The sequence below is a fragment of the Roseovarius bejariae genome, from assembly GCF_009669325.1.
GTDB classification, from domain to species: Bacteria; Pseudomonadota; Alphaproteobacteria; order Rhodobacterales; family Rhodobacteraceae; genus Roseovarius; species Roseovarius bejariae.
Genome location: NZ_SZWE01000001.1, coordinates 2,073,507 through 2,521,477 on the forward strand (window position 1 = coordinate 2,073,507; position 447,971 = coordinate 2,521,477).

General features: G+C 61.2%; 438 protein-coding genes, 3 tRNA genes and 1 riboswitch (2 of these 442 cut by a window edge). Of the genes, 251 read left to right on the top strand and 190 right to left on the bottom strand.

From position 1 onward, the window contains the following. From mutT to FDP25_RS09900, 3 genes are all read left to right on the top strand, one after another. Positions 1 to 237, top strand: partial view of an 8-oxo-dGTP diphosphatase MutT gene (gene mutT, locus FDP25_RS09890; protein ID WP_154151254.1) — the 3' portion only. 162 nt of this gene lie to the left of the window's left edge; the window shows 237 of its 399 coding nt (coding positions 163-399); its start codon lies off the left edge, out of view; its stop codon occupies positions 235 to 237. 90 nt (positions 238 to 327) lie between these two features. Continuing rightward, the gene (locus FDP25_RS09895) at positions 328 to 966 is read left to right on the top strand and encodes a DUF5671 domain-containing protein (protein WP_154151255.1); all 639 of its coding nucleotides are present in this window, start codon (positions 328 to 330) and stop codon (positions 964 to 966) included. After that, a complete protein-coding gene (locus FDP25_RS09900) occupies positions 956 to 1,345 on the top strand; it encodes a hypothetical protein (protein WP_154151256.1) in 390 nt (129 codons plus the stop codon). Before FDP25_RS09895 ends, FDP25_RS09900 begins: the two co-directional genes overlap by 11 nt. Position 1,346: 1 nt before the next feature. On the opposite strand, the gene FDP25_RS09905 is transcribed toward FDP25_RS09900, so the two are convergent. Further along, complete coding sequence (locus FDP25_RS09905) at positions 1,347 to 2,087, bottom strand: N-formylglutamate amidohydrolase (RefSeq protein WP_154151257.1); 741 nt, start codon at positions 2,085 to 2,087, stop codon at positions 1,347 to 1,349. A gap of 202 nt (positions 2,088 to 2,289) precedes the next feature. Here FDP25_RS09905 and pyk point away from each other — a divergent pair, with 202 nt between their 5' ends. The 9 genes from pyk to FDP25_RS09950 all read left to right on the top strand — a co-directional run bounded on the left by pyk (position 2,290) and on the right by FDP25_RS09950 (position 8,790). Then, positions 2,290 to 3,735: a pyruvate kinase gene (gene pyk / locus FDP25_RS09910; protein WP_154151258.1), complete on the top strand. Its 1,446-nt coding sequence runs from the start codon at positions 2,290 to 2,292 to the stop codon at positions 3,733 to 3,735. A gap of 41 nt (positions 3,736 to 3,776) precedes the next feature. Continuing rightward, complete coding sequence (locus FDP25_RS09915) at positions 3,777 to 4,001, top strand: hypothetical protein (protein ID WP_154151259.1); 225 nt, start codon at positions 3,777 to 3,779, stop codon at positions 3,999 to 4,001. 208 nt (positions 4,002 to 4,209) lie between these two features. Beyond that, positions 4,210 to 5,463 (top strand): DnaJ-like cysteine-rich domain-containing protein, encoded by a 1,254-nt coding sequence (locus FDP25_RS09920; RefSeq protein ID WP_154151260.1) that lies wholly within the window; start codon positions 4,210 to 4,212, stop codon positions 5,461 to 5,463. A 123-nt stretch (positions 5,464 to 5,586) separates the two neighbouring features. Further along, positions 5,587 to 5,787 (top strand): 50S ribosomal protein L35, encoded by a 201-nt coding sequence (gene rpmI / locus FDP25_RS09925; RefSeq protein ID WP_073036992.1) that lies wholly within the window; start codon positions 5,587 to 5,589, stop codon positions 5,785 to 5,787. Positions 5,788 to 5,806: 19 nt separating this feature from the next. Continuing rightward, positions 5,807 to 6,172 (top strand): 50S ribosomal protein L20, encoded by a 366-nt coding sequence (gene rplT, locus FDP25_RS09930; RefSeq protein WP_154151261.1) that lies wholly within the window; start codon positions 5,807 to 5,809, stop codon positions 6,170 to 6,172. Positions 6,173 to 6,371: 199 nt separating this feature from the next. Beyond that, positions 6,372 to 6,533, top strand: coding sequence for a hypothetical protein (locus FDP25_RS09935; protein ID WP_154151262.1), 162 nt, complete (start codon positions 6,372 to 6,374; stop codon positions 6,531 to 6,533). Positions 6,534 to 6,568: 35 nt separating this feature from the next. Then, a complete protein-coding gene (locus tag FDP25_RS09940) occupies positions 6,569 to 7,453 on the top strand; it encodes a fatty acid desaturase family protein (protein ID WP_154151263.1) in 885 nt (294 codons plus the stop codon). A 67-nt stretch (positions 7,454 to 7,520) separates the two neighbouring features. Beyond that, on the top strand, positions 7,521 to 8,594 hold the full coding sequence (gene pheS, locus FDP25_RS09945) for a phenylalanine--tRNA ligase subunit alpha (protein WP_154151264.1): 1,074 nt from the start codon (positions 7,521 to 7,523) through the stop codon (positions 8,592 to 8,594). Between the two features lie 40 nt (positions 8,595 to 8,634). Further along, positions 8,635 to 8,790: a hypothetical protein gene (locus FDP25_RS09950; RefSeq protein ID WP_154151266.1), complete on the top strand. Its 156-nt coding sequence runs from the start codon at positions 8,635 to 8,637 to the stop codon at positions 8,788 to 8,790. A 215-nt stretch (positions 8,791 to 9,005) separates the two neighbouring features. Here FDP25_RS09950 and doeA read toward each other — a convergent pair whose 3' ends face one another. Continuing rightward, positions 9,006 to 10,190: an ectoine hydrolase DoeA gene (doeA, locus tag FDP25_RS09955; protein ID WP_154151268.1), complete on the bottom strand. Its 1,185-nt coding sequence runs from the start codon at positions 10,188 to 10,190 to the stop codon at positions 9,006 to 9,008. A 162-nt stretch (positions 10,191 to 10,352) separates the two neighbouring features. Here doeA and eutB point away from each other — a divergent pair, with 162 nt between their 5' ends. The 10 genes from eutB (at position 10,353) to FDP25_RS10005 (ending at position 22,108) form a co-directional block, all read left to right on the top strand. Beyond that, complete coding sequence (gene eutB, locus FDP25_RS09960; RefSeq protein WP_154151270.1) at positions 10,353 to 11,354, top strand: hydroxyectoine utilization dehydratase EutB; 1,002 nt, start codon at positions 10,353 to 10,355, stop codon at positions 11,352 to 11,354. After that, complete coding sequence (locus tag FDP25_RS09965) at positions 11,344 to 12,336, top strand: cyclodeaminase (RefSeq protein ID WP_154151272.1); 993 nt, start codon at positions 11,344 to 11,346, stop codon at positions 12,334 to 12,336. Before eutB ends, FDP25_RS09965 begins: the two co-directional genes overlap by 11 nt. Beyond that, complete coding sequence (locus tag FDP25_RS09970; protein WP_154151274.1) at positions 12,333 to 13,097, top strand: nitrilase-related carbon-nitrogen hydrolase; 765 nt, start codon at positions 12,333 to 12,335, stop codon at positions 13,095 to 13,097. The genes FDP25_RS09965 and FDP25_RS09970 overlap by 4 nt, the downstream gene beginning before the upstream one ends. A gap of 13 nt (positions 13,098 to 13,110) precedes the next feature. Continuing rightward, complete coding sequence (locus FDP25_RS09975; protein WP_154153375.1) at positions 13,111 to 13,584, top strand: Lrp/AsnC family transcriptional regulator; 474 nt, start codon at positions 13,111 to 13,113, stop codon at positions 13,582 to 13,584. Between the two features lie 110 nt (positions 13,585 to 13,694). Beyond that, positions 13,695 to 15,170: an NAD-dependent succinate-semialdehyde dehydrogenase gene (locus FDP25_RS09980; protein ID WP_154151276.1), complete on the top strand. Its 1,476-nt coding sequence runs from the start codon at positions 13,695 to 13,697 to the stop codon at positions 15,168 to 15,170. A gap of 77 nt (positions 15,171 to 15,247) precedes the next feature. Beyond that, on the top strand, positions 15,248 to 16,618 hold the full coding sequence (locus tag FDP25_RS09985; protein WP_154151278.1) for an aspartate aminotransferase family protein: 1,371 nt from the start codon (positions 15,248 to 15,250) through the stop codon (positions 16,616 to 16,618). A gap of 227 nt (positions 16,619 to 16,845) precedes the next feature. Beyond that, a complete protein-coding gene (locus FDP25_RS09990; RefSeq protein WP_343032016.1) occupies positions 16,846 to 17,949 on the top strand; it encodes an ABC transporter ATP-binding protein in 1,104 nt (367 codons plus the stop codon). A gap of 111 nt (positions 17,950 to 18,060) precedes the next feature. Further along, on the top strand, positions 18,061 to 19,176 hold the full coding sequence (locus tag FDP25_RS09995; RefSeq protein ID WP_154151280.1) for an extracellular solute-binding protein: 1,116 nt from the start codon (positions 18,061 to 18,063) through the stop codon (positions 19,174 to 19,176). A gap of 83 nt (positions 19,177 to 19,259) precedes the next feature. Beyond that, a complete protein-coding gene (locus tag FDP25_RS10000; protein WP_154151282.1) occupies positions 19,260 to 20,927 on the top strand; it encodes an ABC transporter permease in 1,668 nt (555 codons plus the stop codon). Between the two features lie 5 nt (positions 20,928 to 20,932). Further along, the gene (locus tag FDP25_RS10005; RefSeq protein ID WP_154151284.1) at positions 20,933 to 22,108 is read left to right on the top strand and encodes an ABC transporter permease; all 1,176 of its coding nucleotides are present in this window, start codon (positions 20,933 to 20,935) and stop codon (positions 22,106 to 22,108) included. 46 nt (positions 22,109 to 22,154) lie between these two features. Here the strand turns inward: FDP25_RS10005 and FDP25_RS10010 are convergent, their stop codons facing one another. Beyond that, positions 22,155 to 23,657 (bottom strand): citrate lyase subunit alpha, encoded by a 1,503-nt coding sequence (locus tag FDP25_RS10010; RefSeq protein WP_154151286.1) that lies wholly within the window; start codon positions 23,655 to 23,657, stop codon positions 22,155 to 22,157. After that, the gene (locus FDP25_RS10015) at positions 23,658 to 24,524 is read right to left on the bottom strand and encodes a branched-chain amino acid aminotransferase (RefSeq protein ID WP_154151288.1); all 867 of its coding nucleotides are present in this window, start codon (positions 24,522 to 24,524) and stop codon (positions 23,658 to 23,660) included. It lies immediately after the preceding gene. Between the two features lie 169 nt (positions 24,525 to 24,693). Between FDP25_RS10015 and FDP25_RS10020 the strand changes: the two genes are divergently transcribed. The 18 genes from FDP25_RS10020 to FDP25_RS10110 all read left to right on the top strand — a co-directional run bounded on the left by FDP25_RS10020 (position 24,694) and on the right by FDP25_RS10110 (position 42,776). Further along, the gene (locus FDP25_RS10020; protein WP_154151291.1) at positions 24,694 to 25,191 is read left to right on the top strand and encodes a MarR family winged helix-turn-helix transcriptional regulator; all 498 of its coding nucleotides are present in this window, start codon (positions 24,694 to 24,696) and stop codon (positions 25,189 to 25,191) included. Next, the gene (locus FDP25_RS10025) at positions 25,188 to 25,889 is read left to right on the top strand and encodes a response regulator (protein ID WP_154151293.1); all 702 of its coding nucleotides are present in this window, start codon (positions 25,188 to 25,190) and stop codon (positions 25,887 to 25,889) included. The genes FDP25_RS10020 and FDP25_RS10025 overlap by 4 nt, the downstream gene beginning before the upstream one ends. A gap of 319 nt (positions 25,890 to 26,208) precedes the next feature. Continuing rightward, complete coding sequence (gene leuC / locus FDP25_RS10035) at positions 26,209 to 27,612, top strand: 3-isopropylmalate dehydratase large subunit (protein ID WP_154151295.1); 1,404 nt, start codon at positions 26,209 to 26,211, stop codon at positions 27,610 to 27,612. After that, the gene (leuD, locus tag FDP25_RS10040; protein ID WP_154151297.1) at positions 27,612 to 28,217 is read left to right on the top strand and encodes a 3-isopropylmalate dehydratase small subunit; all 606 of its coding nucleotides are present in this window, start codon (positions 27,612 to 27,614) and stop codon (positions 28,215 to 28,217) included. Before leuC ends, leuD begins: the two co-directional genes overlap by 1 nt. A gap of 370 nt (positions 28,218 to 28,587) precedes the next feature. Continuing rightward, positions 28,588 to 29,427, top strand: coding sequence for a hypothetical protein (locus FDP25_RS10045; protein WP_425500522.1), 840 nt, complete (start codon positions 28,588 to 28,590; stop codon positions 29,425 to 29,427). A 68-nt stretch (positions 29,428 to 29,495) separates the two neighbouring features. Further along, a complete protein-coding gene (locus tag FDP25_RS10050; protein WP_246175907.1) occupies positions 29,496 to 30,503 on the top strand; it encodes an endonuclease/exonuclease/phosphatase family protein in 1,008 nt (335 codons plus the stop codon). Between the two features lie 73 nt (positions 30,504 to 30,576). Then, the gene (leuB, locus tag FDP25_RS10055) at positions 30,577 to 31,680 is read left to right on the top strand and encodes a 3-isopropylmalate dehydrogenase (protein ID WP_154151300.1); all 1,104 of its coding nucleotides are present in this window, start codon (positions 30,577 to 30,579) and stop codon (positions 31,678 to 31,680) included. 100 nt (positions 31,681 to 31,780) lie between these two features. After that, positions 31,781 to 31,857: transfer RNA gene (locus FDP25_RS10060), tRNA-Pro, on the top strand. A 378-nt stretch (positions 31,858 to 32,235) separates the two neighbouring features. After that, positions 32,236 to 32,616: a hypothetical protein gene (locus FDP25_RS10065; protein ID WP_154151302.1), complete on the top strand. Its 381-nt coding sequence runs from the start codon at positions 32,236 to 32,238 to the stop codon at positions 32,614 to 32,616. Positions 32,617 to 32,679: 63 nt separating this feature from the next. Further along, the gene (locus tag FDP25_RS10070; protein ID WP_154153381.1) at positions 32,680 to 34,917 is read left to right on the top strand and encodes a NosR/NirI family protein; all 2,238 of its coding nucleotides are present in this window, start codon (positions 32,680 to 32,682) and stop codon (positions 34,915 to 34,917) included. Then, the gene (nosZ, locus tag FDP25_RS10075; protein WP_154151304.1) at positions 34,910 to 36,853 is read left to right on the top strand and encodes a TAT-dependent nitrous-oxide reductase; all 1,944 of its coding nucleotides are present in this window, start codon (positions 34,910 to 34,912) and stop codon (positions 36,851 to 36,853) included. The genes FDP25_RS10070 and nosZ overlap by 8 nt, the downstream gene beginning before the upstream one ends. A 3-nt stretch (positions 36,854 to 36,856) precedes the next feature. Then, positions 36,857 to 38,182, top strand: coding sequence for a nitrous oxide reductase family maturation protein NosD (locus FDP25_RS10080; protein WP_172982784.1), 1,326 nt, complete (start codon positions 36,857 to 36,859; stop codon positions 38,180 to 38,182). Beyond that, entirely contained in the window at positions 38,148 to 39,044 is an 897-nt protein-coding gene (locus FDP25_RS10085) for an ABC transporter ATP-binding protein (protein WP_154151306.1), read from the top strand. The genes FDP25_RS10080 and FDP25_RS10085 overlap by 35 nt, the downstream gene beginning before the upstream one ends. Then, positions 39,041 to 39,862: an ABC transporter permease gene (locus tag FDP25_RS10090; RefSeq protein ID WP_154151308.1), complete on the top strand. Its 822-nt coding sequence runs from the start codon at positions 39,041 to 39,043 to the stop codon at positions 39,860 to 39,862. Before FDP25_RS10085 ends, FDP25_RS10090 begins: the two co-directional genes overlap by 4 nt. Further along, positions 39,859 to 40,428 carry a nitrous oxide reductase accessory protein NosL gene (locus tag FDP25_RS10095; protein ID WP_154151310.1) on the top strand — a complete coding sequence of 190 codons (570 nt, stop codon included), beginning with the start codon at positions 39,859 to 39,861 and terminating at the stop codon, positions 40,426 to 40,428. Before FDP25_RS10090 ends, FDP25_RS10095 begins: the two co-directional genes overlap by 4 nt. Position 40,429: 1 nt before the next feature. Next, positions 40,430 to 41,356 (top strand): FAD:protein FMN transferase, encoded by a 927-nt coding sequence (locus tag FDP25_RS10100; protein WP_154151312.1) that lies wholly within the window; start codon positions 40,430 to 40,432, stop codon positions 41,354 to 41,356. A gap of 121 nt (positions 41,357 to 41,477) precedes the next feature. Then, a complete protein-coding gene (locus tag FDP25_RS10105; RefSeq protein WP_154151314.1) occupies positions 41,478 to 42,356 on the top strand; it encodes an FAD:protein FMN transferase in 879 nt (292 codons plus the stop codon). 39 nt (positions 42,357 to 42,395) lie between these two features. Next, the gene (locus FDP25_RS10110; protein ID WP_154151316.1) at positions 42,396 to 42,776 is read left to right on the top strand and encodes a c-type cytochrome; all 381 of its coding nucleotides are present in this window, start codon (positions 42,396 to 42,398) and stop codon (positions 42,774 to 42,776) included. A 43-nt stretch (positions 42,777 to 42,819) separates the two neighbouring features. Here the strand turns inward: FDP25_RS10110 and FDP25_RS10115 are convergent, their stop codons facing one another. The 11 genes from FDP25_RS10115 to FDP25_RS10165 form a co-directional block, all read right to left on the bottom strand. Beyond that, positions 42,820 to 43,053 (bottom strand): hypothetical protein, encoded by a 234-nt coding sequence (locus tag FDP25_RS10115; protein ID WP_154151318.1) that lies wholly within the window; start codon positions 43,051 to 43,053, stop codon positions 42,820 to 42,822. Further along, on the bottom strand, positions 43,050 to 43,730 hold the full coding sequence (locus tag FDP25_RS10120; RefSeq protein ID WP_343032017.1) for a CbiX/SirB N-terminal domain-containing protein: 681 nt from the start codon (positions 43,728 to 43,730) through the stop codon (positions 43,050 to 43,052). The genes FDP25_RS10115 and FDP25_RS10120 overlap by 4 nt, the downstream gene beginning before the upstream one ends. 16 nt (positions 43,731 to 43,746) lie before the next feature. Beyond that, positions 43,747 to 45,294 carry a nitrite reductase gene (locus tag FDP25_RS10125; protein WP_154151322.1) on the bottom strand — a complete coding sequence of 516 codons (1,548 nt, stop codon included), beginning with the start codon at positions 45,292 to 45,294 and terminating at the stop codon, positions 43,747 to 43,749. Further along, complete coding sequence (gene nirJ / locus FDP25_RS10130; RefSeq protein ID WP_154151324.1) at positions 45,269 to 46,486, bottom strand: heme d1 biosynthesis radical SAM protein NirJ; 1,218 nt, start codon at positions 46,484 to 46,486, stop codon at positions 45,269 to 45,271. Before nirJ ends, FDP25_RS10125 begins: the two co-directional genes overlap by 26 nt. A gap of 1 nt (position 46,487) precedes the next feature. After that, the gene (gene ahbB, locus FDP25_RS10135; protein WP_154151326.1) at positions 46,488 to 46,976 is read right to left on the bottom strand and encodes a siroheme decarboxylase subunit beta; all 489 of its coding nucleotides are present in this window, start codon (positions 46,974 to 46,976) and stop codon (positions 46,488 to 46,490) included. Further along, positions 46,973 to 47,422 (bottom strand): Lrp/AsnC family transcriptional regulator, encoded by a 450-nt coding sequence (locus FDP25_RS10140; protein ID WP_154151328.1) that lies wholly within the window; start codon positions 47,420 to 47,422, stop codon positions 46,973 to 46,975. The genes ahbB (FDP25_RS10135) and FDP25_RS10140 overlap by 4 nt, the downstream gene beginning before the upstream one ends. Further along, the gene (ahbB, locus tag FDP25_RS10145; protein WP_154151330.1) at positions 47,419 to 48,408 is read right to left on the bottom strand and encodes a siroheme decarboxylase subunit beta; all 990 of its coding nucleotides are present in this window, start codon (positions 48,406 to 48,408) and stop codon (positions 47,419 to 47,421) included. The genes FDP25_RS10140 and ahbB (FDP25_RS10145) overlap by 4 nt, the downstream gene beginning before the upstream one ends. Positions 48,409 to 48,411: 3 nt before the next feature. Then, positions 48,412 to 49,533 (bottom strand): cytochrome D1 domain-containing protein, encoded by a 1,122-nt coding sequence (locus FDP25_RS10150; RefSeq protein WP_154151332.1) that lies wholly within the window; start codon positions 49,531 to 49,533, stop codon positions 48,412 to 48,414. A gap of 128 nt (positions 49,534 to 49,661) precedes the next feature. Continuing rightward, positions 49,662 to 49,964, bottom strand: a complete 303-nt coding sequence (locus FDP25_RS10155; RefSeq protein WP_425500510.1) for a c-type cytochrome — start codon at positions 49,962 to 49,964, stop codon at positions 49,662 to 49,664. Next, positions 49,957 to 50,742, bottom strand: a complete 786-nt coding sequence (gene cobA / locus FDP25_RS10160) for a uroporphyrinogen-III C-methyltransferase (RefSeq protein WP_154151334.1) — start codon at positions 50,740 to 50,742, stop codon at positions 49,957 to 49,959. Before cobA ends, FDP25_RS10155 begins: the two co-directional genes overlap by 8 nt. A gap of 82 nt (positions 50,743 to 50,824) precedes the next feature. Next, positions 50,825 to 52,582, bottom strand: coding sequence for a nitrite reductase (locus FDP25_RS10165; RefSeq protein WP_154151336.1), 1,758 nt, complete (start codon positions 52,580 to 52,582; stop codon positions 50,825 to 50,827). 111 nt (positions 52,583 to 52,693) lie between these two features. On the opposite strand from FDP25_RS10165, the gene FDP25_RS10170 reads away from it, so the two are divergent. The 8 genes from FDP25_RS10170 to FDP25_RS10205 all read left to right on the top strand — a co-directional run bounded on the left by FDP25_RS10170 (position 52,694) and on the right by FDP25_RS10205 (position 61,496). Beyond that, complete coding sequence (locus tag FDP25_RS10170; RefSeq protein ID WP_172982785.1) at positions 52,694 to 54,763, top strand: NosR/NirI family protein; 2,070 nt, start codon at positions 52,694 to 52,696, stop codon at positions 54,761 to 54,763. Positions 54,764 to 54,767: 4 nt separating this feature from the next. Further along, positions 54,768 to 55,967, top strand: coding sequence for an NnrS family protein (locus FDP25_RS10175; protein ID WP_154151338.1), 1,200 nt, complete (start codon positions 54,768 to 54,770; stop codon positions 55,965 to 55,967). A 100-nt stretch (positions 55,968 to 56,067) separates the two neighbouring features. Beyond that, positions 56,068 to 56,520 (top strand): c-type cytochrome, encoded by a 453-nt coding sequence (locus tag FDP25_RS10180; RefSeq protein ID WP_154151340.1) that lies wholly within the window; start codon positions 56,068 to 56,070, stop codon positions 56,518 to 56,520. 15 nt (positions 56,521 to 56,535) lie between these two features. Then, positions 56,536 to 57,900 carry a cbb3-type cytochrome c oxidase subunit I gene (locus FDP25_RS10185; protein WP_154151341.1) on the top strand — a complete coding sequence of 455 codons (1,365 nt, stop codon included), beginning with the start codon at positions 56,536 to 56,538 and terminating at the stop codon, positions 57,898 to 57,900. 5 nt (positions 57,901 to 57,905) lie between these two features. Further along, entirely contained in the window at positions 57,906 to 58,718 is an 813-nt protein-coding gene (locus tag FDP25_RS10190) for a CbbQ/NirQ/NorQ/GpvN family protein (protein ID WP_154151343.1), read from the top strand. Positions 58,719 to 58,727: 9 nt separating this feature from the next. Then, a complete protein-coding gene (locus tag FDP25_RS10195) occupies positions 58,728 to 60,665 on the top strand; it encodes a nitric oxide reductase activation protein NorD (protein WP_154151345.1) in 1,938 nt (645 codons plus the stop codon). 7 nt (positions 60,666 to 60,672) lie between these two features. Continuing rightward, complete coding sequence (locus FDP25_RS10200; protein ID WP_154151347.1) at positions 60,673 to 61,221, top strand: cytochrome c oxidase subunit 3; 549 nt, start codon at positions 60,673 to 60,675, stop codon at positions 61,219 to 61,221. A gap of 5 nt (positions 61,222 to 61,226) precedes the next feature. Then, complete coding sequence (locus FDP25_RS10205; protein ID WP_154151349.1) at positions 61,227 to 61,496, top strand: cytochrome C oxidase subunit IV family protein; 270 nt, start codon at positions 61,227 to 61,229, stop codon at positions 61,494 to 61,496. 112 nt (positions 61,497 to 61,608) lie between these two features. Here FDP25_RS10205 and FDP25_RS10210 read toward each other — a convergent pair whose 3' ends face one another. The 3 genes from FDP25_RS10210 to FDP25_RS10220 all read right to left on the bottom strand — a co-directional run bounded on the left by FDP25_RS10210 (position 61,609) and on the right by FDP25_RS10220 (position 64,568). Further along, positions 61,609 to 62,316: a Crp/Fnr family transcriptional regulator gene (locus tag FDP25_RS10210; protein WP_154151351.1), complete on the bottom strand. Its 708-nt coding sequence runs from the start codon at positions 62,314 to 62,316 to the stop codon at positions 61,609 to 61,611. Positions 62,317 to 62,484: 168 nt separating this feature from the next. Then, positions 62,485 to 63,249 (bottom strand): beta-keto acid cleavage family enzyme, encoded by a 765-nt coding sequence (locus tag FDP25_RS10215; RefSeq protein ID WP_154151353.1) that lies wholly within the window; start codon positions 63,247 to 63,249, stop codon positions 62,485 to 62,487. After that, positions 63,246 to 64,568 carry an aspartate aminotransferase family protein gene (locus FDP25_RS10220; protein ID WP_154151355.1) on the bottom strand — a complete coding sequence of 441 codons (1,323 nt, stop codon included), beginning with the start codon at positions 64,566 to 64,568 and terminating at the stop codon, positions 63,246 to 63,248. The genes FDP25_RS10215 and FDP25_RS10220 overlap by 4 nt, the downstream gene beginning before the upstream one ends. Before the next feature lie 112 nt (positions 64,569 to 64,680). On the opposite strand from FDP25_RS10220, the gene FDP25_RS10225 reads away from it, so the two are divergent. From FDP25_RS10225 to FDP25_RS10240, 4 genes are all read left to right on the top strand, one after another. Beyond that, positions 64,681 to 65,544: a MurR/RpiR family transcriptional regulator gene (locus FDP25_RS10225; RefSeq protein WP_246175812.1), complete on the top strand. Its 864-nt coding sequence runs from the start codon at positions 64,681 to 64,683 to the stop codon at positions 65,542 to 65,544. Between the two features lie 33 nt (positions 65,545 to 65,577). Beyond that, entirely contained in the window at positions 65,578 to 66,546 is a 969-nt protein-coding gene (locus FDP25_RS10230; RefSeq protein ID WP_246175813.1) for a TAXI family TRAP transporter solute-binding subunit, read from the top strand. Positions 66,547 to 66,653: 107 nt separating this feature from the next. Next, the gene (locus tag FDP25_RS10235; protein ID WP_154151359.1) at positions 66,654 to 69,272 is read left to right on the top strand and encodes a TRAP transporter permease; all 2,619 of its coding nucleotides are present in this window, start codon (positions 66,654 to 66,656) and stop codon (positions 69,270 to 69,272) included. Next, on the top strand, positions 69,269 to 69,700 hold the full coding sequence (locus FDP25_RS10240) for a universal stress protein (protein ID WP_154151361.1): 432 nt from the start codon (positions 69,269 to 69,271) through the stop codon (positions 69,698 to 69,700). Before FDP25_RS10235 ends, FDP25_RS10240 begins: the two co-directional genes overlap by 4 nt. 74 nt (positions 69,701 to 69,774) lie before the next feature. Here FDP25_RS10240 and FDP25_RS10245 read toward each other — a convergent pair whose 3' ends face one another. Further along, positions 69,775 to 70,239, bottom strand: coding sequence for a c-type cytochrome (locus FDP25_RS10245; protein WP_154151363.1), 465 nt, complete (start codon positions 70,237 to 70,239; stop codon positions 69,775 to 69,777). Positions 70,240 to 70,389: 150 nt separating this feature from the next. On the opposite strand from FDP25_RS10245, the gene FDP25_RS10250 reads away from it, so the two are divergent. The 4 genes from FDP25_RS10250 to modC all read left to right on the top strand — a co-directional run bounded on the left by FDP25_RS10250 (position 70,390) and on the right by modC (position 74,190). Beyond that, a complete protein-coding gene (locus tag FDP25_RS10250; protein WP_154151365.1) occupies positions 70,390 to 71,532 on the top strand; it encodes an amidohydrolase in 1,143 nt (380 codons plus the stop codon). Positions 71,533 to 71,619: 87 nt separating this feature from the next. Beyond that, complete coding sequence (gene modA / locus FDP25_RS10255; protein WP_154151367.1) at positions 71,620 to 72,405, top strand: molybdate ABC transporter substrate-binding protein; 786 nt, start codon at positions 71,620 to 71,622, stop codon at positions 72,403 to 72,405. A gap of 10 nt (positions 72,406 to 72,415) precedes the next feature. Continuing rightward, a complete protein-coding gene (gene modB / locus FDP25_RS10260) occupies positions 72,416 to 73,111 on the top strand; it encodes a molybdate ABC transporter permease subunit (RefSeq protein WP_154151369.1) in 696 nt (231 codons plus the stop codon). Further along, the gene (gene modC, locus FDP25_RS10265; protein WP_154151371.1) at positions 73,108 to 74,190 is read left to right on the top strand and encodes a molybdenum ABC transporter ATP-binding protein; all 1,083 of its coding nucleotides are present in this window, start codon (positions 73,108 to 73,110) and stop codon (positions 74,188 to 74,190) included. Before modB ends, modC begins: the two co-directional genes overlap by 4 nt. 88 nt (positions 74,191 to 74,278) lie before the next feature. Here modC and FDP25_RS10270 read toward each other — a convergent pair whose 3' ends face one another. The 3 genes from FDP25_RS10270 to FDP25_RS10280 all read right to left on the bottom strand — a co-directional run bounded on the left by FDP25_RS10270 (position 74,279) and on the right by FDP25_RS10280 (position 76,746). Further along, the gene (locus tag FDP25_RS10270; RefSeq protein ID WP_154151373.1) at positions 74,279 to 75,394 is read right to left on the bottom strand and encodes a site-specific DNA-methyltransferase; all 1,116 of its coding nucleotides are present in this window, start codon (positions 75,392 to 75,394) and stop codon (positions 74,279 to 74,281) included. A gap of 89 nt (positions 75,395 to 75,483) precedes the next feature. Further along, positions 75,484 to 76,116 carry a ribonuclease HII gene (locus tag FDP25_RS10275; RefSeq protein ID WP_154151375.1) on the bottom strand — a complete coding sequence of 211 codons (633 nt, stop codon included), beginning with the start codon at positions 76,114 to 76,116 and terminating at the stop codon, positions 75,484 to 75,486. Positions 76,117 to 76,206: 90 nt separating this feature from the next. After that, positions 76,207 to 76,746 carry a hypothetical protein gene (locus FDP25_RS10280; RefSeq protein ID WP_154151377.1) on the bottom strand — a complete coding sequence of 180 codons (540 nt, stop codon included), beginning with the start codon at positions 76,744 to 76,746 and terminating at the stop codon, positions 76,207 to 76,209. 186 nt (positions 76,747 to 76,932) lie between these two features. Between FDP25_RS10280 and FDP25_RS10285 the strand changes: the two genes are divergently transcribed. The 5 genes from FDP25_RS10285 to FDP25_RS10305 all read left to right on the top strand — a co-directional run bounded on the left by FDP25_RS10285 (position 76,933) and on the right by FDP25_RS10305 (position 81,409). Further along, the gene (locus FDP25_RS10285; RefSeq protein ID WP_154151379.1) at positions 76,933 to 77,175 is read left to right on the top strand and encodes a hypothetical protein; all 243 of its coding nucleotides are present in this window, start codon (positions 76,933 to 76,935) and stop codon (positions 77,173 to 77,175) included. A gap of 15 nt (positions 77,176 to 77,190) precedes the next feature. After that, positions 77,191 to 77,895 carry a winged helix-turn-helix domain-containing protein gene (locus tag FDP25_RS10290; protein ID WP_154151381.1) on the top strand — a complete coding sequence of 235 codons (705 nt, stop codon included), beginning with the start codon at positions 77,191 to 77,193 and terminating at the stop codon, positions 77,893 to 77,895. A 50-nt stretch (positions 77,896 to 77,945) separates the two neighbouring features. Then, positions 77,946 to 78,581 carry a hypothetical protein gene (locus FDP25_RS10295; protein WP_154151383.1) on the top strand — a complete coding sequence of 212 codons (636 nt, stop codon included), beginning with the start codon at positions 77,946 to 77,948 and terminating at the stop codon, positions 78,579 to 78,581. A gap of 157 nt (positions 78,582 to 78,738) precedes the next feature. Continuing rightward, on the top strand, positions 78,739 to 80,028 hold the full coding sequence (locus FDP25_RS17405; RefSeq protein ID WP_154151388.1) for a DUF6538 domain-containing protein: 1,290 nt from the start codon (positions 78,739 to 78,741) through the stop codon (positions 80,026 to 80,028). Between the two features lie 532 nt (positions 80,029 to 80,560). Then, a complete protein-coding gene (locus FDP25_RS10305; protein WP_154151389.1) occupies positions 80,561 to 81,409 on the top strand; it encodes a ParB N-terminal domain-containing protein in 849 nt (282 codons plus the stop codon). Positions 81,410 to 81,541: 132 nt separating this feature from the next. Here FDP25_RS10305 and FDP25_RS10310 read toward each other — a convergent pair whose 3' ends face one another. Beyond that, positions 81,542 to 81,916 (bottom strand): hypothetical protein, encoded by a 375-nt coding sequence (locus FDP25_RS10310; protein ID WP_154151391.1) that lies wholly within the window; start codon positions 81,914 to 81,916, stop codon positions 81,542 to 81,544. Positions 81,917 to 82,126: 210 nt separating this feature from the next. Between FDP25_RS10310 and FDP25_RS10315 the strand changes: the two genes are divergently transcribed. Continuing rightward, positions 82,127 to 82,762, top strand: a complete 636-nt coding sequence (locus FDP25_RS10315) for a recombinase family protein (protein WP_154151393.1) — start codon at positions 82,127 to 82,129, stop codon at positions 82,760 to 82,762. Positions 82,763 to 82,962: 200 nt separating this feature from the next. Next, the gene (locus tag FDP25_RS10320) at positions 82,963 to 83,187 is read left to right on the top strand and encodes a hypothetical protein (RefSeq protein ID WP_154151395.1); all 225 of its coding nucleotides are present in this window, start codon (positions 82,963 to 82,965) and stop codon (positions 83,185 to 83,187) included. A 109-nt stretch (positions 83,188 to 83,296) separates the two neighbouring features. On the opposite strand, the gene FDP25_RS10325 is transcribed toward FDP25_RS10320, so the two are convergent. The 5 genes from FDP25_RS10325 to FDP25_RS10345 all read right to left on the bottom strand — a co-directional run bounded on the left by FDP25_RS10325 (position 83,297) and on the right by FDP25_RS10345 (position 87,056). Further along, complete coding sequence (locus tag FDP25_RS10325) at positions 83,297 to 83,791, bottom strand: DUF4411 family protein (protein WP_154151397.1); 495 nt, start codon at positions 83,789 to 83,791, stop codon at positions 83,297 to 83,299. After that, positions 83,791 to 85,041, bottom strand: coding sequence for an ImmA/IrrE family metallo-endopeptidase (locus FDP25_RS10330; protein ID WP_154151400.1), 1,251 nt, complete (start codon positions 85,039 to 85,041; stop codon positions 83,791 to 83,793). The genes FDP25_RS10325 and FDP25_RS10330 overlap by 1 nt, the downstream gene beginning before the upstream one ends. Before the next feature lie 457 nt (positions 85,042 to 85,498). After that, complete coding sequence (locus FDP25_RS10335) at positions 85,499 to 86,056, bottom strand: hypothetical protein (protein WP_154151402.1); 558 nt, start codon at positions 86,054 to 86,056, stop codon at positions 85,499 to 85,501. A gap of 2 nt (positions 86,057 to 86,058) precedes the next feature. Further along, entirely contained in the window at positions 86,059 to 86,646 is a 588-nt protein-coding gene (locus FDP25_RS10340; protein WP_154151403.1) for a ComF family protein, read from the bottom strand. 333 nt (positions 86,647 to 86,979) lie between these two features. Further along, positions 86,980 to 87,056: transfer RNA gene (locus FDP25_RS10345), tRNA-Arg, on the bottom strand. 145 nt (positions 87,057 to 87,201) lie between these two features. On the opposite strand from FDP25_RS10345, the gene FDP25_RS10350 reads away from it, so the two are divergent. The 6 genes from FDP25_RS10350 to pnp all read left to right on the top strand — a co-directional run bounded on the left by FDP25_RS10350 (position 87,202) and on the right by pnp (position 93,710). After that, entirely contained in the window at positions 87,202 to 88,230 is a 1,029-nt protein-coding gene (locus FDP25_RS10350) for a LacI family DNA-binding transcriptional regulator (protein ID WP_343032018.1), read from the top strand. A gap of 154 nt (positions 88,231 to 88,384) precedes the next feature. Next, on the top strand, positions 88,385 to 89,311 hold the full coding sequence (locus FDP25_RS10355) for a calcium-binding protein (RefSeq protein WP_246175815.1): 927 nt from the start codon (positions 88,385 to 88,387) through the stop codon (positions 89,309 to 89,311). A 419-nt stretch (positions 89,312 to 89,730) separates the two neighbouring features. Continuing rightward, positions 89,731 to 90,207: a hypothetical protein gene (locus FDP25_RS10360; RefSeq protein WP_154151411.1), complete on the top strand. Its 477-nt coding sequence runs from the start codon at positions 89,731 to 89,733 to the stop codon at positions 90,205 to 90,207. Positions 90,208 to 90,260: 53 nt separating this feature from the next. Next, positions 90,261 to 90,626, top strand: coding sequence for a curli-like amyloid fiber formation chaperone CsgH (csgH, locus tag FDP25_RS10365; protein WP_154151413.1), 366 nt, complete (start codon positions 90,261 to 90,263; stop codon positions 90,624 to 90,626). A gap of 270 nt (positions 90,627 to 90,896) precedes the next feature. Next, positions 90,897 to 91,166: a 30S ribosomal protein S15 gene (gene rpsO / locus FDP25_RS10370; protein ID WP_154151414.1), complete on the top strand. Its 270-nt coding sequence runs from the start codon at positions 90,897 to 90,899 to the stop codon at positions 91,164 to 91,166. Between the two features lie 408 nt (positions 91,167 to 91,574). Next, the gene (gene pnp / locus FDP25_RS10375) at positions 91,575 to 93,710 is read left to right on the top strand and encodes a polyribonucleotide nucleotidyltransferase (RefSeq protein WP_154151415.1); all 2,136 of its coding nucleotides are present in this window, start codon (positions 91,575 to 91,577) and stop codon (positions 93,708 to 93,710) included. A gap of 284 nt (positions 93,711 to 93,994) precedes the next feature. Here the strand turns inward: pnp and FDP25_RS10380 are convergent, their stop codons facing one another. After that, entirely contained in the window at positions 93,995 to 94,453 is a 459-nt protein-coding gene (locus FDP25_RS10380; RefSeq protein WP_154151416.1) for an Lrp/AsnC family transcriptional regulator, read from the bottom strand. Between the two features lie 138 nt (positions 94,454 to 94,591). On the opposite strand from FDP25_RS10380, the gene ald reads away from it, so the two are divergent. Continuing rightward, the gene (gene ald, locus FDP25_RS10385; RefSeq protein ID WP_154151418.1) at positions 94,592 to 95,710 is read left to right on the top strand and encodes an alanine dehydrogenase; all 1,119 of its coding nucleotides are present in this window, start codon (positions 94,592 to 94,594) and stop codon (positions 95,708 to 95,710) included. Positions 95,711 to 95,742: 32 nt separating this feature from the next. Here ald and FDP25_RS10390 read toward each other — a convergent pair whose 3' ends face one another. The 9 genes from FDP25_RS10390 to mbfA form a co-directional block, all read right to left on the bottom strand. After that, positions 95,743 to 96,672 carry an alpha/beta fold hydrolase gene (locus FDP25_RS10390; RefSeq protein WP_154151421.1) on the bottom strand — a complete coding sequence of 310 codons (930 nt, stop codon included), beginning with the start codon at positions 96,670 to 96,672 and terminating at the stop codon, positions 95,743 to 95,745. After that, positions 96,669 to 97,586: an ornithine cyclodeaminase family protein gene (locus tag FDP25_RS10395; RefSeq protein ID WP_154151422.1), complete on the bottom strand. Its 918-nt coding sequence runs from the start codon at positions 97,584 to 97,586 to the stop codon at positions 96,669 to 96,671. The genes FDP25_RS10390 and FDP25_RS10395 overlap by 4 nt, the downstream gene beginning before the upstream one ends. Then, complete coding sequence (locus FDP25_RS10400; RefSeq protein WP_154151423.1) at positions 97,583 to 98,203, bottom strand: HAD family hydrolase; 621 nt, start codon at positions 98,201 to 98,203, stop codon at positions 97,583 to 97,585. The genes FDP25_RS10395 and FDP25_RS10400 overlap by 4 nt, the downstream gene beginning before the upstream one ends. A 2-nt stretch (positions 98,204 to 98,205) precedes the next feature. Continuing rightward, entirely contained in the window at positions 98,206 to 99,171 is a 966-nt protein-coding gene (locus FDP25_RS10405; protein WP_154151426.1) for a DMT family transporter, read from the bottom strand. A gap of 15 nt (positions 99,172 to 99,186) precedes the next feature. Continuing rightward, positions 99,187 to 99,633, bottom strand: a complete 447-nt coding sequence (locus FDP25_RS10410; protein WP_343032019.1) for a YaiI/YqxD family protein — start codon at positions 99,631 to 99,633, stop codon at positions 99,187 to 99,189. Next, the gene (gene sthA / locus FDP25_RS10415) at positions 99,630 to 101,072 is read right to left on the bottom strand and encodes a Si-specific NAD(P)(+) transhydrogenase (protein WP_154151429.1); all 1,443 of its coding nucleotides are present in this window, start codon (positions 101,070 to 101,072) and stop codon (positions 99,630 to 99,632) included. Before sthA ends, FDP25_RS10410 begins: the two co-directional genes overlap by 4 nt. A gap of 3 nt (positions 101,073 to 101,075) precedes the next feature. Further along, entirely contained in the window at positions 101,076 to 101,909 is an 834-nt protein-coding gene (fghA, locus tag FDP25_RS10420; RefSeq protein ID WP_154151431.1) for an S-formylglutathione hydrolase, read from the bottom strand. An 82-nt stretch (positions 101,910 to 101,991) separates the two neighbouring features. Continuing rightward, positions 101,992 to 102,924 carry an AEC family transporter gene (locus tag FDP25_RS10425; RefSeq protein ID WP_154151433.1) on the bottom strand — a complete coding sequence of 311 codons (933 nt, stop codon included), beginning with the start codon at positions 102,922 to 102,924 and terminating at the stop codon, positions 101,992 to 101,994. 45 nt (positions 102,925 to 102,969) lie between these two features. Beyond that, entirely contained in the window at positions 102,970 to 103,947 is a 978-nt protein-coding gene (gene mbfA / locus FDP25_RS10430; protein ID WP_154151437.1) for an iron exporter MbfA, read from the bottom strand. Between the two features lie 391 nt (positions 103,948 to 104,338). Between mbfA and FDP25_RS10435 the strand changes: the two genes are divergently transcribed. Beyond that, on the top strand, positions 104,339 to 104,968 hold the full coding sequence (locus FDP25_RS10435) for a TetR/AcrR family transcriptional regulator (protein ID WP_154151439.1): 630 nt from the start codon (positions 104,339 to 104,341) through the stop codon (positions 104,966 to 104,968). Positions 104,969 to 105,012: 44 nt separating this feature from the next. Here FDP25_RS10435 and FDP25_RS10440 read toward each other — a convergent pair whose 3' ends face one another. The 6 genes from FDP25_RS10440 to FDP25_RS10465 form a co-directional block, all read right to left on the bottom strand. After that, entirely contained in the window at positions 105,013 to 106,197 is a 1,185-nt protein-coding gene (locus FDP25_RS10440; protein ID WP_154151441.1) for an amino acid aminotransferase, read from the bottom strand. Further along, positions 106,197 to 107,054, bottom strand: coding sequence for a 3-mercaptopyruvate sulfurtransferase (gene sseA, locus FDP25_RS10445; RefSeq protein WP_154151445.1), 858 nt, complete (start codon positions 107,052 to 107,054; stop codon positions 106,197 to 106,199). The genes FDP25_RS10440 and sseA overlap by 1 nt, the downstream gene beginning before the upstream one ends. Positions 107,055 to 107,143: 89 nt before the next feature. After that, entirely contained in the window at positions 107,144 to 107,425 is a 282-nt protein-coding gene (locus FDP25_RS10450) for a hypothetical protein (RefSeq protein ID WP_154151447.1), read from the bottom strand. A gap of 85 nt (positions 107,426 to 107,510) precedes the next feature. Further along, positions 107,511 to 107,987: an SsrA-binding protein SmpB gene (smpB, locus tag FDP25_RS10455; RefSeq protein ID WP_154151449.1), complete on the bottom strand. Its 477-nt coding sequence runs from the start codon at positions 107,985 to 107,987 to the stop codon at positions 107,511 to 107,513. A 173-nt stretch (positions 107,988 to 108,160) separates the two neighbouring features. Then, the gene (locus tag FDP25_RS10460) at positions 108,161 to 109,255 is read right to left on the bottom strand and encodes a CaiB/BaiF CoA transferase family protein (RefSeq protein ID WP_154151451.1); all 1,095 of its coding nucleotides are present in this window, start codon (positions 109,253 to 109,255) and stop codon (positions 108,161 to 108,163) included. A gap of 64 nt (positions 109,256 to 109,319) precedes the next feature. Further along, positions 109,320 to 110,015: an SGNH/GDSL hydrolase family protein gene (locus tag FDP25_RS10465; protein ID WP_154151454.1), complete on the bottom strand. Its 696-nt coding sequence runs from the start codon at positions 110,013 to 110,015 to the stop codon at positions 109,320 to 109,322. Between the two features lie 167 nt (positions 110,016 to 110,182). Between FDP25_RS10465 and FDP25_RS10470 the strand changes: the two genes are divergently transcribed. The 9 genes from FDP25_RS10470 to FDP25_RS10515 all read left to right on the top strand — a co-directional run bounded on the left by FDP25_RS10470 (position 110,183) and on the right by FDP25_RS10515 (position 118,327). Further along, positions 110,183 to 111,112, top strand: coding sequence for an ABC transporter ATP-binding protein (locus FDP25_RS10470; protein ID WP_154151455.1), 930 nt, complete (start codon positions 110,183 to 110,185; stop codon positions 111,110 to 111,112). After that, the gene (locus tag FDP25_RS10475; RefSeq protein WP_154151457.1) at positions 111,109 to 111,870 is read left to right on the top strand and encodes an ABC transporter permease; all 762 of its coding nucleotides are present in this window, start codon (positions 111,109 to 111,111) and stop codon (positions 111,868 to 111,870) included. Before FDP25_RS10470 ends, FDP25_RS10475 begins: the two co-directional genes overlap by 4 nt. 108 nt (positions 111,871 to 111,978) lie before the next feature. Beyond that, entirely contained in the window at positions 111,979 to 112,776 is a 798-nt protein-coding gene (locus tag FDP25_RS10480; RefSeq protein WP_154151459.1) for a S49 family peptidase, read from the top strand. A 168-nt stretch (positions 112,777 to 112,944) separates the two neighbouring features. Continuing rightward, complete coding sequence (locus tag FDP25_RS10490) at positions 112,945 to 113,910, top strand: calcium/sodium antiporter (RefSeq protein ID WP_154151464.1); 966 nt, start codon at positions 112,945 to 112,947, stop codon at positions 113,908 to 113,910. Positions 113,911 to 113,923: 13 nt separating this feature from the next. Further along, complete coding sequence (locus FDP25_RS10495; RefSeq protein ID WP_154151466.1) at positions 113,924 to 114,703, top strand: SDR family oxidoreductase; 780 nt, start codon at positions 113,924 to 113,926, stop codon at positions 114,701 to 114,703. A 291-nt stretch (positions 114,704 to 114,994) separates the two neighbouring features. Beyond that, a complete protein-coding gene (uvrC, locus tag FDP25_RS10500) occupies positions 114,995 to 116,863 on the top strand; it encodes an excinuclease ABC subunit UvrC (RefSeq protein ID WP_154151468.1) in 1,869 nt (622 codons plus the stop codon). 110 nt (positions 116,864 to 116,973) lie between these two features. Then, positions 116,974 to 117,633, top strand: a complete 660-nt coding sequence (gene pgsA, locus FDP25_RS10505) for a CDP-diacylglycerol--glycerol-3-phosphate 3-phosphatidyltransferase (RefSeq protein WP_154151470.1) — start codon at positions 116,974 to 116,976, stop codon at positions 117,631 to 117,633. A 4-nt stretch (positions 117,634 to 117,637) separates the two neighbouring features. Further along, complete coding sequence (gene moaD / locus FDP25_RS10510; RefSeq protein WP_154151472.1) at positions 117,638 to 117,883, top strand: molybdopterin converting factor subunit 1; 246 nt, start codon at positions 117,638 to 117,640, stop codon at positions 117,881 to 117,883. Further along, complete coding sequence (locus FDP25_RS10515) at positions 117,884 to 118,327, top strand: molybdenum cofactor biosynthesis protein MoaE (protein ID WP_154151474.1); 444 nt, start codon at positions 117,884 to 117,886, stop codon at positions 118,325 to 118,327. A gap of 198 nt (positions 118,328 to 118,525) precedes the next feature. On the opposite strand, the gene FDP25_RS10520 is transcribed toward FDP25_RS10515, so the two are convergent. After that, positions 118,526 to 119,476: a GlxA family transcriptional regulator gene (locus FDP25_RS10520; RefSeq protein WP_246175816.1), complete on the bottom strand. Its 951-nt coding sequence runs from the start codon at positions 119,474 to 119,476 to the stop codon at positions 118,526 to 118,528. Between the two features lie 85 nt (positions 119,477 to 119,561). Here FDP25_RS10520 and FDP25_RS10525 point away from each other — a divergent pair, with 85 nt between their 5' ends. Genes FDP25_RS10525 through FDP25_RS10545 form a run of 5 tightly spaced genes read left to right on the top strand, consistent with a single transcriptional unit; the run spans position 119,562 to position 125,654 of the window. Beyond that, positions 119,562 to 120,812 (top strand): sarcosine oxidase subunit beta family protein, encoded by a 1,251-nt coding sequence (locus FDP25_RS10525; RefSeq protein ID WP_154151478.1) that lies wholly within the window; start codon positions 119,562 to 119,564, stop codon positions 120,810 to 120,812. 13 nt (positions 120,813 to 120,825) lie between these two features. Beyond that, positions 120,826 to 121,113 (top strand): sarcosine oxidase subunit delta, encoded by a 288-nt coding sequence (locus FDP25_RS10530; protein WP_154151480.1) that lies wholly within the window; start codon positions 120,826 to 120,828, stop codon positions 121,111 to 121,113. After that, positions 121,110 to 124,058 (top strand): sarcosine oxidase subunit alpha family protein, encoded by a 2,949-nt coding sequence (locus tag FDP25_RS10535; RefSeq protein WP_154151482.1) that lies wholly within the window; start codon positions 121,110 to 121,112, stop codon positions 124,056 to 124,058. Before FDP25_RS10530 ends, FDP25_RS10535 begins: the two co-directional genes overlap by 4 nt. Next, on the top strand, positions 124,051 to 124,614 hold the full coding sequence (locus FDP25_RS10540) for a sarcosine oxidase subunit gamma (RefSeq protein WP_343032020.1): 564 nt from the start codon (positions 124,051 to 124,053) through the stop codon (positions 124,612 to 124,614). Before FDP25_RS10535 ends, FDP25_RS10540 begins: the two co-directional genes overlap by 8 nt. A gap of 41 nt (positions 124,615 to 124,655) precedes the next feature. After that, on the top strand, positions 124,656 to 125,654 hold the full coding sequence (locus FDP25_RS10545; protein WP_154151486.1) for a helix-turn-helix domain-containing protein: 999 nt from the start codon (positions 124,656 to 124,658) through the stop codon (positions 125,652 to 125,654). Here FDP25_RS10545 and FDP25_RS10550 read toward each other — a convergent pair. Next, positions 125,651 to 126,583 (bottom strand): DMT family transporter, encoded by a 933-nt coding sequence (locus FDP25_RS10550; protein ID WP_246175817.1) that lies wholly within the window; start codon positions 126,581 to 126,583, stop codon positions 125,651 to 125,653. The two genes, FDP25_RS10545 and FDP25_RS10550, sit on opposite strands and share 4 nt — an antisense overlap. Before the next feature lie 210 nt (positions 126,584 to 126,793). Between FDP25_RS10550 and FDP25_RS10555 the strand changes: the two genes are divergently transcribed. Beyond that, on the top strand, positions 126,794 to 127,120 hold the full coding sequence (locus FDP25_RS10555) for a type II toxin-antitoxin system PemK/MazF family toxin (protein WP_246175912.1): 327 nt from the start codon (positions 126,794 to 126,796) through the stop codon (positions 127,118 to 127,120). Positions 127,121 to 127,303: 183 nt separating this feature from the next. Here the strand turns inward: FDP25_RS10555 and FDP25_RS10560 are convergent, their stop codons facing one another. Beyond that, the gene (locus FDP25_RS10560; RefSeq protein ID WP_154151490.1) at positions 127,304 to 128,677 is read right to left on the bottom strand and encodes an L-serine ammonia-lyase; all 1,374 of its coding nucleotides are present in this window, start codon (positions 128,675 to 128,677) and stop codon (positions 127,304 to 127,306) included. Continuing rightward, positions 128,677 to 129,387 carry a glutathione S-transferase family protein gene (locus tag FDP25_RS10565; protein WP_154151492.1) on the bottom strand — a complete coding sequence of 237 codons (711 nt, stop codon included), beginning with the start codon at positions 129,385 to 129,387 and terminating at the stop codon, positions 128,677 to 128,679. Before FDP25_RS10565 ends, FDP25_RS10560 begins: the two co-directional genes overlap by 1 nt. Before the next feature lie 147 nt (positions 129,388 to 129,534). Between FDP25_RS10565 and rpiA the strand changes: the two genes are divergently transcribed. From rpiA to FDP25_RS10615, 10 genes are all read left to right on the top strand, one after another. Then, positions 129,535 to 130,323, top strand: coding sequence for a ribose-5-phosphate isomerase RpiA (gene rpiA / locus FDP25_RS10570; protein WP_154151494.1), 789 nt, complete (start codon positions 129,535 to 129,537; stop codon positions 130,321 to 130,323). Positions 130,324 to 130,345: 22 nt separating this feature from the next. Next, entirely contained in the window at positions 130,346 to 131,701 is a 1,356-nt protein-coding gene (gene gor / locus FDP25_RS10575) for a glutathione-disulfide reductase (protein WP_154151496.1), read from the top strand. A 69-nt stretch (positions 131,702 to 131,770) separates the two neighbouring features. Further along, on the top strand, positions 131,771 to 132,940 hold the full coding sequence (gene hflK / locus FDP25_RS10580) for an FtsH protease activity modulator HflK (protein WP_154151498.1): 1,170 nt from the start codon (positions 131,771 to 131,773) through the stop codon (positions 132,938 to 132,940). Further along, complete coding sequence (gene hflC, locus FDP25_RS10585) at positions 132,940 to 133,989, top strand: protease modulator HflC (protein ID WP_154151500.1); 1,050 nt, start codon at positions 132,940 to 132,942, stop codon at positions 133,987 to 133,989. Before hflK ends, hflC begins: the two co-directional genes overlap by 1 nt. Beyond that, positions 133,986 to 134,183 carry a DUF2065 domain-containing protein gene (locus FDP25_RS10590; RefSeq protein ID WP_154151502.1) on the top strand — a complete coding sequence of 66 codons (198 nt, stop codon included), beginning with the start codon at positions 133,986 to 133,988 and terminating at the stop codon, positions 134,181 to 134,183. Before hflC ends, FDP25_RS10590 begins: the two co-directional genes overlap by 4 nt. Positions 134,184 to 134,373: 190 nt before the next feature. Further along, entirely contained in the window at positions 134,374 to 135,792 is a 1,419-nt protein-coding gene (locus tag FDP25_RS10595) for a DegQ family serine endoprotease (protein WP_172982815.1), read from the top strand. A gap of 133 nt (positions 135,793 to 135,925) precedes the next feature. Next, a complete protein-coding gene (locus tag FDP25_RS10600) occupies positions 135,926 to 136,300 on the top strand; it encodes a DUF1636 family protein (RefSeq protein ID WP_154151506.1) in 375 nt (124 codons plus the stop codon). Beyond that, positions 136,287 to 137,240 (top strand): threonine-phosphate decarboxylase CobD, encoded by a 954-nt coding sequence (gene cobD, locus FDP25_RS10605; RefSeq protein WP_154151508.1) that lies wholly within the window; start codon positions 136,287 to 136,289, stop codon positions 137,238 to 137,240. Before FDP25_RS10600 ends, cobD begins: the two co-directional genes overlap by 14 nt. Next, the gene (cbiB, locus tag FDP25_RS10610) at positions 137,237 to 138,148 is read left to right on the top strand and encodes an adenosylcobinamide-phosphate synthase CbiB (protein ID WP_154151510.1); all 912 of its coding nucleotides are present in this window, start codon (positions 137,237 to 137,239) and stop codon (positions 138,146 to 138,148) included. The genes cobD and cbiB overlap by 4 nt, the downstream gene beginning before the upstream one ends. Before the next feature lie 79 nt (positions 138,149 to 138,227). Continuing rightward, the gene (locus FDP25_RS10615) at positions 138,228 to 139,397 is read left to right on the top strand and encodes a lytic murein transglycosylase (protein ID WP_154151512.1); all 1,170 of its coding nucleotides are present in this window, start codon (positions 138,228 to 138,230) and stop codon (positions 139,395 to 139,397) included. Here FDP25_RS10615 and FDP25_RS10620 read toward each other — a convergent pair. Together FDP25_RS10620 and smc are read right to left on the bottom strand one after the other, a co-directional pair. Next, positions 139,380 to 139,991 (bottom strand): hypothetical protein, encoded by a 612-nt coding sequence (locus tag FDP25_RS10620; protein ID WP_246175818.1) that lies wholly within the window; start codon positions 139,989 to 139,991, stop codon positions 139,380 to 139,382. The two genes, FDP25_RS10615 and FDP25_RS10620, sit on opposite strands and share 18 nt — an antisense overlap. 440 nt (positions 139,992 to 140,431) lie before the next feature. Continuing rightward, positions 140,432 to 143,887, bottom strand: a complete 3,456-nt coding sequence (gene smc, locus FDP25_RS10625) for a chromosome segregation protein SMC (RefSeq protein WP_154151514.1) — start codon at positions 143,885 to 143,887, stop codon at positions 140,432 to 140,434. Between the two features lie 296 nt (positions 143,888 to 144,183). Then, positions 144,184 to 144,405, top strand: a riboswitch (cobalamin riboswitch). A gap of 35 nt (positions 144,406 to 144,440) precedes the next feature. Between smc and FDP25_RS10630 the strand changes: the two genes are divergently transcribed. From FDP25_RS10630 to FDP25_RS10640, 3 genes are read left to right on the top strand one after another with little or no spacing between them, the layout of a single operon-like run. Then, positions 144,441 to 144,605: a CbtB domain-containing protein gene (locus FDP25_RS10630; RefSeq protein WP_154151517.1), complete on the top strand. Its 165-nt coding sequence runs from the start codon at positions 144,441 to 144,443 to the stop codon at positions 144,603 to 144,605. Between the two features lie 3 nt (positions 144,606 to 144,608). Further along, entirely contained in the window at positions 144,609 to 145,292 is a 684-nt protein-coding gene (locus FDP25_RS10635; RefSeq protein WP_154151518.1) for a CbtA family protein, read from the top strand. Between the two features lie 46 nt (positions 145,293 to 145,338). After that, positions 145,339 to 145,842, top strand: a complete 504-nt coding sequence (locus FDP25_RS10640; protein ID WP_154151520.1) for a hypothetical protein — start codon at positions 145,339 to 145,341, stop codon at positions 145,840 to 145,842. A 4-nt stretch (positions 145,843 to 145,846) separates the two neighbouring features. On the opposite strand, the gene FDP25_RS10645 is transcribed toward FDP25_RS10640, so the two are convergent. Beyond that, entirely contained in the window at positions 145,847 to 146,173 is a 327-nt protein-coding gene (locus FDP25_RS10645) for a DUF1636 family protein (RefSeq protein WP_154151522.1), read from the bottom strand. A gap of 70 nt (positions 146,174 to 146,243) precedes the next feature. On the opposite strand from FDP25_RS10645, the gene cobW reads away from it, so the two are divergent. The 3 genes from cobW to cobN all read left to right on the top strand — a co-directional run bounded on the left by cobW (position 146,244) and on the right by cobN (position 151,556). After that, on the top strand, positions 146,244 to 147,311 hold the full coding sequence (cobW, locus tag FDP25_RS10650; protein ID WP_154151524.1) for a cobalamin biosynthesis protein CobW: 1,068 nt from the start codon (positions 146,244 to 146,246) through the stop codon (positions 147,309 to 147,311). After that, complete coding sequence (locus FDP25_RS10655) at positions 147,311 to 147,763, top strand: GNAT family N-acetyltransferase (RefSeq protein ID WP_154151526.1); 453 nt, start codon at positions 147,311 to 147,313, stop codon at positions 147,761 to 147,763. The genes cobW and FDP25_RS10655 overlap by 1 nt, the downstream gene beginning before the upstream one ends. Before the next feature lie 76 nt (positions 147,764 to 147,839). Next, a complete protein-coding gene (cobN, locus tag FDP25_RS10660; RefSeq protein WP_154151528.1) occupies positions 147,840 to 151,556 on the top strand; it encodes a cobaltochelatase subunit CobN in 3,717 nt (1,238 codons plus the stop codon). On the opposite strand, the gene FDP25_RS10665 is transcribed toward cobN, so the two are convergent. From FDP25_RS10665 to dapB, 3 genes are all read right to left on the bottom strand, one after another. Continuing rightward, a complete protein-coding gene (locus tag FDP25_RS10665; RefSeq protein WP_246175819.1) occupies positions 151,557 to 151,943 on the bottom strand; it encodes a hypothetical protein in 387 nt (128 codons plus the stop codon). It lies immediately after the preceding gene. Between the two features lie 228 nt (positions 151,944 to 152,171). Further along, on the bottom strand, positions 152,172 to 152,525 hold the full coding sequence (locus FDP25_RS10670; RefSeq protein ID WP_154151532.1) for a dihydrodipicolinate reductase: 354 nt from the start codon (positions 152,523 to 152,525) through the stop codon (positions 152,172 to 152,174). A gap of 54 nt (positions 152,526 to 152,579) precedes the next feature. Continuing rightward, positions 152,580 to 153,398, bottom strand: coding sequence for a 4-hydroxy-tetrahydrodipicolinate reductase (gene dapB / locus FDP25_RS10675; RefSeq protein ID WP_154151536.1), 819 nt, complete (start codon positions 153,396 to 153,398; stop codon positions 152,580 to 152,582). Between the two features lie 129 nt (positions 153,399 to 153,527). Here dapB and rbfA point away from each other — a divergent pair, with 129 nt between their 5' ends. The 4 genes from rbfA to FDP25_RS10695 all read left to right on the top strand — a co-directional run bounded on the left by rbfA (position 153,528) and on the right by FDP25_RS10695 (position 156,196). Next, a complete protein-coding gene (gene rbfA / locus FDP25_RS10680) occupies positions 153,528 to 153,923 on the top strand; it encodes a 30S ribosome-binding factor RbfA (protein ID WP_154151539.1) in 396 nt (131 codons plus the stop codon). A gap of 22 nt (positions 153,924 to 153,945) precedes the next feature. Then, positions 153,946 to 154,662 carry a phosphodiester glycosidase family protein gene (locus FDP25_RS10685; RefSeq protein WP_154151540.1) on the top strand — a complete coding sequence of 239 codons (717 nt, stop codon included), beginning with the start codon at positions 153,946 to 153,948 and terminating at the stop codon, positions 154,660 to 154,662. Positions 154,663 to 154,739: 77 nt separating this feature from the next. After that, entirely contained in the window at positions 154,740 to 155,645 is a 906-nt protein-coding gene (gene truB, locus FDP25_RS10690) for a tRNA pseudouridine(55) synthase TruB (protein ID WP_154151542.1), read from the top strand. Next, entirely contained in the window at positions 155,642 to 156,196 is a 555-nt protein-coding gene (locus tag FDP25_RS10695) for a DUF1643 domain-containing protein (protein ID WP_154151544.1), read from the top strand. The genes truB and FDP25_RS10695 overlap by 4 nt, the downstream gene beginning before the upstream one ends. A gap of 125 nt (positions 156,197 to 156,321) precedes the next feature. Here the strand turns inward: FDP25_RS10695 and FDP25_RS10700 are convergent. Beyond that, positions 156,322 to 156,397 (bottom strand) — tRNA-Lys (locus tag FDP25_RS10700). A 107-nt stretch (positions 156,398 to 156,504) separates the two neighbouring features. Between FDP25_RS10700 and dapF the strand changes: the two genes are divergently transcribed. From dapF to FDP25_RS10715, 3 genes are all read left to right on the top strand, one after another. Further along, a complete protein-coding gene (gene dapF, locus FDP25_RS10705) occupies positions 156,505 to 157,338 on the top strand; it encodes a diaminopimelate epimerase (RefSeq protein WP_154151546.1) in 834 nt (277 codons plus the stop codon). After that, on the top strand, positions 157,335 to 158,597 hold the full coding sequence (mtaB, locus tag FDP25_RS10710; protein WP_154151548.1) for a tRNA (N(6)-L-threonylcarbamoyladenosine(37)-C(2))-methylthiotransferase MtaB: 1,263 nt from the start codon (positions 157,335 to 157,337) through the stop codon (positions 158,595 to 158,597). The genes dapF and mtaB overlap by 4 nt, the downstream gene beginning before the upstream one ends. 167 nt (positions 158,598 to 158,764) lie before the next feature. Continuing rightward, entirely contained in the window at positions 158,765 to 160,540 is a 1,776-nt protein-coding gene (locus FDP25_RS10715) for an ABC transporter ATP-binding protein (RefSeq protein ID WP_154151550.1), read from the top strand. Between the two features lie 21 nt (positions 160,541 to 160,561). Here FDP25_RS10715 and FDP25_RS10720 read toward each other — a convergent pair whose 3' ends face one another. Together FDP25_RS10720 and FDP25_RS10725 are read right to left on the bottom strand one after the other, a co-directional pair. Beyond that, positions 160,562 to 161,989, bottom strand: a complete 1,428-nt coding sequence (locus tag FDP25_RS10720; protein ID WP_343032021.1) for an aminotransferase-like domain-containing protein — start codon at positions 161,987 to 161,989, stop codon at positions 160,562 to 160,564. Between the two features lie 173 nt (positions 161,990 to 162,162). After that, positions 162,163 to 163,665: a CoA-acylating methylmalonate-semialdehyde dehydrogenase gene (locus FDP25_RS10725; protein ID WP_154151554.1), complete on the bottom strand. Its 1,503-nt coding sequence runs from the start codon at positions 163,663 to 163,665 to the stop codon at positions 162,163 to 162,165. A 725-nt stretch (positions 163,666 to 164,390) separates the two neighbouring features. On the opposite strand from FDP25_RS10725, the gene FDP25_RS10730 reads away from it, so the two are divergent. The 3 genes from FDP25_RS10730 (at position 164,391) to FDP25_RS10740 (ending at position 167,477) form a co-directional block, all read left to right on the top strand. After that, a complete protein-coding gene (locus tag FDP25_RS10730; protein WP_154151556.1) occupies positions 164,391 to 164,891 on the top strand; it encodes a TRAP transporter small permease subunit in 501 nt (166 codons plus the stop codon). Between the two features lie 82 nt (positions 164,892 to 164,973). Continuing rightward, the gene (locus FDP25_RS10735) at positions 164,974 to 166,017 is read left to right on the top strand and encodes a TRAP transporter substrate-binding protein (RefSeq protein WP_154151558.1); all 1,044 of its coding nucleotides are present in this window, start codon (positions 164,974 to 164,976) and stop codon (positions 166,015 to 166,017) included. 152 nt (positions 166,018 to 166,169) lie between these two features. Beyond that, positions 166,170 to 167,477, top strand: a complete 1,308-nt coding sequence (locus tag FDP25_RS10740) for a TRAP transporter large permease (protein ID WP_154151560.1) — start codon at positions 166,170 to 166,172, stop codon at positions 167,475 to 167,477. Positions 167,478 to 167,662: 185 nt separating this feature from the next. Here FDP25_RS10740 and FDP25_RS10745 read toward each other — a convergent pair whose 3' ends face one another. From FDP25_RS10745 to fdhD, 4 genes are read right to left on the bottom strand one after another with little or no spacing between them, the layout of a single operon-like run. Beyond that, on the bottom strand, positions 167,663 to 169,018 hold the full coding sequence (locus tag FDP25_RS10745; RefSeq protein ID WP_343032023.1) for a molybdopterin-binding protein: 1,356 nt from the start codon (positions 169,016 to 169,018) through the stop codon (positions 167,663 to 167,665). A 28-nt stretch (positions 169,019 to 169,046) separates the two neighbouring features. Continuing rightward, positions 169,047 to 169,538, bottom strand: a complete 492-nt coding sequence (gene mobB, locus FDP25_RS10750; RefSeq protein WP_154151563.1) for a molybdopterin-guanine dinucleotide biosynthesis protein B — start codon at positions 169,536 to 169,538, stop codon at positions 169,047 to 169,049. Beyond that, positions 169,535 to 170,179: a molybdenum cofactor guanylyltransferase MobA gene (gene mobA / locus FDP25_RS10755; RefSeq protein ID WP_154151565.1), complete on the bottom strand. Its 645-nt coding sequence runs from the start codon at positions 170,177 to 170,179 to the stop codon at positions 169,535 to 169,537. Before mobA ends, mobB begins: the two co-directional genes overlap by 4 nt. Next, complete coding sequence (gene fdhD / locus FDP25_RS10760; protein ID WP_154151567.1) at positions 170,176 to 171,066, bottom strand: formate dehydrogenase accessory sulfurtransferase FdhD; 891 nt, start codon at positions 171,064 to 171,066, stop codon at positions 170,176 to 170,178. Before fdhD ends, mobA begins: the two co-directional genes overlap by 4 nt. Before the next feature lie 56 nt (positions 171,067 to 171,122). Here fdhD and FDP25_RS10765 point away from each other — a divergent pair, with 56 nt between their 5' ends. Together FDP25_RS10765 and FDP25_RS10770 are read left to right on the top strand one after the other, a co-directional pair. Then, positions 171,123 to 171,848: an AzlC family ABC transporter permease gene (locus tag FDP25_RS10765; protein ID WP_343032024.1), complete on the top strand. Its 726-nt coding sequence runs from the start codon at positions 171,123 to 171,125 to the stop codon at positions 171,846 to 171,848. Then, positions 171,845 to 172,171: an AzlD domain-containing protein gene (locus FDP25_RS10770; RefSeq protein WP_154151569.1), complete on the top strand. Its 327-nt coding sequence runs from the start codon at positions 171,845 to 171,847 to the stop codon at positions 172,169 to 172,171. Before FDP25_RS10765 ends, FDP25_RS10770 begins: the two co-directional genes overlap by 4 nt. A 4-nt stretch (positions 172,172 to 172,175) precedes the next feature. Here FDP25_RS10770 and FDP25_RS10775 read toward each other — a convergent pair whose 3' ends face one another. The 5 genes from FDP25_RS10775 to FDP25_RS10795 form a co-directional block, all read right to left on the bottom strand. Beyond that, positions 172,176 to 172,802 (bottom strand): hypothetical protein, encoded by a 627-nt coding sequence (locus tag FDP25_RS10775; RefSeq protein WP_154151570.1) that lies wholly within the window; start codon positions 172,800 to 172,802, stop codon positions 172,176 to 172,178. A 29-nt stretch (positions 172,803 to 172,831) separates the two neighbouring features. After that, positions 172,832 to 172,966, bottom strand: coding sequence for an aa3-type cytochrome c oxidase subunit IV (locus tag FDP25_RS10780; RefSeq protein ID WP_154151572.1), 135 nt, complete (start codon positions 172,964 to 172,966; stop codon positions 172,832 to 172,834). A gap of 94 nt (positions 172,967 to 173,060) precedes the next feature. After that, positions 173,061 to 173,513: a DUF6173 family protein gene (locus tag FDP25_RS10785; RefSeq protein ID WP_154151574.1), complete on the bottom strand. Its 453-nt coding sequence runs from the start codon at positions 173,511 to 173,513 to the stop codon at positions 173,061 to 173,063. Between the two features lie 6 nt (positions 173,514 to 173,519). Then, positions 173,520 to 174,566: an MBL fold metallo-hydrolase gene (locus tag FDP25_RS10790; RefSeq protein WP_154151576.1), complete on the bottom strand. Its 1,047-nt coding sequence runs from the start codon at positions 174,564 to 174,566 to the stop codon at positions 173,520 to 173,522. Then, on the bottom strand, positions 174,563 to 176,281 hold the full coding sequence (locus FDP25_RS10795) for an acyl-CoA dehydrogenase (RefSeq protein ID WP_154151578.1): 1,719 nt from the start codon (positions 176,279 to 176,281) through the stop codon (positions 174,563 to 174,565). The genes FDP25_RS10790 and FDP25_RS10795 overlap by 4 nt, the downstream gene beginning before the upstream one ends. A gap of 133 nt (positions 176,282 to 176,414) precedes the next feature. Here FDP25_RS10795 and FDP25_RS10800 point away from each other — a divergent pair, with 133 nt between their 5' ends. Next, the gene (locus tag FDP25_RS10800) at positions 176,415 to 177,365 is read left to right on the top strand and encodes an L-threonylcarbamoyladenylate synthase (RefSeq protein ID WP_154151580.1); all 951 of its coding nucleotides are present in this window, start codon (positions 176,415 to 176,417) and stop codon (positions 177,363 to 177,365) included. A 59-nt stretch (positions 177,366 to 177,424) separates the two neighbouring features. On the opposite strand, the gene FDP25_RS10805 is transcribed toward FDP25_RS10800, so the two are convergent. Beyond that, positions 177,425 to 177,952, bottom strand: coding sequence for an invasion associated locus B family protein (locus FDP25_RS10805; protein WP_154151582.1), 528 nt, complete (start codon positions 177,950 to 177,952; stop codon positions 177,425 to 177,427). Positions 177,953 to 178,131: 179 nt separating this feature from the next. On the opposite strand from FDP25_RS10805, the gene FDP25_RS10810 reads away from it, so the two are divergent. Beyond that, on the top strand, positions 178,132 to 179,130 hold the full coding sequence (locus FDP25_RS10810; RefSeq protein ID WP_154151584.1) for an asparaginase: 999 nt from the start codon (positions 178,132 to 178,134) through the stop codon (positions 179,128 to 179,130). A 302-nt stretch (positions 179,131 to 179,432) separates the two neighbouring features. Here FDP25_RS10810 and FDP25_RS10815 read toward each other — a convergent pair whose 3' ends face one another. The 6 genes from FDP25_RS10815 to FDP25_RS10840 all read right to left on the bottom strand — a co-directional run bounded on the left by FDP25_RS10815 (position 179,433) and on the right by FDP25_RS10840 (position 185,317). After that, on the bottom strand, positions 179,433 to 181,067 hold the full coding sequence (locus tag FDP25_RS10815; RefSeq protein WP_154151586.1) for an acyl-CoA synthetase: 1,635 nt from the start codon (positions 181,065 to 181,067) through the stop codon (positions 179,433 to 179,435). A gap of 5 nt (positions 181,068 to 181,072) precedes the next feature. Further along, positions 181,073 to 181,876: an enoyl-CoA hydratase gene (locus FDP25_RS10820; RefSeq protein ID WP_154151588.1), complete on the bottom strand. Its 804-nt coding sequence runs from the start codon at positions 181,874 to 181,876 to the stop codon at positions 181,073 to 181,075. A 21-nt stretch (positions 181,877 to 181,897) separates the two neighbouring features. Beyond that, on the bottom strand, positions 181,898 to 182,362 hold the full coding sequence (locus FDP25_RS10825) for an OsmC family protein (RefSeq protein ID WP_246175820.1): 465 nt from the start codon (positions 182,360 to 182,362) through the stop codon (positions 181,898 to 181,900). Further along, positions 182,359 to 183,531 carry a glycine cleavage T C-terminal barrel domain-containing protein gene (locus tag FDP25_RS10830; protein WP_484592886.1) on the bottom strand — a complete coding sequence of 391 codons (1,173 nt, stop codon included), beginning with the start codon at positions 183,529 to 183,531 and terminating at the stop codon, positions 182,359 to 182,361. The genes FDP25_RS10825 and FDP25_RS10830 overlap by 4 nt, the downstream gene beginning before the upstream one ends. A gap of 190 nt (positions 183,532 to 183,721) precedes the next feature. Continuing rightward, a complete protein-coding gene (locus FDP25_RS10835; protein WP_154151592.1) occupies positions 183,722 to 184,216 on the bottom strand; it encodes an Lrp/AsnC family transcriptional regulator in 495 nt (164 codons plus the stop codon). Positions 184,217 to 184,426: 210 nt separating this feature from the next. After that, positions 184,427 to 185,317 (bottom strand): LysR family transcriptional regulator, encoded by an 891-nt coding sequence (locus FDP25_RS10840; protein WP_154151594.1) that lies wholly within the window; start codon positions 185,315 to 185,317, stop codon positions 184,427 to 184,429. Positions 185,318 to 185,429: 112 nt separating this feature from the next. Between FDP25_RS10840 and FDP25_RS10845 the strand changes: the two genes are divergently transcribed. Both FDP25_RS10845 and FDP25_RS10850 read left to right on the top strand, forming a co-directional pair. Next, positions 185,430 to 186,980: a proton-conducting transporter transmembrane domain-containing protein gene (locus FDP25_RS10845; RefSeq protein WP_154151596.1), complete on the top strand. Its 1,551-nt coding sequence runs from the start codon at positions 185,430 to 185,432 to the stop codon at positions 186,978 to 186,980. Positions 186,981 to 186,991: 11 nt separating this feature from the next. Then, positions 186,992 to 189,400: a YbcC family protein gene (locus FDP25_RS10850; RefSeq protein ID WP_154151597.1), complete on the top strand. Its 2,409-nt coding sequence runs from the start codon at positions 186,992 to 186,994 to the stop codon at positions 189,398 to 189,400. A 26-nt stretch (positions 189,401 to 189,426) separates the two neighbouring features. Here FDP25_RS10850 and aroC read toward each other — a convergent pair whose 3' ends face one another. Both aroC and FDP25_RS10860 read right to left on the bottom strand, forming a co-directional pair. After that, entirely contained in the window at positions 189,427 to 190,530 is a 1,104-nt protein-coding gene (aroC, locus tag FDP25_RS10855) for a chorismate synthase (protein WP_154151599.1), read from the bottom strand. 55 nt (positions 190,531 to 190,585) lie between these two features. Further along, complete coding sequence (locus FDP25_RS10860; RefSeq protein WP_154151601.1) at positions 190,586 to 191,818, bottom strand: MFS transporter; 1,233 nt, start codon at positions 191,816 to 191,818, stop codon at positions 190,586 to 190,588. Positions 191,819 to 191,954: 136 nt separating this feature from the next. On the opposite strand from FDP25_RS10860, the gene zapE reads away from it, so the two are divergent. Together zapE and FDP25_RS10870 are read left to right on the top strand one after the other, a co-directional pair. After that, positions 191,955 to 193,025: a cell division protein ZapE gene (zapE, locus tag FDP25_RS10865; protein ID WP_154151603.1), complete on the top strand. Its 1,071-nt coding sequence runs from the start codon at positions 191,955 to 191,957 to the stop codon at positions 193,023 to 193,025. 72 nt (positions 193,026 to 193,097) lie between these two features. Then, positions 193,098 to 194,447, top strand: a complete 1,350-nt coding sequence (locus FDP25_RS10870) for an aminotransferase class III-fold pyridoxal phosphate-dependent enzyme (RefSeq protein WP_154151605.1) — start codon at positions 193,098 to 193,100, stop codon at positions 194,445 to 194,447. A 45-nt stretch (positions 194,448 to 194,492) separates the two neighbouring features. Here the strand turns inward: FDP25_RS10870 and FDP25_RS10875 are convergent, their stop codons facing one another. From FDP25_RS10875 to FDP25_RS10885, 3 genes are all read right to left on the bottom strand, one after another. After that, complete coding sequence (locus FDP25_RS10875) at positions 194,493 to 194,780, bottom strand: sll1863 family stress response protein (RefSeq protein ID WP_154151607.1); 288 nt, start codon at positions 194,778 to 194,780, stop codon at positions 194,493 to 194,495. Positions 194,781 to 194,945: 165 nt separating this feature from the next. Beyond that, positions 194,946 to 196,487: an alanine/glycine:cation symporter family protein gene (locus tag FDP25_RS10880; protein WP_154151609.1), complete on the bottom strand. Its 1,542-nt coding sequence runs from the start codon at positions 196,485 to 196,487 to the stop codon at positions 194,946 to 194,948. Between the two features lie 24 nt (positions 196,488 to 196,511). Continuing rightward, entirely contained in the window at positions 196,512 to 196,946 is a 435-nt protein-coding gene (locus FDP25_RS10885; RefSeq protein WP_154151611.1) for a universal stress protein, read from the bottom strand. A 392-nt stretch (positions 196,947 to 197,338) separates the two neighbouring features. On the opposite strand from FDP25_RS10885, the gene FDP25_RS10890 reads away from it, so the two are divergent. Further along, the gene (locus FDP25_RS10890; protein WP_154151613.1) at positions 197,339 to 197,755 is read left to right on the top strand and encodes a protein tyrosine phosphatase family protein; all 417 of its coding nucleotides are present in this window, start codon (positions 197,339 to 197,341) and stop codon (positions 197,753 to 197,755) included. A 6-nt stretch (positions 197,756 to 197,761) separates the two neighbouring features. Beyond that, the gene (locus FDP25_RS10895; protein WP_154151615.1) at positions 197,762 to 198,484 is read left to right on the top strand and encodes a 2-dehydro-3-deoxygalactonokinase; all 723 of its coding nucleotides are present in this window, start codon (positions 197,762 to 197,764) and stop codon (positions 198,482 to 198,484) included. Positions 198,485 to 198,487: 3 nt separating this feature from the next. Here the strand turns inward: FDP25_RS10895 and FDP25_RS10900 are convergent, their stop codons facing one another. Beyond that, positions 198,488 to 199,483 carry a P1 family peptidase gene (locus tag FDP25_RS10900; RefSeq protein ID WP_154151617.1) on the bottom strand — a complete coding sequence of 332 codons (996 nt, stop codon included), beginning with the start codon at positions 199,481 to 199,483 and terminating at the stop codon, positions 198,488 to 198,490. Positions 199,484 to 199,637: 154 nt separating this feature from the next. On the opposite strand from FDP25_RS10900, the gene FDP25_RS10905 reads away from it, so the two are divergent. From FDP25_RS10905 to FDP25_RS10915, 3 genes are all read left to right on the top strand, one after another. Continuing rightward, on the top strand, positions 199,638 to 200,846 hold the full coding sequence (locus FDP25_RS10905; RefSeq protein WP_154151619.1) for an aminopeptidase P family protein: 1,209 nt from the start codon (positions 199,638 to 199,640) through the stop codon (positions 200,844 to 200,846). Between the two features lie 124 nt (positions 200,847 to 200,970). Continuing rightward, positions 200,971 to 201,237 (top strand): hypothetical protein, encoded by a 267-nt coding sequence (locus tag FDP25_RS10910; protein WP_154151621.1) that lies wholly within the window; start codon positions 200,971 to 200,973, stop codon positions 201,235 to 201,237. Between the two features lie 11 nt (positions 201,238 to 201,248). Further along, positions 201,249 to 201,824: a DUF1523 family protein gene (locus FDP25_RS10915; RefSeq protein WP_154151624.1), complete on the top strand. Its 576-nt coding sequence runs from the start codon at positions 201,249 to 201,251 to the stop codon at positions 201,822 to 201,824. A gap of 122 nt (positions 201,825 to 201,946) precedes the next feature. On the opposite strand, the gene FDP25_RS10920 is transcribed toward FDP25_RS10915, so the two are convergent. The 6 genes from FDP25_RS10920 to pdxR form a co-directional block, all read right to left on the bottom strand. After that, entirely contained in the window at positions 201,947 to 202,819 is an 873-nt protein-coding gene (locus FDP25_RS10920; protein WP_154151626.1) for a dimethyl sulfoxide reductase anchor subunit family protein, read from the bottom strand. Next, complete coding sequence (locus FDP25_RS10925) at positions 202,819 to 203,589, bottom strand: 4Fe-4S dicluster domain-containing protein (protein ID WP_154151628.1); 771 nt, start codon at positions 203,587 to 203,589, stop codon at positions 202,819 to 202,821. The genes FDP25_RS10920 and FDP25_RS10925 overlap by 1 nt, the downstream gene beginning before the upstream one ends. A 61-nt stretch (positions 203,590 to 203,650) precedes the next feature. Next, the gene (locus FDP25_RS10930; RefSeq protein ID WP_154151630.1) at positions 203,651 to 206,479 is read right to left on the bottom strand and encodes a molybdopterin oxidoreductase family protein; all 2,829 of its coding nucleotides are present in this window, start codon (positions 206,477 to 206,479) and stop codon (positions 203,651 to 203,653) included. A gap of 165 nt (positions 206,480 to 206,644) precedes the next feature. Next, on the bottom strand, positions 206,645 to 207,649 hold the full coding sequence (pta, locus tag FDP25_RS10935) for a phosphate acetyltransferase (RefSeq protein ID WP_154151632.1): 1,005 nt from the start codon (positions 207,647 to 207,649) through the stop codon (positions 206,645 to 206,647). Between the two features lie 22 nt (positions 207,650 to 207,671). Beyond that, positions 207,672 to 209,444 carry a sulfoacetaldehyde acetyltransferase gene (gene xsc, locus FDP25_RS10940; protein WP_154151634.1) on the bottom strand — a complete coding sequence of 591 codons (1,773 nt, stop codon included), beginning with the start codon at positions 209,442 to 209,444 and terminating at the stop codon, positions 207,672 to 207,674. Between the two features lie 240 nt (positions 209,445 to 209,684). After that, positions 209,685 to 211,154 (bottom strand): MocR-like pyridoxine biosynthesis transcription factor PdxR, encoded by a 1,470-nt coding sequence (gene pdxR, locus FDP25_RS10945; RefSeq protein ID WP_154151636.1) that lies wholly within the window; start codon positions 211,152 to 211,154, stop codon positions 209,685 to 209,687. A 154-nt stretch (positions 211,155 to 211,308) separates the two neighbouring features. Between pdxR and FDP25_RS10950 the strand changes: the two genes are divergently transcribed. Further along, entirely contained in the window at positions 211,309 to 211,656 is a 348-nt protein-coding gene (locus tag FDP25_RS10950) for an antibiotic biosynthesis monooxygenase family protein (RefSeq protein ID WP_154151638.1), read from the top strand. Positions 211,657 to 211,758: 102 nt separating this feature from the next. On the opposite strand, the gene FDP25_RS10955 is transcribed toward FDP25_RS10950, so the two are convergent. Beyond that, complete coding sequence (locus FDP25_RS10955; RefSeq protein ID WP_154151640.1) at positions 211,759 to 212,340, bottom strand: HupE/UreJ family protein; 582 nt, start codon at positions 212,338 to 212,340, stop codon at positions 211,759 to 211,761. A gap of 150 nt (positions 212,341 to 212,490) precedes the next feature. Next, positions 212,491 to 213,873, bottom strand: a complete 1,383-nt coding sequence (locus FDP25_RS10960) for an aminotransferase family protein (RefSeq protein ID WP_154151642.1) — start codon at positions 213,871 to 213,873, stop codon at positions 212,491 to 212,493. Between the two features lie 393 nt (positions 213,874 to 214,266). On the opposite strand from FDP25_RS10960, the gene FDP25_RS10965 reads away from it, so the two are divergent. From FDP25_RS10965 to glmM, 4 genes are all read left to right on the top strand, one after another. Then, positions 214,267 to 215,265, top strand: coding sequence for a taurine ABC transporter substrate-binding protein (locus FDP25_RS10965; protein ID WP_154151644.1), 999 nt, complete (start codon positions 214,267 to 214,269; stop codon positions 215,263 to 215,265). A gap of 84 nt (positions 215,266 to 215,349) precedes the next feature. Next, positions 215,350 to 216,159: a taurine ABC transporter ATP-binding protein gene (locus FDP25_RS10970; RefSeq protein WP_154151646.1), complete on the top strand. Its 810-nt coding sequence runs from the start codon at positions 215,350 to 215,352 to the stop codon at positions 216,157 to 216,159. Then, positions 216,156 to 217,421 carry an ABC transporter permease gene (locus FDP25_RS10975; RefSeq protein WP_154151648.1) on the top strand — a complete coding sequence of 422 codons (1,266 nt, stop codon included), beginning with the start codon at positions 216,156 to 216,158 and terminating at the stop codon, positions 217,419 to 217,421. The genes FDP25_RS10970 and FDP25_RS10975 overlap by 4 nt, the downstream gene beginning before the upstream one ends. Positions 217,422 to 217,555: 134 nt before the next feature. After that, entirely contained in the window at positions 217,556 to 218,899 is a 1,344-nt protein-coding gene (gene glmM, locus FDP25_RS10980; protein WP_154151650.1) for a phosphoglucosamine mutase, read from the top strand. A gap of 8 nt (positions 218,900 to 218,907) precedes the next feature. Here glmM and FDP25_RS10985 read toward each other — a convergent pair whose 3' ends face one another. Continuing rightward, a complete protein-coding gene (locus FDP25_RS10985) occupies positions 218,908 to 219,756 on the bottom strand; it encodes an NAD-dependent epimerase/dehydratase family protein (protein ID WP_172982787.1) in 849 nt (282 codons plus the stop codon). A gap of 236 nt (positions 219,757 to 219,992) precedes the next feature. Here FDP25_RS10985 and FDP25_RS10990 point away from each other — a divergent pair, with 236 nt between their 5' ends. Then, a complete protein-coding gene (locus FDP25_RS10990) occupies positions 219,993 to 220,652 on the top strand; it encodes a sugar transferase (RefSeq protein WP_154151654.1) in 660 nt (219 codons plus the stop codon). Here FDP25_RS10990 and FDP25_RS10995 read toward each other — a convergent pair whose 3' ends face one another. Then, a complete protein-coding gene (locus FDP25_RS10995) occupies positions 220,653 to 221,342 on the bottom strand; it encodes an outer membrane protein (protein WP_154151657.1) in 690 nt (229 codons plus the stop codon). It lies immediately after the preceding gene. Between the two features lie 256 nt (positions 221,343 to 221,598). On the opposite strand from FDP25_RS10995, the gene petA reads away from it, so the two are divergent. From petA to FDP25_RS11015, 4 genes are all read left to right on the top strand, one after another. Then, on the top strand, positions 221,599 to 222,177 hold the full coding sequence (gene petA / locus FDP25_RS11000) for a ubiquinol-cytochrome c reductase iron-sulfur subunit (protein ID WP_343032026.1): 579 nt from the start codon (positions 221,599 to 221,601) through the stop codon (positions 222,175 to 222,177). 12 nt (positions 222,178 to 222,189) lie between these two features. Continuing rightward, on the top strand, positions 222,190 to 223,512 hold the full coding sequence (gene petB, locus FDP25_RS11005; protein ID WP_154151659.1) for a cytochrome b: 1,323 nt from the start codon (positions 222,190 to 222,192) through the stop codon (positions 223,510 to 223,512). 16 nt (positions 223,513 to 223,528) lie between these two features. Then, entirely contained in the window at positions 223,529 to 224,317 is a 789-nt protein-coding gene (locus FDP25_RS11010; protein ID WP_154151661.1) for a cytochrome c1, read from the top strand. Between the two features lie 119 nt (positions 224,318 to 224,436). After that, positions 224,437 to 225,054 (top strand): LbetaH domain-containing protein, encoded by a 618-nt coding sequence (locus FDP25_RS11015; protein ID WP_154151663.1) that lies wholly within the window; start codon positions 224,437 to 224,439, stop codon positions 225,052 to 225,054. A gap of 411 nt (positions 225,055 to 225,465) precedes the next feature. On the opposite strand, the gene phnF is transcribed toward FDP25_RS11015, so the two are convergent. After that, the gene (phnF, locus tag FDP25_RS11020; protein WP_154151665.1) at positions 225,466 to 226,188 is read right to left on the bottom strand and encodes a phosphonate metabolism transcriptional regulator PhnF; all 723 of its coding nucleotides are present in this window, start codon (positions 226,186 to 226,188) and stop codon (positions 225,466 to 225,468) included. 102 nt (positions 226,189 to 226,290) lie between these two features. Between phnF and phnG the strand changes: the two genes are divergently transcribed. The 7 genes from phnG to phnN are packed head-to-tail and all read left to right on the top strand — an operon-like array spanning position 226,291 to position 231,290. Beyond that, on the top strand, positions 226,291 to 226,734 hold the full coding sequence (gene phnG, locus FDP25_RS11025) for a phosphonate C-P lyase system protein PhnG (RefSeq protein WP_154151667.1): 444 nt from the start codon (positions 226,291 to 226,293) through the stop codon (positions 226,732 to 226,734). Beyond that, positions 226,734 to 227,303: a phosphonate C-P lyase system protein PhnH gene (gene phnH, locus FDP25_RS11030; protein ID WP_154151669.1), complete on the top strand. Its 570-nt coding sequence runs from the start codon at positions 226,734 to 226,736 to the stop codon at positions 227,301 to 227,303. The genes phnG and phnH overlap by 1 nt, the downstream gene beginning before the upstream one ends. Then, positions 227,303 to 228,391 carry a carbon-phosphorus lyase complex subunit gene (locus FDP25_RS11035; RefSeq protein WP_154151671.1) on the top strand — a complete coding sequence of 363 codons (1,089 nt, stop codon included), beginning with the start codon at positions 227,303 to 227,305 and terminating at the stop codon, positions 228,389 to 228,391. The genes phnH and FDP25_RS11035 overlap by 1 nt, the downstream gene beginning before the upstream one ends. Continuing rightward, a complete protein-coding gene (locus tag FDP25_RS11040; RefSeq protein ID WP_154151673.1) occupies positions 228,388 to 229,269 on the top strand; it encodes an alpha-D-ribose 1-methylphosphonate 5-phosphate C-P-lyase PhnJ in 882 nt (293 codons plus the stop codon). Before FDP25_RS11035 ends, FDP25_RS11040 begins: the two co-directional genes overlap by 4 nt. After that, complete coding sequence (phnK, locus tag FDP25_RS11045; RefSeq protein ID WP_154151675.1) at positions 229,266 to 230,036, top strand: phosphonate C-P lyase system protein PhnK; 771 nt, start codon at positions 229,266 to 229,268, stop codon at positions 230,034 to 230,036. Before FDP25_RS11040 ends, phnK begins: the two co-directional genes overlap by 4 nt. A gap of 13 nt (positions 230,037 to 230,049) precedes the next feature. Beyond that, entirely contained in the window at positions 230,050 to 230,730 is a 681-nt protein-coding gene (gene phnL / locus FDP25_RS11050) for a phosphonate C-P lyase system protein PhnL (RefSeq protein ID WP_154151677.1), read from the top strand. Then, a complete protein-coding gene (gene phnN / locus FDP25_RS11055) occupies positions 230,727 to 231,290 on the top strand; it encodes a phosphonate metabolism protein/1,5-bisphosphokinase (PRPP-forming) PhnN (RefSeq protein ID WP_154151679.1) in 564 nt (187 codons plus the stop codon). Before phnL ends, phnN begins: the two co-directional genes overlap by 4 nt. On the opposite strand, the gene FDP25_RS11060 is transcribed toward phnN, so the two are convergent. Then, positions 231,260 to 231,946, bottom strand: coding sequence for a DUF1045 domain-containing protein (locus FDP25_RS11060; RefSeq protein ID WP_154151681.1), 687 nt, complete (start codon positions 231,944 to 231,946; stop codon positions 231,260 to 231,262). The two genes, phnN and FDP25_RS11060, sit on opposite strands and share 31 nt — an antisense overlap. 50 nt (positions 231,947 to 231,996) lie before the next feature. Here FDP25_RS11060 and FDP25_RS11065 point away from each other — a divergent pair, with 50 nt between their 5' ends. The 4 genes from FDP25_RS11065 (at position 231,997) to FDP25_RS11080 (ending at position 235,436) form a co-directional block, all read left to right on the top strand. Then, positions 231,997 to 233,139 carry an alpha-D-ribose 1-methylphosphonate 5-triphosphate diphosphatase gene (locus FDP25_RS11065; RefSeq protein ID WP_154151683.1) on the top strand — a complete coding sequence of 381 codons (1,143 nt, stop codon included), beginning with the start codon at positions 231,997 to 231,999 and terminating at the stop codon, positions 233,137 to 233,139. Positions 233,140 to 233,179: 40 nt separating this feature from the next. Then, positions 233,180 to 233,881: a fumarylacetoacetate hydrolase family protein gene (locus FDP25_RS11070; protein WP_154151685.1), complete on the top strand. Its 702-nt coding sequence runs from the start codon at positions 233,180 to 233,182 to the stop codon at positions 233,879 to 233,881. 109 nt (positions 233,882 to 233,990) lie between these two features. Next, the gene (locus FDP25_RS11075) at positions 233,991 to 234,953 is read left to right on the top strand and encodes an SLAC1 anion channel family protein (RefSeq protein ID WP_154151687.1); all 963 of its coding nucleotides are present in this window, start codon (positions 233,991 to 233,993) and stop codon (positions 234,951 to 234,953) included. A gap of 42 nt (positions 234,954 to 234,995) precedes the next feature. Beyond that, positions 234,996 to 235,436 carry a hypothetical protein gene (locus FDP25_RS11080; RefSeq protein ID WP_154151689.1) on the top strand — a complete coding sequence of 147 codons (441 nt, stop codon included), beginning with the start codon at positions 234,996 to 234,998 and terminating at the stop codon, positions 235,434 to 235,436. A 70-nt stretch (positions 235,437 to 235,506) separates the two neighbouring features. Here the strand turns inward: FDP25_RS11080 and FDP25_RS11085 are convergent, their stop codons facing one another. Beyond that, positions 235,507 to 237,195: an acyl-CoA dehydrogenase family protein gene (locus tag FDP25_RS11085; RefSeq protein ID WP_154151690.1), complete on the bottom strand. Its 1,689-nt coding sequence runs from the start codon at positions 237,193 to 237,195 to the stop codon at positions 235,507 to 235,509. A 145-nt stretch (positions 237,196 to 237,340) separates the two neighbouring features. Between FDP25_RS11085 and FDP25_RS11090 the strand changes: the two genes are divergently transcribed. Next, positions 237,341 to 238,111 carry a sulfite exporter TauE/SafE family protein gene (locus FDP25_RS11090; RefSeq protein ID WP_154151692.1) on the top strand — a complete coding sequence of 257 codons (771 nt, stop codon included), beginning with the start codon at positions 237,341 to 237,343 and terminating at the stop codon, positions 238,109 to 238,111. A 7-nt stretch (positions 238,112 to 238,118) separates the two neighbouring features. Here the strand turns inward: FDP25_RS11090 and FDP25_RS11095 are convergent, their stop codons facing one another. The 3 genes from FDP25_RS11095 to FDP25_RS11105 are packed head-to-tail and all read right to left on the bottom strand — an operon-like array spanning position 238,119 to position 240,135. Further along, positions 238,119 to 238,910, bottom strand: coding sequence for a metal ABC transporter permease (locus tag FDP25_RS11095; protein ID WP_154151694.1), 792 nt, complete (start codon positions 238,908 to 238,910; stop codon positions 238,119 to 238,121). Further along, positions 238,910 to 239,656: a metal ABC transporter ATP-binding protein gene (locus tag FDP25_RS11100; RefSeq protein ID WP_154151696.1), complete on the bottom strand. Its 747-nt coding sequence runs from the start codon at positions 239,654 to 239,656 to the stop codon at positions 238,910 to 238,912. Before FDP25_RS11100 ends, FDP25_RS11095 begins: the two co-directional genes overlap by 1 nt. Then, positions 239,653 to 240,135, bottom strand: a complete 483-nt coding sequence (locus tag FDP25_RS11105; RefSeq protein WP_154151698.1) for a transcriptional repressor — start codon at positions 240,133 to 240,135, stop codon at positions 239,653 to 239,655. Before FDP25_RS11105 ends, FDP25_RS11100 begins: the two co-directional genes overlap by 4 nt. An 88-nt stretch (positions 240,136 to 240,223) precedes the next feature. Here FDP25_RS11105 and FDP25_RS11110 point away from each other — a divergent pair, with 88 nt between their 5' ends. Both FDP25_RS11110 and FDP25_RS11115 read left to right on the top strand, forming a co-directional pair. After that, positions 240,224 to 241,201, top strand: coding sequence for a zinc ABC transporter substrate-binding protein (locus FDP25_RS11110; protein WP_154151700.1), 978 nt, complete (start codon positions 240,224 to 240,226; stop codon positions 241,199 to 241,201). 111 nt (positions 241,202 to 241,312) lie between these two features. Then, complete coding sequence (locus FDP25_RS11115; protein WP_154151701.1) at positions 241,313 to 243,217, top strand: acyl-CoA synthetase; 1,905 nt, start codon at positions 241,313 to 241,315, stop codon at positions 243,215 to 243,217. 68 nt (positions 243,218 to 243,285) lie between these two features. On the opposite strand, the gene FDP25_RS11120 is transcribed toward FDP25_RS11115, so the two are convergent. Beyond that, on the bottom strand, positions 243,286 to 244,722 hold the full coding sequence (locus FDP25_RS11120; protein ID WP_154151703.1) for an MORN repeat-containing protein: 1,437 nt from the start codon (positions 244,720 to 244,722) through the stop codon (positions 243,286 to 243,288). Positions 244,723 to 244,877: 155 nt separating this feature from the next. Here FDP25_RS11120 and FDP25_RS11125 point away from each other — a divergent pair, with 155 nt between their 5' ends. Together FDP25_RS11125 and FDP25_RS11130 are read left to right on the top strand one after the other, a co-directional pair. Further along, entirely contained in the window at positions 244,878 to 246,536 is a 1,659-nt protein-coding gene (locus FDP25_RS11125; protein ID WP_154151705.1) for an NAD+ synthase, read from the top strand. A gap of 297 nt (positions 246,537 to 246,833) precedes the next feature. Then, complete coding sequence (locus FDP25_RS11130; RefSeq protein ID WP_154151707.1) at positions 246,834 to 249,143, top strand: hypothetical protein; 2,310 nt, start codon at positions 246,834 to 246,836, stop codon at positions 249,141 to 249,143. A 57-nt stretch (positions 249,144 to 249,200) separates the two neighbouring features. Here FDP25_RS11130 and FDP25_RS11135 read toward each other — a convergent pair whose 3' ends face one another. From FDP25_RS11135 to FDP25_RS11150, 4 genes are read right to left on the bottom strand one after another with little or no spacing between them, the layout of a single operon-like run. Beyond that, the gene (locus tag FDP25_RS11135; RefSeq protein WP_154151709.1) at positions 249,201 to 250,343 is read right to left on the bottom strand and encodes a saccharopine dehydrogenase family protein; all 1,143 of its coding nucleotides are present in this window, start codon (positions 250,341 to 250,343) and stop codon (positions 249,201 to 249,203) included. 3 nt (positions 250,344 to 250,346) lie between these two features. Continuing rightward, positions 250,347 to 251,402, bottom strand: a complete 1,056-nt coding sequence (locus FDP25_RS11140; RefSeq protein WP_154151711.1) for a saccharopine dehydrogenase — start codon at positions 251,400 to 251,402, stop codon at positions 250,347 to 250,349. 11 nt (positions 251,403 to 251,413) lie between these two features. Next, a complete protein-coding gene (locus FDP25_RS11145; RefSeq protein WP_154151713.1) occupies positions 251,414 to 252,031 on the bottom strand; it encodes a glutathione S-transferase family protein in 618 nt (205 codons plus the stop codon). 13 nt (positions 252,032 to 252,044) lie between these two features. Continuing rightward, positions 252,045 to 252,698 (bottom strand): histidine phosphatase family protein, encoded by a 654-nt coding sequence (locus tag FDP25_RS11150; protein WP_172982788.1) that lies wholly within the window; start codon positions 252,696 to 252,698, stop codon positions 252,045 to 252,047. A 200-nt stretch (positions 252,699 to 252,898) separates the two neighbouring features. Between FDP25_RS11150 and fdhF the strand changes: the two genes are divergently transcribed. Then, a complete protein-coding gene (gene fdhF, locus FDP25_RS11155; protein ID WP_154151717.1) occupies positions 252,899 to 255,679 on the top strand; it encodes a formate dehydrogenase subunit alpha in 2,781 nt (926 codons plus the stop codon). 173 nt (positions 255,680 to 255,852) lie between these two features. Here the strand turns inward: fdhF and FDP25_RS11160 are convergent, their stop codons facing one another. Further along, positions 255,853 to 256,554, bottom strand: coding sequence for a response regulator transcription factor (locus tag FDP25_RS11160; RefSeq protein WP_154151718.1), 702 nt, complete (start codon positions 256,552 to 256,554; stop codon positions 255,853 to 255,855). Continuing rightward, entirely contained in the window at positions 256,551 to 258,458 is a 1,908-nt protein-coding gene (locus FDP25_RS11165) for a hybrid sensor histidine kinase/response regulator (RefSeq protein ID WP_154151720.1), read from the bottom strand. Before FDP25_RS11165 ends, FDP25_RS11160 begins: the two co-directional genes overlap by 4 nt. Positions 258,459 to 258,641: 183 nt before the next feature. On the opposite strand from FDP25_RS11165, the gene FDP25_RS11170 reads away from it, so the two are divergent. The 8 genes from FDP25_RS11170 (at position 258,642) to FDP25_RS11205 (ending at position 267,582) form a co-directional block, all read left to right on the top strand. Continuing rightward, complete coding sequence (locus FDP25_RS11170) at positions 258,642 to 260,633, top strand: AMP-binding protein (RefSeq protein WP_154151722.1); 1,992 nt, start codon at positions 258,642 to 258,644, stop codon at positions 260,631 to 260,633. 54 nt (positions 260,634 to 260,687) lie between these two features. Continuing rightward, on the top strand, positions 260,688 to 261,506 hold the full coding sequence (locus tag FDP25_RS11175; RefSeq protein ID WP_154151724.1) for an ABC transporter ATP-binding protein: 819 nt from the start codon (positions 260,688 to 260,690) through the stop codon (positions 261,504 to 261,506). An 83-nt stretch (positions 261,507 to 261,589) separates the two neighbouring features. Beyond that, the gene (locus FDP25_RS11180) at positions 261,590 to 262,576 is read left to right on the top strand and encodes a branched-chain amino acid ABC transporter permease (RefSeq protein WP_154151726.1); all 987 of its coding nucleotides are present in this window, start codon (positions 261,590 to 261,592) and stop codon (positions 262,574 to 262,576) included. Positions 262,577 to 262,578: 2 nt separating this feature from the next. After that, positions 262,579 to 262,833: a hypothetical protein gene (locus FDP25_RS11185; protein WP_154151728.1), complete on the top strand. Its 255-nt coding sequence runs from the start codon at positions 262,579 to 262,581 to the stop codon at positions 262,831 to 262,833. Beyond that, positions 262,833 to 263,909 (top strand): branched-chain amino acid ABC transporter permease, encoded by a 1,077-nt coding sequence (locus FDP25_RS11190; RefSeq protein ID WP_154151730.1) that lies wholly within the window; start codon positions 262,833 to 262,835, stop codon positions 263,907 to 263,909. The genes FDP25_RS11185 and FDP25_RS11190 overlap by 1 nt, the downstream gene beginning before the upstream one ends. 90 nt (positions 263,910 to 263,999) lie before the next feature. Next, positions 264,000 to 265,283 carry an ABC transporter substrate-binding protein gene (locus tag FDP25_RS11195; RefSeq protein ID WP_154151732.1) on the top strand — a complete coding sequence of 428 codons (1,284 nt, stop codon included), beginning with the start codon at positions 264,000 to 264,002 and terminating at the stop codon, positions 265,281 to 265,283. Positions 265,284 to 265,380: 97 nt separating this feature from the next. Further along, positions 265,381 to 266,205 carry an ABC transporter ATP-binding protein gene (locus tag FDP25_RS11200; RefSeq protein WP_154151734.1) on the top strand — a complete coding sequence of 275 codons (825 nt, stop codon included), beginning with the start codon at positions 265,381 to 265,383 and terminating at the stop codon, positions 266,203 to 266,205. Positions 266,206 to 266,361: 156 nt separating this feature from the next. Next, a complete protein-coding gene (locus tag FDP25_RS11205) occupies positions 266,362 to 267,582 on the top strand; it encodes a phenylacetate--CoA ligase family protein (RefSeq protein ID WP_154151736.1) in 1,221 nt (406 codons plus the stop codon). 17 nt (positions 267,583 to 267,599) lie between these two features. On the opposite strand, the gene FDP25_RS11210 is transcribed toward FDP25_RS11205, so the two are convergent. The 4 genes from FDP25_RS11210 to FDP25_RS11225 form a co-directional block, all read right to left on the bottom strand. Then, on the bottom strand, positions 267,600 to 268,835 hold the full coding sequence (locus FDP25_RS11210; RefSeq protein ID WP_154151738.1) for an NAD(P)/FAD-dependent oxidoreductase: 1,236 nt from the start codon (positions 268,833 to 268,835) through the stop codon (positions 267,600 to 267,602). A 273-nt stretch (positions 268,836 to 269,108) separates the two neighbouring features. Then, the gene (locus FDP25_RS11215; protein WP_154151740.1) at positions 269,109 to 269,522 is read right to left on the bottom strand and encodes a PaaI family thioesterase; all 414 of its coding nucleotides are present in this window, start codon (positions 269,520 to 269,522) and stop codon (positions 269,109 to 269,111) included. Continuing rightward, positions 269,519 to 270,535 (bottom strand): phosphotransferase family protein, encoded by a 1,017-nt coding sequence (locus FDP25_RS11220; protein WP_154151742.1) that lies wholly within the window; start codon positions 270,533 to 270,535, stop codon positions 269,519 to 269,521. The genes FDP25_RS11215 and FDP25_RS11220 overlap by 4 nt, the downstream gene beginning before the upstream one ends. A gap of 3 nt (positions 270,536 to 270,538) precedes the next feature. Then, the gene (locus FDP25_RS11225) at positions 270,539 to 272,176 is read right to left on the bottom strand and encodes a long-chain fatty acid--CoA ligase (RefSeq protein ID WP_154151744.1); all 1,638 of its coding nucleotides are present in this window, start codon (positions 272,174 to 272,176) and stop codon (positions 270,539 to 270,541) included. A gap of 162 nt (positions 272,177 to 272,338) precedes the next feature. On the opposite strand from FDP25_RS11225, the gene FDP25_RS11230 reads away from it, so the two are divergent. Genes FDP25_RS11230 through rpe form a run of 3 tightly spaced genes read left to right on the top strand, consistent with a single transcriptional unit; the run spans position 272,339 to position 274,541 of the window. Then, positions 272,339 to 273,067 (top strand): SDR family NAD(P)-dependent oxidoreductase, encoded by a 729-nt coding sequence (locus FDP25_RS11230; RefSeq protein ID WP_154151746.1) that lies wholly within the window; start codon positions 272,339 to 272,341, stop codon positions 273,065 to 273,067. Continuing rightward, a complete protein-coding gene (locus FDP25_RS11235) occupies positions 273,064 to 273,798 on the top strand; it encodes an SDR family NAD(P)-dependent oxidoreductase (protein WP_154151748.1) in 735 nt (244 codons plus the stop codon). The genes FDP25_RS11230 and FDP25_RS11235 overlap by 4 nt, the downstream gene beginning before the upstream one ends. Positions 273,799 to 273,857: 59 nt before the next feature. After that, the gene (rpe, locus tag FDP25_RS11240; protein WP_154151750.1) at positions 273,858 to 274,541 is read left to right on the top strand and encodes a ribulose-phosphate 3-epimerase; all 684 of its coding nucleotides are present in this window, start codon (positions 273,858 to 273,860) and stop codon (positions 274,539 to 274,541) included. Between the two features lie 86 nt (positions 274,542 to 274,627). On the opposite strand, the gene lpxK is transcribed toward rpe, so the two are convergent. Next, positions 274,628 to 275,620, bottom strand: coding sequence for a tetraacyldisaccharide 4'-kinase (gene lpxK / locus FDP25_RS11245; RefSeq protein WP_154151752.1), 993 nt, complete (start codon positions 275,618 to 275,620; stop codon positions 274,628 to 274,630). After that, entirely contained in the window at positions 275,620 to 276,837 is a 1,218-nt protein-coding gene (locus FDP25_RS11250; protein ID WP_154151754.1) for a 3-deoxy-D-manno-octulosonic acid transferase, read from the bottom strand. The genes lpxK and FDP25_RS11250 overlap by 1 nt, the downstream gene beginning before the upstream one ends. A 213-nt stretch (positions 276,838 to 277,050) precedes the next feature. Here FDP25_RS11250 and FDP25_RS11255 point away from each other — a divergent pair, with 213 nt between their 5' ends. After that, a complete protein-coding gene (locus tag FDP25_RS11255; RefSeq protein ID WP_154151756.1) occupies positions 277,051 to 277,791 on the top strand; it encodes a glutamine amidotransferase in 741 nt (246 codons plus the stop codon). Here the strand turns inward: FDP25_RS11255 and FDP25_RS11260 are convergent. After that, positions 277,788 to 278,804 carry a LacI family DNA-binding transcriptional regulator gene (locus FDP25_RS11260; RefSeq protein ID WP_343032027.1) on the bottom strand — a complete coding sequence of 339 codons (1,017 nt, stop codon included), beginning with the start codon at positions 278,802 to 278,804 and terminating at the stop codon, positions 277,788 to 277,790. The two genes, FDP25_RS11255 and FDP25_RS11260, sit on opposite strands and share 4 nt — an antisense overlap. A gap of 220 nt (positions 278,805 to 279,024) precedes the next feature. Here FDP25_RS11260 and FDP25_RS11265 point away from each other — a divergent pair, with 220 nt between their 5' ends. The 5 genes from FDP25_RS11265 (at position 279,025) to FDP25_RS11285 (ending at position 284,987) form a co-directional block, all read left to right on the top strand. After that, positions 279,025 to 280,554: a tripartite tricarboxylate transporter permease gene (locus FDP25_RS11265; RefSeq protein WP_343032028.1), complete on the top strand. Its 1,530-nt coding sequence runs from the start codon at positions 279,025 to 279,027 to the stop codon at positions 280,552 to 280,554. Next, positions 280,551 to 281,015: a tripartite tricarboxylate transporter TctB family protein gene (locus tag FDP25_RS11270; RefSeq protein WP_154151758.1), complete on the top strand. Its 465-nt coding sequence runs from the start codon at positions 280,551 to 280,553 to the stop codon at positions 281,013 to 281,015. The genes FDP25_RS11265 and FDP25_RS11270 overlap by 4 nt, the downstream gene beginning before the upstream one ends. 41 nt (positions 281,016 to 281,056) lie before the next feature. Next, positions 281,057 to 282,025, top strand: coding sequence for a tripartite tricarboxylate transporter substrate binding protein (locus FDP25_RS11275; RefSeq protein ID WP_154151760.1), 969 nt, complete (start codon positions 281,057 to 281,059; stop codon positions 282,023 to 282,025). A 68-nt stretch (positions 282,026 to 282,093) separates the two neighbouring features. Next, positions 282,094 to 283,497 carry an acylating sulfoacetaldehyde dehydrogenase gene (sauS, locus tag FDP25_RS11280; protein ID WP_154151762.1) on the top strand — a complete coding sequence of 468 codons (1,404 nt, stop codon included), beginning with the start codon at positions 282,094 to 282,096 and terminating at the stop codon, positions 283,495 to 283,497. Then, positions 283,494 to 284,987: an AMP-binding protein gene (locus FDP25_RS11285; protein ID WP_154151764.1), complete on the top strand. Its 1,494-nt coding sequence runs from the start codon at positions 283,494 to 283,496 to the stop codon at positions 284,985 to 284,987. The genes sauS and FDP25_RS11285 overlap by 4 nt, the downstream gene beginning before the upstream one ends. 2 nt (positions 284,988 to 284,989) lie before the next feature. Here the strand turns inward: FDP25_RS11285 and FDP25_RS11290 are convergent, their stop codons facing one another. The 3 genes from FDP25_RS11290 to greA form a co-directional block, all read right to left on the bottom strand. Continuing rightward, on the bottom strand, positions 284,990 to 285,445 hold the full coding sequence (locus FDP25_RS11290; protein WP_154151766.1) for a universal stress protein: 456 nt from the start codon (positions 285,443 to 285,445) through the stop codon (positions 284,990 to 284,992). A gap of 81 nt (positions 285,446 to 285,526) precedes the next feature. Continuing rightward, complete coding sequence (locus tag FDP25_RS11295; RefSeq protein ID WP_154151768.1) at positions 285,527 to 286,540, bottom strand: hypothetical protein; 1,014 nt, start codon at positions 286,538 to 286,540, stop codon at positions 285,527 to 285,529. 13 nt (positions 286,541 to 286,553) lie between these two features. After that, on the bottom strand, positions 286,554 to 287,024 hold the full coding sequence (gene greA, locus FDP25_RS11300; protein WP_154151770.1) for a transcription elongation factor GreA: 471 nt from the start codon (positions 287,022 to 287,024) through the stop codon (positions 286,554 to 286,556). A gap of 267 nt (positions 287,025 to 287,291) precedes the next feature. Between greA and FDP25_RS11305 the strand changes: the two genes are divergently transcribed. The 3 genes from FDP25_RS11305 to FDP25_RS11315 all read left to right on the top strand — a co-directional run bounded on the left by FDP25_RS11305 (position 287,292) and on the right by FDP25_RS11315 (position 291,589). Further along, complete coding sequence (locus tag FDP25_RS11305) at positions 287,292 to 288,941, top strand: electron transfer flavoprotein-ubiquinone oxidoreductase (protein WP_154151772.1); 1,650 nt, start codon at positions 287,292 to 287,294, stop codon at positions 288,939 to 288,941. 115 nt (positions 288,942 to 289,056) lie between these two features. Further along, positions 289,057 to 290,772 (top strand): tetratricopeptide repeat protein, encoded by a 1,716-nt coding sequence (locus tag FDP25_RS11310; RefSeq protein ID WP_343032030.1) that lies wholly within the window; start codon positions 289,057 to 289,059, stop codon positions 290,770 to 290,772. Further along, complete coding sequence (locus FDP25_RS11315) at positions 290,759 to 291,589, top strand: 4-(cytidine 5'-diphospho)-2-C-methyl-D-erythritol kinase (RefSeq protein ID WP_154151774.1); 831 nt, start codon at positions 290,759 to 290,761, stop codon at positions 291,587 to 291,589. The genes FDP25_RS11310 and FDP25_RS11315 overlap by 14 nt, the downstream gene beginning before the upstream one ends. Before the next feature lie 8 nt (positions 291,590 to 291,597). Here the strand turns inward: FDP25_RS11315 and FDP25_RS11320 are convergent, their stop codons facing one another. Then, positions 291,598 to 292,599 (bottom strand): polyprenyl synthetase family protein, encoded by a 1,002-nt coding sequence (locus tag FDP25_RS11320; RefSeq protein WP_154151776.1) that lies wholly within the window; start codon positions 292,597 to 292,599, stop codon positions 291,598 to 291,600. A gap of 55 nt (positions 292,600 to 292,654) precedes the next feature. Between FDP25_RS11320 and FDP25_RS11325 the strand changes: the two genes are divergently transcribed. The 3 genes from FDP25_RS11325 to FDP25_RS11335 all read left to right on the top strand — a co-directional run bounded on the left by FDP25_RS11325 (position 292,655) and on the right by FDP25_RS11335 (position 293,918). Further along, positions 292,655 to 292,870 carry a putative signal transducing protein gene (locus tag FDP25_RS11325; RefSeq protein ID WP_154151778.1) on the top strand — a complete coding sequence of 72 codons (216 nt, stop codon included), beginning with the start codon at positions 292,655 to 292,657 and terminating at the stop codon, positions 292,868 to 292,870. Beyond that, positions 292,863 to 293,633, top strand: coding sequence for a tRNA1(Val) (adenine(37)-N6)-methyltransferase (locus FDP25_RS11330; RefSeq protein WP_154153411.1), 771 nt, complete (start codon positions 292,863 to 292,865; stop codon positions 293,631 to 293,633). The genes FDP25_RS11325 and FDP25_RS11330 overlap by 8 nt, the downstream gene beginning before the upstream one ends. A 114-nt stretch (positions 293,634 to 293,747) precedes the next feature. After that, the gene (locus tag FDP25_RS11335) at positions 293,748 to 293,918 is read left to right on the top strand and encodes a YdcH family protein (protein ID WP_154151780.1); all 171 of its coding nucleotides are present in this window, start codon (positions 293,748 to 293,750) and stop codon (positions 293,916 to 293,918) included. Here FDP25_RS11335 and gcvA read toward each other — a convergent pair. From gcvA to FDP25_RS11355, 4 genes are all read right to left on the bottom strand, one after another. Beyond that, positions 293,915 to 294,850, bottom strand: coding sequence for a transcriptional regulator GcvA (gene gcvA, locus FDP25_RS11340; protein WP_154151781.1), 936 nt, complete (start codon positions 294,848 to 294,850; stop codon positions 293,915 to 293,917). The genes FDP25_RS11335 and gcvA overlap by 4 nt on opposite strands. A 310-nt stretch (positions 294,851 to 295,160) precedes the next feature. Then, complete coding sequence (phbB, locus tag FDP25_RS11345; protein WP_154151783.1) at positions 295,161 to 295,883, bottom strand: acetoacetyl-CoA reductase; 723 nt, start codon at positions 295,881 to 295,883, stop codon at positions 295,161 to 295,163. Between the two features lie 168 nt (positions 295,884 to 296,051). After that, a complete protein-coding gene (locus tag FDP25_RS11350) occupies positions 296,052 to 297,227 on the bottom strand; it encodes an acetyl-CoA C-acetyltransferase (RefSeq protein WP_154151785.1) in 1,176 nt (391 codons plus the stop codon). A 132-nt stretch (positions 297,228 to 297,359) separates the two neighbouring features. Further along, positions 297,360 to 298,196, bottom strand: coding sequence for an EAL domain-containing protein (locus FDP25_RS11355; protein WP_154151788.1), 837 nt, complete (start codon positions 298,194 to 298,196; stop codon positions 297,360 to 297,362). A gap of 111 nt (positions 298,197 to 298,307) precedes the next feature. On the opposite strand from FDP25_RS11355, the gene FDP25_RS11360 reads away from it, so the two are divergent. The 6 genes from FDP25_RS11360 (at position 298,308) to FDP25_RS11385 (ending at position 303,178) form a co-directional block, all read left to right on the top strand. Continuing rightward, complete coding sequence (locus tag FDP25_RS11360) at positions 298,308 to 298,892, top strand: DNA-3-methyladenine glycosylase I (RefSeq protein ID WP_154151790.1); 585 nt, start codon at positions 298,308 to 298,310, stop codon at positions 298,890 to 298,892. A gap of 111 nt (positions 298,893 to 299,003) precedes the next feature. After that, on the top strand, positions 299,004 to 300,191 hold the full coding sequence (rlmN, locus tag FDP25_RS11365; protein ID WP_154151792.1) for a dual-specificity RNA methyltransferase RlmN: 1,188 nt from the start codon (positions 299,004 to 299,006) through the stop codon (positions 300,189 to 300,191). A gap of 68 nt (positions 300,192 to 300,259) precedes the next feature. Continuing rightward, complete coding sequence (locus FDP25_RS11370; RefSeq protein ID WP_154151794.1) at positions 300,260 to 301,219, top strand: amidoligase family protein; 960 nt, start codon at positions 300,260 to 300,262, stop codon at positions 301,217 to 301,219. Position 301,220: 1 nt separating this feature from the next. Then, the gene (locus FDP25_RS11375) at positions 301,221 to 301,913 is read left to right on the top strand and encodes a gamma-glutamyl-gamma-aminobutyrate hydrolase family protein (protein WP_154151796.1); all 693 of its coding nucleotides are present in this window, start codon (positions 301,221 to 301,223) and stop codon (positions 301,911 to 301,913) included. 114 nt (positions 301,914 to 302,027) lie between these two features. After that, entirely contained in the window at positions 302,028 to 302,228 is a 201-nt protein-coding gene (locus FDP25_RS11380; RefSeq protein WP_154151798.1) for a hypothetical protein, read from the top strand. An 80-nt stretch (positions 302,229 to 302,308) separates the two neighbouring features. Further along, the gene (locus tag FDP25_RS11385; protein WP_154151800.1) at positions 302,309 to 303,178 is read left to right on the top strand and encodes an S-methyl-5'-thioadenosine phosphorylase; all 870 of its coding nucleotides are present in this window, start codon (positions 302,309 to 302,311) and stop codon (positions 303,176 to 303,178) included. A 17-nt stretch (positions 303,179 to 303,195) separates the two neighbouring features. Here the strand turns inward: FDP25_RS11385 and FDP25_RS11390 are convergent, their stop codons facing one another. Further along, positions 303,196 to 303,954, bottom strand: coding sequence for a hypothetical protein (locus tag FDP25_RS11390; RefSeq protein WP_154151802.1), 759 nt, complete (start codon positions 303,952 to 303,954; stop codon positions 303,196 to 303,198). A 486-nt stretch (positions 303,955 to 304,440) separates the two neighbouring features. Here FDP25_RS11390 and FDP25_RS11395 point away from each other — a divergent pair, with 486 nt between their 5' ends. Then, complete coding sequence (locus FDP25_RS11395; protein WP_154151804.1) at positions 304,441 to 304,980, top strand: adenine phosphoribosyltransferase; 540 nt, start codon at positions 304,441 to 304,443, stop codon at positions 304,978 to 304,980. A 9-nt stretch (positions 304,981 to 304,989) separates the two neighbouring features. Here the strand turns inward: FDP25_RS11395 and FDP25_RS11400 are convergent, their stop codons facing one another. Further along, positions 304,990 to 305,811 carry an LOG family protein gene (locus FDP25_RS11400; RefSeq protein WP_154153414.1) on the bottom strand — a complete coding sequence of 274 codons (822 nt, stop codon included), beginning with the start codon at positions 305,809 to 305,811 and terminating at the stop codon, positions 304,990 to 304,992. Positions 305,812 to 305,892: 81 nt separating this feature from the next. Between FDP25_RS11400 and FDP25_RS11405 the strand changes: the two genes are divergently transcribed. Then, a complete protein-coding gene (locus FDP25_RS11405) occupies positions 305,893 to 306,816 on the top strand; it encodes a threonine/serine dehydratase (RefSeq protein ID WP_154151806.1) in 924 nt (307 codons plus the stop codon). Between the two features lie 112 nt (positions 306,817 to 306,928). Beyond that, positions 306,929 to 307,756 carry a 2,3,4,5-tetrahydropyridine-2,6-dicarboxylate N-succinyltransferase gene (dapD, locus tag FDP25_RS11410; RefSeq protein WP_154151808.1) on the top strand — a complete coding sequence of 276 codons (828 nt, stop codon included), beginning with the start codon at positions 306,929 to 306,931 and terminating at the stop codon, positions 307,754 to 307,756. A 128-nt stretch (positions 307,757 to 307,884) separates the two neighbouring features. Here dapD and FDP25_RS11415 read toward each other — a convergent pair whose 3' ends face one another. Then, the gene (locus FDP25_RS11415; RefSeq protein ID WP_154151810.1) at positions 307,885 to 308,277 is read right to left on the bottom strand and encodes a rhodanese-like domain-containing protein; all 393 of its coding nucleotides are present in this window, start codon (positions 308,275 to 308,277) and stop codon (positions 307,885 to 307,887) included. Between the two features lie 37 nt (positions 308,278 to 308,314). Further along, positions 308,315 to 309,919, bottom strand: coding sequence for a choice-of-anchor L domain-containing protein (locus tag FDP25_RS11420; protein WP_154151812.1), 1,605 nt, complete (start codon positions 309,917 to 309,919; stop codon positions 308,315 to 308,317). 200 nt (positions 309,920 to 310,119) lie between these two features. On the opposite strand from FDP25_RS11420, the gene FDP25_RS11425 reads away from it, so the two are divergent. Further along, a complete protein-coding gene (locus FDP25_RS11425; RefSeq protein WP_154151814.1) occupies positions 310,120 to 310,452 on the top strand; it encodes a hypothetical protein in 333 nt (110 codons plus the stop codon). Positions 310,453 to 310,455: 3 nt separating this feature from the next. Here the strand turns inward: FDP25_RS11425 and FDP25_RS11430 are convergent, their stop codons facing one another. Together FDP25_RS11430 and FDP25_RS11435 are read right to left on the bottom strand one after the other, a co-directional pair. After that, entirely contained in the window at positions 310,456 to 311,442 is a 987-nt protein-coding gene (locus FDP25_RS11430; protein ID WP_246175822.1) for a Hint domain-containing protein, read from the bottom strand. Positions 311,443 to 311,545: 103 nt separating this feature from the next. Beyond that, complete coding sequence (locus FDP25_RS11435; RefSeq protein ID WP_154151818.1) at positions 311,546 to 313,141, bottom strand: Hint domain-containing protein; 1,596 nt, start codon at positions 313,139 to 313,141, stop codon at positions 311,546 to 311,548. Positions 313,142 to 313,439: 298 nt separating this feature from the next. On the opposite strand from FDP25_RS11435, the gene dapE reads away from it, so the two are divergent. From dapE to FDP25_RS11450, 3 genes are read left to right on the top strand one after another with little or no spacing between them, the layout of a single operon-like run. Continuing rightward, positions 313,440 to 314,585, top strand: a complete 1,146-nt coding sequence (gene dapE, locus FDP25_RS11440) for a succinyl-diaminopimelate desuccinylase (protein ID WP_343032071.1) — start codon at positions 313,440 to 313,442, stop codon at positions 314,583 to 314,585. Beyond that, positions 314,582 to 315,004: a GNAT family N-acetyltransferase gene (locus tag FDP25_RS11445; protein WP_154151822.1), complete on the top strand. Its 423-nt coding sequence runs from the start codon at positions 314,582 to 314,584 to the stop codon at positions 315,002 to 315,004. Before dapE ends, FDP25_RS11445 begins: the two co-directional genes overlap by 4 nt. A 20-nt stretch (positions 315,005 to 315,024) precedes the next feature. Further along, complete coding sequence (locus FDP25_RS11450) at positions 315,025 to 315,582, top strand: TIGR04282 family arsenosugar biosynthesis glycosyltransferase (protein WP_154153417.1); 558 nt, start codon at positions 315,025 to 315,027, stop codon at positions 315,580 to 315,582. A gap of 49 nt (positions 315,583 to 315,631) precedes the next feature. On the opposite strand, the gene FDP25_RS11455 is transcribed toward FDP25_RS11450, so the two are convergent. Continuing rightward, on the bottom strand, positions 315,632 to 316,042 hold the full coding sequence (locus FDP25_RS11455) for a group III truncated hemoglobin (protein ID WP_154151824.1): 411 nt from the start codon (positions 316,040 to 316,042) through the stop codon (positions 315,632 to 315,634). An 82-nt stretch (positions 316,043 to 316,124) separates the two neighbouring features. Further along, the gene (trhO, locus tag FDP25_RS11460) at positions 316,125 to 317,039 is read right to left on the bottom strand and encodes an oxygen-dependent tRNA uridine(34) hydroxylase TrhO (RefSeq protein ID WP_154151826.1); all 915 of its coding nucleotides are present in this window, start codon (positions 317,037 to 317,039) and stop codon (positions 316,125 to 316,127) included. A 110-nt stretch (positions 317,040 to 317,149) separates the two neighbouring features. Here trhO and pncA point away from each other — a divergent pair, with 110 nt between their 5' ends. The 3 genes from pncA to FDP25_RS11475 are packed head-to-tail and all read left to right on the top strand — an operon-like array spanning position 317,150 to position 319,121. Then, entirely contained in the window at positions 317,150 to 317,746 is a 597-nt protein-coding gene (gene pncA / locus FDP25_RS11465) for a bifunctional nicotinamidase/pyrazinamidase (protein WP_154151828.1), read from the top strand. A 3-nt stretch (positions 317,747 to 317,749) separates the two neighbouring features. Continuing rightward, complete coding sequence (locus tag FDP25_RS11470) at positions 317,750 to 318,337, top strand: uracil-DNA glycosylase family protein (RefSeq protein ID WP_154151830.1); 588 nt, start codon at positions 317,750 to 317,752, stop codon at positions 318,335 to 318,337. After that, positions 318,330 to 319,121: an SseB family protein gene (locus tag FDP25_RS11475; protein WP_154151831.1), complete on the top strand. Its 792-nt coding sequence runs from the start codon at positions 318,330 to 318,332 to the stop codon at positions 319,119 to 319,121. The genes FDP25_RS11470 and FDP25_RS11475 overlap by 8 nt, the downstream gene beginning before the upstream one ends. A 4-nt stretch (positions 319,122 to 319,125) precedes the next feature. On the opposite strand, the gene map is transcribed toward FDP25_RS11475, so the two are convergent. From map to FDP25_RS11500, 5 genes are all read right to left on the bottom strand, one after another. Beyond that, positions 319,126 to 319,935: a type I methionyl aminopeptidase gene (map, locus tag FDP25_RS11480; protein WP_154151833.1), complete on the bottom strand. Its 810-nt coding sequence runs from the start codon at positions 319,933 to 319,935 to the stop codon at positions 319,126 to 319,128. A gap of 177 nt (positions 319,936 to 320,112) precedes the next feature. Further along, on the bottom strand, positions 320,113 to 321,051 hold the full coding sequence (locus FDP25_RS11485) for an OmpA family protein (RefSeq protein WP_246175823.1): 939 nt from the start codon (positions 321,049 to 321,051) through the stop codon (positions 320,113 to 320,115). 3 nt (positions 321,052 to 321,054) lie between these two features. Then, a complete protein-coding gene (locus FDP25_RS11490) occupies positions 321,055 to 321,627 on the bottom strand; it encodes a peroxidase-related enzyme (RefSeq protein ID WP_154151835.1) in 573 nt (190 codons plus the stop codon). Beyond that, positions 321,624 to 322,358 carry a GNAT family N-acetyltransferase gene (locus FDP25_RS11495; protein WP_154151837.1) on the bottom strand — a complete coding sequence of 245 codons (735 nt, stop codon included), beginning with the start codon at positions 322,356 to 322,358 and terminating at the stop codon, positions 321,624 to 321,626. Before FDP25_RS11495 ends, FDP25_RS11490 begins: the two co-directional genes overlap by 4 nt. Then, complete coding sequence (locus FDP25_RS11500; RefSeq protein ID WP_154151839.1) at positions 322,355 to 323,077, bottom strand: competence/damage-inducible protein A; 723 nt, start codon at positions 323,075 to 323,077, stop codon at positions 322,355 to 322,357. Before FDP25_RS11500 ends, FDP25_RS11495 begins: the two co-directional genes overlap by 4 nt. Positions 323,078 to 323,123: 46 nt before the next feature. On the opposite strand from FDP25_RS11500, the gene sfsA reads away from it, so the two are divergent. Both sfsA and FDP25_RS11510 read left to right on the top strand, forming a co-directional pair. Beyond that, positions 323,124 to 323,849 carry a DNA/RNA nuclease SfsA gene (gene sfsA / locus FDP25_RS11505; protein ID WP_154151841.1) on the top strand — a complete coding sequence of 242 codons (726 nt, stop codon included), beginning with the start codon at positions 323,124 to 323,126 and terminating at the stop codon, positions 323,847 to 323,849. Between the two features lie 274 nt (positions 323,850 to 324,123). Then, a complete protein-coding gene (locus FDP25_RS11510; RefSeq protein WP_154151843.1) occupies positions 324,124 to 324,501 on the top strand; it encodes a nuclear transport factor 2 family protein in 378 nt (125 codons plus the stop codon). 46 nt (positions 324,502 to 324,547) lie between these two features. On the opposite strand, the gene FDP25_RS11515 is transcribed toward FDP25_RS11510, so the two are convergent. The 4 genes from FDP25_RS11515 to fsa are packed head-to-tail and all read right to left on the bottom strand — an operon-like array spanning position 324,548 to position 327,589. Beyond that, positions 324,548 to 325,243 (bottom strand): CDP-alcohol phosphatidyltransferase family protein, encoded by a 696-nt coding sequence (locus FDP25_RS11515; protein ID WP_154151845.1) that lies wholly within the window; start codon positions 325,241 to 325,243, stop codon positions 324,548 to 324,550. Positions 325,244 to 325,277: 34 nt separating this feature from the next. Beyond that, positions 325,278 to 326,192, bottom strand: coding sequence for a tyrosine recombinase XerC (locus tag FDP25_RS11520; protein WP_154151847.1), 915 nt, complete (start codon positions 326,190 to 326,192; stop codon positions 325,278 to 325,280). Beyond that, positions 326,189 to 326,896 (bottom strand): DUF484 family protein, encoded by a 708-nt coding sequence (locus tag FDP25_RS11525; RefSeq protein ID WP_154151849.1) that lies wholly within the window; start codon positions 326,894 to 326,896, stop codon positions 326,189 to 326,191. The genes FDP25_RS11520 and FDP25_RS11525 overlap by 4 nt, the downstream gene beginning before the upstream one ends. Before the next feature lie 39 nt (positions 326,897 to 326,935). Further along, entirely contained in the window at positions 326,936 to 327,589 is a 654-nt protein-coding gene (gene fsa / locus FDP25_RS11530) for a fructose-6-phosphate aldolase (protein WP_154151851.1), read from the bottom strand. Positions 327,590 to 327,681: 92 nt separating this feature from the next. On the opposite strand from fsa, the gene FDP25_RS11535 reads away from it, so the two are divergent. Next, a complete protein-coding gene (locus tag FDP25_RS11535) occupies positions 327,682 to 329,883 on the top strand; it encodes a primosomal protein N' (RefSeq protein ID WP_343032031.1) in 2,202 nt (733 codons plus the stop codon). A gap of 101 nt (positions 329,884 to 329,984) precedes the next feature. Here FDP25_RS11535 and FDP25_RS11540 read toward each other — a convergent pair whose 3' ends face one another. Continuing rightward, complete coding sequence (locus tag FDP25_RS11540; protein ID WP_154151855.1) at positions 329,985 to 331,046, bottom strand: YeeE/YedE family protein; 1,062 nt, start codon at positions 331,044 to 331,046, stop codon at positions 329,985 to 329,987. 122 nt (positions 331,047 to 331,168) lie between these two features. On the opposite strand from FDP25_RS11540, the gene FDP25_RS11545 reads away from it, so the two are divergent. From FDP25_RS11545 to FDP25_RS11555, 3 genes are all read left to right on the top strand, one after another. Further along, the gene (locus tag FDP25_RS11545) at positions 331,169 to 332,401 is read left to right on the top strand and encodes an MFS transporter (protein WP_154151857.1); all 1,233 of its coding nucleotides are present in this window, start codon (positions 331,169 to 331,171) and stop codon (positions 332,399 to 332,401) included. 21 nt (positions 332,402 to 332,422) lie between these two features. Further along, positions 332,423 to 333,295 carry a 50S ribosomal protein L11 methyltransferase gene (locus tag FDP25_RS11550; protein ID WP_154151859.1) on the top strand — a complete coding sequence of 291 codons (873 nt, stop codon included), beginning with the start codon at positions 332,423 to 332,425 and terminating at the stop codon, positions 333,293 to 333,295. Positions 333,296 to 333,407: 112 nt separating this feature from the next. Further along, a complete protein-coding gene (locus FDP25_RS11555) occupies positions 333,408 to 333,764 on the top strand; it encodes a hypothetical protein (protein WP_154151861.1) in 357 nt (118 codons plus the stop codon). Positions 333,765 to 333,923: 159 nt separating this feature from the next. Here the strand turns inward: FDP25_RS11555 and FDP25_RS11560 are convergent, their stop codons facing one another. Then, positions 333,924 to 334,109 carry a DUF1127 domain-containing protein gene (locus FDP25_RS11560; protein ID WP_154151863.1) on the bottom strand — a complete coding sequence of 62 codons (186 nt, stop codon included), beginning with the start codon at positions 334,107 to 334,109 and terminating at the stop codon, positions 333,924 to 333,926. 230 nt (positions 334,110 to 334,339) lie between these two features. On the opposite strand from FDP25_RS11560, the gene ruvC reads away from it, so the two are divergent. The 3 genes from ruvC to ruvB are packed head-to-tail and all read left to right on the top strand — an operon-like array spanning position 334,340 to position 336,537. Further along, a complete protein-coding gene (ruvC, locus tag FDP25_RS11565) occupies positions 334,340 to 334,831 on the top strand; it encodes a crossover junction endodeoxyribonuclease RuvC (protein ID WP_154151865.1) in 492 nt (163 codons plus the stop codon). After that, the gene (gene ruvA / locus FDP25_RS11570; protein WP_154151867.1) at positions 334,828 to 335,505 is read left to right on the top strand and encodes a Holliday junction branch migration protein RuvA; all 678 of its coding nucleotides are present in this window, start codon (positions 334,828 to 334,830) and stop codon (positions 335,503 to 335,505) included. The genes ruvC and ruvA overlap by 4 nt, the downstream gene beginning before the upstream one ends. Positions 335,506 to 335,508: 3 nt before the next feature. Then, entirely contained in the window at positions 335,509 to 336,537 is a 1,029-nt protein-coding gene (gene ruvB, locus FDP25_RS11575; RefSeq protein WP_154151869.1) for a Holliday junction branch migration DNA helicase RuvB, read from the top strand. A 3-nt stretch (positions 336,538 to 336,540) separates the two neighbouring features. Here the strand turns inward: ruvB and FDP25_RS11580 are convergent, their stop codons facing one another. Together FDP25_RS11580 and FDP25_RS11585 are read right to left on the bottom strand one after the other, a co-directional pair. After that, positions 336,541 to 336,984, bottom strand: a complete 444-nt coding sequence (locus FDP25_RS11580; protein ID WP_154151871.1) for a MaoC family dehydratase — start codon at positions 336,982 to 336,984, stop codon at positions 336,541 to 336,543. Positions 336,985 to 337,086: 102 nt separating this feature from the next. Then, the gene (locus tag FDP25_RS11585; RefSeq protein WP_154151873.1) at positions 337,087 to 337,959 is read right to left on the bottom strand and encodes a TIGR01459 family HAD-type hydrolase; all 873 of its coding nucleotides are present in this window, start codon (positions 337,957 to 337,959) and stop codon (positions 337,087 to 337,089) included. Between the two features lie 202 nt (positions 337,960 to 338,161). Here FDP25_RS11585 and FDP25_RS11590 point away from each other — a divergent pair, with 202 nt between their 5' ends. Continuing rightward, positions 338,162 to 338,653: a flavin reductase family protein gene (locus FDP25_RS11590; protein WP_154151876.1), complete on the top strand. Its 492-nt coding sequence runs from the start codon at positions 338,162 to 338,164 to the stop codon at positions 338,651 to 338,653. Between the two features lie 145 nt (positions 338,654 to 338,798). Here FDP25_RS11590 and groL read toward each other — a convergent pair whose 3' ends face one another. Together groL and groES are read right to left on the bottom strand one after the other, a co-directional pair. Then, on the bottom strand, positions 338,799 to 340,445 hold the full coding sequence (gene groL, locus FDP25_RS11595; RefSeq protein ID WP_154151878.1) for a chaperonin GroEL: 1,647 nt from the start codon (positions 340,443 to 340,445) through the stop codon (positions 338,799 to 338,801). Between the two features lie 54 nt (positions 340,446 to 340,499). Next, positions 340,500 to 340,787, bottom strand: coding sequence for a co-chaperone GroES (gene groES, locus FDP25_RS11600; RefSeq protein WP_154151880.1), 288 nt, complete (start codon positions 340,785 to 340,787; stop codon positions 340,500 to 340,502). Between the two features lie 208 nt (positions 340,788 to 340,995). On the opposite strand from groES, the gene FDP25_RS11605 reads away from it, so the two are divergent. Further along, the gene (locus tag FDP25_RS11605) at positions 340,996 to 341,982 is read left to right on the top strand and encodes a TraB/GumN family protein (RefSeq protein ID WP_154151882.1); all 987 of its coding nucleotides are present in this window, start codon (positions 340,996 to 340,998) and stop codon (positions 341,980 to 341,982) included. On the opposite strand, the gene FDP25_RS11610 is transcribed toward FDP25_RS11605, so the two are convergent. Next, positions 341,957 to 342,625, bottom strand: coding sequence for a DUF2161 domain-containing phosphodiesterase (locus FDP25_RS11610; protein ID WP_154151884.1), 669 nt, complete (start codon positions 342,623 to 342,625; stop codon positions 341,957 to 341,959). The genes FDP25_RS11605 and FDP25_RS11610 overlap by 26 nt on opposite strands. Positions 342,626 to 342,723: 98 nt before the next feature. On the opposite strand from FDP25_RS11610, the gene FDP25_RS11615 reads away from it, so the two are divergent. After that, positions 342,724 to 343,644 (top strand): manganese-dependent inorganic pyrophosphatase, encoded by a 921-nt coding sequence (locus FDP25_RS11615; RefSeq protein ID WP_154151886.1) that lies wholly within the window; start codon positions 342,724 to 342,726, stop codon positions 343,642 to 343,644. A 112-nt stretch (positions 343,645 to 343,756) separates the two neighbouring features. Continuing rightward, positions 343,757 to 344,614 (top strand): DMT family transporter, encoded by an 858-nt coding sequence (locus tag FDP25_RS11620; protein ID WP_154151888.1) that lies wholly within the window; start codon positions 343,757 to 343,759, stop codon positions 344,612 to 344,614. On the opposite strand, the gene FDP25_RS11625 is transcribed toward FDP25_RS11620, so the two are convergent. Further along, a complete protein-coding gene (locus FDP25_RS11625; RefSeq protein ID WP_154151890.1) occupies positions 344,595 to 345,098 on the bottom strand; it encodes a GreA/GreB family elongation factor in 504 nt (167 codons plus the stop codon). The genes FDP25_RS11620 and FDP25_RS11625 overlap by 20 nt on opposite strands. A 1-nt stretch (position 345,099) precedes the next feature. Beyond that, positions 345,100 to 345,543 (bottom strand): NUDIX domain-containing protein, encoded by a 444-nt coding sequence (locus tag FDP25_RS11630; RefSeq protein ID WP_154151892.1) that lies wholly within the window; start codon positions 345,541 to 345,543, stop codon positions 345,100 to 345,102. 63 nt (positions 345,544 to 345,606) lie between these two features. On the opposite strand from FDP25_RS11630, the gene FDP25_RS11635 reads away from it, so the two are divergent. The 3 genes from FDP25_RS11635 to FDP25_RS11645 are packed head-to-tail and all read left to right on the top strand — an operon-like array spanning position 345,607 to position 348,154. Further along, positions 345,607 to 346,338 (top strand): alpha/beta hydrolase, encoded by a 732-nt coding sequence (locus FDP25_RS11635; protein ID WP_246175824.1) that lies wholly within the window; start codon positions 345,607 to 345,609, stop codon positions 346,336 to 346,338. Then, on the top strand, positions 346,325 to 347,473 hold the full coding sequence (locus tag FDP25_RS11640; protein ID WP_343032032.1) for an alpha-D-ribose 1-methylphosphonate 5-triphosphate diphosphatase: 1,149 nt from the start codon (positions 346,325 to 346,327) through the stop codon (positions 347,471 to 347,473). The genes FDP25_RS11635 and FDP25_RS11640 overlap by 14 nt, the downstream gene beginning before the upstream one ends. Positions 347,474 to 347,509: 36 nt before the next feature. Beyond that, on the top strand, positions 347,510 to 348,154 hold the full coding sequence (locus tag FDP25_RS11645; RefSeq protein WP_154151896.1) for an RluA family pseudouridine synthase: 645 nt from the start codon (positions 347,510 to 347,512) through the stop codon (positions 348,152 to 348,154). A gap of 126 nt (positions 348,155 to 348,280) precedes the next feature. Here FDP25_RS11645 and FDP25_RS11650 read toward each other — a convergent pair whose 3' ends face one another. Genes FDP25_RS11650 through FDP25_RS11665 form a run of 4 tightly spaced genes read right to left on the bottom strand, consistent with a single transcriptional unit; the run spans position 348,281 to position 352,431 of the window. After that, positions 348,281 to 349,327 (bottom strand): serine/threonine protein kinase, encoded by a 1,047-nt coding sequence (locus FDP25_RS11650; RefSeq protein WP_154151898.1) that lies wholly within the window; start codon positions 349,325 to 349,327, stop codon positions 348,281 to 348,283. 41 nt (positions 349,328 to 349,368) lie between these two features. After that, positions 349,369 to 350,217: an alpha-1,2-fucosyltransferase gene (locus FDP25_RS11655; protein ID WP_154151900.1), complete on the bottom strand. Its 849-nt coding sequence runs from the start codon at positions 350,215 to 350,217 to the stop codon at positions 349,369 to 349,371. Then, a complete protein-coding gene (locus FDP25_RS11660) occupies positions 350,214 to 350,981 on the bottom strand; it encodes a glycosyltransferase family 25 protein (RefSeq protein ID WP_154151902.1) in 768 nt (255 codons plus the stop codon). Before FDP25_RS11660 ends, FDP25_RS11655 begins: the two co-directional genes overlap by 4 nt. A gap of 7 nt (positions 350,982 to 350,988) precedes the next feature. Further along, entirely contained in the window at positions 350,989 to 352,431 is a 1,443-nt protein-coding gene (locus FDP25_RS11665; RefSeq protein ID WP_154151904.1) for an aldehyde dehydrogenase family protein, read from the bottom strand. Positions 352,432 to 352,569: 138 nt separating this feature from the next. Between FDP25_RS11665 and FDP25_RS11670 the strand changes: the two genes are divergently transcribed. Both FDP25_RS11670 and FDP25_RS11675 read left to right on the top strand, forming a co-directional pair. Continuing rightward, positions 352,570 to 353,223 carry a peroxiredoxin gene (locus FDP25_RS11670; protein ID WP_154151906.1) on the top strand — a complete coding sequence of 218 codons (654 nt, stop codon included), beginning with the start codon at positions 352,570 to 352,572 and terminating at the stop codon, positions 353,221 to 353,223. 127 nt (positions 353,224 to 353,350) lie between these two features. Further along, positions 353,351 to 354,385 carry a succinylglutamate desuccinylase/aspartoacylase family protein gene (locus FDP25_RS11675; protein WP_154151908.1) on the top strand — a complete coding sequence of 345 codons (1,035 nt, stop codon included), beginning with the start codon at positions 353,351 to 353,353 and terminating at the stop codon, positions 354,383 to 354,385. 18 nt (positions 354,386 to 354,403) lie between these two features. Here the strand turns inward: FDP25_RS11675 and FDP25_RS11680 are convergent, their stop codons facing one another. Then, positions 354,404 to 355,084 carry a hypothetical protein gene (locus tag FDP25_RS11680; RefSeq protein ID WP_154151910.1) on the bottom strand — a complete coding sequence of 227 codons (681 nt, stop codon included), beginning with the start codon at positions 355,082 to 355,084 and terminating at the stop codon, positions 354,404 to 354,406. A 460-nt stretch (positions 355,085 to 355,544) separates the two neighbouring features. Next, the gene (gene rpsU / locus FDP25_RS11685; RefSeq protein ID WP_005614280.1) at positions 355,545 to 355,751 is read right to left on the bottom strand and encodes a 30S ribosomal protein S21; all 207 of its coding nucleotides are present in this window, start codon (positions 355,749 to 355,751) and stop codon (positions 355,545 to 355,547) included. A 113-nt stretch (positions 355,752 to 355,864) separates the two neighbouring features. Here rpsU and FDP25_RS11690 point away from each other — a divergent pair, with 113 nt between their 5' ends. Genes FDP25_RS11690 through FDP25_RS11715 form a run of 6 tightly spaced genes read left to right on the top strand, consistent with a single transcriptional unit; the run spans position 355,865 to position 361,189 of the window. Further along, a complete protein-coding gene (locus tag FDP25_RS11690) occupies positions 355,865 to 356,551 on the top strand; it encodes a COQ9 family protein (RefSeq protein ID WP_154151913.1) in 687 nt (228 codons plus the stop codon). A gap of 11 nt (positions 356,552 to 356,562) precedes the next feature. Then, positions 356,563 to 357,546, top strand: a complete 984-nt coding sequence (locus tag FDP25_RS11695) for an NAD(P)H-quinone oxidoreductase (protein ID WP_154151915.1) — start codon at positions 356,563 to 356,565, stop codon at positions 357,544 to 357,546. A 13-nt stretch (positions 357,547 to 357,559) separates the two neighbouring features. After that, positions 357,560 to 358,663, top strand: a complete 1,104-nt coding sequence (locus FDP25_RS11700) for an exo-alpha-sialidase (protein WP_154151917.1) — start codon at positions 357,560 to 357,562, stop codon at positions 358,661 to 358,663. Then, positions 358,660 to 359,217 (top strand): hypothetical protein, encoded by a 558-nt coding sequence (locus tag FDP25_RS11705; protein WP_154151919.1) that lies wholly within the window; start codon positions 358,660 to 358,662, stop codon positions 359,215 to 359,217. The genes FDP25_RS11700 and FDP25_RS11705 overlap by 4 nt, the downstream gene beginning before the upstream one ends. After that, positions 359,214 to 360,239, top strand: a complete 1,026-nt coding sequence (locus FDP25_RS11710; RefSeq protein WP_154151921.1) for a glycosyltransferase family 2 protein — start codon at positions 359,214 to 359,216, stop codon at positions 360,237 to 360,239. The genes FDP25_RS11705 and FDP25_RS11710 overlap by 4 nt, the downstream gene beginning before the upstream one ends. Beyond that, on the top strand, positions 360,236 to 361,189 hold the full coding sequence (locus FDP25_RS11715) for a glycosyltransferase family 2 protein (RefSeq protein ID WP_154151923.1): 954 nt from the start codon (positions 360,236 to 360,238) through the stop codon (positions 361,187 to 361,189). Before FDP25_RS11710 ends, FDP25_RS11715 begins: the two co-directional genes overlap by 4 nt. Here the strand turns inward: FDP25_RS11715 and FDP25_RS11720 are convergent, their stop codons facing one another. After that, entirely contained in the window at positions 361,190 to 361,939 is a 750-nt protein-coding gene (locus FDP25_RS11720) for a WecB/TagA/CpsF family glycosyltransferase (RefSeq protein ID WP_425500511.1), read from the bottom strand. It lies immediately after the preceding gene. Positions 361,940 to 362,131: 192 nt separating this feature from the next. Here FDP25_RS11720 and FDP25_RS11725 point away from each other — a divergent pair, with 192 nt between their 5' ends. The 8 genes from FDP25_RS11725 (at position 362,132) to FDP25_RS11760 (ending at position 380,911) form a co-directional block, all read left to right on the top strand. Further along, positions 362,132 to 363,589 (top strand): hypothetical protein, encoded by a 1,458-nt coding sequence (locus FDP25_RS11725; RefSeq protein ID WP_154151925.1) that lies wholly within the window; start codon positions 362,132 to 362,134, stop codon positions 363,587 to 363,589. Positions 363,590 to 363,880: 291 nt separating this feature from the next. Further along, on the top strand, positions 363,881 to 370,315 hold the full coding sequence (locus tag FDP25_RS11730; protein ID WP_425500523.1) for a type I polyketide synthase: 6,435 nt from the start codon (positions 363,881 to 363,883) through the stop codon (positions 370,313 to 370,315). 3 nt (positions 370,316 to 370,318) lie between these two features. Next, positions 370,319 to 371,332: a glycosyltransferase family 2 protein gene (locus FDP25_RS11735; RefSeq protein ID WP_343032033.1), complete on the top strand. Its 1,014-nt coding sequence runs from the start codon at positions 370,319 to 370,321 to the stop codon at positions 371,330 to 371,332. Next, entirely contained in the window at positions 371,329 to 375,951 is a 4,623-nt protein-coding gene (locus FDP25_RS11740; protein WP_154151929.1) for a MupA/Atu3671 family FMN-dependent luciferase-like monooxygenase, read from the top strand. The genes FDP25_RS11735 and FDP25_RS11740 overlap by 4 nt, the downstream gene beginning before the upstream one ends. Positions 375,952 to 375,956: 5 nt before the next feature. After that, complete coding sequence (locus FDP25_RS11745; protein ID WP_172982789.1) at positions 375,957 to 376,655, top strand: 4'-phosphopantetheinyl transferase family protein; 699 nt, start codon at positions 375,957 to 375,959, stop codon at positions 376,653 to 376,655. A gap of 32 nt (positions 376,656 to 376,687) precedes the next feature. Further along, positions 376,688 to 377,644 (top strand): hypothetical protein, encoded by a 957-nt coding sequence (locus FDP25_RS11750; protein ID WP_154151932.1) that lies wholly within the window; start codon positions 376,688 to 376,690, stop codon positions 377,642 to 377,644. After that, on the top strand, positions 377,641 to 380,079 hold the full coding sequence (locus FDP25_RS11755; protein ID WP_154151934.1) for a hypothetical protein: 2,439 nt from the start codon (positions 377,641 to 377,643) through the stop codon (positions 380,077 to 380,079). The genes FDP25_RS11750 and FDP25_RS11755 overlap by 4 nt, the downstream gene beginning before the upstream one ends. Further along, entirely contained in the window at positions 380,072 to 380,911 is an 840-nt protein-coding gene (locus FDP25_RS11760) for a glycosyltransferase family 2 protein (RefSeq protein ID WP_343032034.1), read from the top strand. The genes FDP25_RS11755 and FDP25_RS11760 overlap by 8 nt, the downstream gene beginning before the upstream one ends. On the opposite strand, the gene FDP25_RS11765 is transcribed toward FDP25_RS11760, so the two are convergent. Then, positions 380,908 to 382,113: a glycosyltransferase family 4 protein gene (locus tag FDP25_RS11765; protein ID WP_343032035.1), complete on the bottom strand. Its 1,206-nt coding sequence runs from the start codon at positions 382,111 to 382,113 to the stop codon at positions 380,908 to 380,910. The two genes, FDP25_RS11760 and FDP25_RS11765, sit on opposite strands and share 4 nt — an antisense overlap. 221 nt (positions 382,114 to 382,334) lie before the next feature. Here FDP25_RS11765 and FDP25_RS11770 point away from each other — a divergent pair, with 221 nt between their 5' ends. Further along, the gene (locus tag FDP25_RS11770) at positions 382,335 to 383,693 is read left to right on the top strand and encodes an oligosaccharide flippase family protein (protein WP_154151936.1); all 1,359 of its coding nucleotides are present in this window, start codon (positions 382,335 to 382,337) and stop codon (positions 383,691 to 383,693) included. 4 nt (positions 383,694 to 383,697) lie between these two features. Here FDP25_RS11770 and FDP25_RS11775 read toward each other — a convergent pair whose 3' ends face one another. From FDP25_RS11775 to FDP25_RS11790, 4 genes are all read right to left on the bottom strand, one after another. Further along, a complete protein-coding gene (locus tag FDP25_RS11775) occupies positions 383,698 to 385,074 on the bottom strand; it encodes a GumC family protein (RefSeq protein ID WP_246175825.1) in 1,377 nt (458 codons plus the stop codon). Between the two features lie 59 nt (positions 385,075 to 385,133). Then, positions 385,134 to 385,949, bottom strand: a complete 816-nt coding sequence (locus FDP25_RS11780; RefSeq protein ID WP_154151938.1) for a CpsD/CapB family tyrosine-protein kinase — start codon at positions 385,947 to 385,949, stop codon at positions 385,134 to 385,136. Between the two features lie 38 nt (positions 385,950 to 385,987). Further along, positions 385,988 to 386,758 carry a sugar transferase gene (locus tag FDP25_RS11785; RefSeq protein WP_154151940.1) on the bottom strand — a complete coding sequence of 257 codons (771 nt, stop codon included), beginning with the start codon at positions 386,756 to 386,758 and terminating at the stop codon, positions 385,988 to 385,990. A gap of 502 nt (positions 386,759 to 387,260) precedes the next feature. Continuing rightward, entirely contained in the window at positions 387,261 to 387,890 is a 630-nt protein-coding gene (locus FDP25_RS11790; protein WP_172982790.1) for a ribonuclease T2 family protein, read from the bottom strand. 131 nt (positions 387,891 to 388,021) lie between these two features. On the opposite strand from FDP25_RS11790, the gene FDP25_RS11795 reads away from it, so the two are divergent. Continuing rightward, positions 388,022 to 388,771: a DUF1013 domain-containing protein gene (locus FDP25_RS11795; RefSeq protein WP_154151944.1), complete on the top strand. Its 750-nt coding sequence runs from the start codon at positions 388,022 to 388,024 to the stop codon at positions 388,769 to 388,771. 64 nt (positions 388,772 to 388,835) lie between these two features. Here FDP25_RS11795 and FDP25_RS11800 read toward each other — a convergent pair whose 3' ends face one another. From FDP25_RS11800 to FDP25_RS11815, 4 genes are all read right to left on the bottom strand, one after another. Further along, complete coding sequence (locus tag FDP25_RS11800; RefSeq protein WP_154151946.1) at positions 388,836 to 389,447, bottom strand: DUF4386 domain-containing protein; 612 nt, start codon at positions 389,445 to 389,447, stop codon at positions 388,836 to 388,838. An 84-nt stretch (positions 389,448 to 389,531) separates the two neighbouring features. Further along, positions 389,532 to 390,125 carry a recombination mediator RecR gene (gene recR / locus FDP25_RS11805; RefSeq protein WP_154151948.1) on the bottom strand — a complete coding sequence of 198 codons (594 nt, stop codon included), beginning with the start codon at positions 390,123 to 390,125 and terminating at the stop codon, positions 389,532 to 389,534. A 105-nt stretch (positions 390,126 to 390,230) separates the two neighbouring features. Further along, positions 390,231 to 390,575, bottom strand: a complete 345-nt coding sequence (locus FDP25_RS11810; RefSeq protein ID WP_154151950.1) for a YbaB/EbfC family nucleoid-associated protein — start codon at positions 390,573 to 390,575, stop codon at positions 390,231 to 390,233. 99 nt (positions 390,576 to 390,674) lie between these two features. Then, the gene (locus FDP25_RS11815; protein ID WP_154151952.1) at positions 390,675 to 392,438 is read right to left on the bottom strand and encodes a DNA polymerase III subunit gamma/tau; all 1,764 of its coding nucleotides are present in this window, start codon (positions 392,436 to 392,438) and stop codon (positions 390,675 to 390,677) included. Positions 392,439 to 392,579: 141 nt separating this feature from the next. Here FDP25_RS11815 and ypfJ point away from each other — a divergent pair, with 141 nt between their 5' ends. Further along, on the top strand, positions 392,580 to 393,416 hold the full coding sequence (gene ypfJ, locus FDP25_RS11820; protein ID WP_154151954.1) for a KPN_02809 family neutral zinc metallopeptidase: 837 nt from the start codon (positions 392,580 to 392,582) through the stop codon (positions 393,414 to 393,416). Between the two features lie 9 nt (positions 393,417 to 393,425). After that, positions 393,426 to 393,908 (top strand): protein-tyrosine phosphatase family protein, encoded by a 483-nt coding sequence (locus FDP25_RS11825; RefSeq protein ID WP_154151956.1) that lies wholly within the window; start codon positions 393,426 to 393,428, stop codon positions 393,906 to 393,908. Positions 393,909 to 393,958: 50 nt separating this feature from the next. On the opposite strand, the gene FDP25_RS11830 is transcribed toward FDP25_RS11825, so the two are convergent. Beyond that, positions 393,959 to 394,753 (bottom strand): cyclic nucleotide-binding domain-containing protein, encoded by a 795-nt coding sequence (locus FDP25_RS11830; protein ID WP_154151958.1) that lies wholly within the window; start codon positions 394,751 to 394,753, stop codon positions 393,959 to 393,961. A gap of 263 nt (positions 394,754 to 395,016) precedes the next feature. Between FDP25_RS11830 and FDP25_RS11835 the strand changes: the two genes are divergently transcribed. Beyond that, a complete protein-coding gene (locus FDP25_RS11835) occupies positions 395,017 to 397,380 on the top strand; it encodes a PAS domain S-box protein (protein WP_154151960.1) in 2,364 nt (787 codons plus the stop codon). Here the strand turns inward: FDP25_RS11835 and FDP25_RS11840 are convergent. The 3 genes from FDP25_RS11840 to FDP25_RS11850 all read right to left on the bottom strand — a co-directional run bounded on the left by FDP25_RS11840 (position 397,352) and on the right by FDP25_RS11850 (position 399,819). Next, positions 397,352 to 398,065 (bottom strand): response regulator transcription factor, encoded by a 714-nt coding sequence (locus FDP25_RS11840; RefSeq protein WP_218939972.1) that lies wholly within the window; start codon positions 398,063 to 398,065, stop codon positions 397,352 to 397,354. The genes FDP25_RS11835 and FDP25_RS11840 overlap by 29 nt on opposite strands. A gap of 546 nt (positions 398,066 to 398,611) precedes the next feature. Next, on the bottom strand, positions 398,612 to 399,340 hold the full coding sequence (locus FDP25_RS11845) for a BON domain-containing protein (protein WP_246175826.1): 729 nt from the start codon (positions 399,338 to 399,340) through the stop codon (positions 398,612 to 398,614). Then, the gene (locus tag FDP25_RS11850; RefSeq protein WP_154151964.1) at positions 399,337 to 399,819 is read right to left on the bottom strand and encodes a CBS domain-containing protein; all 483 of its coding nucleotides are present in this window, start codon (positions 399,817 to 399,819) and stop codon (positions 399,337 to 399,339) included. The genes FDP25_RS11845 and FDP25_RS11850 overlap by 4 nt, the downstream gene beginning before the upstream one ends. Before the next feature lie 160 nt (positions 399,820 to 399,979). Here FDP25_RS11850 and FDP25_RS11855 point away from each other — a divergent pair, with 160 nt between their 5' ends. Next, a complete protein-coding gene (locus tag FDP25_RS11855; protein ID WP_172982792.1) occupies positions 399,980 to 400,378 on the top strand; it encodes a DUF2267 domain-containing protein in 399 nt (132 codons plus the stop codon). Positions 400,379 to 400,396: 18 nt separating this feature from the next. On the opposite strand, the gene FDP25_RS11860 is transcribed toward FDP25_RS11855, so the two are convergent. The 6 genes from FDP25_RS11860 to FDP25_RS11880 all read right to left on the bottom strand — a co-directional run bounded on the left by FDP25_RS11860 (position 400,397) and on the right by FDP25_RS11880 (position 404,735). Then, positions 400,397 to 400,822: a DUF2267 domain-containing protein gene (locus FDP25_RS11860; protein ID WP_154151968.1), complete on the bottom strand. Its 426-nt coding sequence runs from the start codon at positions 400,820 to 400,822 to the stop codon at positions 400,397 to 400,399. A gap of 91 nt (positions 400,823 to 400,913) precedes the next feature. After that, positions 400,914 to 401,141 carry a hypothetical protein gene (locus FDP25_RS17065; RefSeq protein WP_172982793.1) on the bottom strand — a complete coding sequence of 76 codons (228 nt, stop codon included), beginning with the start codon at positions 401,139 to 401,141 and terminating at the stop codon, positions 400,914 to 400,916. Between the two features lie 494 nt (positions 401,142 to 401,635). Continuing rightward, positions 401,636 to 402,202, bottom strand: a complete 567-nt coding sequence (locus FDP25_RS11865; RefSeq protein WP_154151970.1) for a hypothetical protein — start codon at positions 402,200 to 402,202, stop codon at positions 401,636 to 401,638. Between the two features lie 75 nt (positions 402,203 to 402,277). Further along, entirely contained in the window at positions 402,278 to 403,327 is a 1,050-nt protein-coding gene (locus FDP25_RS11870; RefSeq protein ID WP_154151972.1) for a threonine aldolase family protein, read from the bottom strand. Next, positions 403,324 to 403,800, bottom strand: coding sequence for a YcgN family cysteine cluster protein (locus tag FDP25_RS11875; protein WP_154151974.1), 477 nt, complete (start codon positions 403,798 to 403,800; stop codon positions 403,324 to 403,326). Before FDP25_RS11875 ends, FDP25_RS11870 begins: the two co-directional genes overlap by 4 nt. Beyond that, a complete protein-coding gene (locus tag FDP25_RS11880) occupies positions 403,797 to 404,735 on the bottom strand; it encodes a bifunctional riboflavin kinase/FAD synthetase (RefSeq protein ID WP_154151976.1) in 939 nt (312 codons plus the stop codon). The genes FDP25_RS11875 and FDP25_RS11880 overlap by 4 nt, the downstream gene beginning before the upstream one ends. An 84-nt stretch (positions 404,736 to 404,819) precedes the next feature. Here FDP25_RS11880 and FDP25_RS11885 point away from each other — a divergent pair, with 84 nt between their 5' ends. The 17 genes from FDP25_RS11885 (at position 404,820) to folD (ending at position 421,367) form a co-directional block, all read left to right on the top strand. Then, complete coding sequence (locus tag FDP25_RS11885) at positions 404,820 to 405,458, top strand: hypothetical protein (RefSeq protein ID WP_154151978.1); 639 nt, start codon at positions 404,820 to 404,822, stop codon at positions 405,456 to 405,458. Between the two features lie 81 nt (positions 405,459 to 405,539). After that, the gene (locus tag FDP25_RS11890) at positions 405,540 to 406,601 is read left to right on the top strand and encodes a transporter substrate-binding domain-containing protein (RefSeq protein ID WP_154151980.1); all 1,062 of its coding nucleotides are present in this window, start codon (positions 405,540 to 405,542) and stop codon (positions 406,599 to 406,601) included. A 3-nt stretch (positions 406,602 to 406,604) separates the two neighbouring features. Beyond that, positions 406,605 to 407,630 carry a transporter substrate-binding domain-containing protein gene (locus tag FDP25_RS11895; protein ID WP_154151981.1) on the top strand — a complete coding sequence of 342 codons (1,026 nt, stop codon included), beginning with the start codon at positions 406,605 to 406,607 and terminating at the stop codon, positions 407,628 to 407,630. Continuing rightward, positions 407,630 to 408,172: an RNA 2',3'-cyclic phosphodiesterase gene (thpR, locus tag FDP25_RS11900; RefSeq protein WP_154151983.1), complete on the top strand. Its 543-nt coding sequence runs from the start codon at positions 407,630 to 407,632 to the stop codon at positions 408,170 to 408,172. The genes FDP25_RS11895 and thpR overlap by 1 nt, the downstream gene beginning before the upstream one ends. Positions 408,173 to 408,208: 36 nt before the next feature. Next, the gene (gene ybgC, locus FDP25_RS11905; protein WP_154151985.1) at positions 408,209 to 408,598 is read left to right on the top strand and encodes a tol-pal system-associated acyl-CoA thioesterase; all 390 of its coding nucleotides are present in this window, start codon (positions 408,209 to 408,211) and stop codon (positions 408,596 to 408,598) included. 116 nt (positions 408,599 to 408,714) lie between these two features. After that, on the top strand, positions 408,715 to 409,410 hold the full coding sequence (gene tolQ / locus FDP25_RS11910) for a protein TolQ (RefSeq protein ID WP_154151987.1): 696 nt from the start codon (positions 408,715 to 408,717) through the stop codon (positions 409,408 to 409,410). Positions 409,411 to 409,413: 3 nt separating this feature from the next. After that, on the top strand, positions 409,414 to 409,887 hold the full coding sequence (gene tolR / locus FDP25_RS11915) for a protein TolR (protein WP_154151989.1): 474 nt from the start codon (positions 409,414 to 409,416) through the stop codon (positions 409,885 to 409,887). Between the two features lie 9 nt (positions 409,888 to 409,896). Next, on the top strand, positions 409,897 to 411,000 hold the full coding sequence (locus FDP25_RS11920; RefSeq protein WP_343032036.1) for an energy transducer TonB: 1,104 nt from the start codon (positions 409,897 to 409,899) through the stop codon (positions 410,998 to 411,000). Beyond that, on the top strand, positions 410,997 to 412,319 hold the full coding sequence (tolB, locus tag FDP25_RS11925; RefSeq protein WP_154151991.1) for a Tol-Pal system beta propeller repeat protein TolB: 1,323 nt from the start codon (positions 410,997 to 410,999) through the stop codon (positions 412,317 to 412,319). The genes FDP25_RS11920 and tolB overlap by 4 nt, the downstream gene beginning before the upstream one ends. Before the next feature lie 88 nt (positions 412,320 to 412,407). Further along, a complete protein-coding gene (gene pal, locus FDP25_RS11930; RefSeq protein ID WP_154151993.1) occupies positions 412,408 to 412,917 on the top strand; it encodes a peptidoglycan-associated lipoprotein Pal in 510 nt (169 codons plus the stop codon). A gap of 22 nt (positions 412,918 to 412,939) precedes the next feature. Next, positions 412,940 to 413,785, top strand: a complete 846-nt coding sequence (gene ybgF, locus FDP25_RS11935; protein ID WP_154151995.1) for a tol-pal system protein YbgF — start codon at positions 412,940 to 412,942, stop codon at positions 413,783 to 413,785. Beyond that, on the top strand, positions 413,776 to 415,035 hold the full coding sequence (gene tilS / locus FDP25_RS11940; protein WP_154151997.1) for a tRNA lysidine(34) synthetase TilS: 1,260 nt from the start codon (positions 413,776 to 413,778) through the stop codon (positions 415,033 to 415,035). Before ybgF ends, tilS begins: the two co-directional genes overlap by 10 nt. 79 nt (positions 415,036 to 415,114) lie before the next feature. Then, complete coding sequence (gene ftsH / locus FDP25_RS11945) at positions 415,115 to 417,037, top strand: ATP-dependent zinc metalloprotease FtsH (RefSeq protein WP_154151999.1); 1,923 nt, start codon at positions 415,115 to 415,117, stop codon at positions 417,035 to 417,037. Positions 417,038 to 417,147: 110 nt separating this feature from the next. Then, positions 417,148 to 417,828, top strand: coding sequence for a methyltransferase domain-containing protein (locus tag FDP25_RS11950; RefSeq protein ID WP_246175919.1), 681 nt, complete (start codon positions 417,148 to 417,150; stop codon positions 417,826 to 417,828). Positions 417,829 to 417,917: 89 nt separating this feature from the next. Beyond that, positions 417,918 to 418,517: an MOSC domain-containing protein gene (locus tag FDP25_RS11955; protein WP_154152003.1), complete on the top strand. Its 600-nt coding sequence runs from the start codon at positions 417,918 to 417,920 to the stop codon at positions 418,515 to 418,517. Positions 418,518 to 418,705: 188 nt separating this feature from the next. Beyond that, the gene (locus FDP25_RS11960) at positions 418,706 to 420,382 is read left to right on the top strand and encodes a formate--tetrahydrofolate ligase (protein ID WP_154152005.1); all 1,677 of its coding nucleotides are present in this window, start codon (positions 418,706 to 418,708) and stop codon (positions 420,380 to 420,382) included. Positions 420,383 to 420,464: 82 nt separating this feature from the next. Continuing rightward, entirely contained in the window at positions 420,465 to 421,367 is a 903-nt protein-coding gene (gene folD / locus FDP25_RS11965; RefSeq protein WP_154152007.1) for a bifunctional methylenetetrahydrofolate dehydrogenase/methenyltetrahydrofolate cyclohydrolase FolD, read from the top strand. A gap of 52 nt (positions 421,368 to 421,419) precedes the next feature. Here folD and FDP25_RS11970 read toward each other — a convergent pair whose 3' ends face one another. Beyond that, on the bottom strand, positions 421,420 to 421,824 hold the full coding sequence (locus FDP25_RS11970) for a PaaI family thioesterase (RefSeq protein WP_246175827.1): 405 nt from the start codon (positions 421,822 to 421,824) through the stop codon (positions 421,420 to 421,422). Between the two features lie 132 nt (positions 421,825 to 421,956). Here FDP25_RS11970 and FDP25_RS17410 point away from each other — a divergent pair, with 132 nt between their 5' ends. Further along, positions 421,957 to 422,769: a LytTR family transcriptional regulator DNA-binding domain-containing protein gene (locus FDP25_RS17410; RefSeq protein WP_172982794.1), complete on the top strand. Its 813-nt coding sequence runs from the start codon at positions 421,957 to 421,959 to the stop codon at positions 422,767 to 422,769. Here FDP25_RS17410 and pdeM read toward each other — a convergent pair. Both pdeM and FDP25_RS11985 read right to left on the bottom strand, forming a co-directional pair. Next, positions 422,766 to 423,428: a ligase-associated DNA damage response endonuclease PdeM gene (gene pdeM, locus FDP25_RS11980; RefSeq protein WP_154152013.1), complete on the bottom strand. Its 663-nt coding sequence runs from the start codon at positions 423,426 to 423,428 to the stop codon at positions 422,766 to 422,768. The two genes, FDP25_RS17410 and pdeM, sit on opposite strands and share 4 nt — an antisense overlap. Positions 423,429 to 423,466: 38 nt before the next feature. Continuing rightward, positions 423,467 to 425,884 carry a ligase-associated DNA damage response DEXH box helicase gene (locus FDP25_RS11985; protein WP_154153444.1) on the bottom strand — a complete coding sequence of 806 codons (2,418 nt, stop codon included), beginning with the start codon at positions 425,882 to 425,884 and terminating at the stop codon, positions 423,467 to 423,469. Between the two features lie 148 nt (positions 425,885 to 426,032). Between FDP25_RS11985 and FDP25_RS11990 the strand changes: the two genes are divergently transcribed. Beyond that, positions 426,033 to 426,515: a DUF4405 domain-containing protein gene (locus FDP25_RS11990; RefSeq protein WP_154152015.1), complete on the top strand. Its 483-nt coding sequence runs from the start codon at positions 426,033 to 426,035 to the stop codon at positions 426,513 to 426,515. A 47-nt stretch (positions 426,516 to 426,562) separates the two neighbouring features. Here the strand turns inward: FDP25_RS11990 and FDP25_RS11995 are convergent, their stop codons facing one another. From FDP25_RS11995 to FDP25_RS12055, 13 genes are all read right to left on the bottom strand, one after another. Then, positions 426,563 to 427,876: an ATPase gene (locus FDP25_RS11995; protein ID WP_154152016.1), complete on the bottom strand. Its 1,314-nt coding sequence runs from the start codon at positions 427,874 to 427,876 to the stop codon at positions 426,563 to 426,565. Positions 427,877 to 428,000: 124 nt separating this feature from the next. After that, a complete protein-coding gene (locus FDP25_RS12000) occupies positions 428,001 to 428,534 on the bottom strand; it encodes an A24 family peptidase (protein ID WP_154152018.1) in 534 nt (177 codons plus the stop codon). A 29-nt stretch (positions 428,535 to 428,563) separates the two neighbouring features. Further along, positions 428,564 to 429,409 (bottom strand): tetratricopeptide repeat protein, encoded by an 846-nt coding sequence (locus FDP25_RS12005; RefSeq protein ID WP_154152020.1) that lies wholly within the window; start codon positions 429,407 to 429,409, stop codon positions 428,564 to 428,566. Between the two features lie 30 nt (positions 429,410 to 429,439). Continuing rightward, positions 429,440 to 429,997 (bottom strand): tetratricopeptide repeat protein, encoded by a 558-nt coding sequence (locus FDP25_RS12010; protein ID WP_154152021.1) that lies wholly within the window; start codon positions 429,995 to 429,997, stop codon positions 429,440 to 429,442. 20 nt (positions 429,998 to 430,017) lie between these two features. Continuing rightward, complete coding sequence (locus tag FDP25_RS12015) at positions 430,018 to 430,998, bottom strand: type II secretion system F family protein (protein WP_154152022.1); 981 nt, start codon at positions 430,996 to 430,998, stop codon at positions 430,018 to 430,020. Positions 430,999 to 431,010: 12 nt separating this feature from the next. After that, positions 431,011 to 431,979 (bottom strand): type II secretion system F family protein, encoded by a 969-nt coding sequence (locus tag FDP25_RS12020; RefSeq protein ID WP_154152023.1) that lies wholly within the window; start codon positions 431,977 to 431,979, stop codon positions 431,011 to 431,013. A 5-nt stretch (positions 431,980 to 431,984) separates the two neighbouring features. Continuing rightward, positions 431,985 to 433,424, bottom strand: coding sequence for a TadA family conjugal transfer-associated ATPase (locus FDP25_RS12025; RefSeq protein ID WP_154152024.1), 1,440 nt, complete (start codon positions 433,422 to 433,424; stop codon positions 431,985 to 431,987). A gap of 18 nt (positions 433,425 to 433,442) precedes the next feature. Then, complete coding sequence (locus FDP25_RS12030; RefSeq protein ID WP_425500512.1) at positions 433,443 to 434,666, bottom strand: CpaE/TadZ family protein; 1,224 nt, start codon at positions 434,664 to 434,666, stop codon at positions 433,443 to 433,445. A 264-nt stretch (positions 434,667 to 434,930) separates the two neighbouring features. After that, positions 434,931 to 435,599, bottom strand: a complete 669-nt coding sequence (locus FDP25_RS12035) for an OmpA family protein (protein ID WP_154152028.1) — start codon at positions 435,597 to 435,599, stop codon at positions 434,931 to 434,933. 17 nt (positions 435,600 to 435,616) lie between these two features. Then, entirely contained in the window at positions 435,617 to 437,035 is a 1,419-nt protein-coding gene (locus tag FDP25_RS12040; RefSeq protein ID WP_154153447.1) for a type II and III secretion system protein family protein, read from the bottom strand. A 199-nt stretch (positions 437,036 to 437,234) separates the two neighbouring features. Further along, complete coding sequence (cpaB, locus tag FDP25_RS12045) at positions 437,235 to 438,107, bottom strand: Flp pilus assembly protein CpaB (RefSeq protein ID WP_154152030.1); 873 nt, start codon at positions 438,105 to 438,107, stop codon at positions 437,235 to 437,237. A 263-nt stretch (positions 438,108 to 438,370) separates the two neighbouring features. Then, complete coding sequence (locus FDP25_RS12050) at positions 438,371 to 438,547, bottom strand: hypothetical protein (RefSeq protein WP_425500513.1); 177 nt, start codon at positions 438,545 to 438,547, stop codon at positions 438,371 to 438,373. 123 nt (positions 438,548 to 438,670) lie between these two features. Continuing rightward, complete coding sequence (locus FDP25_RS12055; protein WP_154152032.1) at positions 438,671 to 438,883, bottom strand: Flp family type IVb pilin; 213 nt, start codon at positions 438,881 to 438,883, stop codon at positions 438,671 to 438,673. Between the two features lie 391 nt (positions 438,884 to 439,274). Between FDP25_RS12055 and FDP25_RS12060 the strand changes: the two genes are divergently transcribed. Continuing rightward, positions 439,275 to 440,054 carry a lytic transglycosylase domain-containing protein gene (locus FDP25_RS12060; protein WP_246175828.1) on the top strand — a complete coding sequence of 260 codons (780 nt, stop codon included), beginning with the start codon at positions 439,275 to 439,277 and terminating at the stop codon, positions 440,052 to 440,054. 52 nt (positions 440,055 to 440,106) lie between these two features. Here FDP25_RS12060 and FDP25_RS12065 read toward each other — a convergent pair whose 3' ends face one another. From FDP25_RS12065 to topA, 3 genes are all read right to left on the bottom strand, one after another. Then, on the bottom strand, positions 440,107 to 440,733 hold the full coding sequence (locus FDP25_RS12065) for a 3-oxoacid CoA-transferase subunit B (RefSeq protein ID WP_154152036.1): 627 nt from the start codon (positions 440,731 to 440,733) through the stop codon (positions 440,107 to 440,109). 3 nt (positions 440,734 to 440,736) lie between these two features. Next, entirely contained in the window at positions 440,737 to 441,432 is a 696-nt protein-coding gene (locus FDP25_RS12070; protein WP_154152038.1) for a CoA transferase subunit A, read from the bottom strand. A 118-nt stretch (positions 441,433 to 441,550) separates the two neighbouring features. Continuing rightward, the gene (gene topA, locus FDP25_RS12075) at positions 441,551 to 444,112 is read right to left on the bottom strand and encodes a type I DNA topoisomerase (RefSeq protein ID WP_154152040.1); all 2,562 of its coding nucleotides are present in this window, start codon (positions 444,110 to 444,112) and stop codon (positions 441,551 to 441,553) included. 141 nt (positions 444,113 to 444,253) lie between these two features. On the opposite strand from topA, the gene FDP25_RS12080 reads away from it, so the two are divergent. Next, positions 444,254 to 444,685, top strand: a complete 432-nt coding sequence (locus tag FDP25_RS12080) for a hypothetical protein (protein ID WP_154152042.1) — start codon at positions 444,254 to 444,256, stop codon at positions 444,683 to 444,685. On the opposite strand, the gene dprA is transcribed toward FDP25_RS12080, so the two are convergent. Continuing rightward, the gene (dprA, locus tag FDP25_RS12085) at positions 444,682 to 445,854 is read right to left on the bottom strand and encodes a DNA-processing protein DprA (RefSeq protein ID WP_154152044.1); all 1,173 of its coding nucleotides are present in this window, start codon (positions 445,852 to 445,854) and stop codon (positions 444,682 to 444,684) included. The genes FDP25_RS12080 and dprA overlap by 4 nt on opposite strands. Before the next feature lie 331 nt (positions 445,855 to 446,185). Here dprA and FDP25_RS12090 point away from each other — a divergent pair, with 331 nt between their 5' ends. Further along, the gene (locus tag FDP25_RS12090; RefSeq protein WP_246175830.1) at positions 446,186 to 447,118 is read left to right on the top strand and encodes a DMT family transporter; all 933 of its coding nucleotides are present in this window, start codon (positions 446,186 to 446,188) and stop codon (positions 447,116 to 447,118) included. 19 nt (positions 447,119 to 447,137) lie between these two features. Here the strand turns inward: FDP25_RS12090 and tldD are convergent, their stop codons facing one another. Further along, positions 447,138 to 447,971 carry the 3' portion of a metalloprotease TldD gene (gene tldD, locus FDP25_RS12095; RefSeq protein WP_154152046.1) on the bottom strand. The gene runs 591 nt beyond the window's last position, so 834 of the gene's 1,425 nt are visible here — the last part of the coding sequence; its start codon lies off the right edge, out of view; its stop codon occupies positions 447,138 to 447,140.

A 447,971-nucleotide genomic window follows, 5' to 3' on the forward strand; every position in this document is an offset into this window, starting at 1 on the left:
CAGGAGGAGTTGGGCATCGACACTTGGGAAAGCTGCCTCGCGCCGCTGACCTTCGCCAGCCATTCTTACGAAGACTTCCACCTGCTTATGCCGCTCTATGCCTGCCGCAAGTGGGAGGGCTTCCCGCAAGGCCGCGAGGGGCAAACCCTGAAATGGGCGCGGGTGAACGAGCTGCGCGACTATCCCATGCCGCCCGCCGACATCCCCCTTATCCCGATCCTGCGCGACTGGCTCTGACACAGCGGAAACCCTGACTTGACCGCTGTCATGGCGCACGGTTCACTTTTCATGTGAACTGTCACGGCCAGATGGCCGGAAAGGGGACCCATGAAGAACTCCGATCAGATCGCCGCCTTCGTGCACGAGGCGCTGAACGCGGGCCGCTCGCGCACCGAGATTCAACAAGCCCTGCATCAGGCCGGTTGGACCAACAGCGAAATCGACACCGGCCTCAAGGCATGGGACGATACCGCTTTCTTGCCGCCCGTCCCGCTTCCGCGCCCCTTTGTTTCGGCGCGCGAGTCCTTTCTGTATGGCCTGATCTTCATCGCGCTGGGCATGACCGCATGGCATCTGGTGATGCTGGGGATCAACCTGATCGACTATGCCTGGCCCGACCCGGATGGAACGGGCGGCAGATTCTATCGACTGTCCTCGATACGCTGGTCCATGGCGACGCTGATCGTCTTTTTCCCGCTTTTCGCATGGCTCAACCGCCGGGCGGAACGTGCGACCATGGCCGACATGGGGCTGCGTCGTTCGGTTGTACGCAAATGGGTGGGCTATATCGTCCTGTTCCTTGCCGCGCTGTCGCTTCTGGGCACCCTCGTTTTCGTGCTTTTCACCTTTCTGGATGGCGAGGCAACGCTTCAATTCCTTGCCAAGTCCGCCGTGGTGGCGGCGGTGTCGGGGGTGATCTTTCTCTATTACCGGGCGCAACTGGCGGAGGACGGCGATGGCGAATAAGGCGCTTCCCCAATTCCTGCTCTGTGCCGGTGTCGCGGCGGCTTTGGCTGCCGGGTTCTGGCTCATTGGTGGGCCTGAAATCGCGCGCATGGAAAACCGCGACCAAAGGCGCATGGCAGATTTACACGCCCTTCAGGGCCATGTGACCTGCCTTGCCAGAACCACGGGCAAGGCCCTGCCGCAGGGGCTGGACGAGACCCGGGATTGCCCGGCGCCGCAACTGACGGACCGGCTTACCGATGAACCCTATCGCTATGCGCGCCTGTCTGAGAGCGCCTACGAGGTCTGCGCCGCGTTCGAGTTGCCGGAGCGGCTGCATCCCTCGCCGCGGTTCGATGCCGAAACGGGCTGCTTGCACGGCACCTACACCCCGGATTGACCTACACCCCGGCGACTGCCGCCGCCTCTTCCAGAAGCGGGGCCAGACGTTCGGCCCAAGCCGCCTGATCCGCCTCGGCCTCGATCAGGTCATTGCGCAACTCGATCAATACATTGGGCCGCTGATAGGCAATCGCGTGGCGGGCGATGGCATCGCCCGGCAGGTGCCCGCCATAGGGCTGGTTTTCCCCGATGCACAGGTCATGTTCCTGATGCAGACGGTTGATCAACGGGCGGCTCAGCCGCTCGTCGGCGGCATAAAGCACCCCCACGTGCCACGGGCGGGGCGGGCGCCCCTGAAGTTGCGGCGTGAAACTGTGGATCGAGACAATCACGGTATCGTCACGCCGCGCGGCCAGTTCGGCCAGGGCCGTGTGATAGGGCCGGTAACAACGATTGAGGCGCAATTCCTGCTCCTCGTTCCCCGCGTGCCGATTGGCCGGGATAATCGTCCCGTCATAGAGCTTCATCAAAAGCGTCGGGTCATCTTCGCCCCGGTTCGGATCTATCACGAGGCGCGAGAAATTCGACTCGATCACCGGTGCATCCAGCGCCGCACCCAATCCCCGCGCCAGCCCCGCCGCGCCGACGTCATAGGCGATATGCCGGGTCATATCCGCCTCGGCCAGCCCAAGGCTTCCGCCGCCCACGAAGGGCGGCACGGTATTGGCCGCATGGTCGCAAGTGATAAGCCAACGCGCGGGGCGATCCGCCCCTTCGATGAAAAACGGGATGTACGTCATGCGCCTGTCATGTCCTTTGCGCACGGTCTATGACAGTTGCACACGGAAGTGAAATGGGTAATAACCGAACCATGAACCTGTTAGCGCTAACTGAAGCTTTGACCAAAGCCAATTTAAACCGGCGACCCATTGACAGAAGCGCCCCGGCGCGGGACACCCAAGCCAACAACAAGATGACCCAAGATCACAAGGACACCCCCGCATGAGACGCCACCGCAACGTCAAGATCGTGGCCACGCTTGGCCCTTCCTCCTCGGATTACGATACGATCCGCGCGCTGCACGAGGCCGGGGCAGATGTCTTTCGCCTGAACATGAGCCACGGCATCCACGACGAGATCGCCGAGAAACACCGCATCATCCGGCAGGTCGAAGAAGAACTGCAAAGCCCGATCGCCATCCTCGCCGACCTGCAAGGCCCCAAGCTGCGCGTCGGCACCTTCGCCAATGGCGAAGAGGAACTGGAGGACGGCGCGCCCTTCCTCCTTGATCTGGACGAGACCGAGGGCGACGCCACCCGCGTCTGCCTGCCCCACCCGGAAATTTTCGCGGCCCTCGAAGTGGGTGCGACCCTGCTGGTCAATGATGGCAAGATCCGCCTGCGCGTCACCGACTGCGGCAAGGATTTCGCCCAGACCGAGGTTGTCATCGGCGGCACCATTTCCAACCGCAAGGGCGTCAATGTCCCCGACGTGGTGCTGCCGCTGGCCGCCCTGTCGGAAAAGGACCGCAAGGATCTTGAGTTCGTTTGCGAGCTTGGCGTCGATTGGCTCGCGCTCAGTTTTGTACAACGCGCCGAGGACGTGACCGAGGCCCGCGACCTGGCCAAGGGCCGCGCCGCGATCCTGTCGAAGATTGAAAAACCCGCCGCGGTGGACCGCTTCGATGCCATTCTCGAAGCCTCCGACGGCATCATGGTGGCGCGCGGTGATCTGGGCGTGGAATTGCCGGTTCAGAACGTGCCGCCCATTCAAAAGCGCCTCGTGCGCAAATGCCGCTCGATGGCCAAGCCGGTGATCGTCGCCACCCAGATGCTGGAATCGATGATTGAATCGCCCATGCCCACCCGCGCCGAGGTCTCGGATGTGGCCACCGCCATCTACGAAGGCTCCGACGCGATCATGCTGTCGGCGGAATCGGCGGCGGGCGATTACCCGGTCGAGGCCGTGACCACCATGGATAACGTCGCCCGCGAGGTCGAGGATGACCCGACCTACCGCGAAGTCATCGAAGCCTCGCGCCGGGCCGAGCGTACAACCGTGGCCGACGGCATCGTCGCCGCCGCCCGCGAGATCGCGGAAACCACCGACATCAAGGCGATCTGCTGTTTCACCCAGTCGGGCACGACCGCCCTGCTGACCGCCCGCGAACGGCCCCGCGTGCCGATCATTGCCATGACCAACATGCGCGGGACCGCGCGGCGGCTGGCCCTGACCTGGGGGGTGAACTGCGTGATGACGGGCGAGCTTGAGCGCTTCAAACAGGCGGTACTCAGCGCCGCGCGCGCCGCCCGCGAACAAGGCTATGCCGAACCGCTGGATCAGATCGTGGTGACCGCCGGTGTCCCCTTCAACGTGCCGGGCACCACCAACATCCTGCGCGTGGCGCCCTGTCAGGAAAGTTTGATTTACTCGACGGAACCGGGCTAAGATTCGTTCCCATAAATGCAACTCTTTGCAGGAGCGTCACCATGGACCCCGACCTTGCCTTTGTCATTGGCCTTGTTCTGGGGGTCTTTGCCATTCTGTCGCTCGTGTCCGCCATCACCGACGCCCGCGCGCCGCGGGTTGCTGCCTTTACGATCGTGGCAAGTGGCGCGCTCCTTGTCTGGGCCATTGCGAACAAGCCGGGCGGCTACAGTATCAACGACATTCCCGATACCTTCCTGCGCGTGGTGGCAAAATACCTAGCCTGAAGGCGGCAGGCTTGTGCCGTGGCTGCTTTGCCAATCGGGGTGCAAGGCTTATCACCCCATTTAGAGGTCTGAGAGCAGGATAGAATTACGGGTCAAAGGGTGGTGGGCTTGATCCGAATTCGGCTGCCTGTTTCTGGACGACTGTATTTTTTGTGCCTTTTTTGGCATACTTGACGCCTTGATGAGGATTGAAAAAGAAGGCGCCCCCATGTCCCGTGCACGCCCGGACCCCAAGGCCGATATGCCAAACCTCAATCAACCTGATGTCGTCGGTGTTCTGCACCGTATGGCGAAGAGCTTTGAAGATTGCACGCTTGATGCGCCACGACCCTATGATCAGGACGTCAGGATTTCCGGCACCATCACCCTTGATGCTGACCTGAAAATCGACCGGCTGGAGGCACAACCCGCCACCGGCGAACGCTTTTCCCTTTTCAAGCCGAAGGCCCTGAAATCCGCGTTGAAAGCCGCTCGGTCCCGGGTGCAGTCTCAGCCCAAGCAGGTCGTCGAAGACATGGCGCCCGAGTGGCTGGATCACCCGGTTCTGTCGGCAAAGGCGTCGCAGGCGTCCCCGGTGCTGGCCTACAAGAAGAAGATCGAAAAGGTCGTGGACCGGGTCGAGACCTCGACCTGTGGCAGTTGCAAGGGCAAGGGCTCTCGCGTGGTGACGCGAAACGAACCGACCAGCACGCCCTGTCACGCCTGCGGTGGATCGGGCGGGCGCATGGTCACGACCTATGTCAACAGCCCCGGCACCACGGCGCATGGTACACCGACGTCGGAATACCGAATGTGCGGTCATTGCGGAGGAAGTGGCAAATGGAGCGGGCCATCCCGGACCGTGACGGAAACCGTCACCTGCAACACGTGCTCGGGAAAAGGGGAGATCAGCAAAACCTACTATAAAAAGCAGACCGTCTTTCTGGCCTACCAGGTCGAGACCAAGGCCAAGCTGGTCTGCACCCCGCGCATGTCCAGGCAACTGTCAGCCTTGGCCAAACGCACGGGGCAAGACCTTCCCTTTGACGTGATGCTCAAGGCGTCACCTGATGCCAAACTTGATCTACGCACAGGCAACCGCAAGCTCAGCCTGAAATGGACGGCCACCGTTCCCTTCTGTACACATTCGGTTGCCTATAGGGGCAAGGAGGCCGGGAAAATCGTGACCCTGCCGGAAAACGGTCAGCAGATCGCGATTGCGGATGACTACGTGTTCGATCGTGGCCTCAAGTCGCTGATGCCCACGATCAAAAGCTTGAACCGCGAGACGATTGTCGCCGCAAGACAGGAAAATTTCCTGTTGGACAAGCTGGCCGATTTCGGCGGACAGGGGCATAAAGCACTGGACTGGAGTTCGCTTGCTTGGTCCGTCAGCCCCAAGGTGACGGCCAAGGCCTTGAAAGCGGCCGGTCGTGCGACGAAACGCGGCACGGGGCTTCTGGGCCGGCTGGGCTTGGGCTAGGCTCCGATTTTCACTTGCCATCAGAACGGCGCGGGCGTATATGGCCCCCCTGTCCGCGGGACCGGCCTAAGTGGCATGCCGAGTCGCGCATAACGACCGACCCGAACTAAGAAGGAGCCGGAAATGCCCAAGATGAAGACGAAGTCGAGCTGCAAAAAGCGGTTCAAGGTCACGGCCAATGGCAAGATCAAAACCGGCCAAGCCGGTAAGCGCCACGGCATGATCAAGCGTACCAACAAGTTCATCCGCGATGCCCGTGGTACCACGGTAATGTCCGAGGCAGACGCCAAGATCGTCCGCCCGATGATGCCCTATTCCCGCTAAGGCCAAGGAGAACTGACATATGGCACGCGTTAAAGGTGGGACAGTAACCCACGCCCGTCACAAGAAAGTCACCAAGGCCGCAAAAGGCTACTATGGCCGTCGCAAGAACACCTTCAAGGTGGCGCGTCAGGCCGTCGACAAGGCCAACCAATACGCCACGCGCGACCGCAAGAACCGCAAGCGTAATTTCCGCGCGCTGTGGATCCAGCGGATCAACGCCGCCGTGCGCGCCCACGACGAAGCGCTGACATACTCGCGCTTCATCAACGGCCTGAACCTGGCCGGCATCGAAGTGGACCGTAAGGTTCTGGCCGATCTCGCCGTGCGAGAACCGGCCGCTTTCGGAGCCATCGTCGATCAGGCAAAAAGCGCCCTGGCCCAATAAGCCAGTCGCACGAGGGACTTGGAAAGCGCCGTCGGGATCATCCCGGCGGCGTTTTTCGTTTCTCGGGATCGTGGCGGAAATGTGGCTGCCCTCGCGCCACAAATCATGGTTTCGCCCAATTAGTTTCCGAATCGTTTGGCACAAACAGCACATGGCCCAAAGGCCAAGTGACCCAGATGCCGAGCGTAAGGAACGCACCATGCCTTTTGATACGAACCACGCGCAGCCCTCTTTTCTGAGTGAGAAAGCCCGCCGCCTTCTCGAAGCGCACGACCGTGAAGTCGGGCGCAACCAAGCAGAAAAGGCCACGAAAACCGAATTCGCGCGCCCCGAACAAAGCCCCTATTCAGAAGTGGCGTGACAGGGCCGTGCGTGGCGGCCTAAACTTCCGCCACCATGGATCACAAAGCCCTCATCGCCACCCTCCCTAAAGATGAATTGGCAAGGCTGAACGCACTGTCGGATGCCCCCGGCCTGCGTCACCTCGCGGGCCATTCTGCGTTGATCGCCGGGTTCGGCCTTTGGATCGCGCAAGGATGGCCGCTCTGGCAACTGGCGCTCGTGGGGCAGGGCATCGCGATATGCTTTCTGTTTACCCTCGAACACGAGGCGACCCATAAAACCCCATTTGCTACGGCGTGGCTCAATGAATGGGTGGGTCGTCTCGCGGGTTTCTTGATCCTCAACCCCTTCGAGTGGTTCCGCTACTTCCACCTCGCCCACCACCGCCACACCAACATCCCGGACAAAGACCCCGAGCTTCTCACGGGGGCCAAACCCGCGACATGGCCCGCTTACCTAACCCATGTCAGCGGCCTGCCCTATTGGTGGGGCATGGCCCGCCAAACCGTGACCAACGCGCTGGGCCGTGACCCCGGCGATTATGTGCCCGAGCGTGCGCACACCCGTATCCGCAAAGAGGCTCGTATCATGCTGATAGGCTACGCCCTTTGCATTCTGAGTTTGTTCATGTCCCCGCTGCTCTTCTGGGTCTGGTGGCTCCCCTGCCTTCTGGGCCAACCTGTCCTGCGCCTCTACCTTCTGGCCGAACATGGCCGCTGCGCCTTTGTCGCCAATATGCTGGAAAACACCCGCACCACCTTCACCAACCGTCTGGTGCGCTTTCTGGCGTGGAACATGCCCTACCACGTCGAACACCACAGCCTGCCACAGGTGCCCTTTCACCAGCTTCCCGCGCTGCATGACCACATGAAGGGCCACCACCGCGTCACCGCCGATGGCTATGCCCGCTTCACCGCGGACTATGCCCGCAACCTCTAAGCCCAAGCACCTTGTCTCACGCGCTGCAAAGGTATAGCAGGACGCCCAAGACCAAAGGGACAGGCTCATGGACGACCTCAGAGACAAATACATTGCCGCCATCGCGGGTGCGGGCGATGAATCCACCCTCGAAGACCTGCGCGTGCAGGCCGTCGGCAAAAAGGGCGAGATCAGCCTGAAAATGCGCGAACTGGGCAAGATGACCCCCGAGGAACGGCAGGTCATGGGGCCCAAGCTCAACGCCCTCAAGGATGAGATCAACAGCGCGCTGGCTGCCAAGAAACAGGCGCTCTCCGACGCCGCCCTCGATGAACGCCTGCGCGCCGAATGGCTGGACGTCACGCTGCCCGCCCGCTCCCGCCGCATGGGCACGATCCACCCCGTCTCCCAAGTCACCGAGGAGGTCACCGCGATCTTCGCCGACATGGGCTTTGCCGTGGCCGAAGGCCCGCAGGTGGAAAGCGACTGGCACAATTTCGACGCGCTCAACATCCCCGGCCACCACCCCGCGCGGGCCGAGATGGACACCTTCTACATGCACCGCGCCGACGGGGACGATCGCCCGCCGCATGTCCTGCGGACCCATACCTCGCCGGTGCAAATCCGTTCGATGGAATTGCAGGGCGCGCCGCTGCGGGTGATCTGCCCGGGCCGCGTTTATCGCGCCGATTACGACCAGACCCACACGCCGATGTTCCATCAGGTCGAGGGGCTGGCGATTGATAAAGACATCTCCATGGCCAACCTCAAATGGGTGCTGGAGGAGTTCTGTCGCGCGTTCTTCGAGGTCGACGGGGTCGAACTGCGCTTCCGCGCCTCGCACTTCCCCTTCACCGAACCCTCGGCCGAGGTCGACATTCGCTGCTCATGGGCCGATGGCACCCTGAAAATCGGCGAAGGCGACGACTGGCTCGAAATCCTCGGCTCCGGCATGGTGCACCCCAAGGTGCTGATGGCGGGCAACATCGACCCGGCGGCATGGCAGGGCTTTGCCTTCGGAATGGGCATCGACCGGATCGCCATGTTGAAATACGGCATCCCCGACCTGCGCGCCTTCTTCGATTCCGACCTCCGCTGGCTGCGCCACTACGGCTTTGCCTCGCTGGACCAGCCGACGTTGCATGGCGGGTTGAGCCGCTAAAGAAACCATCTTCCCAAGACGGTTTTCCACAAATCGTAGGGTGCGCATTCATTGCGCACCACTGTACAACGAACATCTGGCGCGGAACCAAGGGCCGCAGGCCCGTTGCCCGCCGGTCTTCGCGCTCTACATCGCGCTGTCGCTCTCGGGGGCCTTTGCGGCGGGGCTGTTGTTCCAGTTCTGGCAAATGGTCTGAACGGTCCTCCTTCGCGTCCTGTTTGCGCCAGTTCGCCACAAAGAGGTTTCTAGGGCCTTAAGCCAACGTCCGCAGGGTGGGCAGGTTGTGCGCGCCGCTCCCAAAGGCACCGACTTTCGTACGACTCGTACGACAGCCCAAAAGAAACCCCCGATTTTCGTACGAAATCGGGGGTCTTTGCGTACGACTCGTACGAAATGCGAGGGTTAACGAAATCAGTCCTTCACGAACATTTTTCGCGGCCTGTCACAGAAAGTTTCCGCCGGGCCGTCCTCTTTGATCAGGATGGATTCTGTGATCTCAAGGCCCCAATCCGACATCCAAAGCCCTGGCATGAAATGGAAAGTCATGCCCGGCTCCAGCACGGTTTCATCCTCGGCCCGCAGGCTGATGGTGCGCTCGCCCCAGTCCGGCGGATAGCTCAACCCGATGGGATAGCCACAGCGCGCGCCGCGCTCGATGCCAGCCTTTTCAAGGGGTTGCGCCAAGGCGTTGGCGATGTCGCAGGCCCGGTTACCGGCCCGTGCGGCCTCTAAACCCAGCTCTAACCCTTCGACAAGTGCGCTTTCCGCATCCAGAATGAATTGCGGGGGTTTGCCAAGGAAGAGGGTCCGGCAGAAGGGGGCATGGTAGCGGCGGTAACAGCCTGAAATTTCAAAGAAAGTTGCCTCGCCCTCGGCGAAATCCCGGCCATCCCACGTCAGGTGCGGGGCGGCGGCATCCGAGCCCGAGGGCAGCAGCGGCACGATCGCGGGGTAATCACCCCATGCGCCATCGACGCCCCGAACGCCATCACGGAAAATCTCGGCCACCACCTCGTTCTTCGGCACCCCCACTTCAACCCGCTCCAACAAGCCGTCGATCATCTTTTCGCTGATCGCCGCAGCCTTGCGGATGAAGGTAAGTTCCTCGTCCGATTTTACCGCGCGTTGCCAGTTCACAAGCGCGGTTGCATCGACGAAAGTGGCGTTCGGCAGTTCGGCCTTCAGAACCTCATAAGCCTTTGCCGAGAAATAATAATTATCCATTTCAATGCCGATGCGTTTGGCCTCGGCCCCCATGCCGCGCAGACGTTCGGCAAGGTCCTGCATCGGGTGGCGTTCGGTGGATTGGACGTAGTTATCGGCATATCCCATGACCCGGTCATCGGTCATCCAGACGGTGCGCACACCGCCGTTGGCGTCTTGGTTCCGGCCCCACCAGATCGGGTCGGCATCCGGCAACACGATAACGCCCTGATGGACGTAAAAGGACCAGCCGTCATAGCCGGTCAGCCAGTTCTGATTCGACGGGTCGGTGACGAAAAGCACGTCCACGCCCTTGGCTTCCATGGCCTTGCGCGTCTTGTCCAGCCGCCGCTCAAACTCACCTTGCGAAAAAGGAAGGTCCTTTTGAATCATATCACGTCCTCACTGTCGGGTTTCGTCCATACTGTGCGCCATGTCTTTGATTGCCCCAAGGAAAACGGCACTTCGTGTCGTTTTTGGCAATTTTCCTGGCGTGCGCTTGACGCTACCCTGCACCGGCGCAAAGCTGCGGGATAAATCAACAGGGAGAAAACAATGCAGCCAACTCTGGCCGATATATACGCCGCGGCCCGGGTCATCCGTGGCGTGGCCGATGCCACGCCCCTTGTGCCCTCCCCGTATATGACCCGGCAGTCAGGCTCCGAGTTTCTTTTGAAACTGGAGAACATGCAACCCATCGGGGCGTTCAAGCTGCGCGGGGCCTATAACGCGGTCGCAGGGGTTCAGGACGCCAAGGGCGTGACCTGTTGCTCCACCGGAAATCACGGGCGCGGCGTTGCCTTTGCCGCCCGCGAACGGGGTATGCGTGCTGTGATCTGCATGTCGGAACTGGTGCCGCAAGCCAAGGTGGACGGGATCAAGGCGCTTGGCGCCGAGGTGGCCATCAAGGGGCGCAGTCAGGATGACGCTTTGGCCGAGTCTCACCGTCTGGTGGCCGAAGAAGGGTTGGTTGAGATTTCACCTTTCGATGATCCGCTGGTGATTGCCGGACAGGGGACCATCGGATTGGAAATACTCCAGTCGCGACCGGATGTTACCACGCTGTTGGTGCCGCTTTCGGGCGGTGGGCTGGCCGCCGGTGTCGCGCGGGCCGCCAAGTCGATCAATCCGGGAATCCGGGTTGTGGGGATCACGATGGATCGGGGCGCTGCGATGTATGAAAGCATCAAGGCGGGGTATCCCGTCGAGGTGCCCGAGGTGGCCAGCCTTGCGGATTCCCTGGGGGGTGGTATCGGCATGGAGAATAAGCTCAGCTTCCCGATGTGTCGCGACTTGTTGGACGAGATTGTCCTTGTGACCGAGGCCGAGATTTATCACGCGATGCAGGTGCTGTATTACGAGGATCGTATCGTTGCCGAGGGTGCCTGTGTCGTCGGTCTTGCCGCGGTTCTGAACGGCAAGGTCACGCTGGATGGACCCACGGCGACGATCGTCACGGGCCGCAATCTGGATATGCCGACGTTTACGCGCATCATGACCGGGCAGGATGTGCAGCTGGGCGATGTGACAGTGAAAGGACAGACCTATGCCGCATGACATCCGTATCGTGACCGAGGCCGATTTGCGCTCCGCCGTCGGGTTGGACATCGAAACCGTGGACGTGGTTGAACAGGCCTTTACCGCGCTTGCCGGGGGCGAGGTCGTGATGCCGCCGATCCTGTCCATGGACCTGCCAGCCGCCAATGGCGAGGTTGATGTGAAAACCGCCTATATCCCGGGGTTCAAAGGGTTCGCCATCAAGGTCAGCCCCGGGTTCTTTGATAATCCCAAGCTGGGCCTTCCGTCGTTGAACGGGTTGATGATCCTGTTCTCGGCGAAGACGGGGCTGGTGCAGGCGTTGTTCCTCGACAATGGCTATCTCACCGACATTCGCACCGCCGCCGCCGGGGCCGTGGCGGCCCGCCACCTTGCCCCGCACACCGTGGAAACGGCGGGCGTCATCGGCACCGGGGTGCAGGCCCGTTTGCAGATGCAGGCGGCGCATCTGGTGCGGCCCTTCAAGCGGTTGCTGGTCTGGGGGCGCGATGCGGCCAAGGCGCAAACCTGCGCCGAGGATATGGCCGCGCTATTGGGGATAGAGGCGCAGGCCGTCTCGGACCCTTCCGAATTGGTTGCGCAAAGCCAGTTGGTCGTCACGACGACCCCGGCACGAGATCCTGTCCTGAAGGCCGAATGGCTGCATCCGGGACTGCACATTACAGCGATGGGTTCGGACCAGGAAGGCAAGAACGAGATTGATCCCAAGGCCCTGATGCAAGCCGATCTGTACGTGGCCGATCGCGTGAGCCAGACTGAGAAACTGGGTGAGTTGCGCAGCGCGCAGGAGGCCGGTTTGTGGGATCGCGGCATTCCCGCCGAGTTGGGACAGGTCATCACAGGTCAGGCCCCGGGGCGGCGCAGCGATGACGACATCACCATTGCCGACCTCACCGGCACGGGCGCGCAGGACACGGCGATTGCCAGCCATGTCTACCAGATGCTCAAGGACAGCCCCGCCGGGACGGTGATCACAGCATGAAGCTTGGGGTGTATCAATGCAAGGCAGCGGGCCTTACAGCGGAAGAGCGCCTGGCCAGATTGGAAAGGCACATTGCGGGGCAGGGGCTTGATCTGGTTCTGTGCCCCGAATTGTTTCCGACAGGGTACAATCCGGCATTGGATTATCACGCCTTAGCAGAGTCGCCCGACGGCCCCTTCGCGGAATCCATGGCCGGTCTTGCCCGCAAGCACGATACGACCATTGCCTATGGGTATCCCGAGCGGGCGGGGGACAGCCTCTATAATTCCGCGGCCCTTCTGGATGCATCCGGCACCCTGCTGGCCAATCATCGCAAGCGCCTGCCTTCACCACAGAGTTTCGAGGTGACGACCTTTGCCAAGGGCCCTTCGGTGACATTCGCCGATTTGGGCGATCTGCGCGTGGCGATTATTATCTGCTATGAGGTAGAGTTCCCCGAAAGCCTGCGGCAGGCCGCACAAGGTGGCGCGCATCTGGTGTTGGTGCCTACGGCCTTGGGCGCGGATTGGGGTGTTGTGGCCGAGAAAATGGTGCCGACCCGTGCCTTGGAGAACGGGGTTTGGCTGGCCTATGCCGATCATGCGGGTGAGGATGGCGGATTGGCCTTCTATGGCGGTTCGCGTATCGTGGCACCGGATGGGCAGGATGTGGCCGTTGTTGGCCCGGGCCGTGAGGGGCTGGTGAGCGTCGAGATGGACCTGACGCGTGTAGTCGCTGCGCAGGCACGTCTGCCCTATCTGAAGAATTGCGTGGAACTGTGACGGACAAGGTATGCTGAAACTCGATGATCGTGACCTTGCCATCTTGCGGGTCCTGTCCACCGAAGGCCGTATCACCAAGGCGCAACTGGCCGAACGTGTCGGTCTGTCGGCCAGCCCCTGCTGGGAGCGCCTGCGCAAGTTGGAGCAGGCCGGGATCATCGAAGGTTATAACGCGCGGCTGAACCTGAAAAAGCTGGGGCCGCATGTGACCGTTTTCGTCGCGGCGGAACTGGCTGACCACACGCCGGCCAGCTTTCGCAGCTTCGAGGAGAGCGTCCAGCACTTTGACGAGGTCACCGCCTGTTGGGCGCTGGGGGGCGGGTTCGACTACCTGATGCAGATCGTGACCACGGATATCGACAGTTATCAACGCCTGATCGACGAGATGCTGGAGGCCCGGATCGGGTTGGCGCGGTACTTTACCTATATCGTGACCAAGCCGGTCAAGGCGCCCTCGATGCCGCCGATTGCAACACTGTTCGAATGAATCATCTCTGAGTCACGTCATGTGCAGAAGATTATTCTTTTAGCTGGGTAAAGTTCAGCCCCAATTGTTGCCCCGTCACAGATATTTCTTCCGTAAAAGGAGGAACCCGAATGTCTGATTCCGCAATTTGGACGCGTAATGGTGTTACTGATACGCGCCTTGTGCGCAATTTTTCCTATGTGAACGGCAAATGGACGGCCGGTGATGACAATGCCACCATCACCGTGACGAACCCCGCAGATGGCACAACCCTTGGTGACGTGGCCAGCCTGTCCGCCACTCAGGCAAAGGCGGCGGTGGATGCCGCCCAGAAGGCGTTTCCGGATTGGTCCATGACCCTGCCACAGGATCGTTCCGCCATCCTGCGCCGTTGGTTCGACCTGATGCTGGAGCACAAGGAAGATCTGGCGCGGATCATGGTTCTGGAACAGGGCAAGCCCCTGTCGGAAGCGCGTGGCGAGATCGACTATGCCGCCAGTTTCGTTGAATATTACGCAGAAGAGGCCAAGCGCCCTAATATCGAAGGTGTCACCAGCCATCTGCCCGATGCCGAGGTCGAGCTTTGGCTGGAACCCGTAGGCGTCGCGGCCCTGATCACGCCCTGGAACTTCCCGGCGGCGATGCTGACCCGCAAGGCGGCGGCGGCGATGGCGGCGGGCTGTACCATCGTGGCGCATCCCTCGGGGGAAACGCCTTATTCAGCGCTGGCCCTTGCCGAACTGGCCGAGCGTGCCGGGATTCCCGAAGGTGTGTTCAATATCTTGACCGGCAAGGCGTCCACCATCGTCGAGCCATGGACACAGGATAAGCGCGTGCGCGCCCTGTCGTTCACCGGCTCCACGGAAATCGGCCGCCTGTTGTACCGGCAATCTGCCGACACGGTGAAGCGACTGGTCATGGAACTGGGGGGCCACGCGCCGGTAATCGTCTTCAAGGGCAGCGATATGGATACCGCGATCGAGGAGACCATGGGCGCGAAATGGGCGACGACCGGGCAGGACTGCCTTGGGGCCAACCGCATCTATGTGGAGCGTGCCATTTACGATGAGTTCTGCAAGCGGTTCACTGAATCCACCAAGGCGCTGACTCTTGGCAAGGGCATGGATGACCCCGATCTTGGCCCGTTGATGAACGAAAAAGCCGTGCAGAAGCAGGAAGAACATGTCGCCGATGCTCTGGCAAAAGGTGCGAAACTGGCTTGTGGCGGTCAGCGTGACGATCTCGGCCCCTTGTTCTATCAGCCGACGGTTATGACCGATGTGCCCGAGGATGCAGCGATCATGCACGAAGAGACCTTTGGCCCGGTGGCGGCGATTACGCCCTTTGACACCGAAGAGGAGGTTGTGCGCCGCGCCAATGACACCGAATACGGCCTTGTTGCCTATCTGCACAGCCACGACCCGCGCCGCATCTATCGCGTGACCCGCGCGTTGCAGTTCGGCATGGTCGCGGTGAACCGTACCAAGGTCACCGGTGCGCCAATTCCCTTTGGCGGGGTCAAGCAATCCGGTCTGGGCCGCGAAGGGGCCCGCAAGGGCATGGAAGAGTTCATGGAGATCAAATACGTCTGCCGCGATTGGGCGTGAGCGGGCGAAATCTTGCAAAGATTTCGGTCCGGAATTTTAAAAAATTCCGGCGCCGGGACGACACGAAAGGAAAGAAAATGCTGAAGAACGACCAACTGGACCAATGGGACCGCGATAACTTTTTCCATCCCTCGACGCATCTTGCGCAATTCGCACGTGGCGAGGCCCCGAACCGGGTGATCACCGGTGGCACCAACTGCCATATCGAAGACCGTGACGGTAACAAGCTGCTGGATGCATTTGCCGGGTTGTATTGCGTGAACGTGGGCTATGGCCGTCAGGACATCGCCGATGCTATTGCCGAGCAGGCCAAGGAATTGGCCTATTACCACGCCTACGTGGGGCATGGCACCGAGGCGAGCATCACCCTGTCCAAGATGATCATGGACCGCGCGCCCAAGAACATGAGCAAGGTCTACTTTGGCCTGTCGGGCTCGGACGCCAACGAGACCAACGTCAAACTGATTTGGTACTACAACAACATCCTTGGCCGTCCCGAGAAGAAAAAGATCATCTCGCGTTGGCGCGGCTATCATGGGTCGGGGTTGATGACCGGGTCGCTGACCGGGCTTGAGCTGTTCCACAAGAAATTTGACCTGCCGCTGGCCCAAGTGGTTCACACCGAAGCACCCTATTACTTCCGCCGCGACGATCTGGATCAGACCGAAGAACAGTTCGTGCAGCATTGCGTGGATGAACTCGAGGCGCTGATCGAGCGCGAAGGCGCCGACACCATCGCCGCCTTCATCGGTGAGCCGGTTCTGGGTACCGGGGGCATCGTGCCGCCGCCCGCAGGCTATTGGCAGGCTATTCAGGCGGTTCTGAAAAAGCACGATATTCTGCTGGTTGCGGATGAGGTCGTGACAGGTTTCGGTCGCTTGGGCACCATGTTCGGCTCGGATCATTATGGGTTGGAGCCTGACCTGATCACCATCGCCAAGGGCCTGACATCGGCCTATGCGCCGCTCTCGGGCTCGATCGTGGGTGATAAGATGTGGAAGGTATTGGAGCAGGGGACCGATGAAAATGGGCCCATTGGCCACGGCTGGACCTATTCGGCGCACCCCATCGGGGCGGCAGCCGGGGTGGCCAACCTCAAGTTGCTGGATGAGTTGGACCTGATTGCCAATAACCGCACCGTCGGTGGCTATCTCAACAAGACCATGACCGAGGCCTTGGGCGATCATGCCAATGTCGGCGAGGTACGTGGCGAAGGAATGCTTTGTGCCGTGGAGTTCGTGAAGGACAAGGATAGCCGCACTTTCTTTGACGCATCCGATAAGGTCGGCCCCCAGATTGCAGCGGCGCTTGCGTCTGAAGGCATCATTGGGCGAGCCATGCCGCAAGGCGATATTCTTGGATTCGCGCCGCCCTTCTGCCTGACGCAATCGGAGGCAGACGAGGTGGTTTCCAAGACCGCGAAAGCAGTGAAGTCGGTTCTGGGATAAACCTGACGGGCAGTTCCCGAATCAATCACTAAACAATGCAAACGCCCTGCGAGAGGAATTTCGCGGGGCGTTTTTGCTGTTTGTGGCGAAAAAAAGTGGTCATTTTTCCCGCTCGCCCCGGAAACTGTCAATTTCCTATGAAATGGGCTTGCAAGCCAAGAAGTTTGCCGTTTTAGTTCGGTGCGAACGTGAAGCAATCACGAGTAACAAACGACAGGGAGCCGCAAGTGGCCGAAAGTGCAAACCGCGATGCATTCGTGGAATTTGAACGTGTGCAGAAAAGTTATGACGGTGAGACGCTCGTCGTCAAAGATCTGAACCTCTCTATGCCCAAAGGTGAATTCCTGACGATGCTTGGGCCGTCGGGATCCGGGAAAACAACTTGTCTGATGATGTTGGCGGGGTTTGAAACTGCCACCCATGGCAAGATCATGCTGGACGGTGTTTCAATCAACAACATCCCGCCGCACAAGCGTGGTATCGGCATGGTTTTCCAGAACTACGCCTTGTTTCCGCATATGACCGTCGCCGAGAACCTCAGCTTTCCGCTTGAGGTGCGCAAGATCGGCAAGTCCGACCGAGAGGCCAAGGTCAAGCGAGCACTTGATATGGTGCAAATGGGTGAATTCGGCGGGCGCCGCCCGGCGCAGCTTTCGGGTGGTCAGCAGCAGCGGATCGCACTTGCGCGCGCCTTGGTGTTCGAGCCTGAGTTGGTTCTGATGGACGAACCGCTTGGTGCGCTCGACAAGCAGCTGCGCGAACACATGCAATTCGAGATCACCAACCTTGCACATGAATTGGGCATCACGACCGTTTACGTGACCCACGACCAGACAGAAGCGCTGACCATGTCAGACCGCGTCGCGGTGTTCGACGATGGCCGTATTCAGCAGTTGGCTCCGCCCGATGAACTTTATGAAAGCCCGGATAACAGCTTCGTGGCGCAGTTTATCGGTGAGAATAACACGCTTGAAGGCACGATCAAGGAAATCAAGGGTGAGACTTGTATCGTCGAGTTGGATGATGGCGAGATCATCGATGCTAAGCCGGTCAACGTCAGCAAGGTGGGCGAGCGCACCACGATTTCCATCCGTCCTGAACGTGTCGAGGTGAACACCGCGAAGCTTGGTGAGGATGCCCACACACTCAAGGCGGAGGTTGCCGAGTTCATCTACATGGGGGATGTTTTCCGCACGCGCCTTAAGGTTGCGGGCAAGGATGACTTCATCATCAAGACTCGGAATTCCGCGGATCAGGAGCGCCTGAAACCAGGCCAGCAGGTTGAAATCGGCTGGCTGCCGCAAGATTGCCGCGCCCTCGACGCGGTCTAAATCAAGAGCATTCGTAGCCTTCAAAAGGCTGCGGTGAGCCTGAGGCCATGCCGTTTTCACCCGTGACGCTTGGCCCGAAATGTAAAGCGGGATGATACTTGGGAGTATGATATGAAATTCACAACGACCCTGATGGCTTCGACCGCTCTGACGGTGGCTGCTGTCGCGGCGCATGCCGATGATCACATGGCCAATTCAATGACGCTCGTCTCGTGGGGCGGCGCTTATCAGAAAAGCCAGGTCAACGCTTATGCGACCCCCTATCAAGAGATGAACGAAGGCCTCGAAGTGGTCTGGGACGAAAGCTCGAACGAAGCTGTCGCCAAGCTGCGCGCCATGGACGAAGCTGGCAACGTGACCTGGGACGTGGTCGATGTTGTGGCCGCTGACGCCCTGCGCCTGTGCGACGAAGGTCTTGCCATGGAAATCGATCCCGATGAGCATCTGGCGCCCGCGCCCGATGGCACCTCGGCCGAGGACGACTTTGGCGACCTGCTGGTGGGTGACTGCTTTATCCCGCAGATCGTGTATTCGACCACCTTCGGTTATCGTACCGACATGGTGCCCGAAGGCGTCGAGCCGCCGTCCGACATCTGCTCGGTATTCGACACCGAGACCTACCCCGGCAAGCGTTCGCTTGAGAAGCGCCCGATCAACAACATGGAATGGGCCCTGCTTTGCGATGGTGTTGCCAAGGATGAAGTCTATGACGTTCTGGCAACCGAAGAAGGTCAGCAGCAGGCACTTGATAAACTGGAAACCATCAAGGACGACGTGATCTGGTGGTCTGCCGGCGCTGACACGCCGCAGCTTCTGGCCGATGGTGAAGTCTTCATGGGCTCGACCTACAACGGTCGTCTGTTCAGTGTGATCGAAGAGCAAGATCAACCGGTTGCCATGATGTGGGACGCTCAGGTGTTCGACCTTGACGGTTGGATCATTCCCGAGGGCCTGCCCGAAGAACGTCTGGCCCGTGCGCTTGACTTCATCTACTTCGCCACTGACACGCAGCGTCTGGCCGATCAGGCCAAGTACATCTCGTACGGTCCGGCACGTGCTTCCTCGGCACCGCTGGTCGGCAAGCACGCGGATCTGGGCATCGACATGGCACCGCACATGCCGACTGATCCGGAGAACGCCAAGAACACGTTCCTCTACAACTACGAGTTCTGGGCGGACTACCGCGACGACATCGACGCAAAATTCCAAGCTTGGCTAGCCCAATAATCCGGCCGGTCGCTTGATATGAACCCGAGAGGGCCGTGCGCGGCCCTCTCATCCCAAAATAAGAAATCACCAACGGGGACAAGATGAGCGATACAACGGAATCCGGCCCGGTTCTGGCTGCTGACGGCACACCGCTGAAGCGAAGCCTGAATCGCGCGCTCAGACGGCAGAAAATGCGCGCCTTGGGATTGATCGCGCCGCTGCTGGTCTTTGTTCTTGTCACCTTTATCGCGCCGATTGCGGATATGCTGTTCCGCTCGGTCGAAAACCAAATCGTGTCCAACACGCTGCCCGGCACCGTACAGCAACTCGAAAGCTGGGATGCCACCTCGGGTGATGCGCCCTCCGAGGCTGTGTACGAAGCGCTCTATTATGACCTTTTTCTTGCCTCCGAAGCCAAAGAGCATACCCGCCTCGGCACGCGCCTGAACTACGAAGAAACCGGGATTTCATCGCTGTTTCGGTCTTCGGGCCGCAAGGTGGACGATATCGGCGAAGATCATATCGATGCCCTTGAGGACCTGAACGAAGCTTGGGAAGATGAAGCCTTCTGGTATTCTCTCATGACGGGCGAAGAGGGTGCAGCGAAAAACGCGGGCCTGTTGGACGAGGAACGTGAAAGACTGGCTGGCCTGACAGGCGACAATTTTAGCGGTGATATTGGATTTGTTCCCGGGCAGGGTATCTCGCAACTGTTGCCCAATACCGCGCGTGCGTACTCGTCCTTTGCCTTGTTCACCGTGATTGCCGACGAAGATGTCGTGGCCGAAGAAGAGCCTTGGGAAGCCGTGAAAATTGCGCTTGTCCAAGACCTCAAGCGAGGGGCGGACTTGTCGGGATATGACGGGTTTGGTGCGGAAGAACTGCGCGCGGCAAAGGGCATGCTGCAAGGCCAACCTGACATTACCTTTAAAGAGGCGTTTCTTGATATCGACGAAGATTGGGGCGCGACCGACAATTGGCGGACCATTCAGGTTTACAGCCCGCCGTTTACCGCGGGTTATTTCCTGAACGCCATCGACATGCAAAACGGCATTGATGGCCCCGAAGCGCGCCCCGAGAACCAGCAGATTTATATCATGCTGTTCAAGCGCACCTTGTTCATGTCGCTGGTCATCACGGGAAGCTGTATTCTTTTGGCTTATCCGGTGGCCTATTTGCTGTCGAACCTGCCGATGCGCTCGGCGAACCTTTTGATGATCCTCGTATTGTTGCCCTTCTGGACATCGCTTCTGGTACGAACCTCGGCGTGGAAGGTCATGTTGCAACAGCAAGGCGTCATAAACGATGTCCTGGTTTGGCTGGGGATGGTCGCGGATGATGGGCGGTTGGTCATGATCAACAACCAGTTCGGTACGATCGTGGCGATGACGCACATCCTTCTGCCTTTCATGATCCTGCCGATGTACTCGGTGATGTCGACGATTCCACCGTCCTATGTACGTGCGGCCCGTAGCCTTGGCGCAACAAACTGGACATCCTTCTGGCGGGTCTATTTCCCGCAGTCGGTGCCGGGTATCGGCGCGGGATCGATCCTCGTGTTCATCCTCGCCATCGGCTACTACATCACGCCGGAAATCGTGGGTGGTACGACGGGGACATTCATCTCGAACCGGATTGCCTATCACATCTCAAGCTCGCTCAACTGGGGCTTGGCGGCGGCCTTGGGTTCGATCCTGCTGGCGGCGGTTCTGATCCTCTACTGGGCCTATGACAAGATTGTCGGCATCGACAACGTGAAGCTGGGGTAACGGATATGACCATCAACGTGATTGAACCCAAACCGGTATCCTTCGTCGCCCCCGTGGTGGCCGCGGCCGGCGCCTTCTGTGGACTGTTTGTTGGCACGGCGCAGGGGAACAGCCTGATGGGCATTCTCGGTGGCGCCGCCATCACAGCAATATTGGCCTTCGTATTCCTCACCGTATTCCGGCAGGAAAAAGCGGCTCGCTGGCTGACGACCCTTGCCACCGGCGCGGCGGGCTTTGCCTTTGGTGGCCCCATGGGCGGGGTGATCGGGCTTGCCTTTGGCTGGTTCTTCGGATGGTTCATCTTCTGGCTGGGCGAAGGCCGTTACCGGGCGAAACTGCCACCATACAGCACATCGGCGCAGGTGTTCTATCACTTCCTGTTCCGGGTCATTTGCGGGTTGATCTTCTTCTTCCTGATCACGCCCATCGTTGTTGTCATGCCGCTGTCCTTCAACGCCGAGAACTTCTTTACATTCACGCCGGAAATGCTGCGGCTTGATCCCGAGGGGTATTCGCTCAAGCACTATCGTGACTTCTTCACGAACGACGACTGGCAACAGGCGATGTGGAACTCGATCTCCATTGCCCCGATTGCCACGCTTTTGTCGGTTAGCTTCGGGACTCTTGCCGCCATTGGGCTGAGTTCCGAGCACGTGCCGTTCCGGCGCCCGATCATGGCGATCCTGATTTCGCCGATGATTGTGCCGCTGATCATTTCGGCGGCGGGGATGTACTTCTTCTATTCCCGGCTTGGGCTTCAGGGGACGTTCTGGGGGGTTGTTCTGGCGCACGCGGCGCTTGGTATCCCCTTCGTGATTATCACGGTTACTGCAACGCTTGTGGGTTTTGACCGGTCGCTGACGCGCGCGGCGGCGAATATGGGCGCCGATCCGGTCACCACCTTCTTCCGGGTGCAGATGCCGCTGATTCTGCCGGGGGTGATTTCGGGGGGCCTGTTCGCCTTCATCACCTCGTTCGACGAGGTGGTCGTGGTGCTCTTTGTCGGGTCGGCGGGGCAGAAAACCCTGCCATGGCAGATGTTTACGGGCCTGCGTGAGCAGATTTCCCCGACGATCCTTGCCGTGGCGACGATCCTTGTGGCGATCTCGATCTGCTTGCTAACAACGGTCGAATTGCTTCGTCGCCGCTCCGAGCGCCTGCGCGGGATGAGCCCGGGCTGACGGTGATCAAGAGTTACAGGAAGGCCGGGCCAGGTGCCCGGCCTTTTTATTTGGCGCGGATTACGTCAATGATCCGCCCGTCGCGATATTCGCTGACCGCCACGATCCGTCCATCCGGCCAGTCTGACCTTGCCATATCGCCATGATCGCCAAACAGCTTTTGCCTCGAAATGGTCGGAACGCCCGCATTCTCCAAGGGTTTCTGAGCGTGTTGCCATCCATCGCTGATTAGGGTCACGCCGGCCTCGGTGACCACGGCATCAATGGAGGCTCCGGGCGTTGTGCGATGCAGGACGTCCTGCATGATCTTTGGGCCGCTCTTGCTTAGCAACGAGGTTGTGACAATGGTCATCCGCGCCCCTTCGGCGACGTCGCTGTGACCGCCCGAGCCACCGATGATTCGTCCGTCACTGGTGGTGGTTACATTCACGTTGAGGCCGCGATCGACCTCGGCCGCGCCAAGCACCACGACACCCAGTTGATGTGCGACGGCATCGGAGCGCGCAGGACTGGCGTAGTCCGAGGCGGAAATGCCGTGGTGCAAGGGATCGCGCGCGTAGGATTGTACCGCAATCTGATCGAAAGCCTGCACGTCGCGTAACTCGTGGAACAGACCGGCTTTGTGCATCTCGATCAAGGGGCCCGTAATGCCGCCGCAGGCGAAATCGCCACAAACCCCACGCGCGGCCATGAGTGGCGCGAGCTTTCGTGCCACGGCAATCGAGGTTGCGCCTGCGCCTGTCTGAAAGGAAAACCCGGGCCTGCGCAATTCCGTTAAGTCGATAAGCGCTGCTGTCATGGCCGCGATCTTATCGCCCTCGGGGCCGGGTTGCCGGGCTGTCGTGCCCGATGCGATCTTGCCAGCCTCACCAAGACTGTCGAGTTTGACGATCTGGTCGATGCGGTTTGACGGGATGCACACCCGCGGCAAGTCCTGATCCGGCATATCTGTTGCGGCGATGACGTGTCGGGCGTGTCCGGCATCCACCATGGCATACCCCAAGGGCCCGCAAGCGGACCTGCCGATGGCCCCGGTGATATTCCCTGCTGCATCCACCGCCGGGGCGGCAATCATCGCAAGGTCGATGGCAAGGCGGCCATCCTCGATCGCGGCGGCACGGCCGCCATGGGTTTGCAATACCGCCGGAGTCGCAAGCCTGCCCGCGCCAACAGCATCTGCGACGGGCCCGTTCATGTAGCTGGTGGTTATTCGCGTTATGATCTCGTCTTCAATCAGCGGGACAAGACCGGCATGGCAGGGAAAGATCGACGACGGTGCAATGTGCAGGCCACGCAGGCCCATGCGCGCGCAGGTATTCAGGGTCTCGACCATCAGCGTATCACCATTCCTCAGATGGTGATGAAACGAGACTGTCCCCCCGTCTTGCAGGCCGGAGGCTGCTATTGCGTCTTGAAGCGTTGCAGATCGTCGGGGAGTGCGACCCGATCTTGGCTTGCGTGGTGCACCGAGGGCAGGGCCCACCCCATCCCAAGGCGTCACCGGGCCATAGCCCTGGATGAACGCCGGCAGGGTGGGGCGGCCCGCCACTTAACTGCGAACCTGTTTCTCGTAGCCTTCGGCGATTTCACGGGTGAGTTGGCCAACCTCGAACGTATAGTCGCCAATTTGCCCGACGGGTGTCACTTCGGCGGCCGAACCAGTCAGCCAGCACTGTTCGAACCCTTCCAGTTCTTCGGGCATGATGTGGCGCACGTTTACCTTGATCCCGCGTTCTTCCAGCATCTTGATCACGGTCTGGCGGGTCAGGCCGTTCAGGATGGCGTCAGGGTCAGGCGTGTGAACCTCGCCATCCTTGACAAAGAACACGTTGGCGCCGGTCGCCTCGGCCACGTAGCCACGGTAATCCATGAACAGCGCGTCCGAGCACCCCTTGGCCTCGGCGGCGTGTTTGGACATGGTGCAGATCATGTAAAGACCGGCGGCCTTGGCGGCGGTGGGGATGGTGTCGGGGCTGGGGCGTTTCCACTTGGCAATGTCCAGCTTGGCGCCTTTCATCTTGGCGTCGCCGTAATAGTTGCCCCATTCCCACGCCGCCACGGCCATACGGACCGGGTTGCGCGCACTGGCAACGCCCATGTCTTCACCCGCGCCACGGAAGGCGACAACACGCACATAGGCGTTGTCCAGCCCGTTGGCGTCCAGCACGGCCTGTTTGGCGGTCTCGATCTGGTCAACGCTGTAGGGGATTTCCATATCCATCAGCTCACCCGATTTCAGCAGGCGCTCGGAGTGTTTGCGCGAAAGGAAAATCTTGCCGTCATAGCACCGCTCACCCTCGAACACCGAGCTGGCATAGTGCAGTGCGTGGGTCAGGATATGAACATTGGCATCACGCCAATCGACCAATTGCCCATCCATCCAGATCTTGCCGTCACGATCATCGTAGCCAGTCATGATTTCTCTCCCGCTCCAAGGGTAAGCTTTGCAAATGTTGCGCAGAAAATGTCCGGTGCGGACATAAAATTGCGCTAAAACTGCGATTCGCTACCAGTTCACTCTTGGAATGTCAATAAAGCTGACATAATGTGACAAGTAGATTTGAACTCGGTTCGGAGGATGCGGCATGCCGGAACGCCAAGGTGGTGAGACCCTCCTGTTTTTGACTGACGAGCAGCTTCGACAGGGTATCGAAGCCATGTTTTTTGCCTACCGGGGGTTCACTGCCGATCCCGATCGTATCCTTGCCACGATGGCCTATGGGCGGGCGCATCACCGGGCCTTGCACTTTATTTCGCGCTGTCCGGGGACGACGGTGAACAATCTTTTGGGCATCCTAGGCGTGACCAAGCAATCGCTGAACCGCGTGCTGCGCACCCTGATCGAAGATGGCCTTGTGGAAAGTCGCATCGGGACGTCAGACAAGCGCGAGCGCAATCTTCACCTGACCGAAGATGGCAAGGCACTTGAACGCAAGCTCTCGGATGCACAGCGCAACCGGATGCGCGCGGCCTATCGCGAGGCCGGACCCGAAGCCGTCACAGGGTTTCGGCAGGTTCTTGAGGCCATGATGGACCCTGAGATGCGCCGAAAATACCATGCCATCCGGGAGAAGGACACATGATAGCGCCAGAGCCTCACCTTCTGATCGTGGACGATGACGAGCGCATTCGTGGTCTCTTGCGAAAATTCCTTGCGCGGCATGGGTTTCTTGTATCGGTGGCCCGCGACGCGGAACATGCGCGGCGCGTCCTGTCGGGATTGGAATTCGACATGATCGTCATGGACGTGATGATGCCCGGCGAAGATGGTGTGGCGCTGACCAGGTCCTTGCGCGAAACGCTGACGACGCCGATCTTGTTGCTGACGGCCAAGGGGGAAACCGAAGACCGTATCAGTGGGCTAGAGGCGGGTGCGGATGACTATCTTGCCAAACCCTTCGAGCCGAAGGAGCTTTTGCTGCGCATCAATGCGATCCTGCGTCGTATGCCCGAGCCTGAAGCCGAAGCCGCCGCGCCAAAGGTGCTGCACATGGGAGGGGTGCGTTTCGATATCGAGCGCGCGGAACTGATGCGCGGAGATGCCCCTGTGCGCCTGACCGCGACGGAAGTTCAATTGATGCGTATCTTCTCGGAAAACCTGCGTGAGCCGGTTAGTCGTGCGAAACTGGTCGAGGAACTGGGCCGCGACAAGGGGCAGGCGCAGGAGCGCGCGGTTGATGTGCAAATCACACGCTTGCGGCGCAAGATCGAAGCCGATCCCAAGCAACCGCGTTACCTGCAAACGGTGCGCGGTGAGGGTTACATGCTGGCCCCCGACTGAGCGGGCCTGTCTATAAGGAGCGCCTTCGGCGCGCAGTTTGGCGATGGTCAGGGGGCTTTGCCCCCTCTTGGCCTGCGGCCAATTCACCCCCAAGGTACTTGACCCAAGAAAAAGCCGTGACCCGGATCTCTATTGTAATCCCCTTGATAGACTCGGGGTTCGACTGTATCTGACATGGCATGATACGGATTTTCGACATGGATGATCGCGCGCGCCTGCCCTGGCGGTTCTTTGGCGCGACCATGACGGTGCTGTCGCGCCTATGAGGCGCCAGCCCCCTGTTCAGCCTATTATTGACCGCCAAAACGGGAGAGGACCAATGTCCCCCAAGACACTCTATGATAAAATCTGGGATGCGCACCTTGTGCACGAAGCCGAGGATGGCACTTCCCTTCTCTATATCGATCGTCACCTTGTTCATGAAGTGACCAGCCCGCAAGCCTTCGAGGGGCTGCGCATGGCGGGCCGGAAGGTGCGCAAACCGGAAAACACCATTGCGGTGCCGGATCACAATGTTCCGACCACTCCGGACCGTGTGAGCGGGATCAAGAACGAAGAAAGCCGCATCCAGGTCGAGGCGCTTGATAAAAACGCCAAGGATTTCGGGATCAACTATTACCCGGTCAACGATGTCCGTCAGGGCATCGTGCATATCGTCGGGCCCGAGCAGGGCTGGACCCTGCCGGGTATGACCGTGGTCTGTGGTGACAGCCACACGGCCACGCATGGTGCCTTCGGCGCGCTGGCCCACGGGATCGGCACTTCGGAGGTCGAGCATGTGCTGGCCACCCAGACGCTGATCCAGTCCAAGTCGAAAAACATGAAGGTGGAGATCACTGGCCAGTTGCGCCCCGGTGTGACTGCCAAGGACATCACCCTGTCTGTGATTGGTGAAACCGGCACGGCCGGTGGCACCGGTTACGTGATCGAGTATTGCGGCGAGGCGATCCGCTCGCTTTCCATGGAAGGGCGGATGACTGTCTGCAACATGGCCATCGAGGGGGGCGCGCGCGCCGGCCTGATCGCGCCGGACGAGACGACCTTCGAGTATATCAAGGGCCGCCCCCACGCCCCGAAAGGCGCGCAGTGGGAGGCCGCGATGGCATGGTGGCAGACACTTTATTCCGATGACGACGCGCATTGGGACAAGGTGATCACCATCAAGGGCGAAGACATCGCGCCGGTCGTCACTTGGGGCACTTCGCCCGAGGATGTTCTGCCGATCACCGACACCGTGCCCAACCCCGGCGATTTCGAGGGGGGCAAGGTGGATGCGGCCAAGCGTGCGCTGGAATACATGGGCTTGCAAGCCGGTCAGAAGTTGAGCGACATCGAGATCGACACGGTCTTTATCGGCTCCTGCACAAATGGCCGGATCGAAGACCTGCGCGCCGCTGCTGAAATCCTGAAGGGCAAGAAGATCAAGGACGGCCTTCGCGCCATGGTGGTTCCCGGTTCGGGCCTTGTGCGGGCGCAAGCCGAGGAAGAGGGTCTTGCCGACATCTTCAAGGAGGCTGGTTTTGAGTGGCGGCTTGCGGGTTGTTCCATGTGCCTTGCCATGAACCCCGACCAACTCAGCCCCGGTGAGCGCTGCGCGGCGACCTCGAACCGGAATTTCGAGGGCCGTCAGGGCCGTGGGGGGCGGACGCATTTGATGTCACCACAGATGGCCGCCGCCGCCGCCGTGACCGGAAAGCTGACCGACGTTCGGGAGATGATGTAATGGACAAGTTCGAAAAACTCACGGGCGTTGCTGCGCCCATGCCGCTGATCAATGTCGATACCGACATGATTATTCCCAAGCAGTTCCTGAAAACGATCAAGCGGTCGGGGCTGGGAAAGAACCTTTTTGATGAGATGCGGTTCGATGATGACGGTAACGAGATTCCCGATTTCGTGCTGAACCGGCCGCAGTATCGCGATGCAGAGGTCCTTGTGGCCGGTGACAACTTTGGTTGCGGGTCCAGCCGGGAACACGCCCCGTGGGCGATCAAGGATTTTGGCATTCGCTGCGTCATCGCGCCGAGCTTTGCCGACATCTTCTATAACAACTGCTTCAAGAATGGCATTCTTCCCATTGCTTTACCGCAAGAGCAGGTCGATCTTTTGATGAAAGACGCCGAAAAAGGGTCGAATGCGAGGATGACCGTGGATCTTGAGGCGCAGACCGTCACCACTTCTGACGGTGAGGTTGTTTCCTTCGAGATCGACCCGTTCAAGAAGCACTGCTTGTTGGAAGGGCTTGATGACATCGCGCTCACCCTCGAAAAATCTTCGAGCATTGACACATTCGAAGAAAGCGCGACCTCGTCTCGGCCTTGGGTCTAAGCGATATTTCGCGAATTTTTGTGGCCGCCGCCGGTATTTTGCCGGCAGCGGCCCTTATTTTTCCCAATATGTAAACGATTTCTTAGCGAATGGGGTATAGCCTGTAGTGGCGGCAGGCTGGAGAACCGCTATATTTTGTGTCCGCGCACAAGGCTGTCAGATTCTCGTGCCTGAATTGATGCATTCCCGCACCACTTGATCCATGAAATCGCCAAAAAAACAAAGTCTTGTGAATCAATCACTTGAGCGAGACGGCGAAAGTAGGCAAAAATTGGGCAAGAATGAGGCAAACCGCAACAAAACGCGGGCTCAAGTTGGCACAACGGCGCGGCAACGTATCGCGACGGACCAAGTTGAAGGGAAACGGGCAGTGTTTTCGCAACTGACAAGCGCGTTTATGCGTGCAGTTCTGGTTGGTTTGATGGTGGCGACGCCGTCGCTGATCTTGCCGTCGACAGCGGCGGATACGGCCCAGATCGTGGTGGTTTTGGCGATCCTTGCGTCCTGTATGACCTTCATTGAATATTATGGCCGTTACCCAAGCTTTATCGAATTCCGCTTTGCACCGCCGTTTAATCGTCTGCGTTTTATCGGCCTGTTCGTGACTGTTGTCCTTCTGTCGATGATCTGCCGAGGAGAAACCGACCCAACGGGGTGGACAGTTATGATCAGCCGGTTGGGGGCAACCTTGGGTAACCTTATTGATTTTCCATTCTCCCCTGTGCGGCTTGTCGTTTTGATGATGCCCGAGGGTGTGGATTCCGGTTCGATCTCGACCGTACGTACCGCTGCCGGTATATCTTACACCGTGTCGCTGATCATGATGGTCGTCTTCTTGGTTCTTGTCCGGGGTTTTGGGTGGCCGGTCCGCAATGGTGCATTCAACGTTTGGGTCAATCTGCCGTTGTTCGATCCAACCGGAGGAGGGGATGTGTTGCAGCGGTTGAAACGTGATTCCGGTCTTAACATTGTATTAGGATGTTTGCTGCCATTCTTGATTCCGGCGGCAATCAAGGCAGCATCGGATTTTGTTGATCCGGGCTTCATGTCCAGCCCGCAAACTCTTGTATGGACCACGACGGCATGGGCTTTCCTACCTGCAAGTATGCTGATGCGCGGTATCGCCATGGGGCGGATCGCCCAGATGATCGAGGACAAGCGCCGCCGCGCCTACGCACAGGCCGAGCTGGAAAACTTGCAGCGCGCCTGATTGCCTGTTTCTTCGCGATTGTGCTTGGCAATGCGCCGCTAAGCGCTGACACTCTGCGCATCGCAACTATGAATGCGGCGCTTGAGCGTGAAGGTCCGGGTCTATTGCTGCGTGACATTCTGCGTGATGACCCGCAGATCACAGCCTTTGCCATGGTTGTACGCCGTGTCTCGCCGGATATTCTTGTTTTGCAAGGCATTGATTATGACCATGGACGGGTGGCCTTGCGGGCATTGCGCAACAAGATCGACAAGGATGGCGGGCCGCATTACCCGCATGTTTTCACCAAGCGCCCAAATACAGGTATGCCCACTGGTCTCGATATGGATGGCGATGGGCGCTTGGGGCAATCACGCGACAAGCAGGGGTTTGGACGCTTTGCAGGGCAGGCGGGAATGGCTGTACTTTCCCGCTGGCCTTTTGATCGGCAAAAGATGCGGGATTTCAGCCACGTCAAGTGGCAGGATCTTCCGTCTGCCAGCCTTCCTATGAGCATGGATGCTCCCTTTCCCTCGTTCGAGGCGCAAAAGGTACAGCGTCTGTCCTCGGTCGGGCATTGGGTTCTGCCCGTGAAATTGCCGCATGCTCCTGTGCTGACACTGATGACCTTTCACGCAACGCCCCCTGTTTTTGATGGCCCCGAAGATCGTAATGGCCACCGTAACCATGATGAAATCCTGTTCTGGCAGAAGTTCCTTGATGGTGAGTTCGGGCCGGTTCCGGACGATCATTTTGTTCTTTTGGGGGACGCAAATATTGATCCTGTTGATGGCGAAGGCCGCAAAAGTGCGGTCAATCGTTTGTTGGCTGACCCACGGTTGCAAGACCCTGAACCCAAACGACCAGGCCCCGTCCTGCAAGGTCCCGAACAATCCGGTGATCCCCGTCTGGATACCGTGGCCTGGCCCGACGACGGCCCCGGGCACCTTCGGGTGCAGTACCTTCTGCCCTCGTCTGATCTCAGAGTTGTAAACGCTGGTGTTCACTGGCCGACCCCAGATACGGATGTCGCCGCCGAGGCTTCTGCCGCAGGTCCTCACCGTATGGTTTGGGTGGATATCGCCTTGCCGGAATGAGCGGCCTTTCTTGACCATCCCCGGTACTCAGGCTAGGCGGTGTGCAACCCGAATTAACCGAAGGACACCCGCCATGAGCACCCCCTCACTTCTCATCCTCCCCGGTGATGGTATCGGCCCTGAAGGCATGGGTGAAGTCACCAAAGTCATCGATTGGTTCGGCGCCAAGCGCGATATGCCCTTCGACGTCAGCGAGGATCTGGTTGGCGGTGCTGCCTATGATGCGCACGGCACACCCCTGCACGACGATACCATGGCCAAGGCGCAAGAGGTCGATGCGGTTCTGCTGGGGGCTGTCGGAGGCCCGAAGTATGACAACCTCGACTTCAGCGTGAAGCCCGAACGCGGCCTGCTTCGTTTGCGTAAGGAAATGGACCTCTTCGCGAACCTGCGTCCGGCGCAATGCTTTGACGCCCTGGCCGATTTCTCAAGCCTCAAGCGTGACGTGGTTGCTGGCCTCGATATCATGATCGTTCGTGAACTTACTTCGGGCGTCTACTTCGGTGAGCCGCGCGGCATCTTCGAAGAGGGTAACGAACGTGTGGGTATCAACACCCAGCGTTACACCGAGTCCGAGATTGCTCGGGTCGCCCGCAGCGCCTTTGAGCTGGCCATGCGCCGGAACAAGAAGGTCTGCTCGATGGAAAAGGCCAACGTGATGGAATCGGGCATCCTCTGGCGTGAGGTGGTCACCGAGGTGGCCAAGGATTATCCCGAGGTGGAACTGTCGCATATGTACGCTGATGCGGGTGTGATGCAACTTTGCCGCTGGCCCAAGCAGTTCGACGTCATCCTGACCGACAACCTGTTTGGCGACTTGCTCTCGGATGCTGCCGCGATGTTGACGGGGTCGCTCGGTATGCTGCCTTCGGCCTCCCTTGGTGCTCCTATGGCGAATGGGCGCCCCAAGGCCCTGTACGAGCCGGTGCACGGCTCGGCCCCCGATATTGCCGGGCAGGGCAAGGCCAACCCGATCGCCTGTACGCTCAGCTTTGCTATGGCTCTACGCTACAGCTTCGACAAGGGCGATGAGGCGACACGCCTTGAAAAGGCCGTCGAGCAAGTGCTGGCCGATGGGAAGCGCACCGCCGACCTTCTTGGCGAGGAGGGCGTTCAACCCGTCTCGACCAGCGAGATGGGCGACGCGATCATCGCTGCCCTCGACGCAAGTCACTAAAGGTGCTGCGGGCGGCCTCGCTGCCCGCATTTCCCAGGGCCGGTAGCCGAATCCGCCCTTGCATTTCCCAAGACGCGGGTTTAATCGCCTTTCTCACGGTCGGAGTGTAGCTCAGCCTGGTAGAGCACTGTCTTCGGGAGGCAGGGGTCGGAGGTTCGAATCCTCTCACTCCGACCAATAAATCAAGGGCCCCGCAGGGCCCTTTGTTTTTTGTGGCCTGCGGCGTGCCGGGACGCGCCCATGCATTCAGGGCTCCAGCTATCCCCACGAGAATACCCGGGGCAATCGAACAAATCCTCAAGCCCGATTTCTTCGGTGGGTGGCTGAGGGTCATGGGGCCATAAGATAACTCTGGATTATTCACATCCGTGTCACGGCGCCTGCATATGATCCCTGCCTGTAAAGGTGGGCGGCCCCCGCGCTTTCTTGGAAATTTCATTTGCAAACGACCCTTCGCGAAGGACTGGGAATTAATCGCAATCAATGCTTCGGCCTAGACATGCATGCTTGACTAAAGTCATGTTTGGTCAGGGAGGGGAAAAGTAGGGAGGGGTCATGCGCCACCTGCTGCAACATATCTTCCATGCTGCATTCCTTGCATTTGCCCTGATTCTGGCCGGGGTTCTCGCGGCTGTGGCCGAGGGCAAAATGGCCGCCGATCAACGCGGCGTCACCACGATGGTGATCTGTGCTGGCGAAGGTCCTGCCACCGTGGCGTTCGACAGCTCCGGCAATCCGGTGGCGCCATCCGATCCCGCTAAATGTGAGTTCTGCCCGGCTTGTATCTTCAATTGCGTAGCGATGCAGAGCCTTTCGACCTCTTGGGAACGCCCTGAACGCCTCGCCTTCCAACTCACCCCTCGCATTCCCGCCGTTCAATACAGCGGGCCAACGGCCCTGTGGCGCTATGCCCGCGGTCCTCCGAATGAAGCCTGATCCATGTTTCTTATCTTTCAATCCTTTCTCGCGTCGTTGATTTCATGGGCCTTAGCCACAGCGATGCATATGGTCCAAGCCTCCACGCGACGCATCGCAGCACTTGCCAGCTGCTTGATAATCGCAACTTGCGCGTCTTTACTTGTGGCTCCGGTTGCGCAGGCCCAGACCGAGACCTCCGTTCTTTCCAAGTTCATCGATGATGTCTCCCCCGGCCAACTGGTTGAGGGGGCCGACGCATTTGGCCCGATTCGGAAGGACCTTCCCGTTGCCCCCCTGATGCAAGATGGCGAACGTATCGCATGGGCTTTCATCGCGTCGGACTTCGTGGGAACGACCGGGTATTCGGGCAAGCCTATTCACACCATGGTCGCTGTCGATGACGATGCAATTGTAATGGGTGTCAGCCTCGTCAAACATTCCGAACCCATCGTTCTGATCGGTATACCCGATTCCAAGATCAAGGCACTGGCCGCCGATTATGCCGGTCTTGATCTCGTGGCCGAGGCCACATCAGGCGGAACGGCCCATGACCTTGAGATCATCGCCGGGGCCACCGTGACGGTCATGGTGATCGACGATTCAATCGTGCGGTCCGGGTTGAAGGTCGCCCGACAGCTTGGGTTGGGTGGGTTGAGTGCGCCGGACGCGCCAAGCGGGCCGACGTTCGAGATCGACCCTGGGGCCACGGCTGCGGCGGACTGGATGACGCTGGAAGGCAACGGAACCCTGCGGCGGCTGTCTCTTGATGTGGGGCAGGTCAATGCCGCGTTCGAGAAAGTTGACGATCCACGCGCGGCCAAACGCCCGATCAAGGATCCGCCCGAAACCACCTTCATCGAGATGTACATGGGGCTGGTGTCAGTGCCCGCAGTGGGCGAATCCCTGCTCGGCGATGCCGAGAACACCAATTTGCGGAACTGGCTGGACGATGGCGATCATGCCATCATGATCGCGGGGCGTGGGCTTTATTCCTTCAAGGGGTCGGGTTACGTCCGGGGTGGCATCTTCGACCGGATCGTTTTGATCCAGGGCGATCTGTCGGTTCGTTTCCGTGACCGGATGCACCGCAGGTTGGGTGATGCCGCCGCCGAGGGCGCGCCGGAATTCACGGAAACCGACCTGTTCAAAATTCCTGCTGACAGTGGCTTTGACCCGACGAAACCCTTCCGTCTGCAATTGCTGGTGCAGCGCGATGTTGCGGCCATCGAACGGGTCTTTACCACCTTCGAACTGGGATACAGCCTGCCTGATAGCTATATGCGCGCCGTACCCTCCGACGCCCCGGCACCCGAGGCCGCCGAGGCACAGGCCATGGCCGATCAGGAAGAACAGTCGGCGCAGGCCGCACTTTGGAAACGGATCTGGCAGGACAAGACCGTCGAAATCGCCGGTCTGGCGGTCATGCTGTTCATCCTGACAGTGGCGTTCTTCTTCCAGGGGTTCCTGACCCGGTCTGAGCGCGTGACCTATTGGTTCCGCATGTCCTTCCTGACGGTGACGTTGGTTATCCTTGGTTGGTACGCCAATGCGCAATTGTCTGTGGTCAACCTGATGGCGCTGTTCGGGGCGCTGACGACTGACTTCAGCTGGCAGGCCTTCCTGCTTGATCCGCTGACCTTCATCCTGTGGTTCGCCGTGGCTGCCGCGCTGATCTTCTGGGGGCGTGGGGCCTATTGCGGGTGGCTCTGCCCCTTCGGTGCGTTGCAGGAACTCAGCAACCAGATCGGGCGCAAACTCGGCATTCCGCAATGGACGCTGCCATGGGGATTGCATGAACGGCTGTGGCCGCTGAAATACATGATCTTTCTTGGCCTGTTCGGGGTATCCCTTGCCTCGATCGAGCAGGCCGAGCATCTGGCCGAGGTCGAGCCGTTCAAAACAGCCATCGTTCTGAAATTCATGCGCGCATGGCCCTTCGTGGCCTATGCCGCCGCGTTGCTGATCGCGGGGTTGTTCGTGGAACGCTTTTATTGCCGCTACCTGTGCCCGCTGGGCGGGGCACTGGCCATCCCGGCGCGGCTGCGCATGTTCGACTGGCTGAAGCGTTACAAGGAATGCGGCAACCCCTGCCAGACCTGCGCAAACGAATGTTTCGTTCAGGCGATCCACCCCACGGGCGAGATCAACCCCAACGAATGCCTGAACTGTATGCACTGCCAGGTGCTGTACCAGTCGAAAACGAAATGTCCGGTCGTCATCAAGCGTGTCAAACGGCGCGATGCGGCGTCGCGCGGCGCGGCCGATGCAGGCCGGTCCATTCACAATCATCCCAACCTGAAGGAGAAGACCAATGTCTGACAAGAACACGAAACCAGGCATTACCCGCCGTGGTATGCTGGGGGCCACCGCCGGAGGCGCGGCCTTGCTGAGCGGCGCCAGCGGTGCACGTATGGCCCTGCTTGGCAGCGCGGCAGGCGTCGCCACAGCAGCCAGCACCAGTGCAGCCCGCGCCGAAGGCGCGCTCAGCATCGCCCCCGGTGAGCTGGACGATTACTATGGTTTCTGGTCCTCGGGCCAGACCGGCGAGTTGCGCATTCTTGGCTTCCCGTCCATGCGCGAATTGATGCGCGTTCCGGTGTTCAACCGCTGCTCGGCCACCGGCTGGGGCCAGACCAACGAAAGCCTCAAGATCATCGAAGACGGCATGTCAGATGAAACCAGGGAATTCCTGGCCGCACAGGGCAAGCGCGTGCACGACAACGGTGATTTGCACCACCCGCACATGTCCTTCACCGACGGCACCTATGACGGGCGCTACCTGTTCATGAACGACAAGGCCAACACGCGCGTCGCCCGGGTTCGCTGCGATGTGATGAAAACCGACAAGATCGTCGAAATCCCCAATGCCAAGGCGATCCACGGCCTGCGCCCGCAGAAGTTCCCGCGTACCGGCTATGTCTTTGCCAATGGCGAGGACGAGGTGCCGATGATTAACGACGGGTCGGTTCTGGACGAGCCCGACAAGTACGTGAACTTCTTCACCGCGCTTGACGGGGACACCATGGAAATCCCGTGGCAGGTGATGGTGTCGGGTAACCTTGATAACACCGACTGCGATTATCAGGGCAAATACGCCTTCTCGACCTCTTACAACTCGGAAATGGGCATGAACCTTGCCGAGATGACCGAGAGCGAGATGGACCACGTGGTGATCTTCAATCTCAAGGAAATCGAGAAAGGCGTTGCCGAGGGTGATGTTCAGGTTCTCAACGGTGTGCCGGTGGTCGACGGGCGCAAGGGACAGAACAAGAAATACACCCGCTACGTCCCGATCCCCAACAGCCCCCACGGCGTAAATACCGCGCCGGATGGTGTGCACGTGGTGATCAACGGCAAACTGTCTCCGACCTGCTCGGTGATCGACGTGCGCAAACTGGATGCGCTGTTCGAAGAGGATGCCGACCCCCGGTCTTGCATCGTGGCCGAACCGGAACTGGGCCTCGGGCCGCTTCACACCGCGTTCGACGGCAAGGGCTTTGCCTATACCACGCTGTTCCTCGACAGCCAGATGGTCAAATGGGACATCGCCAAGGCGGTGCAGGCCTATGCCGGGGAAGAGGTCGATCCGATCGTGTCCAAGGTCGATGTCCATTACCAACCGGGCCACAACCACACCACCATGGGCGAAACCAAGGAGGCCGATGGCCAGTGGCTGATCTCGCTCAACAAGTTCTCGAAGGACCGCTTCCTGAATGTCGGCCCTCTCAAACCCGAGAACGAGCAGATCATCGACATCTCGACTGATGACATGGCCGTGGTGCATGATGGCCCGACCTTCGCCGAACCGCACGACGTCATCCTCGTGCGTCGTGACATCGTGAACCCGGTCAATGTCTGGGACCGTAACGATCCGATGTGGGCCGAAACCCGCAAACAGGCCGAGGCCGACGGTGTGGACATCGACGACTGGGCCGAAACGATCATTCGCGACGGTGACAAGGTCCGTGTCTACATGTCCAGTCAGGCGCCGACTTTCTCGCTTGAAAAGTTCGAGGTGACGGAAGGTGACGAGGTGACGGTGATTGTAACCAACCTCGATGACATCGACGACCTGACCCACGGCTTTACCCTGAATAACCACGGGGTCGCGATGGAGATCGGGCCGCAGGCGACCGCCTCGGTCACCTTCACTGCGGCCAAGCCGGGCGTCTACTGGTACTATTGCCAGTGGTTCTGCCACGCGCTCCACATGGAGATGCGCGGCCGGATGCTGGTCAAACCGAAAGGGGCCTGATCCATGCTGCTCCGCCTTCTCATGCTGGTCACGCTGATCGCGTCTGCCGCCCATGCGGCTGACGTGCCTGTGCCCGCGCGGGGCGGAGCCTTGCAAACCGCCATCGCCGGGGCCGCCCCCGGCGATGTGCTCATCCTTGCACCGGGGCGTCACGACGGCCCGGTGACCCTCTCTCAGTCCCTCACTCTCGACGGGCAGGGCAAGGCCACTATCGACGGGGGCGGGCAGGGCTCGGTCATTACCGTGACGGGGGATGACATCACCGTGCGCGGCCTGACCCTCACCGGCTCGGGCAGCGATCATCAAACCATCGACTCGGGCGTGCAACTGACCAAGACGGCGCGGCGCGCCGTGGTCGAGAATAACGAGATCACCGGGAACCTTTATGGTGTCGACATCCACGGTGCCGACGACAGCATCGTGCGCGGCAACACCATCGTTGGTCGACAGGACCGGCGCATGAACGAACGAGGTAACGGCGTTTACGTCTGGAATGCCCCCGGCGCGCAGGTGGTGGGCAACGACATCCGCTTTGGCCGGGACGGGATTTTCGTGAACACCTCACGCCGCAACGTGTTTCGCGACAACCTGTTTCGCGATCTGCGCTTTGCCGTCCATTACATGTACGCCAACGACAGCGAAGTGTCGGGCAATATTTCGATCGGCAATCACCTTGGCTATGCGCTGATGTTTTCCGACCGGGTCAAGGTTCTCGACAACCTGTCGCTGAACGATCGCGATCATGGCCTGATGCTGAACTACGCCAACAGTTCGGACTTGCGCGGTAACCTCGTGCGCGGGGCGGGGAAGTGTACATTCATCTACAACGCACACCGCAATCTGATCGTCGGCAACCGCTTTGAAGGCTGCGATATCGGCATCCACTTCACCGCCGGGTCCGAGCGCAATGCCTTGACCGGAAACGCCTTTCTGGGCAACCGAACGCAGGTCAAATACGTCGGCACCACGGATGTCGAATGGAGTTATGACGGCATCGGCAACTACTGGTCCGATCACGCGGCCTTTGATCTGGATGGAAACGGCATTGCCGATAGCCCCTTTCGACCCAATGACCTGATGGATCATATCCTGTGGTCGCAACCGGCCGCCGCCCTTCTGGTGGGTGCCCCGGCGGTGCAACTCATTCGCTGGTCGCAATCCAGCTTCCCCGCCACCCTGCCGGGTGGCGTTCTGGACAGCCACCCCCTGATGGACCCCGTGCAGATCGACATCCCCAAGGACATGGCCGACCTGGCCGCGAAACGCGCCGGAAAGTGGCGCAATGGAAATGCAGATGACACAAAGTTTGATCCTCTCGCAGCTCACTAAGAGCTATCGGAACACGCAGGTTCTGCATGACGTTTCGCTCAATGTGGACCCGGGCGAACGCGTTGCCTTGCTTGGCCACAATGGGGCAGGCAAATCCACGATGATGAAGATCATCCTTGGCCTCATCTCCTTCAATGGTGGCGAGGTGCGTGTTTTGGGGGCAAAGCCCGGGTCACCTGTGGCCCGCGCAGGTGTTGCCTACCTGCCGGAAAATGCGGCCTTTCATTCGGCACTGACCGGATTGGAGCAGATTCGCCACTACCTGCGCCTGCGCGGGCAACCCGCGCGACTGGCTGGCGATCTTCTGGATCGTGTGGGCCTTGCCGATGCGGGCAAGCGCCGGATCGGCACCTATTCCAAGGGGATGCGGCAGCGCATCGGGCTGGCGCAGGCGCTGATTGGCAAACCCCGGCTTCTGGTGCTGGACGAACCGACCAGCGGCCTTGATCCCGTGTCGCGGCGTGATTTCTATGCGCTGCTCGACGATCTGGCCGCCGATGGTGCCTCCGTTCTTCTGTCCAGCCACGCCCTGACCGAGGTCGAGGCACGGACCGACCGTCTGGTGATCTTGTCGCAAGGACGGCTTGTCACACAGGGAACGCTAAGTGACCTGCGCCGTCAGGCGGCCCTGCCGATCAAGCTCCATGTCACCCCCAGCGAAGGGCAGCGGGACTGCCTCGCCGAGGCCCTGCCACAAGGCCGCATGAACGGCACCGGCCTGCATCTGAGTTGCGCGCAGGACGAAAAGCTTTCGACCCTGTCCCGCATCGCCGGACTGGGGGGGATGGTCCGGGATATCGAGGTGACCCCGCCCAGCCTTGAAGACATCTACAGCCATTTCAGCCGGAGGGACGGACAATGACCCGGATACTGGCAACGGTCTCGACCGAATTCCTCATTGCCCTTCGCAACAGGTGGGTCACGATCGCAATCGCCATGATGGTGATCTTTTCCCTAGTTCTCTCTGCGGCAGGCTCCGCGCCTACGGGCGCGCTGGGCGCCGACAGTCTCTCGGTGGTCGTGGCCAGCCTGACGTCCCTGTCGGTCTACCTCGTGCCACTCGTGGCGCTCCTGATGTCCTTCGATGGCGTCGCGGGGGAGGTCGAACGGGGGACGCTTCCCCTTGTCCTGACCTATCCCATTTCACGGGCCGAGCTGTTGTTCAGCAAGCTTCTGGCGCATCTTGCCGTGCTGACACTGGCCGTCGGAGCAGGTTATGGAAGCGCGGCATTGGCCGCCGTTATCGTCGAAACGGACGCGGCACAGGGCTTGCCCGCCTTGTGGCGTCTGGTCTGGTCCTCGGTCCTGTTGGGGGCAGCCTTCCTGTGCCTCGGGTATGCGCTCTCGGCGATGTCCCGCAGGCCCTCTGGCGCGGCGGGCCTTGCCATCGGGCTGTGGCTGGTGATGGTCGTGCTTTACGATCTGGGCCTGCTGGCCGCTGTCGTTTCGGATGGCGGCGGATGGTTCACAACGAAGGTGTTCCCGTGGCTTCTGGTCGCCAATCCCGCCGATGCCTTCCGCCTGTTCAACCTTGCCGCCTCCGACGCCACGGCCGCCGCCGCCGGTATCGCGGGCGCCGCCAACGCGATTCCGCCGATGCATGCGCTTGTCTCGATGGTCCTGTGGCCGCTGCTCGCGCTTGGCGGCGCGGTCGCGATCTTTCGAAAGGTCACGCCATGAAACACAGTCTCGCTTTCATCTGCCTTTTTGCCTTGGCCGCTTGTCAGGAAGAAACCGCAGAAAAGCCCCAGGCCGTGACGATGACGGCGACGGCCCTGGGCCATTTCTGCCAGATGAACATGCTGGAACACCCCGGCCCCAAAGCGCAGGTGCACCTTGATGGCCTGCCGGGCGCGCCGCTTTTCTTCAGCCAGGTTCGCGATGCCATCGCCTATTTGCGGATGCCCGAACAAAGCCACGCGATAACCGCCATTTACGTCAGCGACATGGGCCGCGCGCCAAGCTGGCAGTCGCCGGGTCGTGACAACTGGATCGCGGCGGAAGGCGCGGTTTATGTGCTGGGGTCCGGGCGCGAGGGCGGCATGGGCGCGCCCGAGGTCGTGCCGTTCGCCCATACCCAATCCGCCGAGGCTTTTGTTGATCTCAATGGCGGGCGCGTTGTTGCGCTGGATGATATCCCCGACGCCGCCGTTCTGGCCCCGGTGCAGCAACCACAGGTGGCGGACACCGAAGACGATGATTTCGCCACGCGCCTGCGGGCGCTGTCGAAGGAAAGGATGAACTGAGATGCAGACTTTCACCCGCCGCCGCTTCCTGACGATTGCCGCCTGTGCCGGGGCCTTGGGCACGCGGGCCTCTGCCGCCGCCGAACTCACCCAATGGCGGACCAATGCGCTTGGCGCCCGGATGACGCTCAGCCTTGCCCACCCCAAGGCTGAAGTCATCGCGCAAACTGTCTTCGCCGAATTGCGCCGCCTCGAAGGCATCTTCAGCCTGTACAAACCTGACTCGGCCCTAAGCCGTTTGAACCGCGAGGGCCGGTTGGCCGCGCCACCTTTTGAGTTGTTGGAATGCCTTGGCTTGTCCGGGCGTGTCCATGACGCGAGCGGCGGGCGGTTCGACCCGACCATTCAACCGCTATGGGCGGCATACGCACAGAGCAGTGCCAGCGGCGAAACCGACACCGGCGCAATTGAACAGGCCCGCGCGCTGGTTGGTTGGCAGGGGGTTGCATTCGACAGTCAGACGATCCGTTTTGCACGCCCCGGCATGACGATCACGTTGAACGGCATCGCGCAGGGCTATATCGCCGACCGGATCGCGGCGCTGCTGGCCCGTCAGGGGCTGACCGACGTGATGATCGACACCGGAGAGTTGCGCGCGCTGGGCGGGCATCCCGATGGCGGCGATTGGCCTGTCACGCTCAAGGCTGTCGATGGCGGCACGGCTGGCCGCGCAGACCTGCGCGATACCTCCATGGCCACCTCTGCCCCCTCCGGAACGCGGTTCGGCCTTGCGGGGGAACCGGGCCATATCCTCGATCCGGTCACGGGCCGGCCCACCCAAGCCCCTTGGCGTCTTGTCAGCGTGACAGGCCCAAGCGCCGCCGTGGCTGATGGGCTGAGTACGGCAATCTGCCTGATGGAGGACCGTGGAACCATCGACGCCGCCCTTTCCGGATTTTCCGGCGTCTCCCTGGTGCATCTGTCATGACCGGGGCGGCGGGAGCAGACGGTTTTGATAAAAGTCAAATACCCCCCATCCAGCCCACCTTTAGCCTCGGAATGAGGGGCTGGGCGTGCAATGCGTTCCGGCCCACTGGGAGGCCCGAACCATGACACAAACCCGCCGCCGGTTTCTGGCCATCAGTGCCGCTGCTCTGGCCGTCCCCATGGGGGCGCAGGCCGCGCCGGTGGCGCATTGGCGTGGCCGTGCCCTCGGGGCTGATGCCTCGATTGCTCTGGCGGGGATCTCGCAGATCGAGGCCCGCCCCCTGCTGGCCCGCCTCGCAAAAGAACTCGATCGTCTCGAAGGTATATTCAGCCTGTACCGACCCGACAGTGCGCTGGCGCGGCTGAACCGCACCGGGCGGCTTGATCAGGCACCGCCCGAATTCCTGTCCGTGCTCGGCCACTGCGAGGCGATCCATCATGCCAGCGGCGGCGTCTTCGATCCGACGATTCAGCCGCTTTGGCAGGCCATGGCACGTGGCGAGGATACCGCCAGGGCGCGGGCGCTCGTGGGCTGGTCCGGCGTGCAGGTTTCGGACGGGACGGTTTCATTTAAACGGCCCGGAATGGCAATGACCCTCAATGGAATCGCGCAGGGCAAGATTACCGATCACATCGCTGGATGGCTCGCCGCCCGTGGATTTTCCGATGTCTTGGTCAATACCGGCGAAATTGCCGCGCGCGGTCGCCGTGCGCAGGGTGACGCTTGGCACGCTGGCATCGCGGTTTCCGATGGCCGGATCTTGCGGCGACTGGAGCTTTCGAACCGCGCACTGGCCACCTCAGAACCGCGCATCGGAACAGGCGCGGCGCATATCCTTGATCCGCGCGGTGGCTCGGCCTCGCAATCTCTGGTCTCGGTTTCCGCACCGCGCGCGGTTCTGGCGGATGGGTTGTCGACCGCATGCTGCCTGATGCCGCAAGTACACGCCCATGGCCTCGTGTCCCGCTTCGAGGGCGCGGCTATCGAATGGCTGGCATGATATCATCACCCAAACTTTAACAAAAAAAGGAGAAACGACATGATTACGAAACACATCGCGGCAGCAACGCTTTTGGCCGCATTGGCCACCCCGGCCCTGGCCGAGGGCGACCCCGAAGCCGGCGAAAAAGTCTTCCGTAAATGCAAGGCCTGCCATCAGGTCGGCGAGGGCGCCAAGAACCGGGTGGGCCCCGCATTGAACGGGATCGTCGGGGCTAAGGTCGGTCAGGCCGAGGACTTCCGCTATTCCAAGGCGTTCGAGGAAAAGGCCGCCGAAGGGATGGTCTGGGATGACGAAGCACTTGCCGCCTATCTCGCCAATCCACGCGATTATATTCCGGGCAACAAGATGTCCTTCGCGGGCCTGCGCAAGGATGACGATATTGCCGATGTGATCGCCTATCTCGGCACCTTCGAGTAATCCGGGATTTTCCGTCGCCCGGCCTTCGGGCCGGGCGGCCGTCTCACGTTCGCTCCTCGGCCTCGTCGATCAGTCCCTTTACCCATCGTGTCACCGCCCAGTTGGCGGGCACCCCCAGCGGGATGCACAGGATCAACGCGGTCACCGGCGACAGGGCGGGCAGGCCCACCGCCTGCCACATCAACGCCAGCATGAACAGGTTGATCGCCACCGCCAGCGCGGTGAAGGGATAAAGCAGCAGGTAAAGCCGTATGGGAACGGGGGATAGCCGGATCATGCGGGAACCTCCGCCCCTTCGATCGTTCTTGCCACAAGCGCCGGGGCTGCCTCGGCACAGCCGATAGGCGGCAGGCGAACACCCTCGAACTGCGCCAGCTCCAAGGCTTCATGTACATCCTCCAGCACATGACCGCCCTCGGCCGCGAAAAAAGGCAGGCAGACCGATTGCCTGCCCAGATCAAAGGCCATGTCGGACAGGAAAGGTTCCTCTTCGACGAAGCCGATCCTGATGTCGGCGAATGGCAGCTGTCTCGCCAGCATCTTGGCGAAGGCCCGCGTGTCCTGCGCCGACTGTTTGCTGCGTCCCGATCCATGCGCGGCCACAAACAGCCGCGTGTCGCTTGCCGTCCATCCCTGCCTGCGCAAGACGTCGCGCAGCCATTCAGCGGCCAGATCGGGCAGGCCCTGCTCCGCCCCGAAGGGCGGCAGAACATGGGCATGGCGTGGCCCGATCGCTTGGTGCAGGGCATCGCGGGTGAACCACCCGTTCGTCATGAACATCGGGTAAATCAACGCGTCCTCGCCCGTCTGTGCGAAAGCCCGGTCCAATGCGCCCGGCGCGGCCAGGGTGGCGCTTGTCACCTGCCAGTGGGGCAAGCGCGCCCCTACGCGCGCCGCGAAGGCGGCAAGGGCCCGGTCCGCCGGGGCGGGATCCGAGGGTTGGCCGTGGCTCACGATGATTGCGCGGCCCTTAGTGGCTTGTGCCTTCCGAGAAGGTGATCTTGTTGAATACATTGTACTTTCCCGATGGTTTGCGCATTGGCAGGCGCTTGACCAGCTCCAGTGTTTCGGCGTCATAGACCAGCACCGCCCCGTCATCCTCCCAGACCGAGACAAGCGCATGGCGCCCGTCACGGGTGAATTCCACATGCGCCACAGTGGCGCCGGGGACCGGGCGCAGCGTCTTCACGATCTCCAGCGATTGCTTGTCGATCACATGCATGAGGTCGCGGTTCGGCCCGAAAAACACGTCGGCCCAGAAATAGGGCGAGTTCTCATGACTTCTAAGGAAGAATCCCGGCCCGTCGGTTTCGATGGTCTCGTTTACCGTCCAGTCCTGCGTGTCGATGATCGACAGCATGCCTTCCTTCAGGTGCGGGGTGGCCATGACCCGCTTGCCGTCACGTTCCCAAGAGATACCCGACCCCAGATGCGGCATCCCGGGCAGGGGCAATTCGGCAATCTCGCGCCCTACGTTGAGGTTCACCACCACGCCGCGTCCGGTATCCCGCGCGGCCCCGATCAGGTGCCGGTAGTCATCGGTGAAAAAGAAATCGTCCAGCGGCTGGTGCAGCATGATCCGCCGCCGGGCAAACAGCCCCTCGGACGAGGGCAGACCCTCGATCATGCCTTTCTCGCGGGAATGCACGAAGCCCTCGTAAATCGGCTCGGCCTCGGGGTCCGTGGCCACTTCCCAGATTTCCGGCGTGTCCTTCAGCGCCAGAATGAAACTGCGGCGCTGCGGGGCCTGGTAAACGGCCGAGACCCGGCTTTTCCGTCCGTCCTTGCCGATCACCGGCATGACGCGCTCGACGCTCAGGTCCTCGGTGGACAGGATGGTCAGCGTCATCGGCAGGTAATTGGCCACCGCCAGATGCTTGCCGTCATGGCTCATCGCGATGTTGCGGCTGTTCAGGCCCGCACGCACCCGGCCCACCTGCTGCAGCGACCAGATATCGTATTTCTGCACCCAGCCGTCACGCGACATGATGAAAACATAGCGGCCCTCGGGGCTGAACTTCGGGCCACCATGCACGGCAAAGGGCGTCTCGAACCGGTCCAGCACCTCGAAACTGTCGCCGTCCAACACGCTGACATGATGATCGCCGGTTTCCACAACCAGCGTGATGTTCAACGGGTCAGCGTCGAAAACCGGCGTATCCGCTGGCGTGTAATCGGGGTCGATCCACCGGGTCTGCTCGATCTGTTCGGGCTGCCACTCCGGCACAGAGTCCAACGGTGTCTTGAGGTAATCGGCCAGTGCCGCGATCTGATCCTCGTCAAGCATCTCGCCAAAGGCGGGCATCTGCGTTGCCGCGCGGCCATGGGTGATCACGGAGATCAGGTTCGGCCCCCGCATACGCTTCAAGGTCTGTGGGATCAGTGCCGGGCCGGTCCCGCCAAGGCGGTCCTCGCCATGGCAGGCCGCGCATTCTGCGCCATAGGTCTGGGCCGGGTCGGCCTGTGCGGCCAGTGCCGACAGGATCAACGCACTACTGAAAACGATGGGCCGGATCATGTTTCTTGCCTCGGAAAGGGGTAACGGTCAGGCGGTCGGCATCCGACGTGACGCCGATCTCTTCGTTGCTCAGGTAACAGGCCGGGTCCTCGGCCCAAGGGTCGCCTGTGACTTGCAGGGCGCGAATACGCGTGTTGCCGCCGCAGACCGCCTTGAAGGCACAGGCCCCACAGCGCCCTTTCAGGGGGCGGGGCCGACGCCGCAACTGCGCCAGCATCGCATCACCGCCCGTCCACAACTCGGAAAAGGCCTGTGTCTTGACGTTGCCGACGGTGTAATCCGACCAATAGGTATCGGGATGCACCCGGCCCAGCGTGTCGATATTGGCCACCCCCAGCCCCGAGGAATTGCCGCCCCAGGCCTCCAGGTGCGCCCGCAGGTTTTCCAACCGCGGGGCGTCGAAGTGGCGCTCGGCCCACCGCATCAGGTACACCGCGTCGGCGTCGTTGTTCCCCGTCACGATATCCAGCGGCATGTCCTCCGCTGCCGCCACCCAGGCCCGGTCGATCAACTGCTCCAGTGCGCGGCGGGTATGGTCATGCACCGCATCTTCGCCCCGGTTCTTGTCGCCCCGGCCCGCATAAACCAGATGCGAAAGATAAAACTTGTCCACGCCTTCCGCATCGCAAAGCTGCAACAGGTCAGGCAACTGCCCGGCATTGTCGCGCGTCAGGGTAAACCGCAGGCCCACCTTGATGCCGCGTTTCTTGCATTCCCGCACACCGCGCAGCGCGTCATTGAAGGCCCCGTCGACCCCGCGGAACCAGTCGTTCGTCTTGCCGATTCCGTCGATCGAGATGCCGACATAATCGAACCCGATCTCGGCCACGCGGTCCGCGTTCTCTCCGTGAATCTTGGTGCCGTTTGTCGACAGTGCCAGCATCCGCACCTTGGGACGCGCCGCTTTGGCGATGTCGAAGAAATCGAATCGGTCCAGCGGTTCACCCCCCGACAGGATCAAGGCAGGAATGCCGAAAGTCCCGAGGTCATCCAGCGTGGACATCGCCTGTTCGTGGCTCAACTCGCCGGGAAAATCCACGTCCGCCGAAACCGTGTAACAATGCCGGCAGCGCAGGTTGCAGCGCCGTGTCAGGTTCCAGATCACCACCGGCTTGACCGGCCCATGGCCGCGCCTTTGGCGGACAGGGGTCGGAGTGACCAACTGGTGCATGTATTCCGAAAGGCGGAACATCTCAATTCTCCCTCAACCGCAGCCGCAGCCCGGTCTTTTTCAAAATGCGTGTGGAATACAGGATCTCGCTGCCCCGGCAGGCCCCACCCAGCAGCGCGGCAATCTGCCCGCGCTTCTCCTCGACCTCGTCGCGGCTCGTGCCATGAATCATGGCAAACAGGTTGTAGGGCCAGTCGGGCAAAGCGCGCGGGCGTTCATAGCAATGGCTGACGAAACTCAGCGCGCCCACCTGCGCGCCAAGTTCGCCGATACAGTCATCCTCGACATCCCAAACCGACATCCCGTTGGATGTCAGGCCAAGGGCATAGTGGTTGGGGGCCACGGCAACACGGCGAATGATGCCACGGTCCTGCATGGCATTCATCCGTTTCAGAACCTCCGGCTCGTCCAGCCCAAGCTCCTGCGCGACCTGCGCATAGGGCTGTGCGATCAGCGGAAGCCCCGCCTGTGTCGCCGCGATAATTGCCCGGTCCGTGCTGTCGATGGTCATGCCGCTACCCTGAAGCCGATAAAGAACTCCCTGAGCTTGGGGAAACGGAGCACGCGCTGCCCCGTTTCCCGCTCAAGGGACGCAGCCACCTCTTCGATGCTCTCCTCTGTCTCAGTGGCCAGAACGAACCACATGTTCAGTCGGTGACTGCGTTCATAATTATGCGCCACCTCCGGGAACGAATTGACTTTTGTCAGGACGGCCTCGAATTCATCCTCCGGCACCTCCATCGCGCACAGGCAAAAGGCCCCGCCCATCTCGGCGGCGTCGTAAAAGGGGCCGAAGCGGGTGATGATCCGCTCGGTTTTCATCCGGTCCAGCCGCTCGATCAGGTCCGCCTCGGACAATCCCAGTTCCTTGGCGACTTGCGCGAAGGGCGCGGTGGTGATCGGGAAACCCTCTTGCAATCGGTTCAGAATTGCCCTGTCGATGTCGTCAATGGTCATGCCTTCACCTTTTCCTCGGCGACCATCGCGCCGACCTGCTTGAAACACCGGCTGGAAAACAGCGCCCGATGCGACACGCCGCGCAACTCCGGCAGGTCCGCAGCGGCCTCTAGTCGTTCAAGTGCTTCGGCCCGGCTACGGGCGTGAAACATGGAATACAGGCGATAGGGCCAGACGCCCGGGACAGGCCTGCGCTCGTAACACAGGGTCACGCCCGGTTGCGCGGCCAGGGCCGGCCCGGCGGTGGGTATGGCGTCCTGCGGCACATCCCAGACCACCATCGCGTTTGCCCGCCAGCCAAGCGCACGATGGCGCACGATCACACCCAGACGCGCGATCACCCGCGCTTCCACGAGGGTACGGATACGCCCAACTATCTCCGTTTCGTCGCGCTCAAGGGCGCTGGCGATCTCCGCATAGGGGTGCTCGGTCATGGGCAGGCCGCGCGTCAATGCCTGAACGATGTCACGATCCCCTCCGACGATCACGCTGGCATCCGGCGGAGCGGCCACCGGCGCGCGCCGCTCCCCCCCGCGCAGCCCGAACCCGAGATCAAGGTTGAATGGCCGCACCAAAGGCAGGTCCAGCACCTGCAAGCCAGAGCCTTGGCCGATCCGGTCCAACGCTTCGTTCACATGGGCGCGGTCCGGGCCGGTGACCACGAACCACAGGTTCCAGTCATGCTCGCGCAGGTAGGAATGGTTCACCCCCGGTTCCGCCCCGATGACCTCGGCAACCGCATCGACGCGATGATGCGGCGCGCGTACCGCGGCCAGCGTACTGGCCGAAATCGTATTCGGCGCCACCGTCGCGCCCACCCGCGTGATCTGTCCGTGTTCGATCTTGGACCGCAGTCGCGCGATCACGTCCCGCTCCCGCGTTCCAAGACTCTCGGCGATGGTCAGGAAGGGCCGCGGCGTAATGGGAAATCCCCGCTGCCAATCATCCAGCAACGCGCGGTCAATCGGATCGGTGAATCGGTCCATGGGTCAAAGCCCTGTCCGATGTGCGCGCGCCGTAAAGAAGATACCCGAGGGACTCTCGGCCTCGATCTCGCGCAGCTTTTCGAAGGTTTGCGTGTCATAGACCATGACCTTCCCGGCATCGCGCACCGAAAGCCAGACCTCGTGACCACGCGGCGTGAACTCCATATGCAGCACACCGGGGCCGGGGCTGAACTGATGGATCACCTGCTTGGTGACGCTGTCGATCACCTGGATGGTGTCGTTGCGCGGGTGGGCGAAATTCACCCAGACATGCCGCCCGTCCGGCCGGGCCATTGCAAAAACCGGCTGCCCGTAAGTCGCGGTGCGTCCCGTCTCTTTCAGGCTGCGTGCATCAACCCACAGAACCTCGTGCTGGCCCATGGCCGGCAAAACGAAATCCTGCCCGGCCAGCGCCCAGCCCTCCAGATGCGGCATCTTGTAAACCGGCAATCCCTCGCGCCCCTCGGCGTATCCGGGAAGGATCTGTCGCGGCGCGGGGCTGTCCTGCCAAAGGTCCAGCGCCGTCAGGTGGTCCTCGCCGAACAGCCCCGCGATATAGGTCCGCCCGTCGCCGGTGACCAGCGCGTCATAGGGATTGCTTCCGATGCCTTCGATGCGGGTAACCTCCGCCTCCCCGCCCGACATGTCCGCAATCCATGTCTCGCCCTTGTCCCATAGCGAAAAGACAAACCGCGTGCCCGGCACGTCGACAAGGCCGATGGTCTTGCCGCCGGAAGGAATGTCGGCCACCATCTCAAGTGTCTCACTGTCGAAAATACGCACACCGCCCGGTTCGTAATTCGATACGGCAACGTATTCTCCGTCATCCGAAATCGCCCCGCCAATCGAATTGCCCGCCTGCATGACGCGCCCGACAATGGATTGCGCAATGATATCGACCTTGGTCAGCCCACCATCGCGGCCAAAAACATAGGCAAAGCGTTCGTCCGGCGAATAGACCAGCGAGGCGTGCGACAGATCACCCAGCCCCTCGATCCGCCCGATCCGCGCCCTGTCGGATTGATCCACCACCAAAAGCGATCCACTGGCGCGTTCCACCACAAGCCCCAGATCGCCAGTCGCCTGGGCATGGGCAAACGGCGCAGCCAAGGCAAACAAGGCCATCACAGCCAGGACGACCGCCTGCCGCAGGCCGATGGTTTTTTCTTGGCAAAAATACCCCGGGGGAGGCGTTGGAAATCCCCGATTTTCAACGTCGGGGGCAGCGCCCCCAAACAGGCGGAGCGTCAGGGTCATGGCGTGTCTCCATTCAGAAGATAGTCAGCGATCCAACCCGCCTCGGCCTCGCTCAAAAGCGGGCGCCAGGGCGGCATCGGGGTGCCGGGGATGCCGTCGAGGATGACGGTTTCCAGAACCTCGGGCGTGTAATGCGACAGGGCCCCGGGGCGGATATCCGGCCCCAGGCCCCCCTTCAGGGTCAGGCCGTGGCACGATCCGCAATCTTGGCGCACCAGACGCTCAAGGGCCCGTGCGTCAGGCTCTTGCGCCAATACTGGCAGGGCGATCAGCGCCAGTATGAGGGCCAGCCTATTCACCGGCCATCACCGCAGCCTCGGCGGCAGGGGCCACCTCGGGCAGGGGGTGGTCACGGTAAAGCGACACCACGTGCCCGATGACGAACAGAACCGGCGCGCGCATCGGGGCCTCGGCAAGGTCCAGCCCGATACGGTCCAGCCGCGACACAAGCCGCGCCTCGCGCGGGGTGGTGGCATTCGATATCGCCAGAACCGGCAAGGTGCCGGGCAGGCCCTCGCCCATCAGGCGCAGGGCGATCTCGGCGATATTGGCCGCGCCCATGTAAACGACCAGAGTCGTGTCTTCACTGGCAAGGCTTTTCCAATCCAGATCCAGCCGCGCGTCCTTGGCCCGGTGCCCGGTGACATAGCGTACCCCGGTGGCCAGCCCGCGATGCGTCAGCGGCACGCCGGTCCAGGCGGCCATGCCCTGCGCGGCGGTGATCCCCGGCGCGTATTCCACGTCAATGCCGCGGGCCATCAGATAGGCCGCCTCTTCCGACCCGCGCCCGAAGATCAGCGGATCGCCCCCTTTCAGGCGCGCAACGGTCAGGCCGCTTTCGGCCAGTTCGGCCAGTATTTCGTTGATCCGTTCCTGTGGAACGGTATGACATTTCGGGGCCTTGCCCACCGGCACCATCTGCGCGGCCGCCGGGGCAAGGTCAAGAATTTCGGAGGAAACCAGGCGGTCGTAAACCACCGCGTCGGCCTCTTTCAGCATCTTTACCGCGCGCAGCGTCATCAGATCGACAGCACCGGGTCCGGCCCCGATCAGAAATACTTTGCCTGTCCCTGTCATGTCGCTGGCTCCTCTTGCGCGGGCTTGCATGAATAATCGGTTGGGGGTGCCGGGGGCCGTGATGGCCCCCGGCAGGCGCGCGTCAGTAGACGTCGGCGCGGGTGTTGTAGACGTTGAACTTGCCCGTCGGGGTGATCAGGCGCTCGTCCTTGATCACTTTCTTGAGCTCCAGCGTCTTGTCGTCCACGACGACGATGGCCGATTCCTTGTCCTTGGCATTCCAGAGCGAGAACCAGATCTCATTCCCGGCCTTGTTGAACTCGCCCTGCACCACGCGGGGCTGGCCTTCGGCAATACCGGCCCATTCCACCAGCGGCAGAACGGTGAATTCGGGTTCTTCCTCGGCCAGATCGGCGATCTTGAACACCGCGACCGAGCCAGAGACTTCAGCAAGCGGGTTCAGCGGCGCATCGACATAGAGGTTCTCGGATTCCGGGTGCGTCTTGACGAAAAGCGATCCGCCGCCCATCGCATAGACCTGCTGCACCATCTTCCAGGCATAGTCAGGATGCCCTTCCGGGTCGGTGCCGATCATCGCCACGGTATCGTCGCCAAGGTGCGAGGTTACCCATACGGGGCCGTAGGTCGGGTGGTCGATATTGGCGCCACGCCCCGGGTGCGGGGTCAGGCCCTCGGTGTCGATCACCGCTTCGACGTCGCCTTCCTTGGTGTCCATCACCACCACCTTGTTGCGGGCGTTGGCCGCCGTCAGGAAGTAGCGCTTGGAACTGTCCAACCCGCCATCGTGCAGGAACCGTTCGGCCTCGACCTCGGTGATTTTCAGGCTTTCGATGTCCGAATAATCAACAAGGTGAATCTTGCCGGTTTCCTTGATGTTGACGATGAACTCGGGGTTGTAGTGCGAGCTCAGGATCGCCGCGACACGCGGTTCGGGGTGATAGGTCTGTTCGTCATAGATCATCCCGCGGGTCGACTTGATCTTGAGCGGCTCAAGCGTGTCGCCGTCCATGATCACGTATTGCGGCGGCCAGTATGACCCGGCAATCGCGTATTTGTCTTCCCAGCCTTCCATTTTCGAGGTTTCGACAGACCGCGCCTCGGTCCCGACCTTGATCTCGGCCACGGTGGCAGGTTCTTCCATCCACAGGTCGATCATGTTGACCTTGGCGTCACGGCCGATCACGTACAGGTACCGACCCGACGCCGAGATACGGCTGATGTGCACGGCATAGCCGGTGTCGATCACCGATTTGATCTCATAGCTCGCGCCGTCGATCAGGGCGATCTGCCCGGCATCGCGCAACGTGACCGAGAACAGGTTGTCGATGTCGATATCGTTCATCTTCTCGGTGGGCCGATCCTCGGGCGCGACGTGCACGGTCCAGCTTGCCTTCATCTCGGGCATCCCGAACTCGGGCGGCTCTGCCGGATCCAGAAGGATGTACCGGGCCATCATGTCGACTTCTTCCTCGCTCAGGTCGCCCGAGGTGCCCCAGTTCGGCATACCGGCGGGTGAGCCGTAGGTGATGAAGTCGCGCAGGTACTCGAACCCGTTTTCGCGGGTGATGTCGGTGGTCAGCGGTTTGCCGGTGGCCCCTTTGCGCAGCACACCGTGACAACCGGCGCACCGTTCGAAATAAATCGTGTTGGCCTTCTGGTACTCGCTGGGGGTCATGACCGGATCGCCGGGCTTGCGACCGGGAATTTCGACCTTGAGCTGACCGAGGGTTGTCATGCTGGGCTCATAGGCGGCGGCAGGGCCGTCGGCATGATCCTTTGGCTTGTCTTCCTGCGCAGTGGCAGCCGTTACGGCAAGCCCCATGGCTATGGCGGCACTCGACAAAAGCATCGTGCGCCATCTGGAGGGTGTCGGTTTCATTAGATTGTCTCCAATTCCGCTGGTGAGGCCCCCCAAGGGTGATCCTGTGGCGCCGCGACCTCCTTGACTAAAGTCAACGCTGGTTAAGGGTGATCAGTGGAATGTCGCGCCATGACCCGGATCGTCGCGTTCCTTTGCCTCATCGTGGCGCTGCTCGCGCCCGCCTCGCCATGGCCCGCCCATGCGGCGGGCGGCGGCGGGGGCGTGGTGCGCCCGGGGTCCGAGCGGGCGGTGCAACCGGCCACGCCGGACCGTGCCCTTGCGCAGGCCATGTTCGGTCTCGCCGCGCGCCCGGCACTCACGCGGTCGGACGATCAGGTTCCGGGTTGGGCGGTCACAGGGCGCGACGGCCCCGTGGGCTACATCGCCTCGACATGGGAAATCGCGCGGTCGGTGGGCTATTCGGGCCGCCCGCTCGATGTGCTGGTCGCGGTCGATCTGGAGGGCCGAATCGCCGACGCCCGCCTGATGCGCCATTCCGAACCGATCCTGACACTCGGCCTGTCTGACGAAGACATCTCGCGCTTCGTCGGCGGTTTCGCCGGAACCGACCTGACCGCGCAGGAAGGCGCCGGGGCCGGGCCGGACATGCCCGATGTCATCTCTCGCGCGACGGTATCCACCGGCGTCATCCGCGATTCGATCCTGCGCACCGCCCGCACCCTGGCCATCGCGCGCGGCCTGCTGCCCGGCGGCGGGATCGACCGGGTCAAATATACGTCGCGCTCGTGGGATGACCTGATCGCCGAAGGCGCCATCGCCCGCCTGACCGTCACCCTCGACGAGGCGCGCGCGCAGTTGCGCGGCGCCAAGGTCCCCGTGCCCGAGGGCGACGCCCCCTTTATCGATCTTTACGCCGCGCTGGCCGACCCGCCGACCATCGGGCGCAACATCCTCGGGCAGCAGCAATACACCCGTGCCGTGGGCGCCCTCGCCCCCGGTGAAACGGTCCTCTTCGTCGCCTCGCGCGGGGTCCATTCGCACCGCGGTTTCGAATGGCGCAGCACTGGCGTCTTCGACCGGCTGACCGTGGTCCAGAACGGCACCCGCATCGCCCTGACCGACCCCGGCTATACCCGGATCGACGGGCTGGCCGCCCCTGACGCCCCCGACGTCAAGGAACGCAGCCTCTTTGCCCTGCCGGGCGAGGGTTTCGATCCGACCCGGCCCTTCACCCTCGAACTCACCGCCGCGCGTCCCGCGCAGGCCGGCGGCGAGGTCCGCTTTACCTCCGACCTGCCCTACCAACTGCCCAGCACCTACATCACCGAGCCACCGGCGGGGCCCGCCCCCCTGTGGCAGGCGCAATGGCAGGACAAACGCCTTCAGGTGGTCTCGGTCGCCGCCATGATGATCGCGCTGACCCTGATCCTGCTGTTCCAGGAATCGCTGGTCCGCCGCCCGCGCCTCTGGCTGCGCCTTCGGCTGGGCTTCCTGTCGCTCACGCTGGTCTGGCTGGGCTGGGGGCTCAATGGCCAGCTTTCCGTCGTACAGGTGGTGGCCTTCGCACAATCGCTGCTGTCGGGATTCCGCTGGGAAACCTTCCTGATCGAGCCGGTGATCTTCACCCTTTGGGCCGGGGTGGCCCTTGGCATCCTGTTTTGGGGGCGGGGGGTGTTCTGTGGCTGGCTATGCCCCTTCGGGGCCCTGCAGGAACTGATGAACACCGCCGCCCGCCGCCTCGGCATCCCGCAAATCGCCGTGCCCCACGCCCTTCATGAACGGCTCTGGATCATCAAGTACACGCTCTTCGTGGCGATCCTCGCGCTGTCCTTCTACTCGATGACCTACGCCTTGATTCTGGCCGAGGCCGAACCCTTCAAAACCGCCATTTCCATGCGAATGCTGCGCGCATGGCCCTTTGTTGCCTTTGTGCTCGTCCTGCTGGCGGCGGGGCTGTTCATCGAACGGTTCTACTGCCGCTACCTTTGCCCGCTCGGGGCGGGCCTTGCCATCCCCGCCAAGCTCAAGGTGTTCGACTGGTTGCATCGCCGCCCGCAATGCGGGCGCGAATGCCGGTTGTGTGAAACCAAGTGCACCGTCGGGGCGATTGACCCGATCGGGCGTATCAACCCCAACGAATGCGTACTTTGCCTGCGCTGCCAAGTGGTGATGAACGATGACCAAACCTGCCCTGTCCTCAGGCGCCGCGCGCGCAAATCCGCCCCTGCCGGAGACTGACCCGATGACCCAAACCCTGAAACGCCTGTTCGGAGAACCCTACCGCGTGTTCTTCATGGCCGCCGGTCTTTATGCCGTGTTCGCCCTGCTGGTCTGGGAAATCTGGCTTGGCGTCCATACGGCGGGCGGGATGGTCAACGACATGCCCTTCGCCGCCGCGCCGCACCTGTGGCACGCGCACGAGATGATCTTTGGCTATGCCAGTGCGGCCCTCGGCGGGTTCTTCCTGACCGCGGTGCCCAATTGGACAGGCGCGCGGGCAGCGGCACAGGTTTTCGTGACCGTCACCGCCCTGATCTGGCTGGCCGGGCGGCTTGCCATCTGGTACTCCGGCGCGCTGCCCCCCGTGGCGGTCGCAGTGGTCGATCTGGCCTTCCTGCCGCTTCTGGGCGTCAAGATCGCGCTCATGCTGATCAAGCGCCCCAAGCCGCAGAACGTGGCCTTTCTGGCGGTTCTCGCACTGGTCTGGTCGGGGAACCTTCTGGTGCACCTCGAATGGCTCGGCCTGACACAGGACACGCTTTATACCGGGCTGCGCACGGGCCTTTTCGCGCTCTGCCTGATGATCGCGGTGCTGGGCGGGCGGGTGACCCCCGCCTTCACCCGCAACGCGATGAAACGCACGGGCGTGCCGGAAGACAACCTGCCGCAAAGCTTTAAACCGCTCGATGTGACGGCCATCGTGATGATCGCGCTGGCCACGCTCTCCCTGCTTGTCATGGCCCCCGAGAAGATAACCGGCGCGCTGACCCTGATCGGCGGCGTGGCGCAGATCGCGCGCATCCGGTTCTGGGGCGTGCTCTGGACATTGGGCCAACCGATCCTCTGGGCGCTGCACCTTGGCATGGCGATGCTGGGCGCGGGGATGATCCTCTGGGGCGCCAGCGCCTTCGGTTGGGGCAGCGAGGTTGCCGCGCTGCACGTTCTGGGGATCGGCGCCGTCGGCGGAATGACCCTCGCCGTGATGAGTCGCGCCGTACTCGGCCACTCGGGCCGCGCGTTGGTCGCGCCCGGGCCGGTTGCTTTGGCCTATGGGTTCATCGCGCTTGCGGCGGTGCTGCGCTGGCTCGCCTCCAGCCTGTCGGGAGACCTTTATTTCCCCATGATGCTGGTCACCGGTGCGTTGTGGATTTTCGCCTTCACCCTTTACCTCGCCGCGCTCTGGCCGGCCTTCGTCGGGCCGCGCAAGGCAGGGGAGGCATGAAAATGAACCGGCGCGACGGGCCGTTGACTTTGGTCAAGGATGCGCCCCGGCCCGCGCCCCAAACATGCCCCATCGGACATAACGCGCGAAGGAGATCATCATGCGCGAAGTAATGACCAAGAGCATGGCCCGCAATATCTTCTACGGCGGCTCCCTGTTCTTCATCATCATCTTCCTTGGACTGTCGGTGCATTCGCATCGCTATATCGTGACAACCTCGACCGATGCCGAAGGGCTGACCGAAAGCGTCGCACTGGGCAAGAAGGTCTGGGAAGACAAAACCTGCATCAACTGCCACTCGATCATGGGTGAGGGGGCGTATTTCGCGCCCGAACTGGCCAATGTCATGACCCGTTGGGGGGCCACGGATGACCCCGAGGCCGCCTACGAGATGCTCGACGGCTGGATGAAATCCCAACCCAGCGGCATCGAGGGGCGTCGCCAGATGCCCAACTTCGACCTGTCCGAGGAAGAGACGCGCGCGCTCGCCGACTTCCTGCTGTGGGTCGATGCCATCGACGCTCAGGACTGGCCGCCGAACGACGCGGGCTGAGAAAGGACCGGACCAATGAAATACCAATCACAAAAAATCGCGCTGGCCTACTTCGGTGTCGCGTTGGCGCTCTTCGCCATCCAGATCATCGGCGGGCTTCTGGTGGGCTGGGTCTATGTCAGCCCCAACTTCCTGTCCGAGCTGGTGCCCTTCAGCACGCTTCGGATGCTGCATACCAACTCGTTGATCGTCTGGCTTCTGCTGGGCTTCTTCGGCGCGGCCTATTTCCTGATCCCCGAAGAGGCCGAGCGCGAGATTCACTCGCCGAAACTGGCCTATATCCAGCTTGGCATTCTGGTGCTGGGGACGCTGGGCGTGGTCGTGACCTACCTCTTCAACCTGTTCGAAGGTCACTGGCTTCTGGGCAAGGAAGGGCGCGAGTTCATCGAACAACCCGTCTGGGTGAAAATCGGCATCGTCGTGGCGGCGCTGATCTTCCTCTTCAATGTCACCATGACGGTGTTGAAGGGCCGGAAAACCGCGATCTCCAACATCCTGATCCTCGGGCTGTGGGGGCTGGCGCTGTTGTTCCTCTTTGCCTTCTACAACCCCGAAAACCTTGCCGTGGACAAACAGTACTGGTGGTACATCGTGCACCTCTGGGTGGAAGGCGTGTGGGAGCTCATCATGGCCTCGATCCTCGCCTACCTGATGCTCAAACTGACGGGCGTTGACCGCGAGGTGGTGGAAAAATGGCTTTACGTCATCGTCGCCGCCGCGCTGTTCTCGGGCATCCTTGGCACCGGGCACCACTACTACTGGATCGGCACGCCGGGGTATTGGCAGTGGATCGGCTCGATCTTCTCTTCGCTCGAAGTGATCCCCTTCTTCGCGATGATGGCCTTTGCCTTCGTCATGGTCTGGAAGGGCCGCCGTGACCACCCCAACAAGGCCGCGCTCCTGTGGTCGCTGGGCTGTGCCACGCTGGCCTTCTTCGGGGCCGGCGTCTGGGGCTTCCTGCACACCCTGCACGGGGTCAACTACTACACCCACGGCACACAGATCACCGCCGCCCACGGGCACCTTGCCTTCTACGGCGCCTATGTCTGCCTGAACATCGCGATCTTCACCTACGCGCTGCCCATCCTGCGCAACCGCGATCCCTATAACCAAGTGCTGAACATGGCCGCGTTCTGGCTGATGTCGGGCGGGATGGTCTTCATGACCTTCACCCTGACCTTCGCCGGCACGATCCAGACCCACCTGCAACGGGTCATGGGAGAGTATTACATGAACGTGCAGGATCAGCTGTCGCTGTTCTACTGGATGCGCTTCGGTTCGGGCGTGGTGGTCTTCATCGGGGTTCTCCTGCTGATCTACTCGCTGGCGATGCCCCGCAAGGAAATCATCACCACCGACGCCTCGGTCGCTGCGGAGTGAACCCCATGGACGGACATATCGACCTCCAACAGAAGGGGGCGGCAGACGCCCCCTTCTACCTCGCCCAGGGCGACGAATGCGCGCTCTTCGAGGCGGCAAGCGAAAACAACCTGCCGGTCCTGCTCAAGGGGCCGACGGGCTGCGGCAAGACCCGCTTCGTGGCCCACATGGCCGCGCAACTGGGCCGCCCGCTCTATACCGTGGCCTGCCACGATGACCTCTCGGCGGCCGACCTGATCGGGCGCTACCTGCTCAAGGGCGGCGAAACCGTCTGGGTCGATGGCCCCCTGACCCGCGCCGTGCGCGAGGGCGCGATTTGCTACCTCGACGAGGTGGTCGAGGCGCGCAAGGATGTCACCGTCGTTCTGCACCCGCTGACCGACGATCGGCGCATCCTGCCCATCGACCGCACCGGCGAGGAAATCGAAGCCGCCCCCGGCTTCATGCTGGTGGCCTCCTACAACCCCGGCTACCAGAACATCCTCAAAACCCTCAAACCCTCCACCCGGCAGCGTTTCGTCGCGATGGAGTTCGACTTCCCCGCCCCCGATCTGGAAACCCGGATCGTCGCGCAGGAAAGTGGCCTGCCGTCTGACCGCGTGGCGCCGTTGGTGCGCCTTGCAGGCAAGCTGCGCGCACTCAAGGGGCAGGACCTCGAAGAGGGTGTCTCGACCCGCCTTGTCATCTATGCGGCCACCCTGATCGCCCGCGGCATGTCCGTGGATCGCGCGATCGAGGCGGCGATGATCGAACCGCTGACCGATGACGAGGATACCAAACGCGGGCTCCTAGATCTTGTGACGGCCATCTTCGGGTGAGGTATGGTCATGAGCAGGATTGAAATCGAGCCATGGGAACCCGAAGAAACCATCGGGAAACTGTGGCACGCTTTTGCCAGTCGTCTAGATGCCCCCCAGTTGCATCACGGAGCCGCGGTTGACCTCTCCGAGGTCAACGGGCGGCTGGCAGTCCTATTCCGGGGCCTTGGCGGTGCCCCCTCGGTCGAGATCAGGCCGGTCTCGCCCGAGGTGTCGCATCACCGCCTTGGCCTCCTGCGGCGGCTCGGCACCGAGGCCGAGATCACGCCACGCGCCAGTTTCGACGGAGAGGCCCTGCGCCTGCCCGAGTCTCTGGCCGTTTTCCCACAGCGCGAATACAACGGCGCGCTGTACCTCTGGCTGGTCGCGGCTGTGGCACATGCCCCATCCCACCACCCCGACACCGACCCGCTGCGCGCCGACCTGCGCGCGCTTATGGCGGCGCGACAGATGACCGACACGGCCCTTGCCGCCGCGCCGGGCCTGCGCGATCTGTATGGCGCGCTTTGTGCTGCCACGCTTGCACAACGCAGCGTGCGATCCTTGCCGCGTACCGAACAGGCGGTCGAGGATACCATACGCCACCTTCTGGGCGATCCGGCCCCGCTTGGGCCCGAGGCACAGACGGTCCTGTCGGCCACCGCCTCGGGCGAGATGGATACCCTCACGGCACCGCGCGGCTACCGTCCGTTCCGCCCCGTCGTCCTCTGGCCCGACCTGCGCGAACTGGTCTTCAGTGCCGGGGCCGAGGTCGAAAGCCGCGATACCGAAGGCACCCCCGAAGAGGCCGGGCAGGGCACCCATCGCGCCCGCCGCCGCAAGGCCGACCAGGCCGAACGCAACGACAGCCTGATCCTCCACAAGTTCGAGGCGATCCTCAGTTGGGCGGAATTCCTGAATCTCAACCGCCGTGTTGACGACGACGACCCCGACAGCGCAAAGAAAGCCGCCGATGATCAGGATGAAATCGGCCTTGGCCAAATCTCCAAGGCCCCGGCCACGCGCCTGAAACTGCACCTCGATCTCGCCCCCGAGGATGTGGACCGCGAACGCCTCTCCGGGGTTCTGACATACCCCGAATGGGATACGCGCACCGGCCAATACCTGCCCGATCACGTACGCGTTCTGACCAGTCCCGCAGATCCGGATGATAACCTTCCCTCCTTCCGTCAGGACCCACGTGCCGCGCGTCGCATCCACCACGTCAAGCGCCAGTTCGAGGCCCTGCGCCCCGGCCGCATTTCCATTCCCGGACAGTTGGACGGCGACGAACTGGACATGGAGGCGGCGGTGCGCGCCCGGGTCGATATCCTCGCCAACGGTGCAGGGTCCAACCGCATCTGGCGGCAATCCCGGCCCGTGGCCCGTGATCTGGCCGTGTCGATTCTGCTCGACGTGTCGCGCTCGACCGAAAGCGCCGTGGGCGACCGCGCCGTGATCGACATCGAACGCGAGGCTTTGGCCGCCTTGGCATGGGGGCTCGACGCCTGCGGCGACGATTTCGCGATCCACGCCTTTTCCTCGCTCAAGCGTGACCGTGTCTATGTTCAGGAATGCAAGGATTTCGGCCAACCCATGGATGTTTCCGTCGAACAGCGCATCGGCGCGCTGCGCCCCGGTTTCTATACCCGGCTTGGCGCGGCGGTCCGGCATTGCTCGGCCGACCTGTCGAAACAGGCGCGCAAGCGGCGGCTGCTTTTGGTCATCACCGATGGCAAGCCCAACGACCTTGACCATTACGAGGGCCGCCACGGCATCGAAGACACCGCCATGGCGGTGCGCGAGGCCCGCCGCGCGGGTCACTCCGTGTTTGGCGTGACCGTCGATAAACAGGCCAAAAGCTGGTTCTCACGCATGTTCGGGCGCGGCGGTTTTCACGTCATACCCCACCCCGAACGCCTGACCGAGGCGCTTCCGATGATCTACCGCGAACTGGTCGGGGCGTGACCGCCCCATGAGCGACGAAAGCGTTCTGGACGAACTGCCCGGCGACCTGATGATCTGGGTTCTGATCGTCAGCGAATTGCTGGTCTTCGGCGCGGGGCTGGCCGCCTTTCTGGCCGTGCGCATCACTGACCCCGCAGGCTTTGCCGAGGCACAGGATGCGCTGCACCGCACCGGGGCAGGTGTGAATACCGTGGTGCTTGTCACCAGTGGCGCACTGGCGGCATGGGCCCTGCGCCTGCGCGAAAGCGCGCGCCGGGGCGCAGCGCGTCTTGCGCTTGTGGTGGCGGCGGCGCTGGGCGTGGTGTTCCTCTGGATCAAGGGGGCCGAATACGCCGCCAAGGCCGCCCAGAGCATCACGTGGGACACGCATCCTTTCTTCACTTTCTACTACCTGCTCACCGGGTTTCATGCCGCGCATGTCGTGGCCGGTGTTCTGGTGCTGCTGCTGGTCGCGTGGAAAGACGCCCCCCGCAACATCGAGGCCGGGGCCGCCTTCTGGCACATGGTCGATCTGGTCTGGGTGCTGCTCTTCCCCGTCATTTACCTGCTGAGGTGATCTTGATGCCCGCCGATCCACTCCTTCGCGCATGGCTCTGGCTGATCTTTCTCAGCTTCGGGTCGACTCTCGTGTCACTCTGGCCCTGGCCACCCGCGCTTGCGGCCCTCGCCGGGGGGCTGGTGCTCGGGCTGGCGTGGCTCAAGGCGCGGGTGATCCTTTCGCGCTACCTTGGCCTCTGCGACGCCCCGGCGTGGCGGCGCGGGTTCGGGATTTCCCTGGCGCTCTTCTGCCTGCTGCTTCTGGGGCTTTATCTGGCCCCGGCATTGGCCTGAGGTCCTCCTGCGGGGCAACTCCGTGTCGTTTCGTACGATACTTTCGGTGAGGCCCCCGGGTTTCGTACGAAACTCGCGTACAAAACGTACGACTCGTACGGAATGCGCGCGCCTACAGCGCCTTGTTCCAGGCGGCGGCAGGGTCCTCGTCGGCATAGGTTCGCAGCGCCTCGATATCGTCGATGCTCGCGTGGTTCCGCGCCACCTTGACCCCGATGGGTTTGAGCTTGGCAAAGGCGCGTGACAGGCTTTCTGGTTTCATGCCCAGCCGGCCCGCGATCAATATCTTGTCATAGGGCAGGGTCACGACACAATTTCCGGTATCGTGATCGCACAGATGAAGCAAAAATTCTGCAACACGCTGTGCCCCGGTTTGCGCCTTGATTTGCTCGACCTGACTGACCAGTTCGTGCAAGTGGCGGAACGTGGAAGCAAGGACCGCCATGCACATATCCGGCTCACGCCGCATCATCGACACGAAGGACCGCGCCGAAATCAAAAGGATTTCACAATCCGTCACCGCCTCCGCCGACACCGGATAGTCCAATCCTCGAAAGGCCACGGCTTCTCCGAAACTATGGCCGCGGGTGAAGACGTTGACCACCGCCTCGTTGCCGTTCGGTCCCACACGGTACAGCTTTACCCAACCATCCAGCACGATATGAATGGATTGCGCTTTTTCGCCATGCAAAAAAAGGGTTTCCCCGCGGCTATGCCGACGGGCGACCGCGTCAGAGAGAAGGCTTTCGACCACGTCTTCCGGCAGGCTCCGTAACAAGACGGAGTCATGTGCTGCGTCGAAATTTCGAGATCCTACCATAACGTCTGGACCATCTTTGAAGCAGAGCGATATGCTCATGCTCTTCCAGTCGTTAATCTATATGGCTTTTCAAGGCAACGTCTCTGGTTGCTCGGGACTGCAAGCGATTTGGTGTGCTTGGCCAATAAGGTTTCTACGGCAGGCGCCTTCCGCAGAACGATGACATGATCAGCCACAGGCCAGATGAACCTGACGTACGCGTTCGGCATTGTCTCGAGCCAAGCTGCCATCATCGTGCCAGATAGAATTTTCGAACCCGACGCGAAGTTTGCCGCCCCGCCGATGCGCCTCAACGAGGCAGGCGGTTTCCCCTCGCCCGAAGGCGCAGACGGCCCAATCGGGGGTCAAGCCCGTGGATTTCATTCGGGTAAGAAAAGGGGTCAAATCCGAAGGTTCACTATTCTGATCAATGCTGTAGCGGCCAAGCACGAAGAGGAGTTGCAGGCCGGAGTCATGCAGGAGTGTACCGGGAAGTAGCCGCGCAAGAAGGTCAAACTCTGTCGCATCATACATGATATGCTGCACGGCGATGCCCCTGGCGGCGCATTCTGCGTAGAAGTCGGTTGCAGTGACATCAGGCGTGTCTTTCACCATCTCGCGCAAAGCCACTGAAACGAGTCCAGCACCGGATTCGAGGGCCACCCGGCGCTGATGCGGGGCGGCGTAGTGCCCGGCGGCCTCGGTGGTGATTTGAAGGGCCATGCCGGGTACGGCTGCCCGAAGCTCGGTCAATGCTTCGCGATAAAGCCCGGCATCGAGGGTGTGCAGGCCCTCAGTATCACGCAGATGCAAGTGCAAGCCATCTGCGCCCTCACGGGCACAGGCCCGCGCGGTCTCGACGATCTCGGGGAGCGTAATGGGAAGCGCGGGGTGATCGGCTTTCATGCGGCGTGCGCCATTGGGCGCAACCATAAGGTTCGGCAATGCAATCATGGCAGCGCGGCGTTCAGGGCTTTTGACAGTTTGTCCACCAGTTCGCCAACCTGATTTTCGGTGAGGATGAAGGGGGGCGCCAAAAGAACATGATCCCCTTGACGTCCATCAATTGTTCCCCCCATCGGATAACAGATCAGCCCGGCCTCGAAGGCGGCGGCTTTCAAGGTTTTGTGGACAGAAAGTTCTGGGTCGAAAGGGGCCTTGGTGTCCCGGTCCGCAACCAGTTCGAGGCCCCGGAACATGCCGCGACCGCGAATGTCGCCCACATTGGGATGCTGACCGAAGGTATCGTTCAACGCTGTTTCCAGTATCGCACCCATTTGGGCGGCGCGCTTGGTCATACCGCCATCGGTCAGCTTTTCAACCACGGCATCCGCCGCCGCGCAGGCCATCGGATGCCCGATATAGGTGTGCCCATGCTGGAAGAAGCCCGAGCCATTCTCGATCGCGGCGTAAATCGTCGAGGTGCACAGCATCGCGCCAACCGGCTGATACCCGGCCCCCAGCCCTTTTGCGATGGTCACGATATCGGGGGCGATGCCATCTTGTTCACAGGCGAACAGTGTGCCGGTGCGTCCCATCCCGCACATCACCTCGTCAAGGATCAGCAGAATCCCATGGCGATCACAGATTTCGCGGATACGCTTGAAATACCCCGGTACGGCGGGCACCGCCCCGGCGGTTGCACCGACCACGGGTTCCGCAACGAAGGCGATGACGTTCTCGGGGCCGACGCGCTGTAGTTCGGCTTCCAGTTCATCGGCCACGCGCTGACCATAGGCCTCTTGCGTTTCGCCTTCCTCGCGCCCGCGATACTCGTAGCAAGGCGAGATATGGCTGGTGTCGATCATCAACGGGGCGAAGGGTTCGCGGCGCCATGCATTGCCGCCCGTGGACAGCGCGCCCAAAGTGTTGCCGTGATAGCTTTGTCGCCGTGCGATGAAGCGGGTACGTTGTGGTTCACCCCGTTCAAGGAAATATTGCCGCGCCAGTTTGAGGGCCGCTTCGACCGCCTCGGAGCCGCCAGAGACGAAATAGACCCTGTCGATCCCATCGGGGGCATGTTGAATCAGCCGATCCGCGAGTCGTTCGGCAGGTTCGGACGTGAAGAACCCCGTATGCGCAAAAGCGATTTGGTCGGCTTGCGCCTTGATCGCAGCGATCACCTCGGGGTCGGAATGCCCAAGGCAAGATACCGCTGCGCCTCCTGATCCGTCCAGATAACGCTTGCCCGAACTGTCGATGATATAGGCGCCGTCACCTTGTGCGGCGACGGGCGGGTGGGCTCTGGTGTGGCGGGGGAAAATATGGGTCATGATTTCCAGTCCTGAAGGGTGACGTAACTGAAACAGATGATTCAATCATTGACAATAGATGAAACACCATGGACCATCTGTTTCAGGGAGCTCAGACGGGAGGATCGGCGGCTTGACCGAGTCGTTCGAACAAAAATTCGCTCGCAATCTTGACGGCCTCAGCGAAAAGCTGCGGCAGGCCGGAGAATATGTGGCGCGTCATCCCGTGGACACGGCCACCCGTTCGCTCAGAACGGTCGCGCATGATAGTGGCCTTGCTCCCGCATCTTTTTCACGCATGGCGCGGGCCATCGGCTATGAGACGTATGAAGACGTGCGCGAAGCGATGCGCGAAAAGATCGGTCGCCGCGTGCGCAGCTTCGCGGAGCGGGCCGAGGACCTTCAGAATACCCATTCAACCGCTCAACGCGGGTTTTTCGATGCGCATGTGTCAGCCTGCCAGACCAATATCGCCACCCTGTTTCAGGATATTGACCGTGATCTTCTGGAGATGACGGTTGAGCGGTTGCACAAGGCACGCAACGTGCGCCTTCTGGGGGCGCTCGGTTCGACAGGGGTGGTCGAATACATGGCCTACATGGCGAATTACTGCACCACCAACTGGGCCATGGTCAGCCGGATGGGGGCTTCTCTTGGCGCGGGGTTGGCGGGGCTGGATGCCAGCGATGCGCTGATCGTGGTGACCAAGCCGCCCTTTTCGACCCGGTCGATCGAGGCAGCGGACCTGGCCGCAGGCCAGGGCGCGTTCGTCGTTGTCATTACCGATACCCCGGCTTGCCCGGCGCTGCGCCATGCCTCTGCGGGCTTCGTGGTGCCAACCGAAAGCCCGCATTTCTATTCCTCTTACGTGGCGACGATCGTTTTGGTCGAAACGATTATCGGAATGATCGTTAGCCGCGCAGGTCCGGCCGCGCGAGAACAGATCGCGCAGGTCGAAGATATCAACCGCCGTCTCGGAGAAGTCTGGGCCGGTTGAAGGTAACCAAGCATCAACCAAAGGGAGAAAGTGATGTTTTCTAAGTTCAAGTTCACAATGGCCGGCGCGGCTCTGGCCGCGATGATGGCCCCGGCGGCCCACGCCGAGGAGTTCATCACCATCGGCACCGGCGGCGTGACCGGGGTCTACTATCCCACGGGTGGCGCCATCTGCCGTCTGGTCAACAAGGGCCGCAAGGATCACGGCATTCGCTGTTCGGTCGAATCCACGGGTGGTTCGATCTACAACATCAAGACCATCCGCGCGGGCGAACTGGAGTTCGGCGTTGCGCAATCCGACTGGCAGTATCACGCTTATAACGGCACCTCGAAATTCGAGGATGATGGCGCCTTTGAAGGCCTGCGCGCGGTGTTCTCGGTTCACCCCGAGCCGTTCACGGTCGTCGCCCGTGCCGATGCCGGGATCACCAACTTCGAGGACCTCAAAGGCAAGCGTGTGAACATCGGCAACCCGGGATCGGGCCAGCGTGGCACGATGGAAGTTCTGATGAATGCGCTGGGCTGGACCACCGATGATTTCGCTCTGGCGACCGAGTTGAAAGCCGCAGAACAAAGCCAAGCCCTGTGCGACAATCAGATCGACGCGATGGTCTATACCGTGGGTCACCCCTCGGGCTCGATCCAGGAGGCCACCACGGCCTGTGACAGTGTGCTGGTGAATGTCAGCGGTGACGCGGTGAACGGTCTGGTCGACGAGAACTCGTACTATCGTCTGGCGACCATTCCCGGCGGGATGTACCGCGGCAACGATGGCGATGCGCAAACCTTTGGCGTCGGTGCAACCTTCGTGACCTCGGACGCAGTCAGTGAAGAGGCGGTTTATACCGTTGTGAAGTCTGTCTTCGAGAACTTTGATGACTTCAAGAAGCTGCACCCGGCCTTTGCCAACCTCAAGCCCGAGGAAATGGCCACTGCTGGTCTTTCGGCCCCGCTCCACGCCGGTGCCGCGAAGTACTACAAAGAACAGGGCTGGATCGAATAATCCGGCTTTGCCTAGGAACAGGGGCCGCGTTGCCCCTGTTTCGCCCCGATAAGAAGAACAAGTAGACCGACGCGCCAAGCGTTGTCAGGGACAGGGAGTTGAACGGTATGACAGATAATTCAGGCGGCAAAGGCCCGCTGAGCGAAGCCGAGCTACAGGAGCTTGTATCCTCAACTGATGGCGGGGCGCGGGAACCGGCAGGCACCGTGGGTTTGATGCTGGCGGTAATCGCCGTCGTCTGGTCGCTGTTTCAAGTGCTGTTGGCATCGCCCATATCGAATTACGTCCTGCCCGGCGACCTGATCAACAACTCGCGCCAGATTCACTTGGCCTTTGCGATCTTCCTGGCTTTCATGGCCTACCCGATGTTCAAATCCAGCCCGCGCAGCTATGTGCCGATCTACGACTGGGTTCTGGCGCTCGCGGGGACGTTCATCTCGCTTTATGGTTATTTCTTCTATCAAAAGATCGTCGACAACGGCGGGTTGGCCGATCACACCGATAAATGGTTTGCCTTGGTCGGGCTTATCATTCTGTTCGAGGGTGCGCGCCGCGCACTGGGCCCGGCCATGGCGATTATCGCGACGATATTTCTGGCCTATGTCTTTTTCGGCTCGTCCGACTGGATCCCCGAGGTTATCCGCTGGAAAGGGGCCAGCCTGCAAAAGGCGATGAGCCATATGTGGATCACCTCCGAGGGTGTGTTTGGCATCGCACTTGGGGTCTCGACCAAATTCGTTTTCTTGTTCGTGCTGTTCGGCGCACTTTTGGACAAGGCGGGCGCGGGCAACTATTTCATCAAGATGGCCTTTGGCGCGCTGGGCCACCTGCGCGGCGGCCCGGCCAAGGCCGCTGTCGTCGGCTCGGCGGCAACGGGCCTGATTTCCGGTTCTTCCATCGCCAATGTCGTGACCACCGGCACCTTTACCATCCCGCTGATGAAGCGGGTCGGCTTTTCCAGTGAAAAGGGTGGCGCGGTCGAGGTGGCCAGTTCGGTCAACGGGCAGATCATGCCACCAGTGATGGGCGCGGCGGCCTTCCTGATGGTGGAGTATGTCGGCATTTCCTATGTCGAGGTCATCACCCATGCCTTCCTGCCTGCCGCGATCAGCTATATCGCGCTGGTCTACATCGTTCACCTCGAAGCGGTGAAGAACAACATGCCCACGCTGGGCGACCGGGTGGTCAGCCTTGGCCGGACCATCGGTGGCATGTTCGTTTTTTTCGCGGGGTTCGCGGGGCTGTGCTATGGTGTGCAGTATCCCGTGGGCTGGATCGTGTCGATGTTCCCCGAAGGCTCGGGGACGGTGCTCTCGGCGCTTCTGGTGCTGGCCTATATCGCTCTCTTGTGGCTGGCGGCAGGCGTGCCTGATCTCGAACCCGACGACCCCAATTCCGAGGACGTGCGCCTGCCGGTGGTGGGCGAGATTTACAAGGCGGGGCTCTATTTCCTGCTGCCGATCATCGTGCTGGTCTACTTCCTGATGATCGAACAGAAATCCCCCGGCCTGTCGGCCTTCTGGGCCACCGCGCTTTTGTTCGTGATCCTGATCACGCAGCGACCTCTGAAGGCGATTTTCCGGGGTGAAAGCGATACGGCCAATGCCATGCGGGCAGGTCTGATCGACCTGCTTCAGGGTCTGATTGCGGGCGCGCGGAACATGATCGGCATCGGCCTTGCCACCGCCACGGCAGGTGTGATCGTGGGAACGGTGACACTGACCGGTGTGGGGCAGGTCATGGCCAACCTCGTGGAGTTCCTCTCGGGCGGCAATCTGATCCTGATGCTGGTCATGGTGGGCCTTCTCAGCCTCATCCTGGGCATGGGCCTGCCGACCACGGCCAACTATATCGTGGTCAGTTCGCTTATGGCGGGTGTGGTCGTGGAGCTGGGGGCGCAATCGGGGCTGATCGTGCCGCTGATCGCGGTGCACCTGTTCGTCTTCTACTTCGGCATCATGGCCGATGTGACACCGCCCGTGGGATTGGCCAGTTTTGCCGCCGCCGCCGTGTCGGGGGGCGATGCGATCCGAACCGGGTTTACCGCGTTCTTCTACAGCCTGCGCACGGTGGCCCTGCCGTTCGTGTTCATTTTCAATACCAACCTGTTGTTGATTGATGTGACTTGGGTGCAGGGGATCATAACCTTCGTGGTCGCGACAATTGCGATCCTTGTCTTTACTGCTGGCACGATGGGCTGGTTCCTGACAAAAAGCCGGATCTACGAAAGCCTTGCCTTGGTGTTGGTCGCCTTCGCGCTGTTCCGGCCCGATTACTTCATGGACCGTATCCAACCGCCCTTCGAGATGGTCGAACCGGCCAATCTGGAACAGGCGCTTGGCGCGGCCAATCCGGGTGATGAATTGCGCATGGTCGTCTCCGGCCCTGATTTCATTACTGGCGAGCCGAAGGATACGACACTGGTTCTGACTAAGAAGGACGGTCTGGATGGTGCTGCCATGTTGCAGGACTACGGGCTGGCCCTGATGGAAGAGGAGGGCAATGTCCTGCTTGAAGAGCCGATGTTCGGGACGCCATTCTCGGAGACGATGCAGGGGTTCGATTTCTACGGTGATGATCCTGTCGTGGTTCAGTCGGTCAAGGCCCCCGCGAGCCAATGGCCGCAGGAGTTGATCTTCATTCCCGCGCTCGTGCTTCTGGGGCTGATTGCCCTGCTTCAGCGCGCTCGCATGACCAAGCAAGCCAACGAAGGAGTACCCGCATGACCGGCCCTGTTCTATGTGCAGTCGATATCAGCAACCCGCACCGTGACGATAACGTGTTGAAGGCCGCCGCACGGCAGGCCGCCCTTGATGCGGCACAGCTTGACGTCATCACCGTTGTTCCCGACTACGGCATGAGCGTCGTGGGCACCTACTTTGACCAAAGTCACCACGACAAAGCGGTCGAAGAGGCCCGCAAGCGGTTGAATGATCTGGTGTCCGAGGTTCTGGGCGATGAGGCCAACACCAAGGTGCGCCACATCGTGGCCACCGGCAATGCTTATGACGAGATCCTGCGCGTGGCAGAGGCTGACAAGGCATCGCTGATCGTGATCGGTGCGCACAAGCCGGATTTCAAGGATTACCTTCTGGGGCCCAATGCCGCGCGGGTCGTGCGGCATTCGAATTGTTCGGTCTATGTCGTGAGATAATCTTACCCAGCCCTTTCAATGGCGGGCCAAGAGTGGAGCGGGTGAATGCAGGTCCGCGCAGGCCGTTCGCGTCTTCATTCGGTTGGGGCCTGAATGGACTGTAGGTAGTGGACCAAAGCATAAATGCGGTTTCTGACCCGAAGTTCGTTCAGCTCGTCAGGCCCCCATTGTCCGGTTGCCGCTGTCATGTAGCGATCCCCCCATACTGGCATTTTACGGGGTCCATGGGCGCCGACATCGGCCCGACCGTCGATGACGGCATACACCCGTTCCATGGGAAAGGTGCCGCCATTCCCGGCTGCAAGTTGGGTAAGGTCACCGGGGTTCACACCGCTGAACACTCGCGTCAGAAACCCGGCTCCCTTGCCGTCTTCACCATGACAGGATGCACAGGAATTTTGGAACTCCCAATCTTTCGGAGTTATCATCACGGGCTCCATTGTTTCGGGATCGTAGGTCGGTTGTGCCATCGCAGTCCCGGTGCCTGCAAATAACGTCACATTTGCGACCAAGATCATCACCTTTTTCAAAGAAGTCATATCACCTCTCCTTCCTTTGCATGGTTGCAAGAGAAGTCTGACGCTTCACTCGGTTTGTCACATTAACGTCCGTCAACTGCCGTGCGAATTATGCCTCTGTTATGCTAGGGCATTTCGGCTAGACTATTCGGCATTCGGCAGGAGACCCCAATGGCAAGCGGCCCCGACGACCTCATCACCCTGCGGCGCGAGTTCCACATGAAACCCGAACTGGGCTTCAATGAGGAGCGTACCAAGGCACGCATTGCCCGTTTCCTACGCGACCTCGGGCTTGAGGTGCATGAAGGCATCGGTGTCATCGGCATCCTGCGCGCGGGTCAAGGTAATCGCGCCATCGGGTTGCGCGCCGATATGGATGCCCTGCCGATCCATGAAACGGGCCACCATGACCACGTATCGCAAGCGCCCGGCGTCATGCATGCCTGCGGCCATGATGGGCATATGACCATGCTACTGGGCGCCGCGAAGGCCCTTGCCGCCGATCCGGGGTTTGACGGTACTGTGGTGTTCCTTTTCCAACCGAACGAGGAACACGGCCTTGGCGCGCGTGCCATGATCGACGAAGGCGTGCTGGATCGTTTCCCGATCGAGGAGGTCTATGCCATCCATAACCTGCCCGGTGCGCCTTTGGGGCAGGTCTCGACCCGCAAGGGCCTCATCTGTTCCAGCGAAAGCCTGTTCGAGATCCGGATCGAGGGGCAGGGCGGCCATGCCTCGATGCCGCAGGCCGGGCGCGATGCCATCACCATCGGGGCCGAACTGGTGCAGGCGCTGCAAACCATCGTTTCACGGAAACTGCCCCCGGGCGCAGGGGCTGTGGTGTCGGTGACGGAATTCCTGACCGACGGGCAACGTAATGTCTTGCCCGGACAAGCCACGCTCAAGGGCGATGTGCGCGCCCGCGACCCGCAGGACCGGGAAACGATTGAGGCCCTTATGCGGCAAATGACCCAAGGTATCGCGACCGCGCATGGTATTACCGCCGAGATGGTATTCAACACCGAATTCATAGAAACCATCAACGCGCCCGAGCCCACCGAAGCGGTGATCGAAACCGCCCGCGATATGGGCTGTGAAACTTTGCCGGATCGCCCGCCAATGAGTTTTTCCGAAGACTTCGCCCATTTTGCCGCCGCTGTTCCGGCCTGTTTCCTTCTTATGGGCAACGGTGAAGAGGGGCCGAACGCCCAACCCCTGCACAGCAGCGATTACGATTTCAACGACGCCCTATTGCCCATCGGGGCTGACTTCTGGGTTGCACTGGTTCGTAGCCGGTTGCCCAAACCGGCTTGACCTGTGCGCTTTGGTCCGCCCGGAGCAATCTTGCGATCTGTGGTCAAGTGGGTAGGTTCATGGAGTGGAAACATTGGGCAATGTTGTATGTGGGTAAAACGCATCAAAAGTGGATTTGCAAAACTGCGTCTCGCGCTGCTGTTGACCTGCGTCGTGCCTGCGCCGCTCGTCGCGGGGGAGGTCACCGTTTTCGCGGCCTCCAGCCTGACGGATGTCCTGCAACAGATCGAGCCGCGCTTCGAGGACGAAACAGGCCATGAATTGCGTCTGTCTCTTGCCGGGTCGTCGAAACTCGCCCGACAAATCCAGATGGGCGCACCGGCGGATGTATTCATTTCCGCCAATGTCGATTGGATGGACCGGCTGCAACACGAGGGCCTGATCGCGTCGGGTACCCGTCGCAACCTTCTGGGCAATGCGCTTGTCCTTATCGCGCATGACCCGGCAACGCCCCCCGTGTCCATCGGCCCAACCCTTGATCTGTCCTCCCTGCTGGGTGACGGGCGCTTGGCTATGGGATTGGTCGATGCGGTCCCGGCGGGTGTCTACGGTAAGGCCGCGTTACGGCATTTCGATTTGTGGGACGGTGTGGCGCCGAAGGTTGCGCAAGCGGCCAATGTTCGGGCTGCCTTGTCGTTTGTGGCCTCTGGCGCGGCCCCATATGGTATCGTGTATGAAACCGACGCCCGCGCCGAGGATGATGTTACTATCGTCGCCCGCTTCCCGGCTGGTTCTCACCCGCGTATCCTTTACCCTGTGGCCGCCATGGCCACGGCGGATGGTGCGGCCGTGACGGATTTTCTTGCCTACCTCGACACCGCCGAGAGCCAAGCGATTTTTGCCGAGGCGGGGTTTTCCCGCCCCTCGGACTAGGGCGGACAGGATGGAGTGGCTGACCCCCGAAGAATGGCAGGCCGTGGCGCTGTCGCTGCGTGTGGCCTTTTGGGCCACGCTCTTTTGCCTGCCCGTCGGGGTCTTCATTGCTTATGTCCTCGCCCGCTGGACGTTCCCGGGGCGGCAGGCGCTCAATATCCTTGTTCACTTGCCGCTCATTATGCCGCCGGTCGTAACGGGCTATCTTTTGCTGATCGCCTTCGGGACACAGGGGGGCGTGGGGGCGTTTCTGCAAGAGACCTTCGGTCTGACCTTTGCCTTTCGCTGGACCGGGGCGGCGCTTGCCTCGGGGGTGATGGCCTTTCCCTTCATGGTCCGTGCCACGCGCCTGTCGATCGAGGCGGTCGACCCCAAGTTGGAACAGGCCGCCGCGACCCTGGGCGCCTCCCGCGCATGGGTCTTTGCCACGGTTACCCTGCCGATGATCCTGCCGGGTATCCTGGCCGGGTGCGTGCTGGCCTTTGCAAAGGGGATGGGCGAATTCGGGGCCACAATTACCTTCGTGTCCAACATTCCCGGCGAGACACAAACCATTCCGCTTGCCATCGACCTTGCCCTTGAAACCCCGGGTGGGGAGGCGCGCGCGTTGCGCCTTGCCGTTATCTCGGTCGGGATCGCGGCGGGCGCGTTGGCCCTGTCGGAATGGGTCTCGCGCCGCATGGCCGCAAGGATAGGTGGCGCATGACGCTGTCCTGTTCCCTGCGTCATGCCTTTCAGGGCTTCACGCTTGAGGCGCAGTTCGAGGTGCCCGAGGGATTGACCGTGCTCTACGGGCGCTCCGGCTCGGGCAAGACGACGATCGTTAACGCCGCTGCGGGCCTGCTGCGCCCCGAAGAGGGGCGTATGCAGGTGAATGACTGGCTGCTTTTCGACACGGCGCGCAAGGCGTGGTTGCCACCCCACAAGCGCCGCATCGGTTATATCTTTCAGGAGGGGCGCCTGTTTCCGCATCTCACCGTCCGGCAGAACCTGCGATATGGCAGCTGCTTCGCGCCCAAGGATGCGACGCCCGAGCCGATGGCGCATGTGGTGGATATGCTGGGCCTTGGTCAACTATTGCACCGCCGTCCTGCCGCTCTTTCAGGCGGTGAAAAACAGCGCGTCGCGATTGGACGTGCCCTGTTGGCCGCGCCGCGCATGATCTTGGCGGATGAACCCCTCTCGGCCCTGGACGATGCCCGCAAGGCCGAGGTGCTGCCCTATTTCGAGCGTCTCCGCGACGAGGTGGAAATTCCTATCCTCTACGTCACCCATTCCGCGGCCGAGGTTGCGCGCCTCGCCACCACCGTCGTCGCCCTGGAGGATGGTCGCGTCATTGGGCAGGGCACGGCAGCCGAGGTTCTGGGCGATCCCAAGGTGACGCCCTTGGGGGCGCGGGCGGCGGGCGCCGTGATCGAAGCCACCATTGCCACGCATCATCCCGATGGCCTGACCGAACTCAACGCTGGCGGCACGCCGCTGTTCCTTCCCGCGCTCGGCCAGGCACAAGGCAGCACCGTTCGCGTCCGCATTGCAGCGCATGACGTGATCCTGTCCACCAAGGCGCCCGCCGAGCTTTCCGCCCTCAATATCTTGTCCGGTACCATCCACGATATCCGAAGCGGTCAGGGCCCCGGTGCCATGGTTTCGCTCGACACTGCCGCGGGCCGCATCCTTGCCCGCGTCACCCGGCGTTCGGCCACACGCCTTGGCCTGCATACCGGCGCCCCCTGCCACGCAGTGATAAAATCCGTGGCTCTCGCCCCCGAAGACATCGGCGGATAAAAAAGCCCCGCCACGAAGGGCGGGGCACGAGGTAAGTGCCTAAAGCGTCAGGCCACAGGCACCGGCGGTGTTCAGTTGTTCATGTGATTCAATTCGGGCGATCGGCCATCTCGGCACGGATCTGCTGTCGGAAAAGATCGATCGGCACACGCTTGCCTTCGCGCTTGATGCACCAATATGTCCAGCCGTTACAGCTTGGCGCGCCTTCAAGGGCCGCCCCCACCTGGTGGATCGAGCCGCGCACATCATCGCCAATCAGCGTCCCGTCGGCACGCACCTTGGCCTTGTGACGCCCGTTCATGCTCAGAAGTTCCTCACCGGGGCGCAGCATACCGCGTTCGACCAACTGCCCGAAGGGTACGCGCGGTTCGGCGCGCTTGGCCTTGGAAACCTCCAGGGCCTCGCGATCGTATTTGCGAATGCCGGCAAGGCGCTTTTCGGCCACCTTGCGATAGGCCGCTTCGCGTTCAATGCCGATAAAGTCCCGGCCCAGCATCTTGGCCACGGCGCCGGTTGTGCCGGTGCCAAAGAACGGGTCAAGCACCACGTCGCCCGGATTGGTGCTTCCGACCAATACACGGTGCAGCAGGCTCTCGGGTTTTTGTGTCGGGTGGGCCTTGTCGCCCTTGTCGTCTTTCAGGCGCTCATGCCCGGTGCAAATCGGCAGAACCCAGTCACTGCGCATCTGCACGCCTTCGTTCAGCGATTTCAGGGCTTCGTAGTTGAAGGTGTATTTCGCGCCTTCCTGTTTCGACGCCCAGATCATCGTTTCATGTGCATTGGTCAGGCGCTTGCCCCGGAAATTCGGCATCGGGTTCGATTTGCGCCACACGACGTCATTCAGAATCCAGAAGCCTTCGTTCTGAAGCGCGGCACCGACGCGGAAAATGTTGTGATAGCTGCCGATCACCCAGATCGCGCCATTCGGCTTGAGCAACCGACGCGCGGCTTTCAGCCATTCTCGCGTGAACTTGTCATAGGCCTCGAAGCTGGCGAACTGATCCCACGCATCGTCTACCGCATCAACCGCGCTGTTGTCGGGCCGGTGCAAATCACCCTTGAGCTGCAGGTTATAGGGCGGATCGGCAAAGATCAGGTCGACGGATGCCTCGGGGAGGCTGTTCATCATCTCGATGCAGTCCCCGTCCAGAATCGTATTGAGTGGGAGCGCTTGCGCACTCTTGGCTTTGGTCATCGTTTTCATTTTCTGCCTCTGTCCCGGCGCTTTGTGCGCTCTGGTCGTTGAGGTCAAAGATGAGTCAAAGCCGATTCGCCGTCAATTTCTTTTTTGAATCAGTCACTTACAGATTTTTCTTGATACAAGATATTGTGTACCGGCTTGAAGGAACGTCTATGGTGTGGGGTCACACCAAGATTTTGAAGGGCCTCTTTGTGGGTTTTCGATGGGTAACCTGCATTGCTTTCCCATCCATAGCCGGGGAACTGTTGCGCCAAATCCCACATGATGCGGTCGCGCCTTATTTTAGCCACAATTGAGGCCGCCGAAATCGACAGCGAAACCGCATCGCCCTTGACGATGGACCGGGCGGGAATGGTCAGACCGCGGGGGATCATGTTGCCGTCGATCAGCGCGATGTCGGGCGGGGTGGATAACCCGGCAATCGCCCGTTCCATCGCCAGATGCGAGGCGCGCAGGATGTTAAGCTCGTCAATCTCCTCGACGCTGGCATGGGCCACTGACACCTCTGCGCAGGTCATCAAGGCATCGTGCAGCGCCTCGCGCCGCTTGGCGCTGAGTTTCTTTGAATCGTGCAGGCCGTCGGGAACGTTGCCGGGTTCCAAAATCACCGCCGCTGCCGTTACCGGCCCGGCCAATGGCCCGCGTCCTACCTCGTCCACGCCAGCGACGCGGGTGGCGCCCTGCGTGATGGCCTCTTGTGCATGTGAAAAATCCGGTCCTGTCATGGGATGCTAAAACCATGCCTTGCCCGATAATGCAAAAGGGAAGGGCAGATGCCCTTCCCTCCGATCTGCTCGATAGTCTGATGCTCCGCCTTACCAGCGTGCGTTTGCCTCACGATAGCCATGCCGATACAGGCAGCGGCCCCGATAAATGGTGCGCAGCTTGCCATGACGGCTCCGCACGCTCGTCTTGCAGGCACGTGGCAGGCTATTGGCATACCCGTAATTCCGCGTCAGGCAGTACCGCCCGAAACCACGAATGGATTGTCCACCCCGTACGCGGACTTGGGTCCGGCAGGCCCCCGGCAGCAATTTGCGTTTTACCCGATTAGGCAGGGGGCGGGCATGATTGTTGTTGCGTTGGCGCTTGTTCCAGTTGTCGCGATTTTTCCGATGACCCCATTTCTTGCCATGTCCACGATGCCGGTTGTCATGGCGCAGGTGACCGCGGTTGCGGGTCACGCGATCCCTGTCGTCGTCGGCGTCGGCAATGGCCGCGCCGAGGATGGCAAGGGCGGCCACCCCGGCGATGACTTTGGCCGCGTCTTCGGCGTCGGCGCGGGCGGGGGCGGCGCTCAACCCGGTTACGGCCATGGAGGCCGCCACAATGAGTGTAATGAACTTGCGATGCATGGGTCTTGTCCTTTCGTCAGGTTGATCCAAGGCCGGACCCGAGTGGCCAAGCCGATATCCCAACTTGATGCGAGGGCCGAAAGACAGGCAATAACGGCCCCTTGTTATCCGATAACAGGCAATAATTATCGCCTTTGCGCCGTATGGATATTGAATAGCCATAGGCTTTCGGCGCACCTTGGGCGCATGACACAGAAAATCCTCTCCCTCACCTTGGTCAGCGCACTGGCCCTTTCCCTGCCCGCCATGGCGCATGCCGCCTGCGTGGCCGAATACAAGGCCAAGCGCGATAATCCGCTGGAACTTCATTACGATGTGGCGCAAATCAGCGGCCCCTGTACGATACGGAACGCACGTACACAGTTGGCCGATCAACTGTCCCGCCGCGGGCTGACCCTTCTCAAGGTGCTCTCGGTGTCCGAGCAATAACTCAGGGGGTTTCCGTTGTCCGAGTCCCAAGCCACCGCTTCCGAGGCCCGCCGGTCGGGCACCCGCGTCGTCACCTTCGGGGTGGCCGCCGTGGTGCTGATCCTCGCCCTGGCCGCCGTGTTCCTGTTTCTTAGCCTGCCGGATGCCAATGCCTTCAATGCACGGGTCGAACGTATCTTCATCGAGAACGACGCGCTCACCTCGGATGCCGAAATCAAACTGCTGGAAATCCTCGCGCTCTCTGGCACCGCTTTTTCCGAGACATTAAGCAGCTACCGCATGGTGATCTTCGTGCTTCTGGTCTTTGCCACGGCCCTGCTGGTGGCGGCCTTGGTGTTCCTCCTGATGCTCGTGGCCCTCAACCGTCGCATGGCCCAGATCGAACGCTCCGGCATTCAGGTCAGTTCGCTGCTTATCAGCCGCGAGGAAAACGCCGTTTATCTCAACAACCACGGTTTCAAACTGACCGATGCGGCGATGGAAACCCTGTCCATCCTCGCCGAGGCGCGGATGGACGACGACGTGCTGACCGGCGCCCAGATCGAGGCGATGATCTCGGGGCGCTCCGCCGATGATTGCGAGGAGGCCGCCGGAGCCACCCGTATCAAGCGCCTGCGTGATACTCTGGGCAACCAACTGGTCAGTGAGCTTTTGGTCAAAAATATCGCCCGACGTGGATATATGCTGGCGATTGATAAGGATGTGATACGGGTCATCTGACAAGGGAGGAGCGGGCTGACCCACCTCCCTTATGGGTCCGTGTCACATGAATGGCAGCTTTTGACTGCGCGTCCTTCATCGCGATGAGGTTGTGCCTGTCCTCGGAATATTGCTCCAGAAAGTCGCGCCTGCGCAGCTTGCGTTCCTCTTCAAGGTTCTTCGCGTCCGGCAAAGGCTCGACATGGGCGCAGTTGCGCAGGCAGTTGATCGAGACCTATGCGGACATTGATACATCTGCCTTGGATGACGACACGTTGCCCACCACGCTTTTTCTGTCGACAAAGCCTAAACACCAACCCGGCCAATCGGTCGGTCGCAAGGCAATCTCCTGCGAGCGGTCGATGAACGCCAGGCTCAAGAGCAGCCGAGGTGGGCTTGTACGTGATCAAAAGGCCCGTGCGAAGGGATACATGAAGCTCTTCGATACTCGTGCCGCGTGGTTCGACGAAAGCGGAAATCTAGCAGTGCCGCGCGTCGCAAGCCCGCTTTCGCTGCCACGGCTGTTCGAGGGCAGGGGAGAGTGCCCGGATCATGAGGTGATGCTGTTTGCACTGAGCTATGGGCCAGCTGGCCGAATTCTGGAATTTAGGCAGGTGATCTCGAACCCATCCTTGATGGCAAAAGTTGCCGACGCCCGCAAGACCAGCATGACGTCAGATGTGGAAGAGGCCGATTTTGATCTCTGACCAAACCCTGTGCCAATTATTGTAATGGGCTGAAAGACGGCGCTGGCGACCCCGGCAGGAAGGGGTGATACAAAGGGGCGCGACCCTTATGTTATTGATATCTTGATCATATTTCCATATTCACGACACACAAACCGCCACACATTAAGGTTGAGACGTGAAGACGAAGAACCACCATATGATCAAGCGCGGGGACCGCTGGCACTTCAAAATACGCATACCCGCAGACGTGCATCAGTTCTACGAGGCCAGAGCATCTAAGTTCGTCGAGGGGTCTCTCAAAACCAGTGATGTAACTGCCGCAAGAAAACTGCGTGACGCCAAGCTCAAAAGCTATCAGGACCTGTGGTCCGAGATGCGTATTCGCCAAACACGAGGGCAGCAGTCTAACACATCAGCTCCCTCAACCTACATCAGCGACGATGCGTACCTGTTGGAGGAGCGCGAAGAATCGCCAGAAGAAACATCGCAGCACATTTCTTTTCTTTGGGACAAGATTGACCGACTCGCTCATCGCAAAGCGTCATCGGAGGGTATTGAGGATCTTAACGATGCACGAGAGGACGTAATCAATAGTCCCGCGGGGGCTGAGATATGGCGGGAAGTACAAATCCTGCAGGGTTCGCTAACACCACTTGAGCCATATTGTTGGGAATGGTTCGAGACAAAACGTGGCAAAGCACACAAGACCAAGACCGAGTATCGTCGCGCTATTTCAATTCTTTTGAGTAACTTCCCTTACAAAGAGGTCATTAACCAGCGCAATGCTAGGCGGTTTCTACACGACCTATTGACCGACAATGCTAAGGCAACGGTCCAGAAGTACACGACAGCTTACCGTGGCATCTGGCGTTATCACGGTTGGCCGAGTGACACTGAGCTGTGGTCGGTGCGTGAGATGGACAGCGCTGTTCATGCGATACGCGTCAAATCCATCACAGACGAAGACTATCTAATGATCATGGAAGCTCTCAGGGGAACCCGCAGGCGCAGACTTTGGCTGGCCATCAAGATCGCAGCATACAGCGGGGCATCAAGAAGCGGCGTTTGCGGGGTGAGACTTGAAGGAGCAAACACAGACACACCAACGCTCTATCTGCCCGAAACGAAAAAAGATTGGCGCACACGTCGCATTCCCTGCCATCCAGAAATACTCGATGATGTAGCCGAATGGAGCAGGTCGCCTCTCGCAGATACAACGCTGACCAACGAGTTTACCGAAGTGAAGAGAGAATTGGGCTTCGGCAGAGACAAAGTTTACCATAGCTTTAGGCACTCGGTCGCCAACAAGTTGGAAAACGCTCGTGTCAGTTCGCGCGAGATCAAGCGATTACTGGGACACAGAATTGGCAGCATAACCTTCGATACATATAGCGCTGAAGGTCTCGAATATGATGTCCTGAGTGAGGTAATTGGGAAGATCACTTGGCCAGATGTGAAGTGGTGAGAGTATCTAGGTTCCACCATTCCAGTGACAGCTAGACAGATGCCGCGAGAGCGGAAATCAAGTGTAGGATTTAGTCCACCAAATCTGTCCACTGGTTGGTTCGCAGCAGGCCCTCAGGGGCGTCACCACCGCGTCTCTCGGGGGTTGCCCCCCTATGAACTGCTCAAGCTGCCTCAGGCGGCGCTATGTGAGTCCGTGTGGGCTTCCTCAATGTGTCGATAGGTTTTCAGCAATAGCTTGGCTACAGCTAATCCCTAGGGTCTCGCCTTTCCACTTCGTGGTGGCGGCGGGGAGGTCTCTTCGTCTAGCATTGCAGCATGTGCTTATCCCTATAGCCTTCCACTCCCTGTGGGGAGGTGGAGGAGGATCGGTAGCTATAGCTCTTAAGCTCTAGCTTGTCCCTTTCGGCAGCTCGCAAAAGGCAGCTTGAGGGGTAGCATAGGCGGCGGCTTGGCTATGCAAGCCTTGGGGTGTGCAGGTGCATACCCGCGCGGACCAGTCATCCTGCAACGCGATCCAATGGAAACTACTGATGAACATGAAGAATAAGGGCCTGCCGCGCCCTACCAAGCGGCGTTTGAACATTTCCAGCATCCAGACAGACGAAGAGGCTTTCCAACCTCGTTTCGGTGAGCGAATGGAGAACCACGTAGCCGGTCTGAGCGACGTGCTTAGGCGTGGACATGAGCTTGACCCAATGAGTGTTTGGGAAGACCCCGATAACGGCACCATCATTGTCGCTGATGGTCATCACAGGCTGGAAGCTTACCGGCGCATCAAGCCAGACGCAAAGGTCGAAGTCCAAGTGTTTAGGTGTGACAAGCATATCGCCCAGATGCTCCCTGTTGCCGATAACGCGAAGAACCGTCTACCTCTCACGTACGATGAGAAAGCCAACTGGGCTTGGAAGAACGACACGGAACATGGCTTGTCGAAGAAGGGCATAGCTCAGTTGTGTGGGATATCTGAACGGACAGTTGCGACCCAACGGAGGGTCAGGAAGCAACTTGCTGGTGATGGCGATAGCTTGCCAGAGACCTGGAAAGAAGCGCTCCGCCTGTCGCAAGGCAGAGATCGAGGTGACTGGACTGATGATGAGAGGTTTCAGGCGATGGAGGCCGCAGTAGCTAGAGCCGATGAGCAAATTGGCGGCACGTTCACAAAACTCGGGCAAAGGTGGCCAGAGGCAACTGCAATGTTCATTGAACGATGTCTTGGGAAGAACACGCTTGAAAAAGTCGCAGATACTCTCGGCTGGGTTCCCATAACTGACAGGTCAGATGAAGCCATTGGATTGCTGGGAATGCGCATCGGCGAGGAGTTCTCTGAAGAGGAGGTGGACTGTATCGCTGCTATCGCAAAGGAAGGGCCAGCGTTCTGACCGCGAGAGCTTCGCATGGGACCCGCGACCAATTTTGCGACGAATATCTGAAGCGCTTACCATAATGGGGCGAAAACCTCCTAGTCCCCCAAAGGCAATTGAGTGGCAGGTCATCTGAAAAGAAGAGAAGGCTTACCACTCACAAGTACCGTAGTTCTGCGATGGAGACATCACACTGCCACCTAGGATCGTGTGCCTACTGTGAACGGCTTCTCCAGTGTCTGCGACCGTTGTCGTTTGAACGGCTCCGGAGTCGAGTGTCTCCAGAAAGGTTACCGCAAAGTCGCCACGAAGGACAGCAACAGGTGCAACGCCGTTGTTGCCTTTGATGAAGGCGTCACCAGAAACTGTATCGACTACGAAAGTCATGCCGAAATCTTGCGATGCGACGCCTTCGTCTGTCGCTTGACGAGGGAAGTCGCACACGAACTCTAGCGTATCAGCAGAGGCAGGACCTGCGATTAGCACTGCCAACGTTGAGACTATCGGCATCGAATATCGTTTCATGAATCCTCCGTTGTTTCCCGTATAGATTGCCAACCTTGTGAACACCGATCCTGCCATGTTTCAACCCTCATTGTAGCTCGAGCAGGGTGTCCGTTAGGATATAGTCTAACGTACAGTAAAACATCTGTCCGAATGGGTGTACGTAAGGCTTGACTAGAGTCTACGTACATCATACTCAACGTACAGAACCCAAACGGACAAGAGGGCACTATGACCAAGACCATCTTCTACGCGCGTGTTTCCACTGCAGACCAAACGCTTGACCACCAGAAAGCTCAGGCTGAAGCTGCAGGCTTCGAGATTGACGAGGTGATCGCAGATCATGGTGTGTCGGGTGTCAGCACCACGCTGCAGGAGCGGCCAGAGGGGCGGCGTCTGTACGACAAGCTGCGCCACGGTGACACGCTGGTGGTGCGCTGGGTGGACAGACTTGGCCGCAACTACCAAGACGTAACCGACACCATCCGCCACTTCATGAGGCAGGGGGGCGTGGTGAAGACGGTGATCAATGGCCTGACCTTCGACGGGGCCACACAAGACCCCATGCAGGAGGCCGTGAGAGATGCGCTGATAGCCTTCATGGCGGCAACGGCACAAGCGCAGGCGGAGGCCACGAAGGAAGCCCAGAAAGCTGGTATAGAGGCCGCACGGCAGGACAAGGTCAAGTACCGAGGGAAGAAGCCCAGCTATGACCGGAAGGCGCTGGGCATGGTCGTGGACATGTTGGGCAATGGGGCTGGTGCATCGGAGATCAGCAAGGCGACAGGGCTGACGCGGCAGACCGTGTTACGGATCAGGAAGGACCCGGCGGCGGCTGCGGGCGTCTTGGGTAGGTGGGGGATGTGATTACCTTTGGAGCTTATGTTTCCTGTCCTAGCTGCGGTTGCATTTGTGCTTAGTTGGCGCTGGTGCAGGCGATAAAGGTCTAAAGGGGACTTCGGTTTGTGGTCGGCAGCGGTATATTGAACCATACCAAAGCTGACCTTGCTCTTCGCCAAGACCGCGCATATTTTGACGGTGGAGCTGGTATCGAAGAGGGGCAGCTTATGAGTGAACTAACGCAGTACATCCAGTGTGATGTCGAGTTGAACGTATCGGGTCCAAGTCAAAAAACGGTCGCTGGTTGGACAGCGAATGCATTGCGCAAGATTGCGGATCAGTTGGAACAAGGTGGTTTTGAAGATGGCCACCATGACGTGGGCGATAATACCGGCCGGCCCATCGGGTCGGTATATTTCGATTTCTCTGAAGGATACCATGTTGAGGAATAATGATGGTCAATGACTTCAAGCCAATCTGGTGGCTAGGCATGAAATCAAATGCTTCGGCTCAGCTTGGCTGAAGCGGCCATCGGATGTCCCGCGCAGCGCGTCAGTGGGCTTATCTGCGCAGGTTGAAGTCGAGGGCGGAATACATATCCCAATCGGTACACCAGTTGACACCACAGTCATTGCAGGCGTCTGGTATCTTTCGGTTGCCCATACGCTTTTTTGGTGCAGATACTTCTTTCGTTACGATAACTCTTGAGGTGTCTGCCAAGCCATAGCTAACAATGAAGGCATCCCTGCCGATGTTTTCAAGTTGTCCGTCAGTGAAATCAGGGTGATCGCCTTCATACCCATGTTGCACTACGCGCTGAACCAATGCGGGGTCGGGGTCCTCCAATAGCAACAGTGCTTCCTTGGTGTGGTCGTCCCTTGCCCAGTCCCCCAGCGGATTGTCTCGTTCGCAAATTTCGTCATGAATTTCACGTGGCATCTTGATGTTGCCGGCTTCACCCATGTCTATCAGCCATTCCCAAAACTGTGGTATGCGGTCCAACGGATAATATAGGTTCTTTGCCGTGATTAGGACGTTAGCGTCTATAAGATACATCAGGACGCACCATTGAACAGATCGGACTTGTTCATCTTGGCTTCATAGCTACGGACCAAGGTTTCTACGCTGTTCGCTTTGGACCCTAAGAGCCGTGCAGCTTTGGTATAGGTCAGAGCGTTGGTGCGAACGCTGCGAGATACGATACCAAGTAGGGCGTCCCCAAGATTGTGCGCCAAAACCACGTTGCGGCTTGGGCCTTCCCCGTCCTTTTGCTTGCTCTTCTGTGCAGATAGTGCGGCTTGCCAGCGAGCGTGATAGACATTCCTGAGTGTGCTGTAGGCATTGGAAGTTAGATCGCCCATCCGGTACAGCTTGTAAGCCACCATTGGTCCGCTAACGGACCAACTATAGGATATGGCATCAATGATTTTTTCCGCAGCATCTGTGTCGTCTGGATCAAATTCGACGGCATCCGCTTTGAAATATTCAGTGGGCAAAAGGAACTCGCCAGCCACGTCATTGCAGAACTGCTCAATCTTTGCGGCTTGGTTGCTAGGGTTGCCAGTGTAGGCTTGCCCGCTGACACCTGTTGCTCCTAGCCAAATGTGTGCGAGTTCGTGCATCAACGTAAAGGATCGGGAGGTTTTGGCTTCTTTAGCATTGATCACTACGAACGGCGCAATTTCGTCCGCAATCGCAAAGCCACGAAAGACACTGGAGGGAATTGTAGAGTGGTAAGACCCCAAATCAGATAGCAACAGTACGAAGATACCAATGTCCTCAGCCGCAGCTCTTAGGGTCCTGAACAACTTGTCAGGTTCCCCGCGTCTCAGGCTCTTGTCTCGGTGTTCAAACCCCAAGGCCATGCTTAGAGAGGATGCTACTGTTGTCACGGGCGTGTCTATTGTCATGGAGCCGACGAATTTATGCTCCCAAAAATCCTCGTCGTCCAAAAGCAGGTCGCGCACGGCCTCTTGTCTGGCTTTAACGTCCCTCAGTAAGGCGTCCAGCATCGCGTTTTCGCGCTTGGTGCGGTCGTCAGGGGTTTGGCGGAAGTCTTGTCCGCGTTGTCCAGTGCGCGGCGGCTCCGCCATGTAGAAAGCCAAAAGAGGGCGTTTGTATAACTTAGCGAATTTGGCCAACTGAGTTCGGGTTGGTTGCTTTTCGCCTTCTTCCATTGCTGCCAAGTTCTCTGCGGCTGTTGCCTTAACTCCATCCTTGAACAATTTGGACGCAGCTTCGTCCAGCGCGAAACCTGCTGTTTCACGCGCCCAGATCAGGACAGCGGGGTTAACTTGGATGGTCATAGAGATGTAAGGCCGTTCCTCGTTTATTTTGTACTAGAAAACCTAGGCCAATTTGTAGACAGCGCCTAGTGTTCAGATGCCACACATAGCGACAGTTGATTAAACTTTTGACATCGCAGATCAAACTACTAGGCACGTTCAATGCACCAAGTTTTGCTTTGAGAATTTTGGGTTAGGTTCCTCGCATAGGCAGCCGATGACGGCAACCCGGCCTCTACAAATAAGGCGTCAATTCAAGAATTGCCCCTGATCCAAAGCTACTGACGGCTGGAAGTAGTGTTCGGCCTTTTCATGAGATACTTGAGCATCGCGTTAGCGTGGTACATGTTGACTGACACGCTTGTGTGGACCACATTATCTTTGTATCCTACTGAAAACGCGTGAGTTTCTGGAAATGAGATCGTATCCCTTCTTCGACCCCAGCTCGGCGTCTCCTGAGCTATTGAGCTGCTGACGATCACAATTGAAGACTGAACTGCTCGTTGGTGAGTGAGTTGAGAGCTTTGGAGAGGCCGATCTTTCGCTCAGCTTTGTCCTTTGCCGTTGGCGACATGGCTTTGATCAACTCAGCGATTTCTTGCGGCTCACTAATCATAGCGAAACGCTTCTCCTTATTGATGAATACCACTGATTTCTTTCCGCCGCGGATCAACTCAATCACGTTGTTCAGAGTTCCGGTGCTTTTGGTATCCCAAACCATCAAACCAAAGTCGGCGGCTTCGGCCATGCGCCTGTCTTTCGCCGTGTAGAAAGCACGGGTTCCCTCAGCGGCATCTGATTTCACACACTCCACACTCCAGTCGCCCAAGTTGTTGCGAGGCGTGGCCCCGCTGCAGTAGACGACTACATTTTTCACTCCGCGATCCGCCAGAAATCTCTGGATTGATGCGTCTGAGCCGGAGGCGTCGCCCACAACGATCTCAAGACCTGATTTGATAGCGTTATCGAGCCTCTCAAGAAACTTGGGATGCAAGTGCTTAATGCTCAATGATCCTGCTACAAACAACTTGCTCATGCTCACCTCCAAGTGCAGACCGCGACGTAGACCCGGTTTATCTTACTGTAGCCACGGAGGGCTTTCGTCGCTGCTTCCATGGTAGCGCCACTGTGATATAAGTCATCCACAATTAGGGCGTTCCAACAGCCTTTCTCAATGCCATCGTTCGCTGCGAGCTTCCCCTTCAAGACCTCTTGCTTCTCTTCTTTGGAGCGAAGGTCTTTCAGCTTCGCTGTTGGTTGGTAGCCTTCGTTCACGACAAGCACGTTGTCGAAAACTGGGATACCCGAGTGCTTGCTCAAAGCAGCACAAAGCTCGTCAACCGGCTGACGAAGTCGCGTGGTCGAAGCTGGCATCGGAAGCAGTAAGTGAACCTTGTCAAAAAGCGGCAAGACGCTTGAAACCAACTGTTGTGCGAGTGGATCAACCTGTGACCAATCACTTCGATACTTCAAATTAAACAGCGCTTCGCCCGCCTCGGAACGAGTAGTTTCAAAGACAGGATGCCCGTATTCGTTGTGGCCTACGCAGACACTGCTCAGAGTGTGTTTGTCGAGCGCGTAGCCTGCGTCCCATGGGCCATCCAACTGCCGGATGTTGACCTCCATAACCGCCTCACTTCAAATCTAGTTCCCAAGTATAAACCGTAATGAGCATCCAGAGGTTGTTTAGCAAGACCCCCTCAATGATTAGATTCAAAAATCGCGCTCAAAGAAAAACTGTCACAAAAGGTCGTCACGTTTGGCAAGATAGATCACAGATAAACTATTGAAATATATGGAATAAACTTCACTCAGCGCCTCCCTTCGTCGAACCCTTCGCTTCAGATTTGCCTATTGATTGAGGCACTGGCCCGTCTCCATACAAAACGCCACACATTTTGATCAGGAGCTTCTCCTCTTCACACGCCAAGAGTTTGATTTGAAACATAAATCTATAAGTGGCGACCCCGGCAGGATTCGAACCTGCAACCTGCCCCTTAGGAGGGGGCTGCTCTATCCAGTTGAGCCACGGGGCCGCGCAGCATCCTCCATACCGGGCCGAAAGCGCTTTGTCATGTCCCGAAATCGCGCAACCATGCGGCGCGGGCTGCGCGTGATCTGCTTGATCCTTCCGGGGCGTTTGCGATAACAGGGGTCAAAGGCCTTTCAGGACAATCAGCCGTGACCAACCCCGAAAACCGCCCCCTTACCCTGCGCGATGTCTCCGAGGCATCTGGCGTTTCGGAAATGACTGTCAGCCGCGTGTTGCGTAATCGTGGTGACGTATCAGACGCCACACGCAAGCGCGTTCTGGAGGCGGCGAAGCAACTGGGCTATGTTCCCAACAAGATCGCCGGGGCCCTGGCCAGCCAGCGGGTCAACCTCGTGGCCGTGATCATCCCCTCCATGTCCAACATGGTTTTTCCCGAAGTCATGACGGGGATCAGCCAGGTGTTGGAAGAAACCGACCTGCAACCCGTCGTGGGCCTGACCGACTACTTGCCGGAAAAAGAGGAAAAGGTGCTTTACGAGATGCTCTCGTGGCGCCCCTCCGGCGTGATCATCGCGGGGTTGGAACATTCCGACGCGTCGCGCGCCATGTTGCGCGCCTCGGGGATTCCCGTGGTCGAGATCATGGATACCGATGGTACGCCCGTCGACTCCGTGGTCGGTATCTCGCACCGCCGCGCCGGTCAGCAGATGGCCGAGGCCATTCTCAAGGGTGGTTACAAACGTATCGGGTTCCTTGGCACCAAGATGCCGCTCGATCACCGGGCCCGCAAACGGTTCGAGGGCTTCACCCAGGCGCTTGCAAAGGCGGGCGTGGAGATCGCGGATCATGAATTTTATTCCGGGGGGTCCGCTCTCGTCAAAGGCCGAGAGATGACCGAGGCCATACTCGCCCGCAGCCCCGATCTGGATTTCCTCTATTATTCCAACGACAAGATCGGCGCGGGCGGTTTGATCTATCTTTGGGAAAAGGGCGTCGACATTCCCAACCAGATCGGTCTGGCGGGGTTCAACGGGTTGAGCCTGCTCAAGGGGCTGCCGCTCGAACTGGCTTCGATGGATGCCTGTCGGCTTGAAATTGGTCGCCGTGCGGCCGAGATCATCGCCAAACGCGTGGAGGAAGATGCCGACACGCCTGAACCGTCGCACATCGCGCTGGAGCCCACGATTACCTACGGGGATACCCTGCGCCGACCCTGACATAAGGCCATTTTTTCGGTCTCGCGTCTTGCCTTCCATGACCAGATATTAACCATCTTCCGCAAATAACGTTGACCAGAACGGCCTCCTGTGACCGACTAATGGGGGGCCTTGTCATCATGGTACGAGAATGCTGTTTGTGGGATTAATGGGAATGTTGGCCGTCGGTGCGACGGCTTTCTATGGTTTTGATGCGCTTGTCGCAGATCCTGATGGCGAGGGGGCGGATGCTGTGCCCCAACCGGGGCAGGCACCGGAAACCGGCGCCCCCACGCATTTGGACATCTCGGCATTGGATGAGGGGGGCAGCGCAATTACCGAAGGTACGGATGGCGTGGACACCCTCTCAGGCAGTGAAGGCCTTGATCAGATCAACGGGTATGGCGGTGGCGATCATATCGACGGGTTTGAAGGCCGTGATGACCTTCACGGTGAGGCGGGGCAAGATACGCTTATCGGCTCCGAAGGCGAGGACACCCTGCATGGAGGTGATGGAGATGACGTCCTGTCCGGTGGGGCCGATGACGATACGCTTTTTGGCGGCAACCAAGATGATGTGCTTGATGGTGACCATGGCGATGACAGCCTTGTCGGAAGCGATGGCAACGATACCTTGAGTGGCGGTGCAGGGGACGACGCTCTGCATGGCGAACTGGGCCATGACAATCTGGCCGGTGGACCGGGGCAGGACACGCTTTTTGGCTCCAACGGCAACGACATTCTGAACGGCGCAGATGATCAGGATGCAGACTACCTAAACGGCGGCGCCGGGGAGGATACGATCGCTGCCGGAGCCGGTGATGTCGTCAATACAGGTGATGGCGCCGATACTGTCACTTTGAATGCGCGCTTGGCAAATGACCACCAGCCGCTGATTACAGATTTCTCGGCTGACGAAGATGGTCTTGCCGTGATTTTTGATGATTTTGCCGACCCAGATCCTGACGTCACGATTGAAGAAGACCCGGTTTCGGCCAATCGTATGTCCGTTCTGATAAACGGGAATGCGGTCGCGTCGCTTGATCGTTCCCCCGGCTTGACTTTGGACCATATCACGTTGATCCCGCAAAGTAGTCTATAGGGATCAAAGGCGACGCGGTTGATGAAACGCGCGTGCTGTCCTGACTCGTTTCAGGCGATCGAATGCAAAAATAAACTTACAGTTGTACGCTCTTGGGATTTGCTGGTCACCATTTGGACTTGTGGCAACCATTCGGGACTGTATCGAGTATCGGAACGATACGTTTCACAGCGGATGTTTTGGCGCCAAGCCGTCAACTATTCATCTGGCTTGCGTTAAGGCTGTGAATGGCGTGTAAGGCTTTGCAATAAAGTGTTTTTCCAAACTTCGTCCGGCCAATTTTCTACGAGCGTACGCTGGAGACGATCACCGTCGAAATCACCAACTTGCTTGACGGCTCCAGCACGGAGATTGTCTTGCCGGTTGTAGCGCAGGCGGTGGAATGAGCGTACAGATCACCCAGACCGGAAATTGATGTCATGCGCGGCCTGTCGATCACACTCCTCTCATGGGGCATGATGATCTTCTGGGACGGTGCGATCGCCCAGACACAAGAGGGGTTCGAGGCCACCAAAGATCCGGCCATCGTTGAACAGATTTCCCCGATCGCCCCTGATGAAGCCGGGGGACTCTCGATAGAAGATACAGCGCCGATCCTGGACGAGATATTCGCGATTTATGATGTCACATCGGTTGAGGATGAACTGACGGAGGATGAAGGGGCCGCAGGCGGCAATGCCCCGAATGAGACTGAGGCCGGCCAGACATCGCCCGAGGTTGCGCAACCTGAGACGGGTGACTGCGAAGCAGATGGGACTTTGTCGATGACTTTGGGCGCGGACTGTGCGCAGGGCACCATGCCAATCCAAGCCAAGAAGGCTGGGGCTTCCACGGGGCAGATCGTGACGCGTGACGATGGTGTGTACCTACAGGTGGCTCCCTCCGAGGCGCAATAGGCCCCCACCTGATAAACAATGCTCGAAGGCATTGCTGGATAATGGAGTATGAGATGAAGATCAGTCGACTATTATTCGCGCTCCTCGCGGCCTGGCCCTTTTCCGTGGCCTCTGATGAGGTTCCGCGTGCTTGGCTCGATATGTCCCAAAACGATGGGCTTGTTCAGATTGAGGTCTTCTCGAACCTTGAAAAGGGGGTAGGCGGAGAGTACCAGCTTGACGTCGTCAAGAGTGGCCCAAGCGGTAAATCCGTCAACAGGCAATCGGGTACGGTGCCCGTGTCCCAAGGTGAGGCCATGGGCCCCCTTTCGGTCTCGCGCGTCTCGCTTGAACCCGAGGCCAGTTTGAGCGTCACATTGAAGGTGACCGACAAGAACGGGTCTGTCTTCGAAGATGAGAAATCCCTGACCGGTCAGTGACCTTGCCGCGGGAAATGGGACCGCCGGTTTTTAGAATTGTGGGTGGTCACTCGAACCAACGCCTTTGATCAAGGCAGCGGGCTGGTGATGATCGGACGCGCCAAGCCATTCGTAAGCTGTTGGCGCGACTGTACATTCCCTCTTCCCTTTTGTGTGGGAATCTCTTATACGCCCCCATCGCTTGGATATATCCTTGCGACATCTCCATAGGACCCTGCTGGACGACATCCCGGCTTGTGCCCTCAACCCTTAATCTCAAAGGAGACCCCGATGTCGATCACAGTCGAAGAAAAAGCACGCCTGATGAAAGAATACGCAACCAAAGACGGCGACACCGGCTCGCCCGAAGTTCAGGTTGCCATTCTCACCTCGCGTATCTCCACGCTGACCGAGCACTTCAAGACCCATAAGAAAGACAACCACGGCCGCCGTGGTCTTCTGAAAATGGTCGCACAGCGCCGGAAGCTGCTGGACTACCTCAAAGGCAAAGATGAAGGCCGTTACCAGGACCTGATCAAACGCCTCGGCATCCGCCGCTAACAGGTTTCGATCCATCGGATCACGCAAGCGCCCGTTCGGTCCCCCGAGCGGGCGTTTTGCGTTCCCTGCGTTTCGTACGAAACGCGCGTACAAAACGTACGACTTGCCACCGCACGCCCCGTTAATCCGCAGGCCCGCCGACAGCGATACCGACGCAATACCGACGTTTTGCCGACGCGGCGCAGAGTGGCCCTTTCCCTTGCTTTGCAGGCTTAACGTCCGATTCGCGCGGCCTGCGCCGATCTATCCTTTCAAAACAGTCAAAACTCCTGTAATGCGCAGGCATCTGAGACGTGACGCTCTGACCCCGGCGCATGGAATGGTAGAGAGGGGTCGGCGGCAATGGGGCCGCCATTGAAACGGAAGACTTGGGATACGCCCAAGAGCGCTTCCAACTAGGATACGACGATGTTCAACGAAGTGAAAAAATCGATGCAGTGGGGGGAAGATACCCTCACTCTGGAAACGGGCAAGGTCGCCCGTCAGGCGGATGGCTCGGTCATCGCCACCCTTGGGGAAACCAGCGTCATGGCCAACGTGACCTTCGCCAAGGAACCCAAGCCCGGTCAGGATTTCTTTCCCCTGACAGTGCATTACCAAGAGAAATACTATGCTGCGGGTAAAGTGCCCGGCGGCTTCTTCAAACGTGAGGCCCGCCCCACCGAGAAGGAAACCCTCACCGCGCGCCTGATCGACCGCCCGATCCGCCCGCTCTTCGTGCCCGGCTTCAAGAACGAAGTTCTTGTTATGTGCACGGTCCTTAGCCACGATCTGGTCAACGACCCCGACATGGTCGCGATGATCGCGGCCTCGGCGGCCCTGACCATTTCCGGTGCACCCTTCATGGGCCCGATTGCCGGGTGCCGCGTGGGGTACGAGGATGGTGAATACATCCTGAACCCCGATGTCGAGGATATGCACGACCTGCGCAACAACCCCGATCAACGCCTCGATCTGGTGGTTGCCGGCACCAAAGACGCGGTGATGATGGTTGAGTCCGAGGCCTACGAGCTGACCGAAGACGAGATGCTGGGCGCCGTGACCTTCGCGCACGAGCAAATCCAGCCGGTGATCGACCTGATCATCAGCCTCGCCGAGGAATCCGCCAAGGAACCCTTCGATTTCACCCCGCCGGATTACTCCGAGCTTTACGAGGTGGTCAAAGGTCTGGGCGAAGAGAAGATGCGCAGCGCCTATGCCATCCTCGACAAGCAGGAACGTCAGGCCGCTGTTGGCGCCGCGAAAGAGGCTATTCTCGAAGGCCTGTCCGAAGAACAGCGTGAAGACGCTAACCTCGGCTCGGCCCTGAAGAAACTCGAAGCCGCCGTCCTGCGTGGCGACGTGGTGAAATCCGGCAAGCGCATCGACGGCCGCTCGCTGGACGAGGTGCGCCCGATCGTGTCGGAAACCGGCATCCTGCCGCGGACCCACGGTTCGGCCCTGTTCACCCGTGGCGAAACCCAGGGCCTCGTGGTCACCACCCTTGGCACCGGCGATGATGAACAGATCATCGATGCCCTGCACGGGAACTTCCGCTCGAACTTCCTGCTGCACTACAACTTCCCGCCCTACTCGGTCGGTGAAGCGGGTCGTGTGGGCCCTCCGGGCCGTCGTGAAATCGGTCACGGCAAACTGGCATGGCGTGCCCTACAGGCCGTTCTGCCGGCCGCAACCGACTTCCCCTACACCATCCGCGTGGTCTCCGAGATCACCGAGTCGAACGGCTCGTCCTCCATGGCCTCGGTCTGTGGTGGGTCGCTGTCGATGATGGACGCCGGTGTGCCGCTCAAGTCGGCCGTGGCCGGTGTGGCCATGGGCCTGGTTCTGGAAGACGACGGCGACTATGCCGTCCTGACCGACATCCTCGGTGACGAAGACCACCTTGGCGACATGGACTTCAAGGTGGCAGGCACCGAAGCCGGGATCACCTCGTTGCAGATGGATATCAAGGTCGCAGGCATCACGCCCGAGATCATGAAAAAGGCCCTCGCCCAGGCGAAAGAAGGCCGCCTTCACATCCTCGGCGAGATGTCCAAGGCCTTGACCGAAGCTGGTGATTTCAGCATCCACGCCCCTCGGATTGAGACCATGACCGTTCCGCAGGACAAGATCCGCGAAGTCATCGGTTCGGGTGGTAAGGTGATCCGCGAGATCGTGGAAACCTCGGGGGCCAAGGTCGACATTAACGACGATGGCATCATCAAGATCGCCAGCCCGAACAACGAGTCGATCCAAAAGGCCTACGACATGATCCATTCGATCGTGGCCGAGCCCGAGGAAGGCGCGATTTACAAGGGCAAAGTCGTCAAGATCGTCGACTTCGGCGCCTTCGTGAACTTCTTTGGAAAGCGCGACGGTCTGGTCCACGTCAGCCAGATCGAAAACCGCCGCCTGAACCATCCGTCGGATGTTCTCAAGGAAGGTCAGGAAGTCTGGGTCAAACTTCTGGGCTTCGACGATCGCGGCAAGGTGCGCCTGTCGATGAAGGTCGTCGACCAAGAGACCGGCGAAGAGGTCAAGAAGGAAGAGAAAGCCGACGACTGATCGGTCCCTTCTCTTATCCAAACAGAAGGCCCCGGCATGTGTCGGGGCCTTTTTGTATGCAGGGGGTAAGGCATCGCGGATTTTCCCCGTGAAGGTGAAGAGAGCGACTGCGATAATCCCGTCATTACGTTGTTTTTGGGTAGCGAGTGCAAACGTAACCAGTTGTTAGGGTTTTGTATGCAACGTGTGTTGAGGCAAGGGTGTCATCACTCACGTAAAATCGCCAATGGGTTCTTGCGAAAACGCCAAGGCCCATTGGCGACACTCCCGATAGATCGGATATGTCAAAGGGGGAGGGCGGTTGTCTTGAAGACCGTCCGCAGGGCAAAGCTGGATTGCATCTTGGCGACACTCGGGAGGCGTGTCAGGTACTGCCGGTGTATGCGCGCGAAATCCTCGGTGTTTTCTGCCACGACCTTCAGAATGTAATCGGCAGCCCCGGCTGTCAGGTGACATTCCAGAACGTCGGGAATGCGCGCCACGGCCTTTTCAAAGGCTTCCAGCACCTCGTCGGCTTGCGTCGACAGGGTGATTTCGACAAAGATCGTCGCAGGCATCCCCAGCTTGCGGGCATCCAGAAGTGCCACGTAGTCGCGGATATATCCTTCGGCTTCAAGGCGCTGCACCCGCCTGTGACAGGCACTGGCCGACAGGTTCACCGCTTCGGCCAGGTCGGCGTTCGAAATTCGACCCCGCCTTTGCAGAACATCTAAAAGCCGCCGATCCATCGCGTCCAAAGCCATATGCGCAAGGCCTTTCGTCAAAACCCCAAGTTATTCGAAGGTTATTCACAAAATACGGTGTAACGCGAGGGAAATATCAACCCGATTGCGTGCCACCTGCGACATTCTGCACCTTATAGAATGCGAGGAGGATACCCCATGAAAATCGGATGCCCAACCGAGATCAAGCCACAAGAATTCCGCGTCGGCATGACGCCCAATGCCGCGCAAGAGGCTGTAGCCCACGGTCATGACGTCATCATTCAATCGGGCGCCGGTTTGGGCGCCGGGTTCGAGGATGCCGCTTATGAGGCGGCTGGCGCCAAGATCATCGACACCGCCGAGGAAGTCTTTGCCACGGCCGACATGATTGTGAAAGTCAAAGAACCCCAAGCAGTCGAACGCAAGATGCTGCGCGAAGGCCAGCTTCTGTTTACCTATCTTCACCTCGCACCCGACCCCGCCCAAACCCGTGACCTGCTTGAATCCGGCTGTACGGCCATTGCCTATGAAACAGTGACCGATGATCGTGGCGGCCTGCCGCTGCTGGCGCCCATGTCTGAGGTTGCCGGCCGTCTGGCGCCGCAGGTGGGGGCCTATACCCTGCAAAAGGCCAATGGTGGCCGTGGTGTTTTGATGGGCGGCGTGCCCGGCGTCGGCCCGGCGAAGGTTCTGGTCATTGGCGGCGGTGTCGTGGGCACCCACTCTGCCCGTATCGCGGCAGGTATGGGCGCGGATGTGACCGTGCTCGACCGTTCGCTGCCGCGCCTGCGGTACCTTGATGATGTCTTTGGCGACACGTTCAACACCGGCTATTCCTCGGCGGGCCTTCTGGCCGAGCATCTGGAAGAGGCCGACATGGTCATCGGTGCGGTCCTCATTCCCGGGGCCGAGGCGCCCAAGCTGGTGCGCCGTGATCAGTTCCCCAGCATGAAACCGGGTGCGGTTCTGGTGGACGTTGCAATCGACCAGGGCGGCTGCTTCGAGACCTCAAAGGCGACCACCCACGCCGACCCGATCTATGAGGTTGATGGCATCATGCACTACTGCGTGGCCAACATGCCCGGTGCTGTTGCGCGCACCTCGACGATTGCGCTTGGCAACGCCACGATGCCCTTCATGCTGGCCTTGGCCGACAAAGGGTGGAAACAGGCCTGTGCCGACGATCCGCACTTGCTGAACGGTTTGAACGTCCACGCCGGGCAGTTGACCTATTACGCCGTGGGCAAGGCCCTTGGGATCGACGTGATCTCGCCGCAAATGCTTGTCAAAGGATAAGATAAATTTCCGGGCCCCCATGCGGGGCCCGGTTACTTTTGGGCCGACTCAAGTGCAGGTCGCAGCAGGCGGAGCACTTCTTCACTGTGCGAATAGGCAAGCGCATGGCCCGCGCCTTCAATGACGTCATGTTCTGCCCTGCGGTTCCACTCGGCCAGTTTGCCCATCCCAGAGATCGGAATCACATCATCATCGCGCCCCCAGATCGCCAGAACCGGCAGGCCGCATTCGGCAATCGTGCGATGCTCCTCCTCAAGGTCGCGGTCCAAAATCCCCCGCATAGAAGCCAGAACCGCCCCCCGAAACCCGCGGTACCGCAGTTCATTCTGCTGCCGATCCACGATATCCGGCACGCTTGAGGGCATGTCGCGCTCGGTCTCGGTCCCCTTGCGGAAAGACCGGCCATACATCGCCATGAAAAGCCACCGCCCAAAGCCGCCGTAATTCACCACCAAGCGCGCCACAGGGCCAAGATCATGCCCCATCCCTGCCGGAGCCAGCAGGATCAGCTTTTTCAGCCGCTCAGGGTGCTGCGCCGCATAGCAGGCCCCGATCGCGCCACCCATGGAGTAACCGATAAGCGTAAACCGATCAGCTACCTCAAGATGCGCCAGCAATTCCTCAAGTTGTGCTGTAAAATAGCCCCCCTCCTGCGCCCCACGGGGCCGGTCTGAATACCCGCGCCCATACAGGTCATAGGTCAACACCCGATAGCCCGCCTCGGCCAACCGGGGGGCGATCCCTTCCCAGACAAAGGATGGCGTTGTCAGGCCGTGAACGCAGACGACCAATGGCCCACCTTCCGGGCCAAGCCATTGATAGTGCGTCACTCCGCGCGACAGTTCCGCAAACTCACCGGGTGCGGACTGCCGGGCCGATGGCCCCATGCGCGGGCGCAAAACCTCGGCCACCGTGGGCGCCAGAATCACCCCCGCCAGACCGGCAAAAAACCACTCGATCATTGCGCGTTCTGCCACGCATCAAGGATGTAGCGGCTTGTCATCAGGTCCAGATGCGCGCCGCCGCCATTCTTGAACAGAGTGATCTCGTCTTCGCTTTGCCGGGTGAATTTTTCAGGTTCATAATGATCGGCCAGAAGGTCATCGCGGGTGATTGTCCCAGCCTCAAGCGGGATCTTGATCTCGCCTATATGGCCTACTGTGGTGTCATAGCTGTCCACGAATATACGTACCCGCTTGATGCCCTCATCATCCACCTCGCGCATATCCGGGCGGTAGGCCCCGATCACATCGATATGCTGACCCGGTTGGAACCATTCTCCCTTCAGGACCGGTTCGGTCGACATGGTGGCCGAGGTGACGATATCGGCATCCTTGACCGCGCGTTCCAGATCATCCGCCACCCGCAGGCCCGGGCAATCCTCGCACATGGCTTCGGCATTGGCGCGGGTGCGGTTCCAGACGCGGAAGCGCGCCTTGGGGAAGGCGGCCTGATAGGCCTCGAATAGCGACCGGCCCACGGTTCCGGCACCCACGATCAGGATGTTTTCGCTGTCGGGGCGGGCCAGTTTGCGCGCGGCAAACAGGCTATCGCCCGCCGTCTTCCACTTGGTCACAAGATGAAAGTCTACAAGTGCGGCCAGTGTGCCGTCTTTGTCCGAATACAGGTTCACCGCGCCGTTGATCATCGGATCCCCCTTGCCGGGGTTCCCGGGAAAGATCGTGGCGGTTTTCACGGCCATGCCCATTCCGTCGATCCAGGCCGCGCGCGACAAAAGGGTATCGGGATCGCGGTAGAGGAAGGTATCGCCGATCTCGGCCTTGGGCAGTTTGTGACCGGCCTCAAAGGCATCGCAGAGGCCAAGCCAATCAAGGTGTTTCTGGCCCTCGTCGAATGGAATGATCGTGATGCTCATTGTGCTTCGTCCTTTGTCAGCAGTCCCTGTTTCACCAGACAATGCGCCCATCCTTCCGGGCCGTCAAACAAGTGGGTCTGCCAGCCACGCGCCTGCGCGGCTGCGATATTGTCGTGCCGGTCATCGGTGAACAGGAGGGTGTCCGGAGAAAGCCCGCAATCCGCCTCGACGGCGGCATAGATGGCGGCGTCTGGCTTGATCATCCCCATCTGTCCTGAAATGTAGTGCCGGTCGAACTCTTCCAGAAAGGGGTATTTGGCGACACTTACGGGGAAGTTTTCAGCCCCGAAATTCGACAGGGCGAAAACAGGAATGCCCTTAGTTCGTAATTGTCTCAATAGATGCACGCTCAGCGGGATGGCAGGGCTTGCCACATCGGCCCAGTTGTCGCGGATCATCATGATTGCATCGTGCCAATCTGCATGGGCTTGTGCGGTGCCCTCAACCACTTGGTCAAAGGCATGTCCCGCATCAATCCGGTTCATCATGCTGTGGATATCGACCTCGGAAAACATCGCCCGGGTGCGCTCTTCGCCGATGTGGTAGGCGAAGTAGCGCTCGGGTTGCCATTCGATCAGGACGTTGCCGATATCGAAGATCACCGCGTTGATGGGCATAGCTATCTCCGCCGCGGGGCCTTGCCCGCCAATGTGTCATCCTTAACCGACTCGCGCCAAAGCAGATAAAGACCCGATCCAATGATCAAGGCAATCCCGATCCATGCCGTGGGTGCGGGCCAAGTGCCGAACACCGTCACCCCCCACATGATCGCCATCGGCATCGCGACATATTCAAAAGGCGCAGCAAAGGCAGCCTCGGAAAGGCGGTAGGCCTGAGATATAAAAAAGCCCCCCATGACGCCGCTGAGGCCCAGCATGAAGAGGACGGGCCAATCTTCGGCCATGACTGGCCCCCATGCCCGTAACAGGAATGACAGTGAAGGATGCGTCTCGGTGGCATAGGCCCCATGCCCGAGTGTCAGACCGAAACCCGCACTGGCGATGATAAAGGTCACCTGGATGTAAAAGGCCATTGTGGCTGCACTTTCCGTGCCTCCGATCTTGCGTGCGACGATGTGGATCACCGCGTAAAGCATAGCCGCCAGCATAGGCAGTAGCGAGGCGATCTGAAACGCCGAGGTGCCCGGTTTCACGATCACAAGGACGCCCATGAACCCGACGGCAATCGCCGCCCACCGGCGCATTCCTACGGTCTCGCCCAGAAACACCACCGAGAATACGGTAATCACCAAGGGCGAGATGAAGAACACCGCTACCGCATCTGCAATCGGCATCGCGGCAAGGCCCAGAAACAGGCACATATTGGCAATGACGACACAGACGCCACGTAGCAAATGCATTTTTAGGCGCCGGGTGCGCATCACTTTGAACCCGCCGCTCAGCGGCATGATCACGGCCAGCATAACGAGCGTCCCAATGGATGAGCGAATGAAAATCACCTGATGCAGGGCATAAGTGTCTGACAGGAACTTGATACCCACGTCGTTGAGCGAAAAACACATGACAGCCATAAGTGCGAAAAGCGCACCTGTCAGGTTTGATTGCTGGACGGTCGCGGGGATCATAACAGGCCTCTGGGTTCAGCCGGAGGCGGCGCGTACGGCCCTCTCCAGCGCGTCCAGAAAACGGGAGCGGTCAGCCTTTGTAAACCCCTTGCCGCCACCCTGCCGAAAGGGATCGGCGGCGCGCAGATCGGCCATCAGGTCACGGGTGGCAAGCACCTGTCCTATGTTGCGCTCGGTCAGGGCCTCGCCGTTGTGTTTCAACACCTGTGCACCGGCTTCGATGCATTTCGCGGCCAGTGGTATATCTCCGGTGATCACCACGTCTCCCGGTCCGGCGCGGTCCGCGATCCATTGGTCGGCCACATCGGGGCCTTCCGGCACAATCACCGTATCGACCAGAGGGTTTTGCGAGGGGCGTAAACCGCCGTTCGACACGATGAAAATATGTAATCCATGACGGGTGCCCACCTTCTCCACTTCGGCCTTCACCGGGCAGGCGTCGGCATCGACATAGATGCTCACTTTTTGGCCTTCTTGGCTTTTCCCTCGTCGCGTTTGACCTTGTATTCCTCGGGAATGGGCATGCGGTTGAAGGCATCCAGACCGGCGATCTTGTACGCTTCGGCCAGCGTGGGGTAATTGAAAGTGTTCTGCACGAAGTAATCCACCGTGCCCTTCAGGTTCAGGACCGCCTGCGCGATGTGAATCAGCTCGGTCGCGCCTTCGCCTACGATCTGCACGCCCAGAACCCGGCGGGTCTTGAGCGAGAACAGCATTTTCAACATGCCGTGTTCCAGCCCCATGATGTGCCCGCGTGAGGTTTCGCGGAACCGGGCAATGCCCACCTCATAGGGAATGCCGCGTTCCTGCATTTCTTCTTCGGACATGCCGCAGGTGGAAATTTCGGGTACCGAGTAGATGCCATAAGGGAACCAGGGGCTTTCCGGCAATGTCGGCGTGTCAAGCGCATGGCAGGCCGCAACGCGCCCCTGTTGAAGCGAGGTGGAGGCCAACGAGGGGTGCCCGATCACATCGCCGGTGGCATAGATATGCGGCACGCTGGTTTGATAGGTCTTGCGGTTCACCTCAAGTCGTCCACGGTGGTCGGTCTCAAGCCCCGCGGCAGCCACGTCCAATTTGTCGGTCGCGCCCATACGCCCGGCGGCAAAGAGCAGCATTTCCGACCGTACGTGGCGACCGTTGGCCAAGGAAACCTCAACGTGACTTCCGCCATCCTCGACCTTCTCGATGGCTGAGCCAAGCCTCAGATCTACGCCGTTTTCACGAATTTGGTGGGTGAATTCCTCGATTAGCCGACGGTCAATGAAATCCAGAAAACTGTCGCGTGGTTCGATCAATGTTACCCTCACATCGAGGGCCGAGAACATCGTGGCATATTCCACGCCGATCACGCCCGCGCCCACGACGATCAGGCTACGGGGGATTTGCGCCAGTTCGAGAAACTCGTCGCTGTCGACAATGGTTGTGCCATTGAAGGGGATATTGTCGGGCCGGTAGGTTTTGGTGCCCGTCGCGATCAGGAACTTGTCGCCGGAAACCTTTGTGACCTCGCCCGCATCGGTATCGACTTCGACCTCTGTCGGGCTGACAAAGCGCGCCATGCCGCTCAGGGTATCGACGTGGTTTCGGTTGAACTGATGCTCCAGCACATCCACCTCGTAGTCCAAGGTCATGTGCAGCCGTGATTTCAGGTCCCCCGCGCCGATATCATCTTTCACGCGATAGGATTGCCCGTAAAAACTCCGCTCACGCCAACCAGACAGGTTCAGCACGGTTTCACGCAGGGTTTTCGAGGGGATCGTCCCGGTATGCACCGAAACCCCGCCAAGACGATCCTTGCGGTCGATGACCAGTACACGGCGCTTGAGTTTGCCGGCCTGGATTGCGGCCGCACGTCCCGAAGGGCCGGAACCGATAATGATCAGGTCGTAATGTGACATGGCTTACCCCGCATAAAGCGCTTCGGCGTGGAAGCTGATGTGATCTTCCATGAAGCTCGACACAAAGAAATAGCTGTGGTCATAGCCCGGTTGCATGCGCAGGGTCGCTTGCTGGCGTTTTTCGGCGCAGGCGGCGGCCAGGGCTTCGGGGCGCAAAAGGTCGATGAACTGATCCTGCGTGCCGGTATCTACAAGAACGGGGCCGTCAAAGCCACGTTCGCGCATCAGGATGCTTGCGTCATGCGCGGCCCATTGGCTTTCGTTATCGCCAAGGTAGGCGGAAAACTGTTTGCGGCCCCAGTCACTCGCGGTCGGGTTCGAGATCGGGGAGAAAGCCGAGACGCTGGTATAACGACCGGGTAGAGACATCGCCAAGGTCAGCGCGCCGTGCCCGCCCATGGAGTGGCCGGTGATGGCTTGGCGGTCTTCGTCAATGGCGAAGTTTGCGGTCAGCACGCGGGGTAGTTCGTCGGCAATATAGTCCCACATCCGAAAATGCGGCTTCCACGGATCTTGGGTGGCATTGACGTAAAAGCCAGCGCCTTGGCCCAGATCATAGGCCTCGTCATTGGCCACGCCTTCGCCACGTGGTGAGGTGTCGGGAAAGCACAGGGCGATCCCCTGCTCGGCGGCCCAACCTTGGGCGGCGGCCTTGGTCATCGCGTTTTCATGGGTGCAGGTTAGTCCCGATAGATACCAAAGCACAGGCACCGGACCATCCTTGGCCTCCGCAGGCAGGAAAAGGCCAAAGGTCATGTCGCAGGAGCAGGCCTCGGATTTATGAGTATAGACGCCTTGAACCCCGCCGAAACAGGCGTTTTCCGATACGGTTTCCATGATGCAATCCCTTTCGCGATGGATGTTTGGCCCGACAGTCACCACGGCGCGGGCCACATGGCAACCCCATAGACGGCAATCGTCAATAAAGTCCCGACACCCAGCCGATAATTAGCGAAACAGTGGCAACGGCCAATGTCGTGGAGATCAGGATCGAGGCTGAAACCCGCTGTGGCGCCACGCCATAGTGACTGGCGAGGATGAAGACGTTTCCAGCCACAGGCAGGGCCGCAGCCGCGACCATCACTGCGGCTGAATAGGGCGCGACGGGAAAAAGTATCAGGGCCGAGAGCGCTACAAAGGCAGGGTGCAGCACCAGTTTGCAGAATGACAGCCAGCCGGCCACGAAGGGCCGCTCGGCGGATTTCGAGGCCAGCGAGGCGCCGATGGCAAAAAGGGCTCCGGGTGTTGCAGCTCCGCCTAGAATGCTCACAAACTGGTTCATAGGGTCCGGGATCGGCAAGTTGAGCGCCGACCACGCCAGCCCAAGAACAATCGAAACGATCATCGGGTTCTTGAGTAATCCAATCCCTACGGTTCGCAGGATGCCAAAGCTCATACGGCCATCCCGAGACCCGGTGATAAGGATCACCACGAGTGAACCAAAAACGATCAAATCCACGGCGAGAACCATCATCACCGGCCCAATCGCGGCCTGGCCCATCAAGAGAACCAGCATCGGCACGCCAAGGAAACCCACGTTGCCGATCACCGCGCATTGCGCCTCGATCGCGGCCTCCTCGACGCTGACGCGGCGCAGGAGGGCGACCATGGTGGCCAACCCGTAAACAAAGGCCGTACCCCAAAGGTAAGCCATGACAAACCGCCAATCGAGAACCTCGCTCATGGATAGGTTGGCGGAAAAGCGAAACAGCATGGCCGACAGCGCGAAGTAGAACACGAACTTAGTCAGCCAAGCGGTCGCTTCCTCACTGAAGAAGCCCGTACGCCCGGCGCCATAGCCCAACCCGATGATCAGGAAGAACGGCAGTGTTTGTAGAAAAATATCCAGCATCTGCCGCTTGTTAGCATCTGGCAGCTAATGGTCAATCACCGGATGCTATCCACTGCCGATCAAAACGCCCGCGGCAAAGACAAGTGCACCACCCAAAACCACCTGAAATGCAGCCCGGAAAAAGGGTGTTTCCATGAATTTGTTCTGTATCCAGGCAATGGCCCAAAGTTCGACGAAGACCACGAAGATCGCGATAATGGTGGCTGTCCAGAAATCCGGAATCAGGTAGGGTAGCGCGTGACCGAGGCCACCCACGGTTGTCATGATGCCCGAAGCAAAGCCACGTTTGAGCGGGCTGCCGCGCCCTGACAGTTCGCCATCATCGCTAGCGGCCTCAGTGAAACCCATCGAAATTCCGGCCCCGACCGACGCGGCAAGACCCACAAGGAAAGTGGTCCATGTATCTTGCGTCGCAAAGGCGGTGGCGAAGATCGGTGCGAGGGTCGAGACCGAGCCATCCATCAGGCCTGCAAGGCCCGGCTGTACCCATGTCAAAACGAACTGGCGCTTTGAGACCTCGGCCTCGGTATCGCGGGCCTCTTCATCCAGATGTGCATGCTCAAGCTCACCGGCGCGGTCTTGGTGGCCGGCTTCGGCCGCAGCCAGATCACCCAGAAGTTTGCGGGTTGCGGCATCGCTCGTGCGTTGCGCGGCCTTGAGGTAAAACGCCTCGGCGTCGCGCTCCATCATTTCCGCTTCTGCGCGGATGCGGTTGATCCCGAGGTTTTCAACCAACCAAACGGGCCGTCGGGCATAGAAGCCGGCCACATGCTCGCGCCGGATCAGAGGGATCACGTCGCCAAAACGGGCCTTGTGAAGGTCGATCAAGGATTGCCTGTGCCCGTCCTCTTCTTCGGCCATGCCGTCGAATACCTTGGCCGTATCGGGAAAATCGGGGCGCAGCCGTTCGGCATAGCTCCGATAAATGCGGGCGTCGTCTTCTTCGGATGAAATGGCGAGGGCAAGGATCTCTTGTTCGCTCAGATCAGAGAAGCGGCGGCGAGAGGAAACTCCTGGGATCATGGTCTACTCCTTAGAACGGTTCTAAAATACTTGCCGTCATCGGAAATGCAATGCCATTAACCAAACTAATTAGTTCAGAAATGCCTTGAAAAGTGAACCGAATGGTTTAGTTTGTATCTAAACGAATCAGTTTAGATGGAGATGAGCGATGAAAAACCTCTTGATGGCTCTTTGCCTAGTGTCCCTCGCTGCGCCAACAGCGGCAATGAGTATTGATACATCTACGCTGACGCCGACACTGACCTACCCCGAGCCCGTCTCGGAACCTGTCACCAAGGATAACAGCGGCATGTCCAAGTAAGTCGTTGAACCGCCTGTGTCATTCCGTGACGGCGGGCTTGCGAATGACCCCTCGAGCCGATTAAACTGTTTCGGCTCGGGGAGGGTCCGCATGACGGCAGAGTCCGCAGAAATCAAAAAAGGCCGAAAGTTCGAACAAGTCCTTAATGGGGCGCGCGAGGTTTTCATGCGCGACGGGTTCGAGGGGGCCAGCGTGGACGACATCGCCAAGGTGGCGGGGGTGTCGAAGGCAACGCTATACAGCTATTTCCCCGACAAGAGATTGCTGTTTTCTGAAGTGGCCAAGGCCGAATGTAACCGGCAAGCAGATGGTGCGACGGCAGAGATTGACATCGACGCGCCCGTTGAAGTGAACCTTGCTGCGGCCGCACGGCATCTAGTGGGTTTTTTCCTGTCGGATTTCGGCAGTCAGGTCTTTCGTATCTGCGTGTCCGAAGCGCACCGCTTTCCTGATTTGGGCAAGCGGTTTTACGCTTCTGGGCCGGCCTTGGTGCGCGAGCGCATGATCCCAGTTCTGAAATCTTATGCGGACAAGGGGGAGCTTGAGATCGAGGATTACGAATTGGCGGTCAATCAATTCGCCGAGCTATGTAAATCAGACTTGTTCGTGCGCAAGCTGTGCGGTTTGCAAAGCGATTTTTCCCAAGAGGACGTGGATCGAGTCATCGAAGGTGCGGTCGAGATGTTCGTTGCACGCTACGGGACAAGGTCGAAAACCTGATTTGGTGGCGCCATGTTTTGGCGCCACCGTTGTTCTTGTGGCCCTCAGATGCCGACTTCGACAACTGCCTTGGCTAGGACCGGTACGGTATCCTTGTTCAGGCCCGCGATATTGAGGCGCGAATCCCCAACCATGTAAATCCCGTGATCGGCGCGCAGTTTTTCGACCTGATCAGGCGATGCGCCGAGGCGTGAGAACATACCGCGGTGTTGCGCGAGAAAGCCAAAGCGATCCGAGCCAGAGAGTTTCTGCAATTCATCCGCCAATTGTGTGCGCAGGCTCAGCATACCTTTGCGAACCTCTTCCAGTTCCGCTTTCCAATCCGCGCGCAGGTCATCGTCGTTCAACACGATGCCAACCAGCCGCGCGCCATGATCGGGCGGGAAGGAGTAGTTCTGCCGATTGAGGTAGGCAAGATTTCCTTGGGCAATCGCCTGCATCGACTTGTCCTGCGCCACCGCCATCAGAAGGCCCGTGCGTTCGCGGTAAATCCCGAAGTTCTTGGAGCAACTGGCCGCGATCAGGGTCTCAGGGCAGCCCGCGGCGACAGCGCGCGTGGCGGCGGCATCTTCGTCCAGACCATCACCAAAGCCTTGATAGGCGATGTCGATCATCGGGATCGCGCCTTTTTCGTTCATCAGGTCGATCACGGCCTTGAACTCGACCATGTTCAGGTTGGCCCCGGTGGGGTTGTGGCAGCAGCCGTGCAGCAAGACGACATCGCCTTTGCGCACTTGGCCCAGATCTTCCATCATCCCGCCGAAATTGACCCCGCCCGAGGCGTTGTCGAAATAGCGGTACATGATGGTTTCCATGCCCAGATACTTGAGAATGCTCAGGTGGTTGGGCCATGTCGGATCAGAGACAAAAACGCGTGCCTCGGGGTTGGCCATGCGAACCAGTTCAAACGCCTGACGCACCGCGCCGGTGCCGCCTGGTGTGGCAACGGCAGAAAACTGGTCGCGCGCGACGCTGTTGCCCAGAACAAGATTGATCATCGCATCGGTAAAGGCCGGGTCCCCCGCAAGGCCGGTATAGGCCTTTGTGGTTTCCTCGTCCCACCAGCGGCGCTCGGCCTCTTTCACGGCGCGCATGATCGGAGTCACGCCCTGCGGGTTTTTGTAGACGCCGACGCCAAGGTCGATCTTGGTGTCGCGCGGATCGTCCTTGTAGGCCTGCATCAGGGCAAGGATCTTGTCTTTGGGTTGTTCCTTGAGGTGTTCGAACATCAGTCGTCTCCGGTGGCGACGGGCACGGTGGGGAAAGCCCCCCATTCTGTCCATGATCCGTCATAAAGCGCGTGATCGATCTTGCCGACGCGTTCAAGCGCAAGATTGACAATCGCCGCGGTTACGCCAGAACCGCAGCTTGTGATCGCGGGTTTACCCATGTCGACGCCCGAGGCGTCGAACACGGCGCGCAGATCGTCGGAGGATTTCATTGTCCCATCATCGTTCAGAAGGTCGCGATAATATACGTTCTTGGACCGCGGAATATGGCCACTACGCAGCCCCTCGCGGGGTTCGGGAACGTCTCCGCGGAAGCGTTCGGGTGAACGCGCATCGAGTATTTCGTAATCGCCCAGCTTTGAAGCCGCGGACACCTGCGTCACGTCTTTGACCATCTGGTTCTGGCGGCGGACGGTCATGTGCCTGTCGCGCACGATCGGCGGCATATCTTCGACCGGGTGACCATCAGCTTGCCACTTGGGCAGGCCCCCGTCCAGAACGGCGATGTTATCCTGCCCCATAAGGCGAAACAGCCACCAGACGCGGGCTGCCGAGAACAGCCCGTGGGCATCATAAACCACGACCTGATGACCGTCGCCGACGCCCATTGCACGCAAGCGGGACATGAATTTTTCGACCGGCGGCACCATGTGCGGCAGGTCCGAACGGTTATCGCTGATGTCGTCGATGTCGAAGAAACGCGCGCCGGGAATATGGGCTTGGGCGTATTCAGCCTTGGCATCACGGCCTTCGGCCGGCATGAACCAAGTGCCATCCAGAACCCGAAGGTCTGGGTCTTTCAGATGCTTGGCAAGCCAGCTGGTGGAAACGAGTGTTTTTGGGTCGTCTTGTGCCATCGGTGCCCCCGGTTTGCGGACGCCTTCTGACTAGCGTGCGGGGGCGTGAAGGGCAAGGGCGGGCACCGGGGTTGATGCCCGCCGACGTCTTATTTGCCCAACATTTTCTTGACCATGCCGACAATCGCCAGCAGCACGCCGCCACCGACACCGCCCGAGGCCACTTGTCCGATAATCGCGCCGATGTCGGCGCCGCCTGCGGCTGACGCCACACCACCAGCACCAAGCATGGACAGGATCTGACCGCCCAGACCACCGCCGAGGATGCCTGCGATGGAGTTGCCCAAGAGGCCGAGGTTGATGTTCTTGAACAGGCCGCCGGCGACATTGCCGCCCACGGCGCCAGCAATCAGGCTTATGAGTAGTTCCATTATGTGTCCCCCTTCCGTTTAAACACCTGAACAGGTTAGCGGGAGAGCTTCGAAAAATAAGGGGAAAAGGGCTTGGGCACTTCCCCTAGCCGTGTTCCTTGAGCAAGCGCTGTTTCTGGCGGTTCCAATCGCGCTTGGCCTGGGTTTCGCGCTTGTCATGGGCTTTCTTGCCCTTGGCGATCCCGATCTTCAGTTTGGCGATGCCCTTGTGGTTGAAGTAGAGAACCAATGGCACAAGCGTCATGCCTTTGCGCTGTGTCGCGTTCCACAGGTCGGCCAATTCCTTCTTGGAAACCAATAGTTTACGCTTGCGCTTTTCTTCATGCGCAAAGGTCTTGGCTTGCTCATAGGGCGCGATATAGGAGTTCACCAACCACAGTTCGCCATCGTCCACGCTGGCATAGCTTTCCGCGATATTCGCCCCACCTTCGCGCAGGGATTTTACCTCGGAACCCTCAAGGATGATGCCGCATTCCAGATCGTCTTCGATGGCATAGTCGAACCGGGCGCGGCGGTTTTCGGCCACGACCTTGTAGTTCGGGTTGTCCTTCGGTTTTGCCATCTCTGTTTACCTTGTGCGGCGCTGCGGAAGCACCAAGATAGACCCTGTGAGAGGGCGATGAAAGGGGGGGCAGTGCGAATCGGTGTTAAGCCCTTGGATTAACGGCATAAACCCCGGTCTGCATCGCGTCGGTATTCTGTCGGTATCGCGTCGGTATTCCGGCCGGTATCGGCTCAGGTTAACAGGCCGCGCGCCCGCAGCTCCTTGCGCAACGCCTCGGAGTCGGCGCCGCGTTCCGGCGCGGGGCCGGGCGTGGCGCGCTGGCCGTCAAAGCGAGGGGCCGGGGCGGGCTGTGGGCCGGTGTCTGCCATGGTCCAAATCTCGCGGGCCGCGTTGTGGGCCTCTTGCGCCGCTTGCCACGGGGAAAGAACAGGCGCGACGCAAGCGTCGGAGCCTTCGAAAATCGTGGCCCAATGGCTGACGGGGTGCGTTGCGAAGATCGCGGACAGTTGCGCGGTTTGCCGGGGCCATTGGGCCGGGTCGTTCTGATCCGAAAAATCGGGACTGTCGGCCAACCCCATGAGGTCAAGGAAAGCGGCGTAGAACTTCGGCTCAAGGCATTGCACGCTGATATGCCCGCCACAGGAGCAGCGGTACACGCGCGACCAATGCGGCCCGTCCAGAAGGCTTGTGCCGCGTGCTTCGTGCAGGTTGTCCGAGGGGGCCATGGACATCAAAAGCGCCATCATATGTGCCGAGCCATCGACGATGGCGGCATCCACCACGGTGCCTTTGCCGGTGCGGGTGGCCGAAAGCAGGCCCGCAAGGATACCCGCCACCAGGTACATTGCCCCGCCGCCGATGTCGCCGACGAGGGTTGCCGGGGTTTGTGGCGTGTCGTCCGGCGCAGAGGCATACCAGAGCGCGCCGGATGTGGCGATATAGTTGAGGTCATGGCCCGCGGTTTGCGCTTTGGGCCCGGTTTGGCCCCAGCCTGTCATGCGGCCATAGACAAGGCGCGGGTTTTCGGGGTGGAGGTCATCGGGGCCTAGGCCAAGGCGCTCCATCACGCCGGGGCGGAAGCCTTCGATCAACGCGTCGGCGGTCGAGATGAGCGCGCGGGCGGTTTGCAGGTCGGCAGGGTCTTTCAGGTCAAGCGTGATCGAGCGTTTGCCACGATCCAGAAGGTTGACCTCGCCCGCTACCGGGTTGCCGCCACCGGGGCGGTGAATGACGATCACCTCGGCCCCCAGATCGGCCAGCATCATCGCGGCGAAGGGGCCGGGGCCAAGACCTTCGATTTCAACAATCCTGTATCCTTGCAACATGCGCGCGCCTCCTTCGTGCGCGCCAGACTAGGCGCTTGCGGGCGGGGTGCAAGGTGCGGATGCGTCAGCGGCGTCGCGCTTCGGTCTTGCGGATGATCTCGGCCACCCGTTTGCCGATCTCGGTGCTGCCCTTGGCCGAGGGGTGGATCAGGTCGACCGTGTGGTACGAACGGTCGCCATGTGGCACGACATCGGCCAAGGACAGGAAGTGCACCCCGCGATCCAGCTTGGACAGCCGGGACAGGCGGCGATCCATTTCATCGCCTTCATCGCGGCAGCCTTCGATGGGTGAGGTCACGCCGGGGGTGCGCAGGTAGCCAACAAGGATCACCTGTGAGCCTTTTTGGCGCAGGTCCGATACGAACCCGGGAATCGTACCGCGCTTGCCATCCTTGGAAATCAGCCGGTCAATCCGGTTATCGCATCGGCCACAGCCGCAGCCGAACCAGATGTCGTTTCCGCCGCCATTGAGCACGACCCAATCCCAGTTGCCGTCTACATATTGTTTGCGGATGTTCAGGCCCGCGCTGCCGGAGATGGGCAGGGCATAGAAATACTTGGCCCCCATGACGGAACGGTCGATCACATCCTCGCCCAAGGACCGCTCGACCGCGTGTGAAACCGATTGGCCCGTGGCCCCGTGAACCGCCAGCATCGAGTCGCCCATGGCAAGGATGCGCGCCGGGGCATCGCGGCTGACGGTTTCGGTGCAGCCGGTGAGTGTCAGCAAAAGGGCGGAGATCGTGAGCAGGTAGCGCATTGTCTGTCCTTGGGCCAAGGTTGGGTGAGCCTTGGAGATAACATGACACGCGTGGGTTGCCATACGGATAATGCCTCTGCGGGGGTGCACAGTTTCCCCTGCACAGACGGTGATTGCACTTCTGGGTCATTCGCCTAGCTTGGCGAACAATGTATCGGAGGGAACCCATGGCACCCATTGTCGAGGTCGAGGGGCTTCAAAAGACTTACAAAGGCGGATTCGAGGCGTTGAAAGGCGTGTCGTTGTCCATCGAGGAGGGCGAGATTCTGGCCCTGCTTGGCCCCAATGGCGCGGGCAAGACCACGCTGATCTCGGCGCTGTGCGGGATCACCACGCCCACCGGCGGTGCCGCGCGTGTGGGCGGGCATGACATCGTGGACGATTTCCGCGCGGCCCGGTCCCTGATTGGGCTTGTGCCACAGGAGGTGGCGCTTGAACCCTTCGAGAAGGTGATCAACACGGTGCGGTTTTCGCGGGGTCTGTTCGGCAAGGGGCGCGATGAGGCGTTGATCGAAAAGATCCTGCGGCAACTGTCGCTGTGGGATAAGCGCAATGCGCGAATTCGCGAGCTTTCTGGCGGGATGAAGCGGCGGGTCTTGATCGCCAAGGCGCTTTGCCATGAACCGCAGGTCTTGTTTCTGGATGAGCCGACGGCGGGTGTCGACGTGGAGCTTCGCCGGGATATGTGGCAGGTGGTCGAGGAGCTGCGCGAAAGCGGGGTGACCATTATCCTGACCACGCACTACATCGAAGAGGCCGAGGCGATTGCCGACAGGATCGCGGTGATCAATCACGGGGAAATCCTGTTGGTCGAGGAAAAGGATACCCTGATCCGGCGGATGGGTCGCAAGACATTGAGGATCGACCTGACCACGCCGGTTGCGGCAGTGCCAAAGGGGTTGGCGGGTTACGATCTGGAACTGGCCGAGGAGGGGGCGGCCCTCCTTTACCATTACGACACGCAGGGCGAGGGCACCGGGATCACCCGGCTGTTGCAAGCCTTGGCGGCCGAGGGCCTGTCGTTGAGCGATATTCACACGCGGCAGTCGAGTCTTGAAGAGATTTTCGTAAGTCTGGTGCAGGAGGGCGCGGCATGAACTGGCAAGGGGTGAAGGCCATATATGTCTATGAAATGAAGCGCTTTTTCCGCACGATCATGGAAAGCCTCCTGTCGCCGGTGATATCCACCACGCTTTATTTCGTGGTCTTCGGCGCGGCCATCGGGAGCCGCATCGACCAAGTGGAGGGCGTGACTTATGGCGCCTTCATCGTGCCGGGGCTGATCATGCTGAGCGTGATGACACAGGCGATTTCCAATGCCTCCTTCGGGATATACTTCCCCAAGTTCATCGGCACGATATTCGAGCTGTTCTCGGCCCCGATCAATTTCTTCGAGATCGTCATGGGCTATGTCGGGGCCGCGGCCACCAAGGCCCTGTTGATCGGGGTGGTTATCCTGCTGACAGCGGGGCTGTTCGTGGATATCGAGGTGCAGCATCCGCTGGCGATGGTGGCCTTCCTGATCCTGACCTGCCTGTCGTTTTCCCTCTTCGGGTTCATCATCGGGATCTGGTCGGAAAACTTCCAGCAATTGCAACTGATCCCGCTGCTGGTGATCACGCCCTTGGTGTTTCTGGGCGGGGCTTTTTATTCGATTTCGATGCTGCCGCCTGCGTGGCAGACGGTGACCCTGTTCAACCCCATCGTTTACCTGATCTCGGGGTTTCGCTGGGCGTTCTTCGGGTATGCGGACGTGCCGGTGGTGGCAAGCCTCTTGGCCATCGGGCTGTTCTTGGCGCTATGCCTCGGGATCGTATGGCTGATCTTCAAAACCGGGTATCGGATCAAGAGTTGATGCGCGCGTGACTATTTTGCCTGACTCGTCAGGCAAATGTGCCTTTCTTTCGGTGGCTCCGGGATTGCTGCCTTGTTTAAGCCGCGCGGGCATTCTACATGCCCTAGCATGATAGCGCATATTCCCTTTCTCAAACGCGGACCGCTTGTCGCGGTGATCCGGTTGCAAGGTTCCATCGGTATCGGTGGCCGCAATCAGTTGAGTGACGAGACACTGGGGCCAATCATTGAAAAGGCTTTCAAGCGGGGCAAGCCCAAGGCGGTGGCCCTCGTGATAAATTCGCCGGGTGGGTCGCCTGTGCAGTCCTCTTTGATTGCCGCACGTATCCGGCGGCTGGCCGAGGAAAAAGGCGTTCCCGTACATGCCTTTGTTGAGGATGTGGCGGCCTCGGGGGGGTATTGGCTGGCGGCGTCGGCAGATGACATCTGGGCCGACCAAGGGTCGATCGTGGGGTCGATAGGCGTCATTTCGGCGGGCTTTGGCGCGCCGGTGTTCCTTGCCCGCCAAGGGGTGGAGCGCCGGGTGCATACCTCGGTCCATTCCAAGAGTTTCATGGACCCTTTCCTGCCGGAAAAGGACGAAGACGTTGCGCGGTTGAAGGCCATTCTGGAACAAATGCACGGTGGTTTTACCGATTACGTGAAAGCGCGCCGTGGAGACAAACTTTCAAACGACGAGGATCTTTTTACCGGGGAGTTCTGGCTGGGCCGCCGGGCGTATGAGCTGGGCCTTGTGGATGGCATTAGCCATGTCGTGCCCAAACTGAAGGAGCTTTACGGCGACGATGTACGCTTTGCCAAATATGGCCGGAAGCGCGGGCTGCTGCAAAAGTTTGGCGCCAGTGTCGCGCAGGATGCACTGGCCGCGGTCGAGGAACGGGCGGATTACGCCCGGTTCGGGCTCTGACGTGATCGTCAAGATTGTCATACTGTTTCTGGTCTTCATGGGCGTCATGGCCATGTTTGGAAAACTGCGTTTTCCGGGGCAGCAAAAGCTGGCCTCGGCAAAATGTCCCAAATGCGGCCGGTTCCGTATCGGGAAAGGCCCCTGCCAGTGTCAGAAAAAGGTGCGTAAATGATTGAATGGGGTCTTGCCGCGCTTGGCCTTGTGATCTTGCTTCTGGCGGGCGATGCCCTTGTGAAGGGGGCCGTCAACCTGAGCCTGCGGTTGGGCGTGCCGGCCTTGATCGTCAGCCTGACGATCGTGGCTTTTGGCACGTCGGCGCCCGAGCTTTTGATCTCGGTGAACGCGGTGCTGGACGGAAAGCCGGGGCTGGCGCTTGGCAACGTGGTGGGCTCGAATACTGCCAATATCCTGTTGGTTCTGGGGATTCCGGCGATCCTGTCGGTGCTTCACACGAGTGAGTGCAACACGCGCAAGACCTATATTTTCATGTTGGTCGGATCGGTGATTTTCATCGCTCTGGCCTTCATGGGCGAGTTCAACATCGTTTCCGGGCTGATCCTGCTGGCACTTTTGTCATTCGTCCTGATCGATGCCTTTCTTGAGGCTGGACGCCATCGCAAGGCCAATGCAGCGCTGATGCTGACCGAAGCTGATGGAGAAGAAGACGTCGAAGGCGCCGACCCCGATATGCCGTGGTGGCAGATCATCGTTTTCCTCGTGCTTGGCCTGATCGGCTTGCCGCTTGGGGCGGATCTGTTGGTGGACAATGCCTCGATCATCGCACAGCGCTATGGTGTGAGCGATGCGGTGATCGGCCTGACGCTGGTGGCGCTGGGCACGTCGTTGCCGGAACTGGCGACGACGGTGATGGCGGCCCTGCGCAAGCAGGCCGACGTGGCGCTGGGTAATGTGATCGGGTCGAACATGTTCAACCTTTTGGCCATCATCGGGATCACCGCGCTTGTCGGGCCAATTCCTGTAGAGGCCGAGTTCTTGCAGTTCGATCTGTGGGTGATGTTGGGCGCATCGCTGTTGATTGCTCCCTTTGTATTTTTGAAACAGGACATCGGGCGCTTTTGGGGGGTGGCCTTGACGGGCCTGTATCTGGCCTATGTCACCATTGTTCTGACATAAACGGAGGCGAACGATGGCGACGGCATTGGTGACAGGAGCAGGCAAGCGGCTTGGCCGTGCCATGGCGCTTGAACTGGCGCGGCGGGGCTTTGACGTGGCCGTACACTATGCCACCAGCCGAGATGAAGCCGACGCGGTGGTGCAAGAGATCGTCGGCATGGGGCAACGCGCCGTTGCGGTGCAGGCCGACCTGTTGGTCGAGGCCGAGGTCGAGGCGCTTTTGCCCAAAGTTATTGAGGCGCTTGGCGGGCCTGTGACCTGTCTGATCAACAATGCGTCGATCTTCGAGTATGACAATATACAGACCGCAACGCGCAAAAGCTGGGACAGGCATATGCAAAGCAACCTGCGTGCGCCATTCATCCTGACACAGGCGGTTGCGGCGCAAGTGCCCGAGCCCGAGCCGTGCGAAATGGGTGAGCCTGTGGCACGTGGGTTGATCATCAACATGGTTGACCAGCGGGTGCGCAAGCTGACGCCTGAGTTCATGACCTACACTCTGGCCAAGGCGGGTCTTTGGACCCTGACCCAGACCGCGGCACAGGCGCTTGCGCCGCGTGTTCGGGTGAATGCCATCGGGCCGGGGCCTACGCTACAGGGGCACCGCCAAAGCGACAGCCATTTCCAACGGCAACGGCAATCGACGGTGCTCAATCGTGGTGCGAATGCCGGGGATATCGTCGCGGCCCTGGCCTATTTCCTGGATGCGCCAGCCGTCACCGGGCAGCTTTTGTGCGTTGATGGCGGTCAGCATCTGGGGTGGCAGACGCCGGATGTTCTGGGTGTTGAGTGAGTGTGCCGCTAGGTAAGTTGTGCACCTGTCACGAAGCCGTTAACAGCGCGTTACAAAAACTTTAATGTTTTCAATGTTTTGGCGCGCGTGCAAAAAATACCCGTTGTTTTTCAATGTGTTATATATGTGCCTAATTTTTGGGCACATCGGCGAAATCCACTGGATTCAACGAAAAATTCCGGTTGGCCGTAGTTTGCCCACAAAGTTATCCACAAAATTCGTGGACATGTTTTCTCTTGTCCCCACGGCGATAAGATTGCAGCACAACCCGAGAATCAGACTGATAAGCCCATGACCGAGACCCCCGAGGACAACACGCCCGAAACCGGGCATAAGGTGATCCAGTCTTACCTCAAGACGCTGGATGCCTCGCCGGGTGTGTATCGTATGTTGGATGCGCAGGCGCGGGTGCTGTACGTGGGCAAGGCGCGAAACCTGAAAGCGCGGGTCTCGAGTTATGCCCGGCCCACCGGACACACGCCGCGCATTGCCCGGATGATCCGCGAAACCGCCTCGATGATGTTCCTGACGACCTCGACCGAGACCGAGGCACTGTTGCTGGAACAGAACCTCATCAAGCAGCTCAAGCCGCGGTACAATGTGCTTTTGCGTGACGACAAGAGCTTTCCGAATATCCTTGTGACGGCGCATGATTTTCCGATGATCAAGAAGCATCGTGGCGCCAAGAAAGAGAAGGGGCAGTATTACGGCCCCTTTGCCAGTGCGGGCGCGGTGAACCGGACGTTGTCGCAGTTGCAGCGGGTGTTCCAGTTGCGCAATTGCAGCGATGCACAGTTCGAAACCCGCACGCGCCCCTGCCTGCAATACCAGATCAAACGCTGCACCGCGCCCTGCGTGGGCTATATCAGCAAGGCGGAGTATGCCTCGGCGGTGAAGGATGCGCAGCGGTATCTGTCGGGCCGCTCGACCGAGATTCAGGACAAGCTCAAGGCGCAGATGAGTGAGGCCTCGGAGGCCATGGAGTATGAGCGCGCGGCGGCGCTGCGGGATCGGATCAAGGCCCTGACGCAGGTGCAGACCGCCCAAGGGATCAACCCGCGCACGGTGGAAGAGGCCGATATCATCGCTCTACATCTTGAGAAGGGGCAGGCCTGTGTGCAGGTGTTCTTTATCCGGGCCGGGCAGAACTGGGGCAACCGGGATTTTTATCCGCGTGTGGGCGCCGATGTGGAAGAGGCCGAGGTGCTGGAGGCCTTCATCGGGCAGTTCTACGACACCAAGGATCCGGCACGGCAGTTGATCCTGTCGCATCCCATCGAGAACGCCGATCTGATGGCCGAGGCGCTGACCGAGAAGCTGGGCCGGAAGGTGACATTGCTGGTGCCGCAGAAGGGCGAGAAGGCCGAGCTTGTGGATGGCGCGTTGCGCAACGCCCGCGAAAGCCTTGCCCGCAAGATGGCGGAAAGCGCGACGCAAGCCAAACTATTGAAAGGATTGGCAGATGCCTTCGATCTGCCCGGCCCGCCGCAGCGCGTCGAGGTCTATGACAACAGCCATATTCAAGGCAGTCATGCCGTGGGCGCGATGATTGTGGCGGGTCCCGAAGGCATGATGAAAAACCAGTACCGCAAGTTCAACATCAAGGGCGATGACCTGACCCCCGGGGATGACTTCGGGATGATGAAAGAGGTGCTGACCCGGCGCTTCAAACGCCTGTTGAAAGAAGATCCCGAGCGCAAGGAAGGCCATTGGCCCGACCTGTTACTGATCGACGGGGGCGCGGGGCAGGTGAGTGCCGTTGCCCAGATCATGCGCGAAATGGGGGTCGAGGATATCCCGATGGTCGGCGTGGCCAAGGGGGTGGATCGCGACCACGGCAAGGAAGAATTTCACCGCACCGGCAAACGCCCGATGGCCCTGCGCCACAACGACCCGGTTTTGTATTTCATTCAACGGCTTAGGGACGAGGCCCACCGTTTTGCCATCGGCACCCATCGGGCCAAACGGGCGAAGGCCATGGGGGCCTCTCCCTTGGATGAAATCCCCGGCGTGGGGGCGGCGCGCAAGCGCGCACTTCTGGCGCATTTCGGATCGGCCAAGGCGGTGAGCCGCGCGGCACTGGCGGATTTGAAAGCGGTGGAGGGGGTCTCGGCGGGCTTGGCACAGAAGGTCTATGATCATTTCCACGAAAAGGGCTAAGTACCGGAATTCGTGACGAATTCCGGACCGTTTCCCGGGCGGGAAACGGCGCCCCAAATCGCCGTATAGTGTGTCTTTCCACGCGGGGAAATCCGGGCTAGAAACATGCCATGACGTGGAATGTTCCCAATATCCTGACCTTGCTTCGGCTGCTCGCGGCACCGGGGGTGGCGGTCATGTTCTTGTACTTCAACCGGCCATGGGCGGATTGGTTCGCGCTGACGCTGTTCATCGGGGCGTCGATTACCGACTACTTCGACGGCTACCTCGCAAGACTTTGGAAACAAACGACAAAGCTGGGAACGATGCTGGACCCGATCGCCGACAAGGCGATGGTGGTGATCGCCCTGATGGTGATCGTGGGCTATTCGAGCATGTCGCCCTGGCTTGTCCTGCCGGCGACGGTGATCTTGTTTCGCGAGGTTTTCGTTTCGGGGCTGCGTGAGTATCTGGGCGATACCGCCGGGACGCTGAAGGTCACGCAGCTTGCCAAGTGGAAAACCACGGCGCAAATGGTTGCGATTGCTGTGCTTTTTGCCCAAGGCGTCTTCGAACATTACCTTGGTATGTCGGCCATGGGGATGGATCAGGCGACGTACGATGCCATATTAAGGGGTGAGGAAGAAGATCTGCATGGCCTGCGGTGGAAGATGATGGGTATGGTTTGGACTGGGCATGCAGGGCTGTGGCTGCTTTGGATCGCGGCCGCGCTGACATTGATCACGGGCGTGGATTACTTTAGGAAATCAACGCCTTACCTGAAGGATTAGGCAGATGGACGTGCTCTATTTCGCATGGGTCCGGGAGCGGATCGGACACCCCAAGGACAAACTTGAGACCGGGGCCGCGACGGTGCGGGATCTGGTCGAGGAGTTGCGTGGGCTGGAAGAACGCTATGAGGCGGCTTTTGCAGATCTGGATGCCCTTCGTGTGGCTGTGGATCAGGAGCTTACGGACTTTGACGCGCCGTTGGCCGGGGCACGTGAAGTGGCATTTTTCCCCCCAATGACAGGGGGTTAGATGGATATTCGGGTTCAGGAATCCGCTTTTGATCTGGGCGCGGAAGCCAATGCCTTTGCCGCGCGGCAGAAGGGTATGGGCGCGGTCGTGACATTTACCGGGATCGTGCGTGACCTGGGTGAGGGGGATTTGCAGGCGATGCAGATTGAACATTACCCCGGCATGACCGAAAAGGCGATTTCAAAGATTGCCGATGAGGCTCTAACCCGTTGGAATCTGGGCGATATTCTGGTCATTCATCGGCATGGGGTTTTGCAGGCCGAGGATTTGATCATGATGGTCGCCACGTCTTCGCCGCACCGGGTTGAGGCCTTCGAGGCGGCGGAATTCCTGATGGATTACCTGAAATCCCGCGCGCCGTTCTGGAAGAAGGAGGTCACCCCCGAGGGGGCGGATTGGGTGGCAGCCAAGGACGAGGACGAAGACGCGCTGAGCCGCTGGTAAAAACGTACGAGTCGTACGTTTTGTACGCGAGTTTCGTACGAAAATCGGCAGGTGGCCTGGCGGGATCGTACGAGTCGTACGAAATTTTCCAGAATGAGGGGCTGCGCCCCGCAGGTTTGGTGGGGTGAGGGGCGCTGCCCCTCTTGGCCTTCGGCCAATTCACCCCGGGATATTTTTCGAAAAGAAGAAGGTGGAGCCTTATCGGTAGTGCGATGGCGGCTGGCCGAAGTGTTGGGCGTAGACGCGCGAGAAATGCGACGAGGAGGCGAAGCCGGTGGCGAGCGCGATTTCGGTGAGCGGGAGCGAGGAGTTGCGCAGCAGGCTGCGGGCGGTGTCGAGGCGCAGGCTGCGGTAGAAGCCCATGGTGGAGCGGCCGAGTTTTTCCTGAAAGAGCCGGTTGAGGTGGCGGGGGGAGACCCCGGCCATTTGCGCGAGGTCCTTTAGGGTTACGGGGTCCGCGATATGGGTTTCCATGGTGGCCACGGCATCGAGCAGGGCGGGATCGGTGGTACCGAGGCGTTCGACCAGACCGGCGCGTTGCGGGCCGATGGAGGGGCGGACCTCGGTGTGCATGAACCAGTCGCTGACGCTGCGGGCGAAGGGGGCGCCGTGATGGTTGGTGATGAGGGCGTGCATCAGGTCCATCGGGGCGGTGCCGCCGGCGCATGTGACGCGGTCACGGTCGATGACGTAAAGTGTGCGTTCGATGGCGAGATGGGGGGAGACCTCGGCCAGTGCCGTTGCGTGTTCCCAGTGGACGGTCATGCGCCGCCCGTCCATCAGCCCGGCGCGGGCGAGGATCACCGGGCCGCCCGAGACCCCGCCGAGGCGGGCACCGCGCCGCGCCATGCGGGAGAGCCAGTTGGTGACGCGGGCATCGTCAAAGCCTGTGGGGTCACCGCCCGTGATAACGAAGAGGTAGTCGAGGTCAAGGGCATCGCCCACCTTTGCCCGTGGTGTGACGCTGGCCGTGCCAGAACTGTGGATGGGTTTGCCGCCGGTGGTGATGTCGATCATGTCGTAAAGCGGACGCCCCGCGAGCAGGTTGGCGGCGCGCATCGGTTCCGTCAGCGATGCGTAGGACATGAGCGCGAAGCCATCGAGCGGCAGGAGGCCGATCCGGCGGGATGGTTTGGGTGTATTGGCCATAACAGGCAAGTATATGGCTGTTTTGGAAAAGTCCATGGCCGCGAGTCGGGGCACAGTCGCGCGAGCAGATACGAGGTTTCTGACCATGCGCTACAGTGCTTTACGAATTCTCCGCGAGGGCCTGACCGGGAACAAGGGCTGGAAACCCGTGTGGCGGGAGCCGGAGCCGAAGGCGGAGTATGACATCGTCATCGTCGGTGGCGGGGGGCATGGCCTTGCCACGGCCTATTACCTTGCCAAGGAATTCGGGCATCGCAACATTGCGGTTCTTGAAAAGGGCTGGCTGGGATCGGGGAATATCGGGCGGAACACGACGATCATTCGCTCGAACTACATGCTGCCGGGGAACGAGCCGTTCTACGAGATGTCGCTGAAGCTGTGGGAAGGGTTGGAGCAGGACTTCAACTATAATGCCATGGTCAGTCAGCGGTCGATCCTGAACCTGTATCATTCGGATGCGCAGCGGGATGCCTTTGTGCGGCGGGCCAATGCGATGATGCTGGCCGGGGCCGATGCCGAGATTGCCGATGCCGAACAGTTGCGGGCCGAGCTGCCATTCCTGGATTTCGACAATGCGCGGTTTCCGATCAAGGGGGGGCTTTTTCAGCGGCGCGGCGGGACGGTGCGGCATGACGCGGTGGCCTGGGGCTATGCCCGTGGCGCGGATTCTCGCGGTGTGGATATTATCCAGAACTGCGAGGTCACCGGGTTCGACATCGAGAACGGGCGCTGTAGCGGCGTGCAAACCTCGCGCGGGGCGATCCGGGCAAAGAAGGTGGCGGTTTGCGTGGCCGGGTCTTCGGGCCGGGTGATGGAGAAGGCGGGGATGCGCCTGCCGATCGAGTCCCACGTGTTGCAGGCCTTTGTCACCGAGGGGCTGAAGCCGGTGATCCCCGGGGTCATCACCTTTGGCGCGGGGCATTTTTATGTCAGCCAGTCGGACAAGGGCGGGTTGGTCTTTGGGGGCGATTTGGACGGCTACAATTCCTATGCGCACCGCGGCAACCTGCCGGTGGTCGAGGACGTGGCCGAAGGTGGTATGGCGATCATGCCGATGATCGGGCGGGCAAGGTTGCTGCGGTCCTGGGGCGGGATCATGGATATGTCGATGGACGGCTCGCCCTTCATCGACAAGACCCATGTCGAGGGCCTCTATTTCAATGGCGGCTGGTGTTACGGCGGGTTCAAGGCGACCCCGGCGAGCGGGTTCTGTTATGCGCATCTGCTGGCCAAGGATGAGCCGCATCCGGTGGCCGCGCAGATGCGGCTGGATCGGTTCATGAGTGGCAACCTGATCGACGAAAAAGGCATGGGCAACCAGCCCAACCTGCATTGAGGAAGGCCAGAGCATGATTATCAACCATCCCCTTCTTGGCCCGCGCGACGCCGCCGAGTTCGTGTATCTGGGAGATGCGAGCCTGATCGACCGGCCCGATTGGCAGGCCGAGGATGCCGCGCAAGCGTTTCACGCCTATGGCTATTTGCGGGACAACCCGGCGGGGGCGCATCGGGAGCTTTGGTATCACGAACAGGGGGACCGTTCGTGGCTGGTGGTGACGCGGGACACCACGACGCATGAGATTACACAGGTGGAACTGGCCCGGGATGTGGCCCGGGCGCGGGGGCGTGACAGATGAGCCAGGATTATCGGATTGATGGTGGCCAGGTGGACCGGTGCCGAGAGGTTTCCTTCCGGTTCAACGGGAGGGCGATGCAGGGGTATGCGGGGGATACGCTGGCCTCGGCCTTGTTGGCGAATGGGCAGCGGTTGGTGGGCCGGTCGTTCAAGTATCACCGCCCGCGCGGGGTGTTTACCGCAGGGAGTGAAGAGCCCAATGCCTTGGTTCAGCTGCGCAGCGGGGCGCATCAGGAGCCGAATACACGGGCGACCACGGTGGAGCTGTTCGACGGCTTGAGTGCGACCAGTCAGAATCACCGCGGGCCTTTGGAATGGGATGTGATGGCGGTGACCGACCTGATGTCGTCCTTCCTGAGTGCGGGGTTCTATTACAAGACATTCATGTGGCCGCGCGCCTTTTGGGAGAAGCTTTATGAGCCGGTGATCCGGTCCTCGGCGGGCTTGGGCCGGTTGTCGATGCTGGAGGACCCCGACCAGTACGACAAGGGGTTTTTGCATTGTGATCTGTTGGTCATCGGGGCCGGGCCATCGGGGTTGATGGCCGCGTTGGTTGCGGCGCGCAGCGGTGCGCGGGTGATCCTGGCCGATGAGGATTTCGCGCCCGGTGGCCGGCTCAATGCGGAAACGCTGGAACTGGGCGGTATGGCCGGGGCCGATTGGGCGGCGCAGGTGGTGGCGGAAATGGCGGATATGCCAAATGTCCGGGTGATGCCGCGCACCACGGTTTATGGCGCTTATGATCACGGAACCTATGGCGCCTTGGAGCGCTGCACCGATCATTTGGCCGAGAGCGGCGGCAAGCCCCGGCAGATCCTGTGGCGGATTTATTCCAAGCGGGCGGTGTTGGCGGCGGGGGCGACCGAGCGGCCGATTGCCTTTGGCAACAACGACCGGCCCGGTGTGATGATGGCGGGCGCGGTGCGCGCCTATGTGAACCGCTTTGGCGTAACGCCGGGGCGGCAGGTGGCGGTGTTCACCAATAACGACGATGGCTGGCGCACGGCCAAGGATTTGGCCGGGAAGGGCGTTGAGGTGGTCGCGGTGATCGACAGCCGCGACAAACCGGCGGTGTGCGATGTGCCCGGTGCGCGGCATGTGCGGGGCGCCGCGGTGATGGATACCGTGGGCCGCAAAGGGGTTAAGGCCATTACCCTGACCGATGGGCAGGTGATCCCGGTGGATTGTCTGGCGGTGTCGGGCGGGTGGAACCCGAATGTGCATCTGACTTGTCACCAGAGGGGGCGCCCCGAATGGCGCGATGATTTGCAGGCTTTCGTGCCCGGTGGCGCGCTGCCGCCCGGCATGGCCGTGGCGGGGGCCGCGAACGGGCAAATGACGCTGGCCGCGGCTTTGGCCGAGGGGCAGGCGCAGGCCGCGGCGCAATTGGAAGGCTTGAGCCATACGGTTGCGAATGTTGACCTACCCAAGGCCGAGGATGAGCCGCGCGAGGCGGCGGCGTTCTGGCATGTGAAAGAAAGCAAGAAGCGCGCCTGGGTGGATCAGCAGAACGACGTGACCGTGAAGGACGTGAAGCTGGCCAACCGTGAGGGGTTCCGCTCGGTCGAGTTGTTGAAGCGCTACACGACGCTGGGCATGGCGACGGATCAGGGCAAGACCTCGAACATCGCGGGCTTGGCGATTTTGGCCGAGGAAGCGGGCAAGACCATCCCCGAGGTGGGCACGACGATTTTCCGCCCGCCCTATACGCCGGTGCCGATGGGCGCGCTGGGCGGTCGGGCGCGGGGCAAGGAGTTCCGCCCCTATCGCCTGACGCCAAGCCACAAATGGGCCGAGGAAAACGGCGCGACATTTGTCGAGGTCGGCAATTGGCTTCGGGCGCAGTGGTTCGCGCGCAAGGGCGAAATGGGCTGGCGCGACTCGGTTGATCGAGAGGTCGAGATGACCCGCAGTTCGGTGGGTATTTGCGATGTGACCACGCTGGGCAAGATCGACATTCAGGGGCGCGATGCCGCCGAATTCCTGAACAAGGTCTATGCCAATGGCTTTGCCAAGCTGCCGGTGGGCAAGGTGCGTTATGGCCTGATGCTGCGCGAGGATGGGATTGCCTATGACGACGGCACCACCGCGCGGATGAGCGAGAACCATTTCGTGATGACCACGACCACGGCCAATGCCGTGGTGGTCTTCCGCCGGTTGGAATTTGCGCGGCAATGCCTGTGGCCGAATATGGATGTGCATCTGATTTCCACCACCGATGGCTGGGCGCAGTTTGCCGTGGCGGGCCCCAATGCGCGGAAACTGTTGCAAAAGGTTGTCGACACAGAGCACGACCTGTCGAACGAGGGGTTCCCCTTCATGGCCTGTGGCGAGGTGACGGTCTGTGGCGGGATGCCCGCGCGGTTGTTCCGTATCTCGTTCTCGGGCGAGTTGGCGTATGAAATCGCGGTGCCTGCGCGCTATGGCAACTCCATGATGGATGTGCTGATGGAGGCGGGGCAAGAATTCAATGCGGTGCCGTATGGTACGGAGGCCCTTGGCGTCATGCGGATCGAAAAAGGCCACGCGGCGGGCAATGAGCTGAACGGGCAAACCACGGCGCATAACCTTGGCATGGGCCGGATGGTCAGCCAGAAGAAGGAATGCATCGGCAATGTCTTGAGCCAGCGGCCCGAGATGATCCGTGAGGATGCGGTCAAGCTGATGGGGTTCAAGCCGGTGAACCCGGCAGAGCCTTTGACCGCCGGGGCGCATTTCATCAATCGCAATGCGGTGGCGAACATGGACAACGATCAGGGGTGGATGAGTTCGGTGGCCTATTCGCCGAGCCTTGGGCATTCCATCGGGCTTGGTTTCATCAAGAGCGGCGATGCCCGCAAGGGCGAGATCGTGCGTGCGGTCAGCCCGGTGCATGGCCGCGACGTTCTTGTCGAGATCGTTTCGGCCCATTTCATCGACCCGGAAGGAGAGCGTCTGCGTGCCTGAGTTCAGCTTGATATCGGCCCCGCCGCTGGCGGGATATGACGAAACCGTCGGGGACATCCGGCTTCGGGCGCCCGAGGGGGTGGCGATTGTCTCAATCGCTTTGCCGTTGGGCGGCGAAGCGGCGGCGGAAAAGGCGGTGAAGGCTGCCTATGGTGTGGCCTTGCCCGATGTGGGGCAATCGGTTGTGGCCAAGGGGGCGCGCGTGGTGCGTCTGGGTGTCGATCAGGCTTTCGTGATTTTCGACCATACGGACCCGAATGCCGAGGCGGTCGTTGCCGGGAAACTGAACGGCGCGGCCTATACCACCGACCAGACCGATGTCTGGGTGGCCCTTGAGATCAGCGGCGCGCGCTGCCGTGACGCCTTGGAGCGGATTTGCCCGTTGGACCTGCACCCCGGGGCCTTTCCCGTGGATCGTGCGGCGCGCACGGTGATGGAGCACTTGGGCGTCTTGATCATCCGCACGGGCGAGGACGCCTATTTGCTGTTGTCGGCCTCGTCTTCGGCCGGGTCGTTCCAGCACGCGCTGCATCAGTCGATGATAAACGTGAGTTAACCGGCGCGGGTGTGCCGCCTGTCAGCTAAGGGAGTTTCACCATGTACCTGGAAAACCTCGAGACAGACCGGCCCGCATTGCCCGGCTTGGCGCAGGCCAAGCGGAGCCTTTCGGCGGAGTTCCTGTTTGTCAGTCAGGAGGCCAGCGTTGGATTTGCGGCGGAGGCCTGTATCGAGGTGCTGCGGGCGGCCAACCGCCTGACTGGCCGCGAGACCTATGGCTGGCGCCATTTGTGCGGAGAAGACGGACTTGATGCCTTGGACGGTCCGCTGTGCGACCCCGGTCAGGTGCTGGTTTTGATTGGTGGGATGGACCGCGTGTGGCGGCCCGATGCGGCGCGGTTGAAGGTGCTGCGCGGGGCCATTCGAAATGCGGCGCGGGTTTGTGTTGTGGGCGCGGCCGTTTTCGTGCCGCTGGAGGCAGGGGTTGTGGGGGCCAAGCGATTGGCGGTTCACCCGAACTTTCGCCATGGTGTTGAAGAGCTGTGCGGGGGGCTGGAACTGGAGCAGGCGGCGACCTGTCATCACAAGGCCCTGTCGAGCGCTATCAGCCCGGCAGCGGCGATGCGCATGATGGTGGAATTGGTCGGCGCGCGCGACGGGGAATTCACCCGCGCGGCCCTGTCGCGGTATCTGGGCCTGAGTGAGCCGGAGGGCGATACCGGCGCGGGGGAGCATTGGCGGTACAAGCGGATGGCGCAGGGCGACGAGGTGATCGGCGAGGCCCTGCAAATCATGCAGGAGCACCTGGAGGATACCCTGACCGTGGGGCAGATTGCCGATCTGCTGGAGGTTTCGCCCCGAAAGCTGGAGCGCGGCTTTCGCGAGTTGCTGAAGCAATCGCCGTTGAGGGTTTACCGCGATATGCGGCTGGAGCGGGTGTACCGCCTGTTGGAGCAAACGGCGATGCCCTTGGGCGAGGTCTCGGTCGCTTGCGGGTTTTCCAACGTCACGCTGATGAAGAGATGGTTCCAGCACAAGTATGGTGTGCGCCCCGAGGCGGTGCGCCGTCATGCCTTTGGCGGGAGCTGTGCCGCCTAGGGCGGCGTGACGGGGCGGTTTTTCCGTTCGAGCTGACGTTCGAGTTGCCGTTCGCGGAAGAACACGTAGAGGCCCGAGGCGACGATGAGGGCGATGCCCGCAAAGCTGAGCGTGTTGGGCAGGTCGTTGAAAATCCAGTAGCCGAGTGCGGTGGCGGCGACGATCTCAAGGTATTGCAGCGGCGCCAGAAGCGAGGCGGGCGCGAGCGAGAGCGCGAAGCTGATGCAGACGTGGCTGAGCGTGGCGATGATGCCGAGGCCGCAGAGGAACCAGATGTCGCGCGCCTCTGGCCAGCTTGGATCGAGGGGGCCTATGCCTGACCCGTCGGCCATGGCGAGGATCGGCAGGGCAAGGACAAGCGCGGCGGCGCCGGTGTAGACCTGTAGGGTGATCGGGTGCATCCGGGTGGCCATGCGGCGTGTCAGGATCATGTAGAAGGCAAAGCAAAGTGCCGTGACCAGCGGCAGGAAGGCCACTGGCCCGACTTTCTGAAAGCTGGGCTGGATGATGAGGAGGGCGCCCGCGAAGCCCACGGCGCAGGCGATATAGCGACGCGGGCCGAGGGGTTCGCCAAGGAGAAGCCCGCCCAGCAGGGTCAGGATGAAAGGCTCGACAAAGAAGATCGCGATGGCATCGGCGATGGGCATGAAACGCAGGGCGGTGAAGAAGCAGGCGGTGGCGACAAGCAGGAGAACGCCGCGCACGAGGTGCAGGGCGATTTCACCCGTGCGGGGGCGGTGCAGCCAGCCGAACAGGGCGGCCAGTGGGAGAAGGAGCGCCACCTGAAAGACAAAGCGGGTGGCGGCGACCTGACCGATGGCGATGTCACTGCTGGTCAGCTTGGCAAAGCTGTCTTGCAGCGGGGCCAGCACGCAAAACCCCACCATGAGCAGGATCCCAAGCGAGGTGGTGGCGGTGTTTTGCGACATGGATTTGGGCCTTCAGTTGGAACTCGGCCCACGTTCACCAAAAGCGGCGGATTGTCAAAGGGGGACGGGGCAAGGCATGACCTGGCATCCTGACCTTAACCAGTTATTAATTACGCCCCGGTATCTGGATTAACCATGACGGTTGTCAGCCATCCCTTGCCCGGCACCATAGTCAGAGTCGACTTGAACCAGGGCTTCAAACCACCTGAAATGGTGAAGCGCCGCCCGGCAGTCGTGTTGTCCCCGCCAATCAAGGGACGACAGCAGCTTTGTACCGTGGTTCCATTGAGCACCACGCCGCCATGGACGGTCATGGCGCACCATATGGAGATTTCCTTCGATCCGCCGCTTCCTTCTCCCTATGCCGCTTCTACTGCGTGGTTGAAGGGGGATATCGTTCTGACCGTCGCCTTTCATCGGTTGCGCCTGCTTTTCGACCGCAAGCAGGCAGGGCAGAGGGTTTATGATGTCAGGGTTCTGCCGCCGGATGTTTTCGAGCGGGTCAGGGGCTGTGTCAGGGCCGGGATCGGTTTGTGAATTGATTGTTAGGTTTTGTTTGCCTATATTTTTCATGTCGCCGGTAGCACCGGCATTTAAGTCCACCGCACGGTGGCCTCTGTGGTCTGGTGATAGCAAGCCTTCCGCAGCGACTTCAGGCCCCGCTTCGGCGGGGCCTTGCTATGTTCTGGGATTGGTAAGGTTGTGCTTTTCCCGGCCCGGTCAACAATTCGGCACGTTCACCGCAAGCCCGCCGAGCGAGGTTTCCTTGTATTTCTCGCTCATGTCCGCGCCGGTCTGGCGCATGGTCTCGATACAGGCATCCAGCGGGACAAGGTGGGTGCCGTCGCCGCGCAGCGCCAGCGAGGCGGCGGAGACCGCCTTGATCGCGCCCAAGCCGTTGCGTTCGATGCAGGGCACCTGCACCAGCCCTTTGACCGGGTCGCAGGTCATGCCCAAGTGATGCTCAAGCGCGATTTCGGCGGCGTTTTCGATTTGCGCGGGCGTGCCGCCCAGCACGGCGGCCAAGCCCGCTGCGCCCATCGCCGAGGCGCTGCCGACTTCGGCCTGACAGCCCGCTTCGGCGCCCGAGATCGAGGCGTTGTATTTCACCAGCCCGCCGATGGCAGAGGCCGTCAGGAGGAAATCCTCGATCTGGGCCTCGGACGCGCCCGGCACGTGTTCCAGCCAGTACTTGATCACCGCCGGCACCACGCCCGCCGCTCCGTTGGTGGGGGCGGTCACGACCTGTCCGCCGGCGGCGTTTTCCTCGTTCACCGCCATGGCGTAGAGGCTGATCCAGTCGTTGATCTTGTGCGGCGCTTGCAGGTTGGTGCCGCGTTCGGCCAAGAGGGCATCGCGGATGCCTTTGGCGCGGCGGCGCACCATGAGGCCGCCGGGCAATTCGCCCTCGGTGTGCATGCCGCGCTCGATGCAGCCATCCATCACCTCCCAGATGCGCGCCACGCCCGAGCGCAGGTTTTCCGGCCCGCCGCGGGAATGTTCGTTGGCCTTTTTCATCTGGGCGATGGACTTGCCGGAGGTTTCGGCCATCTCCAGCATCTCGACCGCGGATTTGAAGGGGTAGGGCACCGGATCGCCCTCGTCGGTGTTGCGGCCTTGGGCCAGTTCGCCTTCGGTCATCACGAAGCCGCCGCCGATGGAGTAATAGGTTTCCTGCAGGATCACGTCGCCCTGTGCGTCGGTGGCCATCAGGATCATGCCGTTGGCGTGGCCCGGCAGGTTGGGGCCGAAATCGAAGGTCAGGTCATCCTTGGGGTGAAACTGCAATTCCGGCAGGCCGGAGGGGCGGACGGTGTGGGTTTCGCGGATCTGGGCCAGCGTTTCCTCGGCCTTGTCGTGGTCGTAGGTGTCGGGCAGGAAGCCCGCGAGGCCAAGGATGGTGGCGCGGTCGGTGGCGTGGCCGACGCCGGTAAAGGCCAGCGACCCGTGCAGGGAGCCGCGCAACCCGTGCGCCTCGAAGGGGGCGGCGCGCATCTTGTCGAGGAAACGCGCGGCGGCGACCATGGGGCCCATGGTGTGCGAAGACGACGGGCCGATGCCCACTTTGAACATCTCGAAGACAGACAGAAACATCAGGTCGCGCTCCCTTCCGGTGGGGTGGCAAGTTGCGGGTCGGTAAAGGGCCGTGGCCCCAGCCCTTCGGCCCTTATGGCGGCAATGGCCGCTTTCGATTGGTCCAATCGCGTCGCCATGGCGTGCAACTGCGGCCAATCGGAGAGGGTGAACCACCCCGCGCCGCCGTGGGGCCGTGGATAGAGGGCCATCCAGCGCAGCAGGCAGGCAAGGTAGAGGTCCAGGGCCGAGAGGGCCTGTGCACAGAACCAAGGATGGGTCTTTGCGGCCTCGGTTTCAAGCATGTCGAGGTAGCGCGGCAGGGTGTCTTGTACGTGGCGGCGCAGGGTGGCCTGTGCTGTCGCATCCGTGCCGATGTATTGATCGGGGTAGAAGGTGATGCGCAGCGCGGGGTGCAGGGTGTTCGACAGGAAGAACAGCCATGACAGGAAACGCGCGCGATGCGGGCTGTCGTCGGCCGGGGCCAGCGCCCCGTGCCGGTCGGCCAGCCAAAGCAGGATCGCGGCGGTTTCGAACATCGGGCCATCGGGGGTTTCCAGTGCCGGAATCAACCCGTTGGGATTGAGGGCACGATAGGCGGGCGATTTTTGCGCCTGTGCCGCGCGGTTCACCAGTGCCGTGTCATAGGGCAGGCCGAGAGTGTCCAGCGCCAGCCGGATCACCAGCGAGGCGTTGTCAGGGGCATAGTGCAGGATGTAGCGCGCTTCCATGCGGGCGACCCTATCGCCTGTTGCGGGCAATTCCAGCCGGAAAGCGACGATGCCGCGGACGGAAACGGGCAATTGGCGGGTTTTGCCCCCTCGCACCCGGCGGGCAACTTGCTTATAAGCACATCAAACATCTGGGGAGTCGTTGCCATGTCCGGAGATTTGTCGCCTATCGACAAGGCCAAGTTCGTCGCCGCCAAACGGTCGGTCGATTACGTTGAAGACGGAATGCGCGTGGGTCTTGGGACCGGCAGCACCGCCGCGTGGATGGTGCGTTGCCTTGGTGAGTTGGTCCGCGAGGAAGGCTTGAAAATCAAGGGCGTGCCCACCTCCACCCGCACCGCCGAATTGGCCCGTGAGGTCGGGATCGAGGTTGTTAGCCTCGACGAGGCGCGGTGGCTGGATGTGACCATCGACGGCGCCGATGAGTTCGACGGCAACCTGAACCTGATCAAGGGCGGCGGTGGCGCGCTTTTGCAGGAAAAGATCGTGGCCACGGCAAGCGACCAGATGATCGTGATTGCCGATGTCGGCAAGGAGGTCGAGACACTGGGCAATTTCCCGTTGCCGGTGGAGGTGATCCCCTTTGGCTGGCAAACCACCAAGTCGCTGATCGAGGAAATGCTTGTTTCCATGGATGTATTGGGCCGCGATGCGACCCTGCGGATGAATGGTGAGCGGCCCTTCGTGACCGACGAGGGCAATTACATCCTCGATCTGCATCTGGGCCGGATCGGCAATGCCAACCAGATGGCGATGGTGCTCAACCAGATGCCGGGCGTGGTTGAAAACGGGCTGTTCATTGATATCTGCGACGTGGTGATCCTTGGTTATGGTGACGGACGGGTAGAGACCCGCGACATCAACGAGGGCACGGTGCAGGAAGATCGGCTGGATTTCGTGGAAAGCGATAACCTGTTTACCGATCTTGGGGATTGAGGCCGAATTCAAAGGGGCAGGCATGGCGTTCGACTACGACCTTTTCGTGATTGGTGGCGGCTCGGGCGGGGTGCGGGCCGCGCGGGTGGCCGCGCAAGGCGGGGCCAAGGTGGCCCTCGCCGAGGAAGACAAATACGGCGGCACCTGTGTGCAGCGGGGCTGTGTGCCCAAGAAGCTGATGGTTTTTGCCAGCGAGTTTCCCGGCGCGATTGACGATGCGCAGGAATACGGCTGGACCGTGCATGCCGGCGGCTTCGACTGGGCCGGATTCCGGGGCAAGCTCGAGGCGGAACTGGCGCGTCTGGAAGGCGTTTATCGCAACATCCTGGGCAATGCCGGGGTCGAGAGTTACGACGCGCGCGCCGTGGTGGCCAATGCGCATACCGTGGAGCTTTCGACGGGCGAACGGTTTACCGCCAAGCATATTCTTGTCGCCACGGGCGGCTGGCCGGTGAAGCCCGAGTTGCCCGGGGCGGACCATGCGATCACCAGCAACGAGATTTTCCATCTGGAGACCCTGCCCACCTCGATCCTGATCGTTGGCGGCGGCTATATTGCCTGTGAGTTCGCGGGCATCCTGAACGGTCTGGGTGTCGAGGTGACGCAGTATTACCGCGGTGCGCAAATCCTGCGTGGCTTCGATGAAGAGGCTCGGGGGTTGATCTCGGAAGAGATGATCCAGAATGGCGTGGACCTGCATCTTGGGACCAACATCATCGAGATGACCGAAGTCGAGGGCGGTTTCCGCGTGAAATCGACCAACGGGGATGAGCGGGTGTTCGAACAGGTGATGTTCGCCACGGGCCGCTCACCCAATACCGAGGGGCTTGGCCTTGAGGAGGCCGGTGTGAAACTGGGCCGCAAGGGCGAGGTCATGGTGGATGAATACAGCCAGACCAGCGTTCCGTCGATCTATGCCATCGGTGATGTCACCGACCGGGTGAACCTGACCCCGGTGGCGATCCGCGAGGGCATGGCCTTTGTCGAGACGGTGTTCAACGGCAACCCGACGCCGGTGGATCACGCCCTGATCCCCACCGCGATTTTCACGCAGCCCGAGATGGGCACCGTGGGCCTGAGCGAGGAAGAGGCGCGCGAACAGGAGGAAATCGAGGTGTATGCGACATCGTTCCGACCGATGCAGACCTCATTCGTGGGGCGGCCTGACCGGGTGTTGATGAAGCTGATCGTCAGCAAGGCCAGCCGCAAGGTTCTGGGCTGTCATATCGTCGCGCCCGGCGCGGGCGAGATGATTCAACTGGCGGGGATCGCGGTCAAGATGGGCGCCACGAAAGAGGACTTTGACCGTACCGTGGCGGTGCATCCCACCATGTCGGAAGAAATCGTCACCATGCGGGAGCCTGCACGCACCGCTTGATTTTTTGCCTGTGCTGCACAGGTTATGGATAGCGTCCGTTTGAGACGGCACAACAAGGGAAGAGTTTATATGGCTGGACAGTCTGGCGGCCCATGGGGCGGCGGCGGAAATTCAGGCGGCGGCGGGGATGATGGCCGCCGCGGCAATAACGGAGGGGGCGGGCGACGCCCCAACGACGGCCCGCCGCAGATGCCCGAGATCGACGAGCTTGTAAAAAAAGGTCAGGACCAGTTGCGCGTGCTCATGGGTGGGCGCGGCGGCGGTGGCGGCCGTGGCGGTGAAGGCGGCGGAGGCCCGTCGTTTGGGCGTGGCAGCATACTTCTGGGTGTTTTGATTGCTGTCGTCTTGTGGGCCGCGGCCAGCTTTTACACCGTGAAGCCCGAAGAGCAGTCGGTCGAGCTGCTGCTTGGTAAGGAATACGCAACCGGCAATCCGGGTCTGAACTTTGCGCCTTGGCCGTTCGTGACTTATGACGTGATCAACGTCACATCGGAACGCACCGAGGATATCGGCATCAGCCGTGGAGGCGATGGCCTGATGCTGACCACTGATGCGAATATCGTCGATATCGACTTTCAGGTGGTTTGGAACATCAACGATCCCTCCAAGCTTCTTTTCAACATCCGCGATCCGCAGCTGACGGTGCAGGCCGTGTCCGAATCGGTCATGCGTGAGATCATCGCGGCGACCAACCTTGCGCCGATCCTGAACCGGGATCGGGGGATCATCGCCGATACCGCGCGGGAAAATATCCAGGCGACGCTGGACGACTATGAAAGCGGCATCAATATCGTACGGGTGAACCTTGATACCGCCGACCCGCCGCGCGAGGTGATCGACGCCTTCCGCGAGGTGCAGGCCGCCGAACAGGAACGTGACCGTCTGCAACGTCAGGCCGATGCCTATGCCAACCGCGTTCTGGCCGAGGCCCGCGGTGAAGCTGCACAGGTGATCGAGGATTCCGAGGCGTATCGCGCCCGCGTGGTCAACGAAGCCATCGGTGAAGCCAGCCGCTTCGTGGCGGTGGCGCAGGAATTCAACCGCGCCCCCGAAGTCACGCAGCGCCGTCTGTACCTTGAAACGATCGAGCGGACGCTTGGCCAGCTTGACAAGGTGCTGATCGATGAAACCAGCGGCGCCACCCAAGGTGGTCAGGGCGTTGTGCCCTACCTGCCGCTCAATGAACTGCGCCGCGGTGGCGGTGCGTCCTCCAACACCAGCAACGGGGGCTCGAACTGATGCGTAAATCCGCACTTCTCTTGCCGGTCGCGGTGGTCGCCGTCATCGGCCTGCTGTCGTCGATCTTCATCGTGGATGAGCGCGAAAAGGCGCTTGTCCTGCAATTCGGCCAGATCCGTCAGGTGGTCGAGGAACCGGGCCTTGGGTTCAAGATCCCGGTCATTCAGGAGGTCGTGAAATACGACGATCGTATCCTGTCGTTCGACACGGACACGATCGAGGTCACGCCGTCGGATGATCGCCGCCTCGTGGTGGACGCTTTCGCGCGGTATCGCATCTCGGATGTGGTGCAGTTCCGTCAGGCCGTGGGCGTCGGTGGTATCCGTGCCGCAGAAGATCGCCTTTCGTCGATCCTGAACGCGCAGATCCGCGAGGTTTTGGGTGAGAACGAGGTCACGTCGGACACGATCCTGTCGCCGCAACGGGGCGATCTGGCCCGCCGTATTCGTGCCAATGCCCGCGACAGTGCGGAAAGCCTTGGGTTGGCCATCGTGGACGTGCGGTTGAAGCAGACCAACCTGCCGCAGCAGAACCTTGACGCCACCTTTGCCCGGATGCGCGCCGAGCGTGAACGCGAGGCGGCGGATGAGATCGCTCGTGGTAACGAGGCCGCGCAGCGTGTGCGCGCCGCCGCCGACCGGACGGTTGTCGAGACCGTATCCAAGGCGGAACGCGAGGCCGAGATCACCCGGGGTGAGGCGGATGCCGAACGGAACCGGATTTATGCCGAAGCCTTCGGGAACAACCCCGAGTTCTTCGCCTTCTACCGGTCCCTGACGGCGCTGGAACGGTCCCTGCAAGGACAGAACTCGACTCTCGTCTTCTCGCCGGACAGCGAGTTCCTGGCCGAATTGTTCAGCTCGATCCGCGCGGATGGCCTGCGGGAAGTAGCGATTGACGATATCGACATCGACCGCCTGCGTGAAATGGCGCCCGATCTTGAAATCTCGCCTGACCTTCCGGAACTGGAACGCCAGCGACTTGAAGAAGAAGGCGCCGCCGAGGAGGCCGGACAAGATCAGGGCACAGGGACCGAGGCGACCAATTGATCGAGACGGCGCTTCTGGCCCTTGGGCTGGTATTGATCGTGGAGGGGCTGGTCTATGCGCTGGCCCCTTCGATCATTGAGCAACTGCTTGTGGCCTTGCAGGCCCTGAGCGAGGACCAGCGCCGGTTTTTCGGCTTGGCCTGTCTGGCGATTGGAACCGTGATGGTCTGGGCCGCCAAGACACTGGGCGCTTGATTAACGGGTCACAAGCGGTTCACATGCACGTGACACCATGTTGCGTTGTTTTGCGATCCGAGATGGCGACCTTACATGCCATACATGGATCGCTCGGGGGCTGGAGACCCGGCGACATATTCGGACACAGGCAAGGAGATCCAAGGTGACAGCCAAATCCGTAGCACTCAACCAAGACAGGTCCGGGATCATGCGGGCGTTTTACCTGACGGTTCTGACCGCGATGCTTATCGTGGCGCAGGCCATGGTGGCGCAGGCCCGGGAAAGCTTTTCCGATCTGGCCGACAAGGTCAGTCCGGCAGTGGTGAATATCACCACATCAACCGTGGTGGCGCAGGGGGCGGGCCCCTCGCCCATCGTGCCCGAGGGGTCGCCCTTCGAAGATTTTTTCCGCGAATTCCGTGACCGCAGTGGTCAGGGGGACCGTCCGCGCCGGACCTCGGCGCTGGGCTCGGGCTTCGTGATCAGCGAGGACGGTTACGTGGTGACCAACAACCACGTTATCGAATCCGCCGATGAAATCATCATCGAGTTTTTCTCGGGTAAGGAGTTGGAGGCCGAGGTTGTCGGCACTGACCCCAAGACCGACATTGCGCTTTTGAAGGTCGAGGCCGAGGAGCCGCTGCCCTATGTCAGCTTTGGCGACAGCGATACCGCCCGCGTAGGCGATTGGGTGATGGCCATGGGCAACCCGCTGGGACAAGGATTCTCGGTGTCTGCCGGGATCGTTTCGGCCCGTAACCGGGCCCTGAGCGGCACCTATGACGACTATATACAGACCGACGCGGCGATTAACCGGGGCAACTCGGGTGGGCCGCTGTTCAATATGGACGCGCAGGTGATCGGCGTGAACACGGCGATCCTGTCGCCGACTGGTGGCTCGATCGGGATCGGGTTCTCGATGGCCTCGAACGTGGTGACCCGTGTGGTCGACCAGCTCAAGGAATACGGCGAAACGCGCCGTGGTTGGCTTGGTGTGCGCATTCAGGACGTGACCGATGACGTGGCCGAGGCCATGGGCCTTGAAGAGGTGCGCGGCGCGCTTGTCACGGACGTTCCCGAAGGTCCCGCCGCCGAGGCCGGTATGGAATCGGGTGACGTGATCCTGTCTTTTGACGGCCAGAAGGTGGACGACACCCGGGGCCTTGTGCGCCAGGTGGGCAACACGCAAGTCGGCAAGACCGTCCGCGTGGTGGTGTTCCGTGAAGGCAAGACCCAAACCCTCAAGGTGACGCTTGGCCGCCGTGAGGCCGCCGAAGCCGCCGTGCCCGCCGCACAGCCGGGTGGGGAACCCGAGGCGTCGGAATCGGCACTGCTTGGCATGACCGTCAGCACCCTGACCGAGGAACTGCGTGGTCAGCTTGATCTGGGCGACGAGGCGACGGGCCTTGTGGTCACGGATGTCGATAACCTGTCGGAAGCCTATGAAAAAGGGCTGCGCGCCGGGGATCTGATCACCGAGGCGGGCCAGCAGAAGGTCAACTCGATCGGGGACTTCGAGGATCGCATCGCCGATGCCGAAGACGCCGGCCGCAAATCCATCCTGCTTCTGGTGCGTCGTGCCGGCGAGCCGCGCTTCGTGGCGCTGCCGCTGGATAGCGAAGACTGAGACGCATTTGTGCAATGACCAAAAAGGGCGCCTTTCGGGGCGCCCTTTTTTATGCCGCTGCGCGGAGGTCTGTTGCGTGACCGGGCAATATCGGTTTGAAAGACGGCAAAAGGATCACTGAGGATCGCCCGAGATGACCACATGGATCACCGTTTGTGACACTTGTAAGCGCGAGGATTGGAGCGCCGAAACCCATGCCCGCACCCATGGCGAAGATCTGGCCGAACTGGTGGAACGTGTGGCCGAGGGACGGGACGTAAAGACCCGCCGGGTGTCTTGCCTGATGGGCTGTACGCATGGCTGTAACGTCGCGATTCAGGCAAGTGGCAAGCTGGCCTATACGCTTGGGCGGTTCGAACCGGGCGAAGAGGCCGCGCAGGCCATCGTGGACTATGCCGAGATGCACGCCCAAAGCGACACGGGCCGGGTGCCGTTCCGCGAATGGCCGCAGGGGGTAAAGGGGCATTTCGTGACCCGCCACCCGCCGCTGCCGGATGCCGAGGGCTGAGGCGGTGCGGGTGCCGCGCGATCATGGCGGGGGGCTGGATGCCGCCGTGGCCGACTATGGCGGGGGGCGCGAAGACTGGATTGACCTGTCGACGGGTATCAACCCGGTGCCGTATCCCGCACCAACGATCCCGCAGGAAGCCTGGACAGCCCTGCCAGACCGTGCCGCGCAGGATGCAGTGTTAGAAGCCGCGCGGCGGCATTGGCATGTGCCGGACGACGCGGCGATCCTGGCCGCGCCCGGGGCGTCGAGCCTGATTGCCAAGATCCCTGCGCTGGCCCCTGCGGGGCGGGTCGATATCCCTGCACCCACGTATAATGAACATGCCGCCGCTTTTGCCGCCCATGGCTGGGAGATGGGCGAGGAAGGGGCCACGGCGCGGGTGATCGTCCATCCCAACAACCCCACGGGCCATTGGTATGCCGAGGAAACCTTTGGTGCCCCGCTGACAGTGGTCGATGAAAGCTTCGCCGATGTCTGGCCGGATCGGACCTGGGTGCACGAGGCCACGCGCCCCGGCGTGGTGGTATTGAAGAGTTTCGGCAAGTTCTGGGGGCTGGCGGGGATGCGCCTTGGCTTTGCCATCGCGACGCCTGATGTGATTGCGCAACTCGCCACGGCACTGGGGCCTTGGGCGGTGTCCGGGCCGGCATTGACGATTGGCGCGGCGGCCTTGGACGATCACGATTGGGCGGTGGACACCCGCGTGCGCCTCAATGAAGATGCCGCGCGGTTGGATGCCTTGATGATCCGCGCCGGGGCGCGGGTCGAAGGCGGGACGTCGCTGTTTCGTTTGTACGAGGTGGACGACGCAAAAACGTGGCAAGAACGCTTGGCGCGACACCATATCTGGAGCCGCGTGTTTCCCTATTCCAAGACATGGCTGCGGCTGGGCCTGCCCGCGCCGGGGCAATGGAGCCGTTTGGAGGCCGCGCTATGACTGCCGCCCTTGTGCTTGCCCTTGCCATGGTGCTTGACGCCCTCGTGGGCGAGCCGCGCGCAATCTGGGATCGGGTGCCGCACCCGGCGGTCTTGATGGGGCGCGTGGTGTGCTGGTGCGACCGGGTGTTGAACGAGGGTGAGGCGCGGCGGCTGAAGGGCGTTCTGGCCATGGTCGCAATGGCTGTGGGCGCGGTTGTCCTCGGGATGGTGCTTGAGGTTTTCGGCCCGCTGGCCGAGGTGATCGTGGTGGCGGTTCTGTTGGCGCAACGCTCGCTTGTCGCCCATGTGCGCGCTGTGGCCAGCGCCCTGCGCTTGTCGGTGGGCGAGGCGCGGCGCAGCGTGGCGATGATCGTGGGCCGTGACACCGCCGCGATGGAGGGCCCCGCCGTGGCCCGTGCGGCGATTGAATCGGCGGCCGAGAACCAAAGCGACGGGGTGATCGCCCCGGCCTTCTGGTTCCTGATCGGCGGGTTGCCGGGGCTTTTGCTTTACAAGATCACCAACACCGCCGATTCCATGATCGGCTACCGCACGCCGCGGCACGAAGAATTCGGTTGGGCCGCGGCGCGGTTCGATGATCTGCTGAACGTCATTCCCGCGCGTCTGACCGCCGGGTTGATCTGGCTGAGCCATGGGCGCTGGCAGGGCTTTGGCGCGGTGCGCGCCGATGCACGCCTGCACAGGTCCCCAAACGCGGGCTGGCCCGAGGCGGCGATGGCGCGGGTCCTTGGCGTGGCGCTGTCGGGGCCGCGTGCCTATGAGGGCCGGATGCGCGAATTTCCCTTCGTCAACGCCATGGGAAAACGGCAGATCGGCGCGCAAGAGATCGAGGCCAGTTGCGGCGCGTTGTGGCGCAGTTGGGGGCTGGCCTTGGGCGTTATTCTGCTGCTTGGCCTGTGTACATAGAGGCAAGGATTCCCTTGCCTTTCTCTTACCCGTCACCTCGCCTAGGGTGGCGGGAACGATGAACAAAACGGGGTATCCCATGCGATTTCTTTCGATGACGGCGGGCCTGATGATGCTGGCAGGTGGGGCCATGGCGCAGACCTGTGGCGGCAATTTCCAGGGCTTCGTGAACGACATGAAGGCCGAGGCTGTCTCGCGCGGGTATGACCGGGGCACGGTGGATCGGTTCTTTGCGCCCGTCCGCCGCGATGCGTCTGTCATCAAGGCCGACCGTCGGCAAGGCGTGTTTCAACTGCCCTTCGTGGATTTCGCCCGGCGTTTGATCAGTTCGGGCCGTCTTAACAAGGGCCGCCAGATGGCCAAGCGGTATGATGCGGTGTTCGACCGGATCGAGGCGAGCTATGGAATTGATCGCGGCGTTCTGCTGGCCTTTTGGGCATTCGAGACGGACTATGGCGCGTTTCAGGGGGATTTCAACACGCTCAATGCGCTGGTGACGCTGTCGCATGATTGCCGCCGCCCCGAGTTGTTCCGCCCACAGGTTTTTGCCGCACTTGAGCTTTTCACCCACGGCGATTTCGACCCCGCCCGCACCACCGGCGCATGGGCCGGGGAGATCGGCATGGTGCAGATGCTGCCCGAGGACATCATCGAAAACGGTGTCGATGGCGATGGAGATGGGCATGTGCGCCTGAAAAGCTCGGCGCCGGATGCCCTGATGTCGGGGGGCAAGATGCTCAGTTCCCTGGGTTGGCGCCCGAATGAGCCTTGGCTGCAGGAGGTCACCGTGCCAGCCGATATGGATTGGTCGCTGACCGGGCTGCGCACCACCAAGCGCGCCTCGGATTGGGCGGCTATGGGGGTGCGCCCCCGGCATGGGCAAATTGCCGGTGGGTTGCCCGCCAACCTGATCGTGCCGCAGGGGCGCGGCGGGCCTGCCTTTCTCGCCTATCCGAATTTCCACGTCTATTTCGAATGGAACCAGAGCTTTACCTATGTTCTGACGGCGGCCTATTTCGCCAACCGCCTTGAAGGCGCGCCGGTGTTCGACGCGGGCAATCCCGCGCCGGGGCTGTCGGGGGCGCAGATGAAGCAGCTTCAGAAGAAGCTGGCGGCGCGCGGTTATGACGTGGGCAAGGTGGATGGCATCCTTGGCGCGGGGACCCGTGCCGCCGTGCAGGACGTGCAAGAAAAGCTGGGCCTGCCCGCCGATGCCTGGCCGACGCGGGGGTTACTCCACCGTCTCTAGTTCCGGTTCATAGGTGAGAAACCGGACCGAGCGATCATGGCCCAGTTTCTCGGCCAGAACCTGATTTCGGGAGTACCACGTATAGCGGGTGTCTTCGCGCGTGGGGGACCAGAAGAGCACGCCCCCCTGCCGCCATGGGTCAAGGATGATGCCGTCGTGCAGGCTGTCGCCTTTGCTGCTGATGATGGCGGTGGAATGTTCCAGCAACAGGTTGTTGTGGTTGGCTACGGCGCGGTGCAAATCGAGCGTCTGGAAGTTTTCCTTGCGCAGGCGAAGCTCGATATCCCGGGCCCAATGCCAGCATAACCCGCGCGGCTTGGTGCCCATGTTGACCTTGGTGTTATGGATCAGCGGCGGATCGGTGATCTGGTATTCCTGCGCCAGTTGGTGGGTGTAGGCGTAGGTGACCCGTGCCGCACGCTGGGCCTCTTCGGGGGCCACCTGCGGGCCGAGTTGGCGAATGGCCTGTGCCAGTTGCGCGACATCCTGCGGCGTGCCCGGGGGCGGGCCGTTGGGGCCGGGGGCATGGGCGCAGGCCACCAAGAGGCCGAGCGCCAGAAATGAGAGGAAACGCAGGGCGCGGGGTGCGATCATGGCGGTTCACCTTGGATATCGTAGTTGCATAACGTGCTAGCCCGCCGTGCCCCGCCTGTCGAGTGAGCGTGTATTTAACCCACGCCGATGTGACCCAAGCGGGACAGCAGGTGTTAACCATGTTTGGGCGGCGCGCTTTACTTTTTGGTAAGGAATGCGCATCATAGTGACTATATCGAAAGGGTTTTCAGTGTCTTCACCTGAAATCAGTGACCCTGCGGAGTTGCCGCTCCGCAGGGTCTTTCTTTGTCAAAGGTCTAGCGCCCTATCCAAAGACGGATGATTGCAAGAAGCAGCGTTGCTGCCGCCAAGGTAACCATCCATTTCCGAAAGGATTTTTCTGTCAGTGTCCTCACCTCCTTTCACTGCGAAGGATCGCAGTGACGGCATTCTGAGAGGTGCGGCTTAAAGGAAGTTTAAAATTTTCGGGAAAAGCCGGTTTAAGCCACCATCGCTTCGGCTTTCTTGAGGTCGACCGAGACCAATTGGCTGACGCCTTGTTCAGCCATCGTCACCCCGAACAAACGGTCCATCCGGCTCATCGTGACCGCGTGGTGGGTGATGATCAGGAAGCGGGTTTCGGTGCGGCGGCACATCTCGTCCAGCAGGTCACAGAAACGGCCCACGTTGGCATCGTCCAAAGGCGCGTCCACCTCGTCGAGTACACAGATTGGTGCGGGGTTCGCCAAGAACACGGCAAAGATCAGGGCCAGTGCGGTGAGCGTCTGTTCGCCCCCCGACAGAAGCGACAGGGTGGCCAGCTTCTTGCCTGGTGGCTGGCACATGATCTCAAGGCCCGCGTCCAGCGGATCGTCGCTTTCGACCATGACAAGATTGGCTTCGCCGCCGCCGAAGAGGTGCTTGAAGAGCATCGAGAAGTTGCTGTTCACCTGCTCGAAGGCGGTCAGCAGCCGTTCGCGCCCTTCGCGGTTCAGGCTGGCAATGCCATTGCGCAGGGTCTTGATGGCTTCTTCGAGGTCCTGCTTTTCCTTGAGCAGGCCGTCGTGCTCTTCCTCGACCTCTCGGGCATCTTCCTCGGCCCGCAGGTTGACAGCCCCCAGCGCGTCGCGTTGGCGTTTGAGGCGGTTCACATCCGCCTCGATGGCCTCTGACGCGGGCATTTTCTCGGGGTCGGCGCCCAACTGTTCAAGCAGGGAGTCGGGCGTGGTGTCCTGTTCCTCGGCAATACGTTCGGCGGCGTAATCGCGGGCTTCGCGGGCGGCATCGCTGCGCGCTTCGGATCGGGCGCGTGCCTCGCGGGCTTCGGATGCCGTGCGCTCGGACTCGCGCTCGGCGGCGACGGCCTCACGCGTGGTTCCTTCGGCGGCGGAAAGTTTGTCGGCGGCCTCGGCGCGGCGCGCCTCGGCCTTGTCGATCTCAAGGCCCAGTTCATCGCGGCGGGCGGCAAGTTCCTCGGGTTTGGCGCTGGCCTCGGTCAGTTCGTCCTCGGAGGCGGCCTTGCGTTCGGCCAGTTCGGCACTGCGCTTTTCGGCGGTTTCAAGGCGGTGGCGCCAGCCGCTGATTTCCTTGGTCACTTCCTGCGACCGGCGGGTGCGGGCCTCGCCCTCGCGGCGGGTTTCGTCATGGCCCGAGCGTTTGGCCATCATGGTCATCCGCGCGGCCTCGACCGTCATCTTGACGTCTTCCACATCGCTGCGCGCGGCCTCCAGATCCCCCAAGCCGTTCAACCCGGCCTCGGCCTCGGACAATTGTTTGCGGGCGGCAAGCGCTTCTTCCTCGTGGCGGGTGACGGCCAAGCCCATGGATTCCAGCTTGGACTGGGCAAGGTTGCGGTCGGCCTCGGCACGGCTCAGGGCGCGGTTGGCTTGGTTCAACTCGGCGTCGGCGGCGCGGCGAGCCTCGCGCGCGGCGCGGTCGGCCTCGGTCAATTCCGCCAGCTTGGCGCGCAGGGTGTCATGCGCCTGCACGGCGCCTTCGGCGCGGGCGGTGGCGCGGGCCAGTTCCTGCTTCAACTCTTCCAAACGGTTAAGCTGTTGCAGGCGCAGGGCGGCGGCGGAGGGCGCATCCTCGGCCCAAGCGCGGTAGCCGTCCCAGCGCCAGAGATCCCCCTCACGGGTGACCAGCCGCTGACCGGGTTTCAGAAGCGGTTGCAGGCGCGGGCCGTCGTCAGGGTCAACAAGCCCGATCTGCGACATGCGGCGCGACAGGACCTCGGGCACCGAGACATGCTGATTCAGGGCGGTCACGCCTTCGGGCAGGGTTTGCTCGGTCTGATAGCCGGGCAGCACCATCCAGCCCGACGGCCCGTCGCCGTCCACTTCGGGCGCGCGCAGGTCATCGGCCAGGGCCGCGCCCAGCGCCTTTTCAAAGCCTTGTTCCACCTGAAGACGGTCAAGGATCTGGCCGCCCTCGGCGGTGTCGCGGTCCACCAGCTTGGCCAGTGCCGTGACCTCGGCGGACAGGGTGTTGACCTCGCCCTCGGCCTCGGACCGTTCGGCACGGGCCGTGGTTTCGCGGGCCTGCGTTTCCGAGCGGGCCTCCTCGGCCCTGTTCAGGGCGTCTTCAGCGGCTTGCGCGGCCTCGACGGCGGCCGTCTCGGCGGCTTTCGCGGCGTCATGGTCGCGCCCCGCCTGATCGAGGGCATTCTGCGCCTGTTCGGCTGCCTGACGGGCGCGTGTCGCTTCCGCCTCGCTTTTCTCAAGGGTCTTGCGGCTGTCCGCGACAAGGCGCTGGGCCGATTGGTGGCGGGCGGCAAGGCGGGCCACGTCTTCGGTCAGTTCCGAAAGCTGCGTTTCGCGATCCTGCAAGACTTGGGCCGCCTCGCGCGCCGCTTCGGCGGCATTGGCCAGCTTCTCGTCGTGGCCTTCGCCCGCCTTGGCCAGTTCGCGGGCCTCCCATTCCAGCCGTTCGATGGTTTCGCCTGCGTCGCGGTTGAGGCCCGATTCACGTTCGATGTCGCGGCCCAACTGCTCGATCCGGTTTTGCAGCGTCTCGATACGGGCGCGGGCGTTTTCCTCCTGGTCGTTGAGGGTGTCGCGTTGCACCTGAAGGCGTTGCAGGACCGCGGCCGCAATCGCCTCTTCCTCGCGCAGGGGCGGCAGGGATTCTTCGGCCTTGGCGCGGGCCTTGACGGCTTCGCGTGCGGCGGCTTCGGCCTGTGACGCGGCAGTTGTACGCTCGCGCAATTCCTCTTCGGCCCGGGCGCGGGCCTCGTCGGCCTCTTTCCAACGCCGATACAGCAACAGCCCTTCGGCCTGCCGCAATTCCTCGCCAATGGCGCGGTAGCGGGCGGCCTGCTTGGCCTGGCGGGCCAGTTGCGCCAGTTGCCCGGCCAGTTGTTCGATCACGTCATCGACGCGGGCAAGGTTCTGCTCGGCCCCCTTCAGCTTCAATTCCGCTTCGTGGCGGCGTTGATAGAGGCCGGAAATCCCGGCGGCTTCCTCAAGGATGCGCCGCCGCGCCTTGGGCTTGGCGTTGATCAACTCGCTGATCTGCCCCTGCCGGACCAGCGCGGGGGAATGCGCCCCGGTGGAGGCATCGGCAAACAGCATCTGCACGTCGCGCGCCCGCACATCCTTGCCGTTCACCTTGTAGGCGCTGCCCACGTCGCGGGTGATGCGGCGGACGATCTCAAGCTGATCGTTGTCGTTGAACCCCGAGGGTGCCAGCCGGTCGGAATTGTCGATATGGATCGACACCTCGGCAAAGTTGCGCGCCGGTCGCGAGGAGGCCCCGGCAAAGATCACGTCCTCCATACCGCCGCCGCGCATCGCCTTGGGCCGGTTTTCCCCCATGACCCAGCGCAGCGCCTCAAGCAGGTTGGATTTGCCACAGCCGTTCGGCCCCACGACCCCCGTCAGCCCGTCGGCGATGAAAAGGTCAGTGGGGTCCACGAAGCTTTTGAAGCCTGTCAGTCTGAGTTTTGAAAACTGCAAGGGCACCTCGGGCGGCGTGATTCCGGTTAAAGGGAAATGTGACGGGCGGGTGGGCGGCCTGTCAATGCAGAACCCCTGTATATGGCGTTTGGGAGTGAGTTATCCACAAGATATGCGCGAAATTCCGAGCATTTGGCGCCTGACATGGGGGGGTCGAGTGATAAGCAAGACTCAAAGACGGGCCCTGTGCGTGGCCGATTCCCTGCCATTTGGTGCTAGTAGTGCAACACCGGACACATGGCGTGCGCGCAAAGCAACCCGTCGCAAATCGTCTTGACGGGTACGAGTGTGCCGGTCATACAAAATCACGTAAAGGTTCCCGAATGGGCGCAAAGCGCCTTGGGATGAATTGGGAATGACGTGCAGGTGGACCCAAACAGGGCGCCCAATCGTCAGCCGCCCCCGCGACTGTAAGCGGAGAGCCCCTGCCATTATGCCACTGGTCCATCCGGGCCGGGAAGGCGGCAGTCAGGCAACGACCCGCAAGCCAGGAGACCAGCCTTTGCATGTGAAACCAGACCCCTCGGGTGAGAGGTAAAAAGGAGAACTGACTATGACTGCATTGGCTCAAACCGCCGCCAAATCCACCATTCTGTCGATCGTCGCCGCCATGGGGCTGGGCATCGGAATCGTGACCATCGCTGGCCACGTCCAAGCGGCCACCCTGCATGACGCCGCCCACGACGTGCGTCACGCAACCGGCTTTCCCTGCCACTGAACCATGTTTCAGAAAATTCTGACCAGCGCGTTGTTCGCTGGATTCTGCGCGGGACTGCTTGCGGCCGCGTTGCAGTTCGTTTTCGTGCAGCCGGTTCTGCTTCATGCCGAACTCTACGAGGGCGGTGACCTGGTGCATTTCGGAGGGGAGGCCGTAAGTGCCACGCCCGAGTTGCCCGGGTTCAACCCGATGCGCGATGGCCTGAGCCTGCTGTTCTCGGCCCTGATCTACGTGGGCTATGGGCTTATCCTTGTGGGCGCCATGGCGCTTGCCGCCGAGCGTGGGGTGACGATCACCGCGCGCAGCGGCCTGATCTGGGGCCTCGCGGGGTTCATCGTGGTGCATTTCGCGCCCGCTGCCTCGTTGCCGCCCGAGGTTCCGGGCGTGGCTTATACAGATCTCACCCTGCGCCAGATCTGGTGGTGGGGGACGGTGATTGCCACGGCGGCGGGCCTTGGCCTGATCGCCTTCGGGCGCGGTTGGGGTGCATGGGGCGCGGCGGTGATCCTGCTGCTGGCGCCGCATGTCATCGGTGCGCCACACCCCGAGTCCTTCACCGGCCCCGTACCGCCGGAACTCGCTTCGCTGTTCGCCTCGCGGGCCTTGGCGGTGGGCATGGCGGCCTGGGCGATGCTGGGCCTTTTCGCCGGGCATTTCTGGGCCAGTGACGATAACGCACAAGCGTGACAAATACCCCCGGCGGTGCGCTGCCGGGGCCACTAAGGGGAACGAAATGCCACGCACCTTCATCTTCCTGTTGATCGGCCTGTTCTTCGGCACCGGCCTTGGCTTTCTGGTCGCCGCCAGTACCGGCGCGCAACTGGAAGGGCATGAACACACAGGCGACACCGCCCACGACCATGCCGCCCATGATCACGGTCAGGGCGATATATCGGGCCACGATCATTCAAAATTGACCGAGGCTGGCACGCCGACCCCGACACTGGCCCTGTCGATCCACCCCGATAGCGACCAAAGCCGCAACCTGCATATCGAAACCAGTAATTTCACTTTCGACCCCGCAGGCGTCAACGGCCCGCACGAACCCGGCCACGGCCACGCGCATATCTATATCAACGGGGTGAAACAGCCCCGCGCCTACAGCCCTTGGGCGCAATTGAACGCGCTGCCCATCGGCACCCATGAGGTGCGCGTCACCCTCAACGCCAATGATCACAGCCAACTGGCCATCGACGGTACTCCCATCGAGGCCACGACAACGATTGAAATCGAATGACGCCCTACGCCGGAACCCGCCCCAGAAGGCAAAAGCGCAACCGCCCGGCGGGCCGCGCATCCTCGATCCAGCCATCGGGGCTTTCGGCGTATATCCGGGCGAACGACAGCGTATCGGCCAAATCCCCCTCGGCCTCGACCCCGCCGAACAGATACGTGGCCTTGCCCGGCGCGCGAAAGGCCACCGATAGCGGATTGGCGCAATTCGACATGCAGGCATGCTCCTGCACCTCGAAATCCATGCCCCGCGCCGCAATTTCAGCGCGCAGCGCCTTGGCAAAGCCCGGCCCGCTGCCGCATTCACATGTTGAACAAACCACGATCCGGTGCATGACGCTGTCCTTTCCAAACGCGGAGTAAGACAGCGCCGCCGCCCACGCAAGCCTGAGAAGGAACCTGCCCATGCCTGCCAAGATCCCTGCCACCGTCGTCACCGGCTTTCTGGGTGCCGGGAAAACCACCCTCATTCGTCACATGCTGGAAAACGCGGGCGGCAAGCGCATCGCGCTCATTATCAATGAATTCGGTGATCTGGGCGTCGATGGCGGCATCCTCAAGGGCTGCGGCATCGAAGGCTGCGCCGAGGATGACGTGATGGAGCTTTCCAACGGTTGTATCTGCTGCACCGTGGCCGAGGATTTCGTGCCCACCATGCAAAAGCTGCTGGACCGCCCCGATGCCCCCGATCACATCGTGATCGAAACCTCCGGCCTCGCCCTGCCGCAACCCTTGGTGCGCGCCTTCAACTGGCCCGAGATTTCCACCCGGGTGACTGTCGATGGTGTCGTCACCGTGGTCGATGGCAAGGCCGTGGCCGAGGGCCGCTTTGCCCATGACGTGGCCGCCGTCGATGCACAGCGGGCGCAAGACGAGAACCTCGATCACGACACGCCGCTTTCGGAACTCTTTGCCGATCAGGTCGCCTGCGCCGACATGATCGTCGTGAACAAATCCGATCTGCTGGCCGGCGACGAGGCCGAAACTCTGGTGGGGCGGCTCAAATCCGACAGCCGCGATGGCGTGCAGGTGGTCAAATCCATCATGGGCGCGTTGCCCGTCGATGTCCTTCTGGGGCAGGGCATGGGGGCCGAGGCCGATATGGAGGCCCGGCACGAGGTGCACCACCACCATCATCACGACCATGATCATGATGATGATCACGACCACCACCACGATCACGACCATGACGCTTTCGAAAGTTTCGTCGTTACCCGCCCCGAGATTGCCGACCCGGCGGGGTTCGCCGCCCAAGTGGCCGATGTGATCCGCGCGCATGACATCCTGCGCCTCAAGGGGTTTGCGGCTGTCTCGGGTAAACCCATGCGCCTGACGTTGCAGGCCGTCGGCCCCCGCGTCGACAGCTACTTCGACCGCCCCTTCGCGGGCGATGAGTCGCGCGAAACCCGTTTGGTGGTCATCGGTCAATCCGGCCTCGACCGCGCGGCGATCGCGGCGGCGCTCTCTGCCTGATGCTGATCGTCGAGGCCGCCAACCCCCGTGATCCCGGCCCCCGCGCGGTGTTGGAGGCCAGTCATGCCCTGATGCGCGCCCTCTTCCCGCCCGAGGATAACTATTTCCTTGATCTCGACGCGCTCTGCGGTGACAGCATCCGCTTTTTCGCCGCCCGTCAGGGGGAAAAGACCCTGGGCACGGGCGCACTGGCGATCATGGAGGGGTATGGCGAGGTGAAATCCATGTTCACCACGCCCGAGGCCCGCGGAAAAGGCGTAGCCGCCGCCCTCCTGCGCGCGATCGAGGATGAGGCACGCGCCCTGAGCCTTCCCGCCCTGCGCCTAGAGACTGCCGAAGCGCTTGATAGCGCCATGCGCCTTTATGCCCGCCACGGGTTCACGCGGCGTGGTATTTTCGGCGACTACCGTCCGAACCAGACCAGTGTTTTCATGGAAAAGCCCTTGGTCTAGACCCCGCCCATATGCTTTTTCTTGGCAAAAATACCCAATGGCGCGCCGCGCGCCCCAAGCACAAGGCCCGATCCTGATGCACCTCCTCGCCGCTACCCCCGGGGCCATCGACGATGGCAGCGACGCCGTCGATCTGGGCCAAACGCCGTCTGACGTGATTTTCATTTCGGCGGCCGATACCGAGCTGGCCGCGCTCAGCGCCGCGCGCTCCGAAATGGACGCGCCCCCGGGCCTGCGGCTGGCCAATCTCACGCACCTCAACCACCCCATGTCGGTGGACCTGCACCTAGACGATTGCGCCACGAAATCGCGGCTGGTGGTGGCGCGGGTCTTGGGCGGCATGGGCTACTGGAAATACGGGGCCGAACAATACGCGGCCCGGTGCCATGAGGCCGGTGTTCCGCTGGCCCTCCTGCCCGGAGACGACAAACCCGATGCCGAATTGCGCGCGCTTTCTACCGTCTCGGACGAAGATTACGACGCGCTTTGGGCCTATCTCGTCGAAGGCGGGCCTGAGAACGCCACGAACTTCCTCGCCTACACCCGCGCCATGCTGGAGGGCGGTGAGACGCCCATGGGGGCCAGCCCCCTCTTGCGCGCCGGTGTCTACTGGCCCGGCGCAGGCGTGGCCGACCTCTCGGCGGCGCAAGAGGCATGGACCGCCGGTCAACCCGTCGTCCCCCTCATCTTCTACCGCGCGCTGGTGCAGGGCGCGGGCCTCAACCCGATCAACCGTCTGGTCAAATCACTGCTGCGGCAGGGCCTCAACCCGCTGCCCATCTTCGTGGCCTCGCTCAAGGATCCGGTCTCGACCGCCACGCTTGAGCATCTCTTCACCGCCGCCCCGCCTTCGGTGATCCTCAACTGCACCTCCTTCGCCGTCGGCTCCCCCCACCAAGGCGAGGACAGCCCCGAAAATCCCCTCACCATGGCCGCCGCCCAAGCGGCCCCCATCTTTCAAGTGGTCCTCGCCGGGTCATCCGAGGAAGCATGGGCCGAGGGCCTCACCGGCCTCTCGGCCCGCGACATCGCCATGAACGTGGCCTTGCCCGAGGTCGATGGCCGCATCCTGTCGCGTGCCATCAGCTTCAAGGGCGAAGCCTTCTTCGACGAGGCCACCGAATGCCCCATCGCCACCTACCGCGCCCAAGGCGACCGGGTGGAGTTCGTCGCGCAACTCGCCGCCAACTGGGCCAAACTCCGCGCCACGCCGGAACCCAACCGCAAGGTGGCGCTGGTGCTGGCCAACTACCCCAACAAGGATGGCCGCCTTGCCAATGGCGTGGGTCTCGACACCCCCGCTGGCACGGTCCATGCCCTGACCCTGCTGCAAGAGGCGGGCTATGACATTCGCAATGCCCCGCAGGACAGCGACGCGCTGATGCAGGCGGTCATGGCCGGGCCGACCAATTGGCTCACCGATCGCGCCGTGCGGCAGGGGGGCGTGCGCCTGTCGATGGCCGATTACCAGATCGACTATGGGCAGCTGCCCTGGGAAATGCGGGAGGCGATGGAACGCCGCTGGGGCCCGCCCGAGGCCGATCCGTTCTATTGCCCCGGAGAGGTGGATTGCGGGCATTTCGCCCTGTCCGTTCTGGAATTCGGCAAGGTGGTCGTCGGCATCCAACCGGCGCGCGGCTATAACATCGACCCGACCGATACCTACCATTCCCCCGATCTGGTGCCGCCGCATAACTACCTGGCCTTCTATTTCTGGCTGCGGCACCAGTTCCGGGCGCAGGCCATCGTGCACATGGGCAAGCACGGCAACCTCGAATGGTTGCCGGGCAAGGCGCTGGCCCTGTCGCAAGAGTGCTGGCCCGAGGCGGTGTTCGGCCCCATGCCGCATGTCTATCCCTTCATCGTCAACGACCCGGGCGAAGGCACACAGGCCAAGCGACGCGCGCAGGCGGTGATCATCGATCACCTGACCCCGCCGCTCACCCGTGCCGAAACCTACGGGCCGATGAAAGACCTCGAAGCGCTGGTTGATGAATATTACGAGGCCGCCGGCGTCGATCCCCGGCGGATCGATCATTTGCGCCGCGAAATCCTTTCGCTCACCTCGGCCACTGGGCTGGACAAAGACGCTGGCCTGTCCGGTGAGGACGAGGAGACCGACCTTGCCAAGCTCGACGCCTACCTGTGCGAGCTGAAAGAGGCGCAAATCCGCGACGGGTTGCACATCTTCGGCCAATCGCCCAAGGGCGTGCAGGAACGCGACCTGCTGCAAGCCCTCCTGCGTGTGCCGCGCGGGCAGGGGCAGGGCGGCGATGCCTCGATCATCCGCGCGCTGGCCGAGGATCTGGGCCTTGGCTTCGACCCCTTGGATTGCGATATGGCCGCCCCTTGGACGGGGCCAACGCCCGAGGTGCTGCAAGCCGTCAATGACAGCCCATGGCGCAGCCATGGCGACACCGTCGAACGGCTTGAAGAGCTGGCCGCGCGGTTTTTGAGCGGCGAAGAGGGCCCGCCCGGTACGCAAAGCCGCGCCGTGCTGGACCATGCCGAGGATACCGTGCGCCCCACGCTTCGTGCCTGCGGACCGGACGAGGGCCGGGGGCTTCTCACCGCCCTTTCGGGCCGGTTCGTCGCCCCCACCCCGTCGGGCGCGCCCACCCGTGGGCGGCTGGATACCCTGCCCACCGGGCGCAACTTCTTTTCCGTCGATAGCCGCGCGGTGCCCACCCCCACTGCTTGGGCGCTGGGCTGGAAATCGGCCAACCTGCTGATTGAAAAGCACCTGCAAACCCATGGCGATTGGCCGCGCACCATGCTTCTGACCGCTTGGGGCACCGCCAACATGCGCACCGGCGGCGATGACATCGCACAGGCCATGGCGCTGATGGGCGTCAAACCCAAGTGGGACACGGCCAACCGCCGCGTGACGGGGTTTGAAATCCTGCCCCAAGGGGTGCTGGGCCGCCCTCGTGTGGATGTTACCCTGCGCATCTCGGGCTTTTTCCGCGATGCCTTCCCACAGCTTATTTCGCTGTTCGACAGCGCCGCGCGCGCCGTGCAGGTGCTGGATGAACCCGAAGACCTCAACCCCGCCGCTGCCCGTGCACAGGCGGATGGCGCCACGCCGCGCGTCTATGGCGCGAAACCGGGGGCGTACGGAGCCGGGCTTCAGGCGATGATCGACGAACGCCTTTGGGCCGATAAATCCGATCTCGCCGAGGCGTATCTGACATGGGGCAGCTACGCCTATGGCGCGGGCGACGAAGGCCGCGCCGACCGGACAGGGTTTGAAACCCGCCTGCGCCAGACCGAGGCGATTGTTCAGAACCAGGACAACCGCGAACACGACCTGCTGGATTCGGACGATTACTATCAATTCGAAGGCGGGGCCGCGGCGGCGGTCAGTACCCTGCAAGGTCAGGACCGCCCGATCTATCACAACGACCATTCCCGCCCCGAACGCCCGGTCATCCGCAGCTTGGAGGATGAGATCGGCCGCGTCGTGCGCTCCCGCGTGGTGAACCCAAAGTGGATCGACGGGGTCAAGCGCCACGGCTACAAGGGGGCGTTCGAGATGGCGGCAACCGTCGATTATCTTTTTGCCTTCGCTGCCACCACGGGCGCGGTGCGTAGCCATCATTTCGATATGGTCGAAGCGGCATTCCTTGAGGATGACGACACCCGCGACTTCATCGCCGAACACAACGCCCCCGCCCTGAGCGAGATGGCCGAACGTCTGCAAGAGGCGATTGACCGGGGGCTCTGGATGCCGCGCTCCAACTCTGCCCGCGCGCGGATCGCGGCGGCAAGGGCGGGCGCAACAAGGCCCTGATCACGGGACGGGGCGACACTCCAAGGCGCCATAGCCCGTGTCCACTTCATAGGCCTCGCATTCCAGTTCGAGGGGGAAACGCGGCGCGGGCGGCGGGCCGTCGCCACAATCCAGCCGCGCGCGCATCATCGCCTGATCGCCGGTCAGCTTCGCCACCCGGCAGCCGCTGACCGCTTCGATGGCCGCCACGCCCTGCGGTGCGATGGCCGCCATGCGCGGCGCCCACTGTGCATTCGTGCGGATCGCTTCGGCCCGCAGTCCCTTTATCCGGATATCGAAATCGCTCCCGCCCACGCTGATACGATGGGCGGGAATGCCGCGAAAGGCCGGGCTGGGTGTGTCACAGCCCGCGAGAAGGGCGAGCATGGGGAACAGCAAGATGCGCATGGCCCAATTTGCGCATCTTGTGGTTAACAAACTCTTAGGGCCGGGGGACGGCATGTCTGTTTGTCGAAATTTACGAACCGCATGTACGTTCTGTACAGAACGCACCGTGCGGGTTGTTCACCTTGGGGGGTATCGGTCAATAAAACCGATGCGATGCCGACGGAATACCGACGTGATGCCGATAGGGGCATTCGTTGTTAACCAAGGTGTTAGCCGCGATTCGCGCGGTTACCGCAGTTGCAGGTCGGCATACTGCCCCGTACCTTGGTCCGAAATGAATCGCAGAGTCCGCCCCTGCACCTTCACCGCCTGACAATTCGGGCCAAGGTCCATCTGACCCCAATACAAATCACGGCAAAAATATCCCGATTTCCAGCGCCATGCGCCCGTCACATCCCGGCCGAAGGCCCGACCCTTGATCCGTCCGTCGCGCGTGACGTCCAGCTTGATACCGAAGCGGGTCAGCTCCCGACCGTCCACGAGGGATAAAAACGTCCTCTTATCAGAGACTTGGTTAAACCCTTCTGCCCCTGCCGGGGTGGCCAATCCAAGCGCCACGGCCAATGTCGCAACATATCTCATGGGTCATGCTCCTGTGGCAGTACACCAAGGATACGCGCGCGACCGGCAGCCGGATTAGTTTTCGCTCAACCCCAGAACATCCAGCATATCGTATTCACCGGGCCCCCGCCCTTGCCCCCAAAGCGCGGCCTTCAGGGCACCGCGGGCAAAAACCGCCCGGTCGCTGGCCACATGCCGAAGGGTGATCCGTTCCCCCGTGGCGGCAAACAGAACATCATGCTCGCCCACGATGTCGCCACCCCGGATGGCATGGAACCCGATATGCCCCCGCTCGCGTTTGCCGGTGATCCCGTCGCGGCCCCGGTCCGAGACGGTGTCAAGGTCCACACCGCGCCCATCGGCGGCGGCCTGGCCCAGCATCAGGGCCGTGCCCGAGGGGGCATCGACCTTCTGATTGTGGTGGGCCTCGATCACCTCGATGTCGAAATCCTCATCGAGGGCCGCCGCCACCTTTTTCGTCAATTGAACCAACAGGTTGACGCCCAAGCTCATGTTGCCGGCACGCACCACCACGGCATGGCGCGCGGCGGCCTTGACCTTGGAAAGGTCGTCCTCGCTCATGCCAGTGGTGCCGATGACATGCACACAGCGCGCCTGCGCCGCGATGCCTGCGAATTCCACTGTTGCCGCGGGGGCGGTGAAGTCAATCACCGCATGGGCATTTGCGAAAGCCTCCAGCGCATCGTCAGTGACGCTGACACCCAAAGCGGCGCCACCCATGGCCTCGCCCACGTCGCGCCCGATCCAATCGTGGCCCTTGCGTTCCAACGCACCGACCAGCCGCGCCCGGCCACTTTCCGCGATGGTGCGGATCAACATCTGTCCCATCCGCCCCGAGGCGCCCGTTACAACGATACCCGGCAGGTCTGTCATCGCGTCTGTCTCCCGTTCCAGTTCCGCCTTGCATAACCCGCACCGGCGCGATTGGCAAAGCCGCTTTCGCGGGCAATCCCCCGCCGATCATCGCTTGGCAAACGGGGCCCAAGCCATTAGATGCGAGACATGGCAAAGAACAAGTTCCACGACGGGCCCGGCCCCTCCCAACGGCAACTGCGCGTCGGCGAGTTGATCCGCCGGACCCTGTCCGAGGTACTGATGCGTGGCGATATCCACGATCCCGACCTCAACCGCATGTCGGTGACGGTGGGCGAGGTCCGCACCTCCCCCGACCTCAAGATCGCGACCGCCTATGTGCTGCCCCTGGGCGGAGAAGGGCAGGACGATCTGATCGATCTTCTGGCCCGCAACAAAAACGAACTGCGCCGCCTTATCGGCAAGAAGCTCGACCTGAAATATGCCCCCGACCTGCGCTTTCGCCTCGACACCACCTTCGACCAGATGGACGAAACCCGCCGTCTGTTTTCGCAAGAAAAAGTCCGCCGGGATGTCGAGGGCTAAGCGCCTTTTCCGGGCCGCTGTCATGCTGATTGGGGTGGGAAGCCCGGCATTTGCCGTGGAGTGCGCCACGATGGAGCATGTCGGCGCGGGTTATACCGTTTGCAAGGTCGACACCACGCAGGAGGCGATCCGGCTTTTCCTCCGGGACCCGGAGACCGGAAAACCGCTCGGCAGCTTCGATAATGTCGAACGCCTCGTCAGGGCGCGGGGCGAAACCCTGAGCTTCGCGATGAACGCGGGCATGTACCATCAGGATCGTTCGCCCGTGGGGCATTACCTTGAAAAGGGGCAAGAGGTGCGCGGCGTGATCACCACCGAAGGGCCGGGCAACTTCGGCCTTTTGCCTAACGGGGTTTTCTGCATCGCCAAGGATGGCGCGCAGGTTTACGAGACCAAACGCTACGTGGACGAAAGCCCGGCTTGTACCTATGCCACGCAATCCGGCCCGATGCTGGTGATCGATGGCGCGCTGCACCCCCGTTTCCTCAAGGACAGCGACAGCCGCTATATCCGGAATGGCGTCGGCACATCCGCCGATGGCAAGACCGTCTATTTCGTCATTTCCGAAGAGCCGGTGAATTTCCACGCCTTTGGCACCTTGTTCCGCGATGTCCTCAAGGTGCCGCAGGCGCTCTATTTCGATGGCAACATCTCGCGGCTCTACGTGCCGGGCCTGAACCGCCATGACATGGGGTTTCCCATGGGGCCGATTGTCGGGGTTACCCGCCCCACCGAGTGATCCTTGCGCGCGTGAATTGACAGGCCCCGCGCCTTGGGCTACCCCGCCGCCTTCATCTTGGGCAAAGGGCAGGGACCATGGGACGCAAACGCAAGGGGCGTGATATTTCCGGCTGGCTGGTGGTCGACAAACCCGCTGGCATGACCTCAACCGCCGTGGTGAACAAGGTCCGCTGGGCGTTGCAGGCCAAGAAAGCGGGTCATGCGGGAACCCTTGACCCCGAGGCCACCGGGGTTCTGGCCGTGGCGCTGGGCGAGGCCACCAAGACCGTTCCCTACATCACCGATGCGCTCAAGGCCTATGAATTCACCGTGCGTCTTGGCGAAGCGACCAACACCGACGACGCCGAAGGCGAAGTGACCGCCACAAGCGATGCCCGCCCCGATGACGAGACCATCAAGGGCGCGCTGGGCCAGTTCGTGGGCGAGATCATGCAGGTCCCGCCCAAGTATTCCGCCGTCAAGATCGACGGCGAACGCGCCTACAAACGCGCCCGCGACGGCGAGGAGTTCGAGGTTCAGGCCCGCCCGCTCTGGGTTGAGGAGCTGTTGCTGATCGACCGCCCCGACGCCGATCACGTCACGCTGGAAATGACCTGCGGCAAGGGCGGCTATGTCCGCGCCATCGCCCGCGATCTGGGTGAGGCGCTTGGCTGCTACGGCCATGTGCGCGAATTGCGCCGGATCTGGTCCGGCCCCTTCCGGGCCGAGGACGGTCTGACGATCGAGCAGATCGACGAACTGGCCCAGTCTCCCGAACTGGACGCATACCTGCGCCCGCTCGAAGAGGGGCTCGCCGACCTGCCCCGCGTCACCGTCACCGATCAGGGGCTTGCCAAGCTGAAGAACGGCAACCCCGGCATGGTCGTGGCCCATGACATAGAGTACGGCGACGAATGCTGGGCGGCCTATGACGGTCGTGCTGTCGCCGTCGGCCGCTTCAAGGCCGGTGAATTGCATCCCAGCCGGGTGTTCAACCAATGACCGCGACTGGCCCCCACGACCCGGGCGGCAAGGTGCGCCTGAAACTCCCCGAAGGCGTGACAGGCACCGCTACCTTCTCTGACTGTGGCCGCTATCGCCAGGCCCTCACCCGGGACTGGACGCCAGAAGGCGAAACGCCCCGGGCGATCCTGTTCATCGGGATGAACCCGTCTGTCGCCGCCGCCGAAGTCTCGGACCCCACCTGCCACCGCGAGTTGATCTTCGCGCAGGACTGGGGCTTTACCCGGTACCTCAAGGGCAATGTTCTTGACTGGCGCGCCACTTCACCCAAGGACATCCCCGCCGATCCCGAACAGGCCTCCAGCCCGGCCAATATTCCGACCCTCAAGGAAATGGCGGACGAGGCCGAGGTGATCGTCATGGCCTACGGCAAGCTTCACAAACGCTTTGCGCCGTTGACCAACCAGGTGATCCGCGCCATGGCCGAAACAGGGAAACCCCTGCGCTGTCTGGGACTCAACAAGGATGGTTCGGCCAAGCACCCGCTTTACCTGCGCAAAGACACCCCCCTGATGGATTTCCCGCTGTAACCGGCGCGTGGAAATGGCAGTGCCTTAAAGCCAGTGCATGGCATCCCTTATTGAACCACAAGCCCAACATGCAAATGAAGGGGTACACCACGTGAGTGCGGTATCCGGAAAATTTCAGGAAACAGTGGTGAGCCGTGCAGGATTCGAACCTGCGACCCACTGATTAAAAGTCAGTTGCTCTACCAACTGAGCTAACGGCCCACTAGGCGGCCTATCTAGAAAGACCGGGGCAGGGGGTCAACCCCGAAATTGCGGGAATTTCACGGGAATGCTGGATTCACTTCTTCACCGGGTTTATATGCGCCCCCATGACCACGCGCGCGGATACCGGATTGCCCTTTATGAAGATGCATGGGCTTGGCAACGACTTTGTCGTGCTGGATGCCCGTGTGCATCCTGTCACGGTGACCCCGGCACTCGCCATAGCCCTTGCTGACAGGCATATGGGCGTGGGCTTTGACCAGCTGGCGGTAATCGGGACGGGCGCGGGAGATGCGCATCTGACCTTCTATAACGCCGATGGCTCCACCTCGGGGGCTTGCGGTAACGCGACCCGCTGTATCGCGCGCCTCTTGATGGACGAGTCGGGCCGCGACAGCCTGATACTTACCACCGCGCGGGGGGAAATCGCGGCGCGCGATGCGGGTGACGGCCTGACCGCCGTCAACATGGGCGCGCCGCAGCTGACATGGGAGGCGATTCCCCTGGCCGAGGAGATGGACACGCTGGAACTGCCCATCGAGGGCGGGCCGACGGCCACCGGCATGGGCAACCCGCATTGTACCTTCTTCGTGGACGACGCCGAGGCGATCCCGCTGGAGCAATTCGGCCCGCGCTACGAACATCACCCGCTTTACCCCGAACGCACCAACGTACAGGTGGCCAGCCTCGTCGGCCCTGATCACCTGCGCATGCGGGTATGGGAGCGGGGCGTGGGCGTGACCCTCGCCTCCGGCTCCTCCAGTTGCGCCACGGCGGTGGCTGCTGCGCGCCGGGGTCTGACGGGGCGCCATGTGCGGATTGATCTGGACGGCGGCACGCTTGAGATCGACTGGCGCGAGGATGGCGTCTGGATGACCGGCGGCACGATGCATGTCTTCGACGGGGTTCTGACGCCCGATTTCCTGCGGGGGCTGGAATGACCGCTCCCCCCAAGTTCACCACGTTGGGCTGCCGCCTCAACGCCTATGAAACCGAGGCGATGAAGGAGCTTTCGGAACAAGCCGGGCTATCGGGCGCGGTCGTGGTCAACACCTGCGCCGTGACCGCCGAGGCCGTGCGCAAGGCGCGGCAAGAGATTCGTCGCCTGCGCCGCGAAAACCCCGACGCGCGCCTCATCGTCACCGGCTGCGCTGCCCAGACCGAGCCCGAGACCTTCACCGGGATGGCAGAGGTCGATGCCGTCATCGGCAACACCGAGAAGATGCAGCCCGAGACATGGGGGCGATTGGCCGCTGATTTCATCGGCGAAAGCGAGAAACTGCAGGTCAACGACATCATGTCGGTGACCGAGACCGCCGGGCACCTGATCGACGGCTTCGGCTCCCGGTCCCGCGCCTACGTGCAGGTGCAAAACGGCTGCGACCACCGCTGCACCTTCTGCATCATCCCCTATGGCCGGGGCAATTCGCGCAGCGTACCCGCGGGCGTGGTGGTGGACCAGATCAAGCGACTGGTGGATCGCGGGTATAACGAGGTGGTGCTGACCGGCGTGGACCTGACAAGCTGGGGCGCGGACCTGCCCGCGCAGCCGCGTCTTGGCGATCTGGTGATGCGCATCCTCAAACTGGTGCCCGACCTGCCGCGCCTGCGGATCAGTTCGATCGATTCGATCGAGGCCGACGAGAACCTGATGCAAGCCATCGCCACAGAGCCGCGCCTGATGCCGCACCTGCACCTCAGCCTGCAACACGGTGATGACCTGATCCTCAAGCGGATGAAGCGCCGCCACCTGCGCGATGACGCCATCCGCTTTTGCGAGGAGGCCCGCCGCCTGCGCCCCGAGATGACCTTCGGGGCCGATATCATCGCGGGCTTTCCCACCGAGAGCGAGGCGCACTTTGAGAACTCGCTGAAACTGGTGGCCGACTGTGACCTCACGTGGTTGCACGTCTTCCCCTATTCCAAGCGCGAGGGGACACCCGCCGCGCGCATCCCCCAGCAGGTGAACGGCAAGCTGATCAAGGAGCGCGCCGCGCGCTTGCGCGCGGCAGGCGAGGCGCAGGTTGCCCGCCACTTGGCCGCCCAGCAGGGCCGCACCCATCACATCCTGATGGAAAATCCCCGCATGGGCCGGACCGAGCAGTTTACCGAAGTCAGTTTCGACATCGACCGCCCCGAAGGCCAGATCGTCACCGCCACGGTGACCGGCATGCGCGACGGGCAATTGGTGGCGGCCTGAAGGGGGCTTTGCCCCCGCCGCCCTTCGGGCGACTCCCCCAGGGTATTTGGCCCAAGAAAAAACACATGGTGAGGGTCGATTCGGGGCCTTGCTGAAAATCGCGTGCTGACCTTTGCCCGCGAACCCTCTATAGGCAGGTGAAAGACCGCCCAAATCCCAAGGCCCGCATGACCAAGCCCAGCCGCCAGAAACTTTATACCGAGCAGGACCGCGACAATATCCGCTGGTTCTGGCGCAATTACCTCAAGGACAAGACGCCCAAGCTCTTTCTGGTCCTTGGCATGATCCTGATTCAGGGGCTTGTGTATCAGCAATTCCTGTCGATGACGGAAAGCGGGTTGCGGGTGATTTTCGAGTCCGGGCAGGCGCGGGATCTGGCCATGGTCTGCGTGGTGGTGTTTTTCCTCTTCGCGGTACGTGGGCTGATGTCCTACCTCGTGCCACTGGTGGCGGTGCGGGTGACCAACCAAGCGGTTTACGAGATGCGGCGCGACCTGATCGGGCATTTGATGGCGCTGGATCTGGCTTATTTCGAGCGCACCAAATCGGGCGAGATCATCCAGAGGCTTGTGACCCAGACCCAGTCACTGGGTATGTTCGTTGGCATGGCCAGCGCCAATGCGCTGCGCGACGCGGTGACCGTGGTCATCGTCTCGGGATATCTCATCTGGAAAAACCCCATTCTTTTTGCCACTGCCGTTGTCGTTCTGCCCTTCATCATCTGGGTGATGAACTATGTCTCGGACCGGGTGAAGACCGCGCAAGGCGAGGCCGAGACCGCCCTTGGCAATTACATGAACGGGATCGAGGAGACGGTGAACGGCATGCGCACCGTCAAGATCGCCAGCCAGGAACAGGTCGAGGCCGACCGCCTGATGACAGGCACCGGCGCCATTCGCGACCTGATGAACCGGGTGCAGATCACGCAGGCGCTTGTCATGCCGTCGATCGATCTCAGTTCGGCTTTCGTCTACGTGCTGGTCATTGGCGGGGGCGGCTACATGGTGCTCAGCCCCGATTTCGACGTGGATGGCGCGGGGATCATCACCTTTCTGCTGGGCATGGTCATGGTGTTCGATCCTGCCCGCCTTCTGGCGCAGTTCTTTGGCACCGTGCAATCCAACCTCGTGTTGCTGGATCGTATCCGCAACCTTTACCGCGAGACGCCCACGATCAAGGACACCGAGGGTGCGACTGCCGATTTCGATACCGCTGCCGACATCACCCTCGACAATGTGCACTTCGCCTACGACCCCGAACAGCCGCTTTTCAAGGGGCTGAGCATGACCTTCGGGGGCGGCAAGGTGTCGGCCATCGTGGGGGCCACCGGCTCGGGCAAGACCACCATCCTGTCGCTGTTGTCGCGTCTCTATGACGTGGAGGGCGGCGAGATTCGCTTTGGCGACACCCCCCTGCGCGAGCTACAGGTCGCCGCCCTGCGCGGCGCCTTTTCGGTGGTGGCGCAGGACATCGTGATCTTCAACGCCTCGATCTGGGATAACATCCGCTACGTGAACCCCGAGGCGAGCGAGGACCAGATCTGGCAAGCTGCCGAGGATGCCGAGATCGCCGACCTCATCCGCCAACGTGGGGGTGCTCCCGTCGGGCCCAAGGGGGCGCAGCTTTCGGGCGGGCAGAAACAGCGGATCGCCATCGCCCGCGCTTTCCTGCGCGACGCGCCGATCCTGCTTTTGGACGAGGCGACAAGCGCGCTGGACCAAGCGACCGAGGAACGGATCAAATCCGCCCTTGACCGCCTGACCAAGGGCAAGACCACCATCGTCGTGGCGCACCGCCTGTCGTCGATCTCGGATGCCGACCGGATTTTCGTACTGGAGGCCGGGCAACTGGTGGAGCAAGGTCAGCACGAGGCACTCTTGGCCGAAAACGGCCTCTATGCCCAACTCTACAAGGCGCAGAAAAAGGGCTACGACGGGGGCTGATCCCCGTGCCCTGTCCGGCTGCTATCCCTGATCCAAAAGCCGCAAATCACCGATAACATCGCACAGGCGGGCGATGCCATCTTCGATCCTGTCCCGGTGAATTGACGAGACCCCCAGCCGAAAGAACCTTTCCCCTTGCGCCCTGTCGGAAAAGCAGGGGGTGATCGGCTCCACGATCACACCGCGTTTGAGGGCGGCATGGGCAATGGCCTTGGCGTGCAGCCCGGTTTCATCGTCCGCCAGAATGAAATTCGTCCCGCCGAACTCGCCCGATTTCAAAAGCCCCGGCAAGCGTTCGCGCAGTGCCTTGTTCGCCAGGTGCCAGCGTTGCTCGTAATCCTGCCGTGTCCTGTGCAACAACCCGTCATAATACCCCAGCCGGATGAACATCGCCGCCGTATGCTGCAATATCATCGGCGGATGCCTGAGCATCATTCCCCGGCAATCGCGCGCGGATTCGATGAATTCCGGCGGCGCGGTCAGGTATCCCAACCGCAGCCCCGGAGACAGCCCCTTGGACAGGCTGCCCAGATAGATCAGGCGCCCGGTGTCATCCAGACTCTGAAGCGGCAGGGGCGAGGAATGCCGATAATCCACATCGCATTCGTAATCGTCCTCGACGATGTAGAAATCATAGGCTTCGGCGGCTTCCAACAGTGCATGACGCCGCCGCTCCGACATGGTCACCGTCGTCGGAACCTGCCGGTTCGGCGTGATGAACACGAGGTCCACATCGCGCAATCGCTCGTCCACGATCATGCCCTCGTCGTCAACGGGTTGAAACCGCAGCGCCCCGAAATTCGTCCGCAGGATCTTGCGGGCGTCCGGGTACCCGGGGTCTTCCATCGCGGCGATGCGGTCACGCCCGCCGAACAGCAGGCTGGTGATGAACAACCCGTTCTGCGTGCCCAATGTGATCAGGATCGAATCGCTGGGTTCGAAAATCCCCCGGCGCGGCAGGATACGCTGACTGACCTGTTCGATCAGTTCGGCACTGTCTTCATAAAGCCCATCGGCGGACCAGATCTTGAGGTCCTTGCGGTTCATCGCGAGGCGGGTGCACTCACGCCATTCGGCCACTGGAAAGGCACTTTCGTCGATTTGGTTGCAGACGAAGGGATAGTCGTATGTATACCAGTCGTTTGGCCGGGAAATGGTGTCGATGTCTTCGGCCCGGCGCAGCTTGTTCAGCTTTTCGCCAATCGGCGCACGCCGGTCGGATTGCCGGTGTCCCCCGGCTTTGGCATCAAGCCGCGTGCCCGGATGCGATTTGACGAAATAGCCCGACCGTGGCCGCGCCTCGATCAGCTGTTGTTCTTCGAGTTTGCGATAGGCCGAGACGACCGTATTGATCGAAATATCAAGTTCCCGGGCCAATTCCCGGCACGACGAAAGCTTCAGGCCTGGGGCCATGAGGCCATCGAAAATAAGCCGCGAAATCTGCGACACCAATTGGTCCCGCAATCCGCTGGATCGTGATCTGTCTATGCTAAGCCGTTGCACCATAATGTATTGAGACAAATTTAACCGGACACATCAACCATAGACATGTCGATGCGGTCAGCAGAAATGCGGCGCCCAGCAAGGCAAGGCGCCGCCGTTTTCGGTGCCCGGTTGAGGGCTCAGACGTCCTTCCCGCCGGTAAAGTTGAACTCCGCCCCGGTGCGAATCCCCGAAGGCCAGCGCGTGGTCATGGTCTTGAGCCGGGTATAGAACCGCACGCCTTCCATGCCGTGGATGTGGTGATCGCCGAACAATGACCGCTTCCAGCCACCGAAGGAATGATAGGCCACCGGCACCGGAATCGGCACGTTCACCCCCACCATGCCAATGCGCACCCGCGCCCAGAAATCGCGCGCCGCATCGCCGTCGCGGGTGAAAATGGCCGTGCCATTGCCGTATTCGTGGTCATTGATCATCTGAACTGCAGTGTCATAGTCCCCGCTGCGCACGACCGACAGGACCGGGCCGAAAATCTCTTCCTTGTAGATCGACATATCGGTGGTGACGTTGTCGAACAGGCAGCCGCCGATGAAATACCCCTCTTCATAGCCCTGAAGCGTGATGTCACGGCCATCGACCACCAGGTTCGCGCCCTGTTCGATGCCGTCGGCAATCAGGTTGTGAATCTTGTCGTAGCTTTGCTTCGAGATCACCGGGCCCAGTTCCGACTCCGGGTCGGTGTAGGGTGCGATTTTCAGGGCACGGATGCGCGGCTCCAGCGCCTCGACAAGCCGGTCGGCGGTTTCCTCGCCCACCGGAACGGCCACCGACACCGCCATGCAGCGTTCCCCGGCCGAGCCATAGGCCGACCCGATCAGGGCATCGACGACCTGGTCCATATCGGCATCCGGCATGATGACCATGTGGTTTTTCGCGCCGCACAGGGCCTGTACGCGTTTGCCGTTGGCCGTGCCGCGCGAATAGATATAGTGCCCGATCGGGGTTGATCCGACAAAGCTCACGGCTTCCACCGTGGGATTGTCCAGCAGGGCATCGACGGCCTCCTTGTCGCCGTTCACCACGTTGAACACCCCTTCGGGCAATCCCGCCTCGGCCAGAAGCTCGGCGATTCGCATCACGACGCTGGGGTCTTTCTCCGAGGGCTTGAGGACAAAGGTATTCCCGCAGGCAATGGCGACGGGGTACATCCACAGCGGCACCATGGCCGGGAAGTTGAACGGGGTGATTCCCGCGACAACGCCAACCGGCTGGCGGACGCTGAAACTGTCGACGTTCTGCGCCACCGCTTCGGAATACTCGCCCTTGAGGAGTTGCGGAATGCCACAGGCAAACTCGACCACCTCGATTCCGCGCGCGATCTCGCCCTTGGCGTCGGGCAGGGTCTTGCCGTGTTCCGCCGATAACAGCTTGGCCAGCTCGTCGGTGTGCTGTTTCAACAGATCGCGGAATTCGAACATCACCGTCGCGCGCTTGGCGGGCGGGGTGGCGGCCCAGCCGGGCAGGGCCTTGGCGGCGGTCTCGACGACGGCATCCACATCCGCCTTGCTGGCAAGCGATACCTGCCCGGTGACCGTACCCGTCGCCGGGTTGCGAATCTCTCCGATGCGATCGGATGTGCCGGGCCATGGCTTGTTCGACATAAAGTGACCAATAGGGCTCATTTTTTGGGCCTCCGTAGTTGGGGGTTTCGCGATCCGGCCCATGGGGCCACAAACCTGCGAAACGCGTGGGGTTTCCATCCGTCTCACAGTGGTAAGGCGATCAAAGGGGCGCAGGACAGGTACAGTTCGGGACGCTGAAGGTGACAGATTCCAAAGCACTCAGCGCAGCAAAATGCATGTCGCACCGGGCCAATCACGACCGCCGCAGGCCCCCCGGGGGCAAGCGCCCAACCCTGTCACCGCCATGCCGTTTGACCGTTCCTGTGCCGCTTGCTACTCTTGAACAGCGTTGCAACCAAAAGACATTAGGCCCTTGTTCATCAGGACGTGACCGCCTCACAGCCACCGGGAAACGGCGTCAAACCGTCATTTGCCTCTGCGCACCGGAAAGGATGCGCTGCGCCCCGGCAAACCGGACCGACGCCCTCAACGCCGCCACGCACAGCTTGTAATCTGTACCCTTGTTAACCGGCATCTGTATCTTTCTCGGCGGCGGACCATAGCGTTTCCTGTACGGGCTTGGGACCGGTCAGCGCACCAAAGACTGCGCCCCTCAAGCGTTGGAAAGTGGCAACCGGGGGAGGCGGTTTGAATGGGTTCGGAATGTTTGCGAAGCGACCAAACCTATGACGCAGGTCACGCGACGAGATCGGTAATTGCCCCCTCGGCCCGGGTATGACTTTCTAGGAGGAGAACAGGATCATGGAAAATTCAAGGTGTGTCCCATGCTGATGCGCGGGCTCGAATGGATCACCCACGCCATATCCGAGGTCATGGGCCGTATCGGCTGGTTCCTGATCCTCTATTGCATGGTGTTCGGCGTCTCCGACGTGTTCATGCGCTACGCGCTGAACGCCCCCTCGCAATGGATCGGAACGACCCTGCAAGCGGCCATGGTCCTTCTGGCCTGCGCCGGCGGGGTCTACGCGTTGCAACACGACAGCTTCGTCAAGCTGGACCTCTTTTATGCCAGCGCCAGCACCCGCTCCAAGGCGATTCTGGACGTCCTGACAGCTCCCTTCGCGGTGTTGTTCCTCGGCGCCCTGATCTGGAAGGGGTACGAGGCGGCCTCGCTGTCGCTGATGCTGAACCAGCACACCCCGACATCCATTCCGATCCCGATCTACCCGATCAAGTTCGCGATCCCGGTCAGTGGCGCCCTGGTCCTGCTGATCGTCATCAAACACTTCATCCGCGACCTGAAAATCATCTTCGGCCGCGCGTGAACGACCGCCCCTGACACGGCGCCGCCGGTTCGGGGGCCAAGAACACAAAAAGAAACGACACCATAAACAAGGAGGAAACGAAATGAAGATGAACAGATACCTGAGCACAACCCTGTGGGCGGGGGCCGTGGCCCTCACCGCATCCGGTGCCCTGGCCCAGGACGGCCCGCCCGATGAGGTCACCGAATGGACCTTCCAACCCGCCTTCGACCAAACCGATGCCGGGTGGGACAACGGCCTGATGCCTTGGGTCGAAGCCGTCGAAGAGGCCACCGAAGGCACCGTGAAAATCCGGGTCGAACCCGCCGGTGCCCTGGTCAGTGGCTCCGAAGCCTTCGGCGCCGCCGCGGCGGGCCTGACTGATGGCTATGCCGGCTGGGGCTCGGTCTACGGCGGCGACATGCCCGAAGGCATGCTGGCCTTCGGCCTCGCCATGGGCGCCAACAACACCGAGGAAGCCTGGGAAGTGATGTGGGGTAACCCCGACTACCGCGTCGGTGACATCGTTCAGGAGGCGGCCCACGCCCGCAACCTGCACTGGGCAGGCTGGACCAACCAGGGCCCGAACGCGATGTTCACCAAGTTCCCGGTCGAAAAGATCGAAGACCTCGAAGGCCGCAAGATGCGCGCCGGTGGTCCGCAGGCGATCTTCCACTCCACCGTGGGCGGCTCGCCGGTTTCCATGAACGCCGGTGAAATCTACACGGCGATCAAGCTGGGAACGATCGAAGGCACCTACTGGGATACCGGCGGGATCGACGACATGTCGTTCGACGAGGTGGTCGATTACGCGATCATGCCCGGCTGGAACCCCGCCCAGCACCAGGAGATCTACATCAATCTCAACAGCTGGAACGCCCTGACAGATTGGCAGCGCGAAAAGATCGACGGCGTGTTCAAGGAAACCTACTTCGAAACCAGCCGCATGCACGCGGACGGCGTGGAAGAGGCCCTGCAAATCCTCAAGGACAGTGGCGGCGAAGTGATCCAGATGAGCGACGAGGAAGTCGCGCGGATGCGTGAAATGTCGATTCAGAAGGTCTGGCCACAGGTCGCCGAGGCGTCCGATGGCAACGCCAAGGGCGTCGAGATCTTCAAGCGCTTCCTTGAAGACAAGGCAGAATAAGACCGGCTGATCGCACGGTCTGAACAGACCTCTGGCCCGGTCATACCGGGCCAGAGGCGCGATCCGGGGCACCATGCACTGCTTGGAGTGGCGCCGGGACATTGATTGCACTGGTTCTAGTGAGCAGCCTCTAAGCAAGGGATACAGGGAACATGAGCCTCGAACTCATTACGGCGTTGTACTTCATCATTCTGTTTGTGATCCTCTTCATGGGGCTTCCCGTGGCATTCGGCCTTGGCGGAACGGCGGTTCTCTTCGCCATGATATTCGAGCCACGCGCCCTGCTTTCCGTTCCAAGCGCGTTTTACTCGACCCCGTGGAACTCGGTTCTGGTGACCGTTCCGCTGTTCCTGTTCATGGGGTCGCTCATACGATTTTCCGGCATCGCCGAGGCCGCCTATGACGCGGTCTACAAGCTGATCGGCCACATCCACGGTGGGCTGGCCATGGGCACTGTGCAGGTCTGCACCGTCTTTGCCGCCGTCACCGGGATCACGCCACCGGCGACCACGACCATGGGCCAGATCGCCTATCCCTCGATGATGCGCTATGAATACGACCGCCGTATCGCCATCGGCTCCATCGCGGCGGGCGGTGCCTTGGGCGCATTGATCCCGCCCAGCGTGCCTTTCATCTTTTACGGCCTGCTCGCCAAGGTTTCCATCGGGGATCTGTTCATGGCCGGGGTCATGCCCGGGCTCATGCTGGCGGCCTTCTACACGATCTACATCGGCGTTCGCTGCAAGATGCAGCCGCATCTCGGGCCGGCCCTGCCCGCCGAGCAGAAATTCACCCGTCATGAGAAACTGACCGCGATCCTCAGCATCTGGCCCTTCGCCGTGCTGATCGCCATCGTGCTCGGCGTGATCTGGGGCGGCATCGCCACCCCGGCCGAGGCCGCGGCCTTCGGCGCGGCAGGGGCCTTCGTCATCAACCTGATTTACGGGAAGCTGACGAAAAAGGTCTTGATAGACTCGCTGGTTTCCACCCTGAAACTCAGCGGTATGGGCCTGTGGATTCTGATTGGCGCCACGGTCTACCTCAACGTCTTCAACACCTTGGGCAGTCAGGACCTGCTGACCGACCTCGTGCTGTCCATGCCGGGCGGCAGCACCGGCATCCTGTTGATGATGATGCTGATCATCCTCGTTCTGGGGATGGTGATGGACGATTGGGCAATCATCATGCTCTGCACTCCGCTTTTCATTCCCATCGTCGATGAACTGGGAATCGACAAGCTGTGGTTCGGGGCCTTGTTCATCGTGAATATCCAAATCGCCTATCTCACGCCGCCCTTCGGTTTTGTCCTGTTCTGGATCAAGGGTGTCCTGCCCCGCGATGTCAGCATGGGCGACGTCTATAATTCGGTCGGCCCCTTCGTGGCGCTCCAGTTCCTTGGCCTGACCCTGATCTTTTTCTTCCCGCAAATCGCCACCTGGCTGCCAGGTATCCTGAAGTGATCCGAACAGCCGATGACCCAGGATGCCAATCTGCGGCGTAAGTCTTAACGCCACCTTGCCCCACCGCGCGTTGCCGCGCCCGGTGGGGCGTTTCGTACGACTCGTACGTTCGGTTTTTGGAAAGACGGGATTTTCGTACGAAAACCGGGGTGTAAACGTACGACTCGTACGAAAAATCCCCCGGGCTATTCGAAGCTTGAGAACGGGATATAGCGCACCGGGGTTCCCGGGGTGATATGCGCCGCTTGGTCGGGCAGCTCCACCAGCCCCTCGGCCCAGCTCAACCCGCTGATCCGGCCCGACCCTTCGGATTTGAATACCTCGGCCTTGCCGTCCCGCACCCGCGCCCGCAGGTACTCGCGCCGCCCCGGTTTCTTCTTCTTTTCAAAGGCGGCGGGGATGTTAAACCCTTGGGGCTCTTGCCATTTTCCGCCTGCCAGTAGGCTCATGGCAGGCCGCGCAAAGACCAGGGTACAGACCATCGCCGCCACCGGGTTGCCCGGCAGGCCAAAGACCGGCGTGCCGTTCCAGAGGCCCAGGGCCAAGGGCCTCCCCGGTTTGACGGCAATGCGCCATTCCGCCATCGCTCCGGCTTCGTTCAACAGGGCCGAAACATGGTCTTCATCCCCCGCCGATGCGCCCCCCGATGTCAGGATTATGTCAGCCTTTTCAATGGCTTGGTCAAAGGTTTGGCGCAGGGCGTCCCGGTCATCCGGGACCCGGCCCATATCCACCAGATCATAGCCAAACCGCTCAACCAAACCACCCAGCATTGGCCGGTTCGCGTCAAAAATCTGTCCCTTTTCAACCACTTGCCCCGGCTCGCGCAGCTCGTCCCCGGTCGAGATCACGGCCACCTTCAGCCGTTTGCGTACCGGCACCTCATGCACCCCCACCGCTGCACAAAGCGCCATATCCGCAGGCGTCAACACGCGCCCCTCCCGCAGGATCACCTCCCCAGCCTGCACATCCTCCCCGGCCTTGCGAGTGTTGGCCCCGGGCTTGATACCCGCGCGAAAGGCAATCGCCCCATCCCCTAGCGTCACGTCCTCTTGCAGGATCACCGTATCGACCCCCTCGGGCAGCGCGGCGCCGGTCAGTATGCGCAGGGCGTGACCCTCGGGGACAGTGCCATCAAAGGCAATTCCCGCCGCGGCACGCCCTTTGGTGAGGGGCATGACCTGATCACCATCCCCCAAACTGGCATGGGCAAAGCCATAGCCATCCACCGCCGTATTTGCCTGTGGTGGGTTGGCGCGTAAGGCCTTCAAATCATTGGCTGAAACTCGCCCCAAGGCCTTGCTCAGCGGCAGGGTCTCCTGCCCGACAACCGGATGCAATCGCCCCCGTAGCATGTCCAAAGCCTCATCCACAGGCGTCCAATCCACCCCGGCAGGCAAGGCGAAACAATCATCGCGCAGGGGCGGGGGGCGAAGGCCCTCGGCGGCTTGGTTCAACTTGTCCTCAAACCCTTGTCCCATGATCCAACCTTCCTCGGGGGCGTTCATGTTCAACATGGCGCGCATGGCGTCTGCGGGCAAGTCGTGAAGTGCCTGTCCCGGATGCGCTTTACAACCCCACCTCTTTCAGGATGAAATCGGCAATCGCCTTGGTATCGTCCAGGTCGAACACCGGGCGATCCAAGTGCAACTCAGTATCACTGGCCACAGCGCGCACGGTGTCGTCCTGCGGTGCGATCAGGGGGTTGCCGGTAACCCTGCGGTGCGCCTCGACCTTGGGGTGGCGATCGCGCTTGTAACCTTCCACCAAGACCAGATCGACAGGTGCCAGCTTGGCGAGCAGCGCTTCGAGCTTTGGCTCTTCCTCATCGCGCAACTCATGCATCAGGGCAAAGCGGTTGGCCGAGGCCAAAAGCACCTCTGTCGCGCCGGCGTGGCGGTGACGATAACTGTCCTTGCCTTCGTGATCCACGTCAAAGCTGTGGTGCGCGTGCTTGATGGTAGACACCGAAAACCCGCGCGCGGTGATCTCGGACACCAGCCGCTCCATCAGCCCGGTTTTGCCCGCGTTTTTCCAGCCGACGACGCCAAACACCCTCATGCTATGCCCTCCAGTATCGCTCGGGCCTGTTCCAAGTCCTCGGGCGTGTTGACGTTGAAAAACGGGTCATTTTTGCCTTCGAACACCGCCTCGCGGCCATCGTGTTTTTCGGTCCAGATCACCACCTTGCGCAGCCCGTCGTTCAACGCCGCGCGCAGGTCATCGCGCAGGGCGACGGGCCACAGGCCAAAGGTGGGATGGCGAATGAGGCCAGAGCGGCTCATGGATTTGGTTTTTTCGCCTTCGCCACGCGGCGTGGCAGCCAGAACAAGCGGGTGCGTCATGCCTTTCGCCCGGCCTTGCAGCACGGCCACCAGATCGGCGGGGAAAAACGGTGTGTCGGCGGCCACGGTGACGATGCTGTCGGCCCCTTGGTCTGCGGCCCAATCCAGCCCCGCCAGAACGCCCACCAGAGGGCCGTGGAAGCCTTCGATAGAATCCGGCAGTACGGGCAGGTCAAAGCCCGCGAACCGCGTGGCATCGCCATTGGCATTGAGCGCGAGGCCCGCCACCTGTGGGCGCAGCCGGGCAATCACATGGTCAAGGATCACCCTATCCCCAAGCGGCAAAAGCCCCTTGTCACCGCCGCCCATCCGGGTGGCCTGCCCCCCGGCAAGGATCACGCCAAGTGGAGCACTCATGCGTCTGCACCCTTCCGACGGTGCTTGCGGTCCTCGTTGGGCACGCTGGAGGGGTCCACGTCGCGCAACAAGCGCTCTTCGCCGCTCAGGCAGACAAACCGTTGCCCCCGCATCCGACCGATGCAGGTCAGTCCAACTTGCCGGGCGATTTCCACCCCCCAAGCGGTAAAGCCCGAACGCGAGGCCAGAACGGGAATGCCCATGAGGGCGGTCTTGATCACCATTTCAGAGGTCAGCCGCCCGGTGGTATAGAGCACCTTATTCCCCGCGCCGACCCCTTCGGACAGCATCCAGCCGGCGATCTTGTCCACGGCGTTGTGGCGGCCCACATCCTCCATGTATACCAAGGGTTTATCCCCTTGACACAGAACCGTGCCGTGAATTGCCCCGGCCTCAAGGTACAAGGATGGCGTACGGTTGATCTTGGCGGCCAGCGTGTAAAGGTCCGAGGTTTTCACCTGTACCTCCGGCAGGCTGACGGCCTCCAGCCCTTCCATCATATCGCCAAAGACGGTGCCCACGGCACAGCCGCTGGTGCGGGTCTTTTTCTTCAGCTTCTCTTCATAGGTGGTCTGCCCATCGGTGCGCACCACGACGGTTTCCAGATCGTCGTCATACTCCACCCGCTGCACGGTTTCGCCATCTCGCAGCATGCCCTGATTGCGCAGGAACCCGAGCGCCAGATACTCGGGGTAGTCCCCGATGGTCATGGCGGTCACGATTTCCTGCCCGTTAAGGAAGATCGTCAGGGGGCGTTCCTCGACCACGGCGATTTCCATGGGCTGGCCTTCATGATCCACGCCTTCCACCTTGCGGGTGAGGCGAGCGGCCTTGGGGTCGGGCGCGATGATATAGTCGGACAGATCGTCTTGGGTGGCCAATTGCATCTCCTTGCGGTTACGGCTAGGCCCTTGGGATATACAGGGCAATCTAGGGCGAGAGCGTGGCGACGGAAACCACCAAATCCATCTTCTGGCGAGGAGTGCGTGACGGCGCGCCCTTCATTCTCGTGATCATTCCCTTTTCCACCCTTTTCGGCGTGGTCGCGACCGAGGCGGGACTAAGCGTTTTCGAAACCCTCACAATGTCTGTTCTGGTGATCGCAGGCGCGGCACAATTCACCGCGGTGGAGCTTTTGCGAAATGACGTGCCAACGGTGATCGCGCTTGTTTCGGCGCTTGCGGTCAACTTGCGGATGGCGATGTATTCGGCTTCACTCACACCATACTTGGGCAAGGCGACGCTGGGCCAGAGGGCATGGGCGGCGTATTTTCTTGTCGATCAAACCTTTGCCTGTTCTGTATTGAAATTCGAACAAAACCCGGATTGGACGATAGGCCAGAGACTGACCTACTTTTTCGCTGTGGCAGTTCCGATTTGTCCGCTGTGGTATCTCTTCACTGTGATCGGGGCGCTGATCGGCAATTCCATTCCTGAAAGCTTCGCGCTTGATTTCGCGATTCCCATTACCTTTCTGGCCCTGATCGCGCCGATGTTACGCACCCGCGCGCATTTGGCTGCCGCCTTCGTGTCTGTGGTGGCCGCGCTTCTTCTGAATGGGTTGGTCTATAACCTAGGCCTGTTGGTTGCGGGCATTCTTGGCATGATGGCCGGCGCACAGGTGGAGTTGATCGACAGCCTCCGTAAGGAGCGGGAGGGCGGTGCATGATTGATCCTGTCGCACTTTGGACCGTGATCATCCTGCTTGGCGCAGGGAGCTTCGCGTTGCGCTTTGTCTTTCTGGGGGTGATCGGGGATAAGCCCCTGCCGCCTTGGGTCTTGCGCCACCTGCGCTATACCGCCGTGGCGGTATTGCCGGGGTTGGTTGCGCCGCTGGTGATCTGGCCCGAAGCGACGGGCGGAGAGTTGGACGTGCCGCGCATGGCTGCGGCTGCGGTCACCCTCGGTATCGGGCTCTTGACCCGCAATGTCGTCTTGTCGATCTGCTTGGGGGCGGCCACCTTATACGGCGGCCTGTACATTTTGGGGTAACGGCCTAATTCGCGGCCCGTGCGACGCGCTCGCGTTCGGGGTTCCAGTCGTCCAGAACCTTGCTGTTATCGTCGCTGTCGTACTCGCGAAGTACCCGTTCGGTCACTCCCGGAAGCTGTGCGAATTCATCAGCCAGCTTTCTGGGCGACCACGTTTGGTTCACCCGACCGGGGAAGACTTGTGCAAGGATATTCGAGGTGCTGTTGGCGCACATCGCTTGTGGCACGGCACCGTAGCTCATGACCGCCTGCTCGGTTCGGCGGGCCACATCAGGTGACACATCCAGCTTCTGCACTTTCACGCGAAAGGTCTCACGCGCGTGGTAACGCGTATAGACATCCTCGACCTGAGGGGTGATGCCGTAAAGGACATCGTTCCGTTCGGGCAATACCCGGGACTTGTTGAACGACCCGGCCGGATCGAAAATCACCCGCTGCGAACCATTCACCATAAGGGCCGTATGCGCCCCGGCGCCACTGTTGTTGTTGAGCATCGTGTAAAGCGTCAGGCGCGGTGGCCCGTCATGCCGATAGGTCGCTTTCGCCACCTCTTCGTCAGGGGCCCAAACGCGTTCGGCCGCGCATCCACTCAACCCCATTGCGGCGCAGGCCGCCAAAACCACTGCGCGCATCACATACCCCCCGAAAAAGAATCTATCGCTTAGCCGTTGACCAAGGCGATGAAGATCAGCACACAGATGATGATTACCGCTGACCATGAAACGGCTTTCATGAAGCCGTCAAAGGTCTTCTGCTGCACCTCGATATCCATTTCGCCATGCTTGTGATCAGCCATTTTTCGCGTTCCCTTGCTCAAGGTCAAATTCGTGTCTCGGCGGTTGGATACTGCATTTCAAAACGCCTGTCACGACCCAAGCTGCCACAGGTGGTCAGGCCTTTTCCAAATCCTGCACAAGACGGAAGCCGATCCGCCGCGGGGCTTCGGTTTCGATCTGTTTGGGCAAGGCGCGCAGAAGCACGTTCAACTGGCTGACATGCTGGACAAGCTGTGTTTTCGCACCCGTGGGGTCGCTGCCGTAAAATGTCACGATGTCGGGGTCGAAAAATCCCATCCCCTCGATCCGCAGCACCCCGGCGTCCCCGCCGGTAAAGCCCATGGCGACCTCGTGTTCGTTATCCAGCTGCTCTTCGAAGTTCTTGATGTAGAGAATCAGCCGCTCATAGGCCCATTCGGCGGGGCTTTTCTGTTCCACGGGCTTGCGGCGCAGACCTTCAGGAACCTCCTCGCCATTTCCGGCGGCAGGATCGGCGTGCACCTCATGGCGGCGTGGAAGCGCATCGCCCTCGTGGGCCTCGGCGGATGTGCTGATTTTGTCGTCCATGGTGCCTCACTCTTTCATCTGCCATAGCCAAGCGCCGTCGGAGCGCCTGCGGCGGGAAACCTCTCCAGCGTGATGCAGATGATTGAGATGCGCAACCGCTTCCACAAGAGCAAGCCCATATGTGCCGCGGTCAATTTTTCGTTTGAAGAGCGGCGCGAAGCAATCTGCCGCCACGCGCGGGGTTTCAAGATGTGCCCGCAACCGGCGTAATGCGCCATGGTGATTGTCGATCAATTGCCGCATCCGAACGGGCAAGCCTGTGAAGGGAAGCTTATGCCCCGACAGTACCAGCTGATCGTCACGTGCCAAATCCGCCAAACGCTCGCAGGCCTCCATCCAATCGCTCAGGGGGTCGGCGTCGGGCTCGGTTGGGTAGACTCCGATGTTGGGACTGATCGAGGCGATGATCTGATCGCCCGCCAGCACCAGATTATCATCGCGACTCCAGAGGGTGACATGCTCGGGCGCGTGGCCATTGCCCATGTGCACATCCCATTCGCGGCCACCGGCGCGGATCACATTGCCTTGTTTCATACGCGTGTATCCCACTGGTAGCGGGTAACACACATCGGCGAAATTATACGGCCGGTCGTTTCTACGGGCTTCGAAAATTTCCGGATCCATGCCCGCGCTGCGCCAATAAGCCAAAGCCTGTTCTGTGGGGCGCTCTTCCTCGTCAAGGATCAACATTCGCGCCATCAACCATGCGGTTCGGCTGGTCATCAATTCGGCCCCGAAACGGTCCATCAACCATCCGGCCATGCCGACATGGTCGGGGTGGTGGTGCGTCAGGATCACCCGGCCCACGGGCTTGCCCTGCAACGGTCCGGCCAAGACACTTTCCCACAGCCTGACCGAGCGTTTGGAATGAATGCCCGTATCCACGATGGTCCAGCTATCGCCGTCGTCCAATGCGTAGATATTCACATGGTCCAAGGCCATCGGCAGCGGTAGCCTGATCCACAAGACCCCCGCTGCCACCTCGACGGCCTCGCCATGCGCGGGCGGCTCGGCCCACGGGTAGCGAAGGGTTCCACTTGCTCCATCCTTCATGCCGCGAAATCCTCGGGGGCGAGGGAGTAAAGCCCTTCGGCCCCCGCCGTGGCATGGGCGCAAAGGCCCGTATGTTCGGGCAAGAGCCGCTCGATATAAAACCGCGCCAGTCGACTGCGCCGCCCATCCCCGCCTTCGGCAATCGCGGCAGCCAGATGGTAATGCCCGCCCAAAACCCGGGCAAAGGCCCGCAGAAATGGAACCGCGCCTGCAAAGCGGTCGTTCAAATCGGATTGGCCGACCATCCAGTCGACGGTTTCGCGCAGGGTTTCACTGGCTTGCCAGACAGGTTCGGCCAGATCAGGCAGACTGCCACGCGCGCCTTCGGCTTGTTCCTCGATCTCATCCAGAAGGGCATTCATCGCCTCGCCACCATCGGCCATCTTTCTTGCCACAAGGTCCATCGCCTGAATGCCGTTTGTGCCTTCGTAAATCGCGGTTACCCGCACATCGCGGACGAACTGTGCCGCCCCGGTTTCCTCGATGAACCCCATGCCGCCATGCACCTGCACGCCGGTATTGGCCACATCTATCCCCACATCGGTGCCAAAGGCCTTGGCAATCGGAGTCAACAAGGCAGCACGGGCCGACCAGTCTTGGCTGTCGGTTGCGGTTTCCATGTCGATGGCCACGGCACAGGCCAAGGCGATTGACCGAGCGGCAAAGACATCCGCCTTCATTTCCAACAGCATACGCCGCACATCGGCATGATCCAGAATAGTGCCTGTTCCACCAGTCATGAGCGCGCGGCCCTGCGTGCGATCCTGTGCATAGGCCAGGGCCTGCTGATAAGCGCCTTCAGCCACGCCGATACCCTGACCGCCCACGCCAAGCCGTGCGTTGTTCATCATCGTGAACATCGCGCGCATCCCGTCGTTTTCCTCGCCAACAAGCCAGCCGGTCGCGCCTTCGTAACTCATCACGCAAGTGGGCGAACCGTGCAGCCCCATCTTGTGCTCTAGGCTGACCACCTTGAGCGTATTGGGATCGCCCGGCGTGCCATCGGCCTCGGGGATGAATTTCGGGACCATGAACAGGCTGATCCCCTTTGTCCCCTTGGGGGCATCCGGCAGCCGCGCCAGAACAAGGTGGCAGATGTTCTCGGCAAAATCGTTGTCACCCCAGCTGATGTAAATCTTCTGGCCGGTAATCGCATAAGTGCCGTCGCCGTTCGGCTCGGCCTTGGTTCGTAGCGCGCCCACGTCGCTACCGGCCTGTGCCTCGGTCAGGTTCATGGTCCCGCACCATTCCCCGCTGACCAGCTTGGGCAGATATAGTGCCTTGATCTCTTCACTGGCGTGATGCTCCAAGGCTTCGATCTGCCCTTGAGTCATCAACGGGCTCAGCTGAAGCGAGAGGCACGCGGCGCTCATCATTTCGTTTACCGCCGTCGTCAGGGTCATCGGTAGGCCCATGCCGCCATGCTTTGGGTCGGCACTGATCGACACCCAGCCACCCTCGGCAATCGCCCGATACCCTTCGGCAAAACCGGGGCTGGTTCGTACCACGCCATTGTCCAGATGCGCGGGGGTCAAATCGCCTGCCCTTTGCAACGGTGCAAGGACCTCTTCGCACATACGGCCCGCTTCGGTCATGATGGCTGTGGCCACGTCTTCGCCCGCTTCGGCAAAGCGATCGGTCGAGGTAACTTGTCCGAACCCGACCACATGATCGAAAATGAACTGGTAGTCGTCCACCGGGGCGCGATAGGGCATGTAAAATCTCCTGATCTCTACATTACGGACGCCTTGGCATCGCGGCCCGCGCCCTGTAAATCTGTTGCCTGTCTCATAGCCTAGGGAAATGGGGCCCGTCATCAACAGAAACGCCGCGTCAGAGCCCGTGCTTATGCCCCAGTCCACCCAAATCCTGATGCCTGACGCAGATGGCTTTGAGGTTGCGTCGAGAATTCTGAAATCGGGTGGCCTTGTCGCCTTTCCGACTGAAACGGTCTATGGCCTTGGCGGGGATGCGCGGAATGATCACGCCGTTGCCCGTATATTCGAGGCCAAGGGACGCCCCCGGTTCAACCCGCTGATCGTGCACGTCCCGGACGTTGAGACAGCCCGGAACTATGTCGAGTGGACCGATGACGCCGACCGGCTGGCAAGTGCGTTCTGGCCCGGCCCCCTGACCATGGTTCTGCCGCTCAAACCGGGGGCGGGACTTTCGCCCCTCGTGACCGCCGATTTGCCCACGGTGGCCATACGCGTACCGGCCCACCCGGTTGCGCGCGAGCTTTTACAAACCTTCGGCGGCCCGGTGGCCGCGCCATCGGCCAACCCTTCGGGCCGGATCAGCCCGACCGAGGCGGCGCATGTCGCCGCCGGTCTTTCCGGGCGAATCGAGGCCATTCTGGATGGCGGAGCCTGTGACGTGGGTGTGGAATCCACCATCCTGGGCCTTGCAGATGGCCCAACACTCCTGCGCCCCGGTGGCCTGCCGCAGGAGGCGCTTGAAGAGGCGCTGCACCAGCCTCTGACTCGTCACGGCGCGGGCGATCCGCATACGGCGCCGGGACAGATGACATCACACTATGCCCCCGGCGCGCCGGTGCGCCTGAACGTGACCGACCCAAGGCCGGGCGAACGCCTGCTTGGGTTCGGCCCGGTGGAATGTGAACTCAACCTTTCCTATGCCGGGGATATGACCGAGGCTGCGGCAAACCTTTTCCACCACTTGCACGCCCTCGATGCCGAAGGGGAGGGGCCTATCGCCGTTTCACCCATCCCTGAGACAGGTCTTGGGCTTGCGATCAACGACAGGCTGAGGCGCGCGGCCGCACCGCGCGAAACCTGAGGCATCAACGCAAAACAGGGCCCGCCGGGGCCCTGTATCCATGAAACGATACGCCTGCGTTACTGACAGCGTTTTTCCGCCTCTTCGACCGCCGCGGTATACCCCAAGAGAGAGAATGTATCCTTGGTCGTGGTGCCCCGGCTTGACCGTGCAGTCAGAACCGCATCGGCCCCGCGTTTCATTGCCGCGATGATCTTGGCATCATCGGCTGTGCTTGCGGGCCAGGCCCATTCGCCTTCGGTAAACAGTTCGAATTCCTGCCCGCCGATGTTGAGGTTCACGGTCGACCCGCTGGCAAAAGGGTAGCCGCCTGTAAAGGTGACCTGCCCGGCGACACCTGCTTCGGGGCGGTAGAACGTCATCAACAGGATGTCCCCACGGCGCACGGCGACGACCCGACCGTCGCGGGTATTGACCGTTTCGGTAGGTGAGGACACGGCCCAGCATTCCTTGGGGCTCTTGTCTTCGAACACGCTCCAGGCCGTTTCGGCCGCAACCTGATTTGTGCTTGTCTCTTGTGCAACTGCCGCGCCCGCCGCCAGTGCAAAACCAACTGCCACGACACTCCGTGCAATCCATGATACCATGTGTCCAGCCTCCAAGCTGTCCTTAGCCTCAAACTTTCTTGACCACGTGCATCCCTTTCCCGGGATTGTCATTTTCATGGCCTTTTCGTACTCGACATTGCAACAATAGCCTGAAACAGGCGAGACATGAAAGACGCAATTGGCGGAAAACCGCACAGACCTGTACCCGGAGCCATGACATGACCAATCCTGCCCCTCTTTGCGAAATCTGGCGTGGCCCTTTGGCCGAAAGTCTGCACATGGGCCACGCCGTTATTTGCGACGACACGGGCCAGATCGTCGAAGCCTGGGGAGATCCGGAGGCTACCATTCTTCCGCGCAGTTCCGCCAAGATGCTGCAAGCCCTGCCGCTGATCGAAAGCGGCGCGGCCAAGGCGCGTGGCCTGACCTCCGAGCAACTGGCGCTTGCCTGCGCATCGCATAACGGCGCAACCATCCATACCGAACGAGTCAACCAGTGGATTGCCGATCTGGGGCTGAGCGATGATGACTTCCGCTGTGGCGCGCATCTTCCTTTCGGGAAGGCGGAAAGCGAGGCGATCATCCGTAGTGGCGAGTCGCCATGTCAGGTGCATAACAACTGTTCCGGCAAGCACGCGGGTTTCCTGACGCTGACGCAATACATGGGCTGGGGACCGGACTATGTGGACCCGGATCACCCCCTGCAAAAGGCCGCGTTACAGGCGTTTGAGGAGGTCACGGGCGAGGCCAGCCCGGGCTTCGGGATTGACGGGTGCTCGGCGCCCAATTTCGCCACAACCATGCACGGCATGGCCCGTGCCATGGCGCGGTTTGCCTCGGCACATGACGGGGGCGATGCCCGTCAAACCGCTGCTGTGCAGCTTTGGCAGGCCATGGTCAAACACCCTGAGCTGGTGGCTGGCGAAACCCGGGCATGTACCGAGTTGATGCGCGCCTGTACCGAGCCGGTGGCCCTGAAAACCGGGGCCGAGGGCTTCTTCATCGCGATCATTCCGGGCCGAAAACTGGGCGTTGCGGTGAAGGCGGCCGATGGGGCGACCCGGGCGGCGGAGTGTACCATTGCCGCCCTTCTGGTGCGTCTTGGGGTGCTGGAGGGGGACCACCCCGCCACCCGCAAGGTGATGAATGCCCCCATCAGGAACTGGCGTGGGATCGAGACCGGGATGGTCAAACCCGTGGCCAACCTGTTGTCCTGAGGGTCGTCGACACGGTGCGATGATGAGGGGGCGAGGGAATCACCCGTAACGCCTTGGTTAACAACAAAAACCCCAATCGGCATCGCGTCGGCAAAACGTCGGTATCACGTCGGTATTTTTTCCCGCACCCCCCGGGATTAACAGGGCGTGCGGTGCAAAACGTACGAAACGTACGTGAGTTTCGTACGAAGGGCCGAGGCGTGATGGGCGTTGCCACTTGCACGCCGGGCCACGGCCCCTTTGCCCCTATGGGCAACGCGGGGCAATGGCAGCTATGCGGCGCCCGTCCAGATCAACCGGGGTCACGTGGCGGAGGATACCGCCCGTTCCCGCAGGACGAATTTCTGGATCTTGCCAGTCGAGGTGCGGGGGATCGTTTCAAAGATGATCCGACCGGGCACCTTGTAATGCGCCAGATGTTCGCGGCACCAGTTGCGCAGGCCGGCCTCGTCCACCTCTTGGCCGACATTCAATTCGACGAAGGCGCAGGGCGTTTCGCCCCATTTCTCGTGTGGCATGGCCACCACCGCCGCAACCGCGACCGATGGGTGGCGGTACAGGGCCTCTTCCACTTCGATCGACGAGATATTCTCGCCGCCTGAAATGATGATGTCCTTGGAGCGATCCTTGAGCTGGATATAGCCATCAGGATGCACGACGCCCAAGTCGCCCGAGTGGAACCAGCCGCCAGACAGGGCCTTTTGCGTGGCTTCGGCGTTACGGAAGTAACCTTTCATCACGACATTGCCACGGAACATCACCTCGCCCATGGTTTCGCCGTCACGTGGGACGGGCTGCATGGTGTCGGGGTCCAGCACGTCAAGCTGTTCCAGCGGCAAGTAGCGCACGCCTTGGCGGGCTTTCAGGCGGGCCTGTTCGGCGGCGGGCAGGGCGGACCAATCGGCGTGCCATTCGTTGACCACTGCCGGGCCGTAGGTTTCGGTCAACCCGTACAAATGCGTCACGTCAAAGCCCGCCGCATCCATGCTGGCCAAAAGGCTTTCGGGCGGCGGGGCGGCGGCGGTGAAGAACTGCACCCGGCGGTCAAGTTCGCGTTTTTCCTCGGCCGGGGCGCTTTCAATGAGCGACATAACGATCGGCGCGCCGCACAGATGCGTGACTCCTTCTTCGGCGAGGGCCCGCCAGATCGGTTCGGACCGGACCTGCCGCAGGCAGACGTGGGTGCCGATGATGGCAGACAAAGTCCAGGGGAAGCACCAGCCGTTGCAATGAAACATCGGCAGGGTCCAGAGGTAAACGCTGTGCTTGTCCATCGAGGTTGTCAGCGCGTTCCCCTGTGCCAGAAGGTAAGCCCCGCGATGGTGTGAAACCACGCCCTTTGGGTCACCCGTGGTGCCGGAGGTGTAGTTGATCGAGATCGCGTCCCATTCATCCTCGGGCATGAGCCATGCAAAGTCCGGATCGCCCGATGCCACGAAACCCTCGTAATCCTCGGCCCCCTCCATGGCGCCGGGGCCGGTGTATTCGGGGTCATCGTATTGGACCACCAGCGGCGTGACTTTGGCCAGTGTCAAAGCCTCGGCCATCAGGGGGGCGAATTCACGGTCCACGATGACGATTTTCGCCATGGCGTGATCCAGTTGAAAGGCGATGATCGCCGCATCCAACCGGGTGTTGATCGAATGAAGGACCGCACCGCACATCGGTACGCCATAATGGCATTCCAGCATCGCGGGGGTGTTGGCCAGCATGGCCGAGACCGTATCGCCCCGCCCCATGCCGCGCCCCGCTAGGGCCGAGGCCAGTTGCCGCGAGCGGGCATAGAAATCCCTGTAGTTGCGGCGCAAATCCCCGTGGACCATGGCGGTGTGATCGGGAAAGACACTGGCCGCACGTTCCAGAAAGCTGAGCGGTGTCAGCGGTTGATAGTTCGCCGGGGTGCGGTCAAGGCCGGTGTTGTAGGGGTTTTCGGTCATGTCTTTTATCGGTCCTGCCACTGGGGCGCGCGTTTTTCGATGAAGGCACCGATGCCTTCCTCGGCATCATGGGCCAGCATGTTATCAACCATGACTTGGCTCGCATAGTCATAGGCCTCGGCCAAGGGCATTTCGCGTTGGGCGTAAAAGGCGCGCTTGCCGGTGGCCAGTGTCATGCTGGATTTCGAGGCGATCTTGCGGGCCATTTCCATGGTCGTCTCCGTCAACGCATCCTCGGCTACGGCATAGTTCACAAGGCCGATTTCAGCGGCGCGGGGCGCGGGGGTCATATCGCCTGTCAGCAGCATTTCCATGGCGTGCTTGTTGGAGGTATTGCGCGACAGCGCCACCATGGGGGTCGAGCAGAACAGCCCGATATGCACGCCTGGGGTGCTGAACTTGGCGCTTTCCGCAGCCACGGCCAGATCGCAGCTTGCCACCAATTGGCAGCCGGCGGCGGTGGCAATGCCGGTCACTTCGGCAATCACCGGCTTGGGGCAGTTGACGATCCCCTGCATCACGCCGGAACACTGCGCCATGACGCGCGTGAAATACGCGCGGCCCCGATCCCCGGCCTCGCGTCCGGCGGTCATTTCCTTGAGGTCGTGACCGGCGCAGAAGGCCGGGCCATTGGCGGCCAGCACGATCACCCGAACGTCCGGGTTTTCGCCCGCCTCGGCAATGGCCCCGCCCAGTTCGGTCATCATCGCCTCGGACAGGGCGTTGCGACGGCCCGCGTCGTTGAGGGTCAGCCGCAGGATGCCGTCATCTGAAAGATCACGCAGCAGAATATCGGTGTCGGTGGTCATGGCGGCTCCGTTTTGCGGGGGTTAGTTGACGTTGATTTCCACGCTGTCGGCCAGCGTGTTGGCGATGAAGCAATAGCGGTGCGCGCGGTGCTGCATCTCGTCCAGCTTGTCCTGCTCGACCGTGAACCCCGTGTCGAAGCGCACCACCGGGTTCAGGTCGATCCGCGTGACCGACATTTGCCCCTTGGGGTTCTTGCCCAAATGCGCCTCGGCATAGTCGTGGTAGCTGGCCACCGGCCAGCCCGCCTTGGCGCAAAGCGCCAAGAAGGTCATCATGTGGCAGCTTGACAGGGCCGCGGCGAGGGCCTGTTCGGGGTTGGTGTTGTCGGGGTCGCCGCCCCAATCAGGGGCGGAGTCCACTTGTACCTCGTAGGTGCTGTTGTACTGCACCATATGGGCGTTGGAATACTTGCCGGTTTCCAACGCCGGTTCGTCGCGGTGCCAGTGCAGTTCGACCGCGAGATCGGAAAGCATCGCGGCCTTCATGCGGTGGCCTGCGCGTCGATGGCGGCACCCGTGGCGGCAATCTGCTTGCGCGGGTCGAAGAAGGGTTTTTCCACGACGGTCGCGGTGGTCTCGCCGGTGTGGGTGAGGATCTCCAAATCGGTGCCCAGTTCGGCAGCCTCAACCGCCACCATGGCCAGCGCGATGTTTTTCTTCAGGCGCGGGGAGTAGACCGCCGAGGTCACCTTGCCCACGGTTTCGCCTTGGTGGTTGATGGTCCAGAAGGCGGTGTTGGGGCCGCTCATCGGCTCGCCATCAATGATCAGGCCCACCTGCTTGCGGGCGACGCCAATGTCGCGGATGCGTTGCAGGGCGAACTTGCCGATGAAATCGGCCTCCATGTCGAGGTTCACGAGGCGGTCGAAACCCAGCTCGAAGGGGTTGGTGCTGATGTCGGCATCGGCGTGGTACGACAGCATCCCACCTTCGATGCGGCGGATGGTCGAGGTGTGGCCGGGCTTGAGGCCCATGGGCATACCAACGGCCATGATCCGCTCCCACAGGGCATCGCCATAGGTGGAATCGCGCAGGTAGATTTCATAGCCCAACTCGCTGGACCAACCGGTGCGCGAGACAATCAGCGGGATACCGTCCAGCTCGGCCTCGATGAACCAGTAATAGCGCAGGTCCATGATTTCCTCGCCAAAGAGTTCCTGCATGATTTCACCCGATTTCGGGCCTTGCAGTTGCAGCGGCGAGACATCGGGCTCGGTGATGGTCACATCAAGGCCCGAGTGCACGGCCACGCCCTGCGCCCACAGCAGGATGTCGCTATCGGCCAGCGACAGCCAGAAGTGGTTTTCACCCAGCTTGAGCAGGATCGGATCGTTCAGGATACCGCCCTCGGCATTGGTGATCAGGACATATTTGCACTGACCCACCGCCATGGTGGACAGGTCGCGGGGGGTGAGCATCTGGGTGAACTTCGCGGCATCGGGGCCGGTGATTTCGACCTGACGCTCAACCGCCACGTCGCACAGGATCGCATCGTTCACGAGGTTCCAGAAGTTCTGTTCGGGGTCGCCGAAGTCGCGCGGGATATACATGTGGTTATACACCGAGAAACCCTGTGCACCCCAACGCACGGTGGCGTCGAAGTAAGGCGATTTGCGAATTTGAGTACCAAAGCCAAAGTCTTGCAGTTGCATGATGTTCTCCACCCTCATTTGCGCTTCGGGCCCGGCCCTAGGCGGCGTTGTCTCCTGCGGCGGATGTAATCGGTTTCATTTGAAATTCCGGCCTAAAAATCGGGGCTTACGCAGACCGTTCAGGCTTGGATTCAGGGCTTTAAGGACCGATTGGACCAAGTTGCCAAGTAGCGACACGCCGGTGTCGCAAACACTATCGGTTCCGCTCGGCCACCAGTTTGGCAAGGTTGGGCTGCTCGGCCTTGATCAGGCGGGTGGCGAAATAGGTCATGTAACGATCAATCGCCAGATCGGCCGAGAGCAGATCATCCATCAAGGCCTGAAAGGATGACAGGTTGGGGCAGACCACCGTCATGACGTAATCGATCCCGCCACCCGTGGCGACGCAATTGATGATCTCGTCGATCTGCTTGATGTAGGTCTCGAACCGGTCGAAATCGGCCTTGCGGTGATGGGTGAGCGATACCGTCACCACCACCCGTGTCGCATCGATCACCCGCTCAAGCGCTATATCGGCGTGATAGCCGCGGATATAGCCCGCCGCGCGCAGCCGGTTCAGGCGTGCCCAGCAGGGCGTGGCCGACAGGTTCACAAGCTCGGCCAGTTTGGTCTTGCTCAACTGTCCATGCTTTTGGACGGCACTGAGAATGCGAATATCCGTTGGATCGAGACCTTGTCGTTCTCGCATATCTTAACGCCTTTTTGACTGACCGATACGCGGGCCGCTTTGGAAAAGACGAGCTGCGCCGGTCCGTATGTTATGCAACCACGCCCCCCAAACTCTAGATGGTTTTGCGACATATTAAAGGGTGGCAGCGTCAACCGGGCTCAAGCCCCGATCTTTCCGGCGCAAGGGGCCGTGGCTGTGCCGCCCCTGTGAGCGGCCACGCTTTGCCCGTCAAGACAACAACGAGGTTTCGGTGGTTTGCTTGAGAAGGTCCTGAACCAAGGGGTTCGGAAACCGCCGCCGCAGCGTGATGGCGAAAAAGGTTTCCTTGATCCTTGGGTGTTCCTCGGCCTCCTTGAGGCGCCCTGACGTCAATTCGTCTTTCACGACGATCGGTGCGACAAGCGCAAGGCCGATGTCCTCTCGTGCCAAGAGGCGCATCATGGCCATGTCGTCCACCTCGGCGGCGACCTGTGGGCGGACGGACAGACGGCTGGCCATGGCGTCGAATGCCGTGCGTACGCTGCTGTCTGTCGTGGGCAGGATAAAGGGCTGATCAAGGAGCAGATCCCTGATCGGGCGGTTCGGATCAAGCCGTTCGGGGGTGCCCACGATGCTGACGTCCTGTTCCCCGATCTGGTGGGTTTCATAGGGTGTCAGGCTGTCGTTCGGTGGCGGGCGGTTCATCAGAACGAGATCGAGGTTGAGTGTTTCCAAACCTTCCAGCAGTTCGGTGGGGCTACCGGACCGCAGGATCACTTCGACATCCATGCGCGACAGGATCGGCCGTAGAAACCCGACCTGGAAGTTGCGTGACAGGGTCGCGAGTGCCCCCACGCGAAGCGCCTTGCGGGTTTGAACCGTCCCCGTCAGCGTGGCGACAAGTTCCTGCCCGGTCGAGAAAATCGCATCCGCATGGTCCAGGGCAATGCGCCCGGCCTCGGTCAGGTGAAGCTGTCGCCCACGTCTTTCGAAAAGCGTGTGGCCAAGGCGGTCTTCCAATTGCTTGATCTGAACCGACAGGGCCGATTGTGACAGGTTCAGGCGCTGGGCCGTTCGCGTCAGGTTTCCGTCATGCGCAACGGCCCAGAAGTACCGAAGATGGTGATAGTTCAGGGGCATATCGTTCTTATAAATAGAACGATAACTCAAAAACAATGAATTTTTATTGAATTTGGCTTTGGTCTACTGGGGCCGAAGGGCTTTGGCCACGACACAGTGAAGGACCGCGATCATGACCCATCTTTTTCTGCCACTCGTTGGCCCGGCGATATTGCTGCTGGCGGCGTTTCATGCGGCGCGACATCCGGGGAAACGCCCCGGCCGGGTGCCGAACCTGACAGAGATGGCCGCCTTCGCCGCTTTCGCCGTTGCGGTAGGGGTGGCGATTTTGCTTGTGCTCAAGGGGCCGGGGACATCGCCCTTGATCGGGGCATTTGGCATCGGTTTGTCCGTGCGTCTTGATGTGGTGAGCGCGGTGATGCTGGTGCTGGTCAGTTTCATCGGCTGGATTGCGCTTCGGTTTTCCAGAACCTACATGGATGGGGAGGACCGGCAGGGCGCGTTTTCGGGCTGGATGTCGGCAACGCTGGCTGCGGTCCTGATCTTGGTGATGTCCGGCAATCTGGTGCAGCTTTTCGTGGCATGGACACTGACAAGCCAATCACTGAACCGGTTGCTTCTGTTCTATCCCGAACGCGCCACGGCATGGCGTGCGGCCCGCAAGAAAGCCGTTGTCGCGCGGTTGAGCGAAGGCGCCTTGGCTGTTGCCGCGATCCTGCTGATCACGACAGCCGGGACCACCGATATCGAAAGCATTCTGGCGACCGCCGAGGCCGATTGGCTGACCATGGCGGCGGCCCTGTTCATCGCGGTCTCGGCGGTGCTGGCCTCGGCCCAGTTTCCGATGCATGGCTGGCTGACCGAAGTCATGGAAGCCCCGACCCCGGTTTCCGCCCTTCTTCATGCTGGCGTGATCAACGCGGGTGGGTTCCTTTTGATCCGGTTTGCGGATGTGATGCTTGTGGCGCCGGGGGTCATGGCGCTTCTGGTGATGCTTGGCGGGTTCACCGCGTTGTTCGGCGGTTTGGTGATGCTGACGCAACCGGCGGTCAAGACCTCGCTTGCCTGGTCGACCATTGCGCAGATGGCCTTCATGGTCATGCAGTGCGGTTTGGCGCTGTTCCCGCTGGCCTTGCTGCATATCGTGGCGCATTCGCTTTACAAGGCGCATGCCTTCCTGAGCTCGGGTGAGGCGGTGCGCAATGTCTCGGCGATCTCCCGGCCCGGGCCGATCGCCGTCCCGAGTGCCCGGAATGTGCTTTATGCCTTTGCCATCGCCATCGTGATCTATGGTCTGGTGGGGGCCGTCCTTGGGTTTGATGGGAAATCGGTTCAGGCCATAGCCTTGGGTATGATCCTGATCTTCGGGGTTGCCTACCTTCTGGCGCAGGGGTTCGCCGATGCGGCCCCGCGCGCGTTGATGCAGCGCACTGTCGTCTATGCCTTGGTGACGTCGGTAAGTTACTTTGCCCTTCAGGTCGCTGCGAAGTCTCTGGCGGCTGGTAGCTTGCCCGCGACGCCAAGCCCCGGGCCGCTTGAATGGGCCCTGATCATTCTGGCGCTTGTGAGCTTTGGCGTCATCGCCATCGCGCAGGCGACCTTTCCGTTATGGGCATCGCACCCCGCGGCGGCGGGCCTGCGTGTTCACCTGACCAATGGTCTTTATGCCAACGCGATCTTCGACAAGCTTCTGGACGGATGGTCCAAGCGCCCTGCCGCCTGAAAGGAACCCCCATGTTTGCAAAACTTGAATCCTACCCCGCCGCCCTTTTGGAACTTGTTGCCGAGGCCAATACGGCCGCCAAGGCGATCCCGCCGCTGTTCCCGCTGTCTGCCAATGTCGCGGTGAACCCGTTTCTGGGCCAGACCGGGGAGACACTGGCGCAGTCGGCGGCGCGTCTGGCGCGTGTGGGCGGTGCGCGGATCACGCCATCGCGCAGCCATTGGGCCGCGAAGCTGGAGGACGGTGACATCACGGATGTGGACCTGCGGGCGGCATTGGCCGCGGTCGATGGGGCGGATGATGTGCCAAGCCTGCAAGATATAAAGGCCGCGCTGGGCCATGACACCCCCGCGCCCCAAGCCCTTCCCACGGTGGCCGAACTGGCCGCCGATTTGTCCGGGATCGACTGGCCCGGGTTGATCGAAGACCGTATCGGGGCCTGGGCGGCCAGCCATTTCGATCAAGGGCAGGCCCTTTGGCAGCAAGCCAGGACAGGCGGTGCCTTTGTCGCCTGGCGGGAGTTTGCCTCGCGCGATTTGACGCCCGAGATACAAGGACTGAAAGGGTTTTGCGCCTTCGTCTCGGACACGAACCGGCTGCATTGGCGGGCCATTGCCCGGGCGTCCGAACGGCTGGGAGTGACGACCGAAGCCGCGACGACCGCGTTTCACCGATGGCTGATGACGCTGGGCGGGTGGGCGCAGTACGGGCGTTACCTTTTGTGGCAAGCCGACCTGAACGGGGACCGCGACAGCACCGTGACCGAGCTTCTGGCCATTCGCATGGTGTTCGACGAAGCGCTGTTTGACCTGTACGAAGAGCAAATCGCGGCACGCTGGGCCGAGGTGGTCGCGGCCCATGAGGCGCCTGTCACCGCATCACCGGACCACGTTATCGACGCGGTGCTTCAGGATGCAGCCGAGCGGGCAGCGCAACGTGCAATGGCCGACAGCTTGCCGGGGGGCAAGGGGCGCAAGGATCAGGAGCGCCCGGAGATGCAGGCGGCCTTTTGTATCGATGTACGCTCTGAAGTTTTTCGTCGTGCGCTGGAGGCGCAGGACGAAAATATCGAAACGATCGGATTTGCCGGGTTCTTTGGGCTGTCCAGTGCGCACCGGGCCGCCGGTTCGGATGTGACCGAACTGCGGGGGCCGGTGCTTTTGCAGCCCGGTGTGACATCGCAAGCGGTCGAGCCCGAGAACGCCGACCTCAACCGCCGCTACACCGCCCGGGCCAAGCGGGCATGGGGGCGCTTCAAATTGGCTGCGGTCTCGTCATTCGCTTTCGTCGAGGCCACGGGGCCACTTTATGCCGGGAAACTGGTGCGGGATGCCCTGGGCTTGGGCGGTCGCGCGACGGTGGAGCCAGCCCCCCGGATGGACCCGGCCATTGATCTTGAAACGCGTGTGGGAATGGCAAAATCGGTGCTGTCCGCGATGTCGCTGACCGAGACCTTCGCGCCGGTCGTCATGCTGGTGGGGCATGGCGCGGATGTGACCAACAACCCGCATGAAAGCGCGCTGCAATGTGGTGCCTGTGGCGGCTATGCGGGGGATGTGAATGCCCGGCTTCTGGCGGGGCTGTTGAATGATCGTGACGTTCAAACCGGGTTGCGCCAAGATGGGATCGATATCCCGCCCGATACGGTGTTCCTGCCCGCCATGCATCATACGACGACCGATGAGGTGACCCTGTTCGAGCAGGATTTGCCGCATGGGATGCCGGAGGGGAAGCTCGCGCAGCTCAAACAGTGGTTCTCGATGGCCGGGGGCCTTGCCCGCGCCGAGCGCGCAAAGCGCCTGCCGCGTGCGGCAGGAGGTGCCGCCATTTCACACAGGGCCCGGGATTGGGCCGAAACGCGCGCCGAATGGGGGCTGGCCGGATGCCGTGCCTTTATCGCCGCGCCACGCCACCGAACCGATGGCGCGGACCTGTCCGGGCAGTCCTTTCTGCATGACTATGACTGGCGCCGTGATGACGGGTTCGGCGTTCTTGAATTGATCATGACCGCCCCCGTGGTTGTCGCCAGCTGGATCAGTTTGCAATATTACGGTTCGACCGTGGCACCAGCCCTGTTCGGCGGCGGTAACAAGCTGTTGCATAACGTGGTCGGGGGGATCGGCGTTCTGGAAGGAAACAACGGGGCACCACGTCCCGGCTTGCCATGGCAATCGGTTCATGACGGCAATGGCGTTCAACACGATCCTTTGCGCCTGTCGGTGATCATCGAAGCGCCGTGCGATGCGATGTCCGAGATTCTCGACCGTCACCCCGGTGTGCGGGAGCTGTTCGATAACGGGTGGCTTCACCTGATTGCCATGGATGACGATGGCAAGTTGGCCTGGCGCTATCGCGGGAACCTGCAATGGGAGCCTTTCGGCGATCACGCCGAGGCCGCGCGCGCGATGGCCGCTGAATAATCTGTTTGCTTTGGCGTGGCCGGCGCTCAGCCGATCTTGCCCCTTGGGCCTTCGCCCACCTGCGCACGGTGCAGCATCAGGTGATCGAGCAACACGCAGGCCATCATCGCCTCGCCCACCGGCACGGCGCGGATGCCGACGCAGGGATCGTGGCGGCCCTTGGTGACCACTTCGGTCGGGGTGCCGTCCATCTTGATCGAGCGGCGGGGCGTGAGGATGGAGGAGGTGGGTTTGACGGCGAAGCGCACGACCACGTCCTGCCCCGTGGAGATGCCACCAAGGATGCCGCCCGCGTGGTTCGAGGAATACTCGGGGCCATTCTCACCCATGAAAATCTCGTCTGCGTTTTCGGTCCCGGTGAGGCGGGCGGCCTCCATCCCTTCGCCGATTTCCACGCCTTTCACGGCGTTGATCGACATCATGGCGGCGGCCAGATCGGTATCGAGTTTGCCATAGACCGGCGCGCCAAGGCCCACGGGCACACCGCGTGCCACCACTTCGACCTCGGCCCCGACCGAGTTTTTATCCTTGCGGAGTTTTTGCAGGTAAGCTTCCCATTCCGGGGCGGCTTGCGAGTCGGGCAGCCAGAAATCATTGGTCTCGATCGCGGCCCAGTCGATGTTGGCGCGGTCGATGGTCATCTCGCCCATGCGGGTCATGTAGCCCTTGATCTGCAACCCCGGCACCAGTTCGCGAAGGGCCGCGCGGGCGATGCCACCGGCGGCCACGCGGGCCGCGGTTTCGCGGGCCGAACTGCGCCCGCCGCCGCGGTAATCGCGAATCCCGTATTTCTGGTGGTAGGTGATATCGGCGTGGCCGGGGCGGAAGGTCTGGGCAATCTCGCCATAGTCGCGGGAGCGTTGATCGGTGTTTTCGATCATCAGCTGGATCGAGGTGCCGGTGGTCTGGCCGTCGAACACGCCCGAGAGGATTTTCACCGCGTCGGGTTCATCCCTTTGCGTGGTGTTCTTGTTCTGGCCGGGGCGGCGCTTGTCGAGCCATTGCTGCAAGAAGGCCTCGTCCACCGGCACGCCCGGCGGGCAGCCATCGACGGTGGCGCCCAGGGCGGGGCCGTGGCTTTCGCCCCATGTAGTGACACGAAAGAGATGTCCGAATGTATTGAGGCTCATGGCGCGGGCTCCTTTGACGCCCTGAGATAGCGGGGCGGTGGCGGGGCCGCAAGCCCTAGGCGGGGGTCAGGCGGGCCTCGCGCACGGGCAGGTGGACAAGGGCCGAGAAGGCCCCCACGCCTATACCGATCCACCAGACCATGGTGTAGTCACCCGTCAGGTCATACATCCGGCCCCCCAGCCAGACCCCGAGGAAGCTGCCCAACTGGTGGCTGAAGAAGACGATGCCGTAAAGCGTGCCCATGTAGCGCAGCCCGTAGATATGCGCGATCAGGCCCGAGGTCAGCGGCACGGTGGCCAGCCACAGCGCCCCCATGCTGACCGAGAACAGAAGCACGGTGGCAGGGGTCATCGGTGTCATGATGAAGGCAGCGGCAACCAGCGTACGCCCGGCATAGATGCCCGCCAGCAAGTATTTCTTGGAATAGCGATTGCCCAGCCATCCCGCTGTCAGGGTGCCAGCGACATTGGCGAGGCCGATCACGGCGATGGCGATGGCCCCCAGCGCCGAGGTGGTGGTGATGCCGATGCTGTGCAGCACCCCGCCCGCGGCGATGGGGCCGCACATCTCGGTCACGAAGGCGGGGAAATGCGCGGTGATGAAGCCCAGTTGATAGCCGCAGGAGAAAAAGCCGAGGAAGATCAGCGTATAGGACGGATCGCGGAAGGCTTTGCCGAGGATCTGACCCATGGATTCTTCCAGCTCCGCCCTTGTGGCGGGTTCCGGCGCGCGCATCAGGGGCAGGAACATCAGTGTGGCCAGCACGGTTGCGGCAAAGACGATGAAGACCATCTGCCAACTCATCACGCCTAGCAATGCCTCGGCAGCGGGTGGGCCGAAGACTTGCCCGGCGGAGCCTGCGGCGGTGGCGATGGCAAGGCTCATGGAGCGGTTTTCATCGCTGCTGGCGCGGCCCACGACGGCAAGGATCACACCAAAGCCGGTGCCCGCGATGCCGAAGCCGACGAGGATTTCGTAGACCTGATGCGCCTCGGGGGTGACGGCGAAGGACGACAGCACCAGACCGGCCGCATAAGTGAATGCGCCGAGGATGATGGCCTTGCGGTCGCCGATGCGTTCGGCGATGGCGCCGAAGATCGGTTGGCCGATGCCCCATGCGAGGTTCTGAATGGCGATGGCCAGCGAGAACTCGGTGCGGAGCCAGCCGAATTCCGCGGCGATCGGGATCTGGAACACGCCGAAGGAGGCGCGGATCGCGAAGGAGACCAGCATGATGATGCAGCCCGCAATCAGCACGGGCGTAAAGAGGGGAGTGGATTTTTGCATGGTCTGTCCTCGGTTCGCCGCGCGCAGTTTAGGTGTTTTGAGGGAGTGGTCAAATTCACGGTTGTGATGGACGGTATCAGCAATCCTGACGCGGCGGGTTCTTCCCTTGTCATGGGCGGTGCGCTATGGCGGGGAAATGGAACGCGTGAGTGAAAGATATGCCCGGCTGGTGGCCGAGGGCACGTTGGAAGCCGACTCTGCGCAAGAGTCCGTGCTGGCCGAGTTCGAGCGGATTCGCGAAGGTTTGTTGCAGCCGGTGAAGCGTGGCTGGTTCCGGCGCGCCGCGGCCCCCGAGATCAAGGGGCTGTACCTTTGGGGGGGCGTGGGGCGTGGCAAATCCATGTTGATGGATTTGTTCGTGGACGGTTTGGAGGTGCCCAACAGGCGGGTGCATTTCCATGCCTTCATGCAGGAAATCCATTCCGGTATGCACAAGGCGCGCGCCGAGGGGGTGGAAGATGCCCTTGCCCCGGTGGCCAATGCGGTGATCGAGGAGGTTCGTGTGCTGGCCTTCGACGAGATGCAGATCACCGACATCACCGATGCGATGATCGTGGGGCGACTTTTCGAGGCGCTGTTCGAGGCCGGGGTTGTCGTGGTGACGACCAGTAACCGGGTGCCCGATGACCTGTACAAGGACGGGCTGAACCGGCAGTTGTTCCTGCCCTTCATCGACCTTTTGAAAGAACGGATGGTGGTGCACGAGATGGTCAGCCCCACCGATTACCGTCAGGATCGGCTGGCCGGCTCACCCACCTATTTCGCGCCCTTGGGGCCAGAGGCGCGGGCGCAGATCGAAGAGGTCTGGCAAGACCTGACCGATGGGCAGGGCGGGGAGCCACTGACCCTGCATGTGAAAAAGCGCGAGGTGGAGATTCCGGCGTTCCGAAACGGTGTGGCGCGGGCCTCGTTCTATGATCTGTGCGGCAAGCCGCTTGGCCCGGCGGATTACCTTGCCCTGGCGAATGCCGCGCGGGTTCTGGTGCTGGAGAATGTGCCGCGCCTGAGCCGCTCGAATTTCAACGAGGCCAAGCGCTTCGTCACCCTGATTGATGCCCTGTACGAGGCCAAGGTGCGGCTGATCTGCTCGGCGGCGGCGGAACCGGAGTATCTATACGTCGAAGGCGAAGGCAGTTTCGAGTTCGAGCGCACCGCCAGCCGATTGCGCGAGATGCAATCGGAAGGCTGGGGGCGTGAGGAGGGGTAAGCCCTCTGGACTTGGCGGCGGCGTGGTGTCAGGATTTGATCAAATCCGAGACTCAGCCCAAGGAGCGGCCCCATGAAAGACGACAATTTCCTGCGCGAGATGAACGCCCGGCACCTGTGGCACCCCATGGGCCATCCGGGAGATGCCCAGAAGAACGCCCCCAAGATCATCAAGGGCGCCGAAGGTGTCGAGATCATCGACCTTGACGGCCACCGCGCGGTGGATGCCGTCGGCGGCCTGTGGTGTGTGAACCTTGGCTATTCCAATGACGCGGTGAAGCAGGCGATCTCGGACCAGCTTTGGGAGTTGCCCTATTACTCGGCCTTTGCGGGCACCTCGAACCCGGCGGCGATCGAAGCCTCCTACGCGGTGCAGGAGTTCTTTGCCGAGGATGGCATGAGCCGGGTCTTTTTCACCTCGGGCGGGTCGGACAGCGTGGATACGGCCCTGCGCATGGCGCGGCAGTATCACCGCCTGCGCGGGGAGCCGACACGCACCAAGTTCCTGAGCCTCAAGAAGGGCTATCATGGCACCCATTGGGGCGGGGCGAGCGTGAACGGCAACAATCGCTTCCGCATCACCTATGAGCCGCTTTTGCCGGGCTGTTTCCACCTGCCCAGCCCCTATACCTATCGCAACCCGTTCAATGAAACGGACCCTGCCAAGTTGGCCGAAAACATCGCGGCGGCCATGGTGGACGAGATCGAGTTTCAGGATCCCAGCACCATTGCCGCCTTCATCATGGAGCCGATCCAGGGCGCGGGCGGGGTGATCGTGCCCGATGCCTCGTTCATGAAGCACATGCGCGAGGTCTGTGACCGTTACGGTATCCTGTTGATCAGCGACGAGGTGATCTGTGGCTTTGGCCGGACGGGCGATTGGACCGGCGCGCGGCATTGGGGCGTGAAGCCCGATATGATGACCGTCGCCAAGGGGATCACCAGCGGCTATTTCCCGGTAGGCGGAGTCTTGTTGTCCGACAAGGTGGCGGATGTTTTTGAAAGCGCGGGGCCGGAGGGATCAATCTGGACCGGCTATACCTATTCGGCGCATCCCGTGGGGGCGGCGGCTGTGGTGGCTTGTCTGAGCGAAACCCAGCGACTGGACACCAAGAGCAACGCGGCGGCACGCGGGACGCAGCTTTATGACGGTGTGTGCAAGCTGGCCGAGAAATACGACATCATCGGTGATGTGCGGGGTGGTCATGGGTTGATGACCGGGATCGAACTGGTCAGTGACCGCGCGGCCAAGACGCCGATGGATGCCGAGACCATGAAGCGTGTGCACCAGACGGCCTATGAGGCCGGGGCCATGGTGCGTCTGGGGGCGCATAACATCCTGATGTCACCGCCCCTGACCATTACCGAAGCCGAGGTGGACCGGATCATCGCGGCGCTTGATAAAGGGTTCGCCGCGGCGTGATGCGGTCAGGTGCGCAGAGATTGCGCACCTGACGCTCCGTGGTTTTCAGGTGAAACGTTTCCACGCATCCTGCATGGCCTTGGTCATCTCGTCCCAGGCCTTGTCGGCGCCTGCCTTGACGTCGTTCCAAGCCGCGCTTTGGGAGTTCTGAAGCTCTTTGAGCTTTGTTTCCATCTCGTCGCGTTGCTTGCGCAGTTCCTTGATCTGGTCTTGGTACTTCAGTTGCGCGTCGGCATGGGCCTCTTGCGCCTGGGCGCGCATCTTGTCGATGTTGGCCTGCCATTCATCGAGTTGTGCCTTGAGCTTCTTTTCGTATGTGTCTTTGTCCGCCATGGGTAAATCCTTTCGTTCAATTGCAGGTCGGCCGTGTTGCGGCCTGCCTCATAGGGAGAGGTAAGAGCGCGGTTCGCGTTCATCAACCGGCTGCGGCAAAGGCACCATAGCACGAAAAAGGGCCGGCGCATGGCCGGCCCTGTTCAGGTTCTCAGGTGTCGTGCCCTATTTGAACTTCTTGATTTCCCCGGAACGCAAACGCGCCGTGTAGCTTTGCAATTCGCGCTTCACGATGGGCATCAGGAAGTAGAGGCCGAAGACGTTGACCACGGCCATGGCAAAGATCGCGGCATCCGAGAAATCGATGACCGGGCCGAGGTTGGCCGAGGCGCCGATGACAACGAAGATGCAGAAGATGACCTTGAATGCGATCTCTTTGCCCTGACCTTCGCCGAACAGGTAGGTCCAGGCCTTGAGGCCATAGTAGGACCAGCTGATCATTGTCGAGAAGGCGAAAAGAACCACCGCAAGGGCCAGCACGAAGGGGAACCAGGTGAACGCCGTGGCGAAGGCTGCCGAGGTCAGGCTGACGCCGGTGTTGCCATCAACGGTTTGCAGCATCCCGCCTTCGGTGGCGATATAGAGGCCGGTTTCGGCATCCACGACCAGTTGGCCCGAGATGATGATCACGAGCGCGGTCATGGTGCAGATCACGACGGTATCGATGAAAGGTTCAAGCAGAGATACGAAGCCTTCGGTGATCGGCTCCTTGGTGCGCACCGCCGAGTGGGCGATGGCGGCAGACCCGACGCCCGCTTCGTTCGAGAAGGCAGCACGTTTGAAGCCCTGAATCAGCGCGCCGACCATGCCGCCCGCCACGCCGAGCCCGGTGAAGGCCCCTGCAAAGATTTGCCCGAAGGCCCAGCCGATCATGTCGGCATTGGCGATGATGATGACCAGAGCGGCCAGCACGTACATCACCCCCATGAAGGGCACGACCTTTTCGGTCACGCGGGCAATGGATTTGAGCCCGCCGATGATCACGAGGAACACGACAGTGGCAAAGATCACGCCGGTGATCCAGCCCGGGTAGTCGCCCAGGATGCCGCTGATTTGCTGGTGGGCCTGGTTGGCCTGGAACATGTTGCCGCCGCCAAGTGCGCCAAGGATACAGAAGATCGAGAACATCACCGCCAGAATCTTGCCGCCCGGCAGGCCGCGCTCGGCGAAGCCCTTGGTGAGGTAATACATCGGGCCACCCGAAACGGTCCCGTCTTCGTATTCGTTGCGGTATTTCACGCCCAGCGTACATTCGGTGAATTTCGAGGCCATGCCCATGAGGCCCGCAAGGATCATCCAGAAGGTCGCGCCGGGGCCGCCGATACCGATGGCCACGGCCACACCGGCGATGTTGCCAAGGCCGACGGTGCCCGAAAGCGCGGTGGCGAGGGCCTGAAAGTGACTGACCTCACCCGCGTCGTTGGGGTCGGAATAATCACCTTTCACCAGCGAGATCGCGTGGCCGAAGCTACGGAACTGCACGAAGACGAAGTAGAGGGTGAAAACACTGGCGGCGACCACCAGCCATGCCACGATCCACGGGAAAGAGGTGCCGGGAAAGGGGCTGAAGATGAAGCTGACGAACCAGCCGGTGGAGCTTGCGAAAAGGTCATTGACCTTTTCATCGATGGACTGCGCGAAGGCGGGGGCGGACAGAAGGCTGAGGCCCAGACCCGTGGCAGCCGCGCGGTTGAACGTGCGGAACATGATGACTATCCCTGATCTATTTTTTTAAGGAACGATGGTGCAGGGCACCGGTGACGTCTGGACAAGTGCGCTTGCCACCGAGCCGAAAACCCGGGCCCCCATTTGCGAGTGGCCGTTGCGACCGATGAACATCTGTGCTGCGCCATTGTCTTTGGCGATGCTGCACAGGACGTCGGCGATCTTGCCGTATTTGATGACGGTCTCGATCTCGGCACCTTTGCCCGAAACCTCTTTGACGACCGGCGCCATGAGGGCACTTTCCGCGCGCTCAAGTTCTTCTTTGCGGCGCTTGTGGCGCTCTTCAAGTTCCGTCGGTGTCAGGAACGAATAGGGCGACCACTCAAGGACATGGGCGATCACGACAGATCCCCCCTGCGCGGCGGCGCGTTCGATGGCAAAGTCGAGGGCGCGGCGTGCCCCCTCGCTGCCGTCATAACCGACGACGAATTTTCCGGACATGTTTTCACTCCCTCGTTGTGTGAATGTCGCTTGAATGGGGTGCGACATGGTGCCTCATAATATCACCGATTGTGATGCTACATTTCCCGAAATTTGATATTTTACAGGTCGAAACGCGCCATAATTGGGAAGGCTGCGTCACAATCGGCTAAAATTGTGAAAAAATGCAGTATCTTCGAGTCGGAGCGCCCCTTCGAAACGGCCTGTTCTCAGGCGGTGCCTTGGCAAGGCGATTCATGGTGCCGTGCGGTCTGACATTGATCACCGGACGTCCTATGGTTGCGCTGGAGGCATGAATTTGCACAACGTCTTGGAAGAGACGGCGCGCGGTGGCATTGAAATTTGGTCGGTGTTGGGCGCATATGTCAGGAAGTGCCAGAGGAGAACGCCCCATGGATGCCCGCAAGCTATCTGACGAATTTTCGGTTTCACCGCAGGTTGATGCAAGTGAGATGGACGAGATCGTGCAAGCCGGGTTCAAGTCGATCTTGTGCAATCGCCCAGATGGCGAGGAATACGGCCAGCCCGAGTATGATGACGTGGCCAAGGCCGCCGAGGCGGCGGGGCTTGAGGTGCGCAGCGTGCCGATTGTCTCGGGCATGGTCACCCCGCAGGCGGCTCAGGATTTTGCGCAGGCGTTGGAAGACATGCCCAAGCCCATTCTCGCCTATTGCCGGACCGGGACGCGCTGTACCATGTTGTGGAGCCTTGTGAAGTTCGACGATCTGGGCGGTGACGCGATCCTGAAGGCCACGCAAGAGGCGGGCTATGACATGGGCGGGCTTGTGCGGCAGTTGCAGGCGCGCTGAGGTGTCATGAGCGATTGGATTGCCATTGGACGTCGCGCCGGTGCGGGCGTTGTTGCCCACGCCATGCGGGGGGCGACTTGGCTTTCAGCGGCGCAGGCTGCGGACGAGGCCGGGGCCTTGGCGGGATTGGGCCAGGGCGACGGCAAACTTGTGCGCATCGGTGATGGCACGCCCGACGCGCTGCCGGCGCCGGTCTTGCCCAAGGGCGGTGCGACTTGTCCGGCCCTGACACAAGATTCCCCGCCGGATGTTATCGGTGCCTGGGTGCGAATTTGGATTGCCGGGTTTCTGGCCAGCCGGGAAAACTGGGACGGGATCATTTGCGCGCAAGAGGGCGGTATCAGTCATTGGTTGCATATCAGTGCCGATGAGGTGGTGAGCTGTCAGAGCTTCCTGACCCCACGTCTGAACGATGCCTTGGGCGGGGCGGATTGCCCGGACGACACCGCATTGGCCGATAGCCTGAGCCGCCCCGAGCGCTTGGCCGCGCATCTGCGCGCGGCAGAGGTGGCCGGGAACGCCGGGGCGCTGACCGGGCATTTGATCGGCGCCGAACTGGCCGCCGCGCGGGCCTATTGGTTGGGGCAGCAGGTGGCGGTGATCGGTGACAGGTTGGGCTATTCCGGGGCCTTGCGGGCGCAGGGCGTACCCGTCGAGGAGGCCGAGACGGAGGCGCTGGAGCCCTTGGGCTTGCAGGCCTTGGGGACGCGGTTGGGCTTGGCCGGGTAGGGCTTAGCCGAACCTGTCCGTCCACGTGGGAAGCGTATCGTTTTCGGAGACGGTGGCCGCATAGACGCCACGCGCGATCGCCCGCGCCATGCAGGTGGCCGCCGCATGGCCCAGCATGAGGGTCTGGGCCAGTGGGTCGGAAAGGGGGCGTGCGCCGGTGGCGGCGGCAAAGATCAAATCCCCATCCATCGGCGTATGCGAGGGCACCAGCGCGCGGGCATAGCCATCATGCGCGGCGGTGGCCAGCCGGGTGCATTGCGGTTTCGTGAGCGTGGCATCGGTGGCGATGATGCCGATGGTGGTATTGGCGTGCTGGCTCAGCTTGGTGGGCGGTGTTGTGAGGTCGGGGTAGGTTGTGGCCGGGCCGAGGTCGCCGAACTCTTCTCCTATTTCAAACGGCGCGGCCCAGAAGTGTGCCGTGTCGCCAATCGTAGCTGACCCAAGGGCATTGACGACGACGAGCGCGCCGACGGTGTGGCCCGAGGGCAGCATGACAGAGGCCGACCCGATGCCGCCCTTGAGGGTGGCGGTGGTGGCCCCGGTGCCTGCGCCGTGACTGCCAAGGGTGATGTCTTGGGCAGCGTTCTCAAGCGCCTCTTGCCCCAAACCTTTATAGGGGTTCTCGGGCCAGTCCTTATCGCCGCCATTGAGCAGGTCGAAAATGATCGCCCCCGGCACGATCGGCACCCGCTGATCCCCCACGGCAAAGCCGCGCCCCATGGCGCGCAGCCCATCGGCCACGCCCGAGGCGGCATCGAGGCCAAAGGCCGAGCCGCCCGAAAGCACGAGGGCATCCACCTGCTCGACCGTTTTGTCGGGGGCCAGAAGGTCGGTCTCGCGGGTGCCCGGCGCGCCGCCCATCACATGCACCCCGCAGGTAAACGGCACATCGCCCAGTAAAACACTGACCCCGGTCTTGATGGTATCATCCTGCGCCTGCCCCACGCGCAGGCCGGGAACATCGGTGATCAGGTTGCGGGGGCCGGGTTTGGCGGTCATGGCGGTAAAATTCCTATCGTTGACGAGATTCATCTTGCCAGATTGCGTGGGATCGGCAAGGAAAGCCTATGGCCGGGGCGATGGCGTCGCCCGCTTGGGGCCTTTACCCAAACAGTCCTGAACGCCGGGACCTTTCTTTTGAAGGAGGGTCGTTATGACTGCACGTCCTGAAATGTATCGTTTCCACAATGGCGAAAAGGCCCCGCTGCCCTTTGCCGAGATCGAGTATGAGGCACGCCTGAAAGGTCTGCGCGCCCGGATGGATGAGGCCGGTGTGCAAGCGGCGGTCTTCACCTCGATGCACAATATCGCCTATTACAGCGGGTTCTTGTATTGCTCCTTCGGGCGGCCCTATGGGCTTGTGGTGACGGAGAACGAAAGCGTGACGATCAGCGCGGGCATTGACGCGGGCCAACCTTGGCGGCGCTGCCATGGCGACAACATCACCTATACCGACTGGCAGCGCGATAATTTCTGGCGCGCGATCCTGTCGGTCACGGGCGAGGGGTGCGTTGTAGGCTATGAGGGCGATCACCTGACCCTGCAACAGCGCGACAAGCTTGAGGATTTCCTGCTGCCCCTGACCATGGTCGATATTGCCCCCACCACGATGCGCCAGCGGATGCATAAATCCCCAACCGAATTGCAGCTGATCCGCGAAGGGGCGCGGGTGGCCGATGTGGGCGGCTATGCCATCCGCGAGGCCGTCAAGGAAGGCGCGCGCGAGATCGACGTGGCCATGGCCGGGCGCGATGCGATGGAGTTGGAGATTGCCAAATCCTTCCCCGATGCCGAGTACCGCGACACTTGGGTCTGGTTTCAATCGGGGCTGAACACCGATGGCGCGCATAACCCGGTGACCGCGCGCCAGTTGCAGCGCGGTGACATCCTGAGCCTCAATACCTTCCCGATGATCTCGGGCTATTACACCGCTTTGGAACGCACCATGTTCGTGGGTGAGGTGGACGAGGCCAGCCTGAAAATCTGGGAGGCCAATGTGGCCGCCCATGAATACGGGATGAGCCTTCTCAAACCCGGGGCAAACTGTGCCGAGGTGACCCACAAGATCAACGACTTCTTCGCCGAGCGCGAGTTGCTGCAATACCGGACCTTCGGTTATGGCCATTCTTTCGGGGTGCTGTCGCACTACTATGGCCGTGAGGCGGGGCTGGAACTGCGCGAGGATATCGACACGGTGCTGGAGCCGGGTATGGTGATCTCGATGGAACCGATGCTGACCATTGGCGAGGGGCAGCCGGGCGCGGGCGGCTACCGCGAACACGATATCCTGATCATCACCGAAGAGGGCAACGAGAACATCACCGGCTATCCGTATGGGCCGGGGTTCAACGTGGTGGGCTGACCCGGCCACAAGACACGGACCATGAAAGGGCGGAGCATATGCCGCCCTTTTGCGCTTGATGGTCATTGCCCTGCGCGGGACGGCCCCTTATGCAAGGTGGAAACGCAGATGAGAGGCGTAGGCCATGCTGGCATTCCTGCGATTGGTGGTTTTCGGGTTCCTGATCCTGTCGGTGATCTATGTCATCGTCTCGTTCTGGTCGCGCGCGGTTCGGCGGCGCAAGCTGGAACAGGAATGGAACGACACGGGGCGCCCCGGAGACAAGGACACCTATATGACCAAGGGCATGGCGCAATATGACCGGTCCTTGCGCCGCAAGCTGATATTGCTCATCTATGTGGTGCCGGTCGTGGTGATTTCGGTCATCATCTACGTGACCAACTTCATGTGAAAGGGCTTGTGATGGTTTATGTCAAATGGGTGTTCTGGGGGCTGTTCTGGCTCATCGTGGCGGGGTTTTTGCATTATTCCCTACCGCAGCGCGATATCGTGCGGATCGTGAACACCTACGAGGAACGTCAGGACGTCACCGGCTGGACCAAGATGTTCTGGGCGGCCTCGGACCAGTCACAAGAGCGGCTGCAAAGCTGGGACGTGCAGTTCATTCAGGCGATCGACCCGGATGGCGACCCGATGGTCTATCGCAACGAGGATACCGGCTGGGGCTGGCCGCCTTATTTCAAGTTCGACACGGCGAACCTTTATACCGACGCCAGTGACTCGGTTTCGAGCAAGGCAGAGCCAGAATGGTATGCGGTGACGCATTACGGCTGGCGCAACGAATTTCTGTCGATCTTTCCCAATGCCGTTGGCATCAAGCGGGTGGCGGGGCCGGATGTGACCTTGATCCCGTGGTTCAACATCATCGTTCTGACGATTCTGGCGGCGGTCGCATGGGGCATCTGGGCCCGCTGGCGGCGGTTCAGGAAAAACAAGATCGAGCCCAAGATCGACGAATGGACCGACGGCTGGGAGTAAGACCCGAAGGCGCGCCTGCGGCGCACAGGTTGGATTGCGTTCGGGCCACGCAGGCCTTGGGGGCGCTGCCCCCAAACCCCCGGGGTATTTGCACCAAGAAAAAGCCAGTGTCCGAGGACCTGCTAGCGCTTTCCGTAGTACAGGCCCACCACGTGCTCGGCTTCGGCGAAGAATAGCCAGCGCGAGGCGGCGATGCCCGCAAGGTGGCTGAGTACGGCCAGCAGGGCGAAGGCGTGGTTGAAGGGCAAGGCAAGGAAGGCGAAGGGCAGGGCGTAGCCGAGTACGAGGGCGATGACGCGCAGTTTCATCGCGTGCTTGCGGCCCACCACGTGGACGAATTCCCTGAGCAGGTAGTTGGTGCCGGTATGGGGCGGCTCGAAGGCGCGGACCTGTCCGGGTTTGCCAAGGCCGGTGGCCGTCGCAAGGTTTGTGCCGCTTTGGTCCAAGGCGCCATCGCCGCGTTGCCACCAGAGGATTTGCACCACGGCGGCAATCAACAAAAGAACCAGTGCTGCGGTGACTTCGCCCGACAGGATCGCACCGCCGGTGATGGCGAGGGTCAGGAACAAGACTGGAGTCAGCGGGGTTTTCCAGCGGGGCACGGTCTTGAGTTGGCCATAGATCATCGAGGTGGAATAGACCGTCAGCAGCGACAGCGCCGCACCGATCCAGCCCAGCACCGTCCAGCGTTCACCGAAGAACACCAGCCCCGCGCCGTAAAGCCCCATGACGACAAGGGCGGCGACGCTGGCCCATGCTTCGCGGCTGAGCCAGCTTGAGCGCCATTGCGTGAAGGCCTTGATCGCCCGTTCAGGGTGGCCGAGGTGGAAGGTGGAGGCGAGAAGGCCGCCCACCGCCAGCGCATAGGCAAAGGCGAAGAACGCAAAGGCGACCCAGCCGGTGACGGCGGGCAGGCCGATGCCCAGCCAGGCCAGAAGGCCAAAGCCCAGACCGGAGAGCGTCGTGAAGATGATGACGGAAGGTGCGGGATGCATCAGAGCTTCTCCAGTGTCTTGTCGAGCCATCCGAGGAAGCCCTTGGGGCTGTCGGCGACGGGATTGAGGTAGGGGGCCAGAACGTCGATCTCGCCGTCTTCGGGGGCCGCCGTGCGATCCAGTTCATCCTTGGGCCGGGGCGGCAGGTATTGGTTCACCGGCTTGGTGCCCTGTTCCGGCATCAGGTCCATGCCGCCACGCGTCGCGACCAGTTGGCTGACCTCGCTGTCGGGGTCGCCCAGATCGCCGAAGTGGCGTGCGCCGGCGGGGCAGGTACGCACGCAGGCGGGCACGCGGTCAACCTCGGGGAGGTTGTCGTTGTAGATACGGTCGACACAGAGGGTGCATTTCTTCATCACGCCTTCGGCGGCGTCCAGTTCCCGCGCGCCATAGGGGCAGGCCCAGGCGCAGAGGCCGCAGCCGATGCAATCGGTCTCGTTCACCAGAACGATCCCGTCCTCGGTGCGCTTGTAGCTGGCCCCGGTGGGGCAGACGGTGACGCAGGGGGCATCCTCGCAATGCAGGCAGGACTTGGGGAAGTGGATGAGTTGCGCGGTTCCTTCCTCGGGTTGAACCTCATACGAATGCACGCGGTTGAGGAAGGTGCCCGTGGGATCGGCGCCGTAGGGGTCCTGATCGGAGAGCGGCGCACCGTAGTTCTCGGTGTTCCAGCCCTTGCAGGAGACCACGCAGGCGTGACAGCCCACGCAGGTATCAAGGTCGATCACCAGCCCCAGTTTGCGGTCGGTTTTCTCGGGAAGCGTTGTCATGCGCAGCACTCCTCAGTGATGTTGGGTCCGGTCGTGGCGGAGAGTGTTTGGAGGCCGTGGTTCATTTGCCCACCTTCCATTCAAGGTGATCGGGGCCTTGGCCGACGGGGGATTGGACCGGCTCGAACCTTGGTTGAACCTCGTCGGGCGCTTCGGCTTTTTCGATCTTCACCCGCAGGTCGAACCATGCCGCCTGCCCGGTGACCGGGTCGGAGTTGGCCCATCGCAGGCCATCGCCCTTGGGTGGCAAAAGTTCGTGAATGAGGTGGTTGAGCAGGAAACCCTTGGTCGCCTCGGGCGCGTCCTTGTCCAGCGCCCAGGCGCCTTTGCGCTTGCCGATGGCGTTCCATGTCCAGACGGTATTTTCGTTCAGTGCGGCCATGTGGGCCACCGGCACGGTCATCTCGCCATGGGCCGAGGTCACGCGCGCCCAATCGCCTTCGGCGAAGCCGTGCTTCTCCCAGATGTTGGTCGGCAGGTAGAGCGGATTGCGCCCGTGGATTTGCCGCAGCCACGCGTTTTGCGTCCCCCAGGAGTGGTACATCGCCATGGGCCGTTGGGTCAGGGCATGTACGTTGAATTCTTCGGTATCGACGCCGCTATCCTCGAAGGGGGCGTACCATATGGGCAGCGGATCGAGGGTTTCCTTGATCCGGTCGCGCAGGTGGTCGGGCGGTTGCCGGTCGCCATGGCCTTCGGCTGCCAGTTGGAAACGGCGCAGGGGTTCGGCGTAAAGGTCGAAGATATAGTGTTGCGGGCTGTCGAAAATGCCCAGCTCCACGGCCCAATCCTGATAGGCCTTGTTCCATGGTTTGTAGTAACTGGCATTCTCGGGGATATGCTTGACCATGAACCCACCGTTTTCGATGTAGTGGTCAAGCTGCGCCTCGTTCGGGGCGCCGCGTCCGTGGGTCAGGCCATCCTCGCCCTTGCGCCACCCGGCAAGCGGGCCGATGCCCGGCTTGCGTTCGTGGTTGGTGATGTAATCGGCGTAATCGGCGTATTTCTGGCTGCCGTCCTCGTTGACGAAACCGGGCAGGTTGAGGCGCGCGCCCAACTCACACAACACCGACTGGAAGCCGCGCACGTCGCGATCGGGTTCCACGACGGGCCAGCGGATGGCATCCGCCGCCGCGTCGGCCTCGCAAATCGGGCGGTCCAGAAGCGAGATACAGTCGTGCCGTTCCAGATAGGTGGTATCGGGAAAGATCAGGTCGGCATAGGCCACCATCTCCGAGCTATAGGCATCGGAATAGATGATATGCGGGATGACGTAATCGCCGTTCTCGTCTTTGTCGGTCAGCATGTCGATCACGCCGCGCGTGTTCATCGACGAGTTCCACGACATGTTCGCCATGTACATGAAGAGCGTGTCGATCTTGTAGGGGTCGCCCGCGTGGGCGTTGGAAATCACCATATGCATCAAGCCATGGGCCGACATGGGGTTTTCCCATGTGAAGGCCTTGTCGATGCGGGCGGGGCTGCCATCGTCCTTGAGGGCCAGATCGTCGGGGCCCTGAACAAAGCCAAGGTGCGGCCCATCCAGTGGCTTGCCCGGGGTCACGCCGCAATGCGGCTTGGGGTGGGCGCTGACCGGCTTGGGATAGGGCGGTTTGAAGCGGAAGCCGCCCGGCACCTCGACCGTGCCCAGCAGGATTTGCAGCAGGTGCAGCGAACGGCAGGTCTGGAACCCGTTGGAATGGGCGGAAATCCCGCGCATCGAATGGAAGCTGACCGGGCGGCCCGTCATGGTCTTGTGGGTCTCGCCGCGGAAATCCGTCCATTCGTGATCCAGCTCGAAGGCCTCGTCAAAGGCGACGCGGGCCAGTTCTGCGGCAATGGCGCGGATTTTTTCCGGTTTGATGCCGCATTTCTCGGCCACGGCCTCGGGCGCGTATTTATCGTCAAGGTAACGTTCGGCGATCAGGTGCATCACCGGCTTGTGGGTGACGCCCGCCTGCCGGTGGCTGGCCGAAAGGTCGGGCTGCACGCCGGGTTGGTCGAAGGGGGTCAGCTTGCCGGTCTTGCGGTCGATGACCTGTGTTTTGCCGTTCTCATCGCGCAGCAAAAGCCCGTGTTCGGGCGAGTCCGGGTCCATGTTCACAAGGCAGGGCGCATTGGTGAACCGCGCGAGGTAATCAAGGTCAATCCGCCCCGCTTTCAGCAGTTCATGGATCAGCGACAGGATGAACAACCCGTCGGTGCCGGGCGTGATCCCGACCCAATCGTCGGCCACGGCGTTGTAGCCTGAGCGGATCGGGTTCACCCCGATCACCCGCGCGCCGCGTTCCTTGATCTTGCCGATGCCCATCTTGATGGGGTTGGAATCGTGGTCTTCGGCGACGCCGAAGATCATGAACAGCTTGGTATAATCCCAATCGGGCTGGCCAAACTCCCAAAAGGCGCCGCCCATCGTGTAGATACCCGCCGCCGCCATGTTGACCGAGCAGAAACCGCCGTGCGCGGCGTAATTGGGGGTGCCGAAATTCTGCGCCCAGTAGCTGGTGAAGCTTTGCGATTGGTCGCGGCCCGTGAAGAACGCCAGCTTCTCGGGGTTGTCATGACGGATCGGGGCCAGCCAATCGGTCGCAAGGCTCAGCGCCTCATCCCACGAGATTTCCTCGAACTCGCCCGAGCCTCGGGGGCCGACGCGCTTGAGCGGGGCACGCAGGCGCGAGGGGGCGTTGTGTTGCATGATCCCGGCGCTGCCCTTGGCGCACAGGACGCCCTTGTTCACCGGATGGTCGCGGTTGCCTTCGATATAGGCGACCTTGCCATCCTTCATGTGCACGTTGATGCCGCAGCGGCAGGCGCACATATAGCAGGTGGTCTTGCGCACCTCGTCCGAGACCTTGGGCGAGGTGTTGATCTTCGGCTGATGCAGCGTCATGCGCGTATCCCTGTTTTATCCGTGGTCACGTTAGGCGAGATGCCCAATACCCGCGACGGTTTTCTTCTTTTGTCATGTTTCCCGAACATTGCTGCCCGGAAATTCGAAACTGGGCGGACCGTTGTTTCCGGTTTCCCCTGCTTCGCGGAATTTCTTTGGCGTCGCCTAATCCATTGCCTGCAGGACCGTGACGGCGATCATCTGGGTCACATCCTCGGCGCTACAGCCGCGTGACAGGTCATTGGCCGGCTTTGCAAGGCCCTGCAAAATCGGGCCGATGGCGGCGTATCCGCCCAGACGTTGGGTCATCTTGTAGCCGATGTTGCCCGCGTCGAGATTGGGGAAGATCATTACGTTGGCCTGCCCCGCGATATCGGAGTCGGGCGCTTTGCTGGCTCCGACCGAAGGCACGAAGGCCGCGTCGAATTGCAACTCGCCGTCGGCGTGCAGATCGGGGTGCGCGGCTTGCAGCTTGGCAAGGGCCTCGGTGACCTTGGTCACTTTCTCATGCCGGGCGCTGCCTTTGGTCGAGAACGACAGAAAGGCAATCTTGGGCTCGTCACGCATTAGCGTACGGCAAGAGCGGGCAGAGGCGGCGGCAATTTCGGCCAGTTCATCCGCCGAAGGGTAAATCACCAGCCCGCTATCGGAATAAAGCATGGCGCGGGCGTGGGGCGTGGCCTGTTCCGGCGGGTACATCAGGAAAAAGCTTGAGATCATGGCGGCGTCCGGCGCCTTGCCGATGACCTGAATGGCGGTGCGTACCACATCCGAGGTGGTGGCGACGGCCCCGCCAACGGTGCCGGTGGCATGGCCCATCCGCACCAGCATGGCCGCATAAATCAGGGGCGACTGCACGGCGGCCTGCGCGGCCTGCATATCCACGCCCTTGTGCTTGCGCAGATCGAAGAACGCTTCGGCGAAACTGTCTCTCAGGGGGCTTGTCGCGGGGTCGTGGATGGTCAGGTGATCGCTGGCCTCGGCCCCTTGGTCGGCCAGGGCCGCTTGCACGGCCTCGGTGTCGCCAACAAGGATGATATCGGCCAGACCGGCCTGAATTGCGTTCAGACCCCCTTGGACAACACGGGGGTCTGTGCCTTCGCTCAGGGCAATGGTGGCACGATGGGCCGGGGGATCTGACAAAAGCAGATTGATCGGTGTCTTCGTCATCTTCCCCGGCCCTTGTCGTTGCTTATTGCGGGCACATGTCCGAGGCGTCGATACCGGCCACGGCCACGGGTTTCTTCATCGCGTCGCGGCGGAAGGGTTCGCCCAGTTCCTGGTTGATCATCGCCTCGATGAGGGTGGTGGTGCCGTTTTCCATCTGATCCTTGATCGCTTGGTTCAGCGCCTCGGTCAGTTCGTCCATGGTGCGGGCAACCACGCCTTTCAGGCCACAGGCCTTGGCGATACCGGCATAGCTCACATCGTCATCCAACTCGGTGCCGACGAAGTTGTCGTCGAACCACAGGGTCGAGTTGCGCTTTTCCGCACCCCATTGGTAGTTACGAAAGACGATCTGCGTCACCGGGGGCCATTCGCTACGGCCGATGGCCGTCAGTTCGTTGACCGCGATACCGAAAGCACCGTCACCGGCAAAGCCCACAACCGGCACATCCGGGCAACCGATCTTGGCACCGACGATGGCAGGCAGGCCATAACCGCAAGGCCCGAACAGGCCCGGCGCAAGGTATTTGCGGCCTTCCTCGAACGCCGGATAGGCGTTGCCGATGGCGCAGTTGTTGCCGATGTCCGAGCTGATGATCGCCTCGCGCGGCAGGGCGCTCTGGATGGCACGCCATGCCATGCGGGGGCTCATCCATTCGGGCTTGTCGGCGCGGGCGCGCTCGTTCCAGCTTGTGCCGGGATCGTCGTCTTCGTGGTCCATCGACGATAGTTGCTGTGCCCAGCGGGACTTGGTTTCGGCGATCTTGGCCTTGCGGGCCTCGCGACCTTCGTCACCGGCGGTGTCGGAGAGTTGGGCAAGGATGCCGTTTGCCACCTTGGCCGCGTCCCCCACGATACCGACGCTGACCTTCTTGGTCAGGCCGATGCGGTCGGGGTTGATGTCGACCTGAATGATCTTGGCGTCGGCGGGCCAGTATTCCATGCCATAGCCCGGCAAGGTCGAGAACGGGTTGAGGCGGGTGCCGAGGCAAAGCACGACATCGGCCTCCTTGATCAGTTCCATACCCGCCTTGGAGCCGTTGTAGCCCAGCGGACCCGCGAACAGGGGGTGCGACCCGGGGAAGGCATCGTTGTGCTGGTAGCCCACGCACACCGGGGCATCCAGACGTTCGGCCAAGGCTTGGCTGGCTGCGATCCCGCCTTTCGACAGGACCACGCCAGCGCCGTTGAGGATCACCGGGTTCTTGGCTTCCGAGATCAGGCGTGCCGCTTCGGCGACCGAGTTTTCGCCGCCCGAAGAGCGTTCGAATTCAAGGGCTTGCGGAATTTCGATGTCCACCACTTGCGTCCAGTAATCACGCGGGATGTTGATCTGTGCGGGCGCCGAAAGCTGCTTCGCCTTCGAAATCACACGTGCCAGAACCTCGGCCACGCGGGTCGGGTCGCGCACCTCTTCCTGATAGGCGACCATGTCTTCGAACAGTTTCATCTGTTCGACTTCCTGGAACCCACCCTGTCCGATGGTCTTGTTGGCGGCCTGCGGCGTGACCAGCAGAAGCGGCGTGTGGTTCCAATAAGCGGTTTTCACAGCGGTCACGAAGTTGGTGATGCCGGGGCCGTTCTGGGCGATCATCATCGACATCTTGCCGGTCGCGCGGGTATAGCCATCGGACATCATGCCGGCACTTCCTTCGTGGGCACAGTCCCAGAAGGTGATTCCGGCCTTCGGGAACAGGTCGGAGATCGGCATCATGGCTGATCCGATGATCCCGAAGGCATGTTCGATCCCGTGGCGTTGAAGGGTTTTGACGAAGGCTTCTTCGGTGGTCATCTTCATGTCTGGCACTCCCATGAGAAAAATGGCCGGAGGTCCGGCGAGTCGGGCCGAAGGTATGCCGCACCGCCCCTGCGAAGTAGGGCCAGTTATAAAACCATGCTATGTCCAGTGTAAATTAAAAATGAGACTTGACGTCTCATTTGCTGTCAATAAGGGCGGCTTTCCAAAATTCAAAATTATACTGAAAATTAAATTTACAATTATTTTTCAGTATCTTGAAGATTTCGCGCATGGCTCCTCTTAACTTCTGGCCTTGGCCAGCTCCTGTGCCAGAATCGCGATTCCCTCGGGGATGTGCTCGGACGGGATCGAAGAATAGGCCAACCTGTAAAAGTTGCGCGGTGCGCCGGGGCCGCGAAAGAAGGTGCGCCCCGGTTCGATCAAAACGCTGCGCGCACGCAGGGCGTGATCCAGTTCCTCGGTGTCCACGCCTTTGGGCGCGCGCATCCAGATGGACGACCCGCCAAACACCCCGCGCCCCTCTACACCAAGCCCATGATCGGCCAGCGCCTGTTCCATGACCTTGCGACGGCGGGCAAAAACCTGCCCCATGCGCCGTATCAGGCTGTCGTAATGTCCAAGGCTCAGGAAATAGGCCGCCGTGCGCTGAATATGCCCCGGCGGGTGGCGCAGAACCGAGGCGCGCAAGGCGCGGCATTCGCGGATAAACTGTTTCGATCCAACTAGATAACCCAGCCGCAGCCCCGGAAAGATCGACTTGGAGAAACTGCCCACGTAAATCACCCGCCCCTCGGTATCGAGCGATTTCAACGCCGGTGAAGGGCTGCCGAGAAACGAGATTTCAAATTCGTAATCGTCTTCGACAATCAAGGCGTCCATCTCGCGCGCCTTGTCCAACAGGGCCTTGCGCCGGTCCAGCGGCATGGTGGCATTGGTCGGCGATTGGTGGCTGGGCGTGGTAAAGATCACATCGGCATGATCGGGCAGGGCCTCGGGAGGCAGGCCGTTGGGGTCCACCTCCACCGCCGAGAGGTGGCACCGTGACTGCGTGAGAATATCACGCAGCGCGTGGTAACACGGCTCCTCGATCGCGGCGGTGCGCCGTTGGGTCAGCAAGACCTGCGCCGTCAGCCAAAGCGCGTTCTGCGCGCCCATGGTCACGAGGATTTCATCGGGTTGGGCAAGGATGCCGCGCCGGGGCAGGGTGTGGCGCGCGATGAACTCGATCAGCTTGGGGTCGTCTTGGTCGAAGTAATCGGTCGTCAGGGCGGAAAAATCCTTTTGGCCAAGGGCTTGCAATGCGCAATGGCGCCAGTTGGCATGATCGAACAGGCTTGGATCGGTTTGCCCGTAGATGAAAGGATAGCGGTAGCTTGACCAATCAAGCGGTTTGGTCGGGGTGCGCCCACCGGTGAAACGACGGCCAAGCGCGCGGGACCAGTCGATATTGTCTCCGTTGCTGGTGGGGTTCGGGGTGAATTGCGGAGGTTCGGGGGCATTTTCAGACACGAAATACCCCGACCGGTCGCGCGATTCGAGGTAATCATTCGCCAACAGTTCCGTATAAGCCAGCGTTACGGTGATCCGGCTGACCCCCAGATGCTGCGCTAACTTACGGGAACTGGGGAGTTTTTCACCTTTGCGGAACCGCCCCGAGAGGATGCCATGGGCGATCATCTGTTGGATGCGGGCCTGTAGCGTGCCCTCCCCATCGGGGCTGAGAAAGAAGGTTTCGATCGAGATTGCCATGGAGGCGACGTTAGATTGGACTTATCGCGCTGGCAATCTGGTATGGTGCGGGAGTTAGCAAAAATATCCCGCGCACAATGCGTTTGCGCCGGAAGGCATAGTTCTGTTGGGTATGAAGGAACAGGATCTGAAGCAGGCCAAGGGAGAGACAAGCATGATCGCGATCATTTTCGAAGTGATCCCCGGTGAGGGGCAGAAGGCGGACTATCTGGAGATGGCCGCGAAGATGCGCCCTTTGGCCGAAAGCGTCGAGGGGTTCATCAGCGTGGAGCGGTTCCAGAGCCTGACCAACCCCGAAAAACTGCTGTCGCTGAGTTATTGGGAGGATGAGGCGGCGGTAGAGCGCTGGCGCAGGCTGGAGGCGCATCGCGGCGCGCAACGGGCTGGGCGTGAGCGCATGTTCGACGACTATCGTCTGCGGGTGCTCAGCGTGATCCGCGATTACGGGATGCATGACCGGGCCCAAGCGCCGGAGGACAGCAAAGAGGTGCATGGGGTGTAAGGATGCCGAAATCTTGAAAAGATTTCGGTCCGATTTCATTTCAAGAAATCGGTGTCTCGCGGAACAAACCCCGGCGCATCGCGCCGGGGTGCCGTGCGACGGTTAACCGAAGGCGATGGCCGCCCCGGCCAATGCGGTGGCCCCGCCCATTATGCGCAGGACAAGGCCCGAGCCAGCCTGTAGGGCACGGGCGAAGATCAGGGCAATAAGAAGGCCCATGGCATGCAGGCCCGCCGTGGCGATGGCAAAGCCAGTGCCGAATGTCAGCGCCTGCGCACTGCCGAGTTCTCCGCCGTGGGCGTGACCGTGAAAAAGCGCAAAACCCGCGACCAGCGCCATGGCCCATGGGGCGGCGGGGCGCAAGGCCATGGCCACGACGAGGCCCAGAACGATGATTGAGGCAAGGATGGCCGGTTCGACCATCGGCAGCGGTAGGCCAATCAGAGCCAGTGCGAAACCCGCCAGCATCGCCAGTACGAAGGCCGTGGGCACTTGCCAAAGGGCGCGGCCACCGATCTGCGCGGCCCAGAGACCAACGGCGATCATCGCCAGCACGTGATCGAGGCCGAAAAGCGGATGTGTGACCCCGGCAAGGAAAGAGCCGTATTCACCCGGCGGCAGATGCGCGGCGGCAGGAGTGGCGGCCAGTGTGGCCAGTATGGCGAGTGCGGGGGTCTTTTCCATGTGGTCCTCGATTTGGTCTGCCAGCGCCTCGGTATGAGTCGCGCCTTGGGTCAGATGGCCTGCCTTTGGCCGAGGATGCAACCATGCGGACAAAAAACCCCGGCGCGGCGCGCCGGGGAGTAGGGAAGTCGCTAATCATTGGGAGTATGGTTAGCCGAATACCTTGGTCAGGGCCTTGTCGGTGGCCTCGACGATCTGGTCGATGTCGTCCTTGGTCGAGATCAGCGCCGGCGAATAGCACAGGGTATTGTTGAATCCCGGGATCGAGCGGTTGGTGACGCCGATGATCACGCCCTGGGCGTTGCAGTCTCCCACCACGGCCTGCGCCAGCTTCTCGTCCACCGGCTCGCGACTGTCACGGTCGGCCACCAGTTCGGCCCCAAGGAACAGGCCCTTGCCGCGCACTTCGCCGATCACGGCGTGCTTGTCTTGCAGCGCGCTGAGTTGATCCAGCATGTAGTCGCCCATCGCGGTGGTGTTTTCGAGCAGGCCTTCCTCTTCGATGATCGCCATGTTCTCCAGCGCCGCCGCGGGACCGGCCGTACAGCCGCCGAAGGTGGAAATGTCGCGGAAGTAGTCCATCGGGTCTTCGGGCGCTTCCTTGAACATGTCGAAGACCTTTTCATTGGTCACGCAGCAGGCGATCGCGGCATAGCCCGATGCAACACCCTTGGCCATGGTCACGAAATCGGGTTCGATGCCGTAATGCTGATAGCCGAACCATGTGCCGGTGCGGCCCACGCCGCAGACCACTTCGTCGATATGCAGCAGGATGTCGTACTTGCGGCAAATCTCCTGTACGCGGGGCCAGTACCCCGGCGGCGGGGTGATGACGCCACCGCCCGCTGTCACGGGCTCAAGGCACAGCGCGCCGACGGTATCGGGACCTTCGGCAAGGATCACCTCTTCGATGGCATTGGCGGCGGCCACGCCGTATTCCTCGCCCGAAAGATCCCATTGCGCGCGGTATTCCATGCAATGCGGCACGCGCACGAAACCCGGTGCGAAGGGGCCGTATTGCGCGTTGCGCTCATCCTGGCCGCCCGCCGACATGGTGGCGAGGGTGGAGCCGTGATAATCGCGCTCGCGATACAGGATCTTGTGCTTTTTGCCGCCATAGCGCTTGTGCGCGATCTGGCGGACCATCTTGAAGGCTTTCTCGTTCGCTTCCGAGCCCGAGTTGGTGTAGTACACCCGGCTCATGCCCGGCATCTTCTCGATCAGGCGCTCGGAAAACAGCGCACCGGGAATGGAGCCGGTGGTGCCCGCAAAATAATTCAGCTTGATGAGCTGGTCGCGCACGGCGTTGGCGATGCGTTCACGGCCATAGCCGACGTTGACGGTCCAGACTCCGCCCGAGACCGCATCGAGGTGTTCCTTGCCGTGCTGATCCCAGACGCGCATACCCTTGCCCTCGACGATGATACGCGGGGCGCCGGTTTCAAACGGCTTGTGCTGGATCAGATGATGCCAGACATGGGCGCGGTCGGCATCGACGACCTTTTCGATATCGTTGTTCAGGGTGCCATCCATCTTGGGTCTCCATTGGTTGGGCCCGGGTTTCGCATACCGGGGGGCGGGCCATGGCCCGGTGCTGTCATCTGGGCATATCAGCCCCGAATCCGGTGACTTCGATAGGGCCAGATGGGATGTTTGTCTAAGGCCAAATGCCCTGTCTGTGCGAGCTTTGGTTTCCAATGTACCATATTATGCCGTTTCGATTTGCGATTTCCCGAAATTTGCCTTCGCAAAGCGCGAAATGCCGATCCGGATGTCACAAAAGGATTGATCGCAATCGCGAATTGGTCTCGGATGTGCCTGCACCGGATGCCGGCGCCTGCCCCACGGGGCGGGGCCCGTCCGCGCACCCAACAACGAAAGGGTCGGTAACGGCCTGGTCAAAGAACCAACGGGAGAACCAAGATTATGACGCTGAAATCCAAATTGATGTCGGCCGTGGCCGGTGTGGCCATGCTGTCGGGCGCAAGCGCGGCCAGCGCGCAAGAGATCACCGTGGGCTATTTCCTCGAATGGCCGATGCCCTTCCAATACGCCAAGGTCGAAGGCATGTACGACGAGGCGCTGGGCATGACCGTCAACTGGCGCGCCTTCGATACCGGCACGGCGATGAGTGCGGCCATGGCCAGCGGCGACGTGCAGCTTTCGGTCAGCCAAGGGGTGCCGCCCTTCGTGGTCGCCACCAGCGCCGGGCAGGATTTGCAGGCCGTGGATGTGGCCGTGTCCTATGCCGACAATGACAACTGTGTCGTGGCCGAGGCGCTTGAGATCGACAAGACCAACGCCGGGGAACTGGCGGGCAAGAAGGTGGCCGTGCCGCTGGGCACTGCGGCGCACTATGGGTTCCTCAAGCAGATGAACCATTTCGGCGTCGATCTGGCCAGCATGGATGTTGTCAACATGGCCCCGCCCGAGGGGGCAGCGGCCATCGCGCAGGGCGCGGTTGACATGTTCTGCGGCTGGGGCGGCAGCCTGCGCCGCGCGCTGGAGCACGGCAATGTCCTGCTGACCGGTGCGGAAAAGGAAGATCTGGGCATTCTGGTGTTTGACGTGACCAGTGGCCCGGCCGATTACATTGCCGAAAACCCCGAAGTCGTGGCGGCCTTCCTCAAGGTGACGGCGGACGCCAATGCCATGTGGGCTGATCCGGCGAACCGCGACAAGATGCTGCCGGTGATCGCCAAGGACAGCGGCATGGACGTGGAGGCCACAGCGGCCACCATCGACACCTTCGTCTTCCCGCCGGTGGATGAGCAACTGACCGAGAAATGGCTCGGCGGTGGCGCACAGGAGTTCATGAAGGGTGTGGCCGACGTCTTCGTCGAGGCCGGAAGCATCGATGCCGCGCTGGATACCTATGAAAGCAACGTGAACATCGGGCCGCTTGAGCAAGCCCACGGGATGTAATCCCGATTGTCACGTGGCGCGGGCCGGGGCACCCCTTGGCCCGCGCCATACCTGTTTATCAAAAAACAACAACGGGGGGCGGGGATGTCGACGCTATCCATCGAAAATATCTCGATGCGCTTTGACCTGCCGAATGGCGGGCATGTGCAGGCCTTGAAGGACGTCAGTCTTGAAATCAAGACCGGCGAATTGATGAGCGTGCTGGGGCCCTCGGGCTGTGGCAAGACCACGCTTTTGAACATCGTGGCGGGGTTTCTGGCCCCGACCGAAGGCAAGATCATGCTGAACGATCACCTGGTCACCGGGCCTGATGCCGAACGCGGCATGGTCTTTCAGCAAGGCGCGCTGTTCGAATGGATGAGCGTCCGCGACAACGTGAGTTTCGGGCCGCGCATGGCGGGCAAGCGTGAAAAGGAATGGGCCGGGACGGTCGATCACCTGCTGGACGTGGTGGGGTTGCAGGACTTCAAGGAAAAGGCGGTTTATGAACTCTCGGGCGGGATGCAGCAGCGCGTGGCGCTGGCCCGTTGCCTTGCCAATGACCCCGACGTGATCCTGATGGACGAACCCTTGGGCGCGCTGGATGCGCTGACCCGTGAAAAGATGCAGGGGCTTGTCCTGAAGCTGTGGAAGGAAACCGGCAAGACGATCATCCTGATCACCCACTCGGTCGAAGAGGCGCTTTTGCTGGGCGAACGGTTGCTGGTCATGGCCCCGCGCCCGGGACGCATCCACAAGGAATATCGCCTGCCCTTCGCCGATGATGGCGTGGGCAAAGACCTGCGCGAGGTCAAGAAGAACCCCGAGTTCGGGCAAAAGCGCGAGGAGATCCTGTCGATGATCTGGGACATGGAAGAAGAGATCATGGGCCGCACCGAGGAGGCTTCGGCATGATTATCCTGATTATCTACGTCGCGATCTTTACGGCGGCCTTTTTCGTGGTGCGTTTCGGCGTCAGCAAATTCCGCCAGATGCAGGATTTCACCTCTCTCAAGACGGTGACCTTCGGCGACGAAAGCGCGGTAAAACCGGATCGCTGGGCCAGCGTGATTTCCATTGTCACGATCTTTTTGCTCTGGGGGGCCTTTACCGGGTCGAAATGGGTGCCCGTCCATGCCCCCGGCCCCTTCGTGGGCGAGACCCAGTTCACCTATACGCTGGAGGCCCCGGACGGCGCCCGCGACGATGCCACGGTCTATGCCCGTGTTTTCGAGGTGGGCGAAGATGCCGACGAACCCGAGGTCGATCCCGGCGATGGCTTTGCCAAGAACGACGGGATCAAGGTGGGCGCGTGGCGCTCCGAGCTGTTGTTGATGGACAAGAACGACGAGGTGAAGCGCAAGGAAGGCGCCAAGATCGTGGCGATTGACGGTCAGCCCGTCGCGCCCGGTGAGACTGTCCGCGTGGCCGACGGGTCGGTCGCGATCACCTCCAAGGGCTCGATCAACTTCAGCCCCGCCAAGGGCATGCAGATGGAGCCGATCTGGCTGCCTTCGCCCGAGGCCGTGGTGGCCCGCGTGGGCGAAATCGCCAGCGAAGGCTATCAGAACTTTACCCTGTGGCAGCACCTTTTCTGGTCGCTCTTCCGGGTGATCGTGGGCTTTATCATCGGCGCGGCAGTGGGCATTCCGCTGGGCTATGCCATGGGGCTTTCTGACTGGTTCCGCGGTTGGTTCGACCCGATCGTCGAATTCATGCGCCCGGTGCCGCCCTTGGCCCTGATCCCGCTGGTGATCATCTGGGCGGGCATCGGCGAGTCGGGCAAGATCATCCTGCTGTTCCTTGCGGCGCTGTGGATCATGACCATCTCGGCGCGTGCGGGCGTGTCCGGCGTGGCGATCTCCAAGGTGCACGCGGCCTATTCGCTGGGCGCCAGCAAATGGCAACTGATGCGCCACGTGATCGTCCCGAATTCCCTGCCGGAAATATTCACCGGCGCGCGGGTGGCGATGGGGGTTTGCTGGGGCACCGTGGTGGCCGCCGAACTTGTCGCCGCCGAAAAGGGCGCGGGCATGATGGTGATGGTCGCCAGCCGCTTCCAGAACACCGACATCGTGATCATGGGGATCATCCTGATCGGGATCATCGGCTATGGCATCGACATACTGATGCGCAAGGCCGAGGCATGGCTCGTGCCGTGGAAGGGCCGTATCTGACCCCGGCCACATCGGCGAAAAACGGCCCGGTGCGCACGTCGCCCGGGCCGTTTTGCCTTTGGACAAAGCCACGTGTTGTTGCGCTGGTGGCCATGCTGTAATGAAAGCCCCAGTTTGTACGAGAGGATGCCGCGATGAGCGATGAGACGCTGTTTGGAACCGACGGGGTGCGGGGCGAGGCCAATTCATGGCCGATGACCGCGGAGGTGGCGATGAAACTCGCCGCGGCGGCGGGCCGGTATTTCCGGCGCGACCAACAGGAACACCGCGTGGTGATCGGCAAGGACACGCGGCTTTCGGGCTACATGATCGAAAACGCGCTGACGGCGGGGTTCACCTCGACGGGGATGAACGTGTTTCTTCTGGGGCCGGTGCCGACACCGGCCATCGGCTACCTGACGCATTCGATGCGCGCCGACGTGGGCGTGATGATCTCGGCCAGTCATAACCCGGCCACTGACAACGGGATCAAGTTTTTCGGTCCCGATGGGTTCAAGCTCTCGGACGAGGCCGAGGCTGAAATCATGGAGCTTTACCGCGCGGGGGTTTCGCTTGCCAATCCCGAGGCCATCGGGCGCGCCCGGCGGCTTGAGGATGCGCGCGGGCGCTACGTGGAATATGCCAAGACAACCTTCCCCCGACGCCTGCGCCTTGACGGGCTGCGCATCGTTCTGGATTGCGCCAATGGCGCGGCCTATAACGCCGCGCCCAAGGTGCTTTGGGAACTGGGCGCCGAGGTGATCCCCATCGGCGTGTCGCCCGACGGCTTCAACATCAACGAAAAATGCGGCTCCACCCATCCGCAGGTGGCGGCCCAACGGGTGCGCGAGACCCGCGCCGACCTGGGGATTTGCCTTGATGGCGATGCCGACCGGGTGATCCTGATCGATGAGACAGGCCAGATCGCCGATGGTGATCAGATCATGGGCCTGATTGCCACGCGCTGGGCCGAGGAAGGGCGGCTTTCGGGCAATGCCCTTGTGGCGACGGTGATGTCGAACCTCGGGCTGGAACGCTATCTCGAAACCCGTGGTATCGCGCTTGAACGCACCAAGGTTGGTGACCGCTATGTCGTTGAGCGGATGCGCGAAGGCGGGTTCAACCTTGGGGGCGAACAATCCGGCCATATCGTGATGACCGATTATGCCACCACCGGCGATGGGCTGATCGGGGCGCTGCAATTCCTGTCGGCCATGGTGGAAACCGGCGACAAGGCCAGCACCCTGACCCGCGTGTTCGATCCGTTGCCCCAAAAGCTGGTCAACCTGCGCTATGCGCTGGGCAAGGCCCCGTTGGAACAGGACGCCGTGCAGGAGGCCATAACGCAGGCCGAATCGCGCCTCGGCCGGGCCGGGCGTCTCTTGATCCGCAAATCCGGGACCGAGCCGCTGATCCGGGTCATGGGCGAGGCCGAGGACATGGGCCTTCTCGAAGATGTGCTGGAGAAAGTCGTCAGCGAGGTGCGCGCGGCCTGTTGACCGCCTGGTTACGGCGCGCGCCACCCCGCGCGGCGGACCTCACCCACCAAGGATTGCGCCGAAACCTGTGGCAGGGGCACAAGTCCAAGCAGCTTGGATACATCCATTTCGAGGGTCTTCAGGGCATGGGCCGGGGCCGCCCGCGTCTCAAACGGCACCTGTGCCGCGTGCAGGATCGCATCCATACCCACCAATCCCGGGCTTGCCACGTTCAGGATAGGCGGCAGTGTCAGCGCCGGGTCGAGCAGGCGGGTCAACACATGGGCCAGCGTTTCAGGGCCGATATAGCTTCGGCGCGGGCCGTGGCCATCGGGAAAGCGGTCCAACGTCACCGGCCCGTTTTGCGCCGCGCGAAACAGGCTGTCGCAGCCCGCGACATTGCCAAGGCGCAGGCAGGTCACACCGGGCAGCCCGGACAGCGCGATTTCCATGGCGCGTTTGGCCCTGCCATAGGGGGCCGTCGGCTTGCATGGCGTGGCCTCATTCACGCGCGCGCTGTCGGTGCCATAGACCGCTTGGGTCGAGGCCACCAAGACACGTTCGATGCCAGCGGTTTTCGCCGCCTCCACCGCCGCCAGTGCCAGGTCGGTGTTGCGTTCAAGGGCTGTGTCATCGCCGTCCGTCACCCCCGCCAGAACGACCATCCCCGAAATTCCCCGCGGCAAGGGCGGTGGGGCAGACCCCAGAATATCCCACTCCAACGCTTGGCCGGGATACCCCGCGATGACAGGGCGGGCCGTGCCGGGGCGGTGTTGCCAGAGACCTGCCCCATCGGGCCAGACCTTTGCCAAGGCCCGGCCGACCTTGCCGGTCGCGCCCAGAATCAGGGGGCCAGTGGCGTCAGTGTGGGCGGTCACAGGGGGCTCCGGTTGCGGGTTTTGCATTGGCACGGCTTATACCATGCGTTGACTGTGGTCTATCAGGTTACACGCTAAGGCATAGAGTTGACAGCGCGGCGGCAAAGCGGATAGCTGCACCCTTCACAAGGTCGATCCAGTCCCTGCCATCCCCGCAATCGGGATGGCCGCGCCGGTCGGCCTCAAAGACAGGGGCTCATGTGCAGGGGCCTTCAGTGTGGTAAGAGGCGCCCCATATGACGCTGTCAAAGCGTGGTTTCGATCTTGGTTTGTTGATCCTGTTGTCGGTGGTGCTTGTCCCGCTGCTTGCGATCCTCGTGATCCTCATGCTGATCCGGGGGGAGCGTCCGATTTTTTTCGGGGCCGAGCGGATGCATGACCCCACAACGCGTTTTACCCTGTGGAAACTGCGAACCATGACGCCCGACCACAACGACAAGGGGGTATCGGGGGGCGACAAACGTGACCGGATCACGCCCATGGGCCACCGGCTGCGCCGGACGCGGATGGATGAACTGCCGCAGATGTGGAACATCCTGCGCGGCGACATCAGTTTTGTCGGCCCGCGCCCGCCGCTGCCCCGTTATGTGCAGCAGTTTCCCGACGTTTATGGTGAGGTTCTGCGCTCACGCCCCGGTGTGACGGGGCTGGCGACGCTGGTCTTTGCTTCGCATGAGGAGGCGCTTTTGCGCGGTTGCACGACGCCCGAGCAAACCGAACGCGTTTACGTTCGGCGCTGCGTGCCCCGCAAGGCGCGCATCGACCTTCTCTATCAGAAGAATCAGGGGCTTTGTCTGGATGCTTATCTGGTCGCCCTGACGGCGGGGCGGTTCCTTGGGCTGGTGGGCCGCAAGGGGCGCCTTCCCCGTCGCCGGGGAAGGCCGCAATCACCTTGATCAGAAGCTGTAGCTGACGCCGAAGTTGACCGCGTGGGTCACGATGTCGGTGCTCAGTTTGCCCGGGGCGGTGCCGGCCGGGGCGTCGATGGTCAGGTCGTTATCCGACCATGTGACCTGATATTCGCCGAACAGGGCCCAATCCTGGTTCAACTCGTATTTCAGGCCCGCGATCCCGCGTGCGGCAAGGCCGGTGGTTTCATACCCGAAGGTGCGCACCGAGCCAGCCGCCAGGGGCTGAACATCGACGTGCGGCATGGCAATACCAAGGCCCGCCCCCACGTAGGGGGTGAACTTGGGCGTCTTGGCAAAGGCGCCGGGCCAGCGTTTCATCACGTTGGCGGTGATGATGTTGTGACCGTCCGACATCTCAAGCTTGCTGACACCGATCGCCGCCATGGAGGCGGCATCGGCATAGGCTTTGGCGTGGGTCAGTTCCAGGCCGAACCCGAGGTTGTTGGCCGTCCACCAAGTCCCGCGGGCCCCGTAATAAAAGGGATTCTCCAGCGGTTTCCCTTCCCAGTTGACCGACCGGTTGACCGGGGCGCCACCGGGCAGGCTGCCCGAAATCGTGCTGTCCTGCACGCTTTGCACACCCATGTAGAGGCTCAGCTCCATCTCGGCGGCGACGGGCGCGGCGACAAGGCTCGCTGTGGCGGCTGCAATCGCGGTTTTGGTAAGGCGTTTCATGGGCGTGACCCTTCCAGTTTAACGGTTTTTCGAGGATTTCCTTACACCCGCCGAAGGGGCCCGACAAGCGCGACACATGGGCACGCGCATACGGTGTCACAAGCGCGACACATCAGCACCACCTTGAAATCGGCGACATTGCGCACTGGACTGCCCCTCAAAGCCCCGCTAAACAGCGCGCCAGTAGGCTTTTCCAATCGAAAGGCCCGCGAATCCGTATGTGGCCGGTCCCGGCTTTGAGAATGGAGAAAACCTCGTGTCCCACGCAGAAGATCACGAAGGCACCCGTAGGGATTTCCTCTACTACGCCACCGCCGGTGCAGGTGCCGTAACCGCAGGGGCCGCCGTTTGGCCTCTGGTCAATCAGATGAACCCCTCCGCCGATGTTCAGGCGCTCAGCTCGATCCGGGTTGACGTGTCGGGCCTCTCGGAAGGCAGCCAAGTAACGGTGAAATGGCTGGGCAAGCCGGTTTTCATCCGCCGCCGCACCCCCCCCGAGATCGAACAGGCCCGCGCCGTGTCGCTGGATGACCTGCCCGACAAGATCGCGCGGAACAACAACATCGCAGGCGAAGTGCCCGCCACCGACGAAAACCGCGCGCTGGACGAAAGCGGCGAGTGGTTGGTGCAGATGGGCGTTTGCACGCACCTTGGCTGTGTCCCGCTGAACGACGCGGGCGATTATGTCGGCCCCGAAGGCGTCGGCGGCTGGTTCTGCCCCTGCCACGGCTCGCACTACGACAGCGCCGGGCGCATCCGCAAAGGGCCCGCGCCGGAAAACCTGCCGGTGCCGGTGGCCGAATTCGTCGACGAAACGACGATCCAACTGGGATAAGGAAACGCGCACATGTCCGGAATTCCGCACGATCACTACGAGCCCAAGACGGGCGGCGAGAAATGGCTTCATTCGCGCCTGCCCATCGTCGGCCTGCTGTATGACACCATCATGATCCCCACACCCAAGAACCTGAACTGGATGTGGATCTGGGGGATCGTCCTCACGTTCTGCCTTGCCTTGCAGATCATCACCGGCATCATCCTCGTGATGCACTACACGCCGCATGTCGACCTGGCCTTCGCCAGCATCGAACACATCATGCGCAACGTGAACGGCGGCCACATGATCCGCTACCTGCACATGAACGGGGCATCGCTGTTCTTCCTTGCCGTTTACCTGCACATCTTCCGCGGTCTCTACTACGGGTCCTACAAGGCCCCGCGCGAGATCACGTGGATCATCGGCATGTTGATCTATCTGTGCATGATGGGCACCGCCTTCATGGGCTATGTTCTGCCCTGGGGTCAGATGTCGTTCTGGGGGGCAACGGTGATCACCGGCCTCTTCGGCGCCATTCCCTTCATCGGTGAATCGATCCAGACATGGCTTCTGGGCGGACCGGCGGTGGATAATGCCACGCTGAACCGCTTCTTCTCGCTGCACTACCTGCTGCCCTTCGTGATCGCCGCTCTTGTGGCCGTTCACATCTGGGCGTTCCACACCACGGGCAACAACAACCCCACTGGTGTCGAAGTGCGCCGCGGTTCCAAGGCCGAGGCCGAGAAAGACACCGTGCCGTTCTGGCCCTACTTCGTGATCAAGGACCTCTTCGCACTGGCCCTGATCATGGTGATCTTCTTTGCCGTTGTCGGCTTCATGCCCAACTACCTGGGCCACCCCGACAACTACATCGAGGCCAACCCGCTTTCGACGCCTGCCCACATCGTGCCCGAATGGTACTTCCTGCCATTCTACGCGATCCTGCGGGCCTTCACCTCGGATGTCTGGGTGGTGATGTTCGCAAGCTGGATCACCGGCGGTATCGTCGACGCCAAGTTCTTCGGTGTGCTGGCGATGTTCGGCGCGATCATCGTGATGGCCCTGGCGCCTTGGCTCGACACCTCGTCGGTCCGCTCGGGTCGGTATCGTCCGATGTTCAAATGGTGGTTTGCCCTGCTCTGCGTCGATTTCGTGGTGCTGATGTGGGCCGGGGCCATGCCCGCCGAGCCGCCCTATTCGATCATCTCGCTGATCGGTGCGGCCTACTGGTTTGCTTACTTCCTGATCATCCTGCCCCTGCTTGGCGTGATCGAGAAACCGCAATCACAGCCCGAAACGATCGAAGACGACTTCGTTTCGCACTATCCGAAATCCGGCACGCCGGCTGAATAAGAAAGGAAACGGGATAATGTTCAAGAAACTCGCGATTTCCGCAGTTGCCGCCCTGACCCTTTCGACAGGTGTTGCCGTGGCGGCAGGTGGCGAAGGTCACATCGAAGATGTGGACTTCTCCTTCGAAGGGCCCTTCGGCACCTTCGACCAGAACCAGCTGCAACGCGGCCTTCAGGTCTATACCGAGGTCTGCTCGGCCTGCCACGGGATGCAATATGTGCCCCTGCGCACGCTGGCGGACGACGGCGGCCCGAGCCTGCCCGAGGATCAGATGCGCGCCTACGCGGCCCAGTTCGAAGTGTTCGACCCGGAGTTGGACGACTTTCGTGCCGCCAAGCCGACCGATCACTTCCCCGGTTCGAACCTTGAAAACGCCCCCGACCTTAGCCTGATGGCCAAGGCGCGGGCCGGGTTCCACGGGCCTGTTGGCACCGGTCTGAACCAGTTGTTCAAAGGTATGGGCGGCCCGGAATACATCGTGTCGATTCTCACCAGCTACACCGGCGAAACCAAAACCCAGGCGGGCGTGACCCTCTATGAGAACACCGCCTTTCCGGGGGGCTGGATCGCGATGGCCCCGCCGCTTTACGGTGAAGATGTCGAGTATGCCGATGGCCACTCCAACAGCATGCACCACGAGGCCGAAGATGTCGCCGCCTTCCTGATGTGGGCCGCCGAACCCAAGATGATGGCGCGCAAGCAGGCCGGTCTGACCGGGGTGATCTTCCTCACCGTGCTGACCGTGCTGCTCTATCTCACGAACAAGCGGATCTGGGCCCCGATCAAGGGTAAGCGCACCAGCTAAGCGCGGCTCGACCGTCAAAACGGATCAACCCCCGCAGGCCCGCCTGCGGGGGTTTTTCGTGGTGCATTATGAAACTGTCACACTGACGGGTTAGGGCGGCAGGAAAAGGACCACCGCCAATGACCAAGCTTTCCGCCGATACGCCCACCGTTCACCCCGATTGCGACATCACCGAGACGACCTTCGGGGCCTTTACCGAAATCGGGCGCGGCAGCCGCGTGGCGCATTCGGTTGTGGGGGACTATTCCTATTGCGACCGCTATTGCGACATCGCCAACGCCCGGATCGGCAATTTCGCCAATATCGCCAGCTTCACCCGCATCGGCGCCACCGACCATCCGCTGGACCGTGCCAGTCTGCACCACTTCATGTACCGCTCGGCCAGCTATTGGGAGGATGCCCAAGACGATGCGGATTGGTTCGACCACCGTCGCAGTCGTCTGGCCCATATCGGCCATGACACATGGATTGGCCACAACGCGCAAATCAAGCCCGAGGTCACCATAGGCCATGGGGCCGTCGTGGCCTCTGGTGCCGTGGTAACGCGCGATGTGGCGCCTTACACCATCGTTGCGGGCCTTCCCGCCAAACCTGTTCGTGATCGCCTGCCGCCGGCCATCGCCGAGCGCCTTGTCGCGCTTGGCTGGTGGGACTGGAGCCATGACCGCTTGCGCTCTGCCCTGGATGATTTCCGCAGCCTCCCCGCCGAGGCGTTCCTTGAGAAACACGGCGGGTGATGCTTGGGGTCGTGACGCATCGGGTTAAAGCCTTCGTCGCATAAAGCCATCTTGCAATCCATCTCACGCTTGTCGCTGGGGGCACTCTTGCGCGGGTCTCTTAATATCGTCTTAGGCCACCGACCGCTGCACTTCTTTCCGGGGGAGGTCTGTACAGCTTGTACAGACGCCCTTTGTCGCCCCCCGATTTCTGTACAGAAGTGCCGTACAAGGCGTAGAAGTTGTACAGTTTCGTACGACTCGTACGAAAGTCTGACGTGGCCCGCGGTTTTTCGTACGAAACTCGGGCATGGAGCGTACGACTCGTACGAAACCCAAAAGGGGGCGACCTTGAGGCCACCCCCGGATTAGGTGCTCAAAAATGATGGGGATAAGGAATGGCCTTTGTGCTACTCCGACTCTGCAACAGGATCATGACATGTCCGCCTCGTTCAGCGTCAGGGTGACCCGGTCCCCGGCAAACCACGTGCGTCCATACTCGATCGGTCGCCCGTCCTCGTCCACGTTGATGCCCACCGTCCGCAAGATCGGCGCAGCTTCCGGGATGCGCAGGTGCAGGGCCTGCGTCGGGCTGGCCAGCTTTGCCGTGAGTTGTGTCGAGGATCGGGTATAATCCTTTATTCCCAAGTGCTTGAGGGCGGCGGTCACCGATCTTTTTTGTTGCAGGATTTGCGGAAGGCCGGGGAATCTTTCCGCCGGAAAGACGCTTCGAAACAGGGCAATTGGCTGTGCATCGGCCAGCGACAACCCGTCATAGACATGAACCTGATCGCCTTGGTCGAGGGATAGCGCCTCGGCCTCCCGCGCATCGCAGGCGCGGGTTTCAAGCGACAGGATTTCCTTGGCCGGCATCCGCCCCGCGGCCTGTAGATTCCGGTGAAACCGCACCCTGCGCCCAATCGGATACTCCGCCGGCACCATCGCCACGAACACCCCGGCCCCCCGTCTGGCGTGCACAATTCCATCCTCGGCCAACTGCCCCAAGGCCCGCCGGACCGTGTGCCGGTTGACTCCAAAGCGCTTGGACAAGGCAGCCTCGGTCGGAAGCTTGTCACCGGGTTGGTAATGGCCTTCGGCGATATCCGTGCTCAGGCTGCTGTGTATGGATTTCCAGATCGGGGTTGTCTTGGTCATGTCATGAAAACTTCACGCCAGTGGGGATTGCCGGAAAACGGGGAATCGGATAATGATTTGTCTAGTTGTATAGGATATTAGACAAATCCGCAAGGTGTCTAGATGATCGAAGTAAACGCGCGAAAACACTGGATGAGCCTTCTTGCCAAGGCCGACCCACAAGATCTTGCGGCGCTATGGGGCGACCTGTCGCTGGAGACCGCCTTCACCTACCTGCGCGCCCCCGAGGTCGGCGGCGTTATGGTTCGTGGCCGCGCCGGGGCTACGGGCGCGCCCTTCAACCTGGGTGAAATGACCGTGACACGCTGCTCGGTTCAGGTGCAGGGCGGTGAGGTCGGGCACGCCTATGTGCAGGGCCGGGACAAGACCCATGCCACACAGGCGGCGGTGATTGATGCGCTGATGCAAACCGACCTCGCCGACCGTTTGCGCGACAGCGTGCTTGAGCCGTTGAGTGACAAACATGAACAGGCCCGCGCGGCCCGTGCCGCCCGCGCCGCGGCCACGAAGGTGGATTTCTTTACCATGGTTCGGGGGGAAGACTGATGCAGACCGATGCCTTGCAAGGTGGGTTTACCGATGCCCCGGTTCAGGCCGCTCAGGCCTTTCGCGCGGCGATGAATGCAATGGCCCGTCCGGGACGGATCGAGCCTATGGATTCGGCGCAACCGCCTGCGCCGATGTCCCCCGCAGCGGGGACCCTGATCCTGACGTTATGTGACCCGGAGACACCTGTTTTTCTTGGGGATACACATGATACCCCTGCCATTCGCGACTGGATCACCTTCCACACTGGCGCACCGATTGTTTCAGCAGAAAACGCCATGTTCGCCGTGGGAGAGTGGTCCTCGCTTCAACCCTTGGAGCGGTTTGCGATCGGCACGCCGGAGTACCCCGACCGGTCGGCAACCTTGATTGTCGAAACCGAAGGTTTGCGCCCTGAAGGGGCAAGGCTGTCCGGCCCGGGTATCAAAGCGGTTGCGCAGCTTTCCTTGCCCGACCTCGCCCCGTTCCAGCGTAACGCGGCGCTTTTCCCCTTGGGGCTGGATTTCTTTTTCACCTCGGATTGCCAAGTCGCCGCGCTGCCGCGGTCGACAAAAGTGGAGGGGTTCTGATGTATGTTGCAGTCAAAGGTGGTGAACGCGCCATCGACAACGCCCATGCGTGGCTGGCCGAAGAGCGGCGGGGCGATACTTCGGTAGCGGACCTGTCGGTGGCACAAATACGTGAACAGCTTTCGCTGGCGGTCAACCGGGTGATGGCCGAAGGGTCGCTTTACGATCCCGACCTTGCAGCCTTGGCGATCAAGCAGGCGCGCGGCGACCTGATCGAGGCGATTTTCCTGATCCGGGCCTATCGCACCACGCTGCCCCGATTGGGCGCGTCGGAGCCTGTGGAGACCGCCGAGATGGCCTGTGACCGTCGGATTTCGGCCACCTTCAAGGATGCGCCGGGTGGTCAGGTCCTGGGCCCGACGTTTGATTACACGCACCGTTTGCTGGATTTCAAACTGGCCGCCGAAGGCGAGGTGCCGCAAGCGCCCGAGGCTGAACCGGCAGCGGGGCCGACACCGCATATTACCGGGTTCCTGAACCGCGAGGGGCTGATCCAGGCGGAGCCCGATTGCGACGATACCCCGCCTGACCTGACGCGCGAGCCGATGGAGCTTCCGGCGGACCGGGCCCTGCGCCTGCAATCCCTGAGCCGGGGGGATGAAGGGTTCATCCTGTCCATGGCCTATTCCACGCAGCGCGGATATGCCCGCAACCATGCCTTCGTGGGGGAATTGCGGATCGGGGCTGTTGCTGTCGAGATGGAGGTGCCGGAACTGGGCTTTGCCGTCGAGATTGGCGAGATCACCCTGACCGAGTGCGAGACCGTCAATCAGTTCACCGGCTCGAAAACCGAACCGGCGCAGTTCACCCGTGGGTATGGCCTTGTCTTCGGGCAAACCGAGCGCAAGGCGATTTCCATGGCGCTCGTCGATCGCGCGCTCCGTTGGAAGGAGCTGGGCGAGGAAGATCAGGGCGCCCCCGCACAGGACGAGGAATTCGTTCTGATGCATGCCGACAACATTCAGGCGACGGGGTTCCTGGAGCATATCAAGCTGCCGCATTACGTCGATTTCCAGTCCGAGTTGGAACTGGTGCGCAAGCTGCGGCGTGCGGCAGAAGACACATCCATGCCGGAGGCCGCGGAATGACCGAGCACGCCTACAACTTTGCCTATCTGGACGAACAGACCAAGCGAATGATCCGCCGCGCGATCCTCAAGGGGCTGGCCATTCCCGGCTACCAGGTGCCATTTGCCAGCCGCGAGATGCCGATGCCTTATGGCTGGGGCACGGGCGGGGTGCAGGTGAGCGCCGCGACCCTGACGCCCGAAGATACCTTCAAGGTGATCGACCAGGGAGCGGACGACACCACCAATGCGGTGTCGATCCGTAAATTCTTTGAGAAGACGGCGGGGGTCGAAACCACCGAGGAAACCGGAAAAGCCAGCGTGATTCAGACCCGGCACCGCATCCCGGAAACGCCTCTGAGCGAAGATCAGGTGCTTGTCTATCAGGTGCCGATCCCCGAGCCCCTGCGATTTCTGGAACCGCGCGAGACCGAGACGCGCAAGATGCACAGCCTTGAGGAATACGGGCTGATGCATGTGAAGTTGTATGAGGACATCAGCCAGCATGGTGCGATTGCCACTTCTTATGCCTATCCGGTGAAGGTGGAAGGACGTTATGTGATGGACCCGTCGCCCATCCCGAAATTCGACAATCCCAAGATGGCCGATTGCCCGGCGATCCAGTTGTTCGGCGCGGGACGGGAGCAGAGGATTTACGCCCTGCCGCCGTATACGCAGGTGGTCAGCCTTGATTTCGAAGATCATCCTTTTGATCCAAGCAAGGCCGATCATCCCTGTGATCTGTGCGGCTCCGAGGAAAGCTATCTGGACGAGGTCATCACCGACGACGCGGGGGGGCGCATGTTTGTTTGCTCGGATACCGATTATTGCCGCGCACGGCGCGAGGCAGGCCATGTGGGCGCGCAAATGGCCTCCATGGAAGAAGGGGCACAGGCATGAAACCGCTTTTACAGGTCAGCGATATTTCGAAATTCTACGGCACCCGACTTGGCTGCCGTGATGTCAGTTTTGACCTTTTTCCGGGAGAGGTCATGGGGATTGTCGGGGAGAGTGGCTCGGGGAAATCCACTCTTCTCGGCTGCCTCGCCGGTCAGTTAGCTCCTGATACCGGCGAGGTTTTGTTCGACACGCGGGCCGAGGGGCTGCGCGATACGCTGAGAATGTCCGAGCCCGAGCGCCGCATGTTGGCGCGGACCGACTGGGCCTTTGTGCATCAACACGCGCGGGAAGGCCTGCGCATGGGGGTAAGCGCGGGGGGCAACGTGGGCGAGCGCCTGATGGCGGTCGGTGCGCGGCACTACGGCGATATTCGGGACCAGGCCCTTGATTGGCTAGGCCGCGTCGAGATTTCCGAGGATCGGGTCGATGACAAGCCCACGGCGTTTTCCGGGGGGATGCAGCAGCGGTTGCAGATTGCCCGAAATCTGGTGACGGGGCCGCGTCTGGTGTTCATGGACGAGCCGACGGGGGGTCTGGATGTCAGCGTGCAGGCGCGTCTGCTGGACCTTCTGCGGGGGCTGGTGCGCGAAATGGGGCTTTCGGCCATCATCGTGACCCATGACCTCGCCGTGGTGCGCCTTCTGGCCGATAGGCTGATGGTGATGAAGGATGGCCACGTGGTGGAAACCGGCCTGACCGATCAGGTGCTGGATGATCCGCAGCATGGGTACACGCAGCTTCTGGTTTCCAGTGTGTTGCAGGTGTGATGGGGAAAATGAGATGATCGAGATCGAGAGCGTCAGCAAGACCTTTACCCTTCACAATCAGGGCAGCGCCGTGATCCCGGTGATGGCGGGGGCAAACCTGAGTGTCCAGCCGGGGGAATGCGTGGCCCTGATTGGTGCTTCGGGGGCGGGGAAATCTACCCTGATGCGGATGATCTACGGTAATTACCTTGCCGCGTCGGGGCGCATCATGGTGGGCGGTATCGACGTGGCGCAGGCGGCCCCGCGCGATATTCTGGCGTTGCGTCGGCAAACCTTGGGCTATGTCAGCCAGTTCTTGCGCGTGGTGCCGCGTGTTCCGACGCTTGAGGTGGTGGCCGAGCCGCTTTTGATGGTGGGTGAGGAGCGCGAGGTGGCGCTTGCCCGGGCGGGCGATCTTCTGACCCGGCTCAATATCCCCGAGCGTCTGTGGGGGCTTAGCCCGACGACCTTTTCAGGGGGCGAGCAACAGCGCGTTAATATCGCCCGGGGCTTTGCCCATGCCTATCCTGCGCTTTTATTGGACGAGCCGACAGCAAGCCTTGATGCCCGCAATCGCGAAACCGTGCTGTCGCTGGTTGAAGAGGCCAAGGCGCGCGGGGCGGCCATCGTCGGGATTTTCCATGACGAGGCGGCACGCGACCGGGTGTGCGACCATGAAATCGACGTGACCGCTTTCACGCCGGAGGCGGCATGATCCAACGCGGGCGACTTATCGGGGTGGTTGGCCCCTCGGGTGTGGGCAAGGATACCGTCATGCGAGCCCTGTCCGACGCCTGCCCTGAACTGGGGCTTGTCCGGCGCGTCATTACGCGGTCTGGCGGCGCTGTTGGCGAAGATTGCGACGTGGTGAGCCGGGCCGAGTTCGATACGCGGCGTGCAAGGGGGGAGTTTGCCCTGCATTGGCAGGCGCATGGCCTGCATTATGGTGTGCCCGGGAAGGTCGGCAGGCAATTGGCAGGGGGTAAAGACCTTTTGGTGAACCTCTCACGGTCTGTTTTGCTGGAAGCGCAAGATCGATTTCCCGGCTTTCTGACACTTGTGCTGACGGCATCGGAGGAAGTTCTGCGCGAACGGCTTTTGCAGCGGGGACGCGAGAGCCGATCAGAGATTGCCGGACGGCTGGAACGTCGGAACTTTGCCATCCCCGAGGGCCTGAATCGCGTGATTGAAATCCGTAACGAGGGATGCCTTGAAGACACGGTACAGGCGGCGCGTGCCGCGCTTTACCCCGAAAACGATTGCCGGGTGATCTGATGGAACTTGCCGGTCTCATCCTCGCCCATCAGGGCCAGGCCGTCGATCAGAAAGGGTCGGGGCAAAAGTGGCGTCATGATCTCTTCAAGCTGTGTGACAAGCGCCTTGCCCTCGGCCTTGGGCAGTTTTCCGGTCAGGGTGATGTGAAAGCGGAACTCCTCCATCACGTAAGGGTAGCCCCAGGTTTGAAGCAAAGCATCCTGCGCCGGGGTAAGGCCACTGGCGCGGCGTTTGGCAATTTCTCCTTCGGTAAGCGGGGCGCGGAAGCGATCAAAGGCGCGAACGGCCTGCGCGGCCATATCGTTGAGCAGGCTTTCGTCCCCCTCTGGGCGCAGGGCGAGGAACCGGCCAAGCTGCGCCACGTTCAGGCTGTCGTGGCGGATGGTCGGGTGACCCGCGCAAAACGTCTCAAGAGCGGTGCAAAGCGTGCTTTCATCCGTCCCTGCCAGTGGCCGGAAGGGCGGTTTGATGGTCGCGTGCAGGCCATACTTGCGCGGTGTTTCCGTGATCTCGTCGATCGGCCGGGGCAAGCCCGAGATTGTCGGGTGCTGCACCTTGAGGCCTTGAACCGGATCCCAGCCAAGCCATGCCGTGCCGAAATCGGCCAAGGGGCCCGGCGCGGGCGTGTAATAAATCGCGTATCTTTTGAAATCCATGGATGCCTCCGAAACCGCATCTCCGAATGCCAGCACAGTGTGACCTTCCCATGACACAAGAAACCATCCTCGCCAATGCCACCCTTGTTCTGCCGGGGGAAACACGGACCGGATCCATCGTCCTGCAAGGGGGGGTGATCAAGGATATTGCCACCGGGGGCAGTGTGCCGCCCGGTGCGGTCGATTGCGATGGAGACATCGTGGCGCCGGGCCTGATCGAGTTGCACACCGATAACCTTGAACGGCATATTCAACCCCGCCCCAAGGTCGATTGGCCGCATAACGCGGCGATCCTTGCACATGATGCGGAACTGGCCAGTACGGGGATCACGACGGTCTTTGACGCGATGCGCGTGGGGTCAATCCCGTCGGGGAAAGGGCGTTACCTGAAGTACGCGCGGGACCTGTCCAGCGAGCTTTTGGCCCTGCGGGACGAGGATGCACTGAAGATCAGTCACTTTCTGCACTTGCGGGCCGAGGTCTGCTCGGAAACCCTTGTGGAGGAGATGCAGGAATTCGGCCCCGAAGATCGCGTCGGTATCGTCAGCCTGATGGACCACACGCCCGGCCAGCGGCAGTTTCGGGACATTTCGAAACTGGAGGCCTACGTGAAGGGCAAGCTGTCGATGTCGGATGCCGAGTTTGTCGAGCACGTGGCCCAACTCAAGGAGTTGCGCGCGCATTACGGGGATCATCACGAGGCCGAGGCGGTTGCCGCGGCCAAGCGGTATGGCGCGGTATTGGCCAGCCATGACGACACGACCGAAGCGCAGGTCGCGGTTTCGGCCGCTCATGGAATTTCGATGGCGGAATTTCCCACAACGCTTGAGGCTGCGAAAGCCTGCCATGCACACAATATTCCGGTGATCATGGGGGCGCCGAACCTGATCCGGGGCGGATCGCATTCGGGCAATGTCGCGGCGCATGACCTGGCCGAGGCGGGGTATCTGGATATCATGTCGTCGGATTACGTTCCCGCGGCCTTGTTGCTGGCCGCCGCGCGGCTGTCAGAGCAGTGGGGGGATTGGGCGAAAGGATTGGCGACGGTCACGGCCAATCCCGCGCGGGCCGTGGGCCTTGAGGATCGCGGTGAGATAGCCATCGGGAAACGGGCCGATCTGATCCGCTTTGCCATGCGCGGCGGGGCGCCGGCACTGCGTTCGGTTTGGTCCAGAGGGTCACGGGTGGCGTGAGGTTTTGACAGCGGGCGCGCCTGCCCGCATAACCATGGGCATGACACATGATTTGCTGTTTGACGCCCCGATGCCGCCCGCCATTCCCATAGAGGGGGAGGCACAGGAATTCCCTGTGCGCCGGATATTCTGTGTCGGGCGTAACTATGCGGCACACGCCGCCGAAATGGGCAATCAGGTTGATCGCGAGGCGCCGTTTTATTTCACGAAATCCGCCCATGCGCTTTGCCTGTCGGGGATGACAATTCCCTATCCCCTCGGCACAGAAGATTGCCATTACGAGATGGAATTCGTTGTGGCCATTGGGACCGAGGCGTTCCGCGTATCGGAAGATGCCGCATTGGGGGCGGTCTATGGCTATGCCTGCGGAATCGACCTGACCCGCCGGGATTTGCAGGCGGCGGCGAAGGAAAAGCGCAGGCCATGGGACCTTGGCAAGGATTTCGAGAATGCCGCACTGATTGCGCCGATGACCAAGGCCGAAACCTTTGGCCAACCGGGCGCACAACATATTTCCCTGACCCACAATGGCCGGACCGTACAGGAGGCGCGGCTATCTGATATGGTATGGTCGGTGCCTGAGTTGATCGCGCATCTGTCGCGGTTTTACCACCTTTTGCCTGGGGATCTGATCTATACCGGCACGCCTGCGGGGGTCGGGCCAATCGCGCCGGGAAGTGCACTGACCGGGCATATAGACGGGCTACATCCCGTGACGGTTTCCTTCGGCGAGGCAGAATAAGACGCGTCATTTTCGCAGTATGCGGGTTTTTCGTGCTTGGTTGATCTGGATCAACGAGTTCTGCGCAGTCATATGCTGAATATGGAATGTATCTTTTGGGAGACAGTCCATGAATGATGGCGCGCATTCGTCATTAGAGTATTATCCGGTGACCTTGTTTACCATCGTGATGGGCATGGCGGGGCTGACGCTTGCCTTGCGCGCGGGGGAGCAAAGCCTGGGGGTGAGCCACATTGCCTCGGGTGTGGTTTACTTTCTGACACTGGCGCTTTTCGTAGTAATTTCTGCCGGCTATGTCCTGAAAGCCTTTCAGTTTCCAAAGGCCGTGCAGGGCGAATGGACGCATCCTGTCAAATTGGCCTTTTTCCCCGCGATTTCGATTGGTTTGCTTCTTCTGGCGATAGCAACCCTGCCGGTGTCACGTCCGGTTGCGCATGTGATGTGGCTTGCCGGGGCCTTGGGGCAGGGGGTATTGACGCTGGCCGTCGTGTCGGGCTGGATCGGGGCGCGAGCGTTCCTGCATGGGCACCTGTCGCCCGCTTGGTTTATCCCGGCTGTTGGGAATGTCATCGTTCCGATTGCAGGTGTGCCGTTGGGGTATATCGAGCTGAGTTGGTATTTCCTATCCGTTGGGTTGGTCTTTTGGGTTGTTCTGTTGACCTTGGTCATCAACCGGCTGGTTTTCCATGATCCCCTTCCCGAGCGCTTGCAGCCAACACTTGTGATCCTGATCGCTCCGCCCGCTGTGGGATTTCTGGCATGGGTTACCCTGACAGGTGGGGTCGATCACTTTGCCCGTATCCTGCTCAACAGTGCGTATTTGTTCGGTCTGATCGTGGCGATACAAATACCGCGTATCCTGCGCCTGCCATTCGCCATGTCGTTCTGGGCCCTCAGCTTTCCGGTGGCCGCCGTCACGATTGCAAGCTTTCATTATGCCGCGGCGGTCGGATCTGATGTGCATCGCCTGATCGGATTGGCCTTGTTGGTGATCCTGTCGGTAACCCTTGTTGCGCTCCTATTGCGCACGTTCCGTGCTGTGGCCTCAGGCGTGGTTTTCCAACCTGAGTGACCCGAACCCGTTTCTCACTCCAGTCAAGAAAGAGGACTATCAATGCGTAAAACACTAACTGCACTGACACTTGCGGCAAGTGCTGCCTTCGCGGCACCGGTGCAAGCCGAGGATAGCAGGAATCTTGTGACGGTCGTGACCTCGCCAGATGCCCAGACACAGTTGATGTCTATGGTACTGACCATGCAATCGTTACAGCAAGGGGCGAAGGCACAGATCCTGCTGTGTGGCCCTGCCGCCGACATGGCATTGAAAGAGGCACCCGAAAGCGCGACAGCCCCGCAAAAGCCCAAGGGCATGAGCCCGCAGGGCCTGATGCAGATGATCATGGAGAAGACCGATACCAAGGTCGAGGTCTGCGCGATCTACCTTCCGAACAAGGGTGTTGATGCGTCGGCCCTCTTGGATGGTGTAACGGCGGCCAAGCCGCCCGCCATGGCCGCGGCCCTGATTGCGGATGACACAACGGTTCTCAGCTTCTGAGGCGGTGCGGATTCAAAAGAAAAAGGGCCGCCTGAATGGGCGGCCCTTTGTCGGTTGAAAGGTATTGTGATCAGCCAAGAAGGCGGCGCGCGATCACATGCGCCTGAATCTCGGCGGCCCCTTCGAAGATGTTGAGGATACGGGCATCGCACAAGACGCGGCTGATGGCGTATTCGGTGGCAAAGCCATTGCCGCCATGGATTTGCAGCCCGTTGTCCGCCGCGGCCCAAGCCACACGCGCGCCAAGCAATTTCGCCATCCCGGCCTCAAGGTCGCACCGCTGGCCGTTGTCCTTTTCCCATGCACTGAAATAGGTCAGCTGCCGGGCGATCATGATCTCGACCGCCATCATCGCCAGCTTGCCACTGACGCGCGGGAATTCGATCAGGGATTTGCCGAATTGCTTGCGGTCTTGTGCATACTGCATGCCGATATCGAGGGCCGATTGTGCGACGCCAATGGCGCGGGCCGCCGTCTGGATGCGGGCGGATTCGAAGGTTTCCATGAGCTGTTTGAAGCCCTTGCCCTCTTCGCCACCCAGAAGGTTTTCACCCTTCACATGGAAGTTGTCGAAGCCCAGTTCGTATTCCTTCATCCCGCGATAGCCCAGAACCTCGATCTCGCCGCCGGTCATGCCATCGGTGGGGAAGGGGTTTTCATCGGTGCCCGGGGTCTTTTCGGCCAAGAACATTGACAGGCCCCGGTGATCGGTGGTGTCGGGCTTGGTGCGCGCCAGCAGGGTCATCACATGGGTTCGCGCCGCGTGAGTGATCCATGTCTTGTTGCCGGTGACCTTCCAGTCGCCGTTTTCATCCTGTACCGCGCGGGTGCGCAGGCTGCCAAGGTCCGAGCCGGTGTTGGGCTCGGTAAACACGGCCGTCGGCAGGGTTTCGGCGCTTGCCAGACGTGGCAGCCATTTTTGCTTTTGCTCATCCGTGCCGCCCGCGATAATCAGTTCGGCTGCGATTTCCGAACGGGTGCCAAGACTGCCGACACCGATATAGCCACGGCTGAGTTCCTCCGAGACAACGCACATCGACGCTTTCGACAGGCCAAACCCACCGTATTCCTCAGGGATGGTCAGGCCGAAGACCCCCATTTCGGCCAGTTCCTCGATGATTTCCATTGGGATAAGCTCATCCTTGAGGTGCCATTCATGGGCGTGTGGTTCGACCTTTTCGACGGCGAAGCGGCGGAACTGTTCGCGGATCATTTCCAGTTCGTCGTCGAGGCCGGTCTTGCCGACGGTTACCTCGGCGCTGCGTTCCTGCATGAGGTCGACAAGGCGGGTGCGCGCGGCCTGTGTGTTGCCATGGGCAATCAGGGTCTGAACCTCGGGCGCTTGAAACCCATCCAGTGCGTCCCAGCCAAGGCCGAGATCCTGAACGCGTACGATCTCGCCCTGGTTCATCGGGATGCCGCCGGCGATCTGTTGCAGGTATTCGCCAAAGGCGATCTGGTGAATCAGTTGCTCGACCTCGCCGAACTTGCCCTCATCGTTCAGGCGCGTGGCCCAATTGTGCATCTGGCGCAGCGACTCAACGTAGGTGGCCAGCCATGCCAGCCCATGGGCGGCGTTCTGGTTGGCTTCTACAAGGCTACCCGAGACGCGGCCATCGACGACCACCTTCTCTCGAAGTGTTTCGCGGGCCTGATCGAGGACCGACTCCGCAGGCGCAACCGCCTTGCCTGTCAGCTCCAACAAATTGTCCAGAATGATCGACTCTGCCATTGCGATGTCCTGTCCGTCATGTGCCATGAATCATATCCTTTTCCGAGTTGCCCTTACCTAGCTATTTCGCAGGTGCAGCGCAACTATTATGCCAAAACTGCGTCACTATTGTTCAAAAGTTGCGCGTTGAGTTTTGCGGTGCAGCGCAAGCGTAAACTGTTAGAAAGACTTGATGGATTATTTAATGCATATCGCCAGCCCGTCAGCCTGGGGCGTCATCATTTTCGTGTCTTTCTTTGCGGGTATCGTGAAAGGGGTCGTTGGGTTTTCGATGCCCATGGTCATGATTTCCGGTCTTGGCTCTGTCATGCCAGCGGAATTGGCGATTGCCGGGATGATCCTTCCCGCGCTTGTCACCAATCTTTGGCAAGCCCTGCGACAGGGCCCCAAGGCGGCATGGGAAGCAATCCGTCGTTTTCGGGTTTTTCTATTGGCAGGAGTGATCGTGCTTGTTTTCGCGGCACAATTGGTGGCGGTTTTGCCGCAACATATCGTCTTGTTGATGATCGGGGTGCCGATCACGCTTTTTGCGGTTTCGTCGCTTTTGGGAAGGCCGTTACGGTTTCCCCCCAATCCCAGCCCATGGATTGAAGGGGCTATCGGTGGGGTGACCGGGTTCTTCGGGGGAATCTCCGGGGTCTGGGGGGCGACGACTGTTGCGATGCTAACGGCCCAAGACCTAGACAAACATGAGCAGATGCGCATTCAGGGTGTGATCTTTGGCCTTGGCGGCGTGGCCTTGATGTTTGCGCACATGGCTTCGGGGGTGTTTCGACAGGAAACGGCCCCACTATCCGCTTTTCTGGTAGTGCCTGCCGTGATCGGGATTGGCCTTGGGTTTTCTGTGCAGGACCGGATCGATCAGAGTGCCTTTCGCCGTATGACACTAGTGGTTTTGTTGATTGCCGGGGCCAACCTGATTCGTCGAGGCCTTATGGGATGAGCTTGTTTCAGGCGCGCTTGAACACGGTCAGGGTTGATGTGGCCGCGAACAACAGGGCGGCAGTGCAGACAATCGTCGGGCCGGTTGGCGTGTCCATCACGAAAGATACTTCCAGGCCAGCCAAAACAGAGGTTCCGGCGATTGCCACGGCCAATCCGGCCATGCGCTCAGGTGTCGTGGCCAGTGGCCGCGCTGCGGCAGCCGGGATTATGAGCATCGCGGCAATCAAAAGCGCGCCGACAACCTTGATCGCGACGGCCACAACCAAGGCCAAGGCAAGCGTCAGGACCATCTGTTCGCGGCGAGGATCAATCCCGCTGGCCTGCGCCAAATCCGGGCTGATCGTGGTGGTCAAGAGCGCCTGCCATCGCCAGAAAAGCATCGCCACGACCAGTAGTGCCCCGCCCCAGATCACCGCAAGATCGCCCGTGCCGACAGCCAGGATGTCGCCAAAGAGATACCCCATCAGGTCGATGCGCACCCCAGACAGGAAGGACACCGCGACAAGCCCGAAGGCCAGGGCCGAATGGGCCAGAACACCAAGCAGCGTGTCCATGGCATAGCCCCGGCCACTGAGGGTCGAAACCGTTGCCGCCATGAGAAGGGCGACGACAAGCGCGCCGGTGAAAATCGAAATGCCGAACCCAAGGGCAACGGCCACCCCAAGGATCGAGGCATGCGCCGTGGCATCGCCGAAATAGGCCATGCGCCGCCAGACCACGAAACACCCCAAAGGGGCGGCGGCAAGGGCGACACCCAGCCCGGCAAGGGCCGCGCGGATCAGGAAATCATCCAGCATCAGTGGCTATGCTCCTCGGTCGGGTGACTGCAACTGGCGTCATGCTCGTGATCGTGGTCGTGCCGGTAAAGCGCAAGTGCGCCCCCGGTGCCGGTGCCAAAGATGGCACGGTATTCCTCGGCCTGCGCCACGGCTTCGGGCTTGCCCTCGCAGCAGACATGCCCATTGAGGCAGATCACCCTGTCCGAGGCGCTCATGACGACGTGTAATTCGTGGCTGACCATCAGGACGGCACAGCCGGTGGTTTGCCGAACGTCTTCGATTTTCCTGTAAAAGGCAGCCGAGCCGGGTTGATCGAGGCCCTGCGTCGCCTCATCCAGTATCAATAGGTCAGGCGTTTCCATAAGCGCACGCGCCAGAAGGACCCTTTGAAACTGCCCGCCGGAGAGACTTGCCATTTGCTGGGTCGCGAGGTCGGGCAATCCTGCCTCCTCAAGTGCGCGCCGTGTTTCGGCGCGGCCATGGTGTTTGGGCAAGTTGAGAAACCGGCCAACCGTCATGGGTAAGGTCGGGTCAATATGCAGCTTTTGAGGCACGTAACCGATGCGCAGGCCCCGAGCGCGGCTCACCTTGCCGCTTGTCGGTTTGATCGCCCCGACAAGTGCCCGCAATAGCGTGGATTTGCCCGACCCGTTTGGGCCGACGATCGTGACGATCTCGCCGGGGGCGATGCTAAGGTCCACGTGATCGAGGACTTGCCGCCCCCCCAGACGCACGCCGAGGCCGGTCGTTTTCACAAGGCTCATGTCGATGGGCTTTTCTGACAATTGGGGCAAAGGCCCACGGCTTCGATTACGGCGGTTTCCACTTCGAACCCGGTTTGTTGCGCCGCCCCGCCAAGCAAACCCTTGGCCGGATCGGCGTAGGCTTCGGCTACGGCATCGCAGGCGCGGCAAATCAGGAAGGCGGCGGTATGATCCTCGCCGGGGTGCATGCAGGCCGTGAAGGCATTGAGTCGCTCGATACGATGCGCGAAGCCGGAACTCACGAGGAAATCCAGTGCCCGGTATGCGACCGGCGGCTGTGAGCCGAGGCCCTCATCACGAAGCACATCAAGGATTTCATAGGCCCCCATGGCACGATGCCCTTCAAGCAAGAGCTCCATTACGCGCTTGCGGACGGGGGTGAATTGTAGCCCGCGCGTGGAACATGCCTTTTCTACCGCCTTCAGGCCGCCCTGAATGCAATCGGAGTGATCGTGCTGTTCGAATCCAATGGTGCTCATGTCGGATACCTCATTTTGCGCTTGATATGTTATACAATTACATTTAGCAAGCCAAGTGAGATGTAATAATATAACACATAGGTGAGACATGCGAACAACTGTCTTCGGGGTTGCGGCCCTTCTTCTTGCGCAAGCGGCTCAGGCTGAAACGCCCAAAGTTGCGACAGACATTGCGCCGATACAGTCCCTTGTGGCAACGGTGATGGATGGCGTGGACAGCCCTGATGTGGTGGTTCGTGTGGGACAGTCACCGCATGGTTATGCCATGAGGCCATCCGAGGCCAAGGCGCTTGGAGATGCGGATTTGGTTGTCTGGGTCGGTGAAGAACTGACCCCGTGGATGGAGCAGGCCTTGGACAGTCTTGCAGGTGAAGCGAAGGTCATAACCTTGCTGGAGCTGCCGGATACAGTTGTTCTTGAAACGCGGGACAACAATGCCCTGGGGGCTGCCGGACATGATGATTCTGATCATGGGGCGGAGCGCGCCGAGCATGACCATGGGCATGATGAGACTGATCATGATGATCATGGCGCACACGACCACGACGGCACCGACCCGCACGCATGGTTGGATCCGGTCAATGCCACGGCATGGCTTGGTGTGATCGCCGAGGAACTTGCCGCACTCGACCCGGCGAATGCCGCCACCTATCGCGATAATGCCAAGGCGGGGCAGGAAGAGATCGAGGCGTTGCAAGCCGCGATCGAGGCACAGCTTGACAGTCTGCGTGCAAAGGAATTCCTGGTTTTCCACGACGCCTATCAGTATTTCGAACAGCGTTTCGGTTTGACCTCGGCTGGCGCGCTTTCGCTCAGTGATGCAAGTGACCCCGGGCCCAAGCGTCTTGCGGCCTTGCGTGATCTGGTGGCCGAGCACGATATTCAATGCGTTTTCGCAGAACCGCAGTTCAACACGGATGTGATCGGCTCCGTTTTCGGCGACGACATTCGCCTTGGGACACTTGATCCTTTGGGGATGGCGCAGACGGAAGGCCCAGGTCAATACATCGCCACGCTCAAGGCCATAGGGGATGAGGTGGCACAGTGCCTTGCGGGTGAAAGCTGAAAACTCCCGAAACGCAGCGTAAAACTTGCGTGGGCGGTCAAAGCCGCCCATTCTGTCGCGAAGGGAAAAAATCGCGCTGACAGAACTGGCGCGTTTCGGGGAGGATTGCAGATGAGTTTTGCCTCGCGGCAGGATGCGCTTGATATTCAGAATGAAAAGCCGTGGGAGGAGCGTGACCGACCGGAAACGCTTTATGCCATGTTGCGTAACACGGTGGATGTGTTCCCAGACCGACCCGCCATAAGTTACCAGCTGTTGTCTGGAGCGACCGACAAGGCGCAGACCATGACGTGGCAGCAATTCCATGATCAGGTTTGCCGGGCGGCGAATCTGTTTCGCGATCTCAAAATCGGCGAAGACGACGTTGTGGCGCTTGTGCTGCCCAACTCATTGGAAACGGCTGTGGCCACGATTGGCGGTGCGATTGCCGGGATCGTGAACCCCATCAATCCCCTGCTGGAACCCGAACAGATCGGCGCGATCCTGCGGGAAACCAAGGCCAAGGTCGTTGTCACTCTCAAGGCGTTTCCGAAAACGGACATCGCCCAGAAAACCGCCGAGGCGGTGCGCCATGCGTCGTCTGTTCACACGGTTCTTGAAATCGACCTGAATCGTTATCTCACGCCGCCAAAAAGCTGGATCGTGCCTTTGGTCCGCCCGAAGAACACGGGCAACCACCACGCGGATGTGAAATGTTTTTCCAAGGAATTGGCCAAACAGCCTGTCACGCTTCAGTTCAAGGACAGTGGCAAAGACCGGGTGGCGGCCTATTTCCACACCGGGGGCACGACAGGGATGCCCAAGGTTGCACAACACCGCTATTCCGGGATGGTTTACAACGGGTGGCTGGGACATCGCCTGTTATTCACAGAAGACGACAGCGTGATGTGCCCCCTGCCATTGTTCCATGTGTTTGCCTGCCACGTGATCCTCATGGCGATGATCAAATCGGGCGCGCATGTGGTGTTTCCCACGCCTGCGGGCTATCGCGGGGATGGGGTGTTCGACAATTTCTGGAAATTGCTGGAACGCTGGAAAACAACCTTTGTCATTACCGTCCCGACAGCGGTTTCCGCCTTGATGCAAAGGCCCGTGGATGCGGATATTTCCATGGTCAAGAACGCGTTCTCCGGTTCGGCACCGATGCCGCTTGAACTGTTCAAGCGGTTCGAGGGTGCCACGGGTATGACGGTGATCGAAGGATATGGCCTGACGGAGGCGACCTGCCTTGTGTCTTGCAATCCGCCCGCGGGTGAAAAGAAGGTGGGCTCGGTTGGGGTGCCTTTCCCCTATACGGATGTGCGGATCATCAACGTGGGGCCGGATGGCGACCCTGTTGAATGCGCGGCGGACGAGGTGGGGGAAATCTGCATCTCGAACCCGGGGGTTTACGCGGGAAACACATACACCGAGTCCGAGAAGAACCGCGACCTTTACCATTACGGAACGCATCTGCGCACAGGAGATTTGGGGCGGATTGATCCCGATGGGTATCTCTGGATCACCGGACGTGCCAAGGATCTGATCATTCGCGGCGGTCACAACATCGACCCCGCGGATATCGAAGAGGCGCTATTGGCGCATCATGATGTGGCCATGGCGGGTGCGATTGGCCAGCCCGACGCACATGCCGGCGAAATCCCCTGTGCCTATGTCGAGTTGATCGAAGGCGGCACCGTCACGGGTGAGGAGCTGCGCGAGCACTGCAAGGTTCACGTGCATGAGCGTGCCGCCATACCCAAGCACATCGAGGTGCTGGATGAATTGCCCAAGACTGCCGTGGGCAAGGTATTTAAACCCGATCTGCGCAAGCGGGCGATCACGCGGATTTACAATGCGGCGCTTGAAGAGGCCGGGTTGAACGCCCGCGTGGTCAGTGTGGCAGACACCAAGAAACGCGGCCTCGTCGCAGAGGTCGAAAAGTCCGGCGATGTGGATGAAGAGGCCGTATCGCATGTGCTGGGGCAATTCGTGAGGCCATGGGAATGGGTTACCGAGGCGCAGACCGAGGAATAGGTCTGCATCGGTGCCAAAAGACAAGGGCCGGCAAGTGACCGGCCCTTTTTCGTGGTTTTGAACGTGCCCTATTCGCTGGTGGTATCGGTATTGTCACCGTCATCGGCGGGGCTTGTGGCCTCGGTCAGGGCACCATCCTGCCAGCGACCTGAGGCTTCCTCACCCGTGGCATATCGCATTGTGCCTTCGCCCTGACGCTTGCCGTTCAGGAAGGTGCCCTCGTAGACATCGCCGTTGATATAGGTGGCGACGCCTTGGCCGGAAATCTCGCCTTCCTGCCACTCGCCTTCATAGGTGAAGCCATCGGGCATGGTGATCTTGCCCTGTCCATGGCGCTGCCCGTTCGCAAACTGACCTTCATAGATCGTGCCGTCGGGGTAGGTCGCAGTCCCTTGGCCGTGGCGTTGTCCGTCGCGCCATTGCCCTTCATAGCGGTAGCCATCGGCATAGGTCATCACGCCATGGCCGTGGTTCTTGGCGTTCTTGAATTCGCCTTCATAGACAAGCCCATTGGGATAGGTCGCCTTGCCTTGCCCGTCGATGACGCCGCCGCTCCATTCCCCGTCATAGGTTGAGCCATCGGGGTAGACGATCTTGCCCTGTCCATTGGCAAGGTCATCGCGGAACTCGCCCTCGTAGACCGAGCCATCGGGGTAGGTCACCTTGCCTTGCCCCGAGATTTTGCCAGCCACCCATGAGCCTTCGTATCGATAGCCGTCGACCCCGGTGAATACGCCTTGACCATGGCGGCGGTCATCCTGGAAATCGCCTTCGTAGACATCCCCGTTTTCATAGGTGACCTTGCCCTTGCCCTCGCGCCGGCCACTGACAAGCTGACCCTCGTAGATATCGCCATTGGGTTGGATCAGGCGGCCTTCGCCGTCGATCTGACCCTCTTTCCAAAGACCCTCGTAGATAAGGCCATCGGGCATGGTCAGCTTCCCTTCGCCGTGCCGTGCCCCGCGTTGCACGGCGCCTTCGTACACCGCCTCGTCGGGATAGGTGATCGTGGCCTGACCTTCCTTCACGCCATTGACCCACTCGCCCTCGTAGACATAGCCGCCCGGGCTTTCCATCCGGCCCTGCCCGTGGTGCATGGCGTTGCGAAAGCCACCTTCATAACGCGTTCCATTGGCATAGACGGCCACGCCCTGTCCGGTGATCTTGCCATCGGCCCATGTGCCCTCGTAGGTGCCGCCATCGGTAAAGACGATCTTGCCCACCCCGTTGGGTTTGCCTTTTTCGAACTCGCCCTCGTAAACCGAACCATTCGGAAAGCGGGCAACGCCCTTGCCCTTGATCTCACCATCCACCCACTCGCCGACGTATTCATAGCCGTTGGGCAGGGTGTAGGTGCCGGTACCGTGTTGCAGCCCGTTCTTGAAGGTGCCTTCATAGACCCCTCCGTCATCATATTGCTTGGTCCGTACTTCGCCATCTTGCGCTTGTGCAAAGCTGGCGATTGTAACCCCGAGCAAAACGGATGTGATCAGTGATTTTGTCATAAACTGCCCTCAAAGCCCCGACACGCCCCATGTGGCGGATTAACCGAAATTTAGAGGAGGCACGCAGGGCTGACAACGGGTTTTGCCCAAATCGGCTTTCACTTGGGCAACGATCTGCTAAATCTGGCGCAGAATGCAACTCCGGGGGTACGGGCATGTCCGATCGCTTTCGTCTGACATTGGCGCAATTGAACCCGACAGTGGGGGATATCGACGGCAACGCGGCACAGGCGCGAACCGCTTGGGAGGCTGGAAAACAGGCCGGTGCGAACCTTGTGGCGCTGCCCGAGATGTTTATCACCGGGTACAACACCCAGGATCTTGTGATGAAGCCCGCCTTTCACCAAGATGCCATTGCAACGATTGAAACCTTGGCGCGTGAGTGTGCGGATGGTCCTGCAATGGGCATTGGTGGGCCTGCACTTGAGGGGGCAAGCCTATATAACGCCTATTACATTCTCTCCGGCGGCAAGATTTCTGCTTGTATACTCAAGCATCACTTGCCCAATGAAACCGTCTTTGACGAAGAGCGTCTGTATGAATCCGGCCCGGTGACCGGGCCCTACACGGTTGATGGTGTGCGTATCGGCTCGCCCATCTGCGAGGATAGCTGGTTCGAAGATGTCGCGGAAACCTTGGCCGAGACGGGCGCGGAATTCCTTTTGGTTCCAAATGGTTCTCCCTACTACCGCGAAAAATTGGCGGTACGACATCAGCTTATGGTGGCGCGTGTGGTCGAGACCGGATTGCCGCTGATCTACCTCAACCTTCTCGGCGGGCAGGACGATCAAGTATTTGATGGCGGGACCTTCGCGCTCAATCCCGGTGGCGAATTGGCGGTGCAGATGCCGTTGATGAAGGAAGGTATCGCGCATATCGATCTGGAACGCGGGCCGGATGGGTGGCGCATCGAAAAAGGCGATCTTGCACCGATCCCGGACGCGCATGAGCAGGACTATCACGCCATGGTTCTGGCCTTGCGCGATTACATGCGGAAAACCGGATTTTCCAAGGTTTTGTTGGGGTTATCGGGTGGAATCGACTCGGCCCTCGTGGCCACGGTGGCGGTCGATGCGCTTGGCGCGCAGAACGTGCGTTGTGTCATGCTGCCATCGGAGTACACGGCCGATATTTCGCTACAGGATGCGCAAACCCTCGCGGAAAATCTTGGGTGTCGGTATGATTTCGTGCCGATCGCAGAGGGGCGGGAGGCGATCACCAATACGCTTGCGCCGCTATTCGAAGGCACTGAACCCAATGTGACCGAGGAGAATATCCAGTCGCGGTTGCGGGGGCTGTTGCTTATGGCGATCAGCAACAAGTTCGGCGAGATGCTACTGACCACCGGCAACAAATCCGAGGTCGCCGTGGGGTATGCCACCATTTATGGCGATATGTCGGGTGGGTATAACCCGTTGAAAGACATGTATAAAACCCGCGTCTTTGAAACCTGCCGCTGGCGCAATGAACAGCACCGCGACTGGATGCAAGGCCCCGGTGGTGAGGTCATCCCACAACGCATCATCGACCGCCCCCCGAGTGCCGAACTGGCACCGGATCAGAAGGATGAAGACAGTTTGCCGGAATATGCGGTTTTGGACGGTATTCTGGAGATTCTGGTGGATCAGGACGGGAGCATCGCCGATTGCGTGGCGGCGGGATATGATCGGGACGATGCCAAGCGTGTCGAGCATCTGCTTTATATCTCTGAATACAAACGGTTTCAGTCCGCTCCGGGGACACGTTTATCGAAGCGGGCGTTCTGGCTGGACCGGAGATATCCCATCGTCAACCGCTGGCGTGATCCGAGTTGAGCGGCCCGGGACAATTTTCGTACGACTCGTACGATTTTACCGCGATTTTCGTACGAAACTCAGGGCACATTGAACGAGCGTCGTACGAGTCGTACGAAACTTCGCCCGTGATGCGCCGGAGCGTGGTCATAATTTGACCGTCCGGCCCTTGCCAAAGGCGGCGGAAATTCGGACATGTTTACGCGAGTTTAACCTTTAAAGCGGTAGCCTTCCGATATGCCTCTTCTGCGTCGTTGTCTGCGTCCTGTTCTGTGCGTTTGCCTTGTTCTTTTTCCTTCGCTTGTCCTGTCGGAAACCATGCCGCCAGTTTCTAGACTGGGTGGTCATACGCTTATTGCCGCCACGGCCGAAAGCGGGGCGGTCTGGTCGGTTTATCTGGGAAAGAATGGCGAGGCGGAGTTTACCTATGCGAATGGCACCCGAAACAGTGTGCCATGGCGCAGGGCGGATCGGGATGTGCTGTGCTTTCGGTTCGAGGCCGGGGCCAAGGAGGTGTGCAAAGGCGCGAAACAATACGGTATCGGACGTGGTTGGGCGACGGTCGCGCGTGCGGGGGATGGCTGGCGCTTGGTGGGGGATGATCCGCTTGGGTCCTCGCGTCTTTTGACCGCGCGAAAGGGGCGGATGCCGCATGATCCAACCTCGTGGAAAGGGGACCTGCGTGAAAGCCTTCCGGGGCGGCTTTATTTCGACGTGGGCGAGATCACGGCGCTTGAGGTCCGGCCCGATGGTATGGGGGCCTATATCACGACCGGCTCAGATTTCGAGGCTGAGGCCAGCGTTGACTCACATGCTGTTTGCCTTGGGCGCGAGTGTCTTGACGTGTCGATCGAAAAGGGGCGTCTGGTGCTGCGCGAACGCGGCGACCCGGAGCCCGAGGGCGTATTGCTTTATCTTGCGAAGGGACAATTCGAAACGCCGCGCAATCGCGGGGATAACGAGGATAGCCCGGCCCCGCAGGTTTCGCAGGTGCCAGACGAGGCCCCGGAGCCTGACCCGAAACAAGAGATGCCGCGCTTCACGCTTGCGCCATCGGAGGATTACACCCTTGTGCTGAGCGATAGTGTCAACGTTGCAGCCGCCGCGCATTATTCACAGCCCGGCTTTACGATGCCGCTTGCCATCGTGCCGGACCCGCGCGGCGGTGTGCAGCTTCACGTCGACGGGAAACCCCTGACCGATCAGTTCCGGCCCGAGGCGGCGAAGATCGTTATCACCACGGATGGTGGCGCGCTGATCTGGTTCCGGATGGCGCACCCGGAGGGGGAGTGCGATAGCTGGCTGCGTTGGGTCGTGGCAGACAAGGGAGGCAAGGATGCGCGCCTGTCGGATATGTTCAATGTCTGCGGTGAGGCGGTTGATCTTGAGGTCAGGAACGTCCCTTTCGGAATCGCGGTGTTGAATACGGCGCGGTCTGATAGTGATCTCTATACACTGCCCAAGATGCCGACGGCTGCGCTTTGGTCCACGGTGGCCTCGCCGCTGCGTATCAAGGGGGAGAATACCTTTGGCACCTTTCACGGGACCATCGTCACCCGGCCCGAAACCGAATACCGCACCGGCGCGCCGGTGATGCACCAGATGAGTGCCGAAGAGATCGAGGCGGAGCGCAAGAAGAACGCGCCGCCGCCCCCCGAGGTGGACTATCCGTGGGTCGGGTGGTCGGCCGATGTGACCCCGATTAAGCCGCGACTCTGGGAGCGCCTTGAAGACACCGAGGTGGATTTCAAGGATGGCGCGCCACGGATCGGCGGCAAGGTTCTGGTGCCGGGGTTTGCCCCCGACAGTGCCCGTATCGTGGCGGTGACCGAGGCCTATGTCCTGATCCGGTTTTCCGGCCCGATGCTGCCCAAGGGCTGCGAGGAGGCCTATCGCTGGCTTTGGGTGACGGGGCCGAATTATGGGCGTTTGTCGAAGGCTTTCGGCGCCTGTACCGCGACCGATGAGGTCGAGGTGACATGGGACGGCGCGCGGATCGACGCGACGCTCACGCCGGAAAGTGGTGTGCCCTCGACCTTCCGTATTTTCCCGGGTCGCAATGATACGTCCCGCGCGCTGTCGGTGTCGGTGCAATCCGGCCCGTCGGTGGAGATTCCCCTGCCGGAGGAAGAGGATTGGAAGGGGATCGAGCGGCGCGCGGCAGAGGAGCGCCGCCAAGCCGAAGAGGCCGAGGCCAAACGCGCGCGAGAGGAAAAGAAGCGGCAGCGCGCAGAGGCGATTGCCGCCCGTCGCCAACCCGCATCACCGACAGGGGCGCTGGATGGTGGAAATTTCTTTGACATTCTTGCGCTTGAGCCGGTGCAATCGGCCATTCGCGCCGAAGACAACGGGGCGGATATACTTGAGTTGTTCGACAGTTCCTTCGACACGGTGACGCGACTGCCGGAAAATCGGCGGGTGCAGGATGTTTACATCGGCGTCACCTGTGGGCCGGATGGCTGCCGGGAGTTATTGTCGGTTCTGTTCTATGACAGCCGTGCGAAAACCGCTCTGGGCTTTCTTTTCGCGGGCTTTGGCGCGGTGCCGTTTGGCAATGCGCATACCCTCGACAAAGCCCTTCTGGACGCCGAAATTGAAAGGGCCATGGGGTATCTGAAAGAAGAGTGAAACCGCCCGGCGGGCGGGTAAGGCCCCGGGGCAAACCCGGGGCCTTGATGAATGCGCTTAAGCGAGGTGGTCGACCACGGCGAGGTGTTGGGCGAGTTTGCCAACTTCGCCCAGGTACCGTTCCACGAGGGCTGGATCGTTCGGGGCGGGGGACACGCCCGGCTCGATCTCGCCGTTCAGCACGGATTCGATGGCCAGCGACACAGGGATCGAGACAAGCCGCGCCATGGCGGTGCCGTTCTCGTCGCCCCATGCGTCCATGACATAGGTCTTGTGCCAGACGGTTTTGCCGTCGCGCTCGGCCTTGAGCGAGACACAGAGCACGACGCGGTCGGGCTCGCCCTCGTCATAGGCGTTCTCGGCCCAGAACTGATCGGACATTTCCTTGAGCCGCGCCTCGCCTGCCTCGCCTTCCAGCGTTTCGATCTCGCGGAAGACGTCGGCCCAGGCCTCGGTCCAACCGTTGAGGCGCAGGGTGCCGCGGACGAATTGCTTGACCCGCCAGTCGGGGGAGAACTGGTAATCCTCCATGAAGGGGATGGAATCGCGGTTGGGGTAGACCTCGAAGGTCTCGGCCTCGGGTAGGGGGGCGGTGTAGCTGCTGATCGCGTCCCACGGGCGGGCGACGTTGAGTTCCTCGAAGTCGCGGACGGAGCGGGACGGGGAACGCAGGGCCTTGAGCACGCCCAAGGGGGACCAGCTGAACTTGTAGCGGAAGGGGTTGGGGGTTTTGGGAATCCCGCCGCAGTAGGAAATGAAGCTGAGGTCATTGTCGGGCGAGTAGGCATCGGAAGCCTTGTAGTCGGCTACGAGGTGATGCGCCATCAGGTGGTCGATACCCGGATCGAGGCCGATTTCGTTGACGGCACAGATGCCGCGCACGACGGCCTTGGCGTGCAGCGCGCGCATTTCCGGTGCGATGTAGGAGCTTGAGACGAAATGCGCCCCCTTGTTGATGCACATTTCGGCCAGCGGCACGTGCCAGTCGCCGGGCAACATGGAGACCACCAGATCGCCCTCGGAGACCTCGCCCGAGAGGGTGTCGAAATCGAAGGCTTTGATGTTGTCCGTGAGGTCGCCCACGGCGGCCTGGGCCTTGTCGGTCGAGCGGTTCCAGACGCAGATGTCGTGGCCCGCCTTGATCAGGCGGCGAAGCCCGGGGATGGCCGAAAGGCCGGTGCCGCACCAGTGAATTGTCATCGCTCAGATCCCTTTCATGTTGTCATTGAATGTGGTCTCGGCCCGCGCCCAGACATCTTGGTCCAACCTGTCCAAGGTGAGCAGGGAGGGCAAGAGCTGTGCCGCGTAATCTTCGGAGGATTCCAGCGGCAGGAGGGAGGGCAGGTTATCGATCGCCATCACGTCCAGCGGGGGGGCGTCATGCACGCGGGTGGCTGGGGCATCCCATGTGGTGGCCTCGGAGTATACCGGCACGGGGTTGTAATCGCTGTCGGGGTCGCAGGCGACATCGCCGATGACCGAGAGGCTGCGCGGCGCGGTCAGGGCCTCTTGCGGGACGAAGACGGGCGTGCCGGGGCGAGCGAAGATGCAGTTGAGGAAGATGTCGTGTTGCAGGATTTCGGGGAAGGGGCCGCCGTTGGCGGTTTCGGCCATGTCCCAGCGGGTGGGTGCAACACCCATGGCGGTGCAGAGGTCGGCCGCGCCGGTGCCGACTCGGCCCAGTGCGCCGATGACGATGGCCGAGGGGCGGGGTAGGCCGGTGGCGTCGAGCCGTTTGGCAAGGTCGGATTGAAGAGCGTATTTGTCGGGGTAGGCCGAGACCGGGCCGCAGAGCCCGCCTGATTTCTGTGCCGCCCAAGCCATGAGGCTGACCGCCGCGCCGGCGTAGCCCGCCCAGTAACCGAAAGCTGCGACACGGCGACCTTGCGTGTCGACGAGGTATTCGAGGTCATAAAGTGTGCCGCCCCCCGCCTTGAAGCGTTCCAGAAGGCGGCGGCCCGAATGCTGGCCCTTGAAGGCATGGCCGAACATGATGTGGCGATGCGGCAGGGGCGTGTCATCGTCGGGCAGTTCTTTCAGCCCGAAGACGATGGCATCGCGCGGGGCCTCGGGCCATGAATTCTCGGGCGCGATTTCACAGCCTGCGGCGCGGTAGCCTTCAATGGGAATGATGCGGCTGCTGCTTTCTTCGACCGTGACGCGCAGGCCCTTTTCCATGAGTTTGGCCGCGCCTTCGGGGGTGAGGCCGGTGCGGTCTTCGTTGGGGCGTTGCTCGGATCGAACCCAGAGGTGTGTCATGCGTGTTGTCCTTAGTCCAGAATGCCCATTTTGCGCACGGCGGCAACCGAAGGGCGGGCGTTCATCATGTCGAAATGTGCGGCGAGTTTCGGGGTGTTGCGAATGTCCACGCCGTCGCCGTCCAGCCATGTGCAGATGGCGAACAGCCATGGGTCGGCGGGAGTTAGCGCGCCGCCCATGACGAAGGGCGACAGGGCGCAGTTTTCCTCGATAAAGCGGGCGGAGGCGGCCATGGTTTCGGGCACCTTCGCGGCCATGTCGCGGAACGAGCTTTCCTCGTTCGCCCAGCGATGACCGCGGCGCAGGTGGCCGTGGTTCACATGGAAGGTGGAGGCGAGATAGTACATCACGCTGCGCAATTGCGCAGCGGCCCAAGGATCGGTGGGGAGGGTCACCTTGTCGGGGGCTTGGGTGGCGAGATATTCAAGGATCGCGCCGGTTTCGGTCAGGATGCCCGCATCGGTCACGATGGAGGGCACACGGCCCTTTGGATTGATGGCCAGATATTCGGGGCTGGTTTGCTCTTGATTGGCGAAATCCACCTTGATGCCTTCATAAGACAGGCCGGTTTCCTCGAGCATTACGGCAGTCGCGACCGAGATGGTCTTTGGGGCGTAGTAGAATTTCATGGTCTTCTGCCTTTCACACGAATGTCCGGGCGAAGGCCCGGTCGGGGGTGTCGAGATGCGGGGTGGCCCCGTATTGGGTGAGGTAAAGCCCGTCGCGGCGCAACTCGAACTTGTGCATGGAGGTATGCGCCACGGTCAGGAACATCTTGGTCTTGGCCGAGGTGTCCAGCCCAAGGGCGATGGCGGTGAGCGTGGCGATGACCCCGGTGGAAGTGACGACCAGAGCACCGGGACCGTCCTTGGCGATGTCATGCAGGGCATCGGTGATACGGGCGCGAAATGCCTTGTAGCTTTCCAGATCGGGCGACATGCCGTCCGAGCGCCAGACATCCAGAACCTGCGGCACATGGGCGGCAAACCCTTCCGGGGTATCGGGGAAAGGGACGCCGTGACTGTCGCGCAGGGAATGGGCGAGGCCGTAGTAATCAAGCTCGTTCAGCCGGGCATCGGTGCTGTGGGGCAAGCCGGTCGGGTTGGCCCCTTCGGCGGTGCCGAACTGGCGGCGCAGGGTGCCGGATACGACGCGATCGTACTGCCCCAGCGGGGCGATATATTCGCCCAGCCAACGGGCCTGATCGTGGCCGAGGTCGGACAGGATATCGTAACTGTCCGGGTCCTTGGCCGCCGCGTTGGCCTGTCCGTGCCGTACCAGTGTCAATTCGGTCATGCGCATTCTCCCGGCGCCATGCATAGGACAGCGTGAGAGCACTTGGAAGGCGGGGCGAAGGAATTTTCCCAAGTCTCAAGCTGTTGCTGATCGGAAACTTTATGCGCCGTCTACGGCGCAAATTCGCGGCGAGGTGTCGGGATTGTAAGACTCCCAAAATCCGCCACGTGCTTTACCATGCCACAACAAGGAGGCGCGCCATGTCCGAGACCATCAAACTGACCCTCAACGGCAAGGAAGTCGAAGCCGAGAAAGGCATGACCCTTTGGGAGGTGGCCAATGGCCGGGGGTTGAAGATTCCGCACCTCTGCCACAAGCCCGCACCGGGGTATAAGCCGGATGGAAATTGTCGCGCCTGCATGGTCGAGGTGGAGGGCGAGCGGACGCTTGTCGCCTCGTGCATTCGCGAGGCCGCCGATGGCATGGTGGTGACCACGGATTCAGCGCGCGCCGAAACCTCGCGCAAGATGGTGATGGAGCTGTTGCTGGCCGATCAGCCCGAGCGCGATACCTCACATGACCAATCGAGCCACCTTTGGGATATGGCCGAGCTGAACGGCGTCACCGAAAGCCGCTTTCCCAAGTTGGAGCAGGACCGCGTGCCGCTTTTGGATGACAGCCACGTGGCGATGCGTGTCAATCTGGACGCCTGTATTCAGTGTAACCTTTGCGTGCGCGCCTGCCGGGATGTGCAGGTGAATGACGTGATCGGCATGGCGGGCCGGGGGCATGATGCCTATCCGGTATTCGATTTCGACGATCCCATGGGCGCCAGCACCTGTGTCGCCTGTGGTGAATGTGTGCAGGCCTGCCCAACCGGGGCCCTGATGCCCGCAAGCGTGGTGGATGACGCCCAGGTGGGCGACAGCGCCGATTACGACAGCGAGGTCGAAAGCGTCTGCCCGTTCTGCGGGGTGGGGTGCCAGGTCAGCCTGAAGGTCAAGGACGGCAAGGTGAAATACGTCGAGGGCATCAACGGCCCTGCGAACGAAGGCCGCCTTTGTGTGAAGGGGCGCTTTGGCTTTGACTACATCCACCACGATCACCGCCTGACCAAGCCGCTGATCCGGCGCGAGGATGCGCCGGCCAAGGGGCTGAACGTGGACCCGGGCAACTGGCAGCAGTTCTTCCGCGAGGCGGAGTGGGACGAGGCGCTGGACGTGGCCGCCGGTGGGCTGAAGCGCCTGAAAGACGATCACGGTGGCAAATCCGTGGCCGGGTTCGGCAGCGCCAAATGCACCAACGAAGAGGCGTATCTTTTCCAGAAGTTCATCCGGCAGGGCTTTGGCCACAACAACGTGGACCACTGCACGCGGCTGTGTCATGCGTCCTCGGTGGCGGCGCTGATGGAGAATGTTGGTTCGGGGGCCGTGACCGCCACGTTCAACGAGATCGAGAATGCCGATGTGGCGATTGCCATCGGCTGTAACCCGATCGAGAACCATCCCGTCGCCGCGACCTATTTCAAGCAGTTCACCAAGCGCGGTGGAAAGCTGATCGTGATGGACCCGCGCGGCGTGGGCCTGCGCCGGTTCGCGACGCATATGTTGCAGTTCAAGCCCGGCGCGGATGTCTCGATGCTCAACGCGATCATGCATGTGATCGTCGAAGAGGGGCTCTACGACCAGCAGTATATCGAAGCCTTCACCGAGAACTGGGAAGCCGAGAAAGAGCATCTGGCGCAATTCCCGCCCGAGAAGATGCAAGAGCTGTGCGGTATTCCCGCCGAGACCCTGCGCCAGGTGGCGCGCGATTTCGCGGGCGCCAAAGCGGCGATGATCTTCTGGGGGATGGGGGTGAGCCAGCACATCCACGGCACGGATAACTCGCGCTGCCTGATCTCTCTGGCGCTGATGACCGGGCAGGTGGGCCGCCCCGGTGCGGGCCTGCACCCGCTGCGCGGGCAGAACAACGTGCAAGGGGCCTCGGACGCGGGGCTTATCCCGATGTTCCTGCCCGATTACCAGTCGGTCACTGACGATGGCGTGCGCAATGCCTTTACCGAGGTCTGGAAGTCGGGTGACTTCTCGGATGAAAAGGGCCTGACCGTGACCGAGATCATGGATGCGGTGCATGACGATCAGATCAAGGGGATGTATATCCTCGGCGAAAACCCGGCGATGTCGGACCCGGACGTGGAACACGCGCGCGATGCGCTGGCCAAGCTGGAGCATCTGGTGGTGCAGGATATCTTCATCACCGAAACGGCGAACTATGCCGATGTGATCCTGCCCGCCTCGGCCTTCTATGAAAAATCCGGCACGGTGACCAACACCAACCGGCAGGTCCAGATGGGCCGCCCTGCCGTCACGCCCCCGGGCGAGGCGCGCGAGGATTGGGCGATCACGGTGGAACTGGCCAACCGGATGGGGCTGCACTGGTTCTACGACAGCCCGGCGGATGTCTTTGCCGAGATGAAGCTGAACATGAAGTCGCTCAATAACATCTCGTGGGCGCGGCTGGAGCGCGAAAACGCCGTCACCTATCCCTGCAACGATCCGGAAGGGCCGGGCGAGCCGGTGGTCTTCGGCGATGGCTTCCCGCGGCCCGAAGGGCGCGCGCGCTTTACCCCGGCCAGTGTCATTCCGCCCGACGACCTGCCCGATTCCGATTACCCCATGGTCCTGACCACGGGGCGGCAGTTGGAGCATTGGCACACCGGGTCGATGACCCGCCGCGCCAGCGTGCTGGACGCGGTGGAGCCCGAGGCGAACTGTTCGCTGCACCCCTCCACCCTGCGCAAGCTGGGGGTGGAACCGGGCGGCATGGTGCGCCTGACCACCAAGCGCGGGAGTGTCAACGTCATGGCCCGTGCCGATCGCGCCGTGGCGCCCGATATGGTCTTCCTGCCCTTCGCCTATGTCGAAGCGGCCGCCAATATCCTGACCAACCCGGCGCTCGATCCCTACGGCAAGATTCCCGAGTTCAAATACTCGGCCGTGCGTGTCGAAGCGGCAGATGGACAGGTGGCGGCGGAATAACCTGCCGCCTGCGCTTGTGGCTGATGTCGGATGCCTCCGGCGGGAGTATTTGGGGAAAGATGAAGAGGGTCTTCCTCAAATTTCATCTTTCAAGAAATACTCCGGGGGAGGCGCCCGCAGGGCGACGGGGGCAGCGCCCCCCACACCGCGCGCCGCAAGGCGCGCAAAACCTGTCAGGTCCAGTTCACATCGCCCAGGAAAATATACCCCGCGCCATAGATCGTCTTGATCAGGCGCGGGTTTTTCGGGTCTTCGCGCAGCTTGGTGCGCAGGCGCGAGATGCGTACGTCCATCGCGCGGTCAAAGCTTTCGCCTGCCGCGCCGCCCAGTGCTTCTTGCATGGCATTGCGTGAGATCAGGCGCTTGGGGCGTTCGAGAAACAGGCGCAGGACCTCGCCTTCGGCGTGGGAGAAGGGGGTTTCCGTGCCGGTTTCGTCTTCCAGAACGTAGCGGTCGAAATGCGCGGTCCAGCCGTTGAAGCGGGCGGTTTCGCCGGTTTGTGGCGCGGTGCTGTCGCGGCGCAGGCGGGCGCGGATGCGGGCCACCACCTCGGCGGGGTCAAAGGGTTTGATGATGTAGTCATCGGCCCCCAATTCCAGCCCGGTGATCTTGTCCTGCACTTCGGCGCGCCCCGAGATGATGATCACGGCGGCCCCCTGTTCCAAGGCCAGCCGGTGCACCAGTGTCAGCCCGTCGCGGTCCGGTAGCGACAGGTCGACAAGGCAGACATCGGGGGTGGTACTGCGCAGGGCTGCTTCGAATTCGGTGGCACGGCCAAAGGCCATGGTCTGGAAACCGGCCTCTTCCAGTGCATCGGCCAGCATGGAGCGAATGGCGGGTTCGTCATCGAGGATGGTGACAAGCGGCTGTGTCATGGCATGGCATCCGGGTTCAGGAAAGCATCAAGCTGTGCGGCGTCGAAGGGTTTGCGCAATACGGGGGCCACTTGGCGTGCCGCATCGTGAAGCGGATCCTGACGTGGCAGGGAGGTCATCAAATAGGCGGGGCAATGGCCTTCGGGCAGGGACTGGATCAGGTCGAGGCCGGTCTTGTCGCCCTCCAGCGAGATGTCCGAGAGCAGCGCGGAAATCTCGGGCAATTCGTTCAGGAGCGCCAGTGCCTCGTCCACCGAGCTGGCCTCGATCACAGTGTGGCCGCGATTGCGGAGCATATCGCGGATGGTGTCCCGCAGATCGGGGCTGTCTTCGACCAAGAGTACCATGCCGGTGGTGTCCACCGCCCCGGCGCGGCGCATCGGCAGGCGAAGCGAGACCCGCCCGCCGGTGTCGGTGTTCGACAGTTTCACACGTCCGCCGGCGAGTTTGGTCATGTCATAGACCATCGACAGGCCAAGCCCGGAGCCTTCGCCGCCCTTGGTGGTGAAGAACGGATCGAGCGCATGGGTCAGAGCCGCTTTGGAAAAGCCGGGGCCTGTGTCGGCGATGGTGAATTCCAGCCAGGTGTCTTGCAGGCAGGCGGTGGTGAGCGTGATGGCGCCATGGGTCTCCACGGCATCGCGGGCGTTGATCACGAGGTTCAGCAGCGAATCCTGCAACATGCCCGGATCGAGCAGGTAGCGTCCGGGGTGGGCGAGGTTATTGATGGTGAAGCTGACGTTATCGGGCAGGGTGGAGCGGGCGAGGGTTTCGAGGTCGGCCAGAAAGGCGGCAAGGTCGGTGGGGGCGGGGGTATGTTCACGCGGGCCGGTCATATCCGCGATCCGGTTGAGCAACCCGCCACCGCGCCGGGCCGCGCCGATCGTGGCGGAGATGAGGGTTTCGGCGTCGTCCCCCAAATCCATGCGTTGCAGCTTGGATTGCATCCCGAGGATGATGGTCAGCAGGTTCGAAAAGTCATGCGCCAGCCCGCTGGTCAATTGCGCGGCCATTTCCCGGCGGCGGGTTTGTTGCAGGACCGAGCGGGTTTGCGCCTCTTCGGTGATGTCCATCGACAGGATATACACGCCGCCTTGGGTGTCTTCGGGGGTGAAGGCCACGCGGATGCGGCGCGAACTTGGTTCATGGGTGAACTCGAAGACCGAGGCTTTGCCACGGAAGGCATCGTCGAGGTAGGGTCTGATCGCCCTATAGGGTTGCGGGCCCAAGGCCTCGTCGATGGGCAGGCCGATTATCTCGGAGTTGCTGCCGGGCATCACCGCGCTGAGCCGCCGGTTCGAATAGGTATAGCGGCGGTCGGCGCCGACGTGGGCGATATGGGCGGGCATCATCTCGGTCGTCAGGCGTGTGCGGGCCTCGGAGGCCGTAAGCTGGCGCTTTGTTTCTTCCAGTGCCGTGATGGTGGCCGAAAGCTCGCGGTTGGTGGCGGCGAGTTCTTCTGAGTAGGTGAGGAGTTGGCCCGAGAGTTCCTCGGAGCGGGTGCGCAGCAGGCTTTCCTGCCGTTTGGTGCGTGTGATGTCTGTATAAACGGTAACCCAGCCGCCTTGGGGCAGGGGGGTGCCTTCGACGCTGATGATCCGGCCATTGGCGCGGGTGCGTTCCATGTAATGCGGCTCGAACGCGCGGGCCTGTTCGACGCGGGTGCGCACGAATTCGTCAAAGTCTGTGACCTCGCCATAATCGCCACGCATGGCCAGGAACCGGATGGTATCGGCAAAGGAGGCCCCCGGTGTCACAAGGTGGTCGGGCAGGTCGAACATTTCCTGGAAGCGGTGGTTGCAGACGGCCAGGTGCAGGTCGGCATCGTAGATCGACATGGCCTGCTGGATCAGGTTCAGGCCCGCCATGGTCATGGCATCGGTATCGGTTTTGCTGGCGGTCATCAGGTTTTCCTTCGACGTCTGGCTAGCACCATAAACCGGGCGGGCAAAGCTGTTTCCGGGGCTGTTACAATTCGTAAGGATTGCGAAAACATCAGGAAAAAGTTGACGGCGAGGTTTTGGTCCGCACCCTTAAGGGACAGAAGAATCGCCCTGGGAGAGGGCGCGCGGTTCGCTAGGCGGACAATGGGAGGAGAAAACTTGGTACAGTCGTCTCAGGCGGCGGAAGGGCTTCAGTCCATTCCGGCGCTATTGCAACGCAACGCCACGCAATACGCGTCGAAGATGGCGTATCGCGAGAAAGAATACGGCATCTGGCAGTGCTGGACCTGGGCGGAAACCGGGAAAGAGATCGAAGCGCTTGCGCTTGGCTTTATCAATCTTGGGATCAAGGAAGGCGATTTCGTCGCGGTGATCGGGCGGAACCGTCCGCATTTCTATTGGTCCATGGTGGCCGCGCAATCGGTGGGGGCGATCCCGGTGCCATTGTATCAGGATTCGGCCGCCGAGGAGATGGCCTATGTCATGGATCATTGTGGCGCGCGGTTTGCGATTGTCGAGGACCAGGAGCAGGTCGATAAGCTGATCGACATTCAGGACGAGCTGCACCAGTTCGAGCATATGATTTACGTCGATCCGCGTGGCTTGCGGAAGTACGATCATCACAAGCTGCACACCTTCACAGGGATTCAGGAGCAGGGCCGCGCCGCCTATTGGGAGTTCATCGAGGATCTCAAGGCGCGGCGTGAAAAGCTGACGTACGACAGCGTTTGCGTGATGCTTTATACCTCGGGGACGACGGGCAAACCCAAGGGGGTTGTCCTGTCGAACCGCAATATCATCGAGGCGTCGAAGTCTTCCGCCGAGTTCGATAACCTGAACAAGGATGACGAGGTTCTGGCCTATCTGCCGATGGCATGGGTGGGCGATTTCATCTTTTCCATCGGGCAGGCCTATTGGACGGGGTTCTGCGTGAACTGCCCTGAAAGCGCCGACACGATGCAGACCGACCTGCGCGAGATCGGGCCGACGTATTATTTCGCCCCGCCGCGGGTGTTCGAGACGCAGCTGACCAACGTGATGATCCGGATGGAGGATGCGGGCCGCTTCAAGAAGTGGCTGTTCGATACCTTCATGGAACATGCCCGCAAGGTTGGGCCGTCTATTCTGGATGGCAAGCCCGTGGGCGCTTGGGACCGATTCAAATATGCCTTGGGCAATATGTTCGTCTATGGGCCGCTCAAGGATACGCTGGGCTTTGGCAATGTGCGGGTTGGCTATACCGCCGGTGAGGCCATCGGGCCGGAGATTTTCGAATTCTACCGGTCGCTCGGTATCAACCTGAAGCAGCTTTACGGCCAGACCGAGGCCAGCGTGTTCATCACGGTGCAGCCCGATGGCGAGGTGCGCAACGATACCGTGGGTGTGCCGGCCCCCGGCGTGGAGATCAAGATCGACGAGTCGGGCGAGGTCTTCTATCGCAGTGCGGGGACGTTCGAGTATTACTACAAGAACGAGGAAAGCACGAAAAAGACCAAGGACCCGGAAGGCTGGGTCGCGACGGGCGATGCGGGGTTCTTCGAAGAAGGCAGCGGGCATTTGCGGATCATCGACCGCGCCAAGGACGTGGGCAAGATGGCCGATGGCCGGATGTTTGCGCCCAAGTACGTGGAAAACAAGCTCAAGTTCTTCCCCAACATCCTGGAAGCCGTGGTTTTCGGCAACGGTCGAGAGGAATGCACGGCCTTCATCAACATCGACCTGACGGCGGTGGGCAACTGGGCCGAACGCAACAACATTGGCTATGCTTCGTATCAGGAACTGGCCGGGCATCCGCAGGTGCTTGAGACGATCCAAGAGCATGTCGAAGAGGTCAATCGCAGTCTCGCCGACGATCCGATGCTGGCGCATTGCCAAGTGCATCGGTTCCTTGTGCTGCACAAGGAACTGGATGCCGACGATGGCGAGATGACCCGCACCCGCAAGGTGCGTCGTGGTGTGATTGCCGAGAAGTTCGAGGACCTTCTGAACGCGCTTTACGACGGGTCTGACGAGGTCTTTACCACAACCGAAGTGACCTATGAGGATGGCCGCAAGGGCAGCATCAGCGCGACGTTGAAAATTGTCGATGCGGAGGTCTCACCGGTGGCGGCGCCGGGGAAAGTGGCGGCGGAATGAGTGCTGTATCCGCCTGCCGAACAATCCCGGCCCAAGCCGCGAAGGAGTTGAAAAATGCTTGATGCATCAGAAGGTTACACCACCGAGGATGGCCGCAAGATCGGCGGTGTGGTGATGGAGATGAAACACATCACGCTGCGCTTTGGCGGGGTGGTGGCGATCAAGGATATCAGCTTTGATATCCGCGAGGGCGAGATCCGCGCCATCATCGGGCCGAACGGGGCCGGGAAATCCTCGATGCTGAACGTGATCAGCGGGTTCTATAACCCTCAAGAGGGGCAGGTTTTCTATAAAGGGGAACTGCGCCCGCCGATGAAACCCTATCAGGTGGCACGTCAGGGGATCGCCCGGACCTTCCAGAACATTGCCTTGTTCGACGGGATGTCTGTGCTGGACAACATCATGACGGGTCGCATCCGGCAGATGGACGCCGGGCTTTTCGCGCAGGCGCTTTGGAAGGGGAAGGCCGAGAAGGAAGAGGTCGTCAACCGCGAAGCCGTTGAAAAGATTATCGACTTTCTGGAAATCCAGCACATCCGCAAGACCCCGGTGGGCCGTCTGCCTTATGGTTTGAAGAAGCGGGTGGAGCTGGCCCGGGCGCTGGCCGCCGAGCCTTCGATCCTGCTTTTGGACGAGCCGATGGCGGGCATGAACGTCGAGGAAAAAGAGGACATGAGCCGCTTTATCCTGGACGTGAACGACGAGTTCGGCACCACCATTGCCCTGATCGAACACGACATGGGCGTGGTCATGGACCTTAGCGATCGGGTGGTCGTGATGGATTACGGCAAGAAGATCGGAGACGGCACGCCCGACGATGTGCGCAACAACCAGGCGGTGATCGACGCCTATCTGGGGGTGGCGCATGACTGATTTTTCAACGTCGGCAACAGGTCGGTACTGCGTCGGTAAAACGTCGGTGCCGCAGGGGAATTCGAAAAACGGAGGCTTGAACCATGCCTGAACAGTTCATCTGGGGAATGGAGGTCTTCCTGAACGGCCTGATGTCGGGCGTTCTTTATGCCCTCGTCGCACTGGGCTTTGTCCTGATCTACAAGGCCTCGGGCATTTTCAACTATGCCCAGGGGGTCATGGCGTTGTTCGCGGCGCTGACACTTGTGGGGATCATGCAGGGGCAGGTGCCCTTCAGCCATTTGATCAACGCGGTGCTGGGGACCGAGATTCACCATTTCGGATGGCATGTGCCGGCGATCCTGGCGATCCTTCTGACCATGGTGGTGATGGTCCTGCTGGCCTGGGCGGTGAACACCTTCGTGTTCCGGCATCTGGTCAACCAGGAGCCGATCATCCTGTTCATGGCGACCATCGGCCTTGCCTATTTCCTTGAAGGTTTTGGCGACATCATGTGGGGCAGCGACATCAAGAAGCTGGATGTCGGTCTTCCGCAGGGGATCAACGCGACGATCGACGAAGTTACCTACAACATCTTCGACTACGGGTTCTTCATCGACAATCTTGACCTGTTCGCGACGGCGATTGCGGCGGCACTGGTGTTCACGCTGGTTGTCTTTGCCCAATACAGCAAGCAGGGCCGTGCCATGCGCGCCGTGGCCGATGATCACCAGGCGGCCCTGTCGGTGGGTATCAGCCTGAATTTCATCTGGGTGATGGTCTGGTCGCTGGCCGGGTTCGTGGCCTTGGTCGCCGGTATCATGTGGGGCACCAAATCGGGCGTGCAGTTCAGTCTGTCGTTGATCGCGCTGAAGGCCCTGCCGGTTCTGATGCTGGGTGGGTTCACCTCGATCCCGGGGGCCATCGTGGGTGGCCTGATCATCGGGGTTGGTGAGAAGCTGTTCGAGTTTTCCTTTGGCGCGATGATGGGCGGGGCGACCGAGAACTGGTTCGCCTATGTTCTCGCGCTGATCTTCCTCGTGTTCCGGCCACAGGGCCTGTTCGGTGAGAAGATCATCGAGAGGGTGTAGCGATGAGGAAGCTGATTGCCATTGCCAATGTCATCGCATGGTCGGGCTTCTGGGCCTTCGGGTATCTCGCCTTCACGGCGGATGTTGACCAGACCGGGCAGATGGTGACGGCCGCAATTCTGGCCGCGATTGGCGGCGGGGTGGGAATGCTGGCCTATTTCTGGCTGGTGCGCCACTCGGAGGAGACTGGGTATGCCAAGCCCGCAAACCGCGCGGAAAAGCGTGAGGACGACGAAATTCATGGGGAGGTTCTGTAATGTTCTATCGTGAGGCGGGGGATTTCAAGACCTCCTATGTCGAGGACGGCCAGACCTTCCCGATCAAGTTCGACCGTTACCGGTACTATGCGGTTCTGATCGCGGCCTTTGCCGTGGTGCCCTTTATCATCAACGATTACTGGGTGAACGCGGTTTTCCTGCCGTTCCTGATTTACTCGATCGCGGCGATTGGCCTGAATATCCTTGTGGGCTATTGCGGGCAAGTGAGCCTTGGGACCGGGGGCTTCATGGCCGTGGGGGCCTATGCCTGTTACAAGCTGATGACGGCCTTTCCCGAGGTGAACATCCTGTTCCACGTGATCCTGTCGGGGGGGGTGACGGCGGCGGTCTGTGTGCTGTTCGGCCTGCCCAGTTTGCGGATCAAGGGCTTTTACCTTGCCGTGGCCACGCTGGCGGCGCAGTTCTTTCTGGTCTGGCTGTTCAACCGGGTGCCGTGGTTCTACAACTATTCGGCCTCGGGGCAGATCAGCGCACCGGAGCGGACGGTTTTCGGCGTGCCGGTGACCGGCGCCGAGACAGCGCCTTGGGCGGCCTACCTGTTCTGTCTGGTCTTTACCGTGCTTTGCGCGATCCTTGCGCGGAACCTGACGCGGGGCATGGCGGGGCGCAAATGGATGGCCATTCGTGACATGGACATCGCCGCCGAGATCATCGGGGTGAACCCGCTGCGCGCGAAGCTGACCGCCTTCATGATTTCGGGCTTTTTCGTGGGGATCGCGGGGGCGTTGTTCTTCGCGGTCTACCTCGGCGCGGTCGAGGTGGGCGAGGCCTTTGGCATCACCAAGTCGTTCCTTGTCCTGTTCATGGTGATCATCGGCGGGCTTGGGTCGATCTTTGGCAGCTTTGCCGGGGCGGCCTTCCTCGTGCTGTTGCCGGTACTTCTGAAGAACGTCTTGGTGGGCACGCTTGGCTGGCCAACCGACCTCGCGGCGCATCTGGAATTCATGATCGTGGGGGGCCTCATCGTGGTCTTCCTGATCGCCGAACCCCACGGCCTTGCGCAGCTTTGGCGCGTGGCGAAAGAGAAACTGAGGCTTTGGCCCTTCCCGCACTAGGGGCGGGCCCGAGAGGAGAGAATGGATCGGGGGCGGATAACCCCCGGCGCATCGCAACATCGGAACAACACCAAGGGAGGAAATGAACCGATGAAAAAGACAATCTTTAGCGCAGCCGTGGCGGCCGTGATGGCCGCAGCCCCGGCGCTGGCGGATCTGACGATCGTCGATACCAGCTATCGCACGGGGCCTTATGCCGCGAACGGGATTCCGTTCTCGGACGGGTATCAGGACTATTTTACCCTGCTCAACCAGCGGGACGGTGGCATCGGCGGGGAGAAGATCAACCTCATCGAATGCGAGACCGGCTATAACACCGAGAAGGGTGTGGAATGCTATGAATCGACCAAGGGGGAAGGCGCGCTTGTCTATCAACCGCTGTCGACCGGCATCACCTATCAGCTGATCCCGAAAGTGTCGGCGGATGGTATCCCGCTTCACACCATGGGCTATGGCCGGACCTCGGCCAAGAACGGCAAGGTGTTCGAATGGGTCTTTAACTACCCGGCCAACTACTGGGATGGTGCAAGCCATGCCGTGACCCACATTCTGGACCAGAACGATGGCGACATCAGCGGCAAGACCATTGCGCTTGTCTATCACAACTCGGCCTACGGCAAGGAGCCGATCCGGACCCTGGAAGGTCTGGCCGAGAAGCATGGTTTCAACCTGACCCTTCTGCCGGTGGATCACCCCGGTCAGGAGCAGAAATCGCAGTGGCTGCAAATCCGCCGCGAGAAGCCTGATTACGTTGTGATGTGGGGCTGGGGCGTGATGAACCAAGTCGCGATTCAGGAAGCCGTGAACATCCGCTTCCCGATGGAAAATTTCATCGGCGTCTGGTGGTCCGGTTCGGAAAACGACGTGAAAGCGGCAGGCGAGCGTGCCGATGGCTACAAGGCGCTGACCTTCCACAACATCGGCAGCGATTACCCGGTCTATGACGACATCCAGAAGCATGTTGTCGACACCGGAAATGCCGCCGGTGCGGGCGATCAGATCGGTTCGGTCCTGTATAACCGTGGCATGTATGCCGCGATGCTGGCCGCCGAAGCAATCAAGACCGCGCAAGAGATGCACGGTACCTCGGTGATCAATGCCGCGCAGATGCGGGACGGTATGGAAAACCTTGAAATGACCGAAGAAAAGATGGCCGCAATCGGCCTTCCCAACTTTGGCCCGGAATTCAAGGTGAGCTGTGAAAACCATGGCGGCAACGGCTTTGGCGCCGTGTCGCAGTGGGATGCCGAAGCAGGTGAGTTCAAGCTGATCACCGAGTACTTCCAGTCGGATCAGGAGGTGCTTGCGCCGCTGATCGAGGAAGACTCGATGGGCTTTGCCGAGGAAAACGGTATCGAGTTGCGCTGCAACTGATCGGCCTCTGACGATATAGGGCGCGGCGGAATGGCCGCCGCGTCCACACCAGACACAGGAAGGCCCCGACCATTCGGGACCGTGACGGAGATACATCATGCTCGACGCAGGACGCACCGAAGAGAAGCTGCTTGAGGTCAACAATATCGAGGTGATCTATAACCATGTGATCCTCGTTCTGAAGGGCGTCAGCCTGAGCGTGCCGAAAGGCGGGATCACCGCGCTTTTGGGCGGCAATGGTGCGGGCAAGACGACGACCCTCAAGGCGGTGTCGAACCTTCTGAAATCGGAGCGCGGCGAGGTGACGAAGGGCTCGATCACCTATCGCGGCGAGCGCGTGCAGGATCTGGTGCCCTCGGACCTTGTGAAGAAGGGCGTGATTCAGGTGATGGAAGGACGACATTGCTTTGAGCATCTGACCGTCGAGGAAAACCTTTTGACAGGCGCCTATACCCGCGGATCGAGCCGTGGTGAGATCGATGCCGATCTGGAGATGGTTTACGACTATTTCCCGCGCCTGAAGGAGCGCCGCAGATCGCAGGCGGGCTATACCTCGGGTGGGGAACAGCAGATGGTGGCCATCGGTCGTGCGCTCATGAGCCGCCCCGAGACCATTCTTCTGGACGAGCCGAGCATGGGCCTTGCCCCGCAGCTTGTGGAGCAGATTTTCAACATCGTGAAAAAGCTTAACGAGGAGGAGGGCTATACCTTCCTGTTGGCCGAGCAGAACACAAACGTTGCCCTGCGTTTTGCGCATTACGGATACATCCTTGAATCGGGGCGCGTGGTGATGGATGGCCCCGCCGCCGACCTGCGCGAGAACCCGGATGTGAAGGAATTTTACCTTGGGATGTCGGACGAGGGGCGCAAGAGCTTTCGCGATGTACGCAGTTATCGCCGCCGCAAACGGTGGCTGAGCTAAGGGCCTCAGAGGCCCGGCAAAACGGCGGCTGCCCAACCGGCAGTCGCGTTATTCGGGCAGGCCGCAAGATTTCACAAGGAGCACCCGTGAGGTGCCCGACATCAATAGGTCAAGTTTCCGCCACGTGGAGCAGAGTGGCACTTGGGGGATGACGATATGAGCAAATATTTCGACGAACTGGAAACCCGTAGCGCGGATGAGCGGGCTGCGGCGTACGCCCGGGCCCTGCCCGAGCAGATCGAGCGTGCCAAGGGCTTGGCAGGGTATGGTGACCGCCTGAAGGCGGTGGACCCGTCGGCGGTGAAGAGCGTGGCGGATTTGGCCGCACTCCCGGTGTTGCGCAAGTCCGACCTTGGGCAGGCGCAGGGGGCTTCGGCACCCTTCGGGGGGCTGACCACGCGGGCGGCCTCGCAATTTGCGCATGTGTTTCAATCGCCTGGCCCGATTTATGAGCCGGGCGGGGATAGCCATGACTGGTGGCGGATGGGCCGTTTCCTGCATGCCTGTGGCGTGGGAAAGGGCGATATCGTGCAGAACTGTTTCGGCTATCACCTGACGCCGGCGGGGATGATTTTCGAGAATGGCGCGCGGGCCGTTGGGGCCGCTGTTTTGCCCGCCGGAACCGGACAGACCGAGCTTCAGGCGCGGGCGGCGCATGATATTGGCGTGACCGCCTATGCCGGGACGCCCGATTACCTGAAGATCATTCTGGACAAGGCCGATGAGATGGGCCTTTCGCTGTCGATCACCAAGGCTGCTGTGGGCGGTGGGGCGCTGTTCCCGTCGCTGCGGCAGGAATATGCGGATCGCGGTATCGCCTGTTTGCAGTGTTATGCCACGGCCGATCTGGGCAATATCGCCTATGAAAGCGAGGCGCAGGAGGGGTTGATCCTTGATGAGGGCGTGATCGTCGAGATCGTGACCCCCGGCACGGGGGATCCGGTGGCCCCCGGTGAAGTGGGGGAGGTGGTGGTGACCACGCTGAACCCCGATTATCCGCTGATCCGTTTTGCCACGGGCGACCTGAGCGCCATGATGGACGGCGAAAGCCCCTGTGGGCGCACCAACACCCGCATCAAGGGCTGGATGGGCCGGGCCGATCAGACGACCAAGATCAAGGGCATGTTCGTTCGCCCCGAGCAGGTGGCCGCCTTGGTTGCCAAGCACGCCGAGATCGCCAAGGCGCGGGTCATTGCCAGCCGTGAAGGCGAGATGGATGTGATGACCGTGCAGATCGAGGCCGAGGGCGGTGATGCCGAAGGCTATGCCGGGTCAGTGGCCGATGCCCTGAAGCTCAAGGGCCGGGTCGAGATCGTGGCGCCGGGAAGCCTACCGAATGACGGCAAGGTGATCGAGGATCAGCGCAGCTACGACTAAGCCGAAAAACCCTTTATTCAGAAACGGTTGGCGTCGTAGGGGGCCATGTCGATATTGGGGTGTCGACCGCTGAGGCGGTCGGCCAGAAGGCGGCCGGTTTTGGGGCCGGCGGTTAGGCCGATGTGCTGATGTCCGAAGGCGGCATGCACGCCGGTTTGGCCAATCTCACCGATCAAGGGCAGGCTGTCTGGGGTGGAGGGACGGAAGCCCATCCATTCCTCGACATGGCTGTAGGTGAGGCCCGGGAAGGCGCGTTTGGCGTGTTTGTGGATGAGGGCGAGAGGGGCCTTGGAGGGGCCTGCCTCGATCCCGCCCAGTTCCACCATTCCGGCGCAGCGGAGGCCGTTTTCCATGGGGTTCACGGCGAATTTGCCCTTGGCCACCATCATCGGGTTGCGGACCGTTTGCGAGGGGTTGGAGAAATGCAGGTGATAACCGCGCTCGACCTCTAGCGGGACCTTGACGCCCAGCTTGCGCAGGAGGGGTTTTGACCAGATGCCGGCGGCCAGAACGGCGGCGTCGCAGGGAAGCGGGCCTGTATCTGTGTCCACTTGGGTTACCCGGCCATTTTCCAGTTTGATATCAGTGACTTCGGCGCGGGTATATGTGCCGCCCTCATCCTCCAGAACGCGTGCCAAATCCTCCATGTAGGCGCCGGGGTTGAGGATATGGCCGTGACCCTTGAGGGTGGCGAGGCACCCGATGCGCGGGCCTAGGATCGGCTCGGCCTCTTGCACGGCGGGGCCTTCGAGGACCTCGGGGATGAACCCGGCCTTGCGCTTGTAGTCCCAACTGAGCTTATCGGCCAGAAAATCCTTTTTGGTTTCATAGGCATAGCCAAAATCACTGCTGGCGACCCAGTGTTCGGCGCGGGTGCCGCGCGTCAGGGCGCGGTGTTGATCGAGGCTATCGGTCAGAAGCGGGATCAGGCTTTGGACCATGTGATCGCAGTTGCGCGATTGGGCGGCGAAGCGTGCCAGCCACGGCAGCATACGCGGCAGGTAGGACCATTGCAGGAACAGCGGCGAGCCGGGATTTGCCAAATATTTCAAACCCGTAGTGATGATGTCGGGTGTGTTCACAGGCACCACGGCCCATTGCGCCAGAAGCCCCGCGTTGCCGAAAGAGGCCCCGGCGCCGGGGTGGTCGCGATCGACCAGTGTCACCTCATGGCCTGCACGGCGCAGCCAGATGGCGGAACTCAGGCCGCAGATACCTGCGCCGATGACGACGATTTTCTTGAGGTCTGTCATGGGGCCCTCGGGGTGGTGGTTCGGGGGCATCTAAGCGGAGGTTTCGGGGGACGACAAGCGGGGATGTTCGAATCACTGCTAAGTTATTGGGTTAACGAAAAAAATCCTTGGCGGCATCGCGTCGGTAGAACGTCGGTATCGCGTCGGTATTTTTTACCGCAGACCGGCAGGTTAACAGGGCGCGCGGTGAGATTTGTACGTTTTGTACGGGCGTTTCGTACGAACGCGGTGCGGTGGTTGTCGGCAGATACCTCTGCCCATGTTCTGTATCTCTTACGCCGGTGTCCCGCGATAGCGAAAGACCCCTGTCGCGGTGGCGATAAGGTTGCCGAGATCATCCGTCACCTCGGCCTTGGCGAAATAGGTTTTGCGGCCGCCGCCGGTGAGCCGTCCTTCGGCAATCAGGCGGCTGCCCTGCGCCTGACCAAGGTAGTTGACCGTCATCGACAGGGTCAGGGCCATTTGGGATTTGTCCGGGTCGCCGGTGAAACATCCGGCAAAGCCCATGGCGGTATCCATCAAGGTGGCGTGCAACCCGCCGTGTGGGATGCCCTGCCGGTTGGCAACATGCGGGGCGATGGGCACCTCGACCCGGGCATAACCCTTTTGCCAGTCGGTCATCGCAATGCCCAGATGGGCGGCCATGGCCGAGGGTTTTTCAAACAGGTGGCTGTTGTCTTGGCTCATCGTGTCGTGGCCTCCAGCCCTTGTCGGGCGAATTGCGGAACATAGGCGCCCAGTTGCAAGCCGCGCTCGGGGTCGGCGGCGTTGCCGTCGAGGGCGCGTTTTTTCACCCCTTGCAGGATCGCGGCCATGCGGAAGTAGCAAAAGCCGAGGTAGAACTCAAAACGGTCTATGCCGGGCAGGTTTCGGCGTTGGCAGTAGGTGTCGATGAAGTGGTCATCGGACCACAGGCCAAGGGCGGCGCGGTCAATACCCGCCAGCCCGCGGCCCTGTTCGGTGGCGGGCATGGACCATTGCATGATCACGGCGGCCAGATCGGCGTAGGGGTGGCCGATGGTCGATAGTTCCCAATCCAGCACGGCGATGACGCGGGGGCCGTCGGGTGCGAAGATCAGGTTATCGAGCCGGTAGTCGCCGTGGACAAGGCGGCGTTGGCCATCGTCGGGGGGCATGTTTTCACCCAGCCACGTGATGAGCGCCTCCATATCCGGCAAATCTTCGGTCTGGGTGGCGTGGTATTGCTTGGTCCAGCGGTCGAGTTGCCGGGCGTAGTAGTTTCCGGTGGGGCCGTAATCGGTGAGGCCCGTTGCCTCAAGATCGACTTCGTGAATGGCGGTGAGGACGCGGTTCATCGAGTCGATCATGGTAGAACGCTCATTGGGCGTGAGGCCGGGGAGCCAAGGGGAATCGAAGGTGCGGCCTTCAATGGCCTCCATCACGTAGAAGGCCGAGCCGATCACGGCGTCGTCCTCGCAAAGCGCGTGCATCTTGGGCACTGGTACATCGCTATCGGCCAGCGCCTTTTGCACGCGAAATTCGCGATCAACCGCATGGGCGGATTTGAGCAGCACCCCCGGCGGTTTACGGCGCAGGATCAGCGGGCCTTGTGGGGTGCTGAGCCGATAGGTGGGGTTGGATTGCCCACCGGTGATTTTTTGCGCTTCGATGGGGCCGGTGTGGCCGGGAACATGCGCTTCAAGCCAAGGGGTGAGGGTGGTGAGGTTCAGATCGCTCATGTGTTACCCCTTGCGCTGGTCGGGGTGGATGTAATCGGCAAACTGCTGGCGCAGGGTGAGTTTGGAGATTTTGCCGGTGGCGGTGAGGGGCAATTCATCGGTGAAGAGAATGTCATCGGGGAGCTGCCACTTGGCGAAATGCTTGCCCATGTGGGCGTGGATGTCGTCGAGCGTGGGGCGGGTATCGCCCTCGGGAACGACCACCAGAACCGGGCGTTCATCCCATTTGGGGTGGGGCACGGCGATGATGGCGCAGGTTTTGACCAAGGGGTGCGAGACGGCGGCGTTTTCAAGGTCGATCGAACTGATCCATTCGCCGCCCGATTTCACCAAATCCTTGGCGCGGTCGCGGATGATGAGTTGCCCTTCGGGTGTGAGGGAGGCGACATCGCCGGTGCCGAACCAGCCCTCGGCGTCCATAGCCGCCTTCGTGGCCTCGGGATTGTTGTAGTAACCGGTGATCACGGTATTGCCGCGTACGTAAAGTTCGCCCACCGCTTCGCCATCGTGGGGCATGCACGTGCCATCGTCATCGACCAGTTTGAAATCGAGGCCGAATTTGCGGCGGCCCGCGCTGGTCTTGATTTGCATTTGCTCGGAGAGTGGCGCGTTTTGCAGCCGGGGCGGGACAACGCCGTGGGTGCCAATCGGGCTCATTTCCGTCATCCCCCATGCTTGGGACACGGTGACGCCGAAGCCCTCGTAGGCCTCGGTCATGCTGGCCGGGGCGGCGGAGCCGCCGACCACCAGATCGCGGAAGGCATGGGGCGCGCGGGTTTTGGCCTCAATTTCGGCCAGAAGCCCGGCCCAGACGGTGGGCACGCCCCATGCGGAGTAAACATCGTGGTCCTCCATCAATTGCCAGAGGCTTGCGCCATCGAGGTGACGGCCCGGCATGACCATCGTCATGCCTGTCAGCGGCGCGTTATAGGGTAGGCCCCATGCGTTGACGTGGAACATTGGCACCACGGGCATCACCCGTTTGCCCGCCGCGAAGCTGGAAGTTTGGGCCAATGGCACGGTGAGCGCGTGCAGGACGGTGGAGCGGTGCGAATAGAGCGCGCCCTTGGGGTGGCCTGTGGTGCCGGAGGTGTAGCACAGGCCCGAGGCGGTCTCCTCGGGGAAATCGGGCCAGTGGTAGGTTGTGGGCTGCCCCTCCAGCAGCTCTTCGTAGCAGAGTGCATCGAGGGTGGTGTCGGGCATATGTGCCCGGTCGCTCAGGATGATGTAGCGCAGGCCTTTGGGGGCCTCATCGGCCACGGCCTCGGCCACGGGTACGAGGCTTGGATCAATGCACAGAAGGCTGTCGCCCGCGTGGTTGAGGATATAGGCCATCTGTTCGGGAGAAAGGCGGGGGTTGACCGTGTGGCAGACCGCGCCGATTCCCGCGAGGGCATAGTAAAGCTCCACATGGCGGTGGCCATTCCATGCCAGCGTCGCCACGCGGTCGCCCATCAGCACGCCAAGCGCGTCGAGGGCGTGGGCCAGTTGCGCGGTGCGGTCAAGGATTTCGGGATAAGTGGCGTGGTGAATATCACCCTCGTCCCGGACCGATATGATGCCTTGATCGGTGAAGGCCTCGGCGGCGTGGCTGAGGATGTCGATGATCCTCAGCGGGCGATGCTGCATCATGCCTTTCATCTGCTGTGTCTCCTCCCTGTCGCGCGGTTCGGTGACGGTGGCATGAAAGCCGGACGGGATCAATTGGCCTGCATGAAACGACGCGGAGGCGTCGGTTTCCGGTTGGTCGGTGTGAAGTGGTTGTGGTGTGCTGGGGGAAACGCGACGTGCGGGGAGGGCGAAATGCAGGAATTCGAGGGCAAGCGCGCCTTGGTAACAGGCGCGGCGGGTGGCATCGGGCGGGCCATCGTGGCGGCATTGCAGGCACGGGGGGCCAAGGTGGCCGGGGCCGATCTGGCCGAGAGCGCCGGGGATGTCAGCCTGTGTGGGGATTTGACGGAGGCCGCGTTTTGTGATGGCTTGCCGGAGCAGGCAGCGCAGGCCCTGGGCGGTCTGGATATCGTGGTGAACAACGCGGGGATCATTACACGGGGCAAGATCACCGAGGCCACGGACGAGGAGTATGCCCGAACCATGGCGATCAACGTCGAGGCGCCGTTTCGCTTGTGCCGGGCGACCATTCCGATCATGGAACGCGCCGGTGGCGGGGCGATTGTCAACGTTGCCTCGTGTTGGGGTGTGCATCCGGGGCCTAATCATCCGCTTTACGTGATGTCGAAATCTGCGGTGGCGTCGCTGACGCAGTGCCTTGGCATGGATCATGCGCATCAGGGTATCCGTGTGAATGCGGTTTGCCCCAACGAGGTGAACACCCCTATGTTGCGCACAGGGTTTGCGGCGCGCGGGTTCGACCCGGACAAGGCGGTCGAGGCGCTTGACGCCTCGGTCCCGTTGGGGCGGATTGCGGAGCCGGAGGATATCGCCGATGTGGTGGTGTTCCTTGCCTCGGATCAGGCACGGTATCTGTGCGGGGCCCTGATTGAAGCGAATGGCGGAAAGGCAGTTCAATGAGCGGATTTGACGGCAAGGTGGCGCTGGTCACCGGCGGGCGCAGCGGTATGGGTGCGGCCACGGCGGCGGCTTTGGCGGCCGGTGGTGCGCGGGTTTTTACGGCGCAGCGCGGCGAGGAGCCAGTGCATGAGGGGATCGTGGCGGATTTCATGGACCCGGGGTGCCCCGAGCGGATTGTCGGTGAGGTGATCAATCGGGCCGGGCGGCTGGACATGCTGGTAAATTGTGCCGGGTTGATGCGCGAGGGCACCGTCGAGGAAACAAGCGTGGCGGATTGGGCGGCGACGCTTCAGGTGAACCTGACGGCGCCGTTCATGATGATCCGTCACGCCATGCCGCACCTGAAGCAGGGGGGCGGGGCGATCGTGAATATCGGCTCGATCGAGGGGCTGGGGGCGAACCCGCGCCACCCGGCCTATTGCGCCAGCAAGGGCGGTCTTCATGCGCTGACGCGGGCCGTGGCGGTGGATCATGGCCATGACGGGGTGCGCTGCAATGCTGTTGCCCCGGGGTGGATCGATACCGAGTTGAACGATGCCTTCATCGAAAGCCTTGGCGACCCGGCGGCGTTTCGCGCCAGGATCGGAGGTATCCATCCGGCGGGCCGGACGGGCCGCGCCGAGGAGGTGGCGGCCCTGGTCGTCTGGCTGTTGTCGGATGCGGCGGGGTTTGTCACCGGGCAGGTCTGGACCGTGGATGGCGGGCGGATGGCGCAGCTGAGCCTGCCGTGAGGTCTTGACCTTCGCGCGCCGAGACCGCATGTGCAGGGCAGCCAAGGGGAGCATTTGCCATGTCGTTCGACCGTTCCGTCAAGATCGCACCGTCCATCCTGTCCGCCGATTTCGCCAACTTCGGGCAGGAAATCGAAGCGGTGGAGGCGCAGGGCGCCGACTGGATCCATGTGGATGTGATGGATGGGCATTTCGTTCCGAACCTGACCTTCGGGCCGCCGATGTGCGCCGCCATTGCCAAGCACATCAACACGGTGATGGACGTGCATTTGATGATTGCGCCGGTCGATCCCTATATCGAGGCCTTTGCAGAGGCGGGGGCCGATGTTCTGACGGCCCATCTGGAAGCGGGCGCGCATACCCACCGCACGCTTCAGGCCATTCGCGGCGCGGGCTGCAAGGCGGGCCTCGCGCTGAACCCGGCGACGGGGCTGGAGGAGGTGGAATACCTTCTGGACATGGTGGACCTGATTTGCGTGATGACGGTGAACCCCGGCTTTGGCGGGCAGAAGTTCATTCATAGCCAGGTGGAGAAGGTGCGCCGGTTGCGCGAGATGATCGGCGACCGGCCGATTCACATCGAGATCGACGGCGGGATCACACCCGAAACCGCGCCCTTGATGACGCAGGCCGGGGCGGATGTCCTGGTGGCCGGTTCGGCGGTGTTCAAGGGCGGGAGCGTGAGCGACCCCGCGCCTTATGGCGAGAACATCCGCGCCATTCGGGCGGCAGTCGCGGGCTGAGGTCGATTTGGGGGCTTTGCCCCCGCCGCCCTTTGGGCGACTCCCCCAGAGTATTTTGGGAAAGATGAAGACGGGGGCGGGCGCTGTTATTGCAGCGTCTGGTCCAGCCGTTTTTTCAGTGGAGTCATATCGTCAATCTTCAGCCGGACCGGCAGGGTGATGACCTTTTGCCGGAACTCCTTGGGCAGGCGCACGGCGTCTTTTTCCGTGGTCACCAGTTGCGCGCCGAGGAGGTTCGCCTCGCTCTCCAGTCGGGTCATCAGGGATTGGGTGAGCGGTTGGTGGTCTTCCAGCGCTTCGCCGCGGGCGAGGGTGGCGCCCAGCCCTTGCAGGGTGGCGAAAAACTTGCCCGGGTGGCCGATACCCGCGAAGGCGAGGGCGCGCATGTCGGACCAGTCCATGCCGGTTTGCAGGGGGGCGAGTTGCCCGGTGAGGTGGGGGATGGCGATGGTTTTGCCCCATGTTACGGCAAAGCTGTCCTGCGCCGGGCGGGGGCCGATGGAAAGCAGCAGGTCGGCGCGGGCGAGGCCGGGGCCGATGGGTTCGCGCAGCGGGCCCGCGGGCAGGCAGCGGCCATTGCCGAATCCCTTGGCGGCATCCACCACGATGAGGGTGATGTCCTTGGCGACATCCGGGTTCTGGTGGCCGTCGTCCATGACGATCACGTCGACGCCCGCCGTTTCGGCGGCCTGCGCCGCCGCGGCGCGGTCCTTGGCGACCCATGTGCGGGCGAAGGCGGCGATGAGGAGGGGTTCATCGCCGACCTCCTCGTAGCTGTGGCGGCGTTCATCCACCTCGACCGGGCCGGGCAGGGAGCCGCCGTGGCCGCGCGAGATCACGCCAGGGGTGAGGCCCTGCCCGGTGAGCCATTGCACGAGGGCGATCACCGTCGGGGTTTTGCCGGTGCCGCCCGCGTTCAGGTTGCCGACGCAGATCACCGGAACGCCGGGGCGCACCTTCGGCGCGTGGGCCACGCGCCGCGCGGTGGCCTTGGCGTAGAGTGCGCCCAGTGGGGCCAGCAGGCGCGCGCGCAGACCAGGCCGGTCGGGCGGGGTGAACCAGAAGCGGGGCGCGCGCATCACTCGCCCTCCAGGGCGTCGAGGGTGTCTTGCACCAGATCGAGGATCTGATCGGTTACGCCGGCCCCTTCGGAGGCCACATCCCATGCCGCGTGGGCCATGGCCGCCGATTGATCGGGCGGGATGAGGGAGAGGACGGCGGCAGCGAGGCTGTCGGCATCCTTGACGATCCGGGCCGCGCCGGCCTCGGCGTAGCGCGAGTAGCTGGAGAGGTAGCGGCGCACGTTGGGGCCATAGAGAATGGCCGAGCCGTGGGCGGCGGGTTCATTCGGGTCGCGGCCCCATTGCCCGGGAATGAGCGAGCTGCCCATCAGGGTGATTTGCGCGATGCGGTACCAGAGCCCCATTTCGCCGTGGGTATCGGCCAGAAGAACCTGCGTGGTTTCCTCGGGCAGGGCGCCTTCGGACCACAGGACATACCGCCAGCCGCTTTCGTCCAGTTTGGTCTGAAATCCGGGGCTTTCGGTTTCATCGTCCGGGACGATCACCAGAAGCGAGCGGTGGGCCTGACGGCTGACTTGCCGGTGAGCGTCGAGAATTATGGGCAATTCCCTTGGGTTGGCCATGGCCGCGAGCCAGACGGGGCGTCCCCGCAGGAGCCCGGCGAGTTCCTCGCGGTCGGATTCGTTGCAAGGCAGGGAAATGGTGCCTTCGCGGAAGGGGCCGGTGACGGCGATGTCCTCGTCCTGGATGCCGAGGCGGCGCAGGAGGCGGGCCGTGGCCTCGTTGCGGGCGATAACGAGAGTGAAGAGGGACAAGAGCGCGCGTGGCATGTCGGGGAACCAGCGCCAGCTGCGCCGGGTCAGCAGTTGTTCGTCGGCATCCACGAGGTAGAGCGGCAGGCCCATCTTGTCGGCGGTGGTGAGCAGGGCGGGTTTGAGATCGCCGCCGGTCCAGAGGCAAAGTGCGGGGTGCCAGTGGGCGAGGAAGGATTCGGCGCTGGCGATGGTGTCTTCGGGCAGGGGGCGCCAGATGACGGCCTTGCTGTTGCGGTTGACCGGCGCGCTGTCGTCGGGGGTGGTCAGGACCATATGCAGGCCGGGGCGTTGTGCAGCCAGCCGTTCGGCCAGTTGCACCAGCGCGTCGGCGCGGCCTGCATCGACCGCATGCGCCCAGATCACCGCGCCCTTGGGGCGCGGGATGTCGTGCATGGTGGTACCGTTGCCGCCACGGCGGGCATAGGCGAGGTAGGCCGCGAGGGAAAGGGATTGCGCCATCGGGTTACCCTGTGGCGCGGGGCGCGTGTGCAGCGGTGGAAAATGCGGGGCGCGAGGCCATGGCGGGGCTGTCCTTGGGCATGTCTGGCGTGGCCGTGCAGCGTATTCTATCGCCGGCCCGCGTCAAGCGGAAGGGGCGCCGTGCCATCTTGACGGGGGGCGGGAGATGCGCGAGGGGATCGGCATCCGAGATGAGTATGAGGCGCCTGTCCCATGAGTAAGCCGTTCTTGATCCTGCAGTTGCGCCCCGAGGCCGAGGCCGCCGACGATGAATTCGCGGCGATCCTGCGCAAGGGGGGGCTTGCGGAGGGGCAAGTGCGGCGGGTGCGTTTGGACCAGGAGGCTTTGCCCGCTGATTTGAATCTGGACGCTCTGGCCGGTGTCATCGTGGGCGGCGGGCCGGGCTGTGTGAGCGATGCACCCGACGACAAGAGCCCGGTCGAGGCCAGGATCGAGGCCGAGGTCTTGTCGATCATGCCGGAGGTGACGGGGCGCGACCTGCCGTTCCTGGGGTGCTGCTATGGGATCGGGATTCTGGGCAAGCATCTGGAGGGCGATGTCAGCAAGGCGCGTTATGGCGAGCCGGTGGGCACCTCGGCCTGTGCGGTGACGGAGGCGGGGCGGGACGACCCGCTGCTGGAGGGGGTGCCGGAGCGGTTCGATGCCTTCGTGGGTCACAAGGAGGCGCTTCAGGCCTTGCCCGAGGGTTGCGCGCATCTGGTGGCCTCAACGGCCTGTCCGTTTCAGATGGTTCGGCATGGGCGGAATGTCTATGCCACGCAGTTTCACCCCGAGGCGGACGCGGCAGGGTTCGAGACCCGCATCAATATCTACAAGCACAAGGGCTATTTCCCGCCGGAAACGGCCAGTGACCTGATTGCCATGTGCCGGGCGGCGGATGTGACCGCACCCGAGGTGATCTTGCGGAATTTCGTCAAGCGGTACGGTGGCTAGACGGCCCGACAGGTTGCGCGAATCTTGAGTTCGGGCGCGACCACGGCGTTTTGTGGTGCCGGATCGGTGCCGGTGATGGAGGCCACGATCATGTCCGCCGCGCGTTCGCCGATTTGCGGGGCGGGGATGCGGACGGTGGTAAGGGGGGGCTCGAAATCCTTGGAGCCTTTGAAGTCGCCGATGCCAGTGACGGTCACGTCATCGGGAACGCGCAGGCCCGCGCGGGCGAGGGCGTGCATCGTGCCCCATGCCAGCACGTCATTGGCGCAGAGGATGGCGCTGGGCGGTGGGCCGGTGGCGATCAGGGCCTGCACGGCCTGCTTGGCGTCGGCGACGCTGTAGAGGGTTTCAAGGCAGCGCTCGGGGGGGATGTCGCGGCCCGCCTCGTGCAGGGCGTCCATGATCCCGGCAAAGCGGCGCGCGGCGCGGTCGTTGCCGTCGAGCGGGGGAAAGACGGCGGCGAGATCGCGGTGCCCGAGCTGCACGACATGATCCCCGACCAGCCGCCCGGCAAGATAGTTGTCGGACCCGACGCAGGGGATCGGGGCGTCGTCGGCCACGTTCCACAGCAAGATTGCCGGAATATCCTGCTCTTCCAGAAGGGCGTATGTGTCTTTCGAGTGTTCGACGCCGATGAGGGCCACGCCATCGACCCGGTGTTCCAGCATCTTGCGCGTCAGGGCGTATTCGTGTTCGAGGCTGTAGCCGTGCGAGGCGAGCAGGATGGTGAAGCCCTGTTTTTCGACGGCGTCGGAAAAGCTCTGGACCAGTTCGGCGAAAATCGTGTGGTCGATGGTGGGCACGATCAGGCCGATGGTGCCGCTGCGGATGCCGTGGATGGTTTGCGCGGCGCGGTTGCGGATATAGCCCAGACGCCGCACTGCGGCGTCGATCTTCTTGCGAGTCGCCGCCTTGACCAGATCGGGGTGATTGAAGGCGCGCGAGACCGTCGAGGGGGACACGCGAGCGGCCTTTGCAACGGCGATGATGTCGGCTTTTTTATCTTTTCTCACAGTCGTTTAACCCCCGTTCTGACGGTCAAAAATGAAAACATTTGCAATACTGTTTTCATGGCTTACCGTTAAAAGTCAACTAAAGCGTTTCGCGAAAAACTGGATCACAGCGTTTCGCGAAATGCCGTGCAAGACACGGATCATGGTGTGCGTTTCGTTTTTTGTCTGAGACCTCAGGTCAAAGTCGAAACGCTTTGGGAGGAAAAGGGAGGCCGCCCAAGTGGAATTCATTGGCTACATGGGAGACGTCTTTACGCCCATCAACTTCGCGTTGTTGATGATTGGCACGATTGGCGGGTTGATCCTTGGGGCAACGCCGGGGTTGTCGCCGACGATGGCGGTGGCGTTGTTGATCCCCTTCACGTTCAAACTGGATGCGACGCAGGGCCTGATCCTTTTGGGGGCGGCCTATACCTCGACCGTGGCAGGGGGCGCGGTGAGTGCCATCCTGCTCAAGATTCCCGGGGCGCCGGCGAATATCGCCACCACGCTGGACGGTCATACGCTGGCCCGTAAGGGACAGGGGGCGAAAGCGTTGCAACTGTCGTTCCTGGCCTCGTTGGTGGGGGGCGTTTTCGGTGTCATGCTGTTGATTTTCCTGACGCCGCTTTTGGCGCAATGGGCCTTGGCCTTTGGGCCGTCGCATCTGTTCTGGCTGGCGATTCTGGGGGTGACGGTGATTGGGTCGCTGGATTCCGCTTCGGTGGTGAAGGGGCTGTTATCGGGCTGTATCGGCCTGTGGCTGGCGACCATCGGGTTTGACGACATCATGGGCGCGCAGAGGTTCATCTTTCACGATGCCGTGGCGGGCGGGATCAACGTGATCCCGGCACTGATCGGGTTGTTTGCCATTCCGCAGGTGATCACCATGTTCGCCAATGGCCGCAAGTATCTGGAGGCCGAGGTCTTGAGTGTGGAGCGCCACCCCATCCGCGAGGCCATTGCCGAGGTGGTGCGGCGGTCGCGCGCGCTGACCATCGGGACGGCGGTGGGCTCGTTCATCGGGCTTATCCCCGGTGTGGGCGGTCAGATTGCCGGGCTGGTGGCCTATGACCAATCCCGCAAGATGAGCCCGGAGCGCCAGAAATTCGGCACCGGCCACAGCGAGGGGATCATCGCCGCCGAGAGCGCCAATAACGCCATGGTCGGGCCCAGCCTTGTGCCGCTTCTGACCCTGTCGATCCCCGGATCGCCCACGGCGGCGGTGCTGTTGGGTGGGCTGCTGATCCATGGGATTTTTCCGGGCAGCGATTTGTTCGACAATCACCCGCAGGTGGCCTGGACCTTTATCAATTCGATGCTGATCGGGCAGGTCATGATGTGCATTTTCGGTCTTTACGTGGCCGGGTTGGCCGCCCGTGTTGCGCAGGTGCCCAATGCGGTGATGGCGGCGGTGGTGCTGGGGCTGGCGGTGTTCGGCAGCTATTCGGTGCAACATTCGATGGGCGATGTCTATGTCATGGCCGCGCTGGGCACGGGAATGTATTTCCTTGAGCGCTTCGGCTTTTCCGCCGCGCCCTTGGTTCTGGGCCTGATCCTTGGGCCGATTGCCGAAGCGAATTTCGTGCAAGGCGCGATGATCGCCAATGCCACGTCGAACCTTGGCACCTATTTCCTGACCGGGCCGCTGAACCTGACGCTGATCGCGATTGTCGTGGCCTCGATCGGGTACTCGGTGTGGATGGAGCTTCGGCACCGTCGCTACACCACCAAGGACGAGGCCGTGGCCAAAGAGGAGGCATTGTCATGACCGAGTTTTGGCGCACACAACATATTCTGGCCAGCGGGATTGTCGCGGCTGTCGGCGTGGGTGTGACTTATGTCAGCTATACGGCGGAACCGGCGCAGGCCTTCCTGTTCCCGCGGATGATCTCGTCGGTTTTCGTGGTGCTGGCGCTCTGGACCTTTGGCAAGGCCGTTATCGGCAAGACGAAGGTCGGCAATGGGTTGAACCGGACGGCGGTGATCAATATCGCGCCGGGGTTGATCGTGGCCTTGATCTATATCTTCTGGGCGGCCAAGGGCCTTGGGTTCTATACCGCCTCGACCATCGCCTTTTTCATTCTTTTGACGCTTTACGATCCATCGCCGCACAACGAGGCGCGCACCTGGATCAAGCGTGTTGTCATCACCGCCGGGTTCCTGGCGGTCATGTACGGTCTCTTCGCGATGTTGCTGAACGTGTTCACACCGCGAGAGATTTTCTTCTGAACCGTAACAACGGCAGAGCCAACCCAATGGGAGGAGAACCAATGAAGAAACTGATTGCTGCAGCGTCTATGGCGCTGATGTCCCTGACTGGCGCCGCATCGGCGGATGGTCACGGGAACTACCCCGAACGTCCGCTGATGATGATGGTCAGCTATGGTGCGGGCGGGGCCACCGATTTCCAGGCCCGGATCGTGACCATGACCGCGGCCAACGAGGATGCACTTGGCATGCCGATTGCCATCATCAACAAGCCGGGCGCCGGTGGGCGCGTTGGTTGGAACTGGTTTGCGACGCAGGCCGAGGCGGATGGGTATACGCTGGGTGCCTACAACATCCCGCATTTCATCGCCCAGTCCATCGAGGGCGGGGTGAGCTATTCCGCCGACAGCTTCGAGCCGATCGCCAACTGGGGCGCCGACCCGGCGGTTTTCGTGGTGGCGGCGGACAGCCCGTTCAATTCGATGGAAGACGTGGTGAACTATGCCAAGGAAAACCCCGGCAAGCTGACGTTTTCGGGGGCGGGGCTTTTCGTGGGGCACCATATCGCGGCCTTGCAGCTTGAAAAGGCCGCCGGTGTGAAACTGGCCTATATCCCCAACAACAAGGGCGGCGCCGGCGCAATGAAGGCCGTGATCGCCGGTGAAGTGCTGGGCGGGGTGAACAACCTGTCGGATGCCTTCCGTGCGCAGCAGGCGGGCAACGTCAAGATCCTTGGGGTCTTTGACCTTGAGCGCAGTGATTTCCTGCCCGAGGTGCCGACCATGGCCGAGCAGGGTTTCGATATCGACAATTCCTCGGTCAATTTCCGGGGCGTGATGGTGCCCAAGGGCACGCCGCAGCCGATCATCGACAAGCTGGCGGAAACCGTGCCTGAGATGTTCAAGAATGGCCGTGTTGCCAAGAAGATGAAGGCCGGTGGCAGCCCGATGCACGTGATGACGCGTGACGAGGTGCTTGAGATGTGGGCGGCCCGCGAGGAGACCCTGCAAGAGCTTCTGTCCGGACTGTAATTCGCAATTCGCAACCTGCCGGGGCGCGTATGCGCGCGCCCCGGTCCCCAACAAAGTGAGATCAAGAGATGAACGCGCCAAGCCCCCTTGCCCAACTGGAAGATGTGATTGCCCGGTCGCGTGCTGCGCAGGCCCGGTACGAGGCGGGCGGCAGTCAGGCGCGCTATGACCGGGCAGCGCAGGCCGTGGCATGGGCCATCATGGAGCCCGCGCGCAACCGGGAACTGGCCGAGCTGGCGGTGAAGACCACCGGGCTTGGCAATGTGGATGACAAGATTACCAAGAACCATCGCAAGACGCTGGGCCTGATGCGGGACATCAAGGAGGCGGTGACCTACGGGGTGATCTCGGACGATCCCGAGACCGGCATCACCGAGATCGCGCGGCCCATGGGGGTGGTGGGGGCGATCGTGCCCTCGACCAACCCGGCGGCGACCCCGGCGAACAACATCATCAACGCCTTGAAATGCGGCAACTCGATCGTGGTGGCCCCCTCGCCCAAGGGTGTGGCCAGTTGCGAGGTGCTGCTTGGGTATATCCATGCGGAATTTGCCAAGATCGGCGAAGACCCGGATCTGGTGCAGATGGTGCCGGCGCCGGGATCGAAGGAAAAGACACAGGCCCTGATGGAAGGCTGCGACAAGATCGTGTGCACCGGCAGTCAGAACAACGTGCACCGGGCGCAGACGGCGGGCACCCCGGCGGTGGCCGTGGGGGCGGGCAATGTGACGGTGATCGTCGATGAGACCGCCGATCTGGCGGCTGCGGCCGAGAAAATTCGTGCGTCCAAGTGTTTTGACAATGCGACGTCCTGTTCCTCGGAGAATTCGGTTGTGGTGGTGGACGCGGTCTATGACGCCTTTGTCGAGGCCATGGCCGCCGCAGGGGGTGCCGTGGTGGATGACGAGGCCGCCGTGATCGTGGCGCTTTGGCCGGATGGGCATCTGAACCGCGAGGTCATTGCGCAGGATGCCGACAAGATGATCGCGGCGCTGGGGCTGGAGGGGAAAGTGCCCGACGGGACGGATTATATCGCTGTGCCGACCAGTGGCATTGGCCCCGATCACCCCTTGAGCGGTGAGAAGCTGAGCCGGGTTTTGGCGCTTTACCGGGCGTCGGACTTTGACGACGCGGTCAAGACCGCACGTGCCATCCAGTTGCATCAGGGCGCGGGCCATTCCGTGGGCCTGCACAGTACGGATACGGAGCGACCGATGACGCTGGCAAGGGCGATTCCCACCAGCCGGGTGATCGTCAATCAAGCCCACACGTTTGCGACGGGCGGGTCGTTTACCAACGGTATGCCGTTTTCGTTGTCGATGGGCTGTGGCTCGTGGGGGGGGAATGCCACGCATGAGAACCTGCATTGGCGGCATTTCCTGCAATCCACACGGATCGTGCGGGAAATCCCGCCACGCGAGCCGAGCCTTGAGGAGATTTTCGCGAGTTACTGGGACGAGGCCGGGAAATGAAATTGCATCAAGAGACACCGCCCGAGGGCACCATTCGTGATTGGCTGGACATGCGTGCCGGGGCCGGTGGCGTGGCAGTCGTGTTTCCCGAGACCGACGATACCCTGACGTGGGCAGTGCTGCGCGATGGGGCCATGGAGTTTGCCCGGACGCTGACGGCGCGGGGCGTGGCCAAGGGGGAAAGCGTGGCAATCATCGCGCCCAACAGTCGCGAGGCGCTATGTGCCTTTTATGGGGCCACCTATGGCGGGTTCCGCGCGGTGATGATCAACCTTGCCGCCGGGCGCGATGCCATCGCCTATGCCTTGGAGCATTCCGAGGCGCGGTTTGCCTATGTGCATCCAGATTGCACCGATTTGTTCGCGGCGGCAGCGGGGGAGGGGATGACCTCGCTGCCGCTTGGGGGGGGCGAGGAGGCCGATTTGCACGATGTCGTGCCCGGCGATCACGCGTTGCTCATGTATACCTCGGGGACCACGGGGCGGCCCAAGGGGGTGGTGCACAGCCACGCCAGCCTTCTGGCAGGGGGCTGGACGACGGCGGTGGCGCATTGTCTGACGCCGGATGACCGGGGCTTTTGCGTCTTGCCGATCTACCACATCAACGGGCTGTGCGTGACCGTGATGGCCAGCCTTGTTTCAGGCGGATCACTGGCGATGACGGGGCGGTTTTCGGCCTCGCAGTTCTGGGCACAGGCAGGGGTGGCCGAGGTCACGTGGTTTTCGGTCGTGCCGACGATCATTTCGCACCTTTTGCACGGCAAGACAGAGCCGGACGAGGGGTGTCGCGGGCGGTTGCGGTTCGGGCGCTCGGCCTCGTCCGCCTTGGCGGTGGAAACGCAACAGGCCTTCGAGACGCGGTTCGGGGTGCCGATCATCGAGACGATGGGCCTGACCGAGACAGCGGCGCAAATCCTGTCGAACCCGCTGCCGCCTGCGCCACGCAAGATCGGCTCGCCCGGTGTCGCCTTTGGCTGCGAGGTGCAGATTCAGGATGGCGAGGGGCGCGAGGTGCCCCGCGGTGACGAAGGCGAAATCGTGGTGCGCGGGCCAAACGTGATGCTGGAATACCTCAAGAACCCGGAGGCCACCGAGGCGACGTTTCGTGCCGGATGGTTGCGCACCGGGGATTTGGCGCGGATGGACGACGAGGGCTATGTTTTCGTCACCGGGCGCCTGAAGGAGCTGATTATCAAGGGCGGCGAAAACATCGCCCCGCGCGAGGTGGACGAGGCCCTTTATACCCATCCGGACGTGGTGGAAGCGGCGGCCTTTGCACGGGCCTGTACGAAGTACGGCGAAACGGTGGAGGCCGCAGTGCGGGTCTGTGAAGGGTCCAGGCTTGAGCCTGCGCAACTGATCGAGATTTGCCGTGATCGGCTGGGCCCGTTCAAATCGCCGGACATGATCCATTTCATGGAGGAACTGCCGAAAGGGCCATCGGGAAAGATTCAGCGATTGAAGCTGGCCGATATCCTGCCGTCTGCCTGAATTTATGTAATGGCTTCGAGCCGTTCCTTGGACAGATCGCCCGGTACGATCGTGACCGGGATCGGCAGATCGCCCGCGTTACGGGACAGTTGCGTGACCAATGGGCCGGGGCCTTTCTTGCCGGTGCCCGCGCCCAGCACCAGAACGCCGACCTCGGGGTCGTCCTGAACCTGTGCGATGATCTCGGACACGGGTTCACCTTCGCGGATCACCAGCTCGGGGTCGACGCCCTGCTTGTCGCGCATCCATTTGGCGAAGACCTCGAAATGGGCGTGGATGCGTTCGCGCGCTTCTTCGCGCATGATGTCGCCGACGCCGATCCAGTGATTGAATTCCTCGGGGGGAATCACCGCCAGAACTTCGACACCGGCCTGCGTGTGTGCGGCGCGCATCGCGGCGAACCGCATGGCGTTGAGGCATTCGCGGCTGTCATCAAGGACCACCATAAATTTGCGCATGATCACATTCTCCCTTGCGCGCATCATGGGGGCAAACGGCGTGCCGCGCAATACGCTGAAATTCCCGTGATGGGGATGGTGTTAGTCAAACGTTCCGGCCACACGGCCCAACAGCATGAAGGCGCGGGCGGTGCGGGTGTCGGACAACTCGGAAATCTCGGCGTCGGTGGCGGAGTCGGCGAATTGGGTGAACATCCGGTCGAAGAGCCGCAGGAAGTGGTGGGCCGCATCGCGAAAGATGGTGTCCTGTTTCATGCGCGCGGCCGTCAGCGCCAGCGAGGAGCGGTCGCGTATCCCGCCAAGGGCGGCGATGGGGCGGCCGCGTTCGCCCTCGGCAAAGCGGCGCCAGATTTCCGGGCGGGCCATGTCGGGGCGCAGGTCGTCCATGTAGATGCCGTCGTGCGACATCAGCGTCAGGATGTCTTGGGCGGCTTGAATAAGCTGTGCGGTGGAACGGTCCTTGAGGGCCTTGCGCAAAGCGGCAAAGCCTTCGCGGTCATTGGCGTTCTCGGGGAAATTCAGCGCGCGGATGAAATCGGCACGATCCAGCGGGGGCTGCATATCCTCGGCAGTGGTGCCGAGGGGCAGGGCCACCTGATCTTCGCCGCCTTGCTGTGTTGGTTCGGCCGGGGCGGGACGGGGTGTGTCGGTGGCCGTGCGGATGGTCGAGAAGGTGGCCAGCGCGGTTTCTGTCTTGCGCTGTGCGGCGGCGATTTCTTCGAGTTTCTTGGTGACAGACGGGTCGTTGATTTCGGCCTGTGTCTTGGTCTGGTTCAGATAGGCGGTGCGGATCGCGTCGATTGCGGTTTGCAAGCGCAGGCTTTCTTCGCGCATGACGCGGGAGGCACGGGCGGCGGTGACCGCCACCCAGATCATCGCCACCGGCATGAAGATGGCCAGCAGGATCATCACGAAGCGCAGGGCGCCGCCGCCGTTCCCGCCGTCGGACCCCATGGCGAGGAAAAAGATCGCCGTCCCAAGCAACCAAAGGACAGTGAGGATTAGCGCGATAACCTCGATCGCGGTCACGCCTTGCGCGTTATGTTTGTCGCCAAACCCTTTTGAAGCGGAGCTTTGGCCCTTGGTTTTCGACATCTGGGACGGCCTGTCAGCTATAGTCGACGTTTAGCACTTCGTAGGATTTTTCACCACCCGGCGTGCGGACCTCGACGCTATCGCCTTCTTCCTTACCGATCAGGGCACGGGCGATGGGCGATTTTATGTTCAGCAGGCCGTTTTCGATATTGGCCTCGTATTCGCCGACGATCTGGTAGGTTTTTTCCTCGTCGGTGTCCTCGTCAACCAGTGTGACCTTCGCACCGAACTTGATCGGGCCGGACAGCTTCGCGGGGTCGATCACGTCGGCAAGGCTGATGACGCCTTCGAGTTCCTTGATGCGGCCCTCGATGAAGCTTTGTTTTTCCTTGGCCGAGTGGTATTCGGCATTTTCCGACAGGTCGCCATGTTCGCGCGCCTCGGAGATGGCGCGGATGATGGCGGGGCGCTCTTCGGACTTCAGGTGCTTCAACTCGGCCTCAAGGGCGGCAAAGCCCTTGCGGGTCATCGGGATCTTTTCCATCGTCACTATCCACTATCGTTGCGGGGCGCGGCCTTGGGCCGCCCCCGGCAGGTCTGTCGGCTTGGTCGCGCCAGATTGCCCTGACCGGACCGGATTTTGCAATAGGCCATGGTGCCCGACTGTGCAATGGAGTCGCGATCCCGCGTATTTTGACGCATTCAGCCTGTTTTAACGTCGTGTTTCAATTGACCTTCATCAGGCCGGCGCGCTAACCACGTGCGCAACTTTGTTACATGAACGAACTGCCCTGAGAAAAGGATGCAAACCATGTCCGATGTGACGCGCGAAGCGATGGAATACGATGTTGTGATCGTTGGGGCGGGGCCTGCGGGCCTGTCGGCGGCGATCCGGCTGAAGCAGTTGGACCCCTCGCGCGAGGTTGTGGTTCTTGAAAAGGGCTCGGAAGTGGGGGCGCATATCCTGTCGGGGGCGGTTCTTGATCCTTGTGGTCTCGATGCGCTGATCCCGGACTGGAAGGAAAAGGGCGCGCCGCTGAATACCCCGGTGAAGGACGATAATTTCTATATGCTGGGCGAAGGCGGGCAGGTGCGTATCCCCAATTTCCCGATGCCGCCGCTGATGAACAACCACGGCAATTACATCGTGTCGATGGGCAATGTGTGCCGCTGGATGGCGGAGCAGGCCGAGGAACTGGGCGTGGAAATCTTCCCCGGCATGGCCTGTTCGGAGATGGTTTATGACGAGAACGGCAATGTGAAGGGTGTCGTGGCCGGTGAGTTCGGCAAGAACCCCGACGGCACACCGGGGCCCGCCTATGAGCCGGGGATGGAGTTGCATGGCAAGTATGTCTTCTTGTCGGAAGGGGTTCGCGGGAGCCTCGCCAAGGAAGTGATCGCCAAGTACGACCTGAGCGCCGGGAAAGAGCCGCAGAAATTCGGCCTTGGCATGAAGGAAATCTGGGAAATCGACCCCGCCAAGCACCGCGAGGGCAGCGTGACCCACACCATGGGTTGGCCGCTGAACGGCAATGCCGGGGGTGGGTCTTTCATCTATCACCTTGAAAACAATCAGGTTTACGTGGGTTTCGTGGTTCACCTGAACTACAAGAATCCGCATTTGTACCCCTACATGGAGTTCCAGCGTTTCAAGCATCACCCGATGGTGGCGGAGCTTCTGAAAGGCGGAAAGCGCGTGGCCTATGGCGCACGGGCGATTTCCGAAGGCGGGTATCAGTCGATGCCCAAGATGGTTGCGCCGGGTGTGGCGATGTTGGGTTGTTCGGTGGGCATGGTCAACGTGCCGCGCATCAAGGGCAACCACAACGCCATGCTGTCGGGCAAGGCGGCGGCCGAAGCGGCGCATGAAGCGATTGAGGCGGGGCGCGCGACCGACGAGTTGAGCGCCTACGAGGACGAGGTGCGCAGCGGCGCCATCGGCAAGGACCTCAAGAAGGTGCGCAACGTCAAGCCGATGTGGTCGAAGTGGGGGATGCTGCCCTCTCTGGCGCTTGGCGGGTTGGATATGTGGACCAACACGCTTGGCTTTTCGCTGTTCGGCACCATGGGACATGGCAAAACCGACGCCGAGGCCACGGAACCTGCCGACAAGCACAAGGAAATCAGTTATCCCAAGCCCGATGGCAAGCTGAGCTTTGATCGTTTGACCAATGTCAGCTTTTCGATGACCAACCACGAAGAAAGCCAGCCGGCGCATCTGACGCTCAAGGACGATAGCGTGCCGATCAACGTCAATCTTCCGAACTACGACGAACCGGCGCAGCGGTATTGCCCGGCGGGGGTTTACGAGGTGGTGCGCGAAGATGGCAAGGAGCCCAAGTTCGTCATCAACTTCCAGAACTGCGTGCATTGCAAAACCTGCGACATCAAGGACCCCAGCCAGAACATCAACTGGGTCACGCCGCAGGGCGGGGACGGGCCGAACTATCCCAATATGTAACCAGCGCGTGATTTTATGCCTGCGGGGCGGTCTTCGGGCCGCCCCGCATTGCTTTGGGCGTTCGGGCGTACTAGGTTCTGCCGGTACACTTGGGGCAAAGCAAAGGCAGGCCAGCGTGACAATCCGAACCCTTTCCGCAATCGCCATCGCAACCCTTTTGCAGGCCACCGCGCCGCCAGCCATGGCAAAGGAGGCCTCGGGGGCCTACCTGGCGGCGCGACAGGCGCGGTATGACCATGATTTTACCGCCGCGGCAGAGTATTTCACCCGCGCCCTGACCGAAGATCAATCGAACCCGGCGATCATGGAAAACGCCGTGGTTGCGCATGTGGCGCTGGGGAATTTCGACCGCGCCCTACCGATTGCCCGCAAAATTGAGGCCGATGACCTGCGCAGCCAAGTGGCGCATATGGTTCTTGTTTCAGACGAGGTACTGCAAGAGAATTACGATGCGCTTCTCAACCGGCTTGAGGATGGACGCGGTGTGGGGCAACTGGCCGATGGGTTGATCGCGGCCTGGGCGCAATTGGGTCAGGGCGACATGAGCCAAGCGCTTGAACTGTTCGATGAGGTGGCCGAAGAGCGTGGCTTGCGCAGCTTTGCCATTTACCACAAGGCGCTGGCGCTGGCCTCGGTCGGGGATTTCGAGGGGGCGGACCAGATTTTTGCCGGGGAAAGCGATGGCCCGATGCAACGTACGCGGCGTGGTGTGCTGGCATGGGCGGAGGTCTTGAGCCAGCTTGGCCGAAACGAGGATGCCGTCGCACAGATCGACGATACTTTTGGCACCGATCTGGACCCGGAGATTCAGCAATTGCGCGATCGTCTGGCGGCGGGCGACAAGGTTCCGTTCAGCATGATCGGCGGGGCCGCCGATGGGGTGGCCGAAGTGTTCTTTTCGCTGGGACGCGCGTTGTTGAGTGATACGAGCGAGGATTACATCCTGCTGTATTCGCGGGTGGCCGAGCATTTGAGCCCCGATCATATCGATGCGGTGATCATGTCGGCGGAACTGCTCGAATCGCTGGGCCGTTATGAATTGGCCACCGCCGCTTACAAGCGGGTGCCGCGTGATCATCCTTCGTTTTTGGCGGCGGAACTGGGCCGGGCCGATACCCTGCGCCGGGCTGACAAGACCGATGCGGCAATCGAGGTTCTGGAGCAGCTTGCGCAGACCCATGCAGATCAACCCACGGTACATGTTTCGGCCGGGGATCTGTTCCGGCAGTTGGAGCGGTTCGACGAGGCCGCACAGGCCTATGACAAAGCAATTGCACTGTACGAAGACCGCGATGCCGACCAATGGTTCGTGCATTACGCCCGCGCCATCAGTTTCGAGCGGCAAGACATGTGGGAGAAGGCCGAGGCCGATTTCCGCCGTGCGCTTGAGTTGAACCCCGAGCAGCCGCAGGTTTTGAATTATCTGGGCTATTCACTGGTGGAGAAGCAGAGCAAGCTGGACGAGGCGCTGAACATGATCGAGCGTGCCGTCGCCGCGCAGCCCAACAGCGGTTACATCGTGGATAGCCTTGGCTGGGTGCTGTACCGTCTTGGCCGCTATGACGAGGCCATCGGCCATATGGAGCATGCCGCCGAATTGATGCCGGTGGACCCGGTGGTGAACGACCATCTGGGCGATGTGCTTTGGGCCGTGGGGCGCAAGACCGAAGCCCGTTTCCAGTGGAAGCGCGCGCTGTCCTTCGTGACCGAGGACACCCCGGCACAAGACATCGACCCCGACCGCATTCGCCGTAAGCTTGAGGTCGGTCTGGACCAGGTTCTGAACGAGGAGGGCGCTGCGCCCCTGAAGGTTGCCGATGACGGTGATTGAGGGGTTTGCCCCGGCCAAGATCAACCTGACCCTGCATGTGACGGGGCGGCGCGATGATGGCTATCACGAATTGGATTCGCTGGTGGTTTTTGCCGATATCGGCGACCGGATCAGTGTTCGGCCAAACGGGACCACCATGCTGACGGTGGATGGCCCGATGGCCGCGGGCGTGCCCGTGGATGACAGTAACCTTGTCGTGCGGGCCGCCGCGAAGATGGGGGTGGCGGCGGAGATCCATCTGGAAAAGCACCTGCCCAATGCCGCCGGCCTTGGTGGCGGCTCCAGCGATGCGGCGGCGACTTTCGGTGCTTTGGCCGAACTGTCGGGGAATCCGGTCCCGGAAGATGTGCTTGGCCTTGGTGCGGATATTCCCGTGTGCCTTTATGGCGACGCGGCGCGGATGCGCGGCGTGGGCGAGATCGTGGAGCCTGTGACGGGGTTGCCGGTGTTGCATGCGGTGCTGGTCAATCCCAAGTTGCCGGTCATGACGAAAGAGGTCTTCGCGGGGCTGGATTGCGCCGATAACCTCGCCATGCCCGAGACGCTGCCCGGATTTGATGATGCTGGCGATTTTATCGAGTGGCTGGGCACCATGCGCAATGACCTCGAGGCCCCGGCCATCAAGGCGGAACCCGTCATACAACAGGTTTTCGACACGCTGTCTGTGACACCGGGCTGCCATCTGACGCGCATGTCCGGGTCGGGCGGGACGTGTTTCGGCCTGTATTCCGATGCGGAAACCGCCGCCTCGGCGGCGGGGCGGCTGCATGAACAGCAACCGGGTTGGTGGGTTGAGGCGGTGCGCCTGAACGCCTGAGCGAAGTCTTAACTTACGCGCGCGACCACGTAATCGGCCAAGTCAATCAACATGCGGCGCACCGGGTGATCGGGTAGGGCCTGCATGGCTGTCTTGGCCTTCTCAGACCACATCAGGGCATCCTGACGGGTGGCCTCAAGCGTGCCGTGCTTGTCCAGAAGGGCAAGGGCGTGGTCCAGATCGCCGTCGTCCTGTTTGCCCTTCTCGATGGTGCGGGTCCAGAAAGCGCGCTCTTCCGCGTCGGCCATGGCCACGGCCTTGATCACTGGCAGGGTCAGCTTGCGTTCGCGGAAATCGTCACCGACGTTCTTGCCGGTGGCGGCGCTGTCGCCTTGGTAATCCAGCAGGTCATCGACGATCTGGAAGGCGATGCCAAGGGCATCGCCATAATCGAAGAGGGCGCGCACCTGATCCTCGGGGGCTTCCGAGAGGACGCCGCCGGTTTCCGTTGCCGCCGAGAACAGCGCGGCGGTCTTGCCGCGGACGACTTGGAGGTAAATATCCTCGGTGGTCTTGAGGTCCTGTGCCGCGCTGAGCTGCAGAACCTCGCCCTCGGCGATGACGGCGGCGGCATTCGACAGGATGTCGAGGACGCGCAGGTTACCGGGCTCGACCATCAATTGGAAGGCACGGGCAAACAGGTAATCGCCCACCAGAACGCTTGATTTGTTGTCCCACAGAAGGTTGGCGGTGGGCCGTCCGCGGCGCTGTTCGCTTTCGTCCACAACGTCGTCATGCAATAGCGTGGCTGTGTGGATGAATTCCACCGTGGCGGCCAAATGCACATCGAAGTCGCCCTCATAGGCGCAAAGATCAGCCGCCGCCAGCGTCAGCATCGGGCGCAGGCGTTTGCCGCCCGCTTCGACCAGATGGGCGGTGACCTCGGGGATACGCGGCGCGTGGCGCGAGGCCATGCGGGTTCGGATAAGGGTGTTCACGGCCTCCATCTTGTCGCTCAGATGTGCGGCCAGTTCCTCATGCGGTTTCGTTGCGGCGTGGTCCAATCCCATCACACTCCCGTCACACCGGTCGACAAATCCCGCGCGGTGCCCTTATGTCATCCCCATGAAACAACTCTTCAGCACAACCGATCCGACGATGATCGCCTTTGCCCAAGCGCTGCTTCAGGGCGAGGGTATAGACTGCTTTGAAATGGACGTAAATATGAGCGTCCTAGAGGGAGGTATAGGGATTTTCCCGCGTCGCCTTATGGTTGCAGAGGAGAGTTTTGGCCGCGCCCGCCGGGTGCTGCTGGACAACGGGATTGACGTGGATGACTGAGGGCTGGCCCGACGAGGCGCTGAGCAGGGATGACTTTCTGGGTGGTCAGTTGCGCCTGTGGCAACCCAAACAGGGCTATCGGGCGGGGGTGGACCCGGTGTTGCTGGCTGCAAGTGTGCCCGCGCGCACGGGCGACACGGTTCTTGATCTGGGCTGTGGCGCGGGTGTGGCGGCGCTTTGCGTGGCGCAACGGGTGCCGGGGGTGAAGGCGACGGGGCTGGAGGTGCAGCCGGGCTATGCCGATCTGGCGCGGCGCAACGCGGCTGAAAACGGGACGGAGCTTGAGGTGATCGAAGGGGATTTGACCCGGATGCCCGATACCCTGAAACAGCGGCAGTTCACACATGTTCTGGCCAATCCCCCCTATTTCGATCGTGCCAGCAGTACCAGGGTTTCCGACGACGGGCGCGAAACAGGGCGGGGCGAGGTGACGCCGCTGTCCGATTGGGTCGAGATGGCCGCGAAGCGCTGTGCGCCCAAGGGCACGGTCACGATGATCCAGCGGGCCGAGCGCCTGCCCGAGTTGTTGAGCCATGCCGCGCGGCACTTGGGGAGTTTGGAGGTTTTGCCGTTGATTCCCCGAAAGGGGCGGGCGGCGCGGCTGGTTTTGATACGGGGCCGCAAGGGCGGGCGTGCGGCATTTTGCCTGCACGACGGGTGGATTTTGCACGAGGGTGATAGCCACCCCGGCGACCGGGAAAATTATAACGCCGCAACCACTTGTATTTTAAGGCTTGGTACGCCCCTGCTGTTCCCCAGCTGAAAAGTCTCAAATTGGACGTGCATTTCCTTGCTTATGATGCGGTTGCAGCGTGACAGATTTGTAAAACTGTGCTGCACTGTTCGTGTTTAAACCATCCAGAGAGGAGATACGCATATGAGCTTGAGTTCGCATGTCGAGCAACTGAAGAAGAAACATCAGGACCTCTCGGAACAAGTAGAAGAGGCGCAACGTGCCCCGGGCACCAGCGATCTGGAAATCGCGGACCTCAAGAAACAGAAGCTTCGTGTGAAAGAAGAAATCGAACGCCTGACCGAAAGCGCCTAACTGGCGGAATCAATCAGGGTGAAGTGACGGTCGTGGTGCGAGACTACGGCCGTCTGTTCACGTAGCCAAGCGCGGAACGCGGCGATGTGTGGCCGCGTTTCAGAGCCTTTTACACATAAAATCCTGTAGTGGGCCGCTGTTCGCAAGCCCAAAGCATAGGGCGCAACCAAGCGCCCTTCGTTGAGCAATCTGGAGGCAAGGGAAATCCGCCCGAGAATGACGCCGGCGCCCGAAAGGGCAGCATCCAAGGCATGATCGGCTTGTGAGTACCTTTGCCCCGTCCAGTCTCTCGCAGGCAGATTTGCGGCGCGAAACCAAGCAGGCCAGTCGCAAGGCGGATCAAGAAAGCGAATATCGTCCTGATGCAGTAATTGTGCCTTTGCCAGATCGGCGGGGTTGGGCATCTGTTCGGCCAAGGCGGGCGTCATCATCGGCGTGACCCATTCATTCAGGAACGGTTCTTCGTACAGGTCCGGGTCGGGGCCGTAGCCAAAGCGCACGGCCAAATCCACCCCATCGCGCCCCAAGTTCACCAAGCCCAATCCGGCGCTCAGGCGTAGTTCAATTTCGGGGTGGGCTTGGGCGAAACTGTAAAGCCGTGGGGCCAGCCATGTTGCGGTGAAGGCTGGGCCAGCAGTGACGGTGAGCGAGGCATGGTCATTCACCCGCCGTGCCGCGCGCCATGCAGCCGTGAGCGTTTCAAACCCATCTTTGGTACCGGGGGCAAGGGCGCGGCCCGCTTCGGTGAGCTTCACGGCGCGATTGAGACGCTGGAACAGGGGGGCGCCCAGGTGCTCCTCCAGCGATTTGATCTGGAACGACAGGGCGGCGGGGGTGACGTTCAACTCGGCGGCCGCCTGTTGGAACGACATATGCCGCGCGGCGGTGTCAAAGGCGCGCAGGGCGGTAAGGGGCGGCAGGCGGTCCGGCATGTCGATTAAGTATCGCTTAAGTGAAGTGATAGAAAGTCTCGTTTGTGCCTTTTTATCGTGAAGCGCATATTGGGTGTAGTCAAGAAATACTGAACGCCAGTGAAAGGACTGCCCGATGATCGAAGTTGCCAGTGATAAGCGCACCCGTGATGCCTATCGCGCGGCCCATGCCGCCCGGGGGCAGGCCCTTGGCCGTATCTGGTCCCGACTGACGGGACAGAATCCTTCCGGATGATCGTTGCAAGTGATATCTGGAAAAGCAAAAGGGCCGGTCATCGCGACCGGCCCTTTTCATGTTCTGCGGCAGGGATCAGACGAAGAATTGACCGCCGTTTGCCGAAATGGTCGAGCCATTGATGAACTGTGCATCGTCCGAAGCCAGGAAGGCCACGCAGCGGGCGATCTCTTCCGGTTCGCCAAGACGGCCTGCGGGAATCTGGCTGATGATCGATTCGCGCACCTTTTCGGGTACGGCCATGACCATCTCGGTCGCAATATAGCCGGGGCAGACGGCGTTGGCGGTGATGCCCTTGGCGGCGCCCTCTTGGGCCAGCGACTTGATGATGCCCAGGTCGCCCGCCTTGGTCGCGGCATAGTTCACCTGAGCGAACTGACCTTTTTGCCCGTTGATCGAGCTGATCACGATGATGCGGCCAAAGCCACGTTCGCGCATGCCGGGCCAGACGGGGTGAACGGTATTGAATACGCCAGTCAGGTTGGTGTCGATCACCTGCTGCCACTGTTCCGGGGTCATCTTGTGGAAGGGCGCATCGCGGGTGATGCCCGCGTTGGCGACGACCACGTCGATCGGCCCCATTTCTTCTTCGACCTTTGCGATACCGGCCTTGGACTCGTCGTAGTCTCCGACGTTCCACTTGTAGGTCTGGATGCCGGTTTCCTCGGTAAATTTCGCGGCGGCCTCGTCGTTGCCCGCGTAGGTGGCGGCCACGTTGTAGCCTTCGGCCTTCAGGGCCTTGGAAATGGCTGCGCCGATGCCGCGCGATCCACCGGTGACAAGTGCTGTTCTAGCCATGGGATTCCTCCGATTTGATAAATTTCGTTGGTAACTCTGTTAAACTTTGAAACGAGTGAGCGCAACATTATTACTCGTACAATTTTGCCGCAGTGCAGAAGTTTCTCGCGGCGCAAGAAAAAGGGCGCCGGTTTCGACGCCCTTTCTACCCTTCTGGCATCCGCCCGCTTACGGACGCTCAAGGCACATGGCCACGCCCATACCGCCGCCAATGCAGAGCGTGGCAAGGCCCTTCTTGGCGTCGCGGCGCTGCATTTCAAACAACAGGGTGTTGAGGATACGGCAGCCCGAGGCGCCGATCGGGTGACCGATGGCGATGGCGCCGCCGTTCACGTTCACGATTGCAGGATCCCAGCCCATGTCCTTGTTCACGGCACAGGCCTGTGCCGCGAAGGCTTCGTTGGCTTCCACAAGGTCCAGATCGTCAACCGACCAGCCGGCTTTTTCCAGCGCTTTGCGGCTGGCGTGGATCGGGCCGACGCCCATGATCGACGGATCCAGACCTGCCGTGGCGTAGGAGGCGATGCGCGCAAGCGGGGTGATGCCACGCTTTTCGGCGTTGTCCGCGCTCATCAGCAGAACGCCGGCGGCGCCGTCGTTCAGGCCACTGGCGTTGGCCGCGGTGACCGAGCCGTCCTTGGTGAAGGCGGGGCGCATTTTCTGCATGGCTTCGATAACGGCGCCGTGGCGGATGTATTCATCCTTGTCGACCACGATGTCGCCCTTGCGGGTTTTGATGGTGAAGGGGATCACCTCATCGTCGAATTTCCCGGCCTTTTGTGCGGCCTCGGCCTTGTTTTGCGAGGCCAGCGCGAATTCGTCTTGTTGATCGCGACTGATTTGCCATTTTTCGGCAACGTTCTCGGCTGTCTGACCCATATGGTAGCCGTTGAAGGCATCCCAGAGGCCATCGCGGATCATGGTGTCGATATATTTCATGTCGCCCATTTTGTGGCCAGCGCGCAGGTTTGCGGCATGGGGGCTGAGCGTCATGTTTTCCTGACCGCCCGCAGCGACGATATCAGCGTCGCCCAGTTGGATGTGCTGAGCGCCCAGAGCGACCGAGCGCAGACCCGATCCACAGACCTGGTTGATGCTCCAAGCCGCTGATTCCTGCGGCAGGCCAGCGTTGATATGGGCCTGACGGGCAGGGTTTTGGCCTTGCGCGGCTGTCAAAACCTGACCGAGGATGGTTTCGGAAACTTCCGATTTGTCGATCCCTGCACGCTCTACCACGGCCTCAAGAACGGCTGCGCCAAGATCATGTGCCGGGGTGTTCGCGAAAGAGCCGCAGAATGACCCGACAGCAGTGCGCGCTGCGGATGCGATAATTACGTTGGTCATGTGTGTCCTCCACCAGAATTTTGGTCGAGGAACGCCCGGACGTCACAACAAGTGCGGGCCCCAGTATTCCCCGCCGTTCCGTGCGGTAATATCGCATATGCCGCATTGCGGCAACTGACCACATGTCACAGGTCAGGCGGACTCCTGCCCGAGTGCTGCATCGAGCCACGGTGGGTGGATGGTGGGTGCGCCGAAATAGTATCCCTGCATACACTCGATTCCGATGGCCGAAAGATAGGCCGCATCCTGCGGATGTTCGACACTTTCGGCTATGGTTACCATGTCGAATTGTTCAGCGATGGACTTCAGCGCGGCGGTCAGGACCTGATTATCGGGATTGGTCGCAATGCCGCGAATGAATTGGCCGTCGATCTTGAGAATGTCGAAATAAAAATCTTTCAGATAGCGGAAGGATGTAAACCCGGCGCCGAAATCATCCAGTGCAAAGCTGATTCCCTTTTTTTGAAGGTCGTCCATGAAGCCCACGACCAGATCGGGCACCAACATGGCCGAGCTTTCAGTGATCTCCAGAATCAGCCGCTCTGCGATTGTGGGGTCCTTTCCGAGCCCACGCTTGAGGATGCGATTCCAGCGCGGGTATCCGATGGAGCGCGCCGACATATTTACCGACAACCGAAGATCGGGGTAATCCTGCAATGTCCTAAGGCCCTTTTCCAGGGCGAGGCAATCAATGACACGCCCTGTTTCCATGGTTTCTATTTCATTGATGAAGTCGCAGGCGGGGATCACCCGCCCGGTTTCATCCATTACCCGAATCAAACCTTCGTAAAAGGCGGGTCGCGATTCGTGCCCGGTGGGCACAACGGCCTGATAGGCCAGCATCACTTGTTTGTGACGCACCGCTTGATCCACCATGTCGATGACCGACCGGTCCCGCGCGCTGATGGCATAGTTCAGCGGGCTGTCGTACCCGGTCGGGATATTCGCCCATTTGCGTTTCTGCCCCATATCTCACCTCCGAATTCACCGCTTCACAGGCTGGGGCATGGCCGCTAATGATCGGTTAAACGGGGGATTTGACGTAAATCTGCCCTAGGGTGGGTAACAAGGGGATAACGCATGGAGCGCTGTGGCTGGGCCGGGGATGACCCGCTGTATCATGCCTATCACGATGACGAGTGGGGCGTGCCCGAGTTTGACAGCCGCGCCCTGTGGGAGAAGCTGATCCTTGAAGGTTATCAGGCCGGGCTCAGTTGGATCACCATCCTCCGCAAGCGCGATAGTTTTCGTGAGGCTTTTCAAGGGTTTGATCCAAATGTAATCGCCACTTGGGGTGCGGCGGAAGTTGAGGAATTACTACAAAACCCGGGTATCGTCAGGCACCGTGGGAAGGTGGAGGCGACGATCACGAATGCCCGGGTCTGGCAAGGGATTGAGGCCAAGGAGGGCTTTGCCCGTTACCTTTGGTCTTACGTTGATTACAGCCCCATCCAGACCGATTGGAGCGCGCTGTCGCAGGTTCCAGCCCAAACGGAAATTTCCCAAGCAATTTCAAAGGATTTGAAGAAAAAGGGGTTCAAGTTCTGCGGGCCGACGATCACTTATGCCTTCATGCAGGCGGCAGGGTTGGTGAATGACCATCTGACCACGTGCCCCTGCCACAAACCCGTGGCCGAAATGGGCCAAAAATCCGCGTCGGTATAACGTCGGTATTTTGTCGGTATCGCGTCGGTGTGCCGATGGCAGCGGGAATCTTTTGGAATCTGCCGTAAAATCCTATATTGGCGGCATCTCACCTTATATGAGCGCGAACCCATGACCGAGACCACCGCCCCGATCACGCAGGACGTGATGACCATTCCCCGCAAGCTTCCCGATGGGTCGATGAATATCGTCGGCCTGACGCGCGAGGCGCTGCGCGAGGTGTTGATCGAAAACGGCACCCCGGAAAAGCAGGCCAAGATGCGCGTCAATCAGATCTGGCAGTGGGTTTACCAGTGGGGCGTGCGCGATTTCGCCGAGATGACGAACCTCAGCAAGGCCTATCGTGCGGAACTGGCCGAGAACTTCGTGATCGAAATTCCCGAAATGGTCAGCAAACAGGTGAGTGCCGATGGCACCCGCAAGTACCTTGCGCGGATCGCGGGCGGCCATGAGGTCGAGGTGGTCTATATCCCCGAGGCGGATCGCGGGACGCTGTGTATTTCAAGCCAAGTTGGCTGCACCCTGACCTGTTCGTTCTGCCATACCGGTACGCAGAAATTGGTGCGCAACCTGACCGCCGGGGAAATCATAGGCCAAGTGATGATGGCGCGCGACGATCTGGGCGAATGGCCCGAGCCGGGGCAGGGCACCGGCGAAAACGGCCCGCGCCTTTTGTCGAACATCGTGCTGATGGGCATGGGCGAGCCGCTTTATAATTTCGAGAACGTCCGCGACGCGATGAGGATCGCCATGGATGGCGAGGGGATCAGCCTCAGCCGTCGTAGGATTACGCTCTCGACCAGCGGGGTCGTGCCCGAAATCGCCAAGACCGCCGAGGAAATTGGCTGTATGCTGGCGGTCAGCTTTCATGCCACCACCGACGAGGTGCGCGACAAGCTGGTGCCGATTAACAAGAAATGGAACATCGAAACGCTTCTGGATGCGCTGCGCGAGTATCCCAAGGCCAGCAACTCGGAACGGATCACCTTTGAATACGTGATGTTGAAGGACGTGAACGACAGCGATGAGGATGCCCGCCGCCTTGTGCAACTGATCAAGGGCATTCCGGCCAAGATCAACCTGATCCCGTTCAACGAATGGCCCGGTGCCCCGCATCAGCGCAGCGATTGGGATCGGATCGAAGCCTTTGCCGATATCGTCTACAAGGCCGGGTATGCCAGCCCCATCCGCACCCCGCGCGGCGAGGATATCATGGCCGCCTGCGGGCAGCTGAAATCGGCCAGCGAGCGCGCCAAGAAAAGCCGCCGCCAAATCGAGGCCGAGGCCGGGTTGAGCTGAGGCAATGGGTGGTCATCGGTGGTGTCCGCGTTAAACTGGAGTGAACTGCCAGTTTGACAGGTGCCATGATGCGTGACTTTCCCCCTTTGCCTCAACCTGCCGACCACGAGGGCCAACCTCGCAAGGTCGGTGTGGAGATCGAGTTTGGCGGGCTGAACGAGGCGGAGGCGGCGCGCCTGTGTGCCAATCATTTGGGCGGAGAGGCCACCCAGACCGACAGCCACATCTGGAAGGTCAACAACACCAGAATAGGCACGCTTGAGGTTTATCTGGATATTTTCCTGCGCAACGCCACGCAGAGCAAGCTGCGCGATCTGGCGCTTGATCTGGGGCGCGAGGTGGTGCCGGTGGAAATCGTTTCCGAGCCTTTGGAGCGCGATGGCCTGCAAAAGCTGGATGGATTGCGAGAGGTCCTGCGCAAGGCTGGTGCGCTGGGCAGCGGGGCAGGTTGGACTTTTGGGTTTGGCGTGCACCTGAACGTGCAGATCGCCTCGGGTTGTGATGCCGATATTGTGCGCCCGCTTCTGGCTTATGCCCTGATCGAGGACTGGATGCGTAACGCCAACCCGATTGACGAGTCGCGCCGCATTCTGCCGTTTACCGACCCTTACCCGACCGACTTCGTGCGCGACCTGATCGCGCTTGGGCCAGATGCCCCTGTCAGCGAGGTGAGAGAGACCTACCTTCATCACAATCCGACACGAAACAGGGGGTTGGATATGTTGCCCATTTTTGCCGAACGTGCGCCTGAGCGGGTCGAGGCCGTGGTCTCGGGCAAGCTTTCGGCGCGGCCCACCTTTCATTTCCGCCTGCCCGATTGCTTGATCGATGATGAGGATTGGTCGCTGTCCGATGAATGGCAGCGGTGGTTGATCGTGGAGCGGGTGGCGCAGGATGCCGGGGTGTTGGCCCGTCTGGGCAAGGCGTGGGAAGACGACCACGGGATGATCACCATTTCGCGACAAAGCTGGGCGCGGCGCTGTGGTGAGATCCTGCACGAAGCCGGGCTGGACAAGGCCGGGGCATGAGATGACCAAACCGCTTATCGGGGTGACCACGTCGCGCCGCTCGGGCTGGCGAATTTTTCCGCTGATCGCGTTCAATGTCTGGATGGCGGGCGGGCGCGCGGTGCGCTGGGTCGATGGGCGCGAGGCTGATGTGACTGATGTCGATGGGGTGATCATCGGCGGTGGCGATGATATTTCCCCTGATTTGTATGGCGGGGAGCTGGTGCGCAGTGCGCGGTTGGATCCGGGGCGCGACGCGCTGGAGCGGGGGTTGGTGCATGAGGCCTTTGATGCGGGCAAGCCCGTGCTTGGGATTTGCCGGGGCAGTCAGATGATCAACGTGGCATTGGGCGGGAGCCTGCATCAGGATGCTTACGGCATCTATAAGGAGAGTGACCGCCTGCGCACGATCCTGCCGCGCAAAGAGATCCATATTCAACCCGGGACGCATCTGGCCGAGTTGTCCGGGACCGAGCCGATGCGCATAAATGCCTTGCATAGTCAGTCGGTGGATTGCCTGGGGGAAGGTTTGAGGGTCGCGGCGAGAGACCGCGGAGGTATGGTACAGGCTATCGAGCGGGCCCGCGCGCCCTTTGTTCTGGGCGTACAATGGCACCCCGAGCATTTGTTTTACGCGCACCGCCAGCAGGCGCTATTCAAGGCGCTTGTGGCGGCTGCGGCGGATGAAAGGGCGATATCGCCTACCCTTGGTTGAAAGCTGCCCACGGGTTCTTAAAGAATTCCCAAGCGCGTCAGATTTCCGGCAGATTGCCGCCACATACGTCAACTATCCCCTTCGGCATCACTTATTGTTTAAGGGACATGAACGATGACCATGATGACGAGTAATCAAGCCTTCGACGATGTACGCGATTTTGTTCTGCGCGAGCGGCAAATGTGCGTATCGGACCGAGAATGGAAACACCGCCTGCGCGGCTATGGCTATGCCATCCGCGAAAGCCATGAGGGGCATGTTGTTACCTCCTTGGTCAAGGGCGGCGATATTTGCACGCTTGGTGCGGCGGCCTGAGCCTGCGGCGAATTCCGGCTTGCAAATCCATGCCCCAGCGTATTCCGTGAAGCGGTCTACGGTTCAACAAGGGGGCGGATATGCAAACCAAGATCGGGGTGATTGGCGGCTCGGGTGTTTATGAGATCGAGGGGCTGGCTGATGCCGAATGGGTCACCGTCGAAACCCCTTGGGGCGCCCCATCGGATCAGATCCTGACTGGCACGCTAGATGGCGTGCCGATGGCCTTTCTGCCCCGCCACGGGCGCGGGCATGTGCATACACCCACCTCTGTTCCCTACCGCGCCAATATCGACGCGCTGAAACGCCTTGGTGTGACCGATGTGATCAGCGTCAGCGCTTGCGGGTCGTTCCGGCATGAAATGGCGCCGGGTGACTTTGTCATCGTGGATCAGTTCATCGACCGCACCTTCGCGCGCGAAAAATCCTTTTTCGGCCCCGGTTGCGTGGGGCATGTGAGCGTCGCGCATCCCACCTGCCCGCGTCTGGGGGAGGCGTGCGAGGCTTCGGCCAAAGCGGCGGGCATAAACGTGCATCGCGGCGGCACATACCTTGCGATGGAAGGGCCACAGTTCTCCACCTTGGCGGAATCGAAGATGTACCGCGAACACTGGGGCGCGGATGTGATCGGCATGACCAACATGCCCGAGGCCAAGCTCGCCCGCGAGGCCGAGCTTTGCTATGCCAGCGTGGCGATGGTCACCGATTACGACAGTTGGCACCCCGACCATGGCGAAGTGGACGTCTCGGACATTATCGCGACACTGACCGGCAATGCCGCCAAGGCCCGCGCGCTGGTGGCCGGTTTGCCGGGGCTTTTGGGCGTCGAACGCGCGCCTTGCCCGCATGGCTGCGACCGGGCGCTGGAGTTCGCCATTCTCACCGCCCCTGAGAAACGCGACCCTGCCCTTTTGGCCAAGCTGGATGCGGTGGCGGGCCGGGTGTTGTAAGCGCCCCGCACCGCCGTTCAGTCTGCCTGCGCCACCGGATCGCCGGTGACCCCGACATAGGTGACCGCCCCCGGGCCATCCGCTCCGGGATTTGCCCCACGCCAGCTTTCGATGGCCACGCTCACCGTCGACGAGTCGGGCAACCGGGCGCCGCCGTGGGCGATAGTATGCAGGTCGGTGTCCGATACGCCCGACGGGGAGGTCCGGTGGCCGCCGAAACCCTCGCCCAGAATACCGGCCAAGGCATCGCGGGCCATGCTGTCGGGCGTCCAGCCATCACCGTGGATGTGGCAACTGAGTGCGCGAAATCGCTTCTTTGCACCTGTGGTGCGATTGTGCTGGACCATCACTGTCGCATCGGTGGCCACCAGCAACAGCCATCCGCCATCGTCGGCAAAGGCCATCATCGGGTCGGGGTCGCCAAACGGATAAATTCCTGTCCTTGCGCTCTCGGCAGCCGTGACCGAGCTGGCGTGGCCGGTTTCGAGCTCTCGAAAGAGGTGCTGGCGCGCCACGAGGTCCTCCAGCCGCGGCAGCGGGTCGTCGACCAACCGCAGCCCTGCCGCGCGCGCAAGACCATGCACACCGTCTGGCGTTTGCGTCTCCATCGACAGGCACAGCCGGGCGAGTGTCACCATCCGGCCGGCATCGGCCAGCGGGCTCCCCTCATTGGCCCGCGACGGGGTGGCCGGTCCAGCCGCCAACGCCAAGCCCATGGCAAGCATGGCGGCGCATCCCGCGATCGCACCCGTTGCGGCTCGTGTCAATTTCTTCATTCCCGCTGGTCCTCGCCTGCCTCTTTGCCATCTTTTGCCGACCGGGGCGACGCGACCCGGCGTTTCGCGCTACATTGGCGTGCCAGGCAGATGACACGCAAGCCCGGTTTGGCAAAGTTCGGGCATCAAGTGACCAACGGGCAAGCGGACATGGACCTTGACACCTGTCTCACCTTTGTTTTGGCCTCTTTGCCCTGCTGGCCTTCCCCGGCCCCGACTGCCATGCGTCTTGCCTTCTTCTGCACGCTCTTGCAGGGCAGGCGGTGATCTCTGCGATTTGGCCGACAGTTTGCGCCAGACGACCGGGCGGACGCGGATGATCGGCTGCATCACCCGTGCGCTCGGGGGCGCCCCTATCGAAAAGGGTATCCTGACCGCCACGTCTCGCCGCGGCACTTGACCCCATGGCACAACGCGCGCTTGCCTCTGCGCGCGGCTTGCGCCACACACGGGAGCGTTACGTAACAAGACGCTACGAGGCCCGCCATGCCCGCCAGTACATCGGTCAAGGATTACATCCGCACCATCGTCGATTTCCCGAAAGAAGGGATCATGTTCCGCGATGTCACCACGCTGTTTGCCGATCCCCGCGGCTTTCGCATGGCCATCGACCAGTTGCTGCACCCCTATGCCGGGGTGCGGTTCGACAAGGTCGTGGGGCTTGAGGCGCGCGGCTTCATCCTTGGCGGCGCGGTGGCGCATCAGTTGTCAGCGGGCTTCGTGCCGATCCGCAAGAAGGGCAAGTTGCCCGGGGCGGTGATTTCCGAGGATTACCAGTTGGAATATGGCGAGGCGGTGGTGGAAATCCACGACGACGCCATCCAACCGGGCGAGAAAATCCTTGTGGTCGATGACCTTCTGGCCACCGGCGGCACCGCCGAGGCGGGGATCAAGCTGATCGAGCGGCTGGGCGGTGAGATCATCGGTTGCGCTTTCGTGATCGACCTGCCCGATCTGGGCGGGCGCGCGAAACTTGAGGCACTGGGCATGGATGTGCATGCGCTTTGCGCCTACGAGGGAGAGTAAGGCCGCGCCTTACTCTTCTTCGGCGTGCCAGTCGTCGATGATCTGCACGGCCTCTTGTGCGGTTTCGACAAAGCGGAACAGCTTGAGGTCGTCTTCCGAAATCGTTCCAGCCTCGGCCAGTGCCTCCCAGTTGATGATCTTGCGCCAGAAGGGTTCGCCGAAGAGTAGAAAGGGCACCGGGTTCATCCGGTCGGTCTGGATCAACGTCAGTGCCTCGAACAACTCGTCCAATGTGCCGAAGCCCCCGGGGAAACAGCACACCGCCTTGGCGCGCATCAGGAAATGCATCTTGCGGATGCCGAAATAGTGAAAGTTGAAGCATAGCCCCGGGGTGACATATTCGTTCGGCGCCTGTTCGTGCGGGAGTACGATGTTGAGTCCGATGGACGATCCTCCGGCATCTGCCGCGCCGCGGTTGCCCGCCTCCATCACGCCCGGCCCTCCGCCCGTGGCGATGACGTATTCGCGCCCGTAGGTGTCCATGGATTTCATCGTCATCAGCCGGGCGAACTCGCGTGCCTCGTCATAGTAACTCGAAAGCCCGGCCAGCGTTTCGGTGCGCGCCGTGTTCTTTTTCGACGGCTCGGGGATGCGTGCCCCGCCGAACAGGACCACGGTGCTTTCAATGCCGCGTTCATTGAGGATCATCTCGGGCTTCAAAAGCTCCAGTTGCAACCGCACGGGCCGCAACTCATCCCGGCACAGGAAATCCGGGTCTGCAAAGGCCAGCCGATAGGCGGGCGCGCGGGTCTGCGGGGTGTCGGGAATCTGTTCCGCGGTACTGCGATCGGAATGGGCGTCTCGGAACTGACTGTTGCGTTCGTCTTTCATCGCGGGCGCGTCCTTCGTATGGTCCATCGGCCAAGGCCTAGCGCCTCGGTGAAGGCTTGACCAGACACAAGGAGAAGCAGAATGCCCCCCAAAGATGAGATTTCTGCCGCCCGTGATCGGATCGCGCCATATGTGCGGCGTACACCGATCAGTGAACTCAGGGGATTTGGCCTGTCATACCCCGTCGAAATGAAATTCGAGCAGATGCAACATACCGGCAGTTTCAAAGCGCGTGGGGCGTTCAATACACTGCTGTCACAGGAGGTCCCCGAGGGGGGCGTCGTGGCGGCCTCGGGGGGCAATCACGGGGCTGCGGTGGCCTATGCCGCGGCCAGGCTGGGCCATCGGGCGCGCATTTACGTCCCCGAGATCGCAGGCCCTGCCAAGATGGAGTTGATCCGCTCGACCGGGGCGGAATTGCAGGTGGTCAAAGGGGCCTATGCCGAGGCTGCCGCCCGTGCTGCTGAATGGCGCGAGGCGACGGGGGCCATGGAAATCCATGCCTATGACGCGCCGACCACCGTGGAAGGGCAGGGCACCTGCATTGCCGAGTGGGAGGATCAGGGCTTGCAGGCCGATACCGTGTTGATTGCCGTCGGCGGCGGTGGCTTGATCGCGGGGGCGCTGGGCTGGCTTTCGGGCGCACGCAAGGTCGTGGCGGTTGAGCCCGAGCGCGCTTGTGCCCTGAATGCGGCGCTTGTGGCTGGTGCGCCGGTGGATGTCGAGGTCGCGGGTGTTGCCGCCAATTCCCTTGGTGCGCGGCGTATTGGGCAGATCTGTTTCGATCTTGCGCAGGTGCAGGGGATCGAAAGGGTAACCGTCCGCGACCGGAATATTACACTGGCGCAAGAGGCGCTTTGGCGTGAGGCGCGGCAACTGGTGGAACCGGCGGGTGCCACGGCGCTGGCGGCACTGATGTCCGGGGCCTACAAGCCCGAGAAGGACGAGCGTGTGGCGGTGCTGATCTGTGGCGGCAATGTCGCCCCTGATCCACTGGCGTCATGACCTCCTGATAGAATTTGCCGCCTTTGTCGCGCGGCGCGTCGCATTGCACCCCGCGCCCCGGCCCCTTATAGGCCATGCACAACAAAACAACCCGACCCGAGGGAGAGACCGCATGTCCAACGCAGAGCTTGAAACCGCCATCGAGGCCGCATGGGAAATCCGTGACACCATCACGCCCAGCACCGGCGGCGAAACCCGCGACGCCATCGAAGATACCCTGAACGCGCTCGACAGCGGCAAACTTCGTGTCGCCGAGCGGCAGGAGAATGGCGATTGGCACGTCAACCAGTGGGCCAAGAAAGCCGTGCTTCTGGGGTTCCGCATCAAGGATATGGAACAGCACGACAACGGCCCGCAAGGCGGCGGCTGGTGGGACAAGGTCGATAGCAAATTCAAGGGCTGGGGCGACAACCAGTGGCGCGCCGCCGGCTTCCGTGCCGTGCCCAACTGTGTCGTGCGCAAGTCGGCTTATATCGCCCCCGGTGTGGTGCTGATGCCCAGCTTCGTGAACCTTGGCGCTTATGTCGATGAGGGCACCATGGTCGATACATGGGCCACCGTCGGCTCCTGCGCGCAGATCGGCAAGAATGTCCACCTTTCCGGCGGCGTCGGCATTGGCGGCGTGCTGGAGCCGATGCAGGCGGGCCCGACGATCATCGAGGACAACTGTTTCATCGGCGCACGCTCCGAGGTGGTCGAAGGCTGCATCGTGCGCGAAGGCTCGGTCCTCGGCATGGGGGTCTATATCGGTAAATCCACCAAGATCGTCGACCGCGAAACCGGCGAGGTCTTCATGGGCGAAGTGCCGCCCTATTCGGTGGTGGTCTCCGGCTCCATGCCGACCAAGAATAACCTCAACCTCTACTGCGCGGTGATCGTGAAACGCGTGGATGCACAAACCCGCTCGAAAACCGGCATCAACGAGTTGCTGCGCGACTAGGGGCTGAAAAGCGCGGGCCGCGTCCCGCGCCCCTTCTTTTTTTTCATATATCCCTGGGAGTGCGAGGGGCTGGCTCCTCACTTTCAAAAGATCTGTGTGGCGTAGCCACTCAATCTGGAAACTGCCAGTCAGCCCTTTTTGGGCCGTTCTCCTAAGGGGCCGCCTGCTTTTTTCCACCCGGAAAACCCATCGTCGATGTGACTAACGTTCGGCAGCCCCATGTCTTGGGCCACCCTTGCCGACAAGGCTGAACGCCAACCCGATGCGCAGTAGAAGACGAAGCGATTGCCGCTTTGAAATTGCGTTTTGGCATAGGGGCTTTCGGGGTCGATCCAGAATTCCAGCATCCCGCGGGGGCAATGGAAGGCCCCGGGGATCATCCCCTCGCGCTCCAACTCACGCGGGTCGCGCAGATCGACAAAGGTTACCCCGTCTTGATCGTGTAACGATACCATCTCGGCTGCCGGGGCGTGGTCGATCACCTCATTGGCTTCGGCCACCATGTCACTCGCGCGTTTCATGGCGTTTTCCTTTCATGCTGTCCTGTGTGGCCGCAACCTAGACCGTTGGCTCCTGTATGAAAAGCCCGGGTCCCAAGCTGTTCAGAAGCCTTGCCTCATACTGCTTCAACTGCATGCGCGCCGCCGGCCAATTGTCGTCTGAACCATTTGCCAGCTCTGGGAACAGGCGCAGAAGTTCAGACTGCGTGTTTTCATCGAAGCTTCGGCGTGTCTGGTCACCGGGATGATAGCTTTCACTCATCAGGCCATCGCCGCAAATCACTTCGTGCCGATCGAACAACAAATGCAGATAGGTAACCGGCATCCCGTCGTTACGCCTATGGATACTATGGCCGTTGACCAGATGCTTGGCCTTCACAAGGACCTCGTGTGTCCCGAAGAACAGTTCCGCGTGCGGTGAAACGATGAAGACCCGGTGATTGGGAGATACTTCAATCATGTCATGCGCGCCAAGCGCCCCGGCATTGATGCGAACAGGTGCATCAGCCCCCTGTGCGTGGCGCCGCGTGGTGCCGATCCAACGCAGGGGTTGCGGGCCGTGGTCAAGCGTCATCACCCTGTCGCCCACCTTGAGAGTTTCGATTGCAACCGCGCCCCGCGGCGTCTCGATCAGCGTACCCGCAGTAAAACAAGGTGCGGTGGTGGTGAACTCGACAAAGCCGATATCCGTATTCCCCAGCGTATCGGCTACGGTGTAGGAAAACGTGTTCGTGCCAAGATCCGCGTCGGGAGCGGCCAACACCATGCCTGTGGGCGTCATGGTGATCTGTTCGCCGGTGGGCAGGATCACGGTATCGCCGACGGTGACAGGCTGGCCATTGATCTGGGTGATGGTCAGGGTGCTTCCGGCGCTGCTGACGTCATTTGCCAGAAGATCGAATGCCTCGCTGTCCCCGGCGCGCACCTCGATCGAGTCGTCAGCTGCGACAAGCGCGGTCTGAATGGAGTCTCCGGCGATCAGCAGGTTACTATCGACTGCGCCATCCCCGGCGTCGGCAATCCCGATCTTGATTGTATTGGTTTCCCCGGGGTTGACCGGTGCCTTGAGGGTCAGGGCAACGGTGAAACCATCCATCTCGGTGTTGTAAACTTCGGCATCGGTGGGATTGTCGACGTACAGGTTTTCATTGCTTTGGTCATTGATCTCATCGACTGAGATATTCCCGGTGCCTACCGTCAGTTCCGCCGGTTGCCCATTGACCCATATGCCGACTGCATCGTTGTAGCCGGAATTGATGAATTCGAGGTATTCTTCTGAGGAGAAGACCACCTGCATTGTCAAAGTGTTGCCATCGGGAATGAAATCCGCCTCAAAAATGGCGGCGTCGAAGGTCGTTTGCCCCGATGTCGCATCAAGGTCAGCGTCGCCCGCGGTGCCGTGGTCGGTTGAGGTATCCGTGAAAACATTGGCATCGCCCGAAGTATTCGTGATGTCGGATGCGTTGCCGGTCGACAGGATCACGCCGGTATCCGAAGGCGTTATTCCCGGTGCGGTGCTGTCACCACCTGAATAGATGCCCGAGGCAGTGGAGGCACCGGCGTAAGTGGCGGAAAGAAGGGATATACCGCTGCCGAACATTTCATTCGCCATGTCCATGGCGTTGGCGAATGTGTCGATCTGGAGTTCGGATGCAGTGGGCATGGCAAGTTCTCGTTCGTGTCTCTCCCCAAGTCCCCCTGAATTGTGATAGTCCCAACCTCTTGCTCAAATCTTGCGGCTGGTCGCGTTGCCCGGATAAAAAACGCTTGAATTTTAGTGGTATCCGCAGGGTTCACTCAGATTGACGACAGGTGAAACAGGGGGTACGCCGCGAGCATTCAAATACCGTGGCAGGGACCGAGATGACGAAGAAATCAGATAAACCGTCGAAACAGCAGGTCTTTACCCTGCTGGTACAGGTGGGCCGCAAGGACGGTGACGGCCTGCCGGACAAGGCCACCGGAGCGGCCCTCATGGTATATGCCAGTGGCGTGGACGAGTCCGAGGCTGTCCGCGAAACCGTGGCGATCCTCAAGCAGGCGGATATGGCGCCGCTGGATGTCTCTGGTTACGGTACCTTGGCGGAGCGCGAGGCCGAAGGCCATGACATCAACGACGAGGAACGCGCCCTGATGCAGCGCGCGCTTGAGGAAAACGCGGTGATCGTGGCGCAGGTGACGCCGTTTTACGACTAGGGGTCAGGCCGCGCGATTCATGGCCAGAGTGACTGCCTCGAAGGGTTTGAGAACCGGCCAGACCGGCTTGGCATGTTCGGGCAGGCGTGATCTGTCGAACCCGGCCAAGACACTACGAGCCAGTGGTTCGGGCTTGCGCCGCAGGCGGCCGATGTAAAGGCTTTCCAAGGGGCATCCCGCGGCCATGACAACCTCGTGCCCCGGCAACAGGAGGTGATGGTAAGTCACCAGGTCAGGGCCTTCCCCTTTTAGCGCCGACACCCCGTTTACCAAGTGCCGCGCGGGAACCAGTACCGCCTCGCGTCCGAACAGGTATTCTACCTCGCTGCCCCCGATAACCAGCCGCTGTTGCGGGGCGACAAGAATATCCCGGCGCAAGCCGAAATAGGGGGCCCGAAGGTGCACAGGCCTCAAGTTGCCTTTTGCAGGAACGACGCGTTTGACCACTTGGAGGATGGGTACCACCTTGCCGTCGTGGGTGACCACAAGGTCGCCACGTTTGAGCTTGCATACCGGTACCTCGCCCTGCGGTGTGGCGATGGGGACCTCGCTTGTCAATCCGGGCATCGGACCCACGGACTCGACCCTGTCAGACAGGGCAAAAAACTGCACGTCTCCGTCTACAGTGCGGCGCCTTGCGTCGGTGGTGATGGTCTGTGCATCTGCCATTAGCAGGGGGTGGGGGGCATGTGGCCTGGCGAAGGTGGGTGCGTCGCCTTCGGGGCGCTCTACGCATAGCTGCGCCCACCGTGCGGGCGCATCCCAGGAATAGGTCAGCCGCAGGATGTCCATCCTGCCGTCAGATTCGAGGGGGAGGGTGACATGCCGCATATCATCGCCTTGTGCCTCGACAAGGATGATCCCGCCGCCCGGCAAAGCCTGAAGCGAGAAACTTCCGGGCCAGGGATGCGATCGGTTGAAGGCCAAAAGGGTTTGCGGACGCCCTTCAGGAGAAAGCCGCGTTTCAAGCAACAGTGTACCACGCGGCATAAGGGTATCTTCGGCAATCTCAGAGGCGCCTTGCCGGGAGCAGGCAAGCCCCTGTGCCGCAAAGCATCCGCCAAAGCGATCGGATATGCCGATCCAAGCCAAGTCAGGCCGCCATGGCACGTTTGCGCAAAAGAAGCCGTGCCTCATAGGGTTTCAGGCAGGGTCGGGCCGCTGGGCCATAACCGGCGCCGGTTGTCGGGTCGATCTCGGGGAAGAGTGTGCAAATTTCCTCGACGATGTCCGCCTCGAAACTCTTGGTGATCTGTGGCCCGGGCAGGAAGCTTTCGGTTTCCAGCCCCTCGGAATAGACGACCTGATGCCGATCAAAGAGAATATGAACATAGGTCACCGTTCCTCCCTCGATGCGCCGTACACTTTGATCGTTGACCAGATCACGCGCCGCCACCAGAACCTCGCGCTCGCCAAACAGAATTTCCGACAGGCTGTCGCGAATCAAAACCCGGTGCAGCGGTGACAGAAACAGCGTTTTGTGCCGACCAAAGGTATTGGCCGCGATCCGGATGGGGGCGAATTGCCCGATTGCGGGAACCTCGCGACTCCCGGCCCAGCGGAGAGGTTGTGCGCCATTGTCCTGCGTAATCACCAGATCACCGGCTTGCAATTCTTCAACCGGAACATCCCCTTGGGGTGTCTTGATAAGCGTGCCCGCCACGAAGCATGGCACCTGATCGACATTGACAAAGCCAATGTCGGTTTGGCCGGTGCTGCTTGTCACCTCATAGGTGAATGCGAAATCTTCCTCGTCGCTATCGGCGATGATGTCGACTGTACCATCGGCATTCAGCTGAATTTGTTGCCCGGAATTCAGGGTGACGACATCACCCGCACTGACAGACTGACCGTTGATCTGGGTGATCGTCAGGGTCCCGCCGGTATCGTTCACGTCATTGGACAGCAGATCGAGGGTGCCGCTTCCATCCGGGTCTATCCGGATATTATCATCCATGGCTACGAGCGCTGTTTGAACACTGTCCGCGGCAATCAGAAGCGTGGAATCATAGTTGCTGTCGGTGACATCCGCGATACCGATCCGGATCGAGTTGACCTCATCTGCATTGACCGGAATGGTCAAGGTCAGCGTTGCGGTGAACCCGTCCATTTCAGTGTTGTACTGGCTGCCGGTGTTGTCGATGAACAGGTTTTCGGCGGAGCCAGCGTTCAGGTTGTTGGGGTCGATGTCGCCATCGCCCACCGACATCTCGACCTGTGTGCCATTGACCCAGACGCCCACGAAATCCTGAAAGGCCCCGTTCGCATACTCGGGGTATTCCTCCGAGGCAAAAACGAATTGCATCGTCATAACGTCGCCGGTCGGGATGAAATCCACATCCAGATACGAAGCGTCATAGGTATTGGCGCCCGCTGCCGAGTTGAAACCCGGGTCGTTGTTGGGGCCGCTGGAATTTGACGTAGTGTTGCTGGACTGGTTGGCGTCCTGGTTCCACCACCAATTGCTGCTGTTGGTGAAGCTGCGCAAATCCCCGGTCGAGAACATGACACCTGTGTCGCTGGGCGTCACACCCGGCGATATACTGTCACCATTGCTGTAGATCCCCGAAGAATCATTATCCCCGGTGTAGGAGGCGCTGACAATCGTCGTGCCCTCACCGAAAATCGTCTCGGCCATCTCGACCGCGGACGCATTGCTATCAATCGGGATTTCCGTCCCTGCAACCATAATCTGCCCCACCTCATATCCAAGGTCAGCGCAGCCTGACAAAGCCCTGCAGCATGAGGGATGATCCCCTGCTGCTTTGTATTGTTGGTTGGACTGCTCGGTCCATCGGGCGTTGTGCCCGGCTTTGTCTTGCCCTGCCTCGGGTGTTTATTGATTGGAACTTTACCAAAATTTTTAAGACAAGTTAAGAAAAATCAGCACCTTGCAGCTACGTATGCGACGCCGCAGGTTTGCGCCCTGGATCATTCCGCGCTAGGCCATGGCCGATACGTCCAAGGAAAGAAGCACCATGTCGAATATCCCCGTCGATCCCATAGCCCTGACTGCCGATCTTGTCCGTTGTCCTTCCATCACGCCCGAAGAAGGCGGTGCACTGGTTTTGTTGGAGGGTATGCTGACGAAGGCGGGGTTTGCCTGCACTCGCGTCGATCGTGGCGGTGTCAGCAATCTTTTCGCGCGGTGGGGGGCAAAGGACGCGGTGCGCACCTTCGGGTTCAACGGTCATACCGATGTTGTTCCCTTGGGCGATGAGGCCGCATGGACGATGCCACCCTTCGGTGCCGAACAGAAAGACGGCTATCTTTGGGGACGGGGGGCCACCGACATGAAATCGGGCGTCGCGGCCTATGTCGCTGCCGCCATTGATTTCGTGACCGAGACACCGCCGAAGGATGGCGCACTGATCCTCACCATTACCGGCGATGAAGAGGGCGACGCGGTGGACGGCACCGCCGCTTTGCTCGACTGGATGGAGGCCAATGGCGAGGCGATGGACCATTGCCTTGTTGGCGAGCCCACCTGCCCGGATGAGTTGGGCCAGATGATCAAGATCGGGCGGCGTGGCTCTCTGACTGCATGGATCACCGTCACGGGCGAACAGGGCCATTCCGCCTATCCGCACCGTGCCAACAACCCGCTGCCCGCCATGGCACGGCTGATCGACAGGCTGTCCAGCCACGAGTTGGACCAGGGGACCGAGCATTTCGATGCCTCCACGCTGGCCACGGTAACAATCGACACCGGCAACCCGGCCAGCAACGTCATTCCCGCGCAAAGCCGCGCGACGGTGAATATCCGTTTCAACGATGCCCATTCCGGGGCAAGCCTGACCGAATGGCTGCAATCCGAACTGAACCGTGTGGAGAAAGAGTTCGGCGTTGAGGCCGCGATGGATGTCAGGATTTCCGGCGAGAGTTTCCTTACCCCACCCGGGGAGCTCTCGGAACTGGTAAGCCAAGCCGTGAAGGCCGAGACCAACATGACGCCCGACCTATCCACCACTGGTGGCACCTCGGACGCGCGTTTCGTCAAAAATCACTGCCCGGTGGTGGAATTCGGTCTTGTCGGCCAAACCATGCACCAAGTCGATGAACGGGTGGAGGTGGCCCTGATCCCGCGCCTCAAAACCATCTATTCGCGCATCCTGCGGGACTATTTCGCATGATGCTCGAGGTTGGGCTGACTCAGGATGTCGACACCTGTCTTGCCCTGCGCAGGGCGGTGTTTATTGACGAACAAGGCGTCTCTGAAGCCGAGGAAATGGACGGTCGGGATGCTGAGGCTCTGCACCTTCTGGCCACCCTCGGAGACCTCCCCGTCGGCTGCGCACGGATCCTGCTGAAAGGCGACACCGGCAAGATAGGGCGCGTCTGCGTGTTGTGCGCGGCGCGCGGCAAGGGCATCGGCGCGGCGCTGGTGCAGGCTTGCGCGGATCACCTTGCCACACTGCCGGGTATCACCCGCGCCGAACTTGGCGCACAAACCCACGCCATCGGGTTTTATGAGGCACTTGGGTTTGTCGCCTATGGCCCCGAATACGACGACGCAGGCATCCCGCATCGCGATATGGAGCGCGCCTTGTGAGCCGCCCCCGGCTTGTGGTCATGGTGAAAGAGCCCCGCCCCGGGCGCGTGAAAACCCGATTGGGGCGTGAGATCGGTATGGTTCCGGCTGCGTGGTGGTTCCGTCACCAAACCAAGCGTCTGCTGTGGCGTCTTGACGATCCGCGCTGGGATTTGACGCTGGCCGTCTCGCCCGACAATGAGGGCCTGCAAAGCCGCATCTGGCCTGTGCATTTGCCGCGCGTGGCACAAGGCCGGGGTGATTTGGGCGACCGCATGGGGCGGCTGTTGCGTGGGTTGCCGCGTGGCCCGGTTTGCATTGTCGGCGGAGATATTCCGGGTATCACACCCACCCATATCGTCCGTGCGTTTGCCGCATTGGGCAATCATGACGCGGTTTTCGGCCCCGCACCCGATGGCGGCTATTGGTTGATGGGTATGAAACGCGTGGCGCCCCCGCCCGCAAAGCTGTTCAAGGGTGTGCGCTGGTCCAGCGAGCATGCTCTTTCTGACACGATGGCAAGCTTGCCGGGCTTGCGGATTGCCTTGGTGGATACACTCAACGACGTGGACGAGGCAGCGGATTTGCGAAGGCTTTGACGGGCGCGGCCCTGCACGCATATGAGGCTACGAGAAGACAGGTTGCCACTTACAACAGTTTCGGCACACCCCCCGGCAGGGTCTCACGCTCCACGACACCCGCCCGCAGGCTGCGCCCGATCCGATGCGCCAGAGCCGACCACGCCGCGGCCTTCCTTGGCTCCAACTCGCGTTGCAGGGTTGCGTCGAACAGGTCCAGCCACGTCGAGAACATCCCCGGTTTGACGTTCCCGGCCTTGATATGCGCGGCCATGGGGCTGCCGTCATAGCTGCGCTCGTGCAAAATGGAGTTGGCCCAGAAATCGGCCACCTTGGCCTCATGCGCGGGCCAGTCTGTGACATGCACCGCGAAAACCGGCCCAAGCCCCGGATGTTCGCGGATCGTGGCATAGAACGCCGCCACGACCCGCTCAATTTCGGGGCGGGTGATGTCGAACCGGGGGGGGAGGGCGTTATTCATAATCGTCACATGCGTCAGCGTGCGTATGCTTTCAAGCCCCGCAACATGCAGGACGATGGAAAAGAGCACCCAATGGCCACACTTATCCTTCGTGCACGACTTTGATGTGCTTTTCGCCGCGTGCCTCGGCCAGGGCAATTTGCTTTTGGCGTTCGCGGAAGCGATCTTTGGCCTCGTCGTCGGTTTCGTCAAAGCATTGGTGGCAGGAAACGCCGTGTTCGTACTCGGGGCGGTTCATGTCCTCGGGCAGGATCGGGCGGCGGCAGGCAAAGCAAAGTTCGTGCGGCCCTTCCTTGAGGCCGTGCCCCACTGAGACACGCCCGTCAAAGACAAAACACTCGCCTTGCCATGTGCTATCGTCCTGCGGCACCTCTTCGAGATATTTCAGGATTCCGCCCTTGAGGTGATATACCTCCTCCACCCCTTGGCCCAGCAGGTAGTTGGTGGATTTTTCGCAGCGAATGCCGCCGGTGCAGAACATGGCGATGCGCTTGTTGTGGAAGCGGTCCTTGTTTTCTTCCCACCATGCGGGAAAGTCGCGGAAGCTGTCGGTTTTGGGGTCGATGGCGCCCTCGAAGGTGCCGATGGCGACCTCGTAATCGTTGCGGGTGTCGATCACCGCCACGTCGGGCGATCGGATCAGCTCGTTCCATTCGTCGGGATCGACGTAGTGGCCGACGCGCGCCTTTGGGTCGACATCGGGTTGGCCCATGGTGACGATCTCGCGCTTGAGGCGCACCTTGAGGCGGCGGAAGGGTTGATCGGCGCTGCTGCTTTCCTTCCACTCCAGATCGGCACAGCCGGGCAGGGCGCGGATATGGACCAGCACCGCGTCGATGCCAGCACGGGGGCCTGCGATGGTGCCGTTGATCCCTTCGTGGGCCAGAAGGAGCGAGCCCGAGATGCCCTGTGCCAGACACAGGTCATAAAGCGGGCCGCGAATGGCGGCTGGATCGTCAAAGCGGGTGAAGTGGTAGAGGGCGGCGATGGTATACATGGGGCGGGGGAATACGCCTCGTTTCGCGCGCAGGCAAGAGGACAAAGTGGCGCCATTGACGGGGGTGGCGGTGCGCCTTACCCCTTATGGCATTGAAACAGGAGACCGCCATGACCCATGCCCTGATCGTGATCGATGTGCAGAACGATTTTTGCCCCGGCGGGGCCTTGGCGGTCACGGGCGGTGATGAGATCGTGCCGGGGATCAATGCCCTGATGGCCGAGTTTCAGGCGGTGATCCTGACGCAGGATTGGCACCCGGAGGGGCATTCCTCGTTCGCTTCACAGCACGATGGCAAAGCGCCATTCGAGACCACGGAAATGCCCTATGGTACCCAAGTGCTGTGGCCGGATCATTGTGTGCAGGGCAGCGCGGGGGCGGCGTTTCATGCGGGTCTCGACACTACCCGCGCCGATGCGATTATTCGCAAAGGCTATAACCCGGCGATCGATAGCTATTCGGCGTTTTTCGAGAACGATCATGAAACCCCCACGGGCCTGCACGGGATGTTGCAGGAGCGGGGGATTTCACGGCTGACCATGGTGGGGCTGGCCACGGATTTCTGCGTGAATTTCTCGGCCGTGGATGCGGCGAAGCTGGGCTATGACGTAACCGTCAATCAGGCGCTGTGCCGGGCGATTGACCTGGACGGTTCGCTCGCGGCTTCGCTGGACGGGATGGCGCAGGCCGGCGTCACTCTGGCCTGATCGATGGGCGATCTACCGAAAGACATCTCGCAGTGCCGGATATGCGCCGAGCGCTTTGCCGAAACGCAAACCGCCCATGCACCGCGCCCGGTGGTCTGGTTCAAGCCCGGTGCGCGACTGTTGATCGCCGGTCAGGCACCGGGGATGCGGGTGCATAAATCCGGCAAACCGTTTGACGACCCGTCGGGCGATCGCCTGCGCGAGTGGCTGGGCCTGAGCGAGGCGGAGTTCTATGACACAAGCCGCGTGGCTATCGTGCCGATGGCCTTCTGCTTTCCGGGCTATGACGCCAAGGGCAGCGATTTGCCACCACCCAAGATTTGCGGGCAGACGTGGCATGACCGGGTGATGGAGAGCCTTGAGAGTGTCGAACTGTCGGTGATCGTCGGCGGATATTCCCAGAAATACCATATGGGTGTGAAAACGGGCGTGACCGAAACCGTTCGCGATTGGCGCGCCCATGCGCCGCGGCGTTTTCCCTTGCCGCATCCGTCATGGCGCAATACCGCATGGCTGAAGAAAAACCCGTGGTTCGAGGCAGAGCTTTTGCCGGTTCTGAGGGCCCGGGTGCGCGAGGTGATGGATGACTGACGATACCCTGCTGGATCAGGCCCATGCAGCGATGGAGGCCGCACCCGAGAATGAGGCCGCGCGCCTGCGGTTCTACGAAGTCTTGGCGGCCAGCGAGTTGTTCTTGCTATTGGCTGCGGAACCCGAGGGGGAAAATGTAACGCCCGAGCTTTTCGAAGTGGGGGATACGGGTTTCGTCCTGGTATTCGACCGTGAGGATCGGCTGGCGCAGTTCGTGGGGCGTAGCGCACCCTATGCAGCGCTGTCAGGCAGGGTTGTTGCTGGCATGCTGGCGGGGCAGGGTTTGGGCATGGGCGTGAACCTCGAGGTGGCGCCGTCGTCGATTCTCCTGCCGGCCGAGGCGATGGCGTGGCTGGTGGATACCGTGGGCGAGGCCCCGGCGGAGGTAGAGGCGCGGGCGCAGGAGTTTGCCCCGCCGCGTGGCCTGCCCGAGGGGCTGCTGACCGCGCTGGATGCGAGGCTGGCTGCGGCGGCGGGGCTGGCCGATATGGCCTATCTGGTGGAGACCACATACGATAGCGGGGCCAAGGGCCATTTGCTGGGTGTGATAGATGCGATGCCCGGCGCGGAAGGGTCATTGGCGCGGGCGGTGTCCGAAGTGCTGCGGTTTTCCGGGCTGGAGGCGGCGGCGCTGGACGTGGGGTTTTTCCGCGCCTCAGACCCTGTGGCGGCGCGGTTGGCGCGTGTTGGCCTGCGGTTTGACCTGCCACAGCCCGAGGCCCCGGCGCAGATGCCGGGATCGGCCCCGGGGCGCGATCCGGACAGCCCGCCGCGTTTGAAATAATTGCTTAGCTATAGGTCGGGTGGAATTTCCCACCGGGCGACAGGGTGAAAATCTCGTACCCGTCGGCGGTAACCCCGATGGAATGCTCGAATTGAGCCGAGAGGGATTTGTCTCGAGTCACGGCTGTCCAGTCATCCGCGAGGATCTTGGTTTCGGGGCGGCCGAGGTTCACCATCGGTTCGATCGTGAAAAACATCCCCTCTTCCAGAACCGGGCCGGTGCCCGCGCGGCCATAGTGCAGCACGTTGGGCGGAGCGTGGAACACGGTGCCGAGTCCATGGCCGCAGAAATCGCGCACCACGCTCATCCGGTGGCCTTCGACGAAGCTCTGGATGGCATGGCCGATGTCGCCGAAGGTATTGCCAGGCTTCACCGCCTCGATCCCTTTCATCAGGCTGTCATGGGTGATCTGGATCAACCGCTCGGCCTTGCGCGAAAGCTTGCCTGCCACGTACATGCGGCTGGTGTCGCCGAACCAGCCATCGACGATCACGGTGACGTCGATGTTGAGGATATCGCCATCCTTCAGCTTCTTGTCGCCGGGGATGCCGTGGCAGACCACGTGATTGACGCTGATGCAACTGGCGTGCTGGTATCCCTTGTAGCCGATGGTGGCCGACTTGGCCCCGGCTTGGTTTACCTGATCCTCGATAAAAGCGTCGATCGCGCTGGTTGTCTGGCCGGGATAGACCTGTTGGGCCACGTCATCGAGAATTTGCGCCGCCAAGGCCCCGGCCTTGTGCATGCCTGCGAAATCCGCGGCCTCGTGGATGCGGATGCCGTCGCGGGTGACACGTCCCTTGTGGTCGCTCATGGCCTTTTTGAACCTCGGTAGTCTGATCATTTGAGGACTATCTAATGTGTTTCAGGGCAAGAGACCAGAGGGGGCGGTATGACCAAAAGGCGCGGCTTGCGCCGCAAGATGTCTTGAGCGGAATGAGGGGCTTTGCCCCTCAAACTCCCCAGGATATTTTCGAAAAGAAGAAGGGAGTTATTCGGTGTTGAGAAGGACGGCTTCGACCCGGCGGTTGGCTTCGCGGCCTTCCGGCGTGAGATTGCTGGCAATGGGCGCGAGATAGCCCATGCCCTCGGCGGCGATTTGCGCGCGAGGGACACCATGGGCCGATACCAGACGTTCAAGGACAGCAGCCGCCCGGCGTTTGGAAAGTGCGATGTTCCGGTCGAGGGCACCGACCGTATCGGTGTGGCCGACGAGAGTGACGCGGCGTGCGGGATCGGCGTGAAGGAAGGCGGCAAGCGCCTGTAGCGAGGCAAAGGGGCCGGGCCCGAGTTCGGAGGAGCCGGTGGCGAAGTCCAGATCTGCCAAGCTGACATGGCCATGGGTCACGAGGGATTGAACCAATGGTGTGTCGGTGCGCTCGCCGGGCAAGGGTGTGCTCGGGTTGACAGAAAGCGCTGCGCCGCCGTTGGGTTGAACATGCAAAAGCTGGACATAGCCGGTAGCGCCTGAGCGACTGACCATCAGGCTGAGGTAGTCGGGTTCGGCCCCGTCATCAGCTTTACGGGCCGAGAGAAAGCGGTAATCGAAAAGATCGACGAACATATCCGGTGCGGGCAGGACAGGGGTGTTGAAACGGAAATCGAAACCGCCGCATTCCGCCCCGCTGCAATCGAGAAGGATGTCGTAACCTTGGTTCTTTAGGTTCTCGCGAAGGGGGGCGATGATTTGCAGGGTGGTCATGCCCTGTGCCTCAAGCCGCCAAGCCTGTTGGGTGACGCGGCCTTCGACCTCGAGCGTTGGCAGATGACCCTCGGTATAGGGGCCGATGGGCAGGCGATAGGTGCCCGCCTTGTCAAGCTTCTCACGGGTCATCTTGGCCGCGCCGGGCAGGTCGAGATCAAGCGCCTGAAGCCCTGTGGCCCAGAGCAGGCCAAGGGCGGCAAACGTTATACGGGCGATGATGCGCAAGGGTTAGCGGGCCTGTGCGTGGTATTCGGCGTTGGGCTGCATGCCGGTGGCGCTGGCAACGCGGTTGGTCATGTTGAAGAAGCCCACGACATTGGCGATGTCCCAGATGTCACGGTCGGAAAACCCTGCATCGCGCAGCGCCTGGCGATCCTCTTCTGTCGTTTCGGCGCTGGATTTGGTGATCTTTTCCGCGAAAGCAAGCATCGTCGTCTGGCGTGCATCAAGATCGGCCATACGCCAGTTCATTACCATGGCCTCGCCGAGTTCCGGTTTGCCCGAGAGTTCACGCACCGCAGCGCCATGGGCCACCTGACAGTACCAGCAGCGGTTGATCGAACTGACCACCACGGCGATCATCTCGCGTTCCAGTTTGCTGAGCCCGCTGTCGGCCAGCATCAGGTCGTTGTACATCGCGGTAAAGGCGTTGAGCTTGTCGATGTCGAAGGCATAGGCCTTGAGGACATTGGGCACCATGCCGAGCTTGTCCTGGCAGACGTCGAAATATTTCTGCGTCGCTTCTGGCAGTGGGTCGACCATGGGCAGGTCTAGCGCGGTGGGTTGGTCGGATGTGCTCATGCGTCTGGGCCTTCTTGTTTGATGCGATAGTGGTACTGTCCCACACAGGCCATCCCAAGGGAAGTGTAGAGGGCGTTGGCGCCTGTGTTCTCTTGGGTGCAAAGTGTGGCGAGGTATTCGGCCCCGTGCTGTGCGGCCCAAAGGGCGGCCTGCTTGGTCGCGTTACGCCCCTGTCCGGTCAGGCGGTCTTCGGCGCGGACCTCAAGCGCATGGAGCATGGCGATGCCGTCGTGGATCGCGGTGAAGGCCACGCCAGCGGGGTGCTGGCCGTTGCGGGTGAGGATCGCGGTTTTCGGACCTTGGGCGCGCTGCATGACCGCAATACGGGCCGGGCCGATGCCGCCTTCGGCCCAGATATCCGTTTGAATTTCAAGCGGTTCCCAGATGGCATAGGCTGTGGCGCGGGCCGGGGGATCCTGGGTGAGGGGGGCAACCGGGCCGACGTAGAGGTTCACCGGGTCGATGATACTGTAGCCTTGGTCGGCCAACATGGCATCGAGTGCTTCGTCGCCTTGGCGGATCATGAAGAGCGGGGTTTGGCCCAGTTCGCGCATGGCAACTTCGGCCTGCTCCAGATCACTTGTCGAGACAGCGCCTTCGGCGGTGGCCGCCGAAACCCTTTTGCCGCCACCCGCACCGTCGCGGATCGTCCATGGGCCGAGGCGCCAAGCGCGGGCGGGGGGCCAGGTGGCCTCGGTCACGGCATAGAGTGTCCGGGTGTCGGGGGTCATTCGGGGAAGGCCTTGCACAGTTCGGACATGGCGGCATCGACGCGGGCCCCGTCGCTGCCGCGGATCACCACCTGCGCGCCGAAAACTCCATTGCGTTGAAAGGGATAGGAGCCGAACGAGAGGTCACTGTACCGTTCGGAGAGGTCCCGCACTGGCCCGGCGATATCACCTTCGCCGCGCATGATTGCCAAGCTTTGCGACAGGATCGGCGCGCCGCCGGTGAGGGTGGGCAGGATAGAGGCGAGCATGGTCTCGAAAATCTTCGGCACACCGGCCATGACATGCACGTTTTCAAGGGTGAAGCCGGGTGCGGCGCTGATCGGATTGTCGATCAGGGTGGCGCCCTCGGGGATGCGGGCCATGCGCAGGCGGGCTTTGTTTAACTCGATCCCTTGGCGGTCGTAATGCGCCTGAAGGATAGCGCGGGCATCGTCGCGCACGTCGATATTCTTGCCAAAGGCGCGGGCGACATTATCGGCCGTGATGTCGTCGTGGGTAGGGCCGATGCCGCCGGAGGTGAAGAGGTGATCGTAGGCGGAACTGAGGGTTTTGACCGCCTCGGTGATTGCGTCGGCATCATCCGAGACAACACGTACCTCCTTGAGATCAATGCCAAAATTCGTCAGTTCCTTGGCCAGATAGTGCATGTTGGCATCCCGGGTGCGACCCGAGAGGATCTCATCCCCGATGACCAGCATGGCGGCGGTTGGGTTGGGCATTGCGGCCTCCTTGAATGGCGCATGACATGGGTATAGGCCTGCTGCCATGCGCTTTCAAACCCCTCTTGTGCCCGCCACGCTGATCCGCCGCTATAAACGCTTTCTGGCCGACATCCGGTTGGAGGATGGGCGCGAGGTGACGGCGCATTGTGCCAACCCCGGTTCCATGATGGGGCTGGCCGAGCCGGGGATGCGGATTTGGGTAGAGCCCAATGACGACCCCAAGAAGAAACTCAAGTTCGGTTGGCGGCTGGTGGAGCATGGCAACGGGCATTTCACCGGCGTCGATACATCGCTTCCCAACCGCGCGTTAAGGGCGGCATTCGAGGCGCGGGACGTGGCGGAATTCGCCGCGTATGGCGGGGTTCGGGCCGAGGTGAAGTATGGCCAGAACAGCAGAATTGACTTTTTACTTCAAGACCTTGGCCTGCCCGATGCCTATGTCGAGGTGAAGTCGGTGACGCTGTCGCGCGAGGCGGGCGTGGCGGAGTTTCCCGATAGCGTCACGACCCGCGGGGCCAAGCATCTGGCGGAACTGGCGGAGATGGCGAAGGCGGGGCACCGGGCCGTGATGTTCTACCTTATACAGCGGACGGATGCGCGTACCTTCCGGCTGGCCGGGGATATCGACCCGGCCTATGCACGCGCCTTTGCCGAGGCCCGCGCGGCCGGGGTGGAGGCGCTGGCTTATGACACCAAGATCACGCCCGAGGGGGTGGTTTTGGGGCAGCGGGTGGAGATGCCGAAGAGCCTGCCCGCGAATCGGCTCTAAGCCTTTGGTTAACAAGAAAAACCCCTGTCTGCGCCGCGTCGGCCAAACGTCGGTATTGCGTCGGTATTTTTTACCGCGTCCCCCGGATTTAACAGGGCGTACGGTGAGAAACGTACGAAACGTACGCGCGTTTCGTACGTTCTGCTGGCGGGTGCGCGATGCGCGGCATCGGCCCGGCTACAGCATTGAGCGCCCGAAGCAGGAGTTTGATTTTAGTCAACTCGCACATCGGGGCAGTTTGCTATGCTGGGTTGTATGTAAGAGGAGGGCTATCATGGAAGAACTGGTCAGACTCGGGCGCGACTTCGTTCAGGCGATGCGGGAAGGGCGTGGCATTGCGCATGTCGACGACATCTATGACGAAAACGCGCAATCGGTCGAGGCGGTCATCCCGCCCGGGCGCGATGTGCGCATTGCCAAGGGACGGGCGGCGATCAAGGCAAAACGTGAATCCTGGGCTGCGACGCATGACATTCACAAGCTTGAGGCGGATGGGCCCTATGTTCACCCGCCGCACCAGTTTGGCGTGCGTTACGAGGCCGAAGTGACGCAGAAAGAGTCGGGAAAGCAGATGACCCTGCGCGAGATCGCGATCTATTCGGTCCAAGACGGAAAGATCGTGCGCGAAGAGTTCTTCATGTATCCCCGGTAGTTCAGGAGATCGGAATGGCCGCCAAGCGGAAGCAGACGGCGTGACGTCAGGCGTTGCGTTCTGGGATCACCTGTTGCGCAATCCCAGCAAAGAGCAAGTAGAGGCTGGTCACGACAAGGCCCCAGTGCGCCCAGCTTTCGGGGTGGAAATCGACCCATGCGGCCCAGCCTGCAAAGAAGGTCCAGGCGAAGGTTATCGGCAGCGACAGTGCGCGCCATCGCTTGGTGCGGACCGGGTGGATGAACTTGAGCGGCAGGAACATGGCCACCGACAGCGCCGTGACGAGCACGAGGATCAGCCAGAAATTCGGCTCGACCGCGAAGAGGACAATCACCGCCATTTGCCAGCAACCGGGAAAGCCGGAAAAGGAATTGTCCTTTGTTTTCATATAGGTGTCAGCGAAATAAAGCGCGCTGGCATAGGTGATGATGATAATCGCCACCCAGCCCGTCCAGCCCGGTAGTATCCCCGATTTGAAGAGCGCGAAGGCGGGGATGAAGACATAGGTCAGGTAGTCGATGATCAGGTCGAGCAACACCCCGTCGAAGCGCGGTGCGTTTTCCCACACGAGGTAGCGGCGGGCCAACGGGCCGTCGATGCCGTCCACGGCGAAGGCCACCACCAGCCAGAGAAACATCAGGTCCCATTTCTCGTCCACGGCGGCGAGCATGGCCAGCATGGCGAAGACCGCGCCGGTGGCGGTGAGGAAATGCACGAAGAGTGCCTGTACTTGCCGTTTCATTCAGTGGCTCCGCGCCTTTGGGTGAATCTCGCCCTCATGCCTTGGGATGGGCCTTGTTGTAAACCTCCATCAGGCGGGAGGTGTCGACCGCGGTGTAGGCCTGTGTCGTGCTGAGCGAAGCATGGCCCAGCAATTCCTGTATCGCGCGCAGGTCGCCGCCCGCGTTCAGCAGGTGGGTGGCGAAGCTGTGGCGCATGGCGTGGGGTGTGGCGCTGGAGGGCAAGCCCAGTTGGTTGCGCACGTTTTCCAGCGTTTTCTGCACGATCCGCGGGTTGAGCGCGCCGCCACGGACGCCGCGAAAGAGGGGCGCGCCCTGTTCGGTGGGGAAGGGGCAGAGGCGGGTGTAGCGTTCAACGGCGTCGCGGGCGGGGGCGATGACGGGGACAACGCGTTCCTTGCCGCCCTTGCCGGTGATCCTGAGCGCCTCGCCCATGGGCAGGACATTGCAGGTGAGGCCCAGTGCCTCGGATATCCGCAACCCGCAGCCGTAAAGCAGGGTCACGACCGCCTGATCGCGGGCGGCGACCCAGGGGGTGAGGGATTGACTTTCGGTGGTGTCCAGCACGTCCTGCGCGGCGTCGGGGGCCAGCGGGCGGGGCAACTTGCGTTGATACTTTGGGGAGCGGGCGGAAAGAACGGCGGTGGGATCGAACCCTTCGCGTTCGGACAGCCAGCGGTAGAAGCTTTTGACCGCCGAGAGTTTGCGCGCGAGGCTGCGGGGGCCGACATCCTGCCCGCGTGTATAGGCCATCCAGCTGCGCATGTCGGAGGTGGTGATTTGCGTCAGCGGGCCGATGCCTTGGGCTGCGCCCTTGTGTTCGGTCATGAAGGTGAGAAAGCCCGCGAGATCGCGGGCGTAGGCATCAAGCGTATTCTCGGACGCCCCCTTGAGGGCTTTTTGCGCCTCCAGCCAGCCGTGCAGGGCGTCGCGGGCGGCGGGCGAAATCATGACAGCCAGCGGCGCATCGCCCGTTCAAAGACCCCCGCGAAAAAGGCCAGAAGATCAGTGCCTTGTTGCGGGCTGAACTGGTGCGGGTCCTCGGCGCCCATGGCGAGCATGCCGGGCAGGCGCCCTTCTCCGAAGTCCAGCAGAAGGCAAGCCTCGGAACGGACGAAGCCGGCATCCTGGCCGTAAATCCGCGCGTCGCCTTCGTGGATCTGGCGCAGGGTGACTTGCCGGGGGTTACTGTTGCGGCCCCCGGTCAGGTAGGATTGGATGAACCCCGGTTCGGCCACCGACAGGACATCGCCCAGGCGTTTGATGGCCGGGTCGTTGTCGTCCTGCACGGTTTCCAGCACCAGTTTGACGCTGTCCACGCGCAGGATACTGGCCACATCAGCGCCCAAATCCTTGATGAAGGATTCGAATTCCACCGGGTCGAGCATTCGCAGGATGGCGCGGTGCACCTGGTTCGTCCCGGCAAGGTTTTCATAGGCCGCCGCGATGACCGAGCGGTGGGTGTCTTCGAGGCGGTCGAGCCGCGCCTCGAGCCGCTCCATGGCGATGCCCCGCAGGTCAACGATGTTGCCGCCCATTGCGCGTTCGTTCGCGGCGATGAGGGCGCGCATGAGGTCTTGATCTTCAAGGATCACGTCGGGCTGCGCGATAATGCGTTCGCGCAGGGTATCGTCGATCTGGGGGGTGCTGCTCATCTGTCCCTCGTCTTGTTTTGCGGGGTTTATAGCACGGGGTTACAGAATTTTCTGCCCCGTTTTTTCCCAATCGGCGAGGAACGTCTCAAGCCCCTTGTCGGTCAGCGGGTGCTTGGCCATCTGCTTGATCACCGCCGGCGGGGCGGTCATCACGTCCGAGCCGATCTGTGCTGCCTGGAAGGCGTGATTCACGGTGCGGATCGAGGCGGCGAGGATCTGGGTTTCGAACCCGTAGTTGTCATAGATCTGCCGGATGTCTGCGATCAGTTCCATACCGTCGAGGTTGATATCGTCGAGGCGCCCGATGAAGGGCGAGATGAAGGTGGCCCCGGCCTTGGCGGCCAGAAGCGCCTGATTGGCCGAGAAGCACAGCGTGACGTTGACCATGTTGCCCTCGCCCGAGAGCACCTTGCAGGCCTTGAGGCCATCCCATGTCAGCGGCACCTTGATGGCGATGTTTTCGGCGATCTTGGCCAGTTTGCGGCCCTCGGCGATCATGGCGTCGGATTCGGTCGCCACGACCTCGGCGCTGACGGGGCCATCGACCATATCGGCGATTTCCTTGGTCACTTCGAGGATGTCGCGGCCGGACTTGAGGATCAGCGAGGGGTTGGTGGTGACCCCGTCGACCATGCCCAGTTCATTCAGCTCGGCAATGGCGTCGACGTCGGCGGTATCAACGAAAAATTTCATGGGTGCAGGTCCCTTTGCGCGGGTTGGGGTTTTTCATCCCCGCATTTACCCCATAGAGTGACCTGCCGAAACCCCTATCATGGAGAGCACAGGTGCCCGCGTCCGGTAAATCGTATTTTGTCGAAGGCGAGTTGGTGGGCGTTCTGACCACGCAGCCCCTGGACCGGGTATTGGATTACCGCGCGCCCGAGGGTGGCTGTCACATCGGGGCTTTCGTGGAGGTACCGCTTGGCCCCCGGAAGGTGCTGGGTGTGGTCTGGGGGCCGGGGCGTGGCGATTTCGATATTTCCAAGGTGCGGCATGTGATCCGGGTGCTGGACGTGGCGCCGATGCGGGGCGAGATGCAGGAGTTCCTGCGCCGGGCGGGCGAGTATACCCTGACACCGATGAGCGCGATGCTCAGGCTGGCGAGCCGCGCGCCGGGGCTGAGCAATCCGCCGTCGATGCAGAAGATTTACCGGCTGGGCCATGGCACGCCGGACCGGATGACCGATGCCCGCCGCAGGGTTTTGGAGGTGTTGGAGGAGTATGGCGGGCTGTCCTTTACCCTCAAGGAGTTGGCCGAGCAGGCGGGGGTATCGGCCAGCGTGGTGAAGGGGTTGGTCAGCCAAGGCGCGGTGGATGAGGAGGAAGCACCGCGCGATCTGCCGTTCCCGCCGCTTGATCCCGAACATGCCGGCAAGACCCTGACAGAGGATCAGGCGGCGGCGGTGGAGGTGCTGCGCGCGGCGATTCAATCAGGGGCCTATGGCACAACGCTGTTACGCGGTGTGACCGGATCGGGGAAAACCGAGGTTTATCTTGAGGCGGTGGCCGAGACATTGCGGCAAGGGCGGCAGGCCCTTGTGCTCTTGCCCGAGATCGCCCTGACCGCCGAGTTCATCACGCGGGTCGAGGCGCGGTTTGGTGCGAAACCTGCCGAGTGGCATTCCGGCGCCACCATGACCGAGCGGCGCCGCATCTGGAAGATGGTGGGCCAAGGCGGGGCCGAGGTGGTGGTGGGCGCACGTTCGGCTTTGTTCCTGCCCTATCGGGACTTGGGGTTGATCGTGGTCGATGAGGAGCACGACACATCCTACAAGCAAGAGGACGGGGTGCTTTATAATGCCCGCGATATGGCCGTCTTGCGCGCCAGCCTGTGCAGCGCGCAGGTGATATTGGCCAGTGCCACGCCCTCGCTTGAAAGCTGGGCCAATGCCGAGGCCGGCAAATACCGGCGGTTGGATTTGACCGCGCGGTTCGGCGCGGCGGTGATGCCGGAAATGCGCGCCATCGATATGCGCGCCGAAAGCCTGCCGTCGAACCGCTGGATTTCCCCGAGCCTTCAGGCGGCGGTCAATGCGCGGATCGCCAAGGGGGAACAGGCGCTGTTGTTCATCAATCGCCGTGGTTATGCGCCGGTCACGATCTGCCGGGCCTGTGGGCATCAGATCGGCTGTGACCATTGCGACGCGCGGATGGTGGAGCATCGGTTTCAGAAGCGGTTGGTCTGCCACCAATGCGGCGAGACCAAGCCGGTGCCGGAGGTCTGCCCCGAATGCGAGGCCGAGGATCGGCTGGCCGCCGTCGGGCCGGGGGTGGAACGCCTGAGCGAGGAGGCGCAGGCGATTTTCCCCGAGGCGAAGATCGCGACGCTGAGTTCGGATATGTTCGGATCGGCCCGGGCGCTGAAGGCGCAGATCGCCGAGATTGCCGAGGGCGACACCGATATTGTCATCGGTACGCAACTGGTGGCCAAGGGGCATAACTTTCCGCGCCTGACGCTGGTGGGGGTGATCGATGCCGATCTGGGCCTGCAAGGGTCGGATTTGCGCGCCGCTGAGCGGACCTTTCAATTGATGCGGCAGGTGGCGGGGCGCGCGGGGCGGTCCGAAGCGCGGGGAACCGCGCTTTTGCAAACGTTCCAGCCGGAGCACCCGGTGATCCGTGCGATCCTGTCGGGCGACGAAGAGGGCTTTTGGCAGGCCGAGGCGGCAGGACGGCGGGAGGCCGGTGTGCCGCCCTATGGGCGCATGGCGGGGATCATCCTGTCCTCGACGGATGCGCAGGAGGTGTTTGATTTCGCGACGGAACTGGCCCGGCGGGATGGGCCGGTGCGGGCCGTGGGGGCGCAGGTTTTCGGCCCCGCGCCCGCGCCGATTGCCCGGATACGCGGGCGGCACCGGGTGCGGTTGCTGGTGAAGGCGCCCAAGGGCGTGGCCTTGCAGGCAGCGGTGGCGCAATGGGTGGGGCAGTTAAAGCCACCCACGAACCTTAGGCTGGCCGTGGATATTGACCCGCAGTCGTTTTATTGAGCTTTGGGCCGGGGCGGCGAAATCTTGAAAAGATTTCGGTCCGATTTCTTTTGAAGAAATCGGGGCCGCGCGCCACGGTGCGCATCAATGGGCACCCTACGTCAGGCGGGTTGGCGGATGCCGCGTTGATCGACAAGAAAGTCGGTGATCATCGCGCCGATCCACATGCACAAAAGCGCCAACCATGCGGTGCCGGCAAAGACCGAGCCGCCGGTCACGCCGTTGCCGATGGCGCAGCCGCCCGCCAGCATGCCGCCGAAGCCCATGAAGGCGGCGCCGGTGATGGCGCGTCGGATATTCGCCTCATCCTCGAAGCCCTGGAACTTGAACTCCCCTGCCAGCCATGAGGCGAGGAAAGAGCCGAGGAACACACCCGGCACGAGGCCAATGTCGAATTCGAGGACGGCCGCGTTGTCGAGGAAGAACATCAGGGTATTGGCCGAGGGCCCGGTGAAGGTGGCACTTTCGATCGGCACCGGATCGAAGGCGATTTGCGCCAGCGAAAAGGTCGAGACCCAACCCACGGCCACGGCAAATCCCACGCCCGAGGCGAAGACCAGCCGCGACAGGCCGATCTTGTTATGGATCGAGACCGCGAAGGCGATCAGGGCCACCACGATGCCGAAAATCAGCCCGCTGATCGGAGGCAGGCCAAGGGTGGCCAGAAGGTCCATGTTATGCCCGCCCTGTGTGATGGAGAGCGCGGCGAGCTTGTCGCGCGCCGGAGCGAGCCAGCCAGAGAGGCTCATTTGTGCGACGACGGCGAAGACCAGCCCCGAGATGACCGAGCGCAGGTTGCCGGTGGCTGCCAGCACTAGGAGGCGGCCGGAACAGCCGCGTGCCAGCACCATGCCGACACCGAAGAGGAGCCCGCCGATGACCGCACCCGACCAGCTGCCGGGGATGGCCATGATGCGGGCGTCCTCGGCCCGGAAGAGGCCCAGCATTTGCGCGCCCTGCACCCAGATCACGGCGGTGGAGAAGGTCAGAAGCCAGACGGCGACCTTATCGCCCATCCGCCCGCGGGCGAATTCCACTGTGGCCGCACGGAGGCAAAAGCGCGAACGTTGCGCCGCCACGCCAAAGATCACGCCCGTCAGCAGGCCCAGGAGGGCCGCGGCCGGGGCTTCGCCGATGCGTTCCACGAGTGCCAGAAGGTCCATGATGCGCGCCTTTCGATAACTTGACGGGGTGTTGCATGCTGATATCCGAATGTCATTGATCCAGATCAGATGCAGGTGCCTTGCCCCTCGCCAAGCGGGACGGATGGGCGTAAAGGAAAGGCATGAGCAAGACCCTGCCCCTTGATGATGCCCGCACGCTGCCCCTGTGGCGGCGGCCTGTGACGTTGCTGTTCCTGATGGCGGCGGCGATGCCGGTGGCCTTTGCCACGTGGTCGGCGTTGCTCAATAACTTCGTGATCGAGGCCGCGGAATTCGATGGGTCGGACATCGGGTGGCTGCATACGGTACGCGAGATTCCGGGGTTCCTGGCCATCGGTGTGATCGCGTTGATCATCTTTATCCGCGAGCAGGTATTGGGCCTTGTGTCGTTGGCGATGCTGGGGGTGGCGACGGCCCTGACGGCGCAGTTCCCGTCCTTGGGCGGGATCCTGACCATCACGCTGCTAAGCTCGATCGGATTTCATTATTACGAGACCGTCAACCAATCGCTTCAGTTGCAGTGGATCGACAAGCTGCGCGCGCCGAAGGTTCTGGGCTGGCTGGTGGCGGCCGGGTCGGGGGCGACACTGGTGGCCTATTTGCTGATCGTGATGACATGGGAGGCTTTGGGCCTGACCTATAACACGGTTTACATGCTGGCCGGTGGCTTTACTGCCTTGGTCGCCGTGTTCTGCCTTGTGGCCTATCCGCAGTTCGAAGCGCCCAATCCGCAGGTCAAGCGGATGGTGCTAAAGCGGCGCTATTGGCTGTACTATGCGCTGCAATTCATGGCCGGTGCGCGGCGGCAGATTTTCGTCGTCTTCGCAGGCTTCATGATGGTCGAGAAGTTCGGTTTCGAGGTGCATGAGGTCACGGGGCTGTTCCTGATCAACCTTGTGGCCAACATGGTCTGTGCGCCGCTGATGGGGCAGGCGGTCTATCGCTATGGCGAGCGGCGGACCCTGATTTTCGAATACATCGGACTGGTGATCGTGTTCCTGGCCTACGGCGGGATTTACTGGTTCGGCTGGGGCGTGGTTCTGGCGGCGGCGCTTTACGTGGTGGATCATTTGCTGTTCGCGCTGGCGCTGGCGCTCAAGACCTATTTCCAGAAGATTGCCGATCCGGGGGATATTGCGCCGACGGCCGCCGTGGCCTTTACCATCAACCATATCGCGGCGGTGTTTTTGCCCGCGCTTCTGGGGTACTTGTGGCTGGTGTCGCCCGGTGCGGTTTTCATGCTGGCGGCGGGGATGGCCATGGTCTCGCTGATGCTGGCGCTGTTGGTTCCGCGCCATCCGGCGCCGGGGCATGAGACCATCCTGAGCCCGTCCGTACCGGCCCCTGCGGAATAATCCCTGACGAAAGGAGCAGACATGCCCACATTTACCGCCCTGACCACCCTTGAGGGCAAACAGGCCGCCGAGGCGCTTGGTGCCGATATGGAGGGGTTGAGCCCTGAACCTACAGGCGTGGGGGTTTTCGAGATCGAAGACGGTTCGGGCCTGTGGGAAGTGGGCGGCTATTTCGACGAGGAGCCGGACAAGGCGGGGCTGGCCTTGTTGGCGACCATGCATGGGGCGAAGGAATTTGCCGTTTCGGAACTTCCCGAGGTGGACTGGGTCGCCAAGGTGCGGCGCGAGCTGGTGCCGGTGGAAGCGGGGCGGTTCTTTGTCTACGGCAGCCACGACGCCGACAAGGTGCCGGACGGGTGCGAACCGCTGCTGATCGAGGCGGCGATGGCCTTTGGCACCGGGCACCATGGCACGACGCAGGGCTGTTTGCGGGCTTTGGATCGTTTGGCGAACGAGGGGTTCATCGGCAAATCGGTGATTGACGTGGGCTGTGGCACCGCCGTTCTGGCGATGGGGGCGGCGCGCATCTGGCCCGGTGAGGTCTTGGCGAGCGATATTGACGAGGTGGCCGTGGATGTGGCGCGCGCCAATGTGGTGGCCAATGGCCTTGAAGGTCGGGTCAGATGCCTTGAGGCCGCGGGGCTGGAGAATGCCGAGATACAGGCGGCTGCGCCGTTTGACCTGATCTTTGCCAATATCCTCAAAGGGCCGTTGATCGAGCTTGCGCCGGGCCTGACCGCAAATCTGGTCCCGGGAGGTTTTTTGATTCTATCGGGACTCTTGAATGAGCAGGCGGACGAGGTCGTGACGGTTTATTCAAGCAACGGAAACAGTGTGGCGCATCGCGAAGAGATTGGCGACTGGACTACCCTCACACTTCAAAGAAATGCTTAAAATCAAAGTCGAATTGAGCCTTTTTATGACCTCCGCCTAAAAATCGCCACATTTCAAACCTAATTTGAACTTGAACACGGTGGGGGCCGGTTCAAACGGGACGGCTATTGCCATGAGTGATGTTGCCAAGTCATACAAAGCGTTCGACAAGCGCCTCAAGGGGATCGCGAAACGCAGAACGCGCCTTGAAAGTGGATATAAAAGCCAAGTCACGAAAGATGGCTTGATCATCTTCCGCCCACATCGTCGTGCGCGCGGTCGTGTGTCTTTGCGTGGGATCATCTATCTGGTTGTCGGGTTTTTCGTGTTCAAGGGGATGATCATGGCCCACATCGGCGGCACGATCTATCAGCAACGCGTTGATGCCCTCATGGAGGGGACGATCGTGGAACAGGCTGGCGGATTGGTCATGCAGCCTGATGTGGTGACAAAGACAATCGCGACGCAGCTGCGCCCTCTTCTCAAGTGATCGGGTTTTTCGCCTGACGGTTCCTTAACGAGTGTCTGGTTTCGCCTCTCGTGTCTCTCCAAACAAAAAGCCCTGCGCGGTGGTCCCGACGCAGGGCTTTTTCGGTTTTCGACTTATGCGGAATATTTCGCCCGTGCATGATGTGACAGGCGAAATGATTTAGCAGGCTTTGGCCACGCGATCGATGTCGGCGCGGTTCAGGCCGATGTCTTCGAGTTCGCGATCTGTCAGGGCCGAAAGCGCCTTGCGTGTGGCGCGGGCGTCTTTCCATGCGATGAAGGCCGCAAAAAATGCGATAAGCCCAGTGGGGGCGGCGTGCGGGCGTGTAATGCTGAGATCGGCCATGGGGGGCTCCTTTTCGATCCGATGATATCAGGGGGGCGGAGGTGTCTCCGTCATTGATAGGCCACTTAGGAGGAGTGCCTTTTGCCCACAAGTTAGTCTTTTTGCATAATCCTTATGCAGTTTGTGCATGGCTTGGAAATCAGGCGTTTTTCACCGCACGCCGGTTTTGTCTTGGGGTTTGTTCTTGTTTCGTGCTAACGGTTTGAAAAAGCAAAAGGCAGGGCAGCGATATGCGGGTTTTGGGAATTGATCCCGGATTGCGTAACCTTGGATGGGGCGTGATCGATGTGATGGGCAGCCGGTTGAGCCATGTGGCCAACGGGGTGTGCCGGTCTTCCGGGGGCGATTTGTCGGAGCGTTTGCTGTCACTTTACCTTCAACTGACCGAAATTTTCGCTGCATATGAGCCGCAGGCGGCGGCGGTGGAGCAGACCTTTGTCAACAAGGACGGGGCCAGCACCCTGAAGCTGGGGCAGGCGCGGGGTATCGCCCTTTTGGTGCCTGCGCAACATGACTTGCCCGTGGGGGAATATGCCCCCAACACGGTGAAGAAAACCGTGGTTGGGGTTGGTCATGCCAACAAGGATCAGGTGGCGCATATGGTGAAGGTGCAACTGCCCGGTGTCGATCTGGCGGGGCCGGATGCGGCGGATGCCTTGGCGATTGCGATTTGCCATGCGCATCACGCGCGGTCGCAGACCCTTGTGGAGGTGCGAGCATGATCGGGCGTTTGGCAGGGCGGATCGATTACCGCGCGACGGATCATGTTTTGATCGACGTGAAGGGGGTTGGGTACCTTGTGTATTGCTCGGATCGTACGATGCAGGCCTTGCCGGGGGTTGGAGAGCATGTGGCGCTTTATACGGACCTGTTGGTGCGCGAGGATTTGTTGCAGCTTTATGGCTTTACCACGTTGGCCGAGAAGGAATGGCATCGGTTGTTGATGAGCGTGCAGGGCGTCGGGGCCAAGGCCTCGCTTGCCATTCTTGGCACTCTGGGCCCGGATGGCGTGGGGCGCGCGATTGCGCTGGGCGATTGGAACGCGGTGAAGGCGGCCAAGGGGATTGGCCCGAAAACGGCGCAGCGCGTGGTCAATGAATTGAAGGATAAAGCGCCCGAGGTCATGGCCATGGGCGCGGCGGGGTCGGCCCCGGCACAGGCCCCGGTGGGCGAGGTGGAAGATGTGATTGAGCCGGTGGCGGCCCCTGTTCCCGCGCCTGCGGCGACGGCCCCGAAGGGCCAGGCGCAGGCCGAGGCGCTGTCGGCGCTTGGCAATCTGGGCTATGCGCCGGGTGAGGCGGCGGGGGCCGTGGCGCAGGCGGCGGGCGATGCGCCCGAGGCCAGTACGGCGGAGTTGATCCGTGCCGCGCTCAAGCTATTGGCGCCGAAGGGGTAAGTGATGGATCAGCCCGACCCCACCCTGCGCCCAGATCCCTTGCCCGAGGATGCCGACCGGAGCCTGCGCCCGCAGGCGTTGGAGGACTTCATCGGGCAGGCAGAGGCGCGGGCGAACCTGAAGGTGTTCATCCAGTCGGCCCGACAACGGGGCGAGGCGATGGATCACACGTTGTTTCATGGGCCGCCCGGTCTGGGCAAGACGACCTTGGCGCAGATCATGTCGAAGGAGTTGGGAGTGGGGTTTCGCATGACCTCGGGGCCGGTTCTGGCCAAGGCGGGGGATTTGGCGGCGATCCTGACCAATCTGGAACGTAATGACGTGTTGTTCATCGACGAGATTCACCGCCTGAACCCGGTGGTTGAGGAGGTGCTTTACCCTGCGATGGAGGACTTCGAACTGGATCTGGTGATTGGTGAAGGGCCAGCGGCGCGGACCGTGCGGATCGAATTGCAGCCTTTCACGTTGGTGGGCGCGACGACGCGCTTGGGGCTGTTGACCACGCCTTTGCGGGACCGCTTCGGGATCCCGACGCGGTTGCAGTTCTACACGGTCGAGGAGTTGCACGAGATCGTCACCCGGAATGCCGTACGCATGGGGGCGCCTGCCGATAGCGAAGGCGCATGCGAGATTGCGCGGCGGTCGCGCGGGACACCGCGGATTGCCGGACGGCTGTTGCGGCGGGTGGTGGATTTTGCCGTGGTCGAAGGCGATGGCAAGATCACCAAGGCGCTGGCCGATGACGCGCTGACGCGGTTGGGCGTCGACAACCTTGGGCTGGATGGGGCCGACCGGCGCTATCTGCGTCTGATTGCCGAGGCGTATCAGGGTGGGCCGGTCGGAATCGAAACGATCAGTGCGGCGCTATCGGAAAGCCGTGATGCACTGGAAGAGGTGATTGAGCCCTTCCTGTTGCAGCAGGGGCTTATCCAACGCACGCCGCGGGGCCGGATGCTGGCGCAGGGGGGTTGGCGGCATCTGGGGCTTGCCCCGCCGAAAGCGGCGGGCCAGAGCGATCTGTTCGGAAAATAGCGGTTAGTCGAACTTGCCCGAGGGGGCGAGCACGGTGGCCTCGCCGATCAGGACTTTCTTGCCATTCACGAGGCAGCGGCAATCGAGTTGCACCCGGCGTTTGCCGTGGTCGATGCCGATTACCTCGACCTCGGCCAGAACGCTATCGCCTGGGCGCACGGGGCCAAGGAACTTGAGGGTCTGACCCATGTAGACGGTGCCGTGACCGGGCAGTTGTTCGCCGATCACCGCCGAGATCAGGCCAGCGGTCAGCATGCCGTGGGCGATGCGCCCTTCAAAGATTGTGTCCTGGGCATAATCGTCATCAAGATGCACCGGGTTCCGGTCGGTCGAGACCTGCGCGAACATCTCGATATCCTCGTCGGTCACGACTTTGCGCAAGTGGCGCGTCATGCCCATCTCGATTTCTTCGATGGTGATGGTCCCGCGCGGCATGTTGTCCAACATTCGACCCTCCTGGATTGATCGCTTGGGTAATTTTACGACACCCAAGAACCTATGTTTGGAACTTTATTACTTTGCAAGCGCAGAAAATCAAGGTCTTTTTTCTTATCGCAGGCGGCCGATCGTATAGGTCGGATTGGATTTTTCCTTTGTCAGATAGTCGTTTAGTGCGCCCTCGTCGGGGTGGTGCGACGTTTTGGTTTCCTTGGCCGCAAGGCCGCCGGAAATGAACAGGGAATCGATGTTCTCGCCCATGGCCCCGGCGATATCGGTATGGATACCGTCGCCGATGGCGAGAATCGCATCGTCGGCGATGTCATGACCAAGTGCGGCGAGGCGGCGGCGGGAAAGGTCGTAGATCGGCGGGTGCGGTTTGCCAAAGTACAGGCTTTCGCCGCCCATCTCGGTGTAAAGCCGTGCCAGCGCCCCGGCGCAGAATTCCCGGTGATCGCCACGGTCCACTACAATATCGGGATTGGCACAAAGAAGCTTCAGGCCCTTTTGCTTGGCATAAAGGAACTGCGGGCGCATTTCGGACGGGTCGGCGGTTGGATCGAAGGGGCCGGTGCAAACGATACCCTCGGCCTGATCGAGGGGGACGCATTGGATGTTAGCCGGGTTTTCGATCAGGCGCAGGGGCTCGAAGAACTTGCTGTCGCGGTCTTCGCCGATGAAGAATACTTTTTCCCCGACCACGCCACGAAACATGGCCGCGCGGGCGCTGTCGCCCGAGGTGGCGATGGAATCCCAGCAATCGTCCGGCACGCCGAAGGTCTTTAGTTGTTTCTCGACCCCGTGGCGCGGGCGGGGAGAGTTGGTGACGAGGATCACGACGCCGCCTTGTTCGCGGTACTTGATAAGGGCCGTGACCGCCTCGGGCAGGGCCTTGACACCATTGTGAACGCAGCCCCAGAGATCGACGAAGAGGGCCTCGTAGCGGTCTGAAACCTCGGAAAGGGCGGAAATCACTTGTGTCATGTCGGGGCCTGTCCGGTTGTGATAGATGTGGCCTTGGTATGTCAGGCGGGCGGTGGGATTTCCAGTTGCGAATTTACGCCCTAGGTTGGCCTTTTTTCCGTGATCTTCTATCTTACCGCAGGACAAGGATAATTGACGCGCAGGCAGGGTCATGCCAGCGAGAGCGGAACGGTCAACGGATGATGATTTCGGAAGGTACAGAATGAGCGCGGCACGGGATGCCTTTATCAATGCCATGCGGCAGGTGGCCTCGACCGTGACGGTGGTGACGACAGACGGCCCGGCGGGCCGGGCCGGTGCGACCGTGAGCGCCTTTACGTCATTATCGGCGGACCCCCCATCGGTTCTGGTGTGTTTGAAAGACGACAGCCGGATTGCAAAAGCGGTGCGCGAGAATGGCGTTTTTTGCGTGAATGTCCTGCCCGAGGATGCGGTCAAACTCGCCCAGAGTTTCGCCGGAGCCAATGACGAGAAGCAGCCCAACCGATTTGCCGGGCTGGAGGTGTCGGATACGGAATTCGGCCCGATCCTGCCGCGGGCGACGGCCTTTACCTGTTCGCTGGAGCGGACGGTGGGCCATGGCACGCACGAGATTTGTATCGGTGCGGTCACCGGGATTTCCAATGCGGGCGAAGCCCCCCTGGCCTATATGCACGGGTCATTTCACGTGGTGCGGCCGAAGCGGGCCGTCTGAGGGGGGGCGGCAGACCTTGAACGAAAAAAGGGGCGCCCGGTGGGCGCCCCTTTGTGTTTCGTGCGGGTGTCGATGTTGAGGCTGTCGGCGTTTGGCCTTGGCCAAACGCCTGTTGCCTTACGGTTTTTCGCTTTGGCGAAAAACCTTACATCATGCCGCCCATGCCGCCCATGTCGGGCATGCCGCCACCAGCGGGGGCTGCGCCCTCTTTCTGCGGCTTGTCGGCAACCATCGCTTCGGTGGTGATCAGCAGACCTGCGATCGAGGCTGCGTCTTCCAGCGCGGTGCGAACCACCTTGGCAGGGTCGATGACACCGAATTTGAACATGTCGCCATATTCTTCGGTTTGCGCGTTGAAGCCGAACTTCAGATCGTCGCTTTCGCGGATCTTGCCAGCCACGACCGACCCGTCAACACCGGCGTTCTCGGCGATCTGGCGCAGCGGCGCTTCGAGCGCCTTGCGGACAATCGCGATACCGTTGTTCTGGTCGGTGTTCGCGCCGGTCAGGCCCTCAAGGGTCTTGGCGCCTTGGACCAGAGCAACACCACCGCCAACAACGATGCCTTCCTGAACGGCGGCACGGGTGGCGTTCAGCGCGTCATCGACGCGGTCTTTACGCTCTTTCACTTCGACTTCGGTCATGCCGCCAACGCGGATGACTGCGACACCGCCAGCGAGTTTGGCAACACGCTCTTGCAGTTTTTCGCGGTCGTAGTCCGAGGTGGTTTCCTCGATCTGGTTGCGGATCTGGCCAACGCGGGCTTCGATCTCGGCTTTTTCGCCTGCACCTTCGACGATGGTGGTTTCGTCCTTGGTGATCGAGACTTTCTTGGCCGAACCCAGCATGTCCATGGTGACCGACTCGAGCTTCATGCCGAGGTCTTCGCTGATCACTTGACCGCCGGTCAGGATCGCGATGTCTTGCAGCATGGCCTTGCGGCGATCGCCGAAGCCCGGTGCCTTGACAGCCGCGATTTTCAGGCCGCCGCGCAGCTTGTTCACCACGAGGGTGGCCAGCGCTTCGCCTTCGACGTCTTCAGCGATGATCAGGAGCGGTTTCTGGCTCTGGATCACTTGTTCGAGCAGCGGGACCATCGGCTGCAGCGACGAGAGTTTCTTCTCGTGCAGCAGGATCAGGCAGTCGTCCAGCTCGGCGATCATCTTGTCGGAGTTGGTGACGAAATAGGGCGAGAGGTAACCGCGGTCGAACTGCATGCCTTCGACGACGTCGGTTTCGGTCTCGGTGCCTTTGTTTTCTTCGACGGTGATAACGCCGTCGTTGCCGACTTTCTGCATCGCGTCCGCGATTTGCTGACCGATTTCAGCTTCGCCGTTGGCCGAGATGGTGCCGACTTGTGCCACTTCGCTGCTGTCCTTGACTTCGCGGGCGGCGTTCTTGATGGCGTCGACGACCTTGGCGGTGGCAAGGTCGATGCCGCGCTTGAGGTCCATCGGGTTCATGCCCGCGGCCACGGCCTTGGTGCCTTCTTTCACGATGGCCTGAGCCAGAACGGTGGCGGTGGTGGTGCCGTCACCGGCTTCGTCGTTGGTGCGGCTGGCCACTTCCTTGACCATCTGCGCGCCCATGTTCTCGAACTTGTCTTCCAGTTCGATTTCCTTGGCGACCGAAACACCGTCCTTGGTGATGCGGGGGGCGCCGAAGGATTTGTCGAGAACGACGTTACGGCCTTTGGGGCCGAGCGTCACCTTGACGGCATCGGCCAGAATGTTGACGCCGCGCAGCATCTTGTTGCGGGCATCGGTGTCAAACTTGACGTCCTTGGCAGACATATCTGTCTCTCCTGACTATCTGTTGTTGCGTTGTGCGGTAGAGAAGAGAAGCGATCAGGCGATAACGCCGAGGATGTCGCTTTCTTTCATGATCAGCAGTTCTTCGCCGTCGAGGGTGATCTCGGTGCCCGACCATTTGCCGAACAGAACCTTGTCACCGGCGCTTACGGCCATCTCGATCAGCTCGCCGCTGTCTTTGCGGGCACCTGAGCCCACGGCGACAACTTCGCCTTCTTGCGGCTTTTCCTTGGCGCTGTCGGGGATGATGAGGCCGCCAGCGGTTTTCTCTTCGCTTTCGACGCGGCGGACCAGTACGCGGTCATGCAGCGGTTTAAATGCCATTGTCTTTGGCTCCTTGGCTCAAAGTTTCTCCCTAATGACCCCGGGCGGGGTCATTAGCACTCAGTCTGTACGAGTGCTAACGGCGCATAGCTAAGGAGCGGTATGGCCCGAGTCAACCAATCGCGGTCAAAAAAATTGTTGGCCGATTGCGCCCTCGTGTGTTGCGGTCTAGCGTATCGGCCAACCGAGGCAGGCAGAGGTGGTGACGATGGTGCGGTTTCTTGCGGTTTTGTTGGTGTTTGCGCTGCCCCATGTGGGGTTTGCGCGCTGCGACGGCACCGATCTTATTGCTGACATGCCCGAGGCCGAACACGCGGCCCTTGTTCAGCGTGCCAGCAGTCAAGCCTTTGCCGAGGGGCTTTTGTGGCGGGCCGTGCGCGGTGACACCGAGCTCACCTTTTTCGGGACATACCACTTCCCGCATGAGAAAACGCAGGCGCATCTGGAGGCCGTGAGGCCCTATATCAAGGCGGCGGACCGGGTTTATCTTGAAGTGTCGAATTCGGATAGCGCGAAGATGGAGCGCGAGATGGCCGCCGATCCGTCACTCATGTTCATCATGGAGGGGCCGACCCTGCCGGATTTGTTGGGGGACGAGGATTGGGCCTTGTTCGCCGCCGAAATGCGGGCGCGCGGGATTGCACCCTTCTTTGCCGCCAAGTTCAAGCCCACATGGGCGGCGATGATGCTGGGCATCGGGCCGTGCGAGGCGCGCAGCGGGGCGCTTGAGGGCAAGGGAATCGATATGCTGGTCGGTGACTACGCGGCCGAGATCGGCAACCCGTCGCGGTCGCTGGAGGACTACCGGGCCCTGATGACCATGATGGATTCCTTCCCGATGCAGGACCAGTTGGACATGATCCGCATGTTCTTTGCATGGTCGGGCAGTCCGGATGACATGGCCTATACCCTGCGGCAGACATACTTGCAGGAGAAGGTGGCCCTGATATGGGCGTTTTCGCGCAAGATGACGCTGGACCTTGGCGGCGATACGGCGATGCAGGATTTCGCGCTGTTCGAGCAAAAAATGCTGACCGATCGCAATCTTTCCTGGGTGGAACGGTTACTGGAGCAAGCGCAGGATCAGAAAGTGTTTGCGGCCGTCGGTGCGGCACATCTGCCCGGCGAGGTAGGTGTTTTGCGGCTTCTGGAAGACGAAGGCTTCACGATTACCCGGCTGCCGTTGCGCCCTTGATGGCCTCCTCCCCGGTGTCGGTCACGGCATAGACACCGCGGGCCGCGCGGAAGAACCAGCCATGGTGGTTGTCGGCCATGATCCGGGTGGCGCGTGAAACACCCGTGGATTTTGCCACGTCAGAGCCTTTGGATGGTCCCTGCTCGGCCAGATAGGCGGCGCAGCGCAGGGCATCCTGTTTGTAGGCGGTCATGATCTTGCCGCGCATGCCACCTGCGTTGGGGTCGCCTTCGCGCAGGGCGAATTCCCTGAGCAGGGCGGCCTTGCGGGGGCGTGATTTGCGCGGCTGATAGGGGGCGGGATCGCAGTGCACCTCGACCGCGCCGGTTTCCAACGAGACACTCAGCACGCCCAGTCCCAGCCTGCGGCAGAGGCCCATGTTTCCCTTGAACGCACGCCAGCCCGCCCGGCCCTTCCAGCGGGGAACGGCGACGTAGATATGCTCGCTCAGGGCCTGCCGTTTGACGGCCTGTTGCAGCAGGGTCAGGGAAAACCCGGTCTTCAGCTCAACGATCACCGGCTCGCAGCCCTCCCGGCAGGCCACGACATCGGCGGGGCCGACTTCGGACTTGACCTCATAGCCAAGTGCTTCAAGCCATGCTTTGATCGGGGCATAGAGCTGTGTTTCGGCAGGTTTTCCCATCTAGGCAAAATGGCCGCATCCGCGACGGGTGACAAGCCGTGCCTTGCCGCCTATAAGGCGCGCAAATCAACCCTTATTCAATTGAACAGGACAGTGACATGAGCACCCTTGTTTTCGGCCACAAATCCCCCGATACCGACTCCACCGGGTCGCCCATTCTATGGGCGTGGTACCTCAACGACGTCAAAGGCGGTGATGCCGAGGCGGTCTTGCTGGGCGAACCCAACACCGAAGCGGCCTTCATGCTGAAGAAATGGGACCTGCCCAAACCGCGCATCATTTCGGACGTGGACGAGGGGCAGGCCTGTGTCGTCGTGGACACCAACAACCCCGCAGAACTGCCCGAGAACATCAACAACGCCGACGTGCAGGCGATCATCGACCATCACAAGCTGGTGGGTGGTTTGGAGACCAAGGGCCCGATCGACATCACCGTGCGCCCCTTGGCCTGCACCGCGACGATCATGGTTGACCTGATGGGGGACGATGCCGCCAAGATGCCCGACGCCATGAAAGGCGCGGCGCTGACCTGCATCCTGTCGGACACGTTGGAATTCCGCAGCCCGACCACCACCGCACATGACCGCGAGGTCGCCAGCAAGCTGGCCGCCGATCTGGGTGTGAACATTGGCGATTATGCCGCCGAGATGTTTGCCGCCAAATCCGACGTCAGCGCGTTTTCCGATGCCGAGCTGATCCGCATGGACAGCAAGGAATACGAAGTGAGCGGCACCAAGTTCCGGGTCAGCGTTCTGGAAACCACGGCGCCGGGCATGGTTCTGGACCGCAAGGATAGCCTGATGGCGTCGATGAAGGATGTGGCGTCTGAGGATGGTGTGGACGAAGTTCTGCTGTTCGTGGTCGATATCCTGAACGAGGAAGCGACGCTTCTGGTGCCGAATGACGTTGTGAAAACCGTTGCCGAGAAGAGCTTTGATGCATCGGTCGAAGGCGACACAGTTGTTCTGCCCGGCATCATGAGCCGCAAGAAGCAGATCATCCCGAACCTCGCGCTGTAAGCGTATCAGGATAACGTGATGGAAAGGGCGCCCGGGTGGCGCCCTTTTTCGTGGCTGGAGCTTGGGGGATATGCCACAAGGGGCGAGTGAATTGAGACTTTGAGGGTCAATAATGCCCGTTTTCCTTCTGACTGCCCTGACGATGCTGGCCTTTGCGGCGAATTCCGTTCTGACGCGGGCGGGGCTTGTCGGGGGTGGCATGGATGCGGCGAGTTTCGGGGTGATCCGACTGGTCTCGGGGGCCGTGGCCTTGGCGGTGTTATGTCTGGTCACGCGCGGACATCTGCGGCTTGGTGGGACGGGGCGTGTGACCGGGGTGCTGGCGCTGTTGGTTTACATGTACGGGTTTACCGGGGCGTATAACTCGCTGGATTCCGGGCTGGGTGCGTTGATCCTGTTCGGCATGGTGCAGATCACCATGTTTGCCTGGGCCGTGCGCGCGAAGGAGGGTGTCAGCCTGCGGCGCTGGATTGGCGCGGCGCTGGCCATGGCGGGGCTGGCGTGGCTCTTGTGGCCCGTGGGCGAGGCGCAGGTGAGCCTGCTGCATGGTGGGTTGATGGCCATCGCGGGGATCGCTTGGGGCGTCTATTCCCTGTCTGGGCGCGGCGCGGCGGATGCCTTGCAATCCACGGCGGCGAATTTCGTCTGGGCCGCGCCGGTTGGGGCCTTGGCCCTGATCGTGCCCGCAACACAGGGCGAATTGACGGTGGATGTGCGGGGCGTGGTACTGGCTATTGTGGCGGGGGCCGTGACCTCGGGGATGGGCTATGCCCTGTGGTACACGGTTTTGCCGCGGCTGATGGCGTCAAGTGCGGCGGTGGCGCAATTGACGGTGCCGGTCATCGCCATGGCAGGCGGCATGGCGCTTTTGGGGGAGGCGTTGACGTTAAGGTTCACGCTGGCCTCTGTTCTGGTGCTGGGGGGCGTGGCGATTGCGGTTCTGCCGCGCGTCAGGCGGCGTCAAAGCTGATCGACAAGACTTCCAGTTCGACGATGCCAGTGGGTTTGGGCCATTCGACGATATCGCCCACCTTGGCCTCAAGCAGCGCACGGGCCAGGGGCGAGATATGAGTGATCAAGCCCTGATCCGGCGCGGCCTCATCCTCGCCCACGATGGTGTATTTGGCTTTGCGCCCGTCTTCGTCCTCAACCTCGACCGTGGCGCCGAAACTGACGTGTTCGGGCGGGGTTTGGGGTGGTTCCACCAGTATGGCGGAGGCCAGCCGCGCCTCGACATAGCGCAGGTCGCGTTCGGCGACAGAGAGGGGATAGGGATCGGGCAGGTAATCGCGGTTTTCGCGCAGGCGCGTGACCTCGGCATCAAGTGCGGCCTTGCGCTCTTGCAAAAGGCGCAGGCCACGCGGGGTGACGTGATTGGGATGGGAACTGATTGGCAGGTCGGGCAGGCGTTGTGGGCTGCTGCCGTCCTCTTCCTTGGTAAAGGCCTTGTTCATCTTATTTCACCAGTCTTTCCAAGGGATCGTAGCCGATTTCGCCCGCCATGCCAAAGGCCACATCCGGCAGGCTGTCGGGTTTGAAGCGCAGGCCCGTCATTTCATCGCGGGTAACAAAGCGGCGGCGGGTCACGATGGCCTCGGGGTCTTGCCATGTGTCGCACAGCGCGCCGTCGGTGATAGTGCAGCGAAAGAACACCTCGACCTGGTGAAAGGCATCATCGGGGTTGTGGAATTCATTGACCAGACAGGGGGTTTCCACGGCGACGGTCAACCCGCATTCCTCATGCACCTCGCGCATCAGGGTGTCGGGCAGGGATTGGCCAAGATCCACCCCGCCGCCCGGTGCACACCACAGATCGCTGGTATTCCCGGGAAAGGCATTGACCAGAAGCAGGCGGTTGTCGTGCACGATAACCGCGCGGGCGGCAAGGCGGATGGGCATTCGGGGGTGATCCTTTGCGATTTCCCCTGTTGTAGCGGGCGGAATGGGCCTATCTCAAGGCGCATGAAAGCCTTTATGACATGCCTTGCCTTGATAATGCCCGTACCGGCCATGGCCGATTGCGTGGTGTTGCTGCATGGTTTGGCGCGCACCGATGCCTCGTTCATTGTGATGGAGGAGGCCTTGCAAGCCGAGGGATACACGACCTTCCGGCCCGATTACCCCTCGACCGAGTTGGATATCGACCGACTGGCCAAGGATACGTTGCCCTTCGCGGTGCGGGTTTGTGGCGAAAGCCGGATTCATTTCGTGACGCATTCGATGGGCGGAATCCTGTTGCGCTATTGGCTGCGCGACAATCGGCCCGACGACATGGGCCGGGTGGTGATGCTGGCCCCGCCGAACCACGGTTCGGAACTGGTGGATGAATTGGGCGGGCTGGAGTTGTTCGAATGGCTGAATGGTCCGGCGGGGATGCAGTTGGAGACCGGGCAGGATGGGTTGCCCGAGCAGTTGCCAGCGGTGGATTTTGAATTGGGAGTGATCGCCGGTGACCGTTCGCTCAACCCCTATTTCTCTTCGCTGATCGAGGGGCCGGACGATGGCAAGGTTTCTGTCGCCTCCACCAAGATCGAGGGCATGGCCGACCATATCACCCTACCGGTGACGCATACCTTCCTGATGAATAATCCACTGGTCATCGGGCAGGTGATCGAGTTTCTGGAAACCGGAAAGTTCGACCATGACATGGACCTTGGCGACCTGATTTGGGGAGATCAGAGTGACAGCGATTGACCTGACTTTGCAGGGGGCAGAGGTGCTTTTGCCCGAAGGTTTGGCCGAGGGGCCTTTGGCCCTGTCCGGCGGACAGATTGCCGATGCGCCCGTGGGCCGCGAGGTGGACTTGCGTGGCTATATGATCCTGCCGGGGATCGTGGATATCCATGGTGATGCCTTCGAGAAGCATCTGGCCCCGCGTCGCGGGGCGATGAAGGATCTGGATCAAGGCTTGGTGGCAGCCGAGGCCGAGATTGCCAGCAACGGGATCAGCACCTCGGTTCTGGCGCAGTTCTATAGCTGGGAAGGGGGCATGCGCGGGCCGGAGTTCGCGGGCCGGGTTCTGATCGGGCTGGACGAGGTGCGCGGCAGTTTGATGACCGACCTACGGGTGCAGTTGCGCTTCGAGATTTGCATGCTGGATGCCTACGGCGATTTCGAGGCTTTGGCCCTGCGGCATGGGGTGGATTACGTGGTGTTCAATGACCACCTGCCGCATGACGAATTGGCCAAGGGCAAGCGGCCCCCGCGCCTGACGGGGCAGGCTTTGCGGATCGGCAAGAACCCGGAAAAGCACCTGGCGGATTTGCAGGCCTGGCATGCGGCGATGGATCAGGTGCCAGCGGCGGTGGATGCTCTGGCGCGCAGCTTGCGGGACAAGGGTGTTGCCATGGGCAGCCACGATGACCGAAGCCACGCGGACAGGGATACGTGGCGTGAGCGCGGCGCGCGGATTGCCGAGTTTCCCGAGACATTGGAGGCCGGGGAAGCCGCCCATGCGGGCGGTGATCCGGTGATCCTTGGGGCGCCCAACGTGGTGCGGGGCGGCTCGCACAAGGGCAATGTCAGCGCGCTTGAAATGGTGGCCATGGGGTACTGCACGGCGCTTGCTTCGGACTATCACTATCCGTCGATGCGGCGGGCGGCCTTTTTGCTGGCTGATGGCGGGGTGATGGATCTGGCCGAGGCCTGGGGGCTGATCTCGTCGGGACCAGCGGGGATTCTGGGCCTTGACGATCGTGGTGTTTTGACGCCCGGTAAGCGCGCGGATTTGATCGTGATGGAGCCCGCGACGCGGCGCATTTGTGCGACGATGAGCCAAGGGCGTTTCAGTTATCTTAGCGGAGAGGTCGCCGCCCGCTTCATGGGATAGGTGGCCCTTCACTGTGGCTTGGTGTAAGCGGCGGGAATGAGTGATTATGCACCCCCCGATACGCCCTTGGATGTGATTCACGAGGACCATGAGATTGTCGTCGTCAACAAGCCTTCGGGGTTGTTGTCGGTGCCGGGCAAGGGGCCGCATCTGGCCGATTGTTTGATTGCGCGGGTGCAGGAAGTTTTCCCCACGGCCCTTCTGGTGCATCGGTTGGACCGCGATACCTCGGGGGTGATGGTTTTTGCCCTGACGCCCCATGCGCAGCGGCACCTTGGCCTGCAGTTCGAGAAGCGGCAGGTGAAAAAGATCTACGTGGCCCGTGTCGAGGGGCGGTTGGAGCCAAAGACCGGCACGGTTGACCTGCCCCTGATCGTGGATTGGCCTAACCGGCCCTTGCAGAAGGTATGCCATGAAACCGGCAAACCCGCGCAGACCGATTGGCGGGTGCAGCGCCATGGTAACGGGGAGACGCGCGTGCGGCTGTTTCCCAAGACCGGGCGGAGCCACCAGTTGCGGGTGCATATGCTGGCGCTTGGCCATGTGATCCTGGGTGATCCGCTATATGCCGAGGGCGAGGCGCGCGAACAGGAGCGCCTGATGCTGCATTCCGAGGAATTACGGTTGCGTCATCCTGATGGTGGTGAGGGGATGAAATTCCGCGCCAAAGCGCCGTTTTAGGGGCCCTTTGGCCCGGTTTCCCACCCACCCGTGTCCGGGCCAAAGAGGTGTTGTGGGGATGTGCAACCGCGCGCGCGTGGCGGATGGGGGCCTTCGGCGAGAGTATTTTTGGAAAGATGAAGCGGCTTAGGCGCGCAAGACCCTGTCGGTCAGATTGAGGCGCTTGGCGATGATGGGTGCAAGGGTTTCGGCGAGGGCTGGATTCTGGGCCCTGAGCTGTTCGAGCTCGTCGAGGCGATTGGTGGCGATGAGGGTGAGGGCATCCATGCGGGGGGCGCCATCGGTATCGCGCGGCAGGGTCGAAACGGGTTGTATCAACTCGGGCTTGGGGGAGGGAGCAAGGCGTTCGAGGTCGTCCACCGGCAGGGTGGTTTCGACAAAGGCATAGAGACCCACGCCCTTGGCAGGCAGGGCGTAGGTGCAGAGCGCGACGCCTGTGACCTGCGGATGTGCCAAGAGGGCGGCGCGCAGGGCGGGGCCGTCGCGTTCGATCCGGTCTTCGGTGCCTTCGCCATCGGACCAGTTCATCAGGCGGCGGGTGACGAAATTGTAAAGCCGCTTGCCGGTGGCCATCCAGAGGCGGGCCGGCAGGGCCTTCTGCGTCAGCATCCGGGTTTCCGAGGGCGTCAGCAGGTGTGGCGCGTAGGCGCGTTTCTGTTTCAACAGGTGGCGCAGGTCTTCGCGGGCCATGACGCGGAAAAGTTTGCCGTGGCGGCGATGTGTCGAGGCGAGTTGGAAGTCGATCACCGCGGCGCGGCCCTCGGGGGTCATCAGCCAGTTCTGGGGTTTGGCGATGTCGTTATGGGTAACACCGGCACGGCGCATCTCGCGCAGAAGGCGTTTGGCGTCGCGATACCATTCAGGGTTGGTGGGTTTGGCCAGTTGCAGGGGAGTGCCCTTGGTCCAACTGCGCAAGAGGCCGGTTTTGTCGACGCGCACCAGTAGCGGGCACCCTTCGATTCCCTGGACCGCACGCAGGCCCTTGATCTCCTTGCGGGCGAGGGCCCACGCGATGGGTTTGGCGTAGATGGGCACGCCATCAAGCTTGCGCAGGACGACGGGGAAATCTGGATAGCCTTCGAGTGTGCCCGAGATGGTTTCCGAGAAGATATCGCGCTTGTGCACGGTTTGCGGCAGGAAGCGGGTCTTGGCGATATCGGGGGTGATTTCCATGGCGCTGTCTTAGTGGCTTTCTGGCCGGGGGGAAAGCGGTGTCAGAGGCGGTGCCATGACGGCGGGCAGATATCGGGGTTTTGCCGATGGTCGGGTGCGAACCAGTCCTTGGGTGCGACCACGCATTTGCCGGGGCTGTCATTGAGCCATGCCGCCCACCACGAGAAGGTGGAATTGGCGATCACGTTATGGGCGCAGAGGGTTTGCAAGTGCAGGTCGAAATGGCCCGTGGTTTCATCGTTGTGATCGACGATCACCGTGTCAAACCCAAGCGCGAGGTTGTCGCGCGCCCAAGCGGGATCGTTGGAGAACACGAAACAGGTGGGGGCGCTGCCCGTGGTTTCGGCCACATGGCGGACAGCTGCGCGGTAATACTCGGGCGTGCAGGCGGCATAGGCGCCCGAGGCCACGTAGTCGCCGCGCCGGACGTGCAGAGCGAGTGGGCAGGGCGCTTCGGCGATGCGTATGGCCATATCGGTGTTCGGCTGGTCGAGTGGTGTGGTAAACCGCAGGTCCTCGCGGATCTGCCCGGCGATACCTTGAAAGTATTTTTCGGATTGCCAGTAGCCGTGCAGGTAGGTCTGGTCGGGCAGGTCGAAGAATCCAGCGTCGAAGCCAAGGGATTGTTCCCGGTGAAAGCGCGGGTTGCGCCCGAATTTCCTCCAGAGAGCATAGCGGATTGCGCCATCTGGTTTGGCCGGTGGCAGGTGGTCGGTGCGGGTGAAGCGGGCGTTCTTGAAATGCTCGAAGCAATCACCGCGATCGGCGGAGCCCGCGACATAGCGCGAATCAAGGGCCAACTCTGTGCCGAGGTGGTCGGTCAGGGCGCGGGCGGCGGCGTATTGGAACAACTGGTTGCCGGCGCCGCCAAAGAGGCGGGAAATGATCATGCGGGGCCTCCTGAGATACCGCCGGTTGCGGGGGCGCGGCTGCGTTCCGAAAGGGTCACAACATTGCGGCGAAAACGGGCGCGTTTCCACTCGCGCGAGAGGCGTTCGAGTAGGGACTTCCGGCTTTGTTGGATGGTGGAACCGTCCAATTGATCGGCGATTTCCGAGATGCCCGAGGGATAGATCATCGCCGGGCGCAGGCCGGTGTGCCAATGGCTTTGTACGAAGGTATCCACGGGCCGGTCGAATGGCGCCGAGAGCGCCAGAAGATGGGCGGCGGCGTCGCGGCTGACCAGTTGGGCGGTGGTGCGCAGGCCGCCCAGTTGCGGAACGATCAGGGTCTTGTCCCCGGCGGTGTCGATGGATGTGACGGGGCCTTTGGGCGCGCGTGTCTGGAACTGGATGTAGCCCAGGTGTTCGACATGCCGTTCGGCCAATGCGAGGGCCTGTGCAAAGCCTTCGGGATCAAGGCCCGCGTCGTCCTCGATGATCAGGGATGCCTTGGCCTTATGCTTTTGCATGTCGGCCCAAATCTGCCGGTGCGACAGGAAACAGCCCACCTCGCCGGTTTTCAGGGGGAAGGGATAGGGCGGGTTGAAAAGCCCCGTCCCGACCGCGTTTTCCAAGTCTTCCGGCGGACATTTCGCGCCATCTACGGCGGCCCAGATCTCGCCGTCCAGCCCGCAGTTTTTTAGCAACGCCTGCGCATTGGCACGGCGGGCCGTGGCCCGTTCAAGGTGCAGGACGTAGGCGCGTGTGGTCATGGTCGTGTCAGGCGCCTTCGGTCCAGCCGGAGACGGCTTTGACTTCAAGGAAATCCTCGATGCCCCATTTGCCGCCTTCGCGCCCGATGCCGGATTGTTTCACACCACCGAAAGGCGAACCCATGCCGCGCGACTGGCCGTTCATCTCGACCATACCCGAGCGCAGAGCCATGGCACAACGATTGGCGCGTGCGGGATCTTGCGTCTGGACATAGTTGGTCAGGCCATAGGGCGTGTCGTTGGCGATTTGCAGGCCCTCTTCTTCGGTCCCAAACGGGATGATCGACAGAACCGGGCCGAAGATTTCCTCGCGCGCGATGGTCATGTCGTTGTTCACGTCCGCGAACACCGTGGGTTTGACGTAAAACCCGCGGTTCAACCCATCGGGGCGCCCCGTGCCACCGGCGACAAGGCGGGCCCCTTCGTCGATGCCCTTCTGGATGAGGTCTTGGATCTTGTCGAACTGTACCTCGTTCACCACGGGGCCGATATGGCGGCCTTCGTCATGCGACGAGCCGACGGCAATTCCATTGGCGACTTTTGCCGCGGTTTCAACCGCTTGGTCATAAACCTCGCGCTGCACCAGCATTCGGGTGGGGGCGTTGCAGGATTGGCCGGAGTTGTTCATGCAGTGCAGGACACCGCGTTTCACGGCCTTTTCATCGGCATCCGCAAAGATCAGGTTGGCGCCTTTGCCACCTAACTCAAGGCTGACGCGCTTGAGCGTGTCGGCGGCGGTTTTCGAGATGATCTTGCCCGCGCGGCTGGAACCGGTGAAAGAGATCATATCGACATCCGGGTGCGCGGTCAGTTGGCTGCCCACGCCCACTCCATCGCCGTTGACCATGTTGAACACGCCCTTGGGCAGACCCGCTGCATCGACGATCTCGGCAAAGATCACCGCCGACAGGGGCGATTCCTCGGACGGTTTGAGAACCATGGTGCAGCCCGCGACAAGGGCGGCACCGACCTTCAGGGTGATTTGGTTCATCGGCCAGTTCCAAGGGGTGATCATACCGACCACGCCAATGGGATCGTGAATGATGCGGTCGTTGGGGGCGTGATCGCCCAGAGGTTCGTTGAATTCGAAATCCTTGGCGACGGTGATGAAAGATTTCAGGTGGCCCAGTCCGGCGCCGACTTGTTGTTGACGCGCCATCTCGATGGGGGCGCCCATTTCAAGGCTGATGGCCTGCGCCATATCCTCGGCCCGCTCTTTGTAGGCGTCATAGACGCGTTGCAGGGCTGCGATTCGGTCTTCCTTCGAGGTGGCGGCCCATGCCGGGAAGGCGGCCTTGGCGGCGGCAACGGCCGCATCGGTATCGGCTTGGGACCCCAGTGAGATGACCGCACAGGCCTCTTCATTCGAGGGGTCGATCACATTGTGATCATTTGGCGCAGTTGGTTGTACCCAAGCACCGTTTATGTAGAATTCGCGTTTCTCGATCATGGTGGACCTCCGTGAATTTGGCGGCACTGTGTCAGGGGAACCGCCGGCCTGCAAGGTTGGATAAAAGGACACTGGCTCAGGGATTTGATCAAATTCTGAATACGGGCTGACTGCAAGCAAAAAAAAGGACATGCTGACATGGCACTGCGCATCAACGACGAAATTCCGAACCTGACCGTTGAAACCGACCAAGGCACTTTGACCCTGCATGACTGGATCGGCGATAGCTGGGCCATCCTGTTCTCGCATCCCAAGGATTTCACCCCCGTCTGCACCACGGAATTCGGGGCTGTCGCACAATTGGCCGACGAATGGGAAAAGCGCGGTTGCAAGGTCATGGGTATCTCGGTCGACGGGGTCGAAGAGCACAAGCAATGGAAAGGCGATATCGAGAAAACCTCGGGTGCGCCCGCTGGTTTCCCGATTATTGCCGACGAGGATCTGGCCGTGTCGAAAGCCTTGGATATGCTACCGGCAGAGGCTTATTTGCCGGATGGCCGCACCCCCAACGATAGCGCGACCGTGCGCAGCGTTTTCATCATCGCGCCCAACAAGAAGGTGCAGTTGATGATGACCTATCCGATGTCGGTTGGCCGCAACTTTGCCGAGGTGCTGCGCGCGCTTGATGCGCTTCAGGCCACTTACGAGACCCCGATTGCCACGCCCGCCAACTGGGAGCATGGGCAGGATGTGATCGTGGCATTGTCGCTTAACGACGAGCAGGCGCGTGAGAAGTTTGGTGAGGTTGAGGTGGTTCTGCCCTATCTGCGCACGACCAAGATGCCGGGCTGAAAGCCGCGTTAAATCAATGGTTTCAAGGCCTCACCCATTCGGGTGGGGCCTTTTTGTCTGGGGTCTTGGATGGACAGGCGCCGGGTTTTTGCCTAAGCCCTTTGCGCAACGGTGAGGTAATGAGCAGATGGCAAAACGCGAGTCCTTTCAGATCAACGGGTCAAGCATTGCGCCGGGGACCCGGCAGACGGTGGATGTGCCTGTCAGCACGCTTTCGGATCATACGCCGGTACACCTGTCGGTGCATGTGGTGCATGGTAAGAAGCCGGGGCCGGTTTTGTTCGTGTCGGCAGCGATTCATGGCGATGAGGTGATCGGGGTCGAGATCGTCCGGCGGCTTTTGAAGGCCGCGCCGCTGAAGAATATGGCGGGTACTTTGCTGGCTGTGCCGATCGTCAACGCCTTTGGTTTTCATAATCATTCCAGGTACTTGCCGGACCGACGCGATTTGAACCGGTGTTTCCCGGGGCTGAGCGAGGGCTCCATGGCGTCGCGGCTTGCCCACATCTTCATGCGCGAGGTGGTCAGCCGCGCAGATGTGGGGATCGATCTGCATTCGGCGGCCGTGCAGCGGACAAACCTGCCACAAATTCGCCTGACGGCGGGCAATGATCGTCTCATGGAGTTGGGCAAGGTCTTTGGTGCGCCGGTGATGATGCAATCGAACCTGCGGGAAGGCTCCTTGAGAATGGCCGCCGAGGAGGCGGGGGTCGATGTCCTGCTGTATGAAGGTGGCGAGGGGCAGAGGTTTGACGAACTGGCCGCGCGGGCCGGGGCATCGGGTATCCTGCGGGTCATGCATCATCTTGGAATGATTGCCAAAAAAGGTGTTCCGAAACGGCATGGAGAGCCGGTTCTTTGTGGCGATTCAACCTGGTATCGCGCCCCGGCCGGCGGGCTGTTCCGGGGCTACCACGGAACAGGTGACAGGGTATCGCCCGGCACGGTTCTGGGCGCGATTTCAGACCCCTTCGGCGAGGTCGAAAGAGAGGTCATTTGCGACCACGAAGGCATCGTGATTGGCCGTACCAACATGCCCAATGTTTATGAGGGCGACGCATTGTTCCATGTGGCGCAAACGCCCAAGGCCGAGGAAGCCCTTGAAGGGATAAGCGCGCATCTTGACGCGGCTCCCTTGTTTGATGAAGATGAAATTATTTAATTAATTCAGTGATTTATGTCATTCGTCTACCAGTGGTTCGAAACGGTTCGAGTTGGTCGGCGCGATGAAGATGGACAAGGCGATCACGCTGAAGACGAACTCGTAAACCTCCCACTTGCGGGGCAGATCGACCAAGGCGATTAAAATGCTGGCCCCGAATGCAAGGGCTGCGTGGCGCAGGCCGGGAACGGGGATAGCGAGGGTATCGGCGAAGCTCTTGACCCAGTTGAACCTGTTATACATCAGCGGCAATGCCACGAGGTAAAGCAGGAGTACGGTGGTCAACACACTCCCGAAGAGGGTTTTTGCGAGCTGCTGTTCACCGACCACGAGGTTATGCAGGTTGGTTTCGTTCTGGTAGTTATTCTGGGCGAAGAATTCATTGCTTTCCCAGCCGAAGACGCGCTGTCCCCACGAGATTTCCTCGCCCGAGGCGAAGAAGAACAAAAAGGCGTAAAGTCCGACCAGAAGGGTTGCCACCCATGCCCCGTCGCGGGCCTGCGTGATGCTGCGTCGGGCCAGTACCAGACTGGAAACAAAAAGGAAAATCGCGGTCGACCATTCGATCGGGCCGTCCTCTTGTGCGAAACCGTCATGGAATTCCTGAACAAAGCCTACGAGATAGTAGAGCAGCGTGAACAGAAGGCTGGCGAAGGCCAGACCGAATAGAAGCTGATCGGCGGCATTGAGGCGTTTCATGGTGAGTCCTGTGGCAATGAGGCTGGAGGATGCGTTACCGCACGGGGGCGCAGCGGGCAAGGGGGCGCAACGGAGGCTCGGCGGTGGCTTGCGCATTAACGGATCGCGCAGGAGAGGCCGCGAATCGGGAGTAAGCCCTTGGGTTAACGGCGAAAACCCCATGCTGTAATGTGTCGGTATCACGTCGGTATCGCGTCGGTATGGGCGTCGGTACGCCCGGGGTGTTAACAGGGCGCGCGGTGAGAGTTGTACGAAACGTACGTGAGTTTTGTACGGAGTGATGAGTTGGGAGGTGGTGCGCAGTAAATGCGCACTACGGGCGCTGGGACGGGGGCGAAATCTTGAAAAGATTTCGGTCCGATTTCTTTTGAAGAAATCGGGGCCTCAGAAATGACAAACCCCCGAAGCGGCTGCCCGGGGGTCGTCTGACTTTATGTGTTCTAAGCTTTCGAGAGAGGTCTTAGAGCAGACCTTCGCGCTGGGCTTTCTTGCGTGCCAGTTTACGGGCACGGCGGATCGCTTCGGCTTTCTCGCGCGCTTTTTTCTCGGAGGGTTTCTCGAAATGTTGCTTGAGCTTCATTTCACGAAACACGCCTTCGCGCTGCAGCTTTTTCTTCAGGGCGCGGAGCGCCTGATCGACATTGTTGTCGCGAACACTAACCTGCATGTGGTGTCACCACCTTTCTAAGTTGATGTTGCATGGAATTGCAGGAAGTGGCCGTATAGCAAAGCGTTACTCTTTTGTCTAGGGTGGCGCGTAACAGAAGTGGAGGCTTTGATATGTCCGACCGCGAGACGATAACCGCGCTGCTGGAGGCGGTGAAACTGCATGTGCCGTTTGATGGCTGGAGCGCCGCAGCATTTGAGGCGGCGGTGGCCGAATCCGGCGTGGCGCCGGGGGTGGCCGAGGCGGTTTGCCCGCGTGGGGCGGTCGATCTGGCGCTGGCCTATCACGCGGAAGGCGACGAGTTGATGCTGGAGCGGTTGACGGCCACGGACCTGAGCGAAATGCGGTTTCGGGATCGGGTGGCATTTGCCGTGCGGGCGCGGTTGGAGGCGGTCGAGGATCGCGAGTTGGTGCAGCGTGGTGTGACCCTGTTTGCCTTGCCGCAATATGCCGGCGACGGTGCCAAGGCGATCTGGGGCACCTGTGACAAGATTTGGGTGGCGCTGGGCGATACCTCGGAGGATGTGAATTGGTATACCAAGCGGGCGACGCTCTCGGGGGTCTATTCCTCGACCGTTCTCTATTGGTTGGGGGATGACAGCCCCGGGTATCAGGCGACGTGGGACTTTCTGGACCGGCGGATCGACGATGTGATGCAGTTCGAGAAGGTCAAGGCGCAGGTGCGGGACAACAAGGTTTTGAGCCAAGTGTTTGCCGGGCCGCTCAAGATATTGGACAAGGTCCGTGCGCCGCAGGCAAGCGGGCGGCACGACATGCCGGGCCAGTGGCGCGGCGAGTGAGGGAGAGCGGAATGAGCCAGACGATGAACGCCGTGGAGATCAGTCAGCCCGGCGGGCCAGAGGTGTTGAAGATGTGCACGCGGCCTGTGCCCGCGCCGCGCGTGGGCGAGGTGGTGATCAAGGTGGCATGGGCCGGGGTGAACCGCCCCGATGCCTTGCAACGGGCAGGCATGTATGCGCCGCCCCCCACGGCAAGCGATTTGCCGGGGCTTGAGGCCTCGGGCGAGATTATCGCCCTTGGCGAAGGCGTGAGCGGTTGGGCCGTGGGCGACAAGGTTTGCGCGCTTCTACCCGGCGGCGGCTATGCCGAATACGTGGCCACGCCCGCCGCGCATTGCCTGCCGGTGCCGGAAGGTATGGCGATGCGCGAGGCGGCCTGCCTGCCCGAGACCTTTTGCACCGTATGGTCGAATGTGTTTCAGCGTGGTGGATTGAAAGCGGGCGAGCGTTTCTTGGTGCATGGCGGGTCGAGCGGGATTGGCACGACGGCGATTCAGCTGGCCTCGGTTCTGGGAGCGCGGGTGTTTGCCACGGCCGGGTCGGATGAGAAATGCGCCAAGTGTTCCGAGTTGGGCGCCGAGCGGGCGATCAACTATCGTGATGAGGATTTCGTCGAGGTCCTGAAGGGCGAAGGCGGGGCCAACCTTATCTTGGATATGGTGGGGGGATCGTATTTGCCCCGCAACCTGAAGGCCCTGGCCGAGGAAGGGCGGTTGGTGCAGATCGCCTTCCTGCAAGGCCCCAAGGTGGAGGTGAATTTCGCGCCGCTGATGATGAAGCGGCAGACGATCACCGGCAGCACCTTGCGCCCGCAGAGCGATCAGGCCAAGGCGGAGATTGCCGAGGATTTGCGCGCGCATGTCTGGCCCCTGTTGGAGGCCGGGCGCGTGGCGCCGGTGATGGATTCCGAGTTTCCGCTGGCCGAGGCGGCGGCGGCGCATGCCCATATGGAGGGCGGCGCGCATATCGGTAAGATCGTGATGAAGGTGAGCTGAGGCCTTGGGTGCTGTGCATCTGGTAATATTGGCGCTGGGTTTGGTGAGTGTCGCGTTGAGTGGCTATGCCATGTGGCGCGACCGGCCGCTGGAGTGGCGTTTTGCCTTGCCCGCGCGGGTTGAGGCCGCGGGCGAGCCGGTATTCGAGCGGGTGTTCGACTATGCGGTGTCAAAGGGCGTGGCCCATGCGCCGGCGATCCTGCTGGAGGAACAGGGCGCGCGGATTGCGTGGTTCGAAGGCTCGGCCGAGGCGCAGCCGGATGTGGATATTCACAGTGTCGAATTGCGTCAGGGCACTGACGGGTGGCAGGCGGGGAAACCTGCGGAATATATCACCCGCGATGGCCTTGGTGCGGCGATGGACCCGCGGCAGTTGGTGGTGACGCTGGGCAATGTGGTGGAGAACGAGGCGCGGGAGTCTTCTGTTTATGCCACGGTGGTTTCGGTTGGTGGCTGGGCCATGGCCTCGATCGCGGATGTGGAAATGGGGCCGGGTGGCCCGGTGTCGGCACGCAAGTTGAACCTGTCGCCGTTCCTGAACCGCTCGCATTTGGTAAAATCGCCGATGGTGAACTATGCCGATGGCTCCCATGCCTTGCCGGCTTATTTCGAGATGGGTGGCACGCATGGGACCTTGGTGCGCTTCGGGCCGGAAGGCCGGGTGCGCGATACGCGGCGGATTGCCGGACCGGGCAAGATGATTCAGCCGATGATCGTGCCATTGGACGAGTCGCGCGCGGTGGCGTTTTTGCGGGATTTCGACCGCTCGGACCGGGTGTGGCTGTCGCGGACGCAGGATGGCGGACAAAGCTGGAGCGTGGCGGAAAAGACCGGCATGGCGAACCCAAGCGCGCCGGTGGCGGCGCTTGGCCTTGGCGCGGGCCGTATCCTGATGGTGGCCAATGACGTGAAGGGTGCGGGGGATTTACGCCTGTTGCTGTCTGAGGATGAGGGCGCGACGTGGCGGGTTTTAAACGTATTGGAGCCTGCCGCCGCCGGGGCGCGCTATCCGATGTTGCGGCGGATGGGGGATACTTTTTTGCTGAGTTATTCGCATGATGCCAAGCGCGGCATTCGCACGGTCGTCTTCAACGCGGCATGGGTGGCTGCGCAATGAGTGGAGTTTTGGCGAATATCGCCTTGGGGCTTGTGCTGGCTTGGGTTGTTTTCGCGCTGGCGGGCTGTGTCGTGGCCCCGTGGCTGGCCGTTGCCTTGGGCGCCGCGGTGGGCTTGGCGGTGGTGGGCTTGGCGCGCGAGACCTTGGTGCCCGGTGGCTTGGTCGCTGTGTTGGCGCCGTTCGGAGTGATGTTGCCCGCTTTGGCCCTGCGGCACATGGGCGGCAGTCTGGGCCTGCCCGTGGTGTCCTTCGGGACGCTTGAGATTGTCGTTTTCCTTGGGCTTTACGTGGCGTTTCTGGCGGCCTCGATGGGGGTGTTTCCGGTGGACCCTTACAGGTTGGGCTATGCGCCGATCCCTGTTGGTGTGATGGTTTTGGCAGTTTGCCTTTACGGGGCTTTGACAGGCAATCCGTTCCTGCCGCTTGTGGCGGTTCTGGGGCAGGTGGCCTGGGTCATGGGCTGGGGCAGCAGCAACTGGTTTGATTACGTGCTGCATGTAATGATGGTGCCGGTGGCGGTGGTTGTCTTGGTGCAAAGGGTGTTGGGCGGATGAGCCTTTTGGAAAAGCTTTCGCGCCGCTGGCGGTTGTGGCGTGAGGGGCGGCGGTTCAAGCGCTCCTTGCGGCATGTGCAGGGGACGGCGGGGCCTGTGGGCCAGCCCGGTGATGTGGTCGTTGTCGCGCTGGTGCGGGACGGGGCGTATTACCTGGAAGACTTCCTGCGCTATTATCGGGGCTTAGGCGCGGCTGGGTTCGTGTTTTGCGACAATGGGTCGAGCGATGGCACCTTGGAGCGGTTGCGCGATGAGGCGGATTGCGTGGTGCTGCAATCGACCCTGCCGTGGGGTGAGGTGGAAAATCGGTTTCGCAACCATGCCGCCAAGGTGCATTGCGCGGGGCGCTGGTGTCTTTATGCCGATATGGACGAGCAGTTCACCTTCGAGGGGGCCGAGCGGATCGGGTTGCCCGGCTTGGTGCGCTATCTGGAAAGCCGAGGGCAAACGGCGCTTGTGGCGCAGATGTTGGAGATGTTCCCGGACGGGCCTTTGCGGGCGGCGGCGGGGTGGAGCTTGGCCGAGAGCGTGGAACGGTTTCGCTTTCACGATCTGCGGGAAGTCGCGCGGTATGACTACCATTCGCCGGAGGTGTCGTTTCGCTATGCGCTGGGCCAGAACAGCGTGGCCAGTGATCGGATCAAAGTGATGTTCGGCGGGGTGCGAAAGCGCGTCTTCGGGGAGGACTGTTGCCTGACCAAGCATCCGCTTGTTTTCGTGGGTGAGGGTGTTGAGCCGGGGGTGCATCCCCACGCCAGCGCCGGGGTGATCTGTGCCGATTTCACGGGGCTGATCCTGCATTACAAGTTCGCGGGTGATGCGGCGGCGCGGGATGCCGATACGCTGGCGCGCGGGGTGAGTGTGCATGGCGAAGATGCCAAGCGGCTGGAAGCCTTTGCCGACGAGGGTTTGAGCCTGTGGTCGGATGCCGCGCGCGAGGATCAGAGTTTCGCGGCTTTGGAGGCGGAGGGTTTCATGGTGCGGTCCGAAGGGTACCTGCGGTATCTGGAGGCAGGCGCATGAGCCTTGATCACTTGGCCATCGTCATTATCGGGCGCAACGAGGGCGCGCGCTTCCTGACCTGTCTGGAGGCCTTGCCCAAGGGCGTGTCGCAGGTGATTTACGTTGATTCCGGCTCGACCGATGGCAGCATCGAGGCGGCGCGGGAGTATGGCGCCGAGGTGGTCGATCTGGACCGGGGCCGGCCCTTTACGGCGGCGCGGGCGCGCAACGCGGGGATTGCCCGGATCGATGGTGCGGAACTGGTGCAGTTTCTGGATGGGGATTGCGCGCTGCGGGAGGGGTGGATTGACGCCGCTGTGGCGCGGTTGAAGGCCGACGAGGGGTTGGCCGTGGTTTGTGGGCGTCGGCGGGAGAGGTTCCCGGAGGCGAGTGTTTTCAATCGCCTGTGCGATGCGGAATGGGATACGCCCATCGGACCGGCATTGGCCTGTGGCGGTGATGCGATGATGCGGGTGGAGGCGCTGCGCGCGGTGGATGGCTACAACGGTGATTTGATCGCCGGGGAGGAGCCGGAACTCTGTGTCAGGTTGCGCGCGGCGGGCTGGCGGATCGAGCGGCTGGATGCGGAAATGACATGGCATGACGCGGCGATGACGCGCTTTGGCCAGTGGTGGACGCGGAGCAAGCGGGCGGGGCATGCCTTTGCCGAAGGCGCGGCCCTGCATGGGGCGCCGCCCGAGCAGCATTGGGTGCGCGAAACCCGGCGGGCGTTGTTGGGGGGGGCGGTTTTGCCCGTGGTGATTTTGGGCGCGTTTTTAGTGTCGCCTTGGTTGGGGGTGATCTTGGCGCTGGCCTATCCGGCGCAGGTGGTCCGGTTGGGCCTGCGGGATGGGGATTGGACGCGAGCGATGTTTATTGTTTTGGGAAAGTTTGCCGAGGCGCAGGGCGCGCTGGGCTATTACCTGTCGCGGCTCAGGGGCCGCAAACAGAGCCTTGTGGAATACAAGTGATCAGGCGCGGTTGCGGCGCGCTTCGAGCATCCGTCCCGGTAATACGGCAAGGCATTTGACGTAGCGCGGACCGAGGCGCAGGGGGCTGGAGAGCGCGCGCCAGAGCCATTCCATTTTCAGTTTGCGCACCCAAAGCGGCGCGCGGCGTTGCTGGCCTGCGATGAAATCAAGGCCCGCGCCGATGGAGGCAAAGCCGGTCTCGGGTGCAAGGCCGCGGGCGCGGGCGGCGAAAGTTTCCTGTTTCGGTGCGCCGAGGGCGAGGAAACACAGGCCGATGCCTTGGGCCTTGAGATCGGCGCAGATCTGCGCGGCGGCCTCGCCTTGCGGATCAAAGCCCATGGGTGGCGCGTGGGTATAGGCCACGGTGAGGCCGGGGATATCAGCCATGAGGGTTTGCGCGGCCTTGGATAGCGTGTTGTCTGTACTACCGACGAAGGCAACCGTGCGCCGGGTTTCGGCGGCGAGCTTGCACAGGGGAACGATGAGTTCGGAGCCGGGCATGAGATCGACCGGCTGTCGCGCGATGCGCGACAGCGTAACGATGGGCCAGCCATCGGCGATCACCAGATCCTGGGCCGCGTAGGCCTCGGTGAAGGCGGGCGAGGCGTTCATCTTGACGATGTGATCGAGGTTAATGGTGGCCAGGGCAAAGCCCTCGCGCGCTTCAAGTTTTTGGCGGATGTCGGCCATGAGGCCCGCGCGACTGGGCCGGTTGACGGTGATGACCTGATCGCGGAAGGCGAATTGCACGCTGAATACTCCGTTACCCCGTGGCCCCTTGGCGGTTTTAGGGGCAAATTCGCGTCAAGGCCAGAGGGGCGTTGCAAGGGGGCCATTGCCAATCCCGAAACGGTGTATCCTGAAACGAGAGGGGCGACGTGGGCGCGGCGCGGTGGTACTGTCGCGGCCCAAGAGGCCCGTGCAGGACGCTAAAACACCGATATGCCCAACCCGATTGCCTATCTCGCCTTGATGCTCTGGCCGCTGGTCAGCGTGGTGCTGTTCAGGCGCCTGTCGCCCGAGCGTGCGGTGATCTGGACCATTCTGGGGGCTTACCTGGTGTTGCCGCCGATTGCCGAGTTCGACCTGCCCTTGGTGCCGGATATGGACAAGTTCTCGATTTCGAGCATTTGTGCCTTTGGCGGTGCGCTGTTCATTCTCAGAGACAAGGTGCGGATCTGGCCGCGCTCGACGTTCACGGCGCTTCTGGCGCTGGGTTTTGTCCTGGTGGCGATCCCGACGGTTTTGACCAACCGCGAACCGATTGTCTTCGAGGTGCTTTCAGGGGCCGATCCGATTGTTTTCGAGACCGGAAGCCTGCCGGGGTTGCGGTTGATCGACATGGCTTCGGTCCTGTCCAACCAGATGATTGTCTTGCTGCCGTTCCTGTTGGGGCGGCAGTATCTGGGTACGGACAAGGGCCTGCGGGAACTGGCTCTGGCCTTTGCGATTGGCGGGCTGGCCTATTCCGTTCCCTCGCTGTTCGAGATTCGATTCAGTCCGCAGTTGAACACCTGGATTTACGGGTTCTTCCAGCACAGTTTCGCGCAGATGATGCGCGATGGGGGCTTCCGGCCCATCGTCTTTTTGCCCCATGCCCTGTGGCTGGCCTTGTTCATGGTGACAGCGCTTGTGTCGGCGGTGGCCTTGGCGCGCAACACCGAAGGGGCAGAACAGCGCCGCTGGATGGTGGCGGTGGTTTACCTGCTGATCGTCCTGTACCTGTGCAAAAGCCTTGCCTCACAGCTTTATGCGCTGGGTCTTGTGCCGATGGTCTTTCTTGTGCCGTATCGGTGGCAGGCGTTGCTTGCGGTGGTGCTGGCCATGGTCGCGATTTCATGGCCGATGTTGCGCAATCTGGGGCTTATTCCATTGGATGCGATCCTTGCGCAGGCCGAGGCGATCAGCCCGGATCGGGCGCATTCCCTTGGTTATCGGTTCGACAACGAGAACGCGCTTTTGCAACGCGCGCATGAAAAGGACCTGTTCGGCTGGGGCGGATGGGGCCGAAACCTTGTGCGGCATATGGCGACGGGGGAGATCCTGTCGATTCCGGATGGGCGTTGGATTTTGACCTTCGGCACGTTTGGCTGGGTGGGATACCTGTGTGAAATGGGGCTACTGGCCTTGCCGATGGTGATGCTGTTCATGCAGATCGGCAAAGCAGGGCGGTCCCTGTCGCCGTTCGCCACGCCAATGGCCCTGATCCTGGGGGCGACCATGGTGGACATGCTGCTGAACGATACGCTGGTGCCGGTCGTCTGGCTGGTGGCCGGGGCGGTGCTTGGCTATGCCGAGACCCTGCGGTTCGGCCGCGAGCAAACACCGCGCCCCTTCACGGGGGATGGACCGATGATTGGCGGGACGCGGAACAGGTCGCGGCGGCGCACGGTGATGTAGCGGCGATTCTATCGCCTTGGTGCTTTGGATGAGGTGAATTGTGGCAGATTGTTCACCATCCACGAATAATTCGCTATACTCACAATGTATCGTTGTCGGGTATCAATGCGACAGCCTGGGGCTGTAGAATTAAAATCTACATAAAATCAATTATTTAAGGGGAGGGCCTGCGGCGGGACATGCCTCAACACTATGGCGCGTTTGTGTCGGCTCGTGTATCGTGAGTATGGGGGCATTTGCAGGTCTGAAGACATGTCGAATGCGGTTAATGAGTGGGTAACGTCCGAACGCATGCAATCCGGGGGGGAAGACCCGATTGCGATTGTCGGTATGGCGGTGGATCTGCCGGGGGCGCCCACGGTAAATAAATTTTGGGATAACCTTCGCGACGGGATCGAATCGATCGAGCCGTTGGACGAAGAGGCTTTGCTTGCTGCAGGCGAAACGCCGGAGCGCATGCATCACAAGGATTACGTGGCATCGGCGGCGCGGATGGCGGCGTTTGACGAATTCGACGCCGAGTTTTTCGGCTTTTCCGCCAAGGAAGCGGCCATTCTGGACCCGCAGCATCGCAAGTTCATGGAGGTCACTTGGGGCGCGCTTGAAAACGCGGGGCACATGCCGGAGCGCTTCAAGGGGGATATTGGTGTCTATGCCGGGTGTGGCATGGGCAGTTATTTCTATTTCAACATCTGCTCCAATCCCGGCCTGTTGGACGATGTGGGCATGTTCCTGTTGCGCCATACGGGCAACGACAAGGATTTCCTGGCCACGCGGATCAGTCATATCCTCGACCTCAAGGGGCCGAGCATCAACATTCAGACGGCCTGTTCGACCTCATTGGTTGCGGTGCATTATGCCTGTAACGCGCTGCGGCAGGGCGATTGCGATATGGCCTTGGCCGGGGGGGTGACCATCGAGTTGCCGCATGGCCGGGGGTACGTCTTCAAGGAAAACGAGATCCTGTCGCCCGATGGGCACTGCCATGCCTTCGATCATCGCGCCAAGGGCACGGTCTTTGGCAGCGGTGCGGGTTGTGTCGCGCTGCGCCGGTTGAGCGATGCCGTGGCGGATGGCGATCACATTTGGGCAGTGATCCGTGGGTCTGCCGTGAACAACGACGGGGCCGACAAGGCCAGCTATCTGGCGCCTTCGGTGGATGGGCAGGCGGCGGCGGTGTCCAAGGCGTTAGAGAACGCTGGCGTATCGCCCGAGACCGTGGATTACGTGGAATGCCATGGGACCGGCACCTATCTGGGTGATCCGATCGAGGTGTCGGCCCTGAGCGAGGCGTTTTCCAAGGGGACGGATGCGACCGGGTATTGCCGGATCGGATCGGTCAAGACAAACATTGGCCATTTGGACACGGCGGCGGGAGTGGCCAGCCTGACCAAGGCCAGCCTTGCCCTGCATCACAAGCAGATGCCGCCAAGCCTTGGGTATGAAGCGCCGAATCCGGCGATTGATTTCGAGACCAGCCCGTTTGCGGTGAACGACAGCTTGCGCGATTGGGACGGGCGCGGCAGCCCGCGTCGCGCCGGGGTCAATTCGCTGGGCGTTGGCGGGACCAATGCCCATGCCGTTTTGGAAGAAGCACCCGCGCGGGGGCCTTCGGACGAGTCCGACTGGCCCTTCCATGTGCTGTGCCTGTCGGGGCGGAGCAAATCGGCGTTGGAAGGCAATTCCAGGGCTTTGGCCGCGCATTTGCGGGCCAACCCGGAGGCGGATTTGGCCGACGTGGCGTGGACCCTGAAAGAGGGGCGGCGGGCGTTCGGCAAGCGCCGGGTTCTGGTGGCCGAATCCGCGCTCGAGGCGGCAGAGTTGCTGGAAACGGGTGACACCCGGCGGGTGTTCACGCATGACGCGCTTGGGCCATCGCCCGAGGTGGTCTTCATGTTCCCCGGCGGCGGTGCGCAATACGTGGATATGGCGCGGGACCTTTATGAGACCGAGCCGGTGTTCGCCGAGTGGATGGACCGGGGGCTGGACCATCTTCAGGCGCAGTTGGACTATGACATTCGTGCGCTCTGGATGCCCGAAGAGGGCGGTGCCGAGGCGGCGCGGGAGCGGTTGAAGCAACCCTCGGTGCAGCTTCCGCTGATCATGATCGTGGAATATGCGTTGGCGCAGTTGTGGATGTCGTGGGGCGTGAAACCCGCTGCACTGGTCGGTCATTCCATGGGGGAAAACACGGCGGCCTGTCTGGCCGGAGTAATGGCATTCGAGGATTGTATTGATCTGGTCCTGCTGCGCGGGCGGCTGTTTGATACGGTGCCCAAGGGCGGGATGCTGAGTATCTCGTTGCCGGTGGCCGAGATCGAGGCGCTGGTGGGCGATGATCTGGATATCGCCAGTGTGAACGCGCCGGAACTGAGCGCGGTTTCGGGGCCGGATGCGGCGCTGGATGCCTTGGCCGAAAAGTTGGATGCCATGGGGGCCGAATACAGCCGCGTGGCGATTGATATTGCCGCACATTCGCGGATGCTGGACCCGATTCTGGCGAAGTTCCGTGAGTTCCTGGCCGGGCTTGAGTTGAATGCGCCGAACCTTCCGGTGATGTCGAACCGCACCGGCGCGGTTTTGACCGCCGAGGAGGCCACAAGCCCCGATTATTGGACCGCGCAGTTGCGCAACCGGGTGGAATTTGCCGCCTGTGTGGAAGCTTTGGCCGCAGTGCCGGGGCGCGTGTATCTGGAGGTCGGGCCGGGCAAGGCCCTGAGCTCCTTGGCGCAGATGAGCCCGGAGGTGGCGCCGGGGCAGGTGCTCAGCAGCCTGCGGCACCCGGATCAGGATATGGCCGACGATGCCTATTTCCTAGGCGTGATCGGGCGGCTTTGGGCCTGTGGCGTTGAGGCCGACTGGAGCCAGATTTGGGGCGAGGCCAAGCGGCAGCGCCTGCCGCTGCCGGGCTATGCCTTCCAGCGCAAACGCTATTTCATCGAGCCGGGCACGGCGGCGGTTTCCGAGGCCGCGCCGCGCGCCTTGATGCGGCAGGAGGACATGGCCGACTGGGGCTGGCGGGCCAAGTGGGTGCCGCGCTTTGCCGAGTCGGAACTGGTGGCCGATGCGGATTTGGCCGCCCTGCCGGTGCAAAACTGGCTGTTCTTCATGGACGACGCCGGGGTTGCCGAGGCGGCCGCCGAGCGGTTGGACAGCGCGGGCCATCGCGTGGTGCGCGTGGTGTCGGGCGATACCACGCAGGCGCTTGGGCCGGGGCGCTATAGCCTTGCGCCGGAAATGGGGCGCGCGGGATATGAAAGCCTGTTTGCCATGCTGGACGAGGCCGGGGAGATGCCGGAGCGGATCGGGCATTTCTGGCTGGTGACGCGGGATGAGAGTTTCCGCCCGGGTAGCAGTTTCTTTGACCGCAACATGGAACACGGGGTCTTTAGCCTGACGCATCTGGCGCAGGTTTTGGGCGAGCGGGATTTGGAAACTCCGGTGCATATCAGCGTTGTGACCACCGGGGCCGAACAGCTTTCCGATGAGGTCTTGCCGTATCCTGAGAAAGCGATTGTTGCAGCTTCGGCGGGGGTGGTCCCGCGCGAGGTACCGGGGCTGAGCATCGGGGTTTTGGATATTGCCCTGCCACTGCCGCGTGAGGTGAAGGGTGGGTTTTTCCGAAAGCCTGAGCGGGTGTTCGAACTTCCCGAGGGGGTGGTGAGCCAAGTCATGGAAGAGATCACCGCGACTCCGGGCAACTGGCAGGCGGTGCTGCGCAGGGGTAAGCGGTTCGAGAAAAGCTATGCGCCGGTTGAGTTGACGGATGCAGGCGAGGCCCCGGTTTGGCGCGAGGGCGGCACCTATTTGATCAGCGGCGGGTTTGGCGGGATCGGCCTGACGGTTGCGCGGGACTTGCTGGAGAACTACGGGGCCAGTGTGGCGCTCTTGTCGCGTGGCGGGGTGCCTGCGCGCGACGAGTGGAAGGCTTACCTCATGGCGCATGCCAGCCATGACGCCACGGCCAAGCGTATTCGCGCGCTCCAAGAGCTTGAAGGCTTGGGCGGCAAGGTGATTGCCGTTTCGGGCGATATTGCCAATGCGCAGGACATGGCGCAGGTGAAAACCGAGGTCGAGGGGCGGTTTGGCCCTGTGACGGGCGTCATTCATGCCGCCGGGGTCATCAACGATGGCCCGCTTCTGGCCAAGCGAGAGGCGGAGATGGACGCGGTATTCGCGCCCAAGATCACCGGGACGCGGGTGTTGGAGGGGCTGTTCCCCGATGGCAGCCTTGAGGTGCTGGTGCTCTTTGCCTCGTCGAGTACGGTGACGCGGCCGGCAGGTCAGGTGGATTACGCTGCCGCGAATGAGTACCTCAACGCCTATGCCAAGGCGCGCAAGGGCGATGCGACCAAGGTGATTGGCGTCAACTGGGGCGTCTGGGCCGAAGTGGGTATGGCCGCCGATGCCATGGCCGCGCGCACGGGTGAGAGCAAAGAGGAATGGCGCGCCGTGGATCAGCCTTTGTTGGATGAGGCCGAGGGCGGCGCGCGGTTCCGCACCACGTTCAGCGCCAAGAGCCATTGGGTGATCGACGGGCACCGGACCAAGGCGGGCGATGCCCTGTTGCCCGGCACCGGGTTTATCGAACTGGTGGCCGAGGCCATGGCCGCACGCGGACAGACCACGCCGTTCGAGATCAGCGATCTGCATTTCCTGCGGGCCTTTGATGTGGCCGAGGGCGAGACCCGCGCGCTGGAACTGCACATGGATGGGCCCGAGGTGGAGTTGCGCGGGGCCTGTACCGTGGAAGGCCGTGAGGGCACGGTTTTGAATGCGCAGGCCAATGTGACACCCCTTTCCGGAGCCGTGTCCAAGTGGATCGACATCGCGGCGGTTGAAAAACGCTGTGTCGTGCCGCGCGTGGCCGAGGCGGGGGGCCGTTTGAAGGCCCCGCAAGAGGTGCATCTTGAGTTCGGGGAGCGCTGGCATGTGTTGCGCGAGATGGCCTTGGGCCAAGCGGAAGGCTTGGCGCGGTTGAGCCTGCCCGAGGCATGTATGGGCGATCTGGAGGCGGGGTATATCCTGCATCCCGGTCTGCTGGATCCGGCGACCGGCTGGGCGATGGGGTTGATCCCCGGCTACAAGGGCGATCACCTTTGGGTGCCTCTGTCTTATGGCACGGTGCGGGTCTTGCGCCCGCTACCCGGCGAGGTGGTCAGCTGGGTGCGCTTGGGCGAGGCCCAAGGGGAAAGCGCCAGCTTTGATATTTCGCTGTGTGATGCGCGCGGCAAGGTTTGCGTGGAGATCGAGAATTTCCGCATCACGCGGCTGGCCAGTGTCGAAGGGTTCGGCAAGCCCGCGCCGATTGCACCTTCGGAGGTGGAGTTCGCGGAGGGTGGCGCGGCGGCGCCTTTGTCGGCGGATGAAGAGCGGTTGTTGCACAACATCAGCCAAGGCATTCGCCCCGATGAGGGGGCCGTGGCCCTGCGCCGGGCGATGGGGCTGGGCCTGTCGCAGGTTGTGGTCAGTTCGCTGGACCTTGAGGCAATGATTGCTCAGGCCGAGGTAAGTGAGGTTGCAGACAGCGGCGAGGGCCAGAGTTTCGAGCGGCCCGATCTGGACGGGGATTTCCTGGCGCCACGCAATGCCATTGAAGAGGTTTTGGCCAAACAGTGGGAGAAACTGTTGGGCGTCAGCCCGGTGGGGGCTGAGGACAGCTTCTTTGATCTGGGCGGTCATTCCCTGATTGCCGTACGCCTGTTCGCGACGATCAAGAAGGAGTTCGGGGTGGAATTCCCGATCTCGGTTCTGTTCGAGGCGCCGACGATCGCGACGATTGCCGCGCGGATCGAGGCGCAGACTGGGCCTATGGCGGAAGCGGAGGGGGGCGAGGCCGTTGCCGCGCCCGCACAGCCGCAGAGCTTTACCCATCTTGTGGCGCTGAACAAAGGCGATGCGGCGCGCAAGCCGCCGCTGTTCATCGTGGCGGGCATGTTCGGTAATGTCCTGAACCTGCGGCACCTGGCGCAGCAGTTGGGCGAGGATCAGCCGGTTTATGGTGTGCAGGCCAAGGGCCTTGTGGGCGAGGACGAGCCGCACCGGCGCGTTGAAGAAGCTGCGGCTGATTACTTGGCGGAGATTCGTCAGGTGCAGCCGGAGGGGCCGTATCTGTTCGGTGGTTTCTCAGGCGGTGGGATCACCGCCTATGAGATGGCCCAGCAGGTAAAGGCCGAGGGCGGCAAGGTTGCCTTGCTGTGTATGTTGGACACGCCCTTGCCGGTGCGGCCCGATCTATCGCGCCGTGACAAGGCGCTGATCAAGCTGGCCGAGATCAAGCGCAAGGGGCCGGGGTATTTCAAGGAATGGGCCATGAACCGCCTTGAGTGGGAATTGCGCAAGCGGCAAATCCAAAGCGACGATGCACAGGGCTTCAACAACCACAAGATCGAGACGGCCTTCCGTCAGGCGGTGGCGCAATATGACCTGAAGCCTTGGGATGGGCCGCTGCTCTTGTTCCGTCCGCCGCTGGATAAGCACTGGACGGTGTCGGGCGGCCATTGGGTGAGCGCGGCGCGCGAGTATGTCTTCCACGATAATCAGTGGGCGCAATGGGCGCTCAAGGTGCAGGTGATCGAAGTGCCCGGCGATCACGACAGCATGGTGCTTGATCCGAATGTTGCCGCCTTGGCGCGATACCTGTCCGCCGAAATTTCCCGCGTCACCGATGACGGGGCGCAAGGCGCGCCGGTATCGGATTGGGACAGTGTGACAGCAGCGGAGTAAAATGTGACCCAGCCAAGAATCCTCACGGTGATCCTGAATTATCGCACGCCCGACTTGACGTTGAAGGCGACGGAAGCCGCCGTGCGCGAGATGCGCGGATTGGGTGGTGAAGTCGTCATCGTCGATAATGCCTCGGGTGATGGGTCATTCGAGGTCATCAAGGCCAAGGGAGAGCAGGAAGGCTGGACCAAGGACGGGTTTTTGCGGGTTGTGCAAAGCCCGGAAAACGGCGGTTTTGGTGCGGGCAATAATTTCGGCATGCGGTTGGCGATGTCCTCGGGCGAGGAGCCGGATTTCTTCTATGTCCTGAATTCCGATGCTTGGCCCGATCCGGGGGCGGTGGAAAAACTGCTGGATGTGATGCAGGCCGAGCCACGCGCGGGGCTGGTGGGCAGCTATATCAAGGGCACCGATGGGGTGCCGCATTGCACGGTCTTCCGCTTCCCGTCGGCCAGTGGCGAATTCGAAGGTGCGGCGCGGACCGGGGTTATCACCAAGATGTTCAAATCTTCGGTCGTGCCGATGGAGATCCCGACGCAGACCGCCCAGGTGGATTGGGTGGCCGGGGCCTCGGTGCTGATGCGGCGCGAAATGTTGGATGAGATCGGCCTCTTTGATGAAAGGTTTTTCCTTTACTACGAGGAAACCGAACTCTGCCGCCGGGCCGCGCAGGCAGGGTGGCAAACGTTTTACGTGCCGGGTAGCGAGGTGGCGCATGTCGGCTCGGCCTCGACCGAGATGAAGGCTTGGGCGCGCACGCCGCGGTATTGGTTCGACTCGCGGTTTTACTATTTCACCAAGGTGCACGGGCGGGCCTATGCCATTTGGGCCACGCTGGCGCGATTGGCGGGCTGTGGCATTTACGGCTTGCGACGTCTGTTGACCGGAAAACCGCAGCGCGACCCGCCCGGTTTTACCCGTGATCTTCTTTCCCATTTTCTGGCTGCGCTTGTGTCGCGCGGTCCATCCCGGCGCGATGTTTCCTTGGCCCGGCCTATGACGGAGGACAACAAATGACCTCATTCTCCACGCTTTTGATTGGTGACGAATCCCTTTTGGTGGGTTGCGGTGAGCACCTGCTTGAAAAGGGCCACGGTATTGCGGCGGTTGTGACGCGTGATGCGGGCGTTCGGACTTGGGCCGAAGGGAAGGGCATTGCCGTGATCGAGGCCATGGGCGATGTGGCCCAAGAGGTTGCGCCGGGTTCGGTGGATTGGCTGCTGAGTATTGCCAACCTGCGGGTCATCCCGCAGGCCGTGCTGGATTTGCCTGCAAAGGGGGCTGTGAACTTTCACGACGGGCCTTTGCCGCGTTATGCGGGATTGAACACCCCGGTTTGGGCGATCCTGAACGGGGAATCCGGGCATGGCATCACATGGCATATGATCGAGGGCGGCATCGACGAGGGCGACATCCTTGAGCAACGCATGGTGCCGATTGCCGAGGATGAAACGGCCTTTAGCCTGAACTCCAAGTGTTATGCGGCGGCGATGGACAGTTTCCCGACGCTGGTTGCACAATTGGAAAGCGGGGAGTTGCAGCGTCAGGCGCAAGATCTGTCGCAGCGCAGTTATTACGGGTTGGATCATTGCGCGCCGGCGGCCGCGCATCTGGATTTCAGCAAACCGGCGGCGGAGGTCGCGCGCATGGTGCGGGCCTTGGATTTCGGCGGGTATCGCAACCCGGTGGCCACGGCCAAGGTTACGTTGGATGCGCAATTGGTGAGCGTGGGACAGGCCGAGGCGGAAAGCACTGTCAGCACCGCCGCGCCGGGGACGGTTTTGGAGGTTATGTCAGACCGATTGCGCGTGGCGACGGACGGCGGGGTTGTCGTTCTGTCGGCGTTGCGCAGCACCAAGGGGCAACCGATTGATCCGGCGCGTTTGGTGAATGCGGGGGATGTTCTGGTCATGCCCGATGTGGCCGCCTTTGAGGCAGCCGCCAAGCGAGCGGCGAAAGCCGAGGCGGCGTGGATCAATGCGCTGTCGGCGATGCAACCTGCGGACCTGCCCTTGGCGCACGCTTCGGAAGACGGGCCGACGTGGCAGAGCGTGGATATGCCCGCTGTTTCGGAACTGGACGAGGCGGGGATCGCGGCGGTGGCGCTGGCATGGTGCCGGATGAGTTGCGGCAACCGGGCGGCGACGCTGGCCTATACCGACGCCGGGCTTGATGAGGCGGCGCAGGCCGCGCCGGGCCTCTTGGCGCACTGGGTGCCATTGGGGGTGAATGAGGCCGCGACCGGGACTCTTGGGGCGGTACGCGACGCCTTGGGCAAACAGATCACCCGCGCGGCGGAAAAGGGCGGCTTTGCCGCAGATCTGGCTTTGCGTCTGCCCGAATTGGACGGGTTAAGCGTGCCGCAAATGGCCCTCCACCGTGGGCAGGACGCGCCAGTGGCCGAAAGTGTTGTGACGCTGGCCGTGGCGGGCGATCAGATGCGTCTGCACTATGATGCCGCGCGGCTTTCGCCCGAGGCGGTAGACCTTTTGGCAGTGCGCTTGAAAGTGGCTTTGGAAGCCTGCGCCAAGGCGGGCGATGCCGTGGCCTTGGTCGACCTGGCCCCCTTGCCGGACGGCGAGGCACGGCAGGTGACGGAAGGCTGGAACGATACGCTTGCCGATCTGGATGGGCCTTTGACCATTCATGCCGGGTTCGAGGCGCAGGCCGAGAAAACGCCCGGGGCTGTGGCACTGGTCTTTGAAGATCAGGAATTGAGCTATGCCGCATTGAACGGGCGGGCCAATGCCATGGCGCAGGTGCTGCGCGATCAAGGTGTCGCGCCGGGAAGCCATGTGGGCCTTTGCGTGCATCGCGGGCCGGAGTTGTTGATTGGCGCGCTGGCCATTCTGAAGGCGGGCGGGGCCTATGTGCCGCTTGATCCGGCCTATCCGGCGGATCGCTTGGCGCATTACGTGACCGACAGTCAGGCCAGCGTGGTTCTGACGCAGGAGGGCTTGCGCGGCACGCTGCCCGATACCGGGGCCAAGGTCGTGACCTTCGAGGCGCACCCCGAAGTGGCCGAAGGGTTGGCCGAAAACGTGGACGGCGGTGCGGGCGCGGATGATCTGGCCTATGTGATTTATACCTCCGGCTCTACCGGGACGCCCAAGGGCGTGATGGTGGAACATGGCAATGTCGCCAATTTCTTCACCGGCATGGATACCGCCGTGGACCACGAGAACGGTGGCGTCTGGATGGCGGTAACAAGCCTTGCCTTCGATATTTCGGTGCTGGAGCTGTTCTATACGCTGGCGCGGGGTTTCAAGCTGGTTCTGGTCAGCGACGAAGGGCGCGCGGCGGTTTCGAACGGTGCGATCAGCGGGTCGGGCCGGAGGGCCGATTTCAGCCTGTATTACTGGAGCAATGATTGCGAGGCCGGGCGCGGCAAATATGAACTTCTGTTGGAGGGTGCGAAGTTTGCCGATGCCAATGGCTTTGACGCGCTTTGGACGCCCGAGCGGCATTTCCACGCTTTTGGCGGGCCTTACCCCAACCCGGCGGTGACCGGGGCGGCGGTGGCCGCAATCACCCAGAACATCCAGGTGCGCGCCGGGAGTTGCGTGGCACCCCTGCACCATCCCGCCCGGATTGCCGAGGAATGGTCGGTGATCGACAACCTGACCAATGGCGGGGCGGGGCTTGCCATGGCGGCGGGCTGGCACCCCAATGATTTTGTGCTGCGCCCGGAAAACACGCCGCCCGCGAACAAGCAGGGGATGTTCGACGCCATCGACCAGGTGCGCCGCCTGTGGCGCGGCGAGGCTGTGGAGTTTCCCAATGACAAGGGCGAGATGCTGCCGGTGCAGACACAGCCGCGCCCGGTGAGCGAGGATATTCCCATCTGGGTCACCACGGCGGGCAACCCCGAGACGTGGCGCGAAGCGGGCCGCATCGGCGCGCATGTCCTGACCCACCTTCTGGGCCAGAGTATCGACGAGGTGGGCGAGAAGATCACGCTTTACCACGATGCCCTGCGCGAGAGCGGTTTTGACCCGGAGGATTTCACCGTGACGGTGATGCTGCACACCCTGATCGGTGAAGATCGCGAGGCCGTGCGCGAAATCGCCAAGGGGCCGTTGCAGGACTATCTGCGCAGTGCAGCGGGTCTGATCAAGCAATATGCCTGGGCCTTTCCGGCGTTCAAGAAACCCAAGGGCGTGGACAACCCGTTCCAGCTTGACCTGTCGGCGCTGGACGAGGATGCGATGGAGGCGATCCTTGAGTTCGCCTTTGATCGCTATTTCAACGATTCCGGCCTGTTCGGCACGGTCGAGGACGGCATCGCACGGGTTGAGCAACTCAAGCAACTTGGCGTCGACGAGGTGGCCTGCCTGATCGATTATGGCATCGACAACGCGCATGTTCTGGAGGGGTTGACCCATCTGGCGAAGGTGTGCGAGCGGTCGAATGCGGCGGCGGAACTGGCCGAGGATGATTTCTCGATCGCCGCACAAATCATTCGCCATGACGTGACCCATATGCAGTGTACGCCCAGCATGGCGCGGATGCTGTGCATGAACGATGAGGCGCGGCTGGCGCTGGGCCGGGTGAAGCATCTGTATCTGGGCGGTGAGGCCCTTCCCGGGAGCTTGGTGGATGATCTGCGCCGCTGCACGCGGGCGCAGATCACCAATATGTATGGACCCACGGAAACCACGATCTGGTCGGCGGTGCAGGCGGTGGATGCATCGGTCAGCGGGACAGGGGCCGTGGCCATCGGCAGGCCCATCGGCAATACCTCGGTCTATGTGTTGAACGAGGCTGGTCAGCCCTGTCCGGTGGGTGTTCCCGGTGAGTTGTTGATCGGCGGCAAGGGCGTTGCGCGTGGCTATTGGCAGCGGGACGAGTTGACGGAGGACCGCTTCGTTCCCGATCATGTCACGGGGCATGGCCGGATGTACCGCACCGGCGATCTGGTGGCCTGGAGTGCCGAGGGGCGGCTGATCTTCCTTGGTCGCAGCGACCATCAGGTGAAAATCCGGGGCCAGCGGATCGAACTGGGCGAGATCGAAGCGCGGCTTGCCGGGCATTCATCGGTACGCGAGGCGGTTGTGATCGCCCGGGAGGGTGCGGGCGACGTGCCAGAACTGGTGGGGTATGTCATCGCCGATACCGACGTGACCGAGGAAACCCTGCGCGGGCATCTGTCGGAGGCGCTACCCGAGGTCATGGTGCCGCGTCATGTCGTGACGCTGGACCATTTCCCGTTGACCCCGAATAAGAAAATCGACCGCAATGCCCTACCGGCGCCCGAGGCGAAGGCCGAACCCGAAGCCGTGGTGGAGGCCCCGGCGAAAGGCGGTAGCGCCGAGACCATCGCGCGTATCTGGGGGCGGGTTCTGGGCGTGCAAGGCGTGCAGGGTAGCGACAGTTTCTTCGAACTGGGGGGGCATTCCCTTCTGGCGGTGCAGGCGCACCGCGAAATCCGCGGCGAACTGGAAGTGGCCAAGCTGGCGATCACGGATATTTTCCGGTTCCCCGTCTTGAACGCACTGGCGGCGCATGTGGATGGATTGTTGGGCACGACGCCCGAACCGGCAGCCGAACCTGCGGCCGAGGACGCGCCGGATGTCAGTGAAACGATGTCGCGGCGGCGGGCCATGCGGGCGAACCGGGGGCGTCGCGCGGGATGAACGACTTGGCCGACATATTCGCGGAGGACACGGTCGAGGCCCTGGCACGGGGCCTGTTCCCCGAGGACGTGACCATGGGTTTTGCCTTTCCGTGGGGCACACCCGAGGGGTTGCTGCCCGGAGAGGCCTCGGGCCTGCGCCGCCCCGGCGAAAAGCGGTTGGCCGAATTCGCCGCGGGCCGCCGCGCCGCGCATCAGGCGATGGAGCGTTTGGGCATGCCGGTGCGGGCCGTGGCCCATGGGCCGGACCGCGCGCCGGTCTGGCCGCGGGGGGTGGTGGGCAGTATCTCGCATAGCGATACACATTGCCTTGCGGTACTGGCCAAGGCCGGAACCTATGCGGCGCTTGGCCTTGATCTGGAAGAGGACCGGGATTTGCCACGTGATCTGATCGAGGTGGTCTGTAGCCCGGCCGAGCGCGGCTGGCTGTCGGTCCAGCCCGAGGGTGAGCGCGGGAGGCTGGCCCGGTTGATTTTTTCGGCCAAGGAATGCGCCTACAAGGCACAGTATGGTGTGACACAGCAATTGATCGGCTTCGAGGCGTTCGAGATTACGCCGGACCTTGAAACCGGCCAGTTCGAGGCGACCTTCACGCAGGATGTCGTGCCGTTCAACCGGGGGGCTTGTTTGCACGGGCTATTCAGTTTTGGCGGCGGGGTCATCCTGACGGGCATGGCATTGCCGCGTGAGGGCGTCGCGGGCTAGGTTCCAAGGGCAGATGAGCAGGGATTCGTGGCATGGCTGGATGGCGGCGCAGGCTTCTTTTGATACCCGTCGCGGTTTTAGCGGCGGTGCCATTCCTTCGCGATTGGTTCGGGCCTTCCAAAGCTGAGCCGGAGGCGGTGGATGCGGCTTATGCCGCACGCTTGGCACCTCCGGAAGGGCTTCTGCGAGTGTATCACCTTGGGCATTCCCTGGTCGGGCGCGACATGCCCGCGATGCTGAGGCAGCTTGCCGGTGAGGGGCATGAGTACGAGGTGCAGCTTGGGTGGGGTACCTCGCTCAAGCACCATTGGGAAGAGGATTTGCCGATCAATGGGTTCGAGCGTGAGAACGATCACCCGCGTTATCGTGATGCGAAGGAAGCTGTGGCATCGGGCGAATATGACGCCGTGATCCTGACCGAGATGGTCGAGATACGCGATGCGATCAAGTACCACGACAGCGGAAGGTACTTTCCGAAATGGGCGGAACTGGCGCGCAAAGGGAATCCTGACGCGCGGGTGTATCTTTATGAAACATGGCATCCGCTGGATGATCCCGAGGGCTGGCTTGCGCGGCTGGATGCGGATCTGGCCCGTTATTGGGAAAAGGGCGTTTTGTTGCCCGATCTGGCGGTGAATGCCCCTGACAGCCCGGTCCGGGTGATCCCGGCGGGGCAGGTCATGGCGCGCTTTGTGCGCGAGGTTGAGGCCATTGGCGGTGTCGGTAATATCCGTACTCGTGAGGACCTGTTCGCGCGGGCAGAGGGTGGCAGCCTTGACCCGATCCATGTCAATGATCTGGGGGCTTATCTGGTGGCGCTGACCCATTACGCGGTACTGTATCACCGCTCACCCGAGGGCCTGCCGCATGAATTGCGGCTGGCCGATGGTCGCACGGCAAAGGCCCCGAGTGCAGAGGCGGCGGCGCTTATGCAGCGGATCGTCTGGGAGGTGGTAACAGGTTACCAAAAGACCGGGGTGGCGCAATGAACCTTGGTGCGATCCTTTTGTCGGTGCTTTTGGTGGGGCATAGCCTGTTCGGCCAAACCGGGCCGCGCATGTTGGAGCAGTTGTTAAAGGCCGGGGGTCATGCGCCCGAGGTTTCCGCGCAGATCATCAACGGTGCGCCGCTGCGTTATAACTGGGACAATGGCCGTGAGGCCAAGGGCGATAACGCGCGCGAGGTTCTGGCGCAGGGCGGCGTGAATGCGGTGATCCTGACCGAAGCCATCCCATTGGCCGATCAGATCAAGTGGAATGACAGCGCCGGGTTTGCCGGAAAATTCCATGCCTTGGCAGTTGAAGGGACCCCAGAGGCGCAGGTGTTCCTGCAAGAGACATGGCCGCGTGGCGCGCCGGGGGCGGAATGGCGCGCGGCGATTGCCGCGCAGGCCGAGGAATGGCAGGGCATCGTTGACGATGTGAACGCGGCCCGGCCCGACGGCAGCCCCCCCATGCGTCTTTTGCCTGCGGGACAGTCGATGCTTGCCTTACATGCGGCAATCGAGGCGGGGGAGGTCACCGGGCTGGATGGGCTTGGCCCGCTGTTCGACGACGACATCCACCTGAGCGACCTGGGGCATTACTATATCGCGTTGGTGCAATATGGGTTTGTCACCGGGCAAAGCCCCGTGGGCCTGCCGCATCGCCTGACCAATCCTTGGGGAAAACCCTATGATGCGCCGCCCAAGGCCTTGGCGGCAGAGTTACAGACGGTGGCGGCGGGGGTTGCCGGTGGTGGGAAGACAGCCAAGGCCAGCCCAAAGGTGAAACAGCCCCCCGCGCCGCAGGCCGGTGGGAATATCGGGATCGGCCTTGCGGCAGTCAATGATTGGTCGGTGCAGCAGCCTTTTCTGGATGTAATGAAAACTGCGCGCCCATGGATCGTGCACAGGCCCGGCCAATGGGGCGGTGCAGGGCATGCCGAACTGGTTGAAGGCGGGTATCTGGACGAAGACGGTTGGCCCAAGCGCCTGCCGCGCGAGATGGGCACGCTGGGAACCGTGATCCTGACCGACCTGCCCGAGGAAGCAACCTATACCGAAGGACGCTATCGATTGTCCTTCGAGGGGAAGGGCATCGTCGAAGTGGGTGGCCGCGCCCGGAACACACGTTACAGCAAGGGCGAGGTGCGGTTCGATTTCACCCCCGGCCCGGGGCCTGTCGATATCCGTATTCAGCGTAGCGACCCCGAAGATCCCGTACGCAAGATCAGTGTCGTCAAGGAAGAGCATATCGCACGCTTTAAAGCGGGAGAGGTGTTCAATCCGCTTTGGATTGATCGGCTGCGCGGCCTCAAGTTGTTGCGCTTCATGGACTGGATGGAGACCAACAACTCGGAGATTTCCCAGTGGTCCGACCGGCCCAAGCCCGAGGATTATACCTATGCCCTCAATGGCGTGCCTCTGGAGATCATGTTGCAACTGTCGCGAAAGGTTGGGGCCGATGTCTGGCTGAACATCCCGCACCGCGCCGATGATGCCTTTGTCAGGGACTTCGCGGCGATGGTGCGCGATGGCCTGCCCGAGGATCGCAAGGTTTATGCGGAGTATTCCAACGAGGTTTGGAATTTCGCCTTCGAACAGGCACGCTGGGCCGCTGAACAGGCGCAGCGGCGTTGGGATGCCAAGGATGCCGGCGCACAGTTCTATGGAATGCGCGCGGCGCAGGTGGCGCGGATTTGGTCCGAGGCTTGGGGCGAGGATGGGTCGGAACTCATTAACGTGATTTCAAGTCAGACAGGATGGCTTGGCCTTGAGGAACTGGTGTTCGAGGCGCCGCTCTGGATGGCCGAACCCGAAAGCGACGGGGTGCCGCCTTGGATTGCCTTCGATGCCTACGCGGTGACCGGATATTTTGGTGGCATCCTTGGCACCGAGGCTCGCGCCGATCTGGTGAAGGGCTGGCTTAATGAAAGCCGAGCGGCCGCGGTGGAGGACGGTCACAACATTGGCCTGACCGGCGCCGAACTGGATGCCCATGTAAAGGCGCATCGGTTTGACCTTGCCATGCGCAATGCGGGGGAAGAGTTGAAGGATGGTGCCCTGAGTGGGGATGCCGCCGATACCGTGGCCGATCTCTTGGGCCGGGTGTTGCCTTATCACGCCGAGGTGGCACAGGCGCATGGCCTGCAACTGGTCATGTACGAAGGGGGCAGTCACGTCGTGGGTATCGGCGAGGCGGTGAATGACGCGGAATTGACGGCCTTCTTTCAGGCACTCAATTACTCGCCCGAAATGGCCGTGCTTTATGACCGGCTTCTGCACGGGTGGCGTGACCTGACAGATGGTGTTTTCACGGCCTATGCCGATGTCTACGCGCCCACGAAATGGGGGAGTTGGGGGCACTTGCGCCATCTGGGCGATGATAACCCGCGGTGGGATGCCCTGCGCGCGACCCTGACATGCGAGGTGAATTGTGAGTAACCCATTGGTGTCCATCATCCTGCCTGCCCATGACGAGGCAAGCTATATCGGTAATTGCCTGCGGGCGCTTCTGGCGTCTGATCCGGGTCCCTATCGGGCCGAGGTGGTGGTCGTGGCAAATGCCTGTTCGGACAGTACGGCAATGGTTGCGAAACGCTTTGAAGATACCGCCTGCGCCAGGGGCTGGACCCTGTCGGTGATCGAGACCGAGACACCCGGCAAGCTGAATGCGCTGAACCTCGCCGAGGAAACGGCCCGGGGGGATGTCCTGATCTATCTCGATGCTGATGTGATCGTCTCGCGCCCGCTTGTGTCCCGGATCGCCGAGGCGCTGGATACCCCGGCGCCGCGCTATGCCTCGGGCCAACCCGAGGTACGCGCGCAAAGTGGCTTTACCCGCGCCTATGCCCGGATCTGGCAGCGGTTGCCATTTATCGCAACAGGTGTGCCGGGGTTCGGGGTGTTCGCGATGAACATCGCGGGGCGGGCGCGCTGGGGGGCGTGGCCCGAGATCATTTCGGACGACACCTTTGCCCGGCTTCACTTTGCGCCCGATGAGCGAGAGCGCGTCGTGGCGCGGTATTCGTGGCCGATGATCGAAGGGTTCTGGAACCTTGTCAAAGTGCGCAGACGGCAGGATGACGGGGTGGACGAGGTCGCCAGTTATTATCCGCACCTCATGGAAAACGACGATGTGGTGCCGCCCGGCAAGATCGAGGTGCTGCGCCTCGGGCTGTCAGACCCTCTTGGACTTGCGGCCTATCTGGCTGTGAAACTGGCGGTCAGGAGCGGGCTGGCCGAGTCAAAGCAATCGTGGGTGCGGGGGCGTTAACCCGTTGCTTGCGCAAAATGTTTGGCAAGTTCTGCGGCCTCTTTGCTCACATCATGCCGGTCGAGCGCGCGGGTGCGGCCCGCGCGCCCCATCCCGGTAAGCGTTTCGGCGTCGCAAGCGGCCAGGTCATCCACCGCCTGCGCCAAGGCGTCAGGGGCACCCGCAGGCACCAGCCAGCCGGTTTTCCCCGGCTGCACCAATTCGGGGATGCCCGCGATATAGGTGGCGATCACCGGGCGCCCTGCGGCCATGGCCTCCATGATGACCATGGGCAGACCTTCGGCGAAACTGGGCATGACAAGGGCCTGCGCGTTGGTAAGTTCGGTACGCACGTCATCCTCGGACAACCAGCCGGTGAGGGTGATGTTTTGGCCCAATCCATGCGCCTTGATTGCGGCCTCGATCTGTGGGCGCATCTCACCGTCACCGACCAGTGAAAGGTGTGCCTCGGGGTGGTCTTCGACGATCCGCGCCATGGCCTCGATCAGGGCGAGTTGCCCCTTTTGCTCGGAAAACCGCCCGATGGAGACAAGCCTTGGCGCACCCGGTGAGATCGGCTCGGGGGCAGTAAATTTGTCCGGGTCGATCCCGCAATGCACGACCTTCAGGCGGGGCCAATGGGCGTGGTCCACCCAGCGGCAAAGTTGACTGCGGCCAAAGCTGCTGATGGCGACGGTGAAAGCGGCACCGGCCATCTTATCGCCTAAAGATAGGGCGGCGGGGGCGTCGAATTCTTCCGGCCCATGCACCGTGAAACTATAGCTTGGCCCGCCGATGGTATGGGCCAGCATGGCAACGGTGGCCGAATTCGTGCCGAAATGGGAATGGATATGGGTCACGCCCGCCCCTTCGCAGCGATTGGCAATATAGCAGGCTTCGGCGAAGTAAATAAGATGACGTAGCCGGCCCATTGGATGGCGTGCGCCTGCCTGCATGCCCTGACACAGCCCCCGCCACCAGGCGCGCGGGGATTTGAACAAACGGGACAGTACCGCGCGCCCAAGGGCAGGTGCGCCTTTTTCCAGAACGTAATCTGTCTGCGCCTCTTCCTCGTGGTCCTGCGAAGCGACCAGTGGCATCGTTGGTCGCCGCATGGCCAGCCGCAGGATCGGCGTGCCCTGCGCCTCAAGTGCACGCACCTCGCGTCGGATGAAGCTATGCGAGGGTTGCGGGTAGGTATTGAGAACATAGGCTATGGTCACGGGGGGCGTCCGCCTTTGGAAAACTGGTCTGATCCTTTCCTATCCGCTTTGGCCCGATCGGGAAAGCGGCGGCGGATCGCATCGCGCGACAGTCTTGAGGCCCCCGCGCGATTGTCGCCTGTTCGCGGCAAAAGCGTTTGAAAAACCTTGGTTTCGTTGACCGTTTCATAGGTGGCGCGTACCTTGGCGCAAAATCGAGACCACCGCCGGAGCGCGCATCCATGACAACCCTGACACAGGCATTCCGGGGCAACCGGTTGGTGGCCCGCGTGTTGCGCAGTTCCTCTTGGCTGGTGCTTGGTTACGGCGGAAGCCAAGCGCTCAGGCTGGCCTCGAACCTGATCCTTGCACGGCTCTTGTTCCCCGAGGCCTTTGGCCTGATGGCCCTGATCAATGTGGTAACCGTGGGCCTGATGATGTTCTCGGACGTGGGCATTGGCCCTGCGATTTCGCAAAACAAGCGCGGCGATGATCCAGCGTTCCTGAACACGGCGTGGACGATACAGGTGATCCGGGGCTTTTGCCTTTGGGGTGTGGCCTGCCTTTTGGCATGGCCCGCTTCGCAGTTATACGACGCGCCCGAACTGGCCAGCTATCTGCCCATCGCGGCGCTGTCTTTGATCCTTGCGGGGTTCAACCCGACGCGGATCGAAACCGCGCACCGGCATTTGCTGGTGGGGCGGTTGACGGTGTTGAACCTGACGGGGCAGTTCATCGGCATCCTGAGCATGATCGTTCTGGCGTGGATCACCCAATCGGTGATCGCCCTGGTGATCGGCGGGGTGATCGGGGCCGCGGCGAAACTTCTTCTGACGCATGTCTTCCTGCCCGGTGAGGCCAATCGTTTTCAGTGGGAGCGTGCCGCGGCCAAGGAATTGATCCGCTTCGGGAAGTGGATATTCCTGAGCACGGCGTTCTGGTTTGTCACCAGCCAGGGTGACAAAGCGATTCTGGGCCGGTTCCTGAGCCTTGAGACCTTGGGGATATATAACATCGGGTATTTCCTGGCCTCCTTTCCGCTGCTTCTGGGGCATGCGGTGACACAGAAGGTCTTGATCCCGGTTTATCGCGAAATGCGTCCCGAGGAGGGTTCGGCAAGTCAGGCCAAGCTGCGCAAGTTACGCGTGGCGGTGACTGTGGGGATCATGGGCCTTTTGGCCGTTATGGCCTTTGTCGGGCCGTGGCTGGTGGATGTGCTGTACGATGATCGCTATGCGCAGGCGGGCGCCATGGTCGTCGTGATTGCCTGTGCCCTCATCCCACAGGTGATTGGCGTGACCTATGATCAGGCTGCCTTGGCCGCCGGGGATTCCAAGCGGTTCTTTGTCTTCTCTGGAACGCGCGCGGGTATTCAGGTGACGGCGCTGCTGATCGGGATCACGCAGTTCGGATTGCTGGGTGCGATGGTGGCCATGGGGCTATCTGCGATCGTGATCTATCCGGTGTTGATCTGGCTGGCGCGGGTCCACGGGGTCTGGGATGCGGCACATGATGCGGCGGCCGGAATTGCCGCGGGCGTGATCATCGCCCTGGCGGTCAGCCTGCATCTCACGCAAATTCTGGAGTTGGCAGCGCTGTGAGCGATCAAGCCTTGCCTTGGGTGTCGTGACCATGGCCCGAGGGTCTGGAAAACGCGTTTTTGATGCGCGTAAGCCAACTTTTCTTGGGCGGTTTGACGGGTTCGACATCCATAACCGGGATGGTGACCACAGGACTTACGCCAAGACGTCGTTTCATCTGTTGGCTGCTGCGGATTACCGGGTGCCGCAGATCGAGGATAAAGGCAACACCTAGCCCCAATAGGACGCTGGCAAAGGCCCCCATAACGACCATTTTCTTGCGGCTTGAGGTCATCGGGAACTCCGGCAGGGCCGCCGGTTCAATCACGCTCAGGCGTTCGGATTGCCGTTGACGCTCCAGCTTGAAACCCACCTCGGCCTCGGCGCGGCGGGCGCTTATGATTTCAAGCTGATTGCGCAGGTTCTGGCGCTGGCGATCAAAAGCCCCCAATTGGCGTTCGATGCGGGGGGACCGTTCAATCGTCTTGCTGAGTTCTTCGGCCCGAGCCTCAAGCAGGGATTTCTGGTTTTCAAGCGCCTGGATCTGGGCTTCGAAGTTGCGTGTCTGCCGTTCGAGTGTTGCCTGACGTTGGCCCTGATCAAGTTGAGAAAGCTCTTGTTTCAGGGTGATGATCTCGCGCTCGATCTCAAGGATCGCGCTGCTGACCGTGGCAACCTGTGTCTGACGAAACTCAAGGCTTCCAGAGATCGCAAGGTTGTTCTCGCGGCGATAGGCGGTGATGTCGTCTTCCAGCTCTTCAAGCTCGGCAAGAAGCTTTTGTTCCTCGCTGGTGAAAAAATTGAGCGTTTCACGCGCTTGTTCCAGGCGCTGATTGGCGCTTATCTCGATGGTGCGGGTGGCGAATTCATGCGCCAACTGCTGGGCTTTCTGAGGGCTGTCAAAGGTGGCGGTGATCGTGATCACCGATACCGTGCCATCATCGGCAAAACCCTCACGCGCGGCGGCCACGCCATTGATGGTCACGGCCTCGCGGATCATGGCCACCTTCTCGGTCTGGGCAAGGCCTTCCATGCCATCGAAAAGGCCATATTTTTCGCCAACCTCAAGCAGGTTGCCGCGCGTCATGAGCTGTTGCTGGATCAATTGCAGTCGACGCGCCGAGGCGCGATCCACCGTAGTTGGGGCCAGTTCGTCATCTACCTTGGGGCGCTTGACCTGTATCACCTCGGACGATCGGTAAAGGTGGGTCTGCTGCATCGCGACAAACAGCGACAACAGACAGCCAAGCACCGTGACAAGCAGAATGACCCGGATACGGCGACGTACCAGGTCAAGGAATTCTTCGATGGAAAACAACTGCTCCAATCGGTCACCTGCCTTCTGACCCTCGGACACGACAAGATGCCCGACGGTTGGGTGGTTTGCCGGCGTGTAAACCATTACAAACCGGCAAAACTATGGCGTATGTCTGGATAAACTGTATCCGGGCCGGGAAAAAATCAATCTTGGGTGACGCGCCCGCGATTCAGGACAACACCCAAAAAGTTCGACTGGCCTTCGATGATGCTCTCGCATTTTTCGATGTGGCGGCGCGTGGTTTGTGTGGCATCCGCAATCAAAAGCACACCATCGACATTGGGCAGGAAGGCCGCCGCATCGTCATACTCCAGCATCGGGGGCAGGTCATACAACACCACGTCGGGCAAAAGCGCGTCTTCCATATCTTCGAGGACGGCGGCACTAACCTGATCGTGCAATTGCTCGGAAGCATCGGGATTTGCCTCGGTGTTCAAGGCAAGTGCAAGTGTGTCAGAGGCGCGGAACATATGCCGCTCCATGCTGATGCGACCACACAGAAAATCGCTGATCTTCCAACTTTCATTCAGGCCAAGGGCCTTTGCCACGCCGGGCGCGCGTTGATCGAGATCGACAAGCACCGACCGAGAGCCGGGCACACGCGCAAGGCTTTGGGCAAGGTTGACCGCGGAAAACGTGGCGCCGCAGCCCGCGGTGGGCGCGACAACGGCAACCCTGCTCCAGCCTTGTTGGCGCAGGGTTTGCACAAGCCGGGTCCGAAGAAGATCAAAGGCCTTGGACGCGGGATGTTCGCGGTTACAGTCCACCAGCGGCGCGCCGGTCAACAGGTGTTGCCGGGTATCGGGGCGGATCAGGCGCAGGGCGCCCCATGCATCGGTCCGTGCCGTGACACGACCATTCCCGAACAGCAAGCCGCCGGACGCCTGCGCCCCAACCGAGGCGTTCGCGGATGTCGCGACAATCTCGTGCTTTTGGTTCGTTGCCGGGGGGTAGCTCATGTTCATAACGGAGGATCCCGAGTGTGATGGTTTCTTGGTCAATATCCGGTCCGGCGCAATACGACGCCCACTGTTTTCGCGATGATCTTCAAATCTTCCAGGAAGGAGAGCGAGGAGTCATAGCCTGTGTCGATGGTTGCACGATGCGCAAAGCTGTTTTCGTTGCGATCCGAGACTTGCCAAGCACCGGTGATGCCCGGGCGCAGGGCGAAATAGGAAGACGGATCAGGATAAAGCGGCAGCTGGTCGGGCATCATCGGGCGCGGTCCGACAACGCTCATTTCGCCTTTGAGAACGTTCAAGAACTGGGGCAACTCATCAAGTGACGTACTGCGAAGAAAGGCCCCGACCCGCGTGATGCGGGGATCGTTCTTTAGCTTCTGGGTGGTTTCCCATTCTTCGCGAAGCGCCTCGTCCTTGGCCAACAGGTTCTTGAGCTCCTGTTCGGCATTCGTCCCCATGGTACGCAGTTTGAGGATGCTGAAGGTCTTGCCGTTCGCGCCCAGACGCTTCTGGCGGTAAAACGGTTGCCCGCCCTCAAGCCAGAGGGCTAGGGCGCAAACAAGGGTCACGGGCAGGGTTATCGACAAAGTCATCAAGACGAACGTGATATCCAGAACCCGTTTGCCGTGTTTTCTATAGCGGCTTTGGCCGACACCCGACTTGCGAAACGGAATGGCGGGCCCGCGCAGGAGGGCCGGGTCGCTGCTGGCCGCGATCGTCAACTGGGCGCCATCCGGTGCCGAATGCAGCTTTTCAAACTTGTTGAGCTCTTTGAAAGAGCCTTTCACGAACGTACCATGTTTCATGGTTGCCCCCCCGGCAACGATAATTACACTTTTCACCAACTTCCGACATTGAACAGGTGTCGGGCGCGTTTCGAACTGCGGGGCGGTGTGGCAGTCACCGTTTTCCCCGTCTTGCCCGGTTACCCATTGCGGCGACTCACCGCTGCGTACCCAGAAAATCCATCACATCGACTCTTGCCCAATTCTCGACAAGTTCTTGAAAGACTTTAACAATTTTTTGCCCAATTTTGGCCCCTTTTTGCGGAAACAGATTGTTTCCTTGGGTGCCAATTCTGCTGGCGTGAAGGATTTCAGAAGCGACAATAGGGTAACCGATTGCCAGCTGTTTCGGAAGGGGAAACTATTGCCATAATTTGCGAAAAGTCTGGCGGCTCACCGCCATATAGCGTGCAAAAAATGACACAATGTTTTCACGACAATGATCTGAATGCGGCGCGCGTAGGGGGTGAATAAAGAGTGCTGTTCGAGAACAGATTCGCAAGTTCTCGGAAGAGACCGGACACTACCGGATCGGGGCGAATAAGGCGTCCTTCATCCGGCAGTCGCGAACGGTGTCACGTCCGCATGGAACGGGCTCAAGCTCTTTCGACAGGCACAGTCGCGCTTCCTGAATACGCCCTTCGCGGCAGGTGATGGTCACCATATCGGGCGTCAGGCCGGGATTGGCCTTCAGAAAAGCCTCTTCCACGACGGATGCAGGAAGTTTGACGGGGGCGCTCAACTTGCGAAAGACATCTGGCCGGGTCACGCTGTCATAAGCCTGCCGCGACAGATCGTAATACTCGGGCGCGGACAGGCCCGTGCAGCTGCCGTGCTTCTTCCATTGGTACCAAGCCAGCCCCGATGTGCCCATGATATCGGCCATCTCGCCGGTCATGCGGCGCGAGGGTGGGCGATGGGCGGTTTTGCAATGCGAGGGCCAGCCACGGTGATACTGCGGCCAGAGGCCATGCAGAACCCAGCCGTGATCCGCAGACGCATCGCATTGTGGCGATCCGCGATCGTCCCCCTCAAGCGCGCACCATGTTGGCGACCAACTCAGCGCAAGAACGTAGTAATCGAAATCACCCGCGCGCTCGCCCTCGGCGAAGGCGGCGACGGCACTGAATAAAAACAACACGAACGCACGCATTCTTTGGCCTTCCATTTTCCGACGCGCCCTACTATATACGCGCCAAGTTCCCCGACAACGGAAACCCGCGCCCGCCCAGGACGCAGCCGATTAAGGCAACGGGGAAGATTTGCGTGAAGGAGGCCCGAGATATGGCAAAACCGCTTATGGCAAAGGCCACCGCCGTCTGGCTGGTGGATAATACAACGCTCAGCTTCAAGCAGATTGCCGATTTCTGCGAGTTGCACGAGTTGGAAGTGCAGGGCATCGCCGACGGTGACGTGGCTGCCGGTGTCAAAGGCTTCGATCCGATTGCCAACAACCAGTTGACGCAGGACGAGATCGACAAGGCCGAGGCCGACCCGCTGCACAAGCTGAAGCTCAAGTTCAACCCCGCCGCTTCGGGCGAGGAAAAACGCCGCGGGCCGCGTTATACCCCGCTTTCCAAACGGCAGGATCGCCCGAATTCGATCCTTTGGCTGGTGAAATTCCATCCCGAACTGGCCGACGCGCAGATCGCCAAGCTGGTCGGCACCACCAAGCCGACGATCCAATCGATCCGTGAGCGTACCCACTGGAACATCGCCAACATGCAGCCGATCGACCCTGTCGCCCTCGGCCTCTGCAAACAATCCGAACTGGATGCCGCCGTGCAAAAAGCGGCTGCCAAGAAGGCCAAGGAAGGCGAGGCCATTGACGACGACGAGCGCCGCAAGTTGCTGAGCACCGAGCAAAGCCTTGAGGGCGAGGCAGAGCCGCGCATTCCCACCGCGATCGAGGGGCTGGAAACCTTCAGCCTCGGCGGGGACGACACGGAAAAAGAAGAAAAGATCGACGCGGACAGCTTCTTTAACCTGCCGGACAGCTCCGACGACGACGAGGACGACGACGAGCAAGCCTGACTGACAGGCACCGTTTCTGAACCGATTTTGAAAGGCCCGGACGCCATGGCGTGCCGGGCCTTCTTTATTGGCGCTGCTGTGACAGCGCGGGCGCGCCCGACAACAGCCAGATACAAAAGGCGCTTTCCGCCAGAAGCGGCAAACCATAGGCCGGGGCAAAGACAGTGGCCAGATCGGGCGCGATCAGGCGCAGGATGCTTCCGGTGCCGTAAACCACGCCCGACAAACCGATGGCCCAGCCCAGCCATGCCACACCAGCCCGATGTAATAGTATGCCGGTCAACAGGCAGTTCACCGCGAAGAAACCCAACGATACATCATACCCCGTTTCGTGAATGCTCAACCACATTGCGGTCCGTGGTGCATCAAGTATGGCCGCCATGAGCCACCCCAACCCGGCGGCAATCCCCGCCGCTTGCACGAGGCGAAAGGCGGTTGCGCCGATGGCAAGCCATTCTCCAAAGCGCCGCAGCAGCGCCAGCAGCAGTATCGCAAGTCCGACATCCGCCAGCGCCATCACCAGATCGGCCAGCATCGACAGGCGCAAGTGCCCCGCGCCTTGGGAGACAAGCGAGGGGTCCGCACGGAAGGCCGCGCGGAAAACCGCCTCGGAGGTGACGCCGCATATGATGATGACAAGATAAAGAAGGCCGACAAGGCGGGGACTGACGGGCATTCGGCTGTCCTTGGATCAGGGAAGGTTCATACCCTTCTACCACATAACGAGCGCGATCCGCTAAGGACTCTCGAACACCAAATGTCAGAGCTTTTTGCGGGCGCTGAGAGCGGCACTTATGGTGCCGTCATCCAGATAGTCAAGCTCCCCTCCAATCGGCACGCCTTGGGCCAATGAGGTCAGGGTGACCCGATCTTCCAACTGATCGGCGATGTAATGCGCTGTGGTCTGACCATCGACCGTGGCGTTCAGGGCGAGGATCACTTCGTTGATGTCCTCGGCCTCGACCCGGTTGACCAGTTGCGGAATCCGCAGTTGCTCCGGCCCTACCTGATCCAGCGCACTGAGTGTGCCGCCAAGCACGTGATAGCGCCCCTTGAAGGCATGGCCGCGCTCCATCGCCCAAAGGTCGGCCACGTCCTCCACCACGCAAAGCTGACCGTTGGCGCGTTTCTCGGAGGTGCAGATATCACAGACATCGGTGGTGCCGATATTGCCGCAGTTGAGGCATTCGCGCGCCGTGGCGGCCACCTTCTGCATCAGGTCGGCCAGTGGCAGAAGCTGCAAGTCCCGCTTGGCAATCAGGTGCAGCACCGCGCGCCGGGCCGACCGAGGGCCAAGCCCCGGCAACTTCGCCATCAGGTCGATCAGGGCGTCTATGTCGCGGGTGGAACTCATGGCCGGTAGTGCCTGTGATTGCGGGTGGAAATGGGGGCCAGCCCCCTACGTTGAAAATCCGAGGATTTTCAACGCTCCCCCGGGATATTTATAAAAAGAAGAAGATCAGAACGGTAGGTTCATGTCCTTGGGCAGGCCCATTTCCTCAGTCAGCTTGCTCATTTCTTCCTGTGAGCGCTCATTCGCCTTTTGCTGGGCGTCCTTGATGGCGGCGAGGATCAGGTCTTCGACCACTTCCTTGTCGTCCGAATTGAAGATCGACGGGTCGATATCAAGGCCCTTGAGTTCGCCCTTGGCCGAGCAGGTGGCCTTCACGAGGCCCGCGCCGGATTCGCCTTCGACCATCATGTTGTGCATCTCTTCCTGCAACTCGGCCATTTTCTTCTGCATTTCCTGCGCTTTTTTCATCATGCCGGCCATATCGCCAAGCTGGCCCAGTCCTTTGAACATCTGATCTCTCCGGGTTGTGAGTGGTTGCGGCGCGGGAGATGCGCCGGGGATTTGGTTAACATATTGCAGCGCCGGGGGCGGGCGGCAAGGGTGGGGCCGTCAATCTTCTTCGAAGGGGTCCCACTCGTCTTCGACCTCGGGCAGGGCGTCGGCCTCGGCTTCGGCCTGTTGTTCCTCGGGCGTGCGTATCTGGGTGATCCTGGCCTTGGGAAAGGCGGCAAGGACGGCCCTGACCATGGGGTGGTCCGAGGCTTCTTCCTTGAGGGCGGTTTCGGCGGCGTCGCGTTTGGCGGCGATGGTCTCGGCCCCGCCTTCGTTGACGAGGCTCACCCCCCAGCGGGTGCCGGTCCAGCGTTGCAGGGCGGCCCCAAGGCGTTGCGAGAGGTCCTGAGGGGCGTTTTCCGTTGGCTGAAACTCGATTCGTCCGGGGCGATAGCTGGCCAGTTGGACACAGGTTTCCACCTCGACCAGCAGTTTTACGTCGCGCTGTGTGCGGATCAGTTCGACCACATGCTCGAATGTCGGGTAATGCGCCAGCGCGGCCTCGTTGGCGACTGCCAGGGCTGGGCTGGCGCCCGAAGCGCTTGGCCCTGAGGGGCCGGGATGCGTGGGGGCGGGGGCTCCGCCTTGTGCATGGGTGGTGCCGCCGGATTGCGGGGCTGCCGCGCCGCCGCCAGGCCCCGGGGCAGGCGGCGGGGGCGTGTCACGCAGCTTGCGCACCAGCTCCTCGGGCGAGGGCAGGTCGGCCACATGGGTCAGGCGGATCACCGCCATCTCGGCGGCCATCATGGCGTTCGGGGCCTCGGCCACTTCGTCCAGCGCCTTGAGAAGCATCTGCCACATCCGGGTCAGGACGCGCATCGGCAGGGTGTCGGCCATGCTCTGGCCACGGGCGCGTTCATCGGGGCCGATGGTGGGGTCCTCGGCGGCTTCCGGCGTGATCTTGACCACGGAAATCCAGTGGGTCACCTCGGCCAGATCGCGCAGCACCGCCATGGGATCGGCCCCTTCGGCATACTGGCCTGACAGTTCCGTCAGGGCCCCTGCCGCATCGCCCTTCATGATCAGGTCAAAGAGGTCCAGCACCCGGCCCCGGTCGGCCAGCCCCAGCATGGCGCGCACCTGATCGGCGGTGGTTTCCCCCGCGCCGTGGCTGATTGCCTGATCGAGCAACGATGTGGCGTCGCGGGCCGAGCCTTCGGCGGCGCGGGTAATGAGCGCAAGCGCATCATCGTTGATCTCGGCCCCTTCCGCGGTGGCGATGCGGCGCAAAAGGCCGATCATCACCTCTGGTTCGATCCGGCGCAGGTCGAACCGCTGACAGCGCGACAGCACCGTCACCGGAACCTTGCGAATCTCGGTCGTGGCAAAGATGAACTTCACATGCTCGGGGGGTTCCTCCAGCGTCTTGAGCAGCGCGTTGAACGCGCTGGTCGAAAGCATGTGCACCTCGTCGATGATGTAAATCTTGTAGCGCGCCGAGGCCGCGCGATAATGCACCGATTCAATGATCTCGCGGATGTCGCCCACACCCGTGCGCGAGGCCGCGTCCATCTCCATCACGTCGACGTGGCGACCTTCCATGATGGCCACGCAATGTTCGCACTCACCGCAAGGTTCGGTCGTGGGGTTTCCCTGTCCGTCCGGGCCGATACAGTTCATGCCCTTGGCGATGATCCGCGCGGTGGTGGTTTTGCCGGTGCCGCGAATGCCGGTCATGATGAAGGCCTGCGCGATCCGGTCGGATTTGAACGCGTTCTTCAGGGTGCGCACCATGGCATCCTGCCCGACCAGGTCGGCAAAGGTTTCGGGCCGGTATTTCCGGGCAAGGACCTGATAGGCGGTACTGGGGGTCTCGGTCATGCGGGGCCTTTGGATTCGCGATACCTTGTGACCCTAAAGCGGGGGGCGCGGGGCGTCCACCACCTTGCGCGATGGCTTGCTTTTGGATCGGGATGCGGCAAGGGTAGAGGCCGTTGAATGGTGAGCAGATGGGGGGTCACTATGCGCTTGCGCAATATCCGGCGCAGCCGGAATATCGAAGATCGCCGCCGCATGGGCGGAAGGGGCAAGGCCGGGATCGGCGGTGTCGGCCTCTTGGTTGTCCTGGCCGTTGGATATTTCGCCGGGATCGACGTAACGCCCCTCTTGCAGGGGGGCCTTCCGCAACAGCAAAGCGCCCCGCGCGAATTGAGCGCCGAGGAAGAGCGCGCGGCCGAGTTCACATCACGCGTGCTGGCCACCACCGAGGATGTCTGGGCACAGGTCTTTCCCCGGCAGGTCGGGCGCGACTATCGCCCACCGACGCTGGTACTGTTTTCCGGCGTGACTCAAAGTCCCTGTGGCGGGGCAAGCGGGGCCACCGGGCCTTTCTACTGCCCGGCGGACCGCAAGGCGTATCTCGATACCGAATTCTTCGGCACGTTATCACGGCAACTGGGCGCAGGGGGGGATTTCGCGGCGGCCTATGTGGTGGCGCATGAGGTGGCCCACCATGTGCAAAACGAACTGGGCATTCTGGGGCAGGTGCACGATCGGCGACAGGCGGTAGGGCAGGCACAGGCCAATGCCCTGACCGTCCGGCTGGAATTGCAGGCAGACTGCCTGTCGGGTGTCTGGGCGCGGGCCGTTGACGGATTGCTCGAACCCGGCGACCTGCAAGAGGCGCTCAATGCCGCGAAGATGATCGGCGACGATCACCTGCAACGCCGGGCCGGTCGGGTGCCGCAGCCGCATACCTTTACCCATGGCACCAGCGAACAGCGGGCAAGGTGGTTCGCCATTGGGTACGAAACGGGCCAGATGGCCAATTGTGATACCTTCGGGGCCAACAGGTTGTAGGGCGCGCGTATGTCTGGCTTCATCATATTTGCCCTGCCGGTAAATGAAGGCATCCTTGCCATCGCGCCCATGCCGGGGCGTGGCGGGCACTATGCCGAAGATCTGGCGCACCTGCGCGATTGGCAACCGGCCCTTGTAATCAGCATGACCAGCCTGCCGGAGATGGTGCGGCATGGGGCCAGCGATCTTGGGTCTGACCTGCAAGATGCCGGGACCCGATGGGCGCATGTGCCGGTGACGGATTTCGGGGTGCCCTCGACCTCCGAGGAAGATGCCTGGCACGAGGCAAGCCGCGCCGCGCTTGCCGCCCTGCAAGGGGGTGGGCGGGTTCTGATTCACTGTGCGGGGGGCTGTGGGCGGTCCGGTATGGCGGCCTTGCGCCTGATGATTGAATCGGGCGAGGCCGCGGATGCGGCGCTCGCCCGGTTGCGGGCCGTGCGGCCCTGCGCAGTAGAAACCGAGGATCAGTTCGCTTGGGCGACCGCCACGTGAAGAGGGTGTGATGCCTGAATATTCTGTCGAGTAAACCAAGCCAATTGAGTTCAGCCTACAGCGAGCCTCGGTCCCTCGATCAATCCTTCCAACGGCGGACCGGCAAGGTGCCGAAGGCGCCTCATATCCGTAAGCTCGATCCGGTTGGGGTTAAGAACGCGAACCGCGCCCTGGTCGGCCAAGCCATGCAGGCAGCGGCAAAAGGTTTCCGGCGTCATATCCAGCAGACTTGCCAGATCGGCGCGGCAGAGTCGTAGGTTCACGACTGGATTAGCGCCGGACATATCAAGCATGGTGTCGGTCTCACCCTCATATAGGGCGCTGAACATGAAATAGGCCGCGACGCGTTCGCGTGCTGTGCGGCCACGCAACAGGCAAGTCCAACTGTGCATCATGTCCATCTGGCGCAAGGAGCTAAGAAGATATTCATGCTCCAGCATCGGCGAGCCCATCAAAAGCGCCTCGAATGACACGCGATTGAACACACAGACCTCGGTGTCGGTGGCGGCCTCGTATGAAAAGCGGTAATCGCTTTCGAATGCGCGCCCAACGAAATCCCCGGGAAAGAGCAGGCCGAGAACCTGAGTATCCCCCTCTTCCGTCATGAAAACCGTCTTGATGACGCCGGATCGTAGAATGCCAATCTTTTCGGAAACATCACCCTGCATCATGATGGTCTGTCCCCGTTTGAAATTCGCACGATTTGCAAGACGTGACAATTCTCCCAAAGACTCTTCTGAAACGCTCGCACAAAAGGATAATCCCGAAATAGGACAGTCCTGACACTGTGGCATCGGTACACGGTGCATTGATACTACGTTCATCTTGAAATCCCCTCTGAGCATGCCGGAAATAATGAATCCGGCACCAATTGCAGCCCTGATACGGGCCTTCCGTTGGTACTCATACGCACCGGCAGAGCCGGCTAATGTCTTGAATGCCTGGTCATGGCGCTCACCCGTTGGCCATGTCCCCCCAAAGGCGATTTCATTAACCTTCAGAATCGGGGAGGGATCAAAAGTATAAATGTGTAGAATTGTACACTTTCTAGGCGTTGTGACCCATATCGTGCTACTATGCCATATCTAGGGGTTTCCGGAGCCAGACGATGGCACAGAAAAGTTATCCCGGTCAGTTTGACACGAAAGCGCTCATGTCCGCGCGTCCGAACATGGGCGCTTGGTTCGAAGGAGTCTTCGAACACGCGGCTATGGGGATAGTCGTCACCGATTTGCATGGGCGCATTCAAACCTGCAATCCGGCATACCTCTCGCTTGTGGGACATGATGCGCAGGCGCTTGAGGGCATGACAGCCTATGACCTGATCCACCCTGAGGATCTGCCTGACTTCATGGCCAAGGCAAAGCCCCTGTTGTCCGGCAAACTGCCCTTTTTCGAGATCGAAACACGTTACCGCCGTGCAGATGGTAAGGTGATTTGGGTGCACATACGTGTGTCCCTGCTTCCGGATGAAAGCGGCACGCCGGGCCATATGCTGTCTTTGATCAGCGATATCAGTGAACGAAAGCAATTTCTGGCTGAGCTTCAGGGGCTTAGGGACCGCCTGGAGCGCTTCATCGAGGATGCGCCGACGCCCATGGCGATGTTCGATCATGAGATGCGATACATCCGGTGCAGCCGCCGATGGCTTGATGACTACGACCTCAACGGTGAGCAAATCGAGGGAAAGCGGCACTATGATTTGTTCCCGGATTTGCCTGATAGCTGGATCAAGGCGCACCGGCGCGGTCTTGCGGGTGAGATCGTAAAATGTCGCGAAGATTGGTTCTTGCGCCCGGACCAGACCGTGCAATGGCTAAGATGGGAGGTTCACCCGTGGCATGAAGCCTCGGGCGAGATCGCAGGCGTCATCGTTTTTGCCGAGGACGTGAGCGACCGCAAACGCGCAGAACAATCCTTGCGTGAAAGCGAGGCGCGCTTGCGCCTTGCCGCCGAGGCCGCTCATTTCGGAACCTTCGACATCGACCTCGCAACGGGGCAAGCGCATTGGTCGCCCGAAGCACGCGGGCTTTTGGGGCTCCCGCCCGAAGCGAGCCCCCAGACCATTGATGAAATGGAGCGCCATATCGGCCCGCGCGCCATGCTCCAGATACGTAGCCAGCTACAGTCCGCCTTTGACCCGACGGGAAGCGGACGGTTGAAACAGGACCTTGGCCTCACGCTGCCCAACGGCAATCGCCGCTGGTTGCAGGTCCATGGCCGCGTGATCTTTTCGAAAAATGGTCCGCAACGACACGCGACGCGCGTCCGTGGGATGCTCATGGACGTCACCGAAACCCGCCAGATGCAGCGACGGCTTGAGAATTCCAAGCGGCTGGAATCCATCGGGCGCTTGTCGAGTGGCATTGCCCATGATTTCAACAACCTGCTGACGGTGATCCTGTCGAACCTGGAACTGGCCCAAAGGCGAACCTCCGACCCCGAAACCCAGGCGCTTCTGGACACCGCCATCGAAGCCTCGGAAATGGGAGCCACCTTCAATTCCCGGCTGTTGTCCCTGGCCAGAACACGCCGCGTTCAGCCCGGGGTGCTGCAAGTCGATCGTCATCTGGCGTCGATCTGGCCGATCCTGTCACGCGCGGTGGGCGATACGATCGACCTCAAGATATTGCACAACCGGAAAATCTGGACCGTCCGCGCCGATACGGCCGAGTTGGACAGCGCGCTGCTCAATCTGGTGGTGAATGCGCGCGATGCCATGCCGCATGGTGGCCAGATCACTATCGGCGCCAAGAACGTTACGCTTGATGCCGATGCCGCCGAAGACCTAAGTGGCGCAACCCCCGGAGAATACGTTCGCATATTCGTGAAAGATACAGGCCTTGGTATGCCACCTGAAATTGTGGAACAGGCACAAGAGCCGTTTTTCACGACCAAATCGGTCGGGCGGGGCACCGGGCTTGGCTTGACGAGCGCCGCTGCCTTTGCCGCGCGTGAAAATGGCTGTATGCAGATCGAAAGCGCACCGGGCCGTGGAACGACGGTGTCGGTCCTTCTGCCCCGCGACCATGATGATCAGCAGGCTGGTACAAATGACGGGGGCGAGGCATCCGGTATCACCTATGGTGATGGCGAAGTCATCCTTGTGGTCGAGGATGACGATCTGGTGCGTGAGACCGTCCTGAAACGTCTGGAGGTTCTTGGCTACGTGGTGTGCGAGGCGCGAGACGCCGTGTCAGCTTGCAAGATGCTCGACGAAGGCCATCACGTGGATCTGGTGTTCAGTGATGTGGCCATGCCGGGCGATATGTCAGGCCACGACCTTGCGGATTGGGTGCGTGCGAAACATCCTGCGGTCGGGTTGCTACTCACTACCGGCAATGTTGTGGGGGGCACTGACCCCAAGGATTCATCCAACGGTGTGCAAATCCTGCCAAAGCCCTATTCGATCGCACGGCTTGGCCGGAAAGTCCACGATGCGCTCAGGCGTCGCTTGCCGTCACCGGTTTGACATCCCCGGTAAAGACATAGCCAACCCCGCGGACGCTTTTGATCAGGTTCGGGCTGTCGCTTTCCGGTTCGATCTTGCGGCGCAGGCGGGCCACGTGGCCGTCAATCGTTCGATCCAGCGGTGACCATTCCTGCCCTCTCAGGCTAAGCGATATCTCGTCCCGGCTCAGGACGCGCCCGGGGCGGCGCACGAATATTTCCAACAGACGCAATTCGGTTTCTGTCAGGTCAAGGTCATCCCCGTTGTTCTTGTGAACAAACCGCTTGCGGGTATCGAAAACGCAATGATCAAAGTCGATCTTTTCGGGAATATCTGTGGGTTGGTGGTTTTCCTCAAGCTCATAGCGTCGCAACACTTGATTGATCCGCATCACGATTTCACGGAAATGGAATGGCTTGGTGATGTAATCATCGGCCCCGTTTTCCAGTCCACGCACCCGATCCTGCGGGTCGGATCGCCCGGTTACAAGGATCACCGGGACATTGCGCTGCTCGCGCAGTTCGCGGGCAAAACTAAACCCATCATCGGGACCGAACCCAAGATCAAGCGTCACGATATCAACGCCATAATTCTTGATGCCCCGTAGCGCTTCGTTTCGATCAGCGGCTTCAATGACCTTGAAACCATCTGCCTCCAGCCCTTTGCGAAGCGTGAGGCGCAGGTCGTGTTCATCATCAACAACCAAAACTGTTTTGTTATGGTTCTCAATACTATCCAAGGTGAAACAAATTCCAGTAGGCAGCTGCGTGCGTAAAATTCGACTCTGACGAGAATAATAACGGATTCTAGGGTTTTTTGAAAATCTATTTAATTGGCCTCGGGCCTTATCTTGTTTTTCAGGTTTCCTGAGGATTGACCCTTTCCAGGGTCTACAAGCGGCCAAACTGACCTCAAGGTAAGACGGTGTAGCAAAAACTGGCTGGTGTGCATTGCACACCAGCCAGCCTCGCCGACCCGAACGATCAATACAGGACCGTCATGTTCGGGCCGTCTGCCACCGCTGTCCTTCACCACAGGTCACTTGCAAAACGCTTTTGTTTGGAAAGGCACGCGAGGGATAAAGCGACCCTTTCAAGCGGATTGCCCGACCATTTGTGTCCTTGCCTCCTTAGTCGGGGATAAGAGAGCAACAGGAATGGGGGTGGCACAGAAAAATTGCACGCGGTCTGTGCCCAACTTCCTTGACACACTGGTCAGTTCACTGCTGGCGTCAGGGCAGCAGCGGCATTCGTCATGACACCGCGATATGATCCTCCACGGCTTTCACGCCGGGGGCGGACCATGCGGCACGCTCGGCGACTTGTCGTTCGCTCCAGTTCTTGACCTTGCCGTTCAGGGTCACGCGCCCATCGCTGACCGCGATACGAATGCCCCCGGCTTCCAGTTCGGCATCGCGCTTGAACGCGTCTTCGATGCGTTTGCGCACGTCCGCGACCTTGAGCGCGGGTTTGATCAAGATCGAGTTGGTGATCCCTGTTATCCCGGCCATACCCCGTATGGCGCGCGCGGCTGCGTCTTTTTGAAAGTTCCACTCGACGTCACCGCTCAGTGTCACCCAACCATTGCGCACCTTCACTTTCACGGCGTCATCTGGAACAGACGTGTTCCATTCCAAGGTATGCAAGATGCGCTTGGCTATTTCATCATCGGCGGTCTGGTGCGACCCGATGGGCCGAACCTCAATGTTCACGACGATCCCGCGCACGCCTTTGACGCGCGACGCGACCTTTTCGGCCTTGGCGCGTTCGGCGTAGGTGGTCACATGCCCGCTCAGTGAGACCACACCCTCATCCACGGAAACGCCGATGTCGGCGGCATCGATACTCGGTTCAAAATCCAACTCGTCCAGCACATCCTGTTGAATCGTGGCGTCATCCATCGCTTCAATCTCCTCCAGAATTGTCTGTTTGGTCAGACGGTCCTGTGTGGCCACCATGCGCTTGCGGGGCAGGTGTTTCATTGATCATCGGCAACCGCTGCGGGCTGTGTGGCGTGTGGGTCGCGATTTTCCGGTATATGTGTGCCGTGATGCGCCGAGACCGCATGCAGGATTTCACCGCTCAATGCGCGGCTGGCTGCGTGCGAGATGTCGCCAAGACTCAGCATGCCAACCAATGCCTTGGACTCGTCGATCACCGGTAAACGCCTGATCTGTTTTTGATCCATGAGGTGTATTGCATCCTCCAGGTCCTCTTCGGTCCTGCACCACACCACATGAGATGACATCATCTCGGCTGCCGTGACATCATCGGGGTCTTCACCTTCGGCAGTGACGCGGATGGTGATGTCACGATCAGTGATGATGCCGACCATTTTTGCGTCACGACACACCGGAAGCGCACCGATGTCCTCATCCCGCATCAGCTTGGCGACCTCGGTCACCTTTGCATCATGCGAGACCCACTGCACGTTGTGGTGCATGGCATTCCTGACTTTCATCGCTGTGTTCCTCGAACGGTGAGTGTATGGCCTTGGGCCATTGTTCCCAGACTATTTGCAGCGCGTGATCGGGCATTGATGGCAATCAATGTTGTCTTGGCCTGCACGATTCTAAGGTTTCGACAGGGCCATGTTTTGCCCGCAGTTCAGGATCGAGTCGATGCCCATGAACCCTGCCAATCTTGATCGTGCTCCGATGGTTTTCGGATTGCCTTTTCCCATGACATGTCGACGCCCGTCACGCGTCATGCGTGCGGTGCTTCTGGCCCTGCGTGACTGGATGACAGCCGCCGAGGTGGTGGAGTTTGCACGGCAACTTCCAGAAGGTTGGGTTCCGGTGGTTTTCGAAGAATGGCGGCCTCAGTCGGCGCCGCCACCAAAACCGAGCCGCATTGAATTTGCGGCCTCGGTTGCAGCGCACCTAGGCGGCAACGAGGCCGCCTTCAATGAGGTGGACATTGCCGATGCCTTGCAGAATTTGGTCCCTATGCTGCCCGATCGGCTTTTCGTACGAAAATCCACCTGTTGTCGTACGACTCGTACGGGATCTTTTCACTAGGACCTTGGCGTCGCGGACCTAAAGTTCGGGCCATAAATCGCGTATGTCGGCGGGCAGGCTCTGGCGGGCCTGGCGCACTTCGCCTTCTGAAACTCGCCCGTTAAGTAGCCGGAATACTTCGGAAATATCCTCGGGGCCCTGATATTCCCGATCATGACCAAGGTTCGCTTCGATGCGTGCGACAAGGGCCTCACGCGTTCTTTCATGCGAATGCGCCGGTTGCCACCCTTCAAAAAACAAGCCACGCACCAAAAGCGGCAGTTGCGCAGAAAGCTGTGCCGCCTCGTTCGGGCCAAGCATATCACGCAGTCCGGCAAGAGTGGTGCGCATCAGCATCAATACCTGCCTACGATCCCCCCAGCCCAGTTTTGCCGCCAGTTCGTTGATCCACTCATGGGTCAGCTGAACGGTATGATCAATGACTTCAAGCCCTTGAGAACTCATGGAAACCTCGTTGTCGAAACCTGTTGTTGTGGAGTGTTCAGACGTTAGCATGCCGTGGTCGCGGTCTCGTTGACGATTATCATGATCGGCCTCAGTCGAATGTCCACTTTGCCCTCACCGGAAGGATGCGCCGCAGGCGTTTGACGGTTGATCTTGTCAAGCCGTAGTAGCGGGCGATTTCGCGGTCGTTCATGCCATATCCGGCCATGGCAGACAGGGCATCGCCAGGGCATGGTCCAAGTTTTTCGATAATACGATCATGGCGTTTGCCGGGCATTAGGGGTTGGCTCAGTGTGTTGTGGACGCGGTCTGTCATCATTTCCCTCGAATGGCAGCGGCTATGGCAGGATGAGCCGGGAAGGTGAAAGGACAATGAAGTTCTGCACGGGGTGAAACGGAAGGCCATTGATCTTGGTCAATGGCGATCGCTGCAAAGGCAGGACGCTGTGAGATTGGCGAAGGTTCGCGCAGGGGGGCGTTGTTATGGGCGGACACGCGCTCAAGCAGGGGGCGATTTCGAGCAGGGTGCCGCAGGATTATGAAGAATCATGGTTAACGTTTTGAAATGACTGAACAAATGCAATCGGCAGCACGTCGGTATCATGTCGGTATCGCGTTGGTGCCACGCGTTCAGGCCCCGGGGATTAAAGCGTTTCCAGCTATTGTTGCATCACCAATACCCTGCCAGGCCTACGGCCTTCTCGGGACATTGGTGAAACACTTTGATTCAAGGTAAACTGGAAACGCTCTAACCGAGCGTGCGCTGGAGGATTGTACGTTTCGTACGCGGGTTTTGTACGAAACTCCTGCTGGCTATTCGCTCCAGTCGTGAACATGCACATCGCGGCCTGAATGTTCTGTCAGGATCTTGATTGCCAGATCGCGTTTGTCGTCGTCCTTGACCCGAACCCACATCAGGATGCCGCCATGGTGAATCTGGTTGGCATAGTAGTCGCGAAATTTATGATCGGCGCGACGGGCTAAAAGCGTGCCGATCACCGCCGCAGGGCTACCGCCGATGGCGATGGCGGCGATAGAGGCGGCCAGTGTGCTGGCCGGGGTGAGCATGGCAAGCATCGCGACGTATGAGCCAAGAAAGAAAAAGCCGCCCGCAATGGCCCCTTCAAGCTCGCCCATGGCTTCCTCGGAGACATAGGCGGCACGAGGGGCCTTCGGGTCATCCTCCAAATCCTGAGCGCGCCAATAGGCGTGGCCGAGTTTTTCTTCCAGAATTTCCTGTTTGGCCAGAAGGCTGATGTCATAGCGGCTGAAGCCGACCATGCGCAGATCCCAATAGGCGGCCTTGAGGGCCTCGGCGCTGTCGAAGACGGCCACGGCCTCGGGGATGCGGATTACGGTTGTGTGCTCTGTCTCGGCCATGGGGCGCTCCCTGTGCTGTGTCCTGTCGTTGGATCACATGCTGCCGCAGGGGGCAGAGGATTGGATTGATGGTGGTCAATCGCCCTTGGCAAGGGTTACGAAATGGTCGATGGCATCTTCGGGAATCGACCAGTCGCAGACAAGCCGCATGGAAAGCGGTTCATCTGGCGCGCCGGTGTCGAGCGGGCCTTGGTTGAGGCCATAGTGCGCGCCGCCCCTCATCAGGCGTTGATGGGTGGCGCGGGGCAGGGTGGCGAAGATCATGTTGGCCTGTGGTTCGGCCAGAAAAACGCAATCGGGCACGCCGCGTAGGCCCTCGGCCAGACGGGCGGCCTTGGCGTTGGCGGCACGCGCCATATCAAGCCAGAGATCGTCGGTAAGATAGGCCAGCATTTGCGCGGCCAGAAAGCGGTGCTTGGAGAAAAGATGCGCGGCGCGTTTGCGGCGCAGTTCAAACTCCCATGCTTTTGCGGGATTGAAGAAGATCACTGCCTCGACGCCCAGACAGCCGTTTTTCGTGCCGCCGAAACTGACGGCGTCGATCCCGGCCTTCCATGTCATTTCCGCCGGGGTGCAGTCGAGGGCCACGAGAGCATTGGCAAAACGCGCGCCGTCCAGATGCACCGGCAGGTCGTAGCGGGCGGCGGTTTGCGTGAGGGCGGCCAGTTCTTCCAGCGAATACACCCGGCCCATTTCGGTGACTTGTGTCAGGGCCACGGGGCCACGTTGTGAGCAATGCACATCGCCAAGCGTCCAGCCCTCGATCGCGGTTTGCAGCGCCTCGGGGGTCATCTTGTCTCCTTCGCCCACAAGCGAGAGCTTCGCGCCGCCGGTGTAGAATTCCGGCGCGTGGCATTCATCGGTATGGATATGGGCGAGCGGCGTGCAGAAAATGGTTTGCCAAGGCTGGGTGAGGGTCGAGAGGGCCAGCGAATTGGCCGCCGTGCCCGTGGCGACAAGGTGAACGGAGGCCTCGGGGGCCTCGAAGATGTCGCGCAATCTGGCTTCGGTCCGGGCGGTCAGGTCATCGGTGCCATAGGAGGGCGCAAAGCCTTGGTTCGCGGTGGTGAGGGCCTCGATGATGGCCGGGTGGGCCGGGCCGCAGTTATCGGATTTGAAGCTCATGTTCCCGGTTCCTCGATTACGTGGTCTTCCCAGTCGTCGTCCGAGACTTCGAATTCGGGGACGGTGCGATTTTGCATTGAAACCCCGGCCTCGTGGACTGTGTCGGGGGTGCCCGAGATCAGCGGGTGCCAATCGTAAAGCGGCTGGCCCTTGTGCAGACGCTTGTAGGCGCAGGTTTCGGGCATCCAGTAGAGGTGCAGTTCGAGGTTTTGCGCGGTGAGCGAAATGCATTCCGGCACGAACTGGTGGCGGATGGGGTATTGCGCGCAGCGACAGGTGGTATCGTCGAAAAGACGGCAGGCGACACGTGTCAGCGCCACCTCGGAGGTGTCCTCGTCTTCCAGCTTGTTGAGGCAACACTTGCCGCACCCGTCGCAAAGCGCCTCCCACTCTTTCTGGGTCATGCGGTTGAGGGGCGTGGTTTCCCAGAAGCGGGGGCGCAGGCCGGAGCGGTCGATGGGGTCGTTGTTCATAGGTCTGCCAGGATTTCGCGGGCTTTGGCGCAGTCGGCGTCCATCTGGGCGATGAAGGCCTCAAGGCTGTCGAAGGTTTCTTCGGGGCGCAGATAGTCGATCAGGGCGACGGACAGTTCTGTGCCGTAGAGGTCGCCGGAAAAATCGAAGATGAAGGTTTCGATGTTGGGCACTTCGCCATGGAACATCGGGCGGACCCCGAGGGAGGCCGCGCCGTGGTAGCTGCCTTTGTGAGGGCCGCTCAGGACATCGACCAGCACGGCGTAGACGCCGAAGCGGGGCCGGTGCAGCCCTTCGATGGACATATTCGTGGTTGGGTAGCCCAGTTCGCGGCCGCGCTGTTCGCCGCCCACGACCTCGCCCTCGATGCGGTGCCAGTGGCCCAGCATGGCGGCGGCATCGCGCGGGCGGCCATCGGTAAGGGCCTGGCGGATGGCGGTGGAGGAAACCTCACCCTGATCGCCTTCGAGCAGTTGGGCGATGGTCACGCCGAATCCCAGATCCGCGCCGAAGCGTTGCAGGTCGGCGGCGGTGCCTGCGCGGCCCTTGCCGAAGCAGAAGTCGGCGCCGACAACCACGTGTTTGAGGTCAAGGCCATCGCGGATGACATTGACGGCGAATTCCTCGGGCGTGAGGGCCGAGAGGGCGGCGTTGAAGTTCAATTGATAGAGCTTTTCAACGCCGAGTTTTTCGAGGCGGTGCGCGCGGGCCTCGGGGTTCATCAGGCGGAAAGGGGGCGCGTCGGGGGCGAAATATTCCCTCGGGTGCGGCTCGAACGTGAGCACGCCGAGGGGGGCGCCCACGGCTTCGCCCGCGCGGCGGGCGATGTCGATGACGGACCGGTGGCCGATATGGACACCGTCGAAGTTGCCGATGGCGACGCTGGCGCCTCGGTCGGTCTGATCAACATATGCGTAATCGCGGATAATCTGCATGGCCGTTTGCGTAGCCCCAACGCGGGGCTTGTGCAAGCGTATGGGACTGGCTTTTGATCGGGTGCCTCTGCTATGAGGGGCGGCATGGACCCTGTGAGCACACCCGAGCAGATCGAGGCACTGTTTACCCGCGCCGACGGGAGTTATCTTTTTGCGCGCTGGGGACGGCCCATCGCGCCGATTGTCTTTGGCGTGGACGATGCGACGCTCGAGATCGTGAAGGGTGCGGTGGAGGCCATGGCCGTTCTGGCCGGTCACCAGATGGCCGAGACCGATCCGGAACTGGGCGTGAACCTGATGTTCTTTTTCTTCCGCGAGTGGGAGGAGTTGCGCGAGGTGCCCGACCTTGACCGGCTGGTGCCGGATCTGGGCCCATTGGTGGACAGGCTGATCGCGGCGGATGCCAATCAATATAGGGTATTCCGGTTCGATGAGGCGGGCGCGATCAAGGCGGCCTTTGTGTTCTTGCGGATGGACGAGGGACTAAGCAAGGTGCCGGCCGAGACACTGGCGCTGAGCCAGATGGCACAGACGATCTTGTTGTGGTCCGATACGGCATTTCAGGATCGGTCGCCGCTGGCCAGCGTGCCGGACCAGGATACCGTGATCCTGCGTCCTGACATCGCCGAGGTGATCCGGGCGGCTTACGATCCTGTGATGCCTGCCGTCGCGGAAGATGCCAGCCATGCCCTGCGTCTGGCGGCGCGGTTGCGGCCACAGTAGGGGCGCGGGCCCCAAATCTGCCTAATGGCTTGACCGAAACCGCAAGATGGGCCTTATTCCTGCGCAAGCTTGGGGTGTGTGATGCGGACGATTTTACTTGTTTGTTTGGTTGCGGTCTGCGTGGGCGGCTTTGGACAGGTGCGGGCCGAGACCTGTGGCGGGACCTATACGGTACAGCCGGGCGAGACCCTGTCCCAGATTGCCGAGGCGCAATATGGCGATGCCGAGTTGTGGGCCCGGATTCATGGGGATAATCTTGAGATGTTGGGGGAAACCCCCGACAATCTCCGGGCGGGGATGCGGTTACGCTTGCGCTGCGTGAACGGACTGCCAAAGGGGCTGTCGGGCGGGGCTAATGTGGCTGTGTCCGGGGCAGTTGCGCCAGCACGTGGTAATCCCGCTGTGCGGATTGATATTCTGACTGCCGGAGATTTCTGGCCCTTTGCCGATCAGGCGCTGCCGGGGGGTGGTCTGTTGGCCGAAGTGGTGCAGGCGGCGATGGAGGCAGCCGACCCCGAGCAGGGGTTTGCCATTCATTGGGTCAACGACAGGGCCTCGCACCACGAGCCGCTGTTGTCGAATGTGCTTTTGGATATGGGGTTTCCATGGTCACGGCCCGATTGCGAGGCGGAGCCAGACAGGAAGCGTTGCGAGACCCTGATGTTCTCGTCACCCCTGTTCGAGGTTCTTGAGCTTCTGTTTGTCGACAATACCCGCCCCCTGACCTTTGAGAGCGAGGCCGACATGCAAGGCAAGACCCTATGTCGGCCCAAGGGGTTATCGACTTATATTTTTGAACAGGATGGGCGAAATTGGCTGCGCGACAATGTGATTTCCCTCAAGATCGCGGCCTCGCCCGAGGCCTGTTTTCGCTTGCTGATAGAGGGTCAGGTTGATGGGGTGGTTCTTAACGAATTCCTTGGCCATCAAACGATAAAGGCCTTGGGCCTTGAAGATCGTATTGCGCCTGTGCAGGGGCAGCCGATTTCGATTGATACACTTCATATGGTCGCGCACAGGGCGCATCCCGCAGGAAAATCCTTGCTGGATGTTTTTGACGCCGGGTTGGCGAAAATCAGGGCCAATGGAACGTATCAGCGTATCGTGGATGAGCATATGGCCCGAGTCTGGGAGGAGTTTTAGGCCATGCGTGGAATAGGCATACTCCGATTGGTGATGGCTTGGGCAATGTTGATCGCCCTGCCAGTGGGTGCGCAGGCATTGTGTGATGTGACTTACAAGGTGCAGCCGGGCGATACGCTGTTTTCGATTGCCGAAACACATTACGGCACATCGCAGCAATGGGCGCTGGTTTATTACGCCAACCAAGTGGTTCTGGAGGGGCAAACTGCCGTCCCGGGATCGGACGTGTATATTCCGTGCCCCGCCAGTGAAGCTGCGCCCGCACAGATGCCGCCCCGCGAGGTGGGGGCGGAACTGACGCTTTTGACGGCTGGCAACTATCTGCCTTTTTCCGATCGCAACTGGCCGGGGAAAGGTTTGGCGACTGAACTGGTCACTGCCGCGCTGGAGGCAAGCCCCTCGCCATTGCCCTATGCCGTGGCGTGGGAAGACGATTGGTCAAGTCATTTGTTCCCGCTGTTGGATCAGAAAACCTATGACATGGGGTTTCCGTGGGTAAAGCCCGATTGCACGGCCACGCCCGACAATGAACGCTGCAAGAAGTTCCATTTCTCGGAGCCGCTAATGGAATTGCCCATCATGCTGTTCAAGCGGGAGGGCAGCGAGTTCGCCTATGAAAGCGATGCCGATGTGATCGGCAAACGCCTGTGTCGCCCGGCGGGATATTTCACCCATGATCTGGATCGGGCGGATCGTCGGTGGCTGTCGGAGGGCAAGATCACCCTTGTGCAACCGGACAGCCCCGAGGACTGTTTCGAGCAGTTGATGGCCGACAAGGTGGATGCGGTGACGGTCAATGTCTTCCTAGGAGCGTCGAAAATCGTGGCCATGGGATTGCGTGGGCGGGTTATTCCGTTGGAGCGAGCGTTATCGCGTGAGAGCCTGCATGTGATAATCTCGAAGACGCATTGGCGGGGGACGACGCATCTTTACCGGATTAACGCCGGGTTGGCGGCGCTGCGGGAGAACGGACGATATGACGAGATTGTCTCGCGCCACTTGGAACTGTTTTGGGAGCAAGTGAAGTAATGCGGGCCTTCGTGGCGATCCCCCTGCCCGAGGAGGTGGCCGACATCGTCGAGCGGCTTCAGGGCGATCTATCGGTGGGGCGGGTTGTCACGCGTGAGAACCTGCATCTGACGCTGGCCTTTCTGGGCGATCTGGAGCCGGGGCTGGTCGAGGAAGTGCATGGTGCCTTGAGCGAGATCGAAGCCGCAGCCGTGACCATGGATATGCGCGGGGTGGATGTGTTCGGAGCGGACCAGCCGCGATTGGTCTTTGCTGGCGTCGAGCCGAACGCGGGGCTGACGGCCTTGCGTGACAAGGTTAATTCGGCGGTGCGCGAGGTGGGGGTGGAATTGCCGCGCAAACGGTTTCGCCCGCATGTGACGTTGGCGCGATTTCACCGGCGGATGCTGCAGCATGAGCTGGATCGTCTCGGGGCTTTTCTTGAAACGCATGGGGCGTTTCGGCTGGAGCTTTTCGAGGTGGCACGTTTTGGGCTTTACCGTTCGCATCTGTCGCAGGACGGCGCATGGTATGAGGAACTGGCGCACTATGATCTGGGATAGCTTGCCAGTCGGTGTGGCGCGCCATAGGGTGCGCGCATGACCCATCGTTTCCCGATCCGCGTTTATTACGAAGATACCGATATGGCCGGTATCGTCTATTACGCCAACTACCTGAAATACATCGAGCGGGCGCGCAGTGCATGGGTGCGCGAGATGGGCATCGACCAGAACGGGATGCGCGAGGAGGATGGCGTGGTGTTCGCTGTGCGGCGGGTCGAGGCGGATTATCTGAGCCCCGCGAAATTCGATGATGAGCTGGAGGTGCGGACCACCACGCAGGCGGTGACCGGTGCGCGACTGGTCATGGAGCAGCAGGTGGTGCGCAGCGAGGAGGTCTTGTTCTCGGCCGTGGTGACGATTGTCTGCATTGGCGAGGGCGGCACGCCTGCGCGCCTACCGGCAAATATTCGCCTGATCCTGCATTAATCACGCCGATTTGTGCCGCGTGATGCGGTTCATGTTGGCTTTCCCCTTTAAATTCCGTTAGCTTCGGCCTCAATAAGGCTGGAAAACACGGCCAGAGGCGGAAAAAGAGCAGGCTTATGGAAGCAGAAACCCTCGCAATAGCGCAGGAGATAGATTTCTCCATGTGGGCGCTATTTGCACGCGCAACCCTTATCGTGAAACTCGTCATGCTGATGCTGATCATCGCCTCGTTCTGGGCGTGGTCGATCATCATCCAGAAGATCATCATCTATCGCAAGGCACGGGCCGAGGCCGAGGTGTTCGACCGGCGCTTCTGGTCGGGGGAGCCTTTGGACGAGTTGTTCGAAGAAATCGGGCCGGACCCGGACGGGCAATCGGAACGAGTTTTCGCGGCGGGCATGATGGAATGGCGGCGGTCACACCGAAACGACGGCGGGCTGATTGCCGGGGCGACGGCGCGGATCGACCGGAGCATGGATGTGGCCATCGCCAAGGAGGCCGAGAACCTGCAAAGCGGGCTGTCGGTTCTGGCGACGGTCGGGTCGACGGCGCCTTTCGTGGGGCTGTTCGGGACGGTCTGGGGCATCATGAATGCCTTTATCGAGATCGCAGAACAGCAGAACACCAATCTGGCCGTCGTGGCGCCGGGGATCGCCGAGGCGCTTCTGGCTACCGGCCTTGGCCTGTTGGCGGCCATTCCGGCGGTGATTTTCTACAACAAGCTGAGTGCGGACAGTGACCGGATCGTGGCCAGTTACGAGGCCTTCGCCGATGAGTTCGCGACCATTCTTAGCCGCCAGTTGGACAGCTGAGCGATGGGAGCCGGAGTCGTTCAGAAATCCGACAGCGGCGGGCGCCGGCGGCGCGGGCGGGGGCGGTCACGCCCCATGGCCGAGATCAACGTCACGCCTTTCGTTGACGTGATGCTGGTCCTCTTGATCATTTTCATGGTCGCTGCGCCGCTGATGACGGTGGGTGTACCCGTGGAGTTGCCCGAGACCGCGGCCAATGCCCTGCCTGGCGAGGAGGAAGAACCCCTGACCGTGACGGTGACGGCCGAAGGTGTGGTTATGATCCAGACGAGCGAAGTGGCGCGCGAGGAATTGGTGACCAAGCTGCGGGCGATCGCGACGGAGCGCGACAGCACGCGGGTCTACCTGCGGGCCGATGGGGCGGTGCCCTATTCGGATGTGATGCAGGTGATGGGCGCGCTCAACCGGGGTGGTTTCGGGAATATCGGCTTGGTGACCGATACCGGCGGACCCAGCCTTGATGAGCAGGGCGGTTAGGGGAAACGGGTGAACACCGGACAGGTCATATCCGGGGCGGGCCATCTGGGCCTGATCGCCTTTGCCTTGTTCGGCGGCGCGTTTCAATCCGAGCCGCTGCCCTTCGAGGTGACGGAAGTGACGGCGATTTCGTCCGAGGAATTCGCGGCGCTGACGCAGGGCGAAAACGTGCCCGAGGCGGTGGCCAACGTGGACACACCTGAGCCGCCGCAGGAAGGCGAGGCCCCGGCGTTGACCAGCGAGGCCGACACCCCGCCAGAACGCAGTGAGCCGGAGGTGGCCGAGACACCGCCACCCGACGATGTGCCCGAGCCGGTGGAGCCCGCGCCGGTACCTCAAGCCGATGTGAGCGATGAGCCCCCGGTCATGCAGCCGCCGCAGGAGGATACGGCCCTCATGATCCCCGAAATCTCTCCGCGTCCGCAGGTGCGCCCTGCGCCGCGGGTGGCCCCTGAGCCGGTGGCCGAGCCCGAGCCGGATGTGCAAATCGACGATGTGGAGCGCCAAGAGGTGGCCCCCAGCGACGAGCCTGCCGACGTGGCCGAGGAGGAGTCCGAGGCCACATCGCCCGAGGAAGCCACGACCGAGATTGTCACCGAGGCGGAAGAAAATGATGTGACGAATGCGGCCCCGGCGCAGTCGGTCCGGCCGCGCAGCAGGCCGTCGCGCCCCGACCCTACGGAAACCGCCGAGTCCGAGGCCCCCGAGACCGACAACAGCGCGGTGAACGATGCGCTGGCCGAGGCGCTGGGCCAGACCGGAACAAGCAGCAACGACGCCCCGCAAGGTCCGCCCCTGACAGCAGGCGAAAAGGACGCGCTGCGCATCGCGGTGCAAAATTGCTGGAACGTGGGGTCCTTGAGTTCCGAGGCGCTGCGGACCACGGTGGTTGTCGGCGTCGAGATGACGGAAGAGGCCAAGCCGGTGATCAGTTCGATCCAGATGCTGAGCGCATCGGGAGGCAGCGGGGCGGCAGCGAAACAAGCGTTCGAGGCGGCGCGCCGGGCGATTATCCGCTGTGGTGCGGGCGGTTTCGATTTGCCGGTCGAAAAATACGACCATTGGCGCGACATTGAAATGACATTCAATCCGGAGAGAATGAGGATCAAATGATGCGGTATGTACTGACCCTCCTTGTGGCATGTGTTTTATGGGCCGCCCCGGTGGTGGCGCAAGACGGGCCATTGCGGATTGAGATCACCGAAGGGGTGATCGAGCCGATGCCCTTTGCCGCGCCGGATTTTGTCGCCAGTGATGCGGCGGGCGCCGAAATGGGCCGCAAGATCGCGGAAGTGATCGCGGCGGACCTGGCGGGCACCGGATTGTTCCGGGAGATTCAACCCGAGGCGTTTATTAGCAAGATCACCAGTTTTTCCAGCCCGGTACAGTTTGCCGACTGGAAGGCGATCAATGCGCAGGCCCTGATCACCGGGGCGGTGTCGGTGGACGATGGCGGCAAGGTTGTCGTGCGCTTCCGCCTGTTCGATGTTTTCGCCGGTCAGGAGTTGGGCGATGGCCTGCAACTGGTCGGGACGCAGGCGGGCTGGCGCCGGATTGCGCATAAGGTGGCCGATCAGGTGTACAGCCGGATTACTGGCGAGGCACCTTATTTTGACAGCCGGGTGGTCTTTGTGTCCGAAACCGGGCCCAAGGACAAACGGCAGAAGCGGCTGGCGATCATGGATTATGACGGGGCGAACGTGAAATACCTGACCAACAGTTCGTCAATCGTGCTGGCGCCGCGGTTCTCACCGAATGGCGATAGGGTGCTTTATACCAGCTATGAAAGTGGATTTCCGCGGATTTACCTGTTGGACGTGGGTAGCGTACAGCGTCGTGTTCTGGAAAGTCAGGACGGCACGATGAGCTTCGCGCCGCGCTTTGGCCCGGATGGGCAGACGGTGGTGTATTCGCTGACGCGCGGTGGCAATACCGATTTGTATCGGATGGATCTGACCACCGGGGCAAATACGCGCCTGACCTCGGCCCCCTCGATCGAGACGGCGCCGAGTTTCAGCCCCGATGGCAGCAAGATTGTCTTTGAATCGGATCGTTCGGGGGTGCCGCAGATATACGTGATGCCCGCAAATGGCGGGGAGGCACAGCGGATCAGTTTCGGGCAGGGGCGCTATGGCACTCCGGTCTGGTCGCCGCGCGGGGATTTGATCGCTTTCACCAAGCAGTCCAAGGGGCGTTTCCATATCGGGGTGATGCGCACAGATGGCAGCGAAGAACGGCTTTTGACCGCATCTTTCCTTGACGAAGGCCCGACATGGTCGCCGAATGGCCGGGTGATCATGTTCACCCGTGAGACGCAGGGCGCACAGGGCCGTGCGAGCCTATACACGGTGGACATCACGGGCCGTAATCCGCGGCAGGTGCCGACGAACACTGGTGCGAGTGACCCGGCGTGGTCTCCGTTGCAGGATTGAGTATGGTTTTCCGCGCGTTTCCAAGGCACGCGGCCTGTGGTAGAACGAGATTGAGCAAACGACAGACAAGCAAATGGGGCGAAACGACATGACATATCTTGGCAAAGTGACACTTCTTTGTGCAGGTTTGGCCTTGGCCGCCTGTACCAATGCGGACCGGTTCGACGATACCAATACCGTTGACCTGAATGGCACGGGCGGTTTCGCTCCGGGGAGTGCGCAAGACCCCAAGTCGCCGCTGTACTTCCAGCAGGCGATTGGCGACCGGGTCTTGTTCGCCGTGGATCAATCCACGCTGAGCCCCTCGGCGATGAGTACGCTGGACGGTCAGGCGCAATGGCTGATGAGCAATGCCGATTACACCGCAACCATCGAAGGTCATGCCGACGAGCAGGGCACGCGCGAGTACAACCTTGCGCTTGGTGCGCGTCGGGCCAATTCGGTTCAGGAATACCTTGTGAGCAAGGGCGTTGCGCCCTCGCGCCTCAAGGTCGTGAGCTATGGCAAGGAACGCCCGATTGAGATTTGCAGCAGCGAAGCCTGCTATGCCAAGAACCGCCGGGCCGTAACCGTGATTTCGGTTGTTCCAACAAGCTGATGACGTGATCGGGGAGGCGGCCATGCAGCGGTTCATTCGTATTTTCGGGTTTTGTGTACTCGTGGCCCTGCCCGGGTTTGTCGCGGCGCAGGAGCGCACCGAAACGCTTGCCGATATCAGGCAGGAGTTGTCGGTGCTCTACGTGGAAATCCAGAAGCTCAAACGTGAGTTGAACACCACCGGCGGGGCCGGTGGGTTGTCGTCAGGTGGGAGCCTGTTGAACCGGGTGAATGCCATCGAGGGCGAGTTGCAGCGTCTGACCTCGAAAACCGAGGAGTTGGAGTTCCGCGTGAATCGCGTGGCCGAGGATGGCGCGAACCGGGTCGGCGATCTGGAGTTCCGCCTGTGCGAGCTGGAAGAGGATTGCGACATCGGCAGTCTCGGCGAAAGCACCACCTTGGGCGGGATCGACACCGCAACGGGCGGCGATGGGGCCGCCCCCTTGCCCGATGCGAATACGGGTGACGGCGATCAGCTGCAGATGGCCGTGGCCGAACAGTCGGATTTCGACGCCGCCAAGGCGGCCATGGACGCCGGGAGTTATGAAGCGGCAGCCGAGAAGTTCGCGGCCTTCCGCAGCACCTATCCCGGCGGGCCCCTGACCGGGAAAGCCGGCCTGTTGCAGGGGGAATCCCTTGAAGGGGCCGGGCAGTTGACTCAAGCGGCACGCGTCTATCTTGATCTTTTCAGCGCTGACCCGAACGGGGCCGTGGCCCCGCAAGCCTTGTTCCGTCTGGGCCGGTCGCTTGGCCGATTGGGTAAGACCGAGGAAGGTTGCGTGACACTGGCCGAGGTGGAAACCCGGTTCCCGGAGTCCGATGCGGTTCTCGAGGCGCAATCATCGATGCGCAACCTGGGATGTCAGTGACGCCCGATACTTCGTTGATTTGCGATCGTATCACGGGCTTCTTCCTGCCCGCCCCGCCGATTGCCTTGGGAGTGGCCGTTTCTGGTGGAAGTGACTCGCTTGGGTTGCTGGTTGTACTGGCGCAATGGGCGGCCGAGGGCGGCCCGACGATTCATGCTGTGACGGTTGATCATGGGTTGCGTGCTGAAGCGGCCAGTGAGGCGCAGGAGGTGGCGCGGCACTGCGCCGAACTTGGGGTGACGCACGATACCCTGACGTGGGGGGGCTGGACCGGCGAGGGCAACCTTCAGCATCGAGCCCGCGAGGCGCGGTATGACCTGATGTCGGACTGGGCCAAGAGCCGGGGCATTGATCAGGTTGCCGTGGCGCACACGGCAGACGATCAGGCGGAAACCTTCCTGATGCGGCTGGCGCGGGAATCGGGGCTGGATGGCCTTTCGGCCATGGCCGAGCGAAAGCGGCATAACGGCACGGTCTTTTGTCGGCCCGCCCTTGGGGTGCGGCGCGAGGACTTGCGCGATATTTTGCGCAGTCGAGGGATGTCCTGGATTGAGGACCCAAGTAATGCCAACACCGATTACGACCGCGTCAAGGCGCGCGAGGCGCTGGCCGTGCTTGAACCTCTCGGGATCACTGCGCCGGGATTGGCCCGAACGGCAGTGCATCTGGCCGAAGCACGCAATACGCTCAATTGGTATGCTTTCATAGCGGCGCGTGACTTGGCCCATGTGCAAGCGGCAGATGTCGTGATTGATCTTCGGAAATTTCGGATCCTGCCCGATGAAATTTGCCGTCGCGTGCTTTTGGAGGCGTTGAAATGGGTGAGTGGTGCGCAGTATGGCCCCCGGGGTAAAACATTGGAATTGCTTATGGAATCCTTGCGCGGGGGGACTGATATGACACTGCATGGCTGCCATGTCTCGGTCAATACGCAGGAGGTGCGCGTTTCAAGGGAATTCAAGGCCGTGGAAGGTTTGGAGATTCAGGCCCCTTGTGCCTGGGATGACCGCTGGCGGCTTGAGGGACCATGGCAGGAGGATATGCGGATAGGTGCTTTGGGCACAGACGGCGTTTTGCAGTGCCCGGCATGGCGCGAAACGGGTTTGCCATTGCGCAGTTTGTATGCCTCCCCAGCCGTCTGGCGGGGGGCGGAATTGATCGCTGCACCTCTGGCCGGGTTAAATAATGGGTGGCGTGCCGAGAACCTGCGCCCCGAAGAGGATTTCTTTGCCGCGTTTTTATCGCATTGAAGATGTTGCTGTGATCTCTATTTAAGAAAGGCACGGCCTGTGATAGGCCCTCGCCATTCGAACTTTGAGGAGAGTTTCCTTGGGCAACGCAAGAACAATCGCTTTCTGGCTGATGCTTTTCCTGGTCATTTTGACGCTGTTCAACCTGTTCAGCGGATCGGGCAATACGCTTCAGAGCAAGTCGATTCCCTATTCTGAATTCGTGACAGCCGTAGAAGGCGGCGATGTCAGCAAGGTGACCCTCGATGGGGAAAACGTCAGGTTCCGCGGGGCCGATGGGCAAGAATATGTGACCGTCAAGCCCGAGGATGCCGAAATCACCCAAACCTTGATCGATCAAGGAATTCCGGTGGATGCCGAGCCGCAGGAGCAGTCGGGATTCCAGACATTCCTGATTTCGCTGCTGCCTTTCCTGCTTTTGATCGGTGTCTGGATCTACTTCATGAACCGGATGCAGGGCGGTGGCAAAGGCGGCGCTATGGGGTTTGGCAAATCCAAGGCCAAGATGCTGACCGAGAAACATGGCCGCGTGACCTTTGATGATGTGGCGGGCATTGACGAGGCCAAGGAAGAACTGGAAGAGATCGTCGAATTCTTGCGCAATCCGCAAAAATTCAGCCGCCTGGGCGGGAAAATTCCCAAGGGTGCGTTGCTTGTCGGACCTCCGGGGACGGGTAAGACCCTTCTTGCGCGGGCGATTGCCGGTGAGGCCGGTGTGCCGTTCTTCACCATTTCTGGTTCCGACTTTGTGGAAATGTTCGTGGGTGTCGGCGCCAGCCGGGTCCGCGATATGTTCGAGCAGGCCAAAAAGAACGCGCCTTGTATCGTCTTCATCGACGAGATCGACGCCGTAGGCCGCCATCGTGGCGCGGGCTATGGTGGTGGCAATGATGAGCGCGAGCAAACCCTCAACCAGCTCTTGGTCGAGATGGACGGATTCGAGGCCAATGAAGGTGTGATCATTATCGCGGCCACCAACCGTAAGGACGTGTTGGACCCCGCGTTGCTTCGTCCGGGCCGTTTCGACCGTCAGGTCACCGTTCCCAACCCCGATATCAAGGGGCGCGAGCAAATCCTGGGCGTACATGCCCGCAAGACGCCGCTTGGCCCCGATGTGGACCTGCGCATCATTGCACGCGGGACGCCCGGGTTCTCGGGCGCGGATCTGGCCAACCTTGTGAACGAGGCGGCGCTTATGGCGGCGCGCGTGGGGCGGCGGTTCGTGACCATGGAGGATTTCGAGAACGCCAAGGACAAGGTCATGATGGGCGCCGAGCGCCGGTCGATGGTCCTGACCGATGACCAGAAGGAAAAGACCGCCTATCACGAGGCCGGCCATGCCATCGTCGGTCTGGAACTGCCGCAGTGCGACCCGGTTTATAAAGCAACGATCATTCCGCGCGGTGGAGCATTGGGCATGGTGGTCAGCCTGCCGGAGATCGACCGCCTGAACTGGCACAAGGCGGAGTGTGAGCAGAAGCTTGCCATGACCATGGCCGGTAAAGCGGCCGAGATCATCAAGTATGGCGAAGAGAATGTCAGCAACGGCCCGGCCGGTGATATTCAGCAGGCCAGCGGATTGGCGCGCGCCATGGTCCTTCGTTGGGGTATGTCGGAGCGTGTCGGTAATGTTGATTACGAGCAGGCGCACGAGGGCTATATGGGTAATGGTGCCGGCGGGTTCTCGATCTCGGCCCATACCAAAGAGTTGATCGAGGAAGAGGTCAAGCGCCTGATCGACGAAGCCTATGCACGCGCCTTCAAGATCCTGACCGAGCGCAGCGAGGAGTGGGAGCGTCTGGCGCAGGGGCTTTTGGAATACGAGACCCTGACCGGAGAAGAAATCGACCGCGTCATCAAGGGCGAGCCGCCGGAATCCGACGATGATGGCAGTGCGCCCGAGAAAGAAGACAAGCCGTCTGTCACGGCAATCCCGAAAACCAAGCCCAAGCCGTCGTCCGGTCTTGGGGATGGCGGGCCCGAGCCCGAGCCATCGACCTGACGCACATGAGCCGCCAAGTGAAGACCGCCGATTGGAATCCCCGGGCCTATGCCAGGTTCGGGGATTTGCGCCTGCGCCCCGGTCTGGACCTGCTGAACGCTGTGGGCCAGATGGGGGCAGGGGATGTTGTCGATCTGGGCTGTGGCAACGGGGCTTTGGGCGCCGCATTGAAGGCGCGTGCCGGTGGGCGTGATCTGGTCGGTGTCGATGCGTCGCCCGCGATGCTGGAAAAGGCGCGTGGGGTTGCGGAATACGATAGCCTGCAACAGGCCGATATCCGCGATTGGCACCCGCGCCGCGCGCCTGGCCTGATCGTGTCCAATGCCGTGTTGCATTGGGTGGGCGAGCACGAAAAGCTGATGCCGAAATTGGCACGGATGCTGGGCAAGGGTGGCACGTTGGCGGTGCAGATGCCGCATCAGAACAAAGCACCCTCGCATCGTGTGTGGCTGAGTCTTGCCGAAGAGCTATTCCCCGGACGGGTCGAAAAGATGGGCACGCCGGGTGTCATGGCCCCGGTGAAATATGATGAGCTTTTGTCGCCGCTGGGGCAGTTCCGCCTGTGGGAAACCGAGTATTTTCAGCGCCTGATGGCCGAGGCGGGCAGCCATCCGGTACGGCGCTTTACCGAAAGCACTTATGCGCGGCCTATTCTTGAGGCCTTGGAGCCGGACGAGAAGGCCGAGATCATCCGCCGCTATGAGGACGTGATGCACACGGCATATCCTGTGCGCGCCGATGGCTCTGTCCTTTTTCCGTTCCGGCGGATGTTCTTTACGCTGACCGTTTAGGCGCCTGATACACTGGATCACATTTTGTCATTTGACCCCTCGCCGCGCTGCGATGAGGGTGTTTTCTATGAAATGGACAGGGGCCCGCAATGCCAGCACTCATACCTACCGGATTTACCGCGAGAATCACGTGGCTTGGCCGGGTCGAGAACCGCGACTCCACGCTGCGGGCCAGCCCCTTGCAGGATGTCATGGCCACCTATGCCGGTGTCGAGGGCGAGGATCACGCCGGGCTGACGCGCCCATCGTGCAGCCGGGTTGTGGCCCAGTATCCCAAGGGCACGGATATTCGTAATGTGCGCCAATTCTCGGTCCTTTCGTCCGAGGAACTGGACGCGATTGCCCAAGAGATGGGTGTTGACCGGGTGGAGCCGGCTTGGGTCGGGGCCTCATTGGTGTTGGAGGGAATTCCGGATTTCACCCATGTGCCGCCCGCCTCGCGATTGCAGACCGAGTCGGGAACGACGCTTGTCGTGGATATGGAGAACCGGCCCTGCCATTTGCCCGCCAAGGTCATTGAAGAGGACGTGCCGGGCTTTGGCAAAGCGTTCAAAGCCGCCGCGCAGGGGCGGCGCGGGGTGACGGCCTGGGTCGAGCGTGAGGGGCCTTTGCGGGTGGGCGATGTGATGCGCCTGCATGTCCCGGATCAACCTGTTTGGCCGCATCTGGAGGCTGCACGCCGCGCCTGAATTAAATCTATGCGACGTCTTTCGGAAACAAGATGTGACATCGCTTCCCGCGTTTCCGAAACGAAACGCAACTGCGGCAGGCCGCCGCAACAGAAACTGGATATGTCGGATTCGCAATCTGCATGCCGCGGTAGACCCGCTATAGCCGGGGTAGTGAAAACCGCCGGGCGGCCAGCAGAGGAAGCACCATGAGCTACAAGTCCGATATCGAAATTGCGCGCGAAGCAAACAAGAAACCGATCCAAGAGGTCGGTGACAAGCTGGGTATTCCCGGCGAGCACCTGCTGCCCTATGGCCATGACAAGGCCAAGGTGAGCCAAGATTACATCAACTCGGTGCAGAGCAACGAGAACGGCAAGCTGATCCTTGTCACCGCGATCAACCCGACACCGGCGGGTGAGGGCAAGACCACCACCACAGTGGGTCTGGGCGATGGCCTGAACCGTATCGGCAAGAAGGCGATGATCTGTATCCGCGAAGCCTCGCTGGGCCCGAACTTCGGCATGAAGGGCGGGGCCGCAGGTGGCGGTTACGCGCAGGTCGTGCCGATGGAGGACATGAACCTTCACTTCACCGGCGATTTCCACGCGATCACCAGTGCCCACAGCCTGCTGTCGGCGATGATCGACAACCACATCTACTGGGGCAACGAGCAGGAAATCGACGTGCGCCGCGTGCAATGGCGCCGCGTGGTCGACATGAACGATCGTGCCCTGCGTCAGATCAACGTCAGCCTCGGCGGCGTTGCCAACGGGTTCCCGCGCGAAGGCGGTTTTGACATCACCGTGGCCTCGGAAGTCATGGCGATCCTCTGCCTTGCGAAAGACCTCAAGGACCTCGAAGAGCGTCTGGGTGCGATGATCGTGGCCTATCGCCGTGATCGCAGCCCGGTTTACTGCCGCGACATCAAGGCCGAAGGCGCGATGACGGTTCTTCTGAAGGACGCAATGCAGCCGAACCTCGTGCAGACGCTGGAAAACAACCCGGCCTTTGTGCATGGTGGACCCTTCGCCAACATCGCGCATGGTTGTAACTCGGTCATCGCCACCACCACCGCGCTGAAAATCAGTGATTACGTGGTGACCGAAGCCGGTTTCGGTGCCGATCTGGGCGCTGAGAAGTTCATGAACATCAAGTGCCGCAAGGCGGGCCTTGCGCCCTCGGCTGTGGTGCTGGTTGCCACCGTGCGGGCGATGAAGATGAACGGCGGTGTTGCCAAGGAAGATCTGGGTCAGGAAAACGTGGATGCGGTGAAGGCCGGTTGCGCCAACCTTGGCCGCCACATCGAGAACGTCAAATCCTTTGGTGTTCCGGTCGTCGTGGCGATCAACCACTTCGTGACCGATACCGATGCCGAAGTCGAAGCGGTGAAAGCCTATGTCGCCGAGCATGGCGCCGAGGCTGTCCTGTCGCGTCACTGGGAGCTGGGGTCGGAAGGGTCGGAAGACCTTGCCAAGAAAGTGGTCGAAGTCGTGGATGCGGGGAACGCCAACTTTGGCCCGATCTACCCCGACGAAATGCCGCTGTTCGAGAAGATCGAAACCATCGCCAAGCGCATCTATCGTGCGGACGAGGTTCTAGCCGACAAGAAAATCCGCGATCAGCTGAAGCTGTGGGAAGAGCAGGGTTATGGCAACCTGCCGGTCTGCATGGCGAAGACGCAGTACAGCTTCTCGACCGATCCCAACCTGCGTGGCGCGCCGACCGGCCATTCGGTGCCGGTGCGCGAGGTGCGCCTGAGCGCCGGGGCGGGCTTTGTCGTGGTGGTCTGCGGTGAGATCATGACGATGCCGGGCCTGCCGCGTACACCTGCGGCCGAGAAGATCTGCCTCAATGACGCAGGTGAGATCGAAGGGTTGTTCTAAGAGCAGGCCGGGGTAAAACCCCGGCCTATATCTTGTGTAGGGCGGGGGGTTCCCCGCCTTTGCCTATGACGAAGGATAAGACATGACGGCGCAGATCATTGACGGGAAGGCCTTTGCGGCCACGGTTCGGGAAAAGGTAGCGGGCCACGTGGCGCGCTTGAAAGAAGAGCACGGGATCACCCCGGGTTTGGCGGTGGTTCTGGTGGGGGAAGACCCGGCCAGCCAGGTTTACGTGCGTTCGAAGGGGAAACAGACCGTCGAAGCGGGCATGAACTCTTACGAACACAAGCTGGATGTGGAGACTTCGGAAGAGGACCTTCTTGCGCTGATCGACAAGCTGAATAACGATCCGGCGGTGCATGGAATCTTGGTGCAATTGCCTTTGCCCGGGCATCTGAACGAAGATCTGGTCATCAACTCGATCGATCCGGCAAAGGATGTGGACGGCTTCCATATCTCGAACGTGGGGTTGCTGGGTACCGGGCAGAAAAGCATGGTGCCCTGCACGCCGCTTGGTTGCCTGATGATGCTGCGCGACCACCACGGGAGCCTGTCCGGACTGGACGCGGTTGTGATCGGACGCTCGAACATCGTTGGCAAGCCGATGGCACAGCTCTTGCTTGGCGATAGCTGCACCGTGACGATTGCACATAGCCGCACCAAGGATATCGCCGACGTTGTCCGCCGCGCCGATATCGTTGTGGCCGCCGTAGGCCGCCCGCAGATGGTTCCGGGTGACTGGATCAAGCCGGGTGCGACGGTGATCGACGTGGGCATCAACCGGATCGACGCGCCCGAGAAGGGCGAGGGCAAGACACGTTTGGTTGGCGATGTCGACTTTGACAGTTGCTCTGAGGTGGCCGGTGCGATTACGCCTGTTCCGGGTGGCGTGGGGCCGATGACCATTGCCTGCCTGTTGGCCAATACCGTGACGGCCTGCTGCCGCGCCAATGGCTTGTCCGAGCCCGAGGGGCTCACCGCCTGAAGGTTTCGGCCCTCGTGTTTCATGAAACCCCGCGCAGCCCGCGCGGGGTTTCCTATTTCGGGGAGAGTGGCATCATGGTGCCGGTCATCAGGGCAACATGCGTTTCGATGTCATTTTCGATGGCATAGACATCGGATTGCACGATGATCAGGCGGCGACCGGGTTTGATGACCTTGCCGCGCGCGATCAACCGCTCGCCTTTCCCCGGGGCAAGCAGGTTGATCTTCATCTCGGTGGTCAAGACCTCGTGACCGGCGGGCAGGGTCGAAAGCGCGGCATAGCCTGCGGCACTGTCCCCGATGGAAAAGGTCAGGCCCGCATGGGCAAAACCGTGTTGTTGGCGGCTACTTTCGAGTATCGGGGCGATGATGTCTACGGAACCATTTTTGAGAGACGAGATTTCTGCACCAAGCGTATGCATCAAAGATTGTGACGCGAAACTCTGTTGAATCATCATTTTGACATCCGAGTTCATCGTGCATTTTCCTTGTCGTTCCATGGTATTCAGTATGTTGTGATCCAGCTTGGGGTTCACCTGTTTTCCTTAAAGTTATACTGTTTAAGCAGTGGGTAATAGCAGGGGTGTGTTGTGTTTTTCAGCAGGTTGCGTGAAGAGGTCTTTTGGTCGTTGTCAATTCTGGTTCGGCCTCTGACCCTGTTTATCTGGGTCAGCACATCGCTTGTTGCCATTATATCCGGGCCTTTCGGGACAGACGCCTTGATGGCTTGGCCGGCGCGGTCGTTGTATTGGTTCGCGATAACCTTCGTGGCCTTGAGTATCGGGGTTTCGGTGCGGGCTGTGACCGCGGCCTGGATAGGGTACGACAGGCCGCTTGGCTTTGATATCATCGCCACTCTTTTAACGACTACGATTTGTGCCCCGTTGATATGGATGATGCGCCGAACGGTTGACACCCTTTCGGGGGTTCCATCGGTCGATTTACTGAACGTTGCGCTGCATACTCTCGTGATCGTTGGACTTGTATTTGTGGTCCGGCGGCATATCAGCCCAAGTGAGCCGGGATCATATCTTGAACCAGAACTGGAACCAAAGGTGCGATATTACTCACCGGTAGGCCATGAGAACCCGCGTCTTTATCGGCGCTTGTCTGCATCGACGACCGGACCGATTTTGCGACTTTCCGGTAAGGATCACCACGTTGAAGTGGTCACGCCCGAGGCACGGGAAACCTTGCGTTTGCGGCTGTCCGATGCGATCGACGAGATGGACCCGGTCGAGGGATATTGCACACACCGATCTCATTGGGTCGCGCGCACGGCGATTGAAACGGTAGACCGCAGTCAACCCGGGAAGATTTTCATCGTCTTGACCAATGGCGATAGGGTTCCGGTAAGCCGCAAATATCGACCCAAGCTAGAGGTGGAGGGCCTTTTGGATTAACGCGGCATTGGCACGGCTTGGGGAACTGGCCCTGTCAATATGGCTAGGGCTTCGGGGCGCATCAGAGTGCTGAGAATGGGATCACTGCTGCGAAGACCGCCGGTGTAGGTCCCGTATGCAGGCATGATGATCCGGTCGCTGTCGACCAGGAAAGCAGGTCGTGTCACGGGCCGACCGCGTGGACGAAGCGTGACCTTCGGGTGGTAATGGCCGGAAACCTCGCCGCTTTGGCCGGACTGTGCGATATGGCGAAATGTGAGTGGCGGAAGCGGCAGTTCGTTCATGTGTGCCCCGCCCAGTTCCAAAGGACCCGGATCGTGATTGCCCTCGATCCAGACCCAGCGCCGCCCCGCCTGCATCGCTGCAATCCATAGCTTTTCCTCGTCTGGCAAAGCTTGTGCAGCGAGGGCGTCATCAAAGCTGTCACCGAGGCAGATCACCGTGGTGGCGCGCGTGGTTTTCAGGTCCACCTCCAACCGCGTCAGGGTATCTCTTGTCTCGTAAGGAGGAAGTGGGGGGTCTCCTATGCGGGCGCGGCGTTCTGATTTGCCAAGATGTAAATCAGACACGCAAAGCCATGATTTGGAAGGTGCAAAAAGTGCCCCGGAGGCCAAGGCGACAAGTTCAACACCAGCCAAAGTGAAATTATACCCATTCATTTGCATTGCTTGCCTTGGGTGCGTGAGGATTGCAACAGTCAGTCAGCAAGCCCTGCGGCACGCATCAGGCGTGCGGTTTCTTCAGCGACCAAGCGCTCTTGTGCGCTGCCTTCGATGGGGGTGCGGCCAGCTTCGAGTAACAATGGAGCGGCGAAAGGGCTGACGCGTTCTAGGCGGTGCAGGTCAATGCGGCCGTCGATCCGGGCGAGCATTCCCTCGATTCGGCCAAAATCGATCAGGCCGCGCATGGCCTCTTGGCGTGTGATCCGCAGGAGGAGATGCTCAGGGTCATACTTCGAGAGAGTGTCATAGAGAATATCGGAGGAAAAGGTGGCTTGCCGCCCGGATTTCCGGGCTTGCGGCGTATTGCGTTGGATCAGGCCCGCGATGGTGGCAGAGGCGCGGAAGGTGCGTTTCATCAGGGCGTTCCCGGCGAGCCATTGGTCAAGGCCATCCCGCAGGGCATCCGCGTCAAAAAGTGGGCTGGGGTCAATGAGCGGTTCAAGTCCCCAGATCAAGGTCGCATAGTCGGTTGAGACGAAGCCCAAAGGCGCGAGGCCCATGTCCTCCATCCGTTTGGTGAGAATGAGGCCCAAAGTTTGCTGTGCATTGCGGCCCGCAAAGCCGTAGACGCAGGTGTGTTCGCGGCCTTCATGGGGGAAGGATTCGATTAGCAAATGGCGGTTCTCTGGAAGCCGGGAAACCTTGTTTTGCAGGGCGATCCAGTCTCGCGTGTGGTTGGGCAGTTCTGGCCAGTCAGGTTGATCGAGTATGTGCAGGATACGAAGACTTAGCTGTGTCGAGGTGGCAAATTTGGTGCCCATGAAGGTAGCGATCCTAGGCTTGCGGCCTTTGTCACGGCTGACTTCGACCACCATTTCGCGCAAGGATTCAAACTTGACGATCTGCCCGCCGATCAGGAATGTATCGCCGGGGGTGAGGGAGGCGGCAAAGCCTTCTTCGATCTCGCCCAAGGGCCTGCCGCCGCGTGTCCGTCTTATACGGACCTTGAGGGTGTCGGTGTCTTGAATTGTGCCGATATTCATACGGATCAGGCGCGCGCTGCGCGGGTCGCGCAGGTGCCATTGGCCATTGGTGTCTTGTTTGAGGCGTTGCCATTGGTCATAGGCGCGTAGGGCGTAGCCGCCGGTGGCGCAGAATTCGAGGCAATCGTTGAAATCTTCGTGTGCAAGCTTGGCGTAGGGGCCAGCGGTGCGGACCTCGTTATAAAGCACTTGCGCATTGAATGGTCCGGCACATGCGGCGATCAGGATATGCTGACACAGGACATCCAGTGGACCGGGCCCACGATTTTCTCCATCCAGATCATGGGCTTGGACCGCCTCGAGCGCGGCTTGACACTCGATCACCTCAAAGCGATTTGCAGGAACCAGAAGGGCCTTGGATGGGGCGTTGTAGCGGTGATTGGCGCGGCCGATGCGTTGAACGAGGCGCTTGACGTTTTTGGGCGCTCCCAGTTGGATGACAAGGTCGACATCACCCCAATCGATACCCAGATCAAGCGAGCCGGTGCACACGATCGCGCGCAGGTCGCCACGGGCCATGGCGGCCTCGACCCGTTCGCGTTGTGTGCGGTCAAGGGAGCCGTGGTGAATGCCGATTGGCAGACCTTCGTCATTGGCAAGCCACAGATTATGGAAGAAAATTTCCGCCTGAGCGCGGGTGTTATGGAAGATCAGTGTGGTCTTGTGGCGCTTGATTTCCTCCAGCACCGCGGGGATGGCATATGCCGCGCCGCCACCCGCCCAAGGGGGCGTGGCTTCCGAGATATCAAGCATGGAAATATCCGGCTCGGGCCCCGGATCAGCGGTGAGGATATGGCACGGGTCGGGATGGCGGGCTAGAAATTTCGCAATAGAATCAGGATCTTCAACGGTAGCAGACAGCCCGACGCGGCGCAGGCCGGGGCAAATTGCCTGTAGCCGGGAGAGGGCCAGCATCAATTGATCGCCGCGCTTGGACTCGGCCAGTGCGTGGATTTCATCAATCACCACCCGTTGAAGGCCCGCGAACATGCGCGGCGCATCCTCGTAAGATATTAATAATGCAAGGCTTTCCGGTGTGGTGAGTAGAATGTCAGGCGGCGCAGCGCGTTGCCGCCGCTTGCGGCTGGCGGGGGTGTCGCCGGTGCGATCCTCGACCCGAATGGGCAAATCCATCTCAGAAATGGGGGCCATCAGATTGCGTTTGATATCTGCGGCAAGTGCCTTCAGGGGCGAAATATAGAGGGTATGTATGACGTCGGTATCACGTCGGTATTCCGACAGTTCCGCAAGCGTCGGCAAAAACCCCGCCAATGTCTTGCCGCCACCCGTTGGCGCAATGAGAAGCGTCGCAGGATCTGCGGAGCGGTCCAGCATCTCTTGTTGGTGCGGATGGATGGACCAGCCGCGATCGGAAAACCAGTGGTGAATTGTGTCGGGCAGGTCGCGCATGGGGAAGAATATAGCGCGCTGACGGGCCGTGAACATGGGGCAAGGACGATGTTCAACACAGCATGACGGCTATGCAGTATTCGCGCGACGGGATAGTCGGCGATGCGCGTTGAACAAGGCAAAAGAGAGTATCTTGAAAGGATTATCCATGCCCACCCTACGCCAGTTTGCAACCCCCGTCACAATCGGTGCCTTCCTCCTGTCTGCCGTGACCGGTGTTTTGATGTTTTTCCATCTCGATGCCGGGTTGAACAAGGCCGCGCATGAATGGTTGAGTTGGGCGCTTGTGGCCGGGGTTCTGGCGCATCTCACGGTGAACTACCGGGCCTTCAAGGGGTATCTGAAACGTCCCCTTGCGCGCGGCGTGATGGCGGGTTTTGCAATTGTTTTGGTCGCTTCGTTCCTGCCGTTGGCCGGATCCTCGGGGAGCCCGGTTCCGGTTGTCATGGACGGCTTGGCAAAAGCCCCGGTGGTCAAGGTGATCGCCCTGACCGGACAAGAGGAGCCTTTGGTCCTGTCGCGGCTCGCAGCGGCGGGCTTTGATGCCGATCCGCAGCAAACCATCGCCAGCCTGTCGGGCGGCGACCGGGGCGCACAAGGTGAAATCCTGAAGGCGATTTTTGCTGAATAACAAAAGGCCGCGGTGTCCCGCGGCCCTCTTCTGGCGGCCACTTGGCGTTATTTTACAATTTTTTCGTCCTTGACGAACATGTTCGCCCATGCCCGGTCGATCAGGTCCGGGGTCATTTGATAGGGGATGCCCTCGAATTCACAGATCGCGATCATCTGGTCGATCAGGAAGTTCGGCTGATAGTTGGCATAGATGTTGTCAATGGTGGGGTATTTGACCTTGAGCAAATGCACCAGTGCCGATTCATCCAGTGGCATGCCTTTCTTCTTGGCGACCATGGCAAAAATCTTCAGGAAGTTCTGCTGGTTCGGCCCGTCGATCTTGATCTTGAAGAAGATACGCCGCAGGGCGGCTTGGTCGAAGATCTCGTTGGGGTGGAAGTTGGTCGAGAAGATCACCAGCGTATCGAAGGGCACTTCGAATTTCTCGCCGGATTGCAGGGCGAGGATATCCTTGTTTTCTTCCAGCGGAACAATCCAGCGGTTCACAAGGCTTTGCGGCGGTTCGGCCTGACGACCCAAGTCGTCGACGATGAAGATGCCGCCGGTGGATTTGAGTTGCAGCGGCGCCTGATAGGTGCGGGCCGTCGGGTTATAGACAAGGTCAAGCATGTCGAGACTGAGTTCGCCGCCGGTGATCACGGTCGGGCGTTCACAGCGGACGTACCGTGTGTCGAAGGTGCGCTTGCGGCGCAGGCTGTTGGGATCATCGACCTCGACCTCGGCCTTGGAGTGCACGATGGGATCGTAGACGGTGATAACCTGACCGGAATATTCGATGGCGCGGGGCACATAAATCTTGTCGCCCATGGCGTCGCGGATACCGTTTGAGATACTGGATTTCCCGTTGCCCGGTGGGCCATACATCAGGATCGAACGCCCCGATGAGACCGCCGGGCCGAGGTTGCTGAGCAGATTTTCCGGCAGCACGAGGTGGCCCATGGATCCGGTCAGGTCATCGCGCGTGATCTGGATGTCGCGGATGGATTGGCGTTGGATTTGTTCACGGTAGACGGACAGCGGCACCGGCATGGCACCGAAGTATTCCGATTGGGCCAGGGCATCGAGTGCGCGGGTCTTGCCCGCGTCTGTCAACTCATAGCCCATTTCGCCGCTGGAATTGTTGGCGTTCAGCGTGCCCGTGGCCTGCAACAGTGTTTGCTTGCGGGCCATGTCCACCAGTTCTTGTGTTACAGCGCGAGGCAGGCAAACGGCCTCGGCCAGTTCGCTAACCTCGGTGACGTTCTTGCGGAACATGGTCTTGAGAAGGATGTCCCGCATCATCACGATGGGGAGTTGCATGTCTTCAAGGCTGCTGGGCGGCGGGGGCGGCTGAACGCCTTGGCTGACTTGCATGTTCATGGTGTATTGCCCGTGTTTTTGTCATGGTTGCAATTCCCGAGCCTGTCGGGTTGCTGTGACGGTGCCGCAAAACTTGGGTGAAAATATGTTCTCGCGCGGGCGTTGCAGGGGCATGGGGCGCGCGTTACTGCCCCAGAAACGCGCCCAGAACCAAGTAGCTGGAAAGAGCCAATGCAAGCCCCGTGCCCATGGGGATGGTCAGTTTCTTGCCCTTCCCGACAGCGTCGGTTTTCGTGGGGTCAAGTTTTTCCCAAGTGGCCCAATGGGGGGCCAGATCCTTGAGCGGGGAATGCATGGTGATCAACACCGCGAGGGTCGATCCGATGAGCGCCGCCAAAAGGATGAATATGGCTATGCCCGCGTCTCCGGGATGCACGAAAAGGGCTACCGCTGCCATGAATTTCACGTCGCCACCACCCATTTGCCGGGCCATCCACATTAGGAAGCCATAGATGAAAGCAATGGCATAACCTGCAAAGCGCCAGAGGAAATCCGGTAGGGGCAGGGTGGCAAGGCCGATGATCACGAAGACGGCGAAAAGCGCCCAGACGGTCGCATTCGCGATCCGCTTGTACTTCATGTCTATGTAAAACGTGAGAATGCTGATCGGCACGCAGAACAGCGCAAACAGCATGGCCTGAAAGGCGTCAATTTGCATGCCCGGAATCCTTTACCCGAACCGGAAGGTCAGCCTTCGAGCGCGCGCAGTGAACGCACGGCTTCTTCGAAGTGCTGCGGGTGGGTGTCGATGGCGTCACGCAGCAGGCCCTTGCCGATGCCGGTATCGCCCTGCTTGATGGCTGAAAGCCCAAGGGTATAGAGAAGTTGCGCGCGCTCTTCCTGTGATGTGGACATAACCGGTAGCGAGTATTTCTGTTGCGCGCCACGCGCCAGAATGAGGTTGTTCTTGGCGGTGAATAGGCTGTCATCCTGGCGGATCGCATCCGAGAACAGGCTTTCGGCGGCGGCGAAATCCCCACGGGTCAGTTTGGAATATCCCCAGTTGTTCATCACGCCGGCCGGCCGGGTCGTGAGGCCCACGGCGGTTTCATAGAAACTGTCGGCTTTCTTCCACTCCTGATTGCTGTCGGCGATCATCGCCTCAAGCCGATAGCGTTTGAAGGTTTCGAAGGTGGGTGGGATGCTATCGAGAACGGTGTCGGCGCGGTCCCATTCGTTGTTGCGGATCAGCGCATCGGCCAGATCGACGCGGTCATCGTCGGTGGCTTCGTCATGTTCGGTCACCTTTTTCCATGCCGGTACGGCCTCGGTGAAGCGCTTGGCACGGATGAGTGACTTGGCCAGACCGCGTTGCAAGTCGATACGTTTGGGTTGTTCCCCCACGGCCCGCTGGAAATAGGCGACGGCCTCGTTCGGGTCGGCCACGGAAAGCATGACATCGTTGAGGTTGGTCTCATCAACGACATTCACGCCTTGAAAAGCGCGGTCCACGTCTTGCCCTTCGGTTTCAGAGCATGCCGAAACGGTGAATGCGCCTGCAACGCACATGGAAAGAAGAATAGGGTGGCGCATGTTTGCGTCCTTTTACTGCCTTCGCCTCGATCATGGTATCTTGCGGATCAGGTAGTCGCTGCTACCCCGCCGTACCAATTTGTAGTCTTGTTCTTTTCGTTCACCATAATCGGAATTTTCCGATTTTGCGAGTGCTAACCGCAAATTGTCGCGAATTGAGTCACTTTGGCCATTGTCTATGGCATATGCGCGACGGAATACCTGTGCCGCTTCGGCGGTTTTCCCGCGTTCCATGAGGACAACGCCGAGGTTGTTCCACACTTCCGGGGCGTCTTCGTCTTTCTCGATGGCATCACGGAGCAGGCGTTCGGCGGTGCCGAGGCGGCCAAGGGCAAGGTTGGCGCTGCCGATGCCGGCAATCACCTCCGCTGTCATGCCTTGGGTCACGGCGGCACGCGAGTAAGCGTCAATCGCCAGCTCGTATTCGCCGGCATCCATCAGACGGTGCCCGACGATCATGCCATCGACGGCCTCGCCATTCTTGGCCACGCCGGGGGCATAGGGATTGTCACCTGACACAGTTTCGCCCTGTCCGGTGCATCCGGCCAGGGCGAGGATCAGAAAAGAAGTGGCGCTTGCCCGTATCATCGCACCCTTGATGCCGTCGGTTATTTCATTTGCCCTAATAGCTCCATAATCCCGAGGACCGATGGACCCACCAGAATAATCAGCAATGGGGGCACTGTAAGCATCATGGTGGCCAATGTCATCTTGGTTGGCAGCTTGTTGGCTTTTTCTTCGGCGCGCATGACGCGTTTGTCACGCATTTCCCCCGCATAGACCCGCAGGGCATCGGCAATTGATGTCCCGAAAGACTGCGACTGGATCAATACTGTGACGAAACTGGAGATGTCTTGCACCCCGCAGCGGTCGGACATTTCGTTGAGCACGGAGGGCTTGTCGCGGCCTGCCTTGATCTGGTGGGCGACGATTTCATATTCCTCGGCCAGAGCGGGAAAAGAAACTCGGATTTCACGCGCGACCCGGATGATCGCCTGATCCATGGATTGGCCCGCTTCCACGCAGGTCAGCATCATGTCGAGACTGTCGGGAAAGCCGTTGGAGATCTCTTCCTGGCGTTGTTGCAGACGTTTGTTGACCCAGGTTTTGGGAAGAATGTAGCCAATAGCACCAGGGCCGAGGATGTACATCAGCGTCTGCTGCGTGGTGGCTTCATCGCCGGATACGAAGATGAGGAAATACAAGACACCCAGCACAAGGAACCCAAGGCCAAGCGCGAATTGAGCAAAATGGAAGTAGCGCACGGCATCGCGACTGCGATAGCCCGCCTGCATCAGTGTCAGGCGGATTTGAGACAGTTGCTTGGCATCTTTCGGCTCAAGGAAGTTGGCGTATTTGTCCAGCTTCTCGTTCCGGGTGCCGGTGCGCAGTTTCTTCTTCGGCTGCAACTCGCTTTGGGTGTCGCGCGAATTTTTCTTGAGCTTTTCCAGAGGGTCTTTCGAATCTTGAATAAGCAGGGGGATCGTTACGAGAACCAGGATCACACCGAGTGTCCCGACCGCGATAAGCGGTCCGAAGGGGCCCATCAGGTCGGTCAGCATGGTTTGCATGTTGGAAAGGAATTGCATGACGGTGTCCTTTTAAACCTTGATGTTCACAAGCGCCCGCATGACGAACAGATTGACCGTCAGGAAGGCCCCCACAACCAGACAGGCCGGGATAAACCAGGGGTGATCGATGGACGAGTCGTAGTAATTGGGGTCCAGAAGCTGAATGCCGACAAGTGCAAGCAGCGGGAAGCCGGACAGGAACTTGCCTGACCATTGCGCCTCGGCAGTGATGGCTTTTACCCGGCGGAACAGGCGGAAACGTGCCCGGATCACCTTGGCCAGACCATCGAGAATCTCGGCAAGGTTACCGCCCGATTGCTGTTGAATGGTCACGGCCACGGCAAGGAAACGCAAATCCTGCATGTCCAGACGTTCGGCCATTTCGGTCAGGGCCTCGCCCATGTCACGGCCATAGGCGGCCTCGTCGGCGATCATGCCGAATTCGGTCGCGAGGGGGTCGGCGACTTCGTTGGCCACGATGCTGACGGCCGAGGCGAAGGGATGGCCGACCCGCAGGCTCCGCACCATGAGTTCGATTGCGTCGGGCAGTTGTTCTTCCAGAAGGCCCATGCGTTTGTTGGCCTTCATGTTGATCCACATGTATATGCCGCCAACTCCCATGGCGACGGAGACCAGTGCGCGGACCGGGACACTGGTAGCCGTGCCGACAGACAATCCGATGAAGGCAATGATGCTGACACCGACCATCAGCATGACGAGCTGTTTGGGGGTAAAGGCAATGGCGGCCTTTTGCGCTTTCTCCGATAGAATCGCATACAGCGGGACTTTTCGCGCCTTGATGTGCTGTTGCATCTCCTTTCGGAGCTTTTCCATCACCTCTTCACGATTGCCGCCCTTGTCGAGCATCTCAAGCCGCCGGTTGACGCGGTTGTTAAGGCTGATCGACCGGCCAAAGACCGTCAGGTACAGGCCCTCGACGAGAACCAGGACCCCGATGAAGATGAGGCCATAGATGATCGGTTCTGCACTGAGACTCATTTGTATTACTCCGCGGCGATGGGTTCATAGATGCTGGGGGGAAGGTCGTATCCCCACAGGCGGAAACGTTCTGAGAAGTTCGACCGCACGCCGGTACCGGTGAAGTGGCCGATGATCTTGTTGTCGGGTGTCAGGCCGACCCTTTGAAACCGGAAGATTTCCTGCATCGAGATCACATCACCCTCCATGCCGGTCACTTCGGTGATCGATGTCATGCGGCGTGAGCCATCTTGCAGGCGGCTGGCCTGCACGATGAGGTGGACAGCCGAGGCGATCTGGCTGCGGACCGCCTTGATCGGCATTTCGATACCGGACATTGCGATCATGTTCTCAAGGCGGCTAACGGCATCGCGTGCGTTGTTGGCGTGGATCGTGGTCATGGAGCCATCGTGGCCCGTGTTCATGGCCTGCAACATGTCGATCACCTCTTCGCCCCGCGTCTCACCCACGATGATACGGTCAGGGCGCATCCGCAGGGCGTTTTTCAGACAGTCACGGGGCGAGACCTCGCCTTTGCCTTCGACGTTGGGGGGGCGGCTTTCCATGCGCCCGACGTGGACCTGTTGAAGCTGAAGTTCGGCGGTGTCTTCGATCGTCAGGATACGTTCGGAGTTGTCGATGAAAGACGACAGGGCATTGAGCGTGGTCGTCTTACCTGAACCCGTCCCGCCCGAGACGATAACGTTCAGGCGGGTGGCAACCGCGGCTTGAAGGTAGGCGGCCATTTCCTCGGAAAAGGCACCGAAATTCACCAGGTCATCGATACCCAGCTTGTCTTTTTTGAATTTCCGGATCGAGACAAGGCTACCGTCCACGGCGATCGGGGGCACCATGGCGTTGAAACGTGACCCATCGGCAAGACGGGCGTCGACATAGGGGTTTGATTCATCCACCCGGCGACCGACGGCGGAGACGATCTTGTCGATGATCCGCAACAGGTGCTTTTCATCCTTGAAGGTCACGTCACTGAGTTCGAGTTTACCCGCGCGTTCAACGAAGATCTGCTGTGGACCGTTGACCAGGATGTCGTTGACAGTGTCGTCTTGCAGCAAGGTTTCCAGTGGCCCGAGGCCGCGCACCTCGTCATAGAGTTCTTGGGTCAGGGTTGTGCGATCTTCGCGATTAAGGACGATCCCGCGTTCTTCCAGGACCTCACCGGCGATCGAGCTGATCTCGGCACGCAAGTCCGCCTCGCTTGCGCTTTCAAGGGCGGCGAGGTTCAGGTTGTCCAGAAGGGCGCGGTGCAGTTCCAGTTTGATCTCACCAAGCCGCTCCTTGCGCTTGCGATCCTTGTCTTCGGTCACGGGACGCGCCGCCACTTTCTGTGTCGGGCGGCGTAGCGATTGAACTTGTTCCACGGGCTGTGTTTTGGGTGCTTCAACAGGCGCGGTGGTGGGGGCCGGGGCCGGTTTCTTGGGCGCGGCTTTCTTATACTTCGAGAACATCGCGGTGCGTCCCTTTCCTTAGGCGGCTTCAGCTTCGTTTTTGCCCAGCTCGTGCAAGGAGCTGGCCAGTTTTGCGATTTCCTTGCGCAGCGGGTTTTTTGCTGCGGAGGAGCCCAGCGGTGTACCTTGGTCACAGCTTTGCGACACTTGCCTGCCTCCATCGGGGAGTTGCACCTCGATGCCGATTTCAAGGCTTTCGCCAAGGCGTTTGACACGGCTTTTGCCGTTCAAATCGGTAAATTTAGGGGCGCGATTGAGGCAATATCGCAGCTTCTCGACGGGCAGATCTTCTGACTTCAACGCCCGCTTGAGACGCAATGCGTTCTGTGCCGAGCGCATATCCAGCTCCAAGGTGCAGAAATAGACCTGTGCCGAAGTTAAAACGGTTTCGGTCCATTGCACGAGGGTCGAGGGCATGTCGACAATGACATAGTCAAAATGCAGCCGTGCAAGTTCCAGAACACGACTGACGTCCTCTGATGAAATCAAATCAAGCGGGAGCATGTCCGTCGGTGCGGTCAACACCCAAAGCTTGTCATCGAATGTTGCAAGCGCCTGTTTGAAGATGTCCTCGTCCATTGCATCGGTATCGGCCCACATTTCATAGACGACGTCGCGGCGGGGCAGATCGAGGTAGGTGGCGACTGATCCGGTTTGCAGACCGAGGTCGATCAGACAAACGCGTGGCGGATTGTTTTTTTCTACCGTGGCCAGTTCCCATGCGAGATTGACCGCAAGCGTTGTGGCCCCGGTCCCGCCAGAAATTGGTTGTACGGCCAGAAGCACGCCGTCACCGACACGTTCCGAGTTGTTGAATGGCGAGTGGGCGGGTTCTGCGGCGGCCTCTTCCTCTTTCTGAAGGCGCTCGATCGCTGCCTGCAATTCGCCTTCGGGAAGAGGGTAGGGGACAAATTCATGCGCGCCCTGACGTAGAAGTTGGTGGAGGGCGGAAGGGCTGACATCCTCGGCGATGAGAATCACCTTGATTCCTCGCGCATTCGCCAGCGAGATGATTTCCCCCAGAAGAACGAGATCGTCTTCGTCGGTTTCATCTATCGCAACCGCGACGAATTCCAGTGAATCAGCTTCGGGTTGGTTGAAGAACGCGAGGGACTCAGCGAACCCCAGGTCGCCCCAGTTTTCGCCAAGCGCAGTTTCCATATCCTCGATCAAAAGATCGAAGTTCTGGACATCGCGGCTGATCGTGCACGCGACGATCGGGCTGAGTTCTGTCTGTGTCATCGAACCACTCGTCATTATTTTGCGAAACCATCCCGCCGCTTTGCCCTTCTGCAAAATGACCATGAGGTCAGATTAACCGGGGCGCTTCGTCTCAGCGGGAGACTCTCTTGCCTGTGCCTAACCTCACTGAAAATCTAGGCAACATTTGGGCCAAAAAACCGTATTTGTGCGATGATCGCGGACAAAAAAAACCCGCCATTGTGGCGGGTCTTTTGAGGTGGCCCGGCCTTGGCCGGACAGGGAGATTGCGATTGTATCCGTCGATCACCCACCGGATGGGGTGCCGAGGCCCTCTTGTTCCGATACATTTTGGAGGTCGGACGCTGGTTTTGCACTGTTGATGTACTCGCGGTAAACGACTTCGGCGTATTTCCCCTGCATTACGATGGGATGCGAACGGACAAAGCCGGACACTTCGGTAACCGTCCGGCGGTTACGACGTTCGCGACCTTGAGTCACGATAAGCGGTTGAGTTTCGCCGAAGGAGGCTACGGCTTCGAGGCGGCTGCGGCTTATCCCTTGCGCCACGAGATAGTTCACGACGGCATTGGCACGACGTAGGCCGAGCGCTTTGTTATATGCATTCGATCCGACCTTGTCGGTGTGGCCGTAAACGCGGAACCGAACCTCGGGGAATTGCTTGATCCAATGGGCCTGTTCGCGCAGCGTATCGCGCGCACCGGCGTCCAGTTGTGCCGAATTGAACGCGAAGTTGACAGTGCTGAGCACCTCTTTCGCAAAACGGTTCGACAGGTCGAAGACATACCCCTTCTCGCCGGTCATCACGAGGTGGTTGTTCATGTTGGCGTTGCCAAAGGATCCATTGTCGACCAGTGACCCGGCTTCGTGGGTATATGAGCGGTAGACCTCGCCTGGTGAGGATGAACACGCGGTGAGAGCGACAAGCCCCGCAGTTGCGATAAGGTGTTTCATGTGCTCCTGCCTTTCGGTCAATCCATCACATAGCCATAAGAGCCGCTGAAGTCTTGTTTGGCGACTTCTCCGGCTTTGCTGGTCGGATCCGCGGATTTGGCCACGCGTCCGTTGAGGAACAAATCCTTCTCGGACGGTAGCTTGACCCGGTCGGTCGGAAGGGCCAATGCCTCGCCGCGAGTGGGCGTGACAAGGTGCGCCGAAATAATGATCACTAGTTCGGTTTGCGAGCGGGCGTAATCGGCACTGCGGAAGAGGGTGCCAAGGATCGGCACGTCGCCCAGCCATGGGACTTGGCCATTGGTGTCGCGGAAATCGTCTTGCAGAAGCCCGGCGATTGCAAAGCTCTGACCGTCGCGCAACGACACCGTTGTCGAGGTGTCGCGACGGCGGAAGGCATCCACGTTGAAACCATTGGTCGTGATCCCGTTGGTCGGGTCAATCGAGGACACGGCCGCGGCCAGTTCCAGATTTATAACGTCTTCATCCACGACACGCGGTACGAAATTCAGCTCGACACCGAAGGGTTTGAATTCAATCGTGGTTGAATCGTTGTCCTGAGCCACCGGGATTGGATACTCGCCACCGGCAAGGAATGTCGCCTCCTGCCCGGAAAGCGCGGTCAGGTTCGGTTCAGCCAAAGTGCGAACAACGCCTTTTGTTTCAAGGGCTTCCAGAAGGATGCCAACTTCTACGGAACCGACATCAAACCCGAATGCGAAGGCCGCATTGTTGGTATTTGTTCCAGGAACGGCACCGCCGATCGTGTTGAGAATGCTACCCTGTGTGGCTGTGCTGTTTGTTCCGCCAATTACGCCAAGGCCCGATCCGCTGCGCCCATCGATGGACAGAGAAGAAGAAAGTGCTTTGGAAACGCTGCGCTGCATCTCGGCGAAGCGCACCTTGAGCATGACCTGCTGTTTCCCGGACACCACCATCAGGTTCGAAACACGTTCGGGGGCATAGCGTTTGGCAAGTTCAAGCGCGCGATCCATACGCGCGTTGCTGGAGACGCTGCCAGAAAGGACGATACCGTCGTTGGCCGAGCGGACCTCAATCTTTTCGCCGGGCAGGATTTGCCGCAAGCGTTCCTTGAATTCCGAAATATCGGCCGCGACGCTGACGTTGACATTGGTGATCAGGCGCCCATTGGCATCCAGAAGCGTCAATGTCGTGCGTCCGGGCGCCTTGCCCAGAACATAGATCGTGCGATCCGAAAGCGTTGAAAAGTCCGCTATTGACGGGTTTGCAATGCTGAGTTCGGCGAAGGGAACATCGCTTTCAACAACAACTGCGCGGTTCATTGGTACGCTCAGATCGCGGTTTGCTCCTTTGCGTACAACTGTGATGTTTTCTGCAATGGCCGAGGTCGCGATTGGACCGCACGCCACAGCCAACCCAAGCAGGATGGCCCTAATAAAACCTAGCTTTTTCATGTGACCTGCCTTTCCGATCACGCCTCAAATTGTCGGGTCTTACCGCCCGGATTTTGAGGTAGTCTGCGGCAATTCGAATTTATTTTCAAGAATCAATGGGTTTTGAGGCGAAATTGTCGTGAAACTGTCGAAAGTGTTGCCGACAAGCGACGGGGCGCCTGAACCAGACGCCCCGTTCTCGATTGGATATGCATCCGGATCAGTTCGTGCAGGGGATCTCGCTGACGATGACTTCGGCACCGCGGCGTGTCCGAATGGTGCAAACCTCTTTGCGCTGTTCCGGCTCAGGTTCGGGCTCCATCGCGGCGATACCAAGAAGTTGGCGTTGATCAACCTCGATCGCTTCGGCCACCGTGTCATCCTTGGTCCCCACAAGCGACAGGGACAAGCGACCTGTCGACTGGGCCTGCGCCAAGGCGGCAACCTGATGCGGTTGCGCGGCGACGGTTACAGTGCGGGCAATCACGGCTTCGGTCATGTCGACATTGGCCGATTGGTTGATGGCGATCAGGCGGACACCGGTTTCTATGAGCTTGGTCACTTCGCCAACTGAATTGCGTTCGGTCCGCGCGCCGCTGCGGCCAATGTTTCCTGTCCAGTATACATCGACACGATCGCCAGGGCGCAAGAACCCAGAGACGCCGCTGGAAACATCGACGTTAATGGCAAAGGCACGCTCTCCGCGGTCGAGGCGCGATGTGATCCCCGCCTCTTCACCGGCACCGGTGACTTTGCTTGCCAGGATCGCTTCGTTCGGCAGCATTGCCCGCAGGGCCGAGCGGGGCTCGTCGTCACCCTCGGGAAAAAGATCTTCTTCTTTAAGGAACACACCTTCGGGAAGCGATTCCTTGGGGAATTTCGTGAGGCGTACGTCGTCTTTCATCACGCGCTGACCGTATTCAATTGGCCGCTTTGCAACGAAGATTTCAACCGTTTCAATCGCGGGCGCACGTTGGGCGCGCTCTTGGGCAAGCTGTGATTGGTAGCCCTGAATGTAGTTCTTGGCCATATAGACCGAGAATCCGGCAAGGCCGACCCCGACAATAAGCACCAGTCCAAAAACCAATCTCATGGCCTATCCTTTCAAGGTTGTTTCTCTTCCGGCGCTGCCGGTAGACGTTCATCCGTTTGGGTATTCTATTATTGTGGCAAAATATGGGTGATCGGGTGGAGACATCTCGGCATGTCTGACGTGACAGCCCGCAAATGCTCGTGTCTCGGTGCCCACATTATCAACGCATGGTCGGTTCATATCTTGTGAGATATGCACCTTGGTGAGCGACCGCTCACCAACTTTACGTCTCAAGGATGATCACCTGTATACAGGCGGGAATACTACTGAAGTTGCGAGTCGTCGCCGGAAGTGATCGCTTCGGATGTCACTTCTTCCAGGTTGCTGGTCGCATTGCTGATGCCGACCAAAATGCCGATTCCCAACGCAACCACGGCTGCGGTCAGGACGACCCAATCAACGGTCACAGCGCCATCTTCGTCGTAGATGAAATTATGCATGATTTTTTTCATTTTACCTGCCCGCTTTTGATTGGAACGGTAATCTTGGCTATGAGCCAGTTTCGCAACCATTCCTAAAAAGAGGCCGCGAGCAATATGCTCGCGGCCCTGCTTTGAGCGATATTAGGTGCCGGTGTTGTCATAGTTGGTAACGTTGCCGGACGTAGCACCGCCGTCGATGCTTGCGCCGATGTCGGTTGCCAGCGTGTCGGTGCTGGTTTGGATCAGCGACAGTGCGCCAATGCCCAGGGCAACAACGGCTGCGGTCAGAACGACCCAGTCAACAGTCACGGCACCGTCTTCGTCTTTGCGGAAGTTTTTGAAGAATTTGATCATGGTTGGTCCCTCCAAAGGATCAGTTACATTACGTTTCGAACCGTTCCGTCAGATGTCCGGGCCGCCTCTCTCTTGGCCCTCTGCCGTCTCGGTATGAGCAGATATAGCCAGTGAAATCAGGCAGGATTTTGTCTGGAATGGAACCATTTTGGTAAGCATGTATTTTTTTAAGTGTAATTCTCATAAGTAGCTGAAAAGTAACGATATATTAAGTGGAATATTTCTTCATTTTAGATTTTGAGGATTTTCTGGGCGGAGGATTGGGCGTTCTAGGTTTCCGATTTTGCGACAAAGCTGGCGTAGAGATGCGACTTTTGCGATAATTCAAGCATAATTCACAGGCAGAGCAGGCCGAACCATGCGATTCCTAGCGCCATTCTTAGTGGGCATCATGATTTGTGTGACCGCCCCGGTGCAAGCGGATGATCCGCCACCTTTTCCCGAGTTCACCTTCAAGATGGGCAAGCCCCCCGAGAAGGGGACCAAGAAACGCATTACGGTTCAGATTGAATCCGAGGTGGAACAGGCACCTCAAGCCGCAAACGACGCGCAGTCGCCCGTGGCAACACCTGCACTTGCAAAATACGCGTGGTTCTGGACGCAAGTTTCGCCGAAGCGGTCTGTTGATGGCGCTGAGCGACTGGGTCTTGCAATGCAGGCTCTTGGTGAGGGGCCGGACGGCGCCAAGGTCCGGTCGCCGAGGTTGCAGACGGTGCAGGATATCGCCCGAACCCATGGCGCACAGATTTTGCAGGCCACTATCGGGTCGCGTGTCTCCCCCGCTTTGGCGCTTGCGGTGATCTCGGTTGAATCGGGCGGCAAGCCTGCCGTGGTCAGCCAGAAGGGTGCGCAGGGGCTCATGCAGTTGATGCCGGACACGGCAGAGCGTTTCGGCGTCAACGATAGCCTGTCGCCCGCAGAGAACATCAAGGGCGGTGTGGCCTATCTTGATTGGCTGATGAAAGAGTTTGGCAATGATCCGGTTCTGGCGCTTGCCGGGTATAATGCCGGGGAAAACGCCGTTAAATCGCACGAGGGCGTGCCGCCCTTTGCCGAGACTCGCGATTATGTCCCCAAGGTTCTGGCCGCCTATGAGGTGGCGCGCAGTCTGTGCAAAACCCCGCCTGTCCTGAGCACCGACGCCTGCGCGCTGAACATCGCGATGAAATGAAAACGGGCGGCCCCATGGGACCGCCCGCCATACAGTATATATATGCCGCTGTTCAGACGATGTTTGCCTCGGTCGCGGCGCGCAGGTCATCCTCGGAGACGCCGGGGGCGCATTCGACGATCTTCAAGCCACCCTCGACTACATCGAGAACACCAAGGTTGGTGATGATGCGGTTTACCACGCCGGTACCGGTCAGCGGCAGGGTGCATTCCTTCAACAGTTTGCTGTCGCCGTGTTTGTTGGTGTGGTCCATGACCACCACCACACGGCCTACGCCAGCCACCAAATCCATCGCGCCGCCCATGCCCTTGACCAGCTTGCCGGGGATCATCCAGTTGGCCAGATCACCGTTTTCGGCCACTTCCATCGCACCAAGGATTGCCATGGCGATCTTGCCGCCACGGATCATGCCAAAGCTCATGGCGCTGTCGAAATACGAGGTATGCGGCAGTTCGGTGATGGTCTGCTTGCCCGCGTTGATGAGGTCGGGGTCGACCGCATCCTCGGTGGGGAAGGGGCCCATGCCCAGCATGCCGTTTTCCGATTGCAGCGTCACATGCACGCCTTCGGGGATAAAGTTGGGCACCAGTGTCGGGATGCCGATCCCGAGGTTCACATAGGTGCCGTCTTCGAGTTCTTGTGCCGCGCGGGCGGCCATTTCATTGCGATCCCATGCCATGGTTCAGCCCTCCCGTACCGTGCGTTTCTCGATGCGCTTCTCGTGATCGCCTTGGATCAGGCGGTGCACGTAGATACCCGGCAGGTGGATGTTGTCGGGATCCAACTCACCGGGTTCGACGATTTCTTCGACTTCCATCACGCAGGTCTTGCCGCACATTGCGGCGGGCGGATTGAAGTTGCGCGCGGTCTTGCGGAAGATGGCGTTGCCGGTCGTGTCGGCCTTCCACGCCTTGACGATGCTGAGGTCGGCAAAGATGCCGCGTTCGAGGATATAGGTCTCGCCGTCGAAATCCTTATGCTCTTTACCCTCGGCAATCTGGGTGCCGACGCCGGTTTTCGTGTAGAAGCCCGGAATGCCCGCGCCACCGGCGCGCATACGCTCGGCCAGCGTGCCTTGGGGATTGAATTCAAGCTCAAGCTCGCCCGACAGGTATTGCTGCATGAAAGTGTCATTCTCGCCCACGTAGGAGCTGAGCATTTTCTTGACCTGACGGGTTTGCAGCAGAATACCGATGCCGAAATCGTCAACGCCCGCGTTGTTCGAGGCGAAGGTCAGGTTTTGAACGCCTGACTCCTTGATCGCCTGCAACAGAAGTTCGGGGATGCCGCACAGGCCAAAGCCGCCCGCCGCGATCAGCATGTCATCGCGCAACAGCCCGTCCAATGCCTCGGCAGCAGAGCCGTAGACCTTTTTCATGGGGATACCTCCTTGGGAATACCGGTTCGAGGCAAGGTATGCGGGGCAAGGCAGGCAAGAGTCAACGCGCCCACCGCAAAGATGGGCGCGTTATAGGATTACTACGTACGGCAGGCCGCTATTTCTTGGCCGTCGCTTTCTTTTTGGCGGGGGCTTTTTTGCCTTTACCCTTCTTGGCGGCCTTTTCGGCAATCAGGTTCACGGCCATTTCCATGGTCACGTCTGCCGGGTCGGTATCCTTGGGCAGGGTCGCGTTGACCTTCTCCCATTTCACGTAGGGGCCATAGCGGCCATCCATGACGTTAACGGGCCCGCCGGATTCAGGATGTTCGCCCAGTTCCTTGATCGGTTTGGCCGCAGCACCACGCCCGCCGCGACCCGGATTGGCACGCTTTTCGGCCAGAAGTTCGACCGCGTGGTTCATGCCGATTTCGAACACCTCCTGGAATTCCTTGAGGTTCACATAGACCGGTTTCGCATCCTCGGGGCCTTGGTGCATGACATAGGGGCCAAATCGGCCAAGGTTGGATTTCACCGCCCCACCGTCGGGGTGTTCGCCAATCACACGCGGCAGGGTCAGCAGCGTCAGCGCCTTTTCAAGCGTCATATCATCGGGCGACCAGCCGGGCAGGAAGGCACCCTTGGCCTTGGGGAGCGAGGCGCGCGGGGGTTTCTTATTCTCGGGCGTAGGTTCGCCGCGTTGCACATAAGGCCCAAAGCGCCCGGCCTTGAGCCATATCTCATCCTCGCCATCGTGGCCAAGCAGGCGCTCGTCCCCATCGGCCCCTTCGCCAGCGATGGGGCGGGTATAGGTGCATTCAGGGTAATTCCCACAGCCTACGAAGCCACCGGTGCGCGAGGTTTTCAGGTGCAGTTTGCCTTCCCCACATTTGGGGCAAATCCGTGGGTCCGAGCCATCCTCGCGCGGCGGATAAAGCTGATCGGCCAGGGCCTCGTCCAGCACATCCAGTACCTCGGTGATACGCAATTCCGAGGTTTCGGCAATAGCCGCCGAGAAATCGCGCCAGAAGCGGGCGAGTACCTGTTTATAGTCCACATCGCCCGCGCTGACCTTATCAAGCTCGTCTTCGAGGTTGGCGGTGAATTCATAACCCACGTATTTGCGGAAGAAATTCAGCAGGAAAATCGTGACGATCCGGCCCTTGTCCTCGGGGATCAGGCGGTTCTTGTCCTTGCGGACATACTCGCGGTCCTGAATCGTGGTGACGATGCTTGCATAGGTCGAGGGCCGCCCGATGCCGAGTTCTTCCATTTTCTTGACCAGTGTCGCCTCGGTATAGCGCGGCGGCGGCTGGGTGAAGTGTTGTTCGGGACTGACCTTGCGTTTGTCGGTTGCGTCGCCCTGCGTGATCTGGGGCAGGCGGCGGTCGTCGTCATCGACGACGGTATCGTCGCGGCCTTCCTCGTAGACCTTCATGAAGCCGTCGAACAGCACCACCTGACCCGTGGCACGAAGGCCCACCTGACCATCCTGACTGGTTATATCAACGGTGGTGCGCTCCATTCGCGCCGCTTCCATCTGACAGGCCAGCGTGCGTTTCCAGATCAAATCATACAGCTTGCGTTGATCGGATTCGGTCACCTTGATCTGGCTTGCATCGCGCGTCATGTCCGTGGGGCGGATACATTCGTGCGCTTCTTGGGCGTTCTTGGCCTTGTTTTTATACATCCGCGGAGAGCCGGGCACATATTCCTTGCCATAGCGGTCGGCGATCGCGTCACGTGCGGCATGGACGGCCTCTGGGGCCATGTCGATGCCGTCGGTTCGCATGTAGGTAATGAGACCCGCTTCATAGAGGCGCTGTGCGGCGCTCATGGTTTGGCGTGCGCCCATGCCGAACTTGCGGCTGGCCTCTTGTTGCAGGGTCGAAGTCATGAAGGGGGGCGAGGGGTTGCGGCTGGTGGGCTTGGCCTCGACCGAGGCGACCTTGAGGTCACGCGAATTGATCGCCTGAACCGCCAGTTCGGCCTGCGTTTCGTTCTCGATGTCGTATTTATCAAGCTTCTTGCCCGCAAGAACGGTCAGGCGCGCTTCGAATTCCTGCCCTCGGGGCGTGGCTAGAAGCGCTTTGACCGACCAGTATTCGCGCGGCTTGAAGGCCTCGATCTCCATCTCGCGTTCGACGATCAGGCGCAGGCAGACCGATTGCACCCGGCCCGCCGATTTTGCACCGGGCAACTTGCGCCAAAGCACGGGGCTCAGGTTGAAGCCTACGAGGTAATCCAGCGCGCGGCGGGCGAGGTAGGCCTCGACAAGGTCCTGATCGACTTCGCGGGGGTTCTGCATGGCCTCGGTGACGGCGGACTTGGTGATGGCGTTGAACACCACGCGGGAAACCGGGGTGTCCTTCTTGATGGCGCGGCGTTTGCGCAGGGCCTCTTCAAGGTGCCAACTGATCGCTTCGCCTTCGCGGTCGGGGTCGGTCGCGAGGATCAGGGCGTTGTCGTCTTTCAGGGCGTCGGCGATGGCTTTGACATGCTTGCGGGAGTCGTATCCGACCTCCCACTTCATCTCGAAATCATGCTCGGTATCGACCGATCCGTCCTTGGGCGGAAGATCACGGACGTGACCATAGGAGGCAAGAACCGTATAGTCGGACCCCAAATATTTGTTGATTGTCTTGGCCTTAGCCGGGGATTCGACAACGACAACGGGCATGAAAACTCCTTTCGACTCACAGAGAGCGACTTATGGCGTCGGACCATGTGGGGTGGCAAGGGGAATTGTCAACGCAGGTTATCGCAGGCTTGTCTGAGGGGCGTGGGCAGGTCATGGTTGTACCAATCAAGGGAGAGAGTGATGCGTCGATTGGCATTTTTCTTAGCAGTCCTCATGCCCGGGATGGGCTGGGCATGGGAGGAGCCACAGCGCGGAACGGACACCCGAAGCGCCTTGATGGATGCGCTGCGACCCCATGCCGAATGGATGCTGGGTAAGCCGGTGGAGTTTGTAGTGCATAGCCTACGGCGATCTGGTGATGTCGGTTTTGCCAGTGTCAGGGCGCAGCGTCCCGGCGGTGGGATGATTGAGATTGCGCGGACGCCGGGGGCAAAGCGGGGGCAGTTGGATGCCGAGTTTATGGACGGCAGCAGTTTGCAGGCGCTTTACCGCAAGTCAGGCAAGACATGGGTGGCGGTACATTGGGCCATTGGGGCCACCGATGTTTGGTATGCCGACCCTGCGTTTTGCCCGGAATATCAAGCGGTTATTCCTGAGGTTTGCGGCGGTTAGCCAGCCTTTGAGGCCGCAAGGCTCAGCAAGCCGCCAGCATGGCGGCGGATGCTACCATCAAGTTCGAGATCGGTGAGTACGGGAGAGATATTCGCGGCAGGCGCCTTGAGGTCTCGGATCAGCTGATCCTCGGCCAAGGGGGAAGGGCCGAGCCGGTCAAGGATCTTCTGGTGCAGGGCGGCGGTGTCTTGCAGGCTTCGCTTGGGTGGCGCGGTCCGCGGTGGTGGGTCGAGCGGTATTTCCGCCTGTTTTCCAAGGTCTTGGATGGTATTTTGTACGGGCCCAAGGACTTCGATTACATCTTCCGCATTACGCACCAGATGTGCCCCGTCACGTATCAACATATTGCAGCCCGAAGCACGGGCATCGAAGGGGTGGCCGGGCACCGCCAGCACCTCTCGGCCCTGATCAAGGGCGGTGCGGGCGGTGATCAAACTACCGGATTTGGCGGCGGCTTCGACCACGATGGTTGCGCGGCACAACCCGCTTATGATCCTGTTTCTGCGAGGGAAATGGCGCGCTTGGGGCACCATTCCCAGGGGTTGCTCTGACAGGCGTAACCCGGTTTTGGCGATGTCTTCTGCCAATCGTGTGTTTTCGGCGGGGTACATGACATCGACGCCTCCGGCCAATACGGCCACGGTGCCGGTGTCGAGCGTGGCGGCATGTGCGGCAGTATCGATGCCGCGGGCCAGACCAGAGACCACGATAAACCCTTTCGCGGTCAGGTCTGCGGCAAGGCCTTTGGCCATGCGCTGACCTAGGGAAGAGGCATTGCGCGCGCCCACCATGGCCACAAGAGGGTGGCCAAGAATATCCATGTTGCCGATTGCCCACAGGATCGGGGGCGCGTCGGAAATTTCGGCCAATTCAAGGGGATAGAGAGGATCCCCTATGCAAAGCATTCGTGCCCCGGCCTGTTGGGCCGCGTGTAGTTCGGCACGGGCCACGCCCTCTGGGCAGACCTCGTATTTTTCGACACCTGCGGCTTTGGCGACCTCTGGCAAAGCGGCAAGCGCCGCCTTTGCCGTTCCGTGTTCTTTCATCAGCCGATGAAAGGTGGAGGGACCAACACGGCGAGATCGCAAGAGGCGAAGCCACGACACCCGATCATCTTCCGTGGTGGGTGGGAGTGGGGGGTGAGTGGAAGGATGTGTATCCTCGGTCATCATGGCTCCGCCTTCTTGCAAAACCACTATTGAGCGAGGCCGGTTAATGGAGGGTAAACCAAAAACAGCTGAATCGAAGTTTTTTCGGATACTGCCCATAGTGCATTGAAAAATATAATTAATTATCTGTGGGCGCATACCGTCATCTTGTCGGTGTCACGTCGGTATTTCGTCAGTATCGCATCGGTACCGCTTGGCAAAACACAGGAAGGGCCGAAAATATGAACGGGGCGCGCGATTTGACGGCGTATTGCGCAAGAAACGGGTCGTGCCGGCGACGTGGGCCGGAATAGGCATCATTCATCAATCGCACCAATCGGCCAGTATTACGATGACAAAGCAAGCCGTGCAAAAACTGGATATGACGTCTGCCTTCATGCTCGTGTCGCTTGCGGCGGTTTGGGGCGGATCGTTCTTTTTCGCGGAGGTCGCCCTGACCGAGGTGCCGCCGCTCACCATCACCTTTTACAGGGTCGTCCTTGCGGTGCCGATCCTTGCCTCGATTGTTCATCTGCAGGGCGTGACCCTTCCTCGATCTGTGCGGGTCTGGGGGGCGTACCTGATTATGGGAGCGCTCAACAACGCTATTCCCTTTTCATTGATTTTCTGGGGACAGACGCGCATCGACAGCGGTCTGGCGTCAATCCTCAACGGGACGACAGCCGTTTTCGCGGCCTTGCTGGCGGGGCTGCTTCTGGCCGACGAACCTTTGAGCAAGAAGAAAGTTGTCGGTGCGGCGCTGGGTCTGGCGGGGGTGGCGTATATCATGGGGCCCGAAGCCTTGAACGGCCTCAATCCCGGCAACTTGGCGCAGCTGGCGGTCTTGGGGGCGGCCCTGTCTTATGCGCTGGCCGGTGTCTGGGGGCGACGGGCGCTGGCCGGGCAGCCGCCATTGGTGAATGCCTTGGGGATGCTGATCGGTAGCAGCCTGTTGATGGCGCCTGTTGTCATAATGGTGGATGGCCTGCCATCCCCGGACCTGTCTTGGCGGGTCTGGAGTGCGTTGATCGGCGTTGCATCCCTGTCCACGGCTTTTGCCTATGTCCTGTATTTTGCCATTCTTGGCCGGGCGGGGGCGGCCAACCTGCTTTTGGTGACGTTGCTTATTCCGCCCTTCGCGATTGGACTTGGCGCGGCTTTCCTTGGTGAAAGGATGGGGCCGCAGGCCTGGATCGGGTTTGCAATCATCGCGCTGGGCATCTCGGTGACCGATGGGCGGTTGTTCTCCCGGCGGTTGGCGCGCACGACGATCCCGAAACCCTGATAAGAGAAGGGGCGGTTGTCTATCCGGCTGCCGAACCACCAACAGTCAGCCCGCCGATCATCACCGTGGGCTGGCCCACGCCGACCGGCACCCATTGGCCTTGTTTGCCGCAGTTGCCCATGCCGGGATCAAGCGCCATGTCGTTGCCAAGGGCGCGGATTTGCTGAAGCGCGGTGGCCCCGTCACCGATGAGCGTGGCGCCCTTGACGGGTGCGCCGACCTTGCCGTCTTTCACGCGGTAGGCCTCGGTGCAGGAGAACACGAACTTGCCGTTGGTGATGTCCACCTGACCGCCGCCAAAGCCCACGGCATAAATCCCGTCCTTGAGGTCGGCGACGATATCTTCCGGCGCCGTTTCCCCACCCAGCATATAGGTGTTGGTCATGCGCGGCATGGGGGCATGGGCATAGGATTCGCGGCGGCCATTGCCGGTGGGCGTGACACCCATGAGACGGGCGTTCTGGCGATCCTGCATGAACCCCACGAGGATACCGTCCTCGATCAGGGTGTTCTTGCCCGAGGGCGTGCCCTCGTCATCCACGGTGATACTGCCGCGCCGATCAGGGATGGTGCCATCATCCAACACGGTGACGCCCGGCGCCGCGATGCGTTGGCCCATCAGCCCGGCAAAGGCGGAGCTGCCCTTGCGGTTGAAATCGCCCTCAAGGCCATGGCCGATCGCCTCGTGCAGCAGGATGCCGGGCCAGCCGGGCCCGAGGACCACGTCCATGATACCGGCGGGCGCGGCTTCGGCGCGCAGGTTCACAAGGGCGATGCGCAGCGCCTCCTGCGCCTTGGCCTGCCAGTCGGCGGGGTCGATCAGGCCATCTAGGCCGATACGCCCGCCGCCCCC

Bases quoted from the DNA above. Each gene is read 5' to 3' on its own strand.
- sthA (WP_154151429.1), bottom strand. From the start codon at position 101,072: ATGTCACATTACGACCTGATCATTATCGGTTCCGGCCCTTCGGGACGT.
- cobA (WP_154151334.1), bottom strand. From the start codon at position 50,742: ATGACAGGGACAGGCAAAGTATTTCTGATCGGGGCCGGACCCGGTGCT.
- FDP25_RS11955 (WP_154152003.1), top strand. From the start codon at position 417,918: ATGCCAGCACTCATACCTACCGGATTTACCGCGAGAATCACGTGGCTT.
- FDP25_RS10305 (WP_154151389.1), top strand. From the start codon at position 80,561: ATGAACATGAAGAATAAGGGCCTGCCGCGCCCTACCAAGCGGCGTTTG.
- FDP25_RS11580 (WP_154151871.1), bottom strand. From the start codon at position 336,984: ATGTTGGACAACATGCCGCGCGGGACCATCACCATCGAAGAAATCGAG.
- FDP25_RS09920 (WP_154151260.1), top strand. From the start codon at position 4,210: ATGTCCCGTGCACGCCCGGACCCCAAGGCCGATATGCCAAACCTCAAT.
- sauS (WP_154151762.1), top strand. From the start codon at position 282,094: ATGAACGCGCCAAGCCCCCTTGCCCAACTGGAAGATGTGATTGCCCGG.
- FDP25_RS10715 (WP_154151550.1), top strand. From the start codon at position 158,765: ATGACCAAGCCCAGCCGCCAGAAACTTTATACCGAGCAGGACCGCGAC.
- FDP25_RS10645 (WP_154151522.1), bottom strand. From the start codon at position 146,173: ATGCACCGGATCGTGGTTTGTTCAACATGTGAATGCGGCAGCGGGCCG.
- smpB (WP_154151449.1), bottom strand. From the start codon at position 107,987: ATGGCAAAACCGAAGGACAACCCGAACTACAAGGTCGTGGCCGAAAAC.
- FDP25_RS10165 (WP_154151336.1), bottom strand. From the start codon at position 52,582: ATGAAACCGACACCCTCCAGATGGCGCACGATGCTTTTGTCGAGTGCC.
- FDP25_RS10475 (WP_154151457.1), top strand. From the start codon at position 111,109: ATGAACTGGCAAGGGGTGAAGGCCATATATGTCTATGAAATGAAGCGC.
- FDP25_RS11780 (WP_154151938.1), bottom strand. From the start codon at position 385,949: ATGAGCTACCCCCCGGCAACGAACCAAAAGCACGAGATTGTCGCGACA.
- FDP25_RS11525 (WP_154151849.1), bottom strand. From the start codon at position 326,896: ATGAGCAGCACCCCCCAGATCGACGATACCCTGCGCGAACGCATTATC.
- FDP25_RS11830 (WP_154151958.1), bottom strand. From the start codon at position 394,753: ATGCTCAGAGGGGATTTCAAGATGAACGTAGTATCAATGCACCGTGTA.
- zapE (WP_154151603.1), top strand. From the start codon at position 191,955: ATGGAACGCGTGAGTGAAAGATATGCCCGGCTGGTGGCCGAGGGCACG.
- FDP25_RS11395 (WP_154151804.1), top strand. From the start codon at position 304,441: ATGCCCGCCAGTACATCGGTCAAGGATTACATCCGCACCATCGTCGAT.
- FDP25_RS11750 (WP_154151932.1), top strand. From the start codon at position 376,688: ATGGCTGGATGGCGGCGCAGGCTTCTTTTGATACCCGTCGCGGTTTTA.
- rpsO (WP_154151414.1), top strand. From the start codon at position 90,897: ATGTCGATCACAGTCGAAGAAAAAGCACGCCTGATGAAAGAATACGCA.
- FDP25_RS10815 (WP_154151586.1), bottom strand. From the start codon at position 181,067: ATGACCGAAAACCCCTACAACACCGGCCTTGACCGCACCCCGGCGAAC.
- cbiB (WP_154151510.1), top strand. From the start codon at position 137,237: ATGACTGCCGCCCTTGTGCTTGCCCTTGCCATGGTGCTTGACGCCCTC.
- FDP25_RS11950 (WP_246175919.1), top strand. From the start codon at position 417,148: ATGGGGGCAGGGGATGTTGTCGATCTGGGCTGTGGCAACGGGGCTTTG.
- FDP25_RS10395 (WP_154151422.1), bottom strand. From the start codon at position 97,586: ATGAGCATCACGATCATTCCATTCGACGAGGGCCAGAAACACCTTGAT.
- pdxR (WP_154151636.1), bottom strand. From the start codon at position 211,154: ATGGCAATCTCGATCGAAACCTTCTTTCTCAGCCCCGATGGGGAGGGC.
- FDP25_RS10195 (WP_154151345.1), top strand. From the start codon at position 58,728: ATGAGCAGGATTGAAATCGAGCCATGGGAACCCGAAGAAACCATCGGG.
- FDP25_RS10015 (WP_154151288.1), bottom strand. From the start codon at position 24,524: ATGACTGGCTACGATGATCGTGACGGCAAGATCTGGATGGATGGGCAA.
- FDP25_RS10400 (WP_154151423.1), bottom strand. From the start codon at position 98,203: ATGCCCATCAACGCGGTGATCTTCGATATCGGCAACGTCCTGATCGAA.
- FDP25_RS10840 (WP_154151594.1), bottom strand. From the start codon at position 185,317: ATGCCCCTGAACTATCACCATCTTCGGTACTTCTGGGCCGTTGCGCAT.
- FDP25_RS11630 (WP_154151892.1), bottom strand. From the start codon at position 345,543: ATGCCCATCCGCCTTGCCGCCCGCGCGGTTATCGTGCACGACAACCGC.
- FDP25_RS12050 (WP_425500513.1), bottom strand. From the start codon at position 438,547: ATGCATAATTTCATCTACGACGAAGATGGCGCTGTGACCGTTGATTGG.
- rbfA (WP_154151539.1), top strand. From the start codon at position 153,528: ATGGCAAAGAACAAGTTCCACGACGGGCCCGGCCCCTCCCAACGGCAA.
- FDP25_RS11665 (WP_154151904.1), bottom strand. From the start codon at position 352,431: ATGATCGAGAAACGCGAATTCTACATAAACGGTGCTTGGGTACAACCA.
- FDP25_RS12070 (WP_154152038.1), bottom strand. From the start codon at position 441,432: ATGAAAAAGGTCTACGGCTCTGCTGCCGAGGCATTGGACGGGCTGTTG.
- ruvC (WP_154151865.1), top strand. From the start codon at position 334,340: ATGCGGGTTTTGGGAATTGATCCCGGATTGCGTAACCTTGGATGGGGC.
- FDP25_RS11135 (WP_154151709.1), bottom strand. From the start codon at position 250,343: ATGACAATTCACTGGTGCGGCACCGGCCTTTCGGCCATCCCCGGGCTT.
- FDP25_RS10175 (WP_154151338.1), top strand. From the start codon at position 54,768: ATGACCCAAACCCTGAAACGCCTGTTCGGAGAACCCTACCGCGTGTTC.
- FDP25_RS11515 (WP_154151845.1), bottom strand. From the start codon at position 325,243: ATGAAACGGCAAGTACAGGCACTCTTCGTGCATTTCCTCACCGCCACC.
- FDP25_RS11590 (WP_154151876.1), top strand. From the start codon at position 338,162: ATGAGCGCGGCACGGGATGCCTTTATCAATGCCATGCGGCAGGTGGCC.
- phnK (WP_154151675.1), top strand. From the start codon at position 229,266: ATGAAACCGCTTTTACAGGTCAGCGATATTTCGAAATTCTACGGCACC.
- FDP25_RS11120 (WP_154151703.1), bottom strand. From the start codon at position 244,722: ATGACAAAATCACTGATCACATCCGTTTTGCTCGGGGTTACAATCGCC.
- phnG (WP_154151667.1), top strand. From the start codon at position 226,291: ATGATCGAAGTAAACGCGCGAAAACACTGGATGAGCCTTCTTGCCAAG.
- FDP25_RS10775 (WP_154151570.1), bottom strand. From the start codon at position 172,802: ATGCGCGCAGTGGTTTTGGCGGCCTGCGCCGCAATGGGGTTGAGTGGA.
- rpe (WP_154151750.1), top strand. From the start codon at position 273,858: ATGTCGTTCGACCGTTCCGTCAAGATCGCACCGTCCATCCTGTCCGCC.
- FDP25_RS11675 (WP_154151908.1), top strand. From the start codon at position 353,351: ATGGCAAAACGCGAGTCCTTTCAGATCAACGGGTCAAGCATTGCGCCG.
- pta (WP_154151632.1), bottom strand. From the start codon at position 207,649: ATGACGAAGACACCGATCAATCTGCTTTTGTCAGATCCCCCGGCCCAT.
- FDP25_RS11970 (WP_246175827.1), bottom strand. From the start codon at position 421,824: ATGATGATTCAACAGAGTTTCGCGTCACAATCTTTGATGCATACGCTT.
- FDP25_RS11015 (WP_154151663.1), top strand. From the start codon at position 224,437: ATGACCAAGCTTTCCGCCGATACGCCCACCGTTCACCCCGATTGCGAC.
- FDP25_RS10870 (WP_154151605.1), top strand. From the start codon at position 193,098: ATGAAAGACGACAATTTCCTGCGCGAGATGAACGCCCGGCACCTGTGG.
- FDP25_RS11825 (WP_154151956.1), top strand. From the start codon at position 393,426: ATGTCTGGCTTCATCATATTTGCCCTGCCGGTAAATGAAGGCATCCTT.
- FDP25_RS10900 (WP_154151617.1), bottom strand. From the start codon at position 199,483: ATGACCGCCAAACCCGGCCCCCGCAACCTGATCACCGATGTTCCCGGC.
- FDP25_RS10515 (WP_154151474.1), top strand. From the start codon at position 117,884: ATGGATATTCGGGTTCAGGAATCCGCTTTTGATCTGGGCGCGGAAGCC.
- FDP25_RS12000 (WP_154152018.1), bottom strand. From the start codon at position 428,534: ATGCAAATTGACGCCTTTCAGGCCATGCTGTTTGCGCTGTTCTGCGTG.
- FDP25_RS11645 (WP_154151896.1), top strand. From the start codon at position 347,510: ATGAGTGATTATGCACCCCCCGATACGCCCTTGGATGTGATTCACGAG.
- dapB (WP_154151536.1), bottom strand. From the start codon at position 153,398: ATGACAGACCTGCCGGGTATCGTTGTAACGGGCGCCTCGGGGCGGATG.
- FDP25_RS11770 (WP_154151936.1), top strand. From the start codon at position 382,335: ATGACAACCCTGACACAGGCATTCCGGGGCAACCGGTTGGTGGCCCGC.
- FDP25_RS10110 (WP_154151316.1), top strand. From the start codon at position 42,396: ATGATTACGAAACACATCGCGGCAGCAACGCTTTTGGCCGCATTGGCC.
- moaD (WP_154151472.1), top strand. From the start codon at position 117,638: ATGGACGTGCTCTATTTCGCATGGGTCCGGGAGCGGATCGGACACCCC.
- FDP25_RS11290 (WP_154151766.1), bottom strand. From the start codon at position 285,445: ATGCGCAAATTTATGGTGGTCCTTGATGACAGCCGCGAATGCCTCAAC.
- FDP25_RS10150 (WP_154151332.1), bottom strand. From the start codon at position 49,533: ATGGCCTTGTTTGCCTTGGCTGCGCCGTTTGCCCATGCCCAGGCGACT.
- FDP25_RS11550 (WP_154151859.1), top strand. From the start codon at position 332,423: ATGCCCACATTTACCGCCCTGACCACCCTTGAGGGCAAACAGGCCGCC.
- FDP25_RS11400 (WP_154153414.1), bottom strand. From the start codon at position 305,811: ATGAAAGACGAACGCAACAGTCAGTTCCGAGACGCCCATTCCGATCGC.
- FDP25_RS10205 (WP_154151349.1), top strand. From the start codon at position 61,227: ATGCCCGCCGATCCACTCCTTCGCGCATGGCTCTGGCTGATCTTTCTC.
- FDP25_RS10050 (WP_246175907.1), top strand. From the start codon at position 29,496: ATGAATGCGGCGCTTGAGCGTGAAGGTCCGGGTCTATTGCTGCGTGAC.
- rlmN (WP_154151792.1), top strand. From the start codon at position 299,004: ATGACCGAGACCACCGCCCCGATCACGCAGGACGTGATGACCATTCCC.
- FDP25_RS11610 (WP_154151884.1), bottom strand. From the start codon at position 342,625: ATGGGAAAACCTGCCGAAACACAGCTCTATGCCCCGATCAAAGCATGG.
- FDP25_RS10965 (WP_154151644.1), top strand. From the start codon at position 214,267: ATGACGCTGAAATCCAAATTGATGTCGGCCGTGGCCGGTGTGGCCATG.
- FDP25_RS10970 (WP_154151646.1), top strand. From the start codon at position 215,350: ATGTCGACGCTATCCATCGAAAATATCTCGATGCGCTTTGACCTGCCG.
- FDP25_RS11510 (WP_154151843.1), top strand. From the start codon at position 324,124: ATGGAAGAACTGGTCAGACTCGGGCGCGACTTCGTTCAGGCGATGCGG.
- FDP25_RS11390 (WP_154151802.1), bottom strand. From the start codon at position 303,954: ATGAAGAAATTGACACGAGCCGCAACGGGTGCGATCGCGGGATGCGCC.
- FDP25_RS10695 (WP_154151544.1), top strand. From the start codon at position 155,642: ATGACCGCGACTGGCCCCCACGACCCGGGCGGCAAGGTGCGCCTGAAA.
- FDP25_RS10805 (WP_154151582.1), bottom strand. From the start codon at position 177,952: ATGGTATCATGGATTGCACGGAGTGTCGTGGCAGTTGGTTTTGCACTG.
- rpmI (WP_073036992.1), top strand. From the start codon at position 5,587: ATGCCCAAGATGAAGACGAAGTCGAGCTGCAAAAAGCGGTTCAAGGTC.
- FDP25_RS11740 (WP_154151929.1), top strand. From the start codon at position 371,329: ATGACCTCATTCTCCACGCTTTTGATTGGTGACGAATCCCTTTTGGTG.
- FDP25_RS10315 (WP_154151393.1), top strand. From the start codon at position 82,127: ATGACCAAGACCATCTTCTACGCGCGTGTTTCCACTGCAGACCAAACG.
- FDP25_RS10600 (WP_154151506.1), top strand. From the start codon at position 135,926: ATGACCACATGGATCACCGTTTGTGACACTTGTAAGCGCGAGGATTGG.
- FDP25_RS10825 (WP_246175820.1), bottom strand. From the start codon at position 182,362: ATGAAGGCCGCGATGCTTTCCGATCTCGCGGTCGAACTGCACTGGCAC.
- FDP25_RS10635 (WP_154151518.1), top strand. From the start codon at position 144,609: ATGTTTCAGAAAATTCTGACCAGCGCGTTGTTCGCTGGATTCTGCGCG.
- sfsA (WP_154151841.1), top strand. From the start codon at position 323,124: ATGCGCTTTCAAACCCCTCTTGTGCCCGCCACGCTGATCCGCCGCTAT.
- FDP25_RS09935 (WP_154151262.1), top strand. From the start codon at position 6,372: ATGCCTTTTGATACGAACCACGCGCAGCCCTCTTTTCTGAGTGAGAAA.
- FDP25_RS10725 (WP_154151554.1), bottom strand. From the start codon at position 163,665: ATGAGCCCTATTGGTCACTTTATGTCGAACAAGCCATGGCCCGGCACA.
- FDP25_RS11115 (WP_154151701.1), top strand. From the start codon at position 241,313: ATGAGTTTTGCCTCGCGGCAGGATGCGCTTGATATTCAGAATGAAAAG.
- FDP25_RS10895 (WP_154151615.1), top strand. From the start codon at position 197,762: ATGAGCGATTGGATTGCCATTGGACGTCGCGCCGGTGCGGGCGTTGTT.
- ruvA (WP_154151867.1), top strand. From the start codon at position 334,828: ATGATCGGGCGTTTGGCAGGGCGGATCGATTACCGCGCGACGGATCAT.
- FDP25_RS10080 (WP_172982784.1), top strand. From the start codon at position 36,857: ATGCTGCTCCGCCTTCTCATGCTGGTCACGCTGATCGCGTCTGCCGCC.
- FDP25_RS11065 (WP_154151683.1), top strand. From the start codon at position 231,997: ATGACACAAGAAACCATCCTCGCCAATGCCACCCTTGTTCTGCCGGGG.
- rplT (WP_154151261.1), top strand. From the start codon at position 5,807: ATGGCACGCGTTAAAGGTGGGACAGTAACCCACGCCCGTCACAAGAAA.
- FDP25_RS11415 (WP_154151810.1), bottom strand. From the start codon at position 308,277: ATGAAACGCGCGAGTGACATGGTGGCCGAAGCCAATGAGGTGATCGAC.
- FDP25_RS17065 (WP_172982793.1), bottom strand. From the start codon at position 401,141: ATGATGACAGACCGCGTCCACAACACACTGAGCCAACCCCTAATGCCC.
- FDP25_RS11165 (WP_154151720.1), bottom strand. From the start codon at position 258,458: ATGACCGCCAGCAAAACCGATACCGATGCCATGACCATGGCGGGCCTG.
- FDP25_RS10630 (WP_154151517.1), top strand. From the start codon at position 144,441: ATGACTGCATTGGCTCAAACCGCCGCCAAATCCACCATTCTGTCGATC.
- FDP25_RS11180 (WP_154151726.1), top strand. From the start codon at position 261,590: ATGCCTGAACAGTTCATCTGGGGAATGGAGGTCTTCCTGAACGGCCTG.
- FDP25_RS11420 (WP_154151812.1), bottom strand. From the start codon at position 309,919: ATGCCCACTGCATCCGAACTCCAGATCGACACATTCGCCAACGCCATG.
- FDP25_RS09980 (WP_154151276.1), top strand. From the start codon at position 13,695: ATGTCTGATTCCGCAATTTGGACGCGTAATGGTGTTACTGATACGCGC.
- FDP25_RS11605 (WP_154151882.1), top strand. From the start codon at position 340,996: ATGGTGCGGTTTCTTGCGGTTTTGTTGGTGTTTGCGCTGCCCCATGTG.
- phnF (WP_154151665.1), bottom strand. From the start codon at position 226,188: ATGACCAAGACAACCCCGATCTGGAAATCCATACACAGCAGCCTGAGC.
- FDP25_RS11795 (WP_154151944.1), top strand. From the start codon at position 388,022: ATGGCAAAACCGCTTATGGCAAAGGCCACCGCCGTCTGGCTGGTGGAT.
- fdhD (WP_154151567.1), bottom strand. From the start codon at position 171,066: ATGCAATTGGCCACCCAAGACGATCTGTCCGACTATATCATCGCGCCC.
- FDP25_RS11520 (WP_154151847.1), bottom strand. From the start codon at position 326,192: ATGATTTCGCCCGCCGCCCGCGACGCCCTGCACGGCTGGCTGGAGGCG.
- FDP25_RS11705 (WP_154151919.1), top strand. From the start codon at position 358,660: ATGAGTGGAGTTTTGGCGAATATCGCCTTGGGGCTTGTGCTGGCTTGG.
- FDP25_RS11325 (WP_154151778.1), top strand. From the start codon at position 292,655: ATGAAACAACTCTTCAGCACAACCGATCCGACGATGATCGCCTTTGCC.
- nosZ (WP_154151304.1), top strand. From the start codon at position 34,910: ATGTCTGACAAGAACACGAAACCAGGCATTACCCGCCGTGGTATGCTG.
- FDP25_RS11010 (WP_154151661.1), top strand. From the start codon at position 223,529: ATGTTCAAGAAACTCGCGATTTCCGCAGTTGCCGCCCTGACCCTTTCG.
- FDP25_RS11185 (WP_154151728.1), top strand. From the start codon at position 262,579: ATGAGGAAGCTGATTGCCATTGCCAATGTCATCGCATGGTCGGGCTTC.
- FDP25_RS11985 (WP_154153444.1), bottom strand. From the start codon at position 425,884: ATGCGCGACCTGCCCGACACAATTCACCACTGGTTTTCCGATCGCGGC.
- cobD (WP_154151508.1), top strand. From the start codon at position 136,287: ATGCCGAGGGCTGAGGCGGTGCGGGTGCCGCGCGATCATGGCGGGGGG.
- dapF (WP_154151546.1), top strand. From the start codon at position 156,505: ATGACCACGCGCGCGGATACCGGATTGCCCTTTATGAAGATGCATGGG.
- FDP25_RS11360 (WP_154151790.1), top strand. From the start codon at position 298,308: ATGGAGCGCTGTGGCTGGGCCGGGGATGACCCGCTGTATCATGCCTAT.
- FDP25_RS10450 (WP_154151447.1), bottom strand. From the start codon at position 107,425: ATGGAACTACTCATAAGCCTGATTGCTGGCGCCGTGGGCGGCAATGTC.
- FDP25_RS11255 (WP_154151756.1), top strand. From the start codon at position 277,051: ATGAGTAAGCCGTTCTTGATCCTGCAGTTGCGCCCCGAGGCCGAGGCC.
- FDP25_RS10875 (WP_154151607.1), bottom strand. From the start codon at position 194,780: ATGGCGGACAAAGACACATACGAAAAGAAGCTCAAGGCACAACTCGAT.
- trhO (WP_154151826.1), bottom strand. From the start codon at position 317,039: ATGTATACCATCGCCGCCCTCTACCACTTCACCCGCTTTGACGATCCA.
- FDP25_RS11845 (WP_246175826.1), bottom strand. From the start codon at position 399,340: ATGAAACACCTGCCCCGCAAGCGCATGGTGGCCACACAGGACCGTCTG.
- pgsA (WP_154151470.1), top strand. From the start codon at position 116,974: ATGACGTGGAATGTTCCCAATATCCTGACCTTGCTTCGGCTGCTCGCG.
- FDP25_RS11560 (WP_154151863.1), bottom strand. From the start codon at position 334,109: ATGGCCGATCTCAGCATTACACGCCCGCACGCCGCCCCCACTGGGCTT.
- FDP25_RS11195 (WP_154151732.1), top strand. From the start codon at position 264,000: ATGAAAAAGACAATCTTTAGCGCAGCCGTGGCGGCCGTGATGGCCGCA.
- FDP25_RS11865 (WP_154151970.1), bottom strand. From the start codon at position 402,202: ATGGCCGAGACAGAGCACACAACCGTAATCCGCATCCCCGAGGCCGTG.
- FDP25_RS10380 (WP_154151416.1), bottom strand. From the start codon at position 94,453: ATGGCTTTGGACGCGATGGATCGGCGGCTTTTAGATGTTCTGCAAAGG.
- FDP25_RS10250 (WP_154151365.1), top strand. From the start codon at position 70,390: ATGGCAAGCGGCCCCGACGACCTCATCACCCTGCGGCGCGAGTTCCAC.
- FDP25_RS12005 (WP_154152020.1), bottom strand. From the start codon at position 429,409: ATGCGCCACCCTATTCTTCTTTCCATGTGCGTTGCAGGCGCATTCACC.
- glmM (WP_154151650.1), top strand. From the start codon at position 217,556: ATGAGCGATGAGACGCTGTTTGGAACCGACGGGGTGCGGGGCGAGGCC.
- FDP25_RS11695 (WP_154151915.1), top strand. From the start codon at position 356,563: ATGAGCCAGACGATGAACGCCGTGGAGATCAGTCAGCCCGGCGGGCCA.
- FDP25_RS11995 (WP_154152016.1), bottom strand. From the start codon at position 427,876: ATGAACATGCAAGTCAGCCAAGGCGTTCAGCCGCCCCCGCCGCCCAGC.
- FDP25_RS11275 (WP_154151760.1), top strand. From the start codon at position 281,057: ATGAAGAAACTGATTGCTGCAGCGTCTATGGCGCTGATGTCCCTGACT.
- FDP25_RS11890 (WP_154151980.1), top strand. From the start codon at position 405,540: ATGCGGACGATTTTACTTGTTTGTTTGGTTGCGGTCTGCGTGGGCGGC.
- leuC (WP_154151295.1), top strand. From the start codon at position 26,209: ATGTCCCCCAAGACACTCTATGATAAAATCTGGGATGCGCACCTTGTG.
- FDP25_RS12060 (WP_246175828.1), top strand. From the start codon at position 439,275: ATGATTTGTGTGACCGCCCCGGTGCAAGCGGATGATCCGCCACCTTTT.
- csgH (WP_154151413.1), top strand. From the start codon at position 90,261: ATGAAGATCAGTCGACTATTATTCGCGCTCCTCGCGGCCTGGCCCTTT.
- truB (WP_154151542.1), top strand. From the start codon at position 154,740: ATGGGACGCAAACGCAAGGGGCGTGATATTTCCGGCTGGCTGGTGGTC.
- FDP25_RS11715 (WP_154151923.1), top strand. From the start codon at position 360,236: ATGAGCCTTGATCACTTGGCCATCGTCATTATCGGGCGCAACGAGGGC.
- FDP25_RS12055 (WP_154152032.1), bottom strand. From the start codon at position 438,883: ATGATCAAATTCTTCAAAAACTTCCGCAAAGACGAAGACGGTGCCGTG.
- tolR (WP_154151989.1), top strand. From the start codon at position 409,414: ATGGGAGCCGGAGTCGTTCAGAAATCCGACAGCGGCGGGCGCCGGCGG.
- gor (WP_154151496.1), top strand. From the start codon at position 130,346: ATGGCGTTCGACTACGACCTTTTCGTGATTGGTGGCGGCTCGGGCGGG.
- FDP25_RS10620 (WP_246175818.1), bottom strand. From the start codon at position 139,991: ATGATCGCACCCCGCGCCCTGCGTTTCCTCTCATTTCTGGCGCTCGGC.
- FDP25_RS11370 (WP_154151794.1), top strand. From the start codon at position 300,260: ATGCGTGACTTTCCCCCTTTGCCTCAACCTGCCGACCACGAGGGCCAA.
- FDP25_RS12040 (WP_154153447.1), bottom strand. From the start codon at position 437,035: ATGAAAAAGCTAGGTTTTATTAGGGCCATCCTGCTTGGGTTGGCTGTG.
- doeA (WP_154151268.1), bottom strand. From the start codon at position 10,190: ATGATTCAAAAGGACCTTCCTTTTTCGCAAGGTGAGTTTGAGCGGCGG.
- FDP25_RS11385 (WP_154151800.1), top strand. From the start codon at position 302,309: ATGCAAACCAAGATCGGGGTGATTGGCGGCTCGGGTGTTTATGAGATC.
- FDP25_RS10850 (WP_154151597.1), top strand. From the start codon at position 186,992: ATGTTTGCAAAACTTGAATCCTACCCCGCCGCCCTTTTGGAACTTGTT.
- FDP25_RS10520 (WP_246175816.1), bottom strand. From the start codon at position 119,476: ATGGCCAATACACCCAAACCATCCCGCCGGATCGGCCTCCTGCCGCTC.
- FDP25_RS10270 (WP_154151373.1), bottom strand. From the start codon at position 75,394: ATGAAAACGATGACCAAAGCCAAGAGTGCGCAAGCGCTCCCACTCAAT.
- FDP25_RS11085 (WP_154151690.1), bottom strand. From the start codon at position 237,195: ATGGCACATGACGGACAGGACATCGCAATGGCAGAGTCGATCATTCTG.
- FDP25_RS11755 (WP_154151934.1), top strand. From the start codon at position 377,641: ATGAACCTTGGTGCGATCCTTTTGTCGGTGCTTTTGGTGGGGCATAGC.
- FDP25_RS11140 (WP_154151711.1), bottom strand. From the start codon at position 251,402: ATGACACACCTCTGGGTTCGATCCGAGCAACGCCCCAACGAAGACCGC.
- pyk (WP_154151258.1), top strand. From the start codon at position 2,290: ATGAGACGCCACCGCAACGTCAAGATCGTGGCCACGCTTGGCCCTTCC.
- FDP25_RS10230 (WP_246175813.1), top strand. From the start codon at position 65,578: ATGTTTTCTAAGTTCAAGTTCACAATGGCCGGCGCGGCTCTGGCCGCG.
- FDP25_RS10915 (WP_154151624.1), top strand. From the start codon at position 201,249: ATGGTTTATGTCAAATGGGTGTTCTGGGGGCTGTTCTGGCTCATCGTG.
- FDP25_RS11495 (WP_154151837.1), bottom strand. From the start codon at position 322,358: ATGACCCCCGACACCCGGACACTCTATGCCGTGACCGAGGCCACCTGG.
- FDP25_RS11335 (WP_154151780.1), top strand. From the start codon at position 293,748: ATGAGCTTGAGTTCGCATGTCGAGCAACTGAAGAAGAAACATCAGGAC.
- FDP25_RS09985 (WP_154151278.1), top strand. From the start codon at position 15,248: ATGCTGAAGAACGACCAACTGGACCAATGGGACCGCGATAACTTTTTC.
- pheS (WP_154151264.1), top strand. From the start codon at position 7,521: ATGGACGACCTCAGAGACAAATACATTGCCGCCATCGCGGGTGCGGGC.
- FDP25_RS12030 (WP_425500512.1), bottom strand. From the start codon at position 434,666: ATGACACAGACAGAACTCAGCCCGATCGTCGCGTGCACGATCAGCCGC.
- FDP25_RS11500 (WP_154151839.1), bottom strand. From the start codon at position 323,077: ATGCCCAACCCAACCGCCGCCATGCTGGTCATCGGGGATGAGATCCTC.
- FDP25_RS11105 (WP_154151698.1), bottom strand. From the start codon at position 240,135: ATGAGCACCATTGGATTCGAACAGCACGATCACTCCGATTGCATTCAG.
- leuB (WP_154151300.1), top strand. From the start codon at position 30,577: ATGAGCACCCCCTCACTTCTCATCCTCCCCGGTGATGGTATCGGCCCT.
- FDP25_RS11035 (WP_154151671.1), top strand. From the start codon at position 227,303: ATGTATGTTGCAGTCAAAGGTGGTGAACGCGCCATCGACAACGCCCAT.
- FDP25_RS10170 (WP_172982785.1), top strand. From the start codon at position 52,694: ATGACCCGGATCGTCGCGTTCCTTTGCCTCATCGTGGCGCTGCTCGCG.
- FDP25_RS10310 (WP_154151391.1), bottom strand. From the start codon at position 81,916: ATGAAACGATATTCGATGCCGATAGTCTCAACGTTGGCAGTGCTAATC.
- FDP25_RS11235 (WP_154151748.1), top strand. From the start codon at position 273,064: ATGAGCGGATTTGACGGCAAGGTGGCGCTGGTCACCGGCGGGCGCAGC.
- FDP25_RS10140 (WP_154151328.1), bottom strand. From the start codon at position 47,422: ATGACCATTGACGACATCGACAGGGCAATTCTGAACCGATTGCAAGAG.
- FDP25_RS12015 (WP_154152022.1), bottom strand. From the start codon at position 430,998: ATGCAATTCCTTTCCAACATGCAAACCATGCTGACCGACCTGATGGGC.
- FDP25_RS10360 (WP_154151411.1), top strand. From the start codon at position 89,731: ATGCGCGGCCTGTCGATCACACTCCTCTCATGGGGCATGATGATCTTC.
- FDP25_RS11615 (WP_154151886.1), top strand. From the start codon at position 342,724: ATGAGCACCCTTGTTTTCGGCCACAAATCCCCCGATACCGACTCCACC.
- FDP25_RS11470 (WP_154151830.1), top strand. From the start codon at position 317,750: ATGGGCGATCTACCGAAAGACATCTCGCAGTGCCGGATATGCGCCGAG.
- FDP25_RS11210 (WP_154151738.1), bottom strand. From the start codon at position 268,835: ATGACAGACCTCAAGAAAATCGTCGTCATCGGCGCAGGTATCTGCGGC.
- FDP25_RS11095 (WP_154151694.1), bottom strand. From the start codon at position 238,910: ATGCTGGATGATTTCCTGATCCGCGCGGCCCTTGCCGGGCTGGGTGTC.
- FDP25_RS11205 (WP_154151736.1), top strand. From the start codon at position 266,362: ATGAGCAAATATTTCGACGAACTGGAAACCCGTAGCGCGGATGAGCGG.
- FDP25_RS11435 (WP_154151818.1), bottom strand. From the start codon at position 313,141: ATGGTTGCAGGGACGGAAATCCCGATTGATAGCAATGCGTCCGCGGTC.
- FDP25_RS11190 (WP_154151730.1), top strand. From the start codon at position 262,833: ATGTTCTATCGTGAGGCGGGGGATTTCAAGACCTCCTATGTCGAGGAC.
- FDP25_RS10280 (WP_154151377.1), bottom strand. From the start codon at position 76,746: ATGCATCGCAAGTTCATTACACTCATTGTGGCGGCCTCCATGGCCGTA.
- FDP25_RS11655 (WP_154151900.1), bottom strand. From the start codon at position 350,217: ATGATCATTTCCCGCCTCTTTGGCGGCGCCGGCAACCAGTTGTTCCAA.
- FDP25_RS12020 (WP_154152023.1), bottom strand. From the start codon at position 431,979: ATGAGTCTCAGTGCAGAACCGATCATCTATGGCCTCATCTTCATCGGG.
- FDP25_RS10885 (WP_154151611.1), bottom strand. From the start codon at position 196,946: ATGTCCGGAAAATTCGTCGTCGGTTATGACGGCAGCGAGGGGGCACGC.
- FDP25_RS10490 (WP_154151464.1), top strand. From the start codon at position 112,945: ATGATTGAATGGGGTCTTGCCGCGCTTGGCCTTGTGATCTTGCTTCTG.
- FDP25_RS11660 (WP_154151902.1), bottom strand. From the start codon at position 350,981: ATGACCACACGCGCCTACGTCCTGCACCTTGAACGGGCCACGGCCCGC.
- FDP25_RS10665 (WP_246175819.1), bottom strand. From the start codon at position 151,943: ATGCGCATCTTGCTGTTCCCCATGCTCGCCCTTCTCGCGGGCTGTGAC.
- FDP25_RS10425 (WP_154151433.1), bottom strand. From the start codon at position 102,924: ATGCTGGATATTTTTCTACAAACACTGCCGTTCTTCCTGATCATCGGG.
- mbfA (WP_154151437.1), bottom strand. From the start codon at position 103,947: ATGATCCCAGGAGTTTCCTCTCGCCGCCGCTTCTCTGATCTGAGCGAA.
- pncA (WP_154151828.1), top strand. From the start codon at position 317,150: ATGACCCATGCCCTGATCGTGATCGATGTGCAGAACGATTTTTGCCCC.
- FDP25_RS10220 (WP_154151355.1), bottom strand. From the start codon at position 64,568: ATGACCCATATTTTCCCCCGCCACACCAGAGCCCACCCGCCCGTCGCC.
- FDP25_RS11620 (WP_154151888.1), top strand. From the start codon at position 343,757: ATGCCCGTTTTCCTTCTGACTGCCCTGACGATGCTGGCCTTTGCGGCG.
- phnL (WP_154151677.1), top strand. From the start codon at position 230,050: ATGATCGAGATCGAGAGCGTCAGCAAGACCTTTACCCTTCACAATCAG.
- FDP25_RS10285 (WP_154151379.1), top strand. From the start codon at position 76,933: ATGACACAGAAAATCCTCTCCCTCACCTTGGTCAGCGCACTGGCCCTT.
- FDP25_RS11215 (WP_154151740.1), bottom strand. From the start codon at position 269,522: ATGAGCCAAGACAACAGCCACCTGTTTGAAAAACCCTCGGCCATGGCC.
- FDP25_RS10955 (WP_154151640.1), bottom strand. From the start codon at position 212,340: ATGGAAAAGACCCCCGCACTCGCCATACTGGCCACACTGGCCGCCACT.
- FDP25_RS11305 (WP_154151772.1), top strand. From the start codon at position 287,292: ATGTCCGATGTGACGCGCGAAGCGATGGAATACGATGTTGTGATCGTT.
- map (WP_154151833.1), bottom strand. From the start codon at position 319,935: ATGAGCGACCACAAGGGACGTGTCACCCGCGACGGCATCCGCATCCAC.
- FDP25_RS10025 (WP_154151293.1), top strand. From the start codon at position 25,188: ATGATAGCGCCAGAGCCTCACCTTCTGATCGTGGACGATGACGAGCGC.
- tilS (WP_154151997.1), top strand. From the start codon at position 413,776: ATGTCAGTGACGCCCGATACTTCGTTGATTTGCGATCGTATCACGGGC.
- FDP25_RS10920 (WP_154151626.1), bottom strand. From the start codon at position 202,819: ATGCATCCCGCACCTTCCGTCATCATCTTCACGACGCTCTCCGGTCTG.
- xsc (WP_154151634.1), bottom strand. From the start codon at position 209,444: ATGAAGATGACCACCGAAGAAGCCTTCGTCAAAACCCTTCAACGCCAC.
- FDP25_RS10100 (WP_154151312.1), top strand. From the start codon at position 40,430: ATGCAGACTTTCACCCGCCGCCGCTTCCTGACGATTGCCGCCTGTGCC.
- FDP25_RS09970 (WP_154151274.1), top strand. From the start codon at position 12,333: ATGAAGCTTGGGGTGTATCAATGCAAGGCAGCGGGCCTTACAGCGGAA.
- FDP25_RS11220 (WP_154151742.1), bottom strand. From the start codon at position 270,535: ATGAGCGATCTGAACCTCACCACCCTCACCCCTTGGCTTGAAGCGCAT.
- FDP25_RS10615 (WP_154151512.1), top strand. From the start codon at position 138,228: ATGCGATTTCTTTCGATGACGGCGGGCCTGATGATGCTGGCAGGTGGG.
- FDP25_RS11160 (WP_154151718.1), bottom strand. From the start codon at position 256,554: ATGACACAGCCGCTTGTCACCATCCTCGATGACGAACCCGCCATTCGC.
- FDP25_RS10565 (WP_154151492.1), bottom strand. From the start codon at position 129,387: ATGGAAGCGCGCTACATCCTGCACTATGCCCCTGACAACGCCTCGCTG.
- FDP25_RS10740 (WP_154151560.1), top strand. From the start codon at position 166,170: ATGAGCCTCGAACTCATTACGGCGTTGTACTTCATCATTCTGTTTGTG.
- FDP25_RS10465 (WP_154151454.1), bottom strand. From the start codon at position 110,015: ATGCGCTACCTGCTCACGATCTCCGCCCTTTTGCTGACACTCACCGGC.
- FDP25_RS11625 (WP_154151890.1), bottom strand. From the start codon at position 345,098: ATGAACAAGGCCTTTACCAAGGAAGAGGACGGCAGCAGCCCACAACGC.
- FDP25_RS11110 (WP_154151700.1), top strand. From the start codon at position 240,224: ATGCGAACAACTGTCTTCGGGGTTGCGGCCCTTCTTCTTGCGCAAGCG.
- FDP25_RS11785 (WP_154151940.1), bottom strand. From the start codon at position 386,758: ATGAAACATGGTACGTTCGTGAAAGGCTCTTTCAAAGAGCTCAACAAG.
- FDP25_RS10910 (WP_154151621.1), top strand. From the start codon at position 200,971: ATGCTGGCATTCCTGCGATTGGTGGTTTTCGGGTTCCTGATCCTGTCG.
- FDP25_RS10525 (WP_154151478.1), top strand. From the start codon at position 119,562: ATGCGCTACAGTGCTTTACGAATTCTCCGCGAGGGCCTGACCGGGAAC.
- FDP25_RS10995 (WP_154151657.1), bottom strand. From the start codon at position 221,342: ATGAAACGCCTTACCAAAACCGCGATTGCAGCCGCCACAGCGAGCCTT.
- FDP25_RS10735 (WP_154151558.1), top strand. From the start codon at position 164,974: ATGAAGATGAACAGATACCTGAGCACAACCCTGTGGGCGGGGGCCGTG.
- rpiA (WP_154151494.1), top strand. From the start codon at position 129,535: ATGTCCGGAGATTTGTCGCCTATCGACAAGGCCAAGTTCGTCGCCGCC.
- FDP25_RS10930 (WP_154151630.1), bottom strand. From the start codon at position 206,479: ATGACGCTGCATCAGCCGAAGATCAACACCTCGCCCAAGGTCTCGGAC.
- uvrC (WP_154151468.1), top strand. From the start codon at position 114,995: ATGACCGAGACCCCCGAGGACAACACGCCCGAAACCGGGCATAAGGTG.
- FDP25_RS11075 (WP_154151687.1), top strand. From the start codon at position 233,991: ATGAATGATGGCGCGCATTCGTCATTAGAGTATTATCCGGTGACCTTG.
- FDP25_RS10795 (WP_154151578.1), bottom strand. From the start codon at position 176,281: ATGCCCTATCGCGCCCCGGTGGACGACTACCAGTTCATTTTCGATCAT.
- FDP25_RS11810 (WP_154151950.1), bottom strand. From the start codon at position 390,575: ATGTTCAAAGGACTGGGCCAGCTTGGCGATATGGCCGGCATGATGAAA.
- FDP25_RS10065 (WP_154151302.1), top strand. From the start codon at position 32,236: ATGCGCCACCTGCTGCAACATATCTTCCATGCTGCATTCCTTGCATTT.
- FDP25_RS10880 (WP_154151609.1), bottom strand. From the start codon at position 196,487: ATGTTCCGCACGTTCAACCGCGCGGCTGCCACGGGTCTGGGCCTCAGC.
- folD (WP_154152007.1), top strand. From the start codon at position 420,465: ATGACGGCGCAGATCATTGACGGGAAGGCCTTTGCGGCCACGGTTCGG.
- FDP25_RS10785 (WP_154151574.1), bottom strand. From the start codon at position 173,513: ATGGACGACAAAATCAGCACATCCGCCGAGGCCCACGAGGGCGATGCG.
- FDP25_RS10535 (WP_154151482.1), top strand. From the start codon at position 121,110: ATGAGCCAGGATTATCGGATTGATGGTGGCCAGGTGGACCGGTGCCGA.
- FDP25_RS10115 (WP_154151318.1), bottom strand. From the start codon at position 43,053: ATGATCCGGCTATCCCCCGTTCCCATACGGCTTTACCTGCTGCTTTAT.
- fdhF (WP_154151717.1), top strand. From the start codon at position 252,899: ATGTCCGAGACCATCAAACTGACCCTCAACGGCAAGGAAGTCGAAGCC.
- FDP25_RS11200 (WP_154151734.1), top strand. From the start codon at position 265,381: ATGCTCGACGCAGGACGCACCGAAGAGAAGCTGCTTGAGGTCAACAAT.
- FDP25_RS11175 (WP_154151724.1), top strand. From the start codon at position 260,688: ATGCTTGATGCATCAGAAGGTTACACCACCGAGGATGGCCGCAAGATC.
- pdeM (WP_154152013.1), bottom strand. From the start codon at position 423,428: ATGAATGGGTATAATTTCACTTTGGCTGGTGTTGAACTTGTCGCCTTG.
- FDP25_RS11490 (WP_154151835.1), bottom strand. From the start codon at position 321,627: ATGAGCACATCCGACCAACCCACCGCGCTAGACCTGCCCATGGTCGAC.
- FDP25_RS11800 (WP_154151946.1), bottom strand. From the start codon at position 389,447: ATGCCCGTCAGTCCCCGCCTTGTCGGCCTTCTTTATCTTGTCATCATC.
- FDP25_RS09895 (WP_154151255.1), top strand. From the start codon at position 328: ATGAAGAACTCCGATCAGATCGCCGCCTTCGTGCACGAGGCGCTGAAC.
- greA (WP_154151770.1), bottom strand. From the start codon at position 287,024: ATGGAAAAGATCCCGATGACCCGCAAGGGCTTTGCCGCCCTTGAGGCC.
- FDP25_RS11450 (WP_154153417.1), top strand. From the start codon at position 315,025: ATGGTGAAAGAGCCCCGCCCCGGGCGCGTGAAAACCCGATTGGGGCGT.
- FDP25_RS10495 (WP_154151466.1), top strand. From the start codon at position 113,924: ATGGCGACGGCATTGGTGACAGGAGCAGGCAAGCGGCTTGGCCGTGCC.
- FDP25_RS10530 (WP_154151480.1), top strand. From the start codon at position 120,826: ATGATTATCAACCATCCCCTTCTTGGCCCGCGCGACGCCGCCGAGTTC.
- pnp (WP_154151415.1), top strand. From the start codon at position 91,575: ATGTTCAACGAAGTGAAAAAATCGATGCAGTGGGGGGAAGATACCCTC.
- FDP25_RS09995 (WP_154151280.1), top strand. From the start codon at position 18,061: ATGAAATTCACAACGACCCTGATGGCTTCGACCGCTCTGACGGTGGCT.
- lpxK (WP_154151752.1), bottom strand. From the start codon at position 275,620: ATGCGCGCGCCCCGCTTCTGGTTCACCCCGCCCGACCGGCCTGGTCTG.
- FDP25_RS11870 (WP_154151972.1), bottom strand. From the start codon at position 403,327: ATGAGCTTCAAATCCGATAACTGCGGCCCGGCCCACCCGGCCATCATC.
- FDP25_RS10390 (WP_154151421.1), bottom strand. From the start codon at position 96,672: ATGATCGAGTGGTTTTTTGCCGGTCTGGCGGGGGTGATTCTGGCGCCC.
- aroC (WP_154151599.1), bottom strand. From the start codon at position 190,530: ATGAGCCTCAATACATTCGGACATCTCTTTCGTGTCACTACATGGGGC.
- FDP25_RS11350 (WP_154151785.1), bottom strand. From the start codon at position 297,227: ATGACCAACGTAATTATCGCATCCGCAGCGCGCACTGCTGTCGGGTCA.
- FDP25_RS11885 (WP_154151978.1), top strand. From the start codon at position 404,820: ATGGACCCTGTGAGCACACCCGAGCAGATCGAGGCACTGTTTACCCGC.
- FDP25_RS10435 (WP_154151439.1), top strand. From the start codon at position 104,339: ATGACGGCAGAGTCCGCAGAAATCAAAAAAGGCCGAAAGTTCGAACAA.
- FDP25_RS10295 (WP_154151383.1), top strand. From the start codon at position 77,946: ATGGCAGCTTTTGACTGCGCGTCCTTCATCGCGATGAGGTTGTGCCTG.
- FDP25_RS11070 (WP_154151685.1), top strand. From the start codon at position 233,180: ATGACACATGATTTGCTGTTTGACGCCCCGATGCCGCCCGCCATTCCC.
- FDP25_RS11650 (WP_154151898.1), bottom strand. From the start codon at position 349,327: ATGGAAATCACCCCCGATATCGCCAAGACCCGCTTCCTGCCGCAAACC.
- FDP25_RS10180 (WP_154151340.1), top strand. From the start codon at position 56,068: ATGCGCGAAGTAATGACCAAGAGCATGGCCCGCAATATCTTCTACGGC.
- FDP25_RS10470 (WP_154151455.1), top strand. From the start codon at position 110,183: ATGGCACCCATTGTCGAGGTCGAGGGGCTTCAAAAGACTTACAAAGGC.
- FDP25_RS12025 (WP_154152024.1), bottom strand. From the start codon at position 433,424: ATGTTCTCGAAGTATAAGAAAGCCGCGCCCAAGAAACCGGCCCCGGCC.
- FDP25_RS10320 (WP_154151395.1), top strand. From the start codon at position 82,963: ATGAGTGAACTAACGCAGTACATCCAGTGTGATGTCGAGTTGAACGTA.
- ybgF (WP_154151995.1), top strand. From the start codon at position 412,940: ATGCAGCGGTTCATTCGTATTTTCGGGTTTTGTGTACTCGTGGCCCTG.
- rpsU (WP_005614280.1), bottom strand. From the start codon at position 355,751: ATGCAGGTTAGTGTTCGCGACAACAATGTCGATCAGGCGCTCCGCGCC.
- FDP25_RS11080 (WP_154151689.1), top strand. From the start codon at position 234,996: ATGCGTAAAACACTAACTGCACTGACACTTGCGGCAAGTGCTGCCTTC.
- FDP25_RS11230 (WP_154151746.1), top strand. From the start codon at position 272,339: ATGCAGGAATTCGAGGGCAAGCGCGCCTTGGTAACAGGCGCGGCGGGT.
- modB (WP_154151369.1), top strand. From the start codon at position 72,416: ATGGAGTGGCTGACCCCCGAAGAATGGCAGGCCGTGGCGCTGTCGCTG.
- FDP25_RS11430 (WP_246175822.1), bottom strand. From the start codon at position 311,442: ATGCCGCGTGGTACACTGTTGCTTGAAACGCGGCTTTCTCCTGAAGGG.
- tolQ (WP_154151987.1), top strand. From the start codon at position 408,715: ATGGAAGCAGAAACCCTCGCAATAGCGCAGGAGATAGATTTCTCCATG.
- FDP25_RS11775 (WP_246175825.1), bottom strand. From the start codon at position 385,074: ATGGTTTACACGCCGGCAAACCACCCAACCGTCGGGCATCTTGTCGTG.
- FDP25_RS12080 (WP_154152042.1), top strand. From the start codon at position 444,254: ATGCGTCGATTGGCATTTTTCTTAGCAGTCCTCATGCCCGGGATGGGC.
- FDP25_RS11320 (WP_154151776.1), bottom strand. From the start codon at position 292,599: ATGGGATTGGACCACGCCGCAACGAAACCGCATGAGGAACTGGCCGCA.
- ahbB (WP_154151326.1), bottom strand. From the start codon at position 46,976: ATGACCATCGACAGCACGGACCGGGCAATTATCGCGGCGACACAGGCG.
- leuD (WP_154151297.1), top strand. From the start codon at position 27,612: ATGGACAAGTTCGAAAAACTCACGGGCGTTGCTGCGCCCATGCCGCTG.
- FDP25_RS10595 (WP_172982815.1), top strand. From the start codon at position 134,374: ATGCGGGCGTTTTACCTGACGGTTCTGACCGCGATGCTTATCGTGGCG.
- FDP25_RS09905 (WP_154151257.1), bottom strand. From the start codon at position 2,087: ATGACGTACATCCCGTTTTTCATCGAAGGGGCGGATCGCCCCGCGCGT.
- FDP25_RS11060 (WP_154151681.1), bottom strand. From the start codon at position 231,946: ATGGATTTCAAAAGATACGCGATTTATTACACGCCCGCGCCGGGCCCC.
- FDP25_RS12090 (WP_246175830.1), top strand. From the start codon at position 446,186: ATGACAAAGCAAGCCGTGCAAAAACTGGATATGACGTCTGCCTTCATG.
- FDP25_RS11090 (WP_154151692.1), top strand. From the start codon at position 237,341: ATGGATTATTTAATGCATATCGCCAGCCCGTCAGCCTGGGGCGTCATC.
- FDP25_RS11425 (WP_154151814.1), top strand. From the start codon at position 310,120: ATGACGAAGAAATCAGATAAACCGTCGAAACAGCAGGTCTTTACCCTG.
- FDP25_RS10975 (WP_154151648.1), top strand. From the start codon at position 216,156: ATGATTATCCTGATTATCTACGTCGCGATCTTTACGGCGGCCTTTTTC.
- FDP25_RS11225 (WP_154151744.1), bottom strand. From the start codon at position 272,176: ATGAAAGGCATGATGCAGCATCGCCCGCTGAGGATCATCGACATCCTC.
- FDP25_RS11130 (WP_154151707.1), top strand. From the start codon at position 246,834: ATGCCGCCAGTTTCTAGACTGGGTGGTCATACGCTTATTGCCGCCACG.
- FDP25_RS11895 (WP_154151981.1), top strand. From the start codon at position 406,605: ATGCGTGGAATAGGCATACTCCGATTGGTGATGGCTTGGGCAATGTTG.
- FDP25_RS11990 (WP_154152015.1), top strand. From the start codon at position 426,033: ATGCCCACCCTACGCCAGTTTGCAACCCCCGTCACAATCGGTGCCTTC.
- FDP25_RS10845 (WP_154151596.1), top strand. From the start codon at position 185,430: ATGACCCATCTTTTTCTGCCACTCGTTGGCCCGGCGATATTGCTGCTG.
- FDP25_RS10950 (WP_154151638.1), top strand. From the start codon at position 211,309: ATGATCGCGATCATTTTCGAAGTGATCCCCGGTGAGGGGCAGAAGGCG.
- FDP25_RS10990 (WP_154151654.1), top strand. From the start codon at position 219,993: ATGACGCTGTCAAAGCGTGGTTTCGATCTTGGTTTGTTGATCCTGTTG.
- FDP25_RS12010 (WP_154152021.1), bottom strand. From the start codon at position 429,997: ATGATACGGGCAAGCGCCACTTCTTTTCTGATCCTCGCCCTGGCCGGA.
- FDP25_RS10190 (WP_154151343.1), top strand. From the start codon at position 57,906: ATGGACGGACATATCGACCTCCAACAGAAGGGGGCGGCAGACGCCCCC.
- FDP25_RS11835 (WP_154151960.1), top strand. From the start codon at position 395,017: ATGGCACAGAAAAGTTATCCCGGTCAGTTTGACACGAAAGCGCTCATG.
- FDP25_RS10245 (WP_154151363.1), bottom strand. From the start codon at position 70,239: ATGACTTCTTTGAAAAAGGTGATGATCTTGGTCGCAAATGTGACGTTA.
- FDP25_RS10215 (WP_154151353.1), bottom strand. From the start codon at position 63,249: ATGATTGCATTGCCGAACCTTATGGTTGCGCCCAATGGCGCACGCCGC.
- FDP25_RS10020 (WP_154151291.1), top strand. From the start codon at position 24,694: ATGCCGGAACGCCAAGGTGGTGAGACCCTCCTGTTTTTGACTGACGAG.
- FDP25_RS11680 (WP_154151910.1), bottom strand. From the start codon at position 355,084: ATGAAACGCCTCAATGCCGCCGATCAGCTTCTATTCGGTCTGGCCTTC.
- FDP25_RS10085 (WP_154151306.1), top strand. From the start codon at position 38,148: ATGACACAAAGTTTGATCCTCTCGCAGCTCACTAAGAGCTATCGGAAC.
- groES (WP_154151880.1), bottom strand. From the start codon at position 340,787: ATGGCATTTAAACCGCTGCATGACCGCGTACTGGTCCGCCGCGTCGAA.
- FDP25_RS10125 (WP_154151322.1), bottom strand. From the start codon at position 45,294: ATGATCCGGCCCATCGTTTTCAGTAGTGCGTTGATCCTGTCGGCACTG.
- phnN (WP_154151679.1), top strand. From the start codon at position 230,727: ATGATCCAACGCGGGCGACTTATCGGGGTGGTTGGCCCCTCGGGTGTG.
- FDP25_RS10790 (WP_154151576.1), bottom strand. From the start codon at position 174,566: ATGAAGGATGGAGCAAGTGGAACCCTTCGCTACCCGTGGGCCGAGCCG.
- FDP25_RS11880 (WP_154151976.1), bottom strand. From the start codon at position 404,735: ATGCAGATTATCCGCGATTACGCATATGTTGATCAGACCGACCGAGGC.
- FDP25_RS11330 (WP_154153411.1), top strand. From the start codon at position 292,863: ATGACTGAGGGCTGGCCCGACGAGGCGCTGAGCAGGGATGACTTTCTG.
- hflK (WP_154151498.1), top strand. From the start codon at position 131,771: ATGGCTGGACAGTCTGGCGGCCCATGGGGCGGCGGCGGAAATTCAGGC.
- FDP25_RS11040 (WP_154151673.1), top strand. From the start codon at position 228,388: ATGACCGAGCACGCCTACAACTTTGCCTATCTGGACGAACAGACCAAG.
- FDP25_RS10460 (WP_154151451.1), bottom strand. From the start codon at position 109,255: ATGTTGCAAGGATACAGGATTGTTGAAATCGAAGGTCTTGGCCCCGGC.
- FDP25_RS10235 (WP_154151359.1), top strand. From the start codon at position 66,654: ATGACAGATAATTCAGGCGGCAAAGGCCCGCTGAGCGAAGCCGAGCTA.
- FDP25_RS11125 (WP_154151705.1), top strand. From the start codon at position 244,878: ATGTCCGATCGCTTTCGTCTGACATTGGCGCAATTGAACCCGACAGTG.
- petB (WP_154151659.1), top strand. From the start codon at position 222,190: ATGTCCGGAATTCCGCACGATCACTACGAGCCCAAGACGGGCGGCGAG.
- FDP25_RS11445 (WP_154151822.1), top strand. From the start codon at position 314,582: ATGATGCTCGAGGTTGGGCTGACTCAGGATGTCGACACCTGTCTTGCC.
- FDP25_RS09915 (WP_154151259.1), top strand. From the start codon at position 3,777: ATGGACCCCGACCTTGCCTTTGTCATTGGCCTTGTTCTGGGGGTCTTT.
- FDP25_RS11670 (WP_154151906.1), top strand. From the start codon at position 352,570: ATGGCACTGCGCATCAACGACGAAATTCCGAACCTGACCGTTGAAACC.
- fghA (WP_154151431.1), bottom strand. From the start codon at position 101,909: ATGGAAACCGTATCGGAAAACGCCTGTTTCGGCGGGGTTCAAGGCGTC.
- recR (WP_154151948.1), bottom strand. From the start codon at position 390,125: ATGAGTTCCACCCGCGACATAGACGCCCTGATCGACCTGATGGCGAAG.
- FDP25_RS11270 (WP_154151758.1), top strand. From the start codon at position 280,551: ATGACCGAGTTTTGGCGCACACAACATATTCTGGCCAGCGGGATTGTC.
- FDP25_RS11855 (WP_172982792.1), top strand. From the start codon at position 399,980: ATGCCCATGAACCCTGCCAATCTTGATCGTGCTCCGATGGTTTTCGGA.
- FDP25_RS11405 (WP_154151806.1), top strand. From the start codon at position 305,893: ATGCCCCCCAAAGATGAGATTTCTGCCGCCCGTGATCGGATCGCGCCA.
- FDP25_RS10340 (WP_154151403.1), bottom strand. From the start codon at position 86,646: ATGGAGGTCAACATCCGGCAGTTGGATGGCCCATGGGACGCAGGCTAC.
- FDP25_RS11730 (WP_425500523.1), top strand. From the start codon at position 363,881: ATGCAATCCGGGGGGGAAGACCCGATTGCGATTGTCGGTATGGCGGTG.
- dprA (WP_154152044.1), bottom strand. From the start codon at position 445,854: ATGACCGAGGATACACATCCTTCCACTCACCCCCCACTCCCACCCACC.
- FDP25_RS10330 (WP_154151400.1), bottom strand. From the start codon at position 85,041: ATGACCATCCAAGTTAACCCCGCTGTCCTGATCTGGGCGCGTGAAACA.
- FDP25_RS10730 (WP_154151556.1), top strand. From the start codon at position 164,391: ATGCTGATGCGCGGGCTCGAATGGATCACCCACGCCATATCCGAGGTC.
- FDP25_RS09900 (WP_154151256.1), top strand. From the start codon at position 956: ATGGCGAATAAGGCGCTTCCCCAATTCCTGCTCTGTGCCGGTGTCGCG.
- FDP25_RS10200 (WP_154151347.1), top strand. From the start codon at position 60,673: ATGAGCGACGAAAGCGTTCTGGACGAACTGCCCGGCGACCTGATGATC.
- FDP25_RS10185 (WP_154151341.1), top strand. From the start codon at position 56,536: ATGAAATACCAATCACAAAAAATCGCGCTGGCCTACTTCGGTGTCGCG.
- FDP25_RS10800 (WP_154151580.1), top strand. From the start codon at position 176,415: ATGCCCCAGTCCACCCAAATCCTGATGCCTGACGCAGATGGCTTTGAG.
- FDP25_RS10960 (WP_154151642.1), bottom strand. From the start codon at position 213,873: ATGGATGGCACCCTGAACAACGATATCGAAAAGGTCGTCGATGCCGAC.
- FDP25_RS10000 (WP_154151282.1), top strand. From the start codon at position 19,260: ATGAGCGATACAACGGAATCCGGCCCGGTTCTGGCTGCTGACGGCACA.
- FDP25_RS10095 (WP_154151310.1), top strand. From the start codon at position 39,859: ATGAAACACAGTCTCGCTTTCATCTGCCTTTTTGCCTTGGCCGCTTGT.
- FDP25_RS10555 (WP_246175912.1), top strand. From the start codon at position 126,794: ATGGTGAAGCGCCGCCCGGCAGTCGTGTTGTCCCCGCCAATCAAGGGA.
- FDP25_RS12065 (WP_154152036.1), bottom strand. From the start codon at position 440,733: ATGGCATGGGATCGCAATGAAATGGCCGCCCGCGCGGCACAAGAACTC.
- hflC (WP_154151500.1), top strand. From the start codon at position 132,940: ATGCGTAAATCCGCACTTCTCTTGCCGGTCGCGGTGGTCGCCGTCATC.
- ald (WP_154151418.1), top strand. From the start codon at position 94,592: ATGAAAATCGGATGCCCAACCGAGATCAAGCCACAAGAATTCCGCGTC.
- FDP25_RS10925 (WP_154151628.1), bottom strand. From the start codon at position 203,589: ATGACAACGCTTCCCGAGAAAACCGACCGCAAACTGGGGCTGGTGATC.
- FDP25_RS10860 (WP_154151601.1), bottom strand. From the start codon at position 191,818: ATGCAAAAATCCACTCCCCTCTTTACGCCCGTGCTGATTGCGGGCTGC.
- FDP25_RS11315 (WP_154151774.1), top strand. From the start codon at position 290,759: ATGACGGTGATTGAGGGGTTTGCCCCGGCCAAGATCAACCTGACCCTG.
- FDP25_RS11545 (WP_154151857.1), top strand. From the start codon at position 331,169: ATGAGCAAGACCCTGCCCCTTGATGATGCCCGCACGCTGCCCCTGTGG.
- FDP25_RS10640 (WP_154151520.1), top strand. From the start codon at position 145,339: ATGCCACGCACCTTCATCTTCCTGTTGATCGGCCTGTTCTTCGGCACC.
- FDP25_RS11285 (WP_154151764.1), top strand. From the start codon at position 283,494: ATGAAATTGCATCAAGAGACACCGCCCGAGGGCACCATTCGTGATTGG.
- FDP25_RS11250 (WP_154151754.1), bottom strand. From the start codon at position 276,837: ATGGCGCAATCCCTTTCCCTCGCGGCCTACCTCGCCTATGCCCGCCGT.
- fsa (WP_154151851.1), bottom strand. From the start codon at position 327,589: ATGAAATTTTTCGTTGATACCGCCGACGTCGACGCCATTGCCGAGCTG.
- FDP25_RS10890 (WP_154151613.1), top strand. From the start codon at position 197,339: ATGGATGCCCGCAAGCTATCTGACGAATTTTCGGTTTCACCGCAGGTT.
- ruvB (WP_154151869.1), top strand. From the start codon at position 335,509: ATGGATCAGCCCGACCCCACCCTGCGCCCAGATCCCTTGCCCGAGGAT.
- eutB (WP_154151270.1), top strand. From the start codon at position 10,353: ATGCAGCCAACTCTGGCCGATATATACGCCGCGGCCCGGGTCATCCGT.
- sseA (WP_154151445.1), bottom strand. From the start codon at position 107,054: ATGGCACAAGACGACCCAAAAACACTCGTTTCCACCAGCTGGCTTGCC.
- phnH (WP_154151669.1), top strand. From the start codon at position 226,734: ATGCAGACCGATGCCTTGCAAGGTGGGTTTACCGATGCCCCGGTTCAG.
- FDP25_RS11960 (WP_154152005.1), top strand. From the start codon at position 418,706: ATGAGCTACAAGTCCGATATCGAAATTGCGCGCGAAGCAAACAAGAAA.
- FDP25_RS11380 (WP_154151798.1), top strand. From the start codon at position 302,028: ATGACCATGATGACGAGTAATCAAGCCTTCGACGATGTACGCGATTTT.
- FDP25_RS12035 (WP_154152028.1), bottom strand. From the start codon at position 435,599: ATGAAACACCTTATCGCAACTGCGGGGCTTGTCGCTCTCACCGCGTGT.
- modC (WP_154151371.1), top strand. From the start codon at position 73,108: ATGACGCTGTCCTGTTCCCTGCGTCATGCCTTTCAGGGCTTCACGCTT.
- gcvA (WP_154151781.1), bottom strand. From the start codon at position 294,850: ATGCCGGACCGCCTGCCGCCCCTTACCGCCCTGCGCGCCTTTGACACC.
- FDP25_RS10335 (WP_154151402.1), bottom strand. From the start codon at position 86,056: ATGAGCAAGTTGTTTGTAGCAGGATCATTGAGCATTAAGCACTTGCAT.
- FDP25_RS11710 (WP_154151921.1), top strand. From the start codon at position 359,214: ATGAGCCTTTTGGAAAAGCTTTCGCGCCGCTGGCGGTTGTGGCGTGAG.
- FDP25_RS10005 (WP_154151284.1), top strand. From the start codon at position 20,933: ATGACCATCAACGTGATTGAACCCAAACCGGTATCCTTCGTCGCCCCC.
- ybgC (WP_154151985.1), top strand. From the start codon at position 408,209: ATGACCCATCGTTTCCCGATCCGCGTTTATTACGAAGATACCGATATG.
- FDP25_RS11815 (WP_154151952.1), bottom strand. From the start codon at position 392,438: ATGACCGAGACCCCCAGTACCGCCTATCAGGTCCTTGCCCGGAAATAC.
- FDP25_RS11860 (WP_154151968.1), bottom strand. From the start codon at position 400,822: ATGAGTTCTCAAGGGCTTGAAGTCATTGATCATACCGTTCAGCTGACC.
- FDP25_RS10770 (WP_154151569.1), top strand. From the start codon at position 171,845: ATGATTGATCCTGTCGCACTTTGGACCGTGATCATCCTGCTTGGCGCA.
- FDP25_RS11100 (WP_154151696.1), bottom strand. From the start codon at position 239,656: ATGAGCCTTGTGAAAACGACCGGCCTCGGCGTGCGTCTGGGGGGGCGG.
- FDP25_RS10480 (WP_154151459.1), top strand. From the start codon at position 111,979: ATGATAGCGCATATTCCCTTTCTCAAACGCGGACCGCTTGTCGCGGTG.
- mobB (WP_154151563.1), bottom strand. From the start codon at position 169,538: ATGAGGGTGTTTGGCGTCGTCGGCTGGAAAAACGCGGGCAAAACCGGG.
- FDP25_RS10240 (WP_154151361.1), top strand. From the start codon at position 69,269: ATGACCGGCCCTGTTCTATGTGCAGTCGATATCAGCAACCCGCACCGT.
- FDP25_RS10780 (WP_154151572.1), bottom strand. From the start codon at position 172,966: ATGGCTGATCACAAGCATGGCGAAATGGATATCGAGGTGCAGCAGAAG.
- FDP25_RS11295 (WP_154151768.1), bottom strand. From the start codon at position 286,540: ATGTCGAAAACCAAGGGCCAAAGCTCCGCTTCAAAAGGGTTTGGCGAC.
- FDP25_RS11875 (WP_154151974.1), bottom strand. From the start codon at position 403,800: ATGAACAACGACCCCATCGACCGCTCCGGCCTGCGCCCCCGCTTCTGG.
- FDP25_RS11850 (WP_154151964.1), bottom strand. From the start codon at position 399,819: ATGAAAGTCAGGAATGCCATGCACCACAACGTGCAGTGGGTCTCGCAT.
- phbB (WP_154151783.1), bottom strand. From the start codon at position 295,883: ATGGCTAGAACAGCACTTGTCACCGGTGGATCGCGCGGCATCGGCGCA.
- FDP25_RS11725 (WP_154151925.1), top strand. From the start codon at position 362,132: ATGCCCAACCCGATTGCCTATCTCGCCTTGATGCTCTGGCCGCTGGTC.
- FDP25_RS10090 (WP_154151308.1), top strand. From the start codon at position 39,041: ATGACCCGGATACTGGCAACGGTCTCGACCGAATTCCTCATTGCCCTT.
- FDP25_RS11635 (WP_246175824.1), top strand. From the start codon at position 345,607: ATGAAAGCCTTTATGACATGCCTTGCCTTGATAATGCCCGTACCGGCC.
- FDP25_RS10655 (WP_154151526.1), top strand. From the start codon at position 147,311: ATGCTGATCGTCGAGGCCGCCAACCCCCGTGATCCCGGCCCCCGCGCG.
- mtaB (WP_154151548.1), top strand. From the start codon at position 157,335: ATGACCGCTCCCCCCAAGTTCACCACGTTGGGCTGCCGCCTCAACGCC.
- FDP25_RS11555 (WP_154151861.1), top strand. From the start codon at position 333,408: ATGAGTGATGTTGCCAAGTCATACAAAGCGTTCGACAAGCGCCTCAAG.
- ypfJ (WP_154151954.1), top strand. From the start codon at position 392,580: ATGCGCTTGCGCAATATCCGGCGCAGCCGGAATATCGAAGATCGCCGC.
- FDP25_RS10820 (WP_154151588.1), bottom strand. From the start codon at position 181,876: ATGACCACCGACACCGATATTCTGCTGCGTGATCTTTCAGATGACGGC.
- FDP25_RS10325 (WP_154151397.1), bottom strand. From the start codon at position 83,791: ATGTATCTTATAGACGCTAACGTCCTAATCACGGCAAAGAACCTATAT.
- cpaB (WP_154152030.1), bottom strand. From the start codon at position 438,107: ATGAGATTGGTTTTTGGACTGGTGCTTATTGTCGGGGTCGGCCTTGCC.
- FDP25_RS10440 (WP_154151441.1), bottom strand. From the start codon at position 106,197: ATGTTCGAACACCTCAAGGAACAACCCAAAGACAAGATCCTTGCCCTG.
- FDP25_RS10070 (WP_154153381.1), top strand. From the start codon at position 32,680: ATGCATATGGTCCAAGCCTCCACGCGACGCATCGCAGCACTTGCCAGC.
- FDP25_RS11170 (WP_154151722.1), top strand. From the start codon at position 258,642: ATGGGAGGAGAAAACTTGGTACAGTCGTCTCAGGCGGCGGAAGGGCTT.
- FDP25_RS10355 (WP_246175815.1), top strand. From the start codon at position 88,385: ATGTTGGCCGTCGGTGCGACGGCTTTCTATGGTTTTGATGCGCTTGTC.
- FDP25_RS11475 (WP_154151831.1), top strand. From the start codon at position 318,330: ATGACTGACGATACCCTGCTGGATCAGGCCCATGCAGCGATGGAGGCC.
- groL (WP_154151878.1), bottom strand. From the start codon at position 340,445: ATGTCTGCCAAGGACGTCAAGTTTGACACCGATGCCCGCAACAAGATG.
- FDP25_RS10560 (WP_154151490.1), bottom strand. From the start codon at position 128,677: ATGTTTCTGTCTGTCTTCGAGATGTTCAAAGTGGGCATCGGCCCGTCG.
- FDP25_RS11690 (WP_154151913.1), top strand. From the start codon at position 355,865: ATGTCCGACCGCGAGACGATAACCGCGCTGCTGGAGGCGGTGAAACTG.
- FDP25_RS11790 (WP_172982790.1), bottom strand. From the start codon at position 387,890: ATGCGTGCGTTCGTGTTGTTTTTATTCAGTGCCGTCGCCGCCTTCGCC.
- FDP25_RS09940 (WP_154151263.1), top strand. From the start codon at position 6,569: ATGGATCACAAAGCCCTCATCGCCACCCTCCCTAAAGATGAATTGGCA.
- FDP25_RS10105 (WP_154151314.1), top strand. From the start codon at position 41,478: ATGACACAAACCCGCCGCCGGTTTCTGGCCATCAGTGCCGCTGCTCTG.
- FDP25_RS10670 (WP_154151532.1), bottom strand. From the start codon at position 152,525: ATGAGATATGTTGCGACATTGGCCGTGGCGCTTGGATTGGCCACCCCG.
- FDP25_RS11455 (WP_154151824.1), bottom strand. From the start codon at position 316,042: ATGAATAACGCCCTCCCCCCCCGGTTCGACATCACCCGCCCCGAAATT.
- mobA (WP_154151565.1), bottom strand. From the start codon at position 170,179: ATGAGTGCTCCACTTGGCGTGATCCTTGCCGGGGGGCAGGCCACCCGG.
- topA (WP_154152040.1), bottom strand. From the start codon at position 444,112: ATGCCCGTTGTCGTTGTCGAATCCCCGGCTAAGGCCAAGACAATCAAC.
- pal (WP_154151993.1), top strand. From the start codon at position 412,408: ATGACATATCTTGGCAAAGTGACACTTCTTTGTGCAGGTTTGGCCTTG.
- cobW (WP_154151524.1), top strand. From the start codon at position 146,244: ATGCCTGCCAAGATCCCTGCCACCGTCGTCACCGGCTTTCTGGGTGCC.
- FDP25_RS09965 (WP_154151272.1), top strand. From the start codon at position 11,344: ATGCCGCATGACATCCGTATCGTGACCGAGGCCGATTTGCGCTCCGCC.
- FDP25_RS11150 (WP_172982788.1), bottom strand. From the start codon at position 252,698: ATGACCGAATTGACACTGGTACGGCACGGACAGGCCAACGCGGCGGCC.
- FDP25_RS11145 (WP_154151713.1), bottom strand. From the start codon at position 252,031: ATGAAATTCTACTACGCCCCAAAGACCATCTCGGTCGCGACTGCCGTA.
- FDP25_RS11540 (WP_154151855.1), bottom strand. From the start codon at position 331,046: ATGGACCTTCTGGCACTCGTGGAACGCATCGGCGAAGCCCCGGCCGCG.
- FDP25_RS10275 (WP_154151375.1), bottom strand. From the start codon at position 76,116: ATGACAGGACCGGATTTTTCACATGCACAAGAGGCCATCACGCAGGGC.
- FDP25_RS10405 (WP_154151426.1), bottom strand. From the start codon at position 99,171: ATGATCCCCGCGACCGTCCAGCAATCAAACCTGACAGGTGCGCTTTTC.
- nirJ (WP_154151324.1), bottom strand. From the start codon at position 46,486: ATGTTCCGCCTTTCGGAATACATGCACCAGTTGGTCACTCCGACCCCT.
- FDP25_RS11355 (WP_154151788.1), bottom strand. From the start codon at position 298,196: ATGGGGCAGAAACGCAAATGGGCGAATATCCCGACCGGGTACGACAGC.
- FDP25_RS10685 (WP_154151540.1), top strand. From the start codon at position 153,946: ATGCTGATTGGGGTGGGAAGCCCGGCATTTGCCGTGGAGTGCGCCACG.
- FDP25_RS10810 (WP_154151584.1), top strand. From the start codon at position 178,132: ATGACCAATCCTGCCCCTCTTTGCGAAATCTGGCGTGGCCCTTTGGCC.
- tolB (WP_154151991.1), top strand. From the start codon at position 410,997: ATGATGCGGTATGTACTGACCCTCCTTGTGGCATGTGTTTTATGGGCC.
- FDP25_RS10550 (WP_246175817.1), bottom strand. From the start codon at position 126,583: ATGTCGCAAAACACCGCCACCACCTCGCTTGGGATCCTGCTCATGGTG.
- FDP25_RS10545 (WP_154151486.1), top strand. From the start codon at position 124,656: ATGTACCTGGAAAACCTCGAGACAGACCGGCCCGCATTGCCCGGCTTG.
- FDP25_RS10835 (WP_154151592.1), bottom strand. From the start codon at position 184,216: ATGCGAGAACGACAAGGTCTCGATCCAACGGATATTCGCATTCTCAGT.
- modA (WP_154151367.1), top strand. From the start codon at position 71,620: ATGTGGGTAAAACGCATCAAAAGTGGATTTGCAAAACTGCGTCTCGCG.
- FDP25_RS11585 (WP_154151873.1), bottom strand. From the start codon at position 337,959: ATGACACAAGTGATTTCCGCCCTTTCCGAGGTTTCAGACCGCTACGAG.
- thpR (WP_154151983.1), top strand. From the start codon at position 407,630: ATGCGGGCCTTCGTGGCGATCCCCCTGCCCGAGGAGGTGGCCGACATC.
- FDP25_RS10210 (WP_154151351.1), bottom strand. From the start codon at position 62,316: ATGGTAGGATCTCGAAATTTCGACGCAGCACATGACTCCGTCTTGTTA.
- ahbB (WP_154151330.1), bottom strand. From the start codon at position 48,408: ATGGACCGATTCACCGATCCGATTGACCGCGCGTTGCTGGATGATTGG.
- dapD (WP_154151808.1), top strand. From the start codon at position 306,929: ATGTCCAACGCAGAGCTTGAAACCGCCATCGAGGCCGCATGGGAAATC.
- cobN (WP_154151528.1), top strand. From the start codon at position 147,840: ATGCACCTCCTCGCCGCTACCCCCGGGGCCATCGACGATGGCAGCGAC.
- FDP25_RS10905 (WP_154151619.1), top strand. From the start codon at position 199,638: ATGACTGCACGTCCTGAAATGTATCGTTTCCACAATGGCGAAAAGGCC.
- FDP25_RS11375 (WP_154151796.1), top strand. From the start codon at position 301,221: ATGACCAAACCGCTTATCGGGGTGACCACGTCGCGCCGCTCGGGCTGG.